Annotated in this window: 409 protein-coding genes, 2 tRNA genes, 8 pseudogenes and 1 riboswitch (2 of these 420 running past the window's edge); of the genes and pseudogenes, 213 read left to right on the top strand and 206 right to left on the bottom strand. The window is 63.3% G+C overall.

Annotation, left to right across the window (positions count from 1 at the left end):
• Window positions 1-301 carry the 5' portion of a branched-chain amino acid aminotransferase gene (locus tag ACYHH6_RS15945; RefSeq protein ID WP_352584838.1) on the bottom strand. Its footprint begins 578 nt before the window's first position, so the window shows 301 of its 879 coding nt (coding positions 1-301); it begins with the start codon at window positions 299-301; its stop codon lies off the left edge, out of view.
• A gap of 169 nt (window positions 302-470) precedes the next feature.
• Here ACYHH6_RS15945 and ACYHH6_RS15940 point away from each other — a divergent pair, with 169 nt between their 5' ends.
• From ACYHH6_RS15940 to ACYHH6_RS15895, 10 genes and pseudogenes are all read left to right on the top strand, one after another.
• Window positions 471-1,133, top strand: a complete 663-nt coding sequence (locus tag ACYHH6_RS15940; RefSeq protein ID WP_142866649.1) for a haloacid dehalogenase type II — start codon at window positions 471-473, stop codon at window positions 1,131-1,133.
• 277 nt (window positions 1,134-1,410) lie between these two features.
• The gene (locus ACYHH6_RS15935; RefSeq protein WP_352584836.1) at window positions 1,411-2,217 is read left to right on the top strand and encodes a L,D-transpeptidase; all 807 of its coding nucleotides are present in this window, start codon (window positions 1,411-1,413) and stop codon (window positions 2,215-2,217) included.
• A gap of 395 nt (window positions 2,218-2,612) precedes the next feature.
• The gene (locus ACYHH6_RS15930) at window positions 2,613-2,813 is read left to right on the top strand and encodes a hypothetical protein (RefSeq protein WP_352584834.1); all 201 of its coding nucleotides are present in this window, start codon (window positions 2,613-2,615) and stop codon (window positions 2,811-2,813) included.
• Between the two features lie 460 nt (window positions 2,814-3,273).
• Window positions 3,274-4,194, top strand: coding sequence for a helix-turn-helix transcriptional regulator (locus tag ACYHH6_RS15925; RefSeq protein WP_352584833.1), 921 nt, complete (start codon window positions 3,274-3,276; stop codon window positions 4,192-4,194).
• Between the two features lie 199 nt (window positions 4,195-4,393).
• On the top strand, window positions 4,394-4,819 hold the full coding sequence (locus tag ACYHH6_RS15920; protein WP_352559397.1) for a hypothetical protein: 426 nt from the start codon (window positions 4,394-4,396) through the stop codon (window positions 4,817-4,819).
• Window positions 4,816-8,742: pseudogene (locus tag ACYHH6_RS15915) on the top strand (beta strand repeat-containing protein); the annotation flags it as partial. The gene ACYHH6_RS15920 and the pseudogene ACYHH6_RS15915, both read left to right, overlap by 4 nt.
• A gap of 18 nt (window positions 8,743-8,760) precedes the next feature.
• Complete coding sequence (locus tag ACYHH6_RS15910; protein ID WP_488500513.1) at window positions 8,761-9,225, top strand: YadA-like family protein; 465 nt, start codon at window positions 8,761-8,763, stop codon at window positions 9,223-9,225.
• Window positions 9,226-9,234: 9 nt separating this feature from the next.
• Entirely contained in the window at window positions 9,235-9,810 is a 576-nt protein-coding gene (locus ACYHH6_RS15905) for an invasion associated locus B family protein (RefSeq protein ID WP_352584831.1), read from the top strand.
• Between the two features lie 13 nt (window positions 9,811-9,823).
• Window positions 9,824-10,519, top strand: coding sequence for a hypothetical protein (locus ACYHH6_RS15900; RefSeq protein ID WP_352584829.1), 696 nt, complete (start codon window positions 9,824-9,826; stop codon window positions 10,517-10,519).
• A complete protein-coding gene (locus tag ACYHH6_RS15895) occupies window positions 10,516-10,992 on the top strand; it encodes a DUF4189 domain-containing protein (protein WP_352584827.1) in 477 nt (158 codons plus the stop codon). Before ACYHH6_RS15900 ends, ACYHH6_RS15895 begins: the two co-directional genes overlap by 4 nt.
• A 119-nt stretch (window positions 10,993-11,111) precedes the next feature.
• Here ACYHH6_RS15895 and ACYHH6_RS15890 read toward each other — a convergent pair whose 3' ends face one another.
• From ACYHH6_RS15890 to ACYHH6_RS15860, 7 genes are all read right to left on the bottom strand, one after another.
• Window positions 11,112-11,981, bottom strand: a complete 870-nt coding sequence (locus tag ACYHH6_RS15890) for an aldose 1-epimerase (RefSeq protein ID WP_352584825.1) — start codon at window positions 11,979-11,981, stop codon at window positions 11,112-11,114.
• Between the two features lie 3 nt (window positions 11,982-11,984).
• Window positions 11,985-12,740, bottom strand: a complete 756-nt coding sequence (locus ACYHH6_RS15885) for an SDR family oxidoreductase (protein ID WP_352584823.1) — start codon at window positions 12,738-12,740, stop codon at window positions 11,985-11,987.
• A gap of 12 nt (window positions 12,741-12,752) precedes the next feature.
• Window positions 12,753-13,484, bottom strand: coding sequence for an ATP-binding cassette domain-containing protein (locus tag ACYHH6_RS15880; RefSeq protein ID WP_352584821.1), 732 nt, complete (start codon window positions 13,482-13,484; stop codon window positions 12,753-12,755).
• A gap of 3 nt (window positions 13,485-13,487) precedes the next feature.
• Window positions 13,488-14,465: an ABC transporter permease gene (locus tag ACYHH6_RS15875; protein WP_352584819.1), complete on the bottom strand. Its 978-nt coding sequence runs from the start codon at window positions 14,463-14,465 to the stop codon at window positions 13,488-13,490.
• Window positions 14,466-14,551: 86 nt separating this feature from the next.
• Window positions 14,552-15,529 (bottom strand): sugar ABC transporter substrate-binding protein, encoded by a 978-nt coding sequence (locus ACYHH6_RS15870; protein ID WP_352584817.1) that lies wholly within the window; start codon window positions 15,527-15,529, stop codon window positions 14,552-14,554.
• A gap of 22 nt (window positions 15,530-15,551) precedes the next feature.
• On the bottom strand, window positions 15,552-16,754 hold the full coding sequence (locus ACYHH6_RS15865) for a mandelate racemase/muconate lactonizing enzyme family protein (RefSeq protein WP_352584815.1): 1,203 nt from the start codon (window positions 16,752-16,754) through the stop codon (window positions 15,552-15,554).
• A 1-nt stretch (window position 16,755) separates the two neighbouring features.
• The gene (locus ACYHH6_RS15860) at window positions 16,756-17,475 is read right to left on the bottom strand and encodes a FadR/GntR family transcriptional regulator (RefSeq protein ID WP_352584813.1); all 720 of its coding nucleotides are present in this window, start codon (window positions 17,473-17,475) and stop codon (window positions 16,756-16,758) included.
• Window positions 17,476-17,572: 97 nt separating this feature from the next.
• Here ACYHH6_RS15860 and ACYHH6_RS15855 point away from each other — a divergent pair, with 97 nt between their 5' ends.
• Window positions 17,573-18,472 (top strand): SMP-30/gluconolactonase/LRE family protein, encoded by a 900-nt coding sequence (locus ACYHH6_RS15855; RefSeq protein WP_352584811.1) that lies wholly within the window; start codon window positions 17,573-17,575, stop codon window positions 18,470-18,472.
• A gap of 38 nt (window positions 18,473-18,510) precedes the next feature.
• On the opposite strand, the gene ACYHH6_RS15850 is transcribed toward ACYHH6_RS15855, so the two are convergent.
• On the bottom strand, window positions 18,511-20,052 hold the full coding sequence (locus tag ACYHH6_RS15850) for a helicase HerA-like C-terminal domain-containing protein (protein WP_352584809.1): 1,542 nt from the start codon (window positions 20,050-20,052) through the stop codon (window positions 18,511-18,513).
• A gap of 302 nt (window positions 20,053-20,354) precedes the next feature.
• On the opposite strand from ACYHH6_RS15850, the gene ACYHH6_RS15845 reads away from it, so the two are divergent.
• From ACYHH6_RS15845 to ACYHH6_RS15835, 3 genes are all read left to right on the top strand, one after another.
• Window positions 20,355-21,797, top strand: coding sequence for a methylmalonyl-CoA mutase subunit beta (locus ACYHH6_RS15845; protein ID WP_352584807.1), 1,443 nt, complete (start codon window positions 20,355-20,357; stop codon window positions 21,795-21,797).
• A complete protein-coding gene (gene scpA, locus ACYHH6_RS15840; protein ID WP_352584805.1) occupies window positions 21,794-23,914 on the top strand; it encodes a methylmalonyl-CoA mutase in 2,121 nt (706 codons plus the stop codon). Before ACYHH6_RS15845 ends, scpA begins: the two co-directional genes overlap by 4 nt.
• A gap of 64 nt (window positions 23,915-23,978) precedes the next feature.
• Entirely contained in the window at window positions 23,979-24,242 is a 264-nt protein-coding gene (locus ACYHH6_RS15835; protein ID WP_352584803.1) for an AbrB/MazE/SpoVT family DNA-binding domain-containing protein, read from the top strand.
• Here the strand turns inward: ACYHH6_RS15835 and greA are convergent.
• Complete coding sequence (gene greA / locus ACYHH6_RS15830; RefSeq protein WP_352584801.1) at window positions 24,223-24,696, bottom strand: transcription elongation factor GreA; 474 nt, start codon at window positions 24,694-24,696, stop codon at window positions 24,223-24,225. The two genes, ACYHH6_RS15835 and greA, sit on opposite strands and share 20 nt — an antisense overlap.
• Window positions 24,697-24,834: 138 nt before the next feature.
• Here greA and ACYHH6_RS15825 point away from each other — a divergent pair, with 138 nt between their 5' ends.
• A complete protein-coding gene (locus ACYHH6_RS15825; protein WP_352584799.1) occupies window positions 24,835-26,190 on the top strand; it encodes a TIGR03808 family TAT-translocated repetitive protein in 1,356 nt (451 codons plus the stop codon).
• A gap of 5 nt (window positions 26,191-26,195) precedes the next feature.
• Here ACYHH6_RS15825 and ACYHH6_RS15820 read toward each other — a convergent pair whose 3' ends face one another.
• The 3 genes from ACYHH6_RS15820 to ACYHH6_RS15810 all read right to left on the bottom strand — a co-directional run bounded on the left by ACYHH6_RS15820 (window position 26,196) and on the right by ACYHH6_RS15810 (window position 28,867).
• A complete protein-coding gene (locus ACYHH6_RS15820; protein ID WP_352584797.1) occupies window positions 26,196-26,528 on the bottom strand; it encodes a hypothetical protein in 333 nt (110 codons plus the stop codon).
• A 141-nt stretch (window positions 26,529-26,669) separates the two neighbouring features.
• A complete protein-coding gene (locus ACYHH6_RS15815; protein ID WP_352584795.1) occupies window positions 26,670-27,674 on the bottom strand; it encodes an asparaginase in 1,005 nt (334 codons plus the stop codon).
• Window positions 27,675-27,700: 26 nt separating this feature from the next.
• Window positions 27,701-28,867: an acetyl-CoA acetyltransferase gene (locus ACYHH6_RS15810; RefSeq protein WP_352584793.1), complete on the bottom strand. Its 1,167-nt coding sequence runs from the start codon at window positions 28,865-28,867 to the stop codon at window positions 27,701-27,703.
• Between the two features lie 202 nt (window positions 28,868-29,069).
• On the opposite strand from ACYHH6_RS15810, the gene betI reads away from it, so the two are divergent.
• Genes betI through betB form a run of 5 tightly spaced genes read left to right on the top strand, consistent with a single transcriptional unit; the run spans window position 29,070 to window position 35,342 of the window.
• Window positions 29,070-29,660: a choline-binding transcriptional repressor BetI gene (gene betI, locus ACYHH6_RS15805; protein ID WP_352584791.1), complete on the top strand. Its 591-nt coding sequence runs from the start codon at window positions 29,070-29,072 to the stop codon at window positions 29,658-29,660.
• 8 nt (window positions 29,661-29,668) lie between these two features.
• Entirely contained in the window at window positions 29,669-31,198 is a 1,530-nt protein-coding gene (betC, locus tag ACYHH6_RS15800; RefSeq protein WP_352584789.1) for a choline-sulfatase, read from the top strand.
• Window positions 31,198-32,199, top strand: coding sequence for a threonine/serine dehydratase family protein (locus ACYHH6_RS15795; RefSeq protein WP_352584787.1), 1,002 nt, complete (start codon window positions 31,198-31,200; stop codon window positions 32,197-32,199). Before betC ends, ACYHH6_RS15795 begins: the two co-directional genes overlap by 1 nt.
• Complete coding sequence (betA, locus tag ACYHH6_RS15790; RefSeq protein WP_352584785.1) at window positions 32,192-33,844, top strand: choline dehydrogenase; 1,653 nt, start codon at window positions 32,192-32,194, stop codon at window positions 33,842-33,844. The genes ACYHH6_RS15795 and betA overlap by 8 nt, the downstream gene beginning before the upstream one ends.
• A 34-nt stretch (window positions 33,845-33,878) precedes the next feature.
• Complete coding sequence (gene betB, locus ACYHH6_RS15785; RefSeq protein WP_352584783.1) at window positions 33,879-35,342, top strand: betaine-aldehyde dehydrogenase; 1,464 nt, start codon at window positions 33,879-33,881, stop codon at window positions 35,340-35,342.
• A 196-nt stretch (window positions 35,343-35,538) separates the two neighbouring features.
• Here betB and ACYHH6_RS15780 read toward each other — a convergent pair whose 3' ends face one another.
• Complete coding sequence (locus tag ACYHH6_RS15780; RefSeq protein WP_352584781.1) at window positions 35,539-37,776, bottom strand: mannose-1-phosphate guanylyltransferase/mannose-6-phosphate isomerase; 2,238 nt, start codon at window positions 37,774-37,776, stop codon at window positions 35,539-35,541.
• 50 nt (window positions 37,777-37,826) lie between these two features.
• Window positions 37,827-38,726 (bottom strand): LysR family transcriptional regulator, encoded by a 900-nt coding sequence (locus tag ACYHH6_RS15775; RefSeq protein WP_352584779.1) that lies wholly within the window; start codon window positions 38,724-38,726, stop codon window positions 37,827-37,829.
• Between the two features lie 98 nt (window positions 38,727-38,824).
• Between ACYHH6_RS15775 and ACYHH6_RS15770 the strand changes: the two genes are divergently transcribed.
• Window positions 38,825-39,712, top strand: coding sequence for an NmrA/HSCARG family protein (locus tag ACYHH6_RS15770; RefSeq protein WP_352584777.1), 888 nt, complete (start codon window positions 38,825-38,827; stop codon window positions 39,710-39,712).
• Window positions 39,713-39,742: 30 nt separating this feature from the next.
• Here the strand turns inward: ACYHH6_RS15770 and ACYHH6_RS15765 are convergent, their stop codons facing one another.
• Complete coding sequence (locus ACYHH6_RS15765; RefSeq protein ID WP_352584773.1) at window positions 39,743-41,263, bottom strand: phosphomannomutase/phosphoglucomutase; 1,521 nt, start codon at window positions 41,261-41,263, stop codon at window positions 39,743-39,745.
• A gap of 200 nt (window positions 41,264-41,463) precedes the next feature.
• Here ACYHH6_RS15765 and ACYHH6_RS15760 point away from each other — a divergent pair.
• Together ACYHH6_RS15760 and ACYHH6_RS15755 are read left to right on the top strand one after the other, a co-directional pair.
• Window positions 41,464-41,540, top strand: a tRNA-Pro gene (locus ACYHH6_RS15760).
• A 176-nt stretch (window positions 41,541-41,716) separates the two neighbouring features.
• Window positions 41,717-42,061 carry a hypothetical protein gene (locus ACYHH6_RS15755; protein ID WP_352584771.1) on the top strand — a complete coding sequence of 115 codons (345 nt, stop codon included), beginning with the start codon at window positions 41,717-41,719 and terminating at the stop codon, window positions 42,059-42,061.
• Between the two features lie 41 nt (window positions 42,062-42,102).
• On the opposite strand, the gene ACYHH6_RS15750 is transcribed toward ACYHH6_RS15755, so the two are convergent.
• From ACYHH6_RS15750 to ACYHH6_RS15735, 4 genes are all read right to left on the bottom strand, one after another.
• Window positions 42,103-43,722: an ABC transporter ATP-binding protein gene (locus ACYHH6_RS15750; RefSeq protein ID WP_352584769.1), complete on the bottom strand. Its 1,620-nt coding sequence runs from the start codon at window positions 43,720-43,722 to the stop codon at window positions 42,103-42,105.
• Between the two features lie 17 nt (window positions 43,723-43,739).
• On the bottom strand, window positions 43,740-44,867 hold the full coding sequence (locus ACYHH6_RS15745; RefSeq protein ID WP_352584767.1) for an ABC transporter permease: 1,128 nt from the start codon (window positions 44,865-44,867) through the stop codon (window positions 43,740-43,742).
• Complete coding sequence (locus ACYHH6_RS15740; protein ID WP_352559422.1) at window positions 44,860-45,783, bottom strand: ABC transporter permease subunit; 924 nt, start codon at window positions 45,781-45,783, stop codon at window positions 44,860-44,862. Before ACYHH6_RS15740 ends, ACYHH6_RS15745 begins: the two co-directional genes overlap by 8 nt.
• Before the next feature lie 175 nt (window positions 45,784-45,958).
• Entirely contained in the window at window positions 45,959-47,551 is a 1,593-nt protein-coding gene (locus ACYHH6_RS15735; protein ID WP_352584765.1) for a peptide ABC transporter substrate-binding protein, read from the bottom strand.
• A gap of 371 nt (window positions 47,552-47,922) precedes the next feature.
• Here ACYHH6_RS15735 and ACYHH6_RS15730 point away from each other — a divergent pair, with 371 nt between their 5' ends.
• Together ACYHH6_RS15730 and ACYHH6_RS15725 are read left to right on the top strand one after the other, a co-directional pair.
• Window positions 47,923-48,288, top strand: coding sequence for a TadE/TadG family type IV pilus assembly protein (locus ACYHH6_RS15730; protein ID WP_352559954.1), 366 nt, complete (start codon window positions 47,923-47,925; stop codon window positions 48,286-48,288).
• On the top strand, window positions 48,288-50,057 hold the full coding sequence (locus tag ACYHH6_RS15725; protein WP_352584761.1) for a pilus assembly protein TadG-related protein: 1,770 nt from the start codon (window positions 48,288-48,290) through the stop codon (window positions 50,055-50,057). Before ACYHH6_RS15730 ends, ACYHH6_RS15725 begins: the two co-directional genes overlap by 1 nt.
• 139 nt (window positions 50,058-50,196) lie before the next feature.
• Here the strand turns inward: ACYHH6_RS15725 and bglA are convergent, their stop codons facing one another.
• The 10 genes from bglA to ACYHH6_RS15675 form a co-directional block, all read right to left on the bottom strand.
• Window positions 50,197-51,846: a beta-galactosidase BglA gene (gene bglA / locus ACYHH6_RS15720; protein ID WP_352584759.1), complete on the bottom strand. Its 1,650-nt coding sequence runs from the start codon at window positions 51,844-51,846 to the stop codon at window positions 50,197-50,199.
• Entirely contained in the window at window positions 51,846-53,846 is a 2,001-nt protein-coding gene (gene glgX, locus ACYHH6_RS15715) for a glycogen debranching protein GlgX (RefSeq protein ID WP_352584757.1), read from the bottom strand. The genes bglA and glgX overlap by 1 nt, the downstream gene beginning before the upstream one ends.
• Window positions 53,847-53,904: 58 nt before the next feature.
• On the bottom strand, window positions 53,905-55,533 hold the full coding sequence (locus tag ACYHH6_RS15710; protein WP_352584755.1) for an alpha-D-glucose phosphate-specific phosphoglucomutase: 1,629 nt from the start codon (window positions 55,531-55,533) through the stop codon (window positions 53,905-53,907).
• A 3-nt stretch (window positions 55,534-55,536) separates the two neighbouring features.
• A complete protein-coding gene (gene glgA, locus ACYHH6_RS15705) occupies window positions 55,537-56,982 on the bottom strand; it encodes a glycogen synthase GlgA (protein WP_352584753.1) in 1,446 nt (481 codons plus the stop codon).
• A gap of 80 nt (window positions 56,983-57,062) precedes the next feature.
• Window positions 57,063-58,328, bottom strand: a complete 1,266-nt coding sequence (gene glgC, locus ACYHH6_RS15700) for a glucose-1-phosphate adenylyltransferase (protein WP_112564064.1) — start codon at window positions 58,326-58,328, stop codon at window positions 57,063-57,065.
• 35 nt (window positions 58,329-58,363) lie between these two features.
• Window positions 58,364-60,577, bottom strand: a complete 2,214-nt coding sequence (gene glgB / locus ACYHH6_RS15695; protein ID WP_352584751.1) for a 1,4-alpha-glucan branching protein GlgB — start codon at window positions 60,575-60,577, stop codon at window positions 58,364-58,366.
• Between the two features lie 77 nt (window positions 60,578-60,654).
• Window positions 60,655-63,117 carry a glycogen/starch/alpha-glucan phosphorylase gene (locus ACYHH6_RS15690; protein ID WP_352584749.1) on the bottom strand — a complete coding sequence of 821 codons (2,463 nt, stop codon included), beginning with the start codon at window positions 63,115-63,117 and terminating at the stop codon, window positions 60,655-60,657.
• Between the two features lie 141 nt (window positions 63,118-63,258).
• Window positions 63,259-64,047, bottom strand: a complete 789-nt coding sequence (locus ACYHH6_RS15685; protein WP_192256459.1) for an ATP-binding cassette domain-containing protein — start codon at window positions 64,045-64,047, stop codon at window positions 63,259-63,261.
• Entirely contained in the window at window positions 64,044-65,126 is a 1,083-nt protein-coding gene (locus ACYHH6_RS15680; protein ID WP_352584746.1) for an ABC transporter permease, read from the bottom strand. The genes ACYHH6_RS15685 and ACYHH6_RS15680 overlap by 4 nt, the downstream gene beginning before the upstream one ends.
• 96 nt (window positions 65,127-65,222) lie before the next feature.
• Window positions 65,223-66,200 carry a sugar ABC transporter substrate-binding protein gene (locus tag ACYHH6_RS15675; RefSeq protein WP_246501755.1) on the bottom strand — a complete coding sequence of 326 codons (978 nt, stop codon included), beginning with the start codon at window positions 66,198-66,200 and terminating at the stop codon, window positions 65,223-65,225.
• 263 nt (window positions 66,201-66,463) lie between these two features.
• On the opposite strand from ACYHH6_RS15675, the gene ACYHH6_RS15670 reads away from it, so the two are divergent.
• From ACYHH6_RS15670 to ACYHH6_RS15655, 4 genes are all read left to right on the top strand, one after another.
• Window positions 66,464-67,690 carry an ROK family transcriptional regulator gene (locus ACYHH6_RS15670; RefSeq protein ID WP_112564057.1) on the top strand — a complete coding sequence of 409 codons (1,227 nt, stop codon included), beginning with the start codon at window positions 66,464-66,466 and terminating at the stop codon, window positions 67,688-67,690.
• On the top strand, window positions 67,691-68,137 hold the full coding sequence (locus ACYHH6_RS15665) for an RbsD/FucU family protein (RefSeq protein WP_192256452.1): 447 nt from the start codon (window positions 67,691-67,693) through the stop codon (window positions 68,135-68,137).
• The gene (locus ACYHH6_RS15660; RefSeq protein ID WP_352584743.1) at window positions 68,134-69,057 is read left to right on the top strand and encodes a carbohydrate kinase family protein; all 924 of its coding nucleotides are present in this window, start codon (window positions 68,134-68,136) and stop codon (window positions 69,055-69,057) included. Before ACYHH6_RS15665 ends, ACYHH6_RS15660 begins: the two co-directional genes overlap by 4 nt.
• Before the next feature lie 295 nt (window positions 69,058-69,352).
• Window positions 69,353-70,495, top strand: coding sequence for a DegT/DnrJ/EryC1/StrS family aminotransferase (locus tag ACYHH6_RS15655; protein ID WP_352584741.1), 1,143 nt, complete (start codon window positions 69,353-69,355; stop codon window positions 70,493-70,495).
• Window positions 70,496-70,653: 158 nt separating this feature from the next.
• Here the strand turns inward: ACYHH6_RS15655 and cysQ are convergent, their stop codons facing one another.
• From cysQ to cysD, 3 genes are read right to left on the bottom strand one after another with little or no spacing between them, the layout of a single operon-like run.
• Complete coding sequence (cysQ, locus tag ACYHH6_RS15650; protein ID WP_352585232.1) at window positions 70,654-71,445, bottom strand: 3'(2'),5'-bisphosphate nucleotidase CysQ; 792 nt, start codon at window positions 71,443-71,445, stop codon at window positions 70,654-70,656.
• A 10-nt stretch (window positions 71,446-71,455) separates the two neighbouring features.
• The gene (cysN, locus tag ACYHH6_RS15645) at window positions 71,456-73,393 is read right to left on the bottom strand and encodes a sulfate adenylyltransferase subunit CysN (protein WP_352584739.1); all 1,938 of its coding nucleotides are present in this window, start codon (window positions 73,391-73,393) and stop codon (window positions 71,456-71,458) included.
• 2 nt (window positions 73,394-73,395) lie between these two features.
• Window positions 73,396-74,301 (bottom strand): sulfate adenylyltransferase subunit CysD, encoded by a 906-nt coding sequence (gene cysD, locus ACYHH6_RS15640; RefSeq protein WP_112564045.1) that lies wholly within the window; start codon window positions 74,299-74,301, stop codon window positions 73,396-73,398.
• A 476-nt stretch (window positions 74,302-74,777) separates the two neighbouring features.
• Here cysD and ACYHH6_RS15635 point away from each other — a divergent pair, with 476 nt between their 5' ends.
• On the top strand, window positions 74,778-76,061 hold the full coding sequence (locus ACYHH6_RS15635) for an O-antigen ligase family protein (RefSeq protein ID WP_352584736.1): 1,284 nt from the start codon (window positions 74,778-74,780) through the stop codon (window positions 76,059-76,061).
• Window positions 76,058-77,011, top strand: coding sequence for an NAD-dependent epimerase/dehydratase family protein (locus ACYHH6_RS15630; protein WP_352584734.1), 954 nt, complete (start codon window positions 76,058-76,060; stop codon window positions 77,009-77,011). Before ACYHH6_RS15635 ends, ACYHH6_RS15630 begins: the two co-directional genes overlap by 4 nt.
• On the opposite strand, the gene ACYHH6_RS15625 is transcribed toward ACYHH6_RS15630, so the two are convergent.
• The 3 genes from ACYHH6_RS15625 to ACYHH6_RS15615 all read right to left on the bottom strand — a co-directional run bounded on the left by ACYHH6_RS15625 (window position 76,999) and on the right by ACYHH6_RS15615 (window position 80,560).
• Complete coding sequence (locus ACYHH6_RS15625; RefSeq protein WP_352584732.1) at window positions 76,999-77,541, bottom strand: sugar transferase; 543 nt, start codon at window positions 77,539-77,541, stop codon at window positions 76,999-77,001. The genes ACYHH6_RS15630 and ACYHH6_RS15625 overlap by 13 nt on opposite strands.
• Window positions 77,542-77,558: 17 nt before the next feature.
• Window positions 77,559-78,491 carry a glycosyltransferase family 2 protein gene (locus tag ACYHH6_RS15620; protein ID WP_352584730.1) on the bottom strand — a complete coding sequence of 311 codons (933 nt, stop codon included), beginning with the start codon at window positions 78,489-78,491 and terminating at the stop codon, window positions 77,559-77,561.
• A gap of 80 nt (window positions 78,492-78,571) precedes the next feature.
• Complete coding sequence (locus ACYHH6_RS15615; protein ID WP_352584728.1) at window positions 78,572-80,560, bottom strand: SDR family NAD(P)-dependent oxidoreductase; 1,989 nt, start codon at window positions 80,558-80,560, stop codon at window positions 78,572-78,574.
• Window positions 80,561-81,031: 471 nt separating this feature from the next.
• On the opposite strand from ACYHH6_RS15615, the gene ACYHH6_RS15610 reads away from it, so the two are divergent.
• Window positions 81,032-81,898: a hypothetical protein gene (locus ACYHH6_RS15610; protein WP_352584726.1), complete on the top strand. Its 867-nt coding sequence runs from the start codon at window positions 81,032-81,034 to the stop codon at window positions 81,896-81,898.
• 181 nt (window positions 81,899-82,079) lie between these two features.
• Here ACYHH6_RS15610 and ACYHH6_RS15605 read toward each other — a convergent pair whose 3' ends face one another.
• Together ACYHH6_RS15605 and ACYHH6_RS15600 are read right to left on the bottom strand one after the other, a co-directional pair.
• Window positions 82,080-84,758 (bottom strand): class I SAM-dependent methyltransferase, encoded by a 2,679-nt coding sequence (locus ACYHH6_RS15605; RefSeq protein ID WP_352584724.1) that lies wholly within the window; start codon window positions 84,756-84,758, stop codon window positions 82,080-82,082.
• Between the two features lie 14 nt (window positions 84,759-84,772).
• Window positions 84,773-85,531 carry a TylF/MycF/NovP-related O-methyltransferase gene (locus ACYHH6_RS15600; RefSeq protein WP_352584722.1) on the bottom strand — a complete coding sequence of 253 codons (759 nt, stop codon included), beginning with the start codon at window positions 85,529-85,531 and terminating at the stop codon, window positions 84,773-84,775.
• 150 nt (window positions 85,532-85,681) lie between these two features.
• Between ACYHH6_RS15600 and ACYHH6_RS15595 the strand changes: the two genes are divergently transcribed.
• The 3 genes from ACYHH6_RS15595 to ACYHH6_RS15585 all read left to right on the top strand — a co-directional run bounded on the left by ACYHH6_RS15595 (window position 85,682) and on the right by ACYHH6_RS15585 (window position 89,000).
• Window positions 85,682-86,605, top strand: coding sequence for a class I SAM-dependent methyltransferase (locus ACYHH6_RS15595; protein WP_352584720.1), 924 nt, complete (start codon window positions 85,682-85,684; stop codon window positions 86,603-86,605).
• A gap of 840 nt (window positions 86,606-87,445) precedes the next feature.
• Window positions 87,446-88,237, top strand: a complete 792-nt coding sequence (locus tag ACYHH6_RS15590) for an ABC transporter permease (protein ID WP_352584718.1) — start codon at window positions 87,446-87,448, stop codon at window positions 88,235-88,237.
• Between the two features lie 7 nt (window positions 88,238-88,244).
• Window positions 88,245-89,000: an ABC transporter ATP-binding protein gene (locus ACYHH6_RS15585; protein ID WP_352584716.1), complete on the top strand. Its 756-nt coding sequence runs from the start codon at window positions 88,245-88,247 to the stop codon at window positions 88,998-89,000.
• A 264-nt stretch (window positions 89,001-89,264) separates the two neighbouring features.
• On the opposite strand, the gene ACYHH6_RS15580 is transcribed toward ACYHH6_RS15585, so the two are convergent.
• The 6 genes from ACYHH6_RS15580 to ACYHH6_RS15555 form a co-directional block, all read right to left on the bottom strand.
• Complete coding sequence (locus tag ACYHH6_RS15580) at window positions 89,265-93,377, bottom strand: glycosyltransferase (protein ID WP_352584714.1); 4,113 nt, start codon at window positions 93,375-93,377, stop codon at window positions 89,265-89,267.
• 115 nt (window positions 93,378-93,492) lie between these two features.
• On the bottom strand, window positions 93,493-94,725 hold the full coding sequence (locus ACYHH6_RS15575) for an HAD-IIIA family hydrolase (protein WP_352584712.1): 1,233 nt from the start codon (window positions 94,723-94,725) through the stop codon (window positions 93,493-93,495).
• A 13-nt stretch (window positions 94,726-94,738) separates the two neighbouring features.
• Window positions 94,739-95,362 (bottom strand): D-sedoheptulose 7-phosphate isomerase, encoded by a 624-nt coding sequence (locus ACYHH6_RS15570; RefSeq protein WP_352584710.1) that lies wholly within the window; start codon window positions 95,360-95,362, stop codon window positions 94,739-94,741.
• Window positions 95,347-96,390, bottom strand: a complete 1,044-nt coding sequence (locus tag ACYHH6_RS15565; protein ID WP_352584708.1) for a GHMP family kinase ATP-binding protein — start codon at window positions 96,388-96,390, stop codon at window positions 95,347-95,349. Before ACYHH6_RS15565 ends, ACYHH6_RS15570 begins: the two co-directional genes overlap by 16 nt.
• A 62-nt stretch (window positions 96,391-96,452) precedes the next feature.
• On the bottom strand, window positions 96,453-97,187 hold the full coding sequence (locus ACYHH6_RS15560) for a class I SAM-dependent methyltransferase (protein WP_352584706.1): 735 nt from the start codon (window positions 97,185-97,187) through the stop codon (window positions 96,453-96,455).
• A 102-nt stretch (window positions 97,188-97,289) separates the two neighbouring features.
• Window positions 97,290-98,045 carry a TylF/MycF/NovP-related O-methyltransferase gene (locus ACYHH6_RS15555; RefSeq protein ID WP_352584704.1) on the bottom strand — a complete coding sequence of 252 codons (756 nt, stop codon included), beginning with the start codon at window positions 98,043-98,045 and terminating at the stop codon, window positions 97,290-97,292.
• A 153-nt stretch (window positions 98,046-98,198) separates the two neighbouring features.
• On the opposite strand from ACYHH6_RS15555, the gene ACYHH6_RS15550 reads away from it, so the two are divergent.
• Window positions 98,199-99,209 (top strand): class I SAM-dependent methyltransferase, encoded by a 1,011-nt coding sequence (locus tag ACYHH6_RS15550; protein ID WP_352584702.1) that lies wholly within the window; start codon window positions 98,199-98,201, stop codon window positions 99,207-99,209.
• A gap of 45 nt (window positions 99,210-99,254) precedes the next feature.
• Window positions 99,255-99,896 (top strand): sulfotransferase family 2 domain-containing protein, encoded by a 642-nt coding sequence (locus ACYHH6_RS15545; protein WP_352584700.1) that lies wholly within the window; start codon window positions 99,255-99,257, stop codon window positions 99,894-99,896.
• A gap of 109 nt (window positions 99,897-100,005) precedes the next feature.
• Here the strand turns inward: ACYHH6_RS15545 and ACYHH6_RS15540 are convergent, their stop codons facing one another.
• The 6 genes from ACYHH6_RS15540 to ACYHH6_RS15515 form a co-directional block, all read right to left on the bottom strand.
• Window positions 100,006-100,179: a hypothetical protein gene (locus ACYHH6_RS15540; protein ID WP_352584698.1), complete on the bottom strand. Its 174-nt coding sequence runs from the start codon at window positions 100,177-100,179 to the stop codon at window positions 100,006-100,008.
• A complete protein-coding gene (gene rfbD, locus ACYHH6_RS15535) occupies window positions 100,176-101,087 on the bottom strand; it encodes a dTDP-4-dehydrorhamnose reductase (protein WP_352584696.1) in 912 nt (303 codons plus the stop codon). The genes ACYHH6_RS15540 and rfbD overlap by 4 nt, the downstream gene beginning before the upstream one ends.
• Window positions 101,084-102,178 (bottom strand): dTDP-glucose 4,6-dehydratase, encoded by a 1,095-nt coding sequence (rfbB, locus tag ACYHH6_RS15530; RefSeq protein ID WP_352584694.1) that lies wholly within the window; start codon window positions 102,176-102,178, stop codon window positions 101,084-101,086. The genes rfbD and rfbB overlap by 4 nt, the downstream gene beginning before the upstream one ends.
• A 25-nt stretch (window positions 102,179-102,203) precedes the next feature.
• Complete coding sequence (rfbC, locus tag ACYHH6_RS15525) at window positions 102,204-102,755, bottom strand: dTDP-4-dehydrorhamnose 3,5-epimerase (protein WP_352584692.1); 552 nt, start codon at window positions 102,753-102,755, stop codon at window positions 102,204-102,206.
• A gap of 1 nt (window position 102,756) precedes the next feature.
• Complete coding sequence (gene rfbA, locus ACYHH6_RS15520; RefSeq protein ID WP_352584690.1) at window positions 102,757-103,638, bottom strand: glucose-1-phosphate thymidylyltransferase RfbA; 882 nt, start codon at window positions 103,636-103,638, stop codon at window positions 102,757-102,759.
• A 296-nt stretch (window positions 103,639-103,934) separates the two neighbouring features.
• Window positions 103,935-104,528 carry a biotin transporter BioY gene (locus ACYHH6_RS15515; protein WP_352584688.1) on the bottom strand — a complete coding sequence of 198 codons (594 nt, stop codon included), beginning with the start codon at window positions 104,526-104,528 and terminating at the stop codon, window positions 103,935-103,937.
• A 116-nt stretch (window positions 104,529-104,644) separates the two neighbouring features.
• On the opposite strand from ACYHH6_RS15515, the gene ACYHH6_RS15510 reads away from it, so the two are divergent.
• Window positions 104,645-105,553 (top strand): MBL fold metallo-hydrolase, encoded by a 909-nt coding sequence (locus tag ACYHH6_RS15510; protein ID WP_352584686.1) that lies wholly within the window; start codon window positions 104,645-104,647, stop codon window positions 105,551-105,553.
• Here the strand turns inward: ACYHH6_RS15510 and ACYHH6_RS15505 are convergent.
• The 5 genes from ACYHH6_RS15505 to ACYHH6_RS15485 all read right to left on the bottom strand — a co-directional run bounded on the left by ACYHH6_RS15505 (window position 105,550) and on the right by ACYHH6_RS15485 (window position 110,261).
• The gene (locus ACYHH6_RS15505; protein WP_435053273.1) at window positions 105,550-106,410 is read right to left on the bottom strand and encodes a phosphorylase family protein; all 861 of its coding nucleotides are present in this window, start codon (window positions 106,408-106,410) and stop codon (window positions 105,550-105,552) included. The two genes, ACYHH6_RS15510 and ACYHH6_RS15505, sit on opposite strands and share 4 nt — an antisense overlap.
• Window positions 106,411-106,484: 74 nt before the next feature.
• Window positions 106,485-107,276, bottom strand: coding sequence for an ABC transporter permease (locus ACYHH6_RS15500; RefSeq protein ID WP_352584684.1), 792 nt, complete (start codon window positions 107,274-107,276; stop codon window positions 106,485-106,487).
• On the bottom strand, window positions 107,269-108,156 hold the full coding sequence (locus tag ACYHH6_RS15495) for an ABC transporter permease (protein WP_352584681.1): 888 nt from the start codon (window positions 108,154-108,156) through the stop codon (window positions 107,269-107,271). The genes ACYHH6_RS15500 and ACYHH6_RS15495 overlap by 8 nt, the downstream gene beginning before the upstream one ends.
• The gene (locus ACYHH6_RS15490; protein ID WP_352585229.1) at window positions 108,153-109,190 is read right to left on the bottom strand and encodes an ABC transporter ATP-binding protein; all 1,038 of its coding nucleotides are present in this window, start codon (window positions 109,188-109,190) and stop codon (window positions 108,153-108,155) included. The genes ACYHH6_RS15495 and ACYHH6_RS15490 overlap by 4 nt, the downstream gene beginning before the upstream one ends.
• Window positions 109,191-109,217: 27 nt before the next feature.
• Complete coding sequence (locus ACYHH6_RS15485; RefSeq protein ID WP_352584679.1) at window positions 109,218-110,261, bottom strand: ABC transporter substrate-binding protein; 1,044 nt, start codon at window positions 110,259-110,261, stop codon at window positions 109,218-109,220.
• A 199-nt stretch (window positions 110,262-110,460) separates the two neighbouring features.
• On the opposite strand from ACYHH6_RS15485, the gene ACYHH6_RS15480 reads away from it, so the two are divergent.
• Window positions 110,461-111,474 carry a LacI family DNA-binding transcriptional regulator gene (locus ACYHH6_RS15480; protein WP_352584677.1) on the top strand — a complete coding sequence of 338 codons (1,014 nt, stop codon included), beginning with the start codon at window positions 110,461-110,463 and terminating at the stop codon, window positions 111,472-111,474.
• Window positions 111,475-111,541: 67 nt separating this feature from the next.
• Here ACYHH6_RS15480 and ACYHH6_RS15475 read toward each other — a convergent pair whose 3' ends face one another.
• Window positions 111,542-112,324 carry a DUF1499 domain-containing protein gene (locus ACYHH6_RS15475; RefSeq protein ID WP_352585228.1) on the bottom strand — a complete coding sequence of 261 codons (783 nt, stop codon included), beginning with the start codon at window positions 112,322-112,324 and terminating at the stop codon, window positions 111,542-111,544.
• Between the two features lie 107 nt (window positions 112,325-112,431).
• Window positions 112,432-114,060: a fatty-acid--CoA ligase gene (locus ACYHH6_RS15470; protein WP_352584675.1), complete on the bottom strand. Its 1,629-nt coding sequence runs from the start codon at window positions 114,058-114,060 to the stop codon at window positions 112,432-112,434.
• A gap of 209 nt (window positions 114,061-114,269) precedes the next feature.
• Here ACYHH6_RS15470 and ACYHH6_RS15465 point away from each other — a divergent pair, with 209 nt between their 5' ends.
• A complete protein-coding gene (locus tag ACYHH6_RS15465; protein ID WP_246691212.1) occupies window positions 114,270-114,701 on the top strand; it encodes a hypothetical protein in 432 nt (143 codons plus the stop codon).
• A 142-nt stretch (window positions 114,702-114,843) separates the two neighbouring features.
• Window positions 114,844-115,233 (top strand): DUF427 domain-containing protein, encoded by a 390-nt coding sequence (locus ACYHH6_RS15460; RefSeq protein WP_352584673.1) that lies wholly within the window; start codon window positions 114,844-114,846, stop codon window positions 115,231-115,233.
• 134 nt (window positions 115,234-115,367) lie between these two features.
• On the opposite strand, the gene ACYHH6_RS15455 is transcribed toward ACYHH6_RS15460, so the two are convergent.
• The 3 genes from ACYHH6_RS15455 to ppdK form a co-directional block, all read right to left on the bottom strand.
• Complete coding sequence (locus ACYHH6_RS15455) at window positions 115,368-116,165, bottom strand: polysaccharide deacetylase family protein (RefSeq protein ID WP_352584672.1); 798 nt, start codon at window positions 116,163-116,165, stop codon at window positions 115,368-115,370.
• A gap of 90 nt (window positions 116,166-116,255) precedes the next feature.
• On the bottom strand, window positions 116,256-117,359 hold the full coding sequence (locus ACYHH6_RS15450) for a glycosyltransferase family 9 protein (protein ID WP_352584670.1): 1,104 nt from the start codon (window positions 117,357-117,359) through the stop codon (window positions 116,256-116,258).
• A 175-nt stretch (window positions 117,360-117,534) separates the two neighbouring features.
• Window positions 117,535-120,240 carry a pyruvate, phosphate dikinase gene (ppdK, locus tag ACYHH6_RS15445; RefSeq protein WP_352584668.1) on the bottom strand — a complete coding sequence of 902 codons (2,706 nt, stop codon included), beginning with the start codon at window positions 120,238-120,240 and terminating at the stop codon, window positions 117,535-117,537.
• A gap of 220 nt (window positions 120,241-120,460) precedes the next feature.
• On the opposite strand from ppdK, the pseudogene ACYHH6_RS15440 reads away from it, so the two are divergent.
• Window positions 120,461-120,804: pseudogene (locus ACYHH6_RS15440) on the top strand (VOC family protein).
• A gap of 109 nt (window positions 120,805-120,913) precedes the next feature.
• Window positions 120,914-120,988, top strand: a tRNA-Gln gene (locus tag ACYHH6_RS15435).
• 118 nt (window positions 120,989-121,106) lie between these two features.
• Here ACYHH6_RS15435 and ACYHH6_RS15430 read toward each other — a convergent pair.
• The 6 genes from ACYHH6_RS15430 to ACYHH6_RS15405 form a co-directional block, all read right to left on the bottom strand.
• Window positions 121,107-121,400: a hypothetical protein gene (locus ACYHH6_RS15430; RefSeq protein ID WP_352584667.1), complete on the bottom strand. Its 294-nt coding sequence runs from the start codon at window positions 121,398-121,400 to the stop codon at window positions 121,107-121,109.
• A 1,089-nt stretch (window positions 121,401-122,489) separates the two neighbouring features.
• Complete coding sequence (locus tag ACYHH6_RS15425; protein WP_352584665.1) at window positions 122,490-122,621, bottom strand: hypothetical protein; 132 nt, start codon at window positions 122,619-122,621, stop codon at window positions 122,490-122,492.
• 33 nt (window positions 122,622-122,654) lie between these two features.
• Window positions 122,655-123,638, bottom strand: a complete 984-nt coding sequence (locus ACYHH6_RS15420; protein ID WP_352584663.1) for an NAD-dependent epimerase/dehydratase family protein — start codon at window positions 123,636-123,638, stop codon at window positions 122,655-122,657.
• Window positions 123,639-123,745: 107 nt separating this feature from the next.
• A complete protein-coding gene (gene smc / locus ACYHH6_RS15415) occupies window positions 123,746-127,204 on the bottom strand; it encodes a chromosome segregation protein SMC (RefSeq protein ID WP_352584661.1) in 3,459 nt (1,152 codons plus the stop codon).
• 69 nt (window positions 127,205-127,273) lie between these two features.
• Window positions 127,274-128,005 carry a DsbA family protein gene (locus ACYHH6_RS15410; protein ID WP_352584659.1) on the bottom strand — a complete coding sequence of 244 codons (732 nt, stop codon included), beginning with the start codon at window positions 128,003-128,005 and terminating at the stop codon, window positions 127,274-127,276.
• A 156-nt stretch (window positions 128,006-128,161) separates the two neighbouring features.
• On the bottom strand, window positions 128,162-128,668 hold the full coding sequence (locus tag ACYHH6_RS15405) for a DUF721 domain-containing protein (protein WP_352584657.1): 507 nt from the start codon (window positions 128,666-128,668) through the stop codon (window positions 128,162-128,164).
• A gap of 50 nt (window positions 128,669-128,718) precedes the next feature.
• Here ACYHH6_RS15405 and mutY point away from each other — a divergent pair, with 50 nt between their 5' ends.
• Both mutY and ACYHH6_RS15395 read left to right on the top strand, forming a co-directional pair.
• Complete coding sequence (gene mutY, locus ACYHH6_RS15400; protein WP_352584655.1) at window positions 128,719-129,888, top strand: A/G-specific adenine glycosylase; 1,170 nt, start codon at window positions 128,719-128,721, stop codon at window positions 129,886-129,888.
• A 24-nt stretch (window positions 129,889-129,912) separates the two neighbouring features.
• Entirely contained in the window at window positions 129,913-130,524 is a 612-nt protein-coding gene (locus ACYHH6_RS15395; protein ID WP_352584653.1) for an HAD family hydrolase, read from the top strand.
• A gap of 270 nt (window positions 130,525-130,794) precedes the next feature.
• Here ACYHH6_RS15395 and ACYHH6_RS15390 read toward each other — a convergent pair whose 3' ends face one another.
• The gene (locus ACYHH6_RS15390; protein ID WP_142866729.1) at window positions 130,795-131,928 is read right to left on the bottom strand and encodes a site-specific DNA-methyltransferase; all 1,134 of its coding nucleotides are present in this window, start codon (window positions 131,926-131,928) and stop codon (window positions 130,795-130,797) included.
• A 190-nt stretch (window positions 131,929-132,118) separates the two neighbouring features.
• On the opposite strand from ACYHH6_RS15390, the gene ACYHH6_RS15385 reads away from it, so the two are divergent.
• Complete coding sequence (locus tag ACYHH6_RS15385) at window positions 132,119-132,805, top strand: HAD family hydrolase (protein ID WP_352584652.1); 687 nt, start codon at window positions 132,119-132,121, stop codon at window positions 132,803-132,805.
• Window positions 132,806-132,807: 2 nt separating this feature from the next.
• Here the strand turns inward: ACYHH6_RS15385 and ACYHH6_RS15380 are convergent, their stop codons facing one another.
• The 7 genes from ACYHH6_RS15380 to ACYHH6_RS15350 form a co-directional block, all read right to left on the bottom strand.
• On the bottom strand, window positions 132,808-133,245 hold the full coding sequence (locus ACYHH6_RS15380) for a DUF1801 domain-containing protein (protein WP_352584650.1): 438 nt from the start codon (window positions 133,243-133,245) through the stop codon (window positions 132,808-132,810).
• 12 nt (window positions 133,246-133,257) lie between these two features.
• A complete protein-coding gene (locus ACYHH6_RS15375; RefSeq protein WP_352584649.1) occupies window positions 133,258-133,722 on the bottom strand; it encodes a DUF1801 domain-containing protein in 465 nt (154 codons plus the stop codon).
• 5 nt (window positions 133,723-133,727) lie between these two features.
• Entirely contained in the window at window positions 133,728-133,949 is a 222-nt protein-coding gene (locus tag ACYHH6_RS15370) for a hypothetical protein (protein WP_352584648.1), read from the bottom strand.
• A gap of 26 nt (window positions 133,950-133,975) precedes the next feature.
• Complete coding sequence (locus ACYHH6_RS15365; protein ID WP_112564249.1) at window positions 133,976-134,368, bottom strand: VOC family protein; 393 nt, start codon at window positions 134,366-134,368, stop codon at window positions 133,976-133,978.
• 67 nt (window positions 134,369-134,435) lie between these two features.
• A complete protein-coding gene (locus ACYHH6_RS15360) occupies window positions 134,436-134,861 on the bottom strand; it encodes an SRPBCC family protein (protein WP_352584646.1) in 426 nt (141 codons plus the stop codon).
• Window positions 134,858-135,181 (bottom strand): ArsR/SmtB family transcription factor, encoded by a 324-nt coding sequence (locus tag ACYHH6_RS15355; RefSeq protein ID WP_112563924.1) that lies wholly within the window; start codon window positions 135,179-135,181, stop codon window positions 134,858-134,860. The genes ACYHH6_RS15360 and ACYHH6_RS15355 overlap by 4 nt, the downstream gene beginning before the upstream one ends.
• 203 nt (window positions 135,182-135,384) lie before the next feature.
• Window positions 135,385-136,113: a hypothetical protein gene (locus ACYHH6_RS15350; RefSeq protein WP_352584644.1), complete on the bottom strand. Its 729-nt coding sequence runs from the start codon at window positions 136,111-136,113 to the stop codon at window positions 135,385-135,387.
• Between the two features lie 128 nt (window positions 136,114-136,241).
• Here ACYHH6_RS15350 and thrC point away from each other — a divergent pair, with 128 nt between their 5' ends.
• The 4 genes from thrC to ACYHH6_RS15330 are packed head-to-tail and all read left to right on the top strand — an operon-like array spanning window position 136,242 to window position 142,455.
• Complete coding sequence (gene thrC / locus ACYHH6_RS15345) at window positions 136,242-137,639, top strand: threonine synthase (protein WP_352584643.1); 1,398 nt, start codon at window positions 136,242-136,244, stop codon at window positions 137,637-137,639.
• A 14-nt stretch (window positions 137,640-137,653) separates the two neighbouring features.
• Window positions 137,654-138,946, top strand: coding sequence for a M16 family metallopeptidase (locus ACYHH6_RS15340; protein WP_142866738.1), 1,293 nt, complete (start codon window positions 137,654-137,656; stop codon window positions 138,944-138,946).
• 20 nt (window positions 138,947-138,966) lie between these two features.
• Complete coding sequence (locus ACYHH6_RS15335; RefSeq protein WP_352584641.1) at window positions 138,967-139,563, top strand: GNAT family N-acetyltransferase; 597 nt, start codon at window positions 138,967-138,969, stop codon at window positions 139,561-139,563.
• A 3-nt stretch (window positions 139,564-139,566) separates the two neighbouring features.
• Window positions 139,567-142,455, top strand: a complete 2,889-nt coding sequence (locus ACYHH6_RS15330; protein ID WP_352584639.1) for an EAL domain-containing protein — start codon at window positions 139,567-139,569, stop codon at window positions 142,453-142,455.
• A 158-nt stretch (window positions 142,456-142,613) separates the two neighbouring features.
• Here the strand turns inward: ACYHH6_RS15330 and ACYHH6_RS15325 are convergent, their stop codons facing one another.
• A complete protein-coding gene (locus ACYHH6_RS15325) occupies window positions 142,614-143,222 on the bottom strand; it encodes a YqgE/AlgH family protein (RefSeq protein ID WP_023668405.1) in 609 nt (202 codons plus the stop codon).
• Window positions 143,223-143,437: 215 nt separating this feature from the next.
• Here ACYHH6_RS15325 and ACYHH6_RS15320 point away from each other — a divergent pair, with 215 nt between their 5' ends.
• From ACYHH6_RS15320 to ACYHH6_RS15310, 3 genes are all read left to right on the top strand, one after another.
• On the top strand, window positions 143,438-144,244 hold the full coding sequence (locus ACYHH6_RS15320) for a protein-disulfide reductase DsbD domain-containing protein (RefSeq protein WP_352584637.1): 807 nt from the start codon (window positions 143,438-143,440) through the stop codon (window positions 144,242-144,244).
• 111 nt (window positions 144,245-144,355) lie between these two features.
• Window positions 144,356-144,832 (top strand): peroxiredoxin, encoded by a 477-nt coding sequence (locus ACYHH6_RS15315; RefSeq protein ID WP_352584635.1) that lies wholly within the window; start codon window positions 144,356-144,358, stop codon window positions 144,830-144,832.
• A 69-nt stretch (window positions 144,833-144,901) separates the two neighbouring features.
• Window positions 144,902-145,381 carry a DUF2938 domain-containing protein gene (locus tag ACYHH6_RS15310; protein ID WP_352584633.1) on the top strand — a complete coding sequence of 160 codons (480 nt, stop codon included), beginning with the start codon at window positions 144,902-144,904 and terminating at the stop codon, window positions 145,379-145,381.
• A 2-nt stretch (window positions 145,382-145,383) separates the two neighbouring features.
• Here ACYHH6_RS15310 and ACYHH6_RS15305 read toward each other — a convergent pair whose 3' ends face one another.
• From ACYHH6_RS15305 to coxB, 14 genes and pseudogenes are all read right to left on the bottom strand, one after another.
• The gene (locus ACYHH6_RS15305) at window positions 145,384-146,043 is read right to left on the bottom strand and encodes a hypothetical protein (protein ID WP_352584631.1); all 660 of its coding nucleotides are present in this window, start codon (window positions 146,041-146,043) and stop codon (window positions 145,384-145,386) included.
• A gap of 95 nt (window positions 146,044-146,138) precedes the next feature.
• Entirely contained in the window at window positions 146,139-146,726 is a 588-nt protein-coding gene (locus ACYHH6_RS15300; protein ID WP_352584629.1) for a histidine phosphatase family protein, read from the bottom strand.
• A gap of 30 nt (window positions 146,727-146,756) precedes the next feature.
• The gene (gene rnhA, locus ACYHH6_RS15295; RefSeq protein ID WP_352584628.1) at window positions 146,757-147,323 is read right to left on the bottom strand and encodes a ribonuclease HI; all 567 of its coding nucleotides are present in this window, start codon (window positions 147,321-147,323) and stop codon (window positions 146,757-146,759) included.
• Entirely contained in the window at window positions 147,320-148,282 is a 963-nt protein-coding gene (locus ACYHH6_RS15290; protein ID WP_352584626.1) for a homoserine kinase, read from the bottom strand. Before ACYHH6_RS15290 ends, rnhA begins: the two co-directional genes overlap by 4 nt.
• A gap of 7 nt (window positions 148,283-148,289) precedes the next feature.
• A complete protein-coding gene (ispH, locus tag ACYHH6_RS15285) occupies window positions 148,290-149,300 on the bottom strand; it encodes a 4-hydroxy-3-methylbut-2-enyl diphosphate reductase (RefSeq protein ID WP_352584624.1) in 1,011 nt (336 codons plus the stop codon).
• Window positions 149,301-149,471: 171 nt separating this feature from the next.
• Window positions 149,472-150,227 (bottom strand): SURF1 family protein, encoded by a 756-nt coding sequence (locus tag ACYHH6_RS15280; protein WP_352584623.1) that lies wholly within the window; start codon window positions 150,225-150,227, stop codon window positions 149,472-149,474.
• Window positions 150,224-150,610, bottom strand: coding sequence for a DUF983 domain-containing protein (locus ACYHH6_RS15275; RefSeq protein WP_112563894.1), 387 nt, complete (start codon window positions 150,608-150,610; stop codon window positions 150,224-150,226). The genes ACYHH6_RS15280 and ACYHH6_RS15275 overlap by 4 nt, the downstream gene beginning before the upstream one ends.
• Window positions 150,611-150,632: 22 nt before the next feature.
• Window positions 150,633-150,764, bottom strand: a pseudogene (locus ACYHH6_RS15270) (L,D-transpeptidase family protein); the annotation flags it as partial.
• 93 nt (window positions 150,765-150,857) lie between these two features.
• A complete protein-coding gene (locus tag ACYHH6_RS15265; protein ID WP_352584622.1) occupies window positions 150,858-151,739 on the bottom strand; it encodes a cytochrome c oxidase subunit 3 in 882 nt (293 codons plus the stop codon).
• A 1-nt stretch (window position 151,740) separates the two neighbouring features.
• Window positions 151,741-152,367, bottom strand: a complete 627-nt coding sequence (locus ACYHH6_RS15260; protein WP_352584620.1) for a cytochrome c oxidase assembly protein — start codon at window positions 152,365-152,367, stop codon at window positions 151,741-151,743.
• Between the two features lie 8 nt (window positions 152,368-152,375).
• A complete protein-coding gene (locus ACYHH6_RS15255; RefSeq protein ID WP_488500442.1) occupies window positions 152,376-152,537 on the bottom strand; it encodes a hypothetical protein in 162 nt (53 codons plus the stop codon).
• Entirely contained in the window at window positions 152,534-153,478 is a 945-nt protein-coding gene (locus ACYHH6_RS15250; RefSeq protein WP_352584619.1) for a heme o synthase, read from the bottom strand. Before ACYHH6_RS15250 ends, ACYHH6_RS15255 begins: the two co-directional genes overlap by 4 nt.
• 70 nt (window positions 153,479-153,548) lie before the next feature.
• Window positions 153,549-155,201, bottom strand: a complete 1,653-nt coding sequence (gene ctaD / locus ACYHH6_RS15245; RefSeq protein ID WP_352584617.1) for a cytochrome c oxidase subunit I — start codon at window positions 155,199-155,201, stop codon at window positions 153,549-153,551.
• A gap of 38 nt (window positions 155,202-155,239) precedes the next feature.
• The gene (gene coxB / locus ACYHH6_RS15240) at window positions 155,240-156,136 is read right to left on the bottom strand and encodes a cytochrome c oxidase subunit II (RefSeq protein WP_435053251.1); all 897 of its coding nucleotides are present in this window, start codon (window positions 156,134-156,136) and stop codon (window positions 155,240-155,242) included.
• A 362-nt stretch (window positions 156,137-156,498) separates the two neighbouring features.
• Here coxB and ACYHH6_RS15235 point away from each other — a divergent pair, with 362 nt between their 5' ends.
• The 6 genes from ACYHH6_RS15235 to ACYHH6_RS15210 all read left to right on the top strand — a co-directional run bounded on the left by ACYHH6_RS15235 (window position 156,499) and on the right by ACYHH6_RS15210 (window position 160,675).
• On the top strand, window positions 156,499-157,047 hold the full coding sequence (locus ACYHH6_RS15235) for an invasion associated locus B family protein (RefSeq protein WP_352584613.1): 549 nt from the start codon (window positions 156,499-156,501) through the stop codon (window positions 157,045-157,047).
• A 72-nt stretch (window positions 157,048-157,119) separates the two neighbouring features.
• Window positions 157,120-157,587, top strand: coding sequence for a YbjN domain-containing protein (locus ACYHH6_RS15230; protein WP_352584611.1), 468 nt, complete (start codon window positions 157,120-157,122; stop codon window positions 157,585-157,587).
• Between the two features lie 108 nt (window positions 157,588-157,695).
• Window positions 157,696-159,108 carry a metalloprotease TldD gene (gene tldD, locus ACYHH6_RS15225; RefSeq protein ID WP_352584609.1) on the top strand — a complete coding sequence of 471 codons (1,413 nt, stop codon included), beginning with the start codon at window positions 157,696-157,698 and terminating at the stop codon, window positions 159,106-159,108.
• A gap of 75 nt (window positions 159,109-159,183) precedes the next feature.
• A complete protein-coding gene (locus ACYHH6_RS15220; RefSeq protein WP_142866757.1) occupies window positions 159,184-159,459 on the top strand; it encodes an AbrB/MazE/SpoVT family DNA-binding domain-containing protein in 276 nt (91 codons plus the stop codon).
• Window positions 159,446-159,835 (top strand): type II toxin-antitoxin system VapC family toxin, encoded by a 390-nt coding sequence (locus ACYHH6_RS15215; protein ID WP_352584607.1) that lies wholly within the window; start codon window positions 159,446-159,448, stop codon window positions 159,833-159,835. The genes ACYHH6_RS15220 and ACYHH6_RS15215 overlap by 14 nt, the downstream gene beginning before the upstream one ends.
• 186 nt (window positions 159,836-160,021) lie before the next feature.
• Window positions 160,022-160,675 carry a transglutaminase-like cysteine peptidase gene (locus ACYHH6_RS15210; RefSeq protein WP_434221237.1) on the top strand — a complete coding sequence of 218 codons (654 nt, stop codon included), beginning with the start codon at window positions 160,022-160,024 and terminating at the stop codon, window positions 160,673-160,675.
• Window positions 160,676-160,682: 7 nt separating this feature from the next.
• Here the strand turns inward: ACYHH6_RS15210 and ACYHH6_RS15205 are convergent, their stop codons facing one another.
• Together ACYHH6_RS15205 and ACYHH6_RS15200 are read right to left on the bottom strand one after the other, a co-directional pair.
• A complete protein-coding gene (locus ACYHH6_RS15205; RefSeq protein WP_352584605.1) occupies window positions 160,683-161,918 on the bottom strand; it encodes a class I SAM-dependent RNA methyltransferase in 1,236 nt (411 codons plus the stop codon).
• Window positions 161,915-162,679 (bottom strand): TlyA family RNA methyltransferase, encoded by a 765-nt coding sequence (locus ACYHH6_RS15200; RefSeq protein WP_352584603.1) that lies wholly within the window; start codon window positions 162,677-162,679, stop codon window positions 161,915-161,917. The genes ACYHH6_RS15205 and ACYHH6_RS15200 overlap by 4 nt, the downstream gene beginning before the upstream one ends.
• Before the next feature lie 279 nt (window positions 162,680-162,958).
• Between ACYHH6_RS15200 and ACYHH6_RS15195 the strand changes: the two genes are divergently transcribed.
• Window positions 162,959-163,372 carry a GFA family protein gene (locus ACYHH6_RS15195; RefSeq protein WP_352584602.1) on the top strand — a complete coding sequence of 138 codons (414 nt, stop codon included), beginning with the start codon at window positions 162,959-162,961 and terminating at the stop codon, window positions 163,370-163,372.
• 43 nt (window positions 163,373-163,415) lie between these two features.
• On the top strand, window positions 163,416-163,817 hold the full coding sequence (locus ACYHH6_RS15190) for a GFA family protein (protein ID WP_352584600.1): 402 nt from the start codon (window positions 163,416-163,418) through the stop codon (window positions 163,815-163,817).
• Here the strand turns inward: ACYHH6_RS15190 and ACYHH6_RS15185 are convergent.
• The 8 genes from ACYHH6_RS15185 to ACYHH6_RS15150 form a co-directional block, all read right to left on the bottom strand.
• Window positions 163,814-164,098, bottom strand: a complete 285-nt coding sequence (locus ACYHH6_RS15185) for a hypothetical protein (RefSeq protein WP_352584599.1) — start codon at window positions 164,096-164,098, stop codon at window positions 163,814-163,816. The genes ACYHH6_RS15190 and ACYHH6_RS15185 overlap by 4 nt on opposite strands.
• Before the next feature lie 209 nt (window positions 164,099-164,307).
• The gene (gene dxs / locus ACYHH6_RS15180; protein WP_352584597.1) at window positions 164,308-166,221 is read right to left on the bottom strand and encodes a 1-deoxy-D-xylulose-5-phosphate synthase; all 1,914 of its coding nucleotides are present in this window, start codon (window positions 166,219-166,221) and stop codon (window positions 164,308-164,310) included.
• 109 nt (window positions 166,222-166,330) lie between these two features.
• On the bottom strand, window positions 166,331-167,251 hold the full coding sequence (locus tag ACYHH6_RS15175; protein WP_352584596.1) for a pirin family protein: 921 nt from the start codon (window positions 167,249-167,251) through the stop codon (window positions 166,331-166,333).
• A gap of 10 nt (window positions 167,252-167,261) precedes the next feature.
• The gene (locus ACYHH6_RS15170) at window positions 167,262-167,528 is read right to left on the bottom strand and encodes a DUF2277 domain-containing protein (RefSeq protein ID WP_112563862.1); all 267 of its coding nucleotides are present in this window, start codon (window positions 167,526-167,528) and stop codon (window positions 167,262-167,264) included.
• 45 nt (window positions 167,529-167,573) lie between these two features.
• Complete coding sequence (locus ACYHH6_RS15165; RefSeq protein ID WP_142866766.1) at window positions 167,574-167,825, bottom strand: exodeoxyribonuclease VII small subunit; 252 nt, start codon at window positions 167,823-167,825, stop codon at window positions 167,574-167,576.
• Between the two features lie 3 nt (window positions 167,826-167,828).
• On the bottom strand, window positions 167,829-168,755 hold the full coding sequence (locus tag ACYHH6_RS15160) for a histone deacetylase family protein (protein ID WP_352584594.1): 927 nt from the start codon (window positions 168,753-168,755) through the stop codon (window positions 167,829-167,831).
• A gap of 71 nt (window positions 168,756-168,826) precedes the next feature.
• Window positions 168,827-169,804 (bottom strand): hypothetical protein, encoded by a 978-nt coding sequence (locus ACYHH6_RS15155; protein ID WP_352584592.1) that lies wholly within the window; start codon window positions 169,802-169,804, stop codon window positions 168,827-168,829.
• Between the two features lie 94 nt (window positions 169,805-169,898).
• A complete protein-coding gene (locus ACYHH6_RS15150; protein ID WP_352584590.1) occupies window positions 169,899-170,507 on the bottom strand; it encodes a TetR/AcrR family transcriptional regulator in 609 nt (202 codons plus the stop codon).
• 119 nt (window positions 170,508-170,626) lie between these two features.
• Here ACYHH6_RS15150 and ACYHH6_RS15145 point away from each other — a divergent pair, with 119 nt between their 5' ends.
• Entirely contained in the window at window positions 170,627-171,850 is a 1,224-nt protein-coding gene (locus ACYHH6_RS15145; protein ID WP_352584588.1) for an MFS transporter, read from the top strand.
• A gap of 62 nt (window positions 171,851-171,912) precedes the next feature.
• Here ACYHH6_RS15145 and ACYHH6_RS15140 read toward each other — a convergent pair whose 3' ends face one another.
• The 3 genes from ACYHH6_RS15140 to aroC all read right to left on the bottom strand — a co-directional run bounded on the left by ACYHH6_RS15140 (window position 171,913) and on the right by aroC (window position 174,677).
• The gene (locus ACYHH6_RS15140; RefSeq protein ID WP_352584586.1) at window positions 171,913-172,335 is read right to left on the bottom strand and encodes a hypothetical protein; all 423 of its coding nucleotides are present in this window, start codon (window positions 172,333-172,335) and stop codon (window positions 171,913-171,915) included.
• Window positions 172,336-172,352: 17 nt separating this feature from the next.
• A complete protein-coding gene (ribB, locus tag ACYHH6_RS15135; RefSeq protein ID WP_352584584.1) occupies window positions 172,353-173,453 on the bottom strand; it encodes a 3,4-dihydroxy-2-butanone-4-phosphate synthase in 1,101 nt (366 codons plus the stop codon).
• 117 nt (window positions 173,454-173,570) lie between these two features.
• On the bottom strand, window positions 173,571-174,677 hold the full coding sequence (gene aroC, locus ACYHH6_RS15130; protein WP_352584582.1) for a chorismate synthase: 1,107 nt from the start codon (window positions 174,675-174,677) through the stop codon (window positions 173,571-173,573).
• A 183-nt stretch (window positions 174,678-174,860) separates the two neighbouring features.
• Here aroC and ACYHH6_RS15125 point away from each other — a divergent pair, with 183 nt between their 5' ends.
• A complete protein-coding gene (locus tag ACYHH6_RS15125; protein WP_023747552.1) occupies window positions 174,861-175,115 on the top strand; it encodes a DUF1344 domain-containing protein in 255 nt (84 codons plus the stop codon).
• Window positions 175,116-175,275: 160 nt separating this feature from the next.
• Here the strand turns inward: ACYHH6_RS15125 and ACYHH6_RS15120 are convergent, their stop codons facing one another.
• The 3 genes from ACYHH6_RS15120 to mddA form a co-directional block, all read right to left on the bottom strand.
• Window positions 175,276-175,863, bottom strand: coding sequence for a histidine phosphatase family protein (locus ACYHH6_RS15120; protein WP_352584580.1), 588 nt, complete (start codon window positions 175,861-175,863; stop codon window positions 175,276-175,278).
• 46 nt (window positions 175,864-175,909) lie between these two features.
• The gene (gene fabI, locus ACYHH6_RS15115) at window positions 175,910-176,731 is read right to left on the bottom strand and encodes an enoyl-ACP reductase FabI (RefSeq protein ID WP_352560112.1); all 822 of its coding nucleotides are present in this window, start codon (window positions 176,729-176,731) and stop codon (window positions 175,910-175,912) included.
• A gap of 222 nt (window positions 176,732-176,953) precedes the next feature.
• A complete protein-coding gene (gene mddA / locus ACYHH6_RS15110; protein ID WP_352584578.1) occupies window positions 176,954-177,688 on the bottom strand; it encodes a methanethiol S-methyltransferase in 735 nt (244 codons plus the stop codon).
• A gap of 186 nt (window positions 177,689-177,874) precedes the next feature.
• Between mddA and ACYHH6_RS15105 the strand changes: the two genes are divergently transcribed.
• On the top strand, window positions 177,875-178,510 hold the full coding sequence (locus ACYHH6_RS15105; protein WP_352584576.1) for a TetR/AcrR family transcriptional regulator: 636 nt from the start codon (window positions 177,875-177,877) through the stop codon (window positions 178,508-178,510).
• A 19-nt stretch (window positions 178,511-178,529) separates the two neighbouring features.
• On the opposite strand, the gene ACYHH6_RS15100 is transcribed toward ACYHH6_RS15105, so the two are convergent.
• On the bottom strand, window positions 178,530-179,453 hold the full coding sequence (locus ACYHH6_RS15100) for a DnaJ C-terminal domain-containing protein (protein ID WP_112563839.1): 924 nt from the start codon (window positions 179,451-179,453) through the stop codon (window positions 178,530-178,532).
• Between the two features lie 144 nt (window positions 179,454-179,597).
• Between ACYHH6_RS15100 and ACYHH6_RS15095 the strand changes: the two genes are divergently transcribed.
• The gene (locus ACYHH6_RS15095) at window positions 179,598-181,025 is read left to right on the top strand and encodes a M20 family metallopeptidase (RefSeq protein ID WP_352584573.1); all 1,428 of its coding nucleotides are present in this window, start codon (window positions 179,598-179,600) and stop codon (window positions 181,023-181,025) included.
• A 59-nt stretch (window positions 181,026-181,084) separates the two neighbouring features.
• Here ACYHH6_RS15095 and ACYHH6_RS15090 read toward each other — a convergent pair whose 3' ends face one another.
• Window positions 181,085-181,546: an RT0821/Lpp0805 family surface protein gene (locus ACYHH6_RS15090; protein ID WP_352584572.1), complete on the bottom strand. Its 462-nt coding sequence runs from the start codon at window positions 181,544-181,546 to the stop codon at window positions 181,085-181,087.
• Between the two features lie 40 nt (window positions 181,547-181,586).
• Here ACYHH6_RS15090 and pdxH point away from each other — a divergent pair, with 40 nt between their 5' ends.
• Window positions 181,587-182,204 (top strand): pyridoxamine 5'-phosphate oxidase, encoded by a 618-nt coding sequence (gene pdxH, locus ACYHH6_RS15085; protein WP_352584570.1) that lies wholly within the window; start codon window positions 181,587-181,589, stop codon window positions 182,202-182,204.
• Window positions 182,205-182,260: 56 nt separating this feature from the next.
• Window positions 182,261-182,893 (top strand): LysE family translocator, encoded by a 633-nt coding sequence (locus tag ACYHH6_RS15080; RefSeq protein ID WP_352584568.1) that lies wholly within the window; start codon window positions 182,261-182,263, stop codon window positions 182,891-182,893.
• Window positions 182,894-182,996: 103 nt separating this feature from the next.
• On the opposite strand, the gene ACYHH6_RS15075 is transcribed toward ACYHH6_RS15080, so the two are convergent.
• From ACYHH6_RS15075 to ACYHH6_RS15050, 6 genes are all read right to left on the bottom strand, one after another.
• Window positions 182,997-183,566 carry a hypothetical protein gene (locus ACYHH6_RS15075; protein ID WP_352584566.1) on the bottom strand — a complete coding sequence of 190 codons (570 nt, stop codon included), beginning with the start codon at window positions 183,564-183,566 and terminating at the stop codon, window positions 182,997-182,999.
• Complete coding sequence (locus ACYHH6_RS15070; RefSeq protein WP_352584564.1) at window positions 183,563-184,159, bottom strand: hypothetical protein; 597 nt, start codon at window positions 184,157-184,159, stop codon at window positions 183,563-183,565. The genes ACYHH6_RS15075 and ACYHH6_RS15070 overlap by 4 nt, the downstream gene beginning before the upstream one ends.
• Complete coding sequence (locus tag ACYHH6_RS15065) at window positions 184,156-184,740, bottom strand: hypothetical protein (protein WP_352584562.1); 585 nt, start codon at window positions 184,738-184,740, stop codon at window positions 184,156-184,158. Before ACYHH6_RS15065 ends, ACYHH6_RS15070 begins: the two co-directional genes overlap by 4 nt.
• Window positions 184,733-186,058 (bottom strand): hypothetical protein, encoded by a 1,326-nt coding sequence (locus tag ACYHH6_RS15060; RefSeq protein ID WP_352584560.1) that lies wholly within the window; start codon window positions 186,056-186,058, stop codon window positions 184,733-184,735. Before ACYHH6_RS15060 ends, ACYHH6_RS15065 begins: the two co-directional genes overlap by 8 nt.
• 312 nt (window positions 186,059-186,370) lie before the next feature.
• Entirely contained in the window at window positions 186,371-187,126 is a 756-nt protein-coding gene (locus ACYHH6_RS15055; protein ID WP_352584558.1) for a crotonase/enoyl-CoA hydratase family protein, read from the bottom strand.
• A 32-nt stretch (window positions 187,127-187,158) separates the two neighbouring features.
• The gene (locus tag ACYHH6_RS15050) at window positions 187,159-188,928 is read right to left on the bottom strand and encodes an acyl-CoA dehydrogenase family protein (RefSeq protein WP_352584557.1); all 1,770 of its coding nucleotides are present in this window, start codon (window positions 188,926-188,928) and stop codon (window positions 187,159-187,161) included.
• 201 nt (window positions 188,929-189,129) lie between these two features.
• Between ACYHH6_RS15050 and ACYHH6_RS15045 the strand changes: the two genes are divergently transcribed.
• From ACYHH6_RS15045 to ACYHH6_RS15035, 3 genes and pseudogenes are all read left to right on the top strand, one after another.
• Window positions 189,130-189,366, top strand: a complete 237-nt coding sequence (locus ACYHH6_RS15045) for a hypothetical protein (protein WP_352584555.1) — start codon at window positions 189,130-189,132, stop codon at window positions 189,364-189,366.
• A 140-nt stretch (window positions 189,367-189,506) separates the two neighbouring features.
• Window positions 189,507-190,154: pseudogene (locus tag ACYHH6_RS15040) on the top strand (glycoside hydrolase family 25 protein); the annotation flags it as partial.
• A 155-nt stretch (window positions 190,155-190,309) separates the two neighbouring features.
• Window positions 190,310-190,663 (top strand): hypothetical protein, encoded by a 354-nt coding sequence (locus tag ACYHH6_RS15035; RefSeq protein ID WP_435053275.1) that lies wholly within the window; start codon window positions 190,310-190,312, stop codon window positions 190,661-190,663.
• Window positions 190,664-190,675: 12 nt separating this feature from the next.
• Here ACYHH6_RS15035 and purD read toward each other — a convergent pair whose 3' ends face one another.
• Window positions 190,676-191,962: a phosphoribosylamine--glycine ligase gene (gene purD, locus ACYHH6_RS15030; RefSeq protein ID WP_352584553.1), complete on the bottom strand. Its 1,287-nt coding sequence runs from the start codon at window positions 191,960-191,962 to the stop codon at window positions 190,676-190,678.
• Between the two features lie 132 nt (window positions 191,963-192,094).
• On the bottom strand, window positions 192,095-192,889 hold the full coding sequence (locus ACYHH6_RS15025) for a phytanoyl-CoA dioxygenase family protein (protein ID WP_352584551.1): 795 nt from the start codon (window positions 192,887-192,889) through the stop codon (window positions 192,095-192,097).
• A 91-nt stretch (window positions 192,890-192,980) separates the two neighbouring features.
• Between ACYHH6_RS15025 and ACYHH6_RS15020 the strand changes: the two genes are divergently transcribed.
• Together ACYHH6_RS15020 and ubiA are read left to right on the top strand one after the other, a co-directional pair.
• Window positions 192,981-193,892: a LysR family transcriptional regulator gene (locus tag ACYHH6_RS15020; protein ID WP_352584549.1), complete on the top strand. Its 912-nt coding sequence runs from the start codon at window positions 192,981-192,983 to the stop codon at window positions 193,890-193,892.
• A 51-nt stretch (window positions 193,893-193,943) separates the two neighbouring features.
• Complete coding sequence (gene ubiA / locus ACYHH6_RS15015) at window positions 193,944-194,927, top strand: 4-hydroxybenzoate octaprenyltransferase (RefSeq protein ID WP_352585226.1); 984 nt, start codon at window positions 193,944-193,946, stop codon at window positions 194,925-194,927.
• Window positions 194,928-195,179: 252 nt separating this feature from the next.
• Here ubiA and ACYHH6_RS15010 read toward each other — a convergent pair whose 3' ends face one another.
• From ACYHH6_RS15010 to ACYHH6_RS15000, 3 genes are all read right to left on the bottom strand, one after another.
• A complete protein-coding gene (locus ACYHH6_RS15010; RefSeq protein WP_142870122.1) occupies window positions 195,180-195,746 on the bottom strand; it encodes a DUF6101 family protein in 567 nt (188 codons plus the stop codon).
• A gap of 186 nt (window positions 195,747-195,932) precedes the next feature.
• Window positions 195,933-197,363, bottom strand: coding sequence for an FAD-binding oxidoreductase (locus ACYHH6_RS15005; protein WP_352584547.1), 1,431 nt, complete (start codon window positions 197,361-197,363; stop codon window positions 195,933-195,935).
• Window positions 197,364-197,381: 18 nt separating this feature from the next.
• Window positions 197,382-198,347, bottom strand: coding sequence for an L-threonylcarbamoyladenylate synthase (locus tag ACYHH6_RS15000; protein WP_352584546.1), 966 nt, complete (start codon window positions 198,345-198,347; stop codon window positions 197,382-197,384).
• Window positions 198,348-198,526: 179 nt separating this feature from the next.
• On the opposite strand from ACYHH6_RS15000, the gene ACYHH6_RS14995 reads away from it, so the two are divergent.
• Together ACYHH6_RS14995 and ACYHH6_RS14990 are read left to right on the top strand one after the other, a co-directional pair.
• Entirely contained in the window at window positions 198,527-198,997 is a 471-nt protein-coding gene (locus ACYHH6_RS14995; protein ID WP_352584545.1) for a hypothetical protein, read from the top strand.
• 148 nt (window positions 198,998-199,145) lie between these two features.
• Window positions 199,146-199,532, top strand: coding sequence for a hypothetical protein (locus tag ACYHH6_RS14990; protein ID WP_352584543.1), 387 nt, complete (start codon window positions 199,146-199,148; stop codon window positions 199,530-199,532).
• Window positions 199,533-199,606: 74 nt separating this feature from the next.
• Here ACYHH6_RS14990 and ACYHH6_RS14985 read toward each other — a convergent pair whose 3' ends face one another.
• From ACYHH6_RS14985 to glyS, 3 genes and pseudogenes are all read right to left on the bottom strand, one after another.
• Window positions 199,607-199,966 (bottom strand): hypothetical protein, encoded by a 360-nt coding sequence (locus ACYHH6_RS14985; RefSeq protein WP_352584541.1) that lies wholly within the window; start codon window positions 199,964-199,966, stop codon window positions 199,607-199,609.
• A gap of 121 nt (window positions 199,967-200,087) precedes the next feature.
• The gene (locus ACYHH6_RS14980) at window positions 200,088-200,402 is read right to left on the bottom strand and encodes a DALR anticodon-binding domain-containing protein (RefSeq protein WP_435053272.1); all 315 of its coding nucleotides are present in this window, start codon (window positions 200,400-200,402) and stop codon (window positions 200,088-200,090) included.
• Window positions 200,379-202,625 (bottom strand): annotated as a pseudogene (glyS, locus tag ACYHH6_RS14975) (glycine--tRNA ligase subunit beta); the annotation flags it as partial. The pseudogene glyS and the gene ACYHH6_RS14980, both read right to left, overlap by 24 nt.
• Window positions 202,626-202,819: 194 nt before the next feature.
• Between glyS and ACYHH6_RS14970 the strand changes: the two are divergent.
• On the top strand, window positions 202,820-203,077 hold the full coding sequence (locus ACYHH6_RS14970) for a hypothetical protein (protein ID WP_352584539.1): 258 nt from the start codon (window positions 202,820-202,822) through the stop codon (window positions 203,075-203,077).
• Window positions 203,078-203,104: 27 nt separating this feature from the next.
• Here the strand turns inward: ACYHH6_RS14970 and ACYHH6_RS14965 are convergent, their stop codons facing one another.
• A complete protein-coding gene (locus ACYHH6_RS14965; RefSeq protein WP_352584537.1) occupies window positions 203,105-203,791 on the bottom strand; it encodes a DUF4328 domain-containing protein in 687 nt (228 codons plus the stop codon).
• Window positions 203,792-203,873: 82 nt separating this feature from the next.
• Window positions 203,874-204,794, bottom strand: a complete 921-nt coding sequence (locus ACYHH6_RS14960; protein WP_352585222.1) for a glycine--tRNA ligase subunit alpha — start codon at window positions 204,792-204,794, stop codon at window positions 203,874-203,876.
• 193 nt (window positions 204,795-204,987) lie between these two features.
• Here ACYHH6_RS14960 and ACYHH6_RS14955 point away from each other — a divergent pair, with 193 nt between their 5' ends.
• Window positions 204,988-205,449 (top strand): GNAT family N-acetyltransferase, encoded by a 462-nt coding sequence (locus ACYHH6_RS14955; protein ID WP_352584535.1) that lies wholly within the window; start codon window positions 204,988-204,990, stop codon window positions 205,447-205,449.
• Between the two features lie 50 nt (window positions 205,450-205,499).
• Here the strand turns inward: ACYHH6_RS14955 and ACYHH6_RS14950 are convergent, their stop codons facing one another.
• The 5 genes from ACYHH6_RS14950 to ACYHH6_RS14930 all read right to left on the bottom strand — a co-directional run bounded on the left by ACYHH6_RS14950 (window position 205,500) and on the right by ACYHH6_RS14930 (window position 210,419).
• Window positions 205,500-207,278 carry a tetratricopeptide repeat protein gene (locus ACYHH6_RS14950; RefSeq protein ID WP_352584533.1) on the bottom strand — a complete coding sequence of 593 codons (1,779 nt, stop codon included), beginning with the start codon at window positions 207,276-207,278 and terminating at the stop codon, window positions 205,500-205,502.
• 191 nt (window positions 207,279-207,469) lie between these two features.
• Window positions 207,470-207,886 carry a DUF1284 domain-containing protein gene (locus tag ACYHH6_RS14945; RefSeq protein ID WP_352584531.1) on the bottom strand — a complete coding sequence of 139 codons (417 nt, stop codon included), beginning with the start codon at window positions 207,884-207,886 and terminating at the stop codon, window positions 207,470-207,472.
• A gap of 6 nt (window positions 207,887-207,892) precedes the next feature.
• Window positions 207,893-208,492, bottom strand: a complete 600-nt coding sequence (locus tag ACYHH6_RS14940) for a biotin transporter BioY (RefSeq protein ID WP_352584529.1) — start codon at window positions 208,490-208,492, stop codon at window positions 207,893-207,895.
• Window positions 208,493-208,645: 153 nt separating this feature from the next.
• Window positions 208,646-209,314 (bottom strand): GntR family transcriptional regulator, encoded by a 669-nt coding sequence (locus tag ACYHH6_RS14935; protein ID WP_352584527.1) that lies wholly within the window; start codon window positions 209,312-209,314, stop codon window positions 208,646-208,648.
• A gap of 88 nt (window positions 209,315-209,402) precedes the next feature.
• Window positions 209,403-210,419 carry a polyprenyl synthetase family protein gene (locus tag ACYHH6_RS14930; protein ID WP_352585221.1) on the bottom strand — a complete coding sequence of 339 codons (1,017 nt, stop codon included), beginning with the start codon at window positions 210,417-210,419 and terminating at the stop codon, window positions 209,403-209,405.
• 222 nt (window positions 210,420-210,641) lie between these two features.
• Here ACYHH6_RS14930 and ACYHH6_RS14925 point away from each other — a divergent pair, with 222 nt between their 5' ends.
• The 7 genes from ACYHH6_RS14925 (at window position 210,642) to ACYHH6_RS14895 (ending at window position 214,972) form a co-directional block, all read left to right on the top strand.
• On the top strand, window positions 210,642-210,866 hold the full coding sequence (locus ACYHH6_RS14925; RefSeq protein ID WP_488500441.1) for a putative signal transducing protein: 225 nt from the start codon (window positions 210,642-210,644) through the stop codon (window positions 210,864-210,866).
• Complete coding sequence (locus ACYHH6_RS14920) at window positions 210,866-211,660, top strand: tRNA1(Val) (adenine(37)-N6)-methyltransferase (RefSeq protein WP_352584525.1); 795 nt, start codon at window positions 210,866-210,868, stop codon at window positions 211,658-211,660. Before ACYHH6_RS14925 ends, ACYHH6_RS14920 begins: the two co-directional genes overlap by 1 nt.
• 178 nt (window positions 211,661-211,838) lie before the next feature.
• Window positions 211,839-212,696, top strand: coding sequence for a S49 family peptidase (locus tag ACYHH6_RS14915; protein ID WP_352584523.1), 858 nt, complete (start codon window positions 211,839-211,841; stop codon window positions 212,694-212,696).
• Window positions 212,697-212,768: 72 nt separating this feature from the next.
• Window positions 212,769-212,954 carry a hypothetical protein gene (locus tag ACYHH6_RS14910; RefSeq protein WP_112567004.1) on the top strand — a complete coding sequence of 62 codons (186 nt, stop codon included), beginning with the start codon at window positions 212,769-212,771 and terminating at the stop codon, window positions 212,952-212,954.
• Window positions 212,955-212,980: 26 nt separating this feature from the next.
• On the top strand, window positions 212,981-213,874 hold the full coding sequence (locus ACYHH6_RS14905) for a 4-(cytidine 5'-diphospho)-2-C-methyl-D-erythritol kinase (RefSeq protein ID WP_352584521.1): 894 nt from the start codon (window positions 212,981-212,983) through the stop codon (window positions 213,872-213,874).
• Window positions 213,861-214,415, top strand: coding sequence for a molybdenum cofactor biosynthesis protein B (gene moaB, locus ACYHH6_RS14900; protein WP_112567011.1), 555 nt, complete (start codon window positions 213,861-213,863; stop codon window positions 214,413-214,415). The genes ACYHH6_RS14905 and moaB overlap by 14 nt, the downstream gene beginning before the upstream one ends.
• 128 nt (window positions 214,416-214,543) lie before the next feature.
• Window positions 214,544-214,972, top strand: coding sequence for a GFA family protein (locus ACYHH6_RS14895; RefSeq protein ID WP_352584519.1), 429 nt, complete (start codon window positions 214,544-214,546; stop codon window positions 214,970-214,972).
• Here ACYHH6_RS14895 and ACYHH6_RS14890 read toward each other — a convergent pair.
• Entirely contained in the window at window positions 214,962-215,936 is a 975-nt protein-coding gene (locus ACYHH6_RS14890; RefSeq protein WP_352584517.1) for a hypothetical protein, read from the bottom strand. The two genes, ACYHH6_RS14895 and ACYHH6_RS14890, sit on opposite strands and share 11 nt — an antisense overlap.
• A gap of 209 nt (window positions 215,937-216,145) precedes the next feature.
• Window positions 216,146-216,649: a glycosyltransferase gene (locus ACYHH6_RS14885; RefSeq protein ID WP_352584516.1), complete on the bottom strand. Its 504-nt coding sequence runs from the start codon at window positions 216,647-216,649 to the stop codon at window positions 216,146-216,148.
• A gap of 150 nt (window positions 216,650-216,799) precedes the next feature.
• On the opposite strand from ACYHH6_RS14885, the gene ACYHH6_RS14880 reads away from it, so the two are divergent.
• Both ACYHH6_RS14880 and rnhB read left to right on the top strand, forming a co-directional pair.
• A complete protein-coding gene (locus tag ACYHH6_RS14880; RefSeq protein ID WP_352584514.1) occupies window positions 216,800-217,954 on the top strand; it encodes a PA0069 family radical SAM protein in 1,155 nt (384 codons plus the stop codon).
• 153 nt (window positions 217,955-218,107) lie between these two features.
• On the top strand, window positions 218,108-218,803 hold the full coding sequence (gene rnhB, locus ACYHH6_RS14875) for a ribonuclease HII (protein ID WP_352584512.1): 696 nt from the start codon (window positions 218,108-218,110) through the stop codon (window positions 218,801-218,803).
• A gap of 287 nt (window positions 218,804-219,090) precedes the next feature.
• Here the strand turns inward: rnhB and ACYHH6_RS14870 are convergent, their stop codons facing one another.
• The 7 genes from ACYHH6_RS14870 to ACYHH6_RS14840 form a co-directional block, all read right to left on the bottom strand.
• The gene (locus ACYHH6_RS14870) at window positions 219,091-219,582 is read right to left on the bottom strand and encodes a F0F1 ATP synthase subunit B (RefSeq protein WP_352584511.1); all 492 of its coding nucleotides are present in this window, start codon (window positions 219,580-219,582) and stop codon (window positions 219,091-219,093) included.
• A 10-nt stretch (window positions 219,583-219,592) separates the two neighbouring features.
• On the bottom strand, window positions 219,593-220,192 hold the full coding sequence (locus ACYHH6_RS14865) for a F0F1 ATP synthase subunit B (RefSeq protein WP_352584509.1): 600 nt from the start codon (window positions 220,190-220,192) through the stop codon (window positions 219,593-219,595).
• A 66-nt stretch (window positions 220,193-220,258) separates the two neighbouring features.
• A complete protein-coding gene (locus ACYHH6_RS14860; protein WP_006206606.1) occupies window positions 220,259-220,483 on the bottom strand; it encodes a F0F1 ATP synthase subunit C in 225 nt (74 codons plus the stop codon).
• Between the two features lie 67 nt (window positions 220,484-220,550).
• Window positions 220,551-221,309 carry a F0F1 ATP synthase subunit A gene (locus ACYHH6_RS14855; RefSeq protein ID WP_112567034.1) on the bottom strand — a complete coding sequence of 253 codons (759 nt, stop codon included), beginning with the start codon at window positions 221,307-221,309 and terminating at the stop codon, window positions 220,551-220,553.
• A 62-nt stretch (window positions 221,310-221,371) separates the two neighbouring features.
• Window positions 221,372-221,764 carry an AtpZ/AtpI family protein gene (locus ACYHH6_RS14850; RefSeq protein ID WP_352584507.1) on the bottom strand — a complete coding sequence of 131 codons (393 nt, stop codon included), beginning with the start codon at window positions 221,762-221,764 and terminating at the stop codon, window positions 221,372-221,374.
• Between the two features lie 264 nt (window positions 221,765-222,028).
• Window positions 222,029-223,213 carry a cell wall hydrolase gene (locus ACYHH6_RS14845; RefSeq protein ID WP_352584505.1) on the bottom strand — a complete coding sequence of 395 codons (1,185 nt, stop codon included), beginning with the start codon at window positions 223,211-223,213 and terminating at the stop codon, window positions 222,029-222,031.
• 136 nt (window positions 223,214-223,349) lie between these two features.
• Window positions 223,350-224,663 carry an MFS transporter gene (locus ACYHH6_RS14840; protein ID WP_352584503.1) on the bottom strand — a complete coding sequence of 438 codons (1,314 nt, stop codon included), beginning with the start codon at window positions 224,661-224,663 and terminating at the stop codon, window positions 223,350-223,352.
• 117 nt (window positions 224,664-224,780) lie between these two features.
• Between ACYHH6_RS14840 and ACYHH6_RS14835 the strand changes: the two genes are divergently transcribed.
• On the top strand, window positions 224,781-225,689 hold the full coding sequence (locus ACYHH6_RS14835) for a LysR substrate-binding domain-containing protein (RefSeq protein ID WP_352584501.1): 909 nt from the start codon (window positions 224,781-224,783) through the stop codon (window positions 225,687-225,689).
• A gap of 252 nt (window positions 225,690-225,941) precedes the next feature.
• Here ACYHH6_RS14835 and der read toward each other — a convergent pair whose 3' ends face one another.
• Both der and ACYHH6_RS14825 read right to left on the bottom strand, forming a co-directional pair.
• The gene (gene der, locus ACYHH6_RS14830) at window positions 225,942-227,375 is read right to left on the bottom strand and encodes a ribosome biogenesis GTPase Der (RefSeq protein WP_352584499.1); all 1,434 of its coding nucleotides are present in this window, start codon (window positions 227,373-227,375) and stop codon (window positions 225,942-225,944) included.
• Window positions 227,376-227,434: 59 nt separating this feature from the next.
• Window positions 227,435-228,097, bottom strand: coding sequence for a tetratricopeptide repeat protein (locus ACYHH6_RS14825; RefSeq protein WP_352584497.1), 663 nt, complete (start codon window positions 228,095-228,097; stop codon window positions 227,435-227,437).
• 291 nt (window positions 228,098-228,388) lie between these two features.
• On the opposite strand from ACYHH6_RS14825, the gene ACYHH6_RS14820 reads away from it, so the two are divergent.
• On the top strand, window positions 228,389-229,393 hold the full coding sequence (locus ACYHH6_RS14820; RefSeq protein WP_352585219.1) for a polysaccharide deacetylase family protein: 1,005 nt from the start codon (window positions 228,389-228,391) through the stop codon (window positions 229,391-229,393).
• Window positions 229,394-229,429: 36 nt separating this feature from the next.
• Here the strand turns inward: ACYHH6_RS14820 and sbmA are convergent, their stop codons facing one another.
• The 3 genes from sbmA to ACYHH6_RS14805 form a co-directional block, all read right to left on the bottom strand.
• Complete coding sequence (gene sbmA, locus ACYHH6_RS14815; RefSeq protein ID WP_352584495.1) at window positions 229,430-230,689, bottom strand: peptide antibiotic transporter SbmA; 1,260 nt, start codon at window positions 230,687-230,689, stop codon at window positions 229,430-229,432.
• 121 nt (window positions 230,690-230,810) lie between these two features.
• Entirely contained in the window at window positions 230,811-231,926 is a 1,116-nt protein-coding gene (locus ACYHH6_RS14810) for a YbfB/YjiJ family MFS transporter (RefSeq protein WP_352585217.1), read from the bottom strand.
• Window positions 231,927-232,305: 379 nt separating this feature from the next.
• A complete protein-coding gene (locus ACYHH6_RS14805; protein WP_352584493.1) occupies window positions 232,306-232,509 on the bottom strand; it encodes a hypothetical protein in 204 nt (67 codons plus the stop codon).
• Window positions 232,510-232,631: 122 nt separating this feature from the next.
• Between ACYHH6_RS14805 and ACYHH6_RS14800 the strand changes: the two genes are divergently transcribed.
• From ACYHH6_RS14800 to ACYHH6_RS14790, 3 genes are all read left to right on the top strand, one after another.
• The gene (locus tag ACYHH6_RS14800; protein WP_352584491.1) at window positions 232,632-233,546 is read left to right on the top strand and encodes a LysR substrate-binding domain-containing protein; all 915 of its coding nucleotides are present in this window, start codon (window positions 232,632-232,634) and stop codon (window positions 233,544-233,546) included.
• Between the two features lie 84 nt (window positions 233,547-233,630).
• Window positions 233,631-234,887: an aminopeptidase gene (locus tag ACYHH6_RS14795; protein WP_352584489.1), complete on the top strand. Its 1,257-nt coding sequence runs from the start codon at window positions 233,631-233,633 to the stop codon at window positions 234,885-234,887.
• A gap of 16 nt (window positions 234,888-234,903) precedes the next feature.
• Window positions 234,904-235,260: a DUF488 domain-containing protein gene (locus tag ACYHH6_RS14790; protein ID WP_352584488.1), complete on the top strand. Its 357-nt coding sequence runs from the start codon at window positions 234,904-234,906 to the stop codon at window positions 235,258-235,260.
• Window positions 235,261-235,510: 250 nt separating this feature from the next.
• On the opposite strand, the gene ACYHH6_RS14785 is transcribed toward ACYHH6_RS14790, so the two are convergent.
• Complete coding sequence (locus ACYHH6_RS14785; RefSeq protein WP_352585215.1) at window positions 235,511-235,846, bottom strand: ArsC family reductase; 336 nt, start codon at window positions 235,844-235,846, stop codon at window positions 235,511-235,513.
• A gap of 152 nt (window positions 235,847-235,998) precedes the next feature.
• On the opposite strand from ACYHH6_RS14785, the gene ACYHH6_RS14780 reads away from it, so the two are divergent.
• The 3 genes from ACYHH6_RS14780 to ACYHH6_RS14770 are packed head-to-tail and all read left to right on the top strand — an operon-like array spanning window position 235,999 to window position 237,400.
• Complete coding sequence (locus ACYHH6_RS14780) at window positions 235,999-236,568, top strand: dihydrofolate reductase family protein (protein WP_352584486.1); 570 nt, start codon at window positions 235,999-236,001, stop codon at window positions 236,566-236,568.
• Window positions 236,565-236,924 (top strand): ArsR/SmtB family transcription factor, encoded by a 360-nt coding sequence (locus tag ACYHH6_RS14775; RefSeq protein WP_435053245.1) that lies wholly within the window; start codon window positions 236,565-236,567, stop codon window positions 236,922-236,924. Before ACYHH6_RS14780 ends, ACYHH6_RS14775 begins: the two co-directional genes overlap by 4 nt.
• On the top strand, window positions 236,921-237,400 hold the full coding sequence (locus tag ACYHH6_RS14770) for an SRPBCC family protein (RefSeq protein ID WP_352584484.1): 480 nt from the start codon (window positions 236,921-236,923) through the stop codon (window positions 237,398-237,400). Before ACYHH6_RS14775 ends, ACYHH6_RS14770 begins: the two co-directional genes overlap by 4 nt.
• Before the next feature lie 86 nt (window positions 237,401-237,486).
• Here ACYHH6_RS14770 and ACYHH6_RS14765 read toward each other — a convergent pair whose 3' ends face one another.
• Window positions 237,487-237,783: a SnoaL-like domain-containing protein gene (locus ACYHH6_RS14765; protein ID WP_352584482.1), complete on the bottom strand. Its 297-nt coding sequence runs from the start codon at window positions 237,781-237,783 to the stop codon at window positions 237,487-237,489.
• Between the two features lie 186 nt (window positions 237,784-237,969).
• Between ACYHH6_RS14765 and ACYHH6_RS14760 the strand changes: the two genes are divergently transcribed.
• Entirely contained in the window at window positions 237,970-238,674 is a 705-nt protein-coding gene (locus tag ACYHH6_RS14760; RefSeq protein WP_112565647.1) for an SOS response-associated peptidase, read from the top strand.
• A gap of 456 nt (window positions 238,675-239,130) precedes the next feature.
• On the opposite strand, the pseudogene ACYHH6_RS14755 reads toward ACYHH6_RS14760, so the two are convergent.
• The 7 genes and pseudogenes from ACYHH6_RS14755 to ACYHH6_RS14725 form a co-directional block, all read right to left on the bottom strand.
• Window positions 239,131-239,527 (bottom strand): annotated as a pseudogene (locus ACYHH6_RS14755) (aldehyde dehydrogenase family protein); the annotation flags it as partial.
• A gap of 2 nt (window positions 239,528-239,529) precedes the next feature.
• Entirely contained in the window at window positions 239,530-240,615 is a 1,086-nt protein-coding gene (locus ACYHH6_RS14750; protein WP_352584481.1) for an ABC transporter ATP-binding protein, read from the bottom strand.
• Window positions 240,605-241,213: a helix-turn-helix domain-containing protein gene (locus tag ACYHH6_RS14745; RefSeq protein WP_352584480.1), complete on the bottom strand. Its 609-nt coding sequence runs from the start codon at window positions 241,211-241,213 to the stop codon at window positions 240,605-240,607. Before ACYHH6_RS14745 ends, ACYHH6_RS14750 begins: the two co-directional genes overlap by 11 nt.
• A gap of 277 nt (window positions 241,214-241,490) precedes the next feature.
• The gene (locus ACYHH6_RS14740) at window positions 241,491-242,573 is read right to left on the bottom strand and encodes an ABC transporter substrate-binding protein (protein WP_352584478.1); all 1,083 of its coding nucleotides are present in this window, start codon (window positions 242,571-242,573) and stop codon (window positions 241,491-241,493) included.
• Window positions 242,574-242,602: 29 nt separating this feature from the next.
• Window positions 242,603-243,406, bottom strand: coding sequence for an ABC transporter permease (locus ACYHH6_RS14735; protein ID WP_352584476.1), 804 nt, complete (start codon window positions 243,404-243,406; stop codon window positions 242,603-242,605).
• Window positions 243,403-244,288, bottom strand: a pseudogene (locus tag ACYHH6_RS14730) (ABC transporter permease). Before ACYHH6_RS14730 ends, ACYHH6_RS14735 begins: the two are co-directional and overlap by 4 nt.
• 96 nt (window positions 244,289-244,384) lie before the next feature.
• Window positions 244,385-245,668, bottom strand: a complete 1,284-nt coding sequence (locus tag ACYHH6_RS14725) for an NAD(P)/FAD-dependent oxidoreductase (protein WP_352584475.1) — start codon at window positions 245,666-245,668, stop codon at window positions 244,385-244,387.
• Between the two features lie 186 nt (window positions 245,669-245,854).
• On the opposite strand from ACYHH6_RS14725, the gene ACYHH6_RS14720 reads away from it, so the two are divergent.
• From ACYHH6_RS14720 to ACYHH6_RS14700, 5 genes are all read left to right on the top strand, one after another.
• Window positions 245,855-247,012 carry a fumarylacetoacetate hydrolase family protein gene (locus ACYHH6_RS14720; protein ID WP_352584474.1) on the top strand — a complete coding sequence of 386 codons (1,158 nt, stop codon included), beginning with the start codon at window positions 245,855-245,857 and terminating at the stop codon, window positions 247,010-247,012.
• A gap of 454 nt (window positions 247,013-247,466) precedes the next feature.
• A complete protein-coding gene (locus ACYHH6_RS14715; RefSeq protein WP_352584472.1) occupies window positions 247,467-248,399 on the top strand; it encodes a substrate-binding domain-containing protein in 933 nt (310 codons plus the stop codon).
• Between the two features lie 109 nt (window positions 248,400-248,508).
• Complete coding sequence (locus ACYHH6_RS14710; protein WP_352584471.1) at window positions 248,509-249,495, top strand: ABC transporter permease; 987 nt, start codon at window positions 248,509-248,511, stop codon at window positions 249,493-249,495.
• Window positions 249,496-249,498: 3 nt separating this feature from the next.
• Window positions 249,499-250,293, top strand: coding sequence for an ATP-binding cassette domain-containing protein (locus tag ACYHH6_RS14705; protein ID WP_112565680.1), 795 nt, complete (start codon window positions 249,499-249,501; stop codon window positions 250,291-250,293).
• A gap of 129 nt (window positions 250,294-250,422) precedes the next feature.
• Window positions 250,423-251,445 (top strand): LacI family DNA-binding transcriptional regulator, encoded by a 1,023-nt coding sequence (locus tag ACYHH6_RS14700; RefSeq protein ID WP_352584469.1) that lies wholly within the window; start codon window positions 250,423-250,425, stop codon window positions 251,443-251,445.
• A 498-nt stretch (window positions 251,446-251,943) separates the two neighbouring features.
• Here the strand turns inward: ACYHH6_RS14700 and ACYHH6_RS14695 are convergent, their stop codons facing one another.
• The gene (locus tag ACYHH6_RS14695) at window positions 251,944-252,525 is read right to left on the bottom strand and encodes a TetR/AcrR family transcriptional regulator (RefSeq protein WP_112565683.1); all 582 of its coding nucleotides are present in this window, start codon (window positions 252,523-252,525) and stop codon (window positions 251,944-251,946) included.
• Between the two features lie 242 nt (window positions 252,526-252,767).
• Here ACYHH6_RS14695 and ACYHH6_RS14690 point away from each other — a divergent pair, with 242 nt between their 5' ends.
• The 3 genes from ACYHH6_RS14690 to ACYHH6_RS14680 are packed head-to-tail and all read left to right on the top strand — an operon-like array spanning window position 252,768 to window position 257,391.
• Window positions 252,768-253,025, top strand: a complete 258-nt coding sequence (locus tag ACYHH6_RS14690) for a hypothetical protein (RefSeq protein ID WP_352557301.1) — start codon at window positions 252,768-252,770, stop codon at window positions 253,023-253,025.
• Window positions 253,019-256,222, top strand: coding sequence for an efflux RND transporter permease subunit (locus ACYHH6_RS14685; RefSeq protein WP_352584467.1), 3,204 nt, complete (start codon window positions 253,019-253,021; stop codon window positions 256,220-256,222). The genes ACYHH6_RS14690 and ACYHH6_RS14685 overlap by 7 nt, the downstream gene beginning before the upstream one ends.
• A gap of 14 nt (window positions 256,223-256,236) precedes the next feature.
• Window positions 256,237-257,391, top strand: coding sequence for an efflux RND transporter periplasmic adaptor subunit (locus ACYHH6_RS14680; protein ID WP_352584465.1), 1,155 nt, complete (start codon window positions 256,237-256,239; stop codon window positions 257,389-257,391).
• Window positions 257,392-257,451: 60 nt separating this feature from the next.
• Here the strand turns inward: ACYHH6_RS14680 and ACYHH6_RS14675 are convergent, their stop codons facing one another.
• The gene (locus ACYHH6_RS14675) at window positions 257,452-258,363 is read right to left on the bottom strand and encodes a LysR substrate-binding domain-containing protein (RefSeq protein WP_352584463.1); all 912 of its coding nucleotides are present in this window, start codon (window positions 258,361-258,363) and stop codon (window positions 257,452-257,454) included.
• 100 nt (window positions 258,364-258,463) lie between these two features.
• Here ACYHH6_RS14675 and ACYHH6_RS14670 point away from each other — a divergent pair, with 100 nt between their 5' ends.
• The 9 genes from ACYHH6_RS14670 to ACYHH6_RS14630 all read left to right on the top strand — a co-directional run bounded on the left by ACYHH6_RS14670 (window position 258,464) and on the right by ACYHH6_RS14630 (window position 270,657).
• Window positions 258,464-259,252, top strand: coding sequence for a HalD/BesD family halogenase (locus tag ACYHH6_RS14670; RefSeq protein WP_352584461.1), 789 nt, complete (start codon window positions 258,464-258,466; stop codon window positions 259,250-259,252).
• 105 nt (window positions 259,253-259,357) lie between these two features.
• Window positions 259,358-260,050, top strand: a complete 693-nt coding sequence (locus tag ACYHH6_RS14665) for a GntR family transcriptional regulator (protein WP_352584459.1) — start codon at window positions 259,358-259,360, stop codon at window positions 260,048-260,050.
• A 37-nt stretch (window positions 260,051-260,087) separates the two neighbouring features.
• Window positions 260,088-261,191: a mandelate racemase/muconate lactonizing enzyme family protein gene (locus ACYHH6_RS14660; RefSeq protein ID WP_352584457.1), complete on the top strand. Its 1,104-nt coding sequence runs from the start codon at window positions 260,088-260,090 to the stop codon at window positions 261,189-261,191.
• Window position 261,192: 1 nt separating this feature from the next.
• Window positions 261,193-262,377 (top strand): mandelate racemase/muconate lactonizing enzyme family protein, encoded by a 1,185-nt coding sequence (locus tag ACYHH6_RS14655; RefSeq protein WP_352584455.1) that lies wholly within the window; start codon window positions 261,193-261,195, stop codon window positions 262,375-262,377.
• A 297-nt stretch (window positions 262,378-262,674) separates the two neighbouring features.
• Window positions 262,675-264,339 carry an ABC transporter substrate-binding protein gene (locus ACYHH6_RS14650; protein WP_352584453.1) on the top strand — a complete coding sequence of 555 codons (1,665 nt, stop codon included), beginning with the start codon at window positions 262,675-262,677 and terminating at the stop codon, window positions 264,337-264,339.
• Window positions 264,340-264,466: 127 nt separating this feature from the next.
• On the top strand, window positions 264,467-266,809 hold the full coding sequence (locus ACYHH6_RS14645) for a molybdopterin guanine dinucleotide-containing S/N-oxide reductase (protein WP_352584451.1): 2,343 nt from the start codon (window positions 264,467-264,469) through the stop codon (window positions 266,807-266,809).
• Window positions 266,810-266,820: 11 nt separating this feature from the next.
• On the top strand, window positions 266,821-267,774 hold the full coding sequence (locus ACYHH6_RS14640; RefSeq protein WP_352585211.1) for an ABC transporter permease: 954 nt from the start codon (window positions 266,821-266,823) through the stop codon (window positions 267,772-267,774).
• Complete coding sequence (locus tag ACYHH6_RS14635; protein WP_352584449.1) at window positions 267,771-268,646, top strand: ABC transporter permease; 876 nt, start codon at window positions 267,771-267,773, stop codon at window positions 268,644-268,646. Before ACYHH6_RS14640 ends, ACYHH6_RS14635 begins: the two co-directional genes overlap by 4 nt.
• On the top strand, window positions 268,639-270,657 hold the full coding sequence (locus ACYHH6_RS14630; protein WP_352584447.1) for a dipeptide ABC transporter ATP-binding protein: 2,019 nt from the start codon (window positions 268,639-268,641) through the stop codon (window positions 270,655-270,657). The genes ACYHH6_RS14635 and ACYHH6_RS14630 overlap by 8 nt, the downstream gene beginning before the upstream one ends.
• A gap of 6 nt (window positions 270,658-270,663) precedes the next feature.
• On the opposite strand, the gene ACYHH6_RS14625 is transcribed toward ACYHH6_RS14630, so the two are convergent.
• Window positions 270,664-271,572, bottom strand: coding sequence for a LysR family transcriptional regulator (locus ACYHH6_RS14625; protein WP_352584446.1), 909 nt, complete (start codon window positions 271,570-271,572; stop codon window positions 270,664-270,666).
• Between the two features lie 114 nt (window positions 271,573-271,686).
• Here ACYHH6_RS14625 and ACYHH6_RS14620 point away from each other — a divergent pair, with 114 nt between their 5' ends.
• The 5 genes from ACYHH6_RS14620 to ACYHH6_RS14600 all read left to right on the top strand — a co-directional run bounded on the left by ACYHH6_RS14620 (window position 271,687) and on the right by ACYHH6_RS14600 (window position 278,262).
• Window positions 271,687-273,342, top strand: a complete 1,656-nt coding sequence (locus ACYHH6_RS14620) for an ABC transporter substrate-binding protein (protein ID WP_352584445.1) — start codon at window positions 271,687-271,689, stop codon at window positions 273,340-273,342.
• Between the two features lie 85 nt (window positions 273,343-273,427).
• On the top strand, window positions 273,428-274,312 hold the full coding sequence (locus ACYHH6_RS14615; RefSeq protein WP_352584443.1) for a DUF427 domain-containing protein: 885 nt from the start codon (window positions 273,428-273,430) through the stop codon (window positions 274,310-274,312).
• A 454-nt stretch (window positions 274,313-274,766) separates the two neighbouring features.
• On the top strand, window positions 274,767-276,089 hold the full coding sequence (locus tag ACYHH6_RS14610; protein ID WP_352584442.1) for an NAD(P)H-dependent oxidoreductase: 1,323 nt from the start codon (window positions 274,767-274,769) through the stop codon (window positions 276,087-276,089).
• Window positions 276,090-276,106: 17 nt separating this feature from the next.
• The gene (locus tag ACYHH6_RS14605; protein ID WP_352584441.1) at window positions 276,107-277,594 is read left to right on the top strand and encodes a xylulokinase; all 1,488 of its coding nucleotides are present in this window, start codon (window positions 276,107-276,109) and stop codon (window positions 277,592-277,594) included.
• A 74-nt stretch (window positions 277,595-277,668) separates the two neighbouring features.
• Window positions 277,669-278,262, top strand: coding sequence for a hypothetical protein (locus tag ACYHH6_RS14600; protein ID WP_352584439.1), 594 nt, complete (start codon window positions 277,669-277,671; stop codon window positions 278,260-278,262).
• A 58-nt stretch (window positions 278,263-278,320) separates the two neighbouring features.
• On the opposite strand, the gene ACYHH6_RS14595 is transcribed toward ACYHH6_RS14600, so the two are convergent.
• Window positions 278,321-279,283, bottom strand: coding sequence for a sugar-binding transcriptional regulator (locus ACYHH6_RS14595; protein WP_352584437.1), 963 nt, complete (start codon window positions 279,281-279,283; stop codon window positions 278,321-278,323).
• Window positions 279,284-279,565: 282 nt separating this feature from the next.
• On the opposite strand from ACYHH6_RS14595, the gene ACYHH6_RS14590 reads away from it, so the two are divergent.
• The 5 genes from ACYHH6_RS14590 to ACYHH6_RS14570 all read left to right on the top strand — a co-directional run bounded on the left by ACYHH6_RS14590 (window position 279,566) and on the right by ACYHH6_RS14570 (window position 284,810).
• On the top strand, window positions 279,566-280,549 hold the full coding sequence (locus tag ACYHH6_RS14590) for an ABC transporter permease (RefSeq protein ID WP_435053270.1): 984 nt from the start codon (window positions 279,566-279,568) through the stop codon (window positions 280,547-280,549).
• 112 nt (window positions 280,550-280,661) lie between these two features.
• Window positions 280,662-281,600: a sugar ABC transporter substrate-binding protein gene (locus ACYHH6_RS14585; protein WP_352584436.1), complete on the top strand. Its 939-nt coding sequence runs from the start codon at window positions 280,662-280,664 to the stop codon at window positions 281,598-281,600.
• A 29-nt stretch (window positions 281,601-281,629) separates the two neighbouring features.
• Window positions 281,630-283,138 (top strand): sugar ABC transporter ATP-binding protein, encoded by a 1,509-nt coding sequence (locus tag ACYHH6_RS14580; RefSeq protein ID WP_352584435.1) that lies wholly within the window; start codon window positions 281,630-281,632, stop codon window positions 283,136-283,138.
• A 90-nt stretch (window positions 283,139-283,228) separates the two neighbouring features.
• Complete coding sequence (locus tag ACYHH6_RS14575; protein ID WP_352584433.1) at window positions 283,229-284,014, top strand: SDR family oxidoreductase; 786 nt, start codon at window positions 283,229-283,231, stop codon at window positions 284,012-284,014.
• A gap of 10 nt (window positions 284,015-284,024) precedes the next feature.
• The gene (locus tag ACYHH6_RS14570; RefSeq protein WP_352584432.1) at window positions 284,025-284,810 is read left to right on the top strand and encodes an SDR family oxidoreductase; all 786 of its coding nucleotides are present in this window, start codon (window positions 284,025-284,027) and stop codon (window positions 284,808-284,810) included.
• A gap of 137 nt (window positions 284,811-284,947) precedes the next feature.
• On the opposite strand, the gene ACYHH6_RS14565 is transcribed toward ACYHH6_RS14570, so the two are convergent.
• Window positions 284,948-285,088: a hypothetical protein gene (locus tag ACYHH6_RS14565; protein WP_352584431.1), complete on the bottom strand. Its 141-nt coding sequence runs from the start codon at window positions 285,086-285,088 to the stop codon at window positions 284,948-284,950.
• Between the two features lie 140 nt (window positions 285,089-285,228).
• On the opposite strand from ACYHH6_RS14565, the gene ACYHH6_RS14560 reads away from it, so the two are divergent.
• The 4 genes and pseudogenes from ACYHH6_RS14560 to ACYHH6_RS14545 all read left to right on the top strand — a co-directional run bounded on the left by ACYHH6_RS14560 (window position 285,229) and on the right by ACYHH6_RS14545 (window position 289,734).
• Window positions 285,229-286,203: an ABC transporter substrate-binding protein gene (locus ACYHH6_RS14560; RefSeq protein WP_352584429.1), complete on the top strand. Its 975-nt coding sequence runs from the start codon at window positions 285,229-285,231 to the stop codon at window positions 286,201-286,203.
• 67 nt (window positions 286,204-286,270) lie between these two features.
• Entirely contained in the window at window positions 286,271-287,344 is a 1,074-nt protein-coding gene (locus ACYHH6_RS14555; RefSeq protein ID WP_352584428.1) for a quaternary amine ABC transporter ATP-binding protein, read from the top strand.
• Complete coding sequence (locus tag ACYHH6_RS14550) at window positions 287,341-289,320, top strand: ABC transporter permease (protein ID WP_352584427.1); 1,980 nt, start codon at window positions 287,341-287,343, stop codon at window positions 289,318-289,320. Before ACYHH6_RS14555 ends, ACYHH6_RS14550 begins: the two co-directional genes overlap by 4 nt.
• Before the next feature lie 37 nt (window positions 289,321-289,357).
• Window positions 289,358-289,734, top strand: a pseudogene (locus ACYHH6_RS14545) (GFA family protein).
• A gap of 28 nt (window positions 289,735-289,762) precedes the next feature.
• On the opposite strand, the gene ACYHH6_RS14540 reads toward ACYHH6_RS14545, so the two are convergent.
• Window positions 289,763-291,121 carry a trimethylamine monooxygenase gene (locus ACYHH6_RS14540; protein ID WP_352584425.1) on the bottom strand — a complete coding sequence of 453 codons (1,359 nt, stop codon included), beginning with the start codon at window positions 291,119-291,121 and terminating at the stop codon, window positions 289,763-289,765.
• 312 nt (window positions 291,122-291,433) lie between these two features.
• Between ACYHH6_RS14540 and ACYHH6_RS14535 the strand changes: the two genes are divergently transcribed.
• Window positions 291,434-292,153 carry a helix-turn-helix domain-containing protein gene (locus ACYHH6_RS14535; protein ID WP_352584423.1) on the top strand — a complete coding sequence of 240 codons (720 nt, stop codon included), beginning with the start codon at window positions 291,434-291,436 and terminating at the stop codon, window positions 292,151-292,153.
• Window positions 292,154-292,528: 375 nt separating this feature from the next.
• Here ACYHH6_RS14535 and ACYHH6_RS14530 read toward each other — a convergent pair whose 3' ends face one another.
• From ACYHH6_RS14530 to ACYHH6_RS14515, 4 genes are read right to left on the bottom strand one after another with little or no spacing between them, the layout of a single operon-like run.
• Window positions 292,529-293,569, bottom strand: a complete 1,041-nt coding sequence (locus tag ACYHH6_RS14530) for a heme-dependent oxidative N-demethylase family protein (protein ID WP_352584421.1) — start codon at window positions 293,567-293,569, stop codon at window positions 292,529-292,531.
• A gap of 9 nt (window positions 293,570-293,578) precedes the next feature.
• Window positions 293,579-294,544, bottom strand: coding sequence for a PDR/VanB family oxidoreductase (locus ACYHH6_RS14525; RefSeq protein WP_352584419.1), 966 nt, complete (start codon window positions 294,542-294,544; stop codon window positions 293,579-293,581).
• On the bottom strand, window positions 294,541-295,137 hold the full coding sequence (locus ACYHH6_RS14520) for a dimethylamine monooxygenase subunit DmmA family protein (protein ID WP_352584418.1): 597 nt from the start codon (window positions 295,135-295,137) through the stop codon (window positions 294,541-294,543). Before ACYHH6_RS14520 ends, ACYHH6_RS14525 begins: the two co-directional genes overlap by 4 nt.
• A 40-nt stretch (window positions 295,138-295,177) precedes the next feature.
• Window positions 295,178-296,311 carry an aminomethyl transferase family protein gene (locus ACYHH6_RS14515; RefSeq protein ID WP_352584416.1) on the bottom strand — a complete coding sequence of 378 codons (1,134 nt, stop codon included), beginning with the start codon at window positions 296,309-296,311 and terminating at the stop codon, window positions 295,178-295,180.
• A gap of 286 nt (window positions 296,312-296,597) precedes the next feature.
• Between ACYHH6_RS14515 and ACYHH6_RS14510 the strand changes: the two genes are divergently transcribed.
• The 16 genes from ACYHH6_RS14510 to ACYHH6_RS14435 all read left to right on the top strand — a co-directional run bounded on the left by ACYHH6_RS14510 (window position 296,598) and on the right by ACYHH6_RS14435 (window position 314,524).
• Window positions 296,598-296,885: a hypothetical protein gene (locus tag ACYHH6_RS14510; protein ID WP_352584414.1), complete on the top strand. Its 288-nt coding sequence runs from the start codon at window positions 296,598-296,600 to the stop codon at window positions 296,883-296,885.
• 28 nt (window positions 296,886-296,913) lie between these two features.
• Window positions 296,914-297,291, top strand: a complete 378-nt coding sequence (locus ACYHH6_RS14505) for a hypothetical protein (RefSeq protein ID WP_352584412.1) — start codon at window positions 296,914-296,916, stop codon at window positions 297,289-297,291.
• 23 nt (window positions 297,292-297,314) lie between these two features.
• Window positions 297,315-297,476 carry a hypothetical protein gene (locus ACYHH6_RS14500; RefSeq protein WP_352584410.1) on the top strand — a complete coding sequence of 54 codons (162 nt, stop codon included), beginning with the start codon at window positions 297,315-297,317 and terminating at the stop codon, window positions 297,474-297,476.
• Between the two features lie 9 nt (window positions 297,477-297,485).
• Complete coding sequence (locus tag ACYHH6_RS14495) at window positions 297,486-298,889, top strand: APC family permease (RefSeq protein WP_192256113.1); 1,404 nt, start codon at window positions 297,486-297,488, stop codon at window positions 298,887-298,889.
• 41 nt (window positions 298,890-298,930) lie between these two features.
• A complete protein-coding gene (locus ACYHH6_RS14490) occupies window positions 298,931-299,617 on the top strand; it encodes a hypothetical protein (protein ID WP_352584408.1) in 687 nt (228 codons plus the stop codon).
• Window positions 299,614-299,925: a hypothetical protein gene (locus ACYHH6_RS14485; RefSeq protein ID WP_352584406.1), complete on the top strand. Its 312-nt coding sequence runs from the start codon at window positions 299,614-299,616 to the stop codon at window positions 299,923-299,925. Before ACYHH6_RS14490 ends, ACYHH6_RS14485 begins: the two co-directional genes overlap by 4 nt.
• A gap of 85 nt (window positions 299,926-300,010) precedes the next feature.
• On the top strand, window positions 300,011-300,907 hold the full coding sequence (locus ACYHH6_RS14480) for a class II glutamine amidotransferase (RefSeq protein ID WP_352584404.1): 897 nt from the start codon (window positions 300,011-300,013) through the stop codon (window positions 300,905-300,907).
• A 4-nt stretch (window positions 300,908-300,911) separates the two neighbouring features.
• Window positions 300,912-301,640, top strand: coding sequence for a GltB/FmdC/FwdC-like GXGXG domain-containing protein (locus ACYHH6_RS14475; protein WP_352584402.1), 729 nt, complete (start codon window positions 300,912-300,914; stop codon window positions 301,638-301,640).
• A 6-nt stretch (window positions 301,641-301,646) separates the two neighbouring features.
• Window positions 301,647-302,975, top strand: a complete 1,329-nt coding sequence (locus ACYHH6_RS14470) for an FMN-binding glutamate synthase family protein (RefSeq protein WP_192256103.1) — start codon at window positions 301,647-301,649, stop codon at window positions 302,973-302,975.
• A gap of 31 nt (window positions 302,976-303,006) precedes the next feature.
• Window positions 303,007-304,314, top strand: a complete 1,308-nt coding sequence (gene glnT, locus ACYHH6_RS14465; RefSeq protein ID WP_112565777.1) for a type III glutamate--ammonia ligase — start codon at window positions 303,007-303,009, stop codon at window positions 304,312-304,314.
• 36 nt (window positions 304,315-304,350) lie between these two features.
• Window positions 304,351-305,604, top strand: coding sequence for a sarcosine oxidase subunit beta family protein (locus ACYHH6_RS14460; protein WP_352584400.1), 1,254 nt, complete (start codon window positions 304,351-304,353; stop codon window positions 305,602-305,604).
• Between the two features lie 10 nt (window positions 305,605-305,614).
• Window positions 305,615-305,890: a sarcosine oxidase subunit delta gene (locus ACYHH6_RS14455; RefSeq protein WP_352584398.1), complete on the top strand. Its 276-nt coding sequence runs from the start codon at window positions 305,615-305,617 to the stop codon at window positions 305,888-305,890.
• A 238-nt stretch (window positions 305,891-306,128) separates the two neighbouring features.
• Window positions 306,129-309,107, top strand: coding sequence for a sarcosine oxidase subunit alpha (locus tag ACYHH6_RS14450; protein WP_435053242.1), 2,979 nt, complete (start codon window positions 306,129-306,131; stop codon window positions 309,105-309,107).
• Entirely contained in the window at window positions 309,100-309,723 is a 624-nt protein-coding gene (locus ACYHH6_RS14445; protein ID WP_352584396.1) for a sarcosine oxidase subunit gamma, read from the top strand. Before ACYHH6_RS14450 ends, ACYHH6_RS14445 begins: the two co-directional genes overlap by 8 nt.
• Before the next feature lie 194 nt (window positions 309,724-309,917).
• On the top strand, window positions 309,918-312,287 hold the full coding sequence (locus tag ACYHH6_RS14440) for a trimethylamine N-oxide demethylase (RefSeq protein ID WP_352584394.1): 2,370 nt from the start codon (window positions 309,918-309,920) through the stop codon (window positions 312,285-312,287).
• 527 nt (window positions 312,288-312,814) lie between these two features.
• Window positions 312,815-314,524 (top strand): trimethylamine N-oxide permease, encoded by a 1,710-nt coding sequence (locus ACYHH6_RS14435; RefSeq protein ID WP_352584392.1) that lies wholly within the window; start codon window positions 312,815-312,817, stop codon window positions 314,522-314,524.
• A 94-nt stretch (window positions 314,525-314,618) separates the two neighbouring features.
• Here the strand turns inward: ACYHH6_RS14435 and ACYHH6_RS14430 are convergent, their stop codons facing one another.
• The 6 genes from ACYHH6_RS14430 to ACYHH6_RS14405 form a co-directional block, all read right to left on the bottom strand.
• Window positions 314,619-315,974, bottom strand: coding sequence for an LLM class flavin-dependent oxidoreductase (locus ACYHH6_RS14430; protein ID WP_352584390.1), 1,356 nt, complete (start codon window positions 315,972-315,974; stop codon window positions 314,619-314,621).
• Between the two features lie 190 nt (window positions 315,975-316,164).
• Window positions 316,165-317,658 (bottom strand): aldehyde dehydrogenase family protein, encoded by a 1,494-nt coding sequence (locus ACYHH6_RS14425; protein WP_352584388.1) that lies wholly within the window; start codon window positions 317,656-317,658, stop codon window positions 316,165-316,167.
• 117 nt (window positions 317,659-317,775) lie between these two features.
• The gene (locus ACYHH6_RS14420; protein ID WP_352584387.1) at window positions 317,776-320,916 is read right to left on the bottom strand and encodes an efflux RND transporter permease subunit; all 3,141 of its coding nucleotides are present in this window, start codon (window positions 320,914-320,916) and stop codon (window positions 317,776-317,778) included.
• Between the two features lie 251 nt (window positions 320,917-321,167).
• Window positions 321,168-322,307, bottom strand: a complete 1,140-nt coding sequence (locus ACYHH6_RS14415) for an efflux RND transporter periplasmic adaptor subunit (protein WP_352584386.1) — start codon at window positions 322,305-322,307, stop codon at window positions 321,168-321,170.
• A gap of 55 nt (window positions 322,308-322,362) precedes the next feature.
• The gene (locus ACYHH6_RS14410) at window positions 322,363-322,968 is read right to left on the bottom strand and encodes a TetR/AcrR family transcriptional regulator (RefSeq protein WP_352584384.1); all 606 of its coding nucleotides are present in this window, start codon (window positions 322,966-322,968) and stop codon (window positions 322,363-322,365) included.
• A gap of 442 nt (window positions 322,969-323,410) precedes the next feature.
• Window positions 323,411-325,051 carry an acyl-CoA synthetase gene (locus ACYHH6_RS14405; RefSeq protein ID WP_352584382.1) on the bottom strand — a complete coding sequence of 547 codons (1,641 nt, stop codon included), beginning with the start codon at window positions 325,049-325,051 and terminating at the stop codon, window positions 323,411-323,413.
• A gap of 189 nt (window positions 325,052-325,240) precedes the next feature.
• Here ACYHH6_RS14405 and ACYHH6_RS14400 point away from each other — a divergent pair, with 189 nt between their 5' ends.
• From ACYHH6_RS14400 to ACYHH6_RS14390, 3 genes are all read left to right on the top strand, one after another.
• Entirely contained in the window at window positions 325,241-326,212 is a 972-nt protein-coding gene (locus ACYHH6_RS14400) for a sugar-binding transcriptional regulator (protein WP_352584381.1), read from the top strand.
• 93 nt (window positions 326,213-326,305) lie between these two features.
• A complete protein-coding gene (locus ACYHH6_RS14395) occupies window positions 326,306-328,360 on the top strand; it encodes a bifunctional aldolase/short-chain dehydrogenase (RefSeq protein ID WP_352584379.1) in 2,055 nt (684 codons plus the stop codon).
• A 215-nt stretch (window positions 328,361-328,575) separates the two neighbouring features.
• The gene (locus tag ACYHH6_RS14390; RefSeq protein WP_435053241.1) at window positions 328,576-329,643 is read left to right on the top strand and encodes a D-alanine--D-alanine ligase family protein; all 1,068 of its coding nucleotides are present in this window, start codon (window positions 328,576-328,578) and stop codon (window positions 329,641-329,643) included.
• Between the two features lie 307 nt (window positions 329,644-329,950).
• On the opposite strand, the gene ACYHH6_RS14385 is transcribed toward ACYHH6_RS14390, so the two are convergent.
• The 3 genes from ACYHH6_RS14385 to ACYHH6_RS14375 all read right to left on the bottom strand — a co-directional run bounded on the left by ACYHH6_RS14385 (window position 329,951) and on the right by ACYHH6_RS14375 (window position 333,636).
• Complete coding sequence (locus ACYHH6_RS14385; protein ID WP_352584377.1) at window positions 329,951-331,003, bottom strand: substrate-binding domain-containing protein; 1,053 nt, start codon at window positions 331,001-331,003, stop codon at window positions 329,951-329,953.
• Between the two features lie 46 nt (window positions 331,004-331,049).
• Window positions 331,050-332,045 (bottom strand): ABC transporter permease, encoded by a 996-nt coding sequence (locus ACYHH6_RS14380; protein WP_181058462.1) that lies wholly within the window; start codon window positions 332,043-332,045, stop codon window positions 331,050-331,052.
• Between the two features lie 79 nt (window positions 332,046-332,124).
• Window positions 332,125-333,636 carry a sugar ABC transporter ATP-binding protein gene (locus ACYHH6_RS14375; RefSeq protein WP_352584375.1) on the bottom strand — a complete coding sequence of 504 codons (1,512 nt, stop codon included), beginning with the start codon at window positions 333,634-333,636 and terminating at the stop codon, window positions 332,125-332,127.
• A 137-nt stretch (window positions 333,637-333,773) separates the two neighbouring features.
• Between ACYHH6_RS14375 and mtnK the strand changes: the two genes are divergently transcribed.
• The 5 genes from mtnK to fba all read left to right on the top strand — a co-directional run bounded on the left by mtnK (window position 333,774) and on the right by fba (window position 339,433).
• A complete protein-coding gene (gene mtnK / locus ACYHH6_RS14370; RefSeq protein WP_352584374.1) occupies window positions 333,774-335,048 on the top strand; it encodes an S-methyl-5-thioribose kinase in 1,275 nt (424 codons plus the stop codon).
• Window positions 335,045-336,139, top strand: coding sequence for an S-methyl-5-thioribose-1-phosphate isomerase (mtnA, locus tag ACYHH6_RS14365; protein WP_352584372.1), 1,095 nt, complete (start codon window positions 335,045-335,047; stop codon window positions 336,137-336,139). Before mtnK ends, mtnA begins: the two co-directional genes overlap by 4 nt.
• A gap of 77 nt (window positions 336,140-336,216) precedes the next feature.
• The gene (locus tag ACYHH6_RS14360) at window positions 336,217-337,173 is read left to right on the top strand and encodes an IS5 family transposase (RefSeq protein ID WP_477353343.1); all 957 of its coding nucleotides are present in this window, start codon (window positions 336,217-336,219) and stop codon (window positions 337,171-337,173) included.
• Window positions 337,174-337,514: 341 nt separating this feature from the next.
• A riboswitch (FMN riboswitch) is annotated at window positions 337,515-337,658 on the top strand.
• Between the two features lie 77 nt (window positions 337,659-337,735).
• Window positions 337,736-338,209 (top strand): 6,7-dimethyl-8-ribityllumazine synthase, encoded by a 474-nt coding sequence (locus tag ACYHH6_RS14355; protein WP_352588961.1) that lies wholly within the window; start codon window positions 337,736-337,738, stop codon window positions 338,207-338,209.
• A 159-nt stretch (window positions 338,210-338,368) separates the two neighbouring features.
• A complete protein-coding gene (gene fba, locus ACYHH6_RS14350; RefSeq protein WP_352588964.1) occupies window positions 338,369-339,433 on the top strand; it encodes a class II fructose-bisphosphate aldolase in 1,065 nt (354 codons plus the stop codon).
• A gap of 127 nt (window positions 339,434-339,560) precedes the next feature.
• Here the strand turns inward: fba and ACYHH6_RS14345 are convergent, their stop codons facing one another.
• The 11 genes from ACYHH6_RS14345 to ACYHH6_RS14295 all read right to left on the bottom strand — a co-directional run bounded on the left by ACYHH6_RS14345 (window position 339,561) and on the right by ACYHH6_RS14295 (window position 351,103).
• Complete coding sequence (locus tag ACYHH6_RS14345; protein WP_352588967.1) at window positions 339,561-340,883, bottom strand: amylo-alpha-1,6-glucosidase; 1,323 nt, start codon at window positions 340,881-340,883, stop codon at window positions 339,561-339,563.
• A 16-nt stretch (window positions 340,884-340,899) separates the two neighbouring features.
• Window positions 340,900-341,940, bottom strand: coding sequence for an ABC transporter ATP-binding protein (locus ACYHH6_RS14340; RefSeq protein WP_352588970.1), 1,041 nt, complete (start codon window positions 341,938-341,940; stop codon window positions 340,900-340,902).
• Window positions 341,941-341,961: 21 nt separating this feature from the next.
• Window positions 341,962-342,807, bottom strand: a complete 846-nt coding sequence (locus ACYHH6_RS14335; RefSeq protein ID WP_352588972.1) for a carbohydrate ABC transporter permease — start codon at window positions 342,805-342,807, stop codon at window positions 341,962-341,964.
• Window positions 342,804-343,649 (bottom strand): carbohydrate ABC transporter permease, encoded by an 846-nt coding sequence (locus ACYHH6_RS14330; RefSeq protein ID WP_352588974.1) that lies wholly within the window; start codon window positions 343,647-343,649, stop codon window positions 342,804-342,806. Before ACYHH6_RS14330 ends, ACYHH6_RS14335 begins: the two co-directional genes overlap by 4 nt.
• Window positions 343,650-343,749: 100 nt before the next feature.
• Complete coding sequence (locus ACYHH6_RS14325; protein ID WP_352588977.1) at window positions 343,750-345,021, bottom strand: ABC transporter substrate-binding protein; 1,272 nt, start codon at window positions 345,019-345,021, stop codon at window positions 343,750-343,752.
• A gap of 42 nt (window positions 345,022-345,063) precedes the next feature.
• A complete protein-coding gene (locus ACYHH6_RS14320) occupies window positions 345,064-346,101 on the bottom strand; it encodes a substrate-binding domain-containing protein (protein ID WP_352588980.1) in 1,038 nt (345 codons plus the stop codon).
• A gap of 314 nt (window positions 346,102-346,415) precedes the next feature.
• Window positions 346,416-347,435, bottom strand: coding sequence for an isopenicillin N synthase family dioxygenase (locus tag ACYHH6_RS14315; protein ID WP_352588983.1), 1,020 nt, complete (start codon window positions 347,433-347,435; stop codon window positions 346,416-346,418).
• 145 nt (window positions 347,436-347,580) lie between these two features.
• Window positions 347,581-348,237, bottom strand: a complete 657-nt coding sequence (locus ACYHH6_RS14310) for a methionine ABC transporter permease (RefSeq protein ID WP_352588987.1) — start codon at window positions 348,235-348,237, stop codon at window positions 347,581-347,583.
• Entirely contained in the window at window positions 348,218-349,309 is a 1,092-nt protein-coding gene (locus tag ACYHH6_RS14305; protein WP_352588990.1) for a methionine ABC transporter ATP-binding protein, read from the bottom strand. Before ACYHH6_RS14305 ends, ACYHH6_RS14310 begins: the two co-directional genes overlap by 20 nt.
• Window positions 349,310-349,392: 83 nt before the next feature.
• Window positions 349,393-350,247, bottom strand: a complete 855-nt coding sequence (locus ACYHH6_RS14300) for a MetQ/NlpA family lipoprotein (protein WP_352588993.1) — start codon at window positions 350,245-350,247, stop codon at window positions 349,393-349,395.
• A gap of 172 nt (window positions 350,248-350,419) precedes the next feature.
• On the bottom strand, window positions 350,420-351,103 hold the full coding sequence (locus ACYHH6_RS14295; RefSeq protein WP_352588996.1) for an SDR family NAD(P)-dependent oxidoreductase: 684 nt from the start codon (window positions 351,101-351,103) through the stop codon (window positions 350,420-350,422).
• A gap of 415 nt (window positions 351,104-351,518) precedes the next feature.
• Between ACYHH6_RS14295 and ACYHH6_RS14290 the strand changes: the two genes are divergently transcribed.
• A complete protein-coding gene (locus ACYHH6_RS14290) occupies window positions 351,519-352,634 on the top strand; it encodes an anhydro-N-acetylmuramic acid kinase (protein ID WP_352588999.1) in 1,116 nt (371 codons plus the stop codon).
• Here ACYHH6_RS14290 and ACYHH6_RS14285 read toward each other — a convergent pair.
• Both ACYHH6_RS14285 and ACYHH6_RS14280 read right to left on the bottom strand, forming a co-directional pair.
• A complete protein-coding gene (locus ACYHH6_RS14285) occupies window positions 352,631-353,053 on the bottom strand; it encodes a GNAT family N-acetyltransferase (RefSeq protein ID WP_352589002.1) in 423 nt (140 codons plus the stop codon). The genes ACYHH6_RS14290 and ACYHH6_RS14285 overlap by 4 nt on opposite strands.
• Window positions 353,054-353,124: 71 nt before the next feature.
• Window positions 353,125-354,303, bottom strand: coding sequence for an MFS transporter (locus tag ACYHH6_RS14280; RefSeq protein ID WP_352589005.1), 1,179 nt, complete (start codon window positions 354,301-354,303; stop codon window positions 353,125-353,127).
• 48 nt (window positions 354,304-354,351) lie between these two features.
• On the opposite strand from ACYHH6_RS14280, the gene ACYHH6_RS14275 reads away from it, so the two are divergent.
• The 6 genes from ACYHH6_RS14275 to ACYHH6_RS14250 all read left to right on the top strand — a co-directional run bounded on the left by ACYHH6_RS14275 (window position 354,352) and on the right by ACYHH6_RS14250 (window position 362,420).
• Window positions 354,352-354,891, top strand: a complete 540-nt coding sequence (locus ACYHH6_RS14275; protein ID WP_352589008.1) for an Lrp/AsnC family transcriptional regulator — start codon at window positions 354,352-354,354, stop codon at window positions 354,889-354,891.
• 98 nt (window positions 354,892-354,989) lie between these two features.
• On the top strand, window positions 354,990-356,402 hold the full coding sequence (locus ACYHH6_RS14270) for an SWIM zinc finger family protein (RefSeq protein WP_352589011.1): 1,413 nt from the start codon (window positions 354,990-354,992) through the stop codon (window positions 356,400-356,402).
• Window positions 356,399-357,832 carry a DUF5691 domain-containing protein gene (locus ACYHH6_RS14265; RefSeq protein ID WP_352589014.1) on the top strand — a complete coding sequence of 478 codons (1,434 nt, stop codon included), beginning with the start codon at window positions 356,399-356,401 and terminating at the stop codon, window positions 357,830-357,832. The genes ACYHH6_RS14270 and ACYHH6_RS14265 overlap by 4 nt, the downstream gene beginning before the upstream one ends.
• Before the next feature lie 19 nt (window positions 357,833-357,851).
• Window positions 357,852-358,931: an ATP-binding protein gene (locus ACYHH6_RS14260; RefSeq protein WP_352589017.1), complete on the top strand. Its 1,080-nt coding sequence runs from the start codon at window positions 357,852-357,854 to the stop codon at window positions 358,929-358,931.
• Between the two features lie 4 nt (window positions 358,932-358,935).
• Entirely contained in the window at window positions 358,936-361,185 is a 2,250-nt protein-coding gene (locus tag ACYHH6_RS14255; RefSeq protein WP_352589020.1) for a DUF5682 family protein, read from the top strand.
• 2 nt (window positions 361,186-361,187) lie between these two features.
• The gene (locus ACYHH6_RS14250) at window positions 361,188-362,420 is read left to right on the top strand and encodes a VWA domain-containing protein (RefSeq protein ID WP_352589023.1); all 1,233 of its coding nucleotides are present in this window, start codon (window positions 361,188-361,190) and stop codon (window positions 362,418-362,420) included.
• A gap of 25 nt (window positions 362,421-362,445) precedes the next feature.
• Here ACYHH6_RS14250 and tssH read toward each other — a convergent pair whose 3' ends face one another.
• Window positions 362,446-365,274 carry a type VI secretion system ATPase TssH gene (tssH, locus tag ACYHH6_RS14245; RefSeq protein ID WP_352589297.1) on the bottom strand — a complete coding sequence of 943 codons (2,829 nt, stop codon included), beginning with the start codon at window positions 365,272-365,274 and terminating at the stop codon, window positions 362,446-362,448.
• A gap of 325 nt (window positions 365,275-365,599) precedes the next feature.
• On the opposite strand from tssH, the gene tssA reads away from it, so the two are divergent.
• The 18 genes from tssA to ACYHH6_RS14155 are packed head-to-tail and all read left to right on the top strand — an operon-like array spanning window position 365,600 to window position 386,324.
• The gene (gene tssA / locus ACYHH6_RS14240; RefSeq protein ID WP_352589026.1) at window positions 365,600-366,778 is read left to right on the top strand and encodes a type VI secretion system protein TssA; all 1,179 of its coding nucleotides are present in this window, start codon (window positions 365,600-365,602) and stop codon (window positions 366,776-366,778) included.
• A gap of 6 nt (window positions 366,779-366,784) precedes the next feature.
• On the top strand, window positions 366,785-367,321 hold the full coding sequence (tssB, locus tag ACYHH6_RS14235; RefSeq protein ID WP_352589029.1) for a type VI secretion system contractile sheath small subunit: 537 nt from the start codon (window positions 366,785-366,787) through the stop codon (window positions 367,319-367,321).
• Window positions 367,322-367,324: 3 nt separating this feature from the next.
• Window positions 367,325-368,833 carry a type VI secretion system contractile sheath large subunit gene (gene tssC, locus ACYHH6_RS14230; RefSeq protein ID WP_352589033.1) on the top strand — a complete coding sequence of 503 codons (1,509 nt, stop codon included), beginning with the start codon at window positions 367,325-367,327 and terminating at the stop codon, window positions 368,831-368,833.
• A 54-nt stretch (window positions 368,834-368,887) separates the two neighbouring features.
• Window positions 368,888-369,337 carry an Hcp family type VI secretion system effector gene (locus ACYHH6_RS14225; RefSeq protein WP_352589300.1) on the top strand — a complete coding sequence of 150 codons (450 nt, stop codon included), beginning with the start codon at window positions 368,888-368,890 and terminating at the stop codon, window positions 369,335-369,337.
• The gene (tssE, locus tag ACYHH6_RS14220) at window positions 369,324-370,079 is read left to right on the top strand and encodes a type VI secretion system baseplate subunit TssE (protein ID WP_352589303.1); all 756 of its coding nucleotides are present in this window, start codon (window positions 369,324-369,326) and stop codon (window positions 370,077-370,079) included. The genes ACYHH6_RS14225 and tssE overlap by 14 nt, the downstream gene beginning before the upstream one ends.
• Window position 370,080: 1 nt before the next feature.
• Window positions 370,081-371,955, top strand: coding sequence for a type VI secretion system baseplate subunit TssF (gene tssF / locus ACYHH6_RS14215; RefSeq protein WP_352589036.1), 1,875 nt, complete (start codon window positions 370,081-370,083; stop codon window positions 371,953-371,955).
• The gene (tssG, locus tag ACYHH6_RS14210; RefSeq protein ID WP_352589039.1) at window positions 371,919-372,962 is read left to right on the top strand and encodes a type VI secretion system baseplate subunit TssG; all 1,044 of its coding nucleotides are present in this window, start codon (window positions 371,919-371,921) and stop codon (window positions 372,960-372,962) included. Before tssF ends, tssG begins: the two co-directional genes overlap by 37 nt.
• Complete coding sequence (gene tagH / locus ACYHH6_RS14205) at window positions 372,959-374,446, top strand: type VI secretion system-associated FHA domain protein TagH (protein ID WP_352589042.1); 1,488 nt, start codon at window positions 372,959-372,961, stop codon at window positions 374,444-374,446. Before tssG ends, tagH (ACYHH6_RS14205) begins: the two co-directional genes overlap by 4 nt.
• Window positions 374,447-374,449: 3 nt before the next feature.
• Window positions 374,450-374,902: a type VI secretion system lipoprotein TssJ gene (gene tssJ / locus ACYHH6_RS14200; RefSeq protein ID WP_112565928.1), complete on the top strand. Its 453-nt coding sequence runs from the start codon at window positions 374,450-374,452 to the stop codon at window positions 374,900-374,902.
• A gap of 57 nt (window positions 374,903-374,959) precedes the next feature.
• Window positions 374,960-376,294: a type VI secretion system baseplate subunit TssK gene (gene tssK / locus ACYHH6_RS14195; protein ID WP_112565931.1), complete on the top strand. Its 1,335-nt coding sequence runs from the start codon at window positions 374,960-374,962 to the stop codon at window positions 376,292-376,294.
• Window positions 376,295-376,298: 4 nt separating this feature from the next.
• Window positions 376,299-377,630 carry a type IVB secretion system protein IcmH/DotU gene (gene icmH, locus ACYHH6_RS14190; protein ID WP_352589046.1) on the top strand — a complete coding sequence of 444 codons (1,332 nt, stop codon included), beginning with the start codon at window positions 376,299-376,301 and terminating at the stop codon, window positions 377,628-377,630.
• A 1-nt stretch (window position 377,631) separates the two neighbouring features.
• Window positions 377,632-381,171: a type VI secretion system membrane subunit TssM gene (tssM, locus tag ACYHH6_RS14185; protein ID WP_352589049.1), complete on the top strand. Its 3,540-nt coding sequence runs from the start codon at window positions 377,632-377,634 to the stop codon at window positions 381,169-381,171.
• Window positions 381,153-381,698, top strand: a complete 546-nt coding sequence (gene tagF / locus ACYHH6_RS14180) for a type VI secretion system-associated protein TagF (protein WP_352589052.1) — start codon at window positions 381,153-381,155, stop codon at window positions 381,696-381,698. The genes tssM (ACYHH6_RS14185) and tagF overlap by 19 nt, the downstream gene beginning before the upstream one ends.
• A complete protein-coding gene (locus ACYHH6_RS14175) occupies window positions 381,699-382,751 on the top strand; it encodes a DUF2169 family type VI secretion system accessory protein (protein WP_352589055.1) in 1,053 nt (350 codons plus the stop codon).
• Window positions 382,751-383,806: a beta-ketoacyl synthase N-terminal-like domain-containing protein gene (locus ACYHH6_RS14170; protein ID WP_352589058.1), complete on the top strand. Its 1,056-nt coding sequence runs from the start codon at window positions 382,751-382,753 to the stop codon at window positions 383,804-383,806. The genes ACYHH6_RS14175 and ACYHH6_RS14170 overlap by 1 nt, the downstream gene beginning before the upstream one ends.
• Window positions 383,806-384,756 carry a DUF4150 domain-containing protein gene (locus tag ACYHH6_RS14165; protein WP_352589061.1) on the top strand — a complete coding sequence of 317 codons (951 nt, stop codon included), beginning with the start codon at window positions 383,806-383,808 and terminating at the stop codon, window positions 384,754-384,756. Before ACYHH6_RS14170 ends, ACYHH6_RS14165 begins: the two co-directional genes overlap by 1 nt.
• 47 nt (window positions 384,757-384,803) lie before the next feature.
• Window positions 384,804-385,355, top strand: a complete 552-nt coding sequence (locus tag ACYHH6_RS14160; protein WP_352589064.1) for an SMI1/KNR4 family protein — start codon at window positions 384,804-384,806, stop codon at window positions 385,353-385,355.
• A 3-nt stretch (window positions 385,356-385,358) separates the two neighbouring features.
• The gene (locus ACYHH6_RS14155) at window positions 385,359-386,324 is read left to right on the top strand and encodes a type VI immunity family protein (RefSeq protein WP_352589067.1); all 966 of its coding nucleotides are present in this window, start codon (window positions 385,359-385,361) and stop codon (window positions 386,322-386,324) included.
• Window positions 386,325-386,327: 3 nt separating this feature from the next.
• Here ACYHH6_RS14155 and ACYHH6_RS14150 read toward each other — a convergent pair whose 3' ends face one another.
• Genes ACYHH6_RS14150 through ACYHH6_RS14140 form a run of 3 tightly spaced genes read right to left on the bottom strand, consistent with a single transcriptional unit; the run spans window position 386,328 to window position 390,185 of the window.
• Entirely contained in the window at window positions 386,328-387,413 is a 1,086-nt protein-coding gene (locus ACYHH6_RS14150; RefSeq protein WP_352589070.1) for a HEAT repeat domain-containing protein, read from the bottom strand.
• Window positions 387,413-387,841, bottom strand: a complete 429-nt coding sequence (locus tag ACYHH6_RS14145) for a DUF6484 domain-containing protein (protein ID WP_352589073.1) — start codon at window positions 387,839-387,841, stop codon at window positions 387,413-387,415. The genes ACYHH6_RS14150 and ACYHH6_RS14145 overlap by 1 nt, the downstream gene beginning before the upstream one ends.
• Window positions 387,842-387,851: 10 nt before the next feature.
• Entirely contained in the window at window positions 387,852-390,185 is a 2,334-nt protein-coding gene (locus ACYHH6_RS14140; RefSeq protein ID WP_352589076.1) for a type VI secretion system Vgr family protein, read from the bottom strand.
• A gap of 259 nt (window positions 390,186-390,444) precedes the next feature.
• Between ACYHH6_RS14140 and tagH (ACYHH6_RS14135) the strand changes: the two genes are divergently transcribed.
• From tagH (ACYHH6_RS14135) to ACYHH6_RS14100, 8 genes are all read left to right on the top strand, one after another.
• A complete protein-coding gene (gene tagH, locus ACYHH6_RS14135) occupies window positions 390,445-391,470 on the top strand; it encodes a type VI secretion system-associated FHA domain protein TagH (RefSeq protein WP_352589079.1) in 1,026 nt (341 codons plus the stop codon).
• Window positions 391,471-391,710: 240 nt separating this feature from the next.
• On the top strand, window positions 391,711-393,243 hold the full coding sequence (gene tssL, locus ACYHH6_RS14130; RefSeq protein ID WP_352589082.1) for a type VI secretion system protein TssL, long form: 1,533 nt from the start codon (window positions 391,711-391,713) through the stop codon (window positions 393,241-393,243).
• Window positions 393,240-396,758 carry a type VI secretion system membrane subunit TssM gene (tssM, locus tag ACYHH6_RS14125; RefSeq protein WP_352589086.1) on the top strand — a complete coding sequence of 1,173 codons (3,519 nt, stop codon included), beginning with the start codon at window positions 393,240-393,242 and terminating at the stop codon, window positions 396,756-396,758. Before tssL ends, tssM (ACYHH6_RS14125) begins: the two co-directional genes overlap by 4 nt.
• Window positions 396,759-396,915: 157 nt before the next feature.
• A complete protein-coding gene (locus ACYHH6_RS14120) occupies window positions 396,916-397,674 on the top strand; it encodes a PP2C family protein-serine/threonine phosphatase (RefSeq protein ID WP_352589089.1) in 759 nt (252 codons plus the stop codon).
• On the top strand, window positions 397,671-400,076 hold the full coding sequence (locus ACYHH6_RS14115; protein ID WP_352589092.1) for a serine/threonine-protein kinase: 2,406 nt from the start codon (window positions 397,671-397,673) through the stop codon (window positions 400,074-400,076). The genes ACYHH6_RS14120 and ACYHH6_RS14115 overlap by 4 nt, the downstream gene beginning before the upstream one ends.
• Before the next feature lie 11 nt (window positions 400,077-400,087).
• On the top strand, window positions 400,088-400,543 hold the full coding sequence (locus ACYHH6_RS14110; protein WP_352589095.1) for a DUF1036 domain-containing protein: 456 nt from the start codon (window positions 400,088-400,090) through the stop codon (window positions 400,541-400,543).
• Window positions 400,540-402,936 carry a M23 family metallopeptidase gene (locus tag ACYHH6_RS14105; protein WP_352589097.1) on the top strand — a complete coding sequence of 799 codons (2,397 nt, stop codon included), beginning with the start codon at window positions 400,540-400,542 and terminating at the stop codon, window positions 402,934-402,936. The genes ACYHH6_RS14110 and ACYHH6_RS14105 overlap by 4 nt, the downstream gene beginning before the upstream one ends.
• A gap of 233 nt (window positions 402,937-403,169) precedes the next feature.
• Window positions 403,170-404,825, top strand: coding sequence for a caspase family protein (locus ACYHH6_RS14100; RefSeq protein ID WP_352589100.1), 1,656 nt, complete (start codon window positions 403,170-403,172; stop codon window positions 404,823-404,825).
• An 89-nt stretch (window positions 404,826-404,914) separates the two neighbouring features.
• On the opposite strand, the gene ACYHH6_RS14095 is transcribed toward ACYHH6_RS14100, so the two are convergent.
• Complete coding sequence (locus ACYHH6_RS14095; protein WP_192255974.1) at window positions 404,915-405,451, bottom strand: OmpA family protein; 537 nt, start codon at window positions 405,449-405,451, stop codon at window positions 404,915-404,917.
• 327 nt (window positions 405,452-405,778) lie between these two features.
• Between ACYHH6_RS14095 and ACYHH6_RS14090 the strand changes: the two genes are divergently transcribed.
• The 3 genes from ACYHH6_RS14090 (at window position 405,779) to ACYHH6_RS14080 (ending at window position 407,907) form a co-directional block, all read left to right on the top strand.
• The gene (locus tag ACYHH6_RS14090) at window positions 405,779-406,342 is read left to right on the top strand and encodes a DUF6931 family protein (RefSeq protein ID WP_352589103.1); all 564 of its coding nucleotides are present in this window, start codon (window positions 405,779-405,781) and stop codon (window positions 406,340-406,342) included.
• 186 nt (window positions 406,343-406,528) lie between these two features.
• On the top strand, window positions 406,529-407,167 hold the full coding sequence (locus ACYHH6_RS14085) for a response regulator transcription factor (RefSeq protein WP_352589106.1): 639 nt from the start codon (window positions 406,529-406,531) through the stop codon (window positions 407,165-407,167).
• A 497-nt stretch (window positions 407,168-407,664) separates the two neighbouring features.
• Complete coding sequence (locus ACYHH6_RS14080) at window positions 407,665-407,907, top strand: hypothetical protein (RefSeq protein ID WP_352589109.1); 243 nt, start codon at window positions 407,665-407,667, stop codon at window positions 407,905-407,907.
• Between the two features lie 193 nt (window positions 407,908-408,100).
• On the opposite strand, the gene ACYHH6_RS14075 is transcribed toward ACYHH6_RS14080, so the two are convergent.
• On the bottom strand, window positions 408,101-410,206 hold the full coding sequence (locus ACYHH6_RS14075) for a DUF5801 repeats-in-toxin domain-containing protein (protein ID WP_352589112.1): 2,106 nt from the start codon (window positions 410,204-410,206) through the stop codon (window positions 408,101-408,103).
• A 739-nt stretch (window positions 410,207-410,945) separates the two neighbouring features.
• Between ACYHH6_RS14075 and ACYHH6_RS14070 the strand changes: the two genes are divergently transcribed.
• The 3 genes from ACYHH6_RS14070 (at window position 410,946) to ACYHH6_RS14060 (ending at window position 414,341) form a co-directional block, all read left to right on the top strand.
• Window positions 410,946-411,101 carry a hypothetical protein gene (locus ACYHH6_RS14070; RefSeq protein ID WP_352589115.1) on the top strand — a complete coding sequence of 52 codons (156 nt, stop codon included), beginning with the start codon at window positions 410,946-410,948 and terminating at the stop codon, window positions 411,099-411,101.
• A gap of 71 nt (window positions 411,102-411,172) precedes the next feature.
• Entirely contained in the window at window positions 411,173-412,996 is a 1,824-nt protein-coding gene (locus ACYHH6_RS14065; RefSeq protein ID WP_352589118.1) for a type I secretion system permease/ATPase, read from the top strand.
• A 13-nt stretch (window positions 412,997-413,009) separates the two neighbouring features.
• Entirely contained in the window at window positions 413,010-414,341 is a 1,332-nt protein-coding gene (locus tag ACYHH6_RS14060; RefSeq protein ID WP_352589121.1) for an HlyD family type I secretion periplasmic adaptor subunit, read from the top strand.
• A 71-nt stretch (window positions 414,342-414,412) separates the two neighbouring features.
• On the opposite strand, the gene ACYHH6_RS14055 is transcribed toward ACYHH6_RS14060, so the two are convergent.
• On the bottom strand, window positions 414,413-415,060 hold the full coding sequence (locus ACYHH6_RS14055) for a ThuA domain-containing protein (protein WP_352589124.1): 648 nt from the start codon (window positions 415,058-415,060) through the stop codon (window positions 414,413-414,415).
• Between the two features lie 244 nt (window positions 415,061-415,304).
• On the opposite strand from ACYHH6_RS14055, the gene ACYHH6_RS14050 reads away from it, so the two are divergent.
• On the top strand, window positions 415,305-415,961 hold the full coding sequence (locus tag ACYHH6_RS14050) for a YjbE family putative metal transport protein (RefSeq protein WP_352589127.1): 657 nt from the start codon (window positions 415,305-415,307) through the stop codon (window positions 415,959-415,961).
• 13 nt (window positions 415,962-415,974) lie between these two features.
• On the opposite strand, the gene ACYHH6_RS14045 is transcribed toward ACYHH6_RS14050, so the two are convergent.
• Window positions 415,975-417,360, bottom strand: coding sequence for an FAD-binding oxidoreductase (locus ACYHH6_RS14045; protein ID WP_352589130.1), 1,386 nt, complete (start codon window positions 417,358-417,360; stop codon window positions 415,975-415,977).
• A 225-nt stretch (window positions 417,361-417,585) separates the two neighbouring features.
• Between ACYHH6_RS14045 and ACYHH6_RS14040 the strand changes: the two genes are divergently transcribed.
• Window positions 417,586-418,605, top strand: coding sequence for a LacI family DNA-binding transcriptional regulator (locus tag ACYHH6_RS14040; protein ID WP_352589133.1), 1,020 nt, complete (start codon window positions 417,586-417,588; stop codon window positions 418,603-418,605).
• An 87-nt stretch (window positions 418,606-418,692) separates the two neighbouring features.
• On the opposite strand, the gene ACYHH6_RS14035 is transcribed toward ACYHH6_RS14040, so the two are convergent.
• Entirely contained in the window at window positions 418,693-419,841 is a 1,149-nt protein-coding gene (locus tag ACYHH6_RS14035; RefSeq protein WP_352589136.1) for a Gfo/Idh/MocA family protein, read from the bottom strand.
• Between the two features lie 266 nt (window positions 419,842-420,107).
• Entirely contained in the window at window positions 420,108-420,869 is a 762-nt protein-coding gene (locus ACYHH6_RS14030) for a DeoR/GlpR family DNA-binding transcription regulator (RefSeq protein ID WP_112566013.1), read from the bottom strand.
• A 162-nt stretch (window positions 420,870-421,031) separates the two neighbouring features.
• On the opposite strand from ACYHH6_RS14030, the gene ACYHH6_RS14025 reads away from it, so the two are divergent.
• From ACYHH6_RS14025 to ACYHH6_RS13985, 9 genes are all read left to right on the top strand, one after another.
• Window positions 421,032-421,832 (top strand): beta/alpha barrel domain-containing protein, encoded by an 801-nt coding sequence (locus tag ACYHH6_RS14025; RefSeq protein WP_352589140.1) that lies wholly within the window; start codon window positions 421,032-421,034, stop codon window positions 421,830-421,832.
• Between the two features lie 3 nt (window positions 421,833-421,835).
• Window positions 421,836-422,786, top strand: a complete 951-nt coding sequence (locus ACYHH6_RS14020; protein ID WP_352589143.1) for a PfkB family carbohydrate kinase — start codon at window positions 421,836-421,838, stop codon at window positions 422,784-422,786.
• A gap of 90 nt (window positions 422,787-422,876) precedes the next feature.
• Window positions 422,877-424,022 carry an ABC transporter ATP-binding protein gene (locus tag ACYHH6_RS14015; RefSeq protein ID WP_352589146.1) on the top strand — a complete coding sequence of 382 codons (1,146 nt, stop codon included), beginning with the start codon at window positions 422,877-422,879 and terminating at the stop codon, window positions 424,020-424,022.
• Window positions 424,023-424,142: 120 nt separating this feature from the next.
• The gene (locus tag ACYHH6_RS14010) at window positions 424,143-425,390 is read left to right on the top strand and encodes an ABC transporter substrate-binding protein (RefSeq protein WP_352589148.1); all 1,248 of its coding nucleotides are present in this window, start codon (window positions 424,143-424,145) and stop codon (window positions 425,388-425,390) included.
• A gap of 140 nt (window positions 425,391-425,530) precedes the next feature.
• A complete protein-coding gene (locus tag ACYHH6_RS14005) occupies window positions 425,531-426,427 on the top strand; it encodes a carbohydrate ABC transporter permease (protein WP_352589152.1) in 897 nt (298 codons plus the stop codon).
• Window positions 426,428-426,432: 5 nt separating this feature from the next.
• Window positions 426,433-427,275 (top strand): carbohydrate ABC transporter permease, encoded by an 843-nt coding sequence (locus ACYHH6_RS14000; RefSeq protein ID WP_352589154.1) that lies wholly within the window; start codon window positions 426,433-426,435, stop codon window positions 427,273-427,275.
• Between the two features lie 19 nt (window positions 427,276-427,294).
• Entirely contained in the window at window positions 427,295-428,116 is an 822-nt protein-coding gene (locus tag ACYHH6_RS13995) for a sugar phosphate isomerase/epimerase family protein (protein WP_352589157.1), read from the top strand.
• 45 nt (window positions 428,117-428,161) lie between these two features.
• Window positions 428,162-428,884: a ribulose-phosphate 3-epimerase gene (locus ACYHH6_RS13990; protein WP_352589160.1), complete on the top strand. Its 723-nt coding sequence runs from the start codon at window positions 428,162-428,164 to the stop codon at window positions 428,882-428,884.
• The gene (locus tag ACYHH6_RS13985) at window positions 428,884-429,918 is read left to right on the top strand and encodes an ROK family protein (RefSeq protein ID WP_352589163.1); all 1,035 of its coding nucleotides are present in this window, start codon (window positions 428,884-428,886) and stop codon (window positions 429,916-429,918) included. Before ACYHH6_RS13990 ends, ACYHH6_RS13985 begins: the two co-directional genes overlap by 1 nt.
• Before the next feature lie 181 nt (window positions 429,919-430,099).
• Here ACYHH6_RS13985 and ACYHH6_RS13980 read toward each other — a convergent pair whose 3' ends face one another.
• Window positions 430,100-430,378: a hypothetical protein gene (locus ACYHH6_RS13980; protein WP_352589166.1), complete on the bottom strand. Its 279-nt coding sequence runs from the start codon at window positions 430,376-430,378 to the stop codon at window positions 430,100-430,102.
• Between the two features lie 94 nt (window positions 430,379-430,472).
• The gene (locus tag ACYHH6_RS13975) at window positions 430,473-431,390 is read right to left on the bottom strand and encodes a LysR family transcriptional regulator (protein WP_352589169.1); all 918 of its coding nucleotides are present in this window, start codon (window positions 431,388-431,390) and stop codon (window positions 430,473-430,475) included.
• A gap of 105 nt (window positions 431,391-431,495) precedes the next feature.
• Here ACYHH6_RS13975 and ACYHH6_RS13970 point away from each other — a divergent pair, with 105 nt between their 5' ends.
• Both ACYHH6_RS13970 and ACYHH6_RS13965 read left to right on the top strand, forming a co-directional pair.
• Window positions 431,496-432,104, top strand: a complete 609-nt coding sequence (locus tag ACYHH6_RS13970; RefSeq protein WP_352589172.1) for an NAD(P)-dependent oxidoreductase — start codon at window positions 431,496-431,498, stop codon at window positions 432,102-432,104.
• Between the two features lie 117 nt (window positions 432,105-432,221).
• Entirely contained in the window at window positions 432,222-432,959 is a 738-nt protein-coding gene (locus ACYHH6_RS13965) for an SDR family oxidoreductase (RefSeq protein ID WP_352589175.1), read from the top strand.
• Here ACYHH6_RS13965 and ACYHH6_RS13960 read toward each other — a convergent pair.
• Window positions 432,910-433,848: a LysR family transcriptional regulator gene (locus ACYHH6_RS13960; protein ID WP_352589178.1), complete on the bottom strand. Its 939-nt coding sequence runs from the start codon at window positions 433,846-433,848 to the stop codon at window positions 432,910-432,912. The two genes, ACYHH6_RS13965 and ACYHH6_RS13960, sit on opposite strands and share 50 nt — an antisense overlap.
• Window positions 433,849-434,072: 224 nt before the next feature.
• Between ACYHH6_RS13960 and ACYHH6_RS13955 the strand changes: the two genes are divergently transcribed.
• Both ACYHH6_RS13955 and ACYHH6_RS13950 read left to right on the top strand, forming a co-directional pair.
• Window positions 434,073-435,140, top strand: a complete 1,068-nt coding sequence (locus tag ACYHH6_RS13955) for a pyridoxal phosphate-dependent aminotransferase (RefSeq protein WP_352589181.1) — start codon at window positions 434,073-434,075, stop codon at window positions 435,138-435,140.
• A 31-nt stretch (window positions 435,141-435,171) separates the two neighbouring features.
• Window positions 435,172-436,077, top strand: a complete 906-nt coding sequence (locus tag ACYHH6_RS13950; protein WP_352589184.1) for an allantoinase PuuE — start codon at window positions 435,172-435,174, stop codon at window positions 436,075-436,077.
• Between the two features lie 10 nt (window positions 436,078-436,087).
• Here the strand turns inward: ACYHH6_RS13950 and ACYHH6_RS13945 are convergent, their stop codons facing one another.
• The 4 genes from ACYHH6_RS13945 to ACYHH6_RS13930 all read right to left on the bottom strand — a co-directional run bounded on the left by ACYHH6_RS13945 (window position 436,088) and on the right by ACYHH6_RS13930 (window position 442,327).
• Entirely contained in the window at window positions 436,088-436,990 is a 903-nt protein-coding gene (locus tag ACYHH6_RS13945) for an SMP-30/gluconolactonase/LRE family protein (RefSeq protein WP_352589187.1), read from the bottom strand.
• A gap of 57 nt (window positions 436,991-437,047) precedes the next feature.
• Window positions 437,048-439,468: a GcvT family protein gene (locus ACYHH6_RS13940; protein WP_352589190.1), complete on the bottom strand. Its 2,421-nt coding sequence runs from the start codon at window positions 439,466-439,468 to the stop codon at window positions 437,048-437,050.
• Between the two features lie 117 nt (window positions 439,469-439,585).
• The gene (locus ACYHH6_RS13935) at window positions 439,586-441,244 is read right to left on the bottom strand and encodes an ABC transporter substrate-binding protein (RefSeq protein WP_352589192.1); all 1,659 of its coding nucleotides are present in this window, start codon (window positions 441,242-441,244) and stop codon (window positions 439,586-439,588) included.
• Between the two features lie 195 nt (window positions 441,245-441,439).
• Window positions 441,440-442,327 (bottom strand): LysR substrate-binding domain-containing protein, encoded by an 888-nt coding sequence (locus tag ACYHH6_RS13930; protein ID WP_352589195.1) that lies wholly within the window; start codon window positions 442,325-442,327, stop codon window positions 441,440-441,442.
• A gap of 168 nt (window positions 442,328-442,495) precedes the next feature.
• Here ACYHH6_RS13930 and ACYHH6_RS13925 point away from each other — a divergent pair, with 168 nt between their 5' ends.
• From ACYHH6_RS13925 to ACYHH6_RS13885, 9 genes are read left to right on the top strand one after another with little or no spacing between them, the layout of a single operon-like run.
• On the top strand, window positions 442,496-443,914 hold the full coding sequence (locus tag ACYHH6_RS13925) for an MmgE/PrpD family protein (protein WP_352589197.1): 1,419 nt from the start codon (window positions 442,496-442,498) through the stop codon (window positions 443,912-443,914).
• Window positions 443,915-443,920: 6 nt separating this feature from the next.
• The gene (locus tag ACYHH6_RS13920; protein ID WP_352589200.1) at window positions 443,921-445,162 is read left to right on the top strand and encodes an FAD-dependent oxidoreductase; all 1,242 of its coding nucleotides are present in this window, start codon (window positions 443,921-443,923) and stop codon (window positions 445,160-445,162) included.
• Window positions 445,163-445,164: 2 nt separating this feature from the next.
• Entirely contained in the window at window positions 445,165-445,431 is a 267-nt protein-coding gene (locus tag ACYHH6_RS13915) for a sarcosine oxidase subunit delta (protein WP_352589203.1), read from the top strand.
• Entirely contained in the window at window positions 445,428-448,280 is a 2,853-nt protein-coding gene (locus ACYHH6_RS13910) for a 2Fe-2S iron-sulfur cluster-binding protein (protein ID WP_352589206.1), read from the top strand. The genes ACYHH6_RS13915 and ACYHH6_RS13910 overlap by 4 nt, the downstream gene beginning before the upstream one ends.
• On the top strand, window positions 448,281-448,862 hold the full coding sequence (locus ACYHH6_RS13905) for a hypothetical protein (protein WP_352589209.1): 582 nt from the start codon (window positions 448,281-448,283) through the stop codon (window positions 448,860-448,862).
• A gap of 9 nt (window positions 448,863-448,871) precedes the next feature.
• Window positions 448,872-449,780 (top strand): dihydrodipicolinate synthase family protein, encoded by a 909-nt coding sequence (locus tag ACYHH6_RS13900; protein WP_352589212.1) that lies wholly within the window; start codon window positions 448,872-448,874, stop codon window positions 449,778-449,780.
• 10 nt (window positions 449,781-449,790) lie between these two features.
• On the top strand, window positions 449,791-450,759 hold the full coding sequence (locus ACYHH6_RS13895; RefSeq protein WP_352589215.1) for a D-2-hydroxyacid dehydrogenase: 969 nt from the start codon (window positions 449,791-449,793) through the stop codon (window positions 450,757-450,759).
• Window positions 450,760-450,778: 19 nt separating this feature from the next.
• Window positions 450,779-452,320 (top strand): trimethylamine methyltransferase family protein, encoded by a 1,542-nt coding sequence (locus ACYHH6_RS13890; protein WP_352589218.1) that lies wholly within the window; start codon window positions 450,779-450,781, stop codon window positions 452,318-452,320.
• Between the two features lie 5 nt (window positions 452,321-452,325).
• On the top strand, window positions 452,326-453,816 hold the full coding sequence (locus ACYHH6_RS13885) for an N-acyl-D-amino-acid deacylase family protein (RefSeq protein WP_352589221.1): 1,491 nt from the start codon (window positions 452,326-452,328) through the stop codon (window positions 453,814-453,816).
• Here the strand turns inward: ACYHH6_RS13885 and ACYHH6_RS13880 are convergent.
• The 6 genes in view from ACYHH6_RS13880 to hydA are tightly spaced (each overlapping or abutting the next) and all read right to left on the bottom strand, a layout consistent with a single transcriptional unit that may run on beyond the window.
• Window positions 453,801-454,460 (bottom strand): cysteine hydrolase family protein, encoded by a 660-nt coding sequence (locus tag ACYHH6_RS13880; protein WP_352589224.1) that lies wholly within the window; start codon window positions 454,458-454,460, stop codon window positions 453,801-453,803. The genes ACYHH6_RS13885 and ACYHH6_RS13880 overlap by 16 nt on opposite strands.
• Window positions 454,457-455,728, bottom strand: coding sequence for a hydantoinase/carbamoylase family amidase (locus ACYHH6_RS13875; protein ID WP_352589227.1), 1,272 nt, complete (start codon window positions 455,726-455,728; stop codon window positions 454,457-454,459). The genes ACYHH6_RS13880 and ACYHH6_RS13875 overlap by 4 nt, the downstream gene beginning before the upstream one ends.
• Window positions 455,725-456,885, bottom strand: a complete 1,161-nt coding sequence (locus ACYHH6_RS13870; protein ID WP_352589230.1) for an NAD(P)/FAD-dependent oxidoreductase — start codon at window positions 456,883-456,885, stop codon at window positions 455,725-455,727. Before ACYHH6_RS13870 ends, ACYHH6_RS13875 begins: the two co-directional genes overlap by 4 nt.
• Complete coding sequence (locus tag ACYHH6_RS13865) at window positions 456,882-458,210, bottom strand: Coenzyme F420 hydrogenase/dehydrogenase, beta subunit C-terminal domain (protein WP_352589233.1); 1,329 nt, start codon at window positions 458,208-458,210, stop codon at window positions 456,882-456,884. The genes ACYHH6_RS13870 and ACYHH6_RS13865 overlap by 4 nt, the downstream gene beginning before the upstream one ends.
• Entirely contained in the window at window positions 458,203-459,129 is a 927-nt protein-coding gene (locus ACYHH6_RS13860; protein ID WP_352589236.1) for a nitrilase-related carbon-nitrogen hydrolase, read from the bottom strand. Before ACYHH6_RS13860 ends, ACYHH6_RS13865 begins: the two co-directional genes overlap by 8 nt.
• Window positions 459,114-459,387 carry the final stretch of a dihydropyrimidinase gene (hydA, locus tag ACYHH6_RS13855; protein WP_352589239.1) on the bottom strand. It continues 1,157 nt past the right edge of the window, so 274 of the gene's 1,431 nt are visible here — the last part of the coding sequence; its start codon lies beyond the right edge, outside the window; the stop codon is at window positions 459,114-459,116. Before hydA ends, ACYHH6_RS13860 begins: the two co-directional genes overlap by 16 nt.

Raw genomic sequence — 459,387 nt, 5'->3', positions numbered from 1 at the left:
TCGGCCTGATATAGACCGCCGTCTTGCCGTCGAACTTCTTCAGCCCGTCCCAGGTCAGGCCGACGATCTTGTCGACGCTCATCGACGGTTTGAGACCTAGCGCGATTGCGGAAGCATTCACCCTGGCGGCATGCAGTTCGAGGTCGGGGGCGACGCCTTCGAACCAGCGGGCGCCATCGAAGACGCTGGTGGCAAGCCACATGGCATGGCTGCGCGGGCCAAGGATGGCGACGTTGCCTTCGTACCAGTCGCCGTCGACGAAGGTCCATGTCGTCGATTGCGCCGCAGTCGCCAGTGTCATTGCTCGGTTCCGCTTCAATGCTGCCTGTCTGGTATCATTGGAAGATGCTTTGGCAGGCGCCGTCAACCGGCATCAGGCGGATTTTGTTGAGGCCAGCGAGGCCCAAGAAAGCGATCAAGTCTGCAATCGATGCTTGCACCTTGCCCCGCCTGCCCTCAAAACTGTCGCCATGCATTACGCGGCTTACGTTTTCGACGCCTACGGCACGTTGTTCGACGTGCACGCCGCCGTGCGCCGTCACGACGGCGAGATCGGGCCGGACGGCCAGCTTCTGTCGGAAATCTGGCGCGCCAAGCAGCTGGAATATTCCTGGGTGCGCACGCTGATGGGCGGTTATGCCGATTTCTGGCAACTCACCGAACAGGCGCTCGACTTTGCGTTGCGCAAGGTCCCTTCGGCAGACAAGGGGCTGAAGGCCAAGCTGCTCGAAGCTTATTGGCGGCTCGACTGCTATCCGGAAGTGCCGGCCGTTCTGAAGGCGCTCAAAGCGTCCGGCGCCAAGCTGGCCATCTTGTCCAACGGCTCGCCCGAGATGCTGGAAGCAGCGGTCAAGTCGGCGGCCCTCGACCAGGTGCTGGACGACATCTTTTCCGTCGACGCCGTCAAGCGCTTCAAGACCGACCCGTCGACCTACGACATGGTGGCGACGGGCTGGCGCCTCTATCCCGGCGCGGTCTCGTTCCAGTCCTCCAACCGCTGGGATATTGCCGGCGCGACCAAATTCGGTTTTCGCACCGTGTGGATCAACCGCGCCAACCAGCCCGAGGAATACAGGGACTTCCCGCCGGCGCTGATCCTGCCGTCGCTGGAAGGATTGTTGACAGGCGGCTAGAGCAATTCCAGGAAAAGTGTGAAACGGTTTTCCGTCCGGAAAATTGCACAGAAGGAAAGACGCAGAGCAGTCGGCGTTTCTGTGAAACGATGAACTGCTCAAGGGCTCTGTTGCCTCAAAGCAACAGTGGCATGACGGTCACAGCTTCGCCTTTGTTTGTCCACCCTCAGGCCAGAATCGGAACCGCCTATCGCCCCAGGCATTGGGGGGAGACCAACACTGCGCCGCCTGGAAGCATTCACGCTTTCTTGCGACTTGAGACTTAAAAAAGGCAACCATGTTGAAGACCGAAATCGACCCCTATCGCCTGAGCCGTCGCGGCTTTCTGAACGCCGCAGCCCTTGGCGCCGCCTCGATTGCGGTCTCCGCCTGCACCACCACCGAACCAGCGCCGGCGCCGGTCGAGCCGCCGCCGACCTATGTCGATCCGCCGCTCGGCGACTACGCGACGATGTACGGCCCGATTTCGGACAGCGGCTTCGACCTCCCAGCCATTCCGATCAAGAAGATGGACCCGCAGTTCCTGCGCCAGATCGTTCCCGATCCGACCGGCCAGAGACCGGGCACCATCATCGTCGATACGACCAACCATTTCCTCTATCTGGTGCGCGAGGGCGGCCAGGCGATCCGTTACGGCGTCGGCCTCGGCCGCGCCGGCTTCGAATGGTCGGGAGACGCCGTCGTTCAATGGAAGCAGAAATGGCCGAAATGGACGCCGCCGGATGAGATGGTCGCCCGGCAACCGGAACTGGAGCAATACAGCGCCAAGAATGGCGGCATGCCCGGCGGCCTCAAGAACCCGCTCGGCGCCCGCGCGCTCTATCTGTTCCACGACAATGTCGACACGCTCTACCGCTTGCACGGCTCGCCGGAATGGAACTCGATCGGCAAATCCGTCTCGTCAGGCTGCGTGCGCCTGATAAATCAGGACATCATCGACCTCTACGACCGCGTGCCCTCGAAGAGCCCGGTCATCGTGACGTCCGATATCGGCCAGCCGATGGTGGCGAGCGCAAACCGCAGGGCCATTCCGATCGACGGCGGCGTGCCGGACGGTTCTGTCCTGCTCGGCCCGGTGAACTGATCGGCGGCTTTTCCGATTCTGGGTCAAGCAGTGGGATTCCGCTGTCCCTGCTGTTCCCGGTTCGGATCGTCCCAAACCCTCGTCATTTTCGGCGGCCTGAGCACCGGATTTCGCGCTCCATGCGTCACCGGTGAGCCGATGATCCATTTGGGACATTCCGGCAGATTCCCATAACTTTACGCGAATGCCCGGGTTCCGCATCCAAGACATGCTAGGTCGGCAGCAGGAGGCCAAGGAAGACTTCCTGACGAGCTATGGAGCCGGTGCAATCGACGCACCCAAAACCGTCAATTCCGACGCTCCTGTATTTCGTTCCCCGATGCATGTATATTAGGCTGGAATAGAATTGCAGAGATATACGTTTCATTAGATCATTGATGGCGGGGGGAACGCCAATGGTGGGATTTGATTTCGATAGTCCGCCTGCCGACAGCGCCGAGGTCAATTTGTCGGCCGAATGCGAGCGCCAATTGCTGCCGCTCGTCCGCGGAATTGTCGAAGCCGCGGTTGCCGCCGGGTGGAGCCGGGAGGATGTTCTTCTCGCCATGGTTGAGCTGTCCTGGGATCTATATGAGAAGCGTCGAGGCGATCTTTAACAGCCCTGCGCGAGCCGGATAGTTCTGTATCGGGGTCACCGCATGGTCACCGGCCGAGTAGCTCGGCGCGTCCTGGACATAATCCTCGAAAGCGCTGGTCGGAGAAGGGCCACCATGCGAGGCAGCGCGTCCGTCGCAATGGCAGCATAGGCCGAGCAGGTTCGGCATAGCCGCGCGATTTATATTCTGCATGCAACGCTGGATTGTGAAGTGGCGCGCGATGCACAACAACTAGGCACAAAATGGTAAGATAAGATCGGAAAATCGTCAGATTAGTTCGCGCTAAAACAACGGAATATGCAGATTTATAGACCAAGTCCTGCCAAAGTTTTGATTTCTCCCTGAAAATTTTCTTTTCAATACAAAGCAACGCCTCTAAGGTTCGAAGGAACGCCCAGGAACAAGCGTGAATTCTGGGCGCCTCCATACAACACAGGATTGGGTTGATCGGCGCGCGGCTGTGGCAGAGACGAAGATGCAACACAGAGGCAACGTCCTGGAAAGCGCCGGAACAGACCGGCGGCGCGCGGATCGGCGCATCTTCGACGGAATTCCGGAAAGCGCGGGGCGGTGCCTGGTGACGTTTCGAGGCGGTGCGGCTCATGTCGTTCATGCGCCGGGATCACATACATTCAAAGCGGCGGAACATTTCGGTTCGGTTCTGCTTGCGCCCTCACCCGGGATAGCGGCATCGCTGGGCAGCGACAAAGTCCACGAATATGACGGCGACGTCGGTATGATCATGATCGTCCCGGCCGATCTCGGCGGCAAGGTGACACGGTCATCCACCACGGAGAGCGTAATTGTGGCGCTCACCCCCGAGAGTCTCTTCGAGCTGGCAACGCGTGAATTCGGCACCGGCCATGCCGAGCTTCAACCGCCGCCGTTCGGGACCGTCGATTTCCAGGCGCTGCAACTCGCGCAGTTGCTGAAGGTGGAACTGACGGATCGGGAAACTCCAAACGAGTTCTATGTCGATTCGTTGGTCACCTTGTTCGGCGTCCATTTGCTTCGGAACTACGCAGGAGCGCGAAAGTTGCCACAAGGCCCAAAAGGCGGTCTGTCGAACCGCAGCGCCCGGCGGGTGCGCGAATTCCTGGACGTAAATTTTTCCAGCAAGATCGCGGTGGCCGAGCTAGCCGCACTCTCCGGCCTTTCGCCAAGCCATTTCATCCAGGCATTCACGAAAACCTTTGGCGAGCCGCCGCACAAATATCTGCTGCGGCTGCGTCTCGATTTCGCCGAGAAACTTCTCGTCGAAAGCGAGCTGTCGATAGCCGAAGTCGCGCATCTGAGCGGCTTTTCAGATCAGAGCCACCTGACCGTCACCATGTCCAAATACCGCAGCAGAACCCCCAAGCAGGTGAAGCTGCAGCGGTGATATTTGCCGCGGCGCGTCTCCGCAGCCAAAAGTTGCGTGGCAGAGCGGCCACACCTGCCGCTCAGCGCTCAAAGACCGGATTTTCCTACAAAGATTCCGGACTTTTCCAAAATACACACACCGCGAACGTGCTCATGGTCGCGATGGGAAGTCATTTGGGGCGGGGGCAACCAGATGAAGCAGCATGTCGGATTGTCCCATGGACATTCAATTCGCGGAAATCGAAGTCTTCGCACCAAAGGCCGAAGCGGCCTGGGCTGCGCTGCAGCGCCAATACGCCAGCCGGATCAGCGCTGCGGAGATCGATCATCTGCTTGCCTGCTTCGTGCTCGGATTGACCACCCCGGCGTATGGCGAGGGGGAACCGGCTCTTCATTTCGATCTCTGCCGCGCGCTGGTGGCGATAAGTCTGCCGCCGGAGCGGACTGAAGCCGCCTTGCACTCGGTTCCCGAGCCGACGCAGCCATGGGTCGCGAGCGCCTATCAGCTCATTGAAAAACAAGGCGCCAAGGTCGGTCTCTCGTTGCGGGACAAGACGCGTAATTTCGAAGATTTTTTGGCTGCCGAGGCGAATGATGCGGCACATCAGGGCGCCTCGGCAATTGCGAGGGAAAAAGTAGCATGACCGGAAGCGTCGAAAGGCGGAGAAGGATCGAATCTCATCCAGGATTTATCGGAAACTGGATCGCGGGCGCGGCCGGCAGCCGTTCGGTTCGTCGCCGCCTGATGGCGGTGCTGCGCATGGCTCACCGGGTTCTTGGCCTCGGTCGCAAGAATATGGGTCTGGGAACACTGGGCAGCGGCGGCAGCGCGCATTCGGCACTGGCCTGCGGGGTGAGCCCGGCCAGCATGCTCGGCGGCCTGGCCGCGATCGCCGCGCTCGGGCTCGCCACGCCCGCACAGGCACAATATCAAGCCGGTGGCGGATCCGCGACCGGCGGCAACGCCGTCGCCATCGGTAATGGCGCCGCGACGAATGGCAATAACAGCGTGGCATTGGGCAGCTCCAACAGTGCAACGGGCGACGCCACGATCGCCATTGGCTATGCGATGAGTGTCAATGGCCTCAATTCCATAGGCATAGGTGTCTTCGCGGGCGCGACTGGTGTCAACGCACTCGCTATCGGCGGGAATGCCAAAGCCACTGCGGACGGAGCAAGCTCCATCGGCGTCAACTCGGTCGCAGCCGCAGGCGCTGCCGCCTTTGGTCTGAATGCGCGTGCCGACGGGTTGGAGTCGACGGCGATCGGCTATGTTACCCGGGCGACCGGGCTGCGCGCCACGGCGCTCGGGCATGGGGCAACAGCATCCGCGATTGATTCGATTGCCCAAGGTACCAACGCGAATGCAGGCGCCCAGAATGCCGTAGCGATAGGCTTCCAGTCGACCGCAACGTCGATAAACTCCGTCTATCTCGGCTCGCGGACTGTCGCGGGGTCGGGCGCCCTTGCACAGGGCGCCATCGGCATCGGCACTGATGTGACAGCGTCTCAGACCGACTCCATGGCAATGGGGCGCCAAAGCCAGGCGACCGGCGCCACCAGCACGGCGTTCGGCACGCTGAGCAAAGCCACGGCGACCAATGCCATCGCCTTTGGTCCCCAGGCCAATGCGTCGGCCATAAATTCGGTTGCGTTTGGCAATGTCGCCACGGCATCGGGCCAGTTCGCGCTGGCCCTGGGCAATTCGGCTGTGTCGAGCGGGGTCGGCTCGGTCGCGGCGGGCTCGGGAGCCCAGGCCACGGACGTCTCTACCACCGCAATCGGCAACAACGCAGCAGCGACCGCCGCAAATGCCAGCGCGCTGGGATTGGGAGCCACGGCTAGCGGAACGTACGCCACTTCTCTTGGTTCCACCTCCAAGGCCACTGGTGCCCGTGCGTTCGCCGGTGGCCGTTCATCCACTGCCGGCGGTGACGATTCCATCGCCATCGGCACGACGTCCATCGCCACAGCGGCGAGCTCGACAGCAGTTGGAGCGGGCGCGGTGGCACAAGACGTCAACGCGATCGCCGTCGGCACCGCCGCCGGCGCGCTCTCCGCCGATTCCGTGGCGATCGGCACGGGCGCGACTGCCGATGGAGGCAAGGCCGTCGCCATCGGCTTCGGCAACGAAGCCTATGGTGACGGCGCGGTCGCCATCGGCGACCCCAGCTATGCCAGCGGCACCGGCGCCTTCACCGGCGGCGCCAACAACATCGCCAACAGCGACGGCACGGCAACCGCCACCGCCGCCAACCAGGCTGCCGGCGCAGTCGCCATCGGCAACAACAACAAGGCGATCGGGCAAGGCTCAGTGGCGTTGGGCAATGGTTCGACCGCAGGTGCCTCCGGCCTTGCCGGCAATGTCGCGCTGGGCAATGGCGCGACGGCCGCGGCAAGCTCCGGCGATGTGGCGCTCGGCTCTGGCTCGGTGACCGCAACGGCGGTCGGCACCAGCGGCACGACGATCGGCGGCACGGCCTACAGCTTCGCCGGCACGACGCCGACGAGCACCGTCAGCGTCGGCGCGCTTGGCGCGGAGCGGACCATCACCAATGTCGCGGCGGGCCGGCTCAGCAACGCCTCGACCGACGCGATCAACGGCTCGCAGCTGTTTGCGACCAACCAGCAGGTGACGCAGAACACAACGGACATCGCCGCCAACACCGCCGACATCACCAATCTCGGCAACACGATCAACGGGATCAGCACCGGCGGCGGCATCAAATACTTCCATGCCAACTCGACGCTGCCGGATTCCCAGGCGCTGGGCACGGATTCCGTCGCGGTCGGCCCGAACGCGGTGGCCAACAATGCCGGCGACGTCGCGATCGGCCTGAATTCGGTCTCGGGCACCACGACGGCGGTGGGCGGCACGACGATCGGCGGCGTCAACTATGCCTTCGCCGGAACCACACCGGCCGGTGCGTTCTCGGTCGGCTCGGTCGGCGCGGAGCGCCAGATCCAGAACGTCGCGGCCGGACGGTTGAGCAACTCATCGACCGATGCCGTCAATGGCTCGCAGCTGTTCGCGACCAACCAGCAGGTCACGCAGAACACCACCGATATCGCCGCCAACACCGCCGACATCACCACTCTCGGCAACACGATCAACAGCATCAGCACCGGCGGCGGCATCAAGTATTTCCACGCCAACTCGACACTGGCGGACTCCCAGGCGCTGGGCACGGATTCCGTCGCGGTCGGCCCGAATGCGATCGCCAACAATGCCGGCGACGTTGCGATCGGTCTGAATTCCGTTTCCGGCACCACGACTGCGGTTGGCGGCACGACGATCGGCGGCGTTGCCTACACTTTCGCTGGCGCGACGCCGGCCGGCGCGTTCTCGGTCGGCTCGGTCGGCGCCGAACGCCAGATCCAGAACGTCGCGGCCGGGCAATTGAGCGGCTCCTCGACCGACGCGGTCAACGGCTCGCAGCTGTTTGCGACCAACCAGCAGGTGACGCAGAACACCACCGATATCGCCGCCAACACCGCCGACATCGCCACCAACACCGCCGACATCACCACTCTCGGCAACACGATCAACAATTTTGCCGGCGACACCTCCACGGCCTACACCTACACCGACGCCAATGGCGACGGCATCCGCTATGTGCGCACCAACGACAGCACCCTGCCGATCACCGACGCCTTCGCTCAAGGGGTCGGCTCCTCCGCCGTCGGCTACCAGGCGACCGCGTCCGCCGCCAATTCGCTGGCGCTCGGTCGCGGCACCCAGGCCACTGTCGCCGACGGCGTAGCGCTGGGCTCTGGCTCGGTTTCGGACCGTGCGGTGGCGCCGGCATCTGGATCGATCCTCTCCGGCACCGGCCTCATTCCCTACAACACCGCGGATATGAGCCTGCTCGGCGCCGTCTCGGTCGGCACGTCCACCTCCTATCGCCAGATCATCAACGTGGCCGACGGCACCCAGGACCAGGACGCGATGACGCTGCGCCAGTTGAAGGGGGCGCTGAGCTCCTTCGCGGTGACGGGGAGCCTGTACTTCCATGCCAATTCGACAGCCGCGGACTCGCTTGCGGTCGGCGTCGATTCGGTTGCGGTCGGTCCGCGCACCACCGTCAATGGCGACAACGGCATCGGCATCGGCAACGGCGCCATCGTGCAGCAGACGGCGCCCGGCGGCATCGCGATCGGCCAGAATTCGACCGTCAACCAGGCCGACAGCATCGCGCTCGGCACCAACTCGACCACCAACGGGGCCCAGGCAGTGGCGCTCGGCGCCGGCGCCACGGCCAATGAGCCGGGCAGCGTCGCGCTCGGCGCAGGCTCGACAACGGCGGCGGCGGTCGCCACCACCGGCACCACGATCAACGGCGTCAACTACACCTTCGCCGGGACAGCTCCGACGAGCACGGTGAGCGTCGGCACCGTCGGCAACGAGCGCACCGTCACCAATGTCGCTGCGGGCAGGATCAGCGGCACCTCCACCGACGCCATCAATGGCAGCCAGCTTTACGCCACCAACCAGGCGGTCGAAGCCATGCAGGGGAGCGTCGGCGATCTCAATGAGTTCGCCGTCCAATACGACAAGAACGGCGACGGCAGCAAATCCAACTCGATAACGCTTGCCGGCGGCGACCCCAACACGCCGGTCGTCATCCACAATGTCGGGGCGGGCGTTGCCAATACCGATGCGGTCAACGTGCAGCAGCTCAACAACAGCCTGTCGACCACGCTGGCGGATTCCAAGACCTATACCAACCAGGTGGCGGCCACCACGCTGCAGCAAGCCAATGCATATGCGGACTCCAAACTCAGCCAACTCAACATGGACATGGGCGAGGTCAAGGGCGAGGCGCGCCAGGCCGCCGCGATCGGCCTGGCGGCCGCCTCGCTGCGCTACGACGACCGTCCCGGCAAGCTGAGCGTGGCGGCAGGCGGAGGCTATTGGCGCGGCGAAGGCGCCGTCGCCTTCGGCGCCGGCTACACCAGCGAGGAGGGACGTGTTCGAGCAAACCTGTCCGGCACGACAGCAGGCGGGCACTGGGGCGTCGGCGCGGGCGTCAGCCTTACGCTGAACTAGAGCCCAGCCATGATCAGGCAGGCAGTCCTTGCTGTCGCGATATCCATGACTTCAATGCTCCTGTCCGGCTCGTTTGCGGCCGGGCAGGAAGCGATCCCTTCCGGCTACAGGGTAAAACCTTCCGACGTCGCGGTGCCTGCGGATGCGAAGCTTGGCGAATATCAACGTACCACCCGTCCGTTCGAGAACTGGACGCTGATCTGCGACGAGAACCTGAAGGCGCGCCAAAAGGTCTGCAACGTCACCCAGATCATCGAGGACCAGGCAGGACAGGTTGCGTTCAGCTGGTCGCTGGCCGCTACCAAGGAAGGCAACCCCTACATGATCTTGCGCACCCCGCCGATCGCCAAGAGCGACAGTCCTGTCTCGCTGACATTCGAGGGGCGCAAGGAGCCGATAAAAATTCAACTCGACGGATGCAATCAAGCCGTCTGCGTCGGCATGCTGCCGGTTGGTCCGATCATGCGCGAACAGATTTCGAAAGCCGCGGCATCCGTCATCTCCTTTCCGACGACGGATGGCAGAACGATCAACGTGACCGCAACCCTCAAGGGCTTGGCCGCGGCCGTCGAGGCGATCAATTGACGAAGGCATTGCGATGAACCAGCAATCGATCCATGACCGGATAATCTCCCGCAACCAGGGAAAGGATGCTGTTCAGGTCGGCATCGATGACCGGAGCAGACCGAAACGAAACCTGGCGAAGACCACTGTCTTGTCGTTGCTCGTCATTGCCGTCGTCGCCGCGGCCGGCTTTGCAGCCATGCGCTACGGCCTGGTCCGCAATTTATTGACGCAGCCGGCGGTCGCGGAGACCAACGAGCCCGATCCGGCACTGGCCGACACGCCATTTCTGCAACACGCCAAACAGGCGGGTTTGCAGTCTTGTTCCAACATTTTTCCAGCCCTTGGGCAGATGCTGACGACCGGCACGACCTACAGCGTTCAGTCGATCTGGAACAACGAGGCCCCCGACAAACACGTCGTAGAAGCCCTGGTCGGCATGAACTATGCCACGCAGGGCTACAGCGGTCCGGCCGCGGGCCTGGTGTTCGCAGCACCCACCGCATCTGTTTGCGAAGGCACGATGGTCAGGGTGGCGCCGTTCGCGGCCAATTGTGCCGACGTTCCGGCCCTGCTTCCGAAAGGCAGCAAGCTTGCCAACAATCTTGGACAAATCAGCGTCTATGATCTGGCCAATGGAGGGGGCAACGCGATGCTGCTGCCGACAGGCAACAGCTGCGTCGTCATTTCCGTGGCCTCAGCAGCAGGAAAACAAGGAGGCGTACAATGAGGGTGAATTCCGCCATTGCGGCAATCGGCATGCTGTTGGCCTGCGCCGGGCGGCTCGCTGCGGCGGACCTCGCCCCCGCGGCGGACGTACCCGAGCCCCCGGCCCAGGAAGAGAAAGGAATCTGGGCGGCGATCGCTTATTCGAGCCCTGACGGCAAGCACGGCTTTTTCTGGGGTGCCGACAAGCGTCAGGAGGCGATGGACATCGCCCTCAAGCATTGCCAGAACGCCGGCGGCGACAGCTGCGCCGTGGTGAGCGTGTTTCGCAATCATCGTCACTGGGACGACGACGACAACACCGGCTTTCCCTACAAGCACTGCGGTGCACTCGCCGTCGGCGAGAAGGCGGAGGGACGGCTGACCAGCTGGGGCGCGGGGACGGCGCAAACGCGCCGCGAGGCCGAAGACCTGACGCTGCAGGCCTGCGAGCGGAGTGGACAGAAATGCAAGATCCGCGAATGGGTGTGTACGTAAGGCTCCTGCTGCGTCTCAGGAGCCCTTCACCCAGCCGCTCGCCGCCTCGCCTGGACGGTGAAGCCTAGCTGCCCGGCACCAGCCTGCTGTCGGTATTCGGTTGCGCAGGCCGTTTCGCGTCAACCCAAAGCGATCGAACTCCAATCAAGCCGCATGTTTGCACTCAACGTCGCGCCGTGCTCAAGCGGGGTCAGCCCTTCACCGTGATGCGCATCGACGGAATGCGACACCGGTTCGAAGCAGAAGAAATCGGCGTCCTGCGACGGCGAGTAGAGGACGAAGACGTCGAGCGCCGGTGAGGCCGTGAGCGAGATGGCGATCCTGTCCTCGGGCCGGGTTATCCTGGCGCGGCGGTCCCAGCCGTCGAAGGCATTGTTCACCCAGCTTCGCGGCAGCAGGGTGGCGTTGGAGAAATTCCATTCCGGGTGAACGGCCACGGGCGCCACGCCGACCGGCAAATGACGCTTGTCCTCCAGCCAGACCCGCGCCGCCTTCGCCTCAAGCGTCGTTGCGGCGCTGCGCGGAAACCACGGATGAAAGCCGAGGCCGTAAGGCAGGCGAATGCCGGCACGGTTCTCCACGATGAGCGTGGCATCGAGGGCCCCGTCATGCAGCGCGTAGGCGACGCGTGCCGTGTATCGGTAGGGGCCGATCCCGCCGGCGTCGAGGACCAGTTCCGCTTCGGTGGCACTGTGGCCGGCAATCCGCCACTCCTTCTGGAAGCCGTCGCCATGGATCGGAAAGGCCTCTCCCGGCACATTCGGCTCAACGGCGTGAAAGCGGCCGTCGAACGCGAAGCCGCCGCCTGAAATGCGGTTCGACCAGGGAACCAGAAGCTGGCAGCCGGAGGCGCCGGTGCCATCGCCGGGCTTAAGCAGCGGCACCGCTACATCGCCGATCAGTGCATCGAAGCGCGCGATCGCTGCGCCTTTCTGCGGCGCCAGGACGACACGGGCGCGGCCATCGCGCAGTTCCAGCAGGCCGGTCATCCCTCACCAACCGCCGTCGATGGCGATATTCTGGCCGCTGATCATGTCCGAGGCGGGCGATGCCAGGAACAGCACGAGATCGGCAACGTGATGCGGTTCGATGCGCGTCTTGAGACCCTGGTTCTCCAGGATCCAGGCGTTGTATTGCGCCAGCCGGTCGCCGAAAACACGCGCCTCGGCCTCCGAAACAACCGCGCCAGGCGATACGGCGTTGACCCGGACGCCGTGCGGTCCGAGTTCCCGCGCCAGCGATTTGGTCAGGCCGAGCATCGCGCCCTTCGACGCGACATAGGGGACGTAACCGTCCCAGCGGCCATTGAGCGTGATCGAGCAGAAATTGAGGATCTTGCCATAGGCCTTCGCCTTCATCCCCGGCGCGCAGGCCCGTGCCAACGCGAAGGCAGCCGAGGAATTGACGCGGATCTGATCCTCATACTCGGTCAGCGAGAATTCTTCGAACGGCCGGTTGATGATCAAGGCAGCGTTGTTGATCAGGACGTCGATCCCACCTTCCCTCGCCGCCAGCGCGGCGACCGCGGCTTCCGCCTCGGCAAGCCGGTTGAGGTCGCAGCCGACGAAAGTGACGTCGCCGTCTGCCTCAGCGGCCAGCGCTTCGACGATCTTCGGGGCGTCCGCGATGTCGGGCCGGTCGAGCAGCACAACACGCGCGCCGGCCCGCGCCAGCGTTAGCGCCTGGGCCCGGCCAAGCGAGCCAAGGCCGCCGGTCAGGAGCACGACACGATCGGCAAGGACCTTCATCGCCGCCACCTCTTAGAGAACGCTGTGGACTTCATCGATCGAGGTCTCCCCGACCCGCTTGTCCAGCACGATTTCGCCGCGCGCCATCGCCACCACGCGGTCGCAGCATTCGAAGACGTGGTGCATGTTGTGGCTGATGAAGACGCCGGTGATGCCTTGCTCTTTCAGGCCGCGCACGAAGCCGATCACCTTCCTCGTCTCCTTGACGGAGAGATGGTTGGTCGGCTCGTCGAGGATCATCACCTTCGACTTGAAGTGCATGGCCCGGGCGATGGCGACGCCCTGCCGCTGGCCGCCGGAAAGCTCGCCAACAAGGGCATCCGGCGAGCGCAGGTGCAGGTCGACATTGGCAATTGCACGGATGCTTTCGCTGGCCATTTTCTTCTGGTCGAGCAAGCCGACGCCGAAGACCGAAAACCGGGTCGGCTCGCGGCCGATGAACAGGTTCCTGGCGATCGACATGGTCGGCACCATGGAATTGTACTGGTAGATCGTCTCGATGCCGAGATCCATCGCGTCGCGCGGCTTGGCTATGCGGACTGTCTGGCCCTCAACCTTGATCTCGCCCTGGTCCGCCGTGTGGACGCCGGAGAGGATGTTGATGAGGGTTGATTTGCCGGCGCCATTGTCGCCGACCAGTCCAAGCGCCTCGCCGCGGGTGAAGTCGAGCGTCACCCCCTTCAGCGCGTGGACGCCGGAATACCATTTGTGGAGGTTATGCACGGAGATGATCGCGTCGGCCATCGCTTAGTCCTCCATCTTGATGGCCTTGGCGCGCTTGCGCATCCAGGCATTGGCGACGACGGCGAATATGGTCAGGAAGCCGATGGCGAACTTGAACCAGTTGGCGTCGACATGGCTGAGCACGAGACCATTGTCGATGACGCGGATAAGCGTCGTGCCGATGATGCCGCCCATGACGGTGCCGATACCGCCGGCGAGCGAAGCGCCGCCGATGACGGCGGAGGCCACCGCCTGCAATTCCATGCCCTCGCCGATCGAAGGCAAAGGCGAGCCCAGCCGCAGCACCTGCAGCATGCCGGCGAAGCCGGAGAGCATCGAACAGAGCATGAAGCAGATGATCTTGACCCTGGCGGTCGGGATGCCCATCGCGGCGGCGGCCGGCGGGAAGCCGCCTGTGGCCTTGATCCAGTTGCCGAAATTGGTGCGCGAAAGCATCAGCGAGGTCAGCACGGCAATGCCGGCAAACCACAGGAAGGACATGCGGAACATGTTGCCGGGGCCAACGAAGGAGGTGAACAGCCAGTTCGGCAGGTCGGCGGGGAGCAACGGCGGGAAGCCGCCCGAGACGACGACGGTGAGCGAGCGCGCCATGAACAGCATGCCGAGCGTGGTGATGAAGCTCGGTATGGCGAAGCGGATGGTGATGTAGCCGTTGATGAAGCCGATGCCCGCCGAGACAAGCAGGCCGGCGAGCAGCGCCAGCGGGAACGGCGCGCCATGCACCATCAGCACCGCCATCGTCATCGGCATCAGCGCGAATACCGATCCGACGGAGAGGTCGAACTCGCCGCTGATCATCAGGATGGTGACGCCGATGGCAACAAGCCCCGCCTCCGGCAGGATGCCGAGAATGCCGCGCAGGTTGTCCTGGTTGAGGAACACGCCATGCGAGCGGATCTGGAACACGACGATCAGCAGCAAGAGCAGGATCAGACCGGCCAGCTCCGGCTTTTCGAGATAGGTCTTGAACAGACGCTTCACGTCAGGCTCCAGGAATTCGAACTTCTGTTGATGCATCGGCGGCGCGCGGCGCCGCCGATGCAAAGCCACTCATTGGCGTTGCGCTGTCAGCGCATTCCCTGGGCGGAGAGCGCCATGATCGCGTCGGCCTGGTTCGGCCGCACGATGCCCTGGCCGGTGTCGATGTCGGAAGGCGCCAGGCCGATCTTCTTGTTGAGATAGGCCTCCATCACCGGCATGAAGCCCTGCATGTAGGGCTGCTGGTCGACCAGCGCCTGCACGTAGCCCTTCTGCATTTGCTGCAGCACTTCGGGCACCAGGTCGAAGCCACCGAGCAGGACCTTGCCGGGCGCGACGCCGCGATCGGCCAGCACGCGGGCGACGCCGGCACACCAGAACCCGGTGTCGAAATAGGCGGTGGTGTCGGGATGGGCGTTGAGATAGGCGCCGACGCGGTCGGAGGTGATGGCAAGGTCGGTGCCGCTGTCGATGCGCTCCCACGACACGTCGCGGTCGGCATGCGCGGCCTTGTATTCTTCAAGGAACTGCATCACGCCGGCGCCGCGGCTCTCGGACCAGTTCTGGCCCGGCGCCGAGATGCCGACCAGCACCTTGATCGGGCCGTCCTTCGGGAAGCTCTCGGAAATCGCCTTGGCGAGCGAATAGCCTGCGGGCTTGAAGCCCTGCCCGACGAAGGCTTGCCGCGCATTGCCCTTGGCGCCTTCGGTGTCGTCGACATTGACGGCAATCACCAGCACGCCGGCATCGCGCGCCTCCTTGATGACGTCATCGAAGGCATGGTCGTCGACGATCGAGGTCAGCAGCGCGTCGGGCTTGGCGGCAAGGGCAGCGCGCATGTTGGCGATCTGCTGCTCTACCGAGCCCTCGGTCTGGGTGAAGACCATGTTGCAGCTGGCCTCGACCTTGGCGCAGCCGTCGTCGAAGCCCTTCTTCACCGCTTGCCAGAAGGTGTTCGAGGCCGACGAATGGTGCGTGAAGACGATGTTCAGCCCGTCGGCTCGCGCGGCGGTCTGGGCGCCGAAAAGAGCGACGCCAAGCAGAAGTGTTGCAGTCAGTTTTTTCATCTCAATTCCTCCCTTTGGATTTCTAGATGTCGGTCTTGTCGGAGACGCGGCGCTGGACGGTGTAGGCCTTGTCAAGGTCGGGGTTGAGCGCCAGCCCCAGGCCCGGTCCCGGCGGCACGGTGATCATGCCGTTCTTCACTTCAGGCAGCGCCGTCACCAGGTCCCGGTACCAGGTGCGGTAGAAGGCGCGCACGCTTTCCTGAACCAGCGCATTGGGCGCATTGAGCGACAGATGCGTCGAGGCGGCGAGCACGACCGGACCGGTGCAGTCGTGCGGCGCGACCGGCAGCCGCCAGGCCTCCGCCATCGCGGCGATCTTGCGCGCCTCCGACAGGCCGCCGCACCACGAGATGTCGAGCATGACGATGCCGGCAGCCCCGGTTTCGAGCAGGTCGCGAAACGCCCAGCGGCTGCCCAGTGTCTCGGAAGCCGAGATCGGCGCGGGGCTGACCGCCTCGTAGCGTTTCAAGTCGCCGAGGCTGTCCATGCGGATCGGGTCCTCGTGCCAATAGGTGGCATAAGGTTTCAGCGCGCCGGCGATCTTCATGGCGGGCAAAAGCTGCCACATCGAATGGAACTCGACCATGATGTCGATCTTGTCGCCGACGGCGCGGCGGATCTTCTCGAACGGTTCAAGCGCGGATTTCAGATCGGCCGCCGAGATGTCGTTGCCACGCGTCTTTTCAGCGGCATGATCGAACGGCCAGATCTTCATGGCGGTGATGCCGTCCTCAAGCAGTTCCTCGGCCAGTTCGCCGGCACGATTGAGGAAGCCGTTAAGGTCGTCGTAGTCGCGCCCGGCGCCGATGCCGTAATTGGCCGTCGTCTGGCCCTTGGCGTCCTTGATGTATTCGGTGCCGGCACAAGTGTTGTAGGTGCGGATGGAGCGACGGCTGAAGCCGCCCAGAAGCTGCGCGATCGGCTGGCCGGTGACCTTGCCGAAAATGTCCCACAGCGCGATGTCGAAGGCTGAATTGCCGCGCACCTCGGCGCCGCTGGAGCGGAAGCCGAGATAGCCGACCAGGTCGGCGGACAGCAGATCGATCTCGAGCGGATCGCGGCCGATCACGCGTGGCGCGACGTATTCGTGCAGATACGCCTCGACGGTGCGCGACAGGAAGAAGGTCTCGCCGAGCCCGGTGATGCCCTCGTCGGTATGGACCTCGACCCAGAGAAGGTTGGGCCGCTCCTCGATGCGAATGGTTTCGATCGCTTTGATCTTCATGTCAGGCGATTCCCGCGTCGAGCAGCGCCTTGACGCTCTTGTCGAAATGTTGCGCCATGTGCTCGACGGCGAGGCGCGGATCGCCCTTGAGGATCGCCTCGGCTATGTCCTCGTGCCCCTTGATCATCTTGAGCTGGTCTTCACCGGAGGAGCGCGTCCGCCAGCCGATGACCCAGGTGCGGCGCGTGACCCCGCTGAAGGCGGTGACGATCAGCGAGAAGACCGGGTTGTGCGAGGCCGCCGCAATCGCCTCGTGAAAGGCGATGTCGTGTTCCATGACGATCTCGGGGTTCTGGAAATTCTCACGCATCAGCCTGGCCGATTGCGCGATCGCGGCGGCTTCCGCCTCGGTGCGGCGGAGCGCCGCGAGCGCCACCGTGCGCATCTCGATCGTGCGCCTGACGTCATAGACCTGATGGACGCTGATCTGCTGCGTGGTGATGCCGTGCTCGATCACCATCGACATGGCGCCGGTGTCGAGTTTGGCGACGGTGGCGCGGCGCCCGGCGCTCATGTCGATCAGGCGCATTGCCGAAAGCGACCGGAACGCTTCACGCACGACGGTTCGCGAGACATTGAGCTGGCGCGTCATGGCCGCTTCGCTTGGCAACGGGTCGCCCGCCGCAAGGCCCTCCGAGCGGATGTGCTGGGTGATTGCCTGGATCGCCGTGCTCACAAGGCCGGGATTCGGCTCAGCCGCTGTCTCCGTCGGATCCTGCATGTCGCTCCCTCAAAACCTGTATGACAGGTTGCTATCTAATTGTTGTTAATTTATCCAAGAGATATATGTCAAGAGTGTTTCTAGCCTAGTGAACCGCATGAACGAGACGAACGCTGGCCTGCTCTTCGATGCGCGTGACGTCGTCGGTGAGAGCCTGATCTGGGACGATCGCTGCGACCGGCTGGTCTGGATCGACATCATCGGCCGCAGGATCCACAGGCTGGATCCGGTGACCTTGGCTCACGAATCCTGGGAGACGCCCGATCTGGTCACCTCGATCGGCCTGCGCGCCGACGGCGGCGCCGTTGTCGGCCTCAGGAACGAGATCGCCTTATGGGACTTCGGCGGGCCGTTCCGAACGATCGCGACGATCGAACCAGACCGACCCGACATTCGGCTGAACGAAGGCGTCGTCGCGCCCGATGGGTCGCTCTGGGTCGGCACGATGGCCAACAACATCGGAGCGGACGACGCGCCGATCGCCATCACGCAAGATGCCGGGCAGCTGTTTCGGGTTGATCCCGACGGCGGTGTGACGCGCTTGTCCGAGGACCACTTTGGTATCACCAACACCATGGTGTGGACGCAGGACGGTCGCTTCGTGACCGCAGACACGATGAAAAACGCAATCTACAGCTACGCCTGGGAGGGCGGCTCTTCACGGCTCGCTGATCGGCGGCTGCTTTTCGGCGGCTTCCAGCGGGGCCTACCCGACGGCTCCTGCATGGATGCCGAAGGCTACATCTGGAACTGCCGGGTGGTGGGCGGCAGCTGCCTTGCTCGCATCGCGCCGGACGGCCGACTGGATCGGATCGTCGAACTGCCCTGCTCGTGGCCGACGAGCTGCGCCTTTGGCGGCGCCGATCTCGACACTCTGTTCGTCACCTCGGCGCGCTTTACCATGACCGCCGAGCACCTTGACGCGCACCCACATGAGGGCGGACTTTTTGCGTTCCGACCGGGGGAGCGCGGCCAATCGAGCAACCGCTTCGGTTAGGCCGTCGGCGATGCGGCAATCTGGCGGGCTGATGCTTTTCACCGCCCCCTGGACAGGCTGCCCAGAATCCCGCGCACGATCGCCCGGCCGACCGACGAGCCGACGGACCGCACGACGGCTTTGATCGCGGCCTCAGCAACAGTCTGGCGGTTGGACGGGCGCGGCGCCGGCGCGCGCCTGGATGGCGGCGGCGAATCGTCATTGCCGAAGCCGGGGATGGTCCAGCGCGAGCGGCCACTATCGGTTTGCTGCGCCTGCTCTTCCGCGTCCTGCGCGCCCTTGGCCTTCTTCTGCAGCATCTCAAAGGCCGATTCGCGGTCGATGGTCTGGTCGTACTGTCCGGCCACCGGGCTCTGGTCGATCAGCTTGCGGCGCTCGTCCGCCGTAATCGGGCCAAGCCTGGACAACGGCGGCCGGATCAGCGTCCGCTGCACCATGGACGGGATGCCCTTTGCTTCAAGCGTCGAGACCAGCGCTTCGCCGGTCGCCAGTTGCGTGATCACGGTGGCGCAATCGAAATCCGGGTTGGGCCGGAAGGTGTCGGCAGCCGTCCTCACCGCCTGCTGTTCGCGCGGCGTGTAGGCGCGCAGCGCGTGCTGCACGCGATTGCCGAGCTGGGCCAGAACCTTTTCAGGGATATCCAAAGGGTTCTGGGTGACGAAATAGACGCCGACGCCCTTGGAGCGGATCAGGCGGACGACCTGCTCGACGCGGTCGATCAGCACCTTCGGCGCCTCGTCGAACAGGAGATGCGCCTCGTCGAAGAAGAACACCAGCTTCGGCCTGTCGGGATCGCCGACCTCGGGCAATTCCTCAAACAGCTCCGACATCAGCCAGAGCAGGAAGGTGGCGTAGAGCCTGGGGTTCATCATCAGTTTGTCGGCAGCAAGCACGCTGATGGCGCCGCGGCCGTCGCGGGTGGTGCGCATGATGTCGGCGATGCGCAAAGCCGGCTCGCCGAAGAAATTTGCCGCCCCCTGCTGTTCCAGCACCAGCAGCGTGCGCTGGATGGCGCCGACCGACGGCTTGGTGACATTGCCGTAGCGCGAGCTGATCTCCTCGGCGCGCTCGGCGATGTTGGCCAGCAGCGCCTGCAGATCCTTCATGTCGAGCAGCAGCAGGCCGTCCTCGTCGGCGATGCGGAAGGCGATGTTCATGATGCCCTCCTGCGCTTCGGAGAGGTTCATCAGCCGCGACAAAAGCAGCGGTCCCATTTCCGAGACGGTGGCGCGGATCGGATGGCCCTGCTCACCGAACAGGTCCCAGAAGATGACCGGAAATTCCTGGAAGTCGTAAGGGTCGAGCTTGACCTGTTCGGCTCGCCTGACCAGAAAATCCTGCGCCTTGCCCATCATGGCGATGCCGGACAGGTCACCCTTGATATCGGCGCAGAACACTGGCACGCCGGCATTGGAAAAGCCTTCGGCCAGGATCTGCAGGCTGACCGTCTTGCCGGTGCCAGTGGCGCCGGTAATCAGGCCATGGCGGTTGCCATATTGCAGCAAAAGCTGCTCGGCTCGCTGGTAGCTGTCGTCGGGCTTGCGGCTGGCGCCGAGGAAAATGCTGGTCTCGTCAGCCATATGTCCATGTCTCCGCAAACTGGTGTTAAAGCCGATGGCCTTGCCGCACGTATAGTGAGGCCGTTGCACAGCGACAATGCCGATCGTCAGATGGGCCAATTGTCTAAACTCCAAATCGGCTTTTTGGAGCTTGCGGATTTTGTCGCTGTTTGGCAATCGTTCATGGTTCGTCCACGCAGGCTGACCTATATCAGAGAGATCGCGTTCGGACCCTGGAGGCGCATTGCATTGCGATATCGGACAGGGGACCGTAGACTGAACCGCTCCAGGCTGGTGCGGCCGCATAAGAACGAGGAAAATGGATGGGCGCCGGAGCCTTGACCAAGGAAGTCGAACCCGCAAACGTCGAGCGCCAGCGATGGCTGGCCTTGACGGAAAAGGCGTTGGCCGGCGCATCCTTCGAGGACAGGCTGGTGTCGCACACCGACGACGCCATTCGCATAGAGCCGCTCTACGATCGCGCCGCTGGCGCCGAACCGCTTGTGCGCGCCAACCCCAAATTGCCCTGGATCGTCAGCCAGCGCATCGACGATCCCGATATCGGCCGCGCCAAGGCCCAGGCTCTGGATGATGTAGCGCAAGGCGCGACGGGCCTGTCGCTGGTCTTCGAGGGCGCGCCGAATGCCTTCGGCTACGGCCTGCCGCGGACGGCGCAGGCGCTGGAGACGGTGCTCGACGGCATACCGCTCAACCGCGTGCAGATCCGCATCGACGCCCATCCCTGGAGCCGCGCCGTCGCCGACTGGCTGGTGGCGTTCCTGAGCAAGCGCCGCTCCGACCCGGCGAAACTCAACCTCTCCTTCGGCATCGACCCGGCGGCAATCTTTGCCGGTACCGGCCGGCTGCGGATGTCGATCGAGGCCTTGCAGGCATCGATGCCGCAATCGCTGGCACATTTCTTCTCGCTTGGCGTGCCGGGCGTATTGCTCGAGGCGGACGGGCGGGTGTTCCACAATGCCGGCGCCACCGAGGCGCAGGAGCTCGGCACCATGCTCACTTCCGCGGTCTCCTATCTCAGGATGTTCGAGGATGCGCGCCAGCCGCTGGTCTATGCCGCACCGCATATCGGCTTTGCCCTGAGCGTCGACCAGGACCAATTCCTGTCGACGGCCAAGGTTCGGGCGCTGCGCCGGCTGTGGGGGCGAATCCAGGAGACGTGCTCGATCCCGGCCTCGACCGCCAATATCCATGCCGAGACGTCGTTCCGCATGATGACGGCAGCCGACCCCGAGACCAATATTCTACGCACTGCGATCGCCGGTTTTGCCGCAGCCGCCGGGGGCGCCGATTCGATCTCCATCCTGCCGCACACGATCGCGCATGGCCTGCCGGCGCCTTTTGCCCGCCGTATCGCCCGCAACGCCCAGCTGATCATGGCCAATGAAAGCCATATCGGCCACGTCGCCGACCCCACCTATGGCTCGGGCGCGGTCGAGGCGCTGACCTTGGGCCTGTGCGAAGCGGCGTGGGCAGAATTCCAGAGGATCGAAGCGGAAGGCGGCGTTCTGGCAAGCCTACAGCACGGCCATATCCAGGCGCGCGTCAAGGCAGCATCCGAGCGCCGCGCCGAGGCCTACCGGTCGGGTGAACGGGCAATCATCGGCACCACGCTTTATCCGCTCAAAAGCGAGACCCCGGTCGAGACGCTGGCGGCCGAGCGGCGGCCTCCTTTCACCGAGGGCGTGGCGGTGTGCGAGGCCCTGTTTCCGGTCCGCATCGACCAGTCGATCGGAGCCGCACCTTGATCCCGAATTTCTCAGAGATCGGCTGGTCGGCGCCACGGCGCGCACCCGTCGAGGTCAAGGGCCAGCGACTGACGCCGGAAGGCATTGCCGTCAAGCATCTCTATAGTCAGGGCGACCTCAAGGGCCTCACCCATCTCGACACCTATCCGGGCATGCCGCCCTTCGTGCGCGGCCCCTACCCGACCATGTATGTCCAGCAGCCGTGGACGATCCGTCAATATGCCGGCTTCTCGACGGCCGAAGAATCCAACGCCTTCTACCGGCGCAATCTCGCCGCCGGCCAGAAGGGCCTGTCGGTCGCCTTCGATCTGCCCACCCATCGCGGTTATGACAGCGATCATCCGCGCGTTGCCGGCGATGTCGGCATGGCCGGTGTGGCCATCGATTCCATCCTCGACATGAGGCAGTTGTTCGACGGCATCCCGCTCGACGAAATGACGGTGTCGATGACCATGAACGGCGCCGTGCTGCCGATCATGGCGCTCTACATCGTGGCAGCCGAAGAACAGGGCGTTGCGCAGAAGGATCTCGCCGGCACCATTCAGAACGACATTCTGAAGGAGTTCATGGTCCGCAACACCTACATTTATCCGCCGAAGCCTTCGATGCGGATCGTGTCGGACATCTTCTCCTACACCTCGAAGAACATGCCGAAGTTCAATTCGATCTCGATCTCCGGCTATCACATGCAGGAGGCCGGCGCGACGGCGGACCTGGAGCTCGCCTACACCATTGCCGACGGCATCGAATATGCCCGCGCCGGCGTCGCTGCCGGTCTCGACATCGACCGTTTCGCGCCACGGCTTTCCTTCTTCTGGGCGATCGGCATGAACTTCTTCATGGAGGTCGCCAAGCTCCGCGCCGCGCGGCTTCTGTGGTCGAGCCTGATGCAGAAGAATTTTGCGCCGAAGGACGAGCGCTCGCTGTCGCTGCGCACCCATTGCCAGACCTCCGGCTGGTCGCTGACGGCACAGGACCCCTACAACAACATCACCCGCACCATGATCGAGGCGATGGCGGCAACGCAGGGCCATACGCAGTCGCTGCACACCAATTCCTTCGACGAGGCGATGGCGCTGCCGACCGACCATTCGGCCCGCATTGCCCGCAACACGCAGCTGATCCTGCAAAAGGAATCCGGCACCACCCGCATCATCGATCCGTGGGGCGGCTCGGCCTATCTCGAGCGGCTGACGCATGACCTGGCGGCACGGGCGCTCGCCCACATCGAAGAGGTCGAGGCCCTCGGCGGCATGGCTGCGGCGACCGAACAGGGGATCCCCAAGCTGCGCATCGAGGAAGCGGCCGCGCGCACGCAGGCGCGCATCGATTCCGGCGAGCAGATGCTGGTCGGTGTCAACGCGCATCGGCCGGAGAACGACATCGAAGTCGACGTGCTGAAGATCGACAATGCCGAGGTCCGAGCCCGGCAATTGTCGAAGCTGCAGAACTTGAAAGGCACGCGCAATGTCGGCGCGGTCGAGAGCGCACTCGATGCGCTGACCCGTGCGGCGCAAGGTAACGAAAACCTGCTGGAATTCGCCATCCGCGCCGCGCGCGCCAACGCCACGGTCGGCGAGATTTCGCTGGCGCTGGAAAAGGTCTTTGGCCGTCACGTCGCCTCAGTGCAGACGATCTCAGGCGTCTATCGCAACGCGCTTGGCGACAATCTGACGGTCGACCGGCTCTTGGAGAAGCTCGAAGCCTTCGAAAAGAAGTCCGGCGGCAAGCCGCGCATCCTGGTCGCCAAGATGGGCCAAGACGGCCATGACCGTGGCCAAAAAGTCATTGCTACAGCCTTCGCCGATCTCGGCTTCGACGTCACCGTCGGCGCGATGTTCCAGACACCGGATGAGATCGCGAAACTGGCGGTCGCGCAGGACGTCCATATCATCGGCGCCTCGTCACTGGCGGCGGGACATTTGACGCTGATCCCCGAACTGCGCGATGCGCTGAAGAAACTCGGCCGCGCCGACATATTGATCGTCGCCGGCGGGGTCATCCCACCACAGGATTATGATGCGGTGCTGGAAGCAGGTGCTGCGGAAATCTTCCCGCCGGGCACGGTTATTCCGGAGGCGGCGGATCGGCTATTGGACCGCCTGCTGGCGGGCTGAACGAAACAGTTGCAACGCCTATCAGAGTTGCGTCATAGTGTATGGCGCAACCTACGGTACAGACATGAACACCATCATTCACGGACTTGAGGACGGATCGGGCGTTGTAATCTTGCCGCAGAAGATGCTCGACAGCTTGGGGCTGCAAGTGGGCGATGAACTCGAGATCATCGAAACCGATAACGGCGTCATGCTAAGACCGGTGGAGAGTGATGACTTCGAACGGCAGATGCGTGCCGCTCGCGATGTCATGGACAAGTATGAGCCCGCATTGCAAAAGCTAGCTGAGCAGATAGGGTCAGCTGGCGTCAGACATCCGACAGTTTGACGATTTCCCATTCCTTGCCGTTGACGCTTGCGACGTCGCCGACCTTCTTGCCGAACAGCGCCACCGCCATCGGCGAGACGTGGGAAATGCTGCCCTTTGACGGATCGGCCTCGTCCTCGCCGACGATCTTCCAGTGCACCTTCTTGCCGTCGTCGCCTTCCAGCGTGACGCCCATGCCGAAGCGCACCTGGTCGCTGCCCGGTTCCGGCACCGAGAGTTCGGCGCTTTCGCGGCGCGCGGTCCAGTAGCGCAGATCGCGCGACACGACGGCGATACGCTCGCGGTCTGCTTTTCTCTCGGCTTTCGCCAATATGTCGCGCAGATCGGTCAGATTGTCCTCGATCTGCGCCAGCCCGCGCTCCGTCACCAGATTGCGGTGCGGGCTGATCGGCCGCTCGCCGATGCCGGCGATGGCGTTTTCGCTGTCTTCCTCACGGGTGAAAGCTCTGCTCATCGGACAAACTTAGGCCCGCTTCGGCGACTGTACAAGCCACTTGCCGGACCCGGTCATTGGCCGGACTATGGACCGAGCGAAGACCGCTGCGGCTGGCATGATTCCTGCGGTTAGTCGGGGATCGCAAGGGATGTGCCGATGTTGGACAGACGAGCGCTTCTGAAGGGGACGGCCGGCTTTGCCGTGCTCGGTCTTTCGTCGGGCAACGCCTTGGCTAAGACGGCAGCGCGCGGCTCGATCAACGCTGCCGAGGTTGGCGTGCAGCCGGACACAGCGGACGACCAGAGCAAAGCCTTCGCCAGGATGCTTGCCGAGGCGAGCGAGCGCAACGCGCCGGTGTTCCTACCGCCGGGGAACTACGTCGTCTCCAATCTGACGCTGCCCGCCCGTGTCAGGCTTTCCGGCGTGCCCGGCGCCTCACGCGTTCTCTATGGCGGTGGTGGCCGTTTGCTCACGGCCGAACAGGCCGAGCATATCGAGTTAACCGCATTGGTCTTCGACGGAGCCAGCGGCTCTCTGGCCGACGATGCGCAAGGGTTGCTCGACCTGCGCCGCGTCGCCCACCTGGTCATCGACAACTGCATGATCACCGGCAGCGGCAAGCACGGGCTGGCGTTGGAGCATGCATCCGGCCGCATCGAGCGCTCGGATATTTCGGGAGCAGCGGACGCCGGCATCTACTCGGTAGAGGCCGGCGGCCTGGAGATATCGGGCAATACCGTGTCCGACTGCGGCAATGGCGGCATTCTCGTGCATCGCTGGCAGCAGGCCGAGGACGGCACCATCGTCAGCGGCAACCGCGTGCAGCGGATTGGCGCGCGCAGCGGCGGCACCGGTCAGAACGGCAACGGCATCAACGCGTTCCGCGCCGGCAATGTCTCCATCTCCGGCAACATCGTCTCGGACTGCGCCTTCTCGGCGATCCGCGCCAACAGTTCCAGCAATCTGCAGATAACCGGCAATACCTGCTCGCGCTCGGGCGAAACGGCGCTCTACTCGGAGTTTTCCTTTGAGGGCGCTGTTATCGCCAACAACATCGTCGATGGTGCGGCCAACGGCATCTCGATCGTCAATTTCAACGAAGGCGGCCGCATAGGCATCTGCTCGAACAACATCGTGCGCAATTTGTCGACTACGGGCCCCTACCCCGCAGATGCGCCGGGCTTCGGCGTCGGCATCAGCGTCGAGGCCGACACCACTGTTGCCGGCAACGTCATCGAGAACGCGCCGCTCTACGGCATGCAGATCGGCTGGGGCGCCTATATGCGCAATGTGGTAGCGACGGGAAACATCATCCGCAAGGCCGGAACCGGCATCGCCGTCACCGTGGTCGAAGGGGCTGGACACGCCATCATTTCCGACAATGTCATCGACGGCGCCAAGAACGGCGCCATCATCGGCCAGCGCTGGGCCGAACCGGCGACCGGCGACCTCGCGAGGTCAAGCAATAGTGGCTACCCGCATCTGACGGTTGAGCGCAACAAGGTCAGCTAGAATAGTTAGCGTTCGCTCGGCTTCTCGCGTTTTATCGGCGGCGACTTCTCGGCAGCGACGTCCGATTCCACATCGACTACCACTGGCTCCACGAACCAGGCGTGCTCGGAATGCGCACTCGAAGACGGAAGATCCGACGTCGGAAAAGCCTTGTTGATTTTGTTAATGGCCCAGACCAAGCCGTACACAATACCGATATAGGCCAACACACACGCAAGCATGGCTTTCAGACCCGCATTGTCGGCCGCCCAATGCGCTATCCGCACGCTGAAGGCTAAAAACGCCAAGCTTGCAAAAAGAAGTCCGTATAGGAGACCAAGTGCAATTCGGTGATACACAATGTCGCCCGCAATCCGGAATATAGCGCGAACTTATACTTAAGTGCCTGAAAATTGGCAAAAGCCAGACATCGAATTCAAATGACCACGATGAATCACCAAGCGCATTTTCGTTCGACCGTTAAGTAGCGGACGCATCGGCTAGCCAATCGCCGCCGTCGGCCGCAGCGCGCCGACCTTGGCGCCGATGCGGCTTTCGATCGGCGGATTGGCCTGTTCCAAAAGGTTCGCCGCCAGCGCCTCGTCAGCCCCGAGAAGTTTTGCCAGCACCGCGGCGATCATCACCTCGGCGGCGCGGCCGGCGCCGTCATCACATTTCAACGCGATGCCGAGGCCTAGCTCCGGAACAGCGGCGCAATAGACGCCCTCGGCGCCGGTCTTGACGAAGATGCGGCCGGGCGCGGCCTGCATCAGCGCCACATCCGCCTTGCCGGTGCCGGCAACCAGGAAAGGCTCGGCCATGCAGGCTGACAGCAGGCGCTTTGCCGCCTTGGCGCGCTCAGGGCCGAAGCCCCTGCCCGTCGCCATACGGGCAAAGCCCAGCGCAAAGCTTTTCAGAGGCACGGCGTAGGTCGGGATCGAGCAGCCATCGATGGCCCGGTCATTGGCATCGTGGGCAGCGCCGGTCACCGCCTGCATGGCGTCTCGTACCATCTCCTGAAAGGGGTGGCCGGCCTTGACGTAGCCCTGATGGGCAATCCCCGAGTGCACACAGGTGCAGAGAAAGCCGGAATGCTTGCCGGAACAATTGTTGTGCAGCGCATTTGGCGAGCCGCCTGCGCGAGCCAGTGCAATCTCCGCACCATGGCTGGAAGGCCAATGCGCGCCGCACTCCAGCGCCGATTTGTCGAGACCGGCCTTGGCCAGCATGGCCTGCGCCAGTTCGACATGCGCCGGCTCGCCCGAATGCGAGGCGCAGGCCAGCGCCAATTCGCGGTCGCCGAAGCCGAACGCATCGGCAGCGCCCGTTTCGACCAGCGGCAGCGCCTGGATCGCCTTCACCGCGGAGCGTGGAAACACCGGGCGTGCCGTATCGCCTATCTCACAGACAGGCCTGCCGTCACCATCGAAGACCGCGACAGCGCCGCGATGGGCGCTCTCGACTATCGCGCCGCGCAAGACCTCGACCAGAACCGGATTTGTCATGTCACCTCCCAGAAATGCAGGGCGGTTTATCTGATCCGGTCGAGAATGGAAACGTAGTTGGCGACCGCCGCGCCGCCCATGTTGAAGATGCCGCCGAGCTTTGCGCCAGACACCTGGATGCCACCGGCCTCGCCGGTCAACTGCATGGCTGACAGCACATGCATCGACACGCCGGTGGCGCCGATCGGGTGGCCCTTGGCCTTCAGCCCACCGGACGGATTGACCGGCAGCCTGCCGTCCTTGGCCGTCGTGCCGTCCAGCGCGAGCTTGGCGCCCTCACCCGGCTTGGCCAGGCCCATCGCTTCATATTCGATCAGTTCGGCGATGGTGAAGCAGTCATGCGTCTCGACGAAGGAGAGGTCGTCGAGCGTCACGCCTGCCTTCTTCAAGGCCTGATTCCAGGCCTGCTCGCAGCCTTCGAACGACAGGATATCGCGCTTCGACATCGGCAGGAAATCCTGAACATGCTCGTTGGCGCGGAAGGCGACAGCGCGGCGCATCTTCAGCGCCGTCGATGTGTCGGTCAGCACAAGGGCTGCCGCGCCGTCGGAAACCAGCGAACAGTCGGTGCGCTTCAGCGGACCGGCAACGAAGGGGTTCTTCTCGCTTTCCTGGCGGCAGAACTCGTAGCCGAAATCCTTGCGCATCTGCGCGTAGGGATTGTCGACGCCGTTCTTGTGGTTCTTGGCGGCGATCATCGCCAGCGCATCGGACTGGTCGCCATAGCGCTGGAAATAGGCCTGCGCGATCTTGCCGAAGACGCCGGCGAAACCCGCCGGTGTGTCGCCGTCCTCCGGCAGATAGGACGCCTTGAGCAGGTTCTTGCCGATCTCGGGACCGGGCGTCGTCGTCATCTGCTCAGCGCCGACCACCAGCACGATGCGGGCGGCGTTGGCGTCGATGGCGCGGATCCCTTGCCGGACCGCGGCAGAGCCGGTTGCGCAGGCGTTCTCGACCCGGGTCGCCGGCTTGAAGCGCAGCCGGTCGTCGGCCTGCAGCACCAGGCTTGCGGTGAAATCCTGCGGCGAGAAGCCGGCATTGAAGTGGCCAAGCACGATCTCGTCGACCTCGTCCGGGCCGATTCCGGCATGGTCGAGCGCGTCAACCGCGACCTTGGTGATCAGGCCTTCCAGCGTCTCGCCTTCGAGCTTGCCGAAGCGCGAATGCGCCCAGCCAACGATGCATGCGGTCATGGCGGTCTCCATCCTTGGCGCCAGCCTAACATGTGGGCTCATGGCGCAGTTCGCCTTTATTGTTCAAATATAAACAATCCCCACCGGGTCGAAAAGGGCCGCAAGCCGACAATCGCTTGGTGCAGGCCGCCATCGGATCGATTTTTTGTTGATTGACGGATCAATAAAAAATAATCATGCGGGCCAGGAGCCAGGAACAACAATGCCGAAAGTCGGAATGGAACCACTGCGCCGCAAGGCGCTCATCGACGCGACGATCTCGGCGATCGGCGAGCGCGGCTCGCTTGACGTGACCATGTCGGAGATCGCTGGCCGCGCCGGCGTCTCATCAGCACTTGCCCATCATTATTTCGGCGCCAAGGATGAACTGCTGTTCGCCACGATGCGGCACATATTGGCAGAACTGACCATCGACATGCGGCGTGCTCTTCAATCAGCCGCCACGCCGCGCGAACGCATCTCAGCCGTGGTAGCCGTCAACTTCTCCGACATCCAGTTCCAGCCGGAAACCATCGCCGCCTGGCTCGCCTTCTATGTCGAGGCGCAGAAATCATCGGCTTTGCGCCGACTGCTCAGGGTCTATGCGCGGCGGCTGCATTCGAACCTGATGAGCGGCCTGACCGGCATCTTGGCCAGGCACGAAGCCGACCGTGCGGCGGAAGCAACCGCAGCGCTGATCGACGGCCTCTATATCAGGCGCGCGCTGAAGGACGGCGTGCCGGACGCGGCGACCGCGATCGCGCTGGTCGAAGACTATCTGGAAATCAAACTCGGCGGGCGACAGACACAGTGACAGCCTCAGTGACATCAAGGCGACCCAATTTCCTGATCGTCATGGTCGATCAGCTCAACGGCACGCTGTTCCCCGACGGGCCGGCCGACTTCCTGCATGTGCCGCATCTGAAGGCGCTGGCCGCCCGCTCAGCTCGCTTTGCCAACAATTACACGGCCTCGCCACTCTGTGCGCCCGGCCGCGCCTCATTCATGAGCGGGCAATTGCCGTCGCGCACCGGGGTCTACGACAATGCGGCGGAGTTCGCCTCCTCGATCCCGACTTTCGCCCATCATCTGCGCGCCGCCGGCTACTACACCTGCCTGTCGGGCAAGATGCATTTCGTCGGGCCCGACCAGTTGCACGGTTTCGAGGAGCGGCTGACCACCGACATCTATCCGGCCGATTTCGGCTGGACGCCGGATTACCGCAAGCCCGGCGAGCGCATCGAATGGTGGTACCACAATCTCGGCTCGGTGACCGGCGCCGGTGTCGCCGAGACCACTAACCAGATGGAGTATGACGACGAGGTCGTATTCCTCGCCACGCAGAAGCTCTATCAGCTTTCGCGCGAGCAGGACGATGCGGAGCATCGGCCCTGGTGCCTTACCGTTTCGCTGTCGCACCCGCACGACCCCTACGTCGCGCGCAAGCAGTACTGGGATCTCTACGAACACAGCCAGGCGCTGGACCCGCAAACGGGCTTCATCGCGCGTGACGATCAGGACGCGCATTCGCAGCGTCTCTATCATGCCTCCGACTACCCCTCCTTCGACATTACCCGCGAGCAGGTGCGTCGTTCGCGGCGCGGCTATTTCGCCAACATTTCCTATGTCGACGACAAGCTTGGCGAGCTTCTGGACGTTCTCAAGCGCACGCGCATGCTCGACGACACCACCATCCTGTTCTGCTCGGACCATGGCGACATGCTGGGCGAGCGCGGCCTGTGGTTCAAGATGAGCTTCTTCGAGGGCTCGGTGCGGGTGCCGCTGATGATCGCCGGCAATGGCGTGCCATCAGGGCTGATCGAGGCGCCGGTTTCCAATCTCGACGTAACGCCGACGCTCTGCGACCTCGCCGGTATCGACATCGGGGCGATCGCGCCATGGACCGACGGCCAGTCGCTGCTGCCGCTTGCCAAGGGCGGGCAGCGCACCACGCCCGTGTTGATCGAGTACGCAGCCGAAGGCTCCTACGCGCCGCTGGTGGCGATCCGCGACGGCAAATACAAATTCGTCCATTGCGAGCTCGATCCGCCGCAACTGTTCGATCTCGAAGCCGACCCGCTCGAGCGCGACAACCTCGCCAACGATCCGGCGCACACTGCCCTCGTGACAGCTTTCACAAGTGCAGTCCGGGCGCGTTGGGACATGGTCGCCTTCGACGCCGCGGTGCGCGAGAGCCAGGCGCGCCGGTGGGTCGTCTACCCGGCGCTGCGCAATGGCGCCTATTACCCGTGGGATTTCCAGCCGCTGCAAAAAGCATCGGAGCGGTACATGCGGAACCACATGAATCTCGACAATCTCGAAGAGAGCAAAAGGTATCCGCGAGGCGAATGATGACAACAACGTTCGTTCCCTCCCTCGATCATCTCAAGCAGGCCTATGCCGTCACCTCCAGGGCGACGCAGATCACGCCGTTGCTGGAATCCGCGGCGCTCGCCAAGGAGACCGGTGCTGCGCGCGTGTTCATCAAGCCGGAATCGCTGCAATGGGCGGGCTCCTTCAAGGTGCGCGGCGCCTATTGGCGGCTGAAGCGGCTGTCGCCTGACGAAGCCAGGAAAGGCGTCGTCGCCTACTCCTCCGGCAATTTCGCGCAAGGGCTGGCGGCTGCCGGCCAGGCGCTCGGCATTCCCGTCACCATCGTCATGCCGATCGATGCGCCGGCCGCCAAGCGGGATGCCACCGCTGGCTATGGCGCGCGCGTCGTGCTGACCGATCATGGCGAGCGCGCCCGTGAAGAGGTCGCGGCCGCCAAGGCGCGCGAGATTGCCGAGACCGAAGGGCTGGCGTTGCTGCATCCATTCGACGATCCGGAGATCGTTGCTGGCCAGGCCGGCGCCGGGCTCGAAGCGCTCGAACAACTTGAGGCAAAGGACGCCAGTGCCGACCTCTTGTTCTGCTCGGTCGGTGGTGGCGGACTGATCGGCGGTGTGTCGCTCGCCTTCCACTATTTGTCGCCGGCGACCGAGATCATCGGCGTCGAGCCGGAAGGGTTCAACGGCATGGGAGCGTCACTGGATCACGGCGCCATCGAGACCATGCCGATCGCGCCGAAATCGATCTGCGACGGGCTGATGTCGCGGCGGCCGGGCGATGCGCCGTTCGCGGCGGTCAAGACCGCCGGCGTGCGCGGCATCACCGTCGACGATGCATCTGTGCGGCGGGCAATGAAGATCGCCTTCGAGCGGATGAAGCTGGTGCTGGAACCGTCGGGCGCAGCGTCGCTTGCGGCACTGCTCGGCGGCAAGGTGAATGTGGCGGGTAAGACCGTCCTGGTTGTGGCTACTGGCGGCAATGTCTCGCTCGCCGATTTCATGGCGCATATGAACCATGCTTGAAGCAGATTTCGTCATTATCGGCTCCGGCTCGGCCGGCTCGGCCATGGCCTACCGGCTGTCGGAAGACGGCAAGCATTCGGTCATCGTCATCGAGTTTGGCGGCACCGATATCGGACCGCTGATCCAGATGCCGTCGGCGCTGTCGATCCCGCTCAACATGAGCCTTTACGACTGGGGCTTTGCCAGCGAGCCGGAGCCGCATCTCGGCGGCCGCGTGCTGGCGACGCCGCGCGGCAAGGTGATCGGCGGTTCGTCCTCGATCAACGGCATGGTCTACGTGCGCGGCCATGCCCGCGACTTCGACCATTGGGCCGAAGAAGGCGCGACTGGCTGGAGCTTCGCCGACGTGCTGCCCTACTTCAAGCGGATGGAAGACAATGACGGCGGCGAGGATGGCTGGCGGGGCCATGGCGGGCCGCTGCACGTCCAGCGCGGCCCGCGCAAAAATCCGCTCTACGGCGCTTTCGTCGAGGCCGGCCGCCAGGCCGGCTTCGAGCTGACCGACGACTACAATGGTTCGAAGCAAGAAGGCTTCGGGCCGATGGAGCAGACCATCCGCGGCGGTCGCCGCTGGTCGGCGGCATCAGCCTATCTGAAGCCGGCTCTCAAACGGCAAAATGTCAGTGTGGTCAAAGGTTTCGCCCGCCGCGTGATCATCGAGAATCAGCGCGCCGTCGGCGTCGAGATCGAAGCTCACAAACAGATTCAGGTCGTTAAGGCACGACGTGAGGTAATCGTCGCCGCATCGTCGATCAATTCGCCCAAGATCCTGATGCTGTCCGGCATCGGCCCGGCAGCGCATCTCGCCGAAAACGGCGTCCAGGTCGTGGCCGACCGGCCAGGTGTCGGCCGCAATCTGCAGGATCATATGGAGCTCTACATCCAGCAGGAATCCACGCAGCCAATCACGCTGAACTCGGTGCTCAACCCGTTCTCCAAGGCGCTGATCGGGGCGCAGTGGCTGTTCTTCAAGACCGGCCTCGGCGCCACCAACCATTTCGAGGCCGCGGCCTTCGTGCGCTCGCAAGCCGGCGTCGACTACCCCGACATCCAGTACCACTTTATCCCGGCGGCGGTACGCTATGACGGCAAGGCGGCGGCCAAGGCGCATGGCTTCCAGGCGCATGTCGGACCGATGCGCTCGAAGTCGCGCGGCTCGGTGACGCTGCGCTCGCCCGACCCCAAAGCGACGCCGGTTATCCGCTTCAACTACATGTCGCATCCAGACGACTGGACGGAGTTCCGCCACTGCATCAGGCTGACCCGCGAGATCTTCGGCCAGAAGGCTTTCGACAGTTTTCGAGGCAAGGAAATCTCGCCGGGCTCGCACGTCCAGTCGGACGAGGATCTCGATGCCTTCATCCGGGATCATGCCGAGAGCGCCTACCACCCGTGCGGCACCTGCAAGATGGGCCGGGCCGACGACATAATGAGCGTGGTCGATCCGGAATGCCGCGTCATCGGCGTCGAAGGACTGCGCGTCGTGGACTCCTCGATCTTCCCGCGCGTCACCAACGGCAACCTCAATGCGCCGTCGATCATGACGGGCGAGAAGGCATCCGACCACATTCTCGGCCGCACGCCGCTGGCGCCGTCCAACCAGGAACCCTGGATCAATCCGCGCTGGCAGGCCGCGGATCGATAGGGCATTGTCCAGCGAAGATCATTGGAGACTTCATATGCGCGCCCAGCCAACGGCATCGCACTATGTCAACGGCCGCTACATCGAGGATGAAGGTGGTGCGCCGCTGCCGGTGATCTATCCGGCGACGGGCGAGATCATCGCCACCTTGTATTCGGCGACGCCGAATGTGCTGGAGCTGGCGATCGAAGCCGCACGCGCGGCACAACCGGCCTGGGCGCGGATGAAGCCGGTTGAGCGCGGCCGCATCCTGCGCCGCGCTGCCGACATTTTGCGCGCCCGCAACGCCGATCTCGCGCGCATCGAGACGCTGGATACCGGCAAGGCGATCCAGGAAACGCTGGTGGCGGACGCGCCGTCGGCGGCCGACTGCCTCGAATATTTCGGCGGTGCGGTCGCTGCCTTCAACGGCGAGGCCATCGATCTCGGCGGACCCTTTGCCTATACGCGCCGCGAGGCGCTTGGCGTGTGCGTCGGCATCGGCGCCTGGAACTATCCTATCCAGATCGCCGGCTGGAAATCCGCGCCGGCGCTCGCCATGGGCAATGCCATGGTGTTCAAGCCGTCGGAGAACACCCCGCTGTCGGCGCTGGCGCTGGCCGAAATCTACTCAGAGGCTGGCCTGCCCGACGGGCTGTTCAACGTTGTGCAGGGCTATGGCGATGTCGGCGCCGGCCTTGTTGGCCATGATGTCGTTGCCAAAGTGTCAGTGACCGGCTCGGTGCCGACCGGCCGCAAGGTGCTGTCGCTCGCCGGCTCGAAAATGAAGCACGCGACGATGGAGCTCGGCGGCAAGTCGCCGCTGATCGTCTTCGATGATGCCGATCTCGAAAATGCCATTGGCGGCGCCATGCTCGGCAATTTCTATTCCACGGGCCAGATCTGTTCCAACGGCACGCGCGTCTTCGTGCAGAGCGGCATCCACGACCGTTTCGTCGACCGGCTGGTCGAGCGGACGAAAAAGATCCGCATCGGCGATCCGCTCGATCCAGAGACGCAGATGGGACCGCTGGTCAACAAGGCGCAGCAGGAGAAGGTCGTCTCCTACATCAAGGCCGGCCAGCAGGATGGAGCGACGCTGGCCTGCGGCGGCAATGTACCGTCACTACAGGGTTTTGATGGCGGCTTCTTCGTCGAGCCGACAGTGTTCACCGGCGTCACCGACACCATGCGCATCGCGCGCGAGGAGATTTTCGGACCGGTGATGAGCGTGCTGAAGTTCGACGGCGAGGACGAGGTGATCGACCGCGCCAATGACACCGAATTCGGCCTCGCCGCCGGTGTGTTCACCCGCGACCTGCAGCGCGCGCATCGCGTCATCGCAGAGATGCAGGCCGGCACGTGCTGGATCAACGCCTACAATCTGACGCCGGTGGAAATCCCGTTCGGTGGGGTGAAGCAGTCCGGTATCGGGCGCGAGAATTCGCTGGCCGCGCTGGCGCTCTATTCGCAGTTGAAGGCGGTGTATGTCGAGACCGGGGACGTGGCGAGCCCGTATTGATTGGCGATTGGCGAAAGCCGACACGAGGGCTGATCTCCCCTTTGCGGGGGAGATGGCCGGCAGGCCAGAGGGGTGTGTGAAGGATCGCCTGCCTTTGGTCGAATCTTCGAATAGCTGAGACGTCGGCGGGTCAGCACCCCCCTCTGCCTTGCCAGGCATCTCCCCCGCAAGGGGGTAGATCAGGAGCTTCAGCGCCTCACCCCTTCTGCGCTGTCCCATCAAGATACTGCGTCAGCGCGCAGACCAGATGATAGAAGATGCTGGCCGGCACGTCCGATGCCAACGAGCGGCCGCGTTCGTCGATGCGGTCGATCCAGAGGCCGAGCGGGGCCGGGTCGATGTGCCAGCGGAACAGGCGGCCGACTCGCGCCTCGATCTCGGGCTTGAGATCGGGACCGCCTGAGCCATCCAGTGCGATCGCCGCCTTGATCGCTTCGGCCTGCGGCCAGCTGCGCGACACAAGGTCGAGCGGCAGGCCCTGTCTTGAGACAGCGCCGTAAGCAAGGCCGGTGGCGCGGTTGAGGCCGTTGGCGATGGCCGAGGCGTAGAGCTTGCGGGCAAAATTGCTCAACTCGCTCTGGCCGCTACGGGCGGCAAAGTCGGTGAGCAGCGAGGCCCATTCGAAATGGTGGCCGGGCTCGGTCCATGTGCCCTTCTCGCCGGCCGCGGGTTTCCATCCCGCGTCAAAAAATTCGCCGAGCGTCCAGCTCTCGGCGTCGAAGAAATGGCTGCGGAAGAGGTCGATGATGCGGGCGGCGCGTCGCAGATAGGTGCGGTCGCCCGTCGCCTCGTACCAGGCGAGGAAAGCCTCGAGCAAATGCATATGCGGGTTGGAGCGCCGTTCGCCCTCACCGTCCGATGTCTCGAGAAAGCCGGTCATGCGGCTGTCCTCGAGATGCGCGTCGAGGAAGGAGAACGTTTCTTCGCCGAGCCGCAGCGCATCGGGGTTGCCGCACATATGCGCATGCGCCAGCGCCAAGAGCACGCAGGAATGGTCGTAGGCATCTTCGGTGGCGTCGGCGACGGAGCCGTCGACATTGAGTGTGCGCACCCAGCCGCCTTTTTCGGTGCGGCCCTTGCCGGCCATGAAGGCAACGCCATGGGTAATCAGGCGGTCCGCCGGTCCGTCCCAGCCGCGCGCCTTGGCAACGGCGAAGGCATAGACCTGCCTCGCCATGGTGCGCATACGCTTGGGCTTCATCAGCGGTTGGGCATCGAAGCCGAGCGCCTCATGAAAGCCGCCATGGCGCTCATCGACGCCTGCCGTCGACCACAGCGGCAAGGTCTCCTCGAACAGCCAGTGATGCACGCGCCGCCGCCAGGCCCCGCTTTCGATGACGCGGTCATGCGCCGGCGTGAACCTGGTTTCCAGCCGGCCCGATTTCTCCAGCTGCTCGACGATCTTCTTCACGTGCTGGCTGTGGCTGACCGGCGCGACGAAAGTGGCGTCGGCGGTCGAGACGATAGCGACATCCCTCATGCCGATCGCCGACAGGAGCCGGCCGTCGCTTCTGATGTAGGAATTCTCGCAATCGATGGCGACGACATCGCCGACGACGACATTGCCCTTGGCATCGGCAGGGCCGACATCGAGCAGCGACTGCCAGGAGCCGAGGTCGTTCCAGCGGAAGCCGGCCGGCACCATGGCGATGTCCTTGGCCCGCTCCATGATGGCGTAGTCGATCGAGTTCGACGGGATGGCGGCGTAGAGCTCCAGCGGCATATAGAGGCCGGACAGATCCGATGTCGCCGCCTGGTAGGCCGCTTCCGTGGCTTGCCAGATGTCCGGCTGGAACGCCGCGAACGCGTCGCGCATGGCGCCGGCGCGAAACAGAAAGATGCCGGTGTTCCAGTAGAAAGTGCCGGCCTTGAGATAGCTCTGCGCGGTGGCAAGGTCAGGCTTTTCGACGAAACGGGAGACGTCGAAGACGCCGCTGTTCTCGCCTAACACCTCGATATAGCCGTAGCCGGTCTCGGGCTGCGTCGGCCTGATGCCGAACACCACCAGCCGGCCGGCAAGGGCTGCCTCGCTGCCGACCTCGACGCTCTGCCAGAATTGCTTCGGTGTCGCGATTTCGTGGTCCGACGGCACCACCAACACCAGGCTGTCGCCAAACTCGGACAGCGTGCGCAATGCAGCCAGCGCCACGGCAGCAGCGGTGTTACGGCCGGTCGGCTCGAACAGCGGGCCGCCGCCTGAGAGGTCGAGACCGGCAAGGTCGGCATGGACGCGCTCGGCATGACGCTCGGCGGCGATCAGGAAGATCGGCGTCTCGCCTTCCGGCCGTGCTGTCAGCCGGCGCAGCGTCTTGGCCAGCATCGAGCCGTCGCCGGAAAGATCGTGGAACTGTTTTGGATTGTCCTCGCGCGACAGCGGCCAGAGCCGCGAACCGACACCGCCACTCATGACAAAACTGACAATGCGCTCGGTCATTCGGGTCTCGCGCTCAAGAGTTGTTGGTCGATTGGGTAGCACGCATGCCTTTAAGCCGTGTTTACCTGGCTGGAAATCCGCTCGGCTGCCAGTTCGATGAAGGCCTTGACCAGGGGCGAAAGGTGACGGCTGCTCGGATAGAGGACGTGGAGGCCACCGGCCGGCGTCGTATGCTGCTCGAGAACGCGCCGCAACCGCCCTTCATTGATCAACCCCTCGGCAAGCACGTGGGGCAATTGGGCGATGCCGAAGCCCGCAAGCGTGGCTGCAATGACCGCCTGCATCTCGTTGGCGGCGAAGCGGCCAGCCACGGCGACCGTCTCCTGGCCGCGCGGCCCATCCAGCACCCAGTGGGCACCCGACGTCGATGGGCCGGCGACGACGCATTGATGGCGCGCGAGATCCACTGGCTCTTCCGGCACGCCGTGGCGCGCGAGATAGTCCGGGCTGGCGCAGAGCAGCCTGTGCGTGGAGCCGAGCTTGCGAGCGATCAGCGTCGAATCCTGGAGCGCGCCGGTGCGGAAAGCGAGATCGATGCCGTCCTCGACCAGATTGAGCCTGTCGTCGGTCAGGCGGAGCTCGACCTTGGTCTTTGGATACGTTGCGAGGAAGTCGACGACGGCGCCGATAAGGAAATGGCCGCTAAAGCCGACCGGGGCCGAAATGCGAATCGTGCCCGACGGCTCCGTCCTGGTTTCGGCAAGACGCAAATTGGCTTCCTCGATCGTCCGCAACGCCTGGCTGCTCTGCTCGTAATAGAGACGCCCGGCATCCGTCATGTTGAGGCTACGCGTCGTGCGCTGCAGTAGGCGGACCCCCACCTCGCGTTCGAGCGCGGCAATGCGGCGGCTGACCGTCGTCTTGGGCATGGCCAGCAGGCGCGCCGCCGCCGTGAAGCTGCCGGCTTCGACGACGCGGGCAAATACGACGATGTCATTGAGGTCGAGCATTGTATCCAAAAACGGGACAAAGTTTTCCAATTATAGGCAATTATGCATCAATGCGACAGACCCTAATTCTACTCCAGCGAACAAAAGGAGCAGACGAGATGATCAGCAAGAAAACCATACTGGTGACCGGCGCTACCGGCCAGCAAGGCGGCGCCGTGGCGCGCGCCCTGCTGTCGAAAGGACATCGGGTGAAGGCGCTGACGCGCAAGCCAGACAGCGAAGCCGCTCGGCATTTGGCGGCGGCGGGCGCCGAAGTGGTGGCTGGCGATCTCGCCGATACAGCCTCCGTCGTGAGGGCCACCGGAGACGTCGACACCATGTTCCTGATGGGCAACAGCTATGAGGCCGGCATGGAAGAAGAGACCCGCCAAGGGATTCTTGCGGCCGATGCGGCGAAGGCTGCCGGCGTCGGGCATCTGATCTATTCTTCAGTTGCCAGTGCAGACAAGAAAACCGGCATTCCGCATTTCGACAGCAAGTATCTCGTCGAGAAACATGTCGTCGGGCTCGGCATCCCCTACACGATCAGCGCGCCCGCCGCCTTCATGGAGAATGTCGTTGCGCCGTGGTCGATCAGCGCGCTCAGCCAGGGCACCTATGCCTTCGCGGTGCCACCAAAGCGTGCCCTCCAGCTGGTCGCTCTGGCTGACATCGGCGCTTTCGTCGCCGCCTTGGCCGAGCGGCGCGAACAAGTGTTCGGCAAGCGCTTCGACTTTGCCGGGGACGAATTGTCGGGCGAAGAGCAAGCCAAAATCCTGTCGCAGGCCATCGGCCGACCTATCAGCTATCAGGAAATCCCGATCGCCATGGCACGCCAGCAGAGCGAGGATGCCGCGCTGATGTTCGAATGGTTCGACCGCGTCGGCTACGATGTCGACATCGAGGCCTTGCGCAAGGAATTCCCGGAGGTCCGCTGGCACAGTTTTGCCGACTGGGCACCAGAATTCGACTGGAGTGTGCTTGGGCAGGCGACTTCCGCCGCCTGACTATTCTGGCCCGAACCGAAACGTGGGAACCTAAAAGGTCTGGTTGTAGGCGCCGACTTCGGGACTGCGGCGCAGCACGGCGTCGACGGCCTCGAACATCTGACGGCGGCGGTCGGACGATACCGGGCTTTCGACAACCACGACAAGCTCCGGCTTGTTCGACGATGCCCGCACCAGCCCCCAGGTGCCATCCTCGGCAACGACGCGCACGCCGTTGACGGTGATGAGGTCCGATATCTTCTGGCCGGCAAAAGCCTCGCCGTCGCGCTGCATTGCCTGGAAGTCCGTCACCACGCGTTCGACCACGCCGTATTTCACATCGTCGGCGCAATGCGGCGACATGGTCGGCGTTCCGAAGGTCAGCGGCAGTGCGCGGTAGAGATCGGCCATCGAGCTTTTCGGATTGCGGTCGAGCATCTGGCAAATGGCTATTGCCGTGACGAGACCATCATCGTAGCCGCGGCCGATCGGCGGGTTGAAGAAGAAATGGCCTGACTTTTCGAAGCCGGCGACGGCGCCGAGCTCGGCAACGCGGCGCTTGATATAGGAGTGGCCGGTCTTCCAGTAATCGGTGACGGCGCCATTGGCGCGCAGCACACTGTCGGTGTTGAACAGCCCGGTCGACTTGACGTCGACGACGAAAGTCGAGCCGGGATACTGGCTCGAAATATCCCGCGCCAGCATGACGCCGACCTTATCGGCGAAGATCTCGTTGCCTTCATTGTCGACCACGCCGCAACGGTCGCCGTCACCGTCGAAGCCCAGCCCGACATCGGCGCCGGTCTCCAGAACCTTGTCCCTGATGGCATGCAGCATCTGCATGTCCTCCGGGTTCGGGTTGTAACGCGGAAAAGTATGGTCGAGCTCGACGTCGAGCGGGATCACCTCGCAGCCGATGCGCTCCAGCGCCTGCGGCGCGAAGGCACCGGCGGTGCCATTGCCGCATGCGGCCACGACCTTCAGCTTTCGCGCGATGCGTTTGTTCCCGACAAGGTCGTCGAGATAGGTCTCGCGAAAACCAGAGACGAATTCATAGGAGCCGCCGCCGGCAAGATGGAAATCGCCCGACAGCACGATCTGTTTCAGTACGCTCATCTCCTCCGGCCCGAAGGTCAGCGGCCGCGCCGCGCCCATCTTGACCCCGGTCCAGCCGTTTTCATTGTGCGAGGCCGTGACCATGGCGACGGACGGTGTGTCGAGCGCGAACTGGGCGAAATAGGCCATCGGCGACAGCGCCAGGCCAATGTCTTTTACTCTGGCGCCCGCAGCCATCAGGCCGGACACCAGCGCCAGCTTGATGCCGAGCGAATAGGCGCGGAAATCGTGGCCGGTGACGATGTCAGGCCCGGCGCCAAGACGCCGAATCAACGTGCCCAGCCCCATGCCGAGCGCCTGGACGCCGATCAGGTTGAGCTCCGGCGGCTGCGCGGAGCCGGGGTGACCGAACCACCAGCGCGCATCGTACTCGCGAAATCCCGACGCTTTGATCAGCGCTTCGGTTTCGAATTCGAAGCTGTTGGGCCGGGCGTCGCCTACGATTTTCAGGGGCAAGACAGCAGAGCTCCAGATGGCGAAAACACGATTTATCGAGGCTGCTGCCTAGCACACAAGGCTTTAAGCGGGGTTTATCCCGGGCGGGAAATCCAAGCTTTGCGGCAATGCCCGACGAAAGCGAACGAAATGCGACGGAAGCGCTGCCATTGCCGCTTGCAGGAACGAAGTACGGCGGCTATAAGCCCGCGGTCTGGTCACGGAGTGTAGCGCAGCCTGGTAGCGCACCTCGTTCGGGACGAGGGGGTCGCAGGTTCAAATCCTGCCACTCCGACCAGAAAAAACAGACACTTAGGTGTCCGTTTCTCCCGACATCCCCACAAGATACCTTAAAGGCAAACCGGCCGCATCGGCGTCTGGCGTCGGCATGGTGTTTTGACGAGACAACCATCCGCGCTACCTCGATAATGGGACAACCGCCGAAACAGCGGCCCGAAACGAGGTGTGCGGAAGATGAATTTGTTGATTTCGATCGCAGGCCGGCTGTCAGCGCTGCTTGCTCTGTCGCTGGCGACAGGCTGCTCATCGCTGGGCGGTACGCTCAACCCGGCGAAATACGACAGCATGACATGCGCCGAGCTCAACAATGCCGTGGGCGATATCGCGCGTGAAATCTCGCAAACCGCCATCACCCGCGGCAAGGTCGCCAACACCAGCGTGCCGAACTGGCTGCTCGGCGGCGCACGCGTCAAGACCGCCGTCGCCAACCGTGAGACGGCCAGGATCGAAAAGCTGAAGCAGCGGGAAGAGGTGATTGTCACGACAAGAGCGGGCAGATGCCCCAAGTCAGCGGGCTAAGCGAACTGGCCCTGCCCTGAAGATCTGCTTCACCTCACGCCTCAAGCACTCAACCGGAACCGCGTCACATCGATCGCCGCGTTCATCAGCGTCTGTGTGTAGGCTGCTTGCGGGTTGCTGAATATCTCTTCCGTCGGGCCTTCCTCGACGATCTTGCCTTGCTTCATGACGATGATGTAGTCGGCCATGGCGCGCACCACGGCGAGATCGTGGCTGATGAAGAGGTAGGACAGTTCGTGGTCGGCCTGCAGCTTGCGCAAGAGCTCGACGATCTGTTTCTGCACCGAGCGGTCGAGGGCCGAGGTCGGCTCGTCCAGCACCACCAGTTTGGGCTTCAGGATCATGGCGCGCGCGATGGCAATGCGCTGGCGCTGGCCGCCTGAGAATTCGTGCGGGTAGCGGTTGCGGGCATTGGGGTCGAGGCCGACCTCCAGCAAGGCCTCGACGGCTCGCTGGTCGCGTTGCTTACCTGACAGGTTCGGCTCATGCACCAAAAGCCCTTCGGTGATGACCTGGCCGACAGTCATGCGCGGTGACAGCGAGCCGAACGGATCCTGGAAGACGAGTTGCATCTCACGCCGCAGCGGCCGCATCGCCTGGCGGTCGGCGGTGGAAATATCCCGGTCGCCGAAGCGGATGACGCCGTCGCTCGGCAACAGCCTGAGCAAAGCGCGGCCGAGCGTCGATTTTCCCGAACCGGATTCGCCGACAATGCCGATCGTCTGGTTGCGCTTCAGCCGGATCGAAATGTGGTCGACAGCGCGCAAAAGCAGCGGCTCGCCGGCGAGGAAGCCGCCGCCGATCTTGAACGTCACTTCGACATTGCGGCCCTCGAGCAGCACCGGCGCGTTGGCCGGCGGCGGCGCCTTGGTGCCGGTCGGTTCGGCGGCCAGAAGCATTTTCGTATAGGCATGCTGCGGGTTGGCGAAAAGCGCTTCGGCCTCGCCTTCCTCGACCACCTCGCCATAGCGCATGACATAGACGCGGTCGGCAAAGCGCCTGACAATGCCGAGGTCGTGGGTGATGAAGACGATGGCCATGCCGAGCTTGCGTTGCAGTTCGGCTAGCAGCACCAGGATCTGCGCCTGGATGGTGACGTCGAGCGCCGTCGTCGGCTCGTCGGCGATCAGAATATCGGGGTCGTTGGCGAGCGCCATGGCGATCATGACGCGCTGGCGCTGGCCGCCCGACATTTCGTGCGGATAGGATTTCATCCGCCGCTCCGGATCGGGAATATGCACCAGCCTGAGCAGCTTGAGCGCCTCTTCACGCGCCTCGGCCGCGTTCAGCCCGCGATGCTTGCGGATCGGTTCGATCAGCTGGTTGCCGATCGAATAGAGCGGATCGAGCGAGGTCATCGGCTCCTGGAAGATCATGCTGATCTTGGCGCCGCGCACCTTGTTGAGGTCGGACTTGCTCAGCGTCAACAGGTTGCGGCCGCGATAGTCGACCTGACCCGTCGCCTCGCCGTTGGAAGCCAGCAGGCTCATCGCCGCCATCATCGTCTGGCTCTTGCCGGAGCCGGATTCGCCGACCACGGCGACGGTCTCGCCGGCATTGACGTGGATGTTGATGCCTTTCACGGCTTCGACGGCGCCGTCGAGCGTGCGGAAGCGGACGCGAAGGTCCTTGACGCTGAGGATCGTTTCGGGAGTTGCCATATCAACGGTTCCCATCTTTATCGATCTCTCGGGTCGAGCGCATCGCGCAGGCCGTCGCCGACGAAATTCAGTGCAAACAGCGTCGAAACGAGGAAGAAGGCCGGGAACAAAAGCAGCCAGTTGGCGCTGCCGATGTTCTTGGCGCCGACCGAGATCAGCACGCCCCAGCTGGTCATCGGCTCCTGCACGCCAAGGCCGAGGAAAGACAGGAAGCTTTCCAGGATGATAACCTGCGGCACCAAGAGCGTCATGTAGATCACCACGGGTCCGAGCAGGTTGGGAATGACATGGCGGAGCAGGATGCCGCGCTGGCCAACGCCCATGGCCTCGGCGGCCTGGACATATTCCTGACGGCGGATCGACAACGCCTGGCCGCGCACGATGCGCGCCGTGTCGAGCCACAGCACCGCACCCACCGCGAGGAACATCAGCACGAAGTTGCGGCCAAAGAACACCACCAGCATGATGACGAAGAAGATGAACGGCAGCGAATAGAGCACGTCGACGATGCGCATCATCACCTCGTCGATCTTGCCGCCGGAAAAGCCGGCCGCCGCCCCGTAAAGGACGCCGATGACCACGGCGACAACGCCGGCAAGCAGGCCGATGGCCAGCGAAATGCGCCCTGCCATCAGCGTGCGCGACAACAGATCGCGGCCGGTGTTGTCGGTGCCGAACAGGAAATACTGCTGTTTGACCGACGCGGTCATCGTCAATTCGAGCCCGTCGGCCGATTTGCTCTCTATCTTGGTATCGTCGAAGGCATCGGAGCGGTCGAGATAGCGGACGTTGCGCTCATCGATCGGTTTGGTCGAGGTGACGGTGACGGTGACGCGATCGCCGTCCTGTTTCCATTCCTTGATGTCGACGCGCATGCGCTTGATCGCTTCGTCAAGCGCCGTCTCGATCATGTCGGCCCGTGGATAGGGGCTGAAGCTCGGCGGCGTGCGCACATAGTCGGCATAGATGGTGGTGTATTGATGCGGTACGAACCAGGGGCCGAACACGCTGATGACGCCGATGAAGGCAAGGTAATAGAGGCTGAACATGGCGGCGCGATTGGCCTTGAGCCGCGCCCATGCGTCGCCCCAGAGCGAGCGGCCGACGACGGCCGGCGGAGCGGCGGTGGCTGCGATATCAGTCATAGCGCACCCTCGGATCGACGACCGCATACATGACGTCGACGATCAGGTTGAAGACGATGGTGAAGAGCGCGATCACCACCACGGTTCCCATCACCAGCGTGTAGTCGCGGTTGAGCGCGGCATCGACGAAATAGCGGCCGACGCCGGGAATGGAGAAGATTGTCTCGACGATGACCGAACCGGTGAGCAGCGCCGCGGCCGCCGGACCGGTGAAAGACACGATCGGCAGGATGGCGCCGCGCAGCGCGTGCTTGACCACCACCGACCAGTCCGACAGGCCGAGCGCACGCGCCGTTCGGATATGATGCGAACGCAAGCTCTCGATCATCGAGCCGCGCATCAGGCGGGCGACGATGGCGATCTGGGGCAAAGCGAGCGTCAGCACCGGCCCGATCTTGTTGATCAGTGCGCCATCACCCCAGCCGCCGATCGGCAACAGCTTCCAGGTCAATCCGAAGGCGAGCTGGATGATCGGGGCGATGACGAAGGTTGGGATGGTGCTGCCGGCGGTCGCCAGCGCGATCACCGTATAGTCGCCAAGCTTGTTCTGGTTGAGCGCCGCAATGGTGCCGAGCACCGAGCCGAGCAGAAGCGCCAGGATCAGCGCGGAGGTGCCGAGCTGGACTGAAATCGGCAAGCCCTTGGCGAAGAGTTCGGTGACTGTGAAGTCAGGCAAATTGTAGCTCGGCCCGAAATTGCCGCGCAAAAGATTGCCGAGATAGTGGGCATATTGCAGCCAGAGCGGATCGTCGAGGCCGAACTGGGCTTCGAGATTGGCCCTGATCTCGGGGCTCAAGCCCCGCTCCTGATTGAATGGGCCGCCTGGTGCGACGCGTATCAGGAAGAACGCCATGGTCACGATGACGAATAGCGTCGGTATGGCGGTCAGAAGCCGCCGCAAGATATATCGCAGCATCGGCGCCCCGCTTCGGCCAGAGCGCCACACGTCCATGCGGACGCATTGCCACGCTCCGGCGCTCCAAATCTTCGCACCGGGCTTGCCGAAAATCGACCACGACTTTCGGACCGGTGCGATGACCGACCAGCCCGCCGCGCCCGGATGGGGGCGCGGCGGTCCAGTCAAGGATGATTCAGTCCTTGGAGACGAAGCGGGACGGATGGATGTCCATCACATTGTCATCGAAGCCATGCAGCTTCGAGGAAACGATGTCGTGGAAGCTGTAGTAGAGAAGCGGAATGTTACCGACGTCATCGACAAGGATGCGCTCGGCCTCAGTGAGCTCCTTCATGCGCTCTTCCGGCTTGCCGCCGGCGGCAGCGGCCTTGTCCATGGCCGCCTCGTATGCAGGGCTGTTGTAGTTCGAATAGTTGTTGCCGCTTGCCTTGCGTGTGATGCCGAGGAAGGTTTCCGGATCCTTGTAGTCGGCGATCCAGGCGGCACGCGCCACGTCGTAGTTACCCTTCTGCTCAAGGAAGGAATAGTGGGTCTTGGTATCGGTGTTGAGCAGCGTGATCTCGACGCCAAGCGGCTTCAGCTGTTCCTGGATGGCAACCGCGGTGTTCTTGTGGTTTTCCGAGGTGTTGTAGCGGATCTCCATCTTCAGCGGATGCTCGGGCGTATAGCCGAGTTTCTCGAGGATCTTCTTGGCGGCGTCCTCGCGGTCGATCTGCGACATGTCGGCGTATTTTGCCATTGCCGGGGTGTAGCCCGCGATGCCTGGAGGCACCATCGAATAGCCCGGCAGCATGGAGTTCTGCCAGACCTTCTCGGCGAGGAAGTCCCGGTCGATCGCCATCGAGATGGCGTTTCGCAGCTCGACATTGTCCCACGGCGCCTTGTCGGTCTTGATCGCATAGTAGTAGGTGCCGAGATACGGTCCGACACGGACCTGATCGCCGAACTTGGTCTTGAGGTCAGCGAGCTGTTCGGTCGGCAGGTCGCCGTAGCTGTCGAGTTCGCCGGCCTCGAAGCGCTTCATCGCCGACGAGCGGTCTTCGGTCGGGATGTAGTTGACCACGTCCATCTTGACGGTCGCGGCGTCCCAGAATTTCGGATTCTTGACCAGCTTCATGTGGTCGTTGGGAATCCACTCGGCCAGTGTATAGGCGCCGTTCGAAACGAGTTTGCCCGCCTTGATCCAGTCGGCGCCGAGCTTGTCGATCGAGGCCTTGTTGACCGGATAGGTGGCCTGGTGGGTCAGCATCTCGAGGAAGTATGGCGTCGGCGCCTTCAGCGTCACTTCCAAGGTGTTGGCGTCGATCGCCTTGACGCCCAGATCCTCGGGCTTGCCCTTCTTGGTGTTGACTTCCTCGGCGTTCTTCACGGGATAGAGCATGGAAGCGTATTCGGCGGCGGTCGCAGGATCCTCCAGCCGACGGAAGGAATAGACGAAGTCGTCCGCCGTCACCGGGCTGCCATCCGACCACAAGCCGTCCTTGCGCAGCTTGAAGGTGTAGACGGTGCCGTCATCCGATACGGTCCAGCTTTCGGCGGCGCCCGGAATGAGGTTCGTCTTCTGATCGTGCATGACCAGTCCCTGGAACAGGTCGCGTATGATATCGGCTTCGTAGACGGTCGAGGTCTTGTGCGGATCGACCGTCTCCGCTTCGGCGGCGCTGCCTCTGTTATAGACGGTCTCGGCAAGGGCCGGTGTCAGGAACGTGCCTGCAGCAAAGGTCATGGTTGTGGCGACCAGCGTCGCCTTCAGCATATTTTTCAGCATGAAGTCTCTCCCTGCGGCGCGGCCCAGCGGCTCGCGCCTTTCGAGTGTTAACGCCCCGGAACCGATTTCTGGCCCCTTTGAGCGCGCCGCCGGTTCCCTTTCCGGCAGCTGGTGGCAGGACACTAGACAGACGGAAATATTATTTCAACCGCCCGCTGCTTGACGTAGAGTGAGTAGCCCCGCGCTAAAATAGTTCCAGCTAAAATTCAAATGCCATTCAACTGGCTGCACCTTGCGGTTGCTTTATCGGTTTTCTGTTTTTGCAAGCGAAGTTTGGCATACTCGGCAGTATGCTGCAGAACCCAAAACTCCCCGCTTTGTGGTGTCGTTTCCGGGCGAACTCCTCGGGGACCTCGGCGATCGAATTCGCCATGCTGGCGCCTTTGTTCATCCTGCTTCTACTCGGAATGGTTGCATATGGCATCTATTTCGGCGCCAGCCATTCGGTCCAGCAAATCGCGGCGGATGCGGCGCGAACGGCGATTGCGGGGCTGAACGCCACTGAACGCAAGACGCTGGTGACCAACTTCATCAACAACGATGTCAATGGTTATCCCTTCGTCGATGCCACGAAACTGACGGTCGACGCCAAGGACAGCGTCGCCGATGGCAGTCAGTTCGTGGTCTCGGTCAGCTACGACGCACGGAATTTGCCGATCTGGAATCTGTTCCCCAATCTGGCGATGCCGGGCATGACCATTCAACGCCAATCGACGATCCGGGTCGGGGGCATCTGATGCGTAGTGCCGTTGCTGGAATGTGGCAGATATGCCGGCGGCTGCTGCGCGAGAAGCGGGCCAATTTCGCTGTCATGACGGCGCTCTGCGCGCCCGTCGCGCTGGTCCTGACGGCGTTCGCCGTCGACCAAGGCGCGCTTTTCAACGAGCGCCGCACAGCGCAGTCGATCGTCGACCTGGCGGCGATCACTGCTGCGGCCAATCTTGCCAACGTTGAAACGGCGGTGCTGACGACGCTGAAGGACAATGGCATCAGCTCGGTTGCCGTGCAGAAAGACGGGACAACCGCCGCGCCAACAGCCACCAAGGCGGTGGTCCAGATTGTGCCGGGGCGCTACACCGGCTTGAGTTCGATCGCCGCCGGCAGCCGGTTCGAAGCGGGCAAGCTGCCCTACAACGCCGTGCGCGTGTTCCTGAAGAAGCAGGGCACGCTCTATTTCGGCGCCTCGCTCATGGCCCCACCGGTCATCGGCACGACGGCCACCGCAAACGCCCAGGCGCAGGCGACATTTTCGGTCGGCTCGAGGCTGCTCAGCGTCAATGACGGGCTGCTCAATGCGCTCCTCAAGGGACTGGTGGGCGGCAACATCTCGCTCAGCGTGATGGACTATAATTCCCTGATCGCGGCCGACATCAACGTGCTTTCCTTTGTCGACGCGCTCGCGGTTCAGTTGAACATGACCGGTGTATCCTATTCGGATGTGCTGGCTTCAAAGGCGAGCATCGGCCAGATCGCAACCGCCATGGCCAATGTCCCAGGGCTTGGCAACACGGCCAAGCTGGCCTTGCAGTCGGTGGCCTCGAAGGCCACCAGCACGGTCCAGATTCCGCTCAGCCACCTTGTCGACCTCGGCTCGGTCGGCCGCCTGGGTCTCGGGCAAAAGCCCTCGGGTCTGGGTGTCGATACCAGCGCCATGGGGATGCTGACGGCCGCAGCCTCCCTTGCCAACGGCACCAACCAGGCCCAGCTCGACCTTGGCGTCACCGTGCCTGGCCTCACCGCCACGACGCTCAACATCGCCATTGGCGAGCCGATGCAATCCTCGCCATGGCTGGCTGTCGGCGAGGCCGGCACCGTGGTGCGCACCGCGCAGACACGCATCAAGCTTCTGGCGTCAGTCACCGTCGGCAACAGCAATATCGGCGGCGGCACCAGCCTGCTCTCCGTCACCCTGCCGCTGCATATCGAAATCGCCTATGCGGAGGCCAAGCTGACGGACATAAGCTGTCCGACGGGCCGTCCCGAGAGCATCAAGGTCACCATCGCCACGCGCCCCGGTGTCGTCGAAGCGCATCTCGCGGCCAGCAGTGCCGACGGCAATCCCGGCGCCTTCGCCGATTTCACCAAACCGCAATCCTTCTACAACACCGAAATCGCTACGGTGAGGCTGCTGCTCGTCCCGCTCTTGTCGGTGAAGGGCTCTGCGGCGTTTGCGATGACCAACATGAACTCGACGGATCTGGTCTTCAACTATAGCGACATCACCGCCAAGACGATCAAGACCGTCTCAACGCAGAACCTGACGCAGTCGCTGACCACCTCGCTGGTCAAGAATCTGTCGCTGACGGCCAACGTGCTGGGCCTGCCGATCAACCTCAGCGCCCTGCTTGGAACGGTCAAGCCGGCTGTGGTGGCGCTGCTGAACAGCGTGACGGCGCCTGTCGACGCGCTGGTCTACAATGTGCTCGCAGCGCTCGGTGTGAGCGTCGGCCAGGCTGATGTCCGGGTCACCGGCGCGACCTGCGGCCGTTCCGTTCTGGTGCAATAGGCCCGATCTATAGGTTAGAGCAATTCCAGGAAAAGTGTGTGCGGTTTTCCCGGGAAAAGCGCGTAGCGCTTTCCCTTGGGAATTGCGTGAAAACAAAGAGATAGAGCGGTTCGCCGTTTCCGTGAAACGGTGAAACGCTCTAGCCAATTCGTCCGACAAACCAGCCCAGCGCCGGCAGCGACAGCCCCTCTTCCTGTAAGACCGCACCGCCACCCGGAGCTATCGCCACGACCGGCCCGAAATCCGGCGGCAGTGGCCAGTCGGCCGGATCGTCGGCGAAATTGAAGACGCAGAGCACTGTCTCGGCCTCGCCCTGCCGGATGAAGGCAAGAACATCGCCCTCGGTATCGAGAAAACGGATCGAACCCTTGACCAGAGCCGTATGCGCCTTGCGCAAGGCCAGCATCGTCCGGTAGCCGGCGAGCACGGAATTTTCGTCGCCATTCTGGACGTCGACCGCCCGGGCGCGCTGGCTTGCAGGCACCGGCAGCCAGGGCTTGGCCGAGGAAAAACCGGCATTGTCGGCGCCCGCTTCCCAGACCATCGGCGTGCGGCAGCCGTCCCTGCCCTTGACCGTCGGCCAGAAGCGGATGCCGAAGGGATCGCGCAGATCCTCGAAGGTCAGTTCCGCCTCTTGCAGCCCAAGCTCCTCGCCTTGATAGAGACAGATCGATCCGCGCAGGCAGGCGAGCAAAGCGATCGAGAATTTCGCCACCGCATCCGGATCGCCGCCCGGCCGGGTCCAGCGGCTGACATGGCGCACGACATCGTGGTTGGAAAACGCCCAGCAGACCCAGCCATCGGCAACCGCTGTTTCAAACGCCTCGACGCAGCCGCGCACATGGGCAGGCGAGAATTGTGCCCCAAGCAGATCGAAAGTGTAGCACATGTTGAGCTTGTCGCCGCCGGAGGTGTAGGCGGCCAGCGTCTGCAGCGAACGGCTTTCGTCGCCGACCTCGCCGACACTGGCGCGGCCGTCATACTCGTCGAGCAGAGCGCGAAAGCGCCGGAGGAAACCGAGGTTCTCCGGCTGCGACTTGTCGAACAGATGTTCCTGGAAGAGATAGGTGTTGGTTTCGCCATTGGTGCCGGCGACGCTCGACGCCAGCGGCGGATTGCTGCGCAGCCAGCGGTCATGGACATAGTAGTTGACCGTATCCAGGCGGAAGCCGTCGACGCCGCGGTCGAGCCAGAACCGCACCGTGTCGAGCAGCGCGTCCTGGACCTCCGTATTGTGGAAATTGAGGTCGGGCTGTGAAGCCAGAAAATTGTGCATGTAGTATTGCCGGCGGGTCGCGTCCCACTCCCAGGCCGGGCCGCCGAAGACCGACAGCCAGTTGTTGGGGGCGTTGCCATCGGGTTTGGTGTCGGCCCAGACGTACCAGTCGGCCTTGGGGTTGTCGCGACTCGATCGGCTTTCGACGAACCATTCGTGCTTGTCGGAGGAATGCGACAGCACCTGGTCGATGATCACCTTCAGGCCGAGCCGGTGCGCCTCGGCCACCAGCGCGTCGAAATCCTCCAGGGAGCCGAACATCGGATCGACCGCCTGATAGTCCGATACGTCGTAGCCCATGTCGGCCATTGGCGACTTGAAGAAGGGCGACAGCCAGACGGCGTCGACGCCGAGCGAGGCGACGTGCGCCAGCCGCGATGTGACGCCTAAGAGGTCGCCGCTGCCGTCGCCTGTCGTATCCTGGAACGAGCGCGGGTAGATCTGGTAGATGACGCAGCCGCGCCACCAGTCGGCGCTCTCTTCAGGTCCCGACTGGGCATTGTCGTCGGCCATCACGAACCCTTCCTGGCGCGGACCTTTGCGGTCCGGCGCTCGATCATGAAACTGACACTGCGGCCGGGCAGCGGGCGCGCAAGGTCGACCGCCTGCGTTTCAACAGCCGGCTGCCATTGGAACCCTTCCCGCACGGGCAGCGTGAAGACGCATTGGCGGCGGTCGCCATTGACGATGACGGCCAGGCGGCCTTCCGCTGTATTGCCAAGCAGCACGATGAGACGGTGGCGCGCGGCGTCGTTCCAGTCGGCTTCGCCAAGCGGCGCGCCGGTCTCGGTCAGCCAGGCGACATCGGGCACATCAGAGCCAGTCGGCGGCTCCCCGGTCAGGAAGCGCGTGTCAGAAAGCGCCGGCGCAGCGCGGCGCAGTGCGGCGAGCGCCGACACATGGGCTTCCAGCGTGAGGTCGCGCCCGGCCCAGTCGAGCCAGGTGATAGCGTTGTCCTGTGCGTAGGCGTTGTTGTTGCCCTTTTGCGTGCGGCCGAATTCGTCACCCGCCGTCAGCATGATCGTACCGCGCGAGGCAAACAAGGTGGCGAGCAGCGCCCGGCAGTCACCGGAACGGGCCTCGGCAACCGCCTTGTCAGGGGTCTCGCCCTCGACGCCATTGTTCCACGACAGGTTCTCATTGTGGCCGTCGCGGTTCTTCTCGCCATTGGCCTGGTTGTGCTTGGCCTCATAGGCGACGATGTCGGCGAGCGTCATGCCGTCATGCGCGGCGATGAAATTCACCGTGCGGCTGGCGCTGCGCCCTTCTTTGGCGAAGACATCGGACGAGCCGGCAAGCCTTGTCGCCAACGCACCGACGGCGCCTGCATCGCCACGCCAGAAGCGCCTGACGTCGTCGCGGTAGCGGTCGTTCCATTCCAGATATGGCGGGCGGAAATCGCCCAGCTGATAGCCGTTCGGGCCAATATCCCAGGGCTCGGCGATCAGCACCCTATCGGCAAGGATCGGGTCGGCAGCAATGGCTTGAAGCAAAGGTGCTTCCGGATCGAAAATGCCATCGACGCGGCCGAGGATCGGCGCCAAATCGAAGCGGAAACCGTCGACGCCGGCGTAGCGGACGAAATGACGGAGCGTATCGAGCACCATCTCCCGAACGATAGGATGGTCACAGGCGACCGTGTTGCCGGTGCCGGTGTCATTGACCAGGCGGTTGTCGGCCTCATGCCTATAGTAGGCACGGTTGTCGAGGCCGCGCAGCGACAGGGTCGGGCCGAGCCGATCGCTCTCACCGGTGTGGTTGAAGACGAGATCGAGGATGGTGCCGATGCCGGCCTTGCGCAGCGCGGCTACTGTGTCGCGCAATTCGGTCAGGCCGCCCGGCGCCAGGCGCGGGTCGAGGGCCATGAAGGTGACCGGGTTGTAGCCCCAGGCGTTGCTCAAGCCGAGCGGCGGCAGATGCCGCTCGTCGATCCATGCCGTCACCGGCATCAGTTCGACTGCGGAGACGCCTATCTTCTTGAGGTGTTCGATGATGGCGGGATGAGCAAGTGCCGCGATGGTGCCGCGCTGCACTTCCGGCACGTCGGGATGCAACCTGGTGAAGGAACGGACATTGAGTTCGTAGATCAGGCCGCCGGGCTTGAACAGCGGCGGCTTGGCCGGCACGACCTTGGACGAAGCCACGGCAATTGCCTTGGGCATGAGCTGCGCGGTGTCGGCGCCTTCGTTGCGTTTGGCTGTGAGCCGCCAGTGATACTGGTACGGCCGGTCGATTTCGATGGCGTAGGGATCGGTGAGCAGCTTGTCGGGATCGAACCACAGGCCGCGTTCGGGCGCATAGTCGCCATCGGCGCGAAAGCCATAGCGGGTGCCGCCGGCAAGGCCGGCGACTGACAAGGCAAAAACGCCCTCGCCGTCCGGCTGAAGCTCAAGCCGGTCGGTTTCGCGGGCGCCGGTGTCGTCGAAGATCGACACCCAAAGACGCCGTGCCGACGACGACCAGGCGGCGAAGCGGATGCCATCGCGGGTGATGGTTGCGCCGAGATGGGTCATGGGCGTGGCTCTCCTTCTCCCCTTGTGGGAGAAGGTGGATCGGCGCGCAGCGCCACTCTCAAGTAATCACGCTCGGCTTGTTGCGGCCGGTGTGGCTCTTGATCCCGGCAATATCATCCGCCACCGCAATCAAATCGGCGAGCGCCTCTTGCGTGTCGAGATCGTGCCTCGCTCTGTCCGGCTCGTAGCGCTCGATATAGACGCGCAGCGTCGCGCCGGAAGTGCCTGTGCCCGAGAGGCGGAAGACGACGCGCGAGCCGCCTTCGAACAGGATCCTTATGCCCTGGTTCTTGCTCACCGAACCGTCGACCGGATCGTGATAGGCGAAGTCGTCGGCATTGGCGATCTTCAGGCCGCGCACGCTGGTGCCAGGCAGCGAGGTCAGCTTGGCGCGCAACTCGTCGACCAAGGCATTGGCGCGTTCGGTCTCGACCTCTTCATAGTCGTGGCGCGAATAATAGTTGCGGCCATAGGTCGCCCAGTGCTCGGTGACCACCTGCTTGGCGCTTTCGCCGCGCACCGCCAGGATGTTGAGCCACAACAGCACTGCCCACAGCCCGTCCTTCTCGCGGACATGGTTGGAGCCGGTGCCGGCACTTTCCTCGCCGCAGATCGTTGCCATGCCGGCGTCGAGCAGATTGCCGAAGAACTTCCAGCCGGTGGGCGTTTCGTAGATGCCAATGCCGAGCTTTTCGGCGACGCGGTCGGCAGCGCCGCTGGTCGGCATCGAGCGGGCGATGCCTTTGAGGCCGTCCTTGTAGCCCGGCGCCAGTTGCGCATTGGCGGCAAGCATCGCCACCGAATCCGAGGGGGTGACGAAGATGCCCTTGCCGATGATCAAATTGCGGTCGCCGTCACCATCGGAGGCGGCCCCGAAATCCGGCGCGTCCGGTCCCATCATCTCGTCATAGAGATGCTTGGCATGGACCAGATTGGGGTCGGGGTGATGGCCGCCGAAATCCGGCAGCGGCTTGTAGTTGCGGCAGGTGCCGTTCTCCGCGCCAAGCCGGCGTTCGAGGATTTCCTTGGCATAGGGACCGGTGACCGCATGCATGGCATCGAAGCGCATGCGAAAGCCGTATTTGAAATTGGCTCGGATGGCGTCGAAGTCGAACAGGCTTTCCATCAGCTCGGCATAGTCGGTGACCGGATCGATCACCTCCACCGTCATGCCGCCGGCCTCGACGGTGCCGATCTTGTCGATGTCGATCTGGTCGATATCGGCGATCTTGAAACTCGAAATCGTCTTGGTCTTTTCGAAGATCGCGTCGGTGAGCTTTTCCGGCGCCGGGCCGCCATTGCCGGCATTGTACTTGATGCCGAAATCCTCATGCGGGCCGCCTGGATTGTGGCTGGCCGACAGAATGATGCCGCCGAAGGTCTTGTATTTGCGGATGACATGCGAGGCGGCCGGCGTCGACAATATGCCGCCCTGCCCGACCATCACCTTGCCGAAGCCGTTGGCCGCCGCCATGGCGATGGCCTTCTGGATGACCTCGCGGTTGTAGAAGCGGCCGTCGCCGCCAATCACCAGCGTCTTGCCCTTGAAGCCATCGAGCGCGTCGAAGATCGACTGGATGAAATTCTCGGCGTAGTGCTCCTGCTGGAAGACAGGCACCTTCTTGCGCAGGCCGGACGTGCCGGGTTTCTGGTCAAGATAGGGTTTGGTTGGAACGGTTCGGATCATGCTTCAGGCAACCCTTTTCGAAAGCAACAGGCGGTAGAGTTCAACGTATTTGTCGGCGCTCTTGTCCCAGGAAACATCGGCTTTCATGCCCTGGCGCTGGATCTGTTCCCACACCGCCGGGCTCGCATGCGCGTCGACCAGCCGGCGGATGGCGTGCAGCATGGCGCCGCCATTGTTGGGCGCGAACTGGAAACCGGTGGCTACACCTGCCGAGATCGCGGCTTCGTTGGCGTCTATGATGGTGTCGGCAAGGCCGCCGGTGCGGGCTACGACCGGCACGCAGCCATAGCGCAGGCCGTAAAGCTGGGTCAGCCCGCAGGGCTCGAAGCGCGACGGGATGACGATGGCGTCGCAGCCGCCCTGCATAATGTGGGACAAGCCCTCGTCGTAACCGACGACAACGCCGACGCGGCCGCGATGGCGGGCGGCGGCGGCAAGCAGCGCGCCTTCGAGGCCGGCGTCACCCGAGCCGAGGATCGCCAGCCGCGCGCCGGTGGCGACGACGCCGTCGACCACCGCTGCCAGTATGTCCATGCCCTTTTGCCAGGTCAGCCGGCTGATCACGCAGACGATCGGGCTGTCGTCGTGCTCCAGATTGAAACGGTCCTCGACAACCGCCCGGTTGGGAAGGCGAGCCTTGAGCGTCTGCGCGGAATAGGCCGACACCAGATGCTTGTCGGTCTCGGGGTTCCAGATGTCGGTGTCGATGCCGTTGACGATGCCGTAGAGGTCCGAGGATCGCATGTTGATCAGGCCGTCGAGGCCCATGCCGAATTCGGGCGAGCGGATTTCCTGCGCGTAGGTCGGGCTGACCGTGGTGATCGCCCAGGCGGCCTGCAGGCCGGCCTTGAGGAAGCCGACGCCGCCATAATACTCAACGCCGTCAAGCGCCATCGCCACCGCCGGTAGGCCGAGCTCACCGAAGATGCCGGCGCCGAACTGGCCCTGGAAGGCAAGGTTGTGCACAGTGATCAGCGACGGCACGCCGACCGCCTTGCCGTATCGCATATAGGCCAGCGTCATCGCCGACTGCCAGTCATGGGCATGGACGAGATCGGGCTGGTAACCGGAGATGGCGCCACCGGCGATGTCGCCGCCGACCTGGCTCAACGCCGCGAAGCGCCGCCAGTTGTCGGGCCAGTCGGCGCCGGCGGCATTGCCGTAGGGGCCGCCGGGGCGGTCGTAGAGATGCGGCGCGTCAAGCACGAACAGATCGAGCCCGGCAATCTTCACGGCATGGACTGAAGCCTTACCGCCCTGCAGCAGCGGGTACTGGTAGACGGCCTTCCTTTTCTTGAAGGCGTCCATCACCTGCGGAAAGCCGGGAATGAGCGTGCGCATCGTCACGCCCTTGGCGGCAAGGGCGATCGGCAGTGCGCCGGTCACGTCGGCAAGTCCGCCGGTCTTGATCAGCGGGAAAATTTCGGGCGTGACCGACAGAACCTGCATGCGTTTATGGTATCCTGTCTAACTCTTTGTTTTGCGCAATTCCGGACGGAAAACCGTTTCACACTTTTCCTGGAATTGCTTCAAAGCTTCAGCTTGTCGATCATGTCCTGCGTGACCAGGCAGATGCCCTTTTCCGAAACGCGGAAGCGCTTGGCGTCGAGAGCGGGGTCTTCGCCGACCACCAAACCTTCCGGTATCCTTACACCGTGGTCGATAACGACGCGCTTCAACTTTGCGTTCCGGCCGACATGAACGTCGGGCAGCATGACGACTTCTTCCAGCGTCGAATAGGAGTTGATGCGCGCGCCGGTGAAGATCAGGCTGCGCTTCAGCGAAGCACCCGAGACGATGCAATCGCCTGATACCAGCGAGGAGACGGCCGAACCGCGCCGGCCGTCCTCGTCATGCACGAACTTTGCCGGCGGCTTCAATTCGGCATAGGTCCAGATCGGCCAGTCGCGGTCGTAGAGATCGAGTTCAGGGGTAATATCGGTCAAGTCGATATTGGCTTCCCAATAGGCGTCGACCGTGCCGACGTCACGCCAATAGGCCTCGTTCTCGGCGGTCGAGCGCACGCAGGATTTGGCGAAGCGATGCGCGATCGCCTTACCGTGCTGGACGATATAGGGGATGATGTCCTTGCCGAAGTCGCGGCTCGAACCCGGCTCGGCGGCATCGCGGCGCAGCTGCTCCATCAGGAACTTGGTCTTGAAGACATAGATGCCCATCGAGGCCAGCGCGAATTCCGGCTTGTCGGGAATGCCGGGCGGATCGGCGGGCTTTTCGACGAAGGCGATGATGTTATCCTTGCCGTCGACGTGCATGACGCCGAAGCCGGTCGCTTCCATGCGCGGCACTTCGAGGCAGCCGACGGTAACGTCGGCGTTGGCGTCGACGTGCTGACGCAGCATCAGTTCGTAGTCCATCTTGTAGATGTGGTCGCCGGCCAGGATGACCATGTATTCGGGGCCGTAGGCCTCGATGATGTCGATGTTCTGGTAGACGGCGTCGGCCGTGCCTTCATACCACTGGGTTTCCGAGACACGCTGGCTGGCCGGCAGGATGTCGAAGCTTTCGTTACGTTCGGGGCGCAGGAAGTTCCAGCCGCGCTGCAGGTGGCGGATCAGCGAATGCGCCTTGTATTGGGTGGCGACACCGAGGCGGCGAATGCCGGAATTCAGCGCATTGGACAGCGCGAAATCGATGATGCGCGTCTTGCCGCCGAAATAGACAGCGGGCTTGGCGCGCCGATCGGTCAATTCCTTGAGCCGGCTGCCGCGGCCGCCGGCCAGCACATAGGCCATGGCATCGCGCGCCAGCGGCTGGGTTCTCTTCAAGTCTGCCATTTTTACCCTCCCAAATTACCAGTCTGGAGCACTGCTCACTCCGTAACGAGTTCAAGCATGATCGTCGACAGCGGCGGCAAAAGCATCGTGGCCGATATGCCTCCTCCCTCCGCCCTGGCTTCGACAACGCCCCCATTGCCCTTGCCCGAACCACCATAGTCCGAAGCGTCGGTGTTGATGATTTCGCGCCATTTGCCGACCTTGGGCAACGGCACGCGATAATTATCGCGCGGCACTGGCGTGAAGTTGGAAATAACGGCGATGGGATTGCCATCCGGCGCACTGCGCAGCCAGGCGAAGACCGAGTTTTCCTTGTCGTCGACGATCAGCCAGGAAAAGCCGTCCGGCTCGCAGTCGCGCGCATGCAGCGCCGGGCGCGAGCGGTAGAGATAGTTGAGGTCGCGCACCGTCTGCCAGACGCCGCGATGCGGGCGGAAGTCGAGCAGGTTCCAGTCGAGCGCGCGCGCCTCGCTCCATTCGCGGCGCTGGGCGAATTCCTGGCCCATGAACAACAGCTTCTTGCCGGGATATCCCCACATGAAGGCGTAAAAGGCGCGCAAAGTCGCAAACTTCTGCCAGTCGTCGCCGGCCATCTTGCCAAGCAGCGTGCCTTTGCCGTGTACGACCTCGTCATGGGAGAGCGGCAGCACGAAATTCTCTGAAAAGGCGTAGGTCAGGCCGAAGGTCAGGTCGTTGTGATGGTGCTTGCGGAAGATCGGCTCCTTGGCGAAATACTCCAGCGTGTCGTGCATGAAGCCCATGTTCCACTTGAAGCCGAAGCCCAGCCCGCCTTCATGCACCGGCGCCGAGACTTTCGGCCATGAGGTCGATTCCTCGGCGATCGTCATCACGCCGGGATGGTGGCCGTAGAGCTCCTTGTTCATCTTCTGCAGGAAGGAGACCGCTTCGAGGTTTTCGCGGCCGCCCTTCTCGTTGGGGATCCATTCGCCGGCCTTGCGCGAGTAATCGAGGTAGAGCATCGAGGCGACCGCATCGACGCGCAAACCGTCGACATGGTATTTCTCGGCCCAGAACAGCGCATTGTTGACGAGAAACGACACCACCTCGCGGCGGCCGAAATTGTAGATCGCTGTGTTCCAGTCGGGGTGGAAACCCTTGCGCGGATCGGCATGCTCATAAAGTGCTGTGCCGTCGAAATTGGCCAGGCCATGCGCGTCGACCGGGAAATGCGCCGGCACCCAGTCGAGGATGACGCCGACGCCAGCGCGGTGCGCACCGTCGACGAAACGGGCGAAGCCGTCCGGGTCGCCAAAGCGCGCCGACGGGGCATAAAGTCCGGTTGTCTGATAACCCCAAGACGGGTCATAGGGATGTTCGGAGATCGGCAGGAATTCGATGTGGGTGAAGCCGGTTTCGACGGCATAGGGAATCAGCTGGTCGGCGAGTTCGTCCCATGACAGGAAGCTGCCGTCGTCGTGCTGCTGCCACGAACTGGCATGGACCTCGTAGATCGAGATGGCTTCGCGCCGGGGATCGGCCTTGCGCCAGTAGCTGCGGTGCGCATCGTCGCCCCATTCATGCGCCGGCGGCACCGCCGTCACCGAAGCGGTGGCCGGGCGCAGCTCGGATTTGAAGGCGAACGGATCGGCCTTGAGCGGCAGGCGCACGCCGTCGGGGGCGATGATCTCGTATTTGTAGGGCCGTCCAGCGCCGATATCGGGAATGAACAGCTCCCAGATGCCGGTGTCGCGGCGGTCGCGCATCGTGTGCCGGCGGCCATCCCATTCGTTGAAATCGCCGACCACGGAGACGCGGCGCGCATTGGGCGCCCAGACGGCGAAATGCACGCCCGACGCGCCTTCATGGTCGATGAGATGGGCACCGAGCTTGTCGAACAGTCTGAGATGCGACCCTTGGGCGATGTAATAGTCATCCATCGGGCCGAGCACCGGGCCGAACGAATAGGGATCGGTCAGCCACCAGTCGCCACCGGCATTTTTGGCGTGATAGCGCAGCGGCTGGCGTTTGCGGATCGAAACCTTGCCCTCGAAGAAACCGGCATCGTCGCGGCGTGAGAGTTCGCCGACCTCCTTGCCGGTCAGCGTATAGGCGGTGACGAACTCGGCATTGGGCACGAAGCAGCGAGCGACGAAGCCCTTGCCGGCTTCATGCACGCCCAGAACCGCGAAGGGATCGCCATGCGTACCGGCAACAATCGCCGCGACATCGCCGGCTGGTGCCAGCCCGTCCGGCCCGCTTGTCGCAGCGGTCACGCGCGGTTTCCTCATCAGCCGATTTCCCTCCCGGGGAGCCAGTTCTTGTTCTTGTGCACAAGACCCATTGTTCGTGGCCTCATGCAATCATATCAGGCGGGTACGTTCCAGATTTCTTTCGCATATTGGCGGATCGTGCGATCGGAAGAGAACCAGCCGACGCGGGCAACGTTGCGGATGGCGCGTGCGTACCAGTCGGGACTGTTGCGCCAGACCGCGTCGACATCGCGCTGGGTAGCGGCATAGGCGTCGAAATCGGCCGCGACCATGAACCAGTCGGTGTTGTAGAGACCGTCGATCAGCTCGCGGTAGCGATCCGGCTGGTCGGGCGAGAACACGCCCGACGAGACGGCGGCGACAGCCTGCGCCAGTTCCGGCGATCCTTCGATCACGGCGCGCGGGTTGTAGCCATTGTTGCGCCGCTCGGCGACTTCGGCCGTGGTCAGGCCGAAGATAAAGATGTTGTCGTCGCCGACGCACTCCTTGATCTCGACATTGGCGCCGTCGAGCGTGCCGATGGTCAAGGCGCCGTTGAGCGCGAACTTCATGTTGCCGGTGCCCGAAGCTTCCATGCCGGCGGTCGAGATCTGTTCGGACAGGTCCGCAGCCGGCATCAGCACTTCGGCCAGGCTGACATTGTAGTTCGGCACGAACACCACTTTGAGCAGGCCGCGTACCGACGGGTCGCTGTTGATGACTTTGGCGACGTCGTTGGCGAGTTTGATGATCAGCTTGGCGTTGTGGTAGCTCGGCGCCGCCTTGCCGCCGAAGAATTTCACGCGTGGCATCCAGTCGCGTTCGGGATGCGAGCGGATCTGGTCGTAGAGCGCGATCGCCTCGAGGATGTTGAGCAGCTGGCGCTTGTATTCGTGGATGCGTTTGACCTGGATGTCGAACAGCGCCGACGGATCGACCTTGATGCCGAGCCGATCGGCGACGAGATTGGCGAGCTTGACCTTGTTGGAGCGCTTGACGGCGGCGAACTTGTCGCGGAAGGCGGCGTCGTCGGCAAAGGCATCGAGCCCCTTGATGGCGTCGATATTGTCGAGGAAGCGGTCGCCGATCGCCTCGCGGGTAAGCGCGGTGAGGCCTGGGTTGCACTGGATCAGCCAGCGCCGCGGCGTAATGCCGTTGGTCTTGTTGTTGATGCGGTCGGGATAGAGCTTGTGGAGATCGGCAAACACCGTCTCCTTCATCAGCTCGGTGTGCAGCGCCGACACGCCGTTGATCGAGTGCGAGCCGACAAAGGCGAGGTTGCCCATGCGCACTCGGCGGTCGCCGGCTTCCTGGATCAGTGAGATGCGGCTGATCTGCTCACCCGAGAACTGGTTGGTGGCGCGCGCTTCGAGCAGCACCTGCGCATTGATGGCGTAGACGATCTGCATGTGGCGCGGCAAAAGCCGCTCGAACAGCGGCACCGGCCAGCTTTCCAGCGCCTCGGGCAGCAGCGTGTGGTTGGTGTAGCCGAAGGTGCGCTTGGTGATGTCCCAGGCCTGGTCGAAATCCATGCCGTGGACGTCCATCAGCAGGCGCATCAGCTCCGGCACGGCGATCGCCGGATGGGTGTCGTTGAGATGGATCGCCGCCTTGTCGGGCAGCGAGACAAGATCGCCATACTGGCTGAGATGGCGCTGGACGATGTCCTGCAGCGAGGCGGTGGAGAAGAAATACTCTTGGCGGAGCCTGAGTTCTTGCCCTGCCTTGTGGGAATCGGCGGGGTAAAGCACGCGCGACAGCGCATCGGCCTTGTTGCTTTCGGCAAGCGCGCCGATGTGGTCGCCGGCGTTGAACTTGTCGAGCAGGATCGGGTCGATCGGCATGCCGGACCATAGCCGCAGCGTGTTGACCCGGTTGGCCCGCCAGCCGACCACCGGCGTGTCGTAGGCGACGGCCTGGACATGTTCGGTCGGCTTCCAGACGTGGCGTTCGAGCCTTCCGTCCTTGGAGGTGATCGATTCCACCGAACCGCCGAAGCCGACCTCGAAGGCGCGTTCGCGGCGTTCGAATTCCCAGGGGTTGCCGTGGTCGAGCCAGGTCTCGGGCAGTTCGACCTGCCAGCCGTCATGGATTTCCTGGCGGAACATGCCGTTGGCGTAGCGGATGCCGTAGCCATGCGCGGGAATGTCGACAGTCGCCATGCTTTCCATGAAGCAGGCGGCGAGCCGGCCGAGACCGCCATTGCCGAGCGCGGCGTCCGGCTCGAGCCCGGCGATGAGGTCGAGGTCGACGCCGAGCGACTTCAGCGCTTCGCGCATATTGTCCATCAGGCCGAGATTGGAGAAGGCGTCGCGCATCAGCCGGCCGATGAGGAATTCGAGCGACAGATAGTAGACGCGCTTTTCCTGCTGGGCGTAGGCCTCCTGCGTCGCCTGCATCCAGTGATCGACGATGCGGTCGCGCACGACCTTGATCGAGGCTGTCAGCCAGTCATATTGGGTGGCGACGGAGGTGCCCTTGCCGACCCGGTATTTGAGTGCCGACAGAACCTCGTCGGCGAGCGTCTTGGGATCGGGGATTTCGAGAACAGGGGCTTTGGCTGTCATTGTTCGCGTCATACTGCCTCTCGTGATCGTGCTGCGATCATACCGGCTTTCGCTGTCAGTCCCAGCCCATCCTAGTGCATTGCAACATACATTCAATCGATTTAGATCGATATGCCGCCGGTTGCCCCTGCGGCAATTTATCCGTCGAGCGGATCAGGCCGCGAGCGCCGCCTCCGGCGGAACCTTGGCTCCCGTCATGAAAGCCACGGCATCCGACATCGTATATTGCTTGGGATCGATGACGCAGAGGCGACGCCCCAGCCGATGGATATGGATACGGTCGGCGACTTCGAAGACATGCGGCATGTTGTGCGAGATCAGCACGATCGGCAGCCCGCGTTTCTTGACGTCCAGGATCAGTTCGAGCACGCGGCGGCTCTCCTTGACGCCAAGGGCTGCGGTCGGCTCGTCCATGATCACCATCTTCGAGCCGAAGGCGGCGGCGCGTGCCACCGCCACGCCCTGGCGCTGACCGCCCGAGAGCGTCTCCACCGCCTGGCTGATGTTCTGGATGGTCATCAGGCCCAGTTCGGTGAGCTTGTCGCGGGCGCGCTTTTCCATTGCCGGACGGTCGAGCATGCGCATCCATTGTCCCAGGAAGCCCTGTTTGCGGATTTCGCGGCCGAGGAACATGTTGTCGGCGATGGACAGCGCCGGCGAAAGCGCCAGATTCTGATAGACGGTCTCGATGCCCGCTTCGCGAGCCTCCATCGGCGACTTGAAAGCGATAGGTTTGCCATCGAGGCGGATCTCGCCCTCGTCGGGCGTGACCGCACCGGAAATCGCCTTGATCAGCGACGACTTGCCGGCGCCGTTGTCGCCGATGACGGCAAGGATTTCGCCCGGATAGAGGTCGAAGTCGGCGTTGTCCAAGGCGGTGACGCGGCCATAGCGTTTGACGAGCCCGCGGGCGGTGAGAATAGGGTCCTGAGCCTGGGTCATGCCGATATCTTCCTGATCCACTGGTCGATGCCAACCGCCACGATGATAAGGGCGCCGACGGACAATTGCGTCCATTGCGGATCCGTGCCCCAGAGCCTCAGGCCGAGCGCAAACACGCCGACGATAAGTGCGCCGAAGATGGTCCCGAGAATGGAACCGCGCCCACCGAATAGCGAGGTGCCGCCGATCACCACGGCGGTGATCGAGTTGATGTTCTCGAACTGACCTGCTTGTGGCGACACCGATCCGATGCGCCCGATCAGGGCCCAGCCGGCAATGGCGCAGATGATGCCCGTGAGCGTATAGACCGCAAGCAGCATCCTGTCGACGCGAACGCCCGACAGTTCGGCCGCCTCCGGGTCGTCGCCCACCGCATAGACATGTCGTCCCCAGGCGGTATGGTTGAGCACGTACCAGGCGATCGCCGCCATGATCAGCATCAGCAGCACGCCATAGGTGAACACCGCGCCGCCGACCTTGAACGAATTGCCGAAGAACTGCAGCAACGGTGCATTCGTTTCGAGATCCTGACTGCGGATGGTCTCGTTGCCCGAATAAATGAAGTTGATGGCCGCATAGATCGACCACGTGCCGAGCGTGACGATGAAGGGCGGCAACTTCACCCGGGCGATGAGGATGCCGTTGATAAAGCCGCACAGCGCCCCGACCAGAAGCCCGACGGCAACGGCAACCGGGGCCGGGACGCCGTAATGCATGGCGAACTGACCCATGACGACCGAACTCAGCACCATGATGGCGCCGACGGACAAGTCGATGCCGGCGGTCAGCACCACGAGAGTCTGGGCGATGCCCACCATGCCGGTGATCGCCACCTGCTGCAGGATCAGCGTCAGCGTGAACGGCGAAAAGAAGCGTCCGCCGACGACGATGGCAAACAGGATCACCGAAAGCAACAGGATGATCAACGGCACCATGGCCGGGCTTTTGTGCAGCCGGTGCTGGATACTCTCCAGCGGCGTGCGCGAATGGGTGTCGAAGGAAGCGACGCTGGTGTCGCTTGCGGCCAAAGTCTTTTCGAACTCCTGTGGTCCGCTGGCCTTGGTGGTTTCAACGCTCAAAACGGCCTCCCCGCCTTTTGCGCGAGGCGGCTGTGGCCACCTCGCGCAATTCTCTTCTTATCGTTGTCTCAAGATTGAGCCGATCGGAGGTTCAAATCAACCCCAGCACTTGGCGAGCCCTGCCTTGGTGTCGATGGACTCGATGCCGGCTGCAGGCTTGTCGGTGATCAGCGTCACGCCGGTGTTGTAGAAATTCAGGCCCGGCGACGGTTCGGGCTTTTTGCCACTATCGGCAAATGCTTTGATCGCCTCAATGCCGAGGGAGGCCATCAGCAGCGGATATTGCTGGGAGGTGGCTCCGATCACACCCTCGGCAACGTTCTTGACGCCGGGGCAGCCGCCGTCGACCGAGACGATCAGAACGTCCTTCTCCTTGCCGACTGCCTTCAGCGCCTGATAGGCGCCGGCAGCCGCCGGTTCATTGATGGTGTAGACCACGTTGATGTCCGGATCCTTCTGCAGGCAGTTCTCCATGGCAGTGTGGCCGCCATCCTCGTTGCCGCTCGACAGATCGTGGCAGACATTGCGTGCATCCGTTTCGTCCCCGATCTTCTTGGGATCGCCGAGGTCGATGCCGAAGCCCTTCATGAAGCCCTGGTCGCGTTGCACGTCGACCGAAGGCTGGCTGGCAATCAGATCCATATAGGCGATATGGGCATCCTTGGCCTTGTCCCCCAAGGTTGCCTTGGCCCAGGAGCCGATAAGCTCACCGGCCTTGAAATTGTCGGTTGCGAATGTCGCGTCCGCCGCGTCGGCCGGCTCGAGCTGCGTATCCAGCGCGATCACCAGCACCCCGGCATCACGGGCCTTCTTCACCGCCGGCACGATTGCCGCCGTGTCGGTGGCGGTGATCAGAATGCCCTTGGCGCCGTCGGCGATACAGGATTCGATCGCCGCAACCTGGCCTTCATTGTCGCCTTCCGCCTTGCCGGCGTAGGACTTGAGATCGACGCCGATTTCCTTGGCCTTCGCCGTAGCGCCTTCCTTCATCTTGACGAAGAAGGGATTGGTGTCGGTCTTGGTGATCAGGCAGGCGCCGACGCCGGCGGCCGATGCCGTAGAGGCAAAGGCCATCAGGCCGAGGCCCGCCGCGGCGAACACGGTGGACTTCAATAATGCTTTGGTCACGATCTTCCTCCCATGGAACCATGCGGATGCCGCCAACCGGCATCTCGGGCGCATCCACTGAAGTTCTCCCAGTGTGGACGCGCCCTCAAAAGACACCAGTCGGCCGGGGCTGTCAATAATTAAATCACTCTTATTTATTATTGACACAGTTGCACCGTTCACTCATTCTAACCCAAAAGCAGTGAGGGGAAACAACGGGAGGAATAAGGGTGGAAACCGGCACTGCAAGGCACGGTTCGCCCGAGGCGGCTGACAGCCGCCTGCACCGCGGCACCAACCAGAGCGGCATGCGCGACCACAATGAGCGGCTGGTGCTGTCGTTGGTGCGCCAGCATGGCAGCCTGGCCAAATCAGACATTGCGCGCATGACCGGGCTTTCGGCGCAGACCGTGTCGGTCATCATGCGCGAGCTGGAGGAAGACAGCCTGCTGGTGCGCCAGGCGCCGTTGCGCGGCAAGATCGGCCAGCCTTCCATCCCGATGGCGCTGAACCCCGAAGGCGCCTTCTTCATCGGCCTCAAAATCGGCCGCCGCAGCGCCGAATTGGTGCTGATCGATTTCCTTGGGCATGTGCGCTCGATGCTGCAGCACTCCTACCGCTATCCGGCGCCACGCGAGACGGTGGAGTTCGTTACATCGGGCATGAAGACGATGCGCGCCGAATTGACACCGGCGCAGGACAAGCGCATTGCCGGGCTCGGCATCGCCATGCCGTTCGAACTGTGGAACTGGGCCGATACGGCGGGTGCGCCACGCGACATCATGGACGAATGGCGCCATCGCGACATCCGCGCCGACATCCAGTCGCAATGCGAATTCCCGGTCTATCTGCAGAACGACGCGACGTCAGCCTGTGGCGCCGAACTGGTGTTCGGCCAAACCGGCGGCGTGCGCGACTTCGTCTATTTCTACATCGGCGCCTTTGCCGGCGGCGGCATCGTGCTCAACGGCCGGCTTTTTGGCGGACCGACCGGCAATGCCGGGGCGCTGGGCTCGATGCCGGTGCCGGGGCCGGACGGCAAGCCGACACAGCTCATCGACGTCGCCTCGATCGCCATGCTGGAAAAGGCGCTCAGCGCGCGCGGCATCGACGGCTCCTATCTCTGGACCTCACCGCAGGAATGGGGCGACATCGGCGCCGATTTGGACGACTGGATCGCCAGCGCCTCGCGAGCGCTTGCCTACGCCATTGTCGCAGCGTCCTCGGTGATCGATTTCGAGGCCGCGGTGATCGATGGTTGGATGCCGCTCGCAGTACGGCGTCGCCTCGTCGATGCCGTCAGGCAGACGATCGGCACGATCGACGGTGAAGGCCTGAAGCTGCCGGACGTGCGCGAAGGCACCGTCGGCATCCATGCCCGCGCGCTGGGTGGCGCCAGCCTGCCGCTGTCCGAACGCTTCCTCATCGGTTCGACCACGATTTCCAGGAGCACCTGAATGCTGATCGGTATTCCGTCGCTGCTCGGTCCGGAGCTTCTGGCGACCTTGCGCGCCATGGGCCATGGCGACGAAATTGCGCTCGTCGACGGCAACTACCCGGCGGAAGAACAGGCAAACCGGCTGGTGCGAGCCGACGGTCATCACCTGATACCGGTGCTCGACGCCATATTGAGCGTGCTGCCGGTGGACGACTTCGTGCCGGAAGCGCTTTTTCGCGCCTCGGTCAAAGGCGATCCCTCCGTTGCCGATCCGGTCCACCGCGAGATCGAGGCGATCTGCACCAAGCGTGCGCCGGGCCGCAAGGTGGTTGCGCTGGCCGGCGCCGACTTCTATGCACGCGTCCGGTCGGCGTATGCGATCGTCGCGACCGGTGAGCCCAGGCTCTACGCCAACATCATCATCCGCAAAGGCGTGATCTATCCGCCGGAAAGTCCTGAGACATGATCCTCTGCTGCGGCGAAGCCCTGATCGACATGCTGCCGCGCACCACGACGCTGGGCGAGCCGGCCTTTGCGCCCTATGTCGGCGGCGCGGTGTTCAACACGGCGATCGCGCTTGGCCGCCTCGGCGCGCCCGCCGGCTTCTTTTCCGGCCTGTCGTCGGATCTGTTCGGCGGCCAGTTCCGCGAGGCGCTGGGGGCAAGCAAGGTCAGCTCCACCTATGCGCACACCTCCCCTCGCCCCACCACGCTGGCCTTCGTGCGGCTCACCAACGGTCAGGCGACCTACACTTTCTACGACGAGAACACCGCCGGGCGCATGCTGACGACAGAGGATCTGCCGGAACTCGGCGCCGAGATCGAAGCCATGCTGTTTGGCGCCATCAGCCTGATCTCGGATCCGGCGGGTGCTGCCTATGAGGAGTTCATGAAGCGCGAGCACCAGCGCCGCGTCATGATGCTCGATCCCAACATCCGCCCGAACTTCATCCCCGACAAGGCCAGGCATCTCCGTCGCATCCGCTCGATGATGGCAATGGCCGACATCGTGAAACTGTCGGATGAGGATTTGCTCTGGTTCGGTGAGGCCGGCTCGCATGAAGATGTCATCCGCAACTGGCTGGACCGGGGGCCGAAGCTGATCGTCGTCACCCATGGCGGCGAAGGCGCCGTCGGCTACAGCCGCGAGCACAAGGTCACCGTGATGCCGCAAAAGGTGGAGGTGGTCGACACGGTCGGCGCCGGCGACACTTTCAATGCCGGCATTCTGGCCTCGCTGCACGAGCAAGGCCTGCTCATCAAGGCTGAGATGGGTGGCCTTTCCGAGGAGGCCATCCGCCAGGCGCTGACGCTCGGTTCCAAGGCGGCGGCGGTGACGGTGTCACGAGCCGGCGCCAATCCGCCCTGGCGGCATGAAATCGCCTGATCCATGCTTCATCCGGCCGCTAGCCGCCCATGAGAGCCGATCACTTTATGTTTCCGCGAGCCGGAAAGACGCGATAAATTAGCCACGTCACGTCCTGGAAAGCCCGGATTTCCGGCATCTTGCTGCAGCGTGGCAAAAACCTGAGGTAACGGGCTGCGACACCTCGGCTGCCGGCCGCCTGGCCGGTCCGGCTTTCTCGACCGGCCCAACTCTGGTACCAGCGGGCCGGTTAAGTTGTTGTTTCTGCGCGTATCGTTGTTCCCTGGACCGCGCGCATTACCGTTTTGAGGCCGACATGCAGTTCATCGATCTTGGCGCGCAGCGCGAACGTATCCGCGACCGGCTGAAGGCCGCGATCGACAATGTCGTCGAGGAAGGCCGCTATATCCTCGGGCCGCAGGTCACGGAATTCGAAAACAAGCTCGCCGCCTATGTCGGCACCAAGCATGTCGTGGCCTGCGCCAACGGCACCGACGCGCTGCTGCTGCCGCTGTTTGCCGCCGGCATCGGCCCGGGCGACGCGGTGTTCGTGCCGAGCTTCACCTTCGCCGCGACGGCGGAAGTGGTGGCGTTGGCCAAGGCCGAACCGGTGTTCGTCGATGTCGACGCCGAGACCTACAACATCGACATCGCCAGCCTCGAGGCGGCGATTGCGATGATCAAGAAGGAAGGCCGGCTGAAGCCGAAGGCGATCATTCCGGTCAACCTGTTCGGGCTTGCCGCCGACTATGAGGCGATCATGGCGATTGCCAAGCGCGAAGGATTGCTGGTGATTGAAGATGCGGCGCAGTCGATCGGCGGCTCGTCAGACGGCACAATGTGCGGCGCCTTCGGCCATGTCGGTTCGACCAGCTTCTATCCGGCAAAGCCGCTCGGCTGCTACGGCGATGGCGGCGCGATGTTCACCAATGACGATGCGCTGGCCGACCAGCTCAGATCGTTTGCCTTCCACGGCAAGGGCGAAACGCAGTACGACAATGTTCGCGTCGGCATCAATTCACGCCTCGACACGATCCAGGCGGCGATCCTGATCGAGAAGCTTGCCATCCTCGAAGACGAGATGGTCGCCCGCCAGGTGGTGGCCAAGCGCTATGCCGAAGGTCTCGGCGACATCGTGAAGGCGTCACGCAATCTGGGTGGTGGCCGCTCGGCCTGGGCGCAATATGCCATCGAGACGCCGAAGCGCGACGGCTTGCGGGCGCATCTCGGCGAAAAGGGCATCCCGTCGGTGATCTATTATGTGAAGCCGCTGCACCAGCAGATCGCCTACAAGAATTATCCGCGCACGCCGACCGGCCTCGCCGTGTCAGAGGACCTGCCGAAGCGTATCCTCTGCCTGCCGATGCACCCCTATCTCAGCGAAGCCGATCAGAACCGCATCATCGAGACGATCCGCAATTATATTGGGTCAAACTCGGCGCATGTAGCGGCGGCGTAGGACTAGATGATCTCCCCCCTTGAGGGGGAGATGTCGCCGAAGGCGACAGAGGGGGTCGGTTCGACCGGGCTCGGCCTCCTTACTACAGAAAGAGGTTGGCGCTTCACGCGCGGCGACCCCCTCTGGCCTGCCGGCCATCTCCCCCTCAAGGGGGGAGATTACGCGCTCGCGTCCGCTGCCTTCCCGCTCGCAATAAAATTCGGGTTGGCGAAATCCGCGTCGTCGCTCTGCTCGCGCTTGCCATAGGTGAGCGGCTCGCCGTCCAGCGTGCGTGTCATGCCGCCGGCGGCGCGCAGCACGGCGTCGCCGGCCGCGGTGTCCCATTCCATAGTGCGGCCGAAGCGCGGATAGATGTCGGCTTCGGCGGCGGCGAGCAGGCAGAATTTCAGCGATGAGCCGACCGAGACGATCTCGGCGGCGCCGAGGTCCCTGATGAAGGCTTCGGTCTCCGGTGTGTTGTGCGAGCGGCTCGCCACGACGGCGAGCGGCGTCACCGCCGTCCTGACCGAAATCCGTCGCCGGCCGACGATCCGGAAGTCGCCATCGACCTCGATTGTTTCGGCCCTGCCCGGCCGTCCGGAGAAGAACCGCCCGCTACAGGGCGCGAAGACGACGCCGACTTCCGGCACGCCATGCCGGACAAGCGCGATGTTAACGGTGAAATCGGTCCTGCGGTTGACGAATTCCTTGGTGCCGTCGAGCGGATCGATCAGGAAGAAGGCGCCATCGAGATCAGGCGGCACGATGCCGGCGGCGACCTCTTCCTCGGCCACGCAGGGAATATCGGGATAAGCCGCACGCAGGCCGGCAAGGATGATCGTCTCGCTCTCGCGGTCGGCTTCCGTCACCGGCGAGGAGTCGGACTTTTTGTCGACCGCGCAGCCGGCCTTGAAGACCCGCATCACCTCGCGTCCTGCATCGAGCGCCAGGCGCTCCAATACGGCCAGCATCACCTCGTCGTCAGATGCCGCCGCCGGCTTCGTATTGGTCTTCAGCAATGTCGCGCTCGTTCAGCCAGTGTTCCAGAGCCTCTACCATCTCCTCGGCCGTCTTGCCGAGTGTCTTAAGATGGATTTCCGGTTTTTCCGGGGCTTCATACGGTGAATCGACGCCGGTGAAGTTCTTGATCTCGCCATTCAGCGCCCGCGCGTAAAGGCCCTTCGGGTCGCGCCGGGCGCATTCCTCGAACGGCGTATCGACGAACACCTCCACGAATTCGCCGTCGGCCATCAGCTCGCGCGCCATGCGGCGCTCGGCGCTGAAGGGCGAGATGAAGGAGACGATGACGATCAGCCCGGCATCGGCCATCAGCTTGGCCACTTCGGCGACGCGGCGGATGTTTTCGACGCGGTCGGCATCGGTGAAGCCGAGATCGCGGTTGAGGCCGTGGCGGACATTGTCGCCGTCGAGAATGTAGGTGTGGCGTCCCGAGGCGAACAGTTTCTTCTCGAGCAAATTGGCGATTGTCGACTTGCCCGAGCCGGAAAGCCCGGTGAACCAGAACACTGCAGGGCGCTGGCCTTTCAGGTCGGCGCGGCCGCGCTTGCCGACATCGAGCGACTGCCAGTGGATGTTTTCGGCGCGGCGCAGCGTATGCAGGATCATGCCGGCGCCGACGGTGGCGTTGGTGATGCGGTCGATCAGGATGAAAGCGCCGGTGGTGCGGTTGTCGGCGAAGGTGTCGAAGGCGATCGGCGCGCGGGTCGAGATGTTGCAGATGCCGACTTCATTCATGTCGAGCGACTTCGCCGCCTCGCGGGCGAAGTCGTTGACGTTGACGCGGTATTTCAGGTCGGTGACGGTTGCACTGGTCTGGTCGGTTTCGGTGCGCAGAATGTAGGAACGGCCCGGCAGCAGCGCTGCCTCGTCGAACCAGACGATGTTGGCGGCGAACTGGTCGGCGACCTGCGGCCGCGCCGCTGGCGACACCAGCAAGTTGCCTCTGGAGACCTCGACCTCGTCGTCGAGCACAAGGGTGATGGCCTGGCCGGCGACGGCCTGGGCGAGATCGCCACCGTGCGCGACGATGCGCTTGACCCGCGAGGCTTTGCCGGATTTGGCGACGACCACCTCGTCGCCCTGAGCGACGGAGCCTGACGCAATGGTGCCGGCAAAGCCGCGGAAATCGAGATTGGGTCGGTTGACATACTGCACCGGAAACCGGAACGGCAATCCGACGGCGGCCTCGTCGACCGACACGGTTTCGAGATGCTCGATCAGCGACGGGCCGGAATACCACGCCGTCTTGTCCGAGCGGCTGGTGACATTGTCGCCGTAGCGGGCCGACATCGGGATCGGCACGATCGTCTGGAAGCCGAGTTCGTGCGAGAACTGCCGGTAATCCTCGACGATGCGGTCGAACACCGCCTGGTCGAAAGCGACGAGATCGATCTTGTTGACGGCCAGCACGATGTGGCGGATGCCGAGCAGCGAGGCTATGATCGAGTGGCGCCGGGTCTGGCGCAGCACGCCCTGGCGCGCATCGATCAACACGATGGCGAGATCCGCGGTCGAAGCGCCGGTCGCCATGTTGCGGGTGTATTGTACGTGGCCGGGCGTGTCGGCGACGATGAACTTGCGCTTGGGCGTGGCGAAGAAGCGGTAGGCGACGTCGATGGTGATGCCTTGCTCGCGCTCGGCCTCGAGGCCGTCGACCAGAAGCGCGAAGTCGATGTCGTCGCCGGTGGTGCCGTGCTTGCGGGAATCGCGCTCGAGTGCTGCGAGTTGATCCTCGAAGATCTGCTTGGTGTCGGACAGAAGGCGGCCGATCAGCGTCGACTTGCCGTCGTCGACCGAGCCGCAGGTGAGGAAGCGCAGCAGCGACTTCTTCTCCTGTGTCGCCATATATTCACGGATGCCATCGGTGGGGGCGAGGCTCTTGGCCAGGATGTGGCGCATACTCAGAAATACCCCTCGCGCTTCTTCTTTTCCATCGAGCCGGCTTCATCGCGATCGATGAGGCGGCCCTGGCGCTCGGAGGTGCGCGCCGTCAGCATCTCGCCGACAATGGCTTCCAGCGTGTCGGCGTCGGATTCGATAGCGCCGGTCAGCGGATAGCAGCCGAGCGTGCGGAAACGCACCAGCCGGTTCTCAACCGTCTCGCCGGGTCGCAGCGCCATGCGGTCATCGTCCTTGAGGATCAGCATGCCGTCGCGTTCGACCACCGGCCGCTCCTTGGCGAAATAGAGCGGCACGATCGGAATGTTCTCCTGCAGAATGTACTGCCAGATGTCGAGTTCGGTCCAGTTCGACAGCGGAAAGACGCGGATCGATTCGCCCGGCGCGATGCGAGTGTTGAAGATCTTCCACATTTCCGGCCGCTGGTTCTTCGGGTCCCAGACATGCTGGGCGTTGCGGAAGGAAAAGATGCGCTCCTTGGCGCGCGACTTCTCCTCGTCGCGCCGCGCTCCGCCGAAGGCGGCGTCGAAACCGTATTTGTCGAGCGCCTGCCGCAACGCCACAGTCTTCATCACATGGGTGTGGGTGTTGGAGCCGTGGTCGAAGGGATTGATGCCGTCGCGCACGCCGTCTTCATTGACGTGGACGAGCAGGTCGAAGCCGAGCTTCTGCGCCATCTGATCGCGAAAGGCGATCATCTCGCGGAACTTCCAGGTGGTGTCGACATGCAGGAAGGGGAAAGGCGGCTTGGCCGGATAAAAGGCCTTCATCGCCAGATGCATCAGCACGGAGGAATCCTTGCCGACGGAATAGAGCATCACCGGCTTGGAGAAGGCGGCAGCAACCTCACGGAAGATGTGGATGGATTCGGCCTCGAGCCGCTGCAAATGCGTAAGCGCGATGTTCATGGACTGTGAGCGTTCTCTCGTGCCATCCAGACCTTGCATCAGATGGATCGGGCGTCCTTTTCAGCCGCCCGGTTCAAGCTTCACTGCTGGACACTATCGGTTCGTGCCGGCGTTCTAGCAGATCGCCACCTGATATAACAACGCTGGAAAGGCCGGCGGCCAAGCCGATAAGGAACGAATTTTCCATGAAAAGCCCGGAATCCGGAAATTTCTGCCCAGCAGATTGATAGCCCTCAAAGGCCGGGAAAAATCTTGGCGGAACCCTCGGGAAAACGGTCGGGCCGGTGGATGCTTTCGCTATGCGATGCGGCCACGCCACGGATTTCGATGGTTGCAAGATCCTCGCCGCACTATCGAAAACCGGACCCAGCCGCTATACCGGCTCCTGAACCCGCGCCGGGCGGGATGCTGCAAAAAAAGTCGCCACCAAACACCGTCCGTCGCCACGCGACCCCAGCGCATTGTGAACCAGAGCATTGACCCCGATTTCCACCATCAAGCAGCACCTCTCGCCGTCACGGATCAACATCACCTTCTCCATTCTCTGCTTCTTTTGCCCACCTGTGCTGGGGTCGGCGGTCAGCTTTATGTTCAATGGCGGCGGCCTGTGGTCGGTGTTTCTGCTTGCCCTGAAAAGACGGCGCTTCAACATCGACCGGCCAATGGTCGCGATGACGGTGGCCATCTATGCCTATTGTGCAGCCTTCGTGCTCGCCTCTATCGTCAACAATTCGATCGCCAAGGATGCGCCTCACCTGGCAGGGCTGATCACCTTCCTGTTTTTCCCTGTCTCATACGCAACCTGGAGCATCACCGAGAAAACCACGCTGGCGCGCATCGTCGTGCTGGCGAGCGCTGCCGCATGTTTTGGCGCCCTGCTGCTGGCGATCGTGCAACATTACTGGCTGGGCGTACGAGCCGAAGGCGGTGCCGGCAATCCAATCGTATTCGCGACGGTCGCCTGCCTCAGTGTTCTGATGTGCCTGGCGGGCGCCCTTTCAAACGTCGAAAAGAACAAGGTCCTGCTTGCCTGCGCAGCGCTGGCCGGGGCGGTCGCCATCCTCTACTCGGGGTCGCGGATCATATGGCTGGCACTGCCGGTGGCCGGCATTGCCGTCCTGCTGATCAACCGGCGCAGGCTCACCAGCCGGAACGCCATTCGTCTGCTGCTGATTGCTGCCGCGATCGGCGTGGTTATCGCCGCCATCGGACTCCCGATCATTTACGAGCGTGCAGCTTTCCTGTTCAGCGACTGGGATGCGCTGGCCACGAAAGGTGACCATGCCACGGCGCTCGGCTTCCGCGCCGCGCTTTGGCAGATCGGCCTCGGCGCTTTCCACGACATGCCGATTTTCGGTCACGGCATTGCTGCAAGCCGCGAGCTGATAAAGGATGGATTCAACAATCAGTTCAACATGCCATATACGGGCTTCAGCCATTTCCACAACGGCTTTCTGACCGCATTGGTGGAGGCCGGGCTCATCGGCGCCACCACGCTTGCGGCTGTGTTCGTCGTTGCCGCCAGAAACGCAGCAATCGTTCTGCGCACCAGCACCGACACCATCGAGCGGTTCGGTGCCACGATGATCGTCGCTACCGTGATCACCTATCTGATCGCCGGCCTGACCGGCATCCTGATCGGCCACGACATCCTCGATTCGACACTGATGGTGTTCCTGGTATCCGGGACCTATCTTGCTTCGGGCCACCAACAGGCGTTGCCCGAACCGGCCTCGACGCCGCAGGCAAGCCAGCCGTGAAAGTGCTGGTCACAGGCGCGACGGGCTTCATCGGCAGGCAGGTCGTCAACCAGCTTGGCGAAGCAGGGTTCGAGGTGCGCATGGCATCGCGTCACCCGGAGCGGCTCGACCCCGCGAGCGATGCCGTCAAGTTGCCGGAGTTCGACGCGCCCGCCAGCGCGTTCCAGGCGCTGATGCCAGATATCACCCATGTCGTCCACTGTGCGGCTCTCAACAATGACCGCAAGGCGAGCGAGGCCGACTTCCTGGCCGCCAATGCGACACTGACCGCCCAGTTGGCGCGCGCGGCCGCCGCGCAGGCCAGCGGGCGCTTCATCTATCTGTCTTCGATCCGGGCAGTAGTCGGTCCCGGCTTCAGCGGAACCATCAGCGAGGCGACGCCGCCAGCCCCGCAAGGCGCCTATGGGCGCTCGAAACGCGAAGGCGAGATCAGGACGCTGGAAGCCTATGCGTCCAGACCTACCGACGCCACGGCGCTGCGCCTGCCGTCGATCTATGGCGAAGGCATGAAGGGAAACCTGGCGACGTTGATGCGCCTGGGCGGCATACCTATGGCCTTGTCGCTCCCGGCGGCAATCTTCAGCGGCATCCGATCGCTGATGTCGTGCGAGGCGGCTGCACACACGGCGGTGTATCTGCTCAGCCGTCCGGAGCCGCTTCGCCCCGTCTACGTCGCCTGCGATCTGCCGCCGCTGCCGGTCTCATCCATCATCAGGGCTTTCCGGGACGGTTATGGCTACTCGTTGAAACTGTCCAAAGTTCCCGCCGGCGTGATGCGGGCAGTGTTGACCTTACTGGGCAAACGCAAAGCATGGGACGCGATCACAGCGACACAGATTTGCGATCCATCCCTGCTGGTCTCCGAAGGCTGGGCGCCGCGGACCGACACGCTCGAACAACTGACCGAGCTTGCGCGCCGCTATAAATCCGGCGTTGCTCAACCGCGGTAGAAGATCGTACCGACGAGAATGCGGATATCGAGGCCGATCGCGGCCATCCTGAGATATTCGGCATCGATCTCGGCGCAAAGTTTCGGGTCGGACATGTCGATGCCTTTCATCTGCGCCAGCCCGGTAATGCCCGGGAGCGCCGCAAGCACACCCAATTGCCTACGGCGTTCGATCAGCTCCGTTTGCGTGGGCAGGCATGGGCGCGGCCCGACCAGGCTCATCTCGCCCTTCAGCACATTCCACAGCTGCGGCAGCTCGTCGATCTTGAATTTTCGCAGCACCGCGCCGACGGCAGTGACGGAGTTTGCCGGCGCCTGATGCGAGGGCAGAGACGGCGTTCCGACAACCATCGTCCGCAGCTTATGGCAGCGAAACGGCACGCCATTTTGTCCGACCCGGATTTGCGAAAACAAGGCGGGTCCAGGCGACGACAGCCTGATTGCCAGCATGGCAAGTAGGATGACGGGCGAGGTCAGCGGCAAGAGAACCGCCGCCACGACGAGGTCGAAAGCTCGCTTGGGTCCCCTCATGGCCGTCCCTGCATGCTCTAGATCCGCCGCCAGGTGAAGGCCAGATAGAGCCCAAGCGTACCACCCAGCGTCTGCCGGTAGACGCCGCTTTTTCTGAGAAGACGCAGGCGTCGCAAGACACCGCCCTTGCGCGCCCTGATGAATAGGCCGAGACAGGCGGCGGCATCCCTGCTGAGGATGTCGCGATTGACCGCCAGACCGCTCAGATTGTGATCGGTCCAGATGGCGAACTCGCCCTTGAACAGGCGCCCCAGCCGCGACAGCCGCGCCTTCCACGACACGTTGGCACCGACCAGGTTCGCCTCATGCTGGCGGTAGCGCACCAGCGGCCGCGGATCATAGCGGACAATGCCGCCGGCAGCAGTGACGATCAGATAGGTCCACCAGTCATGGCTGACGAACTCGGTTCTTGCCGATGCCGTTGCCAGCAACTTTCGCGCCGCGCGGTTGATCATCATGGTGTTGCCGCCGGCAATGCTCTGCACGAGAGCATTTCGAAACGACGGCGGCTTTAGGAACAGCGGCGAATAGCCTTGCGCTGCTCCGGTTTCGGACATGGTCGCGGTCCTTGAGCAAAACAGCAGCGGTGTTTCGGCATCGTGCCCCTGCATCCAGGCAATAGCGCTCTCCAGCCTGTCCGGCTCCCAGATGTCGTCCTGGTCGCAGAAGGCGTAGTAGTCGGCATCGATGCGCGCATCGATGATCATCGAGCGGAAGTTGGCGGCAAAGCCGTGGCGAGGACCGTTCGACAGGGTCAGCCGGCCCTTGGGCCAGCGGCTCTGCCAGGCGCCGATGATGGCAGAAGTGCCATCCGTCGACCCGTCGTCGGAGACCCAGAGGTCGACAAGAGGATGCGACTGCGCAAGCAGCGAGGCGAGCTGCTCGTCAAGGAAAGCCGCGCCATCTTTCGTGCCCAGCAGCACGGCCACGCGCTGATCTTGTCTGGTCACGGGTTCAGAATCATCTGCAAACGCCTGGGAACGGCCATCGGGTTGGTTTCAATAACCAATCCCGGTCGATCAGGACAGGCTTAACCCGCTTGCCCGACTGTTTTCGCAATGATTTCGCGGTGTCCGTCGGCTTGAGGCTCTTCCGCCTGATGAAGCCCGGCCATGACGGCGAGCGCGGCGGCCTTGTCCTGGTCGCGCATGGCCGCCTGCAGCGACGTCAGCGCTGCCTGGACCCTGGGCCACCCCACGACATCGGTTCGCAGGCCAAAGATCTTGGGGATATCGAGCGCGACAATCTCCTCGTTGCCGCCATGCAGCACCTCATGAAGCTTCTCGCCCGGCCTGATCCCGGTGAAACGGATCGGAATGTCGGTGTAGGGGCTTTTGCCGGCCATGCGGATCATGGTTTCGGCGACTTCGAGGATCGGCACCGGCTTGCCCATGTCGAGCATGTAGATGGCGTAATCGTCCTTGCCCTGGCGCCGCTCGGCATCGGCTGCCGACATGATGACGAGGTCGACGGCTTCGGCCACCGTCATGAAGTAGCGGGTCATGCGCCGATCGGTGATCGTGACCGGACCGCCGGCCTCGATCTGCGCCTGGAAGATGGTGGCGACCGAGCCGTTGGAGCCGAAGACATTGCCGAACCGCACGGCGATGAACTTGGTGCCGGAGCGACGGCCATTGGGTTCGGTGGCGTGCGTTTCGTGCAGCGAAGAGACGATCTGCTCGGCGGCGCGTTTCGTCATGCCGAGCACCGAGGTCGGATCGACCGCTTTGTCGCTGGAAATCAGCAGGAACTGCGGCACGCCGCATTTGGCGGCAACCTCGGCGCAGACGAGGGTTCCCAAAATGTTGGTCTGGATCGCCGATTCCCAGTTTTCCTCAAGCAGCGGCACATGTTTGAGCGCGGCGGCGTGGAAGATGATGTCGGGCTTGAAGTCGCTGACGACGCGGGTGATCTGGCGCCGGTCGGTGACATCGACGATGCGGCTCTTGAGCCGGGCATGATCCTTCTCGTCGACCTGCTGGTCGAGCTGGAAAATCCCGAACTCCGAGATGTCGGCAACCAGAACCGCCTCGGCGCCGAGTTCCAGCGACCGCTTGACCAGGATGCGGCCGATGGAGCCGGCGCCGCCGGTCACCAGGACGCGCTTGCCGCTGACGAAGCCGCCAATGCGCTCAACGTCCGACGGAACCGTGGAGCGGCGCAGGATGGTTTCCATCTCGACAGCGTCGAGAACCAGCTTTCCGCCCTGCCCGAGCTCCGAGACGCCGGAGAACTGGACGACGGCGATGCCGCTGTGACGGGCGACACGGACCAGCTCCGAGTATTCCTCGATCTCGCGCTCGGTGCCATTGCCGAAAATCAGCATGTCGAGGCTTTTGGTGCCTCTTGCATATTCTTCCAGCACCTCGACCAGGTGGGGCCGCACGGCCACCACCGGGACGCCCTGGATCTGCGTGCCCAACGGCGCGCCGTTCTCGATGGCCATGATGCCGGCGATGGAATACTCGGCAGGCTCTGCCGTGCGCGTGAACCTAATGATGACGTCTGCTTCGCCGAGCCTGCCGACAAACAACGCCTGCTTGATCGCCACATTGCTCGCGTAACGGCTCAGGATTCGCCAGCTCGCACCGTCGCGCAGAAACCGGTAGTAAAGCCGCGGCGCCGAGATGATGGTGAAGGAGACGAGGAAAAAGACGATGAACTGGCGCTCGTTGAGGCCGGTCACCGGCTGAAACGATCGAACCGCCAGCGAGACGACATAGAGCGTGACGGTCAGGATCGCGCAGCTCTTCAGGATGTTGAAGAAGTCCGGCGTGGAGGCGAAACGCCACACGGTGTTGTAGAGGCCGCAATAGCGAAACAAGAGATGGCTGAGAAGAACAATGCTCACCCAGCACGCCAGGCCCGGCCAGGAGAGCGCATCGAATGAAAGTCTCGACTGCGAAAGCCCGAGACTCAGCGCCACCGCGACCAAGACCATGACCAGATCCTGGATCATTATAATGGCGCGCCGCATCTTCGGCCGAAGTCCCGATACGGCTTCTACATAGGATGTCATTGGGTAGTACTGAACTCCAGACGCAAGGACTTATGCATAAAGTAGCGCCGATTGACTGTCATCCGTCACCGACCACGTGTCTTAATGTGCCAAATCCTCCGCCCCGCCGCCCTGTATCGCATAGCGCGGAGTTGAGGGCATCGCCAGCGGTTTTTTGGATGTGCGTGTGGTTAAGGCGCTGCTTCCGGCTAGATCATCCCGCGTGCAAGATGCGAGTACCTTCAAACTTCAGGCGCTTGGCAATAGGCTGTACATTGTCCTTATACGTAATGCATCTGCGGTAGATGCCAGCGGCGACCCGCTCTTTGCCAATCATTTCCCATTCTGGTGCCCATGAGCCCTCCCAATCAAAATGCTGGGAAATGAGACGTTCCCTGTCGAAACATTGGGGGTCCCGTTCGAGTATACAATGGGCCTCATCGGCGAGCGGGGAATAGCTCTCGACGGCGGCGGCCCGGAAGAGGGCTGTTGTTGACGAAGAACTTCGATCACCAAGCGGCGGTTCGTGAAGCCTGCGCCAAAAATGGCATCGAGCTAGATGAACTGGGGCCTGCCACAGGCCGATTTTCGCATCAGCTCGAACAGGATTTGCTTGGCTATGATATCGTGTTTGCGACCGCCCGCATGGCAATCGAGGCGGCGGCAGTGGGATGTGCCGTTGTCGTCTGCGACGCACGCGGCTTTGCAGGGTTGCTCAACACCGCAAACATGCAGGCGTGGCGCCGAATGAATCTTGGCGTCGGTGTTTTGGCCAAACCCACGACAGTCGAGAATCTAATGGATGCGATCTCCAGATTCGATGCAGGCGATGCCGCAGCGGCTTCTGCGTATTTTCGAAGGGTGGCGGGAGATGCGCATTTCGTAGAGGAACATCTTCGAATCTATAGTCAGGCCATGCAAACCGACGAGGCACCGAACTCTGACGCGCGATTCCTCGCGACCGCCTCCTGGATTGAAGAGATTGGTATCTCGCATCAGCGCCGGCGATGGTTTCACATTGTAAAGGAGCATGGATGGCCAGATTCGCCAGAGCCAACTGCGCTTTTGATGATGTTGCAATCAAATACCAAAATTCTGAAGGGCAATGCCGCCTCTTTAACGAAACTGGGCGAGCAGGTCGGGTCGATCGAACTTGAAATTGCCAAAAGTCGCCAGATCATGCTCGGCGAATCCAATCCGCGCGCTGCCATCGCTGAAACCAGCCAAACCCTGCTGCGCGCAATTGACAAAGAAGTTTCAGTCCTTGCAACTTTTGTGACCGAGATAAAGCGATTCTACAACCGCATGATCCCTCTGTTCATCCGAAAAATCCTTCTTTGGGCTCGCAGGAGAGATTGAACTTGGTCGCGCGCGAACGCTTCATCTGGGCGATCAGCAGAGGACTGGCGGCTTCGGCGGGGTATGAGAAGTTCTAACCTTGCGCTCTCGGGAAGTGACCCTCGAAAACGCGAAGCCAGAATCGATAAATTGGCGTGGCGACGTGAGAACCGAGGGAACACCAGCATGGCCGGAACTCGACCTACCCCTGTCCTGTCATGAGAGACTGACGTTTGCCCTGCGGCCGTTTTTCAAAGACAACAATACTGTCATAGACACAGATTGAGTCTGTTGCATGGGTGAAGGCGTTCGCCGGCATTGCGCCGCGCGCGTGATGAGCGTTGATTTCGTCGAGCTTTCCCTTGGCAAATTCCATGAACGACCCGGGCCTGCGGAGCCCGCCACCATAGTCCTCCCAATAGCTCGTATGCGTGTCCTCGACCAAGTAAACGCCGTTCGGCTGCACATGATGGTAGAGATGCTCAAATGTCGCAATGACATGATCCATCATGTGACTGCCGTCATCGATGACGATGTCGATGGAACCATACTTCTCGACGATCCGATCGAGGAGTTGAGTGTCATCCTGGCTTCCAACGAAGACCTCCACCCCTCCGGACTCGTGCGCCTTGCATGCAGGATCGATATCGATTCCAACAATTCGCGCGCCCTCGCCGAAATAGGCTCGCCACATCTCGAGCGATCCTCCCTTATAGACGCCGACTTCAACGACGACCGGCCTTCGATTTCTGAACCTTTCGAAGTGACGTTCGTAAACGTCGAAATAGTGCAACCATTTGTAGATCTCTTTGCCGCTGTTGTTCAAAAAGTACTGATGCAAGAACCCGCCCATCGTAGCCTCCTTGGCGTCGGACTTTGCCACCGCCAGCTGCTCTGATTGTGGCTGTCTCCTCCCTTTATGGACGAGGTTGGTCCTGAGCCGCGCAAACACCGGCTCCCATTCGTTTGCAACCAGGCAAAGCGCTTCCCCAAGATTTGCCGCGATCTCGGTATATTCCATGTCTGCAAAGCGTTCTCCCGCTTGGACAATCCACGAAGGATCGTATCTACGCTTGCCAAAGCCGGATACCACGGTGAGCCCGGTCCAAGGCGTTGCAATGGTAAACACGTCGAGATCAGGGCGAAGCGCCTTGAGCGCCGGAACCATTTTCCAGACATCGCCGGTGTGGAATTGCGTTGTCCGCGGAACCTTTTGCGTCGTGTCGTCCAGGGGAACAGTGTCGTGCACGAGCAAAACCGAGCCAGGGTCGCAGTAGTGCTCGAGGTTCGCAAAATCGCGCAATGCCTGGTCGAACGTGTGAAGACCGTCAATGAACCCTACACCCAACGGGCGGCCGGCTAGCAATGCATCCGCTCCGCCGCGATCAAAAAAGGTGTCACTCGTCTCTGGAAAAATGTGCGTTTCTGCGCTGAGTGCCATCGTGGCGCGTGGATTGGGATCGATCCCGATTGCAAGAGCCGGAGGCTTGATCTTGGAGAGCGATACGCCGTCACAGACGCCTATCTCTACCACGACAGCGGGTTCCAGCTCCGAGTAAAGACGCTCCAGCCAGTCGTAATAGAAAGGCCCGGCCATCCGTGTGCTGGCCAGGCCGACATGGGCCCCCACAGTATCCGGGTTGAGGTCCAATGCTTTGCGGTATTGGACTTCAGCCCTTTCGTTGTCGCCGATGGCAAAGTACGCATCACCGATCCCAGTAAAATAGGCGGCGTTTCGAACTGGATCGTGTCGGGCAAGAATGCCGGCAGAAGAAAGAAGTCGCGACGCAGCAAGCTCGGCGGGTGCATGCGTGCTTGCCATGCGAAGGATGTCTGCCGCCGTCTGATAGTGCCCCGACTGAAACTGACCCTTGGCCAACTCGACCAGCGTAGCCGCTGTCTGGTTCGCCGGCACGCATTCTTCTGGCGGCCTCAAATGCGCCCTGAAGCCTGCGGCGGTGGCTGGAGCGACCCTGAATGGGTTTGCAATTGTCGCCCGGGCAAGGTGCGGCAGAAGCGATGAAGGCAGCGAACCCACGAATGCCGAGGGGGTGTGAAAGGTAAACTCGCCTGCCCCCCTCAACGCATCCCTTTCTGCCTTCCAGACGATCCAGTTCTTGCGCTGCTGGTCGACGCTTGCGTTGGTGGACACCCCGCCATGCAGTTGGTGAAATGTAGCCTCTCCCAGAGTGAGGATGAGCTGTGCTTGCGACAGCTTCATCGCACGTTCGAGCGTGTCGAGGTTGACCAGGCCGCCCCCCCGACAGCTGAAGCGCTCATCCATGCCGTCGATCGCCTGCCAACCCTTCCGGCTCATGAAGAGGACATTCGCTTCGGCTATCGGCGAGAACCACGGATCGACCGACGACTCATCCATCGTCCCGATCTCGAACAATCGATACCCATCTTCTGGCCATCGGATCGATTGCAAAAGCGAATCCTCGATGGCCCGGGTATAGCCATTCCCAGACGCGTTCCCCTGGATGTCGCTTCCAAGATACCAGCCAGGCGCGGCCACGACTGCCGTCGGAGCCATGTCCAACCCGATGCGAGCGAAATGCACCAACCCGGGCGTCGCCATCCGTGCGCCGTCGATCATCACGCCGATCTTGTCTCCCCTCGCCTCCTTTATCCCGAGATTGACGGCAGCCGCAGGCGAGGGTGACGCGTCATTGATGCGCAGCAGGCGAAAGTTCGGCCCATATTCCGCGACCAGGCTCCCACCAACCGCAGGCGATGATCCGTTGTCGACGACAATGACCTCGTAGTCGTCCGTCGTCACGCGTTGCTGATAGCGCGATGCGAGCGAAAGCAAGGTTCGGGGCAGTTCTCGGGCGATGTTGTAAGCGACAACAACGACGGACACGTAGTTCTGTTTCATAGCGCTTCCGTGGGTCAGTTGCCGGCAATCGGCTTCTGCCACCAACCGCCGGTCCAGTCTATCTCATGGATTTCCGCTTTGATGCGGTTACGAGCGCGGTAATCCTCGACTGCCTGCCGGCATGGCGGAACAGCAAGGTCATCTATGATCGCGAAACCGCCGGGCGACAGCCTCGGATAAAGCGCTTCAAGGCTGTCCGTCGTCGACTCATACATATCGCCGTCCAGCCGGAACAGGGCGAATGGACCGGCCCTCAGGCTGGGCAAGGTGTCACCGAACAGGCCTTTGACGAAGATCACCTGGTCATCCAAAAGGTCGTAGGCGGCAAAGTTGGATTCAACCTGTGCCTGATCAATCGCCAACTGGCGATATTCGTGCAGCCTGCCTCCCCGGTCAGCCGGAAAATTCTCGGCGTCCGGCGGTGGCAAACCGTCGAATGAGTCGGCGACGTAAACCTTCCTGTCCTTGACCTCATTGGCGGCCAGGACTCCCCTCATGAGGATGCAGCAGCCACCACGCCAGACGCCAGTCTCAATGAAATCCCCAGGCACGTTCTCATCAATGGCTCGCTGGACGAGGTCACGCACATTCGTCAAACGTTTCACACCCGCCATTGAATGAGCAATCGCCGGCCAATCGCGACCCAGGAGGCGATCCTCGCGATTGAAGGGCGTCGCCTCTCCGACTTTCGTCGGATCAATCACCTGCGAACCGGAGCCGTAGATGGTATTGGCAATGATCTTGATCAGGAGATCTGTATAGAGGCGGTTCACAATCGACCTTTCAGTACATCACGATTCCATATCGAAATAAGCTGTTGCGGATATCCGGCCAAAGTGCAACGGAACGACCATCAATTCGCGACGGCCTGTCCAAAGTGCCGCGCAAGCAAGTCGCAACCAATTGCCCAAGGAGCCACCCCAATGCCAACCGCCGAACAAGCGATGGGCATGATCGAGACGCTGGATATTGCCGTTTTCCAGGTCAAGACCGAGAGCACCCTCAGTGACCGCAAGAGTTTCCTTCGTGTCCAGAACTTCGCTCGATCGGTATTCGGCCACTATGTGTACCTTGAGGTCGGCTCGCATATCGGCGGAAGCCTCTTCCCGCACCTGATTGATCCGGCCTGCGAGGCAGCGATATCGGTTGATCCGCGGCCCATGGCGCAGCCTGACGAACGCTCACAGGTTTTTCACTACCCTGAAAACTCAGCGGCCCGAATGATCGCCGTGCTGTCGGATTGGATTCTTCCCGCCGCAATGGCCAAACTTACCACGATTGACAGCGACGTCTCCGACGTACGTCCCGAGGCGGTCGATCGCAAGGCTACGCTCGCTCTGATCGACGGAGAGCACACGGACACGGCCTGTTTTTCGGACTTTGTCGGCGTTTTGCCGCTCATGGAGCAGGACTGTATCGTTGCGTTCCACGACGCCAACCTGATCGCGGACGCGATTCTCAATGCGGAGCGCTTTCTCGACCATCTCGGCATCACGCACGAGACGGTATTCCTTCCTGACACCGTGGCCGTACTGGGCCTCGGCAGGCTCGCGTCTGCGGTCCGGGATCGGCTCCAGCCTCACGCATTGGACCGCAAGACTTTCCTGGACCTATCGCGACGGCAGCTATGGTCTCACATAGCCAAGGTGCACTCGCCCAAAATCCATGCCGAATTGGAGGGCCTGCGCTCGGACAATTCGCAGCTCGTCGAGGAGATCGAGCGCATGCAAAAGGCGAGCCGCGACGCGGAAGCCCGCGTCGCCGCCATGACGTCCAGCACGACCTGGCGCGCATCCGCCCCAGTACGAGCGGTGGTCGATCGCATCAAACGTCGCTTCGCAAGTTAAAGTCGCGATGAGCGCTGTTGGAGCCGACGATGAAGCAACTTGCCGGGGTGTGTTATGGACGAAATTTATTGAAACGCCGCACGTACCGCTCCAATCCATCCCACTGTGTACGATGGAGCGCCAAGCCGGAAAAGTCAGCACAGGTTACAAGCAGCCTTTCCGCCCCTACCCCCAGCCCCCGTGCGTCCGACATGTCAGGTATAACCGCCGCCGCTGGTGTGGATGCCGTCGAGGCCTGCACACTTGTGGAGCGGCAACCAGGAAACGCCGGTCGCATGAGGCGAACAGCATCGCGCCTGTCATCCATTATTGCACGCAAACAACCCTTAGCCCTATTCGCGAACGATCTCGGTGTAGGCCCTGGGCCCTTCGTCATCCTCGGAAACCGGCAGGTCTGCCAGTCCTCAGCCTCGACATTGGACAGACCGAGTGGCACTTTTCCCCTGCCGTCCGGCAGGTCAAACGGGATTGCGAATGCCTGATAGGGACGCGCAGCGCGCTGACCAGCGCCTGGCTTTCTGCAACGGTAGGCCTCAAGCATGTGTTATCAACCAACTCGTCGATTTGCCGCCGCAGTCTGCGACTCTCGTCGGATGACCGACCGCAGACCCGACATCGTGATGTACTTTGGATCGGCGGCGAACTTCGCCTGGTTGGTAATGAACGGGAGATCGTACTGCATATCCCGAATGTTCGCTTTGCGAATCGATGGCAGTTTCACTACGACGCAGCGCGTTGCCATATGTGTGTCGCAATCAGTGTGAAGAGATCCTTGGCGGCTCCATCACAGCCATCGGAAAGCCATGAAGCCCAGAAACAGAAAATGCGATACCATCAGCCATGATTGCAGTATTTAACGGCGCCGTCGACGACATCAGCAAGGCTATGAAGTTGCACAGGGTCTGGATCGCGCTTGCCCATGAGGACATCGGCGATCAGCACAGGCGCACGACGCTCGGCCCGCTTTGGCTTCTGGTCAACTACGTCGCTTTCGTGGGCACGTTCGTTTTCGTGTTCCAGCCTGTCGGCAAGGATGCCGCCGGTTATTCCGCGTATGTCGCGATAGGCCTTCTGGTATGGTTCTATCTGATGGAAGTCATGTCCACGAGCGTGGCGCTCTTTCAACGCGAAGAGAGCTTCATCGAAGGCACGACGCTGCCTTTGTTCGTGTATGTGATGCGATTGGCATTGCAGTCTGTCATCAGAGCAGGCTATGCAATCGCGGGTTGCGTGTTCATTCTCGTCTTGAGCGGCTCCCCGATCGGCACTCCATGGCTGTGGTCACTGGCAGGATTGCTCCTGATCCTGTTCGTCACGCCCGCCCTTACCACCGTCTTCGCGTTTCTTGGGACCTTCTTCCCTGACAGCCAGTTCATAGTCGGCAATTTGCTGCGCGTCGGCATGTTCTTCACACCCGTCTTCTGGATGAACAATGGCCAGGACCCCATCCAAAAATACGCCTATGAATGGAACCCGTTCACCTATTTCCTGGAAATTGTCCGCCTGCCAATCATAAATGGAGAATTTCCAACTCATGCCTTTGTTGTAACCATCATCGCATCGTTGCTTACATGGCTGATTGCATTGCTGCTGCTTGGCCTGTACCGCAAACAAGTCGTCTTTCTCATCTGAGTTCTCAATGATTTCTATCAAACTGAACAATGTTAGCCTTGTTTACAAGCTGCACGAGAAGCTGACGCTTTCCGCGCCAGACAAGCGCGTGAGTGGCCCTGGGGGTAGAATTGAAGGCTCGGGGAGAAAGCAGTTTGTGCAGGCGCTCGACGGCGTCAGTTTCGAACTCAAGGCGGGCGACCGATTGGGCCTTGTCGGCCCGAATGGCGCCGGCAAGACCACCCTTCTCAAAGTGCTCTACGGCATCTACGAACCATCCGGGGGAAGCATCGCGATCGAAGGCAAGGTCGACGCTCTCTTCAACATCAATATAGGTTTTCGTCGGGAGGCCACCGGGCGCCGGAATATCGTCCTGCGCGGATTGATCAGCGGATGGACGGAAGCCGAGATCGAAGAGAAGATGGAGGACATCATCGCCTTCAGTGAATTGGGGGACTTCATCGATTTGCCATTCAAGGCCTACAGCCAGGGCATGGCCGCGCGGCTTGCCTTCTCGGCAGCGACCGCGCTTGATCCCGAGATTCTGTTGATGGATGAGTGGATTGGCGCCGGCGACGCCTCTTTCCAGGACAAGGCCAAAAGGCGCATGGACGAGCTCGCGGAAAGGGCCGGCATCATCGTTCTGGCGAGCCACAATGAGAGCCTTATCGAGAGCGTATGCACAAAAAGACTGACGCTCAAAAGCGGCCGGGTGGAATCTCTCACGACGAAGCCGGTCAAACGCTCTCGAACTGACAAAACTATTTTGTCGCCACCAAGATAAATTTTGACGACAGGCCTCAAAACGTAACGATTGCAGAGACACTTCATCGCATCAATAAGGTGGTCTTGCGTTAGTACTGCACTCCAGGCGCAAGGATGTGGACACTGTCGTGGCGCGAGACCGAATAACATCCGTCACCGACCACCTGTTTAGAGTCCAGTCCCCAGCCCGTCGCCTTGTATCGCATACCGTGGTCTTGCGGTTATCGCCAGCGTATCGGGTTAGGACCGGGTGGCCGGTGCCTAACCCGATGCGTAAAATGTGTCAGGGTCGCCAATCTGCCATCATCATTGCGGGAAAGCCGAGCATTGTTGCGTCCGCCCGCCAGCCGACCGTGCCACCGAGAACCGATAAATGCTTCTGGTGGCGCTCTTGGACTGGCTGGATCGTAGTGGCCAAGTCTACGTCTTGGAAAGGCTGCCTTACGCAGTAGCCATCGGCGGTGGCGACCAAGCGCGGCGGGGCGAAAACAATCGTAGCGCTTCCTCCTTCTGCAACCACCCGGGGCAGAACCCGGGCAACCTCCACGACTTGGGCATCGCTTGTGCTGTCAACGATGGCCACCACGCGGTCCGCGGGCGCGCCGGCCTGCGCTGCGGGCTCTACACGCCAGCCGTCCACCCGGGTGTCGCGCAGCGCTGGAGGCACGAGCAGCAGGCCACCGGTCGGCTTTCCATCCGCCGCTGCCGCGAGCAGTTTCCTGGCATCGAAGAGGGCATCTGGGGACCCGAACGCCCCGCAGTATTGGTGCTCGGACGTGAGATGCAAATTGCGAGCGACGTGGGGAAGGCCCAATTTGTCGAGTATGTCCCTGACGATGGCGTAGCCGACCCGGCGGGACGTAGTCCGAGCCACGTAGTCGAGCCCTGCCTTGCTTAGGGAGTTCCAGAGTTCATCATCGGAATTCAGCCTCTCAATGGCCGCGGCCATCGATTCCGGTTCGTCGGCAACAAGGACGTCCACGCCGTCGGCAAGGCCCATTCCCTCTGCGCCGACCGAGGTGGTGATCACCGGCAGGCCGTGGGCCATGGCTGTCACGATCTTACCTTTCAGACCCGCGCCGTAGCGTAGCGGGGCCACCATCATCCGGGCGCCCCAAAGGACCGGCGAGATGTCCTCAATGAAGCCGTCAATGCGCAGGTTCGGAGTGGCAAGCTGCGCCATTTCCGGCGGTGGGTTGCTGCCGACCGCATGAAAAACCAGATCCGGGTTGCGGGGCAGCAATATGGGCAGTACCTCCTTCGCGAAATAGCTGACGGCATCGACGTTGGGATAGTGTCGATAGCCGCCAAGGAAGACAAGGTCATCCCGCTTCCTTGGGGAGTTGCCAGCGCCGCGAGGTTCATAGATCCATGGAAATACGACAACCGGCTTGTCCGGAGCGATCTGTGCGAGCAAGTCGCGCTCAAACAGCGAATGGACGATGGTGAGGCTACTCTTTCCAATGATATCCAACTCGGCTGCCTTGGTCTGGCTTGCCGCGCCGCGCTGCTCCGGGATGTTGGGGTTGTCGATCTGTTGAGCCCGCTCTTCGCGCAGGAAATGTAGGTCGCTGGTATGAAAGATTAGCTTGGCCTGCGGTGCGAGTTCGCGCACTGTTTCGATATGTTCGCAGGCCGAGTTCAGGCGGAATATGACGACCGCGTCGTAGTGTCTGCCGACCCGCTCAAGATGTTCCCGTACAGTACCTGTCCAGGGGTAGAGTACCGATTCGATACCGAGAGCGGCGAGCGTATCGGTGTAGTTTGGGATGTTCGTGAAATTAGAGCAGGGGGTGAAGGTGATCTTGTACCCGAAGTCGCGCAGCGCGCGCATCAACTCGAGCGCCGTAATCGAGCCGGCGTCGTGATCCGGTTGCGGTGTGATCTGGTCGATGACGAGTATCCGCCCGAGCCTTCCACGATCCGTCACAATGTCGGCGTTCACCCCGTTCGGACCTTGGTGCGAAAGAACCGGCGCCCAGCGCTTGGCGAGCTTCTCGGCGTTGGCGACCTGATAGGCTTTGACACCCTTTGTAACGTCGGTGCCGGAGGAAATGCCCTCGTAGTGAATGACCTGAGAAAGGGGCTGGTAAAGGACGGACAATCCAAGCGATCTGATTTTGAACGCCAGATCGGAGTCTTCGCCATAGGCTGGGGTGAAATGCGGATCGAATCCACCGAGAGCATTTGCCAGTGATCGCGGCAGCATCAGCGCGGCACCCGAGCAATAGTCCGCGTGTCGAACGTAGTTGTACCGGGGGTCTTCCGGATCCTGCATCCGGCCCCAGTTCCAGCCAGAAAAATCATCCCAGATAATCCCACCTGCCTCTTGGAGGCGTCCGTCGGGATAGATCAGTTTCGAGCCCACCAATCCCACATTGTCGTTGAGTTCGAACGTGTTCACCAATGCCGAGAGCCAACCTGGACCGACTTCCGTGTCGTTGTTGAGGTAGACGACGTAATTCTTGGTAGCCCTTGCCAAGCCGGCATTGCACGAACCTATGAAGCCGAGATTCTGTCGATTACGAATGAACACGATGTCGCGGCGTCGCGAAAGTTCACTTGGTGTTTCGTCGGACGAACAGTCGTCAACGACGATGATCTGGTACTCGATTTCAGTGCTGTTTCGAGCGACCGACGCAATGCACCGCAATGTATATTCGATTTGATTGTAAACCGGTATGATTATCGAGACGCTGCGTCCCGGCAAATTCGACGGCTTACCTGTCGCGGTGCGGGCAATATCGAGATAGCGCTCAGAATGGTACTGAAGCGCAACTTGGGCCGAGTTGGAAATATCATATGTCCTATGGCCCACCCCGACCCCGAGCAGGCCGCCGAAACGCGTGATTAGCCGGTATTTCAACCGAGTGCGCGTATCCTGCGGAAGCGGTAGCATGGTGAATGCCGTCCGCCCGGCTGTCCTTGCCAGTTTCAGGCTTCCCTGACGCAGCGGCGCCATGGCGTTCCGAATGACCCCTCCGAGGGAATTCCGTCTGCGTGCCTCCAGTTCGGCTATGGCTGCCGCATGCGCCGCTCGACTTTCCGTCAGTGCAGTCCGCAGCGTCTCCTGTTCAGCTGCGGCTCTGGTCTCCACATCGACCCGGCGTTCTTCGGCCGCAGCGAGTTCACCGAAAAGAATTTCCATCCGCTCGAGCGCATTCGCTAACTCCTCTTTGACGGTGGCGTTTGCACAAGCTGCTTGAGACTGGCGACCATCCGTTAAAGCAGCCCGTAGGGCCTCGGCTTCGGCTGCTGCATGCTCTCGAAGGTTTTCTGCAGCCTTGAGTTCGCCGGCAAGCGCGTCCCTCCGATCGACTGCGCGTCGCAATGCGACGCTTGCTTCGGCGTAAGCCGTGCGGCTTTCGACGATTGCCTTGTCTAAAGCGCTGTTCTCCTCCTGGAGGCGGAATGTATCGCCGGTGGCACGCGCAAGGCCTTCCCGCAACTCGGCTTCCTGCGCGTGGAGGTGGTCGAGAGCTCCCTGTCCCTCTCGCCGGATTGCGATGATCTCGGCATTAAGACGCTCGATCTCCGCCAATGAGGCGCTCTGAATGCCCTGCGCTTCCGCATCCTTAGCATAGTACATCTTGCTGAGAACCCGTGTTGCGATGCGCCCTGCAAAGGCATCGCCGATCGCCGTGAACAGGGTAAGTGGCGAAATCCCACTCTCTTTCGATTTCCCCAGCAGTTCTATTAGTTCACGCACTTCGCTAATATTATTCCCACCTGTCCAAAGCACACCCAGCCCGTTGCTGTGCGGAAAAGTGAGGCTTAGTCGTCCTGCGCTGATCTCCTCCCAATAGCGATAGACGCCAAAGTCATCACCGCGGACCGTAACGTCGTGGAAAAGCACGATGCTCCGGTCGGACAACTTTGGCTGCCAACTCTCGAAATCATGACGGACAGCTTCGTAAGTGTGCAGGCCGTCAATATGCAGGAGATCGATGGTTCCGTCATCGAAATCATGAACAGCTTCATCGAACGTCTTGCGCATCAGTCGCGAAAAACCAGCGAAGGGTGCGTTTCGCCGGGCGAGTTCGCTCAAAATGGCATCGCCGTCATAGCGGCCGGCATGGTCGTCCCCAAGCCAGCTGTCTATGGCGAGGGCACGCCCCTCGACGCTGTACCTCGACATGGCATCGACCATCGCCAAATATGAATCGCCCTTGTGAACACCGAGTTCGACAAAGAGACGAGGCTGGGCAATGGCCACCAGCGCCTGGGCGAATGGAATATGGCCGTGCCAGCTGATGACGTCCGAAACCAGCGTGTCGGGCGCTGCGAGCGCGATGCCAAGCGCCCGCTGCAGGACGCGATGGACCGTCAGCGTTTCGGTTCTGTCCCTCAGATTTGCCTGACTTTGGGCAGCGCGTTCCGCAGGAGTTGTTTTCATAGTCTTGGTCGACCTTCTTCGGTGAGCTCCGACTTATTTTGCCGAGTGCCAGCCTTGCCGCGTTCTCGATAGCAGATCCAGCGAGTGGCGCCGAACTTGCCGCGACAGGTCTCGTTTAGCATTTCGCTAAGGCGGCTCCGACAATCGCGTCCACTCGCCCTGACGTGTACAGATAGCCTTGGATTCCAGCCTGTTTTGCCGCCTCCAAATCCGTTTCCCTGTCGCCGACCAGGAATGAGCGCGATTTGTCGATATTGAGATCTCGGATCGCCGTGTTGATCATACCTGGTTCGGGTTTCCGATCCGGATGACAACCACGATACGCTTCGATGACGGCGTCCGGATGATATGGACAGTAGTAGAACGCGTCTATCCAGGCGCCCTGTTCCCTCATACGCCCATTCATTTCTCGGTGAAATGCTTCAACGGCCGCCTCGTCATAGTGGCCCTTCGCAACGCCAGCTTGATTCGTGACGACCACAGTCAGATACCCGGCGCATCGCGCAGCCTTGACGGCCTCGATCGCCCCTTCGATGAATTCGAGAGCCTCGACGCGGCCAGTGTAGCCATGGTCGACATTCAACACGCCGTCGCGGTCGAAAAATGCGGCCGGCTTCGTGCATCTGGTCGGCAGCTCCGCTTGCGCGAGCCCGTAGGTTTCGGGCAGCCCGATATCAATGAAGTAGCCGGAGCGTTCGGCCGCGATCAGCCGTCCGGCCTGAGCGAGGCGCGGATAGATGTCCTGTTCCAGCGAGCAGGGGACAGCTTCGATCATGTCGACCACCGATCTATTGAGAATGCTTATCCCTGCGTTGATGGATCCCGGCCCCTGCTCCCCCTTCTGGGAGAAACTCAGAATCCCACCTTGATCGCCAATTTCGATACGCCCGTAACGACCCGCATCCTCCACCACTCGGACCGTCATGAGCATGGCGCCCGGTTGCAGGCGATCAGCATCACCGATGACGCTCGGCAGGTCGCAATCAAAGAACGTATCGCCATTGACCAGCAGGAACCGTTCGTCGAGGCGCTCCGCCATCAGGGCGAGCGCCCCTGCCGTTCCCGCACGGATGGTTTCGCGTGCCTCAGTGACGCGCACCGGCTTGCCATAGGGATCGCGCCACGCGGCGGTGCGGAACAGTTCGGCGAACTTTTCCGGCAAGTAGCCCGTCGAAACGATGATGTCTTCCGCGCCGCTTCGCGCCAGCCAGTCGATCAGATATGCGATGAATGGCCGCCCGCCGATCGGCAGCAATGGCTTGGGCGTAATCTCGGTCAATGTTCCAAGCCGCGTGCCAAGCCCGCCGGCAAGCACCACTGCCTGGCGAACGAGATTGCTGTTCGTCACGGCCGGCACCGGTTCAACACACTATTGCGGCTTTCGCAGCCAGGCCCGATTTGCCAAACATCGCCTCTTCGACAAGTGCGCACAGGAGATGGTACGTGGCCAGATGGCATTCCTGAATACGCGGCGTAACATCGGAAGGAGCGCACATCACGTGATGGCAAGCGTCGCGCATCCTGCCGCCCGTCTTTCCAGTCAGTCCGACCGTGGTCAGGCCCTTTTTCCTTGCCGCATCGAAGGCCGCAAGAATATTAGGCGAGTTCCCAGACGTGGATATGCCGACAAAGGCGTCGCCGGCTCGGCCTATGGCCTCGATCTGCCTGGCAAAGACGCGCTCGTAACCGTAGTCGTTACCGATCGAGGTGAGGATCGATGTGTCCGTCGTCAGCGCGATCGCCGCCAGTCCGGGACGATCGAAATGGAAACGGCTCACGAACTCCCCGGCAATGTGCTGCGCGTCGGCGGCGCTGCCGCCGTTGCCGGCAAAGAGCAGAGTACGGCCCGCCTTCACGGTTGAGATGAACAGCCTCGCCACCGCAACCAGCGACCGCCTGTATTGCTCATCGGCGTAGAGAGCCGAAATGGCCGCATGGGTGGCGGCCAGCTCGTTTTCGATGAAGTCTTTCACTGCACCTTCCATGCGCGGGCCCCTTCCTGCGTGAAGACGCAATTAAAGATCTGGCCGGGGAAATGGTTGAGGCGGGCAAGGACAGCTGGTTTCTTCTCGGGCGGAACCGAGATCATGACAAAGCCGCCACCGCCGGCGCCAGAAATCTTTCCTCCGCGCGCGCCGCTGTCGACCGCCGCCGTTAGGATGTCATCTATCTGGTTGTTGCTGATGTTATGCGCGATCGACCGCTTAGACTGCCAGCCTTTGCGGAGTTGCTCGCCGAACTCGTTGAAATCGCCTAGCAGCAAAGCCTCCTTCATGCGCTGCGCCTGTTCCTTCAGCGCATGCATTGCCTGGATCGATACCTCGTTCTGCGATCTCACGTTGGCCACTTGCTCGTCGATGATCAAGGCGGACGACCGGGATCGACCGGAATAAAAAAGGATGAGAGAGGCCTCAAGCTCGGCGATCGCCGACATGCGTAGGCGCAGCGGGTTGATGATCACTCGATCGCGGGCATAAAACTCCATCAGATTGAAGCCACCGAAAGTCGCCGCGTACTGGTCCTGCTTGCCACCTGCAAGGCCCAAGTCCATCCGTTCCACTTCGTAGGCGAGATGTGCGATTTCGTATTCGCCCAAGGGAAGCCGCCTGAACTCTGCAAGCGCGGTCACGACTGCGACGACGAGCGTCGAAGATGAGCCCAGTCCGGACCCTGGCGGAACGTCTGCGTAGGTCGAGATCGTCACGCCGAAAGGTTCGCCCAGGCAGTGGTCTCTAACAATGCGATTGTAGACTTGCGCGACTAGCCCAAGCGGATGGTCCGTCGGGAGGCGGGTCACAGCCTCTGCTTCGAAGCGTAGGTCCATGTCCAGAGCTTCGAACACCACTTTGCCGTCCCGACGTTCTTCTACGGTGCAATGGGCAAACAGAGAGATCGTCGCATTGAGCACAGTTCCCCCGAATTCATCGGAATATGGCGCCACGTCGGTGCCGCCACCCGCCAGCCCGAGCCGCAGAGGCGCCTTGGCGCGAAACTTGATCAGACTGTCATTCATGCCGACTCGGTTGTCATTATGTTAGTGTGGAATTAATTACGCTCGCTGCGAAGCGAGCGACGTCAAATGTCCCTGTCATTCCGGAATGGTGGATTGGTCGGATTGGCAGCCCGCAGCGTCTTTTGGTCATCGCGATATTGATTAAAATGCAAGCGCAGCTCACGCTCGGGTTGCCCTCCGCGACGGATGCGGGCCCCGGCATCGATTTCGGCTTGCGATCGCTTCCTAATGATTACCTCGATGGCGCTCTCGCCGACTGGGGTCATGGTCTGGTCTAGACGCGGCAACTCGAATCGATAAGTCTCGTCAAGCAACTCGATCTTTTCCACTGCCGCGGCGGGACCGATCCGATTCAGTAATTCCATGAGGTTGATAGAACGGGGCGACCAGGATTTCGACTTCAGAACCGTGAACGTATTCTTGTGATCGCGATTGAAGGTTGAAGGAAATGTCCCCTGTTCATAGAGATCCTCTTCCGGAATGGCGAAGATCACGTAACCATCCGGCTTTGTGACGCGCAGCCAATTCTGCAGGCCCTCCAAGGGATCATTGAGGTGTTCAAGGCAGTGGCTGGAAAAAACAAAATCGAATGTTTCATCGGCAACGCCGGCCATGAATTGCGCATCGCCGTCTTCGAGGTCCCATGTCTTCACACTATCAAGTAATGGAAAGAATTCTTCATAGAGGATTAGCGGATCAGGCGCGCCGCCTATGTCAACGCCACGTCCACGAAAGTATCGACGTACAAACCTAGAGTCTGCTAGTCTGCGGGCAATCGACTTGCTGCATTCCTTCAAAAGGGTGGCTCCAGCTTACATTCGGGTGGCATGGATGGTCATGGCGCCAATAGGCTTCCGTGGGAAAATTATGCAAGCGCAAATGAGCATGCGAATCGCTATCTAGTTGCAGTCAGTCGTTGGATCCCAATTGCGATAGACAAGGTGCGGATAAACCTGTTCGGCAAAGCGCCCATCGCGCTGGATAAGATTTTCCTCGACGGCCTCCATTGCTCCGATACAGCTTGAATAGAGCGAATCGTCGAATACCCAATACCCGCCATCGACCATATGATTGCAACTCACGTCGTAGCTGAATTTCACTGCCGAATAAATGTCGCAATCGATGTGGTTGAGGCGAACTGACCCGATCCCCTTGAGGGCCGTCGCCGCAGTGTCTTCGAACAGCCCGCGCACCAGCACCAAGTTGTCGAGTTTTTCCCTTTCGATAATGTAGGAAAGCTCGTGGTAACCGGCGTCCTTGAAGTCACCTGCGCGGTGTGCGTCACGGCTGGGATCGGTGGCTGGCATGCCTTCGAAAGTGTCAAAAGCAAAGATTTTCATATCGGGATGAAGCTCCCTGCAGACCGCGGCCATGAACAGCGCGTTGCCTCCGCGATAAGCCCCGAACTCGACGATGTGCCCCGGCGCCAGCCCCGCGAAGCCGAAGCGGATGATGAGATAGAGATTCATGCGGTTCTGCTCGGCAACCACGCTACGGTCGCGCGCCAGTCGCACAGCCCTTGCATAAAGCGGATCCCGGTGGATATTGCCGACCAGATCGCCGAATTGCAGGCCCCAACCTCGCTGATAGCCAGCCTGGATGTTGCGGCCGCGCAGGCGGGTCGGGGCGGTTTCGAAATGGGTGAGTTCCAGCATGGGACCTTGATTGTTGTTCGGGAACGATAGGCTTAATAGGCGATCGGGGATTCGAGCGCAATTGCGCTGTTGTCATGCTCCAAAACTTGTGTGGAAACTGCGTTTGTGGTCAGTCTGAGCGAAGCGAAAGATAGGAATTTTAGAGGGTGCCTTGTGACCACATATGAAGAACGCATTGCTGCACAGATCGAACAATACCGCGCTGGCGTCAATGTGCATGCGTTGCCTGATATCTTCCACTATTGGGCCAACCAATATCTTCGCCCTCAAATTATTCAGCTTTTCGGGGCTGTCTCGATTGCCGAGATTTTTGCGCTGCCGATAATTGAACGCGCAAAGGGCAAGTCAACGGTTGAGGTTCTCAGCATAGGCAGCGGCGATTGTTCCGTTGAAATCGAGGTAGCGACAATCCTGCGCGACCGGATCGGAACAGGCTTCCGCATTTACGCAACCGAACTATCTCCCATTCTGATCAAGCAGGCCAATTCGGCAATTGCAGCGACCGGACTTTCCGATTGTCTAGTTTGCCTGGAAACCGATTTGAATACTTGGACCTCCAAACCAGCGTCTTTCGACGTAGCCATGGTCTCCCATTCTTTGCATCACATTGTTGAGCTCGAGCACGTCTTTTTGAACGTCCAGCAAGCCCTACGTCCCGGCGGAGTGTTTTGTATCTCGGACATGATCGGCCGAAATGGACATATGCGCTGGCCGGAGGCATTGGAGATAATGCAAAAGTTTTGGGCAATTCTGCCGGAAGGCCACAAATATAACCACCTTTTAACCCGCACCGAGCCAGCATACATAAATTTTGACTGTTCGGGCGAAGGCTTCGAAGGCATTCGCGCCCAGGACATCCTTCCCTTGCTGCTACAGAGATTCTATCCAGGTAAGTTCCTCGCGGCCGGGGGGCTGACCGATGTGTTCGTAGACCGTGCATTTGGTCATAACTTCGATCCCAAGAACAATTTTGACCGAAATTTCATTGACCTTGTCCATCACGTAAACGAGCTGTTGCTGAGGGCCGGTGTTCTGACACCCACTCAACTGTTTGCATATTTTCATGTCGGGCCGGCAAAGCTCGAGTGGGTCGGAACGCCGCCCGACCGGGCCGTCAGGTGGCCCTATGCCGACACAGATCACAGGGGCTTCACATTTCTTTGAACGTGGAATAAGCAGGCGGCCTTTCCCGTTCTGGAGGCTCCCCTGTTGGATAGGTGCTACATCTTCCCCCACGTTCCCAAATGTGGCGGGACATCCCTGCTTCACCATCTGCAAAACAGCGAGTTGAACGTCCTTCTGGACTACGAAGCATGGACCGGCCCAATGGCCATCGAGAAAAATAGAATGTGCGAGAACGTCGATTTTTCTCAATACGATCTGATCTACGGCCACTTCCCAATCGACCGCTACGAGAGCCCAAACTATGGCTACATCGCCTTGGTCCGCGACCCTATCGAACGCTGCATATCTAACTACACTTTTCATCGCGACTTAAGCATCAGCGAGCCCGATGGCAAAGATTTCTATAACCGCCTGGGAAAATGGATCGCGAGAGGCGAACTGTCATTTATAGAATATCTGCATATCGCTCCCGACATGACGGCCGTCTATTCCCACTTCATGAAATACTGGTCGCGGCGCCGTTTCGATCTGATCGGAACGACAGCGAACTATGGCACGTTCCTGAACAGGTTATCCGAATTGCTCGGTGTCAAATTCGAGAACACGATTCAGGAACGCAAATGCTCTACAAGCATCACTCTTACGCCAGAGGATCGCATCATGGCCCGTGAGCTTTTGGCAGTCGAATACAAGTGGTACGACGAGTTCATCAAAAGCGCGGTGTAAGGTTTTTTGTCGCCTCACATCAGCGGACGCGTTCTGGCCTATCGCCCAGGTGAGAACCGAGGCCTGGAACCGGGATGAGCCCACCGTGGTTCGCTGAACGTTGTCTCGATCATGTTCGAGAGCCTGTCTCGCTCGCGTCAAAGAAGGCACTTGCATCGCTAGAGAATTTCACGGCGCCTTTTTCCATCAGCACTTGATTGTGGAAGGCGAGAGTAATCGTGGCGGCCTTTGCGGTCACTTCTTCCAATGCGCGCCTTCGACTTCTCTTGAAATGCAGGGTCACCGGCACCGATCCACTCGCTCTTCGCCTCCGCGCAGGAGAAGATACACCACCTCTTCCGTCGACTTCCGCCAATCCGGCGCGTTCCATCCGAACGTGGTTGCGAATTTTGCCGTCGATAGCCGCGAATTTGCCGGGCGCTGCGCCTTGGTCGGGTAGTCCATTGTGGCAACTTCCAGAACCCGCGCCCAAGGACGACCAAGCGCCTGGCTTGTCTCCAGGATATGACGGGCAAAACCACTCCAGTTGGTCTCGCCGGTTCCCACCAGATGGTAGGTCCCGTAGCCGTCGAAGCTGCCGTCATCGCGCAACATCGCCGCCGCATGCAGGATCGCATCGGCAATATCAAATGCGGAGGTCGGATTTCCCCATTGGTCGGAGACGACGGCGACCTCGTCGCGATCGCCGGCCAGTCGCAGCATGGTCTTGACGAAATTCTTGCCGAACGGGCTGTAGACCCATGCGGTGCGCAGGATCAAGTGGCGCGGATTGGCGGCAGCCACCGCCAGTTCGCCGGCAAGCTTGGAGGCGCCGTAGACGCCGAGCGGCGCGGTGACGTCGGTCTCGACATAGGCGCCGTCCTTCGAACCGTCGAAGACATAGTCGGTCGACAGATGGATGACGGGCACGCCGAGCTTCGCGGCCGCCTCGGCGACCTTGCCGGCGCCGACGGCGTTTACCGCGAGGGCAAGATCGGGCTCGTCCTCGGCCTGGTCGACCGCGGTGTAGGCGGCAGCCGACACCACGATGTCGGGCCGCACTGCTGCGAGAGCATCGAACACCGTGTCGGGTTGCGCCAGGTCGAGGGCCGGCCGGCCGACCGCGACGACCTCAACGTCATCGCGCCCCTGCCCGGCCTCCAGCAGGCTGGTGGCGACCTGACCGTCGCGTCCGGTGACAACCAGCCTCACGCCGCGCCCTTCCTGCCTTCAATCTGGCCGCGGGACTGGACTTGCCCGAGCCGCTCGCCGGCATAGCGCTGCTCGCGGATCGGCCCCCACCACCATTTGTTGTCGAGGAACCAGTCGACCGTCCTTGCCAGGCCGCTGTCGAAACTCTCCGACGGCGCCCAGCCGAGATCCCTGCCGATCTTGGAGGCGTCGATGGCGTAGCGGCGGTCGTGACCCGGGCGATCGGTGACGAAGCTGATCAGGTCGCGATAGCGTTTGCCGCCTGCGCGTGGCCTTCTGGCGTCGAGAAGGTCGCAGATCGTCTCGACGACGCTCAAGTTGGTCCGTTCGGAATTGCCGCCGACATTGTAGCTCTCGCCCGGCTGACCCTTGGTGGCGACCAGTTCCAGGGCGCGGGCATGATCCTCGACGAACAGCCAGTCGCGCACATTGGCGCCGGCGCCGTAGACCGGCAGCGGCTTTTCGTCGAGCGCGTTGAGGATCACCAGCGGGATCAGCTTTTCGGGAAAGTGATATGGCCCGTAATTGTTCGAGCAGTTGGAGAGCACGACCGGCAGGCCATACGTCTCGTGCCAGGCCCGCACCAGATGGTCGGACGCCGCCTTCGAGGCGGAATAGGGCGAGGACGGCGCGTAAGGCGTTTCCTCGACGAACATGCCGCCGTCGAAGGGCAGATCGCCGAACACCTCGTCGGTCGAGACATGGTGGAAGCGGAAGCGGGCTTTCCTGTCCTCGCCAAGGCCGCGCCAATATTCGAGCGCCGAATTCAGCACCCGGTAGGTGCCGACGATGTTGGTCTCGATGAAGGCGCCGGGTCCGTCGATCGAGCGGTCGACATGGCTTTCGGCGGCGAGATTCATGACGACGTCGATCTCGTCGAGGTGGAGGATGTCGAGGACCGCCCGCTCGTCGCAGATGTCGGCCTGCGCAAATTTGTAGTTATGCAGATTCTCGATCGTGCGCAGCGAGGCGAGATTGCCGGCATAGGTAAGTTTGTCGAGATTGGTCACATGGTAGGCCGGATTGGCGCACAAATGCCGGCACACCGCCGAGCCGATGAAGCCGGCACCGCCTGTCACCAGAAAATTCATGGCGCTCTCCTCACACCGTCGCGCGTCATGCGAACACCTCGGCATTGGCGAGCGTCGGCGCCTTGAGGTCCTTGGCCGAGAGCTCGAAGCCGCCGGCTGGCGAAGGCCAATCGATGCCGATGTCGGGGTCGTCGAAACGGATCGATCGGTCGTGCACCGGCGAATAGGTGTCGGTGACCTTATACAGGACCTCGGTGTCCGGCACGAGCGTGACGAAGCCGTGCGCGAAGCCCTTCGGCACTAGGATCTGGTTGCCTTTCTCGGCCGATATTTCGAGCGCGACCCATTTTCCGAAGGTTTTCGAGCTGCGGCGAATGTCGACCGCGACGTCGAGGATCTTGCCTCTGATCACACGCAGCAACTTGTCCTGCGCGCGTGGAGGAAGCTGATAGTGGAGTCCCCGCACGACACCTGCCGCCGCCGAATAGGAGTGATTGTCCTGGACGAAACGCAAATCGATGCCGGCTTCAAAAAAGCGCTCGGCATTCCAGGTCTCGATGAAATAGCCGCGCGCATCGCCGTGCCGCTTCGGCACGATCTCCAGCACGCCATCGAGACCAAGCTGCCTGACGTCCACTCTAGTTCTCCGTCAGCTCGGTGACACGCCGGCGCAGATAGGCGGCGTATTCATTCTTGCCCAGGCGCGTGGCGCGCTCAAGCACCTTGTCGGCGGTCAGCCAGCCCTGCTCGAAAGCGATTTCTTCAGGACAGGCAACCTTGATGCCCTGGCGATGCTCGATGGTGCGCACGAAGGACGAGGCCTCATGCAGGCTGTCATGCGTGCCGGTGTCGAGCCAGGCATAGCCGCGGCCGAGCTGATGCACATGCAGCTGCCCGCGCTCGAGATAGACGTTGTTGACCGCCGTGATCTCGAGCTCGCCGCGCGCCGAGGGCTTGATCGTCGAAGCGATGTCAACGACCTCGTTGTCGTAGAAATAGAGGCCGGTGACCGCCCAGTTGGACTTCGGCTTCTCCGGCTTTTCCTCGATCGTCAAAGCGGTGCCGCTGAGCTTGTCGAACGACACCACGCCATAACGCTGCGGATCCTCGACATGGTAGGCGAACACCGACGCGCCGCTTTCCCGCTGCGCGGCAGCGCGGCAGAGCTGCGACAGACCCTCGCCGAAATATATGTTGTCGCCGAGGATCATCGACACATTGTCCTTGCCGATGAAGTCGCGGCCAATAATGAAGGCCTCGGCAAGCCCGTTGGGCTGCGGCTGTTCGGCATAGGACAATTCGAGCCCGAATTCCGAACCGTCCCCCAGCAACTCCCGAAAGATCGGCAAGTCGCGTGGTGTCGAAATGATCAGAATCTCTCGGATCCCCGCGAGCATCAAGACGCTCAGCGGGTAAAAAATCATCGGCTTGTCGTATATCGGCAGGATCTGCTTAGAGATCGCTAATGTTAGGGGATAAAGACGCGTCCCGCTGCCTCCTGCAAGGATGATACCTTTCAACAAGCTCTCCTTGAATTGCCAGGCCCCCGCCCGAAATCAAGTTGACCGTGCTTAGGTTTCGTGCGGAGGCTTGTCAATTCAAACTCGGCCGTGGATCAGCACCAGAATTGACCTACATCTGCCGCCTCGTGGTAATTTGACCGACCGGCCACAAGCCGTTGACCGACCGGCCACAGGCTGGCGATGCAATCGGCGCGGCGATTTGGCAAGCCGGCTTCCCGCCACCGGCTGGTGGACGCGTGACAACAAAAAGCCGGCGGGCTCGCGCCCGCCGGCTCATTTGCGTTCAAGCGATTTCAGGGTTGCTTCGGCAGCAGCGACCATACCGCCGGCACCAGGCTGGCGGCGAGCGCCACCTTGATCAGGTCGCCGACGATGAACGGCACGACGCCGAACTGCCACGACTTTTCAACACCGATCAGGGTGGCCAGCCAGGCAAAGCCCATGGCCATCATGACGATTTCGGCGACCAGCATGGCGTTGAACAGCTTGATCGGGTGGCGATCCCAGCCGCGATCGGCGGCCCAGCCGACAATGGCAGCCATGACGACGAAGCCGGCGAGATAACCACCGGTGCCGCCAATCATGTAGGCGATGCCGATGCCCTTTTCAGGCGTGCTCTGGAAGACCGGGAGGCCCATGGCGCCCTCGGCCATGTAGAGAAGCAGGGTAGCGACGCCAAGCCGCAGGCCAAATGCGGTGGCGATCAGCAGGACGGCCAGCGTCTGCATCGAAATGTCGACCGGCCCGAGCACGACTTTCGTCTTGGCCGACAGGGTCAAAAGCAGCGTTCCGGCGATCGCCAGCAAAAGCTGCGTTGCCACGCGCTGCGCACCCTCCTGAGGCAAAGCGAGAGAAACAAGCGGGCGCATCGTCGTTGCAAGTGCCATAGTCTTCCCCAATCCGGATTGCCGCAGATGGCGGCCTCGCTTTTTCCTATATTGGCTTCCGTGCTATGCGGCAATCGCTTTTGCCGTCCCCTTGACCGGAGCTCAACGACACCGCCATGGCGCTCAAATTCGACACCAGCTTCGATCCGGCCTACGGCCAGGGGGTCACTGTTGCGCCGGACGTCTTGCGCGTCACCGCCAAAAACCCCGGCCCGTTCACCTTTCACGGCACCAACAGCTACGTCATCGGCCGCGACACGCTGGCAGTGATCGACCCGGGTCCGGACGACGATGCGCATTTCCAAACGCTGCTCGAGGTGATCGCAAACCGGCCGGTGAGCCACATTTTCGTCAGCCACACGCATCGCGACCATTCTCCGCTGGCCGCGCGGCTGCAAGCGCACACTGGTGCTCCGGTGCTGGCCGAAGGCCCGCACCGCCCGGCGCGGCCATTGCGGATCGGCGAGACCAACCCGCTTGACGCCAGCGTCGACACGGCTTTCGTCCCGGACATCGCGCTGCCCGACGATGCGCTGATGGAGGGTGACGGCTGGGCGATCCGAACCGTGCTGACGCCGGGCCACGCCGCCAATCACGCGGCATTTGCGCTCGAAGGCACCGGCATCCTGTTTCCAGCCGACCATGTGATGGCGTGGGCGACCTCGATCGTGGCGCCGCCGGACGGGGCGATGGCCGACTACATGGCCTCGCTCGACAGATTGATCGCGCGCGGCGACCGCCTGCTGCTGCCCGGCCATGGCGGCCCGGTGGCCGCGCCGCGCAGCTTCATGCGCGGGCTGAAGACTCACCGCAAGATGCGCGAACGGGCGATCCTGGAGCGGATTCGGGGCGGTGACCGGACGATTCCGGACATGGTCAAGGCGATCTACAGGGACACCGACCCGCGCCTGCATGGTGCCGCCGGCCTGTCGGTGCTAGCCCATCTCGAGGATCTGGTCGCGCGCGGCCTGGTCAGCACGGAGGGTGATGCGGCCATCGATGGTATTTTTACGCCGGTTGGCTAAAACCGGCTGGAACGTTCTTCCGGTTGAGGCGACTTCAGACCATGGCAAGAGCATTCCGGATTGGCCGGAAGTCGCGCCGCGGTCTCCAGCGCGACCCGCGAGGCCGTCATGGAGAGGTTTGGCAACACGTCCTCCTGCAGCAATTTCTGGCGATTGCGGTCCATATAATCGTTGAAACCAGCCGTTACGAACGCGCAGGGCACGAAACATGCTCCGATCTCGCGTGACAAGGTAGCTTCGGGGGCGATCGAATGGTTGAGCACATCCGCCCCCATGTTTCGAAACGCCAGGGCTTCGGCCGGTGTGGTCAGCCGCGGCCCGTAACAGTGGCCGGCGACCAGCTGCTGTTCGATGCCATGAACGCGGCATTCGGCCGGCCAATGACGGCGGGCGGTTTCGACCAGAACTGCCGCACATCTTGGGCAGACAATCTGCTTGCCCGAGCAATCGAAGCTCTGGCGGCCGGGAAGCAGTGAAAACGGGGTCTGCGTCAGTTCGATGATATCGGCATTCACCACCATGTCGCCGGGCTTGATCGCCTTGTTGACGGCGCCGATGGTCGAGCAGGACAGCACTTGCCGTACACCCGCGTTCATCAATACCCAGAACGCGCGGCGATGGCAGGAATGGTCGATATGGTCGCGGGGATTGCCGTGCGAATACATGCACAAGGCACGTTTCGCTTTGCCTTCAGTGGTAATCGACGCATCGAACTCGAGCAGCTTCCAGTTGTCGGTGCGACCGAAAGGCGTTTCAAAACTCATGTCCCGCCGCAAGGTCCGCACGCCCTCGAATTCGACATCTTCCGGGAAGGCAAGCCCCCAGTTTGCCGACCCGGTGATGATCGCCAACCCCACTTGGGGTATGTCCGTTGAATGATAAGCTGGATCGTCGGCTGCGTGCTGATTGGTAGGCATGTTTCCAGTCTCGGTCAGGATTTTTGGCGAAGGGTCACGATCAGGACGGCGACCACGACGACGACGGTCCACAATGTCGAGATCGCCGCAATCGTTGGATCGATCTGATCGCGCAGCGACAGGAACATGAGCTTCGGCAGCGTGCTGTTTTGACCGCTGGCGACGAAGATCGAAATGACTGACTCGTCGAGCGAGGTCAGGAAGGCCATCAGCGTGGCCGACAACAGACTGATCCGGAGTTGCGGGACAATTATGCCGCCAATGGCTTTTGCCCAGTTTGCGCCCAGGCTGCGCGCCGCCTGAACCTGGTTCCAGTCAAAGCGGATCAGTGCCGGCAGCAACACAATGCACGCGACCGGGATGGCCAGCACCACGTGTCCAACCAGCACGCCGAACAGCGTTCCGACCAGACGTTGCGCCGCCAGAACAAAGAACAGACCGATCGCCAGCAGGATGCCCGGCACAATGGACGGGGTGAGCAGAACGCCCTGAATGGTCAGGGCGGCCTTTCCGCCGAGCCTGTTCATCGAGATGCAGGCCAGCAGCCCCAGCGGCACCGCGACCGTCGCCGTCAATGTCCCCAGGATCAGGCTCGTCCTGAGCGCGGCCATCCATGTCGCCGAACCGAAGAACGTCTCGTACCAGCGCAACGAGTATGCGTGCGGCGGGAACTCGAGAAGATTGGATGCCGAAAAGGAGAGCGGGACGACGACGAGCGTCGGCAGCATCAGGAAAATCATTACGAGCGCGCAGAAGCTCCACAGAAGGATACGGGCCAGCCTGTTGTCCGGATAGGCTTCAAGCATGGGTCGCGCCGACACTGTTGCGCGCCATCAGTCGCCGCGCCCCCAGGAACATCATGCCGATCAGCGCCATGAGAACGAGCAACAGAATACCCAAGACGCTCGCCGACCCCCAATCCTGAAAGGTCGATAGCGTGCGCTCGATCCGGATGGAGAGCGGATTTACCTTGCCGCCGCCAAGCACCGCCGGCGTTATGAAGAAACCTATGGTGTAGATGAAGACGATCATCGAACCCGAGAAGATGCCGCCGGCAGAAAGCGGCAGAATGACCGTGCGGATCGCTTGCCCGAGGGTAGCGCCCATGCTCGCCGACGCGCGAATGAGGTTTGCGTCGATATCGCGCATCGCTGCATAAACGGGCAGCAGGAAGAGCGGCAGCATGTAGTGAACCATGCCGATGAGCGTTCCTGTGAAGTTGTAGACCAGCGGCAATGGCTCCGCTGTCAGGCCTGAACCGGTCAATGCCGCGTTGATCAGGCCATCGCGCCGCAAGAGCACGAGCCAACCATACGTCCGCACCAGAATGGAGGTCCACAACGGCAGCATGACGAAGGCCATCAGCAAATTGGCCACCTTCGGTCTGGCGCTGGCCAGGGCGAGCGCCAGGGGGGTGCCGAGAAGAATGCAGATCGCCAGCGTGCCCAGGGATAGCTCAAGGGTTGTGACGAGCGCCGACCATGTCAGCCCGCTCGACAGCACCTTCTCGTAATTGCCGACGGTGTATTCGCCCCCCGTGGTCAGGAAGGATTGCCGGATGATCCAGAGGATGGGCAGTATCGCCGCCAGTCCAACGATGAAAAGTGCCGGCAGCGAAAGCGAGAGGAAGAACCGCCGCTCGCGTCGAGCGTCTGCCGCGAGCGCAGGATCGGCGATGACGGTCACGCTCTCGCTCCCGGTATCGCGTGAACTTTCGCCGCTGGTGCATAGGCGGTCACCCGCTGACCGGTGGCAAGCTCGGCGCAGCCACTGGCCAGCGCCGCCGGAATGCAGACAAGAATCTCTTGCCCGCCGTCAAGCGCCAGCGTCAAAAGCCAGTTCTCGCCGCGAAACGCCTTGGCGCGCAGCGTTCCCTCAAGCGCCACCCCGTCCCGCCCAACGAGCTTCGCATCAAGATGGAAGCTTTCTGCGCGGATCATCACAGCTTCGCTTGACGCATCGGTGCCGTCTATTCTGCGCACCGCGCCCGGAGCCACAATGTTGGCCTCACCCATGAACTCCGCGACGAAGCGGGTCGACGGACGATCATAGATCCGCTGTGGCGTGTCGATCTGTTGAATGCGGCCGGAATTCATCACCGCAACCCGGTCTGACATGATCAGTGCTTCGCGCTGGTCATGCGTCACATAGATCGTGGTGATCCCCAGATCGTCGTGCAGACGCCGGATCTCGTACTGCATGGTCTCGCGCAGGTTCTTGTCGAGCGCCGACAACGGCTCGTCCATCAGCATCACGCGTGGCTCGAAGACGATTGCCCGTGCCAGCGCTACGCGCTGGCGCTGGCCGCCGGACAATGCGGCAATGTTGCGCTCCGCCAAACCCTCCAGCTTCACGCGGGCCAAGGTGTCAAGCGCCCGCTGACGCGCCTCCGCTCTCGGCGTCTTGCGCAGCACCAACGGATACTCGACATTTGCCAGAACGTTCATGTGGGGAAACAGGGCGTAGTTCTGGAACACTATGCCGATGTCCCGCTTGTTGGGGGCCAGGCGGGTGATGTCGCGATCATCCAACAGGAGTTTACCGGAATCGGGCCGGACAAAACCGGCCAGAGCCATGAGCAGCGTGGTCTTGCCCGAACCGGAGGGCCCGAGCAGCGTGAGGAATTCGCCAGCCTGAATGTCGAGCGAGACATCGTCCAGCGCGACGTAAGATCCATAGGTCTTGCGCACGCTGTCGATGGTGATCGGGAGCGACTTCATCATGTGCTTCAGCCTTAGAGCTGAGACTCAGCGGGCCATCATCTCATCGAAGGCTTTTTGGGCGGCCTCGCCGTTCTTGACCCACCAGTCGGCGTTCGAAAACACCGAAGTGCCGGCATTTTCAGGCGCCGTCGCCAGGGTCTTGAGGCGATCTTTGGGGATAAGACCACCCTCATAGCCGGCAGGATTGACCGGACCATAGGCGATGAAATCGGTCAGCTTCGCCACCCGTGCGGGCTGCGTCATCGCCGCGATGAGCTTCATGGCAGCTTCCTTGTTCGGCGCCCCCTTCGGCACCGCAAGGCAGTCCGTGCCGATGACGGAACCCTTGAACGTATAGTCGATCGCGCCGCCATCCGTCTTCACCGTCTGGGCTCGCCCATTCCAGGTGACGACCAGATCCGCCTCGCCGTCTTTCAGCAATTGCGCCGACTGCGCTCCGGAGGTCCACCACACCGAGACATTCGGTTTGATCGCGTCAAGCCGCTTGATGGCGCGCTCCAAACCCTCCGGCGTGCTGAGCACGGGATAGACGTCGGCCGGCGCCACGCCATCGGAGAGCAGCGCGATCTCGATCAGGTCCTGCGCATTGGCGCGCAGCGCGCGACGGCCCGGAAATTTGGCGACATCCCAGAACTCCGCCCACGTCTTCGGCGGATTCTCGCCATAGGTCTTGGTGTTCCACGACATGACGGTGCCATAGGAGTCGAACGGATAGCAGTAGTCGGACTTCGCGCCGGCGGGCACGGAATTGGGATCGATGATCTTGTAGTCGAGCGGCTCCAGCAGCGACTGTGCGGCCGCCTGCGCGCCTTCCGGTGAGCCGAGGTGGATGATGTCGGTGGTGATCGCACCCGAAGTGACCTGCATCTTCAGGGCGGCCAGGCCGTCGCTTTGCGTCTCCTCACGGACATCAAAGCCGAGCTCTTTTGCAGCGGGGGCCCACATGGCCTCCTTTATGGCGTTGCCATAGTCGCCGCCCGCGGTGGTGATGGTGACTGTCTGGGCATAGACGGGCAAGGCAACCGAGACCGCGATCGCTGCCAGGGAAATGCGTAGTAAACGGGACATAGGTTCTCCTCCTCCGGATTCATAAAATGCCGATAAGCACGGCTTTTTTGTTAATCGTAACGTTACGATTGCTTAAAATGACATCAGAGTCAAGCTGGTGCCAGGCAGGCCCGCTCAGGTTCGCCGAGCCTGAATTTGACCCTCAGGTCGAATCCGGTAACGTTGCGACGCCCAGCAAGATCAGCCGGCGCTTTCGCAAATGAAGTCGGGCGATATGGCCAATCTAAAACAGATCGCGGCGGAACTTTCCCTTTCGGTGACCACGGTGTCCCGCGCTCTGAAGGATGGGCCGGAAGTGCTGCCCTCGACCATAGCCAGGGTCAAGGAGGCGGCGAAGCGGCTCGGCTATGTTCCCAATCATCATGGTCGCGCGCTGAAAACCGGACGAACCCTGACGCTGACGGCAGTTCTGCCGATGGAGACACGCGACTACCTGTCCGATCTGTTGAAGCTTCCCTTGATCGAAGGCATGACGCTGGCGGCGCGGCAAGCGGGTTATAGTCTGTCCATCTATTCCACCACGCCCGACGACGATCCCGTCGAGAGTGTGCAGCGGCAGCTTCAGGCGCGCAGCTCAGACGGACTGATCATCACCCGCATGGTGTCGGGTGATCCGCGCGTCAAGCTGCTGCTGGATGAACGCATGCCGTTCGTGGCGTTTGGAAGAACCGACCTGGATACCGCGTATCCTTATGTCGATGTCGACAATGAGCAGATTGCCTACGAGGCGACCCGACGGCTCATGGACAAGGGCTGTCGACGCATTGCCCTGCAACTTCTCGTTCCGGAGGACCAGGCGAGCGCCATGCGTCTTTCCGGATATGGAAGGGCAATGGCCGAGGCCGGTATTGCAATCGACCAATCGCTGATCGGTCATGGCATGTTTACCATGGAATCGAGCGCGGCATGGTTCGATCGCCTGCTGGCGTCGTCAGATCCGCCGACGGGCCTGGCATGCGCCAACGAACTGGGCCTTCTGGGAGCGTTACACGCTCTCGGCAAGCGGGGTCTCGAGCCTGGCCGTGACGTCCACATCGTCACGCGTGACAGCACGCGGCTTGCACGCTTCCTGCCGGCAAAGATTGAAGTTCATTTTGTGGACATGGCCGGTGTCGGACGCAAACTTATCGAGATTCTGGAGCGCAGGATCATCAATCCGCTCGGGCCGGTGGAGACATTCTTGTTAAAGGGCAAATTCGACTCTGGGGAATAGTCTGTCCGCAGACTTGAGCCGCATTCTTGCGGCCCTGATTCCGATTGGCTGCAAGATGCTCTGGGTATCACTCGGCCGGAGCCGGCCCCACCTGGCCGGCGACTTCCTGATCCAGTTCTGCCAGAAACTCCACAATACGAGCGGCGTTGTCGCCGAGGTCGTAGCGGCCGTAGCGGGAGGCCGAGCGCATGTCGACGACGACCGTGTCGCCGTCGTTGCTCACCCGGATCGCGACGTCGGCGGGCAGGCCGACCACGAAGCTCCGGGCCACGGCCGATATCGTCACCTCGTCCTGACCGTCTGTCACAGGGTACGGCGCGGTAAGCTGCCAGTCGCGACGGTCGAGCACGGTTTCGACGGCGTCGACGACGGTTTCGAACGGTAGATTGTAGCTGTGCCCGGTGACCAGCGGATAGGCGTCGGCCTGCAGGCGCGCCTCCCCCGGCGTCGGCGGCGCGAGCACGTTCATGTCCTTGGTGCGGTCGCTGGTGTCCAGCACCGGCGGGTTGTCGAGATCGGTCGAGATGTCCCTGAGCGGCGGCGTGGTCGCCACCCAATAGGCAGCGATGCCGTAGGGCGTCAGCACCAGCAGCGCCAGCAAGGCGCCGACCGAGAGGTCGCGCCCGCCACGGCCGCCGAAATGCCACAACCTGGACAAAGCGAGGCCGGCAAACAGCAAAGCGAACGCGGCAAGCAGGGCGACGATCGCCAGCACCCACAGGAAGGCCGGCGTTTCGACCAGTTCGAAATGATGGCCGGCCAGCACGGTCAGCAACAGCACCAGGGCAAAAGCGCCCGTGCGCCGCGACCAGCCGGCCGCCATCGATGTCTGCCGCTCGTCGATTTCCATTGTCTTCAGCACCGCCCCAACCCGCACAGACGCTTAGAGCAAAGCAGCCGCAAATTGAACATCCCTGCTCTAACGTTTTCGAAGGTCAAAGAATCGCACGGTCCCGATCAATCCGTCGGCAGGCGGTAGTCGCTGAACTGCTTGCGCAAGGTGATCTTCTGTATCTTGCCGGTGGCGGTGTGCGGGATTTCGCTGACAAAAGCCACGTCATCGGGCATCCACCACTTCGCCACCTTGCCGGCCATGAAAGCCAGGATGTCGGCCTTGCTCGGCTCCTTGCCCGGCTTGGCGACCACGACCAACAAGGGCCGTTCGCCCCATTTCGAATGATGGACGCCGATTGCGGCTGCCTCGGCGACGTCGGGATGGCCGACGGCGAGGTTTTCCAGGTCGATGGTCGATATCCACTCGCCGCCCGACTTGATCACGTCCTTGGCGCGATCGGTGATCTGCATGTAGCCGCCCGGATCGATATGGGCGACGTCGCCGGTGTCGAACCAGCCGTCCTTGTCGAACTGCTCGGCGCCGACGCCACCATAATAGCCGCTGGCGATGGCCGGGCCGCGCACCTTCAGCCGGCCGAAGGTCTTGCCGTCCCAGGGCAGTTCCTTGTCGTCATCGTCCGTCACCTTCATCTCGACGCCGAAGGGCGGGTAGCCCTGCTTGCCCTGGACATCGAGCCGAGCCTCGCCCTCGAGCTGCTGATATTGCGGCTTCATGGTGCAAAGCGTACCGAGCGGCGACATTTCGGTCATGCCCCAGGCGTGGATGACCCCGACGCCGTAATTGTCTTGGAATTTCCTTGTGATGGCGCGCGGACAGGACGAGCCGCCGATGACGACCTTGCTCAGATGGGGAAGTTTCTTGCCGGTCTCTTCCAGATGTTGCAGCAGCATCATCCACACGGTCGGCACGGCGGCGCTGAAAGTCACCTTCTCGGTGTCGAGCAGCTCGTAGATCGAGGCGCCATCCATCTTGCAGCCAGGCATGACCAGCTTGGCGCCGATCATCGGCGCGCTCTGGCCAAGGCCCCAGGCATTGGCATGGAACATCGGCACGACGGGGAGAATCGTGTCCCGCGCGGAGATGCCCATGGCGTCGGGCATTGCGGCGATCATGGCGTGCAGCACGTTCGAACGGTGGCTGTAAAGCACGCCCTTGGGATCGCCCGTCGTGCCGGAGGTGTAGCACATCCCGGCGGCGGTGTTTTCAGGGAACGTCTTCCAGGCGAAGTCGCCATCGGCCTCGTTCAGCCAGTCCTCATAGGCGACCACATTCGGCAGCGTCGTCTCAGGCAGATGCGCCTTGTCGGTCAGCACGATCACCTTTTTCAGCGATTTGACCGCGCCGGCGATCTTTTCCAGCAGCGGTACGAAGGTCAGGTCGACGAAGATCGCTCTGTCCTCGGCGTTGTTCATGATCCAGACGATCTGCTCGGGAAACAAACGCGGGTTCAGCGTGTGATAGATGGCGCCGATGCCCATGATGCCGTACCAGGCCTCGATGTGGCGCGCCGTGTTCCAGGCCAGGGTCGCGATGCGGTCGCCGAGCACAAAGCCGTCGCGTTCGAGCCTTTGGGCAACCTTGAGGGCGCGGCGATGGATCTCGGCATAGGTGGTGCGAACGACCGGACCTTCGACCGAGCGCGAAACGATCTCTCGCGTCCCGTGCTGCCGCTCGGCATTGTCGATCAGCTTGTGGCAGAGCAGCGGCCATTCCTGCATCAGTCCGAGCATCTGGTTCCTCCCATTTGGTTCCTCGTTCTTCCGTTTTTGTTCCATTGTGAGACGAACGGACAGATTGTCCAGTCATCAAGTCTCCAACCGTTAACGGCTGAAGCAAGCAGTGATCGAATCCCTAGGGAAACCGCCACAATCCGGCCATCGTCGGTGTTAACGTTCGTTAATGGCGCAAGGGGTGCGATAGGCGACTGAAAGAGGTTCGCATGGACGCGCAGCTCGACGACAGGCCGTTGGACGACAGCCAGGCCGAAGACGTGCAGTTGGACGACGTGCAGTTGGATGACATTCAGCTCGACGACAAAGAGCTTGAAGATACACTGGCCGCAAGTCTGGCCGATCTGGTGCCGGAGGCCAAAAAGGTTTCCGAAGACGAATTTGTCGAGGTGGTCGGCGGCGCCCTTGAGGCGGTCGGCGGCACGCTGCTGTTCAAAATGTGCGTCCAGAACGAAGGCGAAGGCCAGCATGTCGCCGCCGCATCGATCGGCGATGGCGGCAATCGCCAGTTCCTGCTGCTCACTTTGCCGACCGGCGGCGGCGCGCTGAAGGTCGAGACCACGTCAAGAAGCACCAATCCGGTGGCCGGCATTGCCGCTGCCTATGCCGGCCTCATGGACGTGTTCAAGACCGCGGCCTGACGTTCGCATATATGTGATCGTTCAACGACCGACTAGGCACGCCTGGCTGTCACGATGGCCTTGCGCAACTGGTTCTCCGCACACACTTAAGAACGTGGGAAGCAATCCCCCGTGCTCCCAATCGGACAAGGAGAACCCCCGCATGGACCAGATCGCCAACCCCGCCCCCGGCTTCCAGAGCAATCCCGGCAAGGTCATCACCGTCGAGCGTTATCGCGGCACGGTGGTCGTGCGTGCCGGCGATACGGTGATTGCCTCATCGACGCGGGCGAAGCTTCTGTCCGAACCGCCCTACCCCCAGCATTTCTACATCCCCTTCGAAGACATCGATTTCACCCAGCTCGGCAAAACCGTCCTGTCGACGCATTGCCCCTACAAGGGCGACGCCAGCTACTGGAGCGTGCTGCCGGCCGGCGAAACCGGCAAGGACGCGATGTGGGCCTATGAGCGACCCTTCGACGAAATGGTCGAGATTCGCGACCACGGCGCGTTTTACGCCAACAGGGTGACGATCGAAGCCACGCCGGCCTGAGGGCTGCGTGCCCTGAAGGTTAGCCAGAACGCTCGTCGCGTCGTCATCATATGACGAAGCTTATAGGCCTCGGCCGAGTCCCGAATGTTGGCGATGGCCCTCAGGCGGCAATGAAAACCGCCTTCCGCCGCAATCTAATCCGTCGTTCCGTCATTGCCGACGCCATCGGCCTCGTCGAGTCTCACGAAGGTCAGCCCCTTGGCCTTCAACGCCAGCAGACCTTGCACGACGCCCTCGCCGGCGGCGTGGGTCGGCTGGTTGATGTGGGCGATGATGACATCGCCGTCCTTGGCGGCGGCGATACGGCGGGCGGTTTCTTTTGCGCCGAGCAACGAGCCGCCATCGCCGTTTATCGAAAAGCCGGCGATCTTGAAGCCGAGCTTGCGGATCATGGCGATGGCCGACGGGCTGTATTCGGCGGTCGCGCCGCGGAACCATTTCGGCGCCGGCTCGCCGGTCCGCGCGAGTGCCGCCGCGCCCGACTCGACTTCGGCCTGCACCGCTTCAGGGCTGCCGGCGCTGCGGATGCCGTAGATTTTCTGCGGCGTGTCGACGGCCGGGATGTGACGGCCGCCATGATTTTCCAGTTCGAACAGATCGGGATGCGCGCGCATGATCTCGACGGCGGCGGCATTGCGCTTCAGCCAGATGCCGGTGACGAAGATCGTCGCCGGAATCCGGTTCTCCACCAGGGCCGAAAGTATCCTCGTATCGGTCTGCCCGCCGCAGGCGTCGAGCGTGAGCGCGACGCGGCCCACATTGTCGCCCGCGTCCGCCTTGAGGCGCAGCGTCGGCTCGACAAGCGGCGCCGCGTGGGCCGCGTGGGCCGCGTGGGCCGCGTGGGCCGCAGACGCGGCCCAGACCGAAAGAGCGATGGCGCAAAGCAGTTTTTGCAAGGGATGCCTGTTTTGTTTCAGAATTGGCGCTGTCATAGCCGCATCCCAAGACCCGCAACAAGGCGGAAATCGGGATATCGGCCATGCAGAAAGCCGATATCCCGACAATGTGACCGCCGCGCACCATCAGACGGCGTGTTCCAGCTCCACTTGCGTCCGCGACAGGACTTGGCGCACCGCGGCGACGACCGGTTCGACCTCCAGGCGCCAGACGCAGCACGCCTTGCTGGGATCGAGCGGATTGCACAGGCTGCCCGCGACGCAATTGCACGGCATGGACGGCTGCAAAGCGAGGCTGGGCACGCCGACCGGCCCCCAAACGGCCGGGCTGGTCAGGCCATACAGGCCGACAACCGGCGTTCCGGCGGCTGCTGCCATGTGCATAGGGCCGCTCTCATTGCCGACAAACAGTCGCGCCTGTTGCAACACCGCCAGCAGCGTTTCCAGCGACAGCGCGCCGACGAGGTTGACGATCGGCGACGCGGCGTGAGCGAGGATCTGCTCGGCGGGCTTGCGCTCGTCCGGTCCGCCGACCAGCACAAAGTCCAGTCCGGTCTCGCGCGCAATCGTGTCGATCACCGCGGCAAAGCGTTCCGGCTGCCAGCGCCGGCCGTGAAAGCTCGCGCCGGCATGCACGGCGATGAAATCGTTCGGGCGCAAACGATGTCTGTCCAGCAATGCCTGGGCCCTCGCCGTCTCCAGCGGCAAGGGCCGGATCGACGGCGCGCGCACGCGCAGAGGGACGCCAAGCGGCTCGAGCGGCGAAAGATAGCGGTAGAGATAGTGCTGTTCGCCAAAGCCGAACGGCCTGGCAAACAGATTGGCCGGCTGACGCTCGTGCCAACGCAGCGGCCTTTCCGAGGGATTGTAGCCGATGCGGGTCCTGACATTGAGGAACCTGACGATGATGCGCGAGGTCTTTGAATCGGTGAGATCGATGGTCAGGTCGAAGCGAAACTGGCGCAGCTTGCTGATCATCGAATAGAGTTCGCGCCCCCGCTCCAGCGGGGTGCCGCGCATAGCCGCGCGGCGGAAGGTCACGACCTCCGAGGCGATGCCGTGCGCGGTCACGAAGCTGGCGAGGCGGGCCTCACAGAGAAAGACGATCCTGACGCCGGGATATTCGAGCTGCAGGTTCCTGGCGAGCGTGGAGGAGAGAACAATATCGCCGATGAACTTGGTCTGGAGGATCAGGATCGAGCGGAAGGGTTTGGGCGAAATCTGCAACATCTGTTTCTCGGCACCGGGCGGGTTGGGGGACCGTGAAACTGGGCAGAAACGATGTCGGGATTGCGTGCCGAGCCGCGCACATCAGCGTGAATTTGCTTACAAAATCGTAAGCTTAGCGCCAAATGGCCACCCCTGGGGTGGCCATTTGCGCGACGCGGAAAGAACTATGTCGAAATCAGGATGCCGCGGCGCTCTTTTTGGGGCGTGGCGCGACCATCTTGGCAATCTGCACCGCGGCCTGCGCGGCGGCCAATCTCGCAATCGGCACGCGGTAGGGCGAGCACGAGACATAGTCGAGGCCGACCTCTTCGCAGAAGCGGATCGAGGCCGGATCGCCGCCATGCTCGCCGCAAATGCCCAGCTTGATGTCGGGCCGCGTCGCCCTGCCCTTTTCGGCCGCCATGCGCACCAGTTCGCCGACACCCTCGATGTCGAGCGAGACGAATGGATCCTGCTCGATGATGCCCTTCTGGCGGTAGGTTTCGAGGAAGGAGGCCGCATCGTCGCGCGAGATGCCGAAGGTCGTCTGCGTCAGGTCGTTGGTGCCGAAGGAGAAGAATTCGGCTGACTCGGCAATGACATGTGCGCGGATCGCGGCGCGCGGAAGCTCGATCATCGTTCCGGTGAGATAGTCGATCTTGACGCCGGTCTCTTCCATGACGCTTTTGGCGACGGCGTCGATGCGCGCCTTGACGTAATCGAGCTCCTTCACAAGGCCGACCAGCGGCACCATGATCTCGGGAACGACCAGCGCGCCGGCTTTCTTGCCGGCCTCGACGGCGGCCTCGAAAATGGCGCGCGCCTGCATCTCGGCGATCTCGGGATAGGAGACCGCGAGACGGCAGCCGCGATGGCCGAGCATCGGGTTGAACTCGTGCAAGGCCTCCGTGCGCTGCCTGAGCTTGTCCGGCGAGACATTCATGGCAGCGGCGACTTCGGCCACTTCGGCTTCCGTCTTTGGCAGGAATTCATGCAGCGGCGGATCGAGCAATCGGATCGTCACCGGCAGGCCGGCCATGATCTCGAACAGTTCGAGGAAATCCGAGCGCTGCATCGGTAAAAGTTTGGCCAAGGCGGTGCGGCGGTCCTTCTCGGTATCGGCCAGGATCATCTCGCGCATGGCGACGATGCGCTCGCCGTCGAAGAACATATGCTCGGTGCGGCACAGACCAATGCCTTCGGCGCCGAAGGAGCGCGCCATGCGCGCATCGAGCGGCGTCTCGGCGTTGGTGCGCACCTTCATGCGGCGCGTCGCATCGGCCCATTCCATGATGGCGGCGAAATCGCCGGACAGTTCGGGCTGCAGCATCGACACGGCGCCCTTCAGCACCTGGCCGTTGCTGCCGTCGATTGTGATGATATCGCCCTTGCGGAAGGTCTGGCCCATCGACATCAGCGTGCCGGCCTTGTAGTCGACGCGCAGCGAGCCGGCGCCCGACACGCAAGGCTTGCCCATGCCGCGCGCCACCACGGCGGCGTGGCTGGTCATGCCGCCGCGCGTGGTCAGGATGCCTTCCGAAGCATGCATGCCGTGAATGTCTTCGGGGCTGGTTTCGATGCGCACCAGGATCGCCTTGCGCCCTTGCGTGTTCAGTTCTTCTGCATCGGCGGACGAGAAAACTATCTCGCCGGTCGCCGCGCCCGGAGAAGCCGGCAGGCCGACGCCGATGACATCGCGCGGCGCCTTCGGATCGATGGTCGGATGCAACAGCTGGTCGAGCGAGGCCGGATCGATGCGAGCGACCGCCTCTTCGGTGGTGATCAGCCTGTCGCGCGCCATTTCGACGGCAATCTTGAGCGCCGCCTTGGCGGTGCGTTTGCCGGAGCGCGTCTGCAGCATCCACAATTTGCCGCGCTCGATGGTGAATTCGAGATCCTGCATGTCGCGGTAGTGCTGCTCGAGGCGGTCGGAGATGTCGACGAAAGAGCGGAACGCGTCCGGCATCAGCTTCTGCAGCGACGGTTTGTCGGAGCCGGCGGCAATGCGCGCCGCCTCGGTGATGTTCTGCGGCGTGCGGATGCCGGCCACGACATCCTCGCCCTGCGCGTTCACCAGGAACTCGCCATAGAGCATCTTTTCGCCGGTCGAGGGATTGCGGGTGAAGGCGACGCCGGTGGCCGAGGTCTCGCCCATATTGCCGAACACCATGGCCTGGACGTTGACCGCCGTGCCCCAGCTTTCCGGGATATCATGCAGGCGCCGGTAGGTGATGGCGCGGTTGTTCATCCAGCTTGAAAACACCGCGCCGATGGCGCCCCAAAGCTGCTCGTGCGGGTCCTGCGGAAACGGCATATCGAGTTCTTCCTCGACCTTGGCCTTGTAGAGCGCAATGACGCCCTGCCATTCCTCAGCGGTCAGTTCGGTGTCGAGCTCATGGCCGAGGCTCGCCTTCTGGTCCTCGAGGATTTCCTCGAACACTTCGTGGTCGAGACCCATGACGACATCGGAATACATCTGGATGAAGCGGCGATAGCTGTCATAGGCAAAACGGGCATCGCCGGAATCGGTGGCCAGCGCCTCGACCGTCTCGTCGTTGAGGCCGAGATTAAGCACGGTATCCATCATGCCCGGCATCGAGGCGCGAGCGCCGGAGCGGACCGAGACCAGCAGCAATTTCGACGGATCGCCGAAACGGCGCCCAGTCAGCGTGCCGATATGGTCCAGCGCTTTGACGACATCGGCCTTCAACGCGGCCGGATAGCTGTTGCCATTGGCGTAATAGGCGTTGCAGACTTCTGTGGTGAGGGTGAAGCCCGGCGGCACCGGCAGGCCAAGGCTGCACATCTCAGCCAGATTGGCGCCCTTGCCGCCGAGAAGATTGCGGTCGCCCGCACGTCCCTCCGCGGCGCCGTCGCCGAAGGTATAGACCCATTTGGTCATGCTCGCCCTCCAAGTCCTTGGAAGATAGACAACACCGGGGCCAAGGCCCGGTTCCCCCCCGCATTCCGACCCGAGCGTTATTATGCTGCAGTGCGAAAGGCAAGGCGTGGTCAGCCAAGCCCGGCCACTACAATCGATTAAGCAAAAGCTGCGTCAAAAAGACTTGCCGACCAGCCGCCCGCGATATAGAACATATCATGAACAAGTTGGGGGTAGCGTGGTGAAACTCAACGGAAAACTCGACTATCTGGAATTGCTGCGACCGGCGGAACGCTGGACAGCGTCAAGGCGTTCTACAGCGCGGCCTTCTCGTGGTCGTTCACCGATTACGGGCCGACCTATTCGGCCTTTGGCGAAGGGCTCGACGGCGGTTTTCAGGCCGATGCCGCGGAAGCGCCGGCCAAACCGCTGCCGGTGCTTTATTCGCAGGATCTGGAAGCAACCCTCGACGCTGTCGAAAATGCTGGCGGCACCATCGTCAAGCCGATCTTCTCGTTTCCGGGCGGCAGGCGGTTCCACTTCACCGATCCGGCCGGCAATGAGTTGGCGGTCTGGGGCGAATAGCGAGCGCTCATGCCAGGCGGTGGATCAGTTTTGCACAGGGCCAACTCGGCATTGAGCTTTCGTGCCGCTCGTCCTATAAGGCCGCGCGCAGCGGGCAAAGCCCGCCTGCTGGGGCGTCGCCAAGTGGTAAGGCATCGGTTTTTGGTACCGACATTCCCAGGTTCGAATCCTGGCGCCCCAGCCAGTTCACACGCCTTTTGAAATCAATGATTTACAGACGCCATGAATGGCTGTCGTCAGCGGCTATCCGGCTCCCCCACGCGACCCGACTCCATCCACAGAGCCGGGCCGTGCGAAGAGGATCAGTAGTCGCTGTCGTCCTGGATGATGACGGGATGATGATGCCGATGGTGGCGACGCTCGATTGAGCCGGTCACGATAACAGTATCCGGACGATGATGTCTGCGGCCGTGGTCGTAGAAGGCAACCGTGCCGTGTTTACGGTGATGAAGGCGTTGACCCTGGTCATTGATGATCTTGACGGTCTTGTGGTGATGTCGATGGTGGGTCGTGATGATAACGTCAGCTTCGGCTGCTGAAGCTACCGCCGGCATCGCGATGAACAGCGCCAAAGCGCTCACGATCATTGTTTTCATTGCAATATATCCATCTGCTAATCATCCCTTCGCGGGGATAACCGCCTCCCATCCCTTTGGTTCCGGGTGGTGTCTTTGGGTCACGCGACGCGATCAGTGACGGATGCTCCAGCGCAACACGGCATGTCGAAAGAGGCAGTTTCGACACCAGGTCTTGTTGGCAGGACGCTCTTTCAAAGCCGCCACGAGGAGTTGCGCAGCTCAACAAAGCAGTGCTGCACGACCCTCTATGTAGCCGCGTTCGATCGCCTGATCTGTGGTGTGAAGCATCTGTCTTGCGAGGAAGACCCTCGGCCTTTCAGGATTTCCGAGAAGACGACCAAGCAGGCCGCCTCAGATTCCGTAAGAAAGTGCAAAGTAAGCCACCGGTCCCAAGATCAGCAAAATCGCCATCGCGATAAGCACGGCGATTGCCAGGCGCTCTGTTCGCCTGACAAGGTCAGCGACCTTGTCGTCGTCAGCCCGCGGTATAAGATCAAGGACCGAAGAAACTTCCGTAGGACTGTCGTTGTCGTTTGCGGGTCGGGTGGTTGCGAGTTCACGCACGGATCTCTGGACAAAGGTCACTATTAGCCTCGTTGTTGAAACGTCACGCCGATTGGCGGTCCCACGACAATCGGGTGCCCGCTAGTCTATGGAGAATGGCGGGCACCCGATTGACCGCCGATGAAGGGACTCATACTCGGCAGCCTGGTTGCAATGTATTGGGCGGGCATAGGTTGCTCACCTTCGACCTATGGCTCTGACGCCAGGACTTCAGTCATACCCAGTTCGGACCTTAGTCTGACGGCAGACGAAACGGATGGCGGCCATTCGTTTCGACGCAGAAAAATGCGGGAACATTAGTAGGCTCTGACGAGTTCACTCTCAGCAACAAATTTTCGGGAGAGATATTGTGAACAACATAATTTGGCTCGTCGGAGCAGTGGTCATCGTGATTGCGATACTGAGCTTCTTTGGCCTCCGATAAACGGGCGCCTGCCGAATTGGCAACAAACACGAACTCGTTCGCGCAACTTTTTTGGGAGAATGAGTTGAGTTGAGGGACGCCACGCGTCCCATCGTTTTCAAGCGACCGAAGTTGCGCAATCAGTTCGTCTTGCGGCCAATGATGTGTGCGACGCGACCGAACAGGCCGGGACCCGCTTCAGCCGGCTTGGCTGGCGATGCTTGCACCGTCGTCGTCTCGCGCGCGGGATGATTTCCGGGGTCGGAGGCCATGGCCATCACCGCCTTGATGGCCGGCTTTCGCAGTCAGCGGTCTGCCGACCTCGTCATCCATTCCGACCGGTACCAGTCGACGAATTTCTTCAGCCCGTCCTCTATCGAGACACTCGGCCGGAAGCCGAAATCGCGTTCCAGCGCCGTCATGTCGGCATAGGTCTGCTCGACGTCGCTGGTCTGCATCGGCTCGTTGTTGCGCATCGCGCTTACGCCGAGCAGCCGCTCCAGCGTGGCGATGAAATCGTCCAGTCGCTCGGGCCGGTTGTTGCCGACATTGTAGATCCGGCATGGCGGCGCCTCGACCGGCGGCTTGTCGAGCACGGCGACGATGGCGCGCACGACATCGTCGATATAGGTGAAATCGCGCCACATCTCGCCATCGTTGAAGACGCGGATCGGCTTGCCCTCGAGCATCGCCTGGGTGAACAGCCAATAAGCCATGTCGGGCCGGCCCCACGGACCGTAGACGGTGAAGAAGCGCAGGCCGGTCTGCGGCAGGCCGAAGAGATGGGCGTAGGTGTGGCTCATCAGCTCGTCGGCCTTCTTGGTGGCGGCGTAGAGCGAGACGGGCTTGTCGACCTGGTCGGTCTCGGCAAACGGCACCTTGCGGTTGCCGCCATAGACCGAACTCGACGAGGCATAGACCAGATGCTCGAAGCCGACCGTTGCGCGGCAGAATTCGAGCACTTCGAGATGGCCGACCACGTTGGAACGGACATAGAGCCTGGGATTATCCAGCGAATGGCGCACGCCCGCCTGTGCCGCCAGATGCACGACCTTGACGATGCCTTGCCCGGCCAACGCATCGGCGAGAGCGCCCGGCTCGGCGATGTCGAGCTGGTGAAAGGAAAAGCCGTTGTGTGGCTTGAGGCGGGCGAGCCGGCCTTCCTTCAGCGCCAGGTCGTAATAATCGTTCATATTGTCGACGCCGACGACGGCTTCGCCGCGGTTCAGCAGATGATGGCAGACATGGCTTCCGATGAACCCCGCGGCTCCGGTGACGAGTACAGGCAACAACGTTCTCCAGACACATGACCAAGCCAGCCATCAGGGCGATTGGCTGCATTCCATTGGTGCTATAGTCGAAAGCCGGGGTTGAGGCCACTGGCCAAGCCGACGCGTCAGCTCGCCTCGCGCATCGCCTCGGCGGCCTGCAGATCGACCGACACCAGCTGGCTGACGCCCTGCTCGGCCATGGTCACGCCGAACAGGCGGTTCATGCGCGCCATGGTGATCGGATTGTGGGTGATGATGACGAAGCGCGTCTCGGTGGTCGCGGCCATTTCGTCCATGAGATTGCAGAAGCGCTCGACATTGTGATCGTCGAGCGGCGCGTCGACTTCGTCGAGCACGCAGATCGGCGCCGGATTGGTCAGGAACACCGCAAAGATCAGCGACATCGCTGTCAGCGCCTGCTCGCCGCCGGAGAGCAGCGTCATGGTCTGCGGCTTCTTGCCGGGCGGACGTGCCAGGATTTCGAGCCCGGCTTCAAGCGGATCGTCGGATTCGATCAGCTGCAGTTCCGCCGTACCGCCGCCGAACAGATGCGAGAACAGCCGCTGGAAATGACCGTTGACGACATCGAACGCGGCGAGCAGCCGCTCGCGGCCCTCGCGGTTCAGGCTCTGGATCGCTTGCCTCAGCTTGCGGATCGCCTCGACAATGTCCTCGCGCTCGGAAACGATGGTCTCCAGCCGGTCCGACAGTTCCTTCTGCTCTTCCTCGGCGCGCAGATTGACAGCGCCAAGCCGCTCGCGCTCGACCTTCAGCCGGTCGAGTTGGCGCTCGATCTCGGCCATTTCCGGCATCGGGCTGTCGGCTTCCAGACCGGTGTGGCGGATGACCAGATGCGGCGGCGTGTTCAGCGTTTCCTGGATGCGCGCCTCGACCTCGAGCCGGCGTTCGTCGGCAGCCGTCAGCCGCTCCTCGGCGCGGACGCGGGTTTCGCGGGCGTCGGCCAGCGACTGGATTGCCGCGGTGGCGGCCTTGTCCAGCTCCGCCTGCTTGTTCTCGGCCTCCTGCAGACGGTCGGCAGCGGCCTTGCGCAAAGTCTCGGCCTCGGTCAGCTGAGACAGCAGCGCGCGGCGCCTGGCGTCGATCTCGTCGGGAGCATCGGCCAGCGTCTCGCGCTCTGCCTCGGCTTCGGCCCTGCGCTCGCCGAGCGAGGCGATCTGCGTCGAGGCGTTTTCGGCACGCTGGAGCCAGCTGCTGCGCTCGGCGCCGATGGCATCAAGCCGGCGCGTGCGCGCCTCGGCTTCGCGGCGCAAGCCCTCGTGGACGGCGCGCGCGTCGGCAAGGGTTGCGCGATCCCTGCCGACATTGGCGGCGGATTGCTCGAGCTGCAATTGCAGGTCGCCGAGGTCGGGCGCGTCCTGCAGCAGCATTTCGGCCTCGGCAAAGGCAGCGGCCGTCTCTTCGTGGCTGTCGACGATGCGCGCGCGCGCTTCGTCCAGGGCGGCGCGACGGCTTGCCAGTTCGCCGCCGGCCTTTTCGGCCTCGGCCAGCGCGTTGCGCGCGGCGTCCAGCCCGTGCTGGGCATCGCGTCCGGCCTGGCGGGCGTTGCGCTCGGCCTCGCTTGCCTGGCGCAGCGCCTGTTCGGCCTGGGCAAGGGCGGCTTCGGCCTCGCGCACGATCTGCGTCGCCTGCACCGCCTCGGCATCGAGTTCGGCCAGCCGGTTCTTCTGCGCCAGCCGCTGTGCTGCCGTCGTCGGCGCATCGGCACTTGCCGTCAACCCGTCCCAGCGCCACAGCGCGCCGTCACGGCTGACCAGCCGCTGGCCGGGCGCAAGCAGGGCCTGCAAGCGGCGGCCATCGGCGGCTTCGACGATGCCGATCTGCGCCAGCCGGCGTGCAAGCTGCGAAGGCGCGCGCACCACGCTGGCGAGGCTCTTGATCCCTTCCGGCAAAGCCGCATCGCTTGGTTGGACCTGGCTTTCGCCCCAATGCACCGGCGCGCTGCGGTCGAGCGGCACGTCGAGGTCTTCGCCAAGGGCAGCACCTAGGGCCGTCTCATAGCCGCGCTCGACGCTGAGCTGTTCGAGCACCGATGGGAAAAGATCGCCGCTGGCGGCATTGAGGATCTTGGCCAGCGTGCGCGCTTCGGTCTCGATCCCGGCGAGTTCTGACCTGGCATCCTGCAGCGGCGGTCGGGCAGCACTCTCAGCGGCGCGCGCCTCGGCGACCGCCTGTTCGGCTGATATGGCGCCGGCCTCGGTCTCCTCCAGCCGGGCGAGCGCATCCTCGACCAGAGCACGCTTCTCGGCAGGGTCGGGCAAGCCCGCGACCTTGGACAGGATCTCGGACAATTCGCGATCGACGTCGGCGAGCTGCCGGGCAAAGCGGTCGCGGCGTTCGGCGGTTTCGCGCAGCGTGCGCTCGATCTGGTTGCGCGAGGCGGCGGCCTCGGCCCGTTCGGCGGTCAGCGCGGCGAGTTTTGCTTCACTCTGGACGAGCGTCGCGCCGGCCTGCTCGAAAGCGGCCCGCGTGGTGGCTTCGCGTTCGGCAGCACCCGCATTTTCAGAATTGAGTGTGGCTTCTTCCTCGCGCAGGCGCTCGAGGATATCCGCATTGTCGCGCACCATGCGCTCTTCGCGGGCGATGTCGCCGTCGAGTTGCTGCAGGCGGCGCTCGAGCTCGGCCTGGCGGGCGCGGATGCGGCCGGCTTCCTCCTCGATCTGCGCCTTGGCAATCGACAGGCGCTGGAAGGCGGCGGCAGCGGCGGCTTCGGCATCGCGCAGATCGGGCAGCCGATGCGCGCCGATGCCTTGCTCCCTGGCGGCGGCCATCTGCGCCGAAGCGCGGTCGCCGACCAGTGCGGTGGCAACGGCCAGCGCCGAGCGCGCCTCGCCTTCCTGGCTCTTGGCCAGCGTCCAGCGCAAATGCAAAAGCGTTGCTTCCGCCTTGCGGATATCGGCCGACAGGTTCTTGAAGCGCGAGGCCTGGCGCGCCTGGCGCTTCAGGCTTTCGATCTGGCTCTCCAGCTCGCCGACGACGTCGTCCAACCGCTCCAGATTCTGCTCGGCCGCCTTAAGCCGAAGCTCGGCCTCGTGACGGCGCGTGTGCAGGCCGGAAATGCCGGCGGCTTCTTCGAGCAGCGCGCGGCGAGCCTGGGGCTTGGCCTGGATCAGCTCGCCGATGCGGCCCTGACCGACCATCGAGGGCGAGCGCGCGCCGGTCGACTGGTCGGCGAACAGAAGCTGCACGTCCTTGGCGCGGGCTTCCTTGCCGTTGATGCGGTAGAGCGAGCCGGCCTCTCGCTCGATGCGGCGCGACACCTGCAACTCATCGGCGTCGTTGAAAGCGGCGGGCGCGGTGCGGTCGCTGTTGTCGAGGAACAGCGTGACTTCGGCGGTGTTGCGCGCGGGGCGCGTTCCCGAACCTGAAAAGATCACGTCGTCCATGCCGGACGCGCGCATGTTCTTGTAGGAGCTTTCGCCCATCACCCAGCGCATCGCCTCGACAAGGTTCGACTTGCCGCAGCCATTCGGCCCGACAATACCGGTCAGGCCCCGTTCGATGACGAACTCGCCGGGTTCGACGAAGGACTTGAAGCCGAGGAGGCGAAGGCGCGAAAACTTCATTCGCGCCTGCCTACAGGTCGCAGAGGTGCGCAGACGCCAAAGCGCAGTCGCTCCGGCGCCGCCTGGACGTCAAAGCAGAGGGTCGATGATGGCCGATATTTCCTCAATCGACATCGCACCTTTGTAGGTCTTTCCGTTGATGAAGAAGGTCGGCGTCGAGTCGACCTTGAATTCATCGGCGCCGCGCTTCTGGACCGATCTCACATCGTCCAGAAGTTTCTGGTCCGTCAAGCAGGCCTCGAAGGACTCCTGTGTAAAACCGGCGAGCTTGGAGATCTGAAGCAGGGCATCCTTGGTGTTGTTGACGCCGACCCAGTTGGCCTGCTGCTTGAACAGCACGTCCACCATCGGGAAATAATTGTCCTTTGAACAGCGCGCCAGCATGAAACCGGCCTCGGCGCTCGGATCGAACGGGAATTCGCGCAGGATGTAGCGGGCCTTGCCGGTGTCGATGTACTTGGTCTTCAACTCAGGGAAGGTGGTCGCGGCGAAATGCGCGCAATGCGGGCAGGTCATCGAGGCATATTCGACGATGGTGACCTTGGCGTCATCCTTGCCGAGCTGCTTGTCGGGCAGAGCGCCGGGCTTCAGCAGCTCGGTCATGTCGACGTCGCCCGTCGAGTCCGGTGCCTTGGCGGCGACCGGCGTGGCAGGCGTCGCGGCTGGCACGGCAGGCGTTGCAGGCTTGACGTCCGCTGCCTTGGCGTCCTCGCTGGAGTCGCTGCATGCGGCGAGCAGTGCCACTGCCGGAATAACGGCCAGCGAAGACAGGAGGTTTCTGCGGGACAAGCTACGGTTCATGCGAATCACCTGACTATGGTTGGATTTTGCAATGCAAAGGCTAGAAAAGGCGAGAGTTGGCGGGAATTAAGGCATCGCTGTCCCCATTCCAATCGCCTAACTCTATATGCATCATCACGAATGCGCGAGATTGGTGACGGGTTCATGACCGGCTGATTACCCTGGCCGCTTCCTCTTGCCGAGAATGGTGGCGCCCAGCCGCTCGAGCGAGGCGCGCAAGCCTTCATCCTCGATCTTGCCGACCGTATCGGACAATTTGGCCTTCTCGACCGAGGTCAGCGGCCTGGGAGCCGGTTTCGGCCGGGCTTTCTCCGATAGCACCGGCTTCTGCACGATCCTGATGCGGCCGATTGCATTGAAGCCAAGGAAGGCATTGACGCGGTTGATGATTTCGCCGGTCTCGTGCTGCAGATGCAGTGCCGCCGTGCCTTCGCAGGCGATAACCAGCGTCGCCGGCTCGAACGGATCGTCTTCGTGCATGCGGCGCGGCCACTGAATTTTTTCAGGGCGCGAATGGCCGGCAAGCCTAGGGCCTGCGATCTCTTCCCACGACTGCACCAGCCCGATCGAAATGCCGGCCCGCTTGCGCAGCACCGGATCGAGAATCTGGGTGGCGAGATCACTCACCGGAACGGGATTGCCGTAAGGCGTTCTCCCTGCCATGTACGTTCTCCAGCCACGCTCCTCACCAGCCTAGAGCCAGCCCGCGATCAATGGCACTGCACGAACAGACCCGCAAGGCCGCATCCCAGGACAGCGGCAAAGCCGCGTCCGATGACAGCAGCACAGCTGCGTCTGGAGACAGCGGCAGAGCCGCGTCTGACATCCCGACCCGCCTGCTCGTCTGGTACGACTTGCACCATCGCGACCTGCCGTGGCGGATCGCGCCGCGCGCGGCGGCCGGCGGCGCACGGGCGAATCCCTATCGCATCTGGCTGTCGGAAGTGATGCTGCAGCAGACCACGGTCGAAGCGGTAAAATCCTATTTTCGCGCTTTCGTCGAGAAATGGCCCGATGTCGGGGCGCTGGCCGCGGCGCCGACCGAGGATGTGATGAAGGCCTGGGCCGGGCTCGGCTATTATTCGCGGGCTCGCAATCTCAAGGCCTGCGCCGATCTCGTCGCGAGCCAAGGCGGGCGCTTTCCGGACAATGAAACGGGATTGAGGGAATTGCCGGGCATCGGCGCCTATACGGCGGCGGCGATCGCCGCGATTGCCTTCGACCGGCCGGCGGCGGTCGTCGACGGCAATGTCGAACGCGTCATCTCGCGGCTCTATTCGATCGAAACGCCGCTCAGCGAGGCGAAGCCTGAAATTCGCGCGCTGGTCGAAAGACTGGTTCCGCAGACAAGGCCGGGCGACTTCGCGCAGGCGATGATGGACCTCGGAGCCACGATCTGCACGCCAAAGCGGCCGCGCTGCATGCTGTGCCCGGTGCGCCAGGATTGCAGCGCCATTCTGTCCGGCGACCCCGAGCGCTTTCCGGTCCGCCTGCCGAAGGCCGACAAGCCGCTCAGGCGCGGCGCCGCCTTTGTGGCCGAGCGCGGCGACGGCGCCATTCTGTTGCGCAAACGGCCGGATAAAGGCCTGCTCGGCGGCATGACCGAAGTGCCGACCACTGGCTGGACCGCTCGGGTGGATGGCGCGACGACTGCGGAAGCGGCGCCCTTCCCCGCCGACTGGCGGCGCGCCGGTGAGATCGCGCATGTTTTCACCCACTTCGCGCTCGAGCTCGAAGTCTTTCATGCGCAGGTGAAAAGTGATGCCCCGGATGGGCATTTCTGGTCGCTGGCCCATGACATTTCGGGGGAGGCGCTGCCGACTGTCATGAAAAAGGCAATCGAAGCGGCGATACCGGGCGCGACCAAGAAGCGTCCGCGTTGAATAGCGTTTGCATGAAAGGCCCACATGACTGAAATCCGTCACATCGTATTCGATATCGGCCGCGTGCTGATCCATTACGATCCGAGCATTCCGTTCAGCCGCCTCATCCCCAACGCGCAGGAGCGCAAGTGGTTCTTCGAAAATGTCTGCACGCATGACTGGAACATCGAGCAGGATCGTGGCCGGACGTGGGACGAGGCGGAAGCGCTGCTGATTGCAGAGCACCCCGATCACGCTGAAAACATTCGCAATTTCCGCCGCCACTGGCACGAGATGGTGCCGCATGCCTATGAGGACAGCGTCGCCATCATGCTGGGCCTGATCGAGAGCGGCCACGACGTGACCATGCTGACCAATTTCGCCGCCGACACGCTTGCCGAGGCTCGCCAGCGCTTCGACTTCCTCAGCCGCCCGCGCGGCGTCACCGTATCGGCCGACATCCGTGAGATCAAACCCGACCGCGCCATCTACGATCACCATGTCGCCGCGTTCGGCCTCGAACCGTCAGCCACGCTGTTCATCGACGACAGCCAGAAAAATGTCGACGGCGCCAAGGCCGCCGGCTGGCAGGCGGTGCTGTTCACGGATGCAAAAACGCTTCGAGCCGATCTTGAGCGGTACGGCATCGCGGTGTGAACTGAACCGCCCGCGGTAGGCAATGGTCATCGAACGATTGTGTAATGTTGGCGCAGCCCCTCATTGTCCTGCCGGACATTTCTCCCCGTATAGTGACGGGGAGAAAGGGGCAGCCGGGGCCTCGGCGCCCACGCTTGCGGTTGGCGAAGTCGCTGATAACAGCGCCCCTCTCCCCGTCCCTAAACGGGGAGAGGATGCCGGCAGGCAGGTGAGGGGCAGCGCTGACGCGATATAATTGTCAATTGCCGCTTTGATTGAATAGGCTTGGGCTCAGGCCCCTGCCCGCTCCATGCCGAGCCTGGCGATGCGGCGCAATTCGTCGATCGGGGTCAGCCCGCCTGAGCGCTCATAATGCCAGAAGGTCCAGCCATTGCAGGCGTCCAGCCCCTGCACTTCGGCGCCGATCTTGTGGATCGAGCCGGCGCTGTCGCCGATCGCCACCGTGCCGTCGGCGCGCACCTTGGCGGCCCAGCGCTTCTTGGAATCATAAAGCGTGGCGCCGGGCTGCATCAGTCCGGTGTCGAGAAGGCTGACAAAAGCGACACGCGGCTCGGCACGCTTGCCGGTGAGCACGGTGAGATCGGCGGTTTCCAGCGGCCGCACGGCATCGATGCGCTCATTGGCGGCGTCGATATAGGCCTGCTCGCGCTCGATGCCGACGAAGTGGCGCCCAAGGCGCTTGGCGACGGCGCCGGTGGTGCCGGAGCCGAAGAACGGGTCGAGCACGATGTCGCCCGGCTTGGTCGAGGCCATCATGATGCGGGCAAGCAACGCTTCCGGCTTCTGCGTCGGATGCAATTTGTCGCCATTGTCGTTCTTCAGCCGTTCGCCGCCGGTGCAGATCGGAAACAGCCAGTCGGAACGCATCTGGATGTCGTCGTTGGAGGCCTTCATGGCTTCGTAGTTGAAGGTGTAGCCCTTGCCCTTCTGGTCGCGCGAGGCCCAGATCATGGTCTCATGTGCATTCTGGAAGCGGCGGCCGCGGAAATTCGGCATCGGATTGGTCTTGCGCCAGACGACATCGTTGAGGATCCAGAAGCCGAGATCCTGCATCTTGGCGCCGACCCGGAAAATGTTGTGATAGGAGCCGATGACCCAGATAGTGCCATTGGGCTTCAACACGCGGCGGGCCGCCAGCAGCCAGGCACGGGTGAAGGCGTCATAGGCCTCGAAACTCTCGAACTGGTCCCAGTCATCATCGACGGCGTCGACTTTGGACTGGTCAGGCCGGTGCAGGTCGCCGTCGAGCTGCAGATTGTAGGGCGGATCGGCGAAGATGACGTCGATGGATTTTTCCGGCAGCCGGTCGAGTGCGGCGACGCAATCGCCCTTGAGGATGGTGTCCAGCCACTCGGATTGCTGGGGAGCGTGAGAAAGGTCGTCGAGAAGACGCACGGCAGACATTTTTACACCCAAAGCACGCGTTACTGTTTACTCCCCGTTATGGTTACCGATCAGCGTAAATATTCGGTGAAGGACGCAGCCCGACCCGGCAGCCCTGACGTCGTTAATTTGCGCAGCCCGGCCTGTTGGTGTATGCCGCGCCGCTTGAGCCCTGCCGGGGCTCCATCACCCTCCCTCGTTCCGGATTGCCATGCCCCAGCCAGATCTTGTCATCTTCGATTGCGACGGCGTGCTCGTCGATTCCGAAATCATCGCCGCCCGCGTCGAGGCCGAATTGCTGACGCTCGCCGGCTTCGAAATATCGGCCGAGGAGATCGCCGAAAGCTACGCCGGGCTGACCTTCAAGGACATCATGATGCGGGTCGAGGCGAAGTCCGCGATCCCGTTCCAGGCCTCGATGATCGACCGCGCCGAAGAGCTGGTCGACCGCAAATTGCGCAGCGATGTGCGCGCCATCGACGGCACGCGCGAAGCTGTGGCTGCGGTAACAGCGCCGCGCTGCGTCTGCTCGAATTCACGCTCGGAGCGGATCGAATTCATGCTAGAGAAGGTTGGCCTTTTGCCGTTCTTCGCCGGCCGGATTTTTTCAGCGCTGGAGATACCAAGCAAGAAGACCAAGCCAGCCCCTGATGTGTTCCTCGTCGCGGCAGAGAAACTCAATGCCGATCCGGCAAACACCTTCGTCATCGAGGATTCCGTGCATGGCGTCGCCGGCGCCCGGGCTGCCGGCATGCGCGTGATCGGCTTCACCGGCGCCGCACACAGCTATCCCGGCCATGCCGACGCGCTGACCGAGGCCGGCGCCGAAACGGTCATCCGCCGTTGGGCCGAATTGAAAAGCGTGATTGCCGCGCTGTCGGAGTGGTCGGACGCCTGAACTCAGTCCTTGGCTTTGGCCGACTTGGCTCGATCCGGCTTTTTCTTTGCCCTATTATAGGCAATGGCGGCGCGGACGAGCGCTTTCAGCGCATCCGCATCGATCTCGTCGCCCTCGGAAACGTCGATCGCCCGCCACACCTTGCCGTTAAGGCCGTTGTTGAACAGCTTGTCAGGGTCCGGCAAGCTGGCGCCGTGCGAAAAGGTCAGCTTCACCTTGTCCTTGTGGGCGTTGCCGACGGCGATCATGCCGTCGCGCGACCATACCGGGCTGCCCATCCACTTCCACTCCTCGATGATCTCAGGATCGGCGTCGAGGATGGTCTTGCGCAGGCTGGCGAGTGTTTTGCCGCGCCAGTCATCCAGCTCGCGGATCCTGGCATCTATCCGCTCGGAGGGAGAGGGTCCTGCCTCTGACTTGTTCGCACCGCTGGTCTTCATGGTCTCCTCCGTTCACATCTTGTCGCCGGGCAATTTACTGGCCTGCTTCACCCAGCTGGCAAACCTGGCCTCGTCGATCTCTTCGCCTTCATGAATGTCGAGATAGCGCACTTCCTTCTGCCTGGAGCCGCCGGGAGGAATGGGATCCAGCGACATGCCGCGGAAGAAGGCGACTTTGACGTATCTGCTGAAGCAATGCAGGCTGAGGAACCAGCCCTCGCCCTCGATGCCATAGAACGGTGAGTTCCACTTCACCGCCTTGTAGACGCTGGGAACGGCGCCGACGATGAGCGCGTCAAGGCGGCGCCCGACATCGCTTTTCCAGCCCGGCATGGCCGCGATATAGGCTTGCACGGGGGCATCCCCATAGGCCTTGGCGATCTGCGGGTTGCCGCCTGAAAGCAGGACCGGCTTGGCCGGCGCTGGTTTGGCTGGGGCCGGCTTTGCGGCCTTCGATTTTGCGGGCGCCTTGGCCATCGTCGCTACCCTTGCGCGCGTTGCTCACCGACCGATTTCGCGAGATAGGGCAGCACGAACATATAGAGCCCGCTGAACAGCAGCAGGAAGAGCGGCAGCAGCGGCGAATAGACCACCCATGCCGGTGGCGGCCCGAAGGCCATGGTGATGAAATTGGCTGCCACGGTCAGCGTGAAGATGATCGACAGCCAACGGTGGGTCTGGCGTATCCATTTGCTCAGGTTCATAGCGACCTCCTCTTGAAAACCAGCGCTTACCAGCGCGCCAGCTGGGTGATCTGGATGAGATTGCCGCAGCTGTCGTTGAGCTGGGCGATGGTCGAGCCGGTCACTTCGGTCGGCGCCATGGCGAACGCACCGCCGCGCCCCTTGATGCGCTCATAGTCGCCCTTGATGTCGTCGGTGAACAGCATGAGCGCGGGCTGACCCTGCTTGAAGATGGCCTGCTGGTAGGTTTTTGCGGCCGGATTGTCGTTGAGCGCGAGTTGCAATTCGGTTCCCTCGGGCTCATCGGGTGAGGTTACGGTCAGCCAGCGAAAAGGCCCATTGCTGAAATCGGCCTTCACGGCAAAGCCCAGCACGTCGGTGTAAAAACGCAGGGCGTTGTCCTGGTTGTCCACGTAGACGCTGGTCAGCTTGATCTTCATGATTTTCTCCTTTGTGCGTTCGGTGGCCCCGCGCTCAGGGCATGGCGCCGACTTGTAGCGGCAGGCCTCAATCTGGCTTCGCCAGAAGCTGCTCCAGCTTGGTGAGGAACTGCTGCCACCCGGCCCTGGCGCCGCCATAGGCCTGTTTCTGATCGGGATGGAAGCCGGACTGCTCGACGCGCAGATGGGTCCCGGTGCTCGTGGGCGTGAGTGTGAACGTCACCACGCTCTTCAGATTGTAGGCCGCATCCTCATGCGCAAAATCCCAGCTGTAGGACAGCGTCCTGTTTGGTTCGATGGCCAGCACCTCGCAATCGAGCACGCCGCCCCAGTCGCCGCGAAGATTGAAACTGTGGCCGATGACAGGCTTGAAATCGTTCTTCATGAGCCACTCCTCCATCAGATGCGGCTGCGTCAACGCGCGCCAGATCTTTTCCGCCGGCCAGGATATTTCGCGTTCGACAACGACGGTGCGCAGTTCCGGCTTGCTCACTGGTCCATCCTTTTCAGCAGATCCTCGAGATGGTCGAAGCGGCTCTCCCAAAACCCGGTCATCTGAACTGTCCAGTCGGTCAACGGAGCGAGCGCGCCGGGCTGCGCGCTGTAGTGGGTCTGCCTTCCGGCGTGGCGGTCGAGCACCAGTCCGGCCTGCTTCAGGACGCCCAGATGCTTCGATACCGCCGGCTGCGAGACTCCGGACTGCGCCGTCAGCGCTCCCACTGTCTGCTCACCCTGGCGGCACAGGCGCTCGAAGATGGCCCGCCGGGTCGGGTCGGCAAGCGTTCTGAACAGAGTGTCGTGGGCGTCTGGCATCGGGATCAATAACCTGCGAGCTATTGATTGACGTATAACCGCTGAGATATGAATGAGTCAAGTGCGCCGGCGCAATGGACCAGGATCCAAGGCGCACACGCCAGCCGCCTGCAGACGCATTCCTGCAGGGTCATGGTCAGATCGTTTGATCTTTCAAAGAGTTGACAGCCACCGCCGCAACAGCGACGACGCCCAAGTGCGGCTTAGTTCGTGGCGGGAGCTCGCTTCTTCTTGTCGGACTTCTTGTCCGCCGCCGCCGGCGCGGTGTCGTCATAGCCGGCATATACCTGGTAGTCCTTGGCAGAGGGCTCGGGCACGACGACGTTGGAATCGGTGAAGACGAACTGGGTGGCGGTCGAGGGATCGCTGACCTGGATCTGATACGGGTGGATCTGCGAATAAAGCACGTCGGTGCCATGCATGACGGCGATGCGGATAGGCATGGTGATGGTGCCGGGAGTGAACATCGGTCCCGGCACGACCTTGCCGGCAACGCCAACCTTCATCGTCAGCTGACCGTTGGCACGGCTGCAATCGCGGCTCACATCGCTGATCGAGGCCTGGTAGACGATCTTGGTCGGATCCTTGTTCGGGTCGACGATGGTGCCATCCGGCGCCGTCTGCGCGGCGGCAGCGGCCTCGGCATCCTGCGCGGCGTCGACCTTTTTCTTTTTCGGTTGCGACGCGCCCTTGGCGTAGGTGTTGAAATAGGCGGTGCCGTCACGCAACGTCACTTTCGGACAATAGGCCTGCAACTGGCTAGCGAGCACCTTGGGATCCTGCGGCGGTATTGGCGCATTCGGGTCGGTCTTCTTGCCCAATCCGAGGTTGAGGATGCCATTGTCGCTCGATTGGCAGCCGGCGGCGGCAAGCATAAAGCCGGTGAGCGCCAGACCCGCGACAAAGCGACGGTTGAACGAATAGAACGCCATGAAACTGCACTTCCCTCTCGCAAAGCTGGTGACGTATAGCAATGGCGCGGCAAAAATGCGACTGAGCCAGCGCAGAAATTAACCAGTCTGTGGTGAACGGAAACGCCAAGCGGCAACGGGTCTGTGACATGCAATATGTGAGTACTCGCGGGGAAGCGCCCGCGCTGGGATTTTCCGACGCGGTGCTGGCCGGACTGGCACGCGACGGTGGGCTCTATGTGCCGCGAGAGTGGCCGCAATTTTCGGCAGCCGAGATTCGCGCCATGCGCGGCCTGCCCTATGCCGACCTCGCCATCCGCGTGCTGACGCCGTTCCTCGGCGGCGAGATCGCCGCACCCGTGTTCGAACGCCTGGTGCGCGAAGCCTATGCCACCTTTCGCCACCAGGCGGTCTGCCCTCTGGTGCAGACCGGTCCGAACACTTTCATCCTCGAGCTCTTCCACGGCCCGACACTGGCTTTCAAGGACGTCGCCATGCAGCTGCTTGCCCGGCTGATGGACCATGTGCTGGCTGAGCGCGGCCAGCGCGCCACGATCGTCGGCGCTACCTCGGGCGACACCGGCGGTGCAGCCATCGACGCCTTCGCCGGCCGCGACCGCACCGATATCTTCGTTTTGTTCCCGCATGGCCGCGTCTCGCCGGTGCAGCAGCGGCAGATGACGACATCGACCGCCGCCAACGTCCAGGCACTGGCCATCGAAGGCAACTTCGATGATTGCCAGGGCCTGCTGAAGGACATGTTCAACGATCATGCCTTCCGTGATGGTGTCTCGCTGTCGGGCGTTAATTCGATCAACTGGGCCCGCATCATGGCCCAGATCGTCTATTATTTTTCCTCGGCGCTTTCGCTCGGCGCGCCAGACAGGCCTGTTTCCTTCACCGTGCCGACAGGCAACTTCGGCGACATTTTCGCCGGTTACGCCGCCAAGAAGATGGGCCTGCCGATCGAGCGGCTGATCGTCGCAACCAACGACAACGACATACTGGCGCGCACCTTCGCAACCGGCGAATACCGCACCAAAGGTGTGTTTGCGACGACCTCGCCGTCGATGGACATCCAGGTGTCGTCGAATTTCGAGCGGCTGTTGTTCGAGGCCTCCGACCGCAATGCCGAAACGGTGCGGCGCTATATGGCCGGGCTCAAGCAGTCCGGCGCCTTCACCATCGAAACGGCTGAAATGGCCAGGATGCGGGCCGAATTCGACGCCGGCCGCGCTGATATGGATGAGGTCGCCGCCACCATCCGCTCGACGCTGGAGACCAGCAACTATCTGCTCGACCCGCACACCGCCGCGGCCGTGCATGTCGCCGCCGGCAAGGCTGACGGCGCCGTGCCGATGGTGGTGCTGGGCACGGCCCATCCGGCCAAATTCCCGGCGGCTGTCGAAGCCGCCTGCGGCGTGTCGCCGACCCTGCCTGCATGGCTGGGGTCCTTGATGTCAGCCGACGAAAAATACACGGTACTTCCATCCGACCTGAAAATGGTGGAAGATTACGTGAGCCGCCACTCAAGGGCAGCGCGTTAGGGAGTACTTGCCATATGGGTGTTGAGGTAAGCCGTCTGTCGAACGGCCTGACAGTCGCCACCGAAACCCTTCCAAGCCTCGAATCCGTTGCCCTTGGTGCCTGGGTCAAGTCGGGCGCTCGCAATGAGCGTGACGAAGAACACGGAATGGCCCATTTGCTCGAGCATATGGCCTTCAAGGGCACGAAAAGGCGTAGCGCCTTCGAAATCGCCTCGGAAATCGAGGATGTCGGTGGTGAAATCAACGCCGCCACCAGCGTCGAGACGACATCCTACTATGCCAGGGTGCTGTCCGACGACGTGCCGCTGGCGGTCGATATTCTTGCCGACATCCTGCAGGAGTCCGAGTTCGACCCGCAGGAGCTGGAGCGCGAGCAGCATGTGATCCTGCAGGAGATCGGCGCGGCGCACGACACGCCCGACGACATCGTCTTCGACCGTTTCACCGAGACGGCGTTCCGCCATCAGACGATCGGCCGCTCGATCCTCGGCACGCCGGAAACCGTCAAATCCTTCACCTCCAAACAGCTGCACGATTTCATCGAGCGCCAATATGGCGCCGAGCGGATGGTGGTCGTTGCGGCCGGCGACATCAAGCACGACAATTTCGTGCGCGAGGTGGAAAAGCAGCTCGGCGGCTTCCGCAGCAAGGCCGATAGCACCATGCCGCAATATGCGCAGTATGTCGGCGGCGATTTCCGTGAGGATCGCGACCTGATGGACGCGCAGATCGTGCTCGGCTTCGAAGGCCGCGCCTATCATGTGCGCGACTTCTACGCCTCGCAGGTGCTGTCGATGATCCTCGGCGGCGGCATGTCGTCCCGCCTGTTCCAGGAGGTCCGCGAAAAGCGCGGCCTGTGTTACTCCGTCTATGCCTTCCATTGGGGCTTTTCCGACACCGGCATTTTCGGCGTGCATGCCGCGACCGGACAGAGCGACATTGCCGAACTGGTGCCCGTCATCATCGACGAACTGCAGAAGGCCGGCGAGAACATCCTGCAGGAAGAACTCGACCGGGCGCGTGCGCAATACCGCGCCGGACTGATCATGTCTGCGGAAAGCCCGGCCAGCCGCGCCTCGCAGATCGCCAGGCAGCTGCTTTTGTTCGGCCGGCCGATCGCCAAGGAGGAGTTGATGGAACGACTGTCGGCGCTGACCGTCGAGCGGCTGACCGACCTGTCGTCACGGCTGTTTTCGACCAAGCCGACGCTGACCGCCGTCGGCCCCGTGGGTACGCTCGCGCCCTATGAGGCGATCCTCGATTCGCTTGCGGGCACGCACACCACGGCCCGCAAGCTCGCCGTCTAAGTCCCCTCAAGGCGCGCCCCGTGTTCGCGCTCCCTTTCTTTCGCCGTGACCTGCCGGCACTGAAGGGCGACCGGGTCACGCTGCGCGTGCCCTACACCAACGACTATCGCGAATGGTCAGCGCTGCGCGGTGAAAGCCGTGCCTTCCTCGAACCGTGGGAGCCGCGCTGGACGCCCGATGAGCTCGACCGCACGGCCTGGCGGCTGCGCATCGGCCGCTACCGCGAAGATTATGCGCAGGGCACCGCCATCGCCTTCTTCATCTTCGAGAAGGCGAGCGGCAAGCTCGCCGGCGGCATTACGCTGGGCAACATCCGCCACGGCGTCTCGCAGAGCGGCCATGTCGGCTACTGGATCGGCGAGCGTTTCGGCGGTCGCGGCCTGATGACCGACGCAGTCAAGGTGGTCTGCCGCTTTGCCTTCGATACGCTGAGGTTGCACCGGATCGAAGCTGCCTGTATTCCCGACAATGCCCGGTCGATCCGCGTGCTTGAAAAAGCCGGATTCCGGCGCGAAGGACTTTTGCGATCCTACCTCAGGATCAACGGCATCTGGCAGGACCACTACCTCTACGCCCGGATCGCGGACGATCCGCCGGGCGCTGGAACGAAGGACTGATTTTTGACGAATTTCCTGCGAAACGGGTCGCTGTTGGCCTTCGTTCTGGCGGCTGTCGTCACGCTCTGCGCGGCGCTCCCGGCCTTCGCCGTCGAACCGATCAAGATTGCCCGCGACGATATCGCGCTCGACCTGTCGCGCGCCGTCGAGATCTACGTCAATCAGGGCGAAAACTTCCAGGTGTCGACCGCGCCCGGCCCCGACGGCATCGTGCGGCGCATCGAGGTCGAGGCCAATGACGCGCGCTCGAGCGGTGACTGGGCGGTGTTTGCGCTCGCCAACACCACCGACCAGCAGCTCGACCGTCTGATCGTGGCGCCGCATTTCCGGCTGGTGAATTCCGGCATCTTCTGGCCCGATCTCGGCGCCACCCGCATCGCCGCGATCACACCCAGCGAGGGCTTCGCGCTCGACCGCCAGTCAAGCCCCGACGCCGACGTGTTCCGGGTGACGCTGAACCCGGGAACGGTGATCACCTTCATCGCCGAACTCGCCTCGCCCAAGCTGCCGCAGGTCTATCTCTGGGAGCCGGAAGCCTACAAGGACTCGGTCAATTCCTACACGCTGTTTCGCGGCATCGTCATCGGCATTGCCGGTCTGCTGGCGCTGTTCCTGACCATCCTTTTCGTCGTCAAAGGGACGTCGATGTTCCCGGCGACCGCGGCGCTCGCCTGGGCGGTTCTTGCCTATATCTGCGTCGATTTCGGCTTTCTAAACAAGATCATAGAGATATCGCCCGGCAATGAGCAGATGTGGCGAGCGGGAACGGAGGTGGCGCTTGCGGCGACCTTTGTGGTGTTCTTGTTCGCCTATCTCAACCTCAACCGATGGCACGGCCATTTCAGCTATGGCGCGGTGGTCTGGATCCTCGGCCTGCTGCTGATCGCCGGTGTCGCCATCGTCGATCCGGCCGTCGCCGCCGGCATTGCCAGGCTGTCCTTCGCCGCCACTGCGCTCACCGGGCTCGGCCTGATCATCCTGCTCGGCATACGCGGCTACGACCGTGCTATCATGCTGGTGCCGAGTTGGGTGATGGTGCTGCTCTGGCTATGCGGGTCGTGGATGGCGATCACCGGCATGCTCGACAACGACATCGCCCAGCCGGCCTTGGGCGGTGGGCTGATCCTGATCATCCTTTTGATCGGCTTCACCGTCATGCAGCATGCCTTTGCCGGCGGCGCGCTGCATCAGGGCCTGTTCTCCGACCTTGAGCGCCAGGCCCTGGCGGTGGCTGGCTCCGGCGATACGGTGTGGGACTGGGACGTTCTGCGCGACCGCGTCGTCACCAAGCCCGATGTCAGCATTCAGCTTGGCCTTGCGCCCAACAGCCTGGGGGGTGCCGCCCGCAACTGGCTGCCGGTGCTGCATGCCGACGACCGCGACACCTTCCGCACCACGCTCGACGTGGTGCTCGAACACCGGCGTGGCCGGGTGTCGCAGAATTTCCGCCTCCGCGGCGCCGACGGGCACTACCACTGGTTCTTGCTGAGGGCGCGGCCGGTGATCGGCTCGGACGGCGAAGTGATTCGCTGCGTCGGCACCATGGTCGACGTCACCGAGCAGAAAAAGTCCGAGGAAAGGCTGCTGCACGATGCCGTTCACGACAATCTGACCGGCCTGCCCAACCGCGAACTTCTGATGAACCGGCTTGAAGCCATCATCTCGATCGCGCGCACCGAAGAGAAGGTGCGCCCGACTGTCTTCGTCATCGACATCGACCGGTTCAAGCAGGTCAATGACGGGCTTGGCATCTCGGCCGGCGACACCATTCTGCTCACCATTGCGCGCCGCTTGCACCGGCTGTTGAAGCCGAAGGATTCGCTGTCGCGCTTTGCCGGCGACCAGTTCGCGCTGATGCTGCTGTCCGAACAGGACCCGTCCCGCATCGCGGCGGTAGCCGACGCCATCAAGCACGCCATCAACAACCCGATCACCTTCGCCAAGCGCGAGATCGTGCTGACCGCCTCGATCGGCCTGATCACCTGGACTTCGGCGCAGACTTCGGCCGAGGACATGGTCAAGGACGCCGAGCTTGCCATGCACCAGGCCAAGCGCTTCGGCGGCGACAGGATCGAGCCGTTCCGGCCGGCCTTCCGCACCGTCGGCACAGACCGTCTGCAGTTCGAATCCGATCTGCGCCGCGCCATCGAGCGGCGCGAATTCACCCTTGCCTACCAGCCGATCGTGCGGCTCGAGGACGGCAGCATTGCCGGCTTCGAAGCGCTGCTCAGGTGGGACCACCCGCGCCGCGGCATGATCCCGCCGGGCGATTTCATTCCGGTCGCCGAAAGCTGCGGGCTGATCGTGCAGCTTGGCCTGTTTGCCATGCAGCAGGCGGCCGAGGACCTCGCTGGCTGGCAAAAGCAGATCGGCGACACGCCGCTATCGGTGTCGGTCAATCTGTCCAGCCGCCAGCTGATCCGCCGCGACCTGGTCAGCGATGTTCGCTCGGTCATCGCGCGCGCTAACCTGAAGCCGCGCTGCTTCCGGCTCGAACTCACCGAATCGCTGGTCATGGACAATCCCGAGCAGACCTCGCATGTGCTGACCAAGCTGAAGCAGCTCGGCATCGGCCTGTCGCTCGACGATTTCGGCACCGGCTATTCGTCGCTCGCCTATCTGACGCGCTTCCCCTTCGACACCATCAAGATCGACAAGAGTTTTGTCGACGACGCGTCGCCGAAGCGTGCGGTGCTGCTGAAATCCATGGTCAATATGGCGCATGAGCTCGGCCTGTCTGTAGTGGCCGAGGGTATTTCTGACGAAAGCGATGCGCTGGAACTGCGCCAGATGGGCTGCGAATACGTGCAGAGCTTCATGTTCGGCGCGCCGATGCCCGGCGACCAGGTGCTGAAGGCGCTGAAGGAGCAGTATCCGATGACGCAGGCTTAGAGTCCGTTTGGAAACTCTACTCCTGCGGCCATCTGATGGCGCTTTCTGCGCTTCCGGTGCTCACGTACGAGAAGTACGCCCCGCTCCGGGTTCTCGAAATCACCACCATATGACTCGCATGAGCGAGTTTCGAAACGGCCTCTACGTCGGCTGATATGTCAGGCGTGCCCAGCGGCCAGGCTCAAATGCGCCAGGTCGATGCCGATGGAGGCCAGGATGCGGTCGTATTTGCGCTCGATGTCGGCGTCGAACAGAAGCTCCGGCGTGGCCGGGCAGGTCAGCCAGCCATTCTCGGCGATCTCGGTTTCCAGCTGGCCGGCGCCCCAGCCGGAATAGCCGAGCGCCATCAGCGCGCGCCGCGGGCCGCGGCCGGACGAGATGGCGCGCAAGATGTCGACGGTGGCGGTCAGGCAGATGTCGTCGGAGACGGTAAGCGAGGATTCCACGCGGTAGTCGCCCGAATGCAGGACGAAGCCGCGGCTGCGGTCGACCGGGCCGCCATTGCGCACGACGAAGTCGCGCGCCTGCGCCGGCAGCCTAATCGCCTCCTGCTCGTTCATGATGCCGAGCTGCACCAGAAGATCGGGAAACAGCATCTGCTGCGTCTGGTTGATGATCAGGCCCATCGCGCCTTCATCGCTGTGCGCGCAAATGTAGATGACCGAGCGCGTGAAGCGGTCGTCCTTCATGCCGGGCATGGCAATCAGGAACTGGTCGTCGAGAAAGCCGCGTCCGCCGGCCGTCTTCTTGTGGCGCAACAAGTCCATGGAGGGGAGCGTAACGCGTTTCCGGGACGCCGAAAAGATGCGCCGCGCGCGATTCGCCCAAAGCCCAATAGCTGGAGCAAACGATTCTTCAGCTCGAATCGAACCTGGCGGAATGTTTGAACCCGACTGTTCCTCGCCCAAAAGTCACGCAAATATGATACGCAGAGCGCCATGAAAACATTGCGCGGCCATGAACTGACGATCAAATCACCGCCATGCAAAGCTTGAAAATCCTGCTGCTCGGTGCCGCCATCGGATGCGGAGCAGCCCTTCCCGCCGCGGCTTCCTCTTCGGACTGGTACAACAGCGAAGGCGGCAAGGTGCGGCTGGTGACATCAGGCAAGGCCGACGACGCAGGCCGCATCCATGGCGTGCTCGACATTGCGCTCAAGCCTGGCTGGAAGACCTATTGGCGCGACCCGGGCGATGCTGGCGTGCCACCGCAGATCGATGTTTCGGCCAGCACCAACATCACCGATGCGGCGTTTTCCTTCCCGCCGCCGCAGCGCCATGACGACGGCTACGGCAAATGGGCCGGCTACAACCATCCGGTTTCGCTGCCGGTGACATTCACCCTGTCATCGCCTGGGGATGCGGCCGTCATCGATGCCGACATCTTTCTTGGCATCTGCGAGACGATCTGCATTCCGGTGCAGACGCGGCTGAGCGTCGATCCCGCTGCCGACCCCGACAATGCAGAGGACGCGGCCCTGGTGAAGGCGGCCCTTGCCACCTTGCCCGCCCCTGCCAAAGCCGATTTCGGCATCAAGATCCTGCCCGGCGACCACGAGACGCTGGTCGTCGAGGCGACCTTTCCCGGCGATCCGGAGGCGGCGGATTTCTTCGTCGCCGGCGAGCGCGACTACATGTTCGGGGCGCCCGCGCGCAGCGAAAAGGACGGCCGGCTGGTGTTTACCATACCGATCCTCGACCGGCCTTCGACGACACCGACCGATGGCGGGTTGTATTACACCCTGACAAGTGCGGAAGGCGCGGTCGAGGGCGTTTTGCCTTTCCCCTGATACGGAACCCGATCCAGGCTTTCCCTTGATCCAGATCTTGTCGGCGGTTGCGGGAGATGCCTGATTTCGCTATCGCAAGAAACCTTCCCTGCTTTTGACACGAGGACCATCATGACGATTGCCGTTGGCGACAAACTGCCCGATGCGACCTTCAAGGAAATGACCGCCGATGGCGCCAAGGTGATCACGTCGGCCGAGATTTTTGCGGGCAAGAAGGTCGTGCTGTTCGGCGTTCCCGGCGCCTTCACGCCGACCTGCAGCAACAACCATCTGCCGGGCTATCTCGAGAACCACGACGCCATCCTGGCGCGCGGCGTCGACACCATCGCCGTCGTCTCGGTCAACGACGTCCATGTGATGGGCGCCTGGGCCAATTTCACCGGTGGTGAAGGCAAGATCCTTTATCTGGCCGATGGGGCTGGCGACTTCGCCAAGTCGGTCGGCCTCGATTTCGTAAGCAACGATATGGGGCTGCGAGCGAGACGCTTTTCGATGATCGTCGACAATGGCAAGGTCACCGCGCTCAATGTCGAGACCAAGCCCGGTGTCGACACGTCGGGTGCGGCTCACATTCTGAGCCAGCTGTAATCCCGGATTGCCATAACCTGGCGATCGCGCCTGCCTGGCGCGATGGTCTGCTTTTGGGGGACCTCGACGATGTTTGACATCATCTGGCGCAGTGTTGCGATCGGCATCGGCGCCACGGTGCTGATGGATCTCTGGGCGCTGTTCCTGCATCTGGTGTTCGGCCAGCCGCGGCCGAACTGGGGGCCGCCCGGCCGCTGGGTCTGGCATCTCCGGGACGGCAAGGTTTTCCATGACGACATCGCCCACGCCGCGCCCTACGCGCATGAGACGGCACTGGGCTGGGCCTTCCACTATTTCACCGGCATCGTCTACGGCATCATCCTGGTGGCGCTGGTGGGCAGGGCGTGGCTGGACGCACCGACCTTCCTGCCGGCCTTCATTCTCGGCATGGTCACTATTGGCGCCGGCTGGTTCCTGCTGGCGCCCGGCATGGGCGCCGGCTGGGCCGCTTCAAGACGCCCCAACCCGATGCAGATCCGCGCCTTCAACGTGATTTCGCACACGGTGTTCGCGCTCGGCCTCTACGGCACGGCCCTGCTGATCCGCTAACCCTATTCGCTGACGGTGCGTGGCTTCATCGCGGCGACAGTGCCGATGATTTCCTGACGCAGCGCATCTTTCTCCGCCTCGAATTGTTCCCGCGTGATGCTGCGCCCGCCGGTGGCGGTGACGCCGAATTCCTCCAGCATGGATTCATAGCGCGCCTTCCATCGGATCACGTGCCCGGTCATCGCCTGGGTGAGCGCCGGCACCGAGCCGGGATGCGCCGGCAGGCCGCAGGATTGCGTGGTCCGCGCATCCGCCGCCAGCATGACGACGTTCCAATCGTCGAAGCCGATGAGATCCATCTGGGCATAGAGGAACGCGCCATGCTCACCGTCCCAGATCGGCTGGTCGATGACCAGAAAGGGCATGGCGCGGCAATAACCATGGCGCGCTGCCATCTCGCTGTTGAAGGTCTCGGTGCGCGCCTGAAGCCGGTACCTGGCCGCGGCGAAAAGAGCGATGTAGTCGTCCGCCGTGCGCATGATGTTGCGCTGATCGTCCGACGCGAAGCCGGCCTCGCGCAGGAAGGCGCCGATCTTCGGATCGTCCCAGAGTTCCTTCGAGAAAACGCGCGTCACGCCATCGCGATCCGGCGTTGGACGCATCATTTTCTTGAGATCGGCAAAGCTCTGCTGCTGCTTGCCGAAAGTCCTGCGTCCGAACATCGCCGCGCCTCATCGCCAAGGTCGATTGCGCCGTTCTATTACCCAGGGATGAAATCGACTTTAAGCCAAAGCCTAGAATTGCTGGCTTCCGGCCATCAATTGCCGTGGCCCGGCTTGTCGATCGGTCGCCATCCGTGGAGGATGCTGTGCGCGCCGATGTCATAGGCGAAATAGTTGCCGCCGCCGGCCGGCTGATCCGCCTCGCGGCTGATCTCGCGATTGCTGAGTGAAAGCAGCAGCAGCGTTCCGACGCCACCATGGCCGACGAAAGCAATGTCGCCGCCAACGGCGGCGTCTAGTACAGCCTCGACCTCGCTCACAATGCGCTGCTGGGCATCGATGGCGCGCTCACAACCGCGAATGCTTTTGTGCGGATTGGCGAAGAACCGGTCGGCGACTGCCTCAAACTCCGGCGGTGGCAGGAAGCCGGTTGCCGAGCGGTCGTTCTCATGCATGCGTTCGCGCACCTCGACCGTGAGGCCAAGCTGCCTGGCCAGTATCTCAGCGGTTTCTATCGCCTTGCGCTCCGCCGACGAGACGACACGCCGGATCGAGCCGACCCATGGCTGCTCGAGCATGGCCAGCGCCCTCGCCCGTCCGATCTCGGACAGTCCCCATTCCGGCACGGGAACGTTGGCATCGATCTGAACCTGGGGATGGGTGATGTAGTATGCAATCGGCACGGGTGAGGTTTCCTGCCGGGAAGCCTAAACTCAATAGCTCTGGGTCGAGCGCCGCGCTCTCGGGGTCGCCGGCTGCTTGGCCGGCGCGGCCGGCTTCAGCGCGGCTGCAGCCGGCTTCAGCGCGGCTGCAGGCTTCGGGGTTGCAGATGCGGCCGAGCCCTTCTTGAACGGCGCCATGCCTTCCCTTGCGAGTTCGTCGGCGCGTTCGTTCTCGGTGTGGCCGGCATGGCCCTTGACCCAGTTCCAGGTCACCTTGTGACGCCGGTTGGCCTCGTCCAGCGCCTGCCAGAGCTCACCGTTCTTGACCGGCTTCTTGTCGGCGGTCTTCCAGCCGTTCTTCTTCCAGCCATGGATCCACTTCGAGATGCCGTCCATGACATATTTGCTGTCGGTGTGAAGCTCGACGGCGCACGGCTCCTTTAGCGCATTCAGCGCCGAAATGGCGGCCAGCAGTTCCATGCGGTTGTTGGTGGTCTCAGCCTCGCCGCCCGACAATTCCTTGGTCTTGCCGTTGAAGCGCAAGATGGCGCCCCAGCCGCCGGGACCGGGATTGCCCGAGCAGGCGCCGTCGGTGAAGATTTCAACCTGCTTGGTCATGTCAGTCCATATTCCGAAGGGGACCTGATGGCGCGGTGGAAGCGCATGCGGCGGATATATTCGGTCGGATCGCGCTTCATGACCAGCCCGCCATCGGGAACGGTCAGCCAGTCATAGAGCCGGGTCAGCATGAAGCGCAGCGCCGAGCCACGCGCCAGCATCGGCAGCGCCGCCTTCTCACCATCGCTCAAGGGCCGCACGCTCTGGTAGCCGGCCAGCAGCGCCGTGCCCTTGGTCAGATTGAAGGAGAAATCCTTCTCGAAACACCAGGCGTTGAGGCAGGTGGCGACGTCATAGGCGTAGAGGTCGTTGCAGGCGAAATAGAAGTCGATCAGGCCCGACAGTTTTTCGCCGCGGAAGAAGACATTGTCCGGGAACAGGTCGGCATGGATGATGCCTGCCGGCAGGCCCTGCGGCCAATGGCGTTCGAGATCGGTGAAATCGGCGTCGACCTCGGCGGCCAGTCCCGGCTCGACCTCATCGGCGCGCTCGCGTGAGGCGTTCCAGAGCTTGCGCCAGCCGTCGATGGCCAGCGCGTTGTCGCGGGTCATCGCAAAATCCTGGCCGGCGAGATGCAGGGCAGCCAGTGCCTTGCCGACTTCGCCGCAATGCGCCGCTGTCGGCCGCCGCAGCGACAGGCCTTCGAGGAAGGTGATGATGACCGCCGGGCGGCCGGCCAGCGTGCCGATGACGGTGCCGTCATGCGCGGTTACCGGCAGCGGGCAGGAAATGCCTTTGCGGGCGAGATGCCCCATCAGACCGAGGAAGAACGGCAGGTCGGCCTTGTCGACGCGCTTTTCGTAGAGCGTGAGGATGTAGGAGCCGCTCGAGGTGTGCAGCAGAAAATTCGAATTCTCGGTGCCTTCGGCAATGCCCTTGTAGGACAGCAATTCGCCAACCGGATAAGCCCTGAGGAACGCTCCAAGATCGCCCTCGTTGACATCGGTGTAGACCGCCATGGGCTGTTCACGCGGCTCCGTTGACGAAGGCCATATCGGCCCGCGTCAGTTCGACATCGCGCAGAACCCGCATGACTGGAAAATCCTCCGTTTCGGTCGCGGTGATCGCAAGATCAATGGTCACCTCGAAGCGCTGGCGGAAAGCGTCGATGATCTCGTCGACGATGATCTCCGGCGCCGACGCGCCGGCCGACAGGCCGAGCGTCGAAATGCCAGTGATGTCATTCCACGGAATTTCGGAAGCGCGCTGTACGAGAAGCGACATGGTGGCGCCGGCGCGCTCCGCCACTTCGACAAGTCGGCGCGAATTGGAAGAATTCGGCGCGCCGACAATCAGATAGAGATCGGCGCCGGCGGCGGTGTCCTTGACCGCTTCCTGGCGGTTGGTGGTGGCGTAGCAGATCGATTCGGCGGCCGGCGCATGCAATTGCGGGAAGCGCTCCTGCAGCGCCCGGATGATGCCGGCGGTGTCTTCGACCGACAGCGTCGTCTGGGTGACGAAGCCGAGCGCCTCAGGGTTGGCCGGCGCAAAGGTAGCGGCGTCGGCTTCTGTCTCGATCAGCGTCACGGCGCCTTCCGCCAGCTGGCCCATCGTGCCGATCACCTCGGGATGGCCGGCATGGCCGATCAGAAGCACATGGCGGCCGAGCCGCTGGTGGCGCATCGCCTGCTTGTGCACCTTCGACACCAGCGGACAGGTGGCGTCGAGATAGAAGAGTTCGCGCGCCTGGGCGTCGGCCGGCACCGATTTCGGCACGCCATGGGCCGAAAACACCACAGGCGACTTGCGATGCTCGGGCGGGATCTCCGACAGTTCCTCGATGAACACCGCGCCCAGGCTTTGCAGGCCTTCGACGACATAGCGGTTATGCACGATCTCGTGGCGGACATAGACCGGCGCGCCGTATTTCTTCAGCGCCAGCACGACGATCTGGATGGCGCGGTCGACGCCGGCGCAAAAGCCGCGCGGCTGGCAGAGCCGGATCGTCAGAGGGGGCTTGGTCTTGGTGTGAAGCATCTAATCCGGGCCGGTTGTTCAGAGGCGAAATGAGGTGTGCACCCCTGCCCTGTCAAGGGCAGCAGCGCATGACCCCGAAAATCGGAATCGATTTTCGGAAAGGATCATGCGCCAAACCAAAAGTGTTACAGCGTCCTTTGCGCGTCCAAAAGGACGCGCGGCGCTGTAATATCATTCAGGCTTTGCCGGGCGGCGCAACCTGATGATCAGAACCGCGGCAAGGGCGGCGGCAAGGCCATACCAGGTGAACGCATATTGCAAATGCGAGTTCGGCAGATCGATGATGGTGATGCCGCCGACCGGCAGCCCACCGGGGTTCGGCGTCTTGTCGGCGTCGATGAAGATCGGCACCAGCACGGCACCCGCGGGCAGGCCGGCGCTTGCCGCCATGACGTCGCGGTCCTTCCAGTAGAAGATGTTCTTGGCCACATCATTGTCGGGCAGCATCATCGACGGCTTTGCCGGCAGCGGATTGCGCGCCAAGCCGGTGACCGTCACCTTGCCCGTCACCTGCCCTTGCGGGCGTTTGGCGGCGTCCTTGAGATCGTAGGGGACGAAGCCGCGGTTGATCAGCACAAAGCGGCCATCGTCGAGCGCCAGCGGCGTGTAGACATTGAAGCCGGCGTCACCGTCCCAGGTGGCGTAGAAATGCCGCTCGCCGGAATGCAGGAACGTCCCGCTGACGGTGACCGGCGTGTAGTCGACATCGCCGTTGGCGGCGAATTCCTTCTCGACGTCCGCCAGTGGCCGTGGCGCCGAGTGGGTGCGCTGGTCGATGGTCGCCAGCAGACCTTCCTTCCAGTGCAGGCGCTGCACCTGCCAGGTGCCTAGCCCCAGCAGGATGACGAACAGCACCAGGCCGAGGCCGAGCAGCAACGCCGTCTTCGGCCGCGAACGGCCGGTGGTTTTGGCCAGCGCCTCGCTCATTGCTCGTGGTCCAGCCGGCCTTCAGCAGCCTTGTTAGTGTATTGTAGCGTCAGCAGCACGCCCTTGATCAGCCGGAGCGCCGTCAGACACAGCGCCACCGCCAGCGGTATCCAGATGATGAAATGCAGCCAGAGCGGCGGGCTCAGCGTCACTTCCACCCACAGCGCCAGCCCAACGATGATGAAGCCGATGATCAGGATGACGAACACGGCCGGGCCATCGCCGGCATCGGCATAGGAATAGTCGAGGCCGCAATTCATGCAGCGCTTGCCGACGGTCAGGAAGCCGGAGAACAGCCGCCCTTCGCCGCAACGCGGACACCGGCCGTGCAGGCCGGCCGAAATCGGCTCGATGGGTGGCCAGATCGCCCTATCTTCACTCATGGATAGTGTCTTCGCTCATGTTCTACGGCTCAATTTCGATCGGCGTTCCATCCGGCACCATAGCCCAGATTTCATCCATGTCGGAGTCGGTAACCCCAATGCAGCCATCGGTCCAGTCGACCAATTGAAGCAGCCAGCCCAGCCAGCCGAAGCCGTAGGCCATGATGGGCGCCAAAAAGAAGAAAGGCGGCCGCATTGCCGCGGCCGCCTTTCTGATTCCTTGGGGTTGATTCCCCGATGAAAGCCGTCAGTGGCCTTCGATCAGCGCGCCGGCCGATCCCCAGACATAGATCGCGCTGAACAGGAACAGCCAGACCACGTCGACGAAGTGCCAGTACCAGGCAGCCGCCTCGAAGCCGAAATGCTGCTTCGGCGTGAAGTCACCCTTCATGGCGCGGATCAGGCAGACCAGCAGGAAGATGGTGCCGATGATGACATGGAAGCCGTGAAAGCCGGTCGCCATGAAGAAGGTGGCGCCATAGATGGAATCCTTGAAGCCGAACGGGGCGTGAATGTACTCGTAAGCCTGCACCATGGTGAACAGCATGCCGAGGCCGACGGTCAGCACCAGGCCGTTGATCAGGCCTTTGCGGTCGCCATGGATCAGCGAGTGGTGCGCCCAGGTCACCGTCGTGCCCGACAAAAGCAGGATGATGGTGTTGTAAAGCGGCAGATGGAAGGGATCGAGGACCTCAAGACCCTTCGGCGGCCAGACGCCGCCGGTAAAGGCGGTGCGGGCATATTGCTGCACCTCGCCCGGAAACAGGCTGGCATCGAAATAGGCCCAGAACCAGGCGACGAAGAACATCACTTCCGAAGCGATGAACATGATCATGCCGTAGCGCAGATGCAGCGACACGACACGCGTGTGATGCCCTTCATGCGCTTCCTTGATCGTGTCCGACCACCAGGCGAACATGGTGTAGAGGACGATGACCAGGCCGATGAAGAACAGCCACGGGTTGGCGATGTTGTGGCCGAAGATCGGAAAATCACCGTTCTTGAGATACTGCATCAGGGCGACGCCGCCGACGGCGGTGACCAGCGCGCCGATGGAGCCCAGGAAGGGCCACGGGCTCGGGTTGACGAGATGGTAGTCGTGTTGTGGTTTTGCGTGCGCGTCTGCCATATCAACCCCCGAGATTTGCTTCGGTATCTGAAACTTTGGTGGTGCTGTCCGGCGCCGATGAAGCGACCGGTCTGTTCTTTTCGACCGGGAACATGGTGTAGGACAGGGTGATCGTCTTCAAGTCCTTCAGTTCCGGCACGTTGACGATGTCTGGATCCACATAGAACACGACCGGCATGTCCAGCGTCTCGCCGGGCTTCAGTGTCGTGTCGGTGAAGCAGAAACACTCGACCTTGTTGAAGTAAGGGCCTGCCAGTTCCGGCTGCACGTTGAAGGTGGCGCGGCCGGTGACGGCGCGGTCGAACTTGTTGGTGGCGCTGTAATGCGCCTGCGTGGTCTCGCCGATCTTGATGGTGACCGAGCGGGCGACCGGCTGGAACTGCCAGGGAATGCCATTGGTGTTGGCGTCGAAGCGCACGGTGATGTCGCGGTCGAGGATGCGGCCGGCATATTGCTTCTCGGCGCGCTGCGTGGTGCCGCCATAGCCGGTGGCCTGGCAGAAGATCTTGTAGAGCGGCACCGCGGCGTAGGCCATGCCGATCATGCCGCCGAAGAAGGCGACGCAGACGGCGGCGACGACGCGGTTGGTGTTTTTCTTCCCGGGATCGGTCATGGTCTGGCGGGTCATCGTCGGCCTCACATCGATCCGGTATGGCCGAATTTGACGATAGTGATGACGTAGAAGATGATGACCAGCGCCGCCAGCGCCAGGCCGATGGCAGCCGAACGGTTGCGGCGCGCCTTCTGCTGGCGCTCGGTCAGCGTGACCAGTTCAAGCTTCTTGTCGATCATGGTCATGCTCCACCGATGGCCAAAGCGCGACCGATGACACAGTCGGCAAGGTAGATGGCAAAGATGGCGAAGAGGTAGAGCAAGGAATAGGCAAACAGCGCCTTGGCTGGCTTCATGACGCGGTCTGCGTCCGTCATGCGCAGCACCTTCCAGGCATACCAGACAAAGCCGGCGCCGAGCGCCAGCGACGCGATGCCGTAGCCCGCGGTGGTGAAGCCGAGTGCCCAGGGCAGCACGCCGACGGGCGCCAGAATCAGGGCATAGGCAAAGATCTGGCGGCGGGTCGAGGCGTGGCCGGCGACGTTCGGCATCATCGGGATGCCGGCCTTGGCGTAGTCCTCGGACTTGAACAGCGCCAGCGCCCAGAAATGCGGCGGCGTCCACAGGAAGATGATCAGGAACAGGACGAGGCTTTCGAGGCTGACCGTTCCGGTCACCGCCGCCCAGCCGATCACCGGCGGAATGGCGCCGGCGGCACCGCCGATGACGATGTTTTGCGGCGTCGAGCGCTTCAGCCACATCGTATAGACGACGGCGTAGAAGAAGATGGTGAAGGCGAGCAGCGCCGCCGACAGCCAGTTGACCAGCACACCCAACGTCATCACCGACAGCGCCGACAGCACAAGGCCGAAACTCAGGGCCTCGCCGGGCAGGATGCGGCCGGACGGAACCGGACGGCCGGCGGTCCGGCTCATCACGGCATCGATGTCGGCGTCGTACCACATGTTGAGCGCGCCCGAGGCGCCGGCGCCAATGGCGATCGCCAGGATTGCGACCATCGCTATCAGCGGGTTGACGGTCACGGGCGCCGCCACCATGCCGACAAAGGCCGTGAACACCACCAGCGACATGACGCGCGGCTTCAAGAGGGCGAAAAAGTCGCCCGCCGTGGCTTCCGAAATTCGAAAGCCCGCTTCGTCAATCAATGGGTCGTCGACCAGGGCCATGCGTAGTTGAGTCCAATCATTCCGTTGGCCGAAACCGCCGGCGGGCCGGCGGTTTCGTATTCAGGCTGCCTTACTTGATCTTCGGCAGCTGTTCCCACTGGTGGAAGGGCGGCGGCGAAGGCAGCTGCCATTCGAGCGTCGTTGCACCCTCGCCCCATGGATTGGCGCCGGCCACCCGCTTCTTCTGGAAGGCTTCGAAGACGCCATAGAGGAAGATCACCACGCCGACGGCCGAGATATAGGAACCGTAGGACGACACCATGTTCCAGCCGGCAAACGCGTCGGGATAGTCGATGGTGCGGCGCGGCATGCCGGCGAGGCCGAGGAAATGCTGCGGGAAGAAGATCAGGTTGACGCCGACAAAGGTGACCCAGAAGTGGGTGTTGGCGATCACCGGCGAGTACATGTAGCCGGTCATCTTCGGGAACCAGTAGTACCAGCCAGCGAAGATGGCGAACACCGCGCCCAGCGAAAGCACGTAGTGGAAGTGAGCGATGACGAAATAGGTGTCATGCAGTGAGCGGTCGAGGCCGGCATTGGCGAGCTGGACGCCGGTGACGCCGCCGACCGTGAACAGGAAGATGAAGCCGAGCGCCCACAGCATCGGCGTCTTGAACGAGATCGACCCGCCCCACATGGTCGCGATCCAGGAGAAGATCTTCACGCCTGTCGGCACCGCGATGACCATGGTGGCGAAGACGAAGTAGCGCTGCGTGTCGAGCGACAGGCCGGTCGTGTACATGTGGTGCGCCCAGACGATGAAGCCGACGGCGCCGATCGCGACCATGGCGTAAGCCATGCCGAGATAGCCGAACACCGGCTTCTTCGAGAAGGTCGAGACGATGTGGCTGATGATGCCGAAGCCCGGCAGGATCAGGATGTACACCTCGGGGTGACCGAAGAACCAGAACAGATGCTGGAACAGGAGTGGATCGCCGCCGCCATCCGGGGTGAAGAAGGTGGTGCCGAAATTGCGGTCGGTGAGCAGCATGGTGATGCCGCCGGCCAGGACCGGTAGCGACAGGAGCAGCAGGAAGGCGGTGACCAGCACCGACCAGGCAAACAGCGGCATCTTGTGCAGCGTCATGCCCGGCGCGCGCATGTTGAAGATGGTGGTGATGAAGTTGATGGCGCCGAGGATCGACGAGGCGCCGGCAATGTGGATCGACAGGATCGCCAGATCCATGGCCGGCCCGGGCTGGCCGGAGGTCGACAGCGGCGGATAGAGCGTCCAGCCGCCACCGACGCCGTAGGCGCCGGGCGCGCTCGGCATGAAGGCCGAGGCGATGAGCAGGATGAAGGCCGGCGGCAGCAGCCAGAACGAGATGTTGTTCATGCGCGGGAAGGCCATATCGGGTGCGCCGATCATAATCGGCACCATCCAGTTGGCGAAGCCGCCGATCAGCGCCGGCATGACCATGAAGAAGATCATGATCAGCGCGTGCGCGGTGCCGAAGGCGTTGTACATGCTCTTACCGCCGTCGATGGCGGCATCGCCGTTCATGCCGTAGACCATCTGCGCCAGGCCGGTGAAGATCTGGATGCCCGGCTCCTGCAGCTCCATGCGGATGACGACCGAAAGCGCGCCGCCGACGATGCCCGCGAAGATCGCGAAGATCAGATAGAGCGTGCCGATGTCCTTGTGGTTGGTGGAGTACACCCACCGGACCCAGCCGTGATAGGGCTTGTGGTCGTGATCGTCGTGAGCTGCAGCTTCTGCCATGGTCGGCTCCGTTCCCTAAATCTTGCTAACCCGCGGCATCAGTTGCCGGCGGCCGCTACCTTGTTGGTACCGTCGACCTCGGCCATCAGCGCCTTGTTGGCACCGGGAAGGTCGGTCTTGGCTGCTGCCAGCCAGGTCTTGTACTGCGCGTCGGAGACGACGCGGATGGCGATTGGCATGAAGGCGTGGTCCTTGCCGCAGAGCTGCGAGCACTGGCCGTAGTAGAGGCCTTCTTTTTCCGCCTTGAACCAGGTCTCGTTGGTGCGGCCGGGAACCGCGTCCATCTTGATGCCGAAGGCCGGCATGGCGAAGGAATGGATGACGTCGGTCGCGGTAACCAGGACACGGGTCATGGTGTTGACCGGCACCACCAGCTCGTTGTCGACCGCCAGGAGACGCGGATAGACCTTGCGGTCTTCCTTGCCGATCGCCGCGCGGTCGGCGTCCTGAAGGATGGCCGAGTTGAAGGAGAGCGTGTTCTCGGTCTGGTACTCATAGTCCCAGTTCCACTGATTGCCCGTCGCCTTGACGGTCAGCTTGGCCTCTTCCGGCGGCGTGTACTGCGCGGTCAGGAGCTGGAACGAGGGAATGGCAATGAACAGCAGGATCACGACCGGGCCGACGGTCCAGATAATCTCGATCAGCGTGTTGTGGCTGGTCTTGGACGGAACCGGGTTGACGCTTGCCCGAAACCTGAAGATGCACCACGCAAGCAGAGCCAGAACCAGGACGGTGATCGGGACGACGAACCACATCGTGTAGTTACCGAACCACTCGATCTGCCGCATCATGTCGGTTGCCGGCGGCTGAAAGCTCATCTCCCATGGCTGGGGCTGGGCCGCATGGGCGGAGGCACCGGCGAAAAATGCGGCTGCAGCGCCTGCTGTTGCCATCAATTTGGCGCTTGCTGGGAATTTTCTCATCGCCCTCTTCATCTCCCGGTTCCTCGCGATCGCGCGCAAGAATATCGAACAATGCCGGGATGGGAATCCCGGACAGTCCCAAGGGTGGTTCAAACCATACTCTATTTCCCTCCGCAAGAAAGGAGCGGGCGAAACCGTGCGGCATTTTTGCGCGCAAGCGCGACCGCGCCGTTTCGACGGCATCGCGGCCCGCGCGGATCGTCGACAGATGGGCTATGCGGGCTTGTGGCCGGAATGCGCCCGACGGTCGCAATTCGGGCGAATTTGCTAGGGAAAAGCGCATTATTGCGCTTGCCGGGGCTGACCGGCGGTCGCCCTATCCTTTACTTGGCCTTGGCGCGGCTTAAAGTGCCGTGATTCGCAATGGAGCCGTCATGACCTCTTGGCTTTCGAGAAACTCCTGGCTTTCGAGCAGCGGGGCGAAGGTCATCTTTCTCGCCGCCCTGATCGGTATCGGCTCGTCCGCCACCGGCATCGCCAATGCAGCGCAGCCTAGCGGCACGGTCAAGTCGACGCATGGCGCGTGGTCGATCATCTGCGACACGCCGGCCGGCGCGACGTCGGAACAGTGCGTGATGATGCAGAATGTCGTCGCCGAGGATCGCCCGGAAATGGGACTTTCGGTCGTCGTGCTGCGCACCGCCGACAACAAGGCCGAGATCCTGCGTGTGCTGGCGCCGCTCGGCGTGCTTTTGCCCAACGGGCTCGGCCTCAATGTCGACGGCAAGGATATCGGCCGCGCCTATTTCGTGCGCTGCTTCCAGGACGGCTGCTATGCCGAGGTCATTCTCGAAAAGCCGCTGCTCGACACGCTGAAGACCGGGACGTCGGCTACCTTCATCGTCTTCCAGACGCCGGAAGAAGGCATCGGCATCCCCGTCGACCTCAAGGGCTTCGCCGACGGTTTTGCCGCCCTGCCCTGAGCCTGATGCTTGCGAAAAGGCTGACCCTGAAACAGAATTCCCACGGGTTTGATTTTTGGCTGTGGGGTCATCATGCGCTCTTTTTCTCTGCTTCTGTCGACCGGTCTGATCCTGACCGGCGCCGTTTCCGTCGCCTTTGCCGAGGATGTCGAAATCATCATGGCGCCCGACCCGGGTGTCATTCTCGAAATTGCGAAGGGCTATGGCTCGGCCAAGATGGACAAGGACGACGGCGGCGATCCCATGATCTCCGGCCGGCTCCAGGGCATGAAATATGTCGTCTACTTCTATGGCTGCGAGAACCATGAGAAGTGCAAGTCACTCCAGTTTTCCTCAGGCTATACCGATCCCTTCACAGCCGACCAGGCCAATGAATGGAACAAGAAATATCGCTGGGTGAAGGCCTTCTCCGGTGACGGGTCGAACTTCAAGATGGATGTCATGTTCAGGGGCGGGGTTACCCGCTCCTACCTCGAGGAGCAGTTCTCGAACTGGGATTCCATGACCAGCGACATCAAAGAATTCGTGAACGAGAAGTAGGGCCTGAGCGCTCCACGGTCCGGCTGTGGATCGTCATTGCGGATTGTGCAGGCGCGTCTTCGCGCCTACATCGTGGCAACAACCATTCCTCCTGTGAACGGACCTGCCATGAACAGCCTGATCGGCCAATTCGACATTTCAGACGATCGCATCAAGCGGATCGTCGCCAACACCCTTAACGGCGCCGATGACGGCGAGCTGTTCCTCGAATACAGCGAGAGCGAAGCGCTGATGTTCGACAACGGCAGACTGAAGACCGCCAATTTCAACACCGACCAGGGTTTTGGCCTGCGCGCGGTGGCCGGCGAGGCCAGCGGCTACGCCCATTCCAGCGACCTCTCCGAAGCGTCGCTGCTACGCGCGGCGGACGCGGTGTCGACCGTCAAGGGCGGCTATTCCGGCACGCTTGCCGCCGCCCCTGTCCGCACCAACCGCCATCTCTACGGCGACGAGAACCCGATCCCCTCGCCTTCCTTCGAGGTCAAGGCCAAGCTGTTGCAGGAAATCGACGCCTGGCTGCGGGCCGAGGATCCGCGCGTGCGCCAGGTGACGGCCTCGCTCGCCGCGTCCTGGCAGCATGTCGAGATCGTGCGCGCCGACGGCCAGATGGTGCGCGATATCCGCCCGCTGGTCCGCATCAACGTTTCCGTCGTGGTCGGCGATGGCGACCGCCAGGAGAGCGGCTCCTACGGCATGGGCGGGCGCAAGGCGTTCGGCGAGTTCCTGGTCGAGGACAGCTGGAAGCATGCGGCCAAAGAGGCGCTGCGTCAGGCGCTGGTCAATCTCGAAGCCATCCCGGCGCCGGCCGGCACGTTCGACATCGTTTTGTCCAGCGGCTGGCCGGGCGTCATGCTGCACGAGGCCGTCGGCCACGGGCTGGAAGGCGATTTCAACCGCAAGAAGACGTCGGCCTTCGCCGGCCTGCTCGGCCAGCAGGTGGCGGCCAAGGGCGTCACCGTCGTCGATGACGGCACCATGCCCGAGCGGCGCGGCTCGCTCACCGTCGATGATGAAGGCACGCCCTCGGCCCGCAACGTACTGATCGAAGACGGCAAGCTCGTCGGCTACATGCAAGACCGCCAGAACGCCCGGCTGATGGGCATGAAGGCGACCGGCAACGGCCGGCGCGAAGGCTATGCGCACCAGCCGATGCCGCGCATGACCAACACCTACATGACGGCGGGCGACATGGAGCCGGACGAGATCATCGCTTCGGTCAAGAACGGCATCTATGCCGTCTCCTTCGGCGGCGGCCAGGTCGACATCACCTCAGGCAAGTTCGTGTTCGGCTGCACCGAGGCCTACATGATCGAGAACGGCAAGGTGACGCAGCCGATCAAGGGCGCCATGCTGATCGGCAACGGGCCGGACGCCATGCACCGCGTGTCGATGATCGGCAACGACATGAAGCTCGACAACGGCATCGGCATGTGCGGCAAGGCCGGCCAGGGCGTGCCGGTCGGCGTCGGCCAGCCGCATCTCAGGATGAACCAGATGACGGTGGGCGGCACCAGGGTTTGAGGTGCCAATCCGCCAGGCTTGAATAGCTGACGCAATAAGAATATCTTACCTTTGTCTTACACAAAGGCGTGCGCGATGGCTGCTACAGAAAAACTTACAACGACCGTCTCCACCAAGGGACAGGTAATCCTGCCCAGCGCGATCCGGAAGCGCAAAGATTGGGGTGCGGGCACACGCCTGCAGGTCGAAGATACGCCGGACGGAGTGCTTTTGAAATTGGCGCCGGCCTTTGCCCCGACGCGACCAGAAGATGTCTTCGGTGTCCTACCGCACAGTGGCAGGCCGAAGACTCTGGAGGAGATGGACGCGGCCGTCCTTGCGGAAGCCCGGCGGCGCAATGCTCGCGATTGATACCAACGTTATCGTCAGGTATTTGACGAACGACGATCCGGAGCAGTCCCCGCGAGCCCGGCGGCTGATCGATGGTCAACCCGTCTTTGTCGCCGTCACGGTAGTCCTGGAGGCCGAATGGGTGCTGCGCAGTGCCTATGGCTATGGCCAAGCCGTGATCGTGGGCGCGCTGCGACGGTTCGGCGGGTTGCCCACGGTTGAACTGGAAGACGCTGCGATTGTCTCCTCTGCGCTCGATCTGTCCGAAGCGGGAATGGATTTTGCAGATGCGCTGCATCTGGGGAAAGCAGCTCATTGTGCTGGCTTTGCAACCTTTGACCGCAGTTTCCTGAAGGCTGCAAAGGCGGCCGGACATGATGGCGTGCAGGAAGCATAGCAAAGGGGCGCGCCGGTAGCGGCCTGCCGACGTCACCCTGAATGCGCAGGCTGTTTTCCAACTTCAAATCTCAGCCGGCACCTTGAAGCGAACACAATTCACATTAGGAAATTAGTAACTGTTGAACTGCCTGGGCTGCCGTTTGCGCACAAACGCCGTACCCAGCTTCTCGTTGCGGTGTTGGTGATGGCAATGCGGCCCGGCGTCCTGGCTCTCCTCCTTGGCTTCGTTTCGTTGATTGGCGCGACAGCGCTGCAAGCCGGTCCGGCGGCGGCACAATCGACATGGTTCAAGGCGCGGTCGACGCAACCTGCCGCCGCCGTGGGCGGAAGCACCAGCGTCCCCTACGGTTGGGTCGATTTCTGCCATCGCCGGCCAAAGGAGTGCAAGGTCCCCGCTTTGCCGGCCGCCGACGTCAAGCTGACCGCGCAGAAGCTGAGCATCCTAAAGCGGGTCAATCAGAAGGCGAACAGGTCCATCAAGCCCATCAGCAATTTCGATCACTGGGGCACCATGGAAGACCACTGGGACTATCCTGTGGACGGCAAGGGGGACTGCAAGATCTACGCGCTCTACAAGCGCAAGCTTCTTCTGCAGGCCGGTTTCCCCCGGCAGGCGCTGTTGATGACAGTGGTGCGCGACCTCAACAATGAAGGCCACACCATCCTGACGGTAAAGACCGACAAGGGCGATCTTGTCCTGGACAATCTGGTCGATGAGATCAGGCCCTGGAACGCGACGGGCTATTATTTCCTGAAACGCCAGTCGCAGCAGAACCCAAACAATTGGGTGTCGATCAACCAACGCGGCGGCACGCCGAAACGGATGTCGCCAAGCTAGGCTGCGGCTACCGCCGTCTCTTTGGCTTCTCCAGCAGCGCCACCGCCTCGACATGCGGCGACCAGAGGAACTGGTCGATCGGCGTGACGCTTTTCAGCACGTAGCCGCCATCCATGAGGATGCGTAAATCCCGGGCCAACGTCACCGGGTTGCAGGAGACGGCGGCGACGAAGGGCACGTCGGAGCGGGCGATCTGCTTCGACTGGTCTTCGGCGCCGGCGCGCGGCGGGTCGAAGACGACACCGTCGAAGGCGTTCAGTTCCTTGAACGTCAGCGGGCGGCGAAACAGGTCGCGGCGTTCGCCGGTTACGCGCTTCAGGCCGGTGGCGAAGCGTGATCCGCGGTCGAGCGCCGAAAGGGCGGCCGCGTCGCCTTCGACCGCATGGACCTCGGATTTCGCCGCCAGCCGAAGCGCAAAGCTGCCGCAGCCGGCGAAGAGATCCGCGACTTTCTTGGCGCGTTTCAGATGTCCGCCAACGATATCGGCCATCGCCTGTTCGGCGGCTTCGGTGGCCTGCAGGAAGGCGCCGGGCGGCACGGCGACGGCGACGGTGCCGAACATGATCACCGGCTTTTTCGGCTCGATGACGATCTCGTCGTCGATCGAAAGCCGGGCAAATCCATTGGCCATGACGAAGTTGGAGGCGACCCGGCGCTGGTTCTCGCCCAGTTTGCCTGACTCATAGACCGCGACGTCGAGGCCCGAACCCGTCACCGTGACCGCCATGCGGAACGATTTGGTGGTGGCGCAAACCAGGTCGGCAACCGATCGCAAGCGATCGAGTGCTGCGACGATCTCCGGCAGTGAGATCGGGCATTCCTCGATGGGGATGATTTCCGGCGACAGATGGCGATGGAAACCAAGCAGCATGCCGGTGTCGGCGCGCCGGGCGGCAAGCACGACGCGGCGGCGTGTGTGTGGTGCACACGGCACCAAGGCACCGATATCGCCAGCAATGCCCTTCAAGGCATGCACCACCTTGTCGCGTTTCCATTGGTGGTAGGCGTCGGCTTGCAGGTGCTGGACGGCGCAGCCGCCGCATTCTGTGAAATGCCGGCAGGCCGGGTCGATACGCAGCGGCGAGGCTTCCAGCACCGCCATCAGAGTGGCGCGATCCCTTTCGCGCGCCGCGGTGACAGTTTCGCCCGGCAGCGTGAAGGGAATGAACAGCTCGCCGGTTTCCGTCTCGGCGACGCCATCGCCTTGCGAGCCCAATCTCTTGATGGTGAAGCGCGTGCTCATCGGTCCTTGATCCCACCGAGCAGGAATTCGCGGTTGCCGTCGCCGCCTTCAATCGGCGACATGTGCAGACCCAATGTACGCCAGCCAGGGACGCCTTCGAGCCATTCCTGCAGCAGGCCGGCAACGCGGGCGGCGTCATAGGGGTCTTTCAGCAGGCCACCCTTGCCGATCGCCTCGCGGCCGGCCTCGAATTGCGGCTTGACCAGAAACACCGCACGCGCTCCCGGCCTGGCGATGGCAAGCGCCGGCGGCATCGCCAGTTTCAGCGAAATGAAGCTGACGTCGGAAACGATGAAATCCGGGATACGGCCGCCGAGATCAGCGGCCATGAGCTCGCGGGCGTTCAAGCCCTCGATCACGGTGACGCGCGGGTCGGACGAGACATAGGGATGCATCTGGCCGTGGCCGACATCGATTGCCGTAACGTGGACCGCACCGCGCTCGAGCAGGACCTGGGTGAAGCCGCCGGTCGAGGCGCCGATATCGAGGGCTTCCGAGCCTGAGGGGTCGAGGCTGAAATGGTCGAGCCCGGCAATCAGCTTCAGCGCCGCGCGCGAGACATAGCCTTGCGCGGGATCGTCGATGACGATGAGGCATTGCGGCAGGACGGTCTGGCCGGGCTTGCGGGCGACCACGCCGTCGACAGTCACGGTGCCACGCTCGACCGCGTCGCGGGCGCGCGAGCGGCTTGCAAACAGGCCGCGCTGGACGAGCAATTCGTCGAGCCGCTGGCGTGTGCTGGCTGGCAGAGGGGAGTTCATCGGCCTTCATGGCGAAAGCCGGTCACGAAGGCAAGGACATTGGATGAGCGGGGACACTGGAACCGGAGACGCAGATCAGTCCACCGGTTGAATATCGCAGCAAGTCCGGCAAGATGGCCGGGGCGCTCACGCAATGCTGAGGAACACTAATGCTGACGGGAACCTGGCATTTGCGGCTCCGCCCGCTGGACGTTTGAAGGCGACCCCTAACGACGCTTCATGCGATGCCCTGTGGGCACGTTTAAAACCACCGTCATTGTAATACAAGGAGACCAAGTCATGGCCAAGAAGTACACTGCGAAGTGCGCCTGCGGCGCGGTCAAGTTCGAGTTTGATACCGATCCCACTTTCATTGCAGTTTGTCACTGCCTCGACTGCAAGAAGGCTTCCGGCGGCGAAGCTGCGACGTTTTTCGCCGTGCCAGAGGATGATTTCACGCTGATCAGCGGCAAACCGAAAGCGTTTCACTATATCGCCAATTCGGGCAACGGACTCGACCGGAATTCCTGCCCGGAATGCGCCGCGCGGGTATTCACGGACCATCTCGAAGGCTTCCCCGGCACGGTGTTCGTCCAGCTCGGAAGTCTCGACCGCCCCGAGTTGATCGCGCCGAAACTCGAGATGTTCACCAGGCGTCGTCTCGGATGGGTAAAGCCACTTGACCTCCCCCAGTTCGAGAACATGCCCAGTTGAAGGATGCCCAGGCGGATGGACGAGGCAATGCCGAGGAGGCTGAATGCTGAAGGGGACCTGCCATTGCGGCGCCGCCCACTGGACCCTGGAGGGCGACCCCGACCCGATCACCGCTTGCAACTGCACGCTTTGCCGCCGCTACGGCACGCTGTGGGCCTATGATTTTGTCGACGAGCGCATCCGCGTTGCGGGACCTCTGCGTTCCTATGCACGCGCCGGGAAAAACGAGCCCTCGCTCGAAATCCTGTTCTGCCCGACCTGTGCCTGCGTGCTTGCGTGGCGCGGCTTGCGCAGCAGCGACAGCGGCCGCACGCGGATCGCCGTCAATGTCAGGCTGGCGCCGCCCGAGGCGGTCGCCGACCTGCCGATCGATCATTTCGACGGGCTCGAAACCTTTGACGACCTGCCACGCGATGGACGCTGCGTGCGCGACATGTGGTTCTAGAAAATGGTGCGCGAAACCTCACGCTCGACGGCGGGCGTCAGCCCGTCACCGGCGTCGCCGGAAGCCTGCTTGGGCGAGCTCTCGACGGGCGCAGCCGGTCCGTCCGGCATGACGACGAGCTGCGGTGCCTGCTTGTAGGAAAAGCCGCCCCTGATGTTGCCCATCTTGCCGGCGACGATCTCGACCACCGCCTGTTCGAGCTTGCGGTCATAGCGGGTTTCGGCCACGGCCGGCGCGGCGATGACAGCCAAAAGAGCCGCGCCGCACAGAAGCACTCGCATTGTTTTTTAACTCCCTGCCTTGGTCGGGTTCTAGCAGGGCGGCGTTGAAAAACGGCCAAAAGACACGGTAAGCGAAACGCCAAACAGAAGCGTTAACAGAGCGTTACGGCTAGAGCGCTTGACGCAATTCCGGACGGAAAACCGCTTCACACTTTTCCTGGAATTGCTTTAGAAGCCGGCAAACCGCTTCAAAGGCGTGAGATTTTGATTCAGGCGCGCTGCGCGCGCGCGGAATGGCCGAGCGCGACAAACACCGTGCGCACGATGCCGGCGGCATCGAGCCCGGCGTCGGCATACATTTTTTCCGGTTTGGCATGGTCGGTGAACTCGTCCGGCAGCACCAGTGGCCGCACTTTCAGGCCGCTTTCCAGCAGGCCCTCATGGGCGAGGAACTGCAGCACATGGCTGGCGAAGCCGCCGACAGCGCCCTCTTCCACCGTCACCAGCACTTCGTGCGAACGGGCGAGACGGCGGATCAGATCCTCATCGAGCGGCTTGGCGAAACGGGCGTCCGCAACCGTCGTCGAAAGCCCGGCAGCGCCGAGTTCCTCGGCGGCGATCAGGCAGTCCTGCAGCCGCGTGCCGAAGGAGAGCAGCGCCACCTTGGTGCCTTCCCTGACGATGCGGCCCTTGCCGATTTCGAGCACCGAGCCGCGCTCCGGCATGTCGACGCCAACACCGTTGCCGCGCGGATAACGGAAGGCAATGGGGCCCTCGTCGTAATAGGCGGCGGTGCGCACCATGTGGCGAAGCTCCGCCTCATCGGCGGCCGCCATGACGACGAAGCCCGGCAGCGTCGCCAGGAAGGTGGTGTCGAAGGCGCCGCAATGGGTGGCGCCGTCGGCGCCGACAAAGCCGGCGCGGTCGATGGGGAAACGCACCGGCAGTTTCTGGATCGCCACGTCGTGGACGACCTGATCATAAGCGCGCTGCAGGAAGGTCGAATAGATAGCGGCGAAGGGCTTGTAGCCTTCGGTGGCGAGGCCGGCGGCAAACGTCACCGCATGCTGCTCGGCGATGCCGACATCGAAGGTCCGGGTCGGAAACGCCTCGCCGAACAGATCGAGGCCGGTGCCGTTCGGCATGGCGGCGGTGACGGCGACGATGCGGTCGTCGGCGTGCGCTTCCTGGATCAGGCTTTCGGCGAACACCTTGGTGTAGGCCGGCGCATTGGCCGGCGCCTTGGTCTGCGCGCCGGTGATGACGTCGAACTTGTTGACGCCATGATATTTGTCGGGCGCGGCCTCGGCCGGGCCGTAGCCCTTGCCCTTCTGGGTCACGACATGGATCAGCACCGGGCCGTCGGCATGGTCGCGGACATTCTTCAAGACCGGGATCAGATGTTCGAGATTGTGCCCGTCGATCGGCCCGATATGGTAGAAGCCAAGCTCCTCGAACAGCGTGCCGCCGGTGACGTAGCCGCGCGCATGCTCGACCGCCCGCGTGATGGCGCGATCGGCGCGCTTGCCGAGATAGGAGGTCAGCTTCTTGCCGAAATCGCGCAGGCCGAGATAGGTCTTGCCCGACGCGAGCCGCGCCAGATAGGCGCTCATGGCGCCGGTCGGCGGGGCGATCGACATGTCGTTGTCGTTGAGGATGACGATCAGGCGGGCATCGAGCGCGCCGGCGTTGTTCAATGCTTCAAATGCCATGCCGGCCGACATGGCGCCATCGCCGATGACGGCAATGACATTGTTGTGGCCGCCCGAGAGATCGCGCGCCATGGCCATGCCGAGGCCGGCGGAAATCGAGGTGGAGGAGTGGGCGGCGCCGAACGGGTCGTATTCGCTCTCGGCGCGCCGGGTGAAGCCGGACAGGCCGCCCTCCTGGCGCAGCGTGCGGATGCGGTCGCGGCGGCCGGTCAGGATCTTGTGCGGATAGGCCTGGTGGCCGACATCCCAGATCACGCGGTCTTCCGGCGTGTTGAAAACATAGTGCAGCGCCACGGTCAGTTCGACGACACCGAGGCCGGCGCCGAGATGCCCGCCCGTATGCGAGACGGCATCGATCAGCTCGGCACGCAGCTCCGAGGCCAGCTGCGGCAGCTCGCTTTCGTCAAGCTTCTTCAGGTCGGCTGGAATGCGGACCTTGTCGAGAAGCGGCGTGTGCAGCGTTGCGTTCACTGTTTAGGAGCCTGCCCAGCTATTTTCGTTCATGCGCGTTGATCATGGGCGAAATATGCCTCCGCCCGCCGAATGTAAATGCGTGTCAGTGACGCGGGTGTTGCTGACGTTAATTGTCCGGTAACGGAATGAACTCTTCCTCATCTCCAGGAACGATATCGAAGCGGCCCGTCTTCCATTCCTGTTTGGCCTGTTCGATACGCTCCTTCGACGACGAGACGAAATTCCACCAGATGTGGCGTGGGGAGCCGAGCGAGGCGCCGCCGAAGAGCATGAAATGAGCGCCGCGTTCGGATGAGACGACCAGTTCGTCGCCGGGGCGGAACACCAGCAGACGCTCGGCCGGAAAGCGGTCCCCCGATATCGAGACATCGCCGTCCAGCGTGTAGATGGCGCGTTCCTCGGCGTCGGCTGGAATTTTCACACTGGCGCCGGGCGCCAGGCGCAGATCGGCGTAGAGCGTCTCGGTGTCGGCTCTTACCGGCGAGCGCAAGCCAGAGAAATCGCCGATCACCACGCGACCGCTGACGCCTTCGGCGTCGATTTCGGGCAGATGCAGCGCCGCGGTGTTCTCGAACACCGGCGCCACCTCCTCCTTGCCGTCGGGCAGCGCCAGCCAGGTCTGCAGGCCGGAGACCGACATCGGCGCGCCGCGCAGTTCTTCGGGCGTGCGCTCGGAATGAACGATGCCGCGGCCGGCGGTCATCAAATTCACGTCGCCGGGCTGGATGACCATCTCGGTGCCGAGCGAGTCGCGGTGCCTGATCTTGCCGTCGAACAGATAGGTGACGGTGGAAAGCCCGATATGCGGGTGCGGCCGGACATCGAGCGCCTGGCCGGCGCGCAATATGGCCGGACCCATGCGATCGAAGAAGATGAAGGGACCGACCAGGCGCCGCTTTGCCGTCGGCAGAGCGCGGCGAACCTGAAAACCGTCAATGTCCTTGGCGTTCGGAATGACCATCAGCTCAATCTGGTCGCTGGCGAAGGCGTCACCAGGCTCAGGATCCCTGCCGGGGAAAAAACTCATCTGGATATCCTCAGGCGAAGCGCAGCGCCGATTTGGCTTTTGCCTTGGCTGCCACCTCTTCGCGATTGCGCGGATGATGGTTGGTTTCGAGCGAATGCAGCAATTCATGCGCCGATTCAGCGATCGCCTCGACGGCGCGGTCGAAGGCCGCCTGGTTGCGCTGCGAAGGGCGCGTCGTTCCGCTCAATTTGCGCACGAACTGAAGGGCGGCGTCGCGGATCTCGTCATGGGTTGCCGGCGGATCGAAGTTGAACAGGGTCTTGATGTTTCTGCACATGCTTGAACTCCTTACCTGCTTTCTCTGCCCGCCCCGTTTGACAAATTACTCCGCGTCGAGCGGCTCGGTTCCCACCGGCTTGCCGTCACGCGACAGCCTGATCTTCTCGACCTTGTCTTCAGCCGACTTCAGCAGCCGGTCGCAATGGGCCTTCAGCGCCTCGCCGCGTTCATAGATCCTGATCGACTGGTCGAGCGGCACGTCGCCGCGTTCGAGATCATCGACGATCTTTTCCAGCGCGTCGAGTGCCTGCTCGAAGCTCATCGCCTTGACGTCTTCATTTGCTTCGCCAGCCATACTCTATCCCTTCATCAGCCGCCCGACATGGGCAGCGACCGAAAATGCCAATCCCTGCAGATCGTAGCCGCCCTCGAGCAGGCTGACGAGCCGGTTGCCGCTGTGGCGCCCGGCGCGTTCCAGCAACTGGCCGGTCGCCCAGTCGAAATCGTCCTCGCTGAGGTTGATCTCGGCCAGCGGGTCGCGATGATGGGCGTCGAAGCCGGCGGAAATAATGATCAGGTCAGGCGCAAAATTGTCGAGCGCCGGCAGGACACGCGACAGCAAGGCATCGCGGAACATGTCTGAGCCGGTCTGTGGCGCCAGCGGCGCGTTGACGATATTGCCGGCGCCGGTTTCGGTCTTGGCGCCCGTGCCAGGATAGAGCGGCATCTGGTGCGTAGAGCAGTAAAGCACTGACGGATCGTCCCAGAAAATGTCCTGCGTGCCGTTGCCGTGGTGCACATCCCAGTCGACGATGGCGACGCGTTCGGCGCCATGTTTCTTCTGCGCATAGCGCGCCGCGATCGCCGCGGTGTTGAACAGGCAGAACCCCATTGCCGTGGTCTTTTCGGCGTGGTGGCCGGGCGGTCGGGCGGCGACGAAGGCGTTGGCGACACGACCCTCGAAGACGTCGTCGACGGCGGCATTGGCCGCACCGATGGCGGTGACCACCGCTTGCCAACTTTTCGGGCTGGCGCTGGTGTCGGCGTCGATCGGGGCAATGCCACTCTCGGGGATCGCGGCGCGGACGCGGGCGACGAAATCCTCGGGGTGGGCATAAAGGATGGTGTCCTCGTCACCTTGCGGCGCCGTGACCCGGTCGAGCGCCGCAAAGGCCTCGTCGTCGAGCACGCGCTCGATGGCGCGCAAGCGGTCGGGTCGCTCCGGATGACCGGGCGGCGTCAGATGTTCGAGGAAGATCGGATGGGTGTAGAGCCTTGTGACCATGACCCGATATAGGCGCGCCCGGCCGCTTTGACCATGGTTTGACGCCGCGCCGCCCCGACGTTCAACAGGGTTTAGGTGCTCGGCTGCGTCCAGCGCGAGCCGCCGAATGAGGCCAGCGCCTTGTCCCTGAGCTCCCGGAACTTGGACGACGCCTCGGCCAGCCGCTGGTCCCATTCGGCGTTCGGCGCCTGGCCTTCAATGGTCCTGAAATAAACCTGCATCAGGCAGGCGATGGCGAAGGGTTCGATGAATGCCGCCTTGAAGGCCCAGGCCAGCAGGATCGCCAGCACGAAGGCCCAGCCGCCGAGCTGCCCCGGAATGAACCACATGATGGCGGCGGCCGGCGCCAGCATAAGCAGGAAGATGACGAAGGACACGCCCCACATGATCACCGCCAGCCAGACGGCGTTCTTGACCATGGTCTTGCCGTTCTGGGCATAGAGCACGACGCCTTGCCGCGCCGTCTCGAAGGGCGAGGACGAGTTGATGCGGATGTTGTAGCCGAGGATGATCTCGTCGACATAGGTCAGCGACAGGCGGATGACCGTGTTGATGAAAGCGACCAGGCCGCCGAGGCCCGGAATGGGCAGGAAGGCGGCGATGCCGCCGATCAGGCCGGTGATGGCGCGAATGGCGCCCTTGACCAGTTGGTCGAGCACGAAAAGGATGTTGGCCTCGGCGAAACGCTCCTTCACCACATCCCTGGCGTAGGCGATCTGGTCCTGGCCATTGGGAACGTCGCGGCCGTCGATCAAATGGACCATGACGGCGATATGCCCGGCCTTGACGACATAGAGGATGTATTCGCGGACCCAGTAGAGCGCGATCGAAACGACGCCGATGCCGACGATGCCGCCCCAGAGAGCAAAGGACAGCGGCCCGTCAGGATCGGTGGAGATGTGGCCGACACCATAGCCAACGGAGGCGCCGCTGCCGGTCGCCACGATATAGGCCAGCGTGATGCCGAAATAGACGATCATGCGAAAGACGATGAACGGCCATGTCCTGATCATGATGGACACCGACCTGCCGATATCAAAATCCCACATGCGCCCGAATCTCCCCTCAGAGATGGCTGGGGAGGATGAGCCTAGGCCGAAAATTGTCAATCTCGGCAAATGCCGGGTCTCGGCCGGTGAGATTTCAGACCGGCTGCGGACCCTGCTTCTTCAGCAACCCTTCGAGCAACTGTTTGAAGGCCGCCACCACGGTCTTCGACGTCGCTTCGGGGTCGCTCGAATTGGCGATGCGCTGCGCCGCCTGGCTGCTGGCGCCGTTGATCAGGCGCGCGGCGGTTTCGGGGTCGACGCCTGGCACGACCGTCCCCTCTTCCTGCAGTCTGGTCAGATGATCGGTCATTGAACCGACACAGGCATTGGCATTCGGCCATTGCGCCGGATCCCCAAGCACGGCCGGGCCGTCCCTGAACATGATGCGCTGGATTTCCGGCTCCAGCGCCATCTCGATATACGTCGTGCATTCGTCGACGAAACGCTGCCAGCGGCTGGGCGCCCTCGATGCGATCTCATCTATGCGAACCGCCATCTCGCCGTCGATTTCGGCGATGACCGCCTGCAGCAGCCCCTTCTTGTCGCCGAAATGATGGTAGAGCGCGCCGCGCGTCAGCCCGGCCGAGGCGGTGAAATCGTCCATCGACGCCTCGGCATAGCCGATCGTACCGAAAGCATTGCGGGCCGCCGTGATCAGCTTGGCGCGCGTTTCGGCGATCATCTCCTTGCGGGGTCTGTGCATGGTTCTGGCCTTATTCACATACGCATCGTATGCCAATTGACATACGCCGCGTATGCACTATCTTACAATCATACGCATCGTATGTAATTGTTGAATTGGCCTTTGTCGAGGAGCCCGCAATGCAAAACCCCTACGCCGAAATCTTTCGTGCCCCCGGAGCCAAGGGCTTTGCCAGCGCCGGCTTCCTGGCGCGCCTGCCGATCGCCATGGCGCCGATCGGAATCGTGGCGATGCTGTCGCAAACGCATGGCGAATACTGGCTGGCCGGCGCCGTCGCGGCGACCTTCGCGCTGAGCAATGCTTTCGTTGCACCGCAAATCTCACGGCTGGTCGACCGGCTCGGCCAGACGCGCATCGTTGTTCCCACCACCATCGTCACCGTGATCGCCTTTGCGGTACTGATCGCGGCAGCCAATCAGGACTGGCCGCTATGGACATTGTTCGTGTCGGCATTGGCGGCCGCCGCCATGCCCAGCATGCCGGCCATGGTGCGCGCGCGCTGGACCGAGATTTTCCGCGGCCGGCCGCAGATGAACACTGCTTTTGCCTTCGAGTCGGCTGCGGACGAACTCGTCTACATCGCAGGCGCATCGCTGTCGGTGGGCTTGAGCGCCGCCCTTTTCCCGGAGGCTGGCGTTCTGGTCAGTACGTTGTTCCTCGCCATCGGCTCGACAGCTTTCATCCTGCAGCGCTCGACCGAGCCGCAAGTGCGGCCGGTGGATCATGTCACAAGCGGCTCGGCAATCCGGATGCGGCCGGTGCAGATCATCACCTTCGCCCTGATCTTCATCGGTGCAACCTTCGCGACGACGGAAGTGAGCACGGTGGCGATCACCAAGGAACTCGGCCAACCCGGCGCCGCCAGCCTCGTCATCGGCGTCTATGCGCTGGGATCGTTCGTGCTCGGCCTTGTCGTCGGCGCCCTCAACCTGCAGGCACCGCTGCAGCGCCAGCTGGCCATCGCGGTCGCCCTCGTTGCGCTCGGCACGCTGCTGCCGCTCACCGCCGGCACCGTGCCGCTGCTGGCGCTGGCCGTGTTCATCAGTGGCGTGGCGATCTCGCCGACCTTCATCACCGCCTTCGGCCTGATCGAGCGGCACGTGCCGGAAGCGATGCTGACCGAAGGCATCACCTGGGTGATGACCGGGATCGGCATCGGCATGGCGCTCGGCTCGTTTGCCGCCGGCGCGGTGGTGGATGAATTCGGCGCCCGGAACGGGTTCTGGGTTTCGGTGGCGGCCGGCACTATCGCATTGGTCACGGTGCTCGCGGGCCAGCGCAGCCTGGCCACCCACACATGCGAGCTGGACGGATGCGACGCAGCAGCCGTTCCCGCGGAATAGAAGCACATGCGTCCGGTTCAGTTCACAGACCGGACGCAGTTTTGTTTGATAAGCCCGGCTTCCTAGGACTGTTCAAGCCTGGTGCGAATCTCGTCCCCGTCAACAACGACAACAGGACTCCCCAATGCCTCGACCATATCCGGGTTCAGATGGGGTATGGTTTCAGCGCGCCCGACCATCGGCAGGCATTCTCCGGCGCAATAGACGGCGGAATTGGTGGCACGAAGAATTTCCCACAACGCATCGTAGAGGCGCGGATCATCCGGCGGCCGCGCGATGGTGAAGCCGGAACATTGCGAGGCGTCATCGGGGTCCAGATTGAGATAGAGGTCCGCCGACGAAGCAACGTCATAGGTGACGACCCAGCATGAGAATTCAGCTTCACGCCTGGTGATGAACGGCGCGAAGGCTTCCTCGATGATCGAAGTGGGGAAGTAGCTCTCTTCGCCACCTTCAAAGCAATTGAGGTATGCCTCGAAGCTCATCCGATTGCCCCACCACCCTAGATAATTTCGGTTTTGGCGATGTGTATTCCAAAGCCCTCGAGACCGACATAGTGGCGTTCGCGCGAGGCGATCAGATTGATCGAGGAAATGCCGAGATCCTTCAGGATCTGGGCGCCGAGGCCGATTTCGCGCCATTCGTTTTCGCGGCGGCGCGCCTCTTCATGGTCCTCGCGGTCGCCGCTCTGCGGCCGCTTGCGCTCCTGGTGGGCGACGCCGACGGAGCCCTCCCGGAGATAAACGATGACGCCGCGCTTGCGCTCGCCCATCGCCTTCATGATGCCATCGAGCCGGTGGCTGGTACCGAACACGTCGGTCACAACATCCTCCGAATGCAGCCGCACCGGCACGTCCTCGCCGTCGCGGATATCGCCGAAGACGACGGCGACATGGTGCATGGAATCCCAGGGCAGCGTGTAGGTGAAGACCTGCGCCTTGCCGCCGAGCGTGTCGATTTCGGAGCAGGCGACGCGCTCGACCAGCGTTTCCTTGCGCTGCCGGTAGGCGATGAGGTCGGCGACCGAAACCTGCTTGAGGCCGTGTTCCTCGGCAAAGCTTGCGACCTGCGGACCGCGCTTGACGGTGCCGTCGTCATTGACGAGTTCGGAAATGACGCCAACCGGCGGCAGGCCGGCGAGCTTGCACAGGTCAACCGCGGCTTCTGTATGGCCCGAGCGCATCAGCACGCCGCCTTCGCGCGCGATCAGCGGGAAGATATGGCCGGGACGGACGAAGTCGGAGCCGCCGACATTGCCATTGGCGAGGTTGCGCACGGTCAGCGTGCGGTCCTCAGCCGAAATGCCGGTGGTGGTGCCATGCTTGAAATCGACGCTGACGGTGAAGGCGGTGGTGTGGGCGGAATCATTGTCGGCCACCATCGGCGACAGATTCAGCCGCTTCGCCTCCTCGCGCGGCATCGGCGTGCAGACGATGCCGGAGGTGTGGCGGATGATGAAGGCCATCTTTTCCGGCGAGCAATGCACGGCGGCAACGATCAGGTCGCCCTCATTCTCGCGCCCGTCATCGTCCATGACGACGACGATCTCACCGCGCTCGAATGCGCGGAGGGCTTCGACGATTTTCTTCTGGTCGTAAGGCATGGACGCTCGCTTCGCTCGCAGGGCAGTAGGGGAATAGGGCAGTAAGGCAGTAGGGAAAAGAAAAATCTGGCTGTGTTCGGCGGGCTGCGTTGCATATTGCCCTACTGCCTTACGGCCCTATTCCCCTCCCTTTCCCGTCTGTCCTCGATGCCGCAGATAATGATCGGCGATCGCGCAGGCAACCATGGCCTCGCCGATCGGCACCGCGCGGATGCCGACGCAGGGGTCGTGGCGGCCTTTGGTCATGACATCGACGTCGTTGCCGTCCTTGTCGATGGATTTGCGCGGCGTCAGGATCGACGAGGTCGGCTTGACGGCGAAACGGGCGATAATCGCCTGGCCGGTAGAGATGCCGCCCAAAATGCCACCGGCATTGTTGGACAGGAAGACCGGCTTGCCGTCATTGCCCATGCGCATCTCATCGGCATTCTGTTCGCCCGTGATGCGGGCGGCTTCGAAACCATTGCCGATCTCGACGCCCTTGACGGCGTTGATCGACATCAGGCCGGACGCAATATCCTGATCGAGCTTGGCGTAGATCGGCGCGCCGAGGCCGGCCGGCACGCCGTCGGCGACGATTTCGATCACCGCTCCGACCGAGGAGCCGGATTTGCGGATGCCGTCGAGATAGCTGGTGAAGACCGGAACCGACGCCGGATCCGGGGTGAAGAACGGGTTTTCTGCGTCGCCAATAAAATTCCAGTTCCAGTTGGCGCGGTCGATGGATTTCTCGCCCATCGAGACCAGCGCGCCGCGCACCACCATGCCGGGCACCACCTTGCGGGCAAGCGCGCCGGCTGCCACGCGCGCTGCCGTCTCGCGCGCCGAGGAACGACCGCCGCCGCGATGGTCGCGCACGCCGTATTTGACGTCATAGGTGTAGTCGGCGTGGCCGGGCCGGTACTGGCGGGCGATCTCGCCATAGTCCTTAGAGCGCTGGTCGACATTCTCGATCAGCATCGAGACCGGCGTGCCGGTGGTGATCATCGTCTCGCCGTCGTCGTCGAGGATGAAGCCCGACAGGATCTTCACCTCGTCCGGTTCGCGGCGCTGGGTCACAAAACGTGACTGGCCGGGACGGCGCTTGTCGAGTTCGGCCTGGATTTCGGCCCGCGTGAAGCGGATGCCGGGCGGGCAGCCGTCGACGACGCAGCCGAGCGACGGGCCATGGCTTTCGCCCCAGGTGGTGACGCGGAAGAGATGGCCGAACGTGTTGTGAGACATGGAATTTGCCCTGCCCGGCAGCGGAACCGGATCAAGGGTGCCTTCTATTGGCGTTTTCCACAGCGGTCAAACTGTGATCCGGCGGTTTTAGTTTTGACACATTCGGTTGGTTTCTGCTCTCTTCCATCCGCCCGTTGAAAGCTCGCCGCCACCCGTGCAGGCGCAATGACAAAGAGGACGACGATGCGTACCCTGATCGGCGCTGCTGCCGCCATGTTGCTGATTTCCACCGCCGCCTATGCCGGCCAGACCGAAGGCCTGATCAAAAAGGTCGACAAGGACGCGCTGACGCTGACGCTGGAGGACGGAAAGTCCTACAAGCTTAACGCCGAGACCGATCTCGACTCGCTGAAGCCCGGCATGGATATCGTGATCGCCTATGACGTGACGAATGGCGAGAACGTCGTCACCGACATGGAACTGCCTGATACCGAGTAAGGCCGACACCGAATAGGACAGCATCGAACAGGGTTTTTCGCCCTGCGGACAAAACAGGACGGACGTCCTGTTTGTTCGGCCGCTCGATGCTCCGGCTATCTCTTTGATTCACGCAATTCCGGACGGAAAACCGTTTCACACTTTTCCTGAATTGCTTAGCCTAAAGCCACCCCAGACGCCCGTCTTGCAGCCTGAGCACGCGGTCCTGCGGCACTTCCAGCCTCGCCGCTTCGTCTTCGGAAGCACCTTCCACCATCCGAAACAGGGTCCGCACGACGCCGCCATGCGTGACGCAGACCGTCTGGCGATCCAGCGCTTCGAACCACGGCTTCACCCGTTCGAGAAGCATCTGGTAGCTTTCGGCGCCCTCGCCCGGCGGCTGGAAATTCCATTTGTCGCGGCGGCGCGGCTTGACCGAGCCTGGGCTGCGCGCCTCGAGTTCGGCAAAGGTGTACCCCTGCCAGTCGCCGAAATGCACCTCGACCAGGCGCGGGTCGGTACGAAAGGCGTCGGGATCGAGCCGCATTGCCAAGCGTAGCCGCTGCATCGTCTCGCGCGTCCGCTTCATCGGGCTGGCGACAAAGTCGAAATCTTCGGGCTTCTGGATCAGTTCGGCCAGGCGTCGTCCGTTGCGGGTCGCCTGCTCGCGGCCGAGTTCATTGAGGTCGGTGTCGGCCTGCCCCTGCAGCCGGAACTCGGCATTCCACTGCGTCTGGCCGTGGCGCACGATGTAGACGAGCGGAACCATCAGGTCTTCCGGAAAGCAGGACAGACGGGCAGAGATTGCGGCAGGACTATTCCTTGACGGTCGAAATATCCGGCGCGTCGACCGCCTTCATGCCGACGACGTGGTAGCCAGAATCGACATGGTGCACTTCGCCGGTGACGCCACGCGACAGGTCGGACAGGAAATAGACGCCGGAATCGCCGACTTCTTCCTGGGTGACGGTCTGCTTCAGCGGCGAATTGTACTCGTTCCACTTCAGGATGTAGCGGAAATCGCCGATACCCGAAGCAGCCAAGGTCTTGATCGGCCCGGCCGAGATGGCGTTGACCCGGATCTTCTTGCCGCCGAGATCGACGGCGAGATAGCGCACGCTGGCTTCGAGCGCGGCCTTGGCGACACCCATGACGTTGTAATGCGGCATCACTTTTTCGGCGCCGTAATAGGTCAGCGTCAGCAGCGAGCCGCCATCGGTCATCAGCGCCTCGGCGCGCTTGGCGATGGTGGTGAAGGAATAGACCGAAATGTCCATGGTGCGCAGAAAGTTGTCGCGAGTCGTCTCGACATAGCGGCCGGTGAGTTCGTCCTTGTCGGAAAAAGCGATGGCATGGACGAGGAAGTCGAGCTTGCCACCCCAATGCTTGGCGACATTGGCGAAAACCTCGTCGAGGCTCGCCGGGTCGGTGACATCGCAGTGGCCGGCGACAAAGGCGCCCAATTCCGCCGCAAGCGGCTCGACGCGCTTCTTGAACGCTTCGCCCTGATAGGTCAGCGCGATCTCGGCGCCGTGGTCGACGCAGGCCTTGGCGATGCCGTAGGCGATCGATCTGTTGTTGGCGACGCCCAGTATAAGCCCGCGCTTGCCGGCCATAAGGCCCTGTCCACCCGCCATGTCAGCGCTCTCCGAAAGATTTTCTGCTTTGGAGTGCCTATCGCACAGGCAGAAAGGCGCATCAAGCGCAGACGGAGCGCGCGTTCAATTCAGACACTCGGCAAACAGCGATTGGGGGTGTGTAACGTGTTTGTGAGCTTCAAATGGCTCAGGCCAGCGCGCCTCGACGGCCCAGGCCCGCGACCGACCAGCCGAATCGGCTGGTCGGCACCGGATGCGACCCTATTCCGTCACTTTGCGCCAGGGAATGAGCATTCCCACCTGCTTGCGGTAGAGGCGGTACTGATCGCCGAACATCGCGACGAGATCGCGTTCCTCGAGGAAGATGCCGAGCAGGATGTAGCCGGTGCTGCCTGCAGCAAACAGAAGATGGCCCCATGTCATGGACGGCGTCGCCCAGAAGGCCAGGAGAAAGCCGACATAGATCGGGTGCCGGACCCATTTGTAGAAAAGCGGCGTCCTGAACACCGGCTGCGGCAGTTCGGTCTTGCGCAAAGCCGCGAAAACCTGGCGCAGGCCGAACAGCTCGAAATGGTTGATCAGATAGGTGCTGATCAGCAAGACGGCCCAGCCGAGCCAGAACACGCCATGGAGGACGGCGACCCAGAACGGGTTCTCGACCGTCCAGACCGGGCCGGGGATCGGCCGCCATTGCCAGTAGAGCAAAAGCAGGATGAGGCTGGCCAAAAGCACATAGGTGCTGCGCTCGGCCGCGTGCGGGACAATCCGCGCCCACCAGCGTTTGAACACCGGCCGCGCCATGATGCTGTGCTGGGCGGCGAAAAGGCCGAGCAGCAGCACGTTGACGATGACAGCTTCGATCGGACTTCCCACGATCCCTGAATCGATCGATTTCGGCACGGCAATGTTTCCGACGAAACCAACCGCATAGAGAAACGAACCGAGAAATATCAGGTATCCGGCAACGCCGTAGATAAGGGTGATTACGCCCGCCATGACTGCCCCTCCATGCAAGCATCAAAATTCGGTCGGTCGACCGAATTCACGTCAAAAACCATAAATTTTATAACGAGTCAACTTGATCGGTCGCTCGACCGAGATATGGTGGCGACACGTCCAGCCCCGGACAGGAGAACCGATGACCCGCCCAGATTGTGCCGATTCCAACGGCAGGCAAACGGCATGACGGACGCTGCCAAAGCCGTCGTCCCGCCCCAGAATAAGCAAAAGCGCGACACGCGTGCCGAACTGATTTCGGCAGCCGAGTTGTGCCTGTATCGAGGTGGCTATGCCGATCTGTCGACGCGCCGGGTCGCCGAGATCGCCGGCGTTCCGCTCAGCCAGATCCACTATCATTTCGGTTCCAAGGAACGGCTGTTCCTGGCCCTGCTCGACCATCTGAATGAGGGGCTGTTAAAGCGCCAGGCGGAGACGTTTGCAGCACCGATGCCGCTGTGGCGGCGTTGGGAGCGCGCCTGCGATTTCCTCGATGATGATCTGGCCTCCGGCTATGTCCGCATCCTGCACGAGATGATCGCTGCAAGCCTGTCGAGCCCCGAAATCGCCAAGGCGGTGCGCCGCGACCTGCGCGGCTGGTTCGAACTGCTGGACGGACTGGCGCAAGAGGCGGAGCGGCGGTTCGGCGGCCTCGGGCCATTCTCCGCCGCCGAAGTGACCAGCCTGGTCAGCGCTGCCTTCCTCGGCAGCGAGACGATGATCCTGCTGGAGATCGAGAGCCCGCATGTCCCGGTGCGGCAGGCCTTGCGCCGCTTCGGCGAAACCATCCGGCGCATGGAGGAAGCGGCTTCGGGCAGCTAGCAGGCGAAATGCAGCCGCGTCAGCCTTTGCGGCCGCGCATCAGCGCTTCGAGCTCGCTGTCGCCGCCTTCCGGCAGCATGATGCGGACATGGGCGTAGAGATCGCCATGGCCGCCGGTCTTTTCCGGCAAGCCCCTGCCCTTCAGCCGCAGAACCTTGTCCGAACTCGACCAGGCCGGGACATTGACCGCCAGCCTGCCGGTCGGCGTGTCGACCGGCACCTTGGCGCCCAGCACCGCATCGGCCAACGCTACCTCCAGATCGGCATGCAGGTCGCGACCTTCGATGCGGTAGCGCGAATGCCGGCGGATGTGGATCTTGACCAGCGCATCGCCCGGCTGCCCCGGTCCCTGCTCGCCCTGGCCCTTCAGCCGGATGGTCTGGCCCTCCTCGACATAGGCCGGCAGCTTGACCGCGATCTTGCGGCCGTCTGGGAACATAGCCGTCACCTTTTCGGCGGTCGCCATCTCCTCGATGGTGACGTCGAGCGTCACGTTGAGGTCCGCTGCCTGCACCGGCTGGCGGCGGTCGCCGGCGCCGCGCGCGCCGGAAAAAGCGTCGCCAAAGATCTGGCTGAAGATGTCGCTGTTGCCGTCGAACGGATCGCCACCCGGACGGCCCGAGCGGAATTCGAAGCGCGAGCCGCCGGCGCCCTGCTGGCGGCGAAAGCCGCCAAACGGATCGCCGCCACCGGCCGCGCCCTCAAAACCCTGGAATTTCGGCTTGCCGTCGGCGTCGATCTCGCCGCGGTCGAACGCCGCACGGTTCTTCTCGTCGCCAATGACCTCATAGGCCTGGTTGGCCGCGGCAAACCGGTCCTTCGCCTTGGGATCATTCGGATTCTGGTCCGGATGATGCTTCTTGGCGAGTTTGCGGTAGGCCGATTTTATGTCCTTGGCCGATGCGTTCTTGGCAACGCCCAGCACCTCATAGGGGTCGCGCATGCGTCCTGCCCTGGAAAAAGAGTGAATCCATGTTGCCCCCTATATGCGCTCGCATAGGAAGAAATTCCAGTAGCGCATAGCCACATAGACGGCGAAATTGAAGCACGACTGGCCGTCTAAGACCACCGATGCTAGGCTGAAGGCATGACACGCGAGGCTGCGATAGCTCGATCGGAGGCATACTTCGATTCCGGCGCCTTTCGGGAGGATTTGGCCCGTCGGATCAGCATGCCGACAGAGAGCCAGAACCCTGATCGCGAACATGTGCTGGTCGAGTACATCGAGGCTGAGATAAGGCCTGCATTCGAAGTGCTTGGCTTTGCTTGCCGAACGCTTAATCAGGACGGCTGGCCATTCTTTTTCGCCGAACGAACAGAGGACGCGGCACGTCCGACGGTACTTGGCTATGGCCACGGCGACGTGATCCGCGGGTTGGATGACGAGTGGGATGAGGGTCTTTCACCGTGGCGTCTGACCGAACGTGACGACAGATGGTACGGTCGCGGCGTCGCCGACAACAAGGGCCAGCATTCGATAAATGTCGGCGCTCTTCGAGCCGTGATCGAGACACGCGGAAGGCTCGGCTTCAATGCCAAGTATCTGATCGAAATGGGGGAAGAACGGGTCTCGCCCGGCCTGCGGGAACTGGCCAAGACCCACAAGGAACTATTCCGATCGGATGTGCTGATCGCCTCGGACGGCCCTCGCCTCTCCGTCGAAAGGCCGACCGTGTTTTTGGGTTCGCGCGGCTCTATCTCCTTCGACATCTGGATTGATGCGCGGAAGGGCGGCCATCATTCGGGAAACTGGGGCGGTCTGCTCTCGGATCCAGCCATTCAACTTGCCCATGCTATTGCGAGCATCACCGAACCGACCGGAAAAATTCGGATTCCGGAGTGGCTTCCGACAAGCATTCCCGACGATGTGCGACACGTGCTTGCGGACTGTGAGGTGGAGAGCGGCACGGAGGAGCCCAAGATCGATCCCGACTGGGGCGAGCCTGGCCTGACCTCCGCGGAGAAGGTTTTTGCGTGGAGCTCATTTTCGGTGCTGGCCTTGGAGGCGGGGAATCCGAGGATGCCTGTTGGTGCCATCCCGCCCCGAGCCTGGGCGCGTTGCCAGCTTCGCTTCGTCATCGGGGTGGACGTGCAGGACGTCCTCCCTGCCTTGCGCCGCCATCTGGACCGCAACGGATTTTCGACCGTGCAGATTGCCAAAGCACGCGATGAAGTTTTTCACGCGACGCGACTGGATACGAGGCACCCATGGGTCAGTTGGGTGGTCGATTCGATCGCCCGCACGACGGGAAAGAAACCCGCTATTCTGCCGAGCCTCGGCGGGTCACTTCCGAACGACATCTTCTCCGAAATTCTTGAAATGCCTACCATTTGGGTCCCGCATTCTTATCCCGGGTGTTCGCAGCACGCGCCCAATGAGCATCTGCCGGTTGCCATTGCCCGAGAAGGGTTGGGGCTGATGGCAGGACTTTACTGGGATTTGGGCGAGCCGAACGGACAGCCAATGACTCGCTCAGGCCTTCGGAAAGCAGACATTGATGTCGAGGCCACTTGAGGTCGGCTCTTGGCGTATAGTCGCCCATCGATGTGGGCCAAACATGCAGTCTGGAGCACTTAAAGCGCCTTGAAATCCTGCATGTGCCAGCCGCCGGCGCTGGCCATGCACAATTCACCCTTGAACAAAGCGACGCCGTCGAAGCTTTCGCGCGAGGCGGTGAAGCTGCGGCAGGTCTGGCCATTGTCCTGCAACTCGGCGAGTTCCGTGATGGAGCCGCGCGAGCCGGTATCGGCATTCGCCCACGGCACTGGCTGGCCGCGAAGCTCCTCTATGTCGGCTGAAGAGACCGCATTGCCGATCGTGGTCTGGTCGGAAGCGTTATCGGCGTCCGTCGATGTCGCCTGCGCCGGCGCGCTCGAGGTGACGATGGAGCGGTCGACCTCGGCTTTTTCCAGGCTGAAGCCGCCGGCGCCGCAGGCGGCAAGCGGCAAGGCGACGATCACGATCACGGCTTTCGAACTGGCCGAAGCGAAAGCGCTCCATTGCCTGCTGTCAAAAGCTTGCGCGATACGCGACAATCGGCAACCTCCTGAGATTCGAGACAATTTGAGAAAAACTATGAGTGACACCGAGTTAACAACTGGTGACTTTACCGAGGCCGCCGAGCCGTTCCGGCTCTTTGCCGCCTGGCTGGCGGACGCCAAAAAAAGCGAAATCAACGATGCCAACGGCGTCGCGCTGGCAACCGTCGATGCCGACGGCATGCCGGATGTGCGTATGGTGCTGCTCAAGGGGTTCGATGAAAGCGGTTTTGTCTTCTACACGAATTTCGAGAGCGCCAAGGGCCGCGAGCTTCTTGGCAGCATGAAGGCGGCGATGTGCTTTCACTGGAAATCGCTGCGGCGCCAGGTGCGCATCCGCGGGCCGGTGGAGATCGTCAGCGACGCGGAGGCGGACGCCTACTACGCGACGCGGCCGCGTGGCAGCCGCATCGGCGCCTGGGCCTCGAAACAGTCACGGCCACTGGAAAGCCGCTTCGCGCTGGAGAAAGCGGTGGCCGAATACACGGCGCGCTACCCGATCGGCGAAATTCCACGGCCAAAGCACTGGTCGGGCTTCCGCATCGTGCCACAGGCGATCGAGTTCTGGCACGACCGGCCGTTCCGGCTGCACGACCGCCTGCTCTTTTCGCGCAATGCCGAAGGCGGCTGGGACAAGACGCGGCTTTACCCCTGACGCTTGTGAAATGGCGCAGCGATCCTAAGCTGATCCGGCTGCAAAGGGAGAATCCAATGAGCCTGTTCCTGGCCTTTCTCGGTGTCTCTTTCATCGTGCTTGCGACGCCCGGTCCCGACACCGCCATCACCATCCGCAACACGCTGCTTGGCGGGCGTGCAGCCGGCGTCTTCACCGCGCTCGGCATCTCCAGCGGCCAGACGATCTGGGCGCTGGCCACCAGCGCCGGTATCGTCGCCCTGCTGGTCGCCTCGGAGCCGCTCTTCCTTGCGGTCAAATACGCGGGTGCCGCCTATCTGGTCTATCTCGGCTTCAAGGCGCTGCACGAAGCGCTTTGGCCCTCCCGTCAGCAGAACATGGCTGAAGTCACGAGGCCGGCACGGCGGCTGACGGCGGCGACCGCCTACCGCCAGGGGCTGATCAGCGATCTCGGCAATCCCAAAATGGCAGTGTTCTTCGCCAGCCTACTGCCGCAATTCGTACCGCCCGGCGGGGAAAGCTTTGCGGCGCTGCTCGGTCTCGGCGTGGTTTTCGCCGTCATGACCTTCGCCTGGCTGGCGCTCTATGCAACGGTCGTGGCCAAAGCGGGGGATTTCCTGCGCCGGCCATCGATCCGCCGCACCATCGAAGGCGCGACCGGAATTGTGCTGATCGGCTTGGGCATCCGCATCGCGGCCGAACACCGGTAGCGGCTCATCCGTCCAGGCGGCATCAGACGCCTATGACTATGCCACCATTTGCGGCAGGTTGAATGGTGTGATGATCCGGGAATCACGGCGACAGCGTTGGAGATCAATCCTTTTCCAGCTGGAACAGCAGGAAATGCGGCCGCTCGCTGGCAACGCCGAGCGCCGGCCTGATCGACTTGGTCGCCTCCTTCGGCACCAGGAACGTCTCGCGCAGATTGAGCGTGTCGCCGGTCTTGGCGCCGGAGAAGATCGCCGAAATGCAGGTCTGCACATTGTCCGGCGTTCTCAGCGAGACAATGGACGTCGGCGACCAGCGCCGTCCCTCGGCATCGATCAGCATCACCTTGCAGCCAAGCCATAGCTTCTGCAGGTCGGGATCGCCCACGGTCACCGAAAAATCAGCCAGCACCGGTACGGAATCGGGCGGCAGGTTCTTCATGCCGAAGGCGCCGCGCAGATCGGTCAGTTTCCAGTCGCTGCCGCCGAAATGCGCGCTCTGGCCCCAGGCGACGCGGCGCGGATAGAGATCATTGTCGGCCAGCAGCGCCTTGACGCTGTCATAGGCTTCGACGGCCAAGGTCAGGGGGATGAGCACAAGCAGGGCCAAAAGGCTGCGGCGGCGCCACTTTTTCTCGCCAACGCCCTTGTCCTGAACCATATCCTGCGCGGTCATTTCGCTTGTCCGTCAATGGGCTGGGTCAGATCGAGCGTGTCGACGGTGCCGGCAGGCATGCCGTCGGACAAGGCAGCGACCGGCCCAATCGAAATCTCGGCCTGCGAATCGAGCGCCGCCATCAGCTTGCTCGAGATCAGCACCGTCGCGTTGCCGGCCTCCTCCGGCCTCACCTCGAAGACCAGTCTTGCCTTCCTCGGCAGGCCGGGATCGACAGTGACCGGCAGAAAGCCGTTGTTGATGAAGGACAGCCGCTCGGTGTGGTCATAGATCAATCCCGTCGATCCGCGCCAGGACGCGATCGCGACGGTTGTCGACGCAGCCCTGGCCTCGAACGCCACCGTCACCACCGCCCATACGCCGCCGGTGGTCAGCACCTTCGTCTCGCCGAACCGGTCCGTCTTCAGCTTGCGCGCAAACTCAAGCTTTTCGGCGCGAACCTCGAAGCTGCGACCGACGATTGTATCTCCGACCTTGCCGCGTACGGGGATAGGGCCGATCAGATCGCCATAATGCGGCTTTGAAATCTGCAGGCCGTAGCAGAATGCTACAGCGACAAGCAGCAAAACGAGATTGGCCAGTCTGCGCATCATGGCTGGCCTCCAGTGTCGGACACCACAGGAACAGTCAGCGTGCCGACCGGGCTCGGATTGAACCAGCCCGGCAGGCCGTAAAGGTTGTCGCGCTGTTTGTAGGTCTTGCGGATGACCGTCAGGCCGAGGCTTGCCGGGGCTGCCGCACCATCCGGCAGATCCCAGATATAGGCCATGCGCTCCGGCATGCCGGGATGCAGTTCCGGCGACAGTGTCTCGTCGCGCGTCAGCACGATGTACGGTTTTGTTGCCGGGTCGAGCAGCGGCCGGGTTGCCTGGAGGAGCTCGAAATAATCCTTCGTCGATTGGGCCGTGCGGTTGGTCATGTCGACCTCGAAGACCAGCGCCTTGGTCCCCGGCTTTCGCAAGGTGCCATAGACATATTTTCCTGCGCTGACATAGGCCTTCACCGGCCGCAGCAGCCATTGCCCGGTTTCGATCGGATTGGCCGGAGTCAGAACTGGCACTTGCGCGTGCCTTGCCTCGAAGGCACCGAGCACACCGGCAACGGCAATCGCCGCCGCCGTGCCGATGCCGGCGGCGAGCCATGCTTTCAGCCGTGAGCGGGCACTCTCAAGCATTCTGCGCCGCCCCCGCCGGACTGGCCGGCTGCGCCGTCTCGCCGGTCTGGCGCTTGGGCAATGCGAATGCGGTTTCGAGGATCGCGGCGAGGAAGCAGATCCGCAGCGGCTCGACCAGAATGCCGGTCGAAGAGTCCTGGAAAGAACTGCCGAACAGCAGCGAGACACCCTCGGACAGCACCTGCCAGGTGTCGAGGTCGTGTGGGCCGATGATGCGGGTCATGCCCAGCCACGCCCAGGCCGCCAGCCAATCGATCAGCCGATAGCCGACGATCAGCGTAAGCATGAGAACGACGCCCGAACTCAGCGTGATGCGCACGCCATTGGCGATCGGCAGATAGCGCGAGCGATAGCCCGAGATGAAGTGCTCGACGAAGTCGCGCATGAACTTCGGAATGGTGCGGTAGCGGGCGCCGAGGCGCTCGACCTGTTCGTGCACGCGAAGCAGTTCCTTGTCGTCGCGCACGTCATAGCCATAGATCAGCGCCGTCATGACCAGCCAGATCACCGGCAAGAGCATGAAGAAGAACAACGCGACGAGCTTTGTCGACGTTTCGATGGAGGTGACCTCGACCGGAACCATCGGATCGGCAAAGGCGGTGGAAACCGGATTGGCCACGCCGTCAGCTGTCGCCTGCAGGACGGAAAAAATGTTGCGGCTCATGATCCAGCCGACGATGTCGTCCTTCCAGCGCGAGATGACGTAAAGACCGACGAAGATCCAGTTGGTTTCGCAGACGACCACGACGATCTGCCATAGGGATTTTGCCCCGCCGCGCTTCTGCATCGCCTGGGCCAAACGCCTGACCAGCCAGGAGATGACGACGGAGAACACCAGCCAGCGCGAGTCCAGGACATCGAGGACGTTGCCCGCGCCTTCGCCGAACGGCGCCATGTCGAGGGTGACGCGCGAGTATTGCCGCACCGTGTCGCCGAGAAAGCCCCAGGCGGCGTAGTAGGCGAAGAACGGCAGCAGCGCGACGGTGACCATGCGCGTCAGCCGCGAAGCACCGCTGCCCGTTTCGGCACCTGTCTCGCCGGATACCTGCCCACGCGCCGCCTGCTGCGCGGCGCGGATCGCCGGCAGGCCGGGAAGCAGCGTCTGGAACATGGCGACGGTGACAATGAGCTGTGTCAGCGCCACCAGCGTCAGCAGCGCCAGCCCGGCCATGTGGTTGAGGAAGGCGGTGCGCGCGGCGATCTGCATGAACAGATCGCTGCCGACAATGCCCAAAAGCACCATGGCGACCAGTTGCGGCCAGAAGCGCCACCAGAGCCTGAACGTCAGGCCGAGCGGCTTCAAAACATCGGCAAGCATCGGACGCTCAATCCGTCAATGCAGGCCTCTTGGCATCTCGAAAGGTTGCTTTGCTGGCAACGACGTTGCGGGCCATGTCCTCTCCACTGACTAGAGCTGTTTACCGTTTCGCGGAAACGGCAAACCGCTCTATTTTCTTAGCTTTGACGCAATTCCGGACGGAAAACCGCTTCACACTTTTCCTGGAATTGCTCTGGACCCCCGCCCGCCGGATTTGTGAGATAGGGCGTGAAAACCGCAGTGTACAGATCAAAAAATCGCGTCTGACGCACGTTTCGCTCGAAGCTGCCACAAGCTGACAGTGCCGTGAGATCAGCTCGCCTTCTTACGCGTCATGAACGCGGTGAGCGCGGCGCGCGCCTCATCGGACTTCAGCCGCTCAAAGAAATGCTCGCTCTCCACCTTGATGCGGGCGAGAAGTTCGTCGCGCGGCGCGCGCATCAGGTCACGCGCGATCTTCAGCGCTTCCGGCGGCTTGGCGGCGATTGCGCCGGCCGCCGCCAGCACCGCGGTTTCGAGCGCACTCTCCTCGACGACCTCGTAGATCAGGCCGGCGGCCTTGGCGCGTTCGGCGGAAAGGCCTTCGCCGAGGCCGAGCAGCGCGAAGGCGGCCTGGCGGCCGAGGATAAGCGGCGCCAGCAGACTGGAGCCGGCCTCCGGCACAAGGCCGAGATCGACGAAGGGCGTGCGGAACACGGTGCGCGGCGTGGCAAAGGTCAAGTCGCAATGCAGATTGAGCGTGGTGCCGATGCCGACCGCAATGCCATCGACGCCCGAGACGATGGGTTTCTCCGTTTTGGCCAGCGCCACCAGGAAGTCCCAGACTTCGTTGCCGCCCTCGCCGCCGGTGGCGATGACCAGGAAATCGGCGAGATCGTTGCCGGCCGAGAAGGCGCCGGGCACGCCGAGGAAGACGTGGACGCGGACCGCCGGATCGGCGTCGCCTTCGGCCAGTGCCTCGGACATCGTCGCGTACATGGCGCGCGTCAGCGCGTTCTTCTTGTCCGGGCGGTTCATGCGGATGATCTGAATGGCGCCCTGGCGCTCGACGAGAATATGGTCTGTCACGGTCATTTTTCCCTGGTGAGCGCTTTTTGTATTCAGGCTGATATCAGCGTCTTGCCGGCGGCAGCGAGGCTTTCGGCGCCATCGATGACGCGTTCCTTCAAGGCGCTGACTTCGCCAAGCAGGTTTTCGGCAAAGAAGCGGCAAAGGGCGATGCGGTTTTGCTCGGCAAGTCCGCCACGCGCCAGATAGGCGCCGCCGGCGGCAAGCGAGATCAACCTGAGATAGGGCGTCGCACCGGCCTGCGCTTCGTCGAGGCGGCCGTCGGCCAGCAGCTTCTGCAGGAAGCGCGTTGCTTCGGTCAGATCGTCGAGAGCGCGGTCGAGGGTCTCGGCGGTGCGGCCGAACCCTTGCAGGTTCGAGGTCCGCACCTCATCGGCTACCGCCTTCAGTTCGCCGATGTAGCCATGCACATGCTCGCCGCCGCCAAGCGGCAGTTTGCGCGCTACCAGGTCGATCGCCTGGATGCCGTTGGTGCCCTCATAGATCGGCGCGATGCGGGCATCGCGATAGAGCGCTGCCGCCCCCGTCTCCTCGATGAAGCCCATGCCGCCATGCACCTGGACACCGAGCGACGTGACGTCGACGCCGACATCGGTGGAGAACGCCTTGGCCAGCGGCGTCAGGAGATTGGCGCGGTCGCGCCAATGCGCGGCCTGATCGCCGGCCGAGACCCGCGCCAGGTCGATGGCGTGGGCGCAGGAATAGGAGATGGCGCGGGCGATCTGGGTCAGCGCCTTCATGGTCAAGAGATTGCGCTGCACGTCCGGGTGGTGGACGATCGGCGCCATGCCGGCGCCGGCATAGCCCGACGCCTTGCCCTGGCGGCGCTCATTGGCATAGGCGATGGCCTTCTGCGTCGCGGCTTCCGCCACCGCCACGCCCTGCATGCCGACGCACAGCCTGGCGTTGTTCATCATGGTGAACATGCAGGCCAGCCCCTTGTTCTCCTCGCCGATCAGCCAGCCGATGGCGCCGGGGGTCGTGCCGCCAAAACCGTCGCCGTAGATCATGGTGCAGGTCGGTGAAGCATGGATGCCGAGCTTGTGCTCGAGGCCGGAACAGAAGACGTCATTGCGGGCGCCGAGCGACCCGACATCATTGACCAGGAATTTCGGCACCAGGAACAGCGAGATGCCGCGGGTGCCGGCCGGTGCGTCGGGCAACCGCGCCAGCACCAGATGGATGATGTTGTCGGTGAAATCGTGCTCGCCATAGGTGATGAAGATTTTCTGGCCGAAGATGCGGTAGGTGCCGTCGCCGGCAGGTTCCGCGCGACTGCGCAGGGCGGCGAGATCGGAACCGGCCTGCGGCTCGGTGAGGTTCATCGTCCCCATCCATTCGCCGGAGACGAGCTTTGCCAGATATTTGGCCTTGAGCGCTTCGGATGCGTGCTTGTCGAGCGCCTCGACGGCGCCCATGGTCAGCGTCGGGCCGATGCCGAAGGCCATGGCAGCGGAGTTCCACATTTCGAGCGCGGCGACGCCGAGCATAGTCGGCAGGCCCTGGCCGCCGAAGTCTTCCGGCCCCGACAACGCGTTCCAGCCGCCGTCGATCCAGCTGCGGTAAAGCGCCCTCCAGCCGGGCGGCGTGGTGACGGCTGCATCTTTCAGCACCGCGCCGTGTTCGTCGCCGATCTTGTACAGAGGCGCCACCTCCTCGCTGGCGAAACGGCCGGCCTCGGCCAGGATGGCGTCGACAAGGTCTTCGCCGAGATCGCCGAACGTACCGCTGCCCAGCGCCGGCTTGAGACCGGCGACATGCTTCAGCGTGAACGAAATATCCTCGACCGGCGCCTTGTACATGCCGCTTTCTCCTCCGCTGCTCGCCCTCCTCGATCCTAGGACCTGGGACGACGCAAAACCATCCGCCTTTGGGCGGCCTCCGGCCTTCTTTTTACGTAAACGTCAAACTTTGTCACGCGGATTTTGCAATCTTTGCCAGCCGCGCTAGACTCCGCGCGGCCGACTGCCGACGCCCGGCGCCGACGCGAACCGGAACCTGCCATGCTTGCCAGACCCGAGACATACCGTTGCATCGAATGCGGCCTGCCGTACCAGGCAAGCGGCTTCTGGTATTATCATGGCGAGCTCGAAAGAGGTCCCGCCTACTGGACCGATCGCGGCATATTGTGCTCGCCCAAATGCTCGCTCGCCCATTACCGCAAGCGCGCTGCCGAAGGCACACTGCAGCAGGAGCCCGCGCCGGATCCGTTCGAGGTGCAGCCGATCACGCGTCGCTGAACTGCGGAGCTGGCAATCTTCCCCCTCGTGGGGGGAGGTCGGATGTCGCGTCCGTTTTCGCCAATACAATCCCGAAAGCACTTCCTTAACCATAGCAGTTCACCATCATCCCCTGGTCAGCGGGGACTCCCTGTTTGGAAATGCCGGCGCATCTACTACGCCGCTCAGCGATCGCTCTCGCGGCGATGATGGCGCTGATATCGGCGGCACAAGCTTCCGACTTCTCGGAGCCGTGGCGAGATGGCGACCGCGCGCTCGTCATCGACGCCTATGAATACAATTCCATCGACTGGGGTGAGCTTGCCACCGAGAAGCGCATCGTCGGCTTCATCAACAAGGCCTCCGACGGGCTGCCGCCGCCCTATTTCTGCTATGGCGACGAAACTACGGTCAAACTCTGCAAGACGTTGTGGAAACGCTATGCGGTGACGCGCGAGTTGTTCCAGACGCGCAAGGTGGTGGCCAAGGCACTCGGCCTGAAATGGGGCGCCTATCATCTTGCCCGTCCCGGCAATCCGGTCGAGCAGGCGAACAATTTCATCGATTTCGCCGAACCAACGCCGGACGATCTCTTGGCCCTCGACCTCGAAGGCAATGATCCGACACAGTGGATGTCGCTGGAGGATGCCGAGGAATTCGTGCGCCAGGTGCATCGGCGTATCGGCCGTTTCCCGATACTCTACGCCAATGGCAAGACCGCCCAGTTCATCGCCGACAACCGCTATCAGTACCGTCTGCTGTCGCGGCTGCCGCTCTGGTATGCGCGCTACAAGCCCGACATCGACGTGCATTTTCCGATGGGCAACTGGAAGGGCTATGCGCTGTGGCAGTTTTCGGCGCAGGCCAATTGCGGCCGCCTGCGCTGCCCGTACCGGGTCGCCGGCACGCCCAACGACATCGATGTCAACGTCGCGCCGATGGATGCAGCGGCACTACGCCAGCAATGGCCCTTTGGCGGCCTGACGACGTGCCGGCCGACTACCTCGCCTCGATCCCGGTGCCGGTTTCGCGCGAGGCAGGGCTGGCCGGCAAAGTCACCATCACCTATGCCGACGTGGCGACGCCGCCGACTGTCGAGGAGATGGTTGCGGTGCTGGGCGCGCGCTGGCAGACGTTCCGCGCCGCCTTCCGCATGCCGGTGGTCAAGACGGTGCCGCGTCGCGCGCGCTTCGGCATTGCCGAGTATGTCGCCTGGAAGCGGACCGTGTATCGCTCGGAGGCTCTGCTCGAGGCCGCCTTCTCCCAGGCTGCCGACCCGGTCAGCACCGCTTCGACGGAACTCGTTCGCGAGCGCTGATGCCTGCCCACATTAACCGGCAGCGCTTGCCTTTTCACGCGCCACTGCCTGCCAGCCTATGTCGCGGCGGCAAAAGCCTTGCGGCCAGTCGATGCGGTCGAGCGCGGCGTAGGCGCGGCTCTGCGCCTCACCAACCGTCTTGCCGGATGCCGTGACGTTGAGCACGCGGCCACCATTGGCGACCAGCGCGCCGCCATTGATGGCGGTGCCGGCATGGAATATCTGGACGCCGTCGCCCGCCGCGCCTTCGACGCCGCGTATGACGGAGCCCTTTTCCGGCGTGCCGGGATAACCCCGCGCCGCCATCACCACAGTGAGAGCCGCCTCGTCGCGCCAGCGGATTGAGCTGTGCGCAAGCTGGCCGTCGACGGCGGCGTTGAGCAGCACCAAAAGGTCGTCCTTCAGCCGCATCATCAGCACCTGGCATTCTGGATCGCCGAAGCGGGTGTTGTATTCGATCAGCTTCGGCCCTTTGTCGGTGATCATCAGCCCGGCGAAGAGAATGCCGGCGAAGGGTGCGCCAAGCTCGGCCATGCCGCGCATGGTCGGCTCGACGATCTCGCGCATGGTGCGCTCGACCATCTCAGGCGTCATCACCGGCGCCGGCGAATAGGCGCCCATTCCGCCGGTGTTGGGGCCGATGTCGCCGTCGCCGACGCGCTTGTGGTCCTGCGCGGTGCCGAAGGGCAATGCTGTGGTGCCGTCGCACAGGCAGAAGAAACTCGCTTCCTCGCCGGTCATGAATTCCTCGACCACCACTTCGGCGCCAGCGTCTCCAAAGGCGCCGTCAAAACAGGCATCGAGCGCGGCCCGCGCTTCATCCAGCGTCATGGCGATGGTGACGCCCTTGCCGGCGGCGAGCCCGTCGGCCTTGATGACGATCGGCGCACCGACCTTTTCGACATAGGCCTTGGCTGCGGTCAGATCGGTAAAGCGGCCATAGGCGGCGGTCGGGATATCGTATTTCGCGCAGAGGTCCTTGGTGAAGCCTTTCGAGCCTTCGAGCCGCGCTGCCCGTTTCGACGGGCCGAAGACGCGAATGCCCTGATCGCGCAGATCATCGGCAATGCCGGCCACCAGCGGCCCTTCCGGCCCGACGACGACGAGGTCGATCGCGTTGTTCTTGCAGAAGGTTGCGACAGCGGCATGATCGGCGATGTCGAGTTTGACCAGTTCGGCCTCGCGGGCAATGCCCGGATTGCCGGGCGCGGCATAGAGCTTGGTCAAGAGCGGCGAGGCCGCGAGCTTCCAGGCCAGGGCATGTTCGCGGCCGCCGGAGCCGATCAACAAAACGCGCATGCCGATGTCCCTTGTCATTTCACGACAGGGACTGCGCTATTGCGCCAAGCTCAGCGGGTCAAGAGTTTTACCTTGCGCGATGCCGGTTGCGCACGGGAACGTCGCGCGGAGGGCACAACGTTCCCGGCCGGATCAGCTCTGGTAGATGACGGGGAACCAGTCCTCACGCAGTTTCTGGCCGGGCTTCATGTCATGGCCGGGATAGGGCGGCGAGGTGCGGCCGGGGCGCTCGACATAGCGCGCGTCATCGCCGACCCAGCGCAGCGACAGCGCCCGGCGCCGTGCCGCCGTCGGATTGCCGCGCGCGCCATGCGCGGTTCGGAAGTCGAACAATATGGCGTCGCCCGGCTCCATCTCCCATTCCAGCACCTTCAGCGACGGGTCCTTGTCGGGGTCGGGCACCGGCAGATAGTCGCCCTCCCCGGCATAGAAATTGCTGTCGTCGAGCCAACGCACCGGCAGGATCATCTTGTCCCATTTGTGCGAGCCGGCGATCAGCCTCAGCGTCGCTTCCTTGACCGGATCGATCGGGATCCAGAAGCTGACCGTCTGGCTGCCGTCGACAAAGTAGTAGGGAATATCCTGGTGCCAGGGTGTCGGCTTCTGCGTGCCGGGCTCCTTGACCAGCACATGGTCATGGAAGAACTGGGCGCTGCGCGACCGCATTGCTGCCGCCGCCAGTTCGGCGGCAGGCGAATTGCGCACGACATCGACAAATTCCGGGATGCGCTCCCAGTTGCAATAATCGTCGAAGAAGCTGCCCTTGCCATTGGCAATATCGGACGCCGTGGCGCTGCGGTTTTGCATGTTGCGTTCGATGCCGGCGGCGATGGTGCCGACCCAGTCCTTGAAGGCGCCGCGTATGCAGACCGCGCCATCGCGCTGGTAATCGGCAATCGCTGCGGCATCGATATGTGTGGCGGCCATCTCACGTCTCCCCTGTTTGGATGACCGACTATCGCAGCCCCCGCACATCGCGTAAAATAATAACTTCTCATCTCACTTATAGTTCCGACCTATGAACCTAACTCTCACTCAGCTGCGCTATCTCGTTGCCGTCGCCCGCCACGGCAGCGTCACCGCTGCCGCCCGGATGCTGAACGTCTCACAGCCTTCGATTTCGGTGGCGATCGACAATGTCGAAGCGACGCTCGGCCAGAAACTGTTCGTGCGCCAGCGCGGCAGCGGCATCGCGCTCACCTCGTTCGGCCGCAGCGCGGTGGCGAAGGCGAAGCAGGTGCTGGCCGAGGCGGACGAACTGGTCGGGCTGGGGACGCGTGACGCCGATGTCGGCGGCGAGCTGGTGCTCGGCTGTTTCGAGGATCTGGCGCCCTATTTCGCGCCGGCGCTGATCCGCGCGTTTTCGCAACGCTGCCCATCCGTCACGGTTGTCGTGCGCGACGAGACCTTCGAGACGCTGGGCCGACGGCTCGGCGATTCCGCCATCGATCTCGGCCTGACCTACGATCTCGGCCTGCCCTCGCACTTCGCCCGCATCCTGCTGCATGAGCTGCGGCCGCATGCGCTTTTGCCGCAAGGCCACGCGCTGGCCAGCCAGGGCAGCGTCAGCCTGGCGGAACTGGCGACCCATCCACTTGTTACCACCGACCAGCCGCACAGCTGGCAGCATATGCTGGACCTGTTTCTCAGCCGCGGCCTGTCGCCGGTCTCGCAGTCGACGACGAGTTCATTCGAACTGCAGCGCAGCATGGTCGCCAACGGCTTCGGCGTCGCAGTGAGCTATACAAGGCCGTATGGCGACAGGAGTTATGACGGCCTGCCGCTGGTCTGCAAGCCGCTGTCCGATCCGCTGCCGATGCAGCGCATCATCCTCACCCATGACACAAGGCAAAGGCTGTCGAAGGCGGCGTTGGCCTTCATCGAGGTGGCGAAGGAATGGTTTGCCAGCCACGACGTTTTCACCGCCTGAGCGACAATGCGGCCGCTTGACGGCGCTCGCTGCTGCTGCCACTCCAGCACGATGGAAACCATCCAGTCGAAAGCGGCCCAGGGCCGCGTCGCCGACGCGCCGAGCGGCCATTGGGTCTACAAGATATTGCCGCGCTGGCTATGGCCCTATGCGCAGCTTGCCCGCTGGGACCGGCCGATCGGCTGGCAATTGCTGCTGTGGCCCTGCTGGTGGTCGGCAGCGCTTGCGGCCAGCGCCTATCCGCACCCCACCGACCCGTTGCTGACATTGCTGCCGTCGCCGTGGTTCCTGTTCCTGTTCTTTGTCGGCGCCGTCGCCATGCGTGGCGCCGGCTGCACCTATAACGACATTGTCGACCAGGACATCGACAACAAGGTCGAGCGCACGCGTTCGCGGCCGCTGCCGGCCGGCAAGGTGACGCGCCGCCAGGCCTGGGCGTTCCTGATCATCCAGGCCTTGCTGGGCCTTGTCGTGCTGTTGCAGTTCAACGACTTCGCCATTCCGCTCGGCATCGTCTCTTTGGTGATCGTCGCCGTCTATCCTTTCATGAAGCGCTTCACCAACTGGCCGCAATTCGTGCTTGGGCTGGCCTTCTCGTGGGGCGCACTCATGGGCTGGGCGGTCGAGTTCGGCGATCTCGATGGCCCGGCCATCATGCTCTATATCGGCTCGATCCTGTGGGTGATCGGCTACGACACGATCTATGCGCACCAGGACAAGGAAGACGACGCCATAGTCGGCGTACGCTCGACGGCGCGGCTGTTCGGCGACAACACCAAGACCTGGCTGGTCGGGCTTTATGGCGGCACGCTGGTCTGCTTTGCCATCGCCTTTGCCTCGGTGCAGGCGCCGGTGGTGGCGCTGGCCGGGCTGATCGCCGCCGGCGCGCATATGGCGCGGCAGATCGCGGTTCTGGATATCAACGATCCCGACCAGTGCCTGCGGCTGTTCAAATCGAACAACCAGGTCGGCTGGCTGATCTTCCTGGGCCTGATCGGCGGATCGCTGTGGGTGGCGCTGAAGCCGCTGGTGTAGTCTCCCTTCTCCCCGTCACTATACGGGGAGAAGGTGGCGGCAGCCGGATGAGGGGCAGCGCCAACCTTCGAGGCAAGGTGAATTGCACCTCGGCGATATAGCGCGTGCACAAGACTTTTGCGAAATAGCCAACCAACTTGGTCAGCGCCGCCCCTCATCGCCCTGCCGGGCACTTCTCCCCGTACAGTGACGGGGAGAAGAAGGCTGTCATTGGCGGTTTTTTCGCCAATCGCCGGCGCGTGTGAAGAGAAACTACTCCCTCGCGATAATCTCTTCGCCGTCGATGACCAGTCGCAGGCCGAGATCGCCGGCCCTGCGGCGGGCGAGGAAGCGCGGACGGCGCGTGGTCGAGACCCGGCCCTTGCGGCGATCCTTGGCCGGCAACGCCTTGATCGCGGCGCCGAGCGATTCTTCCAGCGTGCGGGCAATACCGTCGGATTCGATCAGCAGCATCTGCAGCCGGTAGGCATCGGCCCAGGCGCGCCAGTCGGCGGCGACGTCGTCGAGATCGTCGGCCACCAGCAGCGGCACCGACAGCATCGGGTCGTTGTGCAGGAGTTCCAGGGTTACCGTCACATTGCCTTCCGGATCCTCCATCGCGCGGGCGGCGACGCCGCGAAACGCATTGGCGGGCAGTGCGATGATCGCCGGCACGCCGCTCATCTCGAGCGTGCGGCGAATGACGGCGCCTCGTTGGTCGATGGTGAAGGTAACGTCGCCATAGTCGTCGCGCGTGGCATAACTCACCACTTGCGGCAGGCGGAATGGGTCAAGACGCATGTTGCGCCCGGCCCAGACGGGCTTCAGTACACTGTTCATCTACTGCCTTCCTGTGTTTCTCCTGAGAGCCCGTTTTCACGGATCCCACCGGGCCAGTTTTCCCGGCCTCGTTATGCGAAACAGTAGCGCCGGCTCCTTACCGCTGCGCTTAAGAAAGTCGGTTAAATTTTGCTGATCTCAGGGGATGGTTATCGGAATGAGACCAGCCACAAGATGCTGAAAGGATCAGATAACCTTACCGGGATTCATGATGCCGGCCGGGTCGAAGGCGGCCTTCACCCGGCGCATCAGTTCGATCGCCATTGGCGGCGCGGTGGCGATCAGCTCATCACGCTTCAACTGGCCGATGCCGTGCTCGGCCGAGATCGAGCCGTGGAAGGAACGCGCGACATCGTGCACGGCGTGGTTCATGGCGTGATAGAGGCCGAGAAACGCTTCATCGTCACCTCCCTCCGGCCGGGAGATGTTGTAGTGGAGATTGCCGTCGCCCATGTGGCCGAAACAGACGACGCGCGCCTGCGGGCTGACCGAGGCGACAGCGCCGGCAGCCTTGGCGATGAACGCCGGTATGGATGCCACCGGTACCGAAATGTCATGCTTGATCGAAGCGCCTTCGGGCTTTTGCGAATCCGGCAGCACCTCGCGAAAATTCCAGAAGGCGTCGCCCTGCGCCAGGCTTGCGGCGATCACCGCGTCGCCGACAATGCCTTGCTCGAGGCCTTCCGACAGCACCTCCTCGATCAGCCCCCTGGCGTCCTCGGCCGAGCGGCCCGATGAGACCTGCATCAGCACGTACCAGGGCCAGTCCTCGGCCAGCGGCCGGGTGACGCCCTGCGCGTGACGCAGCGTGAAATCATAAGGACGCTGGCCGATCAGTTCGAAGGCGGTGAGTGCCGCCCCTGCCCGGTCCATCGCCAGGCTGAACAATGACAGCGCTGCTTCCGGCGACGACAGGCCGGCAAAAGCCACCTCGCGGCCTTTCGGCTTGGGAAACAGTTTCAGCACCGCCGCGGTGATGATGCCGAGCGTGCCTTCGGCGCCGACGAACAGGTTCTTCAGATCGTAGCCGGTGTTGTCCTTCTTCAATTTGCGCAGATCGTCGAACACCTCGCCGGTCGGCAGCACCACTTCAACGCCGAGGCAAAGTTCGCGCGCATTGCCATAGGAAAGCACCCCGGTGCCGCCGGCGTTGGAGGACAGATTGCCGCCGATCTGGCAGGACCCTTGCGCGGCCAGCGACAGCGGAAACAGCCGGTCGGCGGCATCGGCCGCTTCCTGCAGCGTCTGCAGGATGACGCCGGCCTCGACGGTCACGGTGTTGGAGAAGACGTCGATCTCGCGGATACGGTTCAGCCTCGACAGCGACAGTACGATCTCGCGACCGGACGCGTCGGGCACCTGGGCGCCGACCAGCCCGGTGTTGCCGCTCTGCGGCACGACTGGCGTTCCCGTCTCGCTCGCCAGCCGCATGATCCGGCTGACCTCGTCGACACTGCCGGGACGCAGCACCAGCCCTGTCCTGCCGTGCCAAAGTCCGCGCCGCTCTGTGAGGTATGGCGCGATATCGGCCTGGTCGCGCAGCGCATATTTGCCACCGACGATTGCGGCAAAGCGGTCAATGAGGGCGGGATCGAGATCGAAGGGTGCGTCGTTCATGGGCAGAAACTATGGCGCTCAACCGAGCTTGTCACGTGGGGCAGCGGCACGAAACAGCCGATCGTTGATCGCCTCGCCCAGCCCTTCCACCGGGATCGGCTCGACGACGATCGTCGCCGCACCGCTGCGGTCGAGTTCCTGCAGATAGGCGAAGAGATTGCTTGCGGCTTCGCGCAGGTCGCCTGACGCGGACAGGTTGCGCAGGGCGGCGGCAGCTTGCCAGCCCTTTGCGCGGCGATCACCAAAGGCCAGCAACGCCTCGCCTTCGCCCACGCTTAGCGCATTGAGCCGCACCGATGCGCCCGGCGCATAGTGCGACGCCAGCATGCCTGGCGCCTCGATGCCTGATATGGCGCCGCGCAGCAACTTGGTACCGACGGCCGCCTCGATGTCGGCCGCGGCAATGCCGCCCGGCCTCAGCAGCCGCACTGTATAGCCTTCGACCTTGACGATGGTCGATTCCAGCCCGACCGGAGTCGCGCCGCCATCGACCACCAGCCGGATTTTCGCACCGAGATCGGCCGCTACGGCTTGCGCCGTGGTGGCGCTGATCTTGCCCGAAGAATTCGCACTGGGCGCGGCCAAGGGACGGCCGAGCCTGGCGATCAGCTCGCCGCCGAACCCCCTGGGCATGCGCAGCGCGATCGTATCCAGCCCGGCGGTGACCAGCGGATGGATGCCGTTACCGGCTTGCTGCGGCAACACCAGCGTCAGCGGCCCCGGCCAGAACATCTCGGCCAGGCGTTTCGACATCGGATCGAAGATCGCAATGCGCTCGGCCATGGCGAGATCGGCGACATGGGCAATCAGCGGGTTGAAGCGCGGCCGGCCCTTGGCTTCGAAGATGCGGGCGACGCCGACGCCATTGGTCGCATCGCCGGCCAGCCCGTAGACGGTCTCCGTCGGGATGGCGACGACGTCGCCGCCCTCGAGCAGCGCCAGCGCCCGTTCCATCGCTTCGCCGACGGGTAGTATCTCAGCCACTTGCATCACCTCACAGGCGCCGGACCTAGTACGGCAGTGATTTTCGGGCAAGCCGGCGTTGGCGAATTATCAATGCCTAAAATGCTATGTTTCCCTGCAAGCCGGCATCAATCCACTGGGGGTAAGGTAAGGGTTTCTGAGTCAAGGCTGGCGGCTTGTTGGGCAAGGGGATGGTTTCGATGTCGATGCGTGTGCTTGGAGCGCTTGGTTTCACCCTGGCGGCGATGACTGGTGGGGCACAGGCCTCGTCGATCGTCTTTCTCGGCGTCTCGACCTCGACGCCATCGGTCATCAAGCTCGGCGGCCCCGAACCAATGACTATCGCCTCGGCGCCCTCGATCGTCGCGCTCGGCGATGCCCAGCCCGACGTCACTTATGAAAAGGTCGCGGCGATCCCCGAGAAGCCCAGGCACGGCAACCAGAACCCGATGATCATTCGCGGCGGCGTCGTCGGCGGCGCCTTCGCCGCGCCGGCTCCCGCCAAGGCAAGCCCTGCCGCAGCACCAGAGGCGGATACGAAGCCTGGGGCAGAGACCGCACCGGCAGGAACGGCGACGGCATCGAACGGCAAGCCCGAGTCGCAGCCTGCGGCGCCACAGCCGGCGGCAACGCCGCAGCAGCCGATCCAGAGCGTCGGCAAAGCCGAGTAAGCCATTCGGCCGAAACAGTCGGCCAAGTCCGCTTGACGCCGATCGACGCCCCGGCGCACGATCGGCCTGGCGGCGGCGGCCCCAATTTCGCCCATCGGTTTTGGCATGAGCGGGCCGGGTTTTAAGTGAGCAAGGGGTTACCATCAACATGACGAAATCATTGACCGTTGCCGGCCTGTTGCTGGCGTCATTTCTAGGCATTGGCAGCGCGCAGGCCGGCGACGACATGCTGGGGTCCTACGTCGCGCGCATTTCGGATCGCGACCACCATGCCAGCGACGGCTACGAGCTGAGCAGCGCAGCGCAGATGGTGCGGCAGGACCGCGCCAACTGGCACAAGTTCCACCGCCGCGACGCCGACGACCAGGGCGACGACTGGTTTGGCAGCAACGACGATCGCGCCTATCTGGAGCGTATGCTGAAGCGCGGCGGCGCGATGAGTTCCTCGACACGGAACGCCATCGTCAACGGCGAGCCGCTGATCCAGGTCGATGTCTATTCAGACAGCGTGCACGTGAGCATTTTGGAGGACTGACTTCGTCAGCCTCGAAACAACAAGGACGGCGTGTGAACGCCGCCCTTCTCGTTTGATGTCAGTCGCCCGAAAGCTCAGGCAGCTTCTTCCTTGTCGTCGCCGTCTTCGGACTCTTCCTTGTCGTCGTCCTCGTCGTCGGATACCTCGGTCTCGTCAGCGCCGCCGGCTTCGGCCTTCACGCTGTCGTCGTCTTCATCTTCGTCTTCGTCGTCTTCCTCGTCCTCATCGTCGTCGGAAGAAGCGGTGGTTTCGCCACCTTCTTCCTCGTCCGATTCGTCGCTGTCTTCGTCATCGCCTTCCTCGTCATCCGACAGGTCGGCGGCCTCGACCGCCGTGGCGGCGGCATGGTCGAGAATGTTTTCGGAAGCGGATTCAAGCGCCTCGGGAGTGCCCGAGGTTTCTTCTGTCACTTCGATGTCGTGAGCGGAATTCATGGAAGCCTCCGTGGGGGTTGGGAACATGTCCTTTTTGCCACGGAGAGATCATCGCCATATGACTGTAAGCCGGCTCGAACGGCCGGCCGGGAAGATATTTTTCTGGGCTTTTCCCCGCTCCTTAGCCAGCTATTCTGGAGAAGTCCGCGACCTGATCGGTGGCTGCGCGGATGCGGGCGAGCAGCGCCAGACGGTTGGCGCGCACCGCCTGGTCCTCATCATTCACGAGAACGCGTTCAAAGAATGAATCAACCGGTTCACGCAACACGCTAAGCGCCAGCATGGCGGCGGAAAAGTCTTCGTTTTGAATCGCTTCGCCGGCTTCTCTCTCAGCCTGATTCACCGCCGCAAACAGCGACTTCTCCGCCTCCTCGCGAAACAGCGCCGGCTCAACAGTCGCGGCGATGGCCGTTTTCTTCTTCTCCTCGGCGGCCAAGATGTTGGCCGCGCGCTTTGTGCCGGCAAGCAAATTCTTGCCATCCTCGGTGTCGAGGAAGGAGCCGAGCGCTTCGACGCGGCGGACGATCTGCAGGAGATCGTCCGACTGCGGCGTGATGACCGCATCGATGAGATCGTGGCGGGCGCCCTGATCGCGGAGATAGACTTTCAGACGATCGTGGAAGAAGGCGAGGAGGTCAGCGATGAATGGCGACAGCGATGCCTCCAATTCCATCATGCGCTGGCCATCGAAGAACTCTCGTTCCTGATCGGCGGAGCCAAAAGTTTGTGAATGTGCCTTGGCCAACCCACCCTTCATCAAGTCGGAAATCAAGCTTGCTTCCGGCAACAGCTGACTTGTTCCCTTGTAATCGCGAATACGGGAATCGAGCATCGCGACCACTCCGCGGCTCTCCGCCTCTTCGCCCTGTTGTTCATATGCGGCGAGTGCGGACGAGACTGCCGCCGCAATGGCGATGCCAAGCGAAAGCTTGAGCTTGTTTTCCAGAATGATTCTCACCACGCCTAGCGCTGCACGGCGTAGCGCATAGGGATCCTTCGAACCGGTCGGCTTTTCATCGATAGCCCAGAACCCGACCAGCGTGTCGAGCTTGTCTGCCAGCGCGACGGCAATGGACACGGGATCGGTCGGCACGCGGTCGGACGGACCTTGCGGCTTGTAGTGTTCCTCGATCGCCGCAGCCACGGACGGATGCTCGCCCTGCAGCAGCGCATATTTGCGACCCATCGCGCCTTGCAGTTCCGGGAACTCTCCCACTGCTTCGGTGGTGAGATCGGCCTTAGCCAGCACCGAGGCGCGTGCGGCGAGCGCGGTAGTCTCCCCCCTCGAGGGGGAGATGTCGGCGAAGCCGACAGAGGGGGTCGTCTCGCCTGAAGCGCTGACCCCCTCTTTCTTCGAGAGGCCAGACCGCGTCGCGCCAGCCGAAGCGACCCCCTCTGGCCTGCCGGCAATCTCCCCCTCAAGGGGGGAGATCGACTGCGCCACCGTCGGCGCCAACTCTTCGGCCAGCCGCTTGATGCGCTCCACCCGCTCGCCTTGCGTGCCGAGCTTGGCGTGGAAGGTGACATTGAGATGGTCGAGGCGGGCCATGCGCTGGTCGAGCGGCTTTTTCAGGTCGAGCCCGAACTTTTCCGCCGATGCCTTGAGCTGCTCCAGATCGGGCAGATCGCCCTGGTCCGTTTTCCAGAAATAGAGCGCATCCGACAGGCGCGCGCGCACCACCTTGCCGTTGCCATGCGCAATCTCCTTGCCGCCGTCCTTGGCCTCGATGTTGGCGGTGAGGATGAAGCGGTTGGAGAGGTTTTCGCCATCGCCCTGCGGCCGGGTGACAAAGCATTTCTGGTTGGCGCGGATGGTCAGCCGGACCACTTCAGGCGGAATGGCGAGAAAGGCCTGCTCGAATTCGCCCATCAGCACCACCGGCCATTCGACAAGGCCCGACACTTCTTCCAGCAGCCCTTCGTCCTCGACCAGATCGAGCCCGTTGGCGAAGGCGAGATTGCGGGCGTCGGCCAGAATGATCTCCTTGCGGCGATCGCCATCGAGCACGACCTTGGCCGCTTCCAGCTTGCTCACGTAATCGTCGAAGCGGCGCACGGTGATTTCACCCGGCGCCATGAAGCGGTGGCCGTAGGTGACGTTGCCGGAGCGGATGCCGTCGATCTCGAAATCGACCACCACCGGCTCCTCGGTCTCCGGGCCGAAGGTGCACAGGATCGTCTGCAGCGGCCGCACCCAGCGCAGCGAGCCGGGCTTGGCCGAAGCCGGCCCCCAGCGCATCGATGTCGGCCAGGGGAAGCTGCGGATGATGGCCGGCACCAGTTCGGCGATGATCGCCTCGGCGGCCCTGCCCGGCTTGGAAATATGGGCAACGTAGAAATCGCCCTTCTTCGGGTCGGAATGGACGTGCGCCTCGGCAACAGAGGCAAGGCCGGCCTTGCGCAGAAATCCCTGCACCGCCTGTTCCGGCGCCGTCGTCGACGGCCCCTTGATCTCCTCGTGGATGTCCTTCGAGCGCGCGGTCAGGCCCCTGATGTCGAGCGCCAGGCGCCGCGGCGTCCAGTATTCGCGCGCGGCGTCATAGGTCAGACCCGCCTCGACCAGACCGTCGGTCAGCATCTTCCTGAGATCGCCCGCCGCCTTGCGCTGCATGCGGGCCGGTATTTCCTCGGAGCGAAGTTCCAGCAACAAGTCCGGCATCAGAGTTTCTCCACCCGCATGCCGTTTTCCTGTTTGCGCGTCCTCGCGCCTTCGGCGCTGCGGTTGCGCGACTGGGCGGGAATCTCTTCCGAGCGGAGTTCTAGAAGCAGGTCAGGCATGGATGGAGCTCGCGCGACAATGGTCCGGGCGGGGCATAGCAACTCGGCTGGCCGCTGTCACCCTTTCCGGAAATTTTGACCGCGCTGTCGGGCCGCACCCACCCCACCCGTCCTTGGATCAAAGATTTCCATGAACCAAACGCAGCGCTGAAGCGACCAACGCTCAGGCAGGGAACCTATTGGCTGAACGACCATGAAAACGGCATCGAGACTTCTCCAGATCATCGCGCTCAGCGCCTGTTTCGCTGCGCAGGTGCATGGCGCCTTCTCGATGCCGGGTGTGCGGCAGGCAATGCGGACCATGGCCGGATCGAGCAGCCAGAGCTCGCCTGATGTAACCTACACCGTTTCCTTTTCCGCCTAGGCGGGATCCGGCTGCTCCGAGGTCTCCTCCAGAGCTGCCGCCGGCTGGGCCGTCTGCCGTCGCGAGATCTCCTTGACGACCTCCAGAAAGGCCAGGCTCAAGAACACGCTGACGACATCGGAGGCCATCATCGCCAGACTTGCATTCTGCAGCTCCGGAATTTGCTCCGCTTTCATGCTGAACCGAAAAGCGACCCGGTCGAATATGTTGGAGGCGAGCCAGACGAACCACCAGATCGCCAATATGCCCGGCGCCTGCTCTGTCTTCCAGCTTTTCGATCCGCCGCTCGCCCGCCAGATCTCAGCCATCGCCTGATATGGCTTCCAGAGATTGGCGACCGGGATGAAGTACCAGCCGATCGCCCAATTCGGCGTGAACTCCATATCCGTGGCGCCGAGCGCCCTGGCGTTCTTGTTGGCCAGCCTTATCCAGGCAAGGATGCTTATTCCCGCCACCAGCCAGAGAACGACCTGGATGATGCCGACAATCCTCTGCCTGTTGTCGCTCGAATCGGCGGCCGCCGAAACGTCGTAATCAAGGCTTCCAGTTCCGTTGCCGATGTCGACCAGAAGCTGGAACTCGAAATAGCCGGACACGACAGCGATGACGTCGACCGCTATGAGGACCCACAAGATGCGGATCACCCAAATGGTGCTTGCCGAAAAGTCCTTGAAGATGCTCACGCCAGCCCGCTCCTCATCCGCGCCCTGCACAAGCTAGACGCGCAAAGGCCGACGCTCAAGCGGGCAGCACCGATCGGTCAGGTCAGGCCGCCAGTCCGCCGGCCTGGGTCATGAGGAACGCCTCGCCGCAGGCTTTCGCCAGATTGCGCACGCGCAGGATGTAGCTCTGCCGCTCGGTCACCGAAATCACGCCGCGCGCATCGAGCAGGTTGAAGACGTGACTGGCCTTGATGCACTGGTCATAGGCCGGGAAGACCATGCGGTGCATCGGCAGATTGTCATTCGAGGCCGGGGCGCCGGCGGCGAGCAGCGCCTTGCACTCGGCTTCGGCGTCCTCGAAGTGCCGGAGCAGCATGGCGGTGTTGGCATATTCGAAATTGTGCCTGGAATATTCCTGTTCGGCCTGCAGGAAGACCTCGCCGTAGGTGACTTTTTCAGCACCTTCGCGACCGTTGAAATTGAGGTCGTAGACATTGTCGACGCCCTGCACATACATGGCCAGCCGCTCCAGGCCGTAGGTCAGTTCTCCCGCCACCGGCGCGCATTCGATGCCGCAGACCTGCTGGAAATAGGTGAATTGCGACACTTCCATGCCGTCACACCAGCACTCCCAGCCGAGCCCCCAGGCGCCCAGCGTCGGGCTTGCCCAGTCGTCCTCGACGAAGCGGATATCATGCAGCAGCGGATCGACGCCGATCGCCTCGAGCGAGCCGAGATAGAGTTCCTGCAGGTTCGGCGGGTTGGGCTTCAGGATCACCTGGTACTGGTAGTAATGCTGCAGCCGGTTGGGATTCTCGCCATAACGGCCGTCCTTCGGCCGGCGCGAGGGTTGGACATAGGCGGCGTTCCAGCCGCGGGGTCCGAGCGCGCGCAGCGTGGTTGCCGGATGGAAGGTGCCGGCGCCGACCTCCATGTCATAGGGCTGCAGGATGACGCAACCATAGGCGGCCCAGTAATTGTGCAGGGTCAGGATCAGCCCCTGGAACGAACGGCTGGGATGCATATGGTCTGACGTCACGGCGGCCTCGCAAAGCGCGAAAAAGAAGACATTCCCTAGTCGCCGGGCCGGCAAGCGTCAAGGCAGCGCCTTGCGCCGCCTGGCCCGGGAGGTTGAACGCTTTGCTTCCGGCTGGCCCATTGCCGGACGGAGCCGGCGGCCGTCTGCTCGCCTGAGTTCCAACGACAAAGGTTCAGCCATGCAAGGCCAGCTCACCGTACGCCCCGTCACCCGGCAGGATTACGAGCAATGGCTGCCGCTGTGGGACGGCTACAACGCCTTTTACGGCCGCTCGGGCGAGACCGCCCTGCCACGCGATATCACTGCAATGACCTGGTCGCGCTTTTTCGATGCCTATGAGCCGATGCATGCGCTGGTCGCCGAGAGCGACGGCAAGCTTCTCGGCCTTGTCCATTTTCTCTACCACCGCACCACCACGGCGATTTCACCGAACTGCTATCTGCAGGACCTTTTCACCAATGGGGCGTCGCGCGGCAAAGGCGTTGGCCGGGCGCTGATCGAAGGCGTCTACGAGCGGGCGCAAGCCGCCGGCTCGGGCCGCGTCTACTGGTTGACACACGAGACCAACCACACGGCGATGAAGCTTTACGACAGGATCGGCGAGCTTTCGGGGTTTGTCGTCTATCGAAAAATGTTCTGAAAACAAAAACGGGGCTCAGTGAGCCCCGTTTGATTAGAAGTATGGCCGTTTTACCCTTTCGGCGCAGGCGCCGGAGCGACCGGCTTGACCTTCGGGGTTTCCTGCGCGGTGTTGGATTCGATGGGCGGCAGGCCCTTCATCAGCTTCTGCTGCAAGGTGGCAAGCACATCGGGATCCGGCTTCAGGTCGCGCGCCTGGTTCCACTGGAAGGTGGCTTCGAGCTTGCGGCCGACGCGCCAGTAGGCATCGCCGAGATGGTCGTTGAGCACCGGATCTTCCGGCTTGAGCGACACGGCGCGCTCCATTTCACGCACGGCGTCGTCGAACCGGCCCATGCGGAAATAGGCCCAGCCCAGCGAATCGACGATGTAGCCATCGCTCGGCCGCAGATCCACGGCCTTCTGGATCATCGCCAGGCCTTCCTTGAGGTTCATGTTCATGTCGACCCAGGAATAGCCGAGATAGTTCAGCACCTGCGGCTGGTCGGGGAACAGTTCCAGCGCCTTGCGGAAATTCGGCTCGGCCTTCGGCCATTCCTTCAGCCGCTCATAGGCGATGCCGCGCTGGTAATAGATGTTCCAGTTGGCATTGGTCGGCGTCTTCAGCACCTCAACCGCCTTGTCGTAGAGGGTGGCGGCGGAGCGGAAATCTTCCTTCGAGGCATAGACCCCGCCCAGCGCCAGATAGGCGCGCATGTCGTCGGGGTGGGCGTCGACGAAGGCTTTCAGATGGGCGATCGCCTCGTCGTGACGGTTGAGATCGGCAAGGTTGAGGCCGAGTTGCAGGTCGGAAAGCTCCTTCAGCGGCGAGGAGGCCGGAATGCGGCGGTAAAGCGCAATGGCGCCTTCGCCGTCCTTCAGCTGCTCCGCAACCGCGGCAAGCTGCACCAAAGCGGCGTCGCTGTCGGGCTTCAGCGCCAGCGCATATTGCAGATAGAGGCGCACGAACGGCTCGCCGCCGCCGCGATTGAGCGCGATGGCGAGGTCGAGCAGGATTTCGGAGGCGCCTTCCGACGGGCTGGAGACGAAGGGCTCGATCTTGTCACCCTTGCTGATCCTGTCGCGAAGCGACTGGATGTCGAGCTTGCCCGGCGCGAAGTCCTCGGCCTTGTCGAGCACGTAGAGCGCCTTGTTCTTGTCGCCCTTGCGGGCCAGGAAAGACGCATAGGCCTGTGCGTTGCGCATCCATGTCTCGGGCGCGGCACCGCCGGCCGTGGTGTCGGTCAGGGTCGCGTCATAGAGCGCATCGGCCTTGTCCGACATGCCTGAGGCATCGGCGATCAGCGCGCGGTGGAAGGACTTGAACAGGCCGAACCAGTCAGGCCCCTGCAGTTTGTCGATGGAGGCCATCGCCTCGGTGGCATCGCCTGCGCCCTCTTGCGCCCAGCCGGACATGACGCCGGAAATCAGGCGGTCGAGATCGGATTCGAGCGACAGCTTGAGCCAGTACTGCGCCTTGGTGAAATCCTTCTTGTGGAAGGAATCGACCGCCAGCGCCAGCCGCGAGAAGCGCTCGACATCGGGAACTTCCTTGAGCTTGTCGGCATAGACAAGCGATTCCTCGAAGCGCCCCTGCGCGATCAGCGACAGCATCAGGCTTTGCTGCAGCGAGGTATCGCCGGGATTGAAGGCCAGCGCCTGCTTGTAATAGGCGATGGCATTGTCGAGGTCGTTGTCGCCTTCGGCGATGCGGGCGGCGAGATAGGCGCCCGAGAAGGATGTGATCTTGACCGGGTCGGTCGATTCCTTGGCGTAGGCGGGCAGCGGAGAAATCGCCATGCCTGCCACAATTGCCAGCCCCGCGAGCCAGCGCGCACGTCCTTGCTGCATCGTATCCCTTTCAGCCAGACGCGACCCGCACACAGGCGGGACCGCCATAGACTCGATGTTTCCGGACAAAGCATGGCCTTTTTGGGGTCAGGCTTCAATCCGGGCCGAATTCACAATCGGGTCACCCGATTAACAAACCATGGCGACGCACACACTGTCGGTTCGGGATAATAGCAGATCGGGGTTGGGAGCTACAGCCTGACATCGCGATATCCGCCCGCCGCGACGGTGCTGCACAGGCCGGCCCACTCGCAACCCTGGCAGGCGTCACGCGTCACGCCGGTTGAAAAGGCCGCGCGCAGGCTGGCGAGCGTTGCCGCGTCGAGGCTGAAGCGGGCGCCGGCCTGGATCCGCCGGGCCAGCAGTTTGCCGACGTCGCGTGCCGCCAGCTCGTCCCGGCCGGCGGCGCTTTCCCCCGAACAGTGGGATTCGGCCTCGCCGAGCATCGGCTGGCAGATGTCGTCTGGGCCGGAGACGATCAGAACATCCTCGCCCCGGCCAAGACGTTTCGCGATCGCGTCATAATTGGCGATGAAAGCTGCGCTGTACCCTTTGCCGACATAGGTCAGCAGGCAAAGCAGATGATGGGAGCGCAGTCTGACGGTCATCGGTCTCTATGATGCCTTCCCAGCCGGTTCGGTCTTATTGCCGGAGAAGAGCTTGAGTGTCGCGGCGCCGAGCGCCGATTTCAGCAAGCCGCCGACCAGGAAGGGCAGGAAGCCGAAGGTGATGGCCTGTTCAAGGCCGATCATGACGGCGAGCCAGGCGGTGCCAAGAACCAGACAGGCGAGGTTGCCGAGGACCATGGCGGCGAAGGCGAGCAGCACGCGGCTGCCATTCCAGCCGCGTTCGGCCAGCCAACCGACAAGCGCGCCGACAAGCGGGAAAGCGAAGAGATAGCCACCGGTCGGCCCGACGAAATGCGACGCACCCGCTGCCCCTCCGGCCAGAACCGGAAAGCCTACGGCGCCCTCGACGAGCCAGGCCGCAATGGTGATGGCGCCAAGCCGCCAGCCATAAAGTGCGCCGATCAGGGTCACGGCAAAGGTCTGCATGGTTACCGGGACCGGCACCATCGGCACTTCGATGTAGGACGACAGCGCCAGAAACAGCGTGCCTAGGACGACGGCTCCGACCTGCCAGCCAAGCGAGCGGGTCTGCAGGCGCAACGGGCTGAAGGAGGGCTTGGCGGGCGAAAAAGCGATGTCGGTCATGGCGGCTTCCCTGGCTGGTTTCAAATTATAGATAATTTTGTTGTTCGATCTATTATCGAATCCATATTTGCACGGGGATGGCAACCCCTCGCCCTGAAAAAGGCTGGGAGCCCATCCGAAATAGCGATGATCGTAGATCCGCGTCTCGCGCGGCTAGCCGACGATGGCGAAGGCTTCGCGCATCTTGCCGGAAGCGGTCTTGACCGGTTTCTGGCCGATCCACTGCACGTGCCGGCCAAGGGTGGCAGCGGCCGATTCGATGTTGCCTTGCCTGAGTGCGCTGAGAATTGCGCGGTGATCCTGGTCGGTGCGGATTTCCCATTCCGAGCGCCAGGCGGCGAACAGGAAGCGCGCGCTTGCCGCATGCAAATCGTCGATGGTGGCGATGAGCCGCGGCATGCCGCAGGGCGCCAGGATCAGCCGGTGGAAAGTGCGGTTGGCCTCCTCCCAGGAGCGGACATCGCGGGATTTGTCGCCGGCCTTTGTGGCTTCTTCGGCAAGGTTGAGAATGGCCGCCGTCAGGTGCGGCGCGGCGTTGCGCAGCGCCAGAACTTCGAGCGCCGCCCGCATTTCGGCGACTTCCCTGACCTCGCCGAGGTCGAAAGAAGCGACGCGCACGCCGCGCCTGGGCTCGCCGATCGCCAGCCCTTGCGCCTCCAGGCGCCGGAAGGCCTCGCGCACCGGGACATGGCTGGTCTGGAATTCCTCGGCGATGTGATCCTGCCGCAGCCGGGCCCCCGGCTCGATCGCGCCTGATATGATGCGATCGGCGAGCACCTTGCTGATGCGCACGGCGATGGTGTCGTCTGCGGTCTTTGCCATGTTTTATAGATAATTTGCGGCGTGCCGCTTTGTCGAGCCGGCCGCTGTGCGATTTCGCGGCAAAATCGCTCGGCGCGCCGGGCGCCGGTCAGTTCACCCGGCTGATGCAGAAGTCGATGACGTCGATCAGCGCCGATTTCTGCGGCGTCGCTTCCAGCGGCGCCAGCGCGTCGCGGGCGATCTCGCCGAAATGGCGGGCGCGGCCGATGGTGTCGGCAATCGCGCCATGGCGGGTCATCAGGCCGATCGCCTTTTCCAGCCCGGCATCGTCGGTGACATTGTCCTCGATGGCGCGCTTCCAGAAGGTACGTTCGGCCTTGGTGCCACGCCGGTAGGCGAGGATCACCGGCAGCGTCACCTTGCCCTCGCGGAAATCGTCGCCGATATTCTTGCCCAGCTCCAGGCTGGAGCCGCCATAATCCAGCGCATCGTCGATAAGCTGGAAGGCAAGGCCGAGATTCATGCCGTAGGAGCGTAGTGCGGCGCGATCGTTGCGCGTCGCCAGCGCGATGACTGGGCCAACCTCGGCGGCGGCCGAGAACAGTGCGGCGGTCTTGGCTTTGATGACGGCGAAATGCTCGTCCTCGGTGGTGTCGAGGTTCTTGGCGGCGGCCAGCTGCATCACCTCGCCCTCGGCGATGATGGAGGCGGCGCTGGACAGGATGTCGAGCGCTTCGAGCGAGCCGACATCGACCATCATGCGGAAAGCCTGGCCGAGCAGGAAATCGCCGACCAGCACGCTGGCCTGGTTGCCCCAGATCATGCGGGCGGTCTTTTTGCCGCGGCGCATGCCGCTCTCGTCGACGACATCGTCATGGAGCAGCGTGGCGGTGTGCATGAACTCGACCGAGGTGGCGAGCTTGACGTGGCCTTCGCCAGAGTAGCCGAACATCTGGGCGGCGGCGAGCGTGAGCATGGGGCGCAGCCTTTTGCCACCCGACGAGATCAGATGGTTGGCGACCTCCGGAATCATCTCGACGTCGGAGCCAGCCTTGGACAGGATCAATTCGTTGACGCGGCCCATATCGGCTGATGTCAGCTCGATGAGATCCTTGATGGAAGCGGGTTCCCGCTTCCCGTTTTCGATGTTGAGAACGACACCCACCAACAAACACTCCCGTCTTGATCACGTGTGCGACGGCACCCTGGTCCCTGCAAGGACTCTAGGGCGGCACATACCGGCACGGCAAGAGGCGAATTGGCGCGGCTGCGGTGACGACGTGTCAACATTCGAGATAGAGCATGGCGTTATCCGAAAACCGCTTCACACTTTTCGGCACCATGCTCCAGCGTTTACATCAACGATGCAACCTGCGAACTTCGTCCGATGATAGAACTCGTCCGCACCAACGATGCCGTGATCATCTCCTTTGTCGAATTGCTGATGCGCGATGCCGGCATTGCCTGCTTCGTCGCCGATCAGAATATGAGCATTCTCGAAGGGTCGATCGGTCTTTTGCAGAAGCGCGTCATGGTCGACGCCGACCAGGCCGATCAGGCGCGGCGTATCCTGAAAGACGCCGGCATCGAGAACGAAATCCGCCAGAAATAATGGCTGAAGCGAGCGCCCTCGCCGGTGACACGCCGGCACACACGGTCGATGCCTTCCATCGCGGGCGCTTCTGGCTGGTGCAGCCCACGACCGGCCATCGCGCCGGCATGGATGCCATGATGCTGGCGGCGGCGGTGCCGTCCGCCTTTGCCGGGCGGTTGGCCGATTTCGGCGCCGGCGCGGGTGCGGCGGGCCTGGCCGTGCTGTCTCGCTGCCCAGCGGCTGAGGTCGTGCTTGTCGAACGCTCGACCGAGATGGCGGGATTCGCCGCGACGACACTCGCCCATCCCGGCAATGCGCATCTCGGCAACCGCGCCTCGGTGCTGACAGCCGATGTCACGCTGTCGGGCCGGGCGCGCACGCAGGCCGGCCTTGCCGACAATTCCTTCGATTTCGTCATCATGAACCCGCCCTTCAACGGGGCGCAAGACCGCGCCACGCCTGACCCGCTGCGCCGGCAGGCGCATGTCATGGAAGACGGACTGTTCGAAAGCTGGATCAGAAGTGCGGCCGCCGTCGCAAAACCCCGAGGTGGCCTGGCCGTCATCGCGCGGCCTGAACAGCTCCGCGATCTCCTCGATGCCTTGTCGGGCCGCTTCGGCGACGCCGAGATGCTGGCCGTCCACCCACGCCCGGAAGCAGCAGCAATCCGCATTGTCGTGCGGGCAGCACTCGGCGCGCGTGGAAAATTGTCGATCCGCCCGCCGCTGATGCTGCATGCCGAGACGGGCGATGGCCCGTCGGAACAGACCGAGATGATCAACAACGGACTGGCATCGCTGTTCAGCGATTGATTTGGGGCTGAGCATGCCGTTGCCGCAAAGCGGCAGCGCGACATGCATTCGCCCCAAAACCGCGGCATTGCCGTTGGCCAGCAAATCCCTACATGCCCAGAGCAAGATCCGCGACGCCCGAGGAATTTCTTCCAAAACTGATCTATCTTGCTCTTTTGCCACTGGAGACAGCCACCTCGTGAAACGCCTTTTCAACCGCCTGCTGCCGAAATCCTGGCGCTCCAGCGTCGTCACCATTCCCGTCATCAGGTTGCACGGCACCATCATGCCCGGCGGCGGCCAGTTCCGACCGAGCCTGTCGCTCGCCTCCACAGCCGCCCTCATCGAAAAAGCGTTCCTGTTCGACGCGCCGGCCGTCGCCATCTCGATCAATTCGCCCGGCGGCTCCCCGGTGCAGTCGCGACTGATCTTCAAGCGCATCCGTGATCTCGCCGTCGAGAAGAACAAAAAGGTGCTGGTCTTCGTCGAGGATGTGGCGGCCTCGGGCGGCTATATGATCGCGGTCGCCGGCGACGAGATTTTTGCCGATCCGTCCTCCATCGTCGGATCGATCGGCGTGGTCTCTGCCTCGTTCGGTTTTCCCGAGCTCATGAAGAAGATCGGCGTTGAACGCCGCGTCCACACCGCCGGTCAGAACAAGGCGGTGCTCGATCCGTTCAAGCCGGAGAAGAAGGAAGATATCGAGCGCCTGAAGGCGCTGCAGCTCGAGGTGCACGAGACCTTCATCGACCTGGTCAAGGAGCGCCGCGGCACCAAGCTGAAGGACGATCCGGACCTGTTCACCGGTCTGTTCTGGACCGGCAAGAAGGGGCTGGAGCTTGGCCTCGTCGATGCGTTGAGCGACATGCGAACCGTGCTCAAGACCCGTTTCGGGGCGAAAACCCAGCTTCGGCTGATCACGGCCCCGCGAGGCCTGTTCGGCCGCATCGGCCTGTTCGGCTCGAACTTTTCGGCGCCCGAGATTGCGGCCGCTGCCGCCAGCGGCGTGATCGATGCGGCGGAAGAGCGCGCATTGTGGGCGCGCTTCGGGCTTTGAAAAAGCGGGGAAAGCGTCTAGCATGAGAGCTTGACAGTCTGCCTTGCCGCCTTGCGAGGGAGGAGTTTTGAGATGCCGCAGATCATTTTCTTCGCGATTGTCGGCGCCGCCGCCTATTTCGGCTACCGCACCTTCATCCGCGAGGCCGAGCGCGTGACCGCCAAGGTCCGGCGCACCGAAAAGCAAGCGGCCAACGGCGCCAACGGCACGCTGGTCAAGGATCCCAAGACCGGCGAATACCGCCTGGCCAAGGACTGAGCATCATCCCGTCAACAGCCGACACTGTGGATGCCGCAGCCCGGACATGGCTGGCACCCGCCAAGATAAATCTAGCGCTGCATGTCACCGGCAGGCGTGCCGACGGCTATCATCTGCTTGAGAGCCTGGTCGTTTTCACCCGCTTCGGCGACAGGGTCGAGATCGAACCTGCCGACAGCGACCGGTTCTCCGCAGCGGGCCGCTACGCGACTTCTGTGCCGATAGACGACAGCAATCTGGTGGTGAAGGCGCGCGAGGCGCTGCGCAGCCGGGCAGGCCAGCAGAGCACGCCGCCGGTTGCCATCCGGCTGGAAAAGAACCTGCCGGTCGCCTCCGGCGTCGGCGGCGGTTCGAGTGACGCCGCGGCGGTGCTGCGCGGTCTCGTCCGGACCTGGGAACTCGACATCGGCGAGGCCGAACTGGTGCGGATTGGTCTCACGCTCGGCGCCGATGTGCCGATGTGTCTTTCCGCAAAACCACTGGTCGCGCGCGGCATCGGCGACGAGCTGTCACTGGTGCCGGATTTTCCGGCACTCGCTTTGGTGCTGGTCAATCCCGGCGTCGCCGTTTCCACGCCCGACGTGTTCAACGCACTTGGGAAGCGGGACAATGAAGGGCTGCCTCCGCTGCCGCGCGGCTTCGACTTCCACAGCATGCGCAACTGGCTGGAGATTACCCGCAACGATCTCGAGGCCCCGGCGCAGGCGATACAGCCGCCCATCGGCAGGGCGCTTTCCCTGTTGAACCGGGCCGGGTCGGGATTCTCGCGCATGTCGGGATCCGGCGCGACATGCTTCGGCCTGTTCGAGACCGGCAATGTCGCCAAGCGCGCCGCGGCCGAGATCCGCAGCCGCGAACCGGACTGGTTTGTCGCAGCGACGCGCAGCATCGCATCGGAGGGGGCCGATGGCCAAAATTGACGAGAGCCGCCCGTTCATCCCGGTGCGCATCGCGGTGCTGACGGTTTCCGATACACGCAGCCTCGCCGACGACAAATCCGGTCAGACGCTGGCCGATCGCATCACCGAGGCCGGCCATGTCCTCGCCGCGCGCGACATCGTCACCGACGATCGTGAAAAGATCCGCGATACGGTCCTGGCATGGTCCCGGGACAAGGAGATCGATGTCGTCATCACCACCGGCGGCACCGGCTTCACCGGCCGCGACGTGACGCCGGAGGCGCTGGAGCCGATCTTCGAAAAGCGCATGGACGGCTTTTCCGAAGTGTTTCATCGCATTTCCTACGACAAGATCGGCACCTCCACCGTCCAGAGCCGGGCGACCGGCGGCGTCGTCAACGCCACCTTCGTTTTCGTGCTGCCGGGCTCGCCCGGCGCCTGCAAGGACGCCTGGGATGGCATCTTGAAGCCGCAGCTCGACTACCGCCACATGCCCTGCAACTTCGTCGAGATCATGCCGCGCCTGGACGAGCATTTGCGCCGCGGCAAGGCCGGCTCGTAAAGCAAGGCGGATAGCGGTTCAGCGCTGCCTTTGTCAGGCGGAATGGCAGCTACGCCTTCGAGAGGTCATTTCCTGCGAGTTGCCTAAGGCGTAGTCTGCGGCCAAGTCACTCAAGGCGGAATGATCCGATGAGAACGTATCGCGGCGGCTGCCATTGCGGCGCCATCCACCTGACATTCGAAACTGGCATCGAACCATCCGACATGGAGATCCGCGCCTGCCAATGCGCTTTCTGTGTCCGGCATGGCTCGCGCGCTGCCGCTGACCCGCAGGGACGATTGATCGTCTCCGTCGAGGATGAAGCCCGACTGCACCGATACCGGTTCGGCTTGCGCACCGCCGACTATCTCATCTGCCGCGACTGCGGCGTCTATGTCGCGGCTGTGACCACCGACGGCGGCGACCCCAAAGCGATCGTCATCGTCAATGCGCTCGACGACCGACTGCGGTTCGGTCGCGAGCCGGTTCCAATGGACTATGATGCCGAGAGCCGCGAGGGCCGCATGGCCCGGCGGCAGGCGCGCTGGATGCCGGTGGAGATCAACGTCAGCGGATGACCGGTTCGCCGTGGAAGCGGCGGCGCGAGGGCGGCGACACACCGAAGCCGACCTCCATCATCAGCCGTGGCTTGCGCGACGGCACGGTGCCCATGTGGAAGCCGAACGGGTCCTCGACAAAGCCGAGACCTGCCTCGCCAGTCAGCGTGACCGGGCTGTCGTCGCCATAGACCTTGAGCACCTCTTCCGCCGGATGGCCGACCAGCAGCGTCAGCTGGTGCTTGAGGCTGCGCCTGTTGTGGCTGCCCCTAACGTACACATGCGGGCCGGTGCCGGCATCGCAAGGCTTCAGGTAGAAGAAGAATTTCAGCATCCGCCAGTCGTCGAGATCGAAATGGTATTTGCCGAGGGAGGCAAGGTTCTTGTCGGCATCGGAGGCCTCGCCGGTCGGAAAGCTCCACCAGACGCGCGTGGTGATCAGCTTTGCCTGCCCGCCGAGATAGTGCTGGGCGATGTCGAGCAGAAGCGGATCGTTCTGGATGGCGAGCGCAGCCTTGCAGCCGAGGATGCGCTCGAAATAGTGGCCGCTGAGCAAAGAGCGGCCGAAACGCTTCTCGGCCTCGCCATGATCCCCAGGCATGAATTCGAGCCGGCGATCGAAATTGCCGAAGCATGGCGTGCTTTGCGCGAAGCTGGCGATCTCCTCATGGATCGCCTGCGGCAGCACCAGACCAGAGAACAACCCATCGCTGCGCAGCGTTTCGACGATCGACTTGAGCTCGACGCCCCTGAACATCGTAGCCCCGGCACTCTGCGCCGGGCGCGCGGCTTTGGCACCCAGCCAGTGCAGCTTGCGCGCCGGCATGGTGCGGGCAAGCATGAACATCGGCAGCCAGGCCGGGTTCTCGCGCATATCCTTGAGATAGGTCGGGATGCGCACGGCAATGCGGCGGAGCAGGCTGCCATTGCGAGCGATGGCTTCCAGGCTGGCGGCGCCGGATTTGTCAGGGGTCGAAAGGTTCATCGGGGTCCTCGGGTATGAACGGAAGCCGACACAGCGTCGGTTGCTCACCGCTCCGGCAATACCCAAACCCAATTGTCCCGCACTGAGGGGAATGCTACCCCCGCGTCATATTTTGTGCAATGCACAACAGACAACGCACCTGCAAAATTCACGCGGGCTAATGAATGGGCAAAGCTTCGGGCGCCCGCGAACCGCCGAGCAAAAGCACCTTACTTCGGCGGCGCCACCCAGATCTCGGCATTGAGCCTCTTCGTCGCCAGGCCGCGAGCGATGGCCTCGGCGCTACGGGCGCTTTTCGCCAGGGACGAAGCTTGGCGCTTGCTGATGACCAGACCTTCGGCCAGCGCCCGGTTTCCCCGGAGCACCCGCGCCAGGAACGGTGCGCGGCTGCCGCGCGAACGGGAAAAGCGCGCCGGCATGGTTTGCCGCGCCGTGTGGGCGACAACGTCATCGATCCAGCCTTCCGAAAGCCGCGCGCCAGGTTCCAGAAACAGCAGCCAGTCGCCTTTCGCCTGCCGGATCCCGGCTGCAATGCCGCCGGCGACGAAGTGACAGCCGGCGTGATCGGCGACACGATGCGTCTGGTCGGTCGAGCCGGTGTCGCAGACGATGACATCGCGCACCACGCCCTCGACCGCACCGCCGATCAGCGAGGCGAGCGTGCGGGCAAGGCCCTCTTCGTCATCCCGGGTTTCGATAAGAACGCTGAGCATATTTAGCCGAATAGCGGAAAGCCTGGCGCAGCGCCAGTTTTGCATTGCACAACAAAAAAGTTCTTGCTTTGTTCTCATCGGCAAAATAGGATTATTTTCATGAACAGACCGAATCGACAGCCGGCCGACAGTCCCTGGGAGAGGGCAAAAATGGAACATATCGTGCGTGCGGACATTGCAGCCTTCGGAGCAGGACGCGCCGAAATGGCCAATGCGATGATCGAACAGAGCGGCATGCGCGTCCGTCCGGACCGCAACCGCGGCCGTTCGGCCGGCATCAATCCGTCCGGCCGCTTCGAGCCCGTCAGCCGGCATGTGTTCGACGACGGCTGGAATTCGCTGGAGGAACTGCCGCCGTTCAAGACCGAGGTGCAGGTCGAGAAGCCGCGCACCATCATCACCCGCAACGAATCGCCCGACATCTCCTTCGACCGTTCGATCAACCCCTATCGCGGCTGCGAGCATGGCTGCGTCTATTGCTTTGCGCGGCCGACGCATTCCTTCATGGGCCTGTCGCCGGGGCTGGATTTCGAATCGAAGCTGTTTGCCAAGCCGGATGCGGCGCGGCTGCTCGACAAGGAACTGTCGAAGGACGGCTACCAGCCGCGCACCATCGCCATCGGCACCAACACCGATCCCTACCAGCCGATCGAGAAGCAATACCGGATCATGCGCGAGATCCTCGAAGTGCTGGAGGCGCGCGGTCATCCGGTCGGCATCGTCACCAAATCCCATCTGGTGACGCGCGACATCGACATATTGTCGCGGATGGCCGAACGCGGGCTGGCCAAGGTGGCGCTGTCGGTGACGACGATGGACCGCATGCTGGCGCGCACCATGGAGCCGCGCGCGTCAACGCCGACCAAGCGGCTGGAGGCGATAAGGCAGCTTTCGGATGCAGGCATTCCGGCCTCGGTCATGGTGGCGCCGATCATCCCCGGCCTGACCGACCAGGAGATGGAACGCATCCTCGATTCGGCCCGTGCCGCCGGCGCCCGCGAGGCCGGCTATGTCATCCTGCGCCTGCCGCTGGAGGTGGCGCCGATCTTCAAGGACTGGCTGCTGCGCCACTATCCCGACCGCTACCGGCACGTGATGTCGCTGATCCGTTCGATGCGAGACGGCAAGGATTACGATTCGGAGTGGGGTAAGCGCATGAAAGGCGCCGGACCTTATGCCTGGCAGATCGGCCGGCGCTTCGAGATCACGGCCAAACGGCTCGGCCTCAATGCCGAGCGGCGGACGCTCAGGACCGACCAGTTCGTCGCCGCCGCCAATGCGACCGAGCAGCTGATGCTGCTCTAAAGACCATCCCTGCCCCGCCATCGTTGGCTGGGCAGGCGAAGAAATCCCGTCCGGCCTGTCCCCCGGCCTGCAGACGGTGCCCTCCCGGTCTTGCCCCACTCGACCCTGGAGGGACTTGCGGAGAATCGGAGCCGATGCGAACCTCGCCGCAACATGGCTCGCGCGCGTTCCGATTCTCCGCTTCTTTTCGAAATCGTCGAGAAGCCCGACTTCTCCTTCGAGACGAAGGCGATGGCCGAAGGTCTGTGGCCTGTCGCAGGCATGGACGAGGCCGGCCGCGGTCCATTGGCTGGGCCGGTGGTGGCGGCGGCGGTGATCCTCGATCCCGCCAACATTCCCGATGGTCTCGACGATTCCAAACGGCTCAATCATTTGCAGCGCGAGGCGCTGTTCCTGAAAATCCTCGGGTCCGCGCTCGGTGTGTCGATGGCCTCGGTGAGTGCCGAAGGCATCGACGGCAGCAACATCCTCAAGGCGAGCCTGGAGGCGATGCGCCGGGCGCTTGCCGGCCTGCCGATACAGGCGAAGCTGGCGCTGGCCGACGGCCGCGACGTACCGCCGGGTCTCATTTGCGAGGGCCGCGCGCTGATCAAGGGCGACCAGCGCTCGCAGTCGATCGCCGCCGCCTCGATCGTCGCCAAGGTGATGCGCGACCGCATGATGTGCGGTTGCGGCAGCCACCACGAGCGCTACGGCTTCGAGGTCCATATGGGCTACGCCACGGTCCGGCATCGGACGGCGATCGAAGCGCATGGGCCGGTGGCAAGGCTGCACCGCGCGTCGTTCGCGCCGTTCAGGCTGGGTGGTGTTGAGGTGGTGGAAGAAGAGGGTTTTGTCGGGTTGGAGTGAGCCGGCGGCGGCACAGCTGATCTCCCCCCTTGTGGGGGAGATGTCCGGCAGGACAGAGGGGGCGCTGTCCCTCCAGCCTGTCAGCCTATGGTTCCCAGATTCCCTACACAATTTGCAGCCGGCGCAGTATGAAAGCGGAAAGCCTGCGATCCTTCGCGCCCCCCTCTGCCCTGCCGGGCATCTCCCCCACGAGGGGGGAGATTAGCAGCTTCAGCGTCTCGCTCATTCTCCCAACAAAAAAGCCGCCAGGTCGCCCGGGCGGCTTCATGTCAGCGAGCTAACCCCACTCAGTTCAGCTTGGCCTTCACGTCCTGGAGCGCGGACTTGAACAGGTCGGCGCCGGCCTTGGCATCGACCTTGGCCGCAAGCAGCGTGCGGGCTGCCTCGACGGCGATGTCGACGGCGCTGGCGCGCACCTCGGCGACTGCCTCGCGCTCGGCCTGGCCGATCTTTTGCTCGGCAAGCGCGGTGCGCCTGACAACATAGTCCTCGGTCTTCTTGTGCGCTTCGGCGGCAAGCATGTCTGCCTCGCGCTTGGCGGCGGCGACGATTGCCGCGGCCTCCTGCTCGGCTTCCTTGCGCTTCTTCTGGTACTGGCCGAGCAGCTGCTGGGCCTCGTCGCGCAGCTTGCGGGCTTCATCAAGCTCGTTGCTGATCTTGGCGGCACGGGCGTCGAGCGCCTTGGCCATCAGCCCCGGTACCTTGATGTAGACGGCGATGCCGAGGAAAATGACAAGGGCGACGGTGGCCCAGAGCGTCGCGAGCGATGTGGCGTCCATGATGTGCTCCTCAGCGGGCCACGGATTTGACGGCCGCCGCGATCTCGGCCTTGCCGGTCTTGCCGCCGACAAGCGCTTCGACGATGGCCGAAGCGGTGTCCTCGGCGATCGTGCCGACTTCCTTCATGGCGTTGGCCTTGATGGAAGCAATGCTGGCCTCGGCCTCGCCGAGCTTCTTGTCGAGCGCGGCCTCGACCTTCTTGCGGGCAGCTTCGGCTTCGGCCTTGGCCGCGTCGTTGGCCTGCTGGCCGATCGCGTTGGCCTTGGCCTTGGCTTCCGTCAATTCCTGCTCGTAGGCGGCAACGGCGGCGTCGGCCTCGCCCTTCAGCCTGGCGGCCTGGTCGAGGTCCTGGGTGATGCGATCGCTGCGCACGTCGAGGATGTCGCCGAGGCGTGGCATCACCACCTTCTTCAGGAACAGGTAGAACAGCCCGAACGTGATCGCCAGCCACAGAAGCTGCGACGGGAACGTCGCCGGATCAAATGGCGGGAACGTGCCGTGCGCCTCGGCGGGCACGCCGGTGCCGGAATGCGTTTCGCCTTCCGTGCCGGTATGAGCGCCTTCGGCGGCGGGTGCGGACTCTTGCGCAAAGGCAGATGTCACGAACATGGACTATCCCCTGATATCAGGCATGGCCGCAGGGTAGCGGCCGGCCTGTCCAATCTTCTCGAGTGCTCAGCCGAACAGGGCGAGAAGCGCGATCAGAAGCGAGAAAATGCCCAGAGCTTCGGTCACGGCGAAGCCGAAAATCAGGCGGCCGAACTGGCCATCGGCGGCCGACGGATTGCGCAGGGCGCCCGCCAGGTAGCTGCCGAAGATGTTGCCGAGGCCAATGCCCGCGCCGCCCATACCCAGGCAAGCGATGCCGGCGCCGATGTACTTTGCTGCTTCTGCGTCCATTTCAAAACTCCTTTGGATCTGTAATTCCGTTGCAATTCCATCCAGCGAAGATGCCGGAAACTCTCGATTAGTGCCCGGGATGCAGGGCGTCGTTCAGATACATGCAGGTCAGCACGGCAAAGACGTAGGCCTGCAGGAAGGCGACCAGCAATTCAAGGGCCGTCAGCGCGACCGCCATGGCCAGCGGCAGCACCGAACCGGCGACGCCGACGGCGCCCAGCGCGCTGAGGCTGACGACGAAGCCCGAAAACACCTTCAGCGTGATGTGACCGGCCAGCATGTTGGCGAACAGACGCACCGAAAGGCTGACTGGGCGCGAGACGAAGGAAATCACTTCGATCAGCACCACCAGCGGCAGCAGGAAGACCGGAACGCCATGCGGCACGAACAGCTTGAGGAAGCCCAGGCCGTGTTTCGTGAAGCCGTAAACAACGACGGTTCCGATGACAAGGGCGGCGAGACCAAAGGTGACGATGATGTGGCTGGTGACGGTGAAGAAGTAGGGGAAAAGGCCAAGCAGGTTGGCGACAAGGACAAACATGAACAGCGAGAACACGAAGGGGAAGAACTTCATCCCTTGCGTTCCGGCGGCGTCGCGCAGCATGTTGGAAACAAACTCGTAGCCCATTTCCGAGACCGACTGCAGGCGCCCGGGAATAAGGCTGCGGCTCGAGGTAGAGAGGTAAAGAAACGCCGATGCGACGAGCACGGTCGCGACCATGAACAGGGACGAATTGGTGAAGGACAGGTCATAGCCGCCGATGTTGATCGGAATCAGCTTGACGATATGGAACTGGTGGATCGGATCGACCTTGTCAGCAGCCATTTACATCCCCGTCAAAGCCGCGAACGGCCTCAGTGTCCTTATGCGCCATTAACGGCGCCAGTTCATTTGTTCGGATCGCGCGACTTCTCGCTTTTTCCGAATTCCGCCACAACACCTGCCGAACGCAGGACATTAAGCACGCCGGCGCCAAAGCCCAGCAACAAGCCGACGACCAGACCCCATGGCGAGGTTCCCGCCACACGATCCAGAAACCAGCCAAGGCCCACACCCACCACTATCCCGGCGATGAACTCGCTGGACAGCTTGAGCGCCTGGCCATATCCGGCCGTCGCCTTCGCGCCGTCATTCCCCTCTAGCCGATCCGGCCGTCTTGTCGCAAGCGATGCTCCAAGCTCGCGCCGGCGGCGCTCGAGTTCTTCGTCGCGGATGTCGGCTTCATGCTTGCTGCCGCGGCCGGTTTCTCCGGTTCCGTGTGGCCCATTCTTGTCGGCCATCGAACCCCCCTGCCCGGTCAGACCGTCACCGTCCGTCCGCTTCTAAAGTCGCCGGCAACATAGTTAGAGGGTCCACGCCCGTCAAGCCACGGGCGGGACTTCAAAGTCATGTATTTTTTCTAATGAAATCAATCTCTTGCCGGGGTGCGACATCGTGCCCGGCACTATGGGGTCGGCACATGCCCCGAATCCGTCCGGCGACCGGCGTCCGATTTCGGCGCCCGGGGGCTTTTGCGGCTCGTAACAGACGGCAGCCCGAAGGGCTCAGCTCCAGCCGCCGCCATAGGTGCGGTAGAAGATATGCAGGCCGATCTTGGTCATCTTCTGCATCGTGCGGGCCCAACCCGGATGGACATAGTTGGCGTAGTAATGGGTCGATGAGCCGACTTCCGGAATGAAGATCTTGCCGGCGGTGACCGCCATGGCGACATCCTGCGCTACCTTGTAGTTGGCGGGGCTCTCGATGCGCTTCTTACGGCCGTCGCAGGCGAAGGAGAACTGGCAGCGGTTCAGCCAGTTGTCGTTCTGGTAGACGACGCCGCAGATCGAGTTCGGATAGGCCGGATTGCGGACGCGGTTGAGGATGACCTGCGCGACGGCGGCCTGGCCGCGCACGGATTCGCCGCGCGCCTCGAAATAGATGCCGTTGGCAAGGCAGGCCTGCTCCTTCTTGGAGAAGACGCTGGCCGGCAGCGGGTTCTGGATCCACGAGTGATCGCCCTTGGCCATCGGCGGAATGAAGCGCCCGCTGTTCGGCTCCTCGTCCTGCAGCAGCGCCTCGAAGGGCGAGGCCTTGGCGTAATCGGGTTCGGCCTGGGCATAGGCGGTAGCCAGCACGTCCGGCTTGTCATTGTTGACGAGGGCGGCAAGCATGGCCGGCACGCCGGGATCGGGCTTCTTGTCCACATTGGTATGGAAGGCCTGGGCGATCTGGATTTCCTTGCCCTTGATGCCGGGCTTGGCGAAGGCCAGCTTCAGGCCGCTGTCCATGCTCGGCCGCAGCAGCGAAGAGGTGCGCTGGAAGATCGAGCCGGCATTGAAGTTCTTCGGCGGCGCAACCGGCGAGACCTGGATGATGCGGCCTTTCTTGTCGGCGCGCATGATGCGGTCCTCGTCGGGCGTGACGCCGGCGACATTGCCCTTGCCGCGAAACGAGACCTTGCCAACGCCGGGCAGACGCACGCCCGAGCCCGAAAGCGAACCGGTGGTGACGGAATCGATGAAAGGCATTTCAGCGGCATGGACCGAACCGGCGACGGAGCGCTCGACATAGGAATTCCAGCGGGTGCCCGATGCTTCGAGGCCGGAAATCAGGCTGCCCATGTCCTGGTAGGCGACGACGGTCGGAAAGCCGATCCAGATGCCGAGCCCGATGACCAGTGGCGATACGAAGGAACGTTTTTTCTCACCGGCGGCGGCAGCCAGCCGCTTCAAGACACGTCGATGCACGGGGAACTCTCCAGAAACGCCACTGAGCCACTGGAGAGCCAAAGTGAAGCATTAACCTTGATGCGGGGTTAACGTTAATGATGGTGTTTTTCCGAACCGGTCCGAAATGGGACGCCGGTTCGATGCGATGGAACCGTCAGTTCGGCCGCAGCAGGATCGGCCAGGCGGCGAGTGCGCAGAGCGCCCCTGCCAGCCAAACGCCAGGCCACGACCAGACGAGCAGCAATGCCGGAATGGCCGTCGGCACCACGAAGAAGGCGATGAAGACGAAGCTGTTGGCGAGCCCGAGCGCGGTTCCGGCGCGGCTGGCGCCGGCCAGCGTGGCAAGCTCGGTGTAGGCGACGCCGTGCCAGGCGGAGACCGAGATGCCGGCAACGACCAGCAGCACCGCGATCGCCGGCATCAGCGCGGCGTGCGCGCCCGGCGTGGCTCCTGCCGCCAGGACCAGCAGGCCGAGAGCCGCAAAGCCAAGCGCGCTCGTCATGCTGCAGAGGCGAAGGAACCAGCGGCGGTTGCCGTGGCGGTCGGTGAAGCGGCCGCTCCAGACGCGCATGATCATGGCGCCGGTCTGCACCGCGGCAAGGCTGGCGCTGATCGTCAGCGTGCCCATGCCGGCGAAATCGTGCAGGAAGACGGAGGCGAAGGTCAGCACCGCCACCTGCGGAAAGCAAAGCAGGCCGATGGCGGTGGCGATGCGCCAGACCTCGACATTGCGCAGCGGCGCCGGACCGGCCGGCTTTGTCGTCGCAATGCCTCCGGCATTGTCGATCTCCGGGTCGACCTCCGGCGGCTGATGCAGCCAGCGCCAGGCAAACAGCGCCGAGACAGCGTTCACGGCGGCCAGCAGCCCGAAGACTGCCGCGAAACCATGCGCCGATGCCAGCGACGGCAGGACCAGTGCGCCGAGCCCGCCACCGAGCGGCACCGCCGTCTGCCTGATGCTCATCGCAAAACCACGCTCGCCCTCATGGAACCAGGCCATGATGGCGCGGCCGCTGGAACCGTTGACGCTGCCGCCGAGCAGGCCGGTGGCCAGAAGGCATGCGGCCAGCATGGCAACGCCAGGCACATAGGTCGCCGACGGCACGATGAAAAACGCCATCAGCGCAAGCCAGGCCGCCGTCGCGCCGAGACCGGTCAACAGCACGCCGCGATCGCCCCAGCGGTCGGTGAGCAGGCCCCAGGGCAGTTCGCTCAAGGCGACGCCCAGGCCGAGGAGGCCGAGGACGAGGCCGAGATTGCCGTTGGAGAGCTGATAGCCCGAGCGCAGAAACACCGCTGCCGCCGGTATGCCGGCGAAGGTGGCGGAGAAACTGGCATTGGCGGCAACGCCGATGCCGAGCACCTTCCAGCGATGATTGGCGCGAAATCGTTCGGCCTTCGAAATGGCGGTGACGGCGGCGGCTCGACCAACCCGGCGTTGCTCACAATTTGCGTCGGCAATTGACATGGCGGAACTCCTGTAATGGCCCTTCCGGACCCTTGACGCCTTGTCTCTACCGCCATAACTTCATCCCGAATATCGGGAAGTTTTTGACTATTATTCCTGAAAATCAGGATTGTTGTGATGCGACGCGTAACCTTCGACCTTGATGTCCTCAGAAGCTTCGTCACTGGCATGGAACTCGGCAGCTTCGCCAAGGCCGCCGACCGGCTCGGACGCTCGACCTCGGCGGTCAGCGCGCAACTGAAGAAGCTGGAGGAGCAGGCGGCGACGCCGATCTTCCGCAAGTCAGGCCGCGGCCTGGCGCTGACCGAAGCCGGCGAGACCATGCTTGGCTACGCCAGGCGGCTGCTCGAGTTGAATGACGAGGCGGCCTCCGCCATCCACGACGTCGAACTGGAGGGCTGGGTCAGGCTCGGCCTGCAGGAGGATTTCGGCGAGGCGGTGTTGCCGGAGGTGCTTGGGCGCTTCGCCCGCGCGCACCCCAAGGTCAAGATCGAGGCCAGGATCGGACGCAGCTATGAACTTGCCGAGAGGATCACATCAGGCAACCTCGACATTGCGCTGGCCTGGGACAGCGGCCAGGCGCTGCCCTACAGCCGGCATGTCGGCGATGCGCAATTGCGCTGGATCGGCCCGGCAAAGCTGATCGAGACCAGCCTGCGCGAGGGCGAGGCGCTGCCGCTGGTGGCGCTGGAAGCGCCCTGCCTTTTGCGCACGGTGACGACGGAAACGCTGGACCGCGCCGGTCTGCCGTGGCGGATGGCCTTCTCCAGCCCCAGCCTTGGCGGCATATGGGCGGCGGTCGCCGCCGGGCTCGGCTTGACGATCCGCACCGATATCGGCCTGCCGGCCAATGTCAGGGCGATGGCGCCGCAGATGCTCGGTTTGCCCGCACTGCCGACCATGGCGCTGGTGCTGCACCAGAAGGACGCCGAACTGGATCCGGTTGCGGCGCGGCTGGCGGACATATTGTTGCAGGCGGCGATAGAGGCGCTGCCGGAGGGTGCGCGGCTGAGGGAGGTCGCTTAGGCGCGATGATCATCCGGCGTCGAGTTCCCGCACACCCCCCTCTGTCCTGCCGGACATCTCCCCCGCAAGGGGGGAGATTGGATGGCGCGAGTGCTCTCGCGAATCTTCAATCCTGCAAGAAAGGCGCCGTTAGAACGAACTGCTGATCTCCCTCCTTGCGGGGGAGATGGCCGGCAGGCCAGAGGGGGGTGCTGTCCCGCAAACATTGCAGAGGATTCCCAGAAGCGAAGGCGTGCCCAAAGGCCGGCTGCCTCACTTGCGCTTGTTCGCCCGACCCGCGAACGGATTGTCCGAAGTCCGCAGCGCTATCCGGATCGGCACGCCCGGCATGTCGAAGGCTTCGCGCAGGCTGTTGGAGAGGTAGCGGACGTAGGATTGCGGCATCGCATCGGGCCGCGAGCACTGGACGACAAAGCCCGGCGGCCGCGTCTTGGCTTGCGTCACATACTTGACCTTGAGCCGGCGGCCCGCAACGGCGGGTGGCGGATGATGCGCCAGTATGCTTTCCAGCCAGCGATTGAGTTTGCCGGTCGAGACGCGGCTGTTCCACACCTTGTGCGTCTTGATGACGGCATCCATCAGCTTGTCGAGGCCGCGGCCGGTCTCGGCCGAAACCGTCACCGCCTGGATGCCGCGCACCTGCGGCAGCAGCCGCCCGGTCTTTTCGCGCAGTTCGGCCAGCAGTTCCTGCGGATTGTCGATCAGGTCCCATTTGTTGAAGGCGATGACCGGCGCCCTGCCCTCGCGGATGATCAGGTCGGCGATCTGCAAATCCTGCTTCTCGAAGGGGATGGTGGCGTCGAGCACGATGATGACGATCTCGGCAAAGCGGATGGCGCGCAGGCCGTCCTGCACCGACATCACTTCCAGCTTTTCATGGATCCTGGCTTTGCGGCGCATGCCTGCCGTGTCGAACAGCTTCAGGCGGCGGCCATGCCAGTCCCAGTCGACGGAGATCGAATCGCGAGTGATGCCGGCTTCCGGGCCAGTCAGCAGCCGCTCCTCGCCGATCAGCGCATTGATCAGCGTCGACTTGCCGGCATTGGGGCGGCCGACGACGGCGATGCGCATCGGCTTGGTGTCGTCATAGGTCGCTTCAGCATCGGGATCGGTGATGTCCTCGCCGATCAGCACCTCGCTGGCGGCGACCTCTTCCTCGGTGTCGTCCTCTTCCTCGTCGAAAGCGCGCTTTTCGCCAAGGGCTTCGATGACAGCGTCGCGCAGGTCGGGCATTCCCTGGCCGTGCTCGGCGGAGACCGGGATCGGCTCACCGAGACCGAGCTCCCAGGCCTCCAGCATCCCGCCCTGGGCGCCCTTGGCCTCGGCCTTGTTGGCGACCAGCACCACCGGCTTGCCGGACTTGCGGACAATCTCCGCAAAGGTGCGGTCGTCGGGCAGCAGGCCGGACTTGGCGTCGATGGTGAAGAAGATCAGGTCGGCTTCGCGGATGGCGATCTCGGTCTGCGCCCGCATGCGGCCGGGCAGCGTCGAGGCGGCCGCGTCCTCGAAACCGGCGGTGTCGATGACATCGAAATGCAGGTCATAGAGTTTGGCCGCGTGGACGCGACGATCGCGGGTGACGCCCGGCGTGTCGTCGACAAGCGCCAGCTTCCTTCCGACCAGCCGGTTGAAAAGCGTCGATTTGCCGACATTGGGCCGGCCGATAATGGCGACTTTGAAGCTCATCCGGCCCTACAATCCGTCATCCATCGCCCAAAACCGCAGCGCATTTTGGGCGACGCGTATCATGACGCGCCCGAGCCGCGGATCAGTTCTGACATCAGCGTCGCCCGCTGGCGCGCATTGCGCGGGGCGCCATCATCGGCGGCGATCTGGTCGAACAGTTTCAGCGCATCCTGGGTCTTGCCTTCCTTCCAGGCGGCAAGGCCGAGCGCTTCGCGCGCCGTGTGGCGCAGCGTGTTGTTGTCGGCGGTCAGCGCCTCGACGCGGCTGGAGACGTCAGCGAAGGAGCCGTGATCGACCAGCAGCAGAGCTGCCCGCAGGCGCGCCATGTTGCGAATGCCTTGAGGAATGGCAGTGTCGGCGGCGACGCCATCGAAGTCGGCGACGGCGGCGGCAAAGTCGCCCTTGTCGGCCTTGATGGTTGCCGCGCGCATGCGGGCGAGAAGCGGATAGGCGCCGTAGCCATCCTTTTCCAACTGCTGAAGTGCTGTCAGCGCATCGTCGCTCTTGCCGTCATTGGCAAGCTTCAGCGCCTGCGAAAAGGCGTCGCCAGAGCGGTTGGCGCGGCTCTCGTCCCAATAGCGGTAGCCGACGAAGGCAGCCGTGCCGAGCACCACCAGGATGGCAAGGCCGAGGATCGCCGGACCGAAACGGTCCCACAGCGCCTGCGCCTGCTCGCGACGGATCTCGTCGTTGACTTCGCGGATAAAACTGTCGTCGGACATCAAACAAAACCATTGCTGCCCCGGAAGGGGCGCTTCTTGAGCCCGCGTTTTAGCGAAATTTTGTCGGCATGGAAGGGGCTGGGCAGGAAAATCGGCTAATCGCCGGGCAAGCGGCTGGAGCCTGCCCCATCCCGACGGGGTCGGGATGGGGCTCCATTTCCTTTTTGAGCATGATCTTTTCCGAAAACCGGTCTCCACTTTTCGGGATCATGCTCCGGGCGCCGACCGCACCTACGCCACATTTTGCCGATAGCCGGCTTTGACTGCCTCCGGATCAAGCCCAGATTGCCGATGCCTCTTCTGTCGCGCGTTGTTGCGTTTTCCACAGCCATGCTTGCCACGGCGGGCGCTGTTTTCGCCGACCCGCCGGCCGCACCCGTCCCGGCCAAGCCGAAGCAAGTGGTCATCATCTCGTTCGACAGCGCCCGCGAGATCTCGCAATGGCAGCGCAGCCGGGTGCTGGCGAAACGCACCGGCGCGCATTTCACCTACTTTCTGTCCTGCGTCTTCCTTTTGTCGCCGCAGACGCGCGCCGAATACACGCCGCCGGGCAAATCCGCGGGCAAATCCAACATCGGCTTTGCCACCTCGAAACAGGAGGTCGCCGAGCGGCTCGACCAGATCGGCCTCGCGGCCGCGGAGGGTCATGACATCGCCAGCCATGGCTGCGGCCATTTCGACGGCAAGGACTGGAGCAAGGCCGACTGGCTGAAGGAATTCGCGTCGTTCGAGCGCATTCTGGAGAACGCCTATGCGATCAACGGCATTACGCCCGAGCCCGCGGGCTGGCGCGATATTGCCCATACCGTGGTCGGCTTTCGTGCGCCGTACCTCTCGACCAGCAAAGGGCTCTATCAGGCCCTGCCTGAAGCCGGCTACCACTATGATGCCAGCGGTGTTTCAAAAGGCCCGGTCGGGCCGCCAACCGGCGGCGGCCTGACCCGCTTTTCATTGCCGCAGATCCCGGAAGGCCCGAATTCAAGGCCGGTGATCGCCATGGACTATAATCTTTATGTCCGCCATTCCGGCGGCTTCGAGCGACCGAGCCAGGCGGTCGAGTTCAGCGAGCGGACCTACCAGGCCTTCCGCGCTGCCTTCGACAAGCAATATCAGGGCAAACGCATTCCGCTGGTGCTGAGCTTCCATTTCACGCTGATGAATGACGGCGCCTACTGGAACGCGCTGGAACGCTTTGCCGGCGAGACCTGCGTCAAAGCCGATGTCGAGTGCATCAGTTTTCGCGACTATGTGGCGCGGCAGCCTGGCGCCGAGAGGCAGGCGGCGGTGGGCGGCTGAGCCGCCCACCGTTTGCATCACAAATTCAGTCTGTACTCAGGCAGGATCTTCGGCGCTCTGCCGCTCCAGGTAGCGCCGATCAATATCCGGCAGCGGCTCGCCTTGCAGTGTCGCTTCGAAGGCGCGCAGGCGTTTGTGAACCGACTGAAGTTCAACGATGGTCGACCAGGAGGTGAGCAGAAACTGCAGAGACCCGGTAACCTTGCCGAAGGCGTTCGAGATCTGGTTCAGCGCGCCAAAGGTGATCTTGTGCGCAACCAGTGACGGCCCCAGGATCAGCAGTGAGAAAATGTTGTCGGCCTGCAGGTAGGTGTAACGGACAACGTTGAAATAGATGTAGTGGAAATAGAGCCTGAAATAGTTGTGACGAACATTCGCGAACAGCTCGGCAGTGGTGGCTGGCTGGGCTCTGTCCGCATGGTCCTCGCCGTAGACCAGTTCCTTGCGGTAAGCAGCTTCAACGCGCTGGTTACGGAATTGTAGTCCCGGAAGCTTCAGACCGGCGACCATGACCGAGATCGTTCCGAACAGACACCAGGCCAGTGCCGCGACCACCAATGGCTGAGGGATCGCACCGACAATCGGCAACTCACTGATGTGGGACTGCAATTGGATCATCACCGGCAGGAATGCAATCAAGGTCATGATCGACTGGACGAAGGTAGCGCCGAGATCCTCCATGATCTGCGAGAAGCGCATTGTATCTTCCTGGATACGCTGCGAGGCGCCCTCGATATGGCGAAGTCTGCCCCAGTTCTCGACGAAATAGTTGTTCATCGCCGTGCGCCAGCGGAAGATCCAGTGGCTGACGATGAAGGCATTGACCACCTGCACATTCATGCCAACCAGCGCGAGCCATGAAAAGTCGGCCAATCCGATGTAGAATTCGCCATCGGTTGACTTTCCCGTTCCGGACATCAGCCCTTGCACATAATCAAAGAAGGGGCCGTACCAGGCGTTGACGGCGACGCTGACCTGCACATTGAAATAGATGAAGAACAGGATGACCGCCGTCATCAGGATGGACCAGCGTTGCCAGGGATGCGGTGAATACCAGCTCCAGAACGCGTAGAACACGAGCACGCAGAACGCGAAATAGAGATAGAACCAAAGGAATGGCTTCGACATGAGGATGGCGATGCCGATGATGGGCGGCGCGTCGGCGGCGGCCGGTGGCATGCCGAACAGGGCCCCCAACTGCTCACCTCCAAAAAACCAGAACAGGATTGCGGCAAGGCTCCAGATGGCGACCGAAGAGAAGAACAGCTTCGGCTGCGGGAAGAAGGATACGAACACTGTGGCGATTTCCTCGGTCGATGCGCAAATCAGCGGGGTTGCCGTTCAGCGGGCATAAAGTCACACATTAGGTGGAAAGCAAATGCCCGTGCCCGATGCCCGGCATCGAGCAAGACCACAATCATGGCGATTTTGGCGCAGCCGACCAGGTGATCTCAGCAGATACCAGCAATACGGCAGCAGCTACGATCGAGGCGAGGAAGAAGTTGCCAGAGGCCTGCGCCAGCAGGCCGGCGACGATCGGGCCGACGATCTGGCCGATGCCGAAGGACGCAGTCATCAGCGCGAAGATGCAGCGCGGCGCCTGTGGCACGAGCAGCCTTGCGGTCTGCAGGCCGAGCGCGGTGATGGCGATGAAGGTGCCGCCGAGCAGGACGCCTGCCAGCAGCGGCCCGACGGTGCCGCCCATGGCGACGCTGGCGGTGACGCCGACCACTTCGACCAGGCAGCCCACGGCGTAGGCTGCGTAGAGCCCGATCCGTGCCGATATCTTCTGCCAGAGCCAGACCGAGGGAAAGCCGGCAAGGCCGGTGACCATCCAGACGGTTGCCTCGAAGACGCGGCCGCCGCCACCCTGGCGGACGATGGCGACGAGGAAGGTTGCCGTCACCACATAGCCGAAGCCGAACAGGCCATAGGCGATGATGACCTTCATCAGCGAGCGGTCCTTGGGCAGCGCCGGTTCGCGGCCGGCCACGCCATTGACGGGCGAGGTCCCGCCAGCGAGCCAGGCGACGAGCGCCAAGCCGCCAGCCGAAATCGCGCCCGACCACAGCCAGCCCGCCGGCCAGCCGGCATGTTCGGTGACCAGAAGAGCCATCAGCGCCGAGGATGCGGCGATGCCGAGACCGACGCCGCCGAAATGCAGCGCCTGCAGGTCGCTTCTGTTGGCGGCAGCCAGATGACCAAAGACGATGCTGGCCATGAACACCATGACGAAGGCGCTGGCGAGACCGGCGAGGAAACGGATGACGATGAAGGCGGTCATCGTATCGGTCAGCCCCATCAGGGCGGCGAGCGCAGCACTTGCGGCAAGGCCGCCAAACATCAGCATGCGCTCGCGCCCATGCGCCCAGCCGCCGGCCGCCGCAAGCGCACCGACGAGGTAGCCGAGATAATTGGCCGAGGCGATCCAGCCGGCATCGGCCGGCGACAGATGCAGCTCTTCCATCATGCCGGGCAGGATCGGCGTGTAGACGAAGCGGCCGATGCCCATGGCGACGGCCATGGCAATCATTCCGGCGAGAGCGAGGCGAAGGGGTGACGGCGCGGCATTCATTGCAGCGCACAATAAGGGTGCCCGGTGGGGAGACAATGCGCTTGAATTGGGCCAGGGCAGCAGCTTTGGCGAAACGCCCGGTTGCACAGATTGGAGCGAAAACTTCTGCGTCAGCGCCGCCCCTCATCCGCCTGCCGGCACCTTCTCCCCGTAGAACGGGGAGAAGGGGGCTAGTCGTCCGCCTTGGCGCCCTTTCCTGCAGCGCTGGTGATTGGCGAAACCTTCGACGCAGGCGTCTTTCTCCCCGTCACTATACGGGGAGAAATGCCCGGCAGGGCAATGAGGGGCGGCGCCGATGTCGACGGTATCGTCTCTTTCTCTACCGCGTCCGCGATTTTCACCTGCAGCCTGCTTGCGCCGTCTCATAAGCGGTGCGGCGTGCCGTTAAGCGGAACGGCATGTCGCCGAGCTCGCGCTCCGACATGGTGTCGAGCACCGGATGCGACAGCGGATCCGTCACCCAATTGACGGCATCGCCGTCGGGGCGCCGCCGCGTGTAGCCGGCGGCAAAGATCTTGAGCAGTGATATGATCGTCACCATCCTGGCCTCCACGGTCTGTGTGTCCAAGACCCACTGTCTCGGTCTGACTGTCCCGCTAAAATCTGCCTTGTCGGGCTGTCTTTCAATTGAGATTTCAGCCGTAGCGGTTTAGAAAAACTGAAATGGCTATGCTGAATCGCGTCCATCTCAACGGCTTGCGCGCCGCCGAAACCGTTGCCCGCCTCGGCTCGCTCGCGGCGGCCGCCGGCGAACTCAACGTCTCTGTCAGCGCCGTCAGCCAGCAGATCAACCGCACCGAAAAGCAACTCGGACAGGCGCTGTTCGAACGAACCGCAAGCGGACTGGTGCTGACCGAGTTCGGCAGGGTGTTTTCCGCCAGGCTGGGCGCCGGTTTTCGCGAACTTGCGCAGGCGGTGGCGCTTGCCGACGAGGCAAACCAATGCACGCTGGTGGTTTCGGTAGCGCCGGCCTTCGCCTCGAAATGGCTGCTGCCCAGGCTGTCGCGGCATTTCGATCGGCATCCCAACGTGCTGCTGCGCATCGACGCCTCGGCTCAGCTGGCTGATCTTGACCATTCCGACGTCGACATCGCCATCCGGATGGGTGATGGCACCTGGCCGGCCGGAAGGGCCGAACTTCTGCTGGCGCAGGAAGTGTTTCCGGTCTGCGCGCCGGTGATCGCCAGCAGGCTCCACGCGATCGAGGATCTGGCGAAGACCTGCGCCATCACCGACGAGCGGACTATGATCAACTGGGAGAGCTGGTTTGAAGCCGCCGGCGTCGAACCGGTCACCTTCCGCAAGGGCGCGCGTTTTACCGACCCGATGCTGTGCCTGGAATCGGCGATCGCCGGGCATGGCGTGATGCTTGCATGGCAGTTGCTGGCCGCTGACGCATTGGCCGATGGCCGGCTGGTCGCGCCTTTCGGCGTTCGCGTGGACAGCGGGCTCGGCTACTGGATGGTCACCTCTGCCAGCAAGGCCGAAAGCCGCAAGGTGCGGGATTTCAGGGTCTGGATCCGCGAGGAGATCGCGCAGACCATGGCGCAGTTCAGTGCGCTGGAGAGTGCTGCCTAGACTCTGGCCCAGCGCAATGGCGGTGGAAAGGATGCCGGCCCCGGTCTATGTAAAGTCAGATCAAACAGCACGGCAGGCAGGATCATGACCACACATTCGCGCGGCGTTTCCGCAACCATTGACCCGGTGAAGCTCGACAGGCTGGCCGAAGTCGCCATCAAGGTCGGACTGCAATTGCAGCCGGGGCAGGATCTGGTGCTGACCTCGTCGATCGCGGCGCTGCCGCTGACCAGGCGCATCGTCGAGCATGCCTACAAGGCCGGCGCGGGGCTGGTGACGCCGATCTTCAATGATGACGAGATCACGCTGGCGCGCTTCCGCTACGGCGCGGACGCGGGCTTCGATCGCGCCGCCGGCTGGATGTATGAGGGCATGGCGAAAGCCTTTTCCAACAATGCGGCACGGCTGGCCGTGCGCGGCGAAGACCCGTCGCTGTTGTCGGCGCAGGACCCGGCCAAGGTGGCGCGCGCCAACAAGGCGAACTCGATGGCCTACCAGCCGGCGCTGGAGAAGATCACCGGCTTCGACATCAACTGGAACATCGTCGCCTACCCGGATCTCCCCTGGGCCAAGCAGGTTTTCCCCGGCGACGCCGACGATGTCGCCGTGGTCAAGCTCGCCGATGCCATCTTTTCGGCATCGCGAGTCGATGTGGAAGATCCGATCGCAAACTGGACGGCGCACAATGCAGCGCTGCGCGGCCGCACCGAGTGGCTGAACGGCCACAATTTCCATGCGCTGCATTTCACCGGGCCGGGCACCGACCTCACCGTCGGGCTGGCTGACGGCCACGAATGGATGGGCGGCGCCTCGACGGCCAAGAACGGCGTCACCTGCAACCCGAATATCCCGACCGAGGAAGTCTTCACCACGCCGCATGCACGGCGCGTCTCCGGACATGTCTCCTCGACCAAGCCGCTGTCCTACCAGGGCACGCTGATCGACGAGATTTCGGTACGCTTCGAGGACGGCAGGATCGTCGAGGCCAAGGCGTCGAAGGGCGAGGATGTGCTGAAGAAGGTGCTCGACACCGACGAGGGTTCGCGCCGGCTCGGCGAAGTGGCGCTGGTGCCGCATTCCTCGCCGATCTCGGCCAGCGGGCTGTTGTTCTTCAACACGCTGTTCGACGAGAACGCCGCCTGCCACATCGCGCTCGGGCAGTGCTACTCGAAGTGCTTCGTCAACGGCGCCTCGCTCAGCCAGGACGAGATCGCTGAGCGTGGCGGCAATAAGAGCTTCATCCACATCGACTGGATGATCGGCTCGGACAAGATCGACATCGACGGCGTCCACAGGGACGGCGCTCGCGTGCCGGTGATGCGCAAGGGTGAGTGGGCCTGAGCTTGCGGAGGGTCGGATGACCTTCGAACTGGCGGTTAAACGCGCCTACGAAGCACTCGCGTCCGATGACGGGCAGCGTGTGCTGGTCGACCGCATCTGGCCACGTGGTATCAGCAAGGAGGATGCCGCGCTGACGCTGTGGCTGAAGGACATCGCGCCGAGCGATGAATTGCGGAAGTGGTTTGGGCATGAGCCGGCTCGGTGGGCGGAGTTTCGGAAGCGGTATGCGGTCGAGCTGGATGGCAATGGTGAGGCGGCGGCGCAGCTGCGCGGCTTGCTCGGCAAGGGCAAGGTGACGCTGCTCTATGGCGCGCATGATGAAGCGCACAACAATGCGGTGGCGCTGGCGGGGTATTTGCACGGGACGGACTGACGCGCGCTTAGATTTCCAGAGGCTGGAGATTGGAGAAAGCCGCAGCGACGTCCAATCTCCCCCCTTGCGGGGGAGATGCCCGGCAGGGCAGAGGGGGGTGCTGTCCCTCCGGCCCAAGAGCCTATCGCGGCGACTTGAGTAGGTTGGTGCGAGGAGGAAATTCGTCAGGGTTGGCGATCCTTCACACCCCCCTCTGGCCTGCCGGCCATCTCCCCCGCAAAGGGGGAGATCGGCAGCTTCGCCGCCCCGCCTACTTCACCGCCGCCTCATAAACATCGGCCTTGAACCCAACCAAAATCCGATCCCCCAATTCCAGCACCGGCCGCTTGATCATGGTCGGCTTGGCCAGCATCAGCTTCTTGGCCTTCTTCTCGTCGAGGCCGGCCTTGTCCTTGTCCGGGAGCTCGCGAAACGTCGTGCTGCCCTTGTTGAGCAGCTTTTCCCAGCCGACCTTGCCGACCCAGCCATCCAGCTTGCCCGCGTCGATCCCCTCGGCCCGGTAGTCGTGGAACCGGTAGGGCACATCGTGGCCCTCCAGCCAGGTGCGCGCCTTTCTGATCGTGTCGCAGGTGGTGATGCCGTACAGCGCTTCCCTTGGGCTGACAGTCGAATCCGCCGGACAGCCTAAAACCGCCCTTCCCGCTTTGCCAGCATCCCGACCGCTACCAGCGCATTTTTAGGCCTTGCCAATACTAAGGAAATTTCCTAAATGTTTGCGAAATCGGCAGAGGAAAAGCCATGGCAAGGATCGTTGTGTCGGAATTGATGTCCATCGATGGTGTGACGGAAGCGCCTGGCGGTGAGCCGGGTTACCGGCACACGAACTGGGTCGGCAAGCGGCACGAGGCGGGCATGATCGAATACAAATTCCAGGAGGTGCTGGACCACGAAGCCCTGCTCATCGGCAGGGTGACCTATGAAAGCTTCGCCAGCGCCTGGCCGACCTACAAAGGGCCATTCGCCGACCGGATGAACGGTATGGCGAAATATGTCGTCTCCTCGACGCTGAAGAATCCGGCATGGAACAACACCACCGTGCTGCAAGGCGATCCGATCGCCGCGATACGCAAACTCAAATGGGAGACGAAGGGCGATATCGTGGTTGGCGGCAGCCGCAGGCTGGTCAACGCACTCAAGCAGCACGATCTCGTCGACGAATATCGGCTGATGGTGTTCCCCGTCATCCTGGGCAGCGGCGCGCAGCTTTTCGACAGGACGGAGGACGCGACCGACCTCAAGCTGGTCGACACGCGCGCCTTCGGCAACGGCGCGGTCGTGCTCACCTATCATGTGGAGCGGGTATCATGATGGCCGGTCTGCAAACCGCAACGCCCAGTCCTCCGCCGATCGATGGCATCTTCCGCGCGCTGGCCGACCCGACGCGGCGGCGTGTGGTCGAGCGGTTGAACCGCAGCCCCGCCTCGGTCAGCGAACTCGCGCAGCCTTTCGAGATGGCGCTGCCTTCCTTCATCGAGCACCTCAAGGTGCTGGAAGGCTGCGGGCTGGTGCGCTCGGAAAAAGTCGGCCGCACCAGGACCTATCAGCTGGCGCCCGAGCCGCTGCAGCTTGCCGAGAACTGGCTGGCCGAACAGCGCGCGCTGTGGGAGCGCCGCCTCGATCAATTCGACGCCTATGTGATGAGCCTCAAGGAGCAGGAAAAGTGAGCTATCCTTTCAAGCCCGACCCCAGACTGGATCTGACGCTGGAGCGCGTGCTCGACGCGCCGTGCGAACTCCTGTGGCGCGCCATGACGGTGCCGGAGCATGTCAAGCAATGGTTCACCCCAAAGCCCTGGCTGATCACCGATTGCGAGATCGATCTGCGGCCAGGCGGGCTGTTCCGCACCCGCATGCAGTCGCCCGACGGCAAGGAGGTCAACGACCGTCACTGCTGCTATCTCGACATCGTTGAAAACGAACGGCTGGTGTGGACCGATGCGCTGCTGCCGGGCTATCGGCCGTCAGGCGAGCCCTTCATCACCGCGGTCATTTCCCTTCAGCCGGACGGCAAAGGCACGCGCTACACCGCCACCGCCATCCACCGCGATGCGGCCACCCGCGACAATCATGAAGAGATGGGTTTCTTCGACGGCTGGGGCACGGTGGCCGACCAACTGGCGCAGTATGTGAAGACGATTTGAGCTTGTCGCAGGCGGCCAGGAACGTTGTCCTGGCCGCCATTCTTAAAATCACGCAAGCGAATCGGGAGCCGGCGGCATTCCGGCCCTCAGTAGTAGAAGCGCTCTTCGGTGATCTTGCCGTTCTTGACCGTGTACACACCAACCTCGTCCATGGTGACACGCTCGCCTGTCGCCTTGGGCGTAATGTCAAACTTGAAGCGCACCGCGAACTGGTCGCCGTTGACATAGGGACCCTCGACCGAGCCGCCATGGGCGATGGCCATTGGCCCCTCCATGGCTTCGAGGCTGACGATATCGTCGGCATTGTATTTTTCACCAGCACCCAAGTGATCACCCTGCTGGAGCAGCTCGGTGAAGTCCTTGGCAATATCCGCGATGGTCATTTGTGTTCCTCCTGTTCAGACGCATTGCAAGTAGGGAAGCCTTCGCTGGCCCGCCACCTCTGCCCGCACGATAGCTGACAAGCGGTGTCAGGACGATGGATATAGCGCAGCTATGTGACGACGAGTTGGGCGGCGGCGACGGCGACGTCGGTTGCAGACACAAGCCAATTCCGCAATGCTAGGTGTATGTGCAACCTCTACAACATCACGACGACGCAAGAGGCTGTCCGCCAATGGACGCGCACATTACGCGATATCAGCGGCAACCTTGAGCCTTCGGTCGACATCTATCCCAATCAGCCCGGTCCGGTCGTTCGCAACACGCCCGACGGAGAGCGTGAGCTGGCGAAAATGCTTTGGGGTTTGCCAACACCGCCAGAGCGCATGAAGGGTAAGGCCGACTACGGCACTACCAACGTTCGCAATCCGCAATACTCGCACTGGCAGCAGTTTGTCGGCGTCGAGCATAGATGCGTCGTCCCGGTGACCAGCTTTGCCGAACCCAGCCCTGCACCGAACGACAAGGACCCAGACACAGGCATCCAGCGCAATTATTGGTTTGCCCGTGACGAAAGCCGGCCGCTGTTCTTCTTCGCTGGTTTCTGGACCCGCTGGCAGGGCGTGCGAAAGGTCAAGGACGGTCCCGGCGACTTCGAGTTGTTCGCCTTCATGACAACCAAGCCTAACGCCCTCATCGCGCCAATTCATGAGAAGGCGATGCCCGTGATCCTAACCACGCCGGAAGAGACCGAGGCTTGGCTGACAGCGCCATGGTCAGAAGCACGGCATTTGCAGCGGACAGCGACCGACGACGCGTTGGTGATCGTCGAGAAGCCAGCTACACAGATCAAGTTCACGCAGTTGGCGCCGGCGCAGGGGTCTCTGTTCTAGGCCGGGATCGGCTCTCCTCAATCGTCGTCTCGCCAGATCACCCGGCGAACCATGCGGATTTCGACAAGACGCCTGACACGAATTTTCAAACGCTCGGTTGCGCTAGGCAGGATGATGCTGGCGTCAAGCTCGCGACCTTTGCAGCGCTCACACCGCATGTGCCGTTCCACGTCCCAAAAAGGTATATCACCGACCAGCTTTGCGAGGTCGCCAGGGAGATAGTGTCGAGTGATGTTGCAGTGCCGGCATCGGATACGAATTAGCTGCCCGACCTCGTGCGCCAGGCACAGGGTTTGCACATTTCGGCGCGGTCGGGTGCTCAGTTCGGGCATAAGACAAGGTAGGAATATGTTCCTTGTCGAGTCAATTCACACTTAATTCCATCTTCCTTTTTCACCGCCGGCGGTTGGACGCAAAGGCAGACCAACCGCCGTGGTGAACCTGACCTAAGGCCTACTACTCCCCGTAGCCGACAATGCCCTTGACCTCGAGGAAGTCGTGGATCGCCCAGTCGGCGTATTCGCGGCCGTTGCCGGACTGTTTGTAGCCGCCGAAGGGGGCGAACGTGTCCGATTCCGGATAGTTGATCGAGACCTGGCCGGCGCGCAGCTGTCTGGCCACCTTGCGGGCGTGCTCGATGTCGCCGGATTGCACATAGGCGGCGAGACCATAGACGGTGTCGTTGGCGATCTTCACCGCGTCTTCGTCATCCTTGTAGGAGATGACCGACAGCACCGGACCAAAGCCTGACATAGTAGCCGCGGTTCAGGTGTTCCGGCCGGCCGGGGCCACCGGTGACGAGCGTCGCGCCTTCCTTGATGCCGGCTTCGATCAGCCGCTGGATCTTGGGGCGGATCAGCTTGGCAGCATAGGGCAGTTGGCGCCACGGCGCAGACTGATATGCGCCACATCACCGACGCTGAATTGAAAACCTTCGGCCTGGCGCGGCGCGTCGATCACCACCGGCAGCCCCTGCCCGAGTTCGGCGTGCAGCCGCAGCGTGCGACCATGGAAGACGATGGAGTTGACGCGCGCCGGCGCGGTGCCGGCAGCGGCGTCGGTGGTGGCCAGCAGATCCTCGGGACGAACGCCGATGGTGCGTTCGGCACCCTCGGCGGGCGTATCGCCGGTTTCGGATGTTGCCTCCAGCGAAAGCCCGCCGGCGGCGAAGCGCAGGCGATCACCGTCGCGGCCGACAAAGCGCGACTGCAACAGGTTCATCGTGCCGATGAAGCTCGCGACGAATTTCGTCGCCGGCCGGTCGTAGAGCGTCGCAGGCGGCGCGATCTGCTCGATGCGGCCCTTGTTCATGACGACGATGCGGTCGGAGATCGACAGCGCTTCGGTCTGGTCGTGGGTGACCATGACGAAGGTGGTGCCGAGGCGCGACTGCAGCCGCTTCAGCTCGACCTGCATCTGTTCGCGCAGATGCGCGTCGAGCGCCGACAGCGGCTCGTCGAGCAGCAGCACGCGCGGCTCGCAGACAATAGCGCGGGCGAGTGCGACACGCTGGCGCTGGCCGCCCGACAGTTCGGAGACGCGGGCGCCGAGCTTGTCGGCAAGGCCGACCATGTCGAGCGCTTCGCGGACGCGCTTGGCCTGTTCGCTGCCTGAAAGCTTGCGCAGCGACAGGCCGAAGCCGACATTTTCGGCGACGTTCATATGCGGGAACAGCGCATAGTCCTGGAACACGGTGTTGACGGGACGATCGAAGGGTCGGAGCGCGGTGATGTCGCGGCCGTCGAGCAGAACCTTGCCGCTGGACGGACTCTCGAAGCCGGCGATGACACGCAGGCTGGTGGTCTTGCCACAGCCCGACGGTCCGAGCAGCGTGATGAACTCGCCGCTGATAATGTCGAGATCGACGGCATCGAGCCCGACAATGCCGCCGGGAAACACCTTCGAGACCTTGTCCAAACGTACCAGAGCATCAAGCGCCATCACGAACCTCGGACGGCTTGGTGGTGTTGACCCAGAGGATCTGGCAGCGCTCGGTGCCGGGATTGCGGAAGGCGTGCAGAAGCGTGCTCTTGAAGGCAAAGGAGTCGCCGGTCTTCAGCACATATTTTGTCGAATCCACCACCAGCTCGACCTCGCCCGACAGGACGTAGCCGAACTCATGGCCGATATGCGCATAGGCTTCCGCCGTGCCGCCATCGGCTTCGACTGTCACCAGGAGCCCGGTCAGCGTCGCGCCCGGCGGCGACAGCAGCGCCTTGGCGATGCCTTCGGACTTGACCGGGAGCTGCCGCCTTTTGTCGGCACGCACGCAATAGAGATCGTTGCCGGCATCATTGCCGTCGGTGATCAGCGCCGAAGGCTCGATGTCGAGCGCGGCGGCGAGCGGCCAGATCACCTTGACGCGCAGCGAGGACAGGCCGCGCTCGATCTGGCTCAGCGCCCCGATCGACACGCCGGCCTTGGCCGCAAGCTCAGCCAGCGACAGATTGCGCTCTAGCCTGAGCGCCCGCACGCGGCGGCCGACGCGAATGTCGGCATCGTCCTTGGGCTTCTCGGTTGCATCGTCGAGCATGTCCATGCGTAGGTCCTCGTTGCAGTCTTTGGCGCGGCAAGATGGGCCGGCTTCAGGAGATTAATGGCATTACCGGACGCCGGCGCCGCCCCTCATTGTCCTGCCGGACATTTCTCCCCGTATAGTGACGGGGAGAAAGGGGCAGCTTCGGTCCGGATGCCACTTCCTGCTGCGCTGGAGATTGGCGAAGCCATCGATGACAGCGCCCTTCTCCCCGTCTCTATACGGGGAGAGGATGCCGGCAGGCAGGTGAGGGGCAGCGCAAACGTCGGCGATTGTTCCCTCACCCGCCCGCCTTCACCTTCTCGAACATCTTCGCCACGTCGTCATTCTGCTTCATCGGGCCGGTGAAGATGGTCGACTTCAGCATCACTTCCGGATCCGCCGGCAATTGCAGCTTGTCCAGTTCGTCTTTCGCCACGCCGGCGAAGGCGGTGCTCAGCGAGCTGCCATAGCCATAGGATTGGATCAGGTACTTACCCGAGTCGGCGTCGAGCCGGCTGTTGATGAAGTCGTAGGCAAGGTCGACATTCTTGGCGTCCTTGAGCATGACGAAGCCGCAGGCCCAAGTCAGCATGCCCTCCTTCGGCTTCATGAACTCGACCGGCACGCCTTGCTTCTTCAACGAGGTGGCCGACGCATTCCAGGTCATGGCGGCGACCAGCTGGCCGCTGGCCAGCGCCTGTTCGACCGAGGTCATGTCGGTGGTGTAGCTGGACAGCAGCGGGCGCTGCTCGCGCAGTTTTTCCGCCACCTTGTCCATTTGCTCAGGCGTCATGTCGAAGGGATTGACCCCGGCGAGCAGCGCGGCAACGATCGGCGTGTCATGCACGGCATCGATCGTCGCCATGCGGCCGGCATACTGCTTGTCCCACAGAAGGTTCCAGCTTGCTTCCGGGTTCTTGACCAGATCGGTGCGGTAAAGGATCGAGGTGTTGCCCCAGTCCCACGGCACCATCCAGACCTTGCCGTCGCCGGCCTGGATGTCAGGCAGGTTCTTGAACACCGGGAAGATCGAATCCCAGTTCTTGATGCGCTTGGTGTCGATTGGCTGCAGCAAGCCTTCCTTGTTCCAGCGCGCCACCTTGTCGTAGCAGGGATGCGCGATATCGGGGCGGAAGCCGGCCTTGACCTTGGTGAAGGCATCGTCGTCGTCGCCGAAGATGGAGGCTTCGACGCCATCCGGATGCGCGGCGAGGAAGCTCTTGTTGAAGTCGGGCAGTTCGTAGCCCGACCAGGTGAAATACTGCAGCTTGTCGGCGGCGAAGGCGACGGTCGACGACAGGACGATTGCAAGGGCGGCAAGCCCGGTACGAGTTGCCTTTCCGGTGATCGATTTCAGGCCAGATGTCAGGTCGAATGCCATTTCAGTTCTCCTCTCTTGTTTTGTTGTCATCAGGATGGTTTCGCGCTGAGCCCGCGATGGCGCAGCAATTCGGCTGTGCCGGCAATGATGAAGGACGCCGCCAGGATCGCTGTCCCCAGCGCCATGACGGTCGGCAGTGAACGCGGGAAGCGCAACTGGCTCCAGATGTAGAGCGGCAGCGTCGGCTCGGTGCCGGCGAGGAAGAAGACGACTATGAATTCGTCGAAGGAAATCAGAAACGCCAGCATGAAGGCCGAAATGATCGCTGGCAGGCTGAGCGGCAGCATCACCCGCCGGAACGTGGTCCAGTCGGACGCGCCGAGATCGAGCGCTGCCTCGCGAATGGTTTTCGGGATGGCGGCAAAGCGGCTGCGCATGATCACCACCGTCGTCGGCAGCGCCACCAGTATGTGGCCGAGAACGATGGCGATGCGCGACGGGCCGAGGCCGATGAGGTTGACGAGGATGAGCAGCGATATGCCGACGATGACGCCGGGGATCAGGATCGGCAGCCTAGAGATGGCGCTGATGGTGGCAGCCAGCGGCGAGCGGCCATAGAGGTCCATGTAGGAGACGGTGATGCCGCAGAGCGTGGCGCCGGCGGCGGCCACGACGCCGATGACGAGGCTGTTAAAAAGCGCGCCGGACAGCGCCGGATTGCCATAGAGCGTGGCATACCATTCGAGCGTGAAGCCCTGCAGCGGAAACGCTGCCTGGATGGAGTTGTTGAAGGAAAACAGCGGGATCAAAAGGACCGGCAGGTAGAGAAAGACGAGATAGGCGATGACATAGACGCCAAGCCAGCGACCGCCTTCCTTGCGCGCCGCGCTCATGTGCGGCTGCCGAATTTGCGGTCGGCGCCGCGCGCGACCAGCACCACGCAAAGGATGACCAGCATGACGCAGACCGAGAGTGCAGCGCCGAACGGCCAGTCATTGGCCTTGCCGAACTGAGACTGGATCAGCGTGCCGATCATGGTGCTGGCCGGGCCGCCGACCATGGCCGGCGTGACATAGTCGCCGACCGTGGGCACGAAAACGACGAGGGCGGCCGCCAGCACGCCCGGCATGGAATTGGGCAAGACAACGCGGCGGAAGGTAGTGAAGGGTCTGGCGCCAAGATCGGACGCGGCTTCGAGCAGCGATTTCGGAATTGTGTCGAGCGCCACATAGATCGGCAGGATGGCGAAGGGCGCGTAGGCGTGCGCCAAGGTGACGACGACCGCAGCGGGCGTGTTGAGGAAGGCCAGCGTCGGTTCCGACCAGATGCCGCTTTCGATCAGCGCCGAGTTCAACACGCCGTTGTAGGCCAGCACGATCTTCCAGGCGAAAACGCGCAGGAGATAGCTGGTCCAGAACGGCAGGGTCACCAGGAACAGCAGCAGTCCACGGCGGCGGCCGGCATGGAAGGCGAGGTAATAGGCGACGGGATAGGCGGTGACGACGGTTGCCAGCGTCACCAGGCCGGCAATCACCAGCGAGCGCAACGTCACCGTCCAGTACAGCGGATCAGAGAGCACGGTGATGAAATTGCCTGCGGTGAAACCGACGCCCAGCAGCGAGCCGTCATTGCCGCAAGGCGAGGAAGAATACCAGGCCGAGGGCGAACAGGATCAGGAAGAAGGTGACCAGTCCACCCGGCAGCAACATGGAGAAGCGGAAGCCTCGGGACGACCCGGACCCTGCTGGCGCTTCAGACGCAACGATGCTCGACATCGGACTGCTCAATGGAAATGTGAAATCGACTTAACTTTTTTCATATTCCTGAAACTGTCAAGCTGAATCCGCGGAGCCTGAACGGCCGGCGCACAATCAGCGCTCGAAGGCGTCCAGCATCCGGTACCAGGCAATGGTCGCTGCCACGCCGACCTGCCGGAAGGCATGAAACGGGATCGGCCGCATCGGCGACAGCGGGAACGGCAATTGTGCTGCATCACGGTTCGCCAGGTAGCCCGCCATGCGTTTTCCCAGCGCGCTCATCAGGCCGACGCCCCTGCCCTGGCAACCGACCACGGCGAGCAAGCCTTTTTCAGGTTCGTGGATGTGCGGCAGATGATCCGGCGTCATCGCCACGCGGCCGAACCAGCGCCTCTCGATCGGGGTATCGGCCAATGCCGGATAGAGCCTCACAAGTGCACGCTGCAGATGGGCCCAGTCCGCTTCGCTGGAGGGCAGCGCCATGCGGCCGCGCCCACCAAGCACCAGCCGGCCGTCGGCTGTCTTGCGATAGTAGACGAGGATGCGCCTGGAGTCGGACACCGCTTGCCCTTCCGGCAAGATCGCCGCTGCAAGGTTGGACGACAGTGGCGCGGTCGCGATCTGGAAGGAATGCAACGGCACGATCGTCTCGGCGAGACCAGGCAGCAGTCCATCGGAATAGGCATTGGTCGCCAAGACAACCGCCTTGGCCCGCACTTCGGCGCCGTTTGCGCTCGAAACACGCCAAACGCCGGCGTCCCTGGTCAGCTTCACCACCTTCTGCCGCTCGGCAATCCTGGCGCCGGCCGCGGCAGCGATGCGTGCCAGTTCCAGCGTATAAGCGAGCGGATCGATGATGCCGGCGCGGCGGTCGAGCCAGCCGCCGAGATAGCCTTGCGCGCCGGTCATCGCAGCGATCTCGCTTTGGCTGAGAAGCCGGACATCGGCGCCACGTGCCCGCCATTGGCGATCCCGGTTCGCTGCCGCTGTCAAAGCGGTTTCGGTGTGCGCAGCCTGGATCCAACCATTGCGCGTGAACGGTACCGCCAGTTTTTCGTCACGGATGAGATTGAACACCGTATCTGCCGTCGAGGCGGCGAAATCGACCAATGCCTGGCCACGCTCGGGGCCGAAATGCTCCAGCAGCCATTCGGGATCATATTTCAGTCCGGGAATGACCTGGCCGCCATTGAGGCCCGAGGCGCCCTGGCCGATCTCGCCGGCATCCAGCACCTGAACGCCGAGACCAAGCCGGGCGGCATGCAAGGCCGTCGACAGGCCCATGAAGCCGCCGCCGACGATGACGACATCCACCAGCGTGCCATCCGGGACGAGCGACTGAAAGGTGGATGCGGTCTGCGGGTTTTGCCAGATCGGGACGGAAAACGGCGTGGGCAAGGCTTCACCTGGAGTATGGCGTAAAATGAAAATCCTAGTGCTAGTTTCATTTTTTTGAAAGAGATGGCTTCATGTCAGCACTGACAATTGGCTGCGCCACGGGATAGACCTTTGGCGTGAATCCAGTGAAAGTGCCGCGCCCTTCAGGCCAGCTCCCATTCGCGATCATTCAAAGGACCGTAAGCCATGACGAACCCAACGCAGCTTCCCGCCGACGGGCTCTTTATCGGCCGCGCCAAAGCGAGCGATGCCGCGCATCCGCTGGTGGTCACGGTGCGCGACGGCACTGTCTTCGACATCACCTCAAGCGCCGCGCCGACCGTGCGCGATATCTGCGAGATGGCCGATCCGGCGGGATATGTGCGCTCCGCCAAGGGCAAGCCGATCGGCGCGCTCGAGGCGATTGCCGCCAACAGCTTTCAGGCCACACGCGATCCGGCGCAGCCATATCTCCTTTCGCCCGTCGACCTGCAGGCGGTGAAGGCGTCGGGCGTCACCTTCGTGGTCAGCCTGCTCGAGCGCGTCATCGAGGAGCAGGCGCGCGGCTCGGCCGAAAAGGCCGACGCCATCCGCGCCGACATTGCCGGGCTGATCGGCCATGATCTGTCAAAGCTGAAGCCCGGTTCGCCCGAAGCGATGGAGATCAAGGCGAAGCTGATCCAGCGCGGCGCCTGGTCGCAATATCTGGAAGTCGGCATCGGGCCCGACGCCGAGATCTTCACCAAGTGCCAGCCGATGGCGTCCGTGGGCTTTGGCGCCGATGTCGGCCTGCATCCGGTGTCGACCTGGAACAACCCCGAGCCGGAGATTGCAATGATCGCGGCGAGCACCGGCAGGATCGTTGGCGCCACCATCGGCAACGACGTCAATCTCAGGGATGTCGAGGGGCGTTCGGCGCTGCTGCTCGGCAAGGCCAAGGACAACAATGCCTCGGCTTCGCTCGGCCCGTTCATCCGGCTGTTCGACGATACCTTCGCCATCGACGACGTGAAGCAGGCCATTGTGCGGCTGAAAGTCGAGGGTGAGGACGGGTTCTCGCTCGAGGGCGCGAGTTCGATGGCCGAGATCAGCCGTTCGCCGGAAGAGCTGGTTGCCGCCGCCATGGGGCCACACCACCAATATCCCGACGGGTTGGCGCTTTATCTCGGCACCATGTTCGTGCCGTCGAAGGACCGCGGCGAAAAGGGCAAGGGCTTCACCCACAAGGTCGGCGACATCGTCACCATCTCGTCGGAGAAATTCGGTGCGCTGGTCAATCGCGTGCTTCTGTCGCCCGATTGCCCGCACTGGACCTACGGCGCCAGCCATCTCATGCGCGACCTCGCCGAAGCCGATCTGATTTAATTTCACGACCGTCTGGACGGCTTGATTTCCAGGCTGACCGGCGCCGTGATGGTGCTGGCGCTCGCGCTCGACCGCCTGATCAAGCTGCTGCGCAACCGCCGGGCCGAGCGCATTCCGGAAAATCTGCACGCCTGAGTTCCGGCACCGCCTGCCTGCCCGGAAATATCTGTATCTCTTGATTTGACGCAATTCCCAAGGGAAAGCGCTGCGCGCTTTTCCCGAGAAAACCGTTTCATACTTTTCCTGGAATTGCTCGAACTGATGCGATCTGATGGGATCGCTGATGGCGTGTTGCACCGCGTCATCATCCATTGGGCGGATGGAGGCTTGCCATCGGCCGCAAAAGAAGATGCTCTGTGTATCCAGGTCGGCGCTGGCAGGAGGATATGATCAAGGGCGCAGCCCCGGATCATCGCCGGACGTGGAGGTCGTTTTCAACATGGGAGGAAAGCAAATGCTGACGAGGCTACGATTACTCGTGCTTGGCTTGATTGTGGCGCTGGCCATTCCGGCAGCGGCGCAAGCCAAGACGTTCTACTGGATTTCGCATGGCGGTCCGGCCGATCCGGTCTGGACCTACTTCCTGGCCGGTGCAAAGCAATGGGCGAAGGATACCGGCAACACCGTCAACACCTCGTTCCACAATGGTGATGTTGCCTCGCAGCAGGAGGCCGTGCGCGCCGCGATCTCGGCCAAGGCCGACGGCATCGTCACCACAAGCCCCGATCCGGGCAGCCTGATCGAGATCGCCAAGGAAGCCAACACGGCCAAGATCCCGATCATCAACTTCAACACGCCCGATCCCAAGGTCAGCTTCAATGCCTATGTCGGCGGCGACAACGTCACCTTCGGCAAGCACTGGGCACAGTATCTGGTCGACAAGGGCCTGGTGAAGAAGGGCGACTTCGTCTGGATGCCGGTTGAAGTCCCGGGCGCCACCTATGGCGTTCAGGAAGAAGAAGGCATCAAGAGCGTCTTCGAACCGCTCGGGATCACCTATGAAATCACCGAGGCGACGCTCGACCAGGCCGAAGTGATCAACCGCATGGTCGATTACCTCACTGCCAACAAGGCCAAGGTCAAGGCTATCATCGGCCTCGGCGACCTCGTCACCGGCTCGATCAAGCGGGTGTTCGACCAGGCCGGTATCAAGCCGGGCGAAATCCCGGTCGTCGGCTGGGGCAACTCGCTCGACACCACCCAGGAAGTGCTGACCGGCTACGTCAATGCCGGCCAATGGCAGGACCCGCAGGCGACCAGCTATGTCGCACTGTCGCTGGCCAACATGGCCGCCAGCGGCATTCCTCCGGGCTTCAACGTCATCACCGGCGCGCTCTACGAAAAGGACACCGCGCAGGTCTACGACGACATCCTGTCCGGCAAATAACCTGGGTGCCTAACAGTCGCGGCCGCATCGGCGGTCGCGACCGTCCTTTCGCCGAACTGTTCGCAGTATGTGCGAGGTTCAGCCCTTCCCTTCCTGTCGCGGGTCATCAGTGGAAAACCGTTCGCTCCCCCAACGCCTGATCGCGAGGCCGGAATTCGGCCCCCTGGTGCTGCTCATCATCGAGCTCGCCGTGTTCTGGAGCATCAACCATGACTTCCTGTCGCCGCAGAACATCTCCAACATCCTCGCCTTCACGGTCGAGCTCGGGCTGATCGCGCTGGCGATGACGCTGCTGATGACATCGGGCGAATTCGACCTGTCGGTCGGCTCGTTGTTCGGCTTCTCGCCGGTGCTGATGTGGACACTGTTCAACAGCGGCGTCACCTCGCTGGAGATGGGCCTCGTCGTCGCTCTGGTCGTCGCCGCCTTCATCGGCCTGGTCAATGGCTGGTTCGTCACGCAGCTCAAGATCCCGTCCTTCCTGGTAACGCTCGGCATGCTGCTGGTGGTGCGCGGCACGGCGCTGTTCGTCACCGACGGCTTTCCGCAGCGCACCTGGAGCGCGGAAGGCAGCTGGCTTGCCGAAGCGCTGGTCGGCGATTTCTTCATCGGGCCGTTCCGCATCTACATGTCGCTGTTCTGGTTCATCGCGGCGGCCGCAATACTCGGCTACGTGCTGACGCAGAGCCGCACCGGCAACTGGATCCAGGCGGCGGGCGGGAACCCTAATGCCGCCCGCGCCCGCGGCGTCAACGTCAACGGCGTCAAGATCGGCCTGTTCATCCTGTCCTCGCTGATGGCGTCGCTCGCCGGCGTCATCTCCTCGCTGCGCACATCGGCCGCCAACCCCAACAGCGGCACCGGCTACGAGCTCGAAGTCATCGCCATGGTGGTGATCGGCGGCACGGCGCTGACCGGCGGACGCGGCACCATCATCGGCACCGTGCTCGGCATCCTGATCCTGCGCGTGATGCGCAACGGCATCGTGCTGATCGGCGTGCCCGGCCTTGCCTACAACATCTTCATCGGCGCGATCATCCTCGGCATGATGGCGCTGCATTCATGGCTGGAACGCCGGCATCAGGCAGGGACGTGAACCATGGCTGAACCGCTCATCCGCATGACCAACATCAAAAAGTCCTACGGGCGCGTGCAGGCACTCGAGGACGCCAATTTCCACGTCAACGAAAGGGAGATTGTCGGCCTGCTCGGCGACAATGGCGCGGGGAAGTCGACGCTGATCAAGGTGCTGTCGGGCGCCGTGCCACTGACCAGCGGCGACATCTTCATCCGCGGCAAGAAGGTCAATCTGCGCTCGACCAGCGACGCCATCGCGCAGGGCATCGAGACGATCTACCAGGACTCGGCGCTGGTGACGCAACTGTCGATCGCCCGAAACTTGTTCCTCGGCCGCGAGCCCATCAAGCCACCGCGCTTCTTGAACCGCATGGACCAGGAGGCGATGAACGTGGTCGCCCGCGATCTGCTGAAGCAGGTCGGCATCTCCAAGAACATCCCGCCGACCACGCCGATCGGCTCGCTGTCGGGCGGCGAGCGGCAGGCGGTCGCCATCGCCCGCGCCATGCATTTCGACAGCGACCTGATCATACTCGACGAGCCGACCAACAATCTCGGCGTCGCCGAGACGCAAGGCGTACTGAGCTTCGTGCGCAACGCGCGCGATTCCGGGCATTCCTGCATCTTCATCGCCCACAACATCCACCACGTCTTCCAGGTGGTCGACCGTATCGTCGTTATGCGCCGGGGCAAGGTGGTGGCTGACGACATCGACCCGAAGAAGACCACGGTCGCCGAGGTGGAGCGTATCATCACCGGCATGTCGGACAAGGAAATCCGCGACGCCATCGTCGAAGGCAAGCCATCGCACGGCTGAACCGTCTTCCTGCCGTCTGGCACATCAGCTCTAACTCTTTGTGGAGCATGATCTTTGGACAAAAACGGGTCCCGTTTGTCCGGCAAAACCGGTTCCCACTTTTCGGGATCATGCTCTATGACTATGACCATGAAAGCCACCGTTTCGGACATAGCCAGAAGCTGCGGCCTGTCGACCGCGACCGTCGACCGGGTGCTGAACAACCGCGCCGGCGCAAGTGCGGCCAACCGGCAACGGGTGATGGAGGCGGCCAAGCAGCTCGGCTATCTGCCGGTGGTCGACCAGGTGACGCTGCCGTCGCGGCCGGCGCATCTGGAATTCTTCCTGCCGCTTGGCGCCAACGGCTTCATGATCGACCTTGCCGGCCACATCGAGGACTATGCGGCGCGGCTGCCGCTGGTCGCCTCCTGCCGCATCCATAACCTTGCAGGCATCTCGCCCAACGCGCTCCAGGCGGCGATCGAAAATATCTCGCTCAAGGCCAACGGCGTGGGCGTAATCGCCGTCGACCACCCGCGCACGCGCAACATATTGCGCGACGTGGTCGAGGCCGGCATCCGCCTCGTCACGCTGGTCTCCGACGTTCCGGCAGCGCCACGTTCGGCCTATGTCGGCATCGACAACCGCGTCGCCGGGCGTACCGCGGCGCTGCTGATGGGGCGCTTCCTCAACGGCCATAAGGGCCATCTGGCGATGGTCGTGGGATCGCGCTCCTATCGCGGGCATGAGGAGCGCGAAATGGGCTTCCGCTCGGTGCTGTCGGAAGAGTTTCCCAATTTGACCGTCACCAGCGCCGTCGAGATCAATGACGAGCCGGAGGGCAGCTATGCCGCCACGATGCAGGCGCTGCACAACGAGCCGGACCTGCTCGGCATCTACTGCGTCGGCGCCGGACGCTCAGGCGTGGCCAGAGCGCTGCTCGAAACCAGGCCGAAGAAGAAGCCGGTCTTCATCTGCCACGACCTGACGAAGGAAACGCGCGGTTATCTCGTCGACGATCTCGCCGATGTCGTCATCGACCAGAATGCGCGGCTGATCGCCGAGCAATCGGTGATCCGCCTGCTCGGCTCGATCGCGTCTTCCGCGCCCTATCTGACAAAGAAGTTCATCGAGCCGCGGCTGATCTTCAAGGAAAACGTGCCGGTTCAGTGAATTTTGCGCCGTGGCGGCTTTTCCTATTTGTCCGACAAGTCGGGGCAGCTGCCGCAAATCTGCACAGCAGCTATGCATCTTTTATGGTTGCCGAATCATTAAGCAACTCGTAGGTATTGGTGGTCGGCCATCTACTCCTCCCAGATGCGATGCCGGCGTTGAGTGCGGTGCACCTCCTCCCGCGCCGTATTCGAAATCAAGCCCGCTGCCACCTCCTCCCGGCAGCGGGCTTTTTCTTTTTTGCATGGATTCCAAGAGGATGGCCAAGGCCTCGCTAGCCGGGCCGGATGGCAAGCCCCCTCACCCGGATTGCCAACCGAATTGCGAAGGGCAATTCGGGACAATCCGATCTCTCCCCGAGAGGAGAGGAGGTTGTTGGCGCCGACGCTTCCTCTTTTCCCCAGCGGGGGTGAGGCGCGGTCCGCGTAGCGGACGAAGGGCGGTGGCCGCGGAGCGGCCGGATGAGGGGCTCTTAGTCCAAGCTCAGTGCGCTGGAGCTCAGCGTGCCCTGAAGGAGCTGATCAGGCCTTCCGCCATGCGCACGAACTGTGTGCTGGGGCCCTGGCAGCCCATGGTCTGCACGCTTACACGCGCGCCTTCGAACAGCAGCGACAGCGTGTCGGCGAGAAGCTCGGCCTGACCGATGCCGGCATCGCGGCACAGCGTAATAAGGCGATCACGCTGGGCGCTCTTGAGCTCCTTGATCACGCTCCTCGCCGGATGGTTCGGCTCGGTCAGTTCAACGGCGGCGTTGGCCATGTCGCAGCCGCGACCGTCGGCGGCGAGCATGTCGGCGACCTTGCGGACCCAGGCATGCAATTGCGCCAGCTTATCGCCGGGGTGCTCCGCCTCGAACTCATCCCATATCGCGGCGCCCTTGGCCGCCGAAGCGCGCAGGCACTGGATGATGAGTTCGTCCTTGGACTCGAAATGACGGTAGAGCGTCATCTTGTTGGTGCCGGCGGCTTCCGTAATGGCGTCGACGCCGACGCCCTTGATGCCATGTTTGTGAAACATGTCCTGCGCCGTCTCCAGGATTCGATCCCGGGGACGCACGCGATCCGTAATGCCGTCTGCCATCGCAGTCTCCTTGTCTCCCTAAATTTTCGGCCCACCTCTTGACTAGGGTGTTACCGGTCTGTAACTATCAGAATGTTACTTACTGGTAACACCTATGTAGCCTTCCGTCAATAACAAGGCCGTGAACTGGTCCTGCCAGATCACAAAGGGTGAAAATTGCGGTTCATGCGGCTCCGGCCGGTGAAGAGATGAAAACCGGTTCGCGATCATCCGATGCGAATCGCTGGAATGGAGACGCTCCAATGTCGCAGCGCAAGGATTTGACCATCGATGAAGCCATCCGGGATCCGATGATCCGGCTGGTGATGAAGGCGGACCGCGTCAACCCACGCGCCTTCGAAGCGATGCTGAGGACCGTGGCCGATGAGCAGGGCCTCAGCCGCGGGCCGTCTTCGTATTTTTTGCAGGACCCGGGTTCGGCGCGCAGCCGGCGGCTGTCCCGGTCTGCCCATTCATTTAAAGAGGCCCATTCTTTTAAAGAGGCTTGCGTGTCGTGGTAAACTTTTTCATCCATCGTCCGATCTTCGCCTCGGCGATCGCCATCATCATGGTGCTCGCCGGGACGATTTGTTATTTCCTGCTGCCGGTCTCGCAGTTTCCCGACATCACGCCGCCCCAGGTGGTGGTCAGCGCCCACTATCCGGGCGCCAGCGCGCAAGTGGTCGCCGATACGGTGACGACGCCGCTGGAGCAGCAGATCAACGGCGTCGAAGGCATGACCTACATGTCGTCGTCGAGCTCCAATGACGGCTCCTCGACCATCACCATCACCTTCGATGTCGGCTATCCGCTGAGCACCGCGGCCGTCGACGTGCAGAACCGCGTCTCGCAAGCCGCCTCGTCGCTGCCGGCGATCGTCAACCAGGGTGGTGTGACGATCAAGAAGCAGAATCCGAATTTCGTCCTCATCGTCAACCTGACCTCGCCCGACAAATCGGTCGACCCGGTGGCGCTGAGCAACCTGGCCTATCTGCAGGTTGTCGATCCGCTCAAGCGCCTGCCCGGCGTCGGCGATGTGCAAATCTTCGGCGAACGGCGCTATTCGATGCGCGTCTGGCTCGATCCCGACAAGCTCGCCAATCTCGGCATCACCGCGGTCGACGTCCAGAACGCCATTTCGGAACAGAACGTCCAGGTGGCGGCGGGCAAAATCGGCCAGTCGCCGGCGCCGGCAGGCACAGCCTTCGAAATGCAGGTCAACGCCGTCGGCCGCCTGAGCGACCCGAAGGAATTCGGCGACATCGTCGTGCGCGCCAATACGGACACCGGTTCGCTGGTGCGGCTGCGCGACGTCGCCCGCATCGAACTTGGCGCGCTGCAATATTCGTCGTCGGCCTTCTTCGGCAAGGACCCGACCGTGGTGCTCGCCGTCTACCAGATGCCGGGTTCCAACGCGCTCGATCTGCAGCAGCGCGTCAAGGACAAGATGCAGGAGCTGTCGGCGCGTTTCCCCAAGGGCGTCTCCTACGCCATGCATTACGACACGACGCGCTTCGTGTCGGCCTCGATGCATGACGTGCTGATCACGCTCGGCGAAGCCCTGGTGCTGGTCGTGGCCGTTGTCTTCATCTTCCTGCAAAGCTGGCGCACGACGATCATCCCGACCATCGCCATTCCGGTGTCGCTGGTGGCGACGATGGTCGTCATGGAGATGCTCGGCTTCTCGCTCAACATGCTCTCTCTGCTCGGCATGGTGCTGGCCATCGGCCTTGTCGTCGACGATGCCATCGTGGTGGTGGAAAATGTCGAACGACAATTGGAGGCGGGCCTCAAACCGCTGGCGGCGACCAAGGCCGCGATGGCCGAAGTCACCGGACCGATTATCGCCACCACGGCGGTGCTGATGGCGGTCTTTGTTCCGGTAGCCTTTATTCCCGGCGTCTCAGGTAAGCTCTACAACCAGTTTGCGCTGACGGTTGCGATTTCCGTCGGCATCTCAGCCTTCAACTCGCTAACGCTCAGCCCGGCGCTGAGTGCCGCCTTCCTGCGCCATCGCGGCGAGACGCAGTTCGCGCCGTTCCGCTGGTTCAACACGGGCTTCGACAAGCTCTCGCATGCCTACGCTCATGGTGTGCGCATCCTCATCCGGCTGCGCTGGATCATGCTCGGCCTGTTCGCGGCCGGACTGGTCGCCACCTACTTCGTCTGGCAAAAGCTGCCTTCGACCTTCCTTCCGGTCGAGGACCAGGGCTACTTCTTCGTCGTCATCCAGCTGCCCGACGGCGCTTCGCTGGAGCGCACCGACGCGGTGGCGCAGAAGGCGCGCGACATATTGCAAGCGACGCCCGGCGTCGACATTGTCGGCTCGATCAGCGGCCTGAACTTTCTCACCAGTGCAGCGCAGTCGAACTCGGCGGTCGAGTTCGCCATCCTCAAACCATGGGAGGAGCGCGGCCCCGACCAGAGTGCGTCGAAGCTGGTCGCCGACGTGCGCGGCAAGCTGATGCAGATTCCGGAAGCCTTCGCGCTGTCCTTCGATCCGCCTTCCATCCCGGGTATCGGCACCACGGGCGGCTTCGAATTCGTCGTCGAAGACCTTACCGGCCGTGGCAGCATGGCCCTCAACGACGCGACGCAAGCCGTGATCGCCGAGGCGCGCAAGCAGCCGGAAATCAATCCGCAACAGCTGTTTTCGCCGTTCTCGACCTCGACGCCGCAGTTCAACTACGACCTCGACCGCAGCAAGGCCAAACTGCTCGGCCTCAACCTGCCCGACGTCTTCAACACGCTGCAGATCTATCTCGGCTCGCTCTACGTCAACGACTTCAACCTGTTCGGCCGCACCTTCCGGGTGACCATCCAGGCCGACAAGGATGCGCGTGCGGGTGCGGCCGACATTTCGCGGCTCTATGTGCGCAATGCATCCGGCGGCATGGTGCCGCTCTCGACACTGGGCAAGCTGGTGCCGTTCGTCGGCCCGGAAACCGTGCCGCACTACAACAACAACGCCTCGGCCACGATCAATGGCGGCGCAGCCCCCGGCTTCTCGTCGGGCCAGGCGGTCGCCGCGATGGAGCGGGCCGCTGCCACCGCGCTGCCCAGGGATTTCGGTTTCGAATGGACCGGCATCACCTTCCAGGAGCTCAAGGCGGGATCGATCGCGTCGGTCGTCTTCGGCCTTGCCATCGTCTTCGTCTTCCTGATCCTGGCGATGCAGTATGAGAGCTGGGCGATGCCGTTCATGGTGCTGCTGGCGGTGCCACTGGCCCTGTTCGGCGCCTTCGCAGCCCTCTTCCTGCGCGGCATGCAGATCGACGTCTACTCACAGATCGGCTTCGTCATGCTGATTGGCCTGGCGGCCAAGAACGCGATCCTGATCGTCGAGTTCGCAAGGCGGCGGCGCGAAGAAGGCCTGAGCATCGTCGACGCGGCGATGGAAGCCGCGCGGCTCAGGCTGCGGCCGATCCTGATGACGGCCTTCGCCTTCATCCTCGGCGTGCTGCCGCTGATGTTTGCGACGGGTGCTGGTGCAGCAAGCCGGCAGTCGATCGGCACCACCGTCTTCGGCGGCATGGTCGCCGCAACCATCCTGTCGCTGGTGTTCGTGCCAGTCTTCTACGCAGTCATCGAACGGCTGCGCGAAGGCCGCGAGCGCAGCGAACCCAACGCCGCACATGACCAGGACCATAGTGACCAGGACAACAATGAACCGACTGCCGACCCAGCGCTCGTGCGACTGGCCGAAGCAGCCGAATAGAATTGGAGACCAAAATGCGTAAATGGAAAATAGCTTTGGGAACGGCCGTCGCCCTGGGGGCGATCTCGGTGGCAAGCGTTCACTTCCTCGACATGGCCAATCTCAGCCTCAATGCCGGCACGGCGGCAGCGACGCCCGCGCCAGCGGCATTCGTCATGCCGGTGCCGGTGGCGAGCGTGGTCAAGAAGACCATCCCGATCTATCTCGACTACGCCGCCCGCATCGAGGCGATCCACAGCGTCACGCTGCAGGCCCGCGTGCCCGGCTATCTCGAGGAGCAGACGGCTGAAGACGGCGCCGATGTGCGCCAGGGCGACCTGCTCTACAAGATCTCGCCCGACGACTTCCAGGCGGCTCTCGACCAGGCCAGGGCCGCAGTGCAGCGCGACCAGGCGAGCCTCGACTATGCGCGCTCCAATCTCGGCCGCGGTTCAGAACTCGCCAAGAGCGGTTATCTCGCCAAGGACGGGTTCGACCAGCGCACCAGCACGTTGCGCCAGGCCGAGGCGTCGCTTGCCGTCAACCAGGCGGCGGTACGGACGGCCGAGCTCAATTTGAGCTACGCCGAAATCCACGCCCCGTTTGCCGGCCGCGTCGGCCGCAATCAGGCTTCCGTCGGCACGCTGGTCAGCGTTGCCGGCACGGTGCTGAACACGCTGGTGCAGCTCGACCCGATCTACGTCACCTTCAATCCGAGCGAGACGGACCTGGCCGAAATCGAGCAGGCCCGCGCGGCCGGCCCGATCGAGGTCGAGGTGCTGCTGCCGGGCGAGACCGAGGCCAGCCAGAAAGGCGAACTCACCTTCATCGACAACACGGTCGACCACTCGACCGGCACGATCACGGCGCGCGCCACCATCGGCAATGCGAAGTTCTCGCTGCTGCCGGGCCAGTATGTCCGCGTGCGGCTGCACATCAAGCAGCTGCCTGACGCGCTGATGGTGCCGCAGGTGGCGCTGGGTTCGAGCCAGCTCGGCAAATATGTCTATGTCGTCGGCAAGGGCAACACGGTCGACCAGCGCATCGTCACGCTTGGCGCGAACAGCGGCGATCTGGTGGCCGTGCTGACCGGCGTTGCCGAAGGCGACCAGGTGATAACGGGTAATCTGCAGAAGATCGGACCAGGAATGCCGATCTCGCCATTGCCTCAGGAAAAGCCGGCCAGCTGATAACCCCCATCAGCCCCGGTTCTGTGGCGCCCTCGGCACCCACGCCGAGGGCGCCGTTTTTTATGGAGCGCCGTGCACTTTTCCTGGAATTACTCCGAGCAGCGCGACGAGGCCGGCAATGTCGGCGCGCTCGGCTTTCGCCGGCAGCATGAAGGCGCAATAGGGTTGCCCCAGCCGGACGGAAACCGAGGAGAGCGCTATCAGGCGGCCGGCTTCGAGATCGGCATCAGCCATTGTCCTCTGGCCAAGCGCTATCCCCAGCCCCAGCCTCGCCGCCGATATCGCCAGGCTGGAGAGGCCGACGCGACGGCCGTGCGAGGGGTCGGGCGCGCGAATGCCGCCCGCCGCCGCGAACCAGTCCGCCCAGCTTGGATGCGAGGCATAGGTCGGGCCCCAATTGGTGTGGATGAACTGGCTTTCATGCATATCCGCCAGGACGTTGCCGTGGCGCTTGAGAAATTCGGGCGACGCGACCGGCAGCACCTCGTCATGCACCAGCCGCACCATCCGCAGCGCCGGATACTGATAGTCGCCATAGGAGATGCGCAGGTCGATGCTCTGGCGCACGACATCGACCGGATCGTCCTCGACGCGGATGTCGATCGCCATCTGCGGGAAGCCGTCGAGCAGCTCCGCCAGTCGCGGCGCCAGCCACAATTCGGCCAGCGAGAACGGCACGCTGACGACCAGACGCGGCCGCATGCCGCCTTCCAGCATGCGCCGGCCGACCGCCGCTATGTCGCTCAGGGCGCGGGCCGTCTGCGGGTAGATGGCGTGGCCGGCATCGGTCAGCGTGATGCGGTTGCCGTTGCGCACGAAAAGCTGCTTGCCGAACCAGCTTTCAAGGTTGCGGATCTGCTGGCTGACCGCGGCCGAGGAGACGCCAAGTTCGGTGGCGGCAAGCGTGAAGGAGCCGGCGCGCGCGGCAACCTCGAAGGCTCGCACGGCGTTCAAGGGCGGGAGCTTCTCCATTTCGCTTCCTCAATATTTTCTTGTGCAAGCCTAATTATTTTCCGCGTTGAGAGAAAGATTTTTTTGTCGTCTTCTGCTTTCGAAACCGGAGCATTTGACGATGAAAGACATTCTCGATCTCGACCGCTACCCGCTCGATCGTGAAGGCCGCCCCGAATGGAGGCGGCTGGTGGACACCTCTGTCGCGGCGCTGGAAGCCGACGGCATGTTCAATCTCGAAGGGTTTTTGCGCCCTGGCGTCGCCGAGAAGGCGGTTCAAGAAATCCAGCCGGTGATGGCGGCGCACTCGCATGTGCACAAGCGCATGCACAACATCTACTTCAAGCCGGACCTTCCCGAACTCGCTCCGGATCATCCGGCGCTGCGCAAGGTCGAGACCATCAGCCACACGGTGTGCGCCGACCAGATTCCCGGCAGCACCGTGCTTGCCATCTATGAGTACAAACCGCTGCTGCGCTTCCTGGCGGCGGCGATGGGCAAGAGCAAGCTGCATGTGATGCAGGACCCGCTGGCGCGCACCAATGTCATGGCCTACCGCGCCGGCGAAGCGTTGAACTGGCATTTCGACCGCTCGGAATTCACCACCACGCTTTTGCTGCAGGCGCCTGAACGCGGCGGCGATTTCGAGTACCGCACCGATCTGCGGTCGGACGACAATCCCAACTATGACGGCGTCGCAAAACTGCTCGAAGGGCGCGACCCCGAGGCAAAGATCCTGCGACTGAAGCCGGGCACGCTGAACGTCTTCCGCGGCAAGAACACCGCACATCGCGTCACCACGGTCCAGGGCGAGCACGAGCGGATGATCGCGGTGTTTTCCTATTATGAGAAGCCGGGTGTGATGTTCAGCCCAGAAGAGCGGGTCGGCTTCTACGGCCGCGCAGCATGAGGCCGAAAGGCTGACACGCCACCCGCTACAAGAATCCGGAAAAGGCCTCTTGTAGGATTGTCGACAATCTGCTTGTCTTGTTCCCGCTCTCACTGGAGTGGCGACATGGCCAAGCTGGATTTCAGTCCGATCGCGGATACGACACGCCGCGCCGAGATCGTCGCGCTGCTCAGGCGCGCGATCCTGACCGGCCAGCTGGAACCCGGGCAAAAACTCAACGAACTCAGGATCGCCGAGCAGATGCGGGTCAGCCGCGCGCCGTTGCGCGAGGCGATGCGCGAGCTGGTGCAGGAAGGCATCCTGACCAGCATCCCCTACGCCGGCACCTTCGTCATTGATGTCACCGCCAAGGACATTGACGACGCCTATTCGCTGAACAAGGTGCTCGATGAATTCGCCATCGAACGCACCTGGAAGCTGCGCGACCAGCGCTTCTTCGACGAGCTCGACAGCCGCCACGAGGCGGTGAAGCAGGCGACGCGCGCGCTCGACACCACGCGCCAGATCGAAACCGCGCTGCAACTGCACGGGCTGATTTATGAATGGGCCGACAATTCGGTGCTGCTGGAAACCTGGCAGCGGCTGACCAGCCGGCTGCAAATGTACTTTGCCTTGCACCAGCGCGCCCGCAACGAGCCGGTGCCGGCGGAAGATGTCCACGAGACTTATGTGCGGCTGTTAAAGGGCGCCGACATGCGCGCCGCCCAGCGCCATGCCCGTGAGCACATCGACCTCGATTTCGAAGAGCTGCTTGCCTATGCGCGCGGCCTCGAACAGCGGACATCGAAGGGCGCCTGACCCCTCCTCGCCACCAAGGGACAACGGACAGACCAACGTGCAGATCAAAACCATCAAGGCCTATCGAGTCGTGCAGCCCTTCGTGGACGGGCCCTACCGCATGTCCAAGGGACGGGTCGCCGACTGCTTCGACGCGGTGATCGTCGGCATCACCTCCGACAGCGGCGTGACCGGCTGGGGCGAGATGGCGCCGCTCGGCAATTTCTATTCGGCCGCCTTTCCGGCCGGCACGCGCGCCGGCGTGGTAGAAATCGCGCCGCACCTGATCGGCCAGGATCCACGCGGCCTCGCCGGCATCGGCCGGCTGATGGACACGGTGTTCAAGGGCCATCCCTACATCAAGTCGGCGCTCGACATGGCCTGCTGGGACCTGGCTGCCCGCGCCGCCGACGTACCGCTGGTGACGATGCTTGGCGGCCGCGAGAGCGACATGGCGGAGACCTACCGCGTCGTCACCCACGGAACGCTCGACCAGATGTCGGCATTGGCCAAGAGGATCATCGCCGAGGGTTGCCGCCGCCTGCAGGTCAAGGTCGGCGGTAACGTGCATGACGACATCGACCGGGTGACGGCCGTCGCTTCGGCCGTGCCGAAAGGCACGGTCATTTTCTGCGACGCCAATGCCGGCTGGACGCCCTACCAGGCACGGCAGTTCGCCGATGCCACGCGCGGCATCGACTACACATTCGAGCAGCCCTGCACGACGATCGAGGAGAACATGTCGGTGCGCCGCATGCTCGACAAGCCGATGGTGCTCGACGAGAGCGTCATTTCGCTCGAGGCTATGCTGGATATTCACCGCCTGGGCGCGGCCGACGGGCTGACGCTGAAGATCTCGCGACTGGGCGGCGTGACCAGGACCCGGCAGATCCGCGACGTCGCCGTCGATCTGGGCTTCATGATCACCGTCGAGGATACGGGCGGCGCCGAGATCGATACCGCGGCGATGGCACATCTGTCGCTGTCGACGCCGGAAGAACGCCGGCTGCACGCCATTGCCTTCCACGAATGGGTGACGGTGCGCACAGCAAAAAACGCCCCGCCAGTCACCGGCAGTCATATGGGCATTCCCGACGGACCCGGCCTCGGCATCGATGTCGACCCGAGCCTGCTTGGCAAACCATTCTTCGAGATCGGCTGAGATGAAGATCAAGCGCGTCAAGGCGACGCCGATCAATCACCGGCTCGAAGCCCCTTATGTCTGGGTGTTCGGCGAACTCGACGGTTTCTCGCCGACCATCGTCGAGGTCGAGACCGAGGATGGATTGGTCGGCCTCGGCGAAGCGCCGACGCCGGGCGCCGCAGCCGTCATCAACGATGTGCTGGCGCCACGGCTTGTCGGCCGCGACGCCTTCGATATTGCCGGGGCCGAGGAAGTCTGTCTGCCCTTCTGGAGCGGCGTGCAATCGATCAACGACCGCACCCGCATCATGGCCTTCGGCGCCATCGAGGTGGCGCTGTGGGACCTGCGCGGCAAGGCGTGGAAGCAGCCGCTCTACCAACTGCTCGGCGGCGCCGTGCGCAAGGACATCCCTTTCACCGACTATTTTTCGCTGCGCGGCGATGGGGCTGAGGTGAAAGGCGAGAAGACACCCGAGGAAGTCGCCGACTATTGCGTCGAACTCAACGAGCGCTTCGGCACCACCTTCTTCGAAGGCAAATTCTCAACGGCTGATCCGAAAATCTCGCTGAAGATGGTCGAGCTGATCCGCAAAGAGCTCGGCGACGAGGCGATGATCCGCATCGATTCCAACCAGGCCTATTCGCTGGCGACCGCCAGGCGCCTGGTGCGGCCGCTGGAGGAGCTTGGCGTGCGCAACTGGGAGGATCCGGTGGCGAGCATCGAAGAGATGCGCGAATTGCGCCGTCATTGCTCCATCCCGTTCTCGACCCACAACATCGACATTGCCCGCGCCATGGAGCTGAAGGTGCCGGACGCCTTTGTCGGCAACCCGACGGCGCATGGCGGCATCGGCCGCATGCAGCGCTTCGTCGGCGCCTGCGAGCATGCCGGCATCGACTACTGGTGCTACAGCGGCGACACCGGCGTCGGCAGTGCCTGCTATCTGCATCTCTGCGCTGCACTCGGCTGGATACGGGAACCCAACCAGTCGCTGTTTCGCATGCAGCCGATGGACATTATCGAGGAAGGACCGTTTTCGCCCAGGAACAATGTCGTGCCGGTGCCGGAGGGCCACGGCCTCGGCGTCACGCTGTCGCAGGACAGACTTGCCACCTGCCATCGCGACTTCGTGGAGAACGGGCCATGCAACAAATACCACGACCCGGAAAAGCCCGGCACCTATCGCCGGCTGCCGCTTAACTAGGCCGTTTTCGGTCCGCAATTGCGTCAAAACAACGAGGAGTGATCACACAAGCCGACAAGAGACGGATACAACAAGAGAAGCCCGCAGCTGTGACGAGCGCGCGGGACGAGCGGGTAAAAAGCAGATGGCTCCCAAATCCGGCCGCTCCTCATTATGGACCGGATGGAGCGCGAAAAATCGGGTGCTACAGTCCGGTCGAGAGACTTCGTTGACGGCCGGGATAAGGAGAACTCCACGGAATTTCGTCAGCCACACACACCAGCCAACGACAAGAACACAGGGGAAAGGGTAGAACCCATGATCAAGAATTACCGCCTTCTCGACCTCATCCGGCGCCAGCGCACGCCGCTCGAAAACCACCTGATCGACGGACTGGTTGACGGCCGCGTCAGCCGCCGCGAGTTCATTCGTCATGGCAGCCTGCTCGGCCTGTCGCTGCCGCTGCTCGGCGGCATCACCACAGCGGCCGGCTTCGGCGGCATGCCTTCGCTCGCCCGCGCCCAAGGCGCGCCGGGCGCCACCATTCGCGTCGCCAGCAGCGTGCCCGCCGCGGCCATCGACCCGGTGACCATTGCCGACGCCGGCGGCCTGCTGGTGATGCAGCAGGTGGCCGAATTCCTCTGCGTCGATGGCCCCGATCTGGTGCTGCAGCCCGCACTTGCCGAAAGCTGGAAGCCGAACGCCGACGGCTCGGTGTGGACGTTCACGCTGCGCAAGGGCGTGAAATTCCACTCGGGCGGCGAGATGAAGGCCGACGACGTGGTGGCCAGCATCGACCGCCTCGCCGATCCGGCGAACTCCTCCAACGCGCTGTCGGTGTTCAACGGCATCCTGAAGAAGGGCGCCTCGAAGAAAATCGACGACTACACCGTCGAATTCCACCTCGACGCGCCGAACGGCAACTTCCCCTACATGCTGTCGTCGGACAACTACAACGCCGTCATCATCCCGGCGAGCTACAAGGGCGACTACGAGAAAAGCTTCGACGGCACCGGGCCGTTCAAGATCGAAAAATACACGCCGAAGGTCGGCGCCTCCTTCATCCGCAACGAAGATTACTGGGGTCCGAAGGCACTGCCGGAGCGCACCGAGTTCACCTTCTTCACCGACGTGCAGCCGATGATCCTGGCGCTGCAGGGCGGACAGGTCGACATCATCAACCAGATGCCGGTTCTGTCGGGCGTGGCGCTGCTCAACGATCCGAGCGTGGACATCATCAGCCTGAAGTCGTCGGCGCATCAGCAGCTGCATATGCGTTGCGACGACGGCCCGTTGAAGGACGCGCGCGTACGCCGCGCCATTGCGCTCTGCCTCGACCGCGACAAGCTGGCCGCCGGTCTGATGAAGGGACGCTCGGCGCTCGGCAATGACAGCCCGTTCGCTGCAGTCTACCCGTCGACCGACACGAGCGTGCCGCAGCGCAAGCAGGACATAGCGCAGGCCAAGCAGCTGATGGAGGCCGCCGGTGTCGCCCAGGGCTTCAAGGTGACGCTGACCACCGAGCGCTACCTCGAAATTCCCGAGTACGCACAGCTGATCCAGAACTGGGTCAAGGAGATCGGCGTCGAACTCGAACTCAACATCCTCGACCAGGGCGGCTATTACGGCGACGCGGTGTTCGGCAAATCGAACTGGCTGGATTCGGTGATGGGCATCACCGATTACGGCCACCGCGGCGTGCCGAACGTCTACCTCGCGGCACCGCTGAAGAGCGAAGGCACCTGGAACGCAGCGCACTTCAAGAACAAGGACTACGATGCGCTGGCGACCAGCTACATCGCCGCCCTCGACCTCGAAGCGCAGAAGGCCGACGCCGGCAAGATCCAGAAGCTGCTGCTCGAGGAAACGCCTATCATCTTCGGCTATTTCTACGACTATCTGACGGCAACGGCGAAGGGCGTGACCGGCGTGCAGCCCACAGCCATGTCGCAGCTGTTCCTCGAAAAAGCGTCGAAGGCCTGAACGCGAGGAAGAGCTGATCCCGCGACCGCCAGCCCAAGCCAGGGCTGGCGCCTGATGACAGCCGGGACAGGGCGCATGGCGCCCTCCCCGGCTTGGCCATCATGAATGATCAGCGTTGACGTGTCCAATGGAGTCCAGAACCCTGCTCACTACCATGCATTGGGGAACCTACGAGGTCAGGACCGAGAACGGCAGGCTCGTCGGTGTCGAACCGTGGAGCGGCGATCGCGACCCGTCGCCGATCGGCCAGTCCTTGCTCGGCGCCGCGCAGGGAAATATGCGCGTCGCGCGACCCGCCATCAGGCGCGGCTGGCTCGAAGGGGACAGATCGGCAGTCCGCGGCCGGCGGGGCGGCGAGGCCTTTGTCGAAGTACCCTGGGAGAAGGCGCTCGACATCGTCGCGGCCGAGCTTGACCGGGTCCGCACCGCGCATGGCAACGCCGCGATCTACGCCGGCTCCTACGGATGGGCGAGCGCCGGGCGGTTCCACCATGCCCAAAGCCAGGTCCACCGCTTCCTCAACACGATCGGCGGCTACACCAGCTCGGTCCTCAGCTACTCCTACGGCGCGGGCGAGATCATCCTGCCGCATGTGCTCGGTGGGACCGACGGCCTGACCGGCAATCATACCACCTGGGACGGGATCGAGCAGCACAGCCAGCTGATCATCGCCTTTGGCGGGCTGCCCTGGCGCAATGCGCAGATCCAGGGTGGCGGCGCGGCACGCCACGAAGCCTCGGCAGCCTTGCAAAAGGCCGTCGCCAACGGCGCCCGGATCATCAATGTCTCGCCCGTGCGCGACGACGCGCCGCGCGGCGTCGTCAGCGAATGGCTGCCGCTGCGACCGAACAGCGACGCCGCCGTCATGCTGGCGCTGTGCCATGTGCTGATCAGCGAGGGCCGTCACGACGAGACCTTCCTGGCGCGCTACTGTATCGGCTTCGAGGTCGTGCGGGCCTATGTCATGGGCGAAAGCGACGGCCAGCCAAAGGACCCGGCCTGGGCGGCAGCGCTGAGCGGCATGGCAGCGGAAAAAATCATCGCGCTGGCCAGGGAGATGGCAAGCAAGCGCACCATGCTGATGGTCAGCTGGTCGCTGCAGCGCGCCGACCATGGCGAGCAGCCCTACTGGGCGGCGATCACGCTCGCGGCGCTGCTCGGCCAGATCGGATTGCCGGGCGGCGGGTTCGGCTTCGGCTATTCCTCGACGAACGGCGCCGGACGGCCGGGGATGGGATTTCGCTGGCCGTCCGTGCCGCAGGGCAGCAACGGCGTACCGGATTTCATACCTGTGGCGCGTGTGGCCGACATGCTGCTCAATCCCGGCGGGTCGTTCGAATTCAACGGCGCTGAGCTGTCCTATCCCGATGTCAGGCTGGTCTACTGGGCAGGCGGCAATCCCTTCCACCACCATCAGGACCTGAACCGTCTCGTCGAGGCCTGGCAGCGGCCCGAGACGATCATTGTGCACGAGCCCTTCTGGGCGGCCACAGCGCGCTATGCCGACATCGTTCTGCCGGTCACGACGCCGCTGGAAAGGAACGATCTCGCCTTTTCGAACCGCGAAAACCTGATGGTCGCCATGAAGCAGGCCATCGACCCGGTGGAGGAGGCGCGAGACGACTACGGCATCTTTGCCGAGCTGGCGACGCGGCTCGGCGTACGCGACGCCTTCACCGAAGGGCGCGATGCCGAACAGTGGATCCGCCTGCTCTACGGCCAGGCCAGGGAGAATGCGAGCGCCACCGGCGTCGACATGCCACCATTCGAGCGTTTCTGGCAGGACGGCCTCGCCGAAGTCACGCGCAAGGTCACCTCGCAGACGTTCCTGGGGCCGTTCCGCTCGGACCCCGAGCGCCACCGGCTGGCGACGCCGTCGGGGCGCATCGAGCTCTATTCGGCGACGATCGATGGCTTCGGCTATGACGACTGTCCCGGCCATGCGGTGTGGCGGGAGCCACGGGAATGGCTTGGCAGCGGTCTTGCCGAGCGGTTTCCGCTGCATCTTTTGTCGCCGCAACCGGCCGACAAGCTGCACAGCCAATACGACCACGGCTCGGTCAGCCGCGCCGGCAAAGTGTCCGGCCGCGCACCGCTGTGGATCAACCGGACTGACGCCGCCGCGCGCGGCATCCTGGACGGAGAGATCGTCGTCGTCTTCAACGATCGCGGATCGTGCCTGGCCGGGGCAATCCTGACCGACGGGTTGATCCCCGGCGTCGTGCAACTGCCGACCGGCGCATGGTTCGATCCCGTCGAACCCGGGCAATCGCCCAGCCTGGAAAAGCACGGCAACCCGAATGTGCTGACGGCGGACCGGGGCACGTCGCGCCTTGCCCAGTCGCCGACCTGTAATTCGACGCTGGTCCAGGTGTCGCGATTTGCAGGCGTCGTTCCGCCGGTGACGGCGTTCGACCTGCCTGTCATACTGAATTTGTCCGACGTCCCCGGCATGGCCGGCCTTTCATAGGAGTCGATGCCATTCTCTCCTTCCTCGTCCGGCGTGTCTCGCTGTCGCTCGTCACGCTGTTCCTGCTCTCGATCATGGTGTTTCTGGGCGGCCAAGTGCTGCCCGGAAATGTCGGCCGCGCCATTTTGGGGCCGTTTGCCGACCAGCGCGCCGTCGATGCGCTCAACCACACGCTCGGCGTCGACCGTCCGCTGCTCACCCAATATGGCAGCTGGATCTGGAATTTCATCCAGGGCGACATGGGCACGTCCTATATCTTCCGCTCGCCGGTGGCGCCGTTCGTGCTCGATGCGCTCGTCAATTCGATGAAGCTGGCCGCGGTCGCCTTCGTGCTGGTGGTGCCGATCGGCATCCTCGGCGGCGTGATAGCCGCGCTCAACCTCAACCGTCCGCTCGACCGCATCATCAGCCTTGGCGGCCTGTCGGTGACGGTGCTGCCGGAATTCGTCACCGGCATCATCCTGATCCTGATCTTCGGCGTGTGGCTGCGCTGGCTGCCGATCTCGGCGGCATGGCCGAAGGATGCCGGCTTCTTCACCCAGCTCTATTATTTGATCCTGCCGTCGCTGCCGCTGTTCCTGGTGCTGTTCGGCTATATCGCCCGCATGGCACGTTCCGGCATGATCGAGGCGCTGGATTCCGATTACACGCGAACGGCGGTGCTCAAGGGCCTGCCGTGGCGAACGGTGATCTGGCGCCATGTGTTGCGCAATGCGCTGCTGCCGACCATCACGGTGATCGCGACGCAGACCGGCTATCTCATCGGCGGCCTCGTCGTCATCGAGACGCTGTTCCGCTACCAGGGCATCGGCTCGCTGATCTTCACCGCCGCACGCGGCAAGGATTTCCCGATCCTCGAGGCCGGCATCCTGACCATCGGCATCGTCTATGCAGTGGCGACCCTTGTCGCCGACTTTCTCTATTCCGTGCTCAATCCACGCATCCGCCTGGGGACTGACCAATGAGCGCTGCCGACACCATTCCGGCGCCCGACGCTGCCCCCCGGCGCGGCCCCTGGGCAGAGGTGTTCTTCTCGCTGCTGCGGTCGCCGACTTTTCTCGTCGGCCTCGGCATCGCGCTGTTCTGGATCGCCTGCGCCCTGTTCGGCGAGCATTTCGCGCCCTACGACCCACTTGCCGACGACATCATCAACGCACTGGCGCCACCTTCGGGCGAGCACTGGTTCGGCACCGACCAGATCGGCCGCGATGTCTTCTCGCGCGTTATCGTCGGCTCGCGCGACATCCTCACGGTCGCTCCGCTGGCGACGTTGCTGGCGACCGTTGCGGGAACGGCGCTCGGCCTCTTCACCGGCTATTTCCGGGGCATTGTCGACGACATCGTCAGCCGCATCCTCGAAGCCTTCATGGCCATCCCGGTGGTCATCGTCGCTCTGTTGGCAATCGTCGCGCTCGGCACCTCGAAGGCAACGGTGATTGTCGTCATCGGCCTCAGCTTCGCGCCGATCATCGCACGCACCGTGCGTTCGGCGGTGCTTGCCGAGCGCGAACTCGACTATGTCGCCGCCGCCCAGCTGAGGCACGAAAGCGCGCTGCATACGATGTTCGTCGAGATCCTGCCCAACGTCATTCCGCCGATCCTGGTCGAGACGACGGTGCGGCTCGGCTATGCGATCTTCGCCGTCGCCACGCTGTCCTTCATGGGCTTCGGCATCCAGCCGCCCTCGCCCGATTGGGGCCTGTCGATCTCCTCGAATTACGGCATGATCGGCGGCGGCTTCTGGTGGACGGTGCTGTTCGACGCGCTCGCCATCGCCTCGCTGGTGATCGGGGTCAATCTGGTGGCCGATGGTGTTCAGGGAGCGCTCAATGACTGAGACCAACGCGCTGGAACTCCACGACCTCTCCGTCGCCTACCGCGTCAACGGCCGCAACCGGGCTGTGCTGCGCAATCTCAGCCTCACAATCGGCCGGGGCGAGGCCTATGGGCTGGTCGGCGAATCCGGCTGCGGTAAATCCACGGTGGCGCTGACCGTGGTGCGTTATCTCCCGCGCAACGGCTCGATCACCGGCGGGGCGATCTCGCTCGACGGCCAGGATGTGATGAAGCTCGACGCCGAGGCGCTCCGGCGCGCCCGCGCCGACAGCGTATCGATGGTCTATCAAGACCCCGGCAAGGCGCTGAACCCGTCGCTGCGCATTGGCCGCCAACTGACCGAGATTTTCGAGCTTGGGGGCGTTGCCGGACAAGCGGCCGAAGAGCGCGCCATCGCCATGCTGAACCGGGTGCGCATTTCCGATCCGAAAAGCGTCATGCAGCGCTATCCGCACCAGCTTTCGGGCGGCATGCAGCAGCGCGTGGCGATTGCCATGGCGCTGGCCAACGATCCAACCATGCTGATCCTTGACGAGCCGACGACCGGCCTCGATGCGACGGTGGAAGCCGAGGTGCTCGACCTGATCGCGCAGCTTCGCCAGGAACTGTCGGCCTCGATCCTGTTCATCAGCCACAACCTCGCCGTCGTCTCCAACATGTGCGACCGCGTCGGCGTTCTCTATGCCGGCATGCTGGTCGAGGAAGGGCCAACGGATCGCGTGTTCAGCGATCCGCGCCATCCCTATACGGTGGCGCTGCTGCGCTGCCTGCCGCGAGGCGGCCAGCGCAAGGACCATGGCCGGCTCGACACCATACCGGGCTTCCTGCCCGGCATCGGCGCCACCATTAGGGGATGCGCGTTCGCCGACCGCTGCGCCCTCGCTACCGACCGATGCCGCACAGAATTGCCGCCGCTCTATGATCTCGGTGGCCGGCTGTCGCGCTGCCACTATCACGAGCAGGCGCAGTCGCTGCCGCGCGCCACGCCGAGCGATGTCGCCGCTCCTGCCCGCAAGGAGGCTCCGGCCGTTCTGCGCGTCGACGGTTTGAACAAGACCTATGCCAGCCACGGCCATGCGCTGCGGGCGGTGAAGGATGTCTCGGTCAGCCTGCGGCCAGGCGAGACGCTTGGCCTGGTCGGCGAATCCGGCAGCGGCAAGACGACCTTCGCCCGGCTGCTGCTCGGCCTCGTGCCGCCCGACGAAGGCGGCACCATCGAACTCGAAGGCAAGGCGCTGGCGCCACGGCTGCAGAACCGCAGCGACGACCAGATCAAGGCGATGCAGATCGTCTTCCAGAACCCGGATTCGGCGCTCAACCGCTCGCATTCGATCCGCCATCTGATCAGCCGGGCGCTGAAGCGGCTGGCCGGCCTGAAAGGTGCTGCATTGCAGGCGCGCCTGGAAGAACTCGTGCGTTCGGTGCGGCTGACCGACCGGCACCTCGCCGTCAAGCCGCGCCAGCTCTCTGGCGGACTGAAGCAGCGCGTCGCCATTGCGCGCGCCTTCGCCGGCGAGCCGCGCATCGTCGTCTGCGACGAGCCGACCTCGGCACTCGACGTCTCGGTGCAGGCGGCGATCCTCAACCTGCTCGCCGATCTGCAATCGAAGGAAGATGTCAGCTACATCTTCATCTCGCACGACCTTGGCGTGGTGCGTTACCTCTCCGACAAGATCGCGGTGCTCTATCTCGGCCGCATCATGGAGCTCGGGCCGTCCGAGAACGTCTTTGCCGGCCCGCATCACCCCTATACGGAGGCGCTGCTGTCGGCGGTGCCCAAGCTCGACCAGACGGAGACGGCGCGCATCCGGCTCGACGGCGAAATCCCCAGCGCCACCAATCCGCCCTCGGGCTGCGTGTTCCACACACGCTGTCCGCGCAAGATCGGCGCGATCTGCGAGACGCAGGAACCGCCGCTGGCCGAGGCCCAGCCCGGCCACACGATCCGTTGCCACATTCCCTATGCGGAACTGGCAAGGCTGCAGGCGCCGAAGCAACCAGTGCCTGCCTGAGGTTGGTCAGCCCCGATAGCTATCGGCCATGCTGAAGACGCGGTCGCCTTCGGCAAAGCCTTGGCCCGGCGTCCAGTCGCTGGCCAGCGCGCGCAATCCGTCGAGCGCGACATTGAGCGTGTCCGACGAGATCGGGTTGGCGGGATAGGCGAGATAGATCGGCCGCTGGAACACCGGCGCATCCTCGATGCGGCGCATTTCGCCGCGCTCGATATGACCGCTGACGGCGCTGAGCGGCAGATAGGCCGCCGCCTGCTGCGACAGCACATGCTGGAGACCGATGAACACCAGCCCGGCGGATATGGCTGGCTTGACCATGCCGGCAAAGGCGCGGTCGTGCTCGATGCGGAACTCAAGCCCCCAGTCCATGAAAATGTAATTCTCGGTCCACGGCCTGGTCTGCGCGGCATGCTGGACGAGCACGACCTGATCGACGGCCAGCGTCTCGTAGACGACGCCGGGGTGCGGCCGCGGCAGATAGAGGATGCAGATGTCGAGCAGACCTTCCGCCAATTGGTCGATCGCTTGGTCCGGGAAACTGCCTTCGAGCCTCAGCGCCACATTCGGCCGCCTTTCGCGCATCCAGGCAATCCAGGACGAGGTGATGCGATCCCAGAGATAGGCGGGTGCTGTGAGCCGCAGCAGCGTCTCATAACCATCGGGAACCGCGATATCTTGCCGCGACTGCTCCCAGGTGCGGGTGATCGAGGAGGCGTGCGGCAGGAACTGGCGGCCGGCCGGTGTCAGCGTGACACCGTCGCGGTCGCGCACGAAAAGCCGGCGCCCCAACTGCTCCTCCAGACCCCTGATCCGCGCGCTGACGGTGGACTGGGCGAGGTTCAGCCGGCTGGCGGCGACGGTGAAGCTGCCATGCGTGGCGACTTCCAGAAAACTCCGCAGATTCTCAGTGTCCATGGATCGGCTCCGCCATCGAAAATTTCGATGGCCGCCATCAAAAAATATCGCTTTCCGGCTGGGGTCACCAGTGAACTATTCGGCGGAGCCCCCGCGAAAACAGGAATGCCGCCCATGCCGAAGCATTTCCAGATCATCGATGCCGCCCGCAAGACCTTAAGCGCCATCGAAAATTCCGCTGTCGACGAATTGCTGGCCGGCCGCATCGGCCGGCGCGACTTCTTGCGCCACGGCAGTATGCTCGGCCTGTCGCTGCCATTCCTCGGCGGCATCGTGGCGGCCGCCGGCTTTGGCACCCAGCCGGCGCGCGCCGAAGGCAAGCCGGGCGGCACGGTGCGCGCCGGCATCGCCACGCCGGGCGGCGCCATCGATCCCGTCACCTATTATGACAGCGGCAGCTACCAGCTGGTGTTCCAGACCGCCGAGTTTCTCTGCGTCACCCAACCGGACCTGACCCTGAAGCCGGTGCTGGCCGAAAGCTGGGCGCCGAATGATGACGGCAGCGTGTGGACCTTCAAGCTGCGCAAGGGCGTCAAATTCCACAATGGCGAGGAGTTCAAGGCAGACGACGTCGTCGCCACCTTCGACCGGCTGGCCGATCCCGCCGGCGCTTCCAACGCGCTGTCGGTGTTCAAGGGCCTGCTGTCGAAGGGCGGCACGCAGAAGGTCGACGACCACACCGTCGCCTTCCATCTCGACGCGCCGAACGGCAGCTTTCCCTATTCGGTGTCGATCGACAATTACAACGCCGTCATCCTGCCGGCGAGCTACAAGGGCGACTACGAAAAGACCTTCGAAGGCACCGGCCCGTTCCGGCTGGAAAGTTATACGCCGAAGGTTGGCGCCACCTTCATCCGCAACCCCGACTATTGGGGCGAGAAGGCGCTGCCCGACCGGCTGGAATTCAAGTTCTACGGCGACGTACAGCCGCGCATCCTGGCGCTGCAGGCCGGCGAGGTCGACCTGCTCGACGCCGTGCCCCTCGATGTCAGCCAGGTGGTGCTGAACAGCCCCGATATCACGGTGCTGCGCGTCGCCTCGACCGCGCATCGCCAGCTGCACATGCGCTGCGACATGGCGCCGTTCACCGACAAGCGCGTGCGCCAGGCGCTGGCGCTTTGCATCGACCGCTCGAAACTGGTCGACGGGCTTTGCCGCGGCATGGCGGCGACCGGCAATGACAGCCCGTTCGCGCCGGCCTTTCCGGCCACCGACAAATCGATCCCGCAGCGTGCGCAGGATATCGCCAAGGCCAAGCAGCTGATGGAAGCGGCGGGGTTGGCCGGCGGCTTCGACATCACGCTGACGACGCTGCGCTATTCCGACATTCCGGGCTACGCGCAATTGTTCCAGAATTTTGCCAAGGAGATCGGCGCCCGCATAGCCCTCAACATCGAGGACCAGGACAAATATTACGGCAAGGCGGTGTTCGGCCAGTCGGACTGGCTGGACAGCCCGCTCGGCATCACCGACTACGCACATCGCAGCGTGCCGAACGTCTTCCTGAAGAGCCCGCTGGTCAGCGACGGGCCGTGGAATGCGGCGCATTTCAAGAACCCCGCCTATGACGCTGTGGTCACCTCCTATCTGAAGGCGCTCGATAGCGGCGCGCAGCGGACTGCCGCCTCCGACATCCAGAAGCTGCTGCTCGACGAGACGCCGGTCATCTTCAGCTATTTCCCCGACCTTCTGGTGCCGGTGCGCAAGAATGTCAGCGGCCTGCCGCCGATCGCCGCCGGGCTGCTGCTCGATCGCGTATCCTTGGGGTAGAGGATCCCGGACCGAAGGCCCGCGCGACAAAGCGAGCAGCTCTGCCGCGTCAACCTTCGCCCTCAACAGGAAACCGGCTTCAGCCATGCACCAGCGTTCAGCTACAAAAGACAAGAAGCGGGAGACCACCATTCGCAAGTCCCATCTGCGCGGTCGCGGACCGCATTTCCCGGTGCTCGACCAGATTGTCCAGTACGAGTTCGAGCCCGGCTATGTCGCCTTCACCATGCCGTCGCTGAAGCGGCTGCGGGTGCAGGTCGGATCGATGACCGTCGCCGACACGACAAGGGCGCTGGTGTTCTACGAATCCGATCATCTGCCGGTCTATTATTTCCCGATCGAGGATGTGCGCGAGGAGTTCCTGCTGCCGTCAAAGACGACGACGGAGGACCCCTACAAGGGCACAGCCACCTTCTACTCGCTCAACACCGGCATCACGCTGGTCGAGGACGGCGCGTGGCGTTATCTCGATCCGGCCAAGGGCTGCCCGCCGATCGCAGGCTACATGTCGTTCGTGTGGGGCAAGATGGGCCACTGGTTCGAGGAGGACGAGGAGATCTTCGTCCACGCCCGCGATCCGTTCCGCCGGGTCGACTGTCTGCCCTCGTCGCGGCGGGTGCAGGTCATCCTCGACGGCGAACAGGTGGCGGATTCGCGCCGCGGCGTGTTCCTGTTCGAGACCGGCCACCCGGTGCGCCACTACCTGCCGATCTCCGACACCAGGCTCGATATGTTCGCGCCCAGTCGCTACATCTCGCGCTGCCCCTACAAGGGCATCTCCAACTATTACCACGTGACGACCGCCACCAAGCGGCACGAGAACATGGTCTGGTATTATCCCGAACCGGTGCACGAGGCCGAGCGCATCAAGGGTCTGGTCTGCTTCCACCACGAGCTGGTCGACAAGATTTTGGTCGATGGGGTGGAGGTACCTAAAGAGGCGACTGCGGCTTCGGACGGTTATTTTTGATCGGTCCTCAGTCGACGGGGTAGCGCCAATCATCGAGATTGGCTGAAACAGGTCCGCGCTTCGTCATCCCAGGGCGAAGCAGGAGCGAAGCTCCGTCGCGTAGACCCTGGGATCCATTCCGTGACACGAGCCCAAGAATGCAGCGGTCCAGAAATTTCTTGCGCCGTCGCGTTCGTGGCTTGATGTCGCGGCATGGATCCTCGGGTCAAGCCCGAGGATGACGACCGGACGGGAGGCGTCGGCCAATCTCGAAGGTTGCGATACCATCCTGCGCTGATGATCGGACAGTCAGCCCGGCGCCCCCTCTCCTTCGTCGCCCTAGCGCCGAACGTGCTCCTCGATCCAAATCCTCCCGCCTCACCCCTTTTCTCGGTTGAAATATTTTTCAAATGGAAATAGGAATGTTCAAAATGACGATTTGACGCTGCGGCGCGTCATGACTGGAGGAAACGACATGGCCCATCTGCAATTTGCAGCGGAACTTCTGCAGCGCGCTGAAGCTCAAGGCCCGATCACCATCGGTCTCGCCGGCGCCGGGCAGATGGGTACCGATATCGTCGTCCAGGTGGCATTGATGCCGGGCATGCGGATCGGTGCCATTTCCGAGGTTCGGCCACAGGCGGCGATCGATGCCGCCCTGCTTGCCGGCCATGATCGCTCCGACATCGTCCAGGCGGCCAATGCGTCGGCCATCGACCGCGCCATCGAGGCCGGCAAGATCGCTGTCACCGAGGATTTGCACGCGCTGGCCGCGGCCGGCCGTATCGACGTCATCATCGACGCCACCGGCAATCCCAACATCGGCACGCTGTTTGCGCTCGAAGTGATGAAGAACGGCAAGCACATCGTCATGCTCAATGTCGAGGCCGACATCACCATCGGGCGCTTCCTGAAGGAAGAGGCGCGCAAGGCCGGCGTCGTCTACACGGGTGCTGCCGGCGACGAACCTGCCTGCACGCTGGAGATCATCGGCTTTGCCCGCAGCCTCGGCTTCAACATCATCGCCGCCGGCAAGGGCAAGAACAACCCGCTGAAGTTCGACGCCATGCCGGCCGACTACGCCAAGGAAGCAGCCGAGCGCAACATGAATGCGCGCATGCTTGTCGAGTTCGTCGACGGCTCGAAGACGGCGATCGAGATGGTGGCGATCGCCAACGCCACGGGGCTGGTGCCCGACGTGCCGGGCATGCACGGCCCGACGGCAACGCTGGAGGAACTGGCCAGCGTGCTTTGCCCGCGCGAAGATGGCGGCGTGCTGCACCGCAAGGGTGTCGTCGACTATTCCATCGGCAAGGGCGTGGCGCCCGGCGTGTTCTGCGTCATCGAGACCAGGCATCCGCGCGTCATGGAGCGGATGATCGACCTCAAGGTCGGCAAAGGCCCCTATTTCACGATCTTCCGGCCCTATCACCTGACCAGCCTGGAAGTGCCGCTGTCGGCGGCGCGCGCCGTGGTCTACAAGCGCGCCGACATGGAGCCGCTCGACCATCCGGTGGCCGAAGCGGTGGCGGTGGCCAAGAGCGATCTCGGCACGGGCCAATCGCTTGGCATGATCGGCGAGACAGACTATCGCGGCTTTGCCATGACCTGGGAGGACGCGCGCGCCAAGGGTGCGCTGCCGCTCGGGCTTGCCGAACGCGCCAAGGTGGTCAAGCCGATCAGAAAAGGCGACTTCCTCACCTATGAAAATTGTGTACCCGACGATTCGATGGTGATAACGCAGATCCGCCGTCGTCTCGACCAGTCGGACGGACGGTTCGTGACCAACGCCGCCTGAACCTTCGGGGCCTCTTGATGGACGACGTCGTTATCGGGATCGACGCCTCGACGACGGCCGTGAAGGCGATTGCTTTCACCCGCGATGGCGCCGAGCTTTTCCAGGCGCGCGAAACCTATCCGCTTTCAAATCCGAAGCCCGGCCATTTCGAACAGGATGCCGAACATTGGTGGGCAGCCCTCATCAGTGCGCTGCAGCAGGTTGCCGACAAGGTCGGCGCCGCGCGCGTGGCGGCAATCGCCATCGCCCATCAGCGCGAGAGCTTCACCCTGATCGACCAGGCCGGCAAGCCACTAATTCCGGCGATCCTGTGGCTTGACGAGCGCGCCCGACCGCAAGTCGCCAGGCTGTCGGCTGAACTCGGCCGCGAAGCGATCCGCGACTGGAGCGGCAAGCCGCCGGACCCGACGCCGGCGCTCTACGCCATCGCCTGGCTGGCCGAGCACCAGCCGGAAGTGCTGGCCAAAGCGGCAGCGCTCGTCGATGTTCATGGCTTCTTCGTCCACCGGCTGACCGGACGCCTCGTCACCAGCACGGCAAGTGCTGATCCCCTCGGATTGCTCGATGTCGCAAAAGGCGAATGGCACGCTGACCTCGTCGCGGCCGCCGGGTTGCAGCCACGGCAGCTGCCGGCACTGATCGGCCCAGGTGAAATCTGCGGTTGCCTTACCGAAAGCATTGCGCAGCTGACTGGGCTGAAGGCCGGCACGCCCGTTGTTGCCGGCGCTGGCGACGGCCAGGCTATGGGGCTCGGCATGGGCGTATACGGCGCCGGCAAGAGCTACCTCTCGCTCGGCTCCGGTGTCGTCAGCGGCTGCTATTCCGGCACGGTCACCACCTCGGACGCCTTTCGCACACTGGTCTCGCCGACCGGCTCCGGCTTCATGCTGGAGACCGTGCTGCGCTCGGGCATGCAACTGGTCGACTGGATCGTGCGCACCACCGGCGCTTCTTCCGCAGCAGAACTGGAGAAGCTTGCGGTCGATGTCGCGGCCGGCAGCGATGGGCTGCTGGTCATGCCCTATTGGGCCGGCGTGATGAGCCCCTATTGGGACGGCGCGGCGCGAGGCGCTGTCGTCGGCCTGTCGCTCAACCATGAGCCCAGGCATCTCTTCCGCGCGACGTTGGAAGGCATCGCTTTCGAGCAAGCCATCGCAAGCGAGGCGATGGAAGGAGAGAGCGGCGGCAAGCCGGGGGAGATGATCGCCGCCGGCGGCGGCACCAATTCGGCGCTGCTGATGCAGATCATGGCGAGCGTACTCGAGCGGTCGCTTCTCGTGTCGCCGGTCAATGAAGCGGCCGCACTCGGCGCGGCCATGCTGGCGGCTTCGGCGATCGGCTGGTTCGCCTCACCGGAAGACGCGGCCAAGGCGATGGCGACGGCGCCCGCCAGACGTGTCGATCCGGACATGGCGCTGTTGCCGGCTTACCGGGCGCGCAGGGCGATCTATCGCGACCTTTATCACGCGACGCGCGATATTCATGCGCGGCTTGGCGCGATTTGAGGTCGACCTGTCGCTTCCGGCCTGAAGCTACCGGATTTGCGTCTTGTCTGGCCAGTGCTAAGCTCAGCGGGCTCATGAAAGCAGCGTTCCACCTCGCGGCCCTGCCCTGGATCGTCGCTGTTGCGACAGCTCCAACGGCGGCGCGCGCGCAAGACGAACCGCCGTTTGAGGTTTCCCTCGACCTGGACAATGACGGCCAGACGGACCGGGCCGTCATCGCGCAAGATACCAACAGCGGACAAGCGGACCTCTCGATCTATCTCGCCGCCAGTGAAGGCAGGCTCGACCCTTCGCGCAAGCCGAGCCTCGTCAAGAAGGCGCTGACGGAGGACCGGATTCTTGCGCTCGAAAGCAAAGGCAAGGGATCGCTTGTCATCACCTCCTGCTTCGGCTGCGGCGCCAGCAAATCGACGGAAGAGACGCTGACCGTCGTCTATCGCCGCGGCAAGTTCCTGGTCGGCGGCTACAGCCGCAGCTGGGACTGGGGCGAGCAGAAAGCCGACGGGACCGTCGAGACCACGCTCGGCGGCTGCGACATCAACTATCTCACCGGCAAGGCCACCGTCTCCAAGGACCTGGAGGCCGGCCGGCCGATCAAGGGCAAGTTCAAACCGGTGCCCTTGAAGGACTGGTCCTACGAGAAGCGCCCCAAGGCTTGCGAATTCTGAAAAGACTTTTTTCTCAGGTTCCTGACGGAAAATCGCTGCCTTTTCCGGGCATCGAGGATCAGCGATTGAGCAGGCCCTTGGCGGCGTCCTCGTCGGTGATCAGCACCGCGATCTTGGTGTTGGCCAGCGCGGCGCGCATGATGGCCACCTTTTCCTGCCCCCCCGAGACCAGGATGATGTTCGGGATGTCCGACAGTTCCTGCAGCGGATAGGCGCAGACACGGCGGTTGACCTCATGGTCGACCGGGCGGCCCTCGGCGTCGATGAAGTGACAGAGGATGTCACCGACAGCACCCGCCGCCTGCAATTCCTCGAGCTCGCTCGGCTTGATGAAACCGTAATTGGCGATCGGGCTGTCGGTGGAGAACGAGCCGACGCTGAGCACGGCGATGTTGGCCCGCCGCGCCCGGAAGACGACATCCTGGACGCTGCGCTGACTCATGAAGGCTTCGCGCTGCTCGGGCCTGTCGGCGTAGACCGGCACCGGCAGCAGGAAACATTCAGCGCCGATCTTTTCGGCGAACTCCCAGGCGCTTTCGGTCGGGTTGAGCGGCTGCGCATGGGTGAGGCCGCCGAGCATCGAAACAACAGTGGTTCTGGCGATCGGCCGGCGCGGCAGTTCGTTGATGGCGAATTTCAGCGTGCGGCCCCAGCCCAGAGCAATGACGTCGCCGGCATTGACGTTGTCGGCGAGATAGGCGGCAGCGGCGTGGCCGATCATCAGCGGCGCGTTGCTGCGGTCGGCGGCCGACGGCACCACGACGGCCTGGCTGAGCCCGAAGCGCTGCTTCAGGCCTTCCTCAAGCTGCACGCATTCGACGACACTGTCGCGAATGCGGAACTGGACAATGCCCTCCTCGCGGGCGGCGGAGAGGATGCGATGCACCTTGATGCGGCCGACGCCTAGGATCTCGGATATCCGCTCCTGCGTCAGGCCTTCGACATAGTAATGCCAGGCGGCACGGGCCTTCAGCTCGGCATCCGGGAAGCGCGAGGCCTTCTCGTTTTCGACGGTTGCCATCTTTTTGCCCTCCCACGGCAGATTCGGAATCTTTTCCGCAGAGTGCCGCCCCTGGCCTTCCCTAGGACAAACCCCCAGGTGGCGCAAACCGTCTGCATGGCGCGACGGCACTTGACAATTTTCTAACGAACAGTTTAGCTGAACAAAATTGCATATCAAAGATAAATTGTTCACAGGGAGGTGCCTGGTGAACAAGAGCGAACGGCAGGCCATCGCCGTTTCGCTGACGGAGGAGACGAAGTGGCCGTGAGCAATGATGCAAGCGACTCGAAAGCTGGCGAGTTGAAAGCCGTGCCCGGCGCTCAAGGCGCGACGGGTACAAAGCTTTCCGCGCTGTTCGCCGGAACCATGGGACCGTTGATCGGACTCGCACTGCTTTGCCTGGCGTTGACGCTGACCACCGACACATTCCTCACCGTTCGCAACATCCTCAATGTGCTCGACCAGATCACCGTGCTCGGCATCATGGCGATCGGCATGACACTGGTCATCCTGATCGGCGGCATCGATCTCTCGGTCGGCTCGGTGCTGGCGCTGGCCGCCATGGTGATGGGCTTCGTCGCCCACCCCGACTATCTCAATCTCGGCCTTGCGGCCGGCGTCATCGCCGGACTGGTCGTCGCCGGCCTTTGCGGACTGGTGTCCGGCCTGCTGGTGACCGTCACCCGGCTGCCGCCCTTCATCGCCACGCTGGCGATGATGTCGGTGGCGCGCGGTCTTGCCAACATGATCACCGACGGCTCGCAGATCGTCGGCTTCCCCGACTGGTTCACCAACTTGTCGATCATCCGCCATTTCGGCTTCCTGTCGGTCACCGTCGGGTTGATGATGGTGCTGGCGATCATCTTCGCCATCTTCCTCAACTACCGCGCCACCGGCCGCAGCCTTTACGCCATCGGCGGCAGCGCCGAGGTGGCGCGACTCTCAGGCATTCCGGTGAAGTCGCTGACCAACTGGGTCTACGCGATCTGCGGCTTGCTCGCCGGGCTTGCCGGCATCGTGCTGGCGGCGCGGCTGGATTCGGTGCAGCCGAGCTCCGGCCTCGGCTATGAGCTCGACACCATCGCCGCCGTCGTGATCGGCGGCGCCAGCCTGTCGGGCGGCGTCGGCTCGATAGGCGGCACCGCGGTCGGCGTGCTCATCATCGGCGTGCTGCGCAACGGGCTCAATTTGCTCGGTGTCTCGCCCTTCATCCAGCAAGTGGTGATCGGCGTGGTGATCGCGCTGGCGGTCGCGACCGACACCTGGCGTCGGCGAGCTCAATGAGGAATTCGCCCGGGGCGTCCGGGCGATAGACGGATCGGTCGATCCGAAACTGGGATGTTCCAAGGGGCGCGATGCGCTGGCGGGACAGTTTGACTATCAACGGAGGAAACACATGCTGACCAAACGTTCACTGCTGCTTGCCGCGGCCGCAATCATTCCGCTGCTCGGCCTGACTGACATGGCCTCGGCCAAAGAGGCCAAGAAACTCGGCCTCGCTGTTGCCAATCTGCAGGCCGACTTCTTCAACCAGATCAAGCAGTCGGTCGAAGCCTACGGCAAGGAGAAGGGCATCGAGATCGTCACCGTCGACGCCAAGGGCGATTCGGCAACGCAGGTCAGCCAGGTGCAGGATTTGATCACGCAGAACATCGACGCGCTGATCTACATCCCGGCCGGCGCCACCGCCGCCACCGTGCCGACCAAGACCGCCAAGGCCGCCGGCATCCCGGTGATCAATGTCGACCGCAACGCCGACGGCGCGCCGGGCGACACCTTCATTGCCACCAACAGCGTCGCCTCGGCGCAGGCCGTGTGCGACTACATCGCCAAGCAGGCCGGCGGCAAGGGCGAGCTGATCATCATCCATGGCCAGAAGGGCACGACGCCCGAGGTCGACCGCTCGAAGGGCTGCGGCGAAGCGCTCAAGGCCTATCCCGACATCAAGGTGGTCGGCGAATTGTGGAGCGAAGGCTGGCACCAGGACGAAGGTTTCAAGCTGACGCAGGACCTTTTGCAGTCGCATCCCGATGTCTCCATCGTCATCGGCCAGGCCGATGCGCTGGCGCTGGGCGCGGCACAGGCGGTCAAGGTCGCCAATCCCGGCCACAAGGTCTGGGTTGCCGGCTTCGACGGCGACGTGGCGGCGCTGAAGGCGCTGAAGGACGGCGTGTTCGACGTCACCGCGACGCAGCAGACGCAAGGCATGGGCAGGCTCGCAGTCGATGCGGCGATCAAGCTGGTGGCTGGCGAAAGCATTCCGGCCGAGCAGTTGCAGGATGCGACGCTGACCACCAAGGACAATGTCGAGCAGTTCATCGCCAAGCACCCGTAACAGCTCGCACCGCGTAAGAGAGCGCCACGATGTCCACTGCCCCTCGCCACAGCGAAAGCCCGCATAACGGGCTCTTCGTCAACGGCCTCTGCAAGAGCTACGGACCGGTTCAGGTCCTGGCCGATGCGAGCTTCGAGGTGCGGCCGGGCGAGGTCGTGGCGCTGCTCGGCGAAAACGGCGCCGGCAAGTCGACGGTGTCCAATATCATCGCCGGCTCGATCAGACCCGATGCCGGCACCATCGTCTGGCGGGGGAAGCACTACTCCCCCGCCTCGCCTGCCGCGGCAATCGATGCCGGCGTCGGCATGATCCACCAGGAACTGAAGCTGCTGCCGGACCTGTCGGTGGCGGAAAACGTCTATGTCGGGCGCCTGCCGATGCGCGGCGGCCGCATCGACCGCGCTGAGATGAACGCCAAGGCGTCGGCGCAGTTGAAGCGCCTTGGCCTCGACGTCTCGCCCGAGCGCAAGGTGCGCACGCTGCGCATTGCCGCCCAGCAGCAGGTCGAGATCGCCAAGGCGCTGACGCTGAACGCCGAACTGCTGATCTTCGACGAGCCGACGGCAGCGCTTGGCGGCGAAGAGACGGAACTGTTGTTCCAGCAGATCCGCAAGTTGAAAGCCGAAGGCATGTCCTTCATCTATATCAGCCACCGTCTCGATGAGATCGCGCAGATTGCCGACCGCGTTGTGGTGATGCGCGACGGACGCATCGTCGCCCGCCACGAACGCGCCGACATCCCCGTGCGCACTGTGGTCGAGCAGATGGTCGGCCGCTCGGTCGAGCGGATGTTTCCGCATCTGTCGCCGCCGCGCGAGGAGACGCTGCTCGAGGTCGAGAACCTGTCCTCGCCGGAGAAGAGTTTCAACAATGTCTCCTTCTCGGTCAAAGCAGGCGAAATCCTCGGCATAGCCGGGCTGATCGGCGCCGGCCGCACCGAGCTGGTGCGGGCGATCGCCGGCGCCGATCCAATTTCCTCGGGCGCGGTACGCGTTGCCGGGAAGCCGGTGCATCTCAGCGGACCGGCGGCGGCGATCAAGGCCGGCGTCGTGCTGGTGCCGGAAGACCGCAAGGCGCAAGGCGTGGTGCTGGACCAGACCATCGGCGAGAACCTGGCGTTCGGCAATTTCGACCATGTCGCGCCGAAGGGCTGGGTGTTTCCCAAAGCGGTGCAGAAATTCGCCGAGGCCGGCATCTCGCGGCTCGGGGTGAAGGGCAAGCCGAACCAGGCGGTGAGCAAACTTTCCGGCGGCAACCAGCAGAAGGTGATCATCGCCAAATGGGTGTCGCGGCCGCCAAAAGTGTTCATTCTCGATGAGCCGACGCGCGGCATAGATGTCGGCGCGCGCGCGGCGATCTACGACGTGATCGCCGGCCTCGCCCGCTCCGGCATGGCGGTGGTGGTGGTGAGCTCCGACCTCGAGGAAGTGCTGGGACTGTCGCACCGCGTGCTGGTGCTGAGCCGCGGCCGCCAGCGCGGCATTCTCGACCGCAGCGAAGCCAGCAATGTCGCGGTGATGGAACTCGCCACGAGCTAGAATAACGCGCAGCAGGTGATATCCTCCCAAGGATCGACCGCGCGGGGCGCCAGCAAGGACTGGCGCCCCTTCATTTCAGACGGCCGGTGGTTGGAGCAGAGGGACCGACGAATGAAACTATTCGATCTTCACGGGGACGTGGCGCTGGTGACCGGAGCCGGCAGCGGCATCGGGCAAGCGATCGCAATTGGTCTGGCTGAAGCCGGCGCCGATGTCGTCTGTTTCGGTCACACATCCAAGGGCGGGCTCGACGAGACGGCACACAAGATTTCAGCACTTGGCCGCAAGGCGCTGGTGCTGACCGGCACGGTGACGTCGGAGGAAGACCTGGCGTCGGCAGTCGCGCGCACGGAGAGAGAACTCGGCGCGCTGACCATTGCCGTCAACAATGCCGGCATCGCCGGGGCCGAACCGGCCGAAACGCTGCCGCTGCAGACATGGCAGAAAATCTACGACGTCAATGTCAGCGGCGTGTTCCTGTCCTGCCAGGCGGAGGCGCGCGCCATGCTGGCCCGGCGCAAGGGCTCGATCATCAACATCGCCTCGATGTCGGGCTCGATCGTCAATCGCGGGCTCACCCAGGCGCATTACAATTCGTCGAAGGCCGCCGTCATCCACATGTCGAAGAGCCTCGCCATGGAGTGGGCCGATCGCGGCCTGCGCGTCAATGTGGTGAGCCCAGGCTACACTCTGACGCCCATGAACAAGCGGCCGGAAGTCGCCGAACAGATCAAGGTATTCAAGCGCGATACGCCGATGGGGCGCATGGCGACCCCGGAAGAGATGGTCGGCCCGACTGTGTTCCTGGCCAGTCGCGCCGCGAGTTTTGTCACCGGCATCGACCTGATCGTCGATGGCGGTTTTGTCTGCTGGTAGGAGAACAAAAGTGCCGAAGCGTTTTGAAGGCAAGACGGCTGTCATCACCGGGGCCAGCGGCGGCATCGGCGCGGCAATGGCGAAGCGCTTTGCCAAGGAAGGTGCTGCGGTCGTGGTTAGCGCCATCGATGCCCGCGTCGAAGAGGTCGCCGCCAGCCTGAAAGCCGCGGGCGCCAAGGTCGCTTCGATGCGCATGGACGTGACCAAGAAGGATGAGGTCGTCGCGCTCTACGATCTCGCCGAGAAGCAGTTCGGCCGCGTCGACATTTCGGTGCAGAATGCCGGTGTCATCACCATCGCCCGGATCGAGGCGATGACCGAGGCCGAGTGGGACAAGGTGATGGCAGTCAACACCAAGGGCGTGTTCCTGTGCTGCCAGGAAGCGATCGCCCGCATCCGCAAGCATGGCGATGGCGGCCGGCTGATCAACACGGCATCAGGCCAAGCACGGCAAGGCTTCATCTACACGCCGCATTACGCGGCGTCGAAGTTCGGCGTCGTCGGCATCACCCAGAGCCTGGCCAAGGAAGTGGCCAAGGAGAAGATCACCGTCAACGCGATCTGCCCCGGCATCATCGACACCGACATGTGGGCCTATAACGACGCCGCATGGGGCAAGCTTATGGGCGATTACAAGCCCGGAGAGTTGATGGCCGAGTGGGTGAAGAATATCCCGATGGGCCGCGCCGGCAGCGGCGAGGATGTCTCCGGCCTGGTCAGCTTCCTCGCCAGCAACGACGCCACCTACATCACCGGCCAGACGATCAATGTCGATGGCGGCCTGATCATGTCGTGAAGTCAGCTCTGGCGGCAATCGACCAGTCTGAAATTCCGCAGTGCACGAGCCGTCAGCCGTTGCGCCGCATGAACGTTGGTATATATAATTTCATCCCATGAAACGGCCTTGGTGGGGATGGGGCTCGCCGGCCGAGATCATGGGACCTTGATGGCTCTGAAGTTACAGAGCGCCGCCGGAGCGGCGATCGATTCGTTGACGATTGCTCGCGCAGCAATCCATGCGATGCCATGACGCGGGCCTATCCAGCACCATACCACCACCAGATTGAGCACCATCTCGCCTGCGCCTGTTGCGGCCATGGAGATGGTATGGCGCGAACGAGCTTGCGTAACGACCCGCCTTTCCAACACAATCAAGAAAAGACGCAAGAAGGGAACGACTAAGAACTTCCACATGGTTTGACAGGAGAACAAGCATGTCATTTCGCAGTGTGATTTCGAGACTATCAATGGGAGCCTTCGCACTTGCCTCGGCAAGTGTACTGACACCGGCGGCGCAAGCGGCCGCGCCTGAATCCAACGACCCGATTAAGATCGCGCTGTTCGACTGGACCAGCGTCAACCTCAACGCCAAGATCCTTGGCGGCATTTTGGAAAAACTCGGCTACACCGTCGAATATCCGACCGCCGACTACCTCTCCAGCCTGACCACCGGCCTCACCAATGGCGACATCGATGTCGGCCTGGAATTCTGGGACACGACGGCCGGCGAAGCGATGAAGGCCTCCGACGCCACCGGCCAGACCGAGCGGCTCGGCAAGCTCGGACCGAAGGCCAAGGAAGAATGGTGGTTTCCCGAATATATGAAGGAGAAATGCCCGGGCCTGCCGAATTGGGAAGCGCTGAAGGATCCGAAATGCGCCGAGGCCTTTTCGACAGCGGAGACCGCACCGAAGGGGCGCTATCTCGGCGGCCCGGTGACCTGGGAAGGCTTTGACGACGAGCGCGTCGAGGCGCTGAAGCTGCCCTTCACCGTCATCCATGCCGGCACCGACGCGGCGATGTTCGCCGAACTCGACTCGGCCTATCAGCGCAAGGCGCCGATCATGCTGTGGATCTATTCGCCGCATTGGGCGCCGGCCAAGTACAAGGGCGAGTGGGTGCAATTCCCGGAATATACGCCGGAGTGCTACACCGATCCGAAATGGGGCATCAACCCCGACGCCAAATATGATTGCGGCAAGCCGCATGGCGAGATCTGGAAGTACTCCTGGGCCGGCATGAAGGACAAATGGCCGGTCGCCTACAAGGTGGCGAAAGCCTACACGGTCGACACCGACGAGCTCAACAGGATGAGCGGCGAGATCGATCTCGGCGAAAAGACGCCGGAAGAGGTTGCTGCCGCCTGGATCGCCGCCCACGAAGCCGACTGGAAAGCCTGGGCGCAGTAATCGTTCCGACTGGAGGACCCGGCCCTGGTGGCCGGGTCTCTATTCCCTATTCCAGAAGGACGACTGCATGACCGTTACGACTGAACAGGTGCCCAAAGCTGCAGATGCGCGACCGATAAAACTTGCCTGCCGCAATGTCTGGAAGTTGTTCGGGTCGAACGCCGCCAATTTCATCCGCGAGCGCGACGGCAAGGCCAGCATGGTTGATGTCGCTGCCGCCGGACTGGTCGGCGCTGTGCGCGCCGTCGATCTCGAAATACGCCAGGGCGAGATCTTCATCATCATGGGGCTGTCGGGCTCCGGCAAGTCGACGCTGGTGCGCTGCATGTCGCGGCTGGTCGAGCCGACCCACGGCAAGGTCGAGTTCGAAGGCAACGATCTGCTCAAGATTTCCGATGCCGCGCTGATCGAACTGCGGCGCCATCGCATGGGCATGGTGTTCCAGAATTTCGCGCTGCTGCCGCATCTCAATGTGCTGGAGAACATCGCTTTCCCCTTGAGTATCCAGGGCCAGGATCGGCCGACGCGAGAAGCGCGGGCGCGCGAGGTTATCGAACTCGTCGGCCTGCGTGGCCGCGAGCATTTTTATCCGCGCGAGCTTTCCGGCGGCCAGCAGCAGCGGGTCGGTATTGCCCGCAGCCTCGCGACCAAGCCGGAGATCTGGTTTCTCGACGAGCCATTCTCGGCGCTCGACCCGCTGATCCGCCGCGAAATGCAGGACGAACTGATGCGGCTGCAAACCATGCTGCACAAGACCATCGTCTTCATCACCCATGATTTCGACGAGGCGATCAGGCTGGCCGACCGTATCGCCATCATGAAGGACGGCGAGGTCATCCAGATCGGCACGCCGGAACAACTCGTGGTCAATCCGGCGACCGACTATGTCGCCGAGTTCACCCGCGACGTCGACCGCGCCAAGGTGATTTCGGCCCGCAGCCTGATGCGTGCCCTGGATGGCGCCGAACATGGCGGGACGGTTTCGCCGGATGCCAAGATCGCCAGCTTCTCGGCCAGCATCGTTGCATCGGGCAAACCGTTCGCCGTGGTCAACGGCACCGGCAAGCCAATCGGCGAAGTGACGCCGCAAGCGGTGATCGGGCTGCTGGCCGGTCTGGACAAACCGAGAGCCGGCGCATGACGGTAACGGCAAGCGCCAGCGAAACGAGGCCGCCGGTTCAGCGCTGGCTGCTGGTCTGGGCGCTCGCGCTTGCCGCGGTGCTGGTGGTGTTCCTGCTGCAGGAGAGGCTGCCCTGGGCGGTCAACTATCCGGCCGAGGCGGTCGTCCCCGTCGCCGACTGGATCAGCGCGCTGATGCGCTGGATCAAATCGAATTTTTCATGGCTGACCCGCTCGATCACCGCCGTGCTCGGCGTTCCCCTCGACTTCGCGCTCAATCTGCTCGCCAAGAGCTTCAAGATCGGCCACGGCGCCGACGCCTATGTGCTGCCGCGCCTGTCCTGGGTCGGCGTCTGCGCTGTCGCCTTCATAGCCGGCCATGCCGTCGGCGGCCGCAAGCTCGGCATTCTGGTCGGCGGCTGTTTCCTCTACATTGCGTTGTTCGGCCAGTGGACGAGCGCCATGCTGACGCTGGCGCTGATTTCCATCGCGGTGCCGTTCTGCATCGTCACCGGCTTGTTTGCCGGCATCTGGGCCTGGCGCAAGCCATGGGCTGAGAGGCTGATCGTCTCCCCTGCCCTTGATCTGATGCAGACCATCCCGACCTTTGCATACCTCATCCCGATGCTGCTCCTGTTCGGCAATAGCCCGGTGTCGGCGATGATCGCCACCGCCATTTTTGCCACGCCGCCGATGGTGCGGGCGACGATGCTGGGTCTGTCGCGCGTGCCGTCCGAGATCGATGATTTCAGTGAGATGGCCGGTTGCACGGCGCGGCAGAAATTGTGGCGGGTGCTGTTGCCCTCGGCGCGGCCGACACTGATGGTCGGCGTCAACCAAGTGATCATGCTGGCGTTGAATATGGTGATCATCGCCTCGATGATCGGCGCCGGCGGCCTCGGCTACGACGTGCTGCTCGCGCTGCGCGCGCTGAAGGTCGGCGAAGCCATGGAAGCCGGCCTTGCCATCGTGGCTTTGGCTATCGCGCTCGACCGGCTGAGCCAGGCCATCGCCCACAAGCAGGCGAAAGGCCAGACGCATCAGGCGGTGAGCCCGGTCTTCTGGCGGCGCTATCCCCATCTGACGCTGGCGCTCGCCATCCTTGCCGCCACCACGCTGCTCAGTCTCTATGTGCCTGCCTTCGCGGCGGTGCCGAAGGCGATCACCTTCACCACCGCGCCTCTGTGGAAGGCGGCGGTGAACTGGATAACTATCAACTTCTTCGACGTAATCGAAGCGTTTCGCGTCGCACTGATCCTCAATGTGCTGAACCCGCTGCGCGCCTTCTGCGAAGGCTTTCCGTGGCTGGGTGCTGTGGCGCTGCTCGGCCTCGCCGGCTACCAGCTCGGCGGCCTGCGGCTGGCGGTACTGGTCGCTGCGCTGACCGCTTTCTGCGCCGTCACCGGTCTGTGGGAGAAGACCATGGCGACGGTCTATCTCTGCGGCATCTCGGCCTTCATCGCTTGCCTGATCGGCATCCCGATCGGGCTCGCGGCGGCGCGCAGCGACCGCTTCGAAAAAATCGTCACGCCCATCATCGACACGCTACAGGTGCTGCCGTCCTTCTGCTTCATCATCCCGGTGGTGATGCTGTTTCGGGTCGGCGACGTCACAGCCATGATCGCAACGATCGCCTTCGCCGTGGTGCCGGCAATCCGCTACACCAATCACGGCATCAGGCAAGTGCCGCCGGCGCTGATCGAAGCGGCGAAGGTTTCGGGCTGCACACCGCGCCAGACCTTCTTTCGCGTGCAGCTGCCGCTGGCGCTGCCGGAGATCATGCTCGGCGTCAACCAGACCATCCTGATGGCGCTGGCGATGATCATCATCTGCGCCATGGTCGGCACGCGCGACCTCGGCCAGGAGGTGTTCATCGCGCTGTCCAAGGCCGATTCTGGCCGTGGCATTGTCGCTGGTCTCGCCATCGCCTTCATCGGTATCGTCGCCGACCGGCTGTTCAACGCCTGGACGGCGAAGGCGCGGGCGAGGCTGGGGTAAAACTGAACCGCCAATACCACCAAAAGGAGAGAAGAGAATGAGCCGCAGGGTGGCCAACTGCACCTGCGGACAATTGCAGATACATTGCCCGCAAGAGCCGACCATGGTGTCGCTTTGCCATTGCCTCGACTGTCAGCGGCGGACCGGCAGCCCGTTTGGCATCGCGGCCTTCTTCGACGCCGCCGCGACCGATATCCGAGGCCCATCGAAGACATTCCAACGCGTTTCCGACAGCGGCTTCCCGATCAGCTTTCATTTCTGCGGAACGTGCGGGTCGACCGTGTTCTGGTATCCGTCACGAAACCGGAGGCGGTCGCAGTGGCCGTCGGCTGTTTCGCCGATCCGTCCTTCCCGGCGCCGACAAAGTCAGTCTATGACAAGCGCCGCCACAGCTGGGTCGCGGTGCCGGCGTGACGGCAGGCTCGTCCTTGGCTTGTGGATGCTACTCCGCCGCCACACCTTTCACCTCGAGATAGCTCTCCATCGAATCGTCCAGCGCCTGCAGCCACGGTGTATGGTGCAGCGGCGACATCGTGCCAGTCATCAGCGAGCGATAGGCGTGGTCGCGGAAGCTCATAATGTCTTCCGCCTTGTGGTGCTCCCACTCCATAAAGGTCTTGTTGACCGCCTCAACATCGAAGCCGGGATAGTCGGTCTGGTCCATCAATTCCTTGGTGTAGTCGCCCTGGAACCAGATCATCTGCTCGGCGTCTTCCAGCGTTTCCTCGCGGGCCCGCCATTTCGCGCCGTGCTCGGCCATCGCCTGCGTCGACGGCAGCTTGATGCGGCCCATGATGACGTCGCGGGCGAACCAGGCCTGCGCGTCGAACATGTTGAAGGTGTAGAACTGGTCCTGCATGCCGATATAGGACAGTTTCGGGTTCTTCTCCCAGACGACGCCTTCGTAGAGATCGAGCGGCCACATGCGGTTGGCGGTCTTGAGCTTGAGGTCGTCGGTGAGGAAGGGGAAGGAATGCAAATAGCCGGTGCACAGGATGATGGCGTCGACGTCCTTGGTGGTGCCGTCCTTGAAGTGGGCCGTCTTGCCGACGACCTTCTGCAGCAGCGGCACTTCCTTCCAGTTCTCCGGCCATTTGAAGCCCATCGGCTTGGAGCGGTAGCTGGAGGTGATCGATTTGGCGCCGTATTTGTAGCATTGCGAGCCGATGTCCTCAGCCGAATAGGAGCGGCCGATGATCAGGATATCCTTGCCCTTGAATTCCATCGCGTCGCGGAAATCATGGCTGTGCAGGATGCGGCCGTTGAAGGTCGAAAAACCTTCGAAATAGGGCACGTTCGGCACGGAGAAGTGGCCGGACGCGACGACGACATTGTCGAACTCCTCGGAATAGGTCACGTCGTTGGTGCGGTCATGCGCGGTGACGGTGAATTTCTTCGTCACATCCGAGAAGGTCACCATGCGCACCGGGCTGTTGAAGCGCACCCATTTGCGCAGGCCTGATTTCTCGACGCGGCCCTTGATGTAATCCCACAAAACGGCGCGCGGCGGGTAGGAGCCGATCGGGCGGCCGAAATGCTCTTCGAATGTGTAGTCGGCGAATTCCAGGCATTCCTTCGGTCCGTTCGACCAGAGGTAGCGGTACATCGAGCCGTGGACGGGATCGCCGTGTTCGTCGAGGCCGGTGCGCCAGGTGTAGTTCCACAGGCCGCCCCAGTCCGACTGCTTTTCGAAGCAGACGATTTCGGGAATTGCGGCGCCCTTGTCTTCGGCCGATTTGAAGGCCCTGAGCTGGGCCAGGCCGGACGGTCCGGCTCCAATGACGGCAACGCGAGTGTTCATGGCAGGCCTCCCGGTCTCATTTCAACTTTGACGCAATTCCTGTGGGAAAAACGTTTCACGCTTTTCCCAGGATTGCTCTTACGAAACAAATTTCACTCACAGTGACAGTAATTGCCCCTTCGATGCTGTCAACAGGGCTTGTGGCGAAACCGCGTTTCGTCCCAGCGGATTTTCGGCAAAAACCGATGGCAGCGCAAATCCGAACCCGACACCATTCGACTTAAGGGCTTGCTGTCGCGGTTGCGTTTCTGTATCGGCAGCGAATATGTTCACCTTGAGTGAAATAAATCTGCGATTCCTGGGAGCGGCGACATGGCGAAGACAGCATCCGATCTCAAGCCCGGCGCCGGTCCGGCCAAGGCCAAGCCGTTGCCGAAGGTCTCGGTGGGCGGGAAGACCATCCGCACGCCGCTGACGCAGAACCCGCACGCCATTCGCGACACACGCGAGAAGGTGCTGGAGGTGGCGATCGGCCGCGAGGTGCGCGCTTTCCGCAAGAAGCTTGGCATTACCGTTGCCGATCTGGCAGTCGCCACCGACATTTCGCTGGGCATGCTGTCGAAGATCGAGAACGGCATCACCTCGCCGTCGCTGACGACGCTGCAGGCGCTGTCGCGAGCGCTCGGCGTTCCCGTCACCGCCTTCTTCCGCCGTTTCGAGGAAGAGCGCAGCGCCGTCTTCGTCAAAGCCGGCGAAGGCCTCGATGTCGAGCGCCGTGGCACGCGCGCCGGCCACCAGTACAATCTCTTGGGACATATCGGTTCCAACACCAGCGGTGTCGTCGTCGAGCCCTATCTGATCACCCTGACCGAGGATTCGGACGTGTTCCCGACCTTCCAGCATGAAGGCATGGAGTTCCTCTACATGCTGGAGGGTGAAGTGGTTTACCGCCACGGCAGCAACCTCTATCCGATGAAGCCGGGCGACAGCCTGTTCTTCGACGCCGACGCGCCGCATGGACCGGAGCAGCTGACAAAGCTGCCGATGCGGTATTTGTCGATCATCTGCTATCCGCAGAACAGTGCGGGGTGAATGGCTGATCTCCCCCCTTGTGGGGGAGATGTCCGGCAGGACAGAGGGGGGCGCTGTCCCGCCGACGTTCGTCATCCTCGGGCTTGACCCGAGGATCCATGCCGTGACCTTCGCCGAAGGGTGCAACGGAGCAGAATTCTCAACCGCTGCAACACCTTAGCGTCACGGCATGGATCCTAGGGTTCTGCGCCGCGTCGCTTCGCTCCTTGCTTCGCCCTAGGATGACGAACTCAATGGTCTGCGCTCCTTCGCGCCCCCTCTGCCCTGCCGGGCGTTCGTCGCTCGGAAAGCCAAGCAATTGGCTTTCCGTCCGCTGCGCGGACCGCTCCTCAACCCCCTCTTGGGGGGAGATTAGCAGCTTCGCCACCGGCAGCTTCAATCCGGCCCAAACCCAGGGCTCGTCGCGCTGCCATCATCCAGCTTCGACAGCCATTCCACCAGCGTCGGCCTATACCGCGTCAGGCCTTTGTAGGTGGCGAGTTCCTCCGGCAGGTCGCGGATGACGCGGTGCAGACGGCGTGCCCATTTCGGCTGCGTCACCAACTCGTCCATCTTGATAAGATAGCAGCGGATCGGGAAGACGATGCCGTTCGAGCGCGGCAGGCGCCAGAAGCTCTGCAACTCGACGCGCAGATGCACCTTGTCGCCGACATTTTCGGGCGTCACCGTGGTGCGGTCCGGTCCCCATTTGTGATAGTTTTCCGGGCTGGTGTCGAGGCGCGGATTGATGGTCATCGTCCAGTTGAGACGCCGCGCCGGCTTGCCCTGCTGGATGTTGGTGAGAAATTTCAGCGCCCGAACGAAAATCCCCTTCTCATGCGCCAGCGGCACCGGCGCATGCCACTCGAAGAAGTTCATGCCGATGTCGAAATCGAGCGACCAGTCGGCCTGGGTGGTGACCATCCCGGCATCCATCCACAGATTGCCGTCGCGCTGGTCGAGGATGCAGAAATCGCCCTGGCTCTGGCGGGTGATGTATTCCATCGGCCCGTAGGGCAGCGTCGAGGTGTCGCCGAAGGTGAAGGTGTCGTCGATGCCGAGCGGCCGGTTGATCCAGCGCCAGCGGTCGCCGTTGCGCTCAAGCGTGAAATGCTCGGGATAGCCCAGCGCCTGCTGCTCCATCAGGAGCTCGAGCAGGTCCCAGCCGGCCAGCGTCATATGCGGCAGCGACTGGCAGCGTAGCGGATCCTCGGCCAGCACCAAAGCGCGGTCCTGCATCTCGGCGACATAGTGCTCGTCGACGTCGATCAGGTTCTCCAGCACGCTGCCCTTGGGACCGACGACATGCGGCTCGATGTTGACCGCATACATGTAGCTGTCTTCGTGGAACGGAAACGGAAACCGCCTGATGTGCTCCGGGCTGTTCCTGAAGGTGAAATCGTCGCGGAACGTTTCCTTGCGAAAGGTGATGCCCAAGCTCGCCTCCTATCTTTCCAGGACCAGTGACTTGCCTTCGAAGCGCGATACGCACGGCATGATCTTGCAGCCGGAGCGATGGTCTTCCTCGCTCAGCCAATGGTCATTGTGGATGAACTTGCCATCATACGAGATGACATTGGTCTCGCATTGGCCGCAGACGCCGCCACGGCAGAGATAGGGCGGATCGACGCCGGCGGCTTCGATGGCTTCGAGCAGGCTCTGCTGTTCGCCGACGCGGATAGTCTTGCCGCTGACGGCAAGCGTGACGTCGAAAGGCAGGCCGGGCTGCGGTGCTGCGAAATGCTCGTAGTGCACCGTCTCTGGCGGCCAGCCCAGTTCTGCCGCGCGGGCTCGTACCCAGTTGATCATGCCGGACGGGCCGCAGACATAGAGATGGGTGCCGAGCGGTTGCGACGACAACAGCCGGTCGAGTTCGATGCACTGGTCCAGATCGTCGTGGTAGAGCCGGATGCGGCGGCCATAGCGTTCCTGCAGCACATCGGCATAGGTGCCGAGCGACGCGGTGCGGCACGTATAGTGTAACTCGAAATTGCCGCCCGAGCCCGCGAGCTGCGCGGTCTGCGCCATGAACGGTGTGATGCCGATGCCGCCCGCAAGCATCAGGTGCTTCTTTGCCCGGAGGTCAAGCGAGAACAGATTGACCGGATAGCTGATCACCATCTCCAGGCCGGCGTGGACCCTGCTGTGCATGAACAGCGAGCCGCCACGGCCGACATCGTCGCGGCGCACGCTGATCGTGTATTCGCGCGTGTCGAGCGGCGAGCCCATCAGCGAATAGGGATTGAGCCTGGTGCGGTCGCCGTCGCGCATCTCGACCACGACATGGGCGCCGCCGGAGAACGTCGGCAGCAGCTCGCCATCGCGGCGGCGGAAATGGAAGCGGGTGACCAGTTCGTTGACCGGGACGACATCGCTGACGACGACATCGAGCTTGGTGGTACCGGTGCTCATGGGAAGGCCTCCTCGACCGGAGGAATTTCACTGCGATCCTCGGCATTGATGCAGACGCCCTGGAAGGCGGCGAGGCGCCTGGAATAGTGGTCGCGCACCAGAAGCAGCAGGCCGCAATGCGAACAGGTCGCGGGCTGCGTCGTCACGTTCTCGGTGATGCCCTTGCAGTGCACGCACTGCATGCGCCGCGCCAGCGACCCGCGATGCTCGGTCTGCATGGAGGTGTGGTCAATGCCGGCTTCGAGTGCCACCTGCATGGCCTGGCCGATCAGTCCTTCGGTGCCGGCGAGATAGAGGCGCAGGCCCATATGAGCGTTGGCCAGCGTCTGCTTCAGCCGCGGCAGCAGGCTGGCGAAGGACGGCGCGACGTGGAATTGCGCCGGCTTCAATGCTTCGAGGGCTGCGACATGCTTGCCGTCGGGACCGGGAATGAAGACGATCTCGGCCCCATCGAAGAAACCAAGCGGGGCCGTCTTTGCCATATCAACGATCGCCAGCGCGCCTTCCGCATCCGCCAGAAAAAGATGATGCTTGCCGGGCTGCGGAGACAGGATTCCGTAAATGGGCCGGCTGATGATCGTCTTGGCTGCCATTCTCTCTTTGTGCCCTAAATCCCTCGCTGTCGATTGTGCCTCAACCCTTGGCGGTGCGCTTGGTTTTCTTCGGATCGTCGAAGGGCAGCGGCTGCGCCGTCGCCTTGATCGAACCGCTCTTGTTGCGGATTTCGAGCTTGGTGTCCTTGACCGCGCAGTCGACGTCGAGGCGAGCGATGCCCATCGATTTCTCGACCAGCGGCGAATACATGGCGCAGGTCACCACGCCGACCTTTTTGCCGTCGCGATAGACCGGCGCGCCTTCGTCGGCCGGCTCCTTGCCGTCGAGCAGAACGCCATAGATCTTGAAGCGTTCCTTGCCTTTCAGCCGATAATGCTCCTCGGCGCCGCGGAAGCCGGCTTTCCCTGGACTGACGGTGAAGTCGAGGCCGAGCTCCCACAGCGTGTCGCCTGGGCCTTCGTTCTCGAAGGGGTATTTCTGCGAATTGTCGTAGGGATAGAACAAGAGGTAGCTTTCGACGCGCAGCATGTCGAGCGTGGTGAAACGGCAGGGAATGATGCCGGCGCTCTTGCCCTCGTCGAGAATCCTGTCCCAGATCGTGCCGGCATCCTGGCCGCGGCAGAAGATCTCGTAGCCGCGCTCGCCGGTGTAGCCGGTGCGCGAGATCATCACCGGAAAGCCGAACAGCTGCGTCTGCATGTGATGGAAATAGGGCAAATCGCGAATGCCCGGCACGTGCTTGGAGAGATAGTCGACCGCGGTCGGTCCCTGCAGCGACAGATCGTGCAGATTGTCGTCGAAGCGCAGCGAGACGTCGCGGCCGACGGAAGCGCGCTGCAATTCCTCATGGCCGGTGCCGGAGCCGTGCACCACCATCCAGGCATTCGGGCCGGTGCGGTAGAGGATGCAGTCGTCGGTGAATTTGCCGGCCTCGTTCAGCATGCAGGCATAGGCCGACTTGCCGGGATAGATCTTTTCGACGTCGCGCGTTGTGGCGAGATCGATGAGGTGCGAGGCATGCGGCCCGGTGATGTGAACCTTCTTTAGGCCCGACACATCCATCAGCCCGGCTTTGGTGCGGATGGCGGTGTATTCCTCGTCGGCATCCTTGTCATAGGTCCAGGCGGTACCCATGCCGCTCCAGTCTTCGAGCTTCGAGCCGAGCGCGCGATGGCGATCCGCCAGGGTCGAAAATCTCCAGGATGCCGTCATCCGCTAATCCTCCGTTCGAAAATTCAATTGTGTTCCCTGCCCCCTGCGCTGCGGCGGGAGCTTTGAGCGAATATTGATCGCAAACGTTCGGGCGCCGCAATACCCCTAAGCAAATAATTTCATTGTCAGGCAAAATTTGCCACGCCAAATGACCGGTTAACCAAACGTAAATTCGTCTTGACAATTCCGCAAATCGGATTGAATTTATGAAAAAAATTTCACTCTCTTGAAAGATGGCAGCGACCGGCCAATTCGGAAGCCGGCGTTGGAATAAAGGGGAAAACCGATGTCAGACCTGCAGCAGCGCATCGAAGCGCTGTACCGTTCCGACGTGCGCGGATCCGCGCTCCTGATCGTCTGCCTGTGGGCGACGATCCTCTTCGTGCTCATCATGACATGGCCCTACATCCCCGACAGCGGGATCAAGATCGTCGTCGCCATCGCGGCGGCCGCCGTGCTGATCTTCAACACGGCCGCCATCCTGGCGATGGTCAATCACTACAAGGAAGACAAGGATTTCATCTACGGTCTCGACATCAAGAACGCCGACGCGGCCCGCAACCGCAAGTCCTGAAAATAGAACGTCCTGAGGGGTAGAAGACATGTCGCGCTACACGCCGCCGGAACAAGGCAGGGCCGGGCAGATTTTCGATATCGTCGTCGTCGTGGTCGCTATTTTCGTGGCGCTGTGGCTGCCGCTGAAACTGGGCCTCGCCGGTGCTGCAAAATCCATCGACGCGCTCGACGCCAAGACCTGGGAGGCCCTCGGGCAGAACCCGACCATGGCCTCGATCTGGGAAAAGCTCGGCTATACGCCCGAGACCGCGCACGACATCATCCAGAACCGCTTCCACTACATCATCGACTGGCCGACGCTGATCATCATGGCGGCGGTGCTGATCGGCTATTTCGTCTTCCTGTTCCGCGCCTCCGACCGCGAATACCGCGACGTCATCAACGAAAAATTCGACGACAAGTAACGCCAGAGATTTGGGGAAGCACCATGTGGACGGCTCTGTCTTATGCATGCTGGGGCATCTCGGGCGTGCTTGCGCTGTGGATGCTCTACGACTGGTTCAAGATCGACACGACCTACTCCGAGGATGTGCTGACCTCCTCGCGCGAAGGCGAGCTTGAAGCCGTTTCCGAAAAACATCGGGTCTAGGGGAAAACAATGGCGGTCGCGGCTGAAACGATAATTACGGCAATCCACGGCGACAGGGTTTCGCTGCTCAGGGTGCTCGGCCCGGCCCATGTCTGGGCGCTCGGCGTCGGCATCGTGCTGGTCGGCGAATTCACCGGCTGGAATTTCTCGGCCGACAAGGGCGGCGCGCTGGCCGCGCTGATCGTCTGCTGGGTGGTCGGGCTCTTGTACACCTCGGTCGCCATGATCGATTCCGAAGTGACATCGACGGTGGCTGCCGCCGGCGGCCAGTACGCGCAGGCCAAGCACATTGTCGGTCCGCTGATGGCCTTCAACGTCGCGCTGTTCCTGGTCTTTGCCTATACCATGCTGGAAGTGTCGGACGCCATCCTGCTCGGCGACACCATCGTCGCCAAGGCCGGCGTCGAAGGGCTTACCCACAATTCGTTCATCGCCGCCACCATCGTCGTATTGGCGTGGCTGAACTATCGCGGCGTTCTGATGACGCTCAACGTCAATTTCGTCATCACCGCCATCGCCTATGTCTCGATCGTCATCCTGTTCTTCTCGGTCAGCCCGTGGACGCAAGGCGCGGTGCTGAAGCTCAACGAGCTCGTCACCCCCGGCAATGCGCTGCCCTATGGCTGGATCGGCGTCATCGCCGCCTTCCAGTTCGGCATCTGGTATTATCTCGGCATCGAAGGCACCACGCAGGCGGCCGAGGAAGTGCGCTCGCCGGCCCGTTCGCTGCCCTACGGCACGATGGCCGGCATGATCACGCTTCTGATCGCCGCCGCCATGACCTGGTATGTCTGCGCCTCGCTGATGCCCTGGGAATATCTCGGCATCACCTATTATCCGCTTTGGGATGCCGGCAAGCTGACGGGGAGTGCGCTCCTCGAAAACCTGCTGTTCATCGCCACGCTGCTGGCCGCGCTCGCTTCCGCCAATGGCTGCATCAACGATGCGGCCCGCGCCTGGTTCTCGCTCGGACGCGACCGCTATCTGCCGACCTGGTTCTCGGCCGTGCACCCGAAATACCGCACGCCCTACCGCTCGATCCTGTTCCTGCTGCCGATCGCGCTCGCCTTTGCCTTCATCGCCGACCTCAACCAGGCGATCACCTTCTCGATCCTGTCGGGCGTGCTGCAATACACCTTCATGAGCATCAACATCATGATGTTCCGCAAGAAGTGGCCGCTGGGCACGATCCGCCGCGGCTACACGCATCCCTTCCATCCGCTGCCGGCGATCGTTTTGTTTTGCCTGTGCGTGGTGACCTTCTTTGCGATCTTCCTCGGCTTCGGTTCGCAGTTGATCGCGATGACCATCTTCTATTTCCTGATCTCGCTGTGGTTCCATTTCTACCGCTACCGCTATGTGCGCCGCGGCGACCAGTTCACCATGCCGTGGCCGAAGCCACAGGGTTATTGACAGGAGAGGGCCTGCCGGTTTGGGCAGGCATTGCGTGACGAGTGTCTGACGTGACGACAGCATTGCTGGCTGGGGCGATAGCCTTGGCTCTCGTCCTGCACCTCGCCTGGCTTGCGCGCGCCAGCCGCAACAGGGCCAAGGCTGCTCTTGCCGCCGAGGTTGCAAGCATCCGAACCGTCATCGCAGATGCCGTCGACATTTCAGATGGCACGGTTGGCGTCGTCACCTGGGTGGGTTCGTGGAACGAACGGCGCGTGCAAGTGCGCACTATCGTCGACACGCTGGCGACGCGAAAACTGCCGGCGCGCTGGCTCAGCGTTTCGGTCACCGAACCGGTTGCGGTGCCGGCGACCTTCGACATGATGATGCGGCCGGGATCGCCGACCACCTTCTCCAATTTCGATCACCTTCAGCACACGCTGCCGAAAGCTCCGGGTTTTCCGGCCGAAGCCGTGCTGCGAACAGACTTAAGGGGCGCGCGCTTTCCGCAGAACCTGATCGCCAGCCATCTGGACATCTTTGCCGAAGGACCCGCCAAGGAACTGCTGATCACGCCGAACGGTGTGCGCATCGTCTGGCTGCTGGCCGAGGCCGAACGCGCCCGCTACGGCGTGTTCCGGCAGGCGGCATTCGGCACAAGGCTCGAACCGGCGCTGGTCGAAAGGCTGCTCGCGTCGGCCTCGGGGCTGCGCGATGCCATCAACCGACAGGAAAGGCAGGTGGCATGAGCGCACCGACAAATCCCTATCTGGTGCTCGGCGCCGCTATCGTCCTGCCGGCAAGCGGCCATGTCATTCTGGGCGTCCCGGTGCGCGGCCTGCAGTTCCTGTTCTTCATGGTCATCCTGGCCTGGGTGACGGCCAAGGTCGCGCCGGCCGACGCCAACTTCATCGGCCGCCATGCGGGCGGCTTCCTGATCTATGCACTGTCGATTCTCGACGCCTACAAAATCGCCCGCATCCGCACCGCTAAATGGGTTCACGGTACCCGCGCCGGCAGCGATAGTGCACAAAGTGGCATTGAGCCGCATACGTAACTAGAGGAAAATTTTTTTCATATGATTGAATTCGGACAGCGCATTCGATACATCATCTCTTAGCTGCAAACGCCGGGAGGCTGACATGTGTGGAATCGTCGGACTTTTTTTGAAGGACAAGTCGCTTGAGCCGCAACTCGGCTCGATGCTGTCGCAGATGCTCATCTCGCTCAGCGATCGCGGCCCCGACAGCGCCGGCATCGCCATCTATGGTGACACTTCCAAAAACGAAGCCAAGATCACCGTCCAGTCGGCCAAGCCCGAGCGCGATTTTCACGGCCTGGACGCCGAACTTGCCAAGGCCATCGGCGCACCGGTAAGCATCGCGGTGAAGTCGACGCACGCCGTACTCAGGACCGCGCCCTACAAGGTCGACGCCGCGCGCGAAGCGTTGCAGTCGATCCGGCCCGACGTGCGCATCATGGGCGCCGGCGAAGCGGTGGAGATATACAAGGAAGTCGGCCTGCCGGAGGCGGTGGTCGACCGCTTCGACGTCCGCTCGATGACCGGCACGCATGGCATCGGCCATACCCGCATGGCAACGGAATCGGCCGTGACCACGATGGGCGCGCATCCGTTCTCGACCGGCGCCGACCAGTGCCTTGTGCACAATGGCTCGCTGTCCAACCACAACAATGTGCGGCGCGAATTGCGGCGCGAGGGCATGACCTTCGAGACCGAGAACGACACCGAGGTCGCTGCCGCCTATCTCTCCTCGCAGATGGCGCATGGCAAGAATCTCGGCGAGGCGCTGGAAGGCACGCTTTCCGACCTCGACGGCTTCTTCACCTTCGTCGTCGGCACCAAGAACGGCTTTGGCGTGGTGCGCGACCCGATCGCCTGCAAGCCCGCCGTCATGGCCGAGACCGACCAGTATGTCGCCTTCGGCTCGGAATATCGCGCGCTGACCAAGCTGCCCGGCATAGACAATGCGAGGGTCTGGGAGCCAGAGCCCGCAACCGTCTATTTCTGGGAGCATTGAGCCCATGCCGGCAACCAAACTTTCGAAGGTGGCGCAAGACCACGCCTCCCGGGTCTTCGATCTCGATGTGTCGTCGCTGCGCGAGCTCAACCAGGCGCTGCACAATCTGACGCCCGGCTCCAACGAGACGGCGTGGGAAGTGCTGCACCCGAAGGGCAGCCATTCGGTCGCCGTCGGCGTCGACCAGCCTGTCACCATCGATGTGCGCGGCAGCGTCGGCTACTATTGCGCCGGCATGAATGACGGCGCCACGATCATCGTGCACGGCTCGGCCGGCCCCGGCGTCGGCGAGAACATGATGTCGGGCTCGATCGTCATCAAGGGCGATGCCAGCCAGTATGCCGGCGCCACCGGCAGAGGCGGGCTGCTGGTCATCGAAGGCAATGCCTCGTCGCGCTGCGGCATCTCGATGAAGGGCATCGACATCGTCGTCCATGGCAATATCGGCCACATGTCGGCCTTCATGGCGCAGTCCGGCAATCTGGTGGTGCTGGGCGATGCCGGCGATGCACTGGGCGATTCCATCTACGAGGCGCGGCTGTTCGTGCGCGGCAAGGTCGAAAGCTTAGGGGCCGACTGCATCGCCAAGGAGATGCGGGCCGAGCACATCGACCTGTTGCAGGGCCTGCTCGACCGCGCCGGCGTGACCGGCGTCAAGCCGTCGGAGTTCAAGCGCTACGGCTCGGCGCGCACGCTCTACAATTTCAATATCGACAACGCCGACGCGTATTGAGGCAGCATGACCTACAAGAACCCGCCGACGACGCCGCGCAAATCCGCGACCTTCGACGACTACACGCTCTCCGAAATCCGACGCGCAGCGGCGACCGGCATCTATGACATCCGCGGCGCCGGGGCCAAGCGCAAGCTGCCGCATTTCGACGACCTCCTGTTTCTTGGCGCCTCGATCTCGCGCTATCCGCTGGAAGGCTATCGCGAGCGCTGCGACACCAGCGTGGTGCTCGGCTCACGCCATGCCAAGAAGCCGATCGAGCTGAAAATCCCGATCACCATTGCCGGCATGAGCTTTGGATCGCTCTCTGGTCCCGCCAAGGAAGCATTGGGCCGAGGTGCTTCGCTTTCCGGCACCTCGACGACCACCGGCGACGGCGGCATGACCGAGGAAGAGCGCGGGCATTCCAAGACGCTGGTCTATCAATATCTGCCGTCGCGCTATGGCATGAACCCGCGCGACCTTCGCCGCGCCGACGCCATCGAAGTGGTCGTTGGACAAGGCGCCAAGCCCGGCGGCGGCGGCATGCTGCTGGGACAGAAGATCTCCGACCGCGTCGCCGAAATGCGCACGCTGCCGAAAGGCATCGACCAGCGCTCGGCCTCGCGCCATCCCGACTGGACCGGGCCGGACGATCTCGAGATCAAGATCCTCGAACTGCGCGAGATCACCGACTGGGAAAAGCCAATCTACGTCAAGGTCGGCGGCGCCCGCCCCTATTACGACACGGCACTTGCGGTGAAGGCCGGCGCCGATGTCGTCGTCGTCGACGGCATGCAGGGCGGCACCGCGGCGACGCAGGAAGTGTTCATCGAAAATGTCGGCCAGCCGACGCTTGCCTGCATCAGGCCGGCGGTGCAGGCGCTGCAGGATCTCGGCATGCACCGCAAGGTGCAGCTGATCGTTTCCGGCGGCATCCGCAACGGCGCCGACGTCGCCAAGGCGCTGGCGCTCGGCGTCGATGCCGTCTCGATCGGCACGGCGGCGCTTGTCGCGCTCGGCGACAACGACCCGCGCTGGGAGGCGGAGTACAACGCGCTCGGCACCACGGCCGGCGCCTATGACGACTGGCATGAGGGCCGCGACCCCGCGGGGATCACCACGCAGGATCCGGAGCTGATGAAGCGGGTCGACCCGATCGCCGCCGGACGGCGTCTCGCCAACTACCTCAAGGTGATGACGCTGGAGGCGCAGACGATCGCGCGAGCGTGCGGCAAGAACAGCCTGCACAATCTCGAGCCCGAGGACCTCGTCGCCCTCACCATCGAAGCCGCCGCCATGGCCGGTGTGCCGCTGGCCGGCACTAACTGGATACCGGGGAAGAACGGCTTCTAAAAAATCACGTCAAAATATGCGAGGAACTATAATGGGGAACGATCTCGCCGCATTCGCCAAAGAGAACGGCGTCAAATATTTCATGATTTCCTACACCGACCTGTTCGGCGGCCAGCGCGCCAAGCTGGTGCCGGCGCAGGCGATATCAGACATGCAGAAGGACGGGGCCGGCTTTGCCGGTTTCGCCACCTGGCTCGACCTGACGCCGGCGCATCCCGACATGCTGGCGGTGCCGGATCCGGATTCGGTCATCCAGCTGCCGTGGAAACCCGATGTCGCATGGGTCGCCGCCAACTGCATCATGGACGACAAGGAAGTCGAGCAGGCGCCGCGTAACACGCTGCGCCGTCTGATTGCGGAAGCCGCCACCGACGGCATGCATGTCAAGACCGGCGTCGAGGCCGAGTTCTTCCTGATCTCACCGGACGGCAGCGTCATTTCCGACAAATACGATACGGCCTCGAAGCCTTGCTACGACCAGCAGGCGGTGATGCGCCGCTACGATGTCATCGCGGAGATCTGCGATCACATGCTGGCGCTGGGCTGGAGCCCCTACCAGAACGACCATGAGGACGCCAATGGCCAGTTCGAGATGAACTGGGCGTTCGACGATGTGCTGGCGACCGCCGACAAGCACTCGTTCTTCAAATTCATGGTCAAGTCTGTCGCCGAAAAGCACGGCCTGCGCGCCACCTTCATGCCGAAGCCCTTCCAGGGCCTGACCGGCAATGGCTGCCACGCCCACATCTCTGTGTGGGACAAAGCAGGCAAGACCAATGTCTTTGCCGACAATGCGATGGAGCTTGGCCTGTCGGCCAAGGGCAAGAATTTCCTTGGCGGCATCATGAAACATGCCTCGGCGCTGGCCGCCATCACCAATCCGACGGTCAATTCCTACAAGCGCATCAACGCGCCGCGCACCATTTCGGGCGCCACCTGGGCGCCGAACACGGTGACCTGGACCGGCAACAACCGCACCCACATGGTGCGCGTGCCCGGCCCCGGCCGCTTCGAATTGCGGCTGCCGGACGGTGCCGCAAACCCCTATCTGCTGCAGGCCGTCATCATTGCCGCCGGTCTCGACGGCATCCGCTCCAAGGCCGATCCCGGCAAGCGCTACGACATCGACATGTACCAGAACGGCCACACGGTGAAGGGCGCGCCGAAGCTGCCGCTCAACCTGCTCGACGCGCTGCGCGAGTTCGACAAGGACAAATCGCTCAAGGCGGCGCTGGGTGAGGAATTCTCGTCGGCTTACCTAAAGCTGAAGCACCAGGAATGGAATTCCTATGCTTCGCACTTCACGCAATGGGAGCGCGACCACACGCTGGACATCTGATGTTCGGCGTGAGGCGAGCGACCTCGGAATGACCTGATGAAATACTCGATCTTCTCGCTCGCCCGTGCCGCCCTTTCCGGCCACAAGAACTGGCAACGCACCTGGCGCGATGCCAGCCCGAAAGACCACTACGATGTGGTGATCATCGGCGGCGGCGGCCATGGGCTCGCCACCGCCTGGTTCCTCGCCAGCGAGTTCGGCATCAGAAACGTCGCGGTGCTGGAAAAGGGCTGGATCGGCTCCGGCAATGCCGGTCGCAACACCACCATCATCCGCTCCAATTACGGCCTGCCCGGCAATACCGGCTTCTACGAATTGTCGATGAAGCTGTGGGAGCGGATGGAGCAGGACCTCAACTACAATTCGATGGTCAGCCAGCGCGGCGTCCTCAACCTCTACCATTCCGACGCCCAGCGCGACGCCTACGCGCGGCGCGGCAACACCATGCGCATCAACGGCATCGATGCCGAACTGCTCGACCAGGCGGCGCTGAAGAAGATGCTGCCGTTCCTGAATTTCGACCATGCGCGCTTTCCCGTGCAGGGTGGCCTTCTGCAGCGGCGCGGCGGCACGGCGCGTCATGACGCGGTGGTATGGGGCTATGCGCATGCGGCGAGCGAACGCGGCGTCGACATCATCCAGAATTGCGAGGTCACCGGTTTTGTCCGGGACGGTAACGGCAAGGTCACCGGCGTCGAGACCTCGCGCGGCAAGATCGGCGCCGGCAAGGTCGGCATGGCAGTTGCCGGTTCCTCCTCTCGCGTCGCGGCGATGGCGGGCCTGCGCCTGCCGATCGAAAGCCATGTGCTGCAAGCCTTCGTTTCGGAAGCGATCAAGCCGCTCATTCCAGGCGTGATGACCTTCGGCGCCGGGCATTTCTATGTCAGCCAGTCGGACAAGGGCGGGCTGGTCTTCGGCGGCGACATCGATGGCTACAATTCCTATGCGCAGCGCGGCAACATGCCTGTGATGGAAGATGTCTGCGAAGGCGGCATGGCGCTGATCCCGATGATTGGCCGCGTGCGGCTCTTGCGCCAGTGGGGCGGCATCATGGACATGTCGATGGACGGTTCGCCGATCATCGACAAGACGCCGGTCGACGGCCTCTACCTCAATGCCGGCTGGTGCTATGGCGGCTTCAAGGCGACGCCGGGCTCAGGCTTCGTCTTTGCCCATCTTCTGGCCCGCGATGAATCGCACAAGGAGGCGGCGCGGTTTCGCCTCGATCGCTTCCAGCGTGGCGCCATGATCGACGAAAAGGGCCAGGGCGCCCAACCGAACCTGCACTGAGGACGGCTCGATGCGTATTGTCTGTCCCTTCTGCGGCGAACGCGAACTCGGCGAGTTCAGCTATCTCGGCGACGCCAAGCCGGTGCGGCCCGCCGCGGACGCCGGCGAAGAGGCCGTCTACGACTATGTCTATCTGCGCGACAACGTCGCCGGCGTGATGAGTGAGAACTGGTACCATGGCGGCGGCTGCCGGGCCTGGTTGAAAGTCACCCGCAACACGCTGACGCACGAGATTTCTTCCGTGGAAGCAGCGGCGGGCGCCGGTGCGAGGCAGGTTGCGAAATGAGCTATTTTGGCCACGTCAGCGCTGCCCCTCACCTGCCTGCCGGCATCCTCTCCCCGTATAGAGACGGGGAGAGGGGCGCTCTTGCCAACGGTTTCGCCAATCATCAGCGCAGCAAGAAGGAGGGCGGCGTTGCGGCCAGCCCCCTTCTCCCCGTCACTATGCGGGGAGAAGTGCCCGGCAGGGCGATGAGGGGCAGCGCTACCCTTCGCGATGACATCAAATCGAGAGGCTGGACATCGTGACCTCTCAATCCCATCGCCTCACCTCCGGTGGCCTCATCGACCGGTCCACGCCGCTCAACTTCCGCTTCGACGGCGAGACATTCTCCGGCTTCCAGGGCGATACGCTGGCATCGGCGCTGGTCGCCAACGGCGTGAAGCTGGTCGGCCGCTCGTTCAAATACCATCGCCCGCGCGGCATTCTCACCGCAGGCTCGGAAGAACCCAACGCGCTGGTCGAGTTGCGCACAGGCGCACGGCGCGAGGCCAACACCAAGGCGACGACGGCCGAACTCTATGAGGGGCTCGAAGCGGCAAGCCAGAACCGCTGGCCGTCGCTGCGCCACGATGTGATGTCGGTCAACCAGCTGTTCGCGCCGATCTTCGTCGCCGGCTTCTACTACAAGACCTTCATGTGGCCGGCGAAGTTCTGGGAGATGATCTACGAGCCGGCGATCCGCCGCGCCGCGGGTCTCGGCCGCGCTGCGGTAACCCCCGATCCCGACCACTACGACAAAGCCTGGGCGCATTGCGATGTGGTGATCGCCGGCTCCGGCCCGGCAGGTCTCGCCGCCGCACTCGCAGCAGGCCGCAGCGGTGCGCACGTCATTCTGTGCGAAGAAGATTTTGTCCCCGGCGGCCGCCTGCTGTCGGATGGCGGCACGATCGACGGGCTGCCGGCGGCGGAGTGGCTGGCACGCACGCTGGCCGAGCTTGGCTCGATGCCCGATGTCCGCCTCATGACGCGCACGACGCTGTTCGGCGTCTATGATGGCGGCACCTATGGCGCGATCGAACGCGTCAACGACCATCTGCCGACGCCGCCCGAGCACGAGGTGCGGCAGCGGCTGTGGCGGATCGTGGCCAAGCGCTGCGTCGTCGCCGCCGGCGCGATCGAACGACCCATCGTCTTTGCCGGCAACGACACGCCCGGCGTGATGATGGCCTCGGCCATGCGGACCTATGTCGCGCGCTATGCCGCCACCCCCGCAAGACGGATCGCACTGTTCACCAACAATGAGAATGGCTGGCACACAGTCGAGACCGCACTCGCAGCCGGATTGCAGATCGCGGCGGTGATCGACGCGCGGCCGGATGTCTCCCCTGCTCATCGCTCGCTGGCATCCAAAAACGGCTTCACCGTGCTGCACGGCTCGGTCAGCGGCGTCGACGGCGGCAAGGACGGCGTGCGCAAGATTTCGGTGTCGCTGACCGGCGGCGCGCGCGCCGAAGTCGAAGCAGACGGGCTTGCCGTTTCCGGTGGCTGGAACCCCGCGGTCGGCCTCACCTCCTACCATCGCGGGCGGCAGAAATGGCGTGACGACATCTCAGCCTTCGTGCCCGACGGCGCGCCGCCGGGCATTGTCGCGGCGGGTGCCGCCAACGGTGCTTTCGGCCTTGGCGCCTGCCTGCGCGAAGGTTTTGAAGCGGGTGCGGCAGCCGCGCGTGACGCCGGCCGTACCGGCAATGAAGGATCGACGCCTGTCGCCGATGACGAGGCCTTTTCGCTGACCCCCCTCTGGCATGTCACCGGCAAGGGCAAGGCCTTCGTTGACCAGCAGCATGACGTCACCGCGTCCGACATCGAACTGGCACAGCGCGAGGGCTTTGAATCGGTCGAGCATCTGAAGCGCTACACCACGCTCGGCATGGCCACCGACCAGGGCAAGACCTCGAATGTCGCCGGCCTCGCCATCATGGCGGCTATGACCGGCAAATCCATCCCCGAGACCGGCACGACGATCTACCGGCCGCCTTACGTGCCCGTCGCCATCGGCGCTTTCGCCGGCCATCATCGCGACGAGAATTTTCACGCGACGCGGCTGACGCCCTCGCATCACTGGGCCGCCGAACAGGGCGCGATCTTCGTCGACACCGGCCTGTGGAAGCGCGCGCAATGGTATCCGCGTGCCGGCGAGAAGGACTGGCTGGAATCCGTGACGCGCGAGGTCAAGGCGGTGCGCGGTGGCGTCGGCTTCTGCGATGTCTCGACGCTCGGCAAGATCGACGTGCACGGCAAGGATGCCGGCGCTTTCCTCGACCGCGTCTACATTAACACCTTCTCCAACCTCGCCGTCGGCAAGGCGCGCTACGGGCTGATGCTGCGCGAGGATGGCCTGGTCTATGATGACGGCACGACCTCGCGTCTGGCCGAAGATCACTATTTCCTGACCACCACCACGGGCAAGGCCGGGCTGGTGATGCAGCATCTCGAATTCTGCCGGCAGGTGCTGTTCCCGGAACTCGACGTGCAGTTGACCTCGGTCTCCGACCAGTGGGCGCAATTCTCCATCGCGGGGCCGAAGACACTCGACCTCTTGAAGGAGATCGTCGATCCCGCCCAGAATCTGTCCAACGAAGGTTTTCCGTTCATGGGCGCGCGCGAAGTGGCGCTGCGCGGCGGCATCAAGGCGAGACTGTTTCGCATCTCCTTCTCCGGCGAGATGGCGTTCGAGATTTCGGTGCCGGCGCGCTATGGCGAGGCGATGGCGCGCAATCTGATGCAGGCGGGAAAGCCCTTCGGCGTGACACCCTACGGCACTGAAGCGCTCGGCGTCATGCGCGTCGAAAAAGGCCATGTCGCCGGACCGGAACTGAGCGGCACGACGACGGCCGCCGATCTCGGCCTCGGCAAGATGATGTCGACCAAGAAGGATTTTATCGGTCGCGTCATGGCCGGCCGCGAGGCGCTGGTGGCGCCGGACCGGCAGGTCGTGGTCGGCATCAAGCCGGTCGACAAGGCAAGGCGCCTGCGCTCCGGCGCGCACATCATTCCGAAAGGGCAGACACCCGGCCCCGACAATGACCAGGGCTACGTCACCTCGGTCTGCTTCTCGCCGACACTCGACCATTGGATCGGGCTTGGCCTGGTCGAACGTGGCCGCGAGCGCATCGGCGAGATCGTGCATGCGCACGACCCGCTGCGCGGCGAGGACTATGATGTCGAGCTCTGCAATCCCGTCTTCTACGATCCGGATGGAGGGCGCCAGCGTGGCTGAGTTTTCCTGGGATGTTCGAAGCCCGCTCGACCGGGCGCTTGTTACCGGCGCTTATGGTGCACGGGGCGATGCCGGCGTGTCACTGACCGAGATCCGCAACTTCGACCTCGTCCAGGTGATGGCGCGACGCGGCAAGGCGGCCGACATGGCCAAGGCGGCGAAGGCACGCTTCGGTGTGGGGGCTCCGCAAACACCGAAGGCGGTCGGCACGTCGGATGCAACGCTGATCTGGTCGGGACCGGATCAGTTCTTTGTGCTGTCGAAGGGTGGCAAGCATGGGATTGGGGCGCTTGCCCCAGCCTTCGCGACTTCGGCTTCGCTTTCCGACCAGTCACATGCGCGGGTGCTGATCAGCATCTCCGGCACCAAGGCGCGGACGATGCTGGCGAAACTGTCGTCGATCGATTTGCATCCTGATGCATTTCCGGTTGGCGCGGCGGCGGCCACCTCGATGGACCACACCAGTGTCACGCTCTGGCGGGGGAAGGATCGTGACGGACTGGCCGTGTTCAACGTTCTGGTGTTTGCGACTTTTGCCGAGAGCCTTTGGCACACGATGCTGGATTCGGCTGCGGAGTATGGCGTGGCGATTGGCCATTCCGAGGACTTGGCGTAGCGCTTGTGCGCGCCGACGGCGATCCGTCACCCACCCCTCATCCGTCTCGGCGCTACGCGCCGATCCACCTTCTCCCACAAGGGGAGAAGGCAAGAAGCACTCCCCCGCCTTGCCAAACGCAACCGCGCTGCTATTCTTACAGCTAAAATAATTTCACACACAGGCAAACTTGTTTCTCGAACCGCAAGGCTGAGATGAGCCAGTCGCCCTACCCCACTATCGCAGCCGGACCGCCCCGACCGAGCCTCATCCTGCGGCCCGGCCAGATCGTGCTGCCGCCCGGCATGGAGCGTTATACGATCAAGGGCAATGGCGCCGTGCTGATCGAGGTCGAGGCTGGGGACACGTTCACCGTCCGCAATGTCGAGGGCGGCCAGGCTTGCGAACTGCTGGCCTGGGACAAGTCAGGCGCGACCGACCCTTCCATCCTCGGCGAAAAATCCAACGGCAATGCCGCAGGGATCAAGGCGCTGCTGTCGCAGGGGGATGATACCCTCGCTTCCGTGCGCCGCGGGCTCGAGCGCCGCCAGGTGCAGCTTGACCAGGCGAAGGCGGTGCGCGTGTTCGGCGGCGCCACGCCCGCCGCCACGGAACAGACCTTCACTGTTGCGCGTGACGGCGCGATGTTAATCGCCGCTCCCGGCGGGCCGATGCTGGTCGATGGCCATGACACGGCGACGCCGCTCACCGTCATGGTGCGCCGCGCCACGGTGCGCCTGAAGTCGAAGTCTGAGTTGGCCGATCCGCTCGCCGATCCGGTGCTCGATCTCAGGGTGCATTCGGCAACCGCCGAATCCTACTTCGTCAAGGCCGGCGACTATCTGCAGATCATCGATGTCGACGGCCGCCAGTGCACCGACTTCCAGTGTTTTTCGGCACGCAAGCTGGACAAGGGCCGCGATCACCCGCTCGACGTGACGACGACGCGCACGCTGATGGGATCGAGCTACCCGATGCCCGGCCTGCATTCGAAATATTACGACCAGGACATGGAGCCGCTGGTCGAGGTGGTGCAGGACACATGCGGCCGCCATGATGCCTTCGCGCTCGCCTGTGCCGCCAAATATTACGACGACATCGGCTATCCCGGCCACACCAACTGCTCGGAGAACTTCAATCGCGCGCTGGCCGACAAGGGCGTGACGCCGCGCGCGGGCTGGATGGCGATCAACTTCTTCTTCAACACGGCGATCGACGCGCATGGCGTCATGGTGTCGGACGAGCCATGGTCGCGGGCCGGCGACTATGTGCTCTTGCGGGCGCTGACCGACATCGTCTGTGTTTCCTCCGCCTGCCCCGACGACACGACGCCAGCCAATGGCTGGGACCTCACCGACATCCATGTGCGGACCTATTCCGGTCAGCACAAATTCTCGCGAGCGATCGCCAGACGAATGACGCCCGATTCGGAACCGAAAATGACCCGCGAGACAGCCTTTCATTCGAGCTTCGCCAAGCACACCCGCAACTTCGTGGAATATCGAGGCTATTGGCTGGCCAATTCCTTCGCCAAGGAAGGGCCTATCACTGAATACTGGGCGTGCCGGCAGGATGCGGTGATCATGGACCTGTCGCCGCTGCGCAAGTTCGAGGTCACTGGCCCGGATTCCGAAGCGTTGCTGCAATACACGCTGACCCGCGACGTCAAGAAGCTCGGCGTCGGCCAGGTCGTCTACTCCGCCATGTGCTACGAGCATGGCGGCATGATCGACGACGGCACGCTGCTGCGGCTCGGCAAGGACAATTTCCGCTGGGTCGGCGGCGACGATCTCTCGGGCGAATGGCTGCGCGAGACCGCATCGAGGCTCGGCCTCAACGTGCTGGTGCGCTCATCGACCGACCAGATGCACAATGTCGCCGTGCAGGGGCCGAAAAGCCGTGACATTTTGCGGGAAGTCATCTGGACCTCGCCTGTGCAGCCATCGATCGACGAGCTCGAATGGTTTCGCTTTGCGGTGGCGCGCATCGGCGGCGGCAACGGCATCCCGGTCGTGGTGTCACGCACCGGCTATACCGGCGAACTCGGCTATGAGATCTGGTGCCATCCGCGCGACGCCGAAAAAGTGTTCGACGCCATCTGGGAAGCCGGCCAGCCGCATGGGCTGAAACCGATGGGCCTGCAGGCGCTCGACATGGTGCGCATCGAGGCCGGGCTGATCTTCGCCGGTTACGAGTTCTCCGACCAGACCGATCCGTTCGAGGCCGGCATTGGCTTCACCGTGCCGCTGAAGACCAAGACCGACGACTTCATCGGTCGCGAGGCGCTGATCCGGCGCAAGGAGTACCCGCAGCACAAGCTCGTCGGCCTCGACATCGACGGCAATGTCGCCGTCGGCCATGGCGACTGCGTCCATGTCGGCCGTGCCCAGATCGGTGTCGTCACCTCGGGCATGCGCTCTCCCGTATTGAACAAGAACATCGCGCTGGCGAGGCTCGACGTCACTCACGCCGCTGTCGGCACGGAGGTCGAAATCGGCAAGCTGGACGGCCATGCCAAGCGGCTGCCGGCGCGCGTGGTGGCCTTCGCCCATTACGATCCGCAGAAGACCAGACCGCGTTCCTGACGAGAAGCAATCGCTCCAGGTTTCGATTTTCCAAGCGTTTGCGCTGCCCCTCACCTGCCTGCCGGCATCCTCTCCCCGTATAGTGACGGGGAGAGGAGCGCTGTCTCGCCGATTTCGTCAACCATCGGCGTCGCAAGAAGAGTGCCAGCGTTGCGGCCAGCCCACTTCTCCCCGTCACTATACGGGGAGAAGTGCCCGGCAGGGCGATGAGGGGCGGCGCCGACTTTCGATAATTGGTGGCCTCCAACACTGGCCGGAATCTCACCTTCGTCTGATGCGATGCCTTGGCTCATGACGGCGGCCTCAAAGTGATGCTGATACTGGGCCTGCCGCACACGCGCGCAAGCGTGATGTGCACGACATCACAAATCGCTTGACGTGAAAGCGCGTCGGATCAATCTTCACTGTTAAGAAAAAAATACGACTGAGTGGAAACACCGGAGTCGTGAAGGTCATTTGCCGGGGAACAAGCTTCGCGCAGTCGAGGCATCGCCGGCGGGAACAGCGAAAAAGGGGAATTCACAGACATGAGCTCCATTAGCACGGCCCTCGAGCAGCCTGCCGAAAGCAAGCTGCTCAGGCATATCGACTGGCGCGGCGCCTTCTGGGTGGCGAGCGGCGTTCCGGCCCTGGTCCTGTTTTCGATCGGCGGCATTGCCGGCACGACCGGAACGCTGGCCTTCCTCATCTGGACGGTGTCCATGATCATGGGCTTCCTGCAATCCTTCACCTATGCCGAGATCGCCGGCCTGTTCCCGAACAAGTCGGGCGGCGCCTCGATCTACGGCGCCACCGCCTGGCTGCGCTACTCCAAGCTCATTGCGCCGCTGTCGGTGTGGTGCAACTGGTTCGCCTGGTCGCCGGTGCTGTCGCTCGGCTGCTCGATCGCCGCCGCCTACATCCTCAACGCGCTGGCGCCGGTGCCGCTCGTCACCGAGGCGTCGCCCGATGTCGTCGCCTATATCGCCGCGCATGCCGGGACGGCGCCTGCCGATGCGATAGCCGCAGTGACCGCGGCGGCCACGCCGGCGATCCGCACCTGGACGCTGTGGAGCCACACGCTGGGTCCGGTTTCCTTCACCCTCAACGCAACCTTCTTCATCGGCGCGGTGCTGATGCTGATCATCTTCTCGATCCAGCATCGCGGCATTCTGGGCACCGCCAATGTGCAGAAGTATATCGGCCTGCTGGTCATCATCCCGATGCTGATCGTGGGCGTCGTGCCGATCGTCACCGGCCAGATCAACTGGGCGAATTTCTCGCCGCTGGTGCCGCTGGCCGCAGCCTACGCGCCGGAGCCTGGCTCATGGAACATTCCCGGCTGGACGCTGGTGCTGGGCGGCATGTTCATCGCGGCATGGTCGACCTACGGCTTCGAAACGGCTATCTGCTACACCTCCGAGTTCAAAAACCCGGGCACCGACACCTTCAAGGCGATCTTTTATTCCGGCCTGCTCTGCATGCTCTTGTTCATCCTGGTTCCCTTCACCTTCCAGGGCGTGCTGGGTTTGAACGGCATGCTGGCGACGCCGATCGTCGACGGCTCCGGCGTCGCCGATGCACTGGCCGGCATGGTCGGCGGCGGCGCGCTGATCCACAGCCTCCTGGTGATGCTGATGATCCTGGCGCTGGTGCTGTGCATCATGACGGCGATGGCCGGTTCGTCGCGCACGCTCTACCAGGGCTCGGTTGACGGCTGGCTGCCGCGCTATCTCAGCCACGTCAACGAGCACGGCGCGCCGACCCGCGCCATGTGGACCGACCTCGTCTTCAACCTGATCGTGCTGGCCATCGCCTCGGCCGACGCGACGAGCTTCTTCTTCATCCTCGCCGTGTCGAATTGCGGCTACATCATCTTCAACTTCCTCAACCTCAATGCCGGCTGGATCCACCGCATCGACAACGGCCACATCAATCGGCCGTGGAAGGCGCCGAGCTGGCTGCTCGGCGTCGGCGCCATCTTCGCCTATGTCAACGCCATCTTCATGGGCGCCGGCGCCAAGGTGTGGAACCCGATGGCGCTGTGGGCCGGCCTGATCACGGCTGCGTTGATCATTCCGGTGTTCTGCTACCGGCATTACGTCCAGGACAAGGGCAAGTTCCCCGACCACATGCTGGCCGATCTCGGCATGGCGGGAGCCGACCTGTCGGTCAAAAAGGCAGGCATGCTGCCCTACCTGACGCTGGTCGCAGGCGTGGTGGTGATGTTGCTAGCCAACTGGTACTTCGTCATCTGAAAATGACGGCTTGAAAAGGAATGGGCGCGCTTCGGCGCGCCCATTCCTTTTTTGCACAAATGCATCGCATCTGAGAGTGTCTCGGCCAGCCTTGTCAGCCAGCCTTGCGGATGGCCGCTTCGGAGCCTTCGAAGAACCGGTTCGGCGGCCGCTTCAGGCCGAGATTCTCGCGCAAGGTCGTGCCCTCATATTCGCGCCGGAAGAGCCTTCGACGCTGCAGTTCCGGCACCACCTTCTCGGCGAAGTCGTCGAGCCCGGCGGGAAGGTAGGGGAACATGACGTTGAAGCCGTCGGATCCCTCGGCAAGCAGCCACTCCTCCATCGCGTCGGCGATAGTCTTCGGCGTGCCGACAAAGGCAAGGCCGGAATAGCCACCAAGCCGCTGGGCAAGCTGGCGCACGGTGAGGTTCTCGGTCCGCGCGAGTTCGATGACGCGCTCGCGGCTGCTCTTCGAGGCGTTGGTCTCGGGGATTTCAGGCAAGGGCGCATCGGGATCGAAGTGGGCCGCGTCATGGCCGAGCGCGATCGACAGCGAGGCGATGCCGCTCTCATAATAGACCAGGCTGTCGAGCTTCGCCCGCTTGGCCCGCGCCTCCTCGACGCTGTCGCCGACGATGACGAAGGCGCCGGGCAGGATCTTGATATCGTCACGATCGCGGCCGAGTTTTTGCGCCCGGCCTTTGACATCGGCAAAGAAGCGCTGCCCGGCGGCGAGATCGGAATGAGCGGCGAAGATGACCTCAGCCGTTTCGGCCGCCAATTGCCGTCCCGCTTCCGAGGCGCCGGCCTGGACGATGACCGGCCAGCCTTGCACAGGGCGCGCAATGTTGAGCGGGCCGCGCACCGAGAGGTTTTCGCCCTTGTGGTCCAGCACATGCAGCTTCGCGGGATCGAAATAGAGCCCGCTTTCAGCGTCGCGGATGAAGGCATCGTCGGCAAAGCTGTCCCACAGGCCGGTCACCACATCGTAGAATTCCCGCGCGTTGTGGTAGCGCTCGTCATGCTCGACATGCTCGTCGAGACCGAAGTTCAGCGCCGCATCGGGATTGGACGTGGTGACGATGTTCCAGCCGGCGCGGCCACCGCTGATATGATCGAGCGAGGCGAAGCGCCGGGCAATGTGGTAGGGCGCATCGAACGTCGTCGATGCCGTGGCGACCAGGCCGATATGGTCGGTGACGGCGGCGAGCGCCGACAGCAGCGTGAATGGCTCGAACGACGTCACCGTGTGGCTGCGCCGCAGCGCCTCGATCGGCATGTTGAGCACGGCCAGATGGTCGGCCATGAAGAAAGCATCGAACTTGGCCGCTTCCAGCGTCTGCGCGAAGCGCTTCAGATGCGCGAAGTTGAAGTTGGCGTCGGGATAGGAACCGGGATAGCGCCAGGCGCCGGTGTGAAGACTGACCGGGCGCATGAAGGCGCCGAGCCGCAATTGCTTGTTGTCTGCCATGGGATGATCACCTGAGGTGGACGAGCGCGATCCTTTGTTGGAGCATGATCTTTTCCAAAAACCGGGACCCACTTTTTGGGATCATGCCCGCGCTCCGATATATCGCCAAGATCGGACGGCTTTGCCGTGCTGGAAAGGAATCCTGTTTTGCGAAACCCGCGTCGCGGAGCATTTTTGTGTGGGCTGCCGTTCAATCTATTTTGATGAACACGCCCTTGGTGTTGAGATATTCGCCGAGATGCTCTGCGCCACCCTCGCGGCCGTAACCGCTCATCTTGTAGCCACCGAAGGGCACCGCCGGATCGATGGCGTGATAGGTGTTGACCCAGACCGAGCCGGCGCGGATCTTTCGCGACAGCTGGTGCGCGGTGGCGACGTTTTGCGTGAACACCCCGGCGGCAAGACCGTAGGGCGTGTTGTTGGCGCGCTCGACGGCTTCGTTCAGCGTGTCGAAGGGCAGCGCCGAAATGACAGGACCGAAGATTTCCTCGCGCGCGATTTTCATGTCGTCGGAGACGCCGGCGAAGACGGTCGGCGCGACGAAATTGCCGGCGGCGAGCGCGCCCTGCGTCAGGCGGGTACCACCTGTGACCAGCTTGGCACCCTCGGCTGCTCCGGCTTCGAGATAACCCGTCACACGTTCGAGCTGCCGCACCGAAACCAGCGGGCCGATCTCGGTCGCCGGATCGATCCCGTCGCCGATCCTCAGCCCCTCCGCATAAGCGGCGAGCCGCGCGACGAACTCGTCATGGATGGAGCGCTCGACGAACAGGCGCGAACCGGCAATGCAGATCTGGCCGGAATTGGCGAACACCGACATCGCTGCCACCGGCACGGCTTTGTCGAGATCGGCGTCGGCGCAGACGATGACCGGCGACTTGCCGCCCAACTCCAGTGAGACGCGCTTCAGATTGCCGGCCGAGGCGCGGACGATCGACTGGCCGGTCGCGGTCGAGCCGGTGAAGACGATCTTGTCGACGCCCATATGTTCGGCAAGTGGGGCGCCCGCCTCGGAGCCGGTGCCGGTGACGATGTTGACGACACCTGCCGGCACGCCGGCCTCGTTCATGATGTCGGCGATCAGCAGCGGCGTCAGCGGCGCCTCTTCCGACGGTTTCAAAACGATGGTGCAGCCGGTGGCGAGCGCCGGGCCGATCTTCCAGATCGACGCCGCGGTCGGCGCGTTCCACGGAATGATGGCCCCAACGACGCCGACCGGCTCCTTGCGGGTGAACGAAACGATCTCGCCCGCCAGCGAATTGTCGATGGTCTCGCCATGCAGCGCCGTCGCCATGCCGGCGTAGTAACGCAGCATGCCGATGACACGGTTGCGGTTGGCGCGGGTGCGCACGATCGGCATGCCCATATCCGTCGTGTCGGAGCGGCTGATTTCTTCCCAGTGCTTTTCGAAGAGATCGGCGATCTTCAGCAGCAGCACCTGCCGCTCATAGGGCTTGAACCGGCTCCAAGGACCGTCGAAGGCTTTTCGCGCTGCGGCCACCGCAATGTCTATGTCCTGACGGTCGCCGCGCGGCACCGTGGCGATGACCGCGCCGGTCGCCGGATTGCGGGTCTCCATGGTCTGGCCCGAGGCAGCATCGACCCAGGCGCCGTCGATGAACATCTGGCGATGGCGTCCGTCGATCGGCAGGCGCAGGGCGATCGAGGTCTGGGCCAGGGTCATGATCATCCTCCACGCAACAGACGGGGCATCATGGCCATCAGGACGCCACAACGCCGCACGTCAAACGTACGGCGTTGTAGCATTTTTCCAAGAGCGCATCCTATGCGCCAGCAGCGCTCACTCGGCGGCCAGGGCCAGTTGCGGCTGTTTATTGTCCTGCACCGCCTCGCCAGCCGGCTCGTTGGCCTTCTTCGGCTCACGGCCGAAGAACAGCGCATAGCCGGCCGGCAGCACCAGGATGGTGAGCACGGTGGCGACCAGGATGCCGCCCATCATGGCGTAGGCGAGCGGGCCCCAGAACACGGCGCGCGAGATCGGGATCAGCGCCAGCACCGCCGTCATCGCCGTCAGCACGATCGGCCGGAAACGGCGCACGGCCGAGCCGATGATGGCCTCCGATCGGTCCATGCCTCTCGCGATGTCCTGGTCGATCTGGTCGACCAGGATGATCGAGTTGCGCATGATGATGCCGAGGAGCGCGATGACGCCCAAGATAGCGACGAAGCCGAACGGCGCGCCGCTGATCAACAGCGCTGCCGCCGCACCGATGATGCCGAGCGGGCCGGTGGCCAGCACCAGCATCGCCTTGCCGAAATGCTGCAGCTGGATCATCAAAAGCACGACGATGACGGCCAGCATGACCGGCGCCTTGGCGGCGATCGAAGCCTGGCTCTCGGCAGAATCCTCCGCACCGCCCTGGATCTCGATCTTGTAGCCAGGCGCCAGACCGGCGCGCATGCCCTGCATGTCGTTGTAGAGCTTGGTGACGACATCGTTCGACTGCACGCCGTCCGGAAGTGTGGCGCGCACCGAGATGGTCGGCAGGCGGTCGCGGCGCCATTCGACGCCCTGCTCGAGCACGGGCACCACCTTGGCCACCTGCGACAGCGGCACGAAGCCGCCGAAGTCGGTCGGTATATAGACCGAGTCGACCGAGGACAGCAGGTTGCGGCTGGCGTCCGGTTCGCGGGCGACGATGGACACCGTCTCCTCACCATCGCGGAAGTCGTCCAATGACGTGCCAGACATCGATGCCTGCAGCATCTGGCGGATGCGCTGCGAGGTGACGCCGAGCGCACGCGCCCGATCCTGGTCGATGACCAGCTTCATCGCCGGCACCGGCTCCAGCCAGTCGTCATGGACTGCGGCGAGCAGCGGATTTTCGGCGAACTTGGCCTTCACCTGGTCGGCGATGCGGCGCACTTCCTGGCGGTCAGGTCCCATGACGCGCATCTGCACCGGCCAGCCGGTCGGCGGCCCGAGGAACAGGCGATCGACCTTGGAACGGATCGAGGGGAAATCCTGCGCCAGAATGGAGCGCAGCTTGAGGATCAGCCGCTCGCGGGCCGGCTCGTCATTGGCCATCACCAGCAGCTGGGCAAAGTTGGGATTGCGCAATTGCTGGTCGAGCGGCAGGAAGAAGCGCGGCGCGCCCTCGCCGATATAGGTGGCGATGAAACGCTTGTCCTTGTCGTCCATCATCCTCGATTCGAGCGCCTTGGCCTGCGTCTCGACCTCCTTGATCGAGGTTCCCTCAGGCAGCCAGAGATCGACCAGGATTTCGGGACGCGACGACTGCGGGAAGAAGTTCTGCGGGATGAACTGGAACGCCCACAGGCTGGTGGCGAAGGTGACCAGCGTCATCACCAGAACGATGATGCGATGGCGCACCGCCCAGCCGACCGTGGCGCGCAGCCGCCGGTAGAAACCGGTGTCGAAGGCATCGTGATGATTGCCGGCATGCTTGCGCTGCTTGAGGATCATGTAGCCGAGCCACGGCGTGAAATAGACCGCAACGAACCAGGACACGACCAGCGCGATGCCGACGACGTAAAACAGCGTGCGCACATATTCGCCGGCCGTCGAGGCGGCGAAGCCGACCGGGATGAAGCCGGCAGTGGTGATCAGCGTGCCCGTCAGCATCGGGAAGGCGGTCGAGGAATAGGCGAAGCTCGCCGCCTCGATCTTGACCAGCCCCTCCTCCAGCTTGCGTTCCATCATTTCGACGACGATCATGGCGTCGTCGACGAGGAGACCCAGCGCAATGATCAGCGCGCCGAGCGAAATGCGCTGCAGGTCGATGCCTAGCTCGTACATGATGGCGAAGGTGGCGGCGAGCACCAGCGGAATGGCGATGGCGATGACCAGGCCGGAGCGCCAGCCGATCGACAGCAGCGAGACCGCAAGCACGATCAGCAGCGCTTCGCCGAGCGCCTCCATGAACTCCTTCACCGCATCGCGCACGACCTCCGGCTGGTCGGAGATCTGGTCGACCGAAACACCGTACAGCAGCGCCTCTTCGAAGCGCTTGTAGGTTGCTTCGACATCCTTGCCGACATCGGTGACGTTGAAGCCCTTGGCCATGACGACGCCGACCTGGACGCTTTCGTGGCCGTTGAAGCGGTATTTGCGCTGATAGGGATCCTCAAGGCCGGAGGACACGGTGGCGATGTCGCCGAGACGCGTCACCTGGCCGCCGGCGCGCAGACGCAATTCCCTGATGTCGGCTGCCTTGGTGACGTCGCCTTCGACCGAGATGCGCACCGAGCGCAGGCCGGTGTCGACGGAGCCTGCCGGATCGACATTGTTCTGGCCCTTGATGGCGTTCTGCAGGTCGGTCAGCGTCAGGCCGCGTTCGGCCAGCGCCTTGGACGAGATGTCGATATAGATCTTCTCCGGCTGGTCACCGATGATGACGGCCTTCTCGACACCCGGTGTCGTCAACAGCATGTCGCGCGCCTGGATGGCGAACTTCTTCAGCTCGGGATAGGAGTAGCCATCGCCGCTGATCGAATGCAGCGTGATGAAGGTGTCGCCGAACTCGTCGTTGAAATAGGGGCCGAGCAGGCCTTGCGGCAGGTCGCCTGAGATGTCGCCGACCTTCTTGCGCACCTGATAGAAGGCGTCCTTCACCTCCTCGGCATTGGCGTCGCCCTTGATCTGGACGGTGATGATGGCGCTGCCGGCGCGCGTGTAGGAGCGGACGAAATCGAGATGCGGCGTTTCCTGCAGCTTGCGCTCGATCTTGTTGACGACCTGGTCCTCCATCTCCTGGATCGAGGAGCCAGGCCAGATCGCCTGGACGACCATGACGCGGAAGGTGAAATCGGGATCTTCCTTCTGGCCCATGCGCATCAGGCCGAGCCCGCCGGCGATGATGATCAGGCCGAACAGGAAGCGCGCAATGGAAGGATGGCCAATGGCCCAGCGCGAAAGATTGAAAGGCCGCTTTTCACTGCTGTCGTTGGTGGTGGTCATCGGCGTCAGTCCAATTCGTTGATCGTGAGCGCATACCCTTGGCATGCGGCTTCAGGGAATTCCGATGCTGGCTTCCGGGCGGCGAGGCTTTCCGAGCGGGAGAGACTCTCATCGCGGTGGGACGCGTGGATCGATGCGGGGGAACTCGACCTTGGCGTCTCGACCATCGGGCACTCGCCGCCCGGAAACCATGAATGCTTCGCCAGCCTTTTCGCCGAAGCGACGATCAAGCCGGCTTCATGCGTCTGCCTTCAGCGCAGGGCCTTTGCGGCGTCGCCTTCCGCAGAAGCGGCCTGCACCGCGTCGCCGGTCAGCTTGACCTTGAGATTCTCGCTCATGAACTGAGTGCCGGCGGCAACGACGACATCACCCGGCTTGAGCCCGTCGGCGACACTGACGCCGTCAGCGGTAAACTCCGCAACCTTGACCGGGCGCTCGTGCACCGTCTCGCCGGCGCGGTCGACGGTCCAGACAATCTTGCGGCCATCCTTTTCCGCCAGCGCGCTGAGTGGGATCGACACCATCTCCTGCTTCTTGGCCACCGAAGCCTCGATGTTGGCGGTCATGCCGAGCAGCACGCGCGGATCGTCGGGCAGCGAGACACGCACGGCAAAGGTGCGCGACTGCTGGTCTGCGCTGCCGGCCACTTCGCGAACCTTGCCGGAGAGCTTCAGCGCATCGTCGGACCAGAAGCTGGCCGTGACGTCCTTGCCTGGCTTGAAGGCGGCGACGTCCATTTCAGGAACCGCGATTAGTACTTCCTTTTCGCCATCGACAGCAACCGTCATGACCGGCGTTCCGGCGCCGACCACCTGGCCGACATCGGCGCTGACAGCGGTGACGATGCCGTTCTCGCTGGCCTTGAGATCGGTATAGACGACCTGGTTCTGCGCCTGTGAAAGGGTCGAACGGGCGGCATCGCGGCTCGCCACCGCCTGGTTGTAGCTCAGCGTCGCCTGCTCGAGCTGCGACTTGGAGGTGAAATTCTTGGCATAGAGTTGCTCGGCGCGCTTTCTGGTCAGGTCGACCGTCTCGACCTGCCGCTCGGCGGCATCGAGACTGGCCTTGGCGCTCTTGACCGAAAGCTCGTAATCGGTGGAATCGATACGGGCGAGCACATCGCCCGATGTCACATGCTGGCCGATATCGACAAGGCGCTGGGTCACCTTGCCCGAGATGCGAAAGCCGAGATTCATTTCGGTGCGGGCGCGCACCGAGCCGGAATAGGCGAGTTCGCGGCTGTTTTGCGCCTGGCCGATCTCGACCACCTTGACCGGGCGGATAATGTCCTGGACTTCGGCCTTTTCCTGGCTGCAGGCGGCGAGCCCGAGCGTGGCGACGATCAGGCCGGCGACCGGCAGCTTGCGGAGGATGGAACTGGACAAAGACACTTTCGTACTCCCGACTGGAGATGAACGGTCGACACCGGCGCCCGGCGGGCGGCGGTTATTTCAGGGCTTTGATTGCGTAATCGATGAGGTCGTCGGGCATCGCCCGGTTGGTCTTGGCAAGGCACTGCGCCACCATTTGCGGGTGGCACAGAATGACGGTGGCGGCGCCGAAGCAGCGCGATGCGATGACCGGATCCTGTTCTCTAAACTCACCGGCGGCGATGCCTTCGCGGATCACCTCGGCAAACAGGTCGTGAATGCTGTCGATATGCTTGTCGATGACACTCCAGTCGCGCTCGAGCGCGACGATCACCATCTCGTGCACCTTCTGGTCGTCGAGCATGACTTCCAGCGTCATCTTGTACTGCGCATGGATATAGCGACGCAGCCGCTCCTCGGCGCTGATCGGCAGGCGGCAGATCGCGTAGGCCATATTGTAGCTGGCGAGGAGCATGCGGCCGCAGACGGCCTGGTGGATTTCGACCTTGGAGGCGAAGAAACGGTAGATGTTGGCCGGCGACATGCCGAGTTCGCGGGCGATATCGGCAACATTGGTCTTGCCGTACCCGTAGTGGCGGAAGAGGCGCTCAGCGCAGTCGAGAATGCGCGTGACATTCTCCTGGCGGGCGGCGTCGACCATGATGCTGGCGGCTTCGGACATTAGCTCTTTGTCAATTAACGAGTGACGAATTTCAATTTTCGTCAGTCGTAAATCCAAAAGAGCGGGCTGTCAACGCGGAATCGACGTACGCGTACGAATGGTGACAGATGGTGACAAGGAGTGGTGGCCGAGCCGACGATCGCGGTTAGCGGCCGCTTTCGAATTTGTCATCCTGGCGAAGCAAGGGCGAAATGGCGCGGCGCAAACCCTAGGATCCATTCCGGGGCGCCCGTAAAAGGTAAGACGAATCAAGATGTTACGCCGATTGGCGTGCTGTCATTCGACGCAGCCATGCTCGGCTGCTAGCGCAATGCCGCAAGGTCACAGCATGGACCCTAGGGTTTCCGCGACGTCGCTTCGCGACTGCTCCACCCTAGGATGACGAAGTCGCGGAGGCCTGCGACAAATTGTCGAGTCGCAGCAAGAGTGCCAATGCCGCCGCTTAAGCCCCCTTCGCCATTTCCCGCAGCCGGAACTTCTGGATCTTCCCCGTCGACGTCTTCGGGATCTCCGCAAAAATCACCGCCTTCGGCACCTTGAAGCGGGCGAGCAAGGCGCGGCAGTGCTCGATGATCTCGGCCTCGCTCGCCGCTTTGCCGGGCTTGAGCTCGACATAGGCGACCGGAACCTCGCCCCATTTGTCGTCGGCCCTGGCAACGACACCGCAGGACGCTACGGACGGGTGCTTGTAGAGCGCATCCTCGACCTCGATCGACGAAATATTCTCCCCGCCGGAGATGATGATGTCCTTGGAGCGGTCCTTGAGCTGGATGTAGCCGTCGGGATGCATGACGCCGAGGTCGCCGGAATGGAACCAGCCGCCGGCAAAGGCCTCGTCGGTTGCCTTCCTGTTTTTCAGATAGCCCTTCATGACGATGTTGCCGCGGAACATGACCTCGCCGATGGTCTCGCCGTCGGCCGGTGTCTCCTGCATTGTTTCCGGGTCCATCACCGTCAGGCCTTCGAGTGCGGCATAGCGCACGCCTTGCCTGGCCTTCTTCTGCGCCTTCGCTCCCTTGTCGAGATCGTCCCACGCGCCATGCCATTCGTTGACGACCGCCGGGCCATAGGTCTCGGTCAGGCCATAGAGATGGGTGACGGCAAAGCCGGCATCGGCCATGCCCGACAGCACGGCTTCCGGCGGCGGTGCGGCCGCGGTGTTGAAGGTGACCGTCTGCGCGAAATGGCGCTTGTCTTCCTCCCTGGCGTTGATCAGCACCGACATCACGACGGGCGCACCGCACAGATGGGTGACGCCATGGTCGGCGATGGCGTCGTAGATCGGCTTCGGCCGCACCCAGCGCAGGCAGACATGGGTGCCGGCCTGGACGGCCATCGTCCACGGAAAGCACCAGCCATTGCAGTGGAACATCGGCAGCGTCCAGAGATAGACGGCGTGCTTGGCCATGCCGGCATGGATGGTGTTGGTGTAGGCCATCAGGGCGGCGCCGCGATGATGATAGACGACGCCCTTCGGATTGCCTGTCGTGCCTGAGGTGTAGTTGAGCGAGATGGCGTCCCATTCGTCGTCGGGCATCGACCAGACATAGTCGGCGTCACCGCCTGCGACGAACTCCTCATAGTCGAACGCGCCGATGCGCTCACCCTTGGGATAGGGCGCATCGGTGGCATAATCGGGATCGTCATAATCAATGACAAGCGGCTTGACCTTGGCCAGGGCCAGCGCCTGTTTGACGACGGCGGAAAATTCACGGTCGACGATCAGCACCTTGGTCTCGGCGTGGTCGAGCTGGAAGGCGATGACGGCGGCGTCGAGCCTTGTGTTGAGCGAATGCAGCACCGCCTTGGTCATCGGCACGCCGAAATGCGCCTCCAGCATCGGCGGCGTGTTGGAGAGCATGACGGTCACCGTATCGCCCTTGCCAATGCCGTGCTTCGACAGCGCCGAGGCGAGCTTCAGCGAGCGCCGCCAGAAGGTGCGATAGGTGATGCGCTGGCTGCCATGGATGATGGCGACATGGTCGGGATAGGTGCTTGCCGCCCGCTCCAGATAGGTGAGCGGCGTCAGCGGCTGGTGGTTGGCAGCGTTCTTGCCGAGATCTTGATCGTAGGGATTGCCCATCCCGTTCTCCCCGAATTTTCTTTGTTGAGAACTTCTAACCACAGGTTCCGGCTACGTCACCATCAGCGATTCCCGACCGGACGCATTTGGCGCAATGATTATCCAGATTCGATGGGCAAAAAGGTATCGTGCACCCACGCGGTTTGACTTTTGTCGAGAGCCGTGAATAATGTCAGCCGAGGAGACGGCATGGCGATCCGACCGGCAGAACAGCTTATCCACAAGGCCGCGTGGCTCTATTATGCCCATGGCCTGCGCCAGGACCAGGTCGCCAGCCAGCTTAACATTTCCCGCGCCTCGGTCGCCATGTATCTGCGCAAGGCGCGCGAGACCGGCATCGTCAACATCTCGACCTCGACGCAGCTGTTCACCGACGACGTACTTGCCCGCCAGCTCGAGGACGCACTCAAGCTCGACGCCGTCTGGATCGCGCCAGAGAACGACTATGTCCTCGATCCATCGACAGACATTGCAGTGCTGGCGGCGAGCGTCTTTCTCGAACTGGTCAAGAAGGGCGACCGCATCGGCGTCGCCTGGGGCCGTACCGTCTACACCATCGCCGACGTCATGTCCTATGCCGATCTGCAGGACGTCACTGTGGTGCAGCTCTGTGGCAATCTCGGCGCGCCCTATTCCTACCGTCCCGACCAGTGCACGATGGAGATCGCCCGCCGACTCAACGCCAAGGGCCTGAATTTCTACGCGCCGCTGGTGCTGACGACGGAATTGCTGGCGCATGGGCTGCGCGCCGAGCCGGTGATCCGCGAGCAATTGGCCGATATCGGCAATTGCGATCTGGCGCTCTATTCGGTCGGCACCATCGACGCCGACAGCCATGTCGTCAAATGCGGCGCGCTAAGCCCCGGCGAGATGGGGGTGTTGCGCGAGGCGGGTGCGGCCGGCGTCATCGCCGGCCAGATCATCGATGCCGCCGGCAAGGCGCTCGATTGCAGCTATAACCGCCGCGTCATCTCAGCCTCGCTGTCGTCGCTGCGCCAAATCGAAAAGCGCCTGATGGTGGTGCAGGAGGACAGCAAGTTCGAACCGCTGTTGGCCGCACTCGCCGGCGGGCTCTGCACGCATCTCGTCGTCGGCGCCAGCATGGCGCGGCGGCTGCTCGACCATGCTGGAGCCAGTGCGGGGGCAAAAAAGGCTTCCTGACAAACGAAATCCTGCAGCCGGCGCATTGTCATCAAGGCGTCGTGGCATTCCTGTTCACAGCAACATCAAAGACAGCAAAGCGGACATAGCGACATGAAGAACCTTTGGAATGATGGCGAGGCGGAAAAGCTCGTTGCCGACTATGCGAAAAAGGGCGTTGCCCGCGACCTTGCGCTGCGCGTCTACACCACCCGGCTGCTCGGCGGCGAGCCGCGGCTGGTGCTGCATGGTGGCGGCAACACGTCCTGCAAGACCAAGGCGACCGACCTCGTCGGCGACGAGTGGGATGTGCTGTGCGTCAAGGGCAGCGGCTGGGACATGGGCGTCATCGAGCCGCAAGGACTGCCGGCGGTGAAGATGGGCGCGCTCTTGAAGGCGCGCGCGCTGGACAGCCTATCCGACGAGGACATGGTGGCGCTGCAGCGGGCTAACCTGATCGATCCTGCCTCACCCAACCCTTCGGTCGAGACGCTGCTGCACGCCTTCCTGCCACACAAATTCGTCGACCACACCCATTCGACCGCGATCCTCGCCATCGTCGACCAGGAAGACAGCAAGGCGCTGATCAAGACGGTGTTCGGCGACAGAATGGGCTACGTGCCCTACATCAAGCCAGGCTTCGACCTCGCCAAGGTGGCGGCCGATGTCTACGACGCCGACCCTGATGTCGAAGGCCTGATCCTCGACAAGCACGGCATCTTCACCTTCGGCGACGATGCGAAGCAGGCCTATGACCGCATGATCCACTATGTGAACGTCGCCGAGGATTATGTGGCGAAGAACGGCAAGCCGCAGTCTGCGAAGGCAGCGCTGCCGGCAAAGCTCGCAACGCCGGCTGCCATCGCACCGACGCTGCGCGGCGCGGTGGCGGTATCGCGTGGCGAAGGCCGCTTCGATCGCATGATCAGCGATTTCCGCACCTCGGACGCGATCGTCGATTTCATCAACTCGGCCGGCATTGCAGACTACGCCGCGCGCGGTGTGTCGACCCCCGATCTGTCGATCCGCATCAAGACCGGGCCGATGGCGGTGCCGGCGCCGGACGCCGACAAGGCCGGCGACTACAAGGCCGTCATCAAGAGCCATGTCGACGCCTTCGCTAAGGAGTATCGCGCCTATTTCGAAACCAATGACGCGCTGGACGATGTCAAGCGCACCATGCTCGACCCGATGCCCCGGCTGACGCTGGTGCCGGGCCTCGGCATGTTCGGCCATGGCCGCACGCTGAAGGATGCGAAGATCGCGTCCGATGTCGGCGAGATGTGGATCGAGGCGGTGCGCGGCGCCGAGGCCGTAGGCAGCTTCCATCCGCTGTCCAAGGCCGACCTCTTCCCGCTCGAATACTGGTCGCTGGAACAAGCCAAGCTTGCCTCGAACAAACCGAAGCCGCTGACCGGCCAGGTGGTGCTGATCACCGGCGGCGCCGGCGCGATTGGCGCAGCGACTGCCAAGCTTTTCGCCGCCAACGGCGCGCATGCGGTCGTCGTCGATCTCGACGCGGCAAAGGCTGCAGAAGCTGCCAAGGCGGCCGGCAACAATTCGATCGGCGTCGGCGCCGACATCACCAACCCAGCCCAGATGCGCGCGGCCTTCGACAAGGCGGTCGCCGTCTATGGCGGTGTCGACATCCTGGTCTCCAATGCCGGCGCCGCCTGGGAAGGCCGCATCGGCGAACTCGACGATGCCCTGCTGCGCAAGAGCTTTGAGCTCAACTTCTTCGCTCACCAGTCGGCGGCGCAGAACGCGGTGCGCATCATGCTGGAACAGGGCACCGGCGGCGTGCTGCTGTTCAACACCTCCAAGCAGGCGGTCAATCCCGGCCCGAAATTCGGTGCCTATGGCGTGCCGAAGGCGGCGACGCTGTTCCTGTCCAGGCAGTATGCGCTGGATTACGGCGCGCACGGCATCCGCTCGAACGCCGTCAATGCCGACCGTATCCGCTCCGGCCTGTTGACCGACGCCATGATCGCCAGCCGTTCGGGCGCGCGCGGCGTATCGGAGAAGGAATACATGTCCGGTAATCTGCTCGGACAGGAAGTGACGGCCGACGACGTGGCGCAAGCCTTCCTTCATCACGCGCTGGCCGAGCGCACCACCGCAGATGTCACCACGGTCGACGGCGGCAACATCGCGGCAGCGCTGCGCTGAAGATAGAACTGGAGCGGTTTATCGTTTGACCAAAACGGCGAACCGCTCCCGGTCTTGACGGACTCCAAGGGGAAAACCGCTTTCGCACGTCGTGCTGAAAAACTGCTTGAGCCGGTCAAAATATCACTCCAATCCTTTGCTTATTGCTCGACCAGTTTAAGGGGCATCTCGTGTTTCGCATGCGAGCTCCAACCCTGACCCTTGTGGAGTTGTCGATGGCAGCGAAAAGACTTCGTATCGGCGTACTCTTTGGCGGGCGCTCCGCCGAACATGAAGTTTCGCTGCTTTCGGCAACCAATGTCATGCGTTCGCTGGAGCCGGCGAAATACGACGCCGTTCCCATCTTCGTCACCCGCGAAGGCCAATGGCTGCTAAGCCAATTCAAGGACGGCGCGCTGGCGACGCCGTCTGACGGCACGCAGCTCTGCCTGGTGCCCGGAGGACAAGGACGGATGCTGGCGATCCCCGCCAAGGACGCACCGCACGACCTGCCTGATATCGATATCCTGTTTCCCGTCCTGCACGGACTGCATGGCGAGGACGGCGCCGTGCAGGGGCTGGCCGAGGTGGCGCGCGTGCCGCTCGCCGGCTGCGGCATCCTCGGCTCGGCCGCCGCGCTCGACAAGGATGTCGCCAAGCGACTGCTGAAGGCGGCCGGCGTGCCTGTCGCGCGCTCGGTGACGATCGAGGACGGTGCAGTCCCTCCGCTCACGGCGCTTGAAGACCAACTCGGGCTGCCACTGTTCATCAAGCCGGCACGGCAGGGCTCGTCCGTCGGCGTCGCCAAGGTCAACGGCAGTCAGGAATTCGAGCGGGCGCTGGCAGATGCCTTCCAACATGATCGCAAGCTGCTGGCGGAGGAATTCATTCGCGGCCGAGAGATTGAATTCAGCGTTCTGGAGAGCCCTGAAGGCGAGCTCTTCGTCTCCCGTCCGGGCGAGATCGTGCCGGCGGAAAGCCACGGCTTCTACAACTACAATGCCAAATACGTCGACGAGAATGGCGCGGCATTGATGGTGCCGGCGCAGCTGCCGCCGGAGGTCGAGGCCGCCATGCGCGACATGGCGGCAAAGGCGTTCAGGGCCGTCGGCTGCGACGCGATGGCGCGCGTCGACTTTTTCCTGATGCCGGACATGACGTTCGTGATCAACGAACTCAACACCATCCCCGGCTTCACCGACATCAGCATGTACGCCAAGGCGATGGCGGCAAGCGGCGTCAGCTATCCGGAGGTCATCGACCGGCTGGTCGCGCATGGGCTGGCGCGTGCCAAGCGGACATGATGAAGGTATAAGCACCCTCGCCAACTCGATAGCGCGGCCACGAACGCGCGCTAATCTCTCAAACGTCGGCGCTGCCCCTCACCTGCCTGCCGGCATCCTCTCCCCGTAGTGTGACGGGGAGAGGGGCGCTGTCATCGCGGGTTTCGCCAATCACCGGCGTTGCAAGAAAGGCGCCGGCGTCGCGGCCAGTTCCCTTCCCCCCGTCACTATACGGGGAGAAGGTGCCGGCAGGCGGATGAGGGGCGGCGCCGACTTCGATAGTCAACAGCCTTGCTTTGCGATCCGAAAGCTTTCGCTGACCCGGACGCTACTTCGTGTTCGGGTTCGGCATCCAGGCGGGCATCGCGACATCGGCATGGGCGAACTGCGGCAGCTTGGCCGACAGGTCTTCCATGTTCTTGATGTCCTTGTCGATCAAGTCCTTCTGGGTGATCAGCGTCGGCGGCACGATGACGTTGTGGCCGGGGTCCTCACCGGCGAGCAGCTGTGCCAGCGCGCGCACCGAGACCTGGCCGACGACGGCCGGGTTGGTGGCGGCGGTGGCGGCCCAGGCACTGTCGGTTTCGCGCATCGCTGATATGTCCGAGGTCGAGATGTCGGCCGAATAGATCTTGATCTTCTTGTTCAACCCCGCCTCGTCGACGGCGATCTTCACACCCTTAGCGAATTCGTCATAAGGCGCGAACATCACATTGATATCGGGATGCGCCTGCAGCACCGAGCGCGCCTGGTTTGCGACCGAGTTGGCGATCGGATTGTCGAGCGTGCCGAACATCGCGACTTCCTTGATGCCGGCATACTTCTTCTTGACGTCGACCCAGGTCTCGTTGCGGCGGTCGAGCGGGGCGATGCCGGCGACATAGACATAGCCGGCGTTCCAGCTCTCGCTATTGTCCTTGACCGCCTGTTCGAGCGCGAGCCTCGCAAGGTCCTTGTCGGACTGTTCGACTTGCGGGATTTTCGGGTTTTCGACATTGACGTCGAAGGCGACAACCTTGATGCCGGCATCGACCGCGCGCTGGGCGGCATCCTTCATCGATTCCGTCAGGCCGTGCTGGATGATGATGCCCTGCACGCCAAGCGCGATGGCCTGGTCGACCATGTCGGACTGAAGGGCCGCATCCTGGCGGCTGTCGAGCACGCGCAAATCGATGCCGAGCGCCTTCGACTGCGCCTCGACGCCCGAGAGATAGGCCTGGAAGAAATCGCCGGTCGAGAGATAGCGCACCAGGGCGATCTTGACGCCCGGCTTGTCGAACGGCGCCGGCTTGTCGGCGGCAAACGCCGGGACCTGCATCAGCATTGTTGCACCGGCGAGCCCGAGTGCGACCTTCACCAGAAGTCTTCTTGTGATGTTCACTTTGTTTCCTCCACTTGTTGAACCCAAAACTGTTCCGGCAGCCGTTCTATCTCCTGCCCCGGCCGGAAAGGGCGAAGGTGAAGACAAGGGCGACGACGAGAACCACGCCCTTGACGAAATCCTGCGTGTAGTAGGGCGCGTTCATCATCGTCAGGCCTTGCAGCAGGATGCCGACGAACAGCGCGCCGACGGCGGTGCCGAAGGCGTTCGGCTTGGCGGCGCCGAGCACCGCGTAGCCGATCAGCGCCGCGGCAACCGCATCGAGCAGCAGATTATTACCCGAGGCGATGTCGCCGCGTCCAAGCCGTGCTGCGAGCAAAATACCGCCGATCGAGGCAAAAACTCCTGAAATGACGTAGGCCCAGATTTTGTATGCCTTGACAGGCGCGCCGGCGAGTTCGGCGGCACGTTCATTGGAGCCGACGGCATACATCATGCGGCCGAAACGCGTGTATTCGAGGAAGAACCAGATCAGCACGGCAAGCACGATGAGCACGACCACCGAGACCGGGATGAGGTTCGGAATGAAGAAGTCGAAGCGGTGGCGGCCAAGCGCCAGGAAGGCATCGGAGAATTTGCCGTTGGCGACCGAGCCGTCGGGCATGGTCATGCCGGTGGCGATGGAGCGGCCTTCGGTCGGGATGCGCTGCAGGCCGACGAGCAGGAACATCATGCCGAGCGTCGCCAGCAGATCGGGCACGCGCATATAGACGATCAGCCAGCCATTGATCAGGCCGACAATGGCGCCGATGAGCAGGCAAACGACGACCGCGACGACGACATTCTGCTCCAGCACCACCATGACATAGGCCGCCGCCATCATGGCTGAGGTCGCTACCGAGCCGATCGACAGGTCGAAGCCGCCGACGACTAGCGTGGCGGTGACGCCGAGCGCCAGCACGCCGGTGATGGCGACGGACTGGAAGATGAAGACGGCACTTTGCGGCGAGACGAACCCGTCGGCGGCGATGGCGAAATACGCGATCAGCCCGAACAGAAGCACGATGAAACCATAGCGGATGGCGTAGTCGCGCAGCGTCATTCAGCGCCCGCCATCAATACCCAACTCAAACCCATGCGCTCCATTCCAATTCCCGTCGTCAATTCTTCAATCATCGTGCTCAGGCCGCGCTGTGCAGCGGCCCACCGGCGACTTCGGCCAGCAGGCGGTCGAGATCGACATCGGCATTGCGATGCTCGCCGACGATGGTCTGCTCCGACATCACCAGAATGCGATCCGCCGTCTCCAGCGCCTCGTCGAGTTCGGTGACGAAGAGCAGCGTGGCGCGGCCATTGGCGCTTGCCCTCAACTTGGCGGCGATGTCGCGCCTGGCCGAGATATCGACGCCCTGGAACGGCTCGTCGAGGATAAACAAAGTGGCTGCCTGCGCCATCCAGCGCGCGACCATCACCTTCTGCTGGTTGCCGCCCGATAGCGTCGTCATCTCGTCCTTTTCCGAACGGCAGACGATGCCAAGATCCTCGATCTGGCGGCGGGCCGTCGTACGCTCGAGGCCGCGCTTGAGAACGGCAAAGCGCGACATGCGCTTATGGAAGGGCAAGCTGATGTTTTCCTGGATGTTGAAGCCGCCGACAATGCCGTTTTCGCCACGGTCCTTGGCGACGAGGAAGACACCGGCGGCGATGGCTTCGCCAGTCGACGCGGGCGCATAGGGTTTGCCGCTCAACGTCATCGTGCCGGATAGCGGCTTGCGCAGGCCGAACAGCGTCTCGGCGAGTGCGGTCTTGCCGACGCCGACGAGACCGGTGACGGCAACAACCTCGCCATCGCCGAGTGTCAGCGAGATCGGCCGGGCACCCGGTGCAATGCGCAGACCTTCAATGGTCAGGATCGGCTTGGCGGAGCTTCGGGCTTCGATCCGGTCGAGATGGATCTTGCGGCCGAGCATGGCGTTGACCGCGCCTTCATAGTCGAGCGGCTTGGTATCGAAGACGCCGGAGATGACGCCATCGCGCATCGAGACGATGCGGTCGGCCAGCCGCCTGATATCCGACATGCGGTGCGAGATGTAGAGGATGGCGACGCCCTGCTCGCGCAGCCGATCGAGCAGCGAAAACAGCCTGTCGGCCTCGGCGCTGGACAGCGACGAGGTCGGCTCGTCGAGGATCAGCACTTTCGGCTGGTGCGCCATGGCGCGCGCGATCGCCACCATTTGGCGGTCGGCCAGCGACAGATCGCTGACGCGGGCCCTGAGGTCGATGGCGAGTCCCATGCGGTCGGCGACCGCCCTCGCCTCCCGGCGCACGCGGCCAGGGTTGAACAGCAGCGGCGCGCCTTTGCCACTCAACCGGTCGAGCGTCAGATTGGTGGCGACATCGAGATCGGCGACAACGCCGTCATTGATATTCTGGTGCACGGTGACGACACCGGCGCGGATCGCTTCGGCCGGCGTGTTCGGCGCGAAGTTATCGCCGGCAAGGTGCATGGTGCCGCCGGCATGGTCGTAGACGCCGCTGATGATTTTCACGAGGGTGGACTTGCCGGCGCCATTGGCGCCCATCAGCACGGTGATCTCCCCGGCATGCAATTCGAGCGAGACGCCGCCAAGCACCTCGATATGGCCGAAGGACTTCCTCAGGCCGTCCACGCGGAACACGGCATCATTGCCCATTCGTTCCTCCCTGACGATGACGCTATGGGCTACGTCATCAATTGTCAACTCGATTGACAATTGACAGACAGCTTCCTAGCTTGGCCCCGCCGCCATCGCTCCACTATGATCGGAGCGACCAAGCGCGAGGGTGAGGAATGACTGGGAAATTGCCGTTCGAAGCACTGTCGGTGGAGACGCTTGCAACGCGCCTCGGCACGAATGAAGCGCTGTGCGCCAGGATCGGCAAAGACACCGGCGCCTGGAAGGTGCGCGAGGTCGGTGACGGCAATCTGAACCTCGTCTTCATCGTTGAGGGCGCCTTGGGTGCGGCCGTGGTCAAGCAGGCCCTGCCCTATGTTCGCCTGGTCGGCGACAGCTGGCCGCTGCCGCTGAAGCGCTCCTTCTTCGAATATCACGCTCTGACTCGCCAGGAGGCGCGCGCGCCGGGCTCGGTGCCGGCGATCTACCATTTCGATGAGGCCCAGGCGCTGATCATCATGGAATATCTGGCGCCGCCACACATCATCCTGCGCCGCGCCCTGATCGACGGCCGCCAGTTGCCGAACATAGCCAGAGATATCGGCCTGTTCATGGCCCGCACCTTGTTCCGCGGCTCCGATTTCTCGATGCCGACCAAGGACCGCAAGGCCGACCTGGCGCTGTTCGCCGACAATGTCGAGCTCTGCGGCATAACCGAGGATCTGGTGTTTTCCGATCCCTATTTCGACGCCAAGCTGAATCGGCACACCTCGCCGCAGCTCGACGGTCTGGTCGCCGAACTGCGTGCCGACCGCGACCTCAAGGTCGAGGCGCAGCGGCTGAAGCATATCTTCGCCGCCAATGCCGAAACGCTGCTGCATGGCGATCTGCATTCGGGCTCGATCATGGTCACCGACACCGAGACAAGGATGATCGATCCGGAATTCGCCTTCTACGGTCCAATGGCCTTCGACGTCGGCATGCTGCTGGCCAATTTCTGGATGTCCTACTTTTCGCAACGCGGCCATGAGGAGAACGGCAAGCGCGACGCCATGCGCGCCTACCTGCTCGAGGTAACCAACGAGACATGGTCGGTGTTCCGCGCCGAATTCTCGGCTTTATGGCGCACCGAGCGCACCGGCATGCTCTATCAGAAGAGCCTGTTCGAGGATCAGGGCGATATCCTTGCATCGGAGCAGGCGCTCGACCACGTGCTGCACCAGATCTGGACCGACCTGCTCGGCTTTGCCGGCATCGAGGTGCACCGGCGCATCCTCGGCCTCGCCCACAATGCCGATTTCGAGACCATCGAAGACGAGGATCTGCGCGCCTCCTGCGAGGCCAAGGCGCTGAAATTCGGCCGCCACATCGCCGTCAACCGGCGCCAGATCCTAGGCATGGACGAGGTCAACAATCTGGCCACGCTGATCGAACGGGAGAGCAGGATTTGAACGTTGGCGAGCGCCATTACCGCACCATTTGGCTGAGCGACGACAAGCGTTCGGTCGAGATCATCGACCAGCGCTGGCTGCCGCATGAGTTCCGCATCGAGACAATCGACACGGTCGAGGGCATCGCTACGGCGATCCGCGACATGTGGGTGCGCGGCGCGCCGCTGATCGGTGTTACCGCCGCCTATGGCGTCGCCATCCAGATGGCGGACGATCCGTCGGATGCAGCCCTCGGCGCGGTGTGGGAGACGCTGCACAAGACGAGGCCGACAGCGATCAATTTGCGCTGGGCGCTGGACGAGATGCGGCGCTCCTTGAAGCCGATCGCACCGGCGCAACGCGCTGAAGCTGCCTACAAGCGTGCCGCCGAGATCGCCGACGAGGATGTGGGCTTAAACCGCGCCATCGGCGAGAACGGCCTGAAGATCATCAAGGGGATCGCGGCGCGCAAGAAGCCGGGCGAGCCGGTCAACATCCTGACCCATTGCAATGCCGGCTGGCTGGCGACCGTCGACTACGGCACTGCCACGTCGCCGATCTATCTCGCCGTCGAGGCCGGCATTCCGGTCCATGTCTATGTCGACGAGACAAGGCCACGCAACCAGGGCGCCCAGCTTACCGCCTGGGAGATGGCCGGCCACGGCGTGCCGCACACGCTGATCGTCGACAATGCCGGCGGCCATCTGATGCAGCATGGCGAAGTCGACATGGTGATTGTCGGCACCGACCGCACCACGGCCAATGGCGATGTCTGCAACAAGATCGGCACCTACCTCAAGGCGCTTGCCGCCGCCGACAATGACGTCCCCTTCTATGTCGCCCTGCCGTCGCCCACCATCGACTGGACGGTGGGGGACGGGCTGGCCGAAATCCCGATCGAGGAACGTTCGGGCGACGAGGTGTCGCTGGTCTGGGGCAAGACGGCGGACGGCAGAATAGCGCAGGTGCGCGTGTCGCCGGAAGCGACGCCGGCGGCCAACCCGGCTTTCGATGTGACGCCGGCGCGGCTGGTGACGGGGCTGATCACCGAGCGCGGTGTGGCGAAGGCATCGCGCGAGGGACTGAAGGCGATGTTTCCCGAGCGGGGTTAGCTGATCTCCCCCCTCATGGGCCTGTTGCGTAATTGGCTGGTTGTGATTCTCTGAAGGCGAAAGCCGGGAGAGTCGCAATGGCGGTTAAGCGGACGGGTCAGTTGAGCCTGGTGGAGGCATTTCTGGGCGACAAGCTTGCGGGCGGTTCTTCGCCGCTCGACCGTCTGTCAGGTCTGGTGAAGTGGTACCGGTTCGAGAAGCTGCTCAACCGGCTGCGGGATGGCGGGCCGGGTCGGGCAGCCTGGCCGCCACTGGTGCTGTTCAAGGCGCTTTTGTTGCAATCGCTCTATGGCTTGTCTGATCGCGAGTTGGAGGAAGCACTCGGCGACCGGCTGTCGTTCCGGCGCTTTGCCGGGCTTGGCCTAGACGACACGGTCCCCGATCACACGGTTCTGTCGCGCTTTCGCAATCTGCTTGTCGGCGAAGGGCTGATGGAGAGGCTGTTTGGCGAACTGGACCGGCAGCTGGAGAAGGCCGGTGTGATCCTGAAGCGTGGGACGATGCTGGACGCCACGCTGATCGATGCGGTCTCGGCACCGCCGACACCCGAGCGGCCGTCGAAGGACGCAGACGCCCGCCCCACCATGCGCAAGGGCAAGGATGGCTTTACCTTTGGCTACAAGGCTCATGTCGGGGTGGATGAGGGTTCGGGCCTGATCCGCACGGTGATCACCACACCGGCCAACGTCAACGACACGGTGATGGCCGATGCCTTGATCTGCGGCGACGAGAAGACGGTGTGGGCGGATGCCGCCTATGACACCCATGCCCGCCGTGCCCGATTGAAGGCACAGGGCAAGAAGGTGCGCATTGCGCGCCGTCCCAACAAGCATCATGCGCTGCCGGCACGGCTCAAGCGCTACAATCGCCTGATCGCCAGACGGCGAGCGGCGGTGGAAACCACCTTCGCCACGCTCAAGAACCGCATGAAGCTGACCACGATCCGCTACATCGGACTGGCCAAGGCTACCGCTCAAGTGACGATGGCGGCCATCGCCTTCAACATGCGCCGATGGGCGGCCATCACGGGATAGGTGCGCCCTGCGTCGGCCTGAGGGCCTCCGCCACCATCAAACTCCACCCCAAAAGGCAAAGCCGAGCGAGACATCACGGTCAAACCGCTCCGCACGCCTTTCTCCCGTAACTGTGCAACAGGGCCCTCATGGGGGAGATGGCCGGCAGGCCAGAGGGGGGCGCTGTCCCGCCAGCGTGTCGGCACCTGGCCAGCCAACTTTCCTGATCTGATGGCTTCACGAACGAATGGGCCGCGATCCTTCGCGCCCCCCTCTGCCCTGCCGGGCATCTCCCCCACGAGGGGGGAGATCAGCCAATCGCCAATTGACAGCCCCCTCCCGCCCCTCCATATCTCCCCCGTTGATGTTCTCAGGGCGGGGTGAAAGTCGCCACCGGCGGTAAGAGTCTCGGCTCAAGCCCGCGAGCGCCTCCTGGCAACAGGAGGGTCAGCAGATCCGGTGTGATTCCGGAGCCGACGGTACAGTCCGGATGGAAGAGAACGAAACGGAAGACGGACCGCTCGTGCGGGCCGGATTTCGTATCGTGCGTCCTGATTCTGGTTCGAAACGGAAGGATGGACCCATGAATCAGCATACCCCAAGACACCAAGAAACTGTTCGTATCGCCGTCATTCGCGCGCGCTGGCACGCCGATATCGTCGACCAGTGCGTGCGGGCCTTCGAGACAGAGCTTGCCGTGCTCGGCGGCGGGCGCTTCGCCGTCGATGTGTTCGACGTACCGGGCGCCTACGAAATCCCTCTGCACGCGAAGACACTGGCTACGACCGGCCGCTACGCCGCGATCCTCGGCACCGCCTTCGTCGTCAATGGCGGCATCTATCGCCATGATTTCGTGGCCGGCGCCGTGCTTGACGGCATGATGAATGTGCAGCTGTCGACCGGCGTGCCGGTGCTGTCGGCGGTGCTGACGCCGCACAATTATCATGACAGCGCCGAGCATCACCGCTTCTTCTTCGAGCACTTCACCGTCAAGGGCAAGGAAGCGGCCAATGCCTGCCTGCAGATCCTGGCGGCACGGGAGCTGATCGCGGCATAAGATGCGCCAAAACAGCCGGATTTCAGCCCTGCAACAAGAATTGCGGCCTCCATGGCCGCTGACGGTTGCGGTTCTGGCGAAATCCGGCCAGAAGCATCTGGGCTGGCAATCGGCCGGCCCGCGACGTTGCGCTTGAAACCAGATACGGGAGACTATTGGGTGGCTCGCATAACACTGAGACAATTGCTCGACCACGCCGCCGAATACGGCTACGGCGTACCCGCTTTCAACATGAACAATATGGAACAGGGCCTCGCCATCATGGAGGCGGCCGAGGAGACCAAGTCGCCGGTCATCCTGCAGGCAAGCCGCGGTGCCCGCGCCTACGCCAATGACGTGGTGTTGGCCAAGCTGATCGACGCGCTGGTCGAAATCCACCCCGACATCCCGATCTGCATGCATCTCGACCATGGCAACAATGAAGCGACCTGCGTCACCGCCATCCAGTACGGCTTCACCTCGGTGATGATGGATGGTTCGCTGAAAGAAGACGGCAAGACGCCGGCCGACTACGCCTATAATTCAGGCATCACCAAGCGCGTCGTCGACATGGCGCATTGGGGCGGTGTCTCGGTCGAAGGCGAAATCGGCGTGCTCGGCTCTCTGGAGAGCGGCGGCGGCGAACAGGAAGACGGCCACGGCGTCGAAGGCGCGATCAGCCACGACCAGTTGCTGACCGATCCGGAACAGGCGGTGGAGTTCGTCAAGGACACCCATGTCGATGCGCTGGCGGTGGCCATGGGCACCAGCCACGGCGCCTACAAATTCTCACGCAAGCCGGACGGCGCGGTGCTGGCGATGAACGTGATCGAGGAAATCCACCGTCGCCTGCCCAACATGCATCTGGTGATGCACGGCTCGTCCTCGGTGCCGGAGGACCTGCAGGAGATCATCAACAAATATGGCGGCCAGATGAAGCCGACCTGGGGCGTGCCGGTGGAAGAGATCCAGCGCGGCATCAAGCATGGCGTGCGCAAGATCAACATCGACACCGACAACCGGATGGCGCTGACCGGTGCCATCCGCAAGGTGCTGACCGAGAATCCGAGCGAGTTCGACCCGCGCAAGTATCTGACGCCGGCCATGGCCGCGATGCGCAAGCTCTGCAAGGAGCGCTTCGAGCAGTTCGGCACGGCCGGCAACGCCCAGAAGATCAAGCCGCTGCCGGTTGCTGAGATGGCCAAGCGGTATAAGTCGGGCAGCCTCGATCCGAAGTTTGGGTGAGCTGACGTCCCCTTCCCTTCCCCCCCCTTGTGGGGGAAGGTGGCCTCGCAAAGCGAGGTCGGATGAGGGGTGTTCCAGCGGAGTGAGACGTTGGCGTTCCCTGGAACACCCCTCATCCGTCTCGGCGCTATCGCGCCGATCCACCTTCTCCCACAAGGGGAGAAGGGAAGAGAGGCGCCCCTCTTAAAAACTCGATTACCATTGCCGCTGTCCAGGTGAAGCGGCCGCCGCCGAGGGGCTCGCCGGTGAGCGGGTCGTAATATTCGGCAAAGCCGCTCTCCCGAATAAGGTCGAGGCTGGACTGCGTGATGTGTTGCGCGACATCGCCATGGCCGGCAACAGTGAGCCCGTCGGCGATCATGTAATTGACCACCAGCCAGACCGGACCGCGCCAGTAACGCTTGGCGTCGAGGCGTGGATCGTCGGGATCGTGCGAGGGCACGACATAGCGCGCCTTTCCGGCAAGGCGCTCGACGCGTGCCGCGAGCGCCGCCGCGCGAGGTTCTGGAATCGCCGCAAAGGCGGCCAAAATGCCGCCGACGGAGGCGCTGTCGATCAGCTTGCCGGTGGTGCGGTCGAGACAGAGATACTGGCCGTGCGACTCGCTCCACAGCCGCTCCATTGCCGCCAGACCCTTTCGGGCACGGGCGCGATTGGCTTCGGCGATCTCCGTTTCGCCCAGCGCATCGGCGAGATCGGCTAGATCGGCTGAGGCGCGGATCAGAATGGCGTTAAAGCCGGGATCGACGACCTGAAATGGCGAGGCGTCGTGCAGCCTGGTATTGTCCCAGCCGAGTGCACGAAAATGCTGCAGCAGCCAGAGATAGCGGTCGTATTGAGCCTTGGTCGGGCGGTGCGCCGGATCGGCATGCAGAATGTCGCGGCGGGTGTAGGGCTCGACGCCTTCGGTCGGCACACGCTCGAAGGCATCGTCCCAGTCGATCGAATTGTCGCGGCCGGATTCCCAGGGATGAATGATGGCGACCAGCCCGTCGCCTTTGGGGTCGCGGTTCTCATAGAACCAGCGATGCCAGGCGTCGATCTTCGGCAGCAGCGCACGCGCCCGATCCGCCGCCAGCTTCTTGTCCGTGGCGCGGTCGAACAGGCGGCGGACGGCAAAGCCGGCGACGGCCGGCTGCGTGATGCCGGAGGTCGCGGTCGGGCGATTGGTTCGCCACACATCGGGCCCGGGAAAATAGCCGTCGCTCCAGACATGGAAGACAATGTGCGGCACCATGCCGTCCGGCCATTGATGGGCGAACAAAGTGTCGATCTCGGTCCAAGCGCGCGCCTCGTCGTAGTGGGCGAGACCCAGTGCTGTCAGGCAGGAATCCCAGTTCCACTGGAAGGGGTAAAGGCCTTTGGTCGGGATGGTGTAGGCGCCATGGTCGTTTTCCCGGAGCACCTCGACGGCGCGGGCGATGGTTTCGTCGACGGCTAGAGAAGTCATGGACGGCATTCGTTCCTTAAAGGGCGTTGGTGGTCTCGGGATCGAACCAGCGGACGCGATCGGGCTTGGGCGCCAGCCGCAGCTGCTCGCCAACCTTGACGCTGGTATTCGATTCCAGGATGGCGCGGAACAGGCCGCCCTCGACATCGCAGGTGACCAGCGTGTGTGGCCCGAGCGGCTCGATGACCCGCACGGTGGCATGCAGCCCTTCGCTGCCCGCATCGACATCCTCGGGGCGAATGGCGAATTCTATTCTTTGCTTATCGGATTTCGGGCCGGGAAGCGTCAGCCCGGCGACGCTCCAGCTGCCGTTTGCCGCCTTGGTCGCCGGGATGAAATTCATCGGCGGATTGCCGATGAAGGAGCCGACAAAACGGGCGGCCGGGTTGCGGTAGACCTCGACCGGCGACGCGGCCTGGACGATGCGGCCCTGATGCATGACGGCGATGCGGTCGGCGAGGCTCATCGCCTCGACCTGATCGTGAGTGACATAGATAGTGGTGGTCTTCGACGCGGCGAGCACGCCCTTGAGCTCGGCGCGCATTTCGAGCCTGAGCAGCGCGTCGAGATTGGACAGCGGCTCGTCCATCAGGATGACGTCCGGCTCCATGGCGAGCGCGCGGGCAACCGCAACCCGCTGACGCTGGCCGCCGGACAGCTGACCCGAATAGCGCTTCAGCAATTGCTCGATATGCATGAGTTCGGCGGTGCGGTTGACGCGGCGCTCGACGTCGGCCTGCGGCAGCTTCTTCATGCGCAGGCCGAAGGCGATGTTTTCGAACACGGTCAGATGCGGGAAGACGGCATAGTTCTGGAACACCATGGCAATGCCGCGCTCGCGCGGCGGCAGATGGTCGACGCGGCGGCCACCGATCCAGACCTCGCCCTGGCTCGGCGTCTCCAGCCCGGCGACGATGCGCAGCAGCGTGGTCTTGCCGCAGCCGGAGGCGCCGAGCAGCACCATGAATTCCTGGTCAGCGATGGCGAGATCGACCTGATGCAGCGCGGTAAAGCCGCCGAAGCGCTTGGCGACGCCCTTGATCGCGATTTCAGCCATGAGCCTTCTCCGTGTCGCATGTCATCGGTTGGCGATCCCCCACATGGCGAACAGATATTTGCGGACGGCGAAGATGAAGATCAGCGCCGGCAGGACCAGAGCCGCGCCACCGGCGAATTTGAGGTAGAGCGGCGACTCGCCGAGGCTTTGCAGAAGAAAGGCGGTCAGCGTGCGGTTCTCGATGGTGAGCACGGCAGCCGCAAACACCTCGTTCCAGGAGATGGTGAAGGCGAACACCGCCGACGCCGCGATGCCAGGCAGCGCCAGCGGCAGGATCACCTTGCGAAACGCCTGCAGCCTGGTGCAGCCAAGCGTCCAGGCGGCCTCCTCCAATTCGACCGGAATGCCTGAGAACAGCGAAAAGGTGATCAGCACGGCGAAGGGCAGCGCCAGCGTGGTGTGGACCAGCGCCAGGCCGATCGCGGTGTCGTCGAGGCCGGTGCGGATGAACATCACCGCCAGCGGCAGCGCCAAGAGCGGAAGCGGGAAAGCCCGCGTCATCAGCACCAGGAAACGGAACGTGCCCTTGCCCGGGAAATCGAAGCGCGACAGCGCATAGCCGGCCGGGGCGCCGAAGCCGATCGACAGGATCATCGTCAGCGTGGCGACCAGAACCGAGTTCCACAGCGCCCTGGCGACGCCGGCGAAATTGATGAAGAACGACAGGCTGCCGGCATCGAAGGACGGGAAGAAGCGCTTGGGGAAGCCGGTCACTTGTTCGGGCGACGACAGCGCGTTGACGATCAGCAGATAGATCGGCAGCAGCACCCAGACGCCAAGCAGGATGACGGTGGCGATCAGCAGCCAGTCGCCGGCCTTGCGGGCATCGGCGCTTGCGGCGGATGGGGTTTGCGTGACCGCACTCATATGCGCGCCTCCTTGGGCACGCGCAGCACCCTGAGGAAGAACAGCGTGAAGCCGATCGAGATGGCGAGGATGAGCAGCGCCGAAGCGGCGGCGACATTGCGGTCCTGCAGCGTGAATTGCCAGTTGTAGGTTTCGCCCATCAGCACCGGCAGATTGGTGCCGCCAAGGGCGGCGACCACGGCGAAGACCTCGAAGGCGAGGATGACGCGCAGGATGATCGCCGTCTGCAGGCTCGGCCGCAGCAGCGGCAGCGTGATGCGGACAAAACGCTTCCACGGGCCGGCGCCGAATACTTCCGCGGCTTCGTAATATTCCTTGGGGATCAGTCCCATGCCGGCGACGAGGATGACCATCATGATGGCGGTGGCGCGCCAGATCTCGGCCAGCGCCACGGCGATGAAGATGGTGAGTTTGCTCTGATAGCCAAGGAACATGATCGGCCTGTCGACAACGCCGAGGTGGGAAAGCAGCGTGTTGAGGAAGCCCGACTGGTCGAAGATGGCGAGCCAGATCAGGCCGGCGGCGAGATCGGAAATGCCGAGCGGAATGGCGAAGATATAGAGCGCTGCACTGCGCCCCGTCTCCAGCCGCGACACCACCGAGGCCATCAGCAGCGCCATGACGAGCTGGATCGGCACGACGATGGCTGCGAGCAGCAGCGTGTTCCGCACGGTGACCGGGAATTTCCAGCTGCCGGCCATGGCGCGGAAATTGTCGAGGGTGAAGGCACCGTCGCGGGTCACCGCTTCGAAGGCGACCAGCACGAAGGGGTAGAGGAAGAAAACGCACAGGAACAAGGTCGCCGGCATCAGCAGCAGATAGGGCAGAGCCTTGCCGTGCATGGTGGTGTCCTTTGCGGCCAAGTGGTGCGTGGCCAAGTGGTGCGGTTTGGGCGCCCGGAGTGCAACAAACTCCGGACGCCCCCTCGGGAGGATCTGGTCGTTATTCCACCGGGCAGGCGCCCGTGGATGGCTTGTCAGGCGCCCAGCAGGGCGCCTTGGCCTGGTCGATGATCGCCTTGAGCGCTGTCGCCTGCTCTTCGAGCACGCCATGCACGTCCTCACCGCCGAGCACGATGCGCTCGAAGCTGTCGGTGTAGACCTGGTTGAACTTGCCGCCGAGATCGCCAAGGCCCATCGGCAACAGCGCCGGCAGCGCATCGGGCGCGCCGGTCATGGTGGCGATCGCCGGGCCGAAGGCCTTAACCGAGGCCGGCATGTCGTCGGGCAGCTTGACGTCGACGACCGGGAAGAAATTGGTCGCCTTCAGCGTCGCGATTTGCGTCTCGGGCTTGAGCATATAGGCGACCAGCGCCTTCGCCTTGTCGACATCCGGCGAGGTCTTGGGGATGGCGACACCGGCAACCACCGGCATGAAGCCGCGACCGGCAGGACCCGCAGGTGCCGGGAAGGCGACAAACTCGTCCGGCTTCTGGTTGAAGGCATCGGCAAGCCGCGCGACATGGTCGAACGCCACCCACACTTCACCCGACAGCAACGGCTCCTGCATGAAAGCATAGTTGGTCGAATTCGGGTTGGTGTACTGCCAGAGTTCCTTGAACTTGTTCCAGGCGGTCTCGGCCTCCGGCGAACGGAACTTGGTCACCATCGAACCGGTGTAGGACGGATAGAGAAAGCCTTCGAAGAAGCGGTGCTTCAGCCCCTTCGGGCCGGCGGGAAAACCGAATTTCGGCGAGCCGGTTTTCTCGGCGATGTTCTTCGACCATTCGATCAGCTGGTCGTAGGTGATGGTGTTGAGATCGACGCCTTGCGGCAGATATTGCAGCGCCTGCTTGTTGGCCGCCATCAAATAGGTGGCCTGCATCCACGGCATGTATTTCTGCTCACCGGTGCCGAGCGTGCCGAGCTTCTTGTAGGCCTCGTTGACCTTGACGCCGCCGACATCGACAGCGGACAGATCGACAAGGTTGGCACCGACGGTGGAGAAGTCGCCATGCAGGCCGCCAAGCAACCCGATCGTGCCGGTGCCGGCCTGCAGTTCGGCCTGCAGGCGGGTAAGCCAGGGACCGTCCTCGGCGACCTGATAGTCGACGGCGCCGTCAAAGCCTTTCAGCACCTCATCGCGCATCTTCTGGGTTTCCTCGACCGGGCGCGCCTGCGTCGACCAGAACAGCACCTGCTGCGCCTGCGCACCGCCGGCGGCAAACGACAGCGCCAGCGCGGCGCCTGCCAATGTCTTCAACATCTTCATCATGGTCTTCCTCCCTGGATATGCGCCGTCGTTGCGGCGTCAGTTTCATGTGCGCGGTGCGGGCCCATGGCTGGCGCGCGGCACCAGCGTCGGCCGGATCAGCCGCGTCAGCGGCGTGGCAGGCCGCTCCGCTATGACGGTGAGCAGCATGTCGGCGATCTCGCGCGCGCACTGGCGGATCGAGGCGTCGAAGGTGGTGAGGCCGGGCGGCGCATAGGCCGAGGCAACGACATTGTCGAAGCCGATGACCGAGAGATCGCGCGGCACGCTGAGGCCGGCGCGCGCCGCCTCCTCCATCACCGTCAGCGCCAGTTCATCGAACAAGGCGATGATAGCGGTTGGCCGGTTGGAGCCTTGCAGCATGCGGTTGACCGCCTGGATGCGGGCACCTCGGTCGAAACGCGGCGCCGTCGCCACATCGAGGCGCACCGATGGATCGCCACGGCGGCCGATGGCGGCGGCAAGGCCGTCTTGTCTGAGATGCCGGAAGGTCATCGGCTCGGAAATCGTTACCAGGCCGAAATGGCGATGGCCGAGATCGTAGAGCATGTCGAAGGCCTCACCGAATGCATGAGCGCCGTCGGTGTCGAGCCAATTGTAGGTAAAGTCACCGTCGAGTAGCCGACCGTGGGCGACGAAGGGAAAGCCGCGCGAGCGCAGATAGGCGAGCCGCTCGTCGACCTCGGCGATGCGGGTGACGACGACGCCGTCGGCGCGGCCGGACTCGACGACATGGCGCAGCACCGACAGCTCGGAATGGCCAAGGGCCGCGGTGGCAAGGATGAGGTCGGCGCCGTGCGCCACCAGCCCCTCGCCAAGCCCGGTGACGAACTCGCCGAGGAAGGAATCGACCAGATTCGGGCCTCTGACCGGCAGCACCAGTCCGACGAAGCCGCTGCGGCCGGAGACAAGCGTGCGCGCTGCGGTGTTGGGGACATAGCCGGCCTGGCGTGCCGCCTGCGCGACCCGCTCGCGCGTCTTCAGGGCGATCTGCTCATGCCCGGCAAGGGCCCGCGACACCGTCGTGATCGACAGGTCAAGGCTCGCCGCTAGTTCCTTCAGCGTGGTGACGCGGGTTGGCAACCGTTCCTCCCGAAACGAAGTGTTGAAACGTTTGTAATGCCCTGTCGGAAAATTGCAAACGTTTTAAATCGTCACTGTGCCGAGGTGCCAATTTGCGAAATAGCTCTCAAAACGGTTGGATAAAAAAGGCCGGGCGCAAAAGCTGCCCAGCCAAAAAGAAGGTCAAGAACCTTCAGAGGGGAACGCCGTCCAGCGGAATGGGAGGAGACCGCCGAACGATAATTCCTATATGCGCGCATTCGCAGCGGTTGACGACGAACGGCTTTCTAAAACAACGCGAGATTCAGAAATTTCGTTTCTCGTCTTCGACGATTTCAGCCGGCTGAGGCGCCTGTCTCCAACAGATCGGCATAGTGCCGGCGCGCCACGTCGGGATGCGAGCGCAGGCGGCTTTTCAGCACGTTGGTGCCGACATTGCGGAACAGCGGATTGTCGGGATCGCTGGCCGGCCCGCGCGCCTCGGCCGCCAGTTCCTCGGGCAGATCGAGCAGCGGGATCGTGGCGTCGAGCCGGGCGCTGAAGAAGAACGGCACCGAGATGCGCTCGACGCCGGCTGGCGGCGTCACCACGCGATGCACGGTTGCCCGGAGATAGCCGTTCGAGGCTAGTTCGAGCAGTTCGCCGATGTTGACCACCAGCGTATGGGGCAGCGGATCGACATCGACCCAGCTGCCGTCATATTCGACCTGCAGGCCCTTGGTATCGTCCTGCAGCAAGAGCGTCAGGAAGCCGCCATCCTTGTGCGCGCCGACGCCCTGGTCGTCGCCGGTGGCGTTGCGGCCGGGATAGCGAACGATCTTCATGCGGTGGTTGGGTTCATCGCGGTAGATCGGATCGAAGGCGTCCTCGGCCTGGTCGAGCGACAGAGCGAAGGCCCTGAGCAGACGGATCGCCACGACGGTCGCCTTGGTCTGCCACGCCAGCAGCGCCGGCTTCAGTTCGGGCAGTGCCGCCGGCCACTGGTTCGGCCCTTGCAGCCGCGTCCAGGCGGGCACCCCGGGGCCTTGCGGGATGGCCGGGCGTTCGACGCCGATGTCGAGCTGTTCGCGCCAGTCGGCCTTGCCTTTGGTCAGCTCGCCGCCGGCGCGGGTGTAGCCGCGAAACTGCGAGGATTTGACCATTTCGATCGCGAGCTTGTCGGCTTCCGGCAAGGCAAAGAACCGTCGCGAGGCGTCGAGCACCTCGGCGGTGTCGGCCGCCGATATGCCGTGGCCAGTCAAATAGAAGAAGCCGACGTCGCGCGCGGCCGTGCGCAGGTCGAACAGAAACGTTCGGTGCTCCGAGGCGCCCTGTTCGAGGCGGCTGAGATCAAGCACGGGTACGATCCTGGGCATGGTCAAGCTCCTTGTTTGCCGGCCCCGCTTTCACGGTGGCACGCAGGCTGGTTCAATCAAAGCAATGCGCAATCCAATCTCGAGGCGAATGAAGAAAGCCGGCGCTACCTTTGGCAGCCTGCCGGCAAATAATGTTCGCGGACGCTCATCCGCGCCGATCCAGCCTTGCGACCAGCCGGTCGCCAATCCACTGGATGCCGCAGACGAGGATGATCAGCACGATAACCACGGCGACCATGACGCTGGTCTCAAAACGCTGGTAGCCGTAGCGGATGGCAAGGTCGCCAAGGCCGCCGGCGCCGATGGCGCCAGCCATGGCCGAGGCGCCGATCAGCGTCACCAATGTCACCGTGAAACCGGCGACGATGCCGGGCAAAGCTTCCGGCACCAGCACCTCGCGGATGATCGTCCAGCGGTTGCCGCCCATGGCGCGCGCCGCCTCGATCAGTCCGCGATCGACTTCGCGCAGCGACACTTCGGCGATGCGGGCATAATAGGGCGTCGCGGCGATCGACAGCGGTACGATGGCTGCCCAGGTGCCGATCGAGGTACCGACGATCAGCCGCGTCACCGGGATCAGCGCCACCAGCAGGATGATGAACGGCACTGAGCGGAAGCCGTTGATGACGGCGCCGAGTGCGCGGTTCACCCAGATGTTTTCAGCGATGCCGCCGCGCTCGGTGGCGATCAAGGCCAGACCGAGCGGCAGGCCGAAGACCAGCGAGATAAGGCCCGACGCGGCCGTCATCAGGACGGTCTCCCAGATCGAACGCAGCAGAAGTTCAAACAGAACCGGCGACATGGCCAAGCACCTCCACCCGCGCGTCGCGAGCCTTCAGGAATGTGATCACGTCAGCGAGATGGCCTGCATCGTTGCCCGCCACCGCCACGAACAGCGTGCCGACAGGCTGCTGCTGGACATGGTCGATGCCGCCATGCACCAGGCGGAACGGACCCGGCACCGCCACCGCGAGATCGGACAGCAGCGGGCCACGCGCGGCCTCGCCGGCGACGTCGATCCTGAGGATGAGCTCGGCGCCGTCACCCGGAACAAGCCGGCTGGCAATCTCGGCCGGCAGTTGCGGGCGGATGCCACCAAGCAGGCTCCTGGTGATTTCGGAGCGCGGTTCTGCAAAAACCGACCAGACCGGGCCTTGCTCGACAATACGCCCTGCATCGATCACCGCGACACGATCGGCGATCGAGCGGATCACCTCCATCTCGTGGGTGATAAGCAGGATGGTCAGGCCAAGCTGGCGGTTGATGTCCTTCAGCAAGGCCAGGATCGAGCGCGTGGTCTCCGGGTCGAGCGCCGAGGTCGCTTCGTCGGACAAGAGCAGCGCCGGTCGCGCGGCCAAAGCCCTGGCAATGCCGACGCGCTGCTTCTGGCCGCCCGACAGTGAAGACGGGTAGGCTTTTGCCTTTTCCGATAGGCCGACGAGATCGAGCAGTTCGGCGGCGCGCGCCAGCCGCTCCGCCTTCGGGCGACCCTCGATCTTCAGCGGTAGCGCGACATTGTCCTCGACGGTCTTGGCCGACAAAAGGTTGAAGTGCTGGAAGATCATGCCGATGCGCCGGCGCAGCGGCTGCAGTTCACGCTCGCCGAGCCGGCCGATCTCACGGCCCTCGATAAAGACCTCACCGGAATCCGGCCGTTCCAGCCCGTTGAGGCAGCGGATCAGCGTCGACTTGCCGGCACCGCTGCGGCCGATGATGCCGAGGATCTCGCCCTTCTTCACCGTCAGCGAGACGCCGTCGAGCGCCGGCGTCGCGCCGAAGCGGCGCTTCAGGTCGACAAGGCGGACGACATCCTCCTGCCCGGCGGCAGATATGTGGACCGGATCGGCCAATTCGGCCGTGACGTGCTGGTTCATCTCACTGTCCGTCTCAACGCTGCATACATGCGACAGCGGCCCGCTCAAAAGCGGGCCGCCTGCTCCTGATAACCAGGCGCCGATCAATAGGCGCTGATCCCGGTGCCCTTGTAGACCTTGTCGAACTCGGCCTTGACCTTCTCGTTCTGGTAGGAGGCAACCAGCGTCTTCACCCAGGCTTCGTTCTCATTGCCGGATTTGACGGCAATGAAGTTGCGATAGGGATTGTCGGCCACCGGCTCCTGGGCGATGCGGTTGTCCGGGCCGAGGCCGCTCTTCAGCGCCCAGTCGGTGTTGACGACCGCCGCGTCGAGATCCTCGACCGAGCGACCGACAATGCCGGCATCGAGCTCCTTGATGACGACCTTCTTCGGGTTCTCGGCAATGTCGGCGGTGGTGGCCAGGATGCCGGTGCCGTCCTTCAGCTTGATCACGCCTTCGTTCTGCAGGACGCGCAGCGCGCGGCCTTCATTGGAGGGGTCGTTCGGCAGGCCGATGACCGCGCCTTCCGGCAGGTCGGCAACCTTGGTGTATTTCTTGGAGTAGAGGCCGATCGGCCAGACGCCGGTGTAACCGACGCGCACGATATGATAGCCTTGAGTCTTGATCTGGTTGTCGAGATAGGGCTGGTGCTGGAAGGCATTGGCGTCGATCTCGCCGCGCTCGAGCGCCTCGTTGGGCTGGGTGTAGTCGTTGAACACCACGGTCTCGACGGCCAGGCCCTTTTCGGCGGCCTGGGCGACGACGACGCGCCAGACATCTTCATCCTCGCCGCTGATGATGCCGACCTTGATCGACTTCTTGTCTTCGGCGAAGGACGGCGTCGGCTGCGCCAGGCCGACAAGTGTCACGGCCGAGGCGAAAAGTGCCGCAAGGGCAGCTCGCCGGCTGATAGCCGAAAAAAGAAGAGAATTGGAAGCGTTTCCGCGTTCGAACATTGTCGATCCCTCGTAATCCTGAAGTCATTGCGGCTTGGTGGAATACCAAGCCTTGACGACATCATCGGCAATGCTGTCTGCCGGATCAAAGAACCGCATTTCTTCTCAAACACGAAGCCGGGAATATTCTCTCAAAGATTTCGCGTTCACGAGAACGGCCCTGCCTGACCGATCAGAATGTCTCGACAAAGGGCCGCAGCTCGACCTCGAAACTCCAAGCGCTGCGATGCTGGCGATGGGTTGCGAGATAGGTCTCGGCGATCGCATCGGGCGACAGCTGGCTATCCGGCCGCTCGGACGTCTTCCCAACCGGCTCGATCTGGCCGTCGATGATGAAATGCGCGACATGGATGTTTTTTGGCCCGAGCTCGCGCGCCATGGACTGCGCCAGGCCGCGCAGGCCGAATTTCGGCATGGCAAAGCCGGCTGAGTTGGCAAAGCCCTTGATGCTGGCGGAAGCGCCGGTGAACAGGATCGAACCGGAGCCGCGTGCCAGCAGCCGCCGCGCCGCCTGCTGGCCGACCAGGAAGCCGCCATAGGCGCCAACCAGCAGCGCCTGCTTGACCGCATCGGCATCGATTTCGGCGATCGGACCGCGCGTGCGGCCACTGGCGTTGAAGACGGCAAGCGCCAGCGGGCCTTGCTTGTCGGCGGCCTCGAACAGGCTGGCGACGGAGGCCGGGTCGGCGACATCGGTTTCGACCGCCAGAGCGCCGGTTTCCTCGACCAGCGCCGCGAGTTTGGCAGTGTTGCGGGCGGCAAGCACCACGCGATAGCCTTCTTTGGTCAGAAGGCGTGCCAGCGAGGCACTCAGGCCCGCGCCGGCGCCGGCGATCACTGCGACTTCGGATGCCATGTCATTCTCCCTGACGATTGACGTGTTCGTCTCATAGCTGGCGTCTTGAGCGGCGAGACGCAAGAACGGCGTTGCTCGATTTTCGCCGTTTGACGAAAAACGCTGCCGGCAAATGTCAGCGCCGCCCCTCATTGCCCTGCCGGGCATTTCTCCCCGTATAGTGACGGGGAGAAAGAGGCTGGCCGCAACCTCGGCGCTATTTCTGCAACGCTGGTGATTGGCGAAATCATCAACGAAAGCGCCCCTCTCCCCGTCACTATACGGGGAGAGGATGCCGGCAGGCAGGTGAGGGGCAGCGATAGCGCCGGGGGAATTCAAATCCTGAAACGCTTGCCTTGATCAATACAGGCAAAAGACTTGCCTGCCCGACCGATCCGTCCGACACGTGGTTCAACGGCGATTCGAGAAAGCGACCATGGAACCAATCTGGGCCGTCGGCCTGATGACCGGCACCGTGCTTGACGGCAATATCGACGTCGCGCTGATCAAGACCGATGGCGAGCGTATCGCCGATTTCGGCACCTATACGCTTGCCCCCTACCCCGCAGAGATTCGCAACCTGCTGGAAGAGACGCTGCGCAAAGCCAGGGCGTGGAATTTCGACGGGCCGGAGCCGGCGATCTTTCGCGAGGCAGAAGAGGCGCTGACGCGGGCGCAGTCGGCGGCGGTGAAGGACCTTGTCGAGAGCTACGGCCTGACCATGACCGATATCGGCGTGGTCGGCTTTCACGGCCAGACCGTGCTGCATCGCGCCCCGCAGCCGGGACGGCGCGGCGACACGCGCCAGCTGGGCGACGGCGAGCTGATGCATTCGATCCTCGGCGCCAAGGTCGCCTACGACTTCCGCTCGGCCGATGTGCGCGCCGGCGGCCAGGGCGCGCCGCTGGCGGCGGCCTATCACGCGGCTCTGCTCAAGGAAGCCGACGCCAGCGGCGATACCGCCGTGCTCAATCTCGGCGGCGTCGGCAACATCACCTGGTGGGACGGCAAGGACAATGTCGTCGCCTTCGACACCGGCCCGGCCAATGCGCCGCTCAACGATTTCATCAAGGCGCATGGGCTGGGCGAGATGGACCGCGACGGCAGGTTGGGTGCAGCCGGCACGGTCGATGAGCCAAGGCTCGCCAAGCTGCTGCAGCATCCATACCTGACCAAGCCGTACCCGAAATCGCTCGATCGCTTCGACTTTACCGCTGCAATGGCCGACGGGCTTGGCCTCGAGGATGGCGCGGCGACGCTGACGGCCTTCACCGTCTCCGCCGTCGGCAAGGCGCTCGACCTGCTGCCGCGCCGGCCGAAGCGGCTGGCGGTCAGCGGTGGCGGCCGCCACAACCCGACGATGATGGCGATGCTTAACCGCCGCGCCGGCGTCGAGGTGGTGCAAGCCGAAACGTTGGGCTGGAAGGGCGATGCGGTCGAAGCCGAGTGCTTCGCTTTCCTGGCGGTGCGCGTTTTGCGCGGCCTGCCGATCAGCTTCCCCAGTACCACCGGTGTACCGCGGCCGATGCAAGGCGGACGACTGGCAACTTAAGCGAGCCTTTTCTGCAGGAAAATGCGGCTTCGGCCGGCCGGAAAGTCCGGCAGCGTGCCGAAAGGCCGGTAGCCCTGTCGCTCGTAGACTTTGGCGGCCGTCGGATTGAACGTGTCGATCCAGGCGTTCTGGCAGCCGCGCGCCAGCGCTTCGCGCTCGGCGGCATCCAGCATGTCGCCGGCGATATGCCGGCCGCGCAGGCGTTCGTCGACCCACAGCCATTGCACATAGAGCCAGCCCCAGGCGGTGTAGCCTGAAATGCCGGCGACGACGGCGCGGTCCTCGTCGCGCACGAAGACGGCGAGCGCTTTGCGGCCGGAGGCGCCGACATCGCCGTCATTGAACGCCGTCAGCCGCTCGGCCAAAAAGGTGAGTTCCTCTGGCGAGGGATCGGCGGTGGTCTCAAGCGTCGTGTTCATCCTGATACGGCTCGCATGGTGAGCCGAACCTCTAGCGAAGGACAGGACAGGGACGCAAGCTTTGCCGCCGCTCACGCCCTGACGGACGAACGCCATGTCCCGGCCGCGGCTGCAACCAGCATCAGCAAGGCCGCGACGATCGCGCAGGCGGCAAAGCCGAATGTCGAATAAAGCGGCCCGAAGCTGGTGGTGCCGATAAAGACGGCGAGATAGGTGACCGAGCTGTTCAGGCCCATGATCGTGCCGCGGCGCGACGGATCGAGCGCGGTGAGGCGCATCACCAGCACGTTCAGGCCGAAATGATTGGCAAGGCCCCAGATCGCAATCATGGCGAGGATCAGCACGAAATTGCTGCTTGCCAGCGCTATCGCGACATAGACGGCGGCGACCAAGAGATAGGCGAAAGGCATGACGCGGCGCGCGCCGATGCGGTCGATGACTCCGTCGAGAAAAGCCGCCGTGCCGAAGCCGGCGCCATAGGCGAGTGCGGCGAGCGCGTTAGCGCTGACGGGCTCACCGAGATCCTGATGAAGATGATCGCCGAGATAGCCGTAGACGCCGTAAAAGGCGGTCATGAAGGCGGTGCAGGCGATGAGCAGCGGCACGATGCCGGGAATGGCCAGCGCACCGAACGGCGTCGGCGCCGGGCCGCTCTTCCTGACGTCGCTGAGCGAGGTCATCGACAGGGCGGCGAGCGCAATGGCTGAAAGCACCGCGACGGCGGCGAAGAAGGCGCGCCAGTGCACGAGGTCGGCAAGCACGGCCGACAGTGACACGCCGGCCACCATGGAGACCGTCCAGCCGGTCAGGACGACACCGATGGTGCCGCTTTCGCGGCCGGGCGGCGCGATCGCTGCCGCACTGGCATAGATGGCCGGCATGGCGACGCCGGCGGCAATGCCGGAGACGGCCTGGGCCGCGACCAGCGCGAACACCGTCGGCGCCAAAGCGCTGGCGAGAAGCGCAATCGCCAGCAACAGCAATGCACCCTGCAGCATGCGGCGGGCGCCGACGCCGTCGATGTAGCGGGCGAGGAACAAGGCGCTGGCCGAGGTGCCGAGACCGAATGCGGCCGACGCGGCCATCACCGCCGGCACGCTGGTGCCGAAGGATGCCGCCACTGCCGGAGCGATCGGACCCAAAACCAGTGAGTTGGAGCCGATGACGGCGATGCAACCGGTCAGGAGATAGGCCAGCGCCGGGATCGGCGCTGTTGTTGGGAGCGTTGCTGCTTGATGCGCGTTCGTCATAGGGGCATACTGGCCGAATTAAATTCCGCGACAACAAGGAATTTCGATATGGATGAAGAAACAGATGGTGTTCTGCAGAACAAGCCTGTCGCCCGCGAGCTGGACGCGATCGACCGAAAAATATTAGGCGTGCTGGTCGACGACGCCACGGTCAGCTACGCCGAACTCGGCGAACGCGTCTGCCTTTCGCCCCCGGCGGCGCATGAACGGGTGAAGCGGCTGCGGCGCAACGGCGCCATCCGTGGCACAGCCGTGATCATCGACCCCAAGGCGGTGAAGAAGCCGCTGCTTACCTTCGTGCATATCGACACCAAGGGTTGGGGCAAGACGCCGGAGCTGATGGCGGTTTCCCAATATCCTGAGGTCGAGGAGATCCATTCGGTGGCCGGCGACACCTGCATGCTGCTCAAGGTCCGCACCGAGGACACCAGGGCGCTTGAGGGCTTGTTGGCGCGTCTCTACGAAACGCCCGGCGTCACCTCGACGCGAAGCTATGTCGTGCTGTCGACCTATCTCGAACGGCCGGTGCAGCCGGGCGTCACGACGGAATGGCCGACGCCCCGGCACATGGCAACGCCGCTGTACTAATCTGGGCCATCTTCGTCTTGCCGGAACCACAACAATCCTTCACAAACGGCACCCTATACTGATGCCAGGCATTGATTTGGGGTGACGAGAGGCGCGGCTTGGAATTCGACCTGAAAACCATCGAGGGGCTGGCCCCCGATCAGGCGTCGCTGAGCGCCGCCTCGAAACTCACCAAACGCTCGAACTGGCCGAGGCTGGAGAAGAACGAGCAGCAGGCCTTGATCTGGGGGGAATGCCAGGGCTCCGGCTCCAATCCCTATCGCACCGTGGTCGACACCGGCGACCACGGCTACAAATGCACCTGCCCGTCGCGAAAGTTTCCGTGCAAGCACACGCTGGCGCTGATGTGGATCGCCGCCACCGCGCCCGCCAGCTTCACCGCTGCCGAATCGACGCCGGAGTGGGTGAATGACTGGCTTGGCCGGCGCCGGAAGACGACGGGCCAGCCGGCCACTGCAACGCCGGGCGCGGGGGCCGGCGCGTCCGGCAAGAGCATCGGTGAGGCCGCGCACCCGGATGAAGTCACCGCAATCGAGGACGCTGCCGCAGCGGAGCGCCGCGAGGCGGCACAGCGCAAGCGGGCGGAAGACACGCGGACAGCGGTGGCGGGAGCGCTGGACGAACTCGACCAGTGGATCGCCGACCAGCTGCGGCTCGGCCTTTCCGCCTTTGCCGATGCCAGCAGCGAGCGCTGCCGCCGCATTGCCGCGCGGCTGGTCGACATGAAGGCGACGGCACTCGCCGGACGCATCGACGAGATCCCGGCCCGGTTGATGGCGCTGCGCAGCGAGGAACGGCCGGATGCGGCGATCCGCGAACTCGGCAAGCTGGTGCTGCTGGCCAAGGCCTGGCGCGCGGCACCCGATGATCCCGAGTTCAAGCGGATGGTGTCGGCGTCCGAGACCCGCGACCAGGTTCTGGCCAATCCCGATGCAAAACAGGTCGACAGCCATTGGGAAGTCATCGGCGAGAAGATCGAGACCCGTCGCGACGGTCTTGTCGGTCATTCGACATGGCTGCTCGACCTCAAGTGTCCGACGCCGCAATTTGCGCTGCTGCTCGATTTCTTTCCGGCCTCGGCCGGCCGCCGTTCTGCTGCGTTCACGCCCGGCGACCGCTTCGATGCGCGTCTGGTGTTTTATCCCTCGCGCCAGCCGCTGCGGGCGCTGGTGGCGGAGCGCAAGGGCGATGTCGTGTCCGGGGCCTGGCCGGATTTCGGCCTCGACACAATCAAGGATCCGCTCGCCGCGCATGCATCGCAGCAGGACGCAGCGCCATGGTCCACCGACTGTCCGCTGATGCTGCCGGCGGGCGCGATCCTGCTAGACGAGCGCGGCGCCGCCTGGTGGCAAGCGGCGCACGATCCGCAAGGGATTGCCTTGCCCGTCGCCGGCACCGTCGATCAGACCGTGCTTGGCCTCGACCTCGCGGCAACCGCAGCGCTGTGGAATGGGGGGCGGCTCGATCTCTTGGCCGCGCAAAGCGGGTTCGGGAGGCTCGACCTGTCATGAACGAGCTCGAACTGACCGGCCTGGCGACGATGCGCGACTGCTGGATCACCGGCGGAACGACATTCGATCTGGCCCCAGCCGCGTGGAAGGAAATCGCCGCCGGTGCAAGCCCGGACGAGCGCGAGCGGCTGTTGCTGGCGATCGCCGCGCAGGCGCTCGATGTCGGCTTGCGGCCCGCCGCGCCGACGACATTGAAGCGGCGCCCGCCGCTGCCAAGGCTTGGCCTGCCGATGCTGCCGGAGCGGTTGCGGCCACTGTTGCGCGCTACCCTGAAGAACGCCGCCGATGCGCGGCGCAAGTCACGCGTGGCCACACTCGTCGCCAGCCGCGGCTACGTGCTGCATCCCATGGACTGGATGCCCTCCGCGTCGGATCAGAACAGCCCCGACGTCTATGCGCCGTGGATCGACTGGCAGGCCAGCGTGGAGGGGCTGAAGACCAGCCCGCAGGAGCAGCTGACGGTGCAGAACTGGGATGACTTCTACCCCGCCGCGCGCCGCAGCGCGCTGGCCGAGATGCGCCGCCGCGATCCGGCGGCGGCCCGTTCGCTGATTGAGACCAAGGCGCCGGGCGAACCGGCGGAAGTCCGGCTTGCACTGATCGAACTCATGCATTTCGGCCTGACGCCCGCGGATGCGCCGTTCCTGAAAAGCCTGGCCGCCGACCGCTCCGGCAAGGTGCAGGAACTGGCGGGCCGGCTGCTGGCAAGGCTGGGCGAGCACGGCCGCGCCGGCGACGGTCGAGCCGACGATCCCGTTGCCGAACTCGCTGCCTTCATTGCCGAAGGCAAATCCGGTTTCATCCGCCGCCGCATCACCTACACGCCGGCAAAGCTGAAGTCGGCTGCCCAAGAAAGTCGGCGCGTCGACCTGTTTGCGAGCTGTTATCTGGTCGACCTTGCCGCGCGCTTCGGTAAAATGGAATCCGATTTCATCGGGGCATGGCAATTCGGTGTCGACGACAGAGCCGATCTGTCTCTCGTTCGGATGGTCGCGGTATCCGGCAGCGATGCCACGGTGGCACTGTTGGCAGATACGCTGGCCGCCGAGGGCGGCAAATCGGCATTGTTTGTCTTCCACCTCATGTTGCGTTTGGACAGCGGCAGGAAGCGCACCCTTATCAGGCAGATCCTGAAGGACGCGCAGAATCTTGAAGCGCTCAACCTGGTCGAAGGCGCCGAAACAAGCTGGTTGGAATGGGGCGATCTGACAAATGGCAAGGCGCTGTCGGTACTGCGCTCCAAGGTTGCGGGAAACGACGAGCCCGCGAAGCGAAGCGCAGACCACGCCCTGGAAACGATAGGCTTTCTTGCCACTGCGGCGACAGCGGAACGACTGATCGGCGACATCGTTGGGGCCGGCATGCCGCCGGCGGCGGCTTCGCTCGCTTTTCTGCGCCTCAATGCAGCCCTGACGGGAACCAACACATGACAATCCGGAGAACAGCACCATGAACGCAGCGATCCGCCTCCCGGTCGAGCAGGCTTATGCGTCCGAACTGCAGGCGCTGGCGCGCAATGACGACCGCCAGAAGCCGGCGGGATGGAGCCTGTCGCCAAAGGCCGTGCTGACCTATCTGCTCGGCGGCAAGGCCAGCGACGGCACCGTGATATCGCCGAAATATGTCGGCCGCCGCGGGCTGATGGAAACCGCGGTGGCGACGCTCGCCACCGACCGCGCGCTGCTGCTGCTCGGCGTTCCCGGCACCGCCAAGTCCTGGGTGTCGGAACATCTCGCCGCCGCCATCATGGGCAATTCCACGCTGATCGTGCAGTGCACGGCCGGCACGGACGAGAACCAGATTCGCTATGGCTGGAACTATGCGCAGCTTTTGGCAAAGGGACCGAGCCAGGAAGCGCTGGTGCCAACGCCGCTCTACCGCGCCATGGAGAGCGGCAAGCTCTGCCGTCTGGAAGAGCTGACGCGCATGGGCTCCGACGTGCAGGACACGCTGATCACCGTCCTATCGGAAAAGATGATGCCGATCCCGGAACTCAATACGTCGATCTACGCCCAGCGTGGCTTCAACATCATCGCCACCGCCAATAACCGCGACAAGGGCGTCAACGAACTGTCCTCGGCGCTGAAACGCCGCTTCAATGTGGTGGTGCTGCCGCTGCCCGAAGACATGGCCGAAGAGGTGGCGATCGTCGCCAAGCGGGTCGACGAGATGGCCGGCGGGCTCGACCTGCCGGTGCCGAAAAATGTCGGCGAGGAGATCGCCCGCGTGCTGACCATCTTCCGCGAGTTGCGCTCGGGCGCCACCGCCGACGGCAAGGTGACGCTGAAGACGCCTTCCGGTTCGCTGTCGACCGCCGAGGCGATCGCCACCATGGTCGGCGGCCTCAGCCAGGCGGCGTGGTTCGACAGCGGCAAGCTCGGCGCCGAAGGCCTTGCCGCCAGCCTTGTCGGCGCCATCATCAAGGATCCGGTGCAGGACAAGGTGGTGCTGGAGGAGTATCTCGAAACAGTGCTCAAGAAGCGGCCCGACTATGCCGGCTACTACGCGGCGCTGAACGCAGCGATCTGAGGTCATGAGCGACGTCGCCTATTTCGGCATCCGCCATCACGGGCCGGGCTCCGCCGCCAGCCTGGTGCAGGCGCTGCGCGACCTGCAACCGGTCGCCGTGCTGATCGAAGGGCCGAGCGACGCATCCGCCCTGCTGCCGCTGCTGGCGCGTCCGGAAATGCAACCGCCGGTGGCGCTGCTGTGCTATCCCGAAGACGATCCGGCCGCGACCAGCTTCTGGCCGTTCGCCGAGTTCTCACCCGAATACCAGGCGGCGGTGTGGGCGGTGGAGAACAAGGCGGCTTTGCGGTTCATCGACCTGCCGTCATCGGCGCGCTTCGCGTCGGCGACGGAGAGCGCCGACAAGACCGGTGAGGCCGACAAGGCCGAGCCCAAGGAGGAAACCGGCGAGGATGGCGAGGCGGCTTCTCATCGCGATCCGATCGGCACACTGGCTGCGGCCGCCGGCTATGAGGACGGCGAGAGCTGGTGGGCCGACATCATCGAGCAGAACCCGCAGCCGGGTCCGATCTTCACGGCCATCGCCGATGCGATGACGACGCTGCGCGATGGCGAAGGCACGATCGCGCCGTTCGAGGCCAAACGTGAAGCGCATATGCGGCTGGAAATCGCTGCCGCGCGCAAGGAGTTCGACGGACCGATCGCTGTCGTCTGCGGCGCATGGCACGTGCCGGCCTTGCAGGCCGCGCACACGCAGAAGAACGACCAGGCGCTGATCAAGGGAATTGCCCGGCGCAAGAGCACGATGACATGGGCACCATGGACGGGACCGCGTCTGGCACTGGGCTATGGCTATGGCGCCGGTGTCGTTGCGCCGGGCTGGTGCAAACATCTGTGGCGCACGCGCGAGCGGCGCGATGCCGCGACGCTTTGGCTGGCGATGATCGCGGCAGTGCTGCGGGCGAAGGGCCATCTGGTCTCGACGGCGTCGCTGATCGAGGCCGAGCGGCTTGCGCGCACGCTGGCTGCCATTCGCGACCGGCCGAAACCCGGCTTCGAGGAATTGCGCGACGCGGCGATCGCGGCGCTGTTCAACGGCGAAGCGGTGCTGTGGTCCCTCGTTGAAGCCGAGCTGCTTTTGGGCGCGGATGTCGGCGAGATCCCACCCGACACGCCGCTGGCCCCGCTGATCGAGGATCTGCAGCGCAACCAGAAAGCGGCACGACTGAAGCCGGAGGCGCTGGAGCGCGAACTGTCCGTCGACCTGCGCAGCGAAAGCGGGCTGTTTCGCTCGACATTGCTGCACCGGCTGAACGTGCTCGGCGTGCAGTGGGGCAGGCTGGCCGACGCCGGCCGCAGCCGCGGGACCTTCCGCGAAAAGTGGACCCTGGCCTGGGAGCCGGAATATGCCGTGCGCCTGGTCGAGAACCTGATCTATGGCCCGACCATCGAAAAGGCTGCCAATGGCCGCCTGACTCAGATGCTCGGCGCCGCGGCCAGCCTCGACACGCTTGCCGCACTGGTCCAGAGCGCCATCACGGCGGATCTGTCGGAGGCCGCGAGCGCCGGTCTTGCGGCGCTGGAGGCACGCGCGGCGCACAGCAGCGAGTGCCTGGAAATCCTGGCCTCGGTGCCGCCGCTTGCCGACATCATCCGTTACGGCGAGGCGCGCAAGACCGAAACCAACCGGCTATCCGGTTTGCTGGAACGACTGATCGTCGAAGGCGCGATCGCGCTGCCCTATGCGGTGCGCGACCTCGACGAGCAGGCCGCCACGACGCTGGTCGGCGCGGTGCGCAAGGCCGACGCGGCGATCCGCCTGATCGAGCCCGGCGAAGACGTGCTCGATGCCTGGCGCAATGGACTGGTCGGCGTGCTGGATGGCGCGCGATCGACAGCGCTGCTCGCCGGCTGTGCCGCGCATCTCCTCTACGAAGCCGGCCAGCTGTCGGCCGAGGACACCGCCGGACTGCTCGGGCGCAGGCTGTCGCCGGGAACGCCGGTGGCGCAGGCGGCGGGTTTTTTCGAAGGTTTCTTCAGCACCGCCGGTCAGCGGCTGATCTATGACGAAGGCTTGCGCGGCGCGGTCGATGCGTGGCTCAAATCGCTCGACGAGCAGACCTTCATCGCGCATCTGCCACTGCTGCGCCGCGTCTTCTCCAATCTGGACAGCATGGAGCGGCGGCGGCTGATCGAGGCAGTGCTCGGCCGCACCGCCAGGCTGCCGGCCGGCCTGACGCCGGCGCCGGATGGCGGCGAAGGCTGGCGCCGGCACCTGGAGCGGCTTGGCCCCCTGCTTGCGAGCGAAGCGTGACGATGGAAGACGAAACAAACGCGGAAGGTACCGCCACTGCATCGGCCGATGGCGACCGCGAGCGCCGCTGGCGGCTGGCGATCGGCGCCGATGACGAGGCTTCGTCTGTCCTTTCCAGCGACGACAAAAAACTGTCGTCGGCGCTCGATGCGCTTTACGGCGATGGCGCCAATACCGATGCCGACCCGCGCAAGCGGCGTGGCGGGCTTGGCCGCTCGGCGCCGCGCGTGGCGCAGTGGATGGGCGATATCCGCTCCTTCTTTCCAGCACAGGTGGTCCAGATCGTCCAGAAGGACGCCTTCGAACGGCTGAACCTGAAGCAGATGCTGATGGAGCCGGAATTCCTCAAGGCGATCGAGGCCGACGTCAACCTCGTCGCCGACCTGATTTCGCTGCGCTCGGTGATGCCGGCCAAGACCAAGGACATTGCCCGCACCATCATCGCCGACATCGTCGCCAAGCTGATGCAGCGGCTGGAGCAGAAGACCGCCGAGGCGATCCGCGGCGCGCTCGACCGCTCGCGGCGCACCAACCGCCCGCGCCAACGCGACATCGACTGGCCGCGCACCATTTCGGCCAACCTTCGCCACTACCAGCCGGAGCACAAAACTATCGTGCCGGAAAAACTCGTCGGTTTCATGCGCAAGCAGCGCCGGCTGGTCGATCTCGACGAGGTGGTGCTGTGCGTCGACCAGTCCGGTTCGATGGCGAGCTCGGTGATCTATGCCTCGATCTTCGCTGCTGTCATGGGCTCGCTGCCGGTGGTGCGCACCAAGCTGGTCTGCTTCGATACGGCAATTGTCGACCTGACCGAGGAGCTCAGCGATCCCGTCGAAGTGCTGTTTGGCGTGCAGCTTGGCGGGGGCACCGACATCAACCAGGCGGTCGCCTATTGCGCCGATCGCATCGAGCGGCCGACCAAATCCCATTTCGTGCTGATCACCGACCTTTATGAAGGCGGCAACGGACAGGACTTGCTGCGGCGGCTGGCGGCGCTGGTGCGATCCGGCGTCAATGTCGTGGTTCTGCTGGCGCTGACCGATCAGGGCCGGCCGGGCTACGATCCGGCGATGTCGGCCTCGGTCGCAGCGCTCGGCATACCGGTCTTCGCCTGCACGCCGGACCTGTTTCCCGACATGATGGCGGCGGCGTTGCGGCGCGAGGATATCGGCGCCTGGGCGGCGGGCGCAGACATCAAACTGATCCGCGCCGAGACGGAGACACCGCAGCAATAGAGCCGGCACAGGCTCGCTGTGAGACCTATTCGAACGAATAGGCAAACCCGTCCGCGGAAGCGCTGACCGTCACCTTGGTCATCTTCTCGCCGTCGAGCGACCGGTTCAGCACGCCGCGGCTGAGTTCCGGCAGCAGGGTGTTGGTCAGGATGGCGTCGATCATGCGGCCGCCGGACTCGATCTCGGTGCAGCGCGCCTTGACCAGCGCCATGACGCCATCGCCGATCACCAGTTCGGCATCGTGGCTGGCGCGCAGCCGCCGGGCGATCTTGCCGAATTGGTGGCGGGTGATGGCTTCGATCATCGAATCCGACAGCGGGTAGTAGGGAATGGTCACGACGCGGCCGAGAAAGGCCGCCGGGAATACCTTCAGCAACGGGGGGCGCAGGGCGGCGTCGAGGCCGTCGAGCCCTGCCCTCACCGTGCCGTTCTGGGTCCGCTCCATGATGACTTCGGAGCCGACATTGGAGGTCAGCAGGATCAGCGTGTTCTTGAAGTCGATGCGCCGGCCTTCGCTGTCATCCATCATGCCCTTGTCGAAAACCTGGAAGAAGATTTCGTGCACATCGGGATGGGCCTTCTCGACCTCGTCGAGCAGGATCACCGAATAGGGTTTTCTGCGCACGGCCTCGGTCAGGATGCCGCCCTTGCCGTAGCCGACATAGCCGGGCGGTGCACCCTTCAGCGTCGAGACGGTGTGCGCCTCCTGGAACTCGGACATGTTGATCGAGATCAGGTTCTGCTCGCCGCCATAGAGCGTTTCGGCCAGCGCCAGCGCCGTCTCCGTCTTGCCAACGCCCGATGGGCCGCAGAGCAGGAACACACCGACCGGCTTTTCCGGCGCGCCGAGCCCGGCGCGGCTGGTCTGCACGCGCTTGGCGATCATCTCCATGGCGTGGTCCTGGCCGACGACGCGTTCGGACAGAGTGGTGGCCAGCTTGAGCGCCTTCTCGGTCTGGCTGGACAGCATTCTCCCCGTCGGGATGCCGGTCCAATCCTGAACCACGGCAGCCACCGCATTGCGGTCGACGGAGGGCAGGATCAGCGGGGTCTCGCCCTGCGCGGTGGCAAGCTCGGCCATGAGTTCACGCAGCCGCGCAAGATCGGCTGCCGGATCTGACGGCGCTGCCTCTGTATCCGCAAGCCCCTCGCCCTTGGCTTTGGCCGCCTTGGCCTTGGGCTTTTCAGCCTTAGGTGTTTCAGCCTTGGGTGTTTCAGCCTTTGGCGCCTCGGCCTTCGGCACCTTGGTCTTTTCCGCGTCTGGCGCCGCCGTTTCGGCATCGGCCTCAGCGGTCGCCACCTCATCGAGCGGCACGCCGCCGCCGCGCAGCCGCGCGCGCAATTCGAGGATCTCGGCTACCAGCGCCTTTTCGCGCTCCCAACGCTCCTCGGCGGCGGCGAGCGTCGTCTCGGTCTCGGCGAGCCCTGCCTCGACCCGCGCCTGCCGGTCGGCCACTTCGATGCCGATCGCGGCCTCGCGGCCGATGATGCCGCTTTCGACCTCCAGCGCCTGGCGGCGGCGCAAAATGTCCTCGACCTCAGCCGGCGTGGCATGCTGCGAGACCGCGACCCTGGCGCAAGCGGTGTCGAGCAGGCTCACCGCCTTGTCAGGCAATTGCCGCGCCGGAATGTAGCGATGCGACAAGGCCACCGCCGCCTCGATCGCCTCGTCGAGGATCTGCACCTCGTGGTGCTGTTCGAGCACGCCGGCGACGCCGCGCAGCATGAGAACGGCGACCGCTTCCGACGGCTCGTCGATCTTGACCACCTGGAAACGGCGGGTCAGCGCCGGGTCCTTTTCGATGTGCTGCTTGTATTCGGCCCAGGTGGTTGCCGCGATGGTGCGCAGTTCGCCGCGCGCCAGCGCCGGTTTCAGCAGATTGGCGGCGTCGCCGGTTCCGGCGGCACCGCCGGCGCCGATCAGCGTATGCGCCTCGTCGATGAACAGGATCACCGGCGTTTCGGAGGATTGAACCTCGTCGATGACCGTCTTCAGGCGCTTTTCGAACTCGCCCTTGACGCTGGCGCCGGCCTGCATGAGGCCGACATCGAGCATGCGCACGCTGATGCCTTGCAGCGGCGGCGGTACGTCACCCTGGGCGATGCGCAAGGCGAAGCCCTCGACCACCGCCGTCTTGCCGACGCCGGCCTCGCCGGTCAGGATCGGGTTGTTCTGCCGGCGCCGCATCAGGATATCGATGATCTGCCGGATCTCCGGATCGCGGCCGACGACCGGATCGATCTTGCCGTCATGGGCGCGCTGGGTGAGGTCGGTGGCGTACTTGGCCAGCGCGGAATCCCCGCCCGGAGCCCGCCGCGGCGCCTCGGCGGCGGGAGTAGCCGCAGCCGCAGCGCCGGCTTCGAGTGAACCCTCGACCACCTCGGCGAAGCGGGCGATGACCGCGTCGGCGTCGATCTTGTCGAACTCGCCGCTGATCTTCGACATCAGGCCTTCCAGCACCGGTGTCTTCAGGCAGGCAAGGATAATATGCGCGCTGCGGACCTCATCGGCCTTGAACTGCAGCCCGGCCAAGCTCCAGGCTTCCTGGATGGCATGAAAGATGTGATCGGAAAATTCCTCGATCGAGGTGGCGCCATAGGGCAGCTTGTCGACCGCGCGGCTCATGTCGCCGGCCAGTTTGCCCATATCAACATCGGCATCGGCAAGGATCATCTGAACGTCGCTGCGTTCCGAAAGCACCAGTTGCTCGATGAAGTGGACAAGTTCGACATAAGGGTTGCCGCGAAGCTTTGCCGCTGCGGCCGCTGCGCCGAAGGCCCGCTTGCTGGTCGGGTTCAGCTTGTCGACCAGTTCCTTGCGTTTGACACTCTGCGACGACCGGCGCTGTTCCATCGAACCTGCTCCTGCAATCTGCCCGTCGACAGCCTGCCACATAAGCAGCCGCTTGACAAAGCGCGTCATTCAGCCGGCCGCTTCCCTTTGTGGAAAGTCCCGCGCCACCAAATGCAGACAACCACGATTTTTTCCAATTCTATGCGATGCGCTTCACATACGGGGCTGGGCAAGCAGGCCATAGATTGCGCCATTCGAGATGCAGTTGCACTGGCTCGCGGTAGCGCCCGTTAACTTTTGAGCGGTTTGCCGAATTGTGGTAGGGTGCAACCGTGTGCTAACGTTGGGTCACGTACGGTTTTAGAGCCGGTCGCTGGGGGTAGCTGTGATCGATCTCGCACTCTGGCTTGCTCCGTTGGACGGTGAAAATCCGTCAGGCGAAGACTTGCGCAACGATCCGGTCTTTCACGAGCTCGAGCGCCTCACCGAGCCGCAGGTCAAGGTTGTCCATGACGGGCGCAACAAGCCTGCCGCGCAATCGACGATTCCGGTCGATTGGCCTGCCGTTCTTGGCAAGGCCGAGGAATTGCGTTCGCATGGCCGCGACCTGCGCCTGCTTGTCATCGTTGCCCGGGCGCTTGCCAATGAAGAAGGGCTCGCCGGGCTGGCGCAGGGCCTGACACTGATCGCGCAGACTTTCGAGGCGCATTGGGAGACGATGCACCCGGCGCTGCGGCCAGGCGGTCAGCCGCGCGACGCCGCCTTGCGCCGCCTCAACGCGCTGGCCGACCTGCAGAATGGCCAGGACGGGCTGCTGGCGGACCTCAGGCAGATGGTTTTCTTCGCCCCACGACCGATGGGGCCGATCACTGGACGCGATCTTGAACAGGGCGCGCTCGACGACCGCGTCATGCTTCAGGAAGCGGCCTCGGGATTGAATGCCGCCGAAAAGGCAGCGCTGGTCAGCGCGCATGGGCAGCTGCTGAACCGGGTGGGCAGCGGATGCGCGGCGCAGATGGATCAGGCCGGTGAACAGATGACGGCGCTGATCGCCAATGCTCACGGCGCGATCGGAGCGCTGGACGCGGTCGACACGGCGCTGAACGCCCGGCTTGAAGGCAATGGCGCGGCGGTTCCGGACCTGAAGCGCTTTTTGCAGCGCGTGCTGACGACGCTGGAACGCAACACGGCGGTGGAAACGACGGCCGCGGCGGCGACGAATGGCGCAGCCAGCCCGGCGCCTGCCACGGCAAGCCCGGCAATGCCGGCCAGAAACGGTCATGGAGCCGAGACGATGGCAAGCTACGCAGAGCCAGGTGTGGGCCTCCCCGACAGGATTTCCTCGCGCGACGATGTGGTGAAGTGCCTCGACCTTGTGGTGGCGTTCTACGATCGCACCGAGCCGTCGAGCCCGATCCCGCATCTCGCCCGCCGGGTGCGCCGGATGGTGCACATGGATTTTGTTGAACTGATGGAAGATCTCGCCCCGTCGGGGCTGAAGGAATTCCGGCTGCTCGCCGGTGTTCCCGACGCCAAGAAGACTGCCCAAAAGGATGAAAGGTAGCAACACATGCCAGCCGAAAGCAAAGCGAAGGTCATCGAGCGAAATCGCGCCCCGCGCGTGCAGATCGCCTACGATGTCGAAACCTACGGCAGCCCGACGACGATCGAACTGCCGTTCGTCATGGGCGTGATGGCCGACCTGTCGGGCGCATCGCAGACCCGGGAAGCGGCAAAGACGGTGCTCGACCGTTCCTTTGTCGAGACCGATGCCAACCGCTTCCCCAAATTCATGGAAGCAATGGGGCCCAGGGTCAAGGCGCGGGTGAAGAACACCTTGCCGCAGGCCGAAGGCCAGGAGCGCGACGAAGAGCTCGCACTCGACCTGACCTTCACCAAGATGGGCGATTTCGCCCCTGACAAGATCGCCGAACAGGTGCCTCAACTGGCCGAGATCCTCAAGATGCGGCGCCAGCTCGAGGAACTGCTCGGCTTCATGGACGGTCGCGTCGATGCCGAAAAGCGCATCGCGCAGTTGCTGAACAATCAGCCGCTGCTTGGCCAGATCGCTGCCCAGGCGCTGTCCGACGACAAGGGTGAGGAATAAATCATGGCCGAACAGCAAAAGACCGCAGCATCCGTCGCCGAGGCCGAGGCCGTCGATCTCGGAGAGTTCAGCCAGCTGCTGGAAAAGGACTTCAAGGTCAAGAAGGACGACAGCGAGAAGCTGCAGCAGCTTGTGCGCAACCTGGCGCTGGCGGCGCAGTCGCGCTCGGAGACGACGACGATTTCGTCGAATTCGATCAAGTCGATCAAGTCGCTGATCGCCGGCATCGACAAGATGCTGACGACGCAGGTCAACGAAATCCTGCACGCACCGGAAGTGCGGGAGATGGAAGGCACATGGCGCGGCCTTTGGTATCTCATCAACAACACCGAGACGGATGCCAAGCATCTCAAGATCCGGGTGATGAACATCTCCAAGGAGCAACTGGCCGACACGCTTGAAGACTATGAAGGCCAGATGTGGGACCAGAGCCCGATCTTCAAGAAAGTCTACACGGACGAGTATTCGATGCTCGGCGGCGAGCCGATCGGTTGCATCGTTGGCGCTTACGAGTTTTCGAACCATCCGCGCGACGTCGGCCTGCTGCGCAACATCTCCGGCATCTGCGCCTCGGCGCACACGCCGTTCATCGCCGCCGCCTCGCCGCGGCTGTTCCGCATGGACAGCTGGCAGGAACTGCCCAACCCGCAGGACCTGCAGATGATCGTGAGCAATCCGGCCTATGCTTCGTGGCAGTCGCTGCGCGAGAGCGAGGACGCCCGCTATATTGGGCTGACCATGCCGCGCGTGCTGGCGCGTCTGCCCTACGGGTCCGAGACCGTTCCGGTCAAGGGCTTCTCCTTCGAGGAGGAGGTGCAGGGCGACCACAACAAATATGTCTGGATGAACGCCGCCTTCCCGATGGGCGTCAACATCAACCGCAGCCACAAGCTCTATGGCTGGGGCACGCAGATCCGCGGCGTCGAGAACGGCGGCACGGTGCTCAATTTGCCGGTGCACGCTTTCCCGACGGACGACGGCTCGATCGCGATGAAATGCCCGACCGAGGTCGCCATCGATGACCGGCGCGAGGCGGAACTGGCCAAGCTTGGTCTGATGCCGATCCTGCACCGCAAGAACACCGATCTGGCCGCCTTCATCGGCGCTCACTCGCTGCAGGACGACGAGACGCGTGCCGGACGCCTCGTCGATCCCGACGCCCAGTCCAACGAACGGCTCTCCGCCAACCTGCCGTATCTGTTCCCGGTTTCCCGTTTCGCGCACTACCTCAAGGCTATTGCGCGCGACAAGATCGGCTCGTTCAAGGAACGCTCCGACATGCAGATCTGGTTGACCGAATGGATCAACCGGTACGTGCTGGCCAACCCGGCCTTCGCCGACGACAAGGCGCGCGCCAAGCGTCCGCTTGCCGCCGCCGAGGTGCAGGTCGACAGCGTGGAGGGCCGGCCGGGCTATTACAACGCCCGCTTCTATCTGCGCCCGCACTACCAGCTGGAAGGCATCAACGCCTCGCTCCGGCTGGTGTCGGAATTGCCGTCCGTGAAGACCTGATTGCAGCAACCAACCTTGTTTTGTTGAAAGCGGTGGAGAACGAAAATGCCCACAATGAAGATCGACGGTTTTCTGAAAGTTCCGGATATCAAGGGCCCCAGCACGCGCGACGGCCACGACGACGAGATCGAGATCCATGGCGTCGACTACAAGATGGTCGCGCCCTATGACCCCAATTCCCTCTCGCGCCGCGGCCGCGTGTCGATGGGCATGATCAAGTTCACCAAGCACTATGACAAGGCCTCACCCTATCTGGCCAAGGCCCTGTTCGAGAACAAGGCGCTGGACGAGGTCAAGTTCTCGGCGCGGCGGACCATCGACGGCGAGAGCAAGGACTATCTGGTCGTTACCCTGACCGACGCCTCGATCATGGAATACGACATGACGCAGGCCGACGATGAAGCCGACCTGATCCAGGAGGAGGTCTCCTTCGCCTACAAGAAGATCAAGTTCGTCTATGACGACAATGACGAAGCCGAAATGGATGTCTATGTCGGCAAGTGAGGGGCGTGCAAAGCGCCCTGCCGCGGACAAGGCACAGGCGGGCGGTTCACGGGCCAAGCGCGAGGCAGTACAGCCTTCGCTCTGGGACCGCCTCGTCAACGATTTGCCCGGCCTGAGTTCCGAGATAGACGGGCTCAGGCAGGCTCTGCACGACGAACTCGGCGAGGAGCGCCTCGACGAGCTGCTGGCGGACGGACCGAGGCGCATCGACGCCGACGACGCATTGAACCCCGATCAGAAACGCCGGCTGCACAGGCTGGCGTTTCAGAACCGGCACCGCGGCGAGCTCGAAAGCCGTGGCATCGTGGTCTCGCCCGACGTGCTGCGCGAGGCCGTGCGGCGCGACATCGAGGCGTTGTTCAACACCGAACGCTTCGAGTCGACGCCCATGCTTTCCGATCTCGAGGCCGAGCAGATGACCGACAGCCCGACAGCGCTGGACGACTTTCCGGAGGTGCGCCGCAGCGTGGTCAATTACGGCGTGCCGGCCTTCTCCGGCCGTTCATCGCGCGACTTCGACCGCGATGTTCTGGCGCGTGAGATCCGCGCCGTGCTCGCCACCTTCGAGCCGCGGCTGAAGGAAAGCGCGACGAAAGTCACGGTCAATCTTGGCGACAAGACCGGCCTGAAAATCGAGATCGACGCCGTGCTGATCATGACGCCGACGCCTGAGCGCATGCGCCTGCGCACGACGATCAATCTCGACAACGGCGTGGCGCGCACCGAGTTCAGGGAAGCCTGAGATGGACCGGGTCTTCGTAGAATATTACGAGGAGGAACTGTCCCACATTCGCGGGCTGGCGGCGGAGTTCGCCGACATGCATCCGGCGGTTGCCCGCAATCTGTCGCTGGATACGGTGCCGTGTCCCGATCCTTATGTCGAGCGGCTGCTCGACGGCGTCGCCTTTCTCGCCGCGCGCACGCGGCTGAAGGTGGATGCCGAACGCTCGCGTTTTTCGCGCGCCATCCTCGATGTGCTTTATCCCGATCTCGTCACGCCGGCACCGGCAACCGCCATGGTGGTGCTGAAGCCCGGCCAGCAGGTGCAGACCATGCTTGCCGGCCATGTCGTCAAGCGCGGCACGCGGCTGGTCTCCAGCCTGCAGGCCGGCCTGTCGACACGCTGCACATTCACCACGGCGCAGGACATGACGCTGTTTCCGATCGCGATCAGTTCGGTCGGCTATTTCCAGGATCGCAGCGCATTGGCCGCCGCCGGCATTGGCCCGATCGGCGGCAAGGGCGGCGAAGCCGCACTTCGCATCACGCTTGCCCCGACCGGAAAGGTCAAACTGGGCGAACTGGCGCTCGACCGGCTTGACCTCTACTTCGCCAACCGCACCAAGGCGCCGCTGACGTTCGACGCGATCTTCGGCGTCTGCTCTGGCGTCGGCGCAAGACCTGAAGGCAAGACCAATCCGCTGTCGCCCCTGCCGGCGCCGGAGATGGTTGGCATCGCCGATGCCGAGGCGATGATGCCGCGCACGCGGCCGACCTTCGAAGGTTACCGGCTGTTGCGCGAATATTTCATGATGCCCGAGCGCTTCCATTATGCGCGCGTAACCGGCTTGCAGCCGGTGGTGCGCAAATGCCAGGCGGGCCTTGAGATCATCTTCCTGTTCAGGCGCCCGGTGCCCGAGCTCGCCGATCTGTCGCCGGCGGATTTCGAACTTTTCGCGACGCCGATCATCAATCTCTTCGAGCGCGAGTGCAACGTCATCGAGCTCGATCACCGCAAGACGCGCCAGGTGCTGCACGCCGACCGCACGCGCGCGCGCGATTTTGAGATCTACCGCGTCATCCGCGTCGAAGATGCTGACGCCGAAGGTCCCGATGCGGAAATACCGGAGCTCTTCAGCCTCGGACAAAACCGTGGCAGCGGCTGGGTCTATTCGACCGAGCGGCGGCCGCGTCGGCCAACCGAGGACGAGCGCAGCCAGGGCGTGACGCGCACCTCCTATGCCGGCGACGACGTCTTCCTGGCGATCTCGCGCCCGGTCCACAGTCAAGCCAACCGGCCGCTGAAGCGCGTCGACATCGCGGCGCTGTGCACCAACCGCGACCTGGCCATCCTCGACGACACGCCTAACCTGACGCTGGAAGCCGGCGACCCGGTGGAGACGGTGCGGCTGCTCGGCGCTTTGCGTTCACCGCAGCCGGCCATTCCGGCAGCGCTGCCGGCCGGCGCCGACGGCGAGTCGCGCGCCGATGATCTCGCCTGGCGGCTGGTGTCACAGCTGGCGCTCAACTTCCTCAGCCTGGCCAAGGAAGGCCGCGGCGTCGATCCGCTGCACGCGCTGCTCGATCTCTACGCCGAACGCGGCGATCCCGGGCTTGCCCGCAATGTGCGCTCGATCGTGCGCATCGACTCGCGCGCGGTGATCGAAAGGCTGGCGATCGAAGGACCGATGTGTTTCGGCCGCGGCACGGAAGTGACGCTGCATGTCGACCAGTCGGTGCTGGCAGGACAAAGCACCTTGCTGCTGTCGGGCCTGCTGTCGCGGCTGTTTGCCCGCCATGCCGGCATCAATGGGTTCGTGCGCACCCGCACACGTTTGCTCCAGAAACAGGAGGATGTGCCATGGCCGATGACGCCCGGCAATCGCTACCTGATCTAGAGCGAGCCGCAACCCTGTCCGAGAGTTTCGACTTTTTCGAACTGCTGCGCCGGCTGGAAAGGCAAGGCGGCCTGTTCGGCCATTCCGGCCGACCGGATCGCGAGCCGGCAAGGCTCGGCCAGAATGTGCGCCTGTCCTTCGCGGTGCAGGACGTGGTGGATTTCCGCGAGCCGACGGACAAGTCGCCGGCACGCGTTACGGTCAACAATCTCGGCCTGCTCGGACCCGAAGGGCCAATGCCGTTGCATCTGACGCGCTGGGTGCTCGATCGCCTGTCGCAACGCTGGTACGCGGGTGCGGAGGCACGGCAGACGAGCGACACGACCTTCGTCGATTTCGTCAACATCTTGCAGCACCGGATGATCGCGCTCTACTACCGCGCATGGGCGGATGCGCATCCGGCGGTGCAGGTCGAACGCGGGGTCGGGGGCCGCGTCCGCTCCATGCTGGAAGCGATGGCCGGCATCGGTCTGCCGGGTACGCAGAATGCCGAACTCGACGCGGTGAAGCTTCGCCAGGCCGCCTCGCTCGCTGCCCAAGTCGACGGCCCCGAGCGGCTGACGCTGTTCCTGGCCGAAGCCTTCAAGGTGCCGGTGGTGCTGAAGGAGTTTGTCGCCGCCTGGCTGACCATCCCGAAGGTGTTGCAGACGCGGCTTGCCGGCAGCTACGCCACGCTCGGCCGCAGCGCCACCATCGGCCCGCGCAGCTTCAGCCGGCAGAGCCGTATCGAGCTGCGCATCGGCGCGCTGAGCTACAAGGACTACAAGGCCTTCCTGCCGGGCGGCGAGCGGCTGAAGCTGTTGAAGCAGGCGGTGCGCGACCTGATCGGCGAGACCATCGATGTCGATCTGAGGATCGTGCTTGCAGCAAAGGCAGTGCCGCCGGCGAAGCTTGGAACCGTCCAGCTTGCCCGCACCACCTGGCTGAAACGGCCCGTCGAAAAGGGAGATGCCGACGACATGCGGCTGCGGACCATTGTCGGCTGGCGGGAAGAGGTGGCGGCATGAGCCTGCTGCTGACGCTCGAACAGGGACCACGCGCGCAAGTCACGCGGCAGGCGCGGCTGGACGAGGGTGAGCTGGTGATCGGCCGCAGCGCCGACGCCGACTGGCAGATCAACGATCCCGACATGTTCGTCTCGCGTGCCCACTGCACAATCACCAGCAAGCAGGGCGGCTATTTCGTCACCGACACCTCCAGCAGCGGGTTGTTCATCGACGATGCCGCCAGCCCGCTCGGCGCGGGAAATTCGGCGCGCCTGCAAAGCGGCATGCGGCTGCGGCTGGGCGACTATGTCGTGTGGGTCGACCTGCAGACAGCGACGACCGAACCGCCGGCCTCCAGGCCCTCAGCGCCTGCCAGTAAGCCGGCGGCGTCGCGGGCACCGGTCAGTCTCGGCGGCGACGATTTCTTTTCGTCCACGACGGAAGAAGAACCGGGACGGCCGCGACCCGCCGACCTGCCCGATCCGTTCGAGAAGCCGGCGCCCGGCGCATTCGCGCGCGCGCGCTCCGACGAACGCAGCTCGCAGGCGTTCGACGATCCATTCAGCCTCGACCCGGTGGCGACGCCGGCGCCGGAGGCCGCCACCGACAAAGGCGGCGGCAAGCCGCTGTTCGACGACCCCTTCGGCCTCGACTCCGCGCCGCTGTCGAGAGAGCCGATCAGATCCAGTTCCGAGAAGCCGCCGGCCTTTGATGACGGGTTTGGTTTTGGCCCTGCCGAGTCCACCAGCCTCGACGCCGGCGTGACGGATGGCGGCGGAAGCGATGCGCCCACGCCTGCCCCCTCTCCTGCGCCTTGGGACCTGCCCGTCCGCGCGGCCGCGCCATCGCCACGGCAGCCACCACCAGCCCCGTCTCCACCGCCGCCGCGCGCTCCTGTCCGGCAAGCCGCGGCGCGGCCGCCGGCCGGACAGTCGAACACGGAATTGCGCGCGGCTTTCCTGCGCGGCATGGGAATGGACGAGGCAGATTTTCCCGGCCGCGACCCGGTGGCCGATATGGAGAAGTTCGGCCGCGAATACCGGCTGATGATGGAAGGGCTGATGCAGCTTTTGCGCAAGCGCGCCGAAGAGAAGGGCAATGCCCGCGTCGCCCAAACCGTGGTTGGCGCATCCGAGGTCAACCCGCTCAAATTCCTGCCCTCGGTCGACGATGCGCTGGTGACCATCCTGGCCGAGCGCAGCCCCGGTTTCCTAGGCGCCGAGGCGGCGATCCAGGATGCGGTGCGCGATCTGGCGCAGCACCACGTTCGCGCTTGGCGCGGCGTGCAGGGCGCGCTCAAGCGCATGATCGATCGCTTCGATCCGGCGGCGATCGAGCAGGAACTGAAGTCGAGTTCTGCGATCGGCAATCTGCTGACCGGCGGGCGCGGCGCCAAGCTCTGGGAACTGTACCAGAAACGCCACAGTGAAATCGCTCACAGCGCCGAGACGCGCTTTCTGGGCGAAATCGGCGCTGATTTTCGAGACGCATATGAGGAGGACTAGGACATGATCGACAGACGCGAATTCATTCTTGCTTTGGGCGCGACGGGACTGCTGACGGCTTGCCAGAGCGGCCCGCCGAAACCGTCCGTCATAACGGTCAATCTTGCCGGCGGCGCCGGCATGAACCCGGGACCGGGCGGTGGCGACAGGCCGGTGACCGTAATGATCCTGCGTCTGAAGAGCACTGGCGCCTTCAATTCTGCCGATTATTTCGCCCTGCAAGGCGGTGCGGGCTCCGCACTTGGCGGCGATCTCGTCGGCTCCGACACGATTTCCGTCGGACCCGGCCAGACCGCGTCGAAGACCATCACGGTCGAACCTGAAGTGGCGGCCCTGGGCTTCGTCGCGCTGATCAGGGAACCCGGCGGACGCAACTGGCGCACGACCAAGTCGGTGTCGCCGGGATCGAAGTTCACCGTCAATGTGAAGCTCGGCAGCGGGGGCATTTCCGCCTAGCGGCGCAAGTCCGCAAAGCCGCACCAAGGTGATGAGCAGGAAGCAGAGAGTGCCGGCATGAGCGACGCAAACAGGGTGCTGTGGTCGGAGGGGCTATTCCTGCGCACCCAGCATTTCCAGCAACAGGACCGCTTCTTCGAGGCGACGGTGCGCGGCGCCTTGCAGGCCGGGCATCTGCATACGTTCGGCTTTCGAACGCTGACGCTCGATCAGGCACAGCTCGATGCCGGCCAGATCTCGGTGCTTTCGGCGCGCGGGATCTTTCCCGACGGGACGCCGTTTTCGATCCCCGAGACGATGGATGCGCCGCGGCCGCTGGCGGTAACGCCGGAGATGGGCGCAGGACCGGTGCTGATCGCACTGCCGCTCGAACCGCCTGGCGGTGTTGGTTTCGACCCGGCGCACGCCGAGCCGTCCGGCGCGCGCTACCGCGGCCGGATCGTATCGGTGCGCGACGCCGTGCATGGCGGTTCCGATCCCGAGGAAATCGAGATCGCGCGGCCGCAGGCGCTGTTGCTGGCGCCGGCCACGGCCGTTGGCGGTTACACCGCGCTGCCGGTGGCCGAACTCAAGGGGGTGCGCGCCGATGGCGGCGTGGCGCTCGACGACACCTTCCTGCCGCCGACTTTGGTCATCGGTGCGGCCTCCTGGTACAGCCGCCTGCTGCAGGAAGTCGTCACCGGCCTCGACCAGATCGCCGAGGCGCATGGCAAGATGGTGCTGGGCGGCCCCGGGCGCAGTGTCGAGGACCTCCTGATCCTGAACCTGGTCAACGCCGCGCGGCCGCGGCTGGCGCACATGCTGGCGCAGGACGTCTTCCATCCGGCTGAGGTCTATATGGAGCTTGCCGGTCTCGCCGGCTCGATGGCGACTTACGGTTCGAGCGCGCGTCGGCTGGGCGAACTGCCGGTTTACGACCACATGGCGCCGGGGCCGGCCTATTCGGCGCTGGCCGATGCGCTGCGCTCGCTGATCCTCAGCCTGCGCTACATCGAGCCGAAATCCCGCGCTCTCCCCGTCATGCGGCATGCCACCAACGTCTGGAAGATCCGCATCGACAACCCAAAACTTTTGGTGGCGAGCCGGATCGTGGTGCGGATCGGCTCCGAACTGTCGGAGGACGCCTTGCGCAAGATTTTCGTCAATCAGGCGACCGTCGGCTCGGCCAGCGAATTCGAAGGGCTGTGGAAGTCGCGCCTGCCCGGCATTCCGCTGAAGCCGCTGCATTCGCAGCCGCGCGAAATTCCCTATGACGGCGACCGGCTGTGCCTCGAACTCGACCAGAAAAGCGAGCACTGGGCCTCGCTGCTCGAAGCGCCTGGTTTTGTGATCGGCGTTTCGGGCGTGCTGCCCAGCGAACCGCAGGTCGACTGCTACTCGGTCAACAGGTGAGATGATGAGCAGGGACGATCCATTCGGACTGTCCGAGGATCGGGAGCGCACGCGCATCCGTCTGAGCGGAGCGCCGACGCCGCGCGCCATGCCCCTGCCAGCGTCGGGCGTCACAGCCAAGCGTTCCTCGCGCGCCCATCCGAACGCACTCGTCAACGCTTTCTCGCCGCTGCTCGAATTTGCGCCCGAACTGGAAAACGCGCTGCCGCCCGAAAATCCGGAAGCGCTGCGCACGAGGCTGCTCGACGAACTCGTGCGCTGCCGCGACGCCACCATGGCGCAAGGCTCGTCGCTCGAACGCGCCGACCAGGCGGCATGGCTGGTGGCGGCGCTGCTCGATGACCTCGCGCTGAACACGCCGTGGGGCGGCGCCAGCGCCTGGCCGCGCCAGCCGCTGGTGGTGATGCTGCGCGGCGACGTCGATGCCGGCGCGCAATTCTTTGCCCGCCTCGAAGATCTCGAGCGCCATCCCAACCGCGACCGCGAAATGCTGGAGTTGCAGTATCACTGCATGGCGCTCGGCTTCCGTGGCAAATACCGCGTGCCCGGCCGCTCCGGCGACCGTTCGCTCAATGCCGTGCGCGTGGCGGCGGCGCGTTTCCTGCGCGACAGCGACGCCGAAGGCGCGCCGTTGTCGCCGAACTGGAAGGGCGTGATCGCGTCCGACGAACCGCAGCGCTTCATCGTGCCGATCTGGGTGATGGCGGTGGCCGCCGCGGTGATCGCGACCGCCATCCATATCGGCCTGTCGATGGGGCTGAGCAGCCAGGCGGTCGAGCTTTCGGCGCTGGTGCGTGCTTTGCCGCCGCCGACACGCGCCGACGTCACCCGCGCGGCACCCAAGGCGGACACTCCGCCACCTCTGCCGGTTGCCGTCGACTACGCGCTGCTACCGGAATTCCAGAAGGCGGCGCCGGCGGAAACGAGCAAGGCGCTGAGCGGCACGGAGAGCGTCTCGCTGGCCAAGCTGGTTGTCCAGGCTTCCAGCCCCGAACTCTTCCAATCGTCGCGTCCGACACTGACCCAGGGCTATGAGCCCCTGATAGAGTCCATCGCCAAGGTGATCCTCGACAACAAGGACCTGATCGGAAAGATCACCGTCGTTGGCCATACCGACAATGTGCGCCTGCAAAGATCCAACCCGCTTGCCAGCAACCAGCGCCTGTCGGAAGCGCGCGCCGAAACCATAGCCGAGCTTCTGATACAAGCCGGCGTGCCGAAGGAGATCATATCTTCCGAAGGCCGCGCCGAAAGCGATCCGGTGGCCGACAACTCCACGCGGGAAGGCCGTGCGCTCAACCGCCGCGTTGAAGTGCTGGTCGAGAAGAGGCTGTGACATGTTCATCCTGCGCTTCCTCTGGGCGGTCCTGACCTCGCGTTTCCTGTGGACGCTGATCGGGCTGGCGCTGCTGTCGCTGATCATCTGGGTGTTCGGCCCGATCGTGCGGGTCGGCGACTATGTGCCGATGGCGTCGGAGACGGTGCGTATCGTCATCATCGCGCTTCTGGTGATCTTCTGGCTGATCTGGCTGATCGTCGCGCAGCGCCGCGCGATCCGCGCCAACCGCATGTTCGTCGCCGAGATTGCAGCACCGGTCGAGGAAAAGCGGCTCAGCCCCGGCGAAGAAAATGTCGCCGCGGTCGGCGCCAAATTCCAGGACGTGATGGTGGAGCTGAAGCGGCGCAAGCTCGGCGGCCGCAAATTCCTGCGCGAGATGCCGTGGTATGTAATCGTCGGACCGCCGGCGACCGGCAAGACGACGGCCTTGCGCCAGTCCGGCCTTAACTTTCCGATCGACCTGACCGACGATCTGCAAGGGATCGGCGGCACCCGCAACTGCGACTGGTTCTTCTCCGAAAACGCGGTGATGATAGACACTGCCGGCCGCTATGTGCAGCAAGAAAGCCAGCCCGACGTCGACGCCGCCGAATGGCTGGGCTTCCTCGACCTGTTGAAGAAGCACCGCGGCCGCCGCGCGCTGAACGGCGTTATCGTCGCGCTTGGGATCGATACGCTTTCGGAAGGCGACGAAGCCGTCAAGGCGCATGGCCGCAAGATCCGCAGGCGGCTGGCGGAGCTCGAGGAGCGGCTGGAAATCCGGCTGCCGGTCTATCTCATGCTGACCAAGGCCGATCTGATAAGAGGCTTCGAGGCTTTCTTCGGCGGCCTGTCGACGCAGGCGCGCGAACAGGTTTGGGGCACGACCTTCCCTCTCGACGCGCGCGTAGACGCCAAGACGATCGCGGGCGAAATCTCGACGCTGTCGAGGGAGCTGGAAAAGCGGCTGGTGCCGCGGCTGGAAGACGAAGACAAGCTGGCCGAACGGGCCGAGATCTTCCGTTTTCCGGCGCAGCTGCAAAGCCTCTCCGAGCCGATCCAGGTGCTGGTCGAGGCGATGTTCGGCGAGAGCCGCTACGAGGAAGCCGCCTGGCTGCGCGGCCTCTATCTGACCTCGGCCACCCAGGAAGGCGCGCCGATCGACCGGCTCACCGCTGCACTCGCCTCTTCCTTCGGCCTGCCGGCGCGACGCTCGATGCCGGCGCAGCGCTTTGAAAAGCGCAGTTTCTTCCTCAAGAACCTTTTGACCGAAGTGATCTTCAAGGAGGCCGGGCTCGGCACGTTCGATCCGCTGGCGCAGCGCCGCCGGAGCTGGATCTGGCGCGGCGCCGCCGCTGCCTGCGCGGCCGCCGCTATCCTGGCCGGCTCGCTGTTCACCTGGTCCTACTATGACAACCGCAATGCGATCGCCGCGCAAGCCGGCCAGTTCGAGGCATTGCAGGCGCCGCTGACCTCGGCCGCCGCGACGCCCGCCTCGGTGCAGCAGCCGGCGATGGACGTTGCCCTCAACGCCATGGATGAGGTCGCCAGTGCCAGGACTGCGCCGCCCGACAAGGCGCAGGATTTGCTCGGGCCTTCGGCCTCCGCCGAACTGATGCGGGCGCAGACCGACACCTATGACCATGCTTTGCGTAACGTGCTGGAGCCCCGCATGGTGGCGCTGCTGGAGGCGACGATGTGGCGGCAGATCCGCGATCCGGACTTCATGCTGGGCGCGCTCAAGACCTACCGCATGATGACCGGCCTGTCGCAGATGGATTCGGATTTCGTGCAGAATTGGTGGGTGAACGACCTGCCCGAATTCGCGCCGGCCGCCCCCTTCCCGACCGCCGATGCGGAGGAACACCAGCTGGCCGCGATCCGCCGCATGGCGGTCGACGACAGCTACATAGCGCCCGACCAGGCCCTGGTCGCCGAAGCGTTGAAGACGGTGTGCACGATCTCGCTGCCGGCGCGCGCCTACAAGCAGTTGCTGGCCGACCCGGCGGTGGCCGGATTGAAGGAATGGATCCCCGCCAATTTCGCCGGCCCGAACGGCGCCAAGGTGTTTTCGCGACGCTCCGACAAGACGCTTCGTGTCGGCATATCAGGCGCCTTCACCTATGAAGGTTTCCACGACGCGATCCTCGACCGGGTCGAGGATGTCGCCGCCCAGGCAGCACTCGACCGCGCCGTGTTTGCCGGCGGCTGCTCAGAGAATTCCGAAACGTCCGTGTCGGCGCTGTCGGAAGACATTCTGAAGCTCTACTATGACGACTACATCGCGCAGTGGGACAGTTTCCTGCGTGACATGCGGCTGGCGCCGCTGAGCGACCTCAACATTGCCAGCGAGAATCTGAAGGACCTTTCCAGCGCCGATTCCGCGTTGAAGCGGCTGTTGACGGCCGTCGTCCAGGAGGTCGACCTCACCCGCTCGGACGAGGCGCCAGCGACCGACGACAAGGCGGCGGCGAAGGGCGGCTCCAAACTTTTGGGCAAACTCGGCAAGCTGGGCAAGATCGTCAAGACCGGCGCCAAGCTGTTGCCGCGCGCCGGCTCGGCCAGCGAGGTCGACCTGACCGGCACGCTGGTGGCCGAGCACTTCAAGCCGCTCAAGAGCACGATTGCCGAGGTCGATGGCCAGCCGCCGGCGCTTGACGCAGCGGTGGTGGCGCTGACGGCGCTGTCCAATGTGCTGCAGACGGTCACCGCCAATCCTGACCCGCAGGATGCGATCAAGAAACAGGGCGGCCTTGCCGAGCTGACCGGCGCCGTCGCCAGGCAGGCGCAGATCCTGCCCGACCCCGTGAACACCTGGCTGAGCGGCATTGCCGGCGACACCAGCGGGCTGACGCAGAAGGCCGTGGCCTCCGAGCTCAACGCAATATGGCGTGCCGACATCCTGCCCTTCTGCCAGGCTGCGCTCAACGACCGCTATCCGTTCAGCCCCGACAGCGCGGTCGACGTCAACGTGCGCGACTTCGCCCGCCTGTTCGGACCGGCGGGCATGATCGACGGCTTCATCAACGACCATCTGATCAGCTATGTCGACACCTCGGCACAGCCGTGGAAATGGCGTGCCGATTTCGGCCTCGACCCGTCCGCCCTTGCCGCTTTCGAGCAGGCGCGGCGCATCCGCGACGATCTTTTCCCGGGTGGTCAAGGTCCGGTGATGGCCTTCACGCTTGAGCCGACGGACCTGTCGCCCAACGTCACCCGCGTCACCCTCAATCTCGACGGCCAGAGCCTCGTCTACTTCAACAATGCGACGCGGCCGCAGCCGATGACCTGGCCTGGCAAGGACGGCACGGGCGTCATCTCGCTCGCCTTCCAGCCAATCGACGGCTCGCCCGAGATCATGCTCAACGAGACCGGCAGCTGGGCCTGGCTGAGGATGCTGCGCGGCGGCCGCTTTACCGGCACCTCGCTATCCGATGTTTACAGCCTGCGGCTGGGAACGAAAGGCATGTATGCCGATTTCAAGCTCAAGGCGGCGAGCGTCGAAAATCCCTACAACCTCCAGATGTTCAAGAAATTCTCATGTCCGCCGCAGATATGATCCTGCCCGGCTTCTACGGCAAAATGCCCACCACCGGCGATTTCGTGACGCGGCGGCTGACGGGTGAGTTCGTGCGCCTGTGGGACCGCTGGCTGGCCCAGCATCTGGTGCCGCTGTTCGGCCAGGACATCTGGGCCACTGGCACCGCGCTGCGGTTTCTGGCAGGCGCGAATTCCTTCGGCGCGTCGGCGGGCATCATCCTGCAAAGCGCCGACAAGGTTGGCCGGAAATTCCCCTTGAGCGTCGTTGCCCTGCTACCCGAAGCGCCTGTCGCGCTGACGCATGCCGAGGCATGGTTTGCCGGAATCGAGGAGGCGGCCATTGCCGCCCAACAGGGCGAGTTGACGCCTGACGAACTGGATGCAGCTTTGGCGGCACTGCCGATGCCGCCGGCCGAGCCGGGCGAAGAGCTGATCGCCGACCTGGTGATGTGGACCCGGTACTCCGACATTTTCGACATCGATCCGCACTCGCCGCAAGCGACGCTGGAGACAATCCTCGCCGGCAGTTGGGAGAGGCTGGTCTGAATGTTGCCGCTATCGAACCAAACACCATTCGCGGCGGAAGGGCTGTGGACGCGCGACGAAAGCGGACAGGAAGTGTGGCTGCTGGCGATCAAGGCTTCCTTTGAAATCGACCCCACCGGCAAGCAGACACCGCTGAAAAAACAGATCCCGATCAATATGGCGCCGGTGTTCGCAGCCGATCCCAATGAACTGATCGACGACGACGATTTTCACATCGAAAAGAGACACACCGACGTGCTGGTCGAAGGGCATGTGTACGCCTCTAACGGCCGGCCGAACATCGAGGCCACCGCTCGGCTGAAGGTCGGCGATCTCGACAAGATCGTCAAAGTCGTCGGCGATCGAATATTCATGCCCGGGCCTGTTTCAGTTCGCATGAGCCGCCCGGAACCCTTCGGCAAGATGCCGATCAGCTGGCGCCGCACCTATGGTGGCACGGATGTTGAGGCGTCGAAGCCGGATTGGGATCAGCGCAACCCGATCGGCGCCGGTTTCGCCGCGGACCCTCAAAGGCTGGTTGGCAAAACGGCACCCAATTTCGAATATAGCGACGCGCCCTATCGCGATCACCGCAGCGGGCGACCCGCAGGTTTCGGCCCGATCGCACATCACTGGCAACCGCGTTCGAAATATGCAGGCACCTATGGCGAGGAATGGCAGAAGACGCGCAACCCGCTGCTGCCTCGCGATTTCAATCGCCTGTACTATCAATGCGCACCGGAAGACCAACAAACGAAATCGCCACTGGCCGGCTACGAAGATGTTCGGCTCGGCGGACTGACCGCCGATGGATTTATGCAGTTTCTTCTGCCACGCGTAACCTTCGACATCACGACGCATTTCAAGAACAAACCCGATATCAAACACGAAGAGGCTTCGATCCATACATTGCGCCTCAGGCCGGATGATCGACAGTTCGTCATCACCTGGCTCTCCGCACTTCCAGTGCCCTACGATGAGGAGAAACTCAGCACCAGCACTATCCGAATCCGGCGGCGCACAGGCGTTTCCGCCGCCGTTGGCCGCACTGGCGTTTGGACAGGACCTCAATGATGGCTGGCGGCAACACCATAGTCGTTGTCGGGGTCGGTGCGCGCACGCCGCTCGGATTTTCCGCCGCCGCCAGTGCGGCGGCTGTGCGCGCCGGCATATCAGGCATCCAGAACCACCCCTATATGATCGATCGTTTCGGCGAACGGATGAAGGTGACGCGCGATGTCGGCATCGACGCGGCGTTGGGCGGGCCCGATCGCGCGGTCGCAATCGCAACCTCGCCGGCACTTGATGCCTTGGCACCGTTGCGTGGCATTGGCCAATCCGTGCCGGTCGCAATGATCGTATCCACCGGTCAGGCACGGCCAGGCCAGGGCGATAATTTCGCTGCGAGCGTGTACGCACAACTTCGCGCCAGGCTCTCGCAGGACATCGCGCTCGCCGGTGGAGGGTCCAATGCAGGCGGTCATGCGGGCGGAATGCTGGCTATCCATCACGCCTTCAAGATGCTGAAGGAAAACAAAGCCAAGTTTTGCCTGGCTGGCGGTGTCGATACCTACCTCGAACCGGAAACATTGGAGTGGCTGGACGAACAGGAACAACTCCATTCGGATGAAAACACCTATGGGTTCTGTCCGGGCGAAGGTGCCGGCTTCTGCCTTATGACAAAGCTGCAGACAGCAAGGGATTTCGTGCTCAAACCTCTGCTCGAAGTGGTCTGCACTGCCATTGCCAGCGAACAGAACCGGATAAAAACCCAGACCGTTTGTCTCGGGGATGGTTTGAGCAAAGCATTTCAGCAACTGTTCGACGATGCCCCCATCGATCCGGTAGACCGCATCATCTGCGACATGAACGGCGAACGCTATCGCGGCAACGAGTACGGTTTCGCCGTTCTGCGCAATCCAGGCCGGTTCAAGGATGCCGCCGATTTCGAGACCCCGGCGGATTGCTGGGGCGACGTCGGCGCGGCGTCGGGTCCGCTGTTCGTCAGCCTGGTCGCCGAGGCCGAAGCCCGAGGCTACAGCAAGGGACCGCTTTCGCTTATCTGGGCGAGTTCGGAAAATGGCGCGCGCGCAGCCGCGTTGCTTGGTGGTCCAAGGAGCACACGCTGATGCCTACGCACATCACCGTGAACGGCCTCGGTCTCACACACAAGAGCTCGACCGGTTTCTCAAAGGCGACGATACCCGACGTCTGCAAAACACCAACCCCGGGCGGCCCGGTGCCGATGCCTTACCCGAACTTCGCGATGAGCAGTACATTGGGAGACGGAACCACGACCGTCTTTGCCAAGGGCGGCGTGATGATCGCAAACAAGGGCTCGCAGTACAAAATGTCCACCGGCGATGAGCCGGGAACCGTGGGGGGAGTCAAGTCCAATACGTTCAAGCAGGCGACCGATTGGATAACCTATTCGTTCGATGTCAAGATGGACGGCAAGAATGCCTGCCGGGACACCGACAAGAAATTCCACAACAACAAGAACACTGTTGACCTGATGGGCAACATCAATCCGAGCAGCCCGGGCCGGCCGAACATATTGACGATCCCCTGCACGGATGCTCCTGGCAAACCCTCGCCAGGCCGGCACAAGTTCAACAAATGCGAGCAGGAAGAGATTTGCAAGAAACTGGCTCAAATAGACGGGATGATAAAAAGCAAGACCTTGAAAAGCGCCGGGGGCGGAACCGGTCCTCGCGGATATGACGCGCTGAGAGAGGAGGGCGACAAGCGGGCCAGCCAGTTGAGAGGCATGGCGATGCGCCAGAGCCAAAATCCGGAGCTACAGGCGCTTAACAACAAGGGCTTCAAACACATATCGAACAAAGCCCCCGATTATTGCCGGGACGCTTTGCAGAAGAAGGCTGAGTCAAGCTCGCCGCCCTACAAGAGCTTCAGCGTCGATCACATCAAGGAAATCCAGTTTTGCGGTCATCCAACCAGGCTCAGCAATCTGAGATGGATGTCGCGCCGGCCCAATAGATGGATCGGCGGTCAGCTCAATCAGCTCAAAACGAGTGATCCCGGCAAGCATACTGGCGTCAAAGGCGACTGCTGCTGATCCACTGCCAGGGCAACAACCAAGGGCCGACGAATGAGGACAAGATCATGAGCCAACGATTGCCCCTTCCCCAATTGGTCGAACAGCTGGCGCAGGCCCTGCGAACCTACGACCAGCTTGCCTTTGACGAGGAGTACGAACATCGATTGGGCAAACCCTGCTCAGAACGACAAATTGCTGCCCTGGAGAAAAAACTGGGCAAGCCTTTGCCGCCAAGCTACAGGGCCTTCCTCGAACTTCACAATGGCTGGGCGGACCTCTCTGGTGACGCCAAATTGCTTGCGGTGGAAGACCACCGAGCCGAGTGGGTTGAGGAACACCTTGAAGACCTGGCCGAGATTTTCGCCGATCTCGACCAAGAGAACCCTTTTGAGAACGGAGGCCTCGTCGTTCTGCTTGGCGAGGATTCGAACCAGCTTCTCTACATCGATCCCCACGCGGCTCGCAGTGATGGCGAGATGGATTTCGTTGCTCTCGACATAACCACTGAGGAGCGGCGTTTCCCTGATTTCACGTCGTTTCTGACCCACAAGCTCGACCTGCTCCGCGTAATGATCGACGGTGCGAAGAAGGGTATTCCAAAGAGCGATGCGGAATAGAAGATGCAAGTTCCGGGTTTGCCTCTCGCACTCACGCAGCCGCTGATTGTCGGCGACGAAGTTGCATTGAAGATCATGCTCGATCTGACGGTCTATCTCGTAGGGCCAACGGAGCGCACGTTTGAATACCTTGTCGATCTCTATGAAAGCACCTGCCCCGCCAACAGGCTGCTGCAATTCAAGATAGCCGAATTGCCCCTGTGGTCTTCCGTCGCCGACCCCATGCTGACGATGCATGGGCGTGCCGCCGCCGACGCTGGACTCAGGCGTCCGTATTTTGAAGCCACCCGCCGGCGCATCCGGCAAGGCAGAGCCTTCGAAGCTCAGTATTGGGATGGAATGGAAATTGATGTGCCGCGAGGCAGCTGGAGTTTTAACTGCCAGGCTATGCACATAAGGGATGAAGGGCTGTTCGCCTTTGCCCGTGTGCTCCTTCCACTCGATACCGATCTCAATGTTCTTCTCGATACAGCAATAGCAATCGCTGAAAATGTACCGTTGCATTCGGGCCATGGCGGCCTCGTGTTTGTGTATGAACCTCTGCTTCTCGAAGACGCATTCGATGCCATCTACACACGAGCGCGCCGCTTCTGGGGCGTTGATATCGAGCACATGAACGGCACGCTCCCGCTGATCAGAAACGGCATCAAGGGCGTCAACTGGATAACCATGATCGGCCGCGACTTCGCCAGTGCGCCCGAGATCCGCGCCGCGCTTGGCAATCTCGGCGAATCGGACGTAACCGTCGCGCAACGAAAGCAGGCCACGACGCTGGTGGCGGGACCCCATCCGGTGATCTGCGACCAGAACCGTCCGGACTCCAGCAGTAATCCCTATGCCGCCGTGGCAAATGTGCTCGCGCCCCTGTTTCTGACCGAGCACCCGGATTTCCCCGGCGAGCGTTTCGCGGAAAAGGGAAACACGATGGGTTGGATTCGCAGGTTCCTCGACCCCGCCGGTTGGCGTTGATCGCTACTCGAGCAGATTTCGGATCTTCGCCCAGTCCTTCACGCTGTCCGCGACGGGCAGGTAGGGCGGATCATCATCGAAATGGTCGGCAAAGGACTTGCCGAGCCGTGCTGTCTCGACCGAAAACAGTCGGCCATCTTCGCGGGCTTCGGGATACAGCTCAAGGAATGCAACCCCGGCAGCACGCGCCAGCGACGGGTCGCGCATCTGGTGGATCAGCCAGTGCAGAATGTTGCGGTCACCCAGCATGCCGGCGCCGCGCACCGCCAAGGGCGCCGTCTCAGGCGATTTGAGCAATCCACCCATCCAGGCGCGCACATCCTTGTCGGGCGCAGCTTTGACCGCCGCGCGCAGGGCCGTCATTGCGTCGGCGCTGCCGCCGACCGCGACCTTGCGCAATTCGGGGCTGGCCAAATCGCCTGAGCCGAGTTCGGTCAGCGCCCAGGCCGCCCAGAATCGTGTGAGCTCGTCGGCATTGTTCAATGCGGCTGCCAATTCGTGGATGAGGTCTGTGCGTTTCAGCTTGCCGGCGAGGCGGAGGCTGGTGGCGCGAACGCGCGCATCCGGGTCGTGCACAAGCCGCGCCAGCATCTGCTTGGGATCGACGCCGTGCCCGAGGCAGGCCGATACGCCGAGAAAGCGCCTGAACGCATCCTGCGCACCGATCCAGTCCCGTACCTCGACCGCGATCGTTTCCGGCCTGTGCCACGCCAAAGCGCCGACCAGCCCGCGTGCGTCGTCCTGGCTTTTTCGGCCGAGCTCTACGGCCTTGGCCAGGCGGCGACTGTCGTTCTGTTCGATCGCCATCCATGCGTAGAGGAACATTTCGCCCTTTTCAGGAAAGTCTTCATAGGCCGCGACGACGAACGGCCAGGCGGCCGGCCCGGCGATACGCAGACCATCAAGGTTCCCTTCCAGGCGCCGGTCGACGCTGACCACCACGGGAATGTCAGGCGGATCGGCCATCATCAGCGTGTCGCGCTGCGCCCAAAAAAATGCGGCCTGATCGGCATGCTGTCTGACGATGACAGGAACGATTGATCGTTCCAGCGCGTCTTTTGATTTCGGGTTCCTGGCGGTTGCTGACATCAGTTGAGATCTATCGAAGCGCCTCGGATCCGGTTCGTGGCAGAGGCCTGACTGGTGACATAGGTACCGCGAATGATAATGCGACCATCTTTTTCCATGAGGATCGTCGCCTTGCCGCAGCGCAGTTCGATGCGCTCTTCGCCGATGATGCGAACGCGCTCGCCGTCGCGCACGACATGCGGTGCCGCGGTTTTGCGCGCCGGCTCGACGATGCGGCCGACGATCAGCGGTCTTGTTGCATCGCCCTCCTGAAACAGCAAAGCCACCTCCCAGCCGATCATGTCGGCTGTCAGTTCGGTCAGGCTGCGCGCCGGCAAGGCCGTCTCTTCCGGGTTGCCGGGAAACACCACCAGCGGCGATGCGGCGTCATCGAAGCCGAGAAAAATACCGATCACCACACCGTCAATACGTTCACGAACGTCGCTCATCGCTGCACCCTCAATTCTCGCTGATCTTCGAGCCTTTCATGACGATGTCGCCGGAAGCTTTCATGCTGATCTTGCCAGATGCATTCACCGAAATGTCCTTGCCCTCGATGCCGATCGTGCCGTCTTTTTTCATCATGATCTTGGCCGAGCCGCATTTGATCAGTATCTCGTCGCCGGCGTCGATGATCAGCTTCTTGCCTACCTTGATGGAACTGTTGTCCGTGATGCTGATGGAGCTTGCTTTGCTCACGGAAAGCGAATGAGCACCGCCGACGCTTGTGGAATCATCGGCAGCGATGCTGGCGCTGCGCGCCGCGCCGACGCTGAAGGTCTGGCTGCTGCCGGTGGTGACACTCTGATCGGCGGCGATGTTGACGGTTTGACCAGCACCAATTGTCCAGCTATCGGCTGCGCCGATGCTGTGCGACTGCGCCGCGCCAACCGTCACCGAGCGCGAGGCGCCGATGGTGTTGGCCTGTACCGCACCCACGGTTCGGGTCTCGGATGCTCCGACCGAATCGACTCGCGCCGCACCCACTGTGATGGTCTGAACGATCGCCACGGTCTGGGTGTGATTGGCGCCGATGGTCTCGGTGGAGTTCGAGCCGATGTTGATCGTCTCATCGACCCCCACCGTCAGTGAGCGGTTCTTGCCCACCGTCTCGGTGTCGTTCGAGCCAATATTCGTCGTCTGGTCGACGCCGACCTTGACCGTCTTGTTGTTGCCGACGTCCTCGTCGAGGTTGTGGCCGACGGAGTGCTTGGCGTCGTGGTCGATGCGATCGGACTGGTCGTGCTGCACCGTTTTGTTGCGGTCGTGCTTGATCAGAAGGTGATGGTCCTTCTGCGCCTGGAAATTGACCAGTTCGGAACCGGCCTTGTCCTCGAACATCAGCTCGTTGTAGCCGCCACCGCCCTTCGACGAGTTGGACTTCCAGCCCGACTGCGTGGCGTTGCCGGGCAGCCCGTAGGGTGGCATTTGCGAGGCGTTGTAGACCCGGCCGGTGATGATCGGCAGATCCGGATTGCCTTCGATGAAATCGACGATCACTTCCTGGCCGATGCGCGGGATCTGGATGAAGCCCCAGCCGCTGCCGGCCCAGGTCTGCGACACGCGCACGAAGCAAGAGCTCTTCTGGTCCTTCTTGCCCAGGCGATCCCAGTGGAACTGCACCTTCACCCTGGCATATTTGTCGGTGAAGATTTCCTCGCCCGACGGACCGACCACCGTCGCCGTTTGCGGCCCGCGCATGATCGGCCGCGCCGTGATCCGAGGTGGCCGATAGGCGACTGAAGTCGGCGCCACGCCGAGCACGACCTTGAAATTCTCGCCATCGGTGTCGACGCCGGCGCGGTAGCCCGGATCGAACAGCCGGTATTCGGCGCTGACCACCAGATATTCCTTGTTCTGGTCTTTGCGCGGAAAGCCGTCGAGCTTGAAGGTGCAGCCGGAGAACAGGCCGCGCACGGTGCCGACGGCGGCAATGCGCATATGCGGCGCCTGGATTTCCTCGCGCCTAATCGCCGCCAGGCTGTCGCCGCGGCCGACTTCCAGATGCGCGCCGGGGTGGCGATAGTTCTCGCCGGCGGCCTGCTTGTGGCCGAAGGGCTGCGCCGACTTCGCCATCAGGTCGGCGGCAGGCTTCTCGAAGTCATAGTCGGTGTGGGCATAGGCGCCCGGGCGCACCGCGCTGCCTGGAATCCATTCGGTGATGTATTCGACGTCGCGGCGCGAGCCCTGTCCTTCGAACTGATAGAGCACCGTCTCATAGCCCGGCGCCGGCTTCAGCTTGCTCATGGCGTCGGCCAGGATCAGTTTGTGCTCACCTTCGGCGTGCTCGAAGAAGTACATGATGCCTTCGTGCTCGAGCAGCCGCTGGACGAAATCGAGGTCGCTCTCGTCGTATTGCACGCAATATTCGCGCGGCGGATAGGATCCCTGCAGGCGCTTTTCGAACTTGGCGATGCCGCCATATTTGGAGAATATCTCCTCGACGATCTCGACGGCGGTCTTGTCCTGGAAAATGCGGCAGTCGGTGGTGTTGCCGAGGAACCACAGCCACGGCCTGACGACCGCCTCGTAATAAGCCAACCGGTCTTCGATGCGGGTGAGGCGAAACTCGGCGATGAGGCCGCTGAACCAGCGCTTGGGGTCGGACTCGCCTTCGATCGAGACGACGCCGCCCAGCATCTTCAGCGGATCGATATCCGCATTGGTGCTGACAAATCCCACGGTGTAGGCAAGACAGCGGCTGATCTCGTCGCGGCCGACGAGATGCGTGAAGGTCAACAGCTCGGCGCCGACCGGCGTCTGCACAAGTGCGGCGCGTTGTTCACTCGGCATGGGTCGTGCCCCTCCTGGACGCTAGTGTGGCAGGTTCGAAGCCCTTCTTGTGTTAACGACCTCACGTTCAGGGACATTTCGCAACTTGCCATCCCAGGCCATGTTGAGCCTACCACAGGTTCCGTGGCAGACCAAAGAGGACAAGCAGTGTTTGCGCCGCTTTCGCCAGTGTGAAACGCCGCTCTCCCGCTGTGCCCGCAAACTGCTAGACTGTCGCATCGGATCAATGGGAACGCCGGCGGTCGACAGGCCATATTGCATGTTCATCAGTCTGCAGATCAGCAATGTCGATGTCCTGCCTGCCGGGCTGCCGCCCGGTTACGCATCGCGCGACCGCAGCTTCGAGATCGGGCGCGAGCACTGCGCCTGGACCTTGCCCGATCCGGACAAATTCATCTCCGGACGGCACTGCGAAATCCGTTATGAAGGCGGCGCTTACTTTCTCTACGACGTCTCTCGCAACGGCACCTTCGTCAACGGCTCGAGCCAGCGCCTGGCCGGCCCGCACCGGCTTGCGCAAGGCGATCGGCTCAGGATCGGGCGCTATATCGTGTCGGTATCGATCGATGACGGGAACGCGGCCTTCGGTGGCCATGGCTCAACGCAACGGCAGATGCCGGTCGCCGGATCCTTTCCGGACCATGTCGCAGCGCCACGGTCACCGACCGCGCCACCGGCTTCGGTCTCCAGCCGGCCACAGCAAGCCGACGAGATCCTGCGCGCGATTGCCGCCGGCGCCGGAATCCCGCCGGAAGTGCTTCTGCTGCGCCAGCCGAATGAGGTGGCAGGCGAGATCGGCGCCGTATTGCGGATCGTCGTCGACGAGCTGGTGCTGCTGTTGAAGGCGCGCGCCGCGGCGAAAGTCCTGGCCAAGACCAGCGATCGCACGATGATCAACGCCGCCGACAACAACCCGCTGAAGTTCGTGCCCGGGACCGACGAAATTCTCGACATCATGTTTGCGCGGCGCAGGGCCGGCTATCTCGACGCCAGGCACAGCATCGAAGACGCCTTCCACGACCTCAAGACGCATGAGTTTGCCACCTTCGCCGCGATGCAGGCGGCGCTGGCGCGGCTGCTCGACGATTTGTCGCCCGAGGCGATCGCCAAGAAACTGCCGCCATCTTCCTTTGCCTCGAAAAAGACGCGCGCCTGGGACGCGCTGGTCGCGACCTGGCGGGCCAAGGAGGAAGCGCACGAAAACGGCCTCCTGGACATATTCCTCACCTATTTCAGCGAAGCCTATGCCAAGGCCGCCAAACAGAAACCGACAGGCAAGAGCTGACCTCCCTGCTGTAAAGCCGATCAAGGGACCGGCCGGCGACCAAAATTGCGCCGGGTTTCAATCGGAACCTTCTGAGACTACGATCACATACGACAGTTGAGCACGCGGGTACGGTTGGTCGACCTCGGGGGTCTGCGGCGAATGTCATGTCACGGCGAGATAGCGTCCTGCGGTCTGCGTTCGCGCGGGCGCAGCGCTATGCGTCGCCTGGCCGTGCGGGCGTAGAGGCGGGGATCGGCGATGAGCTCGAAGGACGATCCTTTCGATCCGGCCGGCAAAACCGTCATCCGCCCCAGCCGCGCCAACCCCGGCCGCAAGCAAAAGACCGTTCTCGCCCGCGATGCGCCGGCGCCCGACAGCACCGTGATCGCCCCTGCCAGCATCCCGGAATCGACGGTTTTCGATCCCAACGCCGGCCGCCAGCCGCCACCGCAGGCCGACGTCACGGGGACTGTGATCTATCAAGGCGCGCCTTTCGTCGCAGCGCCCGTCGATCCGTCGTTTCATGGTTCGGCTGGGACGGCAGAGAAAACGCCGTGGGATGTGTTGCTCGGCGCCAGCGACGGCGTCGACTATGGAACGGCCAACCCGATCGTTGCTGCCGCGGCGCCCTTGCTGATGCTGCTTGGGCACCTGCGGCTGGTGGCCGTCGAAAGACAGGCTGAGCCGCTGGCGGAGCATGTCGCCGGCCTGATCGAGGAGTTCGACCGCAAGATCGCCAGGACAGATACCTCAAAAGAGGATGCGCGCATCGCCAGCTATGTGCTTTGCGAAACCGCCGACGATATCATCGCCAACCTGCCCGGCTCCAGCCGGGAGATGTGGGCACAGCACGCCATGCTGTCACGCTTCTTCCAGGTCAAACCCACCGGCGCCGGTTTCTTCCAGGCGCTGAACACAGTGCTGGCGACGCCGGAACCTCACCGCAATCTGATCGAGCTGATGCATGTCTGCCTGTCGCTTGGCTTCGAAGGCCAGTATCGCGGCCAGGCGCGCGAAGGCCTGGAGCGTGTCCGCCGCGACGTCTACGAGACGCTGGCCTATTTCCGCGTCCCCGGTGACGACGACATCTCGCCGCGCTGGCAAGGCCTGTCGCTGACGTCAGCGCAAGGCTCCAGGCGAATTCCGCTCTGGGCCATCGCCGCCGCGACGGCGGCGGTTTTGACAGCAGCCTTTTTCACGCTGCGGGTTCTCATCACCAATGATGGCGAGGCCGTTGCCGGCGAATTGCTGGCGCTCAATCCGGCGACGCCCGTCATCATCGAGCGCACCGGCTTCGTGCCGCTGACCGAGGAGGTGAAAGTCGTCGCAGCACCAGCGGCGATTGCGCAGGTCGATCGCATCCGCGCCGCGCTGGGCAAGGAGATCGAAGCCGGCGGCGTCAGCGTCGGCACCAAGGGCGATTTCATCGTCGTGGAAATCAGCAACGCACTGCTGTTCCAGTCCGGACGAGCCGACGTCAAACCAGAATTCGAACCCGTGGCCGTCAGCATCGCGGCGGCTCTCGATGCCGAGCGCGGGCCGATCCGGATCGTCGGCCACACCGACAACGTCAAACCGAAGAAGACGAGCGCCTTCAAGTCGAATTTCGACCTCTCCGTCGCCCGCGCCCAGTCGGTCGAAAAGATGATCGCGGCGCATTTCAGCGATCCGTCGCGGACAAAGGTCGAGGGCAAGGGCGAGGACGAGCCCATCGCCGACAATGCAACGCCGGAGGGCCGCGCCAAAAACCGCCGTGTCGATGTGATGATTCCTCGGGAGGAGACGCTGTGACCGGCTGGCTGCTGCGCATCTTCTCAACGCTCGCACTGGCCGGCTTTGCCGCCGCGGTCTGGTTCGCGGGCCCGTTGATCCGCTTTGCCGGCGCCCGGCCGCTGGACCCGGTCTGGCTGCGGGCGGTGATCATTGGCGCCGTCGTCGGTACGGTGGCGATCATCTACGCGATCCGGCTATGGCAAAGGCGCAAGGCACAGAAGGCGCTGGAGGCCGCCATGGCCAGCGCAGAGGATGACGGCAGCGACGCAAAGCTGCTGGAAGCCCGCATGGGCGAAGCGGTTGCCACGCTCAGGCAGGCGAGCGGCAGGCGCAACTTCCTCTACGAGGTCCCCTGGTACATCGTCATCGGCCCGCCGGGCGCCGGCAAAACCACCGCACTGGTCAATTCCGGGCTGAACTTTCCGCTTGCCGGGTCGGGCCAGGCGCAGCCTGTGGCAGGCGTCGGCGGCACGCGCAATTGCGACTGGTGGTTCACCGACGAGGCGGTGCTGATCGACACGGCCGGCCGCTACACGACGCAGGATTCGCATGCTGGGACAGACAGCAAAAGCTGGCTCGCCTTCCTGTCGCTGCTCAAGCGGCATCGGACGCGGCAGCCGATCAATGGCGTCATCCTGGCGATCAGTCTCGCCGACCTGATGGCGGACGGCGAGCAGGCCGCCCGTGTCACCGAGATCCGCAGCAGATTGCAGGAAATCCACGCGGTCCTGAAGGTCCGCTTCCCGGTCTATGTGCTGTTCACCAAGGCGGACCTGGTCTCCGGATTCATGGAGACTTTCGGCGGTTTCGACGAAGCACGCCGGCGCAAAGTGTGGGGCGCAACCTTCCAGACCGCGGAGCGCGGCCTGAACATGGTCGGCGAGGCGCCGGCCGAATTCGACGCGCTGGTGAAGCGCCTGAGCGAGGAGATGAGCGAGCGGCTGCAGGCGGAGACCGATCCCATCGCCCGTATCGCCATTTTCGGCTTTGCAGCGCAGCTCGGCGCGCTGAAAGGCCGGATCGTGCATTTCCTTGACGGGGTCTTTGAGCCGACCCGCAAGCAGCTGAACGCGCCCTTGCGCGGTCTCTATTTTTCCTCCGGCACCCAGGAAGGCACACCGATCGACCAACTGCTCGGCAGCATCGGCCGCAGTTTCGGCAAGAACGCCCAGGTGCATCTTTCCGGCACCGGCAAAAGCTTCTTCCTGCACGATCTGCTGAGCCGCGTGATTTTCGCGGAGTCCGGCTGGGTCTCCTATGACAGGGCAGCCGACAGGCGGGCGACCATCGCCCGCTATGCCGGTCTGGCGGCGATCGCGGCCATAGCGGCTGCCGGACTTGGCGTTCTCGGCCTGAGCTTTACGACCAACAAATCGCTGATTGCCGCGACCAGCCAGGCGGCAGGTCAATACCGCGAGACGGCAGCCCCGCTGCTCGCAAGCACGACGGTGTCGGACGCCGACCTCGAAACCGTCATCGGTGCGCTCGATGCGCTGCGCAGCCTGCCGGCCGGCTATGACGCAAAAGACCAGCCGACGCCGGCCAAGGCGACGTTCGGCCTCAGCCAGCGTGAGCGTATCCTGTCCGCCTCCGAGACCGCCTACCGGCAGGGGCTGGAGCGGATGTTCCGCTCGCGCCTGCTGTTCCAGCTCGAACGCACGATCGAGGCCAGGATGGCCGATCCGATGGTGTTGTACGAGCCGTTGAAGATCTACTTGATGCTGGGTGGCAAGGCGCCGAAAGTGGACGACGAACTGGTCGTCACCTGGCTGAAGCGTGACTGGGAGCAGAACCGCTATCCCGGCGCCCACAACCGTGACGGGCGCGCACAGCTGGAGAAGCATCTGCGCGCCATGCTGGCACTCGACGACGACCAGGATCCCTCGTTCGAGCTCAACCGTTCGCTGGTCGAATCCGCCCAGCGCTCGCTCGGCCGCATGAGCCTTGCCGACCGGGCCACCGCGCTCATCCAGTCGGCCACCTATGCGGCGGCGCTGGACGATTTTTCGGTGTCGCAGCAAGCCGGCCCCGAAGCGCCGGTACTGTTCGAGCGCAATGACGCCAACGACCTGGCCTCGCTTCGCGTTCCCGGTCTCTACACCCATGCCGGCTTCGATTTCTATCTGGCGCAGCTCGCCAAGGTGGCGCAGGCGCTGGTCGACGATCAATGGGTGATCGGCAGCGGCGGAGAGCAAGGCGGCTTTGACCAGGAGTTACTCAAGCTCGGCCCCGAGCTTCTGGATCGCTATGGCAAGGGTTTTGCGGCGGCGTGGAACGAGGTGCTCGACAGGTTGAAGTTCAAGGCGATGGCCGCCGACAAACCGCAATATCTGGCGCTGTCCGCGGCCGGCTCGCCGAGCTCGCCCCTGATGCGGCTGTTCGAGGCGATCGCGCGCGAAACGGCTTTGACGCAAGAGCGCAATCCGGCTGCGTCTCAAGACAGCGATCAGGAAGTCGCCGCGCGCGCCAAGGGGCTCGCCCGCATCGGTATCGAGCTTGCCGCGCGCAAATCGCAAAGCCGGGCCGGGACCGCCTTTGTCAGCACGCAGAGCCAGGATCCGGGCGCCAACATCGAAGCCCAGTTCCGGTCCGTTCAGGCTTTGGTGGCCGGCGCACCCGGCCAGCGCCCGCTCGATGCCCTGACCCAGAACTTTCGCGAAATCTATCAAAGCGTGCGGCTGGCAGCTGATGTCCCCGCGCAGACGGACCAGGCCAACGCCAATCTGCAGCTTCAGATATCGACGCTGCGCGCCAACGCCTCGCGGCTGCCGAAGGCGCTGGCCAGGATGGTGAGTGCGGCGGCGGATGATTTCGAGGGCACTGTCGCCGAAACATCGACCACGCATCTCAACGAAATGCTGGAAGAGACGGTCGGCCGCCCGTGCGAAGCGGTGATTGCCGGGCGCTTCCCCTTCGCCCCTGCCGGCACCGACGATGTCGCAATGGCGGATTTTGCCAGACTGTTTTCTCCGGGCGGGGTTCTCGACCGGTTCTTCGCGCAGAACCTGGCGTCGCTGGTCGACATGAGCGGGCAGGACTGGGACTGGAAACAGGACACCAAGTTCGGCCGCAATCTGGCGAAATCGACGCTGAGGAACTTTCAGCTTGCGGCACAAATACGCGCCGCCTTCTTTCCGCTTGGCGGCCCGGTGCCGTCGATCAACATCACCTTCACGCCGCTCTCGCTGCATGGCGATGCTGACATGGCGCTGCTCAACATCGATGGCCAGGTGCTGCAGGCCACCCAGGCCGGCAACACGCCGGGCCTGATTCCGTGGCCGGGCAAGACCGGTTCGGCCAGTCTCAGCCTGACGCCAGAGCTGCCGGGACGCGAATCCGCAATCAAGTTCGACGGCCCATGGGCGTTGAAGCGATTGCTGGACAAGGGACAGGTCACCGCCAATGGCGACAGTCTCGAAGCGCATTTCGTCATTGGCGGGCGCGATGTCGCCTACACGATCAAGACCGGGGAGGACGGCAACCCATTCACGCTGCCGGCGCTTTCCGCCTTCAGCTGTCCGAAGGCTTTCTGATGGGGAATTGCATGGCAGGATCGGCGATTGCGGGGCGCAGAGACAGCAGCTGCACCCCACCGTCCGTCATCGGCGGCTTAGATTTCGATACTCTAATGGATAGGCCTGTGGCAGACTGGCCATGCACGTCAGCCAAGGCGTTGCGGAGGGTAGGCAAGTGAGCGGTGCCGCCTTTGAGAGCTACGGCGTGAGCCACAAGGGCTGCGTGCGCGACCACAATGAGGACAGCTATCTGGTTGAGCCGCAGATCGGCCTCTGGGTCGTGGCTGACGGCATGGGCGGGCATGAGGCCGGAGAGGTCGCCTCGGCAAGCATTGTCGAGCATCTGGCAACGATCGGCATTGCCAGTTCGGCGCCGGATCTGCGCGCGCGTTTCGAGGACCGGCTGAACCGGGCCCACGCCGAGATCCGCCGGATCGCACGGTCACGCGGCGTGACCATCGGCTCCACCGTTGCAGCACTTCTGGCCATGGACGGCAGGTTCGCCTGTCTCTGGTCGGGCGACAGCCGCGTGTATCTCGTGCGCGACGCCGCGATCTCGCAGATTTCGCGCGACCACACGGAGGTCCAGGAGCTTCTCGACAGCGGCGTGATCAGCGCCGCCGAAGCCGAGAACTGGCCGCGCCGCAACGTCATCACGCGCGCCATCGGCGTCAACGACGAGATCGCCATCGACTTCCAGCAGGGAGAGACCCTTGCCGGCGACATTTTCATCCTCAGCACTGACGGGCTGACGGCGCATGTCAGCGACGCGGAGATTGCGACAGCAGCACTGTCGGCAGCGCCGCAGGCAGCCTGCGAAAAGCTCCTGGCAATGGTGCTTGAGCGCGGCGGAACCGACAACGTCACTATCGTGCTGGTCAAGATCAGAGACAAAGGCAACGGCCTGTCCCAAGCGGGAGGCCACGACCGATGAGCTCCGACGACAAGACGCGGCTGTTGCCCAATATGGCGGATACCAGCGTCGGCACGCAGCTCAGCGGCATCTACGAGCTCGACGAACGCATCGCCTCGGGTGGCATGGGCGAAGTCTATCGCGGCCACAACATCCAGACCGGCGATCACGTCGCGATCAAGATCGTGCTGCCGGAATTCGCCCGTGACCAGACGATCCTGTCGCTGTTTCGCAAGGAAGCCTCGATCCTTAACCATTTGTCGCATGACGCTGTCGTGCGCTACCACGTCTTCACCATCGATCCCGGTATAGGGCGGCCCTATCTGGCGATGGAATTCGTCGACGGCCAGTCGCTGTACGACGTCATGCGCGGCGGCGCGATGGCGACGCAGGATGTGCGCAAGCTGTGCCACCGGCTGGCGTCGGGCCTGAGCGCGGTGCACCAGGCCGGCGCCATCCACCGCGATCTTTCGCCCGACAACATCATCCTGCCGGGCGGCCGGGTCGATCGCGCCAAGATCATCGATTTCGGCATTGCGCGATCGGCGACGGTCGGCGGCGAGACGCTGATCGGCGGCAAGTTCGCCGGAAAATACAACTATGTCTCCCCAGAGCAGCTCGGGCTCTATGGCGGCGAGGTCAGCGAACAGTCCGACATCTACAGCCTGGGGCTGGTGCTGGCGGCGGCACTGCTCGGCAAGCCGATCGACATGGGCGGCTCGCAATATGAGATCGTCGAAAAACGGCGGACCGTGCCTGATCTCTCCGGCATCGATGCCGATTTCAGGGACATCGTCGAAGCGATGCTGCAGCCTGACCCGAGTGATCGACCGGCCAGCATGGCCGAAATCGCCCGGTTGACGCGCGATGACAGCGACGCCACCCTGCCGCCAGCCTCGCTTGCGCCCCGGCCGGGTCTGCCGCGAACCGGGCAGACCGCCGGGCCGGTCTCGAAGGTCGAGGGCTCGCAGACACAAGGGCTCAGTGCGGTCCCCGCAAGCGGCACGGCAGAGCCATCCTTTGTGCCGCACGTGCGCCCGGCGCTTCTGTCGCAACCGAAGCCGGCAGCTGAAATTCCCAGGCGAGCAAGCACACCGACGAAGCCTGCTACTACAGGCCGAAGCCGGACGATCGCGGCGCTGGCGGCGGTTGTCGTGGCATCGCTGGGAGGACTCTATGCATCCGGCATACTGGGTTTCGGAGACCGGCCTCGCGCCATCGATACCGGCAAGACACCGCCGCTCCAACCCGATCTGACCAAGCCGATCGTCGCGGACAAGCCCGCTCCGGACACTGCGCCGGTGGAAGAGCCAAAGCTGCAACCGGCAGAAACTCCGGCTGAAGATCAGGCCAAAGCGCCGGTCGCGCCGCAGCCAACGCCGCCGGTCGCGTCGAGCACTGCGGCCCCGCAGCCAGCCGAACCAATCGACAAGACCATCGCGTCTCAACCGCCTTCCAACCCGACGCAGCCCGATGCCGCGAAGATCCCCGAGCCCGTCAGCCCGCCGGTAGAGACCAAGGCAACAGAGCCGAGCACGCAGACACCTGAACCAACGGCCGAGGCACCCAAACCCGTAGCACCGACGCCGGACCCCACCGCTCAAGCCCCCGAGGTGCAGGCGCCTGAGCCGACCGCACAGGCGCCCAAGCCCGACACGCAGGCGCCTGAACCGACTGCGGAGCCCAAGCCAAGCCAGCCCGATATCGCCAGCGGTGGACAGGCCGACAAGCCGGCAGAGCCCGACATTGCCATGAATGTGCCCAAGCCGGAGGTGCCGCCACCGGCCGATGCGGCCGCGGAGCGGGTTACCTGGGTAAGCGCGTTCAATGGTGGTGATTGTTTCTACGCGACGGTGACATCGGCCACCGACAAGAGTGCCGCTATCGAGGGCTTTGGCACGTCGGTGCCGCCGTTCGAACAGCTGCTTGGGGAATTCCAGGCGAAGTTCCATGTCGAGCCGGACATCAGCGTCCGCCTCATCCAGCCGACGCAATGCGGGATCACCGACTTCCTGCGTTTCATGGGGGCAAGCACGGCTGACAGACCGCAGCTGGTGCTCGACCAGACGTCAGTGCCGGACGGTTCGCCGATCGACGGCACGCTGGTGACGCATGGCGGGCTGGTGTCGAGCGTGATTCTGATCGACCACAGGGGCATCGCCTTCAACCTCGACGACCGCGTTGTCGCACAAGCCGACAAGGCGACCTTCTCGATCCCGATCGGGCTCGGCGCCGCCGACAAGGCGGCGGGCAAGGCGCTGCCGCAGATCATCATGGTGATCACCGGTCCCGACGAGATCAAGGCGGCGAACTTCTCGACGCCGACGCCGGCCTCGGTGCTGTTGCCCAGGATCCTCGACGAGATCGGCGCCAGGACCTCGGCATTTTCGGCGACCGCCAAATATTTCCGCCTCGGCGGGTAGCACGGACGCCGATGGAACGCCGTCGCCGTGATCCCATTGCCCTGAATGCGCGCGCAAAACTCGCCGCGGTCGCGTTTGCGACGCTCCTGCTGGCGCTTCTTTCCACCGGACAGGCGCGCGCCGAATTCACCGTCTGCAACCAGACGCTCGACGTCGTCAATCTTGCCGTCGGCCAGAAGGTCGACGACGCCGACCAGACCGATGGCTGGTGGACCATCGGCGCCAACCAATGCGTCAACGTCATCCGTGAGGAGCTGACAAACCGCTACATCTACATCTACGCCACCGATGTTTTCGGCCACGCGATCCTGGCAGGCTCCACCGAGATGTGCATCGAGCGGCGGCGCTTTTCGATCCGCGGCATCACTGAATGCTGGCAACGCGGCCATATCGCGGCAAAATTTCTCGAAGTCGACACGCAGGAACAGGTGCGCTGGACCTTCTTCCTGACCGGAAGCGCGCCGTGACGCACAGCATCGACACCAGCTTCAAGGCAAAGAAGCAGGCGCGGGCCGCGCTACGCAGGCGCAGGCTTTGGCTCGGGCTGGCGGCTGGTCTGGCAACAATCGTCCTTGCCGCGATCGCCACTGGCTTCTACCTCACGGCCGACTACTGGTCGTTTGGCGACGAGGACGAGGAGTTGCACGCCGTCGAAGGCTCGGACGACGTGCCGGCCGACGCATCGGTCTATGTGCCCGCCATCATCGATCTGGCCGGCGACCCGATGTGGATCACGCTGGCGCCCGAGGCCGGCGCTGCAACCAAGGGCCGCGCGATGCCGCGCCCGGCGGAGCTCGACCAGGCCGGCATCTCTCCTGAGATCGAAGTCCTGTCCGACGTGATGCTCAGCGCCAGCGAAAAATTCATGACGACGATCCCGTCGACGCAGGAGGATTTCGCCTTCTTCCAGGCACAGCGGAAGACCGCGGTTGCGCCGCCCGAACCCAGCGATCCGCAGAATGATCTGCAGAACGATCTTCAACCCTCGCCCAGCGCGGACGAGGTTCCGGCGGCTCCCGGCCCAGCTCCTGATCCGCAGGCCGCTCCGGGTGCCTCGGCGGCAGCTGATGATCCCGAAGCCGGCTGGGGCGAGACCATCGATGAAGGCGAAGCGGCGCTACCTGCCTTTCAGAAGACGGCGGTCGAAAACAACACCAGCGTCGCCACCGTCACCTCAGAATACCAGCGTTTCGAGGCGACCGAGGATACGTTCGTGAAAATCCTCAACGACCGCAGCCTGGACAGCGTTGCGCTCGATGCACATTTTTCCGCCGAGGACGCAAAGCTTGCCGGCGAAGCGCTGAAGGCGCTGTTCGACAAGGACGGCCTGCAGCCTGGCTATGTCGTGGCGATGCGCGGCTTCAGGCCGACGCGCGAGACCACGACAATGTCGCTGATGCAGGTCTCGATCTACGCCAAGAATGTCTTTGTCGGCACGCTGACACGTAATGCGGCGGGTGCCTTCGTGTCGGGTGTCGACCCCTGGGTGCGCGAGGATCTGTTCAACTATTCGGGCGCCGAGACCGTAGGCGCGCAGAAACGGCAATACCGCCTGCTCGACGCGATCTATTCGACGGCGGCGCGCAACAATGTGCCGAGCGGCATCATCGGCGAGGCCATCATGTATCTGTCGCGCGGACAGGATCTGGACGCTTTTGCCAGCGAGGACCAGCGCCTGTTGCTGATCTATTCCCAAACGCCGCGCGGCAAGAACGAGACCGACGGACGGGTGCTCTATGTCGGCGTGCAGGGCGCGCAAAAGAGCCTCGACTGTTTCGTTTTCCAGCAGAGCGACGGCCAGTTTTCCTGCGTCTCGGGCGACGATCAGGTGCGCTCGCTGACGGTGGCCAACGGCATGGTGACGCCGGTCAGCGGCGTCATGACGTCGACCTTCGGGCCGCGCAAGCATCCGATCCTCGGCGTGGTCCGCATCCACAAGGGTGTCGACTGGGCAGCCCCTGTCGGCACGCCGATCGCCGCCGCCTTCGATGGCGAGATCATCTTCCAGGGCGACGGCGGCGGCTACGGCAATGTGGTCAAGATCGCGCATGCCGGCGGCCGCGAGACGCGCTATGCGCATATGTCGAAATTCGCCATCGCCAGCGGCGTCGGCACCAAGGTGAAGGCCGGCGACATCATCGGCTATATCGGCACCACCGGCCTGTCGACCGGGCCGCATCTGCATTTCGAGCTCTATCAGGGCGGCCAGGCCATCGATCCGCTGGGCACCGCGACCGCCACGATCGCCGCCACGTCCAGCGATCCCGCCGTCGAAACGCTGACCGACCGTATCGTTCATGTCGAATCGGGCGGCAGCGCGCGGGCCAAGAACCCGCTGTCTTCGGCAACCGGCGCCGGCCAGTTCATCTCGAAAACCTGGATCCGGATGATGAACACCTATCGTCCCGAACTGGCGCGCTCGCTGTCGACCGCCGACCTGCTCGCCCTGCGCTACGACGCCACCATCTCGCGCGAGATGGTGCGCAATCTGGCGCGCGAGGGCGAGGCCTATCTCAAGGCGCGCGGCCACCAGATCACGGCCGGCCGGCTCTATCTCTGCCATTTCCTCGGCATGGAAGGCGCCCATCAGGTGCTGGCGTCGCCGGGATCGGCGCAACTGAGCGCCGTGCTCGGCTCGGCGGTCATCCAGGCCAACCCTTTCCTCACCGGCAAGACCGCCAGCTACGTCGTCGACTGGGCGGAACGGAAAATGGGTCGCAAATTGCCCACGCCCGCGACGACCGATGCAGGCCAGACGACAACGACGGAAGTCCGCCAGACATCGCCGGAGTTCGAAAAATACAAGCAGGCCATTACGGCGCTGGTCGGCTCGCTCCAGAGCAACCTTGAGCCTGGCTAGCCGCAGTTTCAGCGGGTGGCCGCGCCGGTTTTCGCCAGGCCGATTGGTTTTGAGGCCGGCAAATGGTATATTAGCCGGCATTTAGAGAGCTTTTTTGGGTCCGTCGTGAACCAAAACTGTGGTTGGGATCACATACGCCCAAGAGCCATTTTGGCAGAAGCGACAGTGTCGCTGTTGGAATTTAGCATGCGCAGACATCAATAACGCGCCCCATTGGGGCGGAGGGCTGATCCATGAAAGCGTTTGCCGTCCTTTTGAGCGGATTTTTTTTGTTAATGCTGACCGCGCTTGGCACCGTCCAGGCTGCAGTCCCGGATGCCGGCGCACCAGGCGCCAAACGCGTCGCGCTGGTCATCGGCAACAGTAAATACGTCCATGCCGTCGAGCTGCCCAACCCGGCCAATGACGCGCATCTCATCGCATCGACGCTGCGCAATGCCGGCTTCGAGGTGATCGAGGGCGTCGACCAGGATAATGCCGGCATGCACGGCCTGATCAGCAAATTCACCGAGCAGTCCTACGATGCCGACCTGGCCGTCATTTTCTATGCCGGCCACGGCATGCAGGTCGACGGCAAGAACTTCCTGATCCCGGTCGACGCCGAGCTGACATCGCCGGCCTATCTCAAGACCCGCACCGTCCAGATCGACGACTTCATGGCCGCCTTGCCGCCCGACCCGGCGGTCGGCGTCATCATCCTCGATGCCTGCCGCGACAATCCGCTGGCAAGGACGCTGGCTGCCTCGCTGCCGAAGACGCGCTCGCTGGGCTCCGGCCTGGCGCCGATCGAAGCAAAATCGGAAGGTGTCGGCACAGGCGGCATCCTGATTGCCTATGCCACGGATCCGGGCGCCATCGCATTCGACGGCAACGGCGTCAACAGCCCCTACTCCACCGCACTCGCCAGACACCTGACCGAACCTGGTATTGAGATCCAGAGCGCGCTGACCCGCGTGCGCGGCGAAGTGACCGAGACCACCCAAGGCCGCCAGCGGCCCTGGCACAACGCATCGCTGGGGCGCGAGGTCTTCATTGGAAAGCCCGTCGTGGCGGCGGCGCCTGCGGCAAAGCCAGCCACCGACGCAGCCGGCGCCGCGGCAGCAGCCGCTCCCGCCTTGGTCGTTGGTGAACCTCCGTCCTGGGAAGTCGAGCAGCGCCTGTGGGACGAGGCCTCGAAGCGTAACACCGCGCCGTTTTACGAAGCCTATCTCGAACAGTTCCCGAACGGCCGCTTCGCCACGGTGGCGCGGCTGAACATCGACGCGCTGAAGGATCCGAAAGCCCAGGAACGCGAAGTAGCCGCGCTTGATGCTGCCGAAGCGAACCCCGGATCTGCCGTGCGCACCTCGGTCGGCATTTCGGACGACATGAAGAAGGTGCTCGGCACTGCGGAGACAGAGAACGCCATCGGTCTCGATCGCCAGGGCCGCATCGACCTGCAATTGCGCGTCGAGGCGCTGGGCAACGAGCTTGGCCGCGTCGACGGCAACATCGGCGCCAAGACCCGGCAAGCGATCGGCGACTGGCAAGAGGAGAACGGGCTGCCGCCAACCACTTTCCTGACGCGTGAGCAGCTGGCGTTCCTGGAGATCCAGACCGATCCGATGATGGAGGCCGTGCGCGCCAAGCATGCGGCCGACCAGGCCGGCGTGGACAAGCCGAAGAAACAGGTGGTGCAGAAGGCCCGCACGCTGAAGCCGGTGGCGGAGAAACCGCGCAAGAAGCAATACGCCCAGAAGCCGCGCGGACAACAGCAGTACGTGCAGAAAAGGCGCAACCGCGAGATCGTGCGCGAGGATGAACCGCCACCGCGGGACAACAATGATTTCCTGACCAAGGCGCTGATCTTCGGCACCGGCGTAGCGGTCGGCGGCGTGCTCAAGAACTGATCGATCACGTCAAACAACAAAAACGCCGCGTGGTCCACTGGACGCGCGGCGTTGTGTTTAGTCACGGCCGAAAGACGCCGCCAGCAAAGCTACTGCGCCTTGATCCGCATCTCGACCCGGCGGTTGACGGGAGCGTAGGGGTCGGGATTGCGCGGATTGGCCTCGCCCAGCCCGACCGCCGTGATGCGGGTGGACGCGATGCCGTTGGATTCCAAGAAAGCCGTCACCGATTGCGCCCTGCGCTGCGACAGGCCCTCATTGTAGGTCGCCGAGCCGGACGCGTCGGTATAGCCTTCGACGACGAAGGACAGCTTGCTCAGCCGATCGTCCCTCAGCGCCTTGGCGAATTCGTCGAGTTCGCTGCGCGCCTTGGCGTCGAGCTCGGACGAATCCAGGCTGAAATTGATCAGCATATCGAGGCTGGCCTTCTCCGACGGCTTATCTTTCTGGCCGGTCTTGCTCTTGCACTCATCCTCGGTGCCGACGCAAATCCCGCGCGCCGCGCCGTGATCGATCGCGCCGGCAAAAAACTTCACAATGTCTTCCGATTTCTGAAGTGGGTCGGCATAAGCGTGCGTGGAGAAAAGCACGGCCGCCAACACTAAGACTGAACTGCCCCGCTGCATGACGGTTACTCCTGCTCTGACTCATTGTTTCGTCGCAATTCCGGACGGAAAGCCGCTTCTTCCTGGAATTGCTCTGAGCTTCCGATGTCACCAAAGCCCGATCCGTCGGACCAAGACGGTCAGGCTCCATGTTCCGTTCGGCCCAAATCTTCTCCGAAAGCCGGCTTCGCCTTTTTTCGGATCGAAGGGTCTGTTTGTGGAATATACCAAAGCGCGGCGCGTTTGTCTGTGAACAACGTCATGGACATGTGGCGGTCGACAGGCTTGACCCGCGCCTCGCAGGCGAGTTGAGTGAGAGCTGCCCTAGGGGGGAGGACAACAGCAGCGATGGTCAACGGGCTTCGATTCCAGACCGCACGCGATCTCTTCGCCGCCAACACTGCTGTCGCCCAGGATATGACGGCAGTTCCCACCGACCAGCCCTCGCTCGAGTTCTGCCGCCGGCTGATGGCCGGGCGCATCCCCGAGGAAGCGATCACCTTTTGCGCCTATCTCCTTCCCGACCGGGCAGCGATCTGGTGGGGCCATGAGTGCCTTGATCATCTGACCGAGCTGCTCGAGGAGCAGGATCTCGAAACGCTGGCGCTGATCCAGGACTGGGTCGGCGAACCCGGCAATGCAAGCCGCCGGGCGGCTGTCGCCGAGGCGGCGATGGCGCGGCAGCAAACCCCTGCCGGCTGGATCGCGCTGGCGGTGCAACGGCATATCAATGGCTCGGCGGATCAGGCCAACCGGTCGAGGCTACGGCCGCTGCCCGCCGCCCATGCCGTCAATGCCGGCATTCTGGCCGGACTGGCGCGGGTTGCGGTGGCGGATCGTTTCTCGGTGCTCACCGCCTTTGTCGAAATGGGCATCCATCTGGCCGAAACCGAAGCGCTGCGCAGAGCCTGATTACTCTCTCTTGCGCAATCACGAGCGTCTCGGTGGTGCCTATCGAACGCGCAGAGAACGCCCACGACTTTCTTTTATAGCATTGGTTATATTGGTATATTAGCAATTTCTTGACAATTGCCCAAAGCTCTGGTTTTATTGACATATTAAACAAAGTTCGTTGCGTTTTTTACGGACGGGGTACACATGTCTGCACTGGTTGTAGCAGACCCGCGGGGGGTCTATCTCGCCGGTCTTGAGTGGGTTTTGCGTGAGGCGGGACACAGCGTTGTCGCAGAATGCCACCTCACGATTGAGGTTCTCCCCTTGGTGGAGCGCCACCGGCCTGATATCGTCATCGTCGGCCTGGATATCGCGGACCCGCAGACGGCCGCACTTTCCTCCCGGCTGAAGGCCGCCAACGGCGCTCTCGGCATCATCTTCATCGTGCAGCCTACCGGCAGGCTGGATATCAAGGAAATACAGGCACTCGATGTCGACGGCCTGCTTCTGGACGGCATCAGCCACCACTATCTCGTCGAATGCGTGAACGCGGTGGCGAGCGGCAAGAAATGGATCGACAACATGATCGTCCAGCAACTGCTGATGCCCCGATCGCAGCCGCAGCCGATGTCCAGGCTGACCGGGCGGGAGACCGAAATCGCTGATCTCGTCTCGCGCGGGTTGCGCAACAAGACCATCGCGCAGCGGCTGCACGTATCCGAAGGCACGGTGAAGATGCACCTGCATCACGTCTACGAGAAGCTGCGCCTCGGCAATCGGGCGGAACTCGCCTGGATGGCGCATGGCAAAGGCTTCGACCATCCAGGAGCAGGCCCCCTCTGACAGCAGCACTTTAAACTGGCATGGACGAGACCGGCAGTGGGCCGGAAAGCCGTGTGATGGCATCCGCCGTGATTACCCGCCGCAGCGCCTGCGCCGGCCTGGTCTAATGATCCAAATTGTGTGAGGCCTATTCCGGCAGCCCAGCCTTGCGCAGACCTTCGATAAAAGCATCGTGGTCGGCGCTTCTGGCCACCGCCTTAGCAGGACGGGAAACTCCGGCAATGCTCTCGGACGAACTCAAGTCGTCCAAAACGTACACGCACATAGAAGGTGACGTGTACGGCCTTCGGCCAAGAACATGTAACCATGTTCGTGTCCTCCGCCGGGATGGTTCCCGGTTAACCGGAACGCAGGATGCGCCCCGCCGGGCCGTGCCCAGTTTCCAGAGGGGTGAACATTCCCCTACGGGTGGGTAGCGCGATAGCTTAGTTGCGCGATCACTAATATGCCGATAAATTAATCAGCGCGGGAGGCGTCCAACAGCCATGAGGATAACCATGTCCGGCAAACCGGCAATCTTTCCAGCGCTCGATTATCTGCCGATCCAAGCTCAGGACCATGCCCCACCTGCATCGTTCGATATCAATGAACTGCTCTTAGCGGCTGCGCCCAATCATCCCACCGGCCCGGCAGAGCATTTTGCGCCCCATGCAACCGTTGACCTACCTGATGCTGGCCTTGCCGGCATTGAGAACGCGAGCCACCTCCCAACCCACATTTCGGATTGGTTGCTGATCTAGCAAACTCGATCTCGTCGCACAGATTTCGGCCCGCCTTTTGGAAGGGCGGGCCGTCGCCGATTTCTCCGGTTTCCGCAAAGCGGGGCCGCAAGCTCTTCACTAGAGTCCGACCTAGGTTTGTCAACGACATAATCGCCTCCCCAAAGGGGGACCGGATCGCCAAGCGTTGAGCTTGCAGGTTACGAGGACGCCATTAAACGATGTAGTCCTGGCTTGCGAGGATGTTCAGTGTTTGCGTAGCAGCATCCCCGTCGAGGTCGGTGTTTGTCAGCTCGAAGGCGAACGGCTGATCGGGAACCGGAGCCTCGATGCTCGTCGAGAAGTCGAGAATGCGAACACCCGAGTTGGCACCGGGGACGATGAACTGAACGTAGGCCGTGTCGAAGGCTTGACCACCATTGTCGTCGTTGATGGTCACGGTCTGATTACCCGAGCGCAAGCCAGTAACGTTGTCGATATTGTGGTCGATCAGATTACCGGCATCGTCGTAAAGCCACGATTCAACCGTGATGGCGTTGATGTTTCCAATTCCTGCGACCGCAAAGGTTAGATTGTTGATGTCAGACCCGTCCGCAGTAGAGAAGGTGAAGCCCTCGTTGTTGTTGATCTGCGAAGCCTGACCGCCTTTCACTCCGAATCCAACTGCATCGGGGTTAAGGTCGTCAGCCGCTACAGTCGGGCCTCCTAGTGGAGCAGCGTTGAACGCCGCAAAGGCTGCCTCGGTCGCGTCCGCCGCGGGCGTAGTGTTGAAGATCAGGCCGTCAAAGACGATGCTGCCGGTGTTGTCCACCGTGGGTACCGTCAAGGTCTCCTGGGGACCGCCCGATTTGACCGCATTGAAGTCGAGGTTGGACTGCTCACCCTGGGGTGTGAAGAGCACGTCGAAGGTGTAGCCAGAGTCCGTTACGTTCAGTTGGTAGAGGTCCTGATGGGTGACATCGTCGTTGTACGTCAGCGTGGTTCCGTCGTTGCTAAGAGTCTCCGTGATGCCAACGAGATCGGTCCAGTCGGTGATGGTGACGTGTGAGCCGTCGGCTCCGGGAGTAAGGTCGAACGTTCCCGTGTCCTCATAGCCAGCGGCCAATCCGACCTGGAACGGCGTGGCATCACCAGTAATGCCGGTGAACGTCGGCCCGGCGTCCTCGAACACGAGGTGCGTCCCGAGGTCCTCGTGGTTGACGACCGTCACCTCGCTCGATGATGGGAACGCGACTTCGAGGTTCTCAACGCGCACGCCGGAGGTGCTTATCTTCGTGTCGTAGGTAAAGCGAACGTAGATTTGATCGACGCTATCCGTCGTTTCGATGGTATAATTCTCATAGACGGCGCTGCCAGCAGGTAAGGATACGCTGTGAGGGCCGAGGGAACTCTCAACTACTACCCCATCATCGACAGCCCACCACTCGATGTTCACGGTCTTCACGCCGCCTACGGCCTGGATGTCGAACCTGATGCCGCCGATCTCGTTCGCATCCGGATCACCAGAGGTCCAGGCCGCGTCTTGAACGAAGAAGCCCTCATTTTGATTCATTTGAGAGGCTTGGCCGCCCTTCACGCCGAAGCCGATGGCGTCGGGGTTCAGATCATCATTGGTTCCGGAGTTGGTTGGGACTGCCGTTGGATCGGGCACCGCCCCGTTCGGGAAGATGAGTCCATCAAACTTGGCGCTGTGGTTGTCAGTCGGATCTGTTGTCGCGACCGTGAGTGTCTCCTGCGGGCTCCCTGACGGGATCGACGCGAAGTCGAGTGTCTGAAACGTCGTTTGGAGTTCGGTAGTCGTTACGTCCAGTGTGATCTTGCCTTCGACAAAAGACAGGACGTCGTCATCGTCAATGACAGGAGGATCACCAGGAACGTTGTGTTGCAGCGGTTCGTATTGAATGAGGTAGATCTGCGCCGAGGACAGGTCGCTGTCGTCGAGCGCAACCGCGAACGCCAGGGCGCCCGCGGGGTCAGCATCACCATTCACGTCGGCCTCGCGCCCGTAAATGATGCCGCCGTCCTCGTAGAGGAAGATTGCCACACCGTCGACGGTAGAGAGGCCGCTCGGCGTGCCGTCAGCGGGGATCGACAGCGCCAGGGCGGTCGCTCCGGTTGTGTCAAGGAGGGCGTCGTTGACGGCCACCTGGGGGAAACCTGTCGCGGGGTCGGTAGGACTGATTCCAACCACGCCGAGAGCGGCGAGCGTGTCGCTCAGCGCCTGGTCAAGAAGGACATCATTGTCGGTATCGTCGGTGGGGGCGGCCTGTACGCCGATCTGCTCGTCGAGAACGAGATTTGTGTTGGTAATAGTAGCCATAATCTGCCTCCCAATTGTGATTGAGCTGTTCCAGGGTGAGTTGGAATTGGGTCAGGCCGCGCCGATAATGGTGGATTTCGAGAACCGGAAACAGAGCATGCCTTAACGTACGCAAGTTCCGGAAGCGTAGAAAACCACGATTGCCCGTCCGCCATCACTTGAATGCTAACAAACCCCAAACTGCCGAGAGCCATTTGGCGCAGCCTGAGGATGGCAAGTCAACTTTCCGTCTGATAGTATTATGGCCTATATCGAACGATATATATCGTTTCGATAGAGTCGCTGTCGCCAATATAACTGGGAATATTGACCCGACAGCGAAGCGCCGTGGTAAATGCTCGCGTCGGAGTAAATCAAACATGTCCGGGCGGAACTGGCCTGGGTGGCGCGTGGCAAAGGCGTCGACCATCCAGGCACCGGCCTCCTCTGACACCGGCACTTTCAACTGGCATTGACAGGAGGCCGGCAACGGGCCGGAAAACCGCGTGATGGCATCGGCCGTGATACCCCGCAACGCCCGCGCCGGCCTGATATCGAAAGATATATATCGTTCGATCAGGTGCGGACATTGGCCTCAATACCATCGAACCGGGAATGGACGCGTCCTCTTCGGCGGCGACACAATGGAGGATCAAAGGCCGCAGTTCAGCGCGTCAGCGCGCGAGCGGAGGCACTCGGGTAAGGGGCATCTGGGGAGGGAAACCCTTTTCTTGATGCGTAAAAAAGGGGGAGAATCTCCATGGCACTCACCATAGCAGCTCAAAACGTCATCATCGACAAGAGCGCCGGAATTCAGATCGATAGTGATGATATTGACCACGTTGCACCGTACAACTCCGACCTTACGCTGCAGCGAACTCCGAAATCTTCGGGACGGGTCACGCCCGTCATCTGACACTTGACCAACGGGCAGCCATGGTTGCCCCACTGCAATCCCTTGCACGAGATGTCATCAGAGAAATAGTGATGAAACCCAGGCAACAGCCCCCCGCCCTTCAGGTGGTGATGAAAGAGGCCAGACGCGCCATCCGGCCGCTTATCTGGTTCAGCGGCGGCATCAACGTGCTGATGCTGACCGGGGCGTTTTATATGCTCCAGGTCTACCACCGCGTACTCGGCAGCCATAGCCTGGAGACGCTGGTGATGCTGTCGCTGATGGCGGCGGGGGCATTGGCGACGATGGCGGGGTTGGAGGTGGTGCGGGGGCGTCTTCTGGCTAAGGTCGGAGCGTGGATGAGCGCGCGACTGGCACCGGTTCTGCTGACCGCATCGGTGGAATACGCCGCTTCTGCCCCCGGTCAGATTAACGCGCGACCACTGCGCGACCTCGACCAAGTACGAAATTTCTTCACCAGCCCGAGCATCTTCCCGATCCTCGATGCGCCATGGGCACCGCTATTTTTCATCGCCATATTCTTCATGCATCCCTGGCTGGGCTGGTTGGCGCTGTGCGGCGGAATCGTCCTATTCGCGTTGGCGTTGCTCAACGAATACGTCACACGCAAGCCGTTGACCGAGGCCACAAACGCCCAGTCGCGGGCATACGTGCAAGCTGAGGCGGCAATCCGCAACGCCGAGGTCGTCCAGGCGATGGGCATGTTGAAGCCATTGATGGAGGGCTGGAAGGCGCAGCAGGACGAGGCAAACAAAGGACATGTTCTTGCCGCCAACCGTGGCGGCGTCATCGCGGCCATCGCGCGTTGTCACCGGCTGGCCCTGCAGATGGCCATATTGGGTCTTGGTGCTTATCTGGTGCTTCGGAACGAGGCTTCACCCGCTATCATGATCTCCGCCTCGATCCTGATGGGTCGCGCATTGTCCCCGGTCGAGCAAGCGATCGGCACATGGAAGGGGACGGTGGGAGCGCGTGCCGCTTACCGGCGTCTCACCGCACTCGCCGGACAGCACTTGGAGGCCACACCGGTTCTGCCACTGCCACGGCCGAAAGGCAGGTTCGAGGCCGAGAACCTGGTGCTTGCCCGCCAGGGCGCCGAGCCTATCCTGAAAGGGATCAGCTTCCGGCTCAATCCGGGTGAAGCCATGGCGTTGATCGGCCCGAGTGGGGCCGGCAAGACTAGCCTGGCGCGAATACTGGCCGGCGCCTGGCGTCCGTCCGGGGGGCGTGCGCTGCTGGACGGCATGGACGTTGCCCAATGGGCGGCGGAGGACCGGGGTCACCATGTCGGTTACCTGCCGCAGGACATCGAGCTCTTCGCCGGCACCGTCTCCGAAAACATCTGCCGCTTCGCGACACTCAACCCGGCGGTCTTCAACAACGTGGTCAAGGCCGCGCAGTTGGCGGGCGTTCACGAGCTAATCAAGGGACTGCCGAAGGGTTATGCCACCGAGATCGGCGAATCCGGCGCGGTGCTGTCAGGCGGGCAGCGCCAACGCATCGGATTGGCGCGGGCACTCTACGGCGACCCGGCGCTCATTATCCTGGACGAGCCCAATTCCAACCTCGACCGCGACGGTGAGGACGCATTGATCGCGGCCCTGGGCACTGTCAAGGCTGCGGGCGCGACCGTTATCCTGATCGCGCACCGACCGAACATCATGGAGAAGGTCGACAAGATATTGGTTCTCAACCGGGGCCAACAAGACCTCTACGGTTCGCGTGACTATGTCTTCAACGAACTCTCCGCGCGCATCCGCCAGGTAAATCAGATACCGGCGAGTCCGACGCCAGAGATCTCCACCGCCGTGATCGGCGCCAGCAACGATCCACCTCCCTCTTCAAAGCGTACGTTGCGTCCATTGGGCACGACCATAGTGGCGAACCAGGCATGAAACGAGAACCGATATGAATGTCGTGCCATTACCCGTCCCGCCACCCTCCCTGCTGGAACCGATACCCCTGCGTCTTGCGGGCGTGACGTCCACCGGGTTCGCGATCATGTTCCTGTTCTTTGGCGTGGCCGGGGGTTGGGCGGCGCTGGCGCCGTTGGACAGCGCCGCAGTGGCGCCGGGCGTTGTGAAGGTCGCCGGTGATCGCAAGCTCATCCAGCACCTCGAGGGCGGCATCATTGCGGAATTGAACGCCGCCAACGGTGATATCGTCAAGGCCGGCAAGGTTCTGGTCCGGCTCGACACCACGCAGGCAAGGGCGCAGCTTGACCTGATCCAGAACCGGATAGCAACGCGAGAGGCGCTGGCCGCGCGTCTGAGGGCCGAGCGTGACGACAAGGCCGAGATCGCGTTTGATCCGGCGTTGCTCGCAAACCCCGCCACGGCCGCAAAGGACGCGGTGACCGCGCAGCGTGACGTGTTCGCGGCGAAGCACCATAATTTGAAGGACGAGCGGGAAATTCTCAGCCAGCGCCGTCACCAGACCGAGGAAGAGATAACGGGACTGGAGCAGCTTATCGTCACCAAGGACAAGCAGATCGAGGCGATCGAGGGTGAAACCAAAGACCTCGAGAGCCTGCTCAAGAAGGGGCTGACCACCCGCGAGCGGAACCTGTTGCTCAGGCGACAACAGCAGGAACTCGAGGGCGAGCGCGCGACCAACATCGCCGCAATCGCTCGTGCCAGAAGCGCCATGGCCGAGATCGACATGCAAATCTTGAATCTCGGGACTGTACGGCTGAATGAGGCCGTCGATGAGTTGACCAAGGTCGAGGCGGAGTTGTTTGACCTCGGACAGCAGGAGCGTGCCGCCAGGGACGTGCTTACCCGTACCGATGTCGTCGCACCGGTTGACGGCATCGTCATGGATCTGAAGGTCCACACGGCGGGCGGTGTCGTGAAACCCGGCGAGACATTGATGACAATCGTGCCGCTCGGACAACAACTCGTGGTCGAGGCCATGGTCAAACCAGAGGATGTCGAGACGATCGCCGCCGGACAGCCCGCGCGCGTCAGCTTCCCGGCCTTCGCACGCTACAACCTGCCGCCACTCGACGGCGTCGTGGAGATCGTGTCGGCCGACCGCATGGTGGACGAGCGCAGCGGGGCACCGTACTTCGCCGCGACCGTGTTGATCGACAAGGGCGAGCTCGCCAAGCTGGAGGGCCGTAAGCTGCTGCCCGGCATGTCGAGCGAGGCGATGATCCGGACAGGTGCTCGCACCGTGCTCTCTTACCTCGCCGAGCCGATCACGCAGAACTTCCGCCGGGCAATGCGGGAAAAATAGCCGCAGGCCGTCCAAGACTTCTTTATCTGACCGGACAAAGACCGCCGCCCGACTTGACGACAGGCCCGGGATCAGGCCGCCCGGCTGGCCCACAGCGCGCCGCGCTCGAAGATGGTGCCCATTTGCGGCACGGAAAACTCATCCGCCGTGTGGCCAAGCGCGCTGAAGAAGACGCGGCCCTTGCCGTAGCGGCGCTTCCAGACCACGGGCATGACGACGCCGTCTACGAAGTCGAGATGCTCGCCGCCAAACGTCGTCGTCGCCAGCACCTCGTTGCTCGGGTCGACATGCATGTAGTACTGCTCGGAACGGTAGGCGAAACCGCCGATGCCCCGCACGATCGGATCATCGCTGGTGATGTCGACGCGATAGTCGATGATGTCGCCGGGATGGGCGACCCATTGGCCGCCGGTCATGAAGTGATAGTCCGGCTCGTTGCGGAAGCTGTCGCCCATGGTGCCGTGAAAGCCGGCAAGGCCGGTTCCGGCTCTGACGGCGGCTACAAGGTTTTGCAGCTCCGGTTTCTCGATCGTCGACATTGTGACCACAGGGACGATCAAATCGATTGCCGAAAGCTGCGGATCGGCGAGAGCCGAGGTGCCCTGTTCGATCCGCACGTCGAAGCCGTGGCCGGCCAGCATCTCGCTGACGACAGCGGCACTGCGGGCCGGGGTATGACCTTCCCAGCCGCCCCAGAAAATCAATGCCGTCTTGCCCATGCTCGTTTCTCCTTTGGTCGACGACATTGATAGGCAAGCAGACCGCTTTTGTCTTCCCTTTCCATGGAGCCATTTCTGTCGGCAAGCATCGATCCGGCGATGAATTCCGTGGATGAGGAACGATTGGCTGCGCCTGGCGTCTTGTTTCGATGCCGGGCCGCACTCAAATCAGCTGTCTTCGCGTTTGCGCAGACATCGGTCCGATCCGCCGCAACCAGCCGGAGCCTTCCGGGGAGACCGCTTTATGAGTTTCGACCAGACGACTGTCGCCGCCTATCTGGAAGTCATCACCATCAACCTCGTGCTCTCGGGCGACAATGTCGTGGTGATCGGCATGGCGGCCGCAGGCCTGGCCAAAGCGTTGCGCCAGAAGGCGATCGTGGCCGGCATAGCCGCGGCGGCGGTTATCCGCGTCGTCTTTGCAGTGATCGCGGTGCAGCTGCTGGAGATTCCGGGGATCATGCTGGTTGGCGGCATGCTTTTGTTCTGGGTGTGCTGGAACATGTTCCAGGAATTGCGTTCCGCCCGCGGCGATGACGACAGCGATGCCGACGCCGACCCTGCCGCGACAGCGCTTGCGGCGGTGCGGCCGGCCAAGGCGCTGCGCACGGCGATCCTGCAGATCGTGGTCGCCGATGTCTCGATGTCGCTGGACAATGTGCTGGCCGTGGCGGGCGCTGCCGCCCATGACATGAATGCGCTGGTGTTCGGTCTCATCCTGTCGGTGGTTCTGATGGCCGTCGCCTCGACGCTGGTGGCGGCGCTGCTTGCCAGATACCGCTGGATCGGCTGGCTCGGCCTGGCGATCATCGTCTATGTCGCCGGCAACATGACGCTGGACGGCATCGAGCAGGTGAGAACCGTCGACTTCCACGCGCTGCTTTCGTCAGCTGCGAGCTAGTCCCGCGTAGCATTCAAGCGATGTCGAAAATCCGCCCGGGGTTGAGAATGTTGTGGGGATCGAACGCCGCCTTGAGGCGGCGCATGGCTGATATTTCGGCATCGCTGCGCACCAGGCTCAGCCATTTCTTCTTGTCGAGGCCGATGCCGTGCTCGGCCGAGACGGAGCCGCCGCATGCGGCCACGCCGCGATAGATGATCTCATAGGCGGCGGCCGGTTCCCTGGTGTCGACCTGATAGTGCAGATTGCCGTCGCCGAGATGGCCGAAGACGTAGATCTCGGCGCTGCCATCCCTTGCTCGAATTGCCGCCTCGGCGTCGCGCAGGAAAGCCGCCATCGTCGACAGCGGAATGGAGATGTCGACGCCGATCAGGCCTTCGATTGCAAACAGGAAGCGGTTGGCTTCCTCGCGTACGTCCCAAAGCGCGCGGAATTCGCGCGGCGATTGCGAGACGACCACATCGTCGACGATGCCGTCTTCGACGGCCTGCATCAGCACCGAAGCAAAACGTTCGCCGTCCAGCTCGGCCTGGTTGCCCTGGATCTCGGCCAGAACATAGACGGGCGCGCCGGCAGGCAGCGGCGCCGGCGCGTCCATGCCGGCAATCATGGCGCCGTAGAGTGGCGAGAAGTTCACCTCATAGGCCGAAAGCAAAGGACCGAGCCGCTGCTTGAGCAGCCCGAGCAACGCGATGGCCGCGTCCAGCGAGGCAAGCGCGCAGAAGGCGGCGACCTCGGTGGCGGGCTTCGGATGCAGCCGCAGGCAGGCACGCGTGACCACGCCCAGCGTGCCTTCGCTGCCAATGAACAGCTGGTTGAGATCGTATCCCGAATTGTCCTTGGCCAGACCGCGCAGCGAGGTCAGGACCGAGCCGTCGGCAAGCACCGCCTCCAGCCCCAGCACCTGGGCGCGGTACATGCCGTAGCGCAGCACGCGGATGCCGCCGGCATTGGTGGCGATGTTGCCGCCGACCGTCGCGGTGCCGCGCGCACCGATATCGACGCCGAACATCAGGCCGGCCGCATCGGCGGCTTCCTGCACCATTTGCAGCGGCACGCCGGCTTCCGCGATGATGGTTGCCGCCTGGCGGTCGGGCGCTTCGACCACGGTCATGCGCTCCAGCGACAGAACCGCTTCGCCCGGCTGCACGCGCGCGGCGCCGGCCAGCCCGGTGCGGCCGCCATGGACGACCAGCTTCTGGCCAAGGCCGCTGCAAACTCGCAGTATCTCGGCGACTTCGCCGGCGCTGCGCGGACGCAAGACCAGTTCGGGCCGGCTTCCGTCCTTGCCGGAGAGATCGTCTCCATAGCGCGGACCGACCGCATTGCCGGTGACAACAGCGGCAGCGTCGAGCCGCGGCTGAAGCTGGGAAAGAAGCTGATCGATCTGTTGCGTCATGGTTCCTGGATATTTCGCTTGCTCGCTGCGGTCGAGACTTTGATGCGGGACAATTTACGCGTCAATTGATTACATTTACGCACGGTATAATTTGTCATTGCGCGTTGAAACGACTGAAGTTTCCTGTAAATTTCGTCTGAGGTTGCGTGGCGACGCGCCGGCTACAGGACTGTGGGCAGCGCCAAGGATGACCAAGGTTCTGGCGCCCGCCAGACGAGGGATCGAATGACAAAGCACAGGACGATGGAGGATTTCGCCCGCTCTTGCGGCGTCTCCAGGCCGACACTGTCGAAATATTTCGACGATCCGACCAGCGTCAAACCGGCAACGCGCAAGCGCATCGAGGAGGCGCTGCGCTCATCCGATTACCAGCCCAATCTGTTTGCCCGCAACCTCAATCGCAAGCGTACCCGCAGCATCGGCATCGTCGTGCCGACGGTGGCCGATCCTTTCTATTCCGAAATGGTCAGCCGCATCGAGCTCAGGCTGCGCGACGAGGGCTACTGGCCCATAGTCATTTCCTCACACGGTTCGCGCGAGCTCGAAATCGAGGCGACGCGCACCATCCTGTCGCTGAAAGTCTCCGGCGCGCTGATCGCGCCGCTCGGCTTGCGCTCGGACCGCCACGCGCTGGAGAAGCTGACGCAGACAATGCCCATCGTCTATTTCGACACCTATCTCGAAGGCGGCGCACCCTTCGTCGGCAACAACAACGCCCAGAGTGTTTCGACCATCGTCGACTATCTCTGCCGCTCCGGCGACGCGCCGGTCTATTTCGATATCCCGCACGTCAACCACAATTCGCCGGAGCGGCTGAACAGCTATATCGGCGCCATGCAGCGGCTGGGCCAAGAGCCGGTCGTCATCGGCAACACAAGCGACTATACATGGGATTTCGAGCGTATCGGCTACGAGCAGATGGAACAGATGCTCGGGGCTGGCGGCCTGCCGGGCAAGACCATACTGTGCGCCAATGATCGCCTGGCCTTCGGCGTCATGGCGGCAGCCTTCGCGCAAGGCAAGAAGGTCGGCCGCAAGGCCGATTGCGACCTGCGCGTCGCCGCCCATGACGACCATCCGCTGAGCCGCTACACCTGTCCCGCTCTGACCACCATCGCGCAGGATTTTGCCGCCATGGCGGGGCGCAGCGTCGAGACGCTGCTCGCTTTGCTCAACGAGGACACAGCGAGCGTCGCACCGAAGGTCAGCCTCGACGCCGCCTTGGTGATGCGTCAGTCGGCCTGAACACTTCCAAAGGCGGGGTCGAAGCTGCGCCATGCGGCGACCGCGATGATGGCGTCAGCGGCGATGTCGTCACGAACCAACCTGCCGTCAGGCAAGCAGGCTTGCCGCTTCCTCCTCGCCAAGCAGCGACGGCTGGTCGACCGTGCCGTTGACGGCAACCGAGTCGCGGCTTTCGCCCGAAGCCAAGATCGCCTCCATGATCTCCAGCACATGCAATGCGAGTTCGCCCGAGGGGCGCGGCTTTCGTCCCGTGCTCAGCGCGGTCGACAGATCGGCGACGCCGAGCATGCGGTAATTGGCGCGGTCGGGCGCGGCATAGGGCCAGTTGCGGGCGCCGTAGAGCTCGCTCTCGCTGGCGAAATCGACCCAGTCGGCGCCGCGCGCCGACAGCGAGACCGTCCCGCCGAACGTGTCGGGGTCGGGCAGCCTGAGCGAGCCTTCGGTGCCGTGCAGTTCGATCGGATGGTTGGAATGTCTGAACACGTCCCATGAGGCGCCGAAGGTGACGGTGGCGCCCGAGCGGAATTCGAGCAGCGACAATATGTTGGTTGGCGTGCCGACCTTGAACGTCGTGTTCTTGAACGGGCCGTCGGCCGTGATCAGCCTCTCCTCCTGGCCGCGCGTCGCCATCGCCATGACGCGCTCGACCGGACCGAGCAGATTGACCAGCATGGTCAGGTAATAGGGACCCATGTCGAACACCGGACCGCCGCCGGGCTGATAATAGAATTGCGGATTGGGATGCCAGTGCTCCATGCCGCGTCCCATCATGAAGGCGGTGCCGGTCACCGGCTTGCCGATGGCGCCCTCGTCCATCAGGCGGCGGGCGCGGCGTCCGGCGGCGCCAAGGAAAGTATCGGGAGCCGAGCCGATCAGCAGGCCGCGCTTTGCCGCTTCGTCGACAAGCCGGCGGCCGTCGGCGGCGGTAGTAGCCAGCGGCTTTTCGGTGAAGACATGCTTGCCCGCCGAAAGCGCTGACAACGAAATCTCGAAATGCGCCGCCGGAATGGTCAGGTTCAGCACGAGGTCGACATCGGGATCGGCGAGCAGCGCGTCGACGCCAAGCGCGCGGATGCCATGTTCCCTGGCGCGGAGTTCAGCCATATCAGCCGAAATGTCGGCGCAGGCACGCAGCTCGACGCCGCCGAAGAGCGCTGCATTGCGCAGATAGGTCATCGAAATGTTGCCGCAGCCGATGACACCGATGCCGAGCTTTGTCTTTGATTTTCCGTGCATTTCCAGCTTTTCCTCCGAAGCCAATGGTATGTCTGGGGGACCGTCGTAGTGCAGCGTTCCACCTTCACAATCCGCTATACAGGATTTTAAATGTTGACGCGCGTAAAATTTTTATAGAGCATGTGATAACTCTGGCGCAGCATTGGGAGGCCGCCAGCCCGAGGAGGAGAGCATGACTGTCATGAAAAACGGCCGACCGCCGATACGAAGCCCGTGGGTCATGCGCGCATTGGATCTTTCCGTCGCGGTCAGAGACCGAGACGGGTTCAGGCATAGATCACCTTGGCCGCGATCTTATCAAGCTGGCTGCGTATTGGACCGGGCAGGCCATCGTCGGTGATCACCACATCGACGGCCGACAGCGAAAATGCCTTGGAGGTCCCGCTGACGCCCCATTTGCTCGAATCGGCGAGGAGGACAACGCGCCGGGCCATGCGAACGAGGTTTCGCTTCGTTCGTGCCATGTCTTCGTTCACGTCGACCACATCCAGTGACGAGTCTATCGCATGCGCTCCAACAAAGACCTGATGCGCTACCAAGCCGCCGAGAGCCGTATCGGCATCTGTGATCAGCGTGCTCACCGTGTCGGGATAGACCCGGCCGCCGATCATATGAACGTCGAGCCCGGGACGATGCATAAGATGCTGCACGATATTCATGGCCGTGGCGGCGACCACGACATTGCTGAGTGGGGGTAACTGCATGGCCAGCTGCATCAATGTCGAGCCGCCGTCGAAGATGACCGATTGGTTGTCCTCGAACAGGTCTACCGCCGCCCGGGCGATGCGCTTCTTTGCATCGAGGTTCGTTTGCATCCGCCGGGCGAACGCGGCCGTGGTCGAATCGGTGGTCCGGGTCACCGCCCCTCCACGGGTCTTGGTCAGCAATCCCTTGCGGTCCAGTATCTCGAGGTCGGAACGCACCGTGACTTCCGACACGCCAAACCCGTCCGACAGGTCCTTCGTGCGCACCTGTCCGCTGCGCTGCACCTCACCCAGGATGGATTGGCGTCTCTGCTCCGACAACATTGCCCTGCCCTTGCCTCCCTGCGCCAAGCAACCGCTCTGGCCTCGGCTCACTCTACCAAAAATACGCAAATTCGAAAGCGTTCGAAAGATTGTTTTTCTTTTTTCTTTCGGAAACACTGAGTCCGGGATTTTGAAATCAACCGATCAGGGAATTTTGCACTCATGAGCCTAGGAACCAAGGTGCGTCTTGCGCGCCTCTTCTCGCATCCATCGGGGAACCTTTTTGGCGGTGCGGTCGACCACTTCGTCGGCTATGGCGACGTGCGCAAAGGCGGCCTTGCCGACCTGCCGGGTGCGCTCGCACGCGTCATGGCGGGCAGACCCGACTACGTCAGCATCCAGCCTGGCACCGCGCGCCATCTGTGGCCGCAATATGCGGGCAAGGCTTCCCTGGTGATTCAGGCGGGCTGTTTCACTGCGGACGATCGCATCAGCGAGTTGATCGCAACGCCCGAGGATGCGGTGCGCGCCGGGGCCGATGCGTTGGCCGTGGCCATTCCGGTGCGCGGCGCGACCGAGGGCAAATACATACGCTGGCTGACCGATTCAGTGAATGCGGCGGCCCGTTACGGCATGCCTGTGGTGGCGCATATCTACCCTCGCGATTTCACCGACGGGGCAAAAATCGTCTTCACCCCCGACGAGATCGCCTATGCGGCGCGCATCGGCTACGAGTCCGGCGTCGACGTGATCAAAATCGGCTACACGGGCGATTTCGAGTCGTTCCGAGAGACCGTCCGGACTTGCCCGGTGCCGGTTGTGATCGCGGGTGGTCCAAAGACCGATACGCTGCTCGGCGCGCTTCAGCAGACGGCGGACGCCATCCGTGCCGGCGCACGCGGTGCCGTGGTAGGCCGTAATCTCTGGGGGCATGGCGATCCGGAGAAGGCAGCGCTTGCCTTTCGCGGCGTCATCCATGACGGCCTTTCGGCGCAAGACGCCCTGGCGAAGGCGGGGGCCTGAACGATGCCCACCGTCCCCTCGATCCTCGGCTTCGGCGCTATTGCGATCGACGACATCGTCTACGTCGATCAGCCGTTGTCGGCAGGCAAGGGGAAGGTTCTGCAAAGTGCCCGTGCTTTCGGGGGAAATGTCGCGACGGCGCTGGCCGCCGTTGCGCGGCTCGGCGGAACGGCCGGGTTCGTCGGATGGCTGGGCAGTGCCGCGGACGACGCCGTGCAGCTCGATCTCGTGGCGAGCGGTATTGAAACCGCATTCGCGCCGCGCCATCCCGACGCGCGCCCGGTGCGCTCGCGGATCACCGTCGGTTCGGACGGGGAACGGTTCATCGCGTATGACGACGATGCGATGCTGGGCACCGCTCCGGACTTTCCGGACGATATCCTCAGCCGCGCGACCGTCCTGATCGTCGATAGCTATGCGATCCGGTCGCTGGATGTCGTGGCTCGGGCTCGCGATCTCGGCCTTGCGATCCTCGGCGATATCGAATGGAGCAGCGGCGCAGCCACGGAGCGGCTGATCGCACTCTGCGACCATCTCATTCTTCCACTGGGCTTTGCGCGGACCGCCACAGGGGGCCGATCGCCCGCCGAGATACTCGATGCATTGTGGTTGCCGTCGCGGTCCGCCGTGGTTCTGACGGATGGCGGCAAGGGCGTCTACTATCGCGGACGCGACGAGACAGGGCTTTGGCACCTGCCCCCACACCGGGTTGCGGTCGTCGACTCGACCGGCGCGGGTGACTGCTTTCATGGCGCCTATGCCCATGCATTGACGCGCGGTGCCGACACCGCGGGCCGGGTGGCGTTCGCTGCCGCGGCGGCGGCCCTTTCGATAACGGGGCGTGGCGGGCGCGAGGCGCTTCCGACCGCCGACCAGGTCACGGAGCTCCTGGCGTCGACGAACGCGCCGTCGGCAGTCGAACTGAAATATGCGCAACTCGATACCGGAACATAGCCCGACCCATCCGAGGATATATTTCGCAGGTGAACATAAGCCGAGGACAATCATTAGAAATCAGTGGCTTAGACTTGTGGAGGGAGGAATATGGCAGAAGTCGTTCTTGAGAACATCTGCAAGACATACGGGAACAATTTTCACGCAATCGACCAATTGAACCTGTCGGTCGAGGACGGCGAGTTCTTGATTCTCGTCGGACCGTCCGGATGCGGCAAATCCACGGCGTTGCGAATGATCGCGGGACTGGAGGACATCACCAGCGGCAGCCTTCGGATCGGCGGAGTCGACGTCGTCGACATGCCGCCCAAGGACCGCGACATCGCGATGGTCTTCCAGAGCTACGCGCTCTACCCGCATATGACGGTGTCCGAAAACATCGCCTTTTCGATGCGGCTGGCAGGCAAGCCGAAGGCCGAGCGCAAGAAGCGCGTGGACGAGATCGCCAAAACCCTTCAGCTGACGTCTTTACTGGACAGCAAACCCGCGAACCTTTCAGGCGGACAGCGTCAACGGGTTGCCATGGGCCGCGCCATGGTGCGCGAGCCGGCCGCCTTTCTCATGGACGAACCCCTTTCCAATCTGGATGCGAAACTGCGTGTGCAAATGCGCGCCGAAATCACCAGCCTGCAAAAGCAGCTCGGCGTAACGACCATTTATGTGACCCACGACCAAATCGAAGCGATGACGATGGGCGACAGGGTCGCGGTGTTGAAAGGCGGCGTGCTGCAGCAGGTCGACACACCCAAGAGGCTCTATGAATCGCCGGTGAACGCCTTCGTTGCCGGCTTCATCGGCTCTCCTTCGATGAACCTTTTCGAGGCGACCCTTACGGGCGACGAACTGATGTCCGGCACCTTCGCCATTCGGCTGCAGGATGCAGCCTTCGTGCGCAGGCCGGGTTTGAAGTCGTATGCGGGGCGCAAGGTCGTGTTCGGGATCCGACCGGAGGATCTCTATGACAGCAGCCTCGAATCTGGCCGCAAGTATCAGACGATACCCGCAAAGGTGACTTCGATCGAAGAACTCGGGTCGGAACATATCGTCCATCTGAACATCGACGGGGTCCGGGTGGACTCCGGCGACCCCGACGCGGTGCAGGATTTCGGCCTGACGTCGAATGCGGTGGCGAGATTCGAACCGGACAGCGCAGTCCGCTCCGGTTCGGCAATCCGGTTGGCCCTGGATGATACCAAGCTCCATTTCTTCGATCCCGAGACGCACCTGGCGATCTGAAGATCTGTGGCAGAGCCCGCAGGCGAGGGTGAGGCGCCTGCGAAGTACTCGTAAGAAGACTTCTGAATGAAGCAGACGATCGGTTGCATTGTGCGGTCGATCTTGAAGAAGGAGGAGAAAATGATGTTTCGGATACAACCCGCGATGCTGAAAATAGCCGCGGCCGCATGGTTGCTTGGCGCAACCAGCGCCATGGCGGATACGACGCTGGAATTCACCCAATGGTGGGAACCCGAATTGCCGGCCGGATCGCTCAGGGCAATCATGAATGACTTCGAGGCTGCAAACCCCGGAATCAAAGTGACGCTGGTCAGCGGCCCCTATGCGACCACGCGAGACCAGATCTCGGTTGGTGCTGCAACCGGAACGCTTAGCGACGTTGTCGGTCTTGACGGCGCCTGGGTGAACAATCTGAGCGCGCAGGGTGCGCTGGCCGATATGAACCCGATGATGGATGCGAGCGGGTTCGACAAGACCCAGGTCGCGGATATCATCAAGGTGGACGGCAAGGCGGTGATGTTTCCCGTGGCTTCGTTCGTCTATCCGGTCTTCGTGAATTTGGACCTCGCCGCCCAGGCAGGCGTGACCAAGCTGCCGTCGACCCGCGCGGAATTTCTCGAAGCCGCCAAGAAGATGACCCATGCCGACAAGAACCAGTATGGCTGGGTGCTGCCCTTGTCGCTGCAAACGCCGTCCGGTGTCCAGAACGACATGATGTCGTGGGTCTGGGCCTCGGGTCAATCGATGATGGCTGACGGCAAGCCGGCTCTCGAGGGCAAGCCGGTCGTCGATATGCTCACCTTCGTCAAATCGCTGAACGACGCCGGCGTCGTCTCGCCCGGCATTGCCACCAAGACCGAGCAGGAAAAGGTCGAGGAATTCGTCAACGATCGGGTCGGAATGATGATCGACTCGCTTGCGCATGTGAACCTCATCCGCAAACGCAATCCCAAGCTGAACTTCGATCTCATCCCGGTCCCGGTCGTGGAAAACTATACCGGCAAGCGCGGCCTTCCCTATGCCTCCTGGGGCATCGGCATCTCTGCCGCCTCGAAACATCAGGAAGAGGCCTGGAAACTCGTCCAATATCTGATGAGTGAAAAGGTGAACGCCAAGCTCGTGTCGCTTGCAAACGCCTTCCCGGGCAACGTCAATGCCAAGCCCGATTTCGTGACTTCGGACAAGGCTTTCGGCAAGGCTTTTGAGATCTTCAAGACCGGCTATCTCGCCAACGAATTCACGGGTCTGCCGGTGGCTGAAGACCTGATGACCCAGTTTGACGTGGAAGCCCAGAAGATGCTCGCCGGCGAGCAGTCTCCGGAACAAGCCGCGGCCACTGCTCAAAAGGGCTGGATGGCGAAATTCTGAGCGGCTCATTGCCCGTTTGCTATCTTCCACCGGGTGGCCTGACTTCGGGCAGGCCACCCGTCAACAACGGATCGGCAATTTGAGATGGACCTGTTTCCGAAGCGCACCTTCGTCTTGAAGGCATACCCCAAGGGTGGCACATGACTCGGCAGAAGCGCTCCCACCATCGACTGAAACGAGCGGTCGCCCCCTATCTCTATCTGTCACCCTCGCTCCTCATAATCGGCCTTCTGATGCTGCTGCCGATGGTGACGGTGATTGGCTATTCGTTCCAAAACAGCGCGGTGCTGCGTCGCGACCCGTCCTTTGCCGGACTGAAACACTACCAGGCGATCTTTGCCGATCCGGTGTTCTGGGCCTCGCTGTGGCACACGCTCTACTTCACATGCATGAGTGTCGTCTTCCATATGACCATCGGCATGGTCTTCGCACTCATGCTGAACAGCGACCGCATCAATCCGACGCTGCGCAATGTCCTGCGCGTGCTCTACATACTGCCTTGGCTGTTCACCGCGGTGATTATCGCCGTGATCTGGCGCCTCCTGCTTGAGCCGAACGGTGTCGTGAACAGCGTTCTCATGCAGATGGGCATCATCGGTTCCAAGGTCGAGTGGTTTTCCTCGCCCGAGACCGCGCTGCACGCCGTCACCTTCGCCAATATCTGGGCGGGTTATCCGCTCTTCATGGTCAGCCTGCTGGCGGGTCTGCAAGGCATTCCCAAGGATTTCTACGAGGCCGCCGATATCGACGGGGCGAAAGCCTACCAGAAGCTGATCTTCATCACCATCCCGCAGCTGATGCCGATCATCATCAGCATCTCGCTGCTGGATTTCATCTGGACCATGCAGGTTTTCCCGTTGATCTGGATCACGACGGGCGGCGGTCCGATCTACTCGACCGAGGTGCTGAGCACCTACACCTACAAGCTGGCGTTTTCGAGCTACAACCTGTCGCAAGCGTCGGCGAGCGCCGTGGTCATCCTGCTGATCTCTCTCGGCCTGACGCTGTTCTACATCCGTTATCAAAAGGCTCGGTAGTCGCTATGAGGAAAAGGCACACGCCGAAAGACAGGCTGATCACCGTCGCGCTCCATGTCGCGCTTGCCGCAGGGCTCCTTTTCGCGGCCTTCCCGATCTACTGGATGTTGAGCAGCTCGTTCAAGTCGAATACCGAAATCTTTGCCCTGCCGCCAACCGTCCTGCCAAAGGCCTTCACGCTGGAAGCGTATGCGGCCATCCTTGGTGACCCGGTAAAGCTGCGCTTCTTCTTCAACAGCTACTTCGTGGCCGGAGCGGTAACGGTGCTGACGGTTCTGATCGCCTTGCTGGCGGCCTATGGGTTCAGCCGTTTCAATTTCCGCGGCAAGGGCAGCCTCAACACTCTCATCATCAGCACGCAGACGATCCCGCCGATCACGCTTTTGATCCCCTTCTTCGGGCTTGTCGTCTCGTATGGCATCTTCGACACCTACGTCGCACTGATCCTGACCTACCTGGTGTTTACGCTGCCCTACGCGATCCTGCTGATGACGGGATATCTGAACACCTTGCCCCGCGATCTCGATGAAGCGGTGGCTGTCGACGGCGGCACCAGCTGGACCGCACTCTGGCGGGTGATCGTCCCGATCTCGCTGCCTGGTATCGTGGCGACGTCGGTCTACACCTTCCTGTTGTGCTGGAACGAATTTCTCTTTGCGCTGACGCTGACGAAGTCAACGTCCATGCGCACCGTCCCGATCGGCATCCAGCTGTTGATGGGGCAACACGCCTTCGAATGGAATCAGATGATGGCGATGAGCGTGCTCGGCTCGCTGCCGCTCCTGGTCATCTACCTCGTTGCCCAGAGGTTCTTCCTCGCCGGCATGACCGCAGGCTCGGTCAAGTAGGATGTCAAGGAATGAAAGGATGACCGTGAAAGACCTCAAAGTCGGCTGCCAGACCTTCACCTGGGAAATGCTCGGAGACCGTTTTGCCGGCGGCCCCGACGATCTGCTCAAGGCGATCGCTGATGGCGGCTATGCCGGCATCGAGATCACCGACACGATGATCGGCCGCTATGGCAACCGGCCGGCGGAGTTTGCCGCCGCGCTGAAGGCGATCGGGCTGTCACTGGTGTCTTTCGCCTTCGGCTCGAAGGGCGGTTTTACGCTGCAAGATCAGATCGGCGCTGACCTCGATACCGCACAGCGCTGGATCGATTTCGCCGCCGCTTTTCCGGGCGCGTTGGTGTCGATGGGCTCGGCCACCGTCGTCTCCGACGGAGCGCGCGATGACAAGTTCGCCGTTGCCGCCGAGGTCTACAACAAAGCCGGCGAGCTCGGGCGCAAGGCCGGCGTCCAGGTCGCTGTACATCCGAGCTCGCACCACAACACGCTGCTGTTCGATCGCGCCGACTATGACCGCATCTTCGGACTGATCGACGCCTCGCTGGTTGGCTGGGTGCCGGACACCGGTCACATCTTGCGCGGCGGTCAAGACATCGCCGACACGCTCACCACTTATCGCGATCGCATCCGCTACGTCCACCTGAAGGATGTCGACGCAAACGGTACCTGGGCGATGCTCGGCAGAGGTGTCTGCGATACGGCGAAAGTGATCGAGATCGCCAATGCTGCCCCCAACTTCAACGGCTGGCTGGTGCTGGAGGAAGAGTCCGAAACCGCCGCCGCCAATCCGGCCAAGGCGGTCAAGACCAACCGCCAGACCATGCGCGGCTACGGAGCCTGAAACGATGATTTTTTCGAACTGCAACTTCCGGAGTCTCATTCGATCATGACGAGCAAATCCCTGTCCGGCGCCGCCGCAATCGCCGCCTTGCCGCGCGACCGTCTGATCGGCGAGTTCTCGCTGTGGTCGGCCGACCTCGCCAATATGGAGCGCGATCTGAAGCGCATCGAGGCCCATGCCGACATCCACCATATCGACGCCGCCGACGCCCGCTTCACCCCGGGCTTCCTGTTCTTCCCGGATCTGGTGGCGCGCATCGCCAAGCTGACGGCCAAGCCTATTCATGTGCATTTGATGGTCGAAGCCGAGATCGTCGAGGCGCAGACGCGGCAATTCATCGAGGCCGGCGCCGACCTGATCAGCGTCCATGCCGAAAATGGCGAGGCTGGCCTGCGCGCTGTGAAACTGGCGCATGAGCTCGGCGCCGAGGCCGGCGTGGTGCTGCGGCTGGAAACGCCGGTCGCGGCAATCACGCCTTTCCTTTCTGAAGTGGCGTTCGTGACGCTGCTCGGCACTTCTATTGGCGTCAAGGGCCAGAGCCTGTCGGAACAAGCCTGCCCCCGCCTGATCGAGGCGCGCGCGCTGATGCGCAAAGCCGGCCGTGAAGCCGACATCGTGCTCGCCGCCGATGGCGGTATCCGCCACGAGACGGTGCCGCTGCTGCGCGCCGCAGGCGCCGAGACCGTGGTGCTGGGCTCACTGGCCTTCGGCGACCCCGACCTTGCGCGGCGCATGGCCTGGCTGCACGGGCTGGAGGTCGCCGCCTGATGAGCAAGCTTGCGCTCGCCTTCGATCTCGGCGGCACGGCCCTGCGCGGCGCACTGGTCGAAAGCGACGGCAGTGTCGTCGCGCATGCTTCGGCGCCAACGATGGCGGGCGCGGGCTCGGAAGCGGTGATCGGCCAGATCATTGCGCTCGCCGGCGATCTCATAGCGCAAAGTCCGCAGGCCGAAATTGCCGGCATCGGCGTCGGTGCGCCGGGGCCGCTGGACCCCAAGACGGGTATCGTGATTGCGCCGCCAACGCTGGCCGGCTGGCACGACGTGCCGCTGATCGACATTCTGGGGCAGCATTTCGGCCTGCCGGTGCGGCTTGAGAACGACGCCAATGCGGCAGCGCTTGGCGAATGGCGCTTCGGCGCCGGACGCGGCAGCGGATCGCTGGTGTTCGTCACCGTGTCGACCGGCATTGGCGGCGGCGTCGTCGCCGACGGCCACATCTATCACGGCAGGCGTGGGCTGGCGGCCGAGATCGGCCACATGACCATCACCGGCGAAGGCGACCGCTGCTTTTGCGGCGCCATCGGCTGCTTCGAGGCTGTTGCTTCGGGAACCGCGCTCGGACGTCGCGCCACGCGGCTGACCGCGCCGGGCGACGGCTCGCTGCTGCGGCGGCTTTCCGCCGACGGCGACGTCTCGGCCAGGCATGTCGTCGACGCCGCGCGCGCCGGCGACGCGGCCGCAATCGACCTGCTCGAAGCAGAAGCGAGGTGGCTGGGCATAGGTTTCACCAATCTCTTGCATCTCTATTCGCCCGATCTGATCGTCATGGGCGGCGGTCTTTCCAACGGTTTCGACCTGCTGGCGCCGTCGATCGCGGCGGTCGTCCAGCAGCGGGCCATGCCGGCCTACCGCGACGTGCCGATCGTGCGCGCCGAGCTTGGCGACCGTGCAGGGCTGATCGGCGCCGCCAGCCTGATCCTGTGGGAAGGTGAGCCGGGTTTGGCACTGGCGATGGCGCAGGACTACAAGGACAGCGGCGCGACCGCTGATGCCAGGGAGCGCGGGCGATCTCCTGATTGATGGCATGCGCGCCAACGACATCGATCCGTCGGAACGTGGCCTCGCCATGGTGTTCCAGGTCCTACGCGCTCTACCGACTGCACAGCCCGATCGCGCTCGACATCACGCCGGCCGCTTGCCACCTGTTTCGCACCGATGGCCGGCGCTGGCACCGCTGCCTTAGGGAAGCCGTCCGCTCCGCCTATTTCCCGCAATGGTGGTCGTTGATCTTGTTCAGCGCATTCGCGTCCGGTCCGACCCGGTTGTAGGAGCAGGCGCCGGCGGCCGTGGTGGTCAGCATTGTGTCATAGTAACGCGGGCCGCCGAACAGGGCATAGATCAGGTCGCGATGGGCGGGAACGTAGCGTTGCTCCGGTTCCGGCTGACGATGGCGGTGCTTTTCCTTGGCGATGGCCGTGCTGGACAGGCTGCAGCCCACCGCGAGGACGAGCGCGCAGGTCGCAAGGTTCTTGGTGGTCATCCGCAGTACCCTTCTGACGGTTCGGAATCGCAGCATATCCAAAAGCGCCGGCCGAACAAAGGTTCCCTGGCGGCATTGCCGGCTGGCGTAACAATCAGCCCGCAACAGCATTCCGCGCCCGCCGCCTTTCGGCAGCAACGAGCAGGTCGACGAAGGCACGCACCTTGGCCGGCCTGAAGCGCGCCGGCGGAAAGACGGCATGGATGCCGCCGGACGGCAAGGTCCAGTCCGCGAACACTCGCACCAGGCGACCTCGGGCGAGATCGTCGGCGACGCTGTAATCCGGAAAGATGCCTAGCCCAATGCCGGCCAGCACGCAGGACAGCACGCCGGGAGTCTTGTCGCAGCTGACGACCGGATTGAGTTCGGCCACCACCGTCTCCGCCTCCCTGGAAAACAGCCATTGGCCGATGCCGCGCAATTGGGCATTGCCGACCCATGGCAGCGCTTTCGCCTGCCTGGGGCTGGCATCAAGCGGCAGCCCGGCGGCGAGGTCCGGGCTGGCAACGACGAATTGTTCATGGCTTCCCAGCCGCCGCGCCAGATTGCTGGAATCGGCCAGCCAGCCGACGCGGATGCCGAGGTCGATCTGCTCGTCGACCAGATTGCTGACGGCATCGTCGAAGATCGTCTCGACCCGCATTTTCGGGTATTTTTGTAGATAGGCGGCGATGGTCGGCGCCACGACCTTTTCGCCATAGTCGAGCGGCGCCGTCAGCCGCAGCATCCCGGTCGGCTGTGCTGCGCTCTGCGAAATGTCGCCATAGGCCGCCTCCGCCTCGCGCAGGATGACCGCGGTGCGGTCATAGAACAGGCGCCCTTCCTCGGTCAGCGTCACGCGCCGCGTCGTGCGGCGCAGCAGCGTTGCGCCAAGTTCCTCCTCGAGCTTGCCTATCTGGTGGCTGACCACCGCCTTGGCGACGTCGAGACGGTCTGCAGCAGCGGTGAAGGACCCGGTCTCGACCACGGTGGCGAAATAGACGAGCCGATTGAGGTTGAGAAGTTCGGTCATGGCAGATTGTCTGATTTGATCAGACAGTTTGTATGATTGATCGCCATTTTTCGCAAGCGGCTGGCCTGCCATCTATTGGCCAACCACTGACGAAAGGAAATCCCCATGAAAATCGCACTCATCGGCGCGTCCGGCCAGGTCGGCTCGCGCCTGCTGAAAGAGCTCTCCGACCGCGGCCACACGATCACCGCCATCGCCCGCAATCCGGACAAGATCGCGGCACTTCCGGGCGTGACCGCCAAAAAGGGCGATGTCTTCGACAGAGACGGCCTCGCCGCCTTGATCAAGGGGCATGACGCAGTGATCAGCGCGGTGCATTTCCTCGACAGCGATCCGGACACGCTGATCGCAGCGGTGCGCGCCTCCGGCGTCAAGCGCTACCTGGTCGTCGGCGGCGCCGGCAGCCTCGACGTCGCGCCGGGCAAGCGCCTGGCCGATACGCCGACCTTCCCGGCGATCTACAAGGCCGAGGCGCAGAAGGGCGCCGACTTCCTCGACACGCTGCGGACGGTCAATGATCTCGACTGGACCTTGCTGTCGCCGTCGGCGCTGTTCATTGCCGGCGAGCGGACCGGCAAATACCGCATCGGCAAGGACACGCTGCTGACGTCAGACAAGGGCAGCAGCATTTCCTTCGAGGACTATGCCATCGTCATGACCGGCGAAATCGAGAAGCCGGCGCATATCCGCCAGCGCTTCACCGTCGGCTACTGATCGTCTGCTGACGAACAAGTGCCATCGGAGCTTCCGATGGCACTATCGTTTTCTTCCGTTTCCACTCCTGCCACCGGTCTGCGAAGTCTCGGCCAACGCAGCTCAGGAACGGAAACCATGGCAGACACGGACATCGCAAAATCAAGAATCGTCATCGTTGGCGGCAGCTCCGGAATGGGGTTGGCGCTGGCAAGGCGCTGCCTGGACTCCGGCGCCGAAATCATCATCGTCGGACGCAACGAAGCAAAGCTGAAGCGCGCCAGCGAGGTGCTGCGGAACCCTGCTGGTTTGAACACCATCGCGGCTGATATCGCCGAAGAACATCAGGTCGCCGACCTGTTCGACCGGATCGGCCGGCTCGACCATATCGTCAGCACCGCCGCCGATATTGAAGGCGCCTACGAGTTGTTGCCTTCAGTCGACCTCAAGGCCGCGCAGAGGGTGGTGGAAAGCAAATTCTACGGGCCGTTGCTGCTTGCCAAACATGGCGCGCCGAAGCTTTCGGCCAACGGCTCTATCACCTTCACCTCCGGCATTGCCGCCTACCGACCGGCGGCGCGCGGCTCGGTTGTCGCCGCCGTCAATGCGGCGCTGGAAGGGCTGGTGCGGGCGCTGGCGGTCGAACTGGCGCCGATCCGCGTCAACGCCGTTTCGCCGGGTTGGGTCGACACGCCGATCTGGCACTTCGTTGCCGGCGACAAGAAGGACGAAACGCTTGATGCCATGGCCAAGCGGCTGCCGGTCGGGCGTGTCGGTCAACCGGACGACATCGCCGACGCCATCGCCTTCCTGATGGGCAACGGCTTTACGACAGGGACGATACTGCATGTCGAGGGCGGTCACCGGCTGATCTGACCGGCGCGAAAGTCTCACCCGCTGCCGCCAGCAGCAGCTTCAGCGCCGGCGGCTGCACCCGGCGGCGGCGCCAGATCATGACCAGGGAGGCTGCTTGGGCTGAACCCGGCCAGGGCAGCTCGACAATCTCGCCGCGTTCGAGCGCCTCGGCGACGGCCAGCCGCGGCACCAGGCCCATGCCGATACCAGTCGCCACCAGGCTCGCAATGGCGCCGATGCTGCCGACTTCGGCGGCAAGTCTTGGCGTCGCCATTCCTGTCTCGGCGAACGCTGTGTCAAACAGATGCCGGTAGACGCATCCGGTTTCCGTCACCACGAAACGCATCGCGGCGAGCGCGGCCAGATCGCCTTGTCCTGATGCGGTGGCATTCTCGGCGGACGCGATAAGGACGAGCGGCTCGGCCGATATCGTGCGCCGGGCCAGACGCTCATCGAGCCCGCCCTTGTCGAAACAGAAAGCGACGTCGATCTCGCCCTCTTCGAGCTGCCGCAGCAGAACATTGCTGCCGGCGATTTTCAATCGCAGACCGATCTCCGGGTGATCACCTCGAAAGGCCGCCAGCCATTGCGGAAGTTTCACGGCGGCAATCGTCTCCAGTGCACCCACCGTCACCGTCGCGGCGGTCGTTCCCGTCCTTGCCTCGACAGCAATTCGCGCCTCTTCCGCCAGTTGCAGGATCTCTTCGGCATAGGGTTTCAGCGCCTCGCCGGCCGTCGTCAGGTCGAGGCCGTGGCGCGATCGGGTGAAGAGGGTAACGCCGAGTTCGCTTTCCAGCGACTGGATCTGGTCGCTGACGCTCGACTGCGCCAGATGAACCTCCCGCGCCGCGCGGGTGATGTTGCGGTGCCACGCCACGGCGAGGAACGTCTTGAGCAATCTTGGATGCATACCGTTTCCGGATCTGGTCTGTGTCCGATATTTCGGACCTGGCCGATCCATTTGCAACCATTGACGCCGGCGAATGCGATTGCGGCAGACAGAAGGGCCAGAATTTCGCAGCCATTGCGCGGCGAGTTTTTGCTTGTGAACGGGCCGATGGCTTGTAGCTTGCTCGAAAGTCGGTCCGACGGAGGCAATTCGGGGGAAATGAGCGTCATCAGGATTGTTCGGGCATGCCGCTGAAAGCCGCCGTCCATATCGAGGCTATGTCGGCCTTCGCGCTGGCGAATTTTGGCGGCCATGACCAGCCAACCCTTGCCCAGAACGAGAGCGCTTTTCCGCCGAGTCCCAAAGCGATTACCGCCGGCCAGGACGCGATCGCCCGCAGCCATCTCTACCCCGATCCGGACTGGACGGTGCTGCGCGAAGCCATCGCGCAAGCCTATGGCGTCGAACGCGAGCTGATCCTGTGCGGCGCCGGTTCGATGGACCTGATCAGCTGCACCATCGCGGCATTCGCCGGCCTTGGCGACGAGGTGCTGGCCACCGCTTACGCCTATAATTTCGCGGCCTCCGCCACGGCGCGCGCGAATGCCGTCTATGTCAAGGTGGCGGAACGCGACTTCGTCGTGTCCGTCGACAGCATCCTCGCCGCCGTCACGCCGGCGACACGGATGGTCTTCGTCTGCAATCCCGGCAATCCGACCGGCACTCGCATCCGCAATGTCGAACTTTTGCGCCTGCGCGCCGCCTTGCGCGGCGACGTGCTGCTGGTCATCGACCAGGCCTATGGCGAGTTCGACGACCAGGATCCTCAACCTGTCTTTGCGCTGGTCGCACGCGGCGATACCGTCGTGTTGCGCAGCCTTTCCAAAGCCTATGGGCTGGCCGGCGCGCGCGTCGGCTGGGGGTTGTTTCCGCCTGAAGTCGCGGCCGAAGTGCGCAAGCTGCAGAACTCGAACCAGGTCACCACGCCAAGCCTCGCCATGGCGGTCGCGGCAATAGAGGACCAGGCCTATATGCGCGAGACGGTGGCGCGCACTGCTGCGATCCGTGACCGTTTTGCGCAGGATCTAAGAGCGGCCGGTTACGGCGTTCCCGAAAGCCGGACGAATTTCGTGCTGATCTGCTTCCCCGACGCAGCCGCCGCTGCGGCTGCCGATGCCGCCTTGCGCGAAGCCGACATCATCGCGCGCAACCTCGGCGGCTACGGCCTGACCGATTGCCTGCGCGCAACGGTCGGCCCGCAGGACATGATGGACCGGGCGCTGCGCATCCTGACCGACCTGCGCGGCGGCTAATTCTACTATGATATCCGAGGAGGTTTGAACGATGCCCTATGTGCCGGCCCGCGACTTCATCGGCTACGGCGACAAGCCTCCTGCCGCTGCGTGGCCCGACGGCGCCAAGCTGGCGCTTAATATCGTCGTCAACTACGAGGAAGGCGCTGAATACAGCATCGACGAGGGCGACGGTGTCTCCGAGGCGATCCTGTCGGATCTGGCCGTGTCGCCGGCGGTGCCCGGCCTGCGCAACCGCAACATGGAATCGCTCTACGAATTTGGCTCGCGCGTCGGCGTCTGGCGGCTGGCCTCGCTGTTCAAGGACAAGGGAATCGTTCCGACATTCTACGTCGTCGGGCGAGCGCTGGAACTCAACCCGGCCGCCGGCAAGGTAATGGCCGAACTCGGCAGCGACATCGTCTGCCATGGCTGGCGCTGGATCGACTACGCGCCGCTGAGCGAGGCGGAAGAGCGCAAGCACATAGCCATGACCGTCGACACGGTGCAGCGGCTCACCGGTATCCGCCCGCTCGGCTGGTACACCGGCCGGCCCAGCCTCAACACCAGGCGGCTGGTGGTCGAGCATGGCGGCTTCCTGTTCGATTGCGACGACTACAATGACGACCTGCCCTATTTCGTCGACGTCGATGCCAAGCGGCATCTGGTCGTGCCGCACTCCTTCGACAACAATGACAGTCGCTTCTCGCGCGGCTCGGGCCTGGAGACCGGCGGCCAGTTCTTCGACTATGTCAGCGACGGGGTGGACTGGCTATTGGCCGAGGGCCAGACGACACCGCGCATGATGACGGTGTCGCTGCACTGCCGGCTCGCCGCGCGGCCTGGCCGCATGATCGGGCTCGCCCGCTTCCTCGACAAGATTAAAGACAATCCCGACATCTGGGTCTGCCGCCGCTCCGACCTCGCGCAGCATTGGCTGGATCGGTTCGGCGGCTGAGCGCGAGCGCCTATTTGTTCGGGACTTCGTAGACCTTGCCGTGCCAGGGCGCGGCGTCGATCTGGTCGAGCGCCATCACGTAGAGCTCCTTCTCGTCCGGTCCGAAGGCGAAGTTGGGCATGGATGGCGACGGCACCGAAAGCGTCCGCAGCAGCTTGGCGTCCTTGTCGACGACGATGATCTTGCCCGGCGTATCGAGCGAGCGCGGGCTCTGGCCGATATACATCTCTCCCGCCTTGTCCATCTTGATACCGTCGGGCCAGATGTGCGGCTGGTCGGGGAAGAGATCGTCGAGACGCAGGAAGACACGCCGGTTGCTGAGGCTGTGATCAGTCTGGACATCGAACTCGATGATCCTGTTGTCCTCGGTCTCGACCAGATAGAGGATCTTGCCGTCATTCGACATGACGAGGCCGTTGGCATTGTGCAGGTCGCCGGCGACCTTCCTCACGCTGCCATCCTTGCCGATGTAATAGGCCGAAGCGTCGATGAGCGGACCACCCTTGCCCGACCCGGTGAAATAGATACCGCCATCCTTGTCGGGCGCGAAGTCGTTCGGCCCGCTGAACGACTTGCCATCCGTATCCTTGTCATAGGCCGGCAGCGTCTTGCCGTCGGCGGAAATCCGGCCGATCGAGTTGCTGTCGTAGCAGGTGACGAGCAACTCGCCGGTCGTCGTCGGCACCACCGCGGAAGGACCACAGCCATCCAGCTTCCAGAAGATCTCGTTCTTCTTGCCGTCCCATACGTCCACGGTGCCGCGGCCATATTCAACGTAGAAGAGCTTGTCCTGGTACCAGATCGGACCTTCAGCGAACCAGGCGTCGTCATTGATGACCTTGATATCAGCCGCGTGCGCGGAGGACGTCAGAAGCAGGGCAAACATGGTGCTGAGCAGATGCCGTTTGATCATGCGATTCCCCTTTGTTTCAGGTCGTTGAAATCTGCTTTGTGTCGATAGAAGCGAGACCTACGCCCGCAGCCGTTTGCCTTCGGGATCGAAGGGCGGCTCGCTCAACAGCACCGCGTCGTGCGGCCGGCCGAGGATCGCCACCGACACCTTGTCGCCTGCCTTGGCGGAGCCGGCCTTGACATAGCCCAGCGCCAGCGACTGCTCGACGAAGTAGCCGTAGGCGCCTGACGAGACCTGACCAATCGGCGTGCCGTCCGGCAGGAAGATCGGCTCGCCGCCGGTGGCGTCGGCATCCTTGGCGGCGATCGACAGCATGATCAGTTGGTCGCGCGCCGGTTTTTCGGCGATGGCCGCATAGGCATCGCGGTTGAGGAACGCGCCCTTGTCCATCTTGACCAGGCGGTCGAACTTGACCTCCTGCGGCCAATATTCGGGCGAGTATTCGCGGCTCCAGCTGCCGTAGCCCTTTTCGACACGCAGCGACATCAGCGCTCGCGAGCCGACCGGTCCGGCGCCGACCTCGCTGCCGGCCTTGAGCAGCGCGCCGTAGAGCGCGACTTGGTCGGCAACCGGGCAATAAAGCTCCCAGCCGAGATCGCCGGTGAAGGAGACGCGCAGCGCCACGACATCGACGCCGCCGACCGTGATCCGCTTCGAGCGCATGAAGGGAAAGGCGTCGGTCGACAGATCAGCATTGGTCAGCCGCTGCAGCAACTCGCGCGACTTCGGACCGGCAACGTTGAAGCCGCCCATCTCCTCCGTGCGCGAGCGGAAGCTCGTGCCTTCGGGCAACGGAACCGCCTTGAAGAACCTCTGATGGAAGCGCTCGGCCATGCCGGAACCGAAGACCATGAACTCGTCTTGGCCAAGCTTCGTCACGGTGAAGTCTCCGGCAATGCCGCCGCGCTTGCCGATCAATGGCGTCAAACAGGAGCGGCCGATTTCGGCCGGCATGCGGTTGGCGAACAGCGAATTCAGCCAGGCCTCGGCGCCCGGCCCCTTGACCTCGTATTTGGCGAAGTTCGAAACGTCGATAATTCCGGCATGTTCGCGCAGCATGCGCGCCTCGCGGCCGACCGGGCCCCACCAGTTCTGCCTGACAAAGCCATTCGTCTCCTCGCGCGGCTCGCCTTCGGCGGCGAACCACAGCGGATGCTCCCAACCGAAATTGAGGCCGAAGACCGCTCCCATCTGCTTTTGCATCTCGTAGGCGGGGCGGGTGCGGACCGGACGCCCGGCGGCGCGCTCCTCATTGGGGAAATGGATCTTGAAACGATGGCTGTACTGGTCCTGCACCCGGGCCTTGGTGAAGGCCTTGCCGGCCCAATGGCCGAAACGCGCCATGTCCCAGGCGAACATGTCGAGCGACGGCTCGCCTTCGATCATCCACTCGGCCGCCAGCTTGCCCATGCCGCCGGACTGCGAGAAGCCGGGAATAATGCCGTTGCAGCAGAAATAGTTCTGCAATTCCGGCACCGGGCCGAACAGCACGGCGCTGTCGGGCGACCAGATCATCGGACCGTTGATGACTCGCTTGACGCCTGCCTTGCCGACCGCCGGGACGCGCGCAATGGCGCGCATCATATTGTCCTCGATGCGGTCGAGATCGTCGGGGAAGAGTTCGTGGCCGAAGTCGAGCGGCGTGCCGTCCTCGGCCCAGAATTTCATGTTGCGCTCATAGGCGCCGATGAGCAGGCCGAGCCCTTCCTGGCGCAGATAATATTCGCCGTCGCGGTCGGCGACCGAAGGCAGCCGGCGGCCCATGGCGGCGATTTCGGGGATGGTCTCGGTGACGAAATACTGATGCTCGGTCGGGATCAGCGGCAGTTGCAGGCCGGCCATCGCGGCGACCTCGCGGCCCCACAGGCCGGCGGCATTGACCACCCATTGCGTGCGGATCTCGCCCTTCGGCGTACGCACGATCCAGCTGCCGTCGGCTTGAGCTTCCGTGGCGATGACCGGGGTGAAGCGATGGATCTCGGCGCCGCGCTGGCGCGCACCGGCGGCGTAGGCGGCGGTGACGCCGGACGGGTCGACATTGCCGCCTTCGGGTTCGTACATGATGCAGCGTATGCCGTCGAAATCGACCAGCGGGTGCAGCCGCTCCGCCTCGTCGCGCGCGACTTCGTAGAAGTTCATCTTGTAGCGCCGCGCCTTGGCCTCCTGCAGCCGCAGCTGATGCTCGCGCGCTTCGGTCTGGGCAAGATAGAGCGACCCCGGCTGGAAGATGCCGCAGCCCTGGCCGGTCTCGGTCTCCAGTTCCTTGTAGAGCGCCATGGTGTAATGCTGCAGGCGGCTGATGTTGGTCGAGTCATGCAGGCCATGAATGTTGGCGGCGGCGTGCCAGGTCGAGCCGGATGTCAGTTCGTCGCGCTCGAGCAGCACCACATCGGACCAGCCATGCTTGGCCAAATGATAAAGGATCGAGCAGCCGATCAGGCCGCCGCCGATGACAACGGCTTGTGCATGGGTACGCATATCGAGATTTCTTCCCTTGTGTTCGGCGACTTGTCTTGTTCCAGATCAATGAATTCGCTCTCGTCGCCTTGGCGAAACTCCAGGGGGCGATCAGGCCGCCCCCTGGATGCTTACAGTTCAGGCCTTGTCGAGCCAGACCTTGTCCAGTTGCAGTTCGAATGTCTGATGCATTTTGAGGTTTTTCACATAGGTGGCGTGATGGCGGTAGAGCGAGCGCCAGAATGACTGCACCAGAACGCCAGAATCCTGCAGGATGAACTCGACATCCTTCATCAGCTCCTTGCGCTTGGCCGTATCGGGAATGGCGAGTGCTGCATTGAGCTTCTTGTCGAACTCGGGATTGGCATAGGCCGTCTCGTTCCAGGCTTCGCCGCTGCGGTAGGCTAGCGCCAGCACCTGTACGCCGAGCGGACGCATGCCCCATTCGGTGGTCGACCACGGATATTTCGTCCAGTCGTTCCAGAAGGACGTGCCGGGAATGATGGTGCGCTTCACCTTGAAGCCGGCCTCCCGCATCTGCGCGGCAACGACGTCGGCGGGGTCCTTCACATAGTCCGAATCGTAGGAGATCAACTCGAACTCGTGGTCCATCTGGCCGGCCTCGGTCATCAGCGCCTTGGCCTTGGCGAGGTCGCGCGGCACTTTCGGCAGCTCATAATATTCCGGGTGGATCGGGCAGACATGGTGGTTCTCGGCGACCTGGCCGAGACCGCTATAGCCGAGCTTCAGCACCGTCTCGTTGTCGACGGCGAGTTGGATGGCGTTGCGCACCCGTTTGTCGTCATAGGGCTTGTTGGTGACATTGGTGCGCAGCACGATCGTTCCGGCGGTGACGACGGATTCCTTGACCAGACCCATGTCGTCATAGAGGTCCACCGTGCCGCCGACGGTCTGGTAGTTGCAGTCGATCTCGCCGGCTTCGAAGGCGCTGGCGATGGCAGGGTTGGACGCGTCCGTGCCGTAGTCGGTCCAGTCGACACCATCGAGATAGGTTTCGCCGCCAAACCAGGTGAAGTCCTTGCGGCGCCGAACCGAGGCCGAGTCGCCGACCTTGTAGGAGATGAGTTCATACGGGCCGGTGCCGGGCGTCTTGGTCATGTCGGCGCCGTTCTTGTCGAAGTCGCGATGGACGATGATGGCCGGATAGTCGGCGAAGCCGGGGATGATGGTGACATCGGACTGGCCGCATTTCAGCTTCACCGTGTGGTCGTCGACCTTGGTGATGGCGCCGGCGATCGCCTTCTTGGTGGCAGGATCGATCAGCGTGGCCATGCGGCCAGCCATCGAATTGCCTTCGGCCGCCTTGTCGCACCAGCGCTCGATGTTGAAGACGATATCGTCGGCGTTGAGCTCGTCGCCGTTAGACCACTTCACGCCCTTGCGCACATGCAGCGTGTATTCGGTGGCGTCGTCACTGACCTCCCAGCTCTCGATGAGATGGCCCTCGAAGGTGAAGTCCTGGGTGTAGCGGATCATGTAGTCGTTGCACTGGCGCAGCACATTGGCCATCTCAGACCAGTCCCAGGTGCGCGGATCCTTCATGTCCTTGATGATCATCTGCATCTTCAGGATGCCGCCCTTCTTGCCGGGCTCCATCGTTGCAGCTTCGGCCGGCGTGGGAAGGCCGGCCATTGCATAGGCGAACGCCGTCGAGGCGCCCATTGCGCTCGCCATGGCGAGGAATTCGCGGCGGTCCATCCTGCCGCTTCGGACTTCATCTGCGTAGCTTTCGATGACCGCCGGGACGCGGTCACCGTTGCTCCTGAAAAGTGCCATTGTTGCTTCTCCGGTTTGGGCTTTCCGCCCGTTCATTCCCCATTACGCAGGGAATGTTAGAGGCGATGCAAAAATCCCGGAAGGGCTTGAGAGCTCACAAACCGCTGAAAACCGGCTCTTAAGACCTAATAAAACGATGCCATTGGCGTCTCAATTTTTTTCGCGTGCGGCCGTGCCGATGTCGACGACCACTCCTCAGGCGCTGTCTTCCTGCGCCCTCGCAACGATCCATTCGCGCACAGTGCGGGCGATGTTGCCCTTGGAGATATGGGTCTCGGTCAGGTAGTAATTCCAGGGGCTGGGCGGCCGGACCGGAAACGGTTCGACGAGCAGTCCGCGCCTGAGATAGGCGTGGGCAAGCGAGCGCTGGGTGGCGACGAGACCGGCGCCCATGGCGGCAAGTTCGAGCGCGATGTTGGAGGCGTTAGTCGACAGACCCTTGTCGAAATCCTGCATGTCGACGCCGAGCGCGGTGGCAACGACCTGCCAGTATTCCTGGCGGCCGTGCACGAAGATCCGGTCCACCTTGAGGATGTCCGCCGGCACCTTCACGGCGTGCTCGCCTTCGAGCAGCGAAGGCGCGCACAGCAGCACCAGCTCGTCGTTCCAGAGCGGAATGGCGGCGGGTGGGCGATCGTCGAAGCGGCGCGTCGAAATGGTGATGTCGGCGACCTGTTCGCTGAGATCTTCCCAGATCGTGCCGTGCAGCACGATCTCGATTTCGGGGTGCTTCTTGCGGAAGGCGGCCATGCAGCCGGTCAACCAGTTTTCCGCCAGGCTCATCGGACAGGAGACGACAACGGTTCGGTTGCGCGACGAGGTCACGATCGCCTCCGTCGCCTGGTCGATCTGGTCGAGCGCCTGGCGCAGGGTCGGCAGGAACGCCTCGCCCATCTCGGTCAGCTTGAGGCTGCGCGGATAGCGAATGAACAATTGCCGGCCGATGTAATGTTCGAGCGAGCGGACATGCGTGCTGACCGCGGCCTGCGTGTAGCCAAGCTCCTTGGCAGCCATGGTGAAACTCAGATGCCGGGCCGAGCTCTCGAACGACCTGATATAGTTCAAAGGCGGGGGTGGCTTCATCTCCGGCTCCTGCTCTGTGCCAGAATAGGTAGACCATGGAGCCGCCGGCGTTCAATTGCACGCATGCGACATGGCATAGATATTTTTGGTCAAAGCCGCTGAACTAATTGCGTGAATGCACGATGAACCCAAATTAATGATGTCGTGACGACAGAGGGAGTGGAGCAAGTGGCTGTGTCGCCCCATCGCCGTGAAGGGCCTGACGCAAGCGCTGAGACTGCCGTGCGCCTGGCCGACTTCGTCTTACGCCGGCCGGCATCGGTTTTCCCTCAGACGGTGCTGGACCAGGCCCGCTATCTGTTGCTCGACACTATTGGAATTGCGATTGCCGCAGGGCCGATGGAGGCCGGCCGGATCGCCAGGGATGCCGCGACGCTCCTCTACAATTCGAGCGACCCCAGGCATTCCGCCCGCATGCTGTTCGACGGCCGCCGCGCTTCCCTGGCGGGCGCCGCCTATGCCTGCGCGACGCAGATCGACAATCTCGATGGCCATGACGGCTACAGCCCGACCAAGGGCCATATCGGCGTGGTGGTGGTGCCGGCGCTGGCGGCACTAGCCGAACAGCTTCCGGAGCTCAACGGCCCCGACGCGCTGGCAGCCCTGGTCGTCGGCTATGAAGTCGCCGGACGCGCCGGCATCGCACTGCATGCGACCGTGTCTGACTACCATACATCGGGCGCCTGGAATGCGCTCGGCGTCGCCGCCATGGCGGCGCGCCTGCGCCGCCTAAGCGACGGGCAGTTGCGCGAGGCGCTCGGCATTGCCGAGTATCACGGCCCGCGCAGCCAGATGATGCGCGAGATCGCCACGCCGACGATGCTGCATGACGGTTCGGGCATCGGCGCGCTGACCGGCCTGTCCGCGGCCGTGCTTGCCGAACGCGGCTTCACCGGCGCGCCGGCGATCACCGTCGAGGCGCCGGACGTCGCAGCGCATTGGCAGGATCTCGGCAGCTTCTGGCAGGCGCTGCATCAATATGTGAAGCCCTACCCGATCTGCCGCTGGGCGCATGCGGCGATCGACGCGACGCGCGGACTGGTCCTTTCACATCATCTGACACCAGCCGATATCGACCATGTCCAGGTCAACAGTTTCCACCATGCCGCAACGCTGTTTCGCGGCATGCCGGATACGACGTCGAAGGCGCAGTACAGCCTGCGCTTTGCCGTCGCCACCTTCATTCTGCATGGCCGCATCGGCCTGGAGCATATTTCGGGCGCCGGGCTTGAGGACGCCGCCGTTGCCGAGATGCTGAACCGCATCAGCGTGTCAGAGCAGGAACGCCACAGCGCTCGCTTCCCGGCAGGCCGCTGGGCCGATGTCGTCATCACCACAACCGACGGACGGGTGCTGATTTCGGGCGATGTCCATGCACGCGGCGGACCGGAGGCGCCGCTGACATCAAGGGAGATCGAGGCCAAATATTTGGAGTTCGCGACACCCGTGCTCGGGCGGGGCCGCGCCATGGCGATCCGCGACGCCATCCTGTCGCTCACAGATCCCGACAGCCGCTTTTCCGATCTCTCCGCCCTGCTCTACGATCCTCCCGTGGTCAGCAAGATCCTCCAGCGGCCGGCGTGGTAGACTGACATGCCGCTCAGGCTGCTGAAATACGGTCTCAGCCGAGACTATCCGGTCAGCGAGGACATCCCCGCCACGCCGGCGCTCAAGCCGTCCTACGATGTCGTCATCATCGGCGGCGGCGGCCACGGCCTGTCCTGCGCGCATCATCTGGCGAAGTACCACGGGATCACCGACGTCGCCGTGCTCGAGAAGGGCTATCTCGCCGGCGGCAATACGGCGCGCAACACCACAACGATCCGCTCCAACTACATCACGCCGCAAGGCATCGCCTTCTACAAGGAGGGTGTGGCGCTGTTCAAGACGCTGTCGCAGGAGCTCGACTTCAACGTCATGTTCTCGCAGCGCGGCCAGCTGACGCTTGCGCACACGGAGGCGACGCTGCGCAGCTTCCATTCACGCGCCGAGATGGGCAAGCATCTGGGCACGCGCACCGAAGTGGTCGACCAGAAGGCGGTCGAGGAACTGGTGCCGTCGCTCAACATGGACTATGGCGGCGCGCTCGAAATCCTCGGCGGTCTCTGGCATGCCGATGGCGGCACCGCGCGGCATGACGCGGTCGCCTGGGGCTATGCCGCGCAGGCGTCGCGGCGCGGCGTCGAGATCCATCAGCGCACCGAAGTGCAAGGTTTTGAAATCGTCGGCGACCGGGTGCAAGCGGTGAAGACCAACCGCGGCCGTATCGCCTGCGGCCAGGTGCTGATCGCCACCGGCGGCATGAACTACGATGTGGCGCTGATGGCCGGCGTCGAACTGCCGATCCGCTGCTATCCGCTGCAGGCGATGGTGACGCAGCCGCTGAAGCCGTGGCTGAACACGCTGGTCTCTTCCGTCTCGCTGCACACCTATCTCGTGCAGTCTTCGCGCGGCGAGGTGGTGATCGGCGGCGGCTCCGATCCCTACCAGCTCTATTCGACGCGCTCCACGCTCGACATGAAGGAACACCTCGCCGAAGGCGCGGTGCATCTCTTCCCGTTCCTGCAAGGTGTGCGGCTGCTCCGGCAATGGGCGGGCATTACCGATATGACGCCAGACTACAGTCCGATCATGGGCGCCAGCCCGCTCGACAATCTGTGGCTCGATTGCGGCTGGGGAACCTGGGGCTTCAAGGCAACGCCCGTCGCCGGCAAACGCATGGCCGAGACCATCGCCACCGGCCGCGTGCCCGACATCCTCAAGCCGTTCGCGCTGGAGCGCTTCGAGACCTTCCAGCTGCTCAATGAAATGGGCGCGACGGCAGCGAGCCACTGACGATGAAGATCATGACCTGCCCGATGAACGGCCCACGCAACATAGACGAGTTCCAGTCCTTCGGTCCGGTGCGCGACGAGTTGGATCCTGAACTGACCGCCGACGCCGACTGGTCGCGGCATCTGTTCCGTGCCGAGAACCGCAGAGGCGTTGTGGTCGAGTGGTGGCGGCATGTGCCGAGCAATTATTTTTTCCTCGCCGAGCGCGATCTTGTCAGCAACGAGATCATCCGCACCTTCGATGCCTCGCAGCGCAGCGGCCAGTCATGAACCGCCTGCCCGCCCCTTTCGGTACCCGCATCGACCGGACACGCCCGCTGCGCTTCAGCTTCGAAGGCAAAAGTTTCGATGCCTATGCCGGCGACTGCATCGCCAGCGCGCTCGCCGCATCGGGGCAGTGGATGCTGTCGCGCTCGTTCAAATACCACCGCCCGCGCGGCATCTTCAGCATGAACGGGGCCGAGGCGAACACGCTGGTGCAGCTGCCTTCGGAGCCCAACGTCGCCGCTGACCGCACACCGGTCAGCGAGGGCCTGCAGGTCCGCGCGCAGAACGTCAACGGCTCACTGGCGCGTGACCGTGACGCCATCATCGACAGGCTAGGCCGCTTCCTGCCGGTCGGTTTCTACTACCGCACCTTCATGGGACCGCGCCGCGACAGCTGGCTGAAATTCTGGGAGCCGATCATCCGCCGAAAGGCGGGGCTGGGCATCGTCGACACCAAGGCCGCGCAACGCCATTTCGACAAGTCGCATCTTCATTGCGACGTGCTCGTGGTCGGTGCCGGTCCGGCCGGCCTGAACGCGGCGATCGCTGCTGCCGAAGCGGGTGCCGATGTCGTGCTCTGCGACGAGAATCCGGAGATCGGCGGATCGCTGACCTATGGCCGCCATGACCCGGCGGTGCTTGCGGGTCTCGTAGCGCGGATCGAGGCGCTGCCGAATCTCCACGTGATGACAGGCACGCTCTGCAATGGCTGGTACGAGGACAATTGGCTGCCGCTGATCCAGGGCGACCGGCTCTATCGCATACGCGCCCGCGAGGTGATCCTTGCCACTGGCGCGATCGGTCAGCCGGCCATCTTTCGCAACAATGATCTGCCGGGGATCATGCTCGGCAGCGCCGCACAGCGGCTGATCCGCCACTATGGTGTGCGCCCCGGGCAAAAGGCCGTGGTGCTGACCGGCAATGATGAGGGTTATGCCGTCGCGCTCGATCTGGTCGAGGCCGGCGTCTCGGTCATGCTGGTCGCCGATCCACGATCCGGCGGCGTGCCTGGTCCGCTCGAAGCCGAACTGCACGGCAAGGGCGTGGCAATCCAGAAGGCGGTGACGGTTGAAGCTGCGGAAGGTCGCGGCGGACACCTGGCCCGGGTTCGCATCGGCGGACGATGGGTAGAATGCGACCTGCTGACGATCTCCGTTGGCGAGGTGCCGGCGTGGCAATTGCCTTGCCAGGCGGGCGCCAAGGTCGGGTACGATGACGTCAGCGGATCGATGACGCTGACGCTGGCACAAGGGTCGGTGTGGCTTGCCGGCTCAGTCGCCGGAGGCCATGGCCTCGAAGGCGCTGTTGCCGGTGGCCGTCGCGCGGCTTCGCTAGCACTGCAGCGGCTTGGCCATGCGGTTGTACAAGGCACAGTCCTCGGCAAAGTCAAACCATCCTGCCCGGTCCATGTGCAGTCGATCATCGCCAACGCGAAGGGTCGCGACTTCGTCGATTTCGACGAGGACCTGCAGGTCAAGGATCTGCACAACGCCATCAAGGACGGCTATCGCGAAATCGAACTGGTCAAGCGCTTCACCACGGTCGGCATGGGACCGAGCCAGGGCCGCCATTCGGCGCTGGCGACGGCGCGGATCGTCGCCGAAGCGACCAACCGGACGGTGGCCGAAGTCGGCATCACGACGGCGCGCCCACCGGTCGGCCCGGAGACGCTCGGCGTGCTTGCCGGCCATCACGAGGTGCTGGAACGGCGCACCGCACTGCACGCCAGGCATCTGGCACTCAACGCCGCGATGAAGCCGGTCGGCGCCTGGTGGCGGCCGTACTTTTATGGCGATCCGAAAAGTGCGCAAAAGGCGATCCGCGACGAGATCATGGCGGTGCGCGAAGGCGTCGGCCTGCTCGACGTCTCGACGCTCGGCAAGCTGGAACTGCGCGGGCCGGATGCCGGCGAATTCCTCGACCGGCTCTACACCATGGCGCATGCCAACCAGCCGGTCGGGCGCGTGCGTTATTGCCTGATGCTCAACGAAATGGGCTCAGTGGTCGATGACGGCGTCGCCTACCGCATGGCCGACGACCGCTTCTATGTCACGGCCACGACAGGCGCCGTCGCGCGCGTCTACGCCGACATGCTGTTCTGGAACGCGCAGTGGCGGCTCAAGGTCGACGTTCTCAACCTGACCGGCGCGTTCTCAGGCTTGAACGTCACCGGCCCGAAGGCGCGGTCGGTGCTTGAGGCGCTGGAAGGCGATATCGATTTCAGCCGCGAGGCCTTTCCCTATCTCAGCGGCCGCGAAGGCGTCGTCGCCGGCGTGCCGATGCGCGTCATGCGGATCGGCTTCACCGGCGAACTCAGCTTCGAATTGCATTGCCCGTCCAGCCTCGCGCCGGCGCTGTGGGACGCGGTGATGGAGGCCGGCAAGCCGCATGGCCTCACGCCTTACGGGCTGGAAGCGTCGCGCATCCTGCGGCTGGAGAAAGGCCATATCCTGATCGGCCAGGATACGGATGCGATCACCACGCCGGACGAGCTCGGGTTCGGCTGGGCGGTGTCGAAGAAGAAGCCGTTCTTCGTCGGCAAGCGTTCCATCGAAATGCGCGCCAGGCTTGGCCAGGCGCGCAAGCTGGTTGGTTTGCAATTTCCCGCCGGCGCCAAAGATATACCCGGCGAGAGCTGCCTGGTGCTGCGCGGCAACGATCCCGTCGGCCAGATCACCTCGATCGGCTTTTCGCCGACACTCGGCTGTTCCATCGCTTTGGCTTATGTCCATGTCGACGATTCCATAGACGGAAGCCGGGTGATGGTGAAGTGCCGCAATGGCGCTCTGGTCGAGGTTCCTGTGGTTGGGCACGCTTTCTTCGACCCGACCAATGCGCGGCAGGAGATGTAGATGGCGGGCCTCGACGCAATGCCCGTATTTCCATTCATGCAAGGCGGCGCCGCGCACGGCACAATGCTGCCTTCGGGCGCTGTTGCGCTGACCGATCTCACCGCCAGCCCGCGTTTCGGCCTGAAGGGCGGTGGCAGCGCTGCCTGGCTCGCCGCGCATGGTGTTGCCCTGCCCGCGATCAATCGCATCGGCAGCCATCGCGGCATGCGCGTGCTCCGCCTCGGCAATGAGGATATTCTGCTGCTTGGCGAAGATGTCGGTGAGCCGCTGGCCGAACTGCGGGGCGTCTGGGAAAGCGACAGCGGACCGAAAGGCTATTCATCCTGGCGCGAGGAAGGCTGGGCGTGGATGCGGCTTTCCGGTCCCGCAATTGCCGAAGCGATGAGCCAGCTCTGCGCACTCGATCTGCGCCCCGACAGATTCAGCGCCGAGGACATCGCGCAGACGCGTGTCGGCCATATCGAAGCCGTTACCTTCCGCGCGCCGGGCGGTTTCGATGTACTGTTCGACGTCACCGCGTCGGCGTATTTCGCCCGGACCGTCTCGGCGGTGGCCAGGCACTGCACGCAACATCAGGCATAGAGGATGTAAATGACCCGCCCGCAAGGAACCATCGCCCCGATCCTGACGCCGTTCGAGAACGATGGCCGCATCGCCCGCGACCTCTGGATCTCGCACGCCAAATGGGTGCTGGACCAGGGCGCGCATTTCCTGTCGCCCTTCGGCACCACGGGCGAGGCGCTGTCACTATCGCTCGACGAACGCATGCAGGCGCTGGAATGGCTGGTTGAAGCCGGTATCTCGCCCACCCGCATGATGCCCGGCACCGGTGTCACCGCATTGCCCGAAACCATTGAACTGTCCAAGCATGCGGTCGGACTCGGCTGCGCCGGCGTGATGGTGCTGCCTTCGTTCTTCTACACCGCTGCCGGCGACAACGGCCAGGCGCGCTATTACAGCGAGCTGATCGAACGGGTGGCGAACCCGGCGCTGAAGATGATCCTCTACCATATCCCGCAGAACTCCGGCGTCCCGGTGAGCCCGGCCTTGACCGCCCGGCTGAGCGCGGCGTTTCCGGAGACCGTCGTCGCCTACAAGGACAGCGCCGGCGACTGGAACAACACGGCAGCGGTGATTGCCGCGGCACCTGCGGTCGCGGTGTTCCCTAGCTCCGAGGCGCAGCTGACCAAGGGCCTCGCCAATGGCGCTGCAGGCTGCATCTCGGCGACGGTCAACCTCAACGCCGCGGCCATCCGCGCGCTCTACGACGCGACGATCGCGGGCAAGGACGTCACCGCGACGGATGCCGCGATCAAGGCGTTCCGCAAGGTGATCCAGGATGCCGGCCTGATCCCGGCGATGAAGGCGGTGCTGGCGGTTCGCTCCGGCGACAAGCGCTGGCTGAACCTGCGCTCGCCGCATGAGAATGCAACGCTGGAACACGGCAAGACGCTGCTTGCCGCGCTCGGTCCCGCAGCCGACCATATTGGCCGCGGCTGAGGCGCAAGACATGTCGGCTCACCCCACCGTCATCCTGCACACCGACCGGCCGGCGGCAGCGATGGCGGTGCTCGGCGAGACGCATCCGGATCTCACCATCTGCGCCTGCGATACCTACGCTGCCCTGCCTGGCCTGATCGAGCAGATTGCCGCGGAGGTGGTCTATACCGTTCGCTTCGACGGGACGCCGCGCTTTCCCCGCCAAGCGCTTATCGAAAGCGCGACCGTGAAGTGGGTATCGGTCGGTGGGTCCGGCACGGATCATCTCGGGCGCTGGGATCCGGCGCGCGTCACGGTGACCAATTCGGCCGGCGTCGCCGCCGGCATGCTGGCGGAATATGCGCTGGGCGCCATGCTGTCCTTCTCGCTCGACCTGCGCGGTTTCGAGCGCCGCCAGCAGGCACGCCAGTGGGGCGGTGGCCGTGTCGAGCCGATCGAAGGCAAGACGGTCCTTGTCATCGGCCTCGGCAAGACCGGTACGGCCGTTGCTATGCGCGCCAAGGCGATGGGCATGGAAACGCTCGGCATCCGCGCCCGGCCAAAGCCGATGCCCAGCCTTGACGAGGTGCACGACCCGGATGCTCTGCTTGCTCTGCTCGGTCGCGCCGACTTCATCGTCTGCTGCGTGCCGCTGCTGGCCAGCACGCGCGGATTGCTCGGCAGAGCGGCGTTTGCGGCGATGAAGCCATCCGCCGTGCTGATCGATATCTCGCGCGGTGGCGTGACCGACGAGGCAGCGTTGCTCGAAGCCCTCGACGGCAGGCGGATCAAGGGCGCGGCGCTGGACGTGTTCGGCACAGAACCGCTGCCGGCGGACCATCCTTTGTGGGGCTACGACAATGTCGCCATCACGCCACATTGTGCGGCGGTCTACGAGGGCTGGGATATCAAATCGGTGCGGATGTTTGCCGACAATCTCAAGCGCTACCGCAGCGGCCAGACGCTGGAAAACACAGTCAATCCGGAGCGCGGCTACTGAGGCCGGGAGAACGAAACAAATGACGCAGGACAGGCGCGGCGGGGGCCGCAGATCGAAGATCGGACGCAGCGGCGGCGGCATCGCGCAGCTGCCCTGGCAGCATGTGGAGAACCCCTATCCGCCGATGCAGTTGCTGGACGAGGATCGGATGCAGCGTCTGCACGACACCTCGATGCGCATCCTGTCGGAACTCGGCATCCGCGTCATGAGCGAAAAGGTAATGGATCTGTTTGCTGCAGCAGGCGCGATCGTCGACCGCGAGGAAAAGACCATCAGGATCGACGAGAGCCTGGTTACCGAGGCGCTACGGGCGGTTCCGTCCTCTTTCAGGCTGACCAGCCGCAATCCGCAAAAGCAGGTCCATCTCGGCGGCAATTCGCTGGTGTTCGGCCTCGTCGCCGGCCCGCCCAATGTGCATGACCGCATCAATGGCCGCCGCCAGGGCAACCTGCCCGACTATCAGAACTTCATCCGGCTGGCGCACCACTTCAACGCCATCCACATCATCGGCAACCAGGTTGTGGCGCCGATGGAACTGCCGGCCAATGCGCGCCATCTCGATACCTATTACGCAAATCTGACGCTGAGCGACCTCTCCTTCCACTGCACGGCGATCGGCCGCGCCAGGGCGATGGACGGCATCAGCATGATGGCGATCGCGCGCGGCATCAGCGTCGAGGAGATGCGAGCCTCGCCGGGCGTGACGACGATCATCTCGATCAACTCGCCGCGCCTGTTCGACGACGCCATGGCCGAAGGCCTGATCGCCATGGCCGAGCACGGCCAGCCGGTGACTGTCACCCCCTTCACGCTGATGGGCGCGATGACGCCGGTGACATTGGCGGCGGCGCTTTGCCAGCAAAACGCCGAAGCGCTGTTCGGCGTGGTGCTGACGCAGCTGGTCAATCCCGGCACGCCGGTGATGTACGGCGCCTTCACCTCCAATGTCGACATGAAGTCGGGCGCGCCGGCCTTCGGCACGCCGGAGAACGCCAAGGCCAACATCATCGCCGGGCAGCTCGCGCGGCGCTACAACCTGCCCTACCGCACCTCCAATGCGAATGCTTCGAACGTCGTCGATCTGCAGGCCGCCTATGAGACCGAGATGGCGACATGGGGCGCGGTGCTTGGCGGCGCCAATCTGATCTACCACGCGGCGGGCTGGCTCGAAGGCGGGCTGACGGCCTCCTACGAAAAGCTCGTGCTCGATGTCGAGATCTTGCAGAACATGATGGAGTTCCTGCGACCGTTGCCGTTCCAGGAGGATGATCTCGGTTTCGAGGCGATCAAGTCGGTGCCGGCCGGCGGCCATTTCTTCGGCGCCGAACACACAATGTCGCGCTACACCACCGCCTTCTACCAGCCGATGCTGTCCAACTGGCAAAACCATGGCGCCTGGGAGGAAGCCGGCGGCAAGGATGCGCTGGAGCGCGCCACCGAACTCTGGCAGCAGGCATTGCATGATTACGAGGAGCCAGTGATGGATCCCGCGATCCGCGAGGAGCTCGACGCCTATGTCGCGCGCCGCCGCGAGGAGATCGCCGCCAATCCGGACGGCTGACAGCAATGCCATACGATCTCGTCATCCGCCATGGCACGCTGATTTCAGGCGACGGTTCCGATCGCTTCGAGGCCGACGTCGCTATCGACGGCGACAGGATCGCCGCCATCGGCGACCTGGGCGACGCACGTGGTGCACAAGAGATCGACGCTTCGGGCAAGATAGTCGCGCCGGGCTTCATCGACGTGCACACCCATGATGACGGCGCGCTGCTGGCACCCGATGGCATGGTGCCGAAGATCAGCCAGGGCGTGACGACGGTGATCGCCGGCAATTGCGGCATCAGCCTTGCGCCTTTGCTGCTGGATCGCGCCCCGCCGCCGCCCTTCACGCTGGTCGGCGGCCAGGAGAATTTTCGCTTCGACCGTTTCGCCGATTACGTCGCAGAACTCCGCCAGCGCGGCATCGCCACCAACGCTGCCCTGCTCGTCGGCCACACCACCTTGCGCCAGCGCTGCATGCCGGTGACCGACCGCCCGGCCAACGAGGCGGAGGCGGCGCTAATGCAGGAGACGGTCGCTGAGGCAATGGCCGAGGGCGCGTTCGGCCTCAGCACCGGGCTCGACTACCCGCCAGCCGTCAACTCTTCGACTGAAGAGGTCAAGGCGCTTGCGGCGACGGCGGCAAGCCTCGGCGGGCCGTACGTCACCCATACGCGTAACTATTTCGAGACAATGGATGAGGCGATCGAGGAAGCCATCGACATTGCCGGCCATGCCGGCGGCAAGCTGTTCATCTCACATCACCAATGCACGGGCCGTGCCAATTTTGGCAAGAGCGGTCCTTCGCTGAAGCGCATCGACCAGGCGCGCGCGACCATGGACATCGGCATGGATGTCTACCCCTATGCCGCGAGCTCGACGGTGCTTCGGCTGGAGCGGTGCGACACCGGGCTGAAGATCCTCATCACCTGGTCTACGCCGCACCCCGAAATGGCGCGGCGCGAGATCGCCGACATTGCGCGCGAGTGGAATTGCAGCGAACGCGAGGCTGGTAAGCGCCTGCTGCCGGCGGGCGCAGTCTATTTCCAGCTCGACGAGACGGATGTTCGCACCATCATCGCGCATCCACGCACGATGATCGGTTCGGATGGCCTACCGCACGACATCCACCCACATCCGCGCCTGTGGGGGACATTTCCGCGCGTGCTCGGCCACTATGCCAGGGATGTCGGCCTGTTCAGCCTGGAAGAGGCGGTGTTCCGGATGACCGGGCTTGCGGCGCGTGAATTCGGCATCGCGCAGCGCGGCACGCTGGCGGTCGGCAATTTCGCCGACCTGACGATCTTCGATCCGCAGACGATCATCGACACCGCGACCTTCGAAGAGCCGCGCCAACCGGCTGCCGGCATCGAGCATGTCTTCGTCAACGGTGTGTCCGTGTGGAGTGACGGAAAGGCGACCGGGGCGCGGCCAGGCGCGGTGCTCAAGCCCAGCACTTCAAAGACGATCGTCAGAAGCGCGTGCGGCTGCGGCGCGGATCACAGCGCTTCGTAGAGGCTGTCGACCGTCTCCAGCGTGTAGACAAACTGCACCGGCCTTGTGCAGCGCCAGCCGTCAAAACTCTGACCGGCGAGCGCCTTCAGCACCTCGGGCATGCGCAATATGCCGCCGCCATAGAGGCGGTTGGCCATGTCGAGCATGCCGGTGCGGTGCATGGCCTCGCTCATGCTGCCGCAAGCGTCCTTGACCAGCCAGACCCGAAAGCCCTGATAGACGGCGTCGAACACGCTCTCGGTCACGCAGCTGTCGGTGAGCACGCCGGCGACAACAAGGTTTTCGATCTTGAGATCAGCAAGCCGCTGCGAAAGATCGGTGCGGCGAAAGGCGCTCGGCCAGTGCTTGTGGATGACAATGTCGCCAGGCAGCGTCGCCACTTCGGCGCAAATGTCGGCGCCCTCACTGCCGGCCACGGCCGAACGAAACTCCTCGGTCAGGATCTCCTCCTGCCTGGCATAGCCGGCGCGCTCTTCCGGCTTCACCCAGGCCTGCGCATGGATGACCGTAATGCCGGCAGCGCGGGCTTCGGCAATCAGGCGGGCGGCATTGGCGAGCACGGCGTCGTAGCCAACGACCGGCCAGGCGGCGCCGGGCCGGTATTCGTTCTGTAGGTCGATGACGAGCAAGGCGGCGTGGTTCATGGCTGATCCTTGTCGAAATCGGTGACGAAGCGCAGGAGCAGACGGATCGCCTGATTGAGATCGGCGATCTCCATCGCCTCATGCGGATTGTGGCTGCCATTCTCGTTGCGGACGAACAGCATGGCGGTCGGAATGCTCGCGCCGGCAAAGGTGGCGGCGTCGTGCCCTGCCCCGCTCGGCACATGCGGCGCGGGCATCTGCAAATCGGCGGCAGCGCGATCCAGCCTTGCGATGAAAGCTTGCGACATGGTCGCCGGCTCCCAAGTGAAGCGTGACCCGGCTTCGAACGTGACGCCGCGCTTCGTGCCTACCTCGGCGAAGAGCGCGTGCAACCTTGCTTCAATCCGCTCAAGAACAACGGCCTCGGCGCTGCGCACATCGAGGGTGAAACCGAGCTCGCCGAGCACGCGACTGCCGCCATGTTGCGAGGGGTCGGACTGCACGCGGCCGAAGGTGATGGTGGCTTCGTGTCCCTCGCGCTCGAGCGCGTCCCATTCCGCTTCGAGGCCGGCGACCAGATCGGCGAAACCGAGCGCGCTGTCATGCCGAGCAAAGCGCGGCTCGGCGCCGGAATGGGCGTAAGCGCCGAAGCATTTGGCATCGACATAGCGGAAACCGCCGGCAATGCCGGTGACGATGCCGACCGGCACGCCAGCGGCGACCAGGCGCGGTCCCTGTTCGATGTGGGCTTCGACGAAAGACGCGATGCGGGAGGCGTCGATACCCGGCACGCCACGCCGCACGGCATCGGGGTCAAAGCCTTCTTCGCGCATGTGATCGGCCAGGCTGCGGCCACTGTCCGACCGCTTCGCGTCCAGCGCTGCAGGATCGAGCAGCCCGAGCGCGGCCTGACTGCCGGGATAAGATAGCGGAAACCACACCGCTTCCTCGGCGCGCGTCACCAGCACGATCAGGTCGCGCGGCATGCCTTGCCCGGCCAGTTCGGCCATCACTGCAAGCCCGGCCACGACACCGGCGGCACCGTCGAAATTGCCGCCATGCGGCACGCTGTCGAGATGCGAGCCGATGACGATCGCCGGCAGGGCCGGGTCGCGACCTCTCCGCGTCAAATAGAGATTGCCGGCGGCATCGACGCGCGCGACGGCGCCGAGCTTTTCCGCTTCCTCGCGCATGAGAGCGTGGGCAAAACGCTCGCCGGGTCCGTAGGCGACGCGCGTGATGCCCGGCGCATCGGTGGTGGCTTGCGCCAGCGTCTCCAGCAGCCGCCCGGCCAGAATGCCGCCGGCCGTAAGTCCAGCATCGCTCATGAAGCAGCCCGCGTGGATTGAGCGCCGCGCAGCCGGTTCGGCGTGAGGTCCGCCAGGTATACGCCTTGCCTTGCGACATCATCCGGCATGCCGCCGCCGGCGATCAAGCTGGCGCAAACGCGCGACAATGCGGGCGAGGTCTTGATGCCGTAGCCGCCCTGCCCGACCAGCCAGATGAAATCCGGCGCCTCGTCATCCGGACCGACGACGGGCGAACCGTCGGCGACAAAAGTGCGCAGACCAGCCCAGGAGCGCGACACGCGCTGCACCTCGATCGTGGTGGCCCTTTCGAGACGCTCGGCGCCGACGGCGACGTCGATGTCCTCGGCATAGGCATCCATCGGCGGCGACAGCGTCGCATCGGCCGGCGAGACGAAGAGTTGCCCGGCATCCGGCTTGAAGTAGAACTCGGCGCCGACATCGTGGACCAGCGGCCAGTCCGATATGTCGACGCCCGCAGGTGCGGGAATGTTGAAGGCGGTGCGGCGCTTCGGCTGCAGGCCGACGGGGCGGACGCCGGCCATGACGGCAATCTCATCGCCCCAGGCGCCGGCGGCGTTGACGATGCGCGGCGCAAGAAAGGTTCCGGCCGGGGTGTCGACCCGCCACTGGCCGCCTTGCCGGTCGACCACCTTGACGCCGGCGTTGGTGACGATCCTGGCGCCTCGTGCACGGGCGCCGCGCAGAAAACCCTGGTGCAGGCCGTTGACGTCGATGTCCATCGAATGCGGTTCGATATAGGCGCCGGCGAGATAGTCGGCGCGCAGCACCGGCACGCGCTGGATCGCCTCGGCGGGCGTCATGGCGACGATGGACGGAACCAGCGCTTGAGCCGCCTCCAGATCTTGCGCTAGGAGCTCAAGCTGGTCGGCGCGGGCGACGGTAATCATGCCGCGCTTGCTCAGCAACGGATAGTCGGAAAAGCCGGCCGGCGGTTCGGTCAGGAACGAGCGGCTGGCAAGCACGATGCGGCGGATGACGCCGTTGCCGTAGTTTTCGGTAAAGCTTGCCGCCGAGCGGCCGGTGGTGTGGTAGCCGCAATGGCTCTCGCGCTCGAGCAGCACCACCTTGGCCGACCGGCTGATCTCGAAGGCAGCGCCGGCGCCAGCCATGCCACCGCCAATGACGATCACGTCCGTTTCTTCAGCGGCACTCATGGACATCCATCCTTCACTATCACGACTTCGCCGCGCGGCACCGGTCGCGGTTCGCCCAGTCGCCCGCGTTTGGCGCGGTCACGGGCGCCGCGGCCTTCGACGAGATTGTCGGCCAGAGCGTTTTGCCGGGCGCAATCTTCCAGGGCAAGATCGGTGACCACAGGTATCGGCTTGCCGGCAATCGCGATGCCTTTCAGCCGCGCCCAGACCGCGCGACGCTTGCGCGTCTGATGCGACTGCAGTTCGCCGAGTTCGGCAAAGCTGCTCTCGCGCTTGATCGCCAGCGCGCCGGCTGCGACCGCCGCGTCGAACAGCTCGAGGCCACGCCTGGTGCGCACGATGATGCCGTTGAGGGCTTCGTCATCGACCGCCGGCCCGCCATTCAGCCAGGCATCGGACGCGACGATGTCAGCGACCTGGCCGATGGCGTCGGGGCAGATCTTGCAGCGCGGCTGGATCATCCATTTGTCCTCGTCCTCCCACAGCTGCCGGTAGCTGAGCTGGAAGGCGCGGCCGTCTTTCGTCTCGATCCGGTTGGGGCCGGGATTGCCGTAACCCCGGTAGCGGAACAGCGCGAGCTCGTCTTCGGCGAGGCCGAAGCGCTGCAGCACCTGTTCGGATTTCGACAGGTCGGATGCGCCGCCGCAGACGAAAGCGAGCGCATAGCTCATGTATTTGTCGACGCGCGGATCGTGCCGAGCCAGATTGCGAACGGCGGTGATATCGCAAGGCTTGGCGATCAGCGCGAAGGGTTTGCCGCGAGCGAGTATCTCGCTGAAATTCTCAAGCGGCGCGACCGGCCCGTAGCGCGAGCCGGCGCCTTCGAGAACCGACGCGGCATCGAAGCTCAGCTGCCGCTCGCTGCGCATCGGCGCGGTCCGCGATGCGGAGACGTGCAGGACGAAGTTGACGCGGCCGGACGTCAGCAGGAACTGGCCAAGCGCCGTCAACACGCCGCCGCTCGATGCCTGGAACCGCACCGCCGGGTCTCCGGCATAGCCGAGGCTGACCCGCTCGGCAGGCCCCCATACCGTGTCTGTCAGCGCGGCTGTAGCTGTTTGCGACGGCGGCGGGCCTGCGATCCGCGTTCCCGGGCAGACGGCGTTGATCCGGGTCAGGGTCGAATGGTTCAGCGCCACGCGGGCGACCGGCCGCAGGCGCCCCTCTGGCGTCATGATCATCTCGATTTCTTGCGGACCAGCGAGCGACCGGCAGAGCCCGCAACCGATGCAAAGTCCGTTCTCGACGATCTCGGCCAGCGATAGCGGAATGGCCGGCGGCGGCGCGATGCACTCGGCAGATCGGTCGCGGCCCAGATCAGACATGCGAACCGGCGGGCTCGCTGATCAGGCGATATTGATCCGGGCGGCGATAGAGCGCGAAGTCGAAATTCACCTTCCGGCAGGTGGCGATGAGGTCGAGGTCGGCACGATGGACGATGACCTCGTCGCCGAGCGAAATCGCCTGCGCCGCAATCTCGCCGGTCGGTGCGATGATGCAGGAGCCGCCGATCAGCGCCTGGCCGTCTTCGAGGCCGGCCTTGGCGGCGGCGGCCACCCACAGCGTGTTCTGGTAGGCGCCGGCCTGCATCGGCAGATGGTTGTGGAACATTCTGAGATGCGCCAGCGCCGGCGCCTCATCGAGCAGCAGCGGCGTGTTGTAGCCGAGCACCGCCACCTCCGCGCCGTTGAGGCAGAGCATGCGGTAAGTCTCCGGCCAGCGGCGGTCGTTGCAGATCGCCATGCCGACGCGCACGCCGCCATAGTCGAAGACCGGAAAGCCGAGATTGCCCGGCTCGAAATAGCGCCGCTCCAGATGCGTGGTCGTGCCTTCTTCCGGCTCGGCCGAGCCCGGCACATGCATCTTGCGGTAGCGGCCGATGAAGCGCCCGTCCGGGCCGACCAGATCCATGGTGTTGAAATGGCGCGTGCGGCCGTCCTCCTGCGCAAGTTCGCAATAGCCGAGCGCGAAGCCGACCTTCAGGCGGGCTGCCGCATCGTAGAGCCGCTGCGTTTCCGGCCCCGGCATCGCGCATTCGAAGAAGGCGTCGATCTCCGCCTGATCGTCGATGCGCCAGCGCGGAAAGAAGGTGGTCAGCGCCATCTCGGGAAAGACGGCAATCTCCGCGCCCGCAGCGGCGGATTGCTCCAGCAGATGGATGAGGCGATCGACGGTCTCGGCACGCATCGCGCTGCGCTGGATCGGCCCGGTCTGGGCGACCGCAATGGTCAGGCATCGAGCCATGGCGTCGTCTCCTCGACTGGTTTTCCCGAGCGGGCCGGATCGGCGGCGCTGCGCTCGACAAATTGTCCAAGGCCCGGCTTTGCCTTCAGCACACCGTCGGCGATCACCGGCACGCCGCGCACCAGAACGGTGGTCGGCTTGCCTGTCACGCTCTTGCCCTCGTAAGGCGTGAAGTCGACGCGCGAATGCAAAGCGGCGTGGCCGAGCGTCCAGGTCGCTTCGGGATCCCACAGCGCCAGATCGGCATGGAGGCCGACC

The sequence above is a fragment of the Mesorhizobium sp. P171375 genome, assembly GCF_057786075.1.
This window is presented reverse-complemented; position numbering and strand designations above follow the sequence as displayed.

Bases quoted from the DNA above. Each gene is read 5' to 3' on its own strand.
- ACYHH6_RS15940 (WP_142866649.1), top strand. From the start codon at position 471: ATGCATTACGCGGCTTACGTTTTCGACGCCTACGGCACGTTGTTCGAC.
- ACYHH6_RS15935 (WP_352584836.1), top strand. From the start codon at position 1,411: ATGTTGAAGACCGAAATCGACCCCTATCGCCTGAGCCGTCGCGGCTTT.
- ACYHH6_RS15930 (WP_352584834.1), top strand. From the start codon at position 2,613: ATGGTGGGATTTGATTTCGATAGTCCGCCTGCCGACAGCGCCGAGGTC.
- ACYHH6_RS15920 (WP_352559397.1), top strand. From the start codon at position 4,394: ATGGACATTCAATTCGCGGAAATCGAAGTCTTCGCACCAAAGGCCGAA.
- ACYHH6_RS15905 (WP_352584831.1), top strand. From the start codon at position 9,235: ATGATCAGGCAGGCAGTCCTTGCTGTCGCGATATCCATGACTTCAATG.
- ACYHH6_RS15900 (WP_352584829.1), top strand. From the start codon at position 9,824: ATGAACCAGCAATCGATCCATGACCGGATAATCTCCCGCAACCAGGGA.
- ACYHH6_RS15895 (WP_352584827.1), top strand. From the start codon at position 10,516: ATGAGGGTGAATTCCGCCATTGCGGCAATCGGCATGCTGTTGGCCTGC.
- ACYHH6_RS15890 (WP_352584825.1), bottom strand. From the start codon at position 11,981: ATGACCGGCCTGCTGGAACTGCGCGATGGCCGCGCCCGTGTCGTCCTG.
- ACYHH6_RS15885 (WP_352584823.1), bottom strand. From the start codon at position 12,740: ATGAAGGTCCTTGCCGATCGTGTCGTGCTCCTGACCGGCGGCCTTGGC.
- ACYHH6_RS15880 (WP_352584821.1), bottom strand. From the start codon at position 13,484: ATGGCCGACGCGATCATCTCCGTGCATAACCTCCACAAATGGTATTCC.
- ACYHH6_RS15870 (WP_352584817.1), bottom strand. From the start codon at position 15,529: ATGAAAAAACTGACTGCAACACTTCTGCTTGGCGTCGCTCTTTTCGGC.
- ACYHH6_RS15865 (WP_352584815.1), bottom strand. From the start codon at position 16,754: ATGAAGATCAAAGCGATCGAAACCATTCGCATCGAGGAGCGGCCCAAC.
- ACYHH6_RS15860 (WP_352584813.1), bottom strand. From the start codon at position 17,475: ATGCAGGATCCGACGGAGACAGCGGCTGAGCCGAATCCCGGCCTTGTG.
- ACYHH6_RS15855 (WP_352584811.1), top strand. From the start codon at position 17,573: ATGAACGAGACGAACGCTGGCCTGCTCTTCGATGCGCGTGACGTCGTC.
- ACYHH6_RS15850 (WP_352584809.1), bottom strand. From the start codon at position 20,052: ATGGCTGACGAGACCAGCATTTTCCTCGGCGCCAGCCGCAAGCCCGAC.
- ACYHH6_RS15845 (WP_352584807.1), top strand. From the start codon at position 20,355: ATGGGCGCCGGAGCCTTGACCAAGGAAGTCGAACCCGCAAACGTCGAG.
- ACYHH6_RS15835 (WP_352584803.1), top strand. From the start codon at position 23,979: ATGAACACCATCATTCACGGACTTGAGGACGGATCGGGCGTTGTAATC.
- greA (WP_352584801.1), bottom strand. From the start codon at position 24,696: ATGAGCAGAGCTTTCACCCGTGAGGAAGACAGCGAAAACGCCATCGCC.
- ACYHH6_RS15825 (WP_352584799.1), top strand. From the start codon at position 24,835: ATGTTGGACAGACGAGCGCTTCTGAAGGGGACGGCCGGCTTTGCCGTG.
- ACYHH6_RS15815 (WP_352584795.1), bottom strand. From the start codon at position 27,674: ATGACAAATCCGGTTCTGGTCGAGGTCTTGCGCGGCGCGATAGTCGAG.
- ACYHH6_RS15810 (WP_352584793.1), bottom strand. From the start codon at position 28,867: ATGACCGCATGCATCGTTGGCTGGGCGCATTCGCGCTTCGGCAAGCTC.
- betI (WP_352584791.1), top strand. From the start codon at position 29,070: ATGCCGAAAGTCGGAATGGAACCACTGCGCCGCAAGGCGCTCATCGAC.
- ACYHH6_RS15795 (WP_352584787.1), top strand. From the start codon at position 31,198: ATGACAACAACGTTCGTTCCCTCCCTCGATCATCTCAAGCAGGCCTAT.
- betA (WP_352584785.1), top strand. From the start codon at position 32,192: ATGCTTGAAGCAGATTTCGTCATTATCGGCTCCGGCTCGGCCGGCTCG.
- betB (WP_352584783.1), top strand. From the start codon at position 33,879: ATGCGCGCCCAGCCAACGGCATCGCACTATGTCAACGGCCGCTACATC.
- ACYHH6_RS15780 (WP_352584781.1), bottom strand. From the start codon at position 37,776: ATGACCGAGCGCATTGTCAGTTTTGTCATGAGTGGCGGTGTCGGTTCG.
- ACYHH6_RS15775 (WP_352584779.1), bottom strand. From the start codon at position 38,726: ATGCTCGACCTCAATGACATCGTCGTATTTGCCCGCGTCGTCGAAGCC.
- ACYHH6_RS15770 (WP_352584777.1), top strand. From the start codon at position 38,825: ATGATCAGCAAGAAAACCATACTGGTGACCGGCGCTACCGGCCAGCAA.
- ACYHH6_RS15755 (WP_352584771.1), top strand. From the start codon at position 41,717: ATGAATTTGTTGATTTCGATCGCAGGCCGGCTGTCAGCGCTGCTTGCT.
- ACYHH6_RS15750 (WP_352584769.1), bottom strand. From the start codon at position 43,722: ATGGCAACTCCCGAAACGATCCTCAGCGTCAAGGACCTTCGCGTCCGC.
- ACYHH6_RS15745 (WP_352584767.1), bottom strand. From the start codon at position 44,867: ATGACTGATATCGCAGCCACCGCCGCTCCGCCGGCCGTCGTCGGCCGC.
- ACYHH6_RS15740 (WP_352559422.1), bottom strand. From the start codon at position 45,783: ATGCTGCGATATATCTTGCGGCGGCTTCTGACCGCCATACCGACGCTA.
- ACYHH6_RS15735 (WP_352584765.1), bottom strand. From the start codon at position 47,551: ATGCTGAAAAATATGCTGAAGGCGACGCTGGTCGCCACAACCATGACC.
- ACYHH6_RS15730 (WP_352559954.1), top strand. From the start codon at position 47,923: ATGCTGGCGCCTTTGTTCATCCTGCTTCTACTCGGAATGGTTGCATAT.
- ACYHH6_RS15725 (WP_352584761.1), top strand. From the start codon at position 48,288: ATGCGTAGTGCCGTTGCTGGAATGTGGCAGATATGCCGGCGGCTGCTG.
- bglA (WP_352584759.1), bottom strand. From the start codon at position 51,846: ATGGCCGACGACAATGCCCAGTCGGGACCTGAAGAGAGCGCCGACTGG.
- glgX (WP_352584757.1), bottom strand. From the start codon at position 53,846: ATGACCCATCTCGGCGCAACCATCACCCGCGATGGCATCCGCTTCGCC.
- ACYHH6_RS15710 (WP_352584755.1), bottom strand. From the start codon at position 55,533: ATGATCCGAACCGTTCCAACCAAACCCTATCTTGACCAGAAACCCGGC.
- glgA (WP_352584753.1), bottom strand. From the start codon at position 56,982: ATGCAGGTTCTGTCGGTCACGCCCGAAATTTTCCCGCTGATCAAGACC.
- glgC (WP_112564064.1), bottom strand. From the start codon at position 58,328: ATGGCAGACTTGAAGAGAACCCAGCCGCTGGCGCGCGATGCCATGGCC.
- glgB (WP_352584751.1), bottom strand. From the start codon at position 60,577: ATGAGGAAACCGCGCGTGACCGCTGCGACAAGCGGGCCGGACGGGCTG.
- ACYHH6_RS15690 (WP_352584749.1), bottom strand. From the start codon at position 63,117: ATGACGCGAACAATGACAGCCAAAGCCCCTGTTCTCGAAATCCCCGAT.
- ACYHH6_RS15685 (WP_192256459.1), bottom strand. From the start codon at position 64,047: ATGACCCAGGCTCAGGACCCTATTCTCACCGCCCGCGGGCTCGTCAAA.
- ACYHH6_RS15675 (WP_246501755.1), bottom strand. From the start codon at position 66,200: ATGGCCTTTGCCTCTACGGCATCGGCCGCCGGCGTCGGCGCCTGCCTG.
- ACYHH6_RS15665 (WP_192256452.1), top strand. From the start codon at position 67,691: ATGCTGATCGGTATTCCGTCGCTGCTCGGTCCGGAGCTTCTGGCGACC.
- ACYHH6_RS15660 (WP_352584743.1), top strand. From the start codon at position 68,134: ATGATCCTCTGCTGCGGCGAAGCCCTGATCGACATGCTGCCGCGCACC.
- ACYHH6_RS15655 (WP_352584741.1), top strand. From the start codon at position 69,353: ATGCAGTTCATCGATCTTGGCGCGCAGCGCGAACGTATCCGCGACCGG.
- cysQ (WP_352585232.1), bottom strand. From the start codon at position 71,445: ATGCTGGCCGTATTGGAGCGCCTGGCGCTCGATGCAGGACGCGAGGTG.
- cysN (WP_352584739.1), bottom strand. From the start codon at position 73,393: ATGCGCCACATCCTGGCCAAGAGCCTCGCCCCCACCGATGGCATCCGT.
- cysD (WP_112564045.1), bottom strand. From the start codon at position 74,301: ATGAACATCGCGCTTACGCATTTGCAGCGGCTCGAGGCCGAATCCATC.
- ACYHH6_RS15625 (WP_352584732.1), bottom strand. From the start codon at position 77,541: ATGAGGGGACCCAAGCGAGCTTTCGACCTCGTCGTGGCGGCGGTTCTC.
- ACYHH6_RS15615 (WP_352584728.1), bottom strand. From the start codon at position 80,560: ATGACATCCTATGTAGAAGCCGTATCGGGACTTCGGCCGAAGATGCGG.
- ACYHH6_RS15605 (WP_352584724.1), bottom strand. From the start codon at position 84,758: ATGAAACAGAACTACGTGTCCGTCGTTGTTGTCGCTTACAACATCGCC.
- ACYHH6_RS15595 (WP_352584720.1), top strand. From the start codon at position 85,682: ATGCCAACCGCCGAACAAGCGATGGGCATGATCGAGACGCTGGATATT.
- ACYHH6_RS15590 (WP_352584718.1), top strand. From the start codon at position 87,446: ATGATTGCAGTATTTAACGGCGCCGTCGACGACATCAGCAAGGCTATG.
- ACYHH6_RS15585 (WP_352584716.1), top strand. From the start codon at position 88,245: ATGATTTCTATCAAACTGAACAATGTTAGCCTTGTTTACAAGCTGCAC.
- ACYHH6_RS15580 (WP_352584714.1), bottom strand. From the start codon at position 93,377: ATGAAAACAACTCCTGCGGAACGCGCTGCCCAAAGTCAGGCAAATCTG.
- ACYHH6_RS15570 (WP_352584710.1), bottom strand. From the start codon at position 95,362: ATGGAAGGTGCAGTGAAAGACTTCATCGAAAACGAGCTGGCCGCCACC.
- ACYHH6_RS15565 (WP_352584708.1), bottom strand. From the start codon at position 96,390: ATGAATGACAGTCTGATCAAGTTTCGCGCCAAGGCGCCTCTGCGGCTC.
- ACYHH6_RS15555 (WP_352584704.1), bottom strand. From the start codon at position 98,045: ATGCTGGAACTCACCCATTTCGAAACCGCCCCGACCCGCCTGCGCGGC.
- rfbB (WP_352584694.1), bottom strand. From the start codon at position 102,178: ATGAATTTTCTGGTGACAGGCGGTGCCGGCTTCATCGGCTCGGCGGTG.
- ACYHH6_RS15515 (WP_352584688.1), bottom strand. From the start codon at position 104,528: ATGGCACTTGCAACGACGATGCGCCCGCTTGTTTCTCTCGCTTTGCCT.
- ACYHH6_RS15510 (WP_352584686.1), top strand. From the start codon at position 104,645: ATGGCGCTCAAATTCGACACCAGCTTCGATCCGGCCTACGGCCAGGGG.
- ACYHH6_RS15500 (WP_352584684.1), bottom strand. From the start codon at position 107,276: ATGCTTGAAGCCTATCCGGACAACAGGCTGGCCCGTATCCTTCTGTGG.
- ACYHH6_RS15490 (WP_352585229.1), bottom strand. From the start codon at position 109,190: ATGAAGTCGCTCCCGATCACCATCGACAGCGTGCGCAAGACCTATGGA.
- ACYHH6_RS15485 (WP_352584679.1), bottom strand. From the start codon at position 110,261: ATGTCCCGTTTACTACGCATTTCCCTGGCAGCGATCGCGGTCTCGGTT.
- ACYHH6_RS15480 (WP_352584677.1), top strand. From the start codon at position 110,461: ATGAAGTCGGGCGATATGGCCAATCTAAAACAGATCGCGGCGGAACTT.
- ACYHH6_RS15475 (WP_352585228.1), bottom strand. From the start codon at position 112,324: ATGGAAATCGACGAGCGGCAGACATCGATGGCGGCCGGCTGGTCGCGG.
- ACYHH6_RS15470 (WP_352584675.1), bottom strand. From the start codon at position 114,060: ATGCTCGGACTGATGCAGGAATGGCCGCTGCTCTGCCACAAGCTGATC.
- ACYHH6_RS15465 (WP_246691212.1), top strand. From the start codon at position 114,270: ATGGACGCGCAGCTCGACGACAGGCCGTTGGACGACAGCCAGGCCGAA.
- ACYHH6_RS15460 (WP_352584673.1), top strand. From the start codon at position 114,844: ATGGACCAGATCGCCAACCCCGCCCCCGGCTTCCAGAGCAATCCCGGC.
- ACYHH6_RS15455 (WP_352584672.1), bottom strand. From the start codon at position 116,165: ATGACAGCGCCAATTCTGAAACAAAACAGGCATCCCTTGCAAAAACTG.
- ACYHH6_RS15450 (WP_352584670.1), bottom strand. From the start codon at position 117,359: ATGTTGCAGATTTCGCCCAAACCCTTCCGCTCGATCCTGATCCTCCAG.
- ppdK (WP_352584668.1), bottom strand. From the start codon at position 120,240: ATGACCAAATGGGTCTATACCTTCGGCGACGGCGCCGCGGAGGGACGT.
- ACYHH6_RS15430 (WP_352584667.1), bottom strand. From the start codon at position 121,400: ATGAAAACAATGATCGTGAGCGCTTTGGCGCTGTTCATCGCGATGCCG.
- ACYHH6_RS15425 (WP_352584665.1), bottom strand. From the start codon at position 122,621: ATGGCCTCCGACCCCGGAAATCATCCCGCGCGCGAGACGACGACGGTG.
- smc (WP_352584661.1), bottom strand. From the start codon at position 127,204: ATGAAGTTTTCGCGCCTTCGCCTCCTCGGCTTCAAGTCCTTCGTCGAA.
- ACYHH6_RS15410 (WP_352584659.1), bottom strand. From the start codon at position 128,005: ATGAACCGTAGCTTGTCCCGCAGAAACCTCCTGTCTTCGCTGGCCGTT.
- ACYHH6_RS15405 (WP_352584657.1), bottom strand. From the start codon at position 128,668: ATGGCAGGGAGAACGCCTTACGGCAATCCCGTTCCGGTGAGTGATCTC.
- mutY (WP_352584655.1), top strand. From the start codon at position 128,719: ATGGCACTGCACGAACAGACCCGCAAGGCCGCATCCCAGGACAGCGGC.
- ACYHH6_RS15395 (WP_352584653.1), top strand. From the start codon at position 129,913: ATGACTGAAATCCGTCACATCGTATTCGATATCGGCCGCGTGCTGATC.
- ACYHH6_RS15390 (WP_142866729.1), bottom strand. From the start codon at position 131,928: ATGTCTGCCGTGCGTCTTCTCGACGACCTTTCTCACGCTCCCCAGCAA.
- ACYHH6_RS15385 (WP_352584652.1), top strand. From the start codon at position 132,119: ATGCCCCAGCCAGATCTTGTCATCTTCGATTGCGACGGCGTGCTCGTC.
- ACYHH6_RS15380 (WP_352584650.1), bottom strand. From the start codon at position 133,245: ATGAAGACCAGCGGTGCGAACAAGTCAGAGGCAGGACCCTCTCCCTCC.
- ACYHH6_RS15375 (WP_352584649.1), bottom strand. From the start codon at position 133,722: ATGGCCAAGGCGCCCGCAAAATCGAAGGCCGCAAAGCCGGCCCCAGCC.
- ACYHH6_RS15370 (WP_352584648.1), bottom strand. From the start codon at position 133,949: ATGAACCTGAGCAAATGGATACGCCAGACCCACCGTTGGCTGTCGATC.
- ACYHH6_RS15365 (WP_112564249.1), bottom strand. From the start codon at position 134,368: ATGAAGATCAAGCTGACCAGCGTCTACGTGGACAACCAGGACAACGCC.
- ACYHH6_RS15355 (WP_112563924.1), bottom strand. From the start codon at position 135,181: ATGCCAGACGCCCACGACACTCTGTTCAGAACGCTTGCCGACCCGACC.
- ACYHH6_RS15350 (WP_352584644.1), bottom strand. From the start codon at position 136,113: ATGGCGTTCTATTCGTTCAACCGTCGCTTTGTCGCGGGTCTGGCGCTC.
- thrC (WP_352584643.1), top strand. From the start codon at position 136,242: ATGCAATATGTGAGTACTCGCGGGGAAGCGCCCGCGCTGGGATTTTCC.
- ACYHH6_RS15340 (WP_142866738.1), top strand. From the start codon at position 137,654: ATGGGTGTTGAGGTAAGCCGTCTGTCGAACGGCCTGACAGTCGCCACC.
- ACYHH6_RS15325 (WP_023668405.1), bottom strand. From the start codon at position 143,222: ATGGACTTGTTGCGCCACAAGAAGACGGCCGGCGGACGCGGCTTTCTC.
- ACYHH6_RS15320 (WP_352584637.1), top strand. From the start codon at position 143,438: ATGCAAAGCTTGAAAATCCTGCTGCTCGGTGCCGCCATCGGATGCGGA.
- ACYHH6_RS15315 (WP_352584635.1), top strand. From the start codon at position 144,356: ATGACGATTGCCGTTGGCGACAAACTGCCCGATGCGACCTTCAAGGAA.
- ACYHH6_RS15310 (WP_352584633.1), top strand. From the start codon at position 144,902: ATGTTTGACATCATCTGGCGCAGTGTTGCGATCGGCATCGGCGCCACG.
- ACYHH6_RS15305 (WP_352584631.1), bottom strand. From the start codon at position 146,043: ATGTTCGGACGCAGGACTTTCGGCAAGCAGCAGCAGAGCTTTGCCGAT.
- rnhA (WP_352584628.1), bottom strand. From the start codon at position 147,323: ATGACCAAGCAGGTTGAAATCTTCACCGACGGCGCCTGCTCGGGCAAT.
- ACYHH6_RS15290 (WP_352584626.1), bottom strand. From the start codon at position 148,282: ATGGCGGTCTACACCGATGTCAACGAGGGCGATCTTGGAGCGTTCCTC.
- ispH (WP_352584624.1), bottom strand. From the start codon at position 149,300: ATGCTTCACACCAAGACCAAGCCCCCTCTGACGATCCGGCTCTGCCAG.
- ACYHH6_RS15280 (WP_352584623.1), bottom strand. From the start codon at position 150,227: ATGAGCGAGGCGCTGGCCAAAACCACCGGCCGTTCGCGGCCGAAGACG.
- ACYHH6_RS15275 (WP_112563894.1), bottom strand. From the start codon at position 150,610: ATGAGTGAAGATAGGGCGATCTGGCCACCCATCGAGCCGATTTCGGCC.
- ACYHH6_RS15265 (WP_352584622.1), bottom strand. From the start codon at position 151,739: ATGGCAGACGCGCACGCAAAACCACAACACGACTACCATCTCGTCAAC.
- ACYHH6_RS15260 (WP_352584620.1), bottom strand. From the start codon at position 152,367: ATGACCCGCCAGACCATGACCGATCCCGGGAAGAAAAACACCAACCGC.
- ACYHH6_RS15255 (WP_488500442.1), bottom strand. From the start codon at position 152,537: ATGACCATGATCGACAAGAAGCTTGAACTGGTCACGCTGACCGAGCGC.
- ACYHH6_RS15250 (WP_352584619.1), bottom strand. From the start codon at position 153,478: ATGGCCCTGGTCGACGACCCATTGATTGACGAAGCGGGCTTTCGAATT.
- ctaD (WP_352584617.1), bottom strand. From the start codon at position 155,201: ATGGCAGAAGCTGCAGCTCACGACGATCACGACCACAAGCCCTATCAC.
- coxB (WP_435053251.1), bottom strand. From the start codon at position 156,136: ATGAAGAGGGCGATGAGAAAATTCCCAGCAAGCGCCAAATTGATGGCA.
- ACYHH6_RS15235 (WP_352584613.1), top strand. From the start codon at position 156,499: ATGACCTCTTGGCTTTCGAGAAACTCCTGGCTTTCGAGCAGCGGGGCG.
- ACYHH6_RS15230 (WP_352584611.1), top strand. From the start codon at position 157,120: ATGCGCTCTTTTTCTCTGCTTCTGTCGACCGGTCTGATCCTGACCGGC.
- tldD (WP_352584609.1), top strand. From the start codon at position 157,696: ATGAACAGCCTGATCGGCCAATTCGACATTTCAGACGATCGCATCAAG.
- ACYHH6_RS15220 (WP_142866757.1), top strand. From the start codon at position 159,184: ATGGCTGCTACAGAAAAACTTACAACGACCGTCTCCACCAAGGGACAG.
- ACYHH6_RS15215 (WP_352584607.1), top strand. From the start codon at position 159,446: ATGCTCGCGATTGATACCAACGTTATCGTCAGGTATTTGACGAACGAC.
- ACYHH6_RS15210 (WP_434221237.1), top strand. From the start codon at position 160,022: ATGGCAATGCGGCCCGGCGTCCTGGCTCTCCTCCTTGGCTTCGTTTCG.
- ACYHH6_RS15205 (WP_352584605.1), bottom strand. From the start codon at position 161,918: ATGAGCACGCGCTTCACCATCAAGAGATTGGGCTCGCAAGGCGATGGC.
- ACYHH6_RS15200 (WP_352584603.1), bottom strand. From the start codon at position 162,679: ATGAACTCCCCTCTGCCAGCCAGCACACGCCAGCGGCTCGACGAATTG.
- ACYHH6_RS15195 (WP_352584602.1), top strand. From the start codon at position 162,959: ATGGCCAAGAAGTACACTGCGAAGTGCGCCTGCGGCGCGGTCAAGTTC.
- ACYHH6_RS15190 (WP_352584600.1), top strand. From the start codon at position 163,416: ATGCTGAAGGGGACCTGCCATTGCGGCGCCGCCCACTGGACCCTGGAG.
- ACYHH6_RS15185 (WP_352584599.1), bottom strand. From the start codon at position 164,098: ATGCGAGTGCTTCTGTGCGGCGCGGCTCTTTTGGCTGTCATCGCCGCG.
- ACYHH6_RS15175 (WP_352584596.1), bottom strand. From the start codon at position 167,251: ATGAGTTTTTTCCCCGGCAGGGATCCTGAGCCTGGTGACGCCTTCGCC.
- ACYHH6_RS15170 (WP_112563862.1), bottom strand. From the start codon at position 167,528: ATGTGCAGAAACATCAAGACCCTGTTCAACTTCGATCCGCCGGCAACC.
- ACYHH6_RS15165 (WP_142866766.1), bottom strand. From the start codon at position 167,825: ATGGCTGGCGAAGCAAATGAAGACGTCAAGGCGATGAGCTTCGAGCAG.
- ACYHH6_RS15160 (WP_352584594.1), bottom strand. From the start codon at position 168,755: ATGGTCACAAGGCTCTACACCCATCCGATCTTCCTCGAACATCTGACG.
- ACYHH6_RS15155 (WP_352584592.1), bottom strand. From the start codon at position 169,804: ATGTGGGATTTTGATATCGGCAGGTCGGTGTCCATCATGATCAGGACA.
- ACYHH6_RS15150 (WP_352584590.1), bottom strand. From the start codon at position 170,507: ATGCACAGACCCCGCAAGGAGATGATCGCCGAAACGCGCGCCAAGCTG.
- ACYHH6_RS15145 (WP_352584588.1), top strand. From the start codon at position 170,627: ATGCAAAACCCCTACGCCGAAATCTTTCGTGCCCCCGGAGCCAAGGGC.
- ACYHH6_RS15140 (WP_352584586.1), bottom strand. From the start codon at position 172,335: ATGAGCTTCGAGGCATACCTCAATTGCTTTGAAGGTGGCGAAGAGAGC.
- ribB (WP_352584584.1), bottom strand. From the start codon at position 173,453: ATGCCTTACGACCAGAAGAAAATCGTCGAAGCCCTCCGCGCATTCGAG.
- aroC (WP_352584582.1), bottom strand. From the start codon at position 174,677: ATGTCTCACAACACGTTCGGCCATCTCTTCCGCGTCACCACCTGGGGC.
- ACYHH6_RS15125 (WP_023747552.1), top strand. From the start codon at position 174,861: ATGCGTACCCTGATCGGCGCTGCTGCCGCCATGTTGCTGATTTCCACC.
- ACYHH6_RS15120 (WP_352584580.1), bottom strand. From the start codon at position 175,863: ATGGTTCCGCTCGTCTACATCGTGCGCCACGGCCAGACGCAGTGGAAT.
- fabI (WP_352560112.1), bottom strand. From the start codon at position 176,731: ATGGCGGGTGGACAGGGCCTTATGGCCGGCAAGCGCGGGCTTATACTG.
- mddA (WP_352584578.1), bottom strand. From the start codon at position 177,688: ATGGCGGGCGTAATCACCCTTATCTACGGCGTTGCCGGATACCTGATA.
- ACYHH6_RS15105 (WP_352584576.1), top strand. From the start codon at position 177,875: ATGACGGACGCTGCCAAAGCCGTCGTCCCGCCCCAGAATAAGCAAAAG.
- ACYHH6_RS15100 (WP_112563839.1), bottom strand. From the start codon at position 179,453: ATGCGCGACCCCTATGAGGTGCTGGGCGTTGCCAAGAACGCATCGGCC.
- ACYHH6_RS15095 (WP_352584573.1), top strand. From the start codon at position 179,598: ATGACACGCGAGGCTGCGATAGCTCGATCGGAGGCATACTTCGATTCC.
- pdxH (WP_352584570.1), top strand. From the start codon at position 181,587: ATGAGTGACACCGAGTTAACAACTGGTGACTTTACCGAGGCCGCCGAG.
- ACYHH6_RS15080 (WP_352584568.1), top strand. From the start codon at position 182,261: ATGAGCCTGTTCCTGGCCTTTCTCGGTGTCTCTTTCATCGTGCTTGCG.
- ACYHH6_RS15075 (WP_352584566.1), bottom strand. From the start codon at position 183,566: ATGACCGCGCAGGATATGGTTCAGGACAAGGGCGTTGGCGAGAAAAAG.
- ACYHH6_RS15070 (WP_352584564.1), bottom strand. From the start codon at position 184,159: ATGATGCGCAGACTGGCCAATCTCGTTTTGCTGCTTGTCGCTGTAGCA.
- ACYHH6_RS15065 (WP_352584562.1), bottom strand. From the start codon at position 184,740: ATGCTTGAGAGTGCCCGCTCACGGCTGAAAGCATGGCTCGCCGCCGGC.
- ACYHH6_RS15060 (WP_352584560.1), bottom strand. From the start codon at position 186,058: ATGCTTGCCGATGTTTTGAAGCCGCTCGGCCTGACGTTCAGGCTCTGG.
- ACYHH6_RS15050 (WP_352584557.1), bottom strand. From the start codon at position 188,928: ATGTACAAGGCGCCGGTCGAGGATATTTCGTTCACGCTGAAGCATGTC.
- ACYHH6_RS15045 (WP_352584555.1), top strand. From the start codon at position 189,130: ATGCTTGCCAGACCCGAGACATACCGTTGCATCGAATGCGGCCTGCCG.
- ACYHH6_RS15035 (WP_435053275.1), top strand. From the start codon at position 190,310: ATGGCCCTTTGGCGGCCTGACGACGTGCCGGCCGACTACCTCGCCTCG.
- purD (WP_352584553.1), bottom strand. From the start codon at position 191,962: ATGCGCGTTTTGTTGATCGGCTCCGGCGGCCGCGAACATGCCCTGGCC.
- ACYHH6_RS15025 (WP_352584551.1), bottom strand. From the start codon at position 192,889: ATGGCCGCCACACATATCGATGCCGCAGCGATTGCCGATTACCAGCGC.
- ACYHH6_RS15020 (WP_352584549.1), top strand. From the start codon at position 192,981: ATGAACCTAACTCTCACTCAGCTGCGCTATCTCGTTGCCGTCGCCCGC.
- ubiA (WP_352585226.1), top strand. From the start codon at position 193,944: ATGGAAACCATCCAGTCGAAAGCGGCCCAGGGCCGCGTCGCCGACGCG.
- ACYHH6_RS15010 (WP_142870122.1), bottom strand. From the start codon at position 195,746: ATGAACAGTGTACTGAAGCCCGTCTGGGCCGGGCGCAACATGCGTCTT.
- ACYHH6_RS15005 (WP_352584547.1), bottom strand. From the start codon at position 197,363: ATGAACGACGCACCCTTCGATCTCGATCCCGCCCTCATTGACCGCTTT.
- ACYHH6_RS14995 (WP_352584545.1), top strand. From the start codon at position 198,527: ATGTCGATGCGTGTGCTTGGAGCGCTTGGTTTCACCCTGGCGGCGATG.
- ACYHH6_RS14990 (WP_352584543.1), top strand. From the start codon at position 199,146: ATGACGAAATCATTGACCGTTGCCGGCCTGTTGCTGGCGTCATTTCTA.
- ACYHH6_RS14985 (WP_352584541.1), bottom strand. From the start codon at position 199,966: ATGAATTCCGCTCACGACATCGAAGTGACAGAAGAAACCTCGGGCACT.
- ACYHH6_RS14960 (WP_352585222.1), bottom strand. From the start codon at position 204,794: ATGCATCCCAGCCGTTCGTTCCAGGGGCTGATCCTGACCCTGCACAAT.
- ACYHH6_RS14955 (WP_352584535.1), top strand. From the start codon at position 204,988: ATGCAAGGCCAGCTCACCGTACGCCCCGTCACCCGGCAGGATTACGAG.
- ACYHH6_RS14950 (WP_352584533.1), bottom strand. From the start codon at position 207,278: ATGCAGCAAGGACGTGCGCGCTGGCTCGCGGGGCTGGCAATTGTGGCA.
- ACYHH6_RS14945 (WP_352584531.1), bottom strand. From the start codon at position 207,886: ATGACCGTCAGACTGCGCTCCCATCATCTGCTTTGCCTGCTGACCTAT.
- ACYHH6_RS14940 (WP_352584529.1), bottom strand. From the start codon at position 208,492: ATGACCGACATCGCTTTTTCGCCCGCCAAGCCCTCCTTCAGCCCGTTG.
- ACYHH6_RS14935 (WP_352584527.1), bottom strand. From the start codon at position 209,314: ATGGCAAAGACCGCAGACGACACCATCGCCGTGCGCATCAGCAAGGTG.
- ACYHH6_RS14925 (WP_488500441.1), top strand. From the start codon at position 210,642: ATGATAGAACTCGTCCGCACCAACGATGCCGTGATCATCTCCTTTGTC.
- ACYHH6_RS14920 (WP_352584525.1), top strand. From the start codon at position 210,866: ATGGCTGAAGCGAGCGCCCTCGCCGGTGACACGCCGGCACACACGGTC.
- ACYHH6_RS14910 (WP_112567004.1), top strand. From the start codon at position 212,769: ATGCCGCAGATCATTTTCTTCGCGATTGTCGGCGCCGCCGCCTATTTC.
- moaB (WP_112567011.1), top strand. From the start codon at position 213,861: ATGGCCAAAATTGACGAGAGCCGCCCGTTCATCCCGGTGCGCATCGCG.
- ACYHH6_RS14895 (WP_352584519.1), top strand. From the start codon at position 214,544: ATGAGAACGTATCGCGGCGGCTGCCATTGCGGCGCCATCCACCTGACA.
- ACYHH6_RS14890 (WP_352584517.1), bottom strand. From the start codon at position 215,936: ATGAACCTTTCGACCCCTGACAAATCCGGCGCCGCCAGCCTGGAAGCC.
- ACYHH6_RS14885 (WP_352584516.1), bottom strand. From the start codon at position 216,649: ATGCTCAGCGTTCTTATCGAAACCCGGGATGACGAAGAGGGCCTTGCC.
- ACYHH6_RS14880 (WP_352584514.1), top strand. From the start codon at position 216,800: ATGGAACATATCGTGCGTGCGGACATTGCAGCCTTCGGAGCAGGACGC.
- rnhB (WP_352584512.1), top strand. From the start codon at position 218,108: ATGGCTCGCGCGCGTTCCGATTCTCCGCTTCTTTTCGAAATCGTCGAG.
- ACYHH6_RS14870 (WP_352584511.1), bottom strand. From the start codon at position 219,582: ATGGACGCCACATCGCTCGCGACGCTCTGGGCCACCGTCGCCCTTGTC.
- ACYHH6_RS14865 (WP_352584509.1), bottom strand. From the start codon at position 220,192: ATGTTCGTGACATCTGCCTTTGCGCAAGAGTCCGCACCCGCCGCCGAA.
- ACYHH6_RS14860 (WP_006206606.1), bottom strand. From the start codon at position 220,483: ATGGACGCAGAAGCAGCAAAGTACATCGGCGCCGGCATCGCTTGCCTG.
- ACYHH6_RS14855 (WP_112567034.1), bottom strand. From the start codon at position 221,309: ATGGCTGCTGACAAGGTCGATCCGATCCACCAGTTCCATATCGTCAAG.
- ACYHH6_RS14850 (WP_352584507.1), bottom strand. From the start codon at position 221,764: ATGGCCGACAAGAATGGGCCACACGGAACCGGAGAAACCGGCCGCGGC.
- ACYHH6_RS14840 (WP_352584503.1), bottom strand. From the start codon at position 224,663: ATGTCAATTGCCGACGCAAATTGTGAGCAACGCCGGGTTGGTCGAGCC.
- ACYHH6_RS14835 (WP_352584501.1), top strand. From the start codon at position 224,781: ATGCGACGCGTAACCTTCGACCTTGATGTCCTCAGAAGCTTCGTCACT.
- der (WP_352584499.1), bottom strand. From the start codon at position 227,375: ATGAGCTTCAAAGTCGCCATTATCGGCCGGCCCAATGTCGGCAAATCG.
- ACYHH6_RS14825 (WP_352584497.1), bottom strand. From the start codon at position 228,097: ATGTCCGACGACAGTTTTATCCGCGAAGTCAACGACGAGATCCGTCGC.
- ACYHH6_RS14820 (WP_352585219.1), top strand. From the start codon at position 228,389: ATGCCTCTTCTGTCGCGCGTTGTTGCGTTTTCCACAGCCATGCTTGCC.
- ACYHH6_RS14810 (WP_352585217.1), bottom strand. From the start codon at position 231,926: ATGATTGCCATGGCCGTCGCCATGGGCATCGGCCGCTTCGTCTACACG.
- ACYHH6_RS14805 (WP_352584493.1), bottom strand. From the start codon at position 232,509: ATGGTGACGATCATATCACTGCTCAAGATCTTTGCCGCCGGCTACACG.
- ACYHH6_RS14800 (WP_352584491.1), top strand. From the start codon at position 232,632: ATGGCTATGCTGAATCGCGTCCATCTCAACGGCTTGCGCGCCGCCGAA.
- ACYHH6_RS14795 (WP_352584489.1), top strand. From the start codon at position 233,631: ATGACCACACATTCGCGCGGCGTTTCCGCAACCATTGACCCGGTGAAG.
- ACYHH6_RS14790 (WP_352584488.1), top strand. From the start codon at position 234,904: ATGACCTTCGAACTGGCGGTTAAACGCGCCTACGAAGCACTCGCGTCC.
- ACYHH6_RS14780 (WP_352584486.1), top strand. From the start codon at position 235,999: ATGGCAAGGATCGTTGTGTCGGAATTGATGTCCATCGATGGTGTGACG.
- ACYHH6_RS14775 (WP_435053245.1), top strand. From the start codon at position 236,565: ATGATGGCCGGTCTGCAAACCGCAACGCCCAGTCCTCCGCCGATCGAT.
- ACYHH6_RS14765 (WP_352584482.1), bottom strand. From the start codon at position 237,783: ATGACCATCGCGGATATTGCCAAGGACTTCACCGAGCTGCTCCAGCAG.
- ACYHH6_RS14760 (WP_112565647.1), top strand. From the start codon at position 237,970: ATGTGCAACCTCTACAACATCACGACGACGCAAGAGGCTGTCCGCCAA.
- ACYHH6_RS14750 (WP_352584481.1), bottom strand. From the start codon at position 240,615: ATGGCGCTTGATGCTCTGGTACGTTTGGACAAGGTCTCGAAGGTGTTT.
- ACYHH6_RS14745 (WP_352584480.1), bottom strand. From the start codon at position 241,213: ATGGACATGCTCGACGATGCAACCGAGAAGCCCAAGGACGATGCCGAC.
- ACYHH6_RS14740 (WP_352584478.1), bottom strand. From the start codon at position 242,573: ATGGCATTCGACCTGACATCTGGCCTGAAATCGATCACCGGAAAGGCA.
- ACYHH6_RS14735 (WP_352584476.1), bottom strand. From the start codon at position 243,406: ATGAGCGCGGCGCGCAAGGAAGGCGGTCGCTGGCTTGGCGTCTATGTC.
- ACYHH6_RS14720 (WP_352584474.1), top strand. From the start codon at position 245,855: ATGACGAACCCAACGCAGCTTCCCGCCGACGGGCTCTTTATCGGCCGC.
- ACYHH6_RS14715 (WP_352584472.1), top strand. From the start codon at position 247,467: ATGCTGACGAGGCTACGATTACTCGTGCTTGGCTTGATTGTGGCGCTG.
- ACYHH6_RS14705 (WP_112565680.1), top strand. From the start codon at position 249,499: ATGGCTGAACCGCTCATCCGCATGACCAACATCAAAAAGTCCTACGGG.
- ACYHH6_RS14700 (WP_352584469.1), top strand. From the start codon at position 250,423: ATGAAAGCCACCGTTTCGGACATAGCCAGAAGCTGCGGCCTGTCGACC.
- ACYHH6_RS14695 (WP_112565683.1), bottom strand. From the start codon at position 252,525: ATGGCAGACGGCATTACGGATCGCGTGCGTCCCCGGGATCGAATCCTG.
- ACYHH6_RS14690 (WP_352557301.1), top strand. From the start codon at position 252,768: ATGTCGCAGCGCAAGGATTTGACCATCGATGAAGCCATCCGGGATCCG.
- ACYHH6_RS14680 (WP_352584465.1), top strand. From the start codon at position 256,237: ATGCGTAAATGGAAAATAGCTTTGGGAACGGCCGTCGCCCTGGGGGCG.
- ACYHH6_RS14675 (WP_352584463.1), bottom strand. From the start codon at position 258,363: ATGGAGAAGCTCCCGCCCTTGAACGCCGTGCGAGCCTTCGAGGTTGCC.
- ACYHH6_RS14670 (WP_352584461.1), top strand. From the start codon at position 258,464: ATGAAAGACATTCTCGATCTCGACCGCTACCCGCTCGATCGTGAAGGC.
- ACYHH6_RS14665 (WP_352584459.1), top strand. From the start codon at position 259,358: ATGGCCAAGCTGGATTTCAGTCCGATCGCGGATACGACACGCCGCGCC.
- ACYHH6_RS14655 (WP_352584455.1), top strand. From the start codon at position 261,193: ATGAAGATCAAGCGCGTCAAGGCGACGCCGATCAATCACCGGCTCGAA.
- ACYHH6_RS14650 (WP_352584453.1), top strand. From the start codon at position 262,675: ATGATCAAGAATTACCGCCTTCTCGACCTCATCCGGCGCCAGCGCACG.
- ACYHH6_RS14645 (WP_352584451.1), top strand. From the start codon at position 264,467: ATGGAGTCCAGAACCCTGCTCACTACCATGCATTGGGGAACCTACGAG.
- ACYHH6_RS14635 (WP_352584449.1), top strand. From the start codon at position 267,771: ATGAGCGCTGCCGACACCATTCCGGCGCCCGACGCTGCCCCCCGGCGC.
- ACYHH6_RS14630 (WP_352584447.1), top strand. From the start codon at position 268,639: ATGACTGAGACCAACGCGCTGGAACTCCACGACCTCTCCGTCGCCTAC.
- ACYHH6_RS14625 (WP_352584446.1), bottom strand. From the start codon at position 271,572: ATGGACACTGAGAATCTGCGGAGTTTTCTGGAAGTCGCCACGCATGGC.
- ACYHH6_RS14620 (WP_352584445.1), top strand. From the start codon at position 271,687: ATGCCGAAGCATTTCCAGATCATCGATGCCGCCCGCAAGACCTTAAGC.
- ACYHH6_RS14615 (WP_352584443.1), top strand. From the start codon at position 273,428: ATGCACCAGCGTTCAGCTACAAAAGACAAGAAGCGGGAGACCACCATT.
- ACYHH6_RS14610 (WP_352584442.1), top strand. From the start codon at position 274,767: ATGGCCCATCTGCAATTTGCAGCGGAACTTCTGCAGCGCGCTGAAGCT.
- ACYHH6_RS14605 (WP_352584441.1), top strand. From the start codon at position 276,107: ATGGACGACGTCGTTATCGGGATCGACGCCTCGACGACGGCCGTGAAG.
- ACYHH6_RS14600 (WP_352584439.1), top strand. From the start codon at position 277,669: ATGAAAGCAGCGTTCCACCTCGCGGCCCTGCCCTGGATCGTCGCTGTT.
- ACYHH6_RS14595 (WP_352584437.1), bottom strand. From the start codon at position 279,283: ATGGCAACCGTCGAAAACGAGAAGGCCTCGCGCTTCCCGGATGCCGAG.
- ACYHH6_RS14585 (WP_352584436.1), top strand. From the start codon at position 280,662: ATGCTGACCAAACGTTCACTGCTGCTTGCCGCGGCCGCAATCATTCCG.
- ACYHH6_RS14580 (WP_352584435.1), top strand. From the start codon at position 281,630: ATGTCCACTGCCCCTCGCCACAGCGAAAGCCCGCATAACGGGCTCTTC.
- ACYHH6_RS14565 (WP_352584431.1), bottom strand. From the start codon at position 285,088: ATGGTGCTCAATCTGGTGGTGGTATGGTGCTGGATAGGCCCGCGTCAT.
- ACYHH6_RS14560 (WP_352584429.1), top strand. From the start codon at position 285,229: ATGTCATTTCGCAGTGTGATTTCGAGACTATCAATGGGAGCCTTCGCA.
- ACYHH6_RS14555 (WP_352584428.1), top strand. From the start codon at position 286,271: ATGACCGTTACGACTGAACAGGTGCCCAAAGCTGCAGATGCGCGACCG.
- ACYHH6_RS14550 (WP_352584427.1), top strand. From the start codon at position 287,341: ATGACGGTAACGGCAAGCGCCAGCGAAACGAGGCCGCCGGTTCAGCGC.
- ACYHH6_RS14540 (WP_352584425.1), bottom strand. From the start codon at position 291,121: ATGAACACTCGCGTTGCCGTCATTGGAGCCGGACCGTCCGGCCTGGCC.
- ACYHH6_RS14535 (WP_352584423.1), top strand. From the start codon at position 291,434: ATGGCGAAGACAGCATCCGATCTCAAGCCCGGCGCCGGTCCGGCCAAG.
- ACYHH6_RS14525 (WP_352584419.1), bottom strand. From the start codon at position 294,544: ATGAGCACCGGTACCACCAAGCTCGATGTCGTCGTCAGCGATGTCGTC.
- ACYHH6_RS14520 (WP_352584418.1), bottom strand. From the start codon at position 295,137: ATGGCAGCCAAGACGATCATCAGCCGGCCCATTTACGGAATCCTGTCT.
- ACYHH6_RS14515 (WP_352584416.1), bottom strand. From the start codon at position 296,311: ATGACGGCATCCTGGAGATTTTCGACCCTGGCGGATCGCCATCGCGCG.
- ACYHH6_RS14510 (WP_352584414.1), top strand. From the start codon at position 296,598: ATGTCAGACCTGCAGCAGCGCATCGAAGCGCTGTACCGTTCCGACGTG.
- ACYHH6_RS14505 (WP_352584412.1), top strand. From the start codon at position 296,914: ATGTCGCGCTACACGCCGCCGGAACAAGGCAGGGCCGGGCAGATTTTC.
- ACYHH6_RS14500 (WP_352584410.1), top strand. From the start codon at position 297,315: ATGTGGACGGCTCTGTCTTATGCATGCTGGGGCATCTCGGGCGTGCTT.
- ACYHH6_RS14495 (WP_192256113.1), top strand. From the start codon at position 297,486: ATGGCGGTCGCGGCTGAAACGATAATTACGGCAATCCACGGCGACAGG.
- ACYHH6_RS14485 (WP_352584406.1), top strand. From the start codon at position 299,614: ATGAGCGCACCGACAAATCCCTATCTGGTGCTCGGCGCCGCTATCGTC.
- ACYHH6_RS14480 (WP_352584404.1), top strand. From the start codon at position 300,011: ATGTGTGGAATCGTCGGACTTTTTTTGAAGGACAAGTCGCTTGAGCCG.
- ACYHH6_RS14475 (WP_352584402.1), top strand. From the start codon at position 300,912: ATGCCGGCAACCAAACTTTCGAAGGTGGCGCAAGACCACGCCTCCCGG.
- ACYHH6_RS14470 (WP_192256103.1), top strand. From the start codon at position 301,647: ATGACCTACAAGAACCCGCCGACGACGCCGCGCAAATCCGCGACCTTC.
- glnT (WP_112565777.1), top strand. From the start codon at position 303,007: ATGGGGAACGATCTCGCCGCATTCGCCAAAGAGAACGGCGTCAAATAT.
- ACYHH6_RS14460 (WP_352584400.1), top strand. From the start codon at position 304,351: ATGAAATACTCGATCTTCTCGCTCGCCCGTGCCGCCCTTTCCGGCCAC.
- ACYHH6_RS14455 (WP_352584398.1), top strand. From the start codon at position 305,615: ATGCGTATTGTCTGTCCCTTCTGCGGCGAACGCGAACTCGGCGAGTTC.
- ACYHH6_RS14440 (WP_352584394.1), top strand. From the start codon at position 309,918: ATGAGCCAGTCGCCCTACCCCACTATCGCAGCCGGACCGCCCCGACCG.
- ACYHH6_RS14435 (WP_352584392.1), top strand. From the start codon at position 312,815: ATGAGCTCCATTAGCACGGCCCTCGAGCAGCCTGCCGAAAGCAAGCTG.
- ACYHH6_RS14430 (WP_352584390.1), bottom strand. From the start codon at position 315,974: ATGGCAGACAACAAGCAATTGCGGCTCGGCGCCTTCATGCGCCCGGTC.
- ACYHH6_RS14425 (WP_352584388.1), bottom strand. From the start codon at position 317,658: ATGACCCTGGCCCAGACCTCGATCGCCCTGCGCCTGCCGATCGACGGA.
- ACYHH6_RS14420 (WP_352584387.1), bottom strand. From the start codon at position 320,916: ATGACCACCACCAACGACAGCAGTGAAAAGCGGCCTTTCAATCTTTCG.
- ACYHH6_RS14410 (WP_352584384.1), bottom strand. From the start codon at position 322,968: ATGTCCGAAGCCGCCAGCATCATGGTCGACGCCGCCCGCCAGGAGAAT.
- ACYHH6_RS14405 (WP_352584382.1), bottom strand. From the start codon at position 325,051: ATGGGCAATCCCTACGATCAAGATCTCGGCAAGAACGCTGCCAACCAC.
- ACYHH6_RS14400 (WP_352584381.1), top strand. From the start codon at position 325,241: ATGGCGATCCGACCGGCAGAACAGCTTATCCACAAGGCCGCGTGGCTC.
- ACYHH6_RS14395 (WP_352584379.1), top strand. From the start codon at position 326,306: ATGAAGAACCTTTGGAATGATGGCGAGGCGGAAAAGCTCGTTGCCGAC.
- ACYHH6_RS14390 (WP_435053241.1), top strand. From the start codon at position 328,576: ATGGCAGCGAAAAGACTTCGTATCGGCGTACTCTTTGGCGGGCGCTCC.
- ACYHH6_RS14380 (WP_181058462.1), bottom strand. From the start codon at position 332,045: ATGACGCTGCGCGACTACGCCATCCGCTATGGTTTCATCGTGCTTCTG.
- ACYHH6_RS14375 (WP_352584375.1), bottom strand. From the start codon at position 333,636: ATGGGCAATGATGCCGTGTTCCGCGTGGACGGCCTGAGGAAGTCCTTC.
- mtnK (WP_352584374.1), top strand. From the start codon at position 333,774: ATGACTGGGAAATTGCCGTTCGAAGCACTGTCGGTGGAGACGCTTGCA.
- ACYHH6_RS14360 (WP_477353343.1), top strand. From the start codon at position 336,217: ATGGCGGTTAAGCGGACGGGTCAGTTGAGCCTGGTGGAGGCATTTCTG.
- ACYHH6_RS14355 (WP_352588961.1), top strand. From the start codon at position 337,736: ATGAATCAGCATACCCCAAGACACCAAGAAACTGTTCGTATCGCCGTC.
- ACYHH6_RS14345 (WP_352588967.1), bottom strand. From the start codon at position 340,883: ATGACTTCTCTAGCCGTCGACGAAACCATCGCCCGCGCCGTCGAGGTG.
- ACYHH6_RS14340 (WP_352588970.1), bottom strand. From the start codon at position 341,940: ATGGCTGAAATCGCGATCAAGGGCGTCGCCAAGCGCTTCGGCGGCTTT.
- ACYHH6_RS14335 (WP_352588972.1), bottom strand. From the start codon at position 342,807: ATGAGTGCGGTCACGCAAACCCCATCCGCCGCAAGCGCCGATGCCCGC.
- ACYHH6_RS14330 (WP_352588974.1), bottom strand. From the start codon at position 343,649: ATGCACGGCAAGGCTCTGCCCTATCTGCTGCTGATGCCGGCGACCTTG.
- ACYHH6_RS14325 (WP_352588977.1), bottom strand. From the start codon at position 345,021: ATGATGAAGATGTTGAAGACATTGGCAGGCGCCGCGCTGGCGCTGTCG.
- ACYHH6_RS14315 (WP_352588983.1), bottom strand. From the start codon at position 347,435: ATGCCCAGGATCGTACCCGTGCTTGATCTCAGCCGCCTCGAACAGGGC.
- ACYHH6_RS14310 (WP_352588987.1), bottom strand. From the start codon at position 348,237: ATGTCGCCGGTTCTGTTTGAACTTCTGCTGCGTTCGATCTGGGAGACC.
- ACYHH6_RS14305 (WP_352588990.1), bottom strand. From the start codon at position 349,309: ATGAACCAGCACGTCACGGCCGAATTGGCCGATCCGGTCCACATATCT.
- ACYHH6_RS14300 (WP_352588993.1), bottom strand. From the start codon at position 350,247: ATGTTCGAACGCGGAAACGCTTCCAATTCTCTTCTTTTTTCGGCTATC.
- ACYHH6_RS14295 (WP_352588996.1), bottom strand. From the start codon at position 351,103: ATGGCATCCGAAGTCGCAGTGATCGCCGGCGCCGGCGCGGGCCTGAGT.
- ACYHH6_RS14290 (WP_352588999.1), top strand. From the start codon at position 351,519: ATGGAACCAATCTGGGCCGTCGGCCTGATGACCGGCACCGTGCTTGAC.
- ACYHH6_RS14285 (WP_352589002.1), bottom strand. From the start codon at position 353,053: ATGAACACGACGCTTGAGACCACCGCCGATCCCTCGCCAGAGGAACTC.
- ACYHH6_RS14280 (WP_352589005.1), bottom strand. From the start codon at position 354,303: ATGACGAACGCGCATCAAGCAGCAACGCTCCCAACAACAGCGCCGATC.
- ACYHH6_RS14275 (WP_352589008.1), top strand. From the start codon at position 354,352: ATGGATGAAGAAACAGATGGTGTTCTGCAGAACAAGCCTGTCGCCCGC.
- ACYHH6_RS14265 (WP_352589014.1), top strand. From the start codon at position 356,399: ATGAACGAGCTCGAACTGACCGGCCTGGCGACGATGCGCGACTGCTGG.
- ACYHH6_RS14260 (WP_352589017.1), top strand. From the start codon at position 357,852: ATGAACGCAGCGATCCGCCTCCCGGTCGAGCAGGCTTATGCGTCCGAA.
- ACYHH6_RS14255 (WP_352589020.1), top strand. From the start codon at position 358,936: ATGAGCGACGTCGCCTATTTCGGCATCCGCCATCACGGGCCGGGCTCC.
- ACYHH6_RS14250 (WP_352589023.1), top strand. From the start codon at position 361,188: ATGGAAGACGAAACAAACGCGGAAGGTACCGCCACTGCATCGGCCGAT.
- tssH (WP_352589297.1), bottom strand. From the start codon at position 365,274: ATGGAACAGCGCCGGTCGTCGCAGAGTGTCAAACGCAAGGAACTGGTC.
- tssB (WP_352589029.1), top strand. From the start codon at position 366,785: ATGCCAGCCGAAAGCAAAGCGAAGGTCATCGAGCGAAATCGCGCCCCG.
- tssC (WP_352589033.1), top strand. From the start codon at position 367,325: ATGGCCGAACAGCAAAAGACCGCAGCATCCGTCGCCGAGGCCGAGGCC.
- ACYHH6_RS14225 (WP_352589300.1), top strand. From the start codon at position 368,888: ATGAAGATCGACGGTTTTCTGAAAGTTCCGGATATCAAGGGCCCCAGC.
- tssE (WP_352589303.1), top strand. From the start codon at position 369,324: ATGTCGGCAAGTGAGGGGCGTGCAAAGCGCCCTGCCGCGGACAAGGCA.
- tssF (WP_352589036.1), top strand. From the start codon at position 370,081: ATGGACCGGGTCTTCGTAGAATATTACGAGGAGGAACTGTCCCACATT.
- tssG (WP_352589039.1), top strand. From the start codon at position 371,919: ATGGCCGATGACGCCCGGCAATCGCTACCTGATCTAGAGCGAGCCGCA.
- tagH (WP_352589042.1), top strand. From the start codon at position 372,959: ATGAGCCTGCTGCTGACGCTCGAACAGGGACCACGCGCGCAAGTCACG.
- tssJ (WP_112565928.1), top strand. From the start codon at position 374,450: ATGATCGACAGACGCGAATTCATTCTTGCTTTGGGCGCGACGGGACTG.
- tssK (WP_112565931.1), top strand. From the start codon at position 374,960: ATGAGCGACGCAAACAGGGTGCTGTGGTCGGAGGGGCTATTCCTGCGC.
- icmH (WP_352589046.1), top strand. From the start codon at position 376,299: ATGAGCAGGGACGATCCATTCGGACTGTCCGAGGATCGGGAGCGCACG.
- tssM (WP_352589049.1), top strand. From the start codon at position 377,632: ATGTTCATCCTGCGCTTCCTCTGGGCGGTCCTGACCTCGCGTTTCCTG.
- tagF (WP_352589052.1), top strand. From the start codon at position 381,153: ATGTCCGCCGCAGATATGATCCTGCCCGGCTTCTACGGCAAAATGCCC.
- ACYHH6_RS14175 (WP_352589055.1), top strand. From the start codon at position 381,699: ATGTTGCCGCTATCGAACCAAACACCATTCGCGGCGGAAGGGCTGTGG.
- ACYHH6_RS14170 (WP_352589058.1), top strand. From the start codon at position 382,751: ATGGCTGGCGGCAACACCATAGTCGTTGTCGGGGTCGGTGCGCGCACG.
- ACYHH6_RS14165 (WP_352589061.1), top strand. From the start codon at position 383,806: ATGCCTACGCACATCACCGTGAACGGCCTCGGTCTCACACACAAGAGC.
- ACYHH6_RS14160 (WP_352589064.1), top strand. From the start codon at position 384,804: ATGAGCCAACGATTGCCCCTTCCCCAATTGGTCGAACAGCTGGCGCAG.
- ACYHH6_RS14155 (WP_352589067.1), top strand. From the start codon at position 385,359: ATGCAAGTTCCGGGTTTGCCTCTCGCACTCACGCAGCCGCTGATTGTC.
- ACYHH6_RS14150 (WP_352589070.1), bottom strand. From the start codon at position 387,413: ATGTCAGCAACCGCCAGGAACCCGAAATCAAAAGACGCGCTGGAACGA.
- ACYHH6_RS14145 (WP_352589073.1), bottom strand. From the start codon at position 387,841: ATGAGCGACGTTCGTGAACGTATTGACGGTGTGGTGATCGGTATTTTT.
- ACYHH6_RS14140 (WP_352589076.1), bottom strand. From the start codon at position 390,185: ATGCCGAGTGAACAACGCGCCGCACTTGTGCAGACGCCGGTCGGCGCC.
- tagH (WP_352589079.1), top strand. From the start codon at position 390,445: ATGTTCATCAGTCTGCAGATCAGCAATGTCGATGTCCTGCCTGCCGGG.
- tssL (WP_352589082.1), top strand. From the start codon at position 391,711: ATGAGCTCGAAGGACGATCCTTTCGATCCGGCCGGCAAAACCGTCATC.
- ACYHH6_RS14115 (WP_352589092.1), top strand. From the start codon at position 397,671: ATGAGCTCCGACGACAAGACGCGGCTGTTGCCCAATATGGCGGATACC.
- ACYHH6_RS14110 (WP_352589095.1), top strand. From the start codon at position 400,088: ATGGAACGCCGTCGCCGTGATCCCATTGCCCTGAATGCGCGCGCAAAA.
- ACYHH6_RS14100 (WP_352589100.1), top strand. From the start codon at position 403,170: ATGAAAGCGTTTGCCGTCCTTTTGAGCGGATTTTTTTTGTTAATGCTG.
- ACYHH6_RS14095 (WP_192255974.1), bottom strand. From the start codon at position 405,451: ATGCAGCGGGGCAGTTCAGTCTTAGTGTTGGCGGCCGTGCTTTTCTCC.
- ACYHH6_RS14090 (WP_352589103.1), top strand. From the start codon at position 405,779: ATGGTCAACGGGCTTCGATTCCAGACCGCACGCGATCTCTTCGCCGCC.
- ACYHH6_RS14085 (WP_352589106.1), top strand. From the start codon at position 406,529: ATGTCTGCACTGGTTGTAGCAGACCCGCGGGGGGTCTATCTCGCCGGT.
- ACYHH6_RS14080 (WP_352589109.1), top strand. From the start codon at position 407,665: ATGTCCGGCAAACCGGCAATCTTTCCAGCGCTCGATTATCTGCCGATC.
- ACYHH6_RS14075 (WP_352589112.1), bottom strand. From the start codon at position 410,206: ATGGCTACTATTACCAACACAAATCTCGTTCTCGACGAGCAGATCGGC.
- ACYHH6_RS14070 (WP_352589115.1), top strand. From the start codon at position 410,946: ATGGCACTCACCATAGCAGCTCAAAACGTCATCATCGACAAGAGCGCC.
- ACYHH6_RS14065 (WP_352589118.1), top strand. From the start codon at position 411,173: ATGAAACCCAGGCAACAGCCCCCCGCCCTTCAGGTGGTGATGAAAGAG.
- ACYHH6_RS14060 (WP_352589121.1), top strand. From the start codon at position 413,010: ATGAATGTCGTGCCATTACCCGTCCCGCCACCCTCCCTGCTGGAACCG.
- ACYHH6_RS14055 (WP_352589124.1), bottom strand. From the start codon at position 415,060: ATGGGCAAGACGGCATTGATTTTCTGGGGCGGCTGGGAAGGTCATACC.
- ACYHH6_RS14050 (WP_352589127.1), top strand. From the start codon at position 415,305: ATGAGTTTCGACCAGACGACTGTCGCCGCCTATCTGGAAGTCATCACC.
- ACYHH6_RS14045 (WP_352589130.1), bottom strand. From the start codon at position 417,360: ATGACGCAACAGATCGATCAGCTTCTTTCCCAGCTTCAGCCGCGGCTC.
- ACYHH6_RS14040 (WP_352589133.1), top strand. From the start codon at position 417,586: ATGACAAAGCACAGGACGATGGAGGATTTCGCCCGCTCTTGCGGCGTC.
- ACYHH6_RS14035 (WP_352589136.1), bottom strand. From the start codon at position 419,841: ATGCACGGAAAATCAAAGACAAAGCTCGGCATCGGTGTCATCGGCTGC.
- ACYHH6_RS14030 (WP_112566013.1), bottom strand. From the start codon at position 420,869: ATGTTGTCGGAGCAGAGACGCCAATCCATCCTGGGTGAGGTGCAGCGC.
- ACYHH6_RS14025 (WP_352589140.1), top strand. From the start codon at position 421,032: ATGAGCCTAGGAACCAAGGTGCGTCTTGCGCGCCTCTTCTCGCATCCA.
- ACYHH6_RS14020 (WP_352589143.1), top strand. From the start codon at position 421,836: ATGCCCACCGTCCCCTCGATCCTCGGCTTCGGCGCTATTGCGATCGAC.
- ACYHH6_RS14015 (WP_352589146.1), top strand. From the start codon at position 422,877: ATGGCAGAAGTCGTTCTTGAGAACATCTGCAAGACATACGGGAACAAT.
- ACYHH6_RS14010 (WP_352589148.1), top strand. From the start codon at position 424,143: ATGATGTTTCGGATACAACCCGCGATGCTGAAAATAGCCGCGGCCGCA.
- ACYHH6_RS14005 (WP_352589152.1), top strand. From the start codon at position 425,531: ATGACTCGGCAGAAGCGCTCCCACCATCGACTGAAACGAGCGGTCGCC.
- ACYHH6_RS14000 (WP_352589154.1), top strand. From the start codon at position 426,433: ATGAGGAAAAGGCACACGCCGAAAGACAGGCTGATCACCGTCGCGCTC.
- ACYHH6_RS13995 (WP_352589157.1), top strand. From the start codon at position 427,295: ATGACCGTGAAAGACCTCAAAGTCGGCTGCCAGACCTTCACCTGGGAA.
- ACYHH6_RS13990 (WP_352589160.1), top strand. From the start codon at position 428,162: ATGACGAGCAAATCCCTGTCCGGCGCCGCCGCAATCGCCGCCTTGCCG.
- ACYHH6_RS13985 (WP_352589163.1), top strand. From the start codon at position 428,884: ATGAGCAAGCTTGCGCTCGCCTTCGATCTCGGCGGCACGGCCCTGCGC.
- ACYHH6_RS13980 (WP_352589166.1), bottom strand. From the start codon at position 430,378: ATGACCACCAAGAACCTTGCGACCTGCGCGCTCGTCCTCGCGGTGGGC.
- ACYHH6_RS13975 (WP_352589169.1), bottom strand. From the start codon at position 431,390: ATGACCGAACTTCTCAACCTCAATCGGCTCGTCTATTTCGCCACCGTG.
- ACYHH6_RS13970 (WP_352589172.1), top strand. From the start codon at position 431,496: ATGAAAATCGCACTCATCGGCGCGTCCGGCCAGGTCGGCTCGCGCCTG.
- ACYHH6_RS13965 (WP_352589175.1), top strand. From the start codon at position 432,222: ATGGCAGACACGGACATCGCAAAATCAAGAATCGTCATCGTTGGCGGC.
- ACYHH6_RS13960 (WP_352589178.1), bottom strand. From the start codon at position 433,848: ATGCATCCAAGATTGCTCAAGACGTTCCTCGCCGTGGCGTGGCACCGC.
- ACYHH6_RS13955 (WP_352589181.1), top strand. From the start codon at position 434,073: ATGCCGCTGAAAGCCGCCGTCCATATCGAGGCTATGTCGGCCTTCGCG.
- ACYHH6_RS13950 (WP_352589184.1), top strand. From the start codon at position 435,172: ATGCCCTATGTGCCGGCCCGCGACTTCATCGGCTACGGCGACAAGCCT.
- ACYHH6_RS13945 (WP_352589187.1), bottom strand. From the start codon at position 436,990: ATGATCAAACGGCATCTGCTCAGCACCATGTTTGCCCTGCTTCTGACG.
- ACYHH6_RS13940 (WP_352589190.1), bottom strand. From the start codon at position 439,468: ATGCGTACCCATGCACAAGCCGTTGTCATCGGCGGCGGCCTGATCGGC.
- ACYHH6_RS13935 (WP_352589192.1), bottom strand. From the start codon at position 441,244: ATGGCACTTTTCAGGAGCAACGGTGACCGCGTCCCGGCGGTCATCGAA.
- ACYHH6_RS13930 (WP_352589195.1), bottom strand. From the start codon at position 442,327: ATGAAGCCACCCCCGCCTTTGAACTATATCAGGTCGTTCGAGAGCTCG.
- ACYHH6_RS13920 (WP_352589200.1), top strand. From the start codon at position 443,921: ATGCCGCTCAGGCTGCTGAAATACGGTCTCAGCCGAGACTATCCGGTC.
- ACYHH6_RS13915 (WP_352589203.1), top strand. From the start codon at position 445,165: ATGAAGATCATGACCTGCCCGATGAACGGCCCACGCAACATAGACGAG.
- ACYHH6_RS13910 (WP_352589206.1), top strand. From the start codon at position 445,428: ATGAACCGCCTGCCCGCCCCTTTCGGTACCCGCATCGACCGGACACGC.
- ACYHH6_RS13905 (WP_352589209.1), top strand. From the start codon at position 448,281: ATGGCGGGCCTCGACGCAATGCCCGTATTTCCATTCATGCAAGGCGGC.
- ACYHH6_RS13900 (WP_352589212.1), top strand. From the start codon at position 448,872: ATGACCCGCCCGCAAGGAACCATCGCCCCGATCCTGACGCCGTTCGAG.
- ACYHH6_RS13895 (WP_352589215.1), top strand. From the start codon at position 449,791: ATGTCGGCTCACCCCACCGTCATCCTGCACACCGACCGGCCGGCGGCA.
- ACYHH6_RS13890 (WP_352589218.1), top strand. From the start codon at position 450,779: ATGACGCAGGACAGGCGCGGCGGGGGCCGCAGATCGAAGATCGGACGC.
- ACYHH6_RS13885 (WP_352589221.1), top strand. From the start codon at position 452,326: ATGCCATACGATCTCGTCATCCGCCATGGCACGCTGATTTCAGGCGAC.
- ACYHH6_RS13880 (WP_352589224.1), bottom strand. From the start codon at position 454,460: ATGAACCACGCCGCCTTGCTCGTCATCGACCTACAGAACGAATACCGG.
- ACYHH6_RS13875 (WP_352589227.1), bottom strand. From the start codon at position 455,728: ATGAGCGATGCTGGACTTACGGCCGGCGGCATTCTGGCCGGGCGGCTG.
- ACYHH6_RS13870 (WP_352589230.1), bottom strand. From the start codon at position 456,885: ATGAGTGCCGCTGAAGAAACGGACGTGATCGTCATTGGCGGTGGCATG.
- ACYHH6_RS13865 (WP_352589233.1), bottom strand. From the start codon at position 458,210: ATGTCTGATCTGGGCCGCGACCGATCTGCCGAGTGCATCGCGCCGCCG.
- ACYHH6_RS13860 (WP_352589236.1), bottom strand. From the start codon at position 459,129: ATGGCTCGATGCCTGACCATTGCGGTCGCCCAGACCGGGCCGATCCAG.